At 70.8% G+C, this 459343-nt stretch carries 410 protein-coding genes and 1 riboswitch (2 of these 411 only partly in view); of the genes, 237 read left to right on the top strand and 173 right to left on the bottom strand.

The window, feature by feature from the left end; genetic code table 11:
* Nucleotides 1–300, top strand: partial view of a DsbA family protein gene (locus HNR67_RS34545; protein WP_312988708.1) — the end only. Its footprint begins 318 nt before the window's first position; only the last 300 of its 618 coding nucleotides appear in the window; its start codon lies off the left edge, out of view; its stop codon occupies nucleotides 298–300.
* Here HNR67_RS34545 and HNR67_RS34540 read toward each other — a convergent pair.
* Genes HNR67_RS34540 through HNR67_RS34520 form a run of 5 tightly spaced genes read right to left on the bottom strand, consistent with a single transcriptional unit; the run spans nucleotide 272 to nucleotide 3809 of the window.
* Entirely contained in the window at nucleotides 272–697 is a 426-nt protein-coding gene (locus tag HNR67_RS34540; protein WP_185006779.1) for a hypothetical protein, read from the bottom strand. The genes HNR67_RS34545 and HNR67_RS34540 overlap by 29 nt on opposite strands.
* Complete coding sequence (locus HNR67_RS34535) at nucleotides 697–1818, bottom strand: molybdopterin-dependent oxidoreductase (RefSeq protein WP_185011452.1); 1122 nt, start codon at nucleotides 1816–1818, stop codon at nucleotides 697–699. Before HNR67_RS34535 ends, HNR67_RS34540 begins: the two co-directional genes overlap by 1 nt.
* A complete protein-coding gene (locus HNR67_RS34530) occupies nucleotides 1796–2428 on the bottom strand; it encodes a methyltransferase domain-containing protein (protein WP_185006777.1) in 633 nt (210 codons plus the stop codon). The genes HNR67_RS34535 and HNR67_RS34530 overlap by 23 nt, the downstream gene beginning before the upstream one ends.
* Nucleotides 2425–3147 carry a TIGR04282 family arsenosugar biosynthesis glycosyltransferase gene (locus tag HNR67_RS34525; RefSeq protein WP_185006775.1) on the bottom strand — a complete coding sequence of 241 codons (723 nt, stop codon included), beginning with the start codon at nucleotides 3145–3147 and terminating at the stop codon, nucleotides 2425–2427. Before HNR67_RS34525 ends, HNR67_RS34530 begins: the two co-directional genes overlap by 4 nt.
* Nucleotides 3144–3809: a glycosyltransferase family 2 protein gene (locus HNR67_RS34520; RefSeq protein WP_185006773.1), complete on the bottom strand. Its 666-nt coding sequence runs from the start codon at nucleotides 3807–3809 to the stop codon at nucleotides 3144–3146. The genes HNR67_RS34525 and HNR67_RS34520 overlap by 4 nt, the downstream gene beginning before the upstream one ends.
* Nucleotides 3810–3953: 144 nt before the next feature.
* On the opposite strand from HNR67_RS34520, the gene HNR67_RS34515 reads away from it, so the two are divergent.
* On the top strand, nucleotides 3954–5234 hold the full coding sequence (locus tag HNR67_RS34515) for a hypothetical protein (protein ID WP_185006771.1): 1281 nt from the start codon (nucleotides 3954–3956) through the stop codon (nucleotides 5232–5234).
* Here HNR67_RS34515 and HNR67_RS34510 read toward each other — a convergent pair.
* Nucleotides 5221–6282, bottom strand: coding sequence for an NAD-dependent epimerase/dehydratase family protein (locus HNR67_RS34510; RefSeq protein WP_185006769.1), 1062 nt, complete (start codon nucleotides 6280–6282; stop codon nucleotides 5221–5223). The genes HNR67_RS34515 and HNR67_RS34510 overlap by 14 nt on opposite strands.
* Nucleotides 6283–6411: 129 nt before the next feature.
* Here HNR67_RS34510 and HNR67_RS34505 point away from each other — a divergent pair, with 129 nt between their 5' ends.
* The 6 genes from HNR67_RS34505 (at nucleotide 6412) to HNR67_RS34480 (ending at nucleotide 12633) form a co-directional block, all read left to right on the top strand.
* A complete protein-coding gene (locus HNR67_RS34505) occupies nucleotides 6412–7773 on the top strand; it encodes an aminotransferase class I/II-fold pyridoxal phosphate-dependent enzyme (RefSeq protein ID WP_185006767.1) in 1362 nt (453 codons plus the stop codon).
* A 68-nt stretch (nucleotides 7774–7841) separates the two neighbouring features.
* Complete coding sequence (locus HNR67_RS34500) at nucleotides 7842–8522, top strand: response regulator transcription factor (protein ID WP_185006765.1); 681 nt, start codon at nucleotides 7842–7844, stop codon at nucleotides 8520–8522.
* A complete protein-coding gene (locus HNR67_RS34495; protein ID WP_185006763.1) occupies nucleotides 8522–9895 on the top strand; it encodes a sensor histidine kinase in 1374 nt (457 codons plus the stop codon). Before HNR67_RS34500 ends, HNR67_RS34495 begins: the two co-directional genes overlap by 1 nt.
* Before the next feature lie 136 nt (nucleotides 9896–10031).
* A complete protein-coding gene (locus HNR67_RS34490; RefSeq protein WP_185006761.1) occupies nucleotides 10032–11225 on the top strand; it encodes a JmjC domain-containing protein in 1194 nt (397 codons plus the stop codon).
* Nucleotides 11222–11461 carry a hypothetical protein gene (locus HNR67_RS34485; protein ID WP_185006759.1) on the top strand — a complete coding sequence of 80 codons (240 nt, stop codon included), beginning with the start codon at nucleotides 11222–11224 and terminating at the stop codon, nucleotides 11459–11461. The genes HNR67_RS34490 and HNR67_RS34485 overlap by 4 nt, the downstream gene beginning before the upstream one ends.
* The gene (locus HNR67_RS34480; protein ID WP_185006757.1) at nucleotides 11461–12633 is read left to right on the top strand and encodes a JmjC domain-containing protein; all 1173 of its coding nucleotides are present in this window, start codon (nucleotides 11461–11463) and stop codon (nucleotides 12631–12633) included. Before HNR67_RS34485 ends, HNR67_RS34480 begins: the two co-directional genes overlap by 1 nt.
* Before the next feature lie 40 nt (nucleotides 12634–12673).
* Here the strand turns inward: HNR67_RS34480 and HNR67_RS34475 are convergent, their stop codons facing one another.
* From HNR67_RS34475 to HNR67_RS34460, 4 genes are read right to left on the bottom strand one after another with little or no spacing between them, the layout of a single operon-like run.
* Nucleotides 12674–13948: a pyroglutamyl peptidase gene (locus HNR67_RS34475; RefSeq protein WP_221490151.1), complete on the bottom strand. Its 1275-nt coding sequence runs from the start codon at nucleotides 13946–13948 to the stop codon at nucleotides 12674–12676.
* A gap of 31 nt (nucleotides 13949–13979) precedes the next feature.
* Nucleotides 13980–15305 (bottom strand): MFS transporter, encoded by a 1326-nt coding sequence (locus HNR67_RS34470; protein WP_185006755.1) that lies wholly within the window; start codon nucleotides 15303–15305, stop codon nucleotides 13980–13982.
* On the bottom strand, nucleotides 15302–16216 hold the full coding sequence (locus HNR67_RS34465) for a 5-oxoprolinase subunit C family protein (RefSeq protein WP_185006753.1): 915 nt from the start codon (nucleotides 16214–16216) through the stop codon (nucleotides 15302–15304). The genes HNR67_RS34470 and HNR67_RS34465 overlap by 4 nt, the downstream gene beginning before the upstream one ends.
* Complete coding sequence (locus tag HNR67_RS34460; protein WP_185006751.1) at nucleotides 16213–16833, bottom strand: 5-oxoprolinase subunit B family protein; 621 nt, start codon at nucleotides 16831–16833, stop codon at nucleotides 16213–16215. The genes HNR67_RS34465 and HNR67_RS34460 overlap by 4 nt, the downstream gene beginning before the upstream one ends.
* Before the next feature lie 121 nt (nucleotides 16834–16954).
* On the opposite strand from HNR67_RS34460, the gene HNR67_RS34455 reads away from it, so the two are divergent.
* Complete coding sequence (locus tag HNR67_RS34455; protein WP_185006749.1) at nucleotides 16955–17659, top strand: GntR family transcriptional regulator; 705 nt, start codon at nucleotides 16955–16957, stop codon at nucleotides 17657–17659.
* Nucleotides 17660–17946: 287 nt separating this feature from the next.
* Here the strand turns inward: HNR67_RS34455 and HNR67_RS34450 are convergent, their stop codons facing one another.
* Nucleotides 17947–21732, bottom strand: coding sequence for an AAA family ATPase (locus HNR67_RS34450; RefSeq protein ID WP_185006747.1), 3786 nt, complete (start codon nucleotides 21730–21732; stop codon nucleotides 17947–17949).
* Nucleotides 21733–21933: 201 nt separating this feature from the next.
* On the opposite strand from HNR67_RS34450, the gene HNR67_RS34445 reads away from it, so the two are divergent.
* Both HNR67_RS34445 and HNR67_RS34440 read left to right on the top strand, forming a co-directional pair.
* Nucleotides 21934–22758 (top strand): Kelch repeat-containing protein, encoded by an 825-nt coding sequence (locus HNR67_RS34445; protein ID WP_185006745.1) that lies wholly within the window; start codon nucleotides 21934–21936, stop codon nucleotides 22756–22758.
* A 358-nt stretch (nucleotides 22759–23116) separates the two neighbouring features.
* Complete coding sequence (locus tag HNR67_RS34440) at nucleotides 23117–23407, top strand: DMT family transporter (RefSeq protein ID WP_312989670.1); 291 nt, start codon at nucleotides 23117–23119, stop codon at nucleotides 23405–23407.
* Nucleotides 23408–23566: 159 nt separating this feature from the next.
* Here the strand turns inward: HNR67_RS34440 and HNR67_RS34435 are convergent, their stop codons facing one another.
* Both HNR67_RS34435 and HNR67_RS34430 read right to left on the bottom strand, forming a co-directional pair.
* Nucleotides 23567–24085: a lytic polysaccharide monooxygenase auxiliary activity family 9 protein gene (locus tag HNR67_RS34435; RefSeq protein WP_185006743.1), complete on the bottom strand. Its 519-nt coding sequence runs from the start codon at nucleotides 24083–24085 to the stop codon at nucleotides 23567–23569.
* Between the two features lie 225 nt (nucleotides 24086–24310).
* Nucleotides 24311–25015, bottom strand: coding sequence for an SDR family NAD(P)-dependent oxidoreductase (locus tag HNR67_RS34430; RefSeq protein WP_185006741.1), 705 nt, complete (start codon nucleotides 25013–25015; stop codon nucleotides 24311–24313).
* Between the two features lie 131 nt (nucleotides 25016–25146).
* Between HNR67_RS34430 and HNR67_RS34425 the strand changes: the two genes are divergently transcribed.
* Nucleotides 25147–26721 carry a deoxyguanosinetriphosphate triphosphohydrolase family protein gene (locus HNR67_RS34425; RefSeq protein ID WP_185006739.1) on the top strand — a complete coding sequence of 525 codons (1575 nt, stop codon included), beginning with the start codon at nucleotides 25147–25149 and terminating at the stop codon, nucleotides 26719–26721.
* 21 nt (nucleotides 26722–26742) lie between these two features.
* Here HNR67_RS34425 and HNR67_RS34420 read toward each other — a convergent pair whose 3' ends face one another.
* Together HNR67_RS34420 and HNR67_RS34415 are read right to left on the bottom strand one after the other, a co-directional pair.
* The gene (locus tag HNR67_RS34420; protein ID WP_185006737.1) at nucleotides 26743–27300 is read right to left on the bottom strand and encodes a DUF3558 domain-containing protein; all 558 of its coding nucleotides are present in this window, start codon (nucleotides 27298–27300) and stop codon (nucleotides 26743–26745) included.
* Between the two features lie 21 nt (nucleotides 27301–27321).
* Nucleotides 27322–28284, bottom strand: a complete 963-nt coding sequence (locus tag HNR67_RS34415; RefSeq protein WP_185006735.1) for an isopenicillin N synthase family dioxygenase — start codon at nucleotides 28282–28284, stop codon at nucleotides 27322–27324.
* Nucleotides 28285–28600: 316 nt separating this feature from the next.
* Here HNR67_RS34415 and HNR67_RS34410 point away from each other — a divergent pair, with 316 nt between their 5' ends.
* The 3 genes from HNR67_RS34410 to HNR67_RS34400 all read left to right on the top strand — a co-directional run bounded on the left by HNR67_RS34410 (nucleotide 28601) and on the right by HNR67_RS34400 (nucleotide 32681).
* Nucleotides 28601–31333: a S8 family serine peptidase gene (locus tag HNR67_RS34410; RefSeq protein WP_246493799.1), complete on the top strand. Its 2733-nt coding sequence runs from the start codon at nucleotides 28601–28603 to the stop codon at nucleotides 31331–31333.
* A gap of 122 nt (nucleotides 31334–31455) precedes the next feature.
* Complete coding sequence (locus HNR67_RS34405) at nucleotides 31456–32013, top strand: hypothetical protein (RefSeq protein WP_312988697.1); 558 nt, start codon at nucleotides 31456–31458, stop codon at nucleotides 32011–32013.
* Nucleotides 32010–32681, top strand: coding sequence for an acVLRF1 family peptidyl-tRNA hydrolase (locus HNR67_RS34400; protein ID WP_185011446.1), 672 nt, complete (start codon nucleotides 32010–32012; stop codon nucleotides 32679–32681). The genes HNR67_RS34405 and HNR67_RS34400 overlap by 4 nt, the downstream gene beginning before the upstream one ends.
* On the opposite strand, the gene HNR67_RS34395 is transcribed toward HNR67_RS34400, so the two are convergent.
* Nucleotides 32678–33070: a hypothetical protein gene (locus tag HNR67_RS34395; RefSeq protein WP_185006731.1), complete on the bottom strand. Its 393-nt coding sequence runs from the start codon at nucleotides 33068–33070 to the stop codon at nucleotides 32678–32680. The two genes, HNR67_RS34400 and HNR67_RS34395, sit on opposite strands and share 4 nt — an antisense overlap.
* A 66-nt stretch (nucleotides 33071–33136) precedes the next feature.
* Between HNR67_RS34395 and HNR67_RS34390 the strand changes: the two genes are divergently transcribed.
* The 5 genes from HNR67_RS34390 to HNR67_RS34370 all read left to right on the top strand — a co-directional run bounded on the left by HNR67_RS34390 (nucleotide 33137) and on the right by HNR67_RS34370 (nucleotide 39919).
* The gene (locus tag HNR67_RS34390; RefSeq protein WP_185006729.1) at nucleotides 33137–35113 is read left to right on the top strand and encodes an acyltransferase family protein; all 1977 of its coding nucleotides are present in this window, start codon (nucleotides 33137–33139) and stop codon (nucleotides 35111–35113) included.
* Between the two features lie 19 nt (nucleotides 35114–35132).
* Entirely contained in the window at nucleotides 35133–36023 is an 891-nt protein-coding gene (locus HNR67_RS34385; protein WP_185006728.1) for a LysR family transcriptional regulator, read from the top strand.
* A gap of 105 nt (nucleotides 36024–36128) precedes the next feature.
* Nucleotides 36129–36659, top strand: a complete 531-nt coding sequence (locus HNR67_RS34380) for an AMIN-like domain-containing (lipo)protein (RefSeq protein WP_221490149.1) — start codon at nucleotides 36129–36131, stop codon at nucleotides 36657–36659.
* 1311 nt (nucleotides 36660–37970) lie between these two features.
* Complete coding sequence (locus HNR67_RS34375; protein ID WP_185006726.1) at nucleotides 37971–39032, top strand: tartrate dehydrogenase; 1062 nt, start codon at nucleotides 37971–37973, stop codon at nucleotides 39030–39032.
* Entirely contained in the window at nucleotides 39029–39919 is an 891-nt protein-coding gene (locus tag HNR67_RS34370; protein WP_185006724.1) for an alpha/beta fold hydrolase, read from the top strand. Before HNR67_RS34375 ends, HNR67_RS34370 begins: the two co-directional genes overlap by 4 nt.
* A gap of 52 nt (nucleotides 39920–39971) precedes the next feature.
* Here the strand turns inward: HNR67_RS34370 and HNR67_RS34365 are convergent, their stop codons facing one another.
* Both HNR67_RS34365 and HNR67_RS34360 read right to left on the bottom strand, forming a co-directional pair.
* On the bottom strand, nucleotides 39972–40334 hold the full coding sequence (locus HNR67_RS34365; RefSeq protein WP_185006722.1) for a GntR family transcriptional regulator: 363 nt from the start codon (nucleotides 40332–40334) through the stop codon (nucleotides 39972–39974).
* A gap of 3 nt (nucleotides 40335–40337) precedes the next feature.
* Nucleotides 40338–41132, bottom strand: coding sequence for an SDR family oxidoreductase (locus HNR67_RS34360; protein WP_185006720.1), 795 nt, complete (start codon nucleotides 41130–41132; stop codon nucleotides 40338–40340).
* A 215-nt stretch (nucleotides 41133–41347) separates the two neighbouring features.
* On the opposite strand from HNR67_RS34360, the gene HNR67_RS34355 reads away from it, so the two are divergent.
* The 4 genes from HNR67_RS34355 (at nucleotide 41348) to HNR67_RS34340 (ending at nucleotide 46230) form a co-directional block, all read left to right on the top strand.
* The gene (locus HNR67_RS34355) at nucleotides 41348–42979 is read left to right on the top strand and encodes an ABC-F family ATP-binding cassette domain-containing protein (protein ID WP_185006718.1); all 1632 of its coding nucleotides are present in this window, start codon (nucleotides 41348–41350) and stop codon (nucleotides 42977–42979) included.
* A 183-nt stretch (nucleotides 42980–43162) separates the two neighbouring features.
* On the top strand, nucleotides 43163–43375 hold the full coding sequence (locus HNR67_RS45975; RefSeq protein ID WP_086780855.1) for a helix-turn-helix domain-containing protein: 213 nt from the start codon (nucleotides 43163–43165) through the stop codon (nucleotides 43373–43375).
* Between the two features lie 69 nt (nucleotides 43376–43444).
* Nucleotides 43445–44263 carry an enoyl-CoA hydratase/isomerase family protein gene (locus HNR67_RS34345; RefSeq protein WP_185006716.1) on the top strand — a complete coding sequence of 273 codons (819 nt, stop codon included), beginning with the start codon at nucleotides 43445–43447 and terminating at the stop codon, nucleotides 44261–44263.
* Between the two features lie 92 nt (nucleotides 44264–44355).
* Complete coding sequence (locus HNR67_RS34340) at nucleotides 44356–46230, top strand: ABC transporter ATP-binding protein (protein WP_185006714.1); 1875 nt, start codon at nucleotides 44356–44358, stop codon at nucleotides 46228–46230.
* 240 nt (nucleotides 46231–46470) lie between these two features.
* Here HNR67_RS34340 and HNR67_RS34335 read toward each other — a convergent pair whose 3' ends face one another.
* Together HNR67_RS34335 and HNR67_RS34330 are read right to left on the bottom strand one after the other, a co-directional pair.
* Nucleotides 46471–48087: a penicillin-binding transpeptidase domain-containing protein gene (locus HNR67_RS34335; RefSeq protein WP_185006712.1), complete on the bottom strand. Its 1617-nt coding sequence runs from the start codon at nucleotides 48085–48087 to the stop codon at nucleotides 46471–46473.
* Between the two features lie 108 nt (nucleotides 48088–48195).
* Complete coding sequence (locus HNR67_RS34330) at nucleotides 48196–48912, bottom strand: sugar isomerase domain-containing protein (protein WP_185006710.1); 717 nt, start codon at nucleotides 48910–48912, stop codon at nucleotides 48196–48198.
* Between the two features lie 123 nt (nucleotides 48913–49035).
* On the opposite strand from HNR67_RS34330, the gene HNR67_RS34325 reads away from it, so the two are divergent.
* Nucleotides 49036–49791 (top strand): DeoR/GlpR family DNA-binding transcription regulator, encoded by a 756-nt coding sequence (locus tag HNR67_RS34325; RefSeq protein ID WP_312988690.1) that lies wholly within the window; start codon nucleotides 49036–49038, stop codon nucleotides 49789–49791.
* Nucleotides 49792–49849: 58 nt separating this feature from the next.
* Complete coding sequence (locus HNR67_RS34320; RefSeq protein WP_185006708.1) at nucleotides 49850–50974, top strand: MFS transporter; 1125 nt, start codon at nucleotides 49850–49852, stop codon at nucleotides 50972–50974.
* 136 nt (nucleotides 50975–51110) lie between these two features.
* On the opposite strand, the gene HNR67_RS34315 is transcribed toward HNR67_RS34320, so the two are convergent.
* Together HNR67_RS34315 and HNR67_RS34310 are read right to left on the bottom strand one after the other, a co-directional pair.
* On the bottom strand, nucleotides 51111–51632 hold the full coding sequence (locus tag HNR67_RS34315; RefSeq protein ID WP_185006707.1) for a hypothetical protein: 522 nt from the start codon (nucleotides 51630–51632) through the stop codon (nucleotides 51111–51113).
* Nucleotides 51633–51636: 4 nt separating this feature from the next.
* Complete coding sequence (locus HNR67_RS34310; protein ID WP_312988688.1) at nucleotides 51637–52803, bottom strand: APC family permease; 1167 nt, start codon at nucleotides 52801–52803, stop codon at nucleotides 51637–51639.
* Nucleotides 52804–52935: 132 nt separating this feature from the next.
* On the opposite strand from HNR67_RS34310, the gene HNR67_RS34305 reads away from it, so the two are divergent.
* The 4 genes from HNR67_RS34305 (at nucleotide 52936) to hisG (ending at nucleotide 56541) form a co-directional block, all read left to right on the top strand.
* Entirely contained in the window at nucleotides 52936–53520 is a 585-nt protein-coding gene (locus HNR67_RS34305) for a TetR/AcrR family transcriptional regulator (protein WP_312988687.1), read from the top strand.
* Nucleotides 53521–53591: 71 nt separating this feature from the next.
* Nucleotides 53592–55337, top strand: a complete 1746-nt coding sequence (locus HNR67_RS34300; RefSeq protein WP_185006703.1) for a hydroxysqualene dehydroxylase — start codon at nucleotides 53592–53594, stop codon at nucleotides 55335–55337.
* A gap of 66 nt (nucleotides 55338–55403) precedes the next feature.
* A complete protein-coding gene (locus HNR67_RS34295) occupies nucleotides 55404–55667 on the top strand; it encodes a phosphoribosyl-ATP diphosphatase (protein ID WP_312988685.1) in 264 nt (87 codons plus the stop codon).
* 28 nt (nucleotides 55668–55695) lie between these two features.
* A complete protein-coding gene (gene hisG / locus HNR67_RS34290) occupies nucleotides 55696–56541 on the top strand; it encodes an ATP phosphoribosyltransferase (RefSeq protein ID WP_185006699.1) in 846 nt (281 codons plus the stop codon).
* 56 nt (nucleotides 56542–56597) lie between these two features.
* On the opposite strand, the gene HNR67_RS34285 is transcribed toward hisG, so the two are convergent.
* Together HNR67_RS34285 and HNR67_RS34280 are read right to left on the bottom strand one after the other, a co-directional pair.
* Nucleotides 56598–57401 (bottom strand): N-acetylmuramoyl-L-alanine amidase, encoded by an 804-nt coding sequence (locus HNR67_RS34285; protein WP_312988683.1) that lies wholly within the window; start codon nucleotides 57399–57401, stop codon nucleotides 56598–56600.
* A gap of 154 nt (nucleotides 57402–57555) precedes the next feature.
* Nucleotides 57556–58491: a RecB family exonuclease gene (locus HNR67_RS34280; RefSeq protein WP_185006695.1), complete on the bottom strand. Its 936-nt coding sequence runs from the start codon at nucleotides 58489–58491 to the stop codon at nucleotides 57556–57558.
* Nucleotides 58492–58575: 84 nt separating this feature from the next.
* Here HNR67_RS34280 and HNR67_RS34275 point away from each other — a divergent pair, with 84 nt between their 5' ends.
* Nucleotides 58576–59709, top strand: coding sequence for a site-2 protease family protein (locus HNR67_RS34275; RefSeq protein ID WP_185006693.1), 1134 nt, complete (start codon nucleotides 58576–58578; stop codon nucleotides 59707–59709).
* 93 nt (nucleotides 59710–59802) lie between these two features.
* On the top strand, nucleotides 59803–60633 hold the full coding sequence (locus HNR67_RS34270; RefSeq protein ID WP_185006691.1) for a tRNA (adenine-N1)-methyltransferase: 831 nt from the start codon (nucleotides 59803–59805) through the stop codon (nucleotides 60631–60633).
* Nucleotides 60634–61580: 947 nt separating this feature from the next.
* Here HNR67_RS34270 and HNR67_RS45245 read toward each other — a convergent pair.
* Nucleotides 61581–62558: an Rv0361 family membrane protein gene (locus HNR67_RS45245; RefSeq protein WP_246492659.1), complete on the bottom strand. Its 978-nt coding sequence runs from the start codon at nucleotides 62556–62558 to the stop codon at nucleotides 61581–61583.
* A gap of 36 nt (nucleotides 62559–62594) precedes the next feature.
* A complete protein-coding gene (locus tag HNR67_RS34260; RefSeq protein ID WP_185006689.1) occupies nucleotides 62595–63071 on the bottom strand; it encodes a hypothetical protein in 477 nt (158 codons plus the stop codon).
* Between the two features lie 435 nt (nucleotides 63072–63506).
* Between HNR67_RS34260 and arc the strand changes: the two genes are divergently transcribed.
* From arc to HNR67_RS34240, 4 genes are all read left to right on the top strand, one after another.
* Nucleotides 63507–65297 (top strand): proteasome ATPase, encoded by a 1791-nt coding sequence (gene arc, locus HNR67_RS34255; RefSeq protein ID WP_185006687.1) that lies wholly within the window; start codon nucleotides 63507–63509, stop codon nucleotides 65295–65297.
* 83 nt (nucleotides 65298–65380) lie between these two features.
* Nucleotides 65381–66040: a hypothetical protein gene (locus tag HNR67_RS34250; RefSeq protein ID WP_185006685.1), complete on the top strand. Its 660-nt coding sequence runs from the start codon at nucleotides 65381–65383 to the stop codon at nucleotides 66038–66040.
* A gap of 734 nt (nucleotides 66041–66774) precedes the next feature.
* Nucleotides 66775–67536 carry an ABC transporter ATP-binding protein gene (locus HNR67_RS34245; protein WP_407645154.1) on the top strand — a complete coding sequence of 254 codons (762 nt, stop codon included), beginning with the start codon at nucleotides 66775–66777 and terminating at the stop codon, nucleotides 67534–67536.
* Between the two features lie 2 nt (nucleotides 67537–67538).
* Nucleotides 67539–70049 (top strand): FtsX-like permease family protein, encoded by a 2511-nt coding sequence (locus tag HNR67_RS34240; RefSeq protein ID WP_185006681.1) that lies wholly within the window; start codon nucleotides 67539–67541, stop codon nucleotides 70047–70049.
* Between the two features lie 22 nt (nucleotides 70050–70071).
* Here HNR67_RS34240 and HNR67_RS34235 read toward each other — a convergent pair whose 3' ends face one another.
* The 5 genes from HNR67_RS34235 to HNR67_RS34215 all read right to left on the bottom strand — a co-directional run bounded on the left by HNR67_RS34235 (nucleotide 70072) and on the right by HNR67_RS34215 (nucleotide 73173).
* The gene (locus HNR67_RS34235; RefSeq protein ID WP_185006679.1) at nucleotides 70072–70719 is read right to left on the bottom strand and encodes a response regulator; all 648 of its coding nucleotides are present in this window, start codon (nucleotides 70717–70719) and stop codon (nucleotides 70072–70074) included.
* Complete coding sequence (locus HNR67_RS34230; protein WP_185006677.1) at nucleotides 70716–71816, bottom strand: sensor histidine kinase; 1101 nt, start codon at nucleotides 71814–71816, stop codon at nucleotides 70716–70718. Before HNR67_RS34230 ends, HNR67_RS34235 begins: the two co-directional genes overlap by 4 nt.
* Nucleotides 71813–72295: a hypothetical protein gene (locus HNR67_RS34225; RefSeq protein WP_185006675.1), complete on the bottom strand. Its 483-nt coding sequence runs from the start codon at nucleotides 72293–72295 to the stop codon at nucleotides 71813–71815. The genes HNR67_RS34230 and HNR67_RS34225 overlap by 4 nt, the downstream gene beginning before the upstream one ends.
* A gap of 84 nt (nucleotides 72296–72379) precedes the next feature.
* Entirely contained in the window at nucleotides 72380–72820 is a 441-nt protein-coding gene (locus HNR67_RS34220) for a VOC family protein (protein WP_185006673.1), read from the bottom strand.
* Nucleotides 72817–73173: a PadR family transcriptional regulator gene (locus HNR67_RS34215; protein WP_312988677.1), complete on the bottom strand. Its 357-nt coding sequence runs from the start codon at nucleotides 73171–73173 to the stop codon at nucleotides 72817–72819. Before HNR67_RS34215 ends, HNR67_RS34220 begins: the two co-directional genes overlap by 4 nt.
* Nucleotides 73174–73233: 60 nt before the next feature.
* Between HNR67_RS34215 and HNR67_RS34210 the strand changes: the two genes are divergently transcribed.
* Together HNR67_RS34210 and HNR67_RS34205 are read left to right on the top strand one after the other, a co-directional pair.
* Complete coding sequence (locus HNR67_RS34210; protein WP_221490148.1) at nucleotides 73234–73620, top strand: VOC family protein; 387 nt, start codon at nucleotides 73234–73236, stop codon at nucleotides 73618–73620.
* A gap of 35 nt (nucleotides 73621–73655) precedes the next feature.
* Nucleotides 73656–74216: a TetR/AcrR family transcriptional regulator gene (locus HNR67_RS34205; protein WP_185006671.1), complete on the top strand. Its 561-nt coding sequence runs from the start codon at nucleotides 73656–73658 to the stop codon at nucleotides 74214–74216.
* An 882-nt stretch (nucleotides 74217–75098) separates the two neighbouring features.
* On the opposite strand, the gene HNR67_RS34200 is transcribed toward HNR67_RS34205, so the two are convergent.
* Genes HNR67_RS34200 through HNR67_RS34190 form a run of 3 tightly spaced genes read right to left on the bottom strand, consistent with a single transcriptional unit; the run spans nucleotide 75099 to nucleotide 77726 of the window.
* Entirely contained in the window at nucleotides 75099–76226 is a 1128-nt protein-coding gene (locus HNR67_RS34200) for a hypothetical protein (RefSeq protein ID WP_185006670.1), read from the bottom strand.
* 26 nt (nucleotides 76227–76252) lie between these two features.
* Entirely contained in the window at nucleotides 76253–76780 is a 528-nt protein-coding gene (locus tag HNR67_RS34195) for an NUDIX hydrolase (RefSeq protein WP_312988675.1), read from the bottom strand.
* A 46-nt stretch (nucleotides 76781–76826) separates the two neighbouring features.
* Nucleotides 76827–77726, bottom strand: coding sequence for a LysR family transcriptional regulator (locus HNR67_RS34190; RefSeq protein WP_185006666.1), 900 nt, complete (start codon nucleotides 77724–77726; stop codon nucleotides 76827–76829).
* A 133-nt stretch (nucleotides 77727–77859) separates the two neighbouring features.
* Here HNR67_RS34190 and HNR67_RS34185 point away from each other — a divergent pair, with 133 nt between their 5' ends.
* The 13 genes from HNR67_RS34185 to HNR67_RS34125 all read left to right on the top strand — a co-directional run bounded on the left by HNR67_RS34185 (nucleotide 77860) and on the right by HNR67_RS34125 (nucleotide 91010).
* Entirely contained in the window at nucleotides 77860–78405 is a 546-nt protein-coding gene (locus HNR67_RS34185) for a cysteine dioxygenase family protein (RefSeq protein ID WP_246492658.1), read from the top strand.
* 34 nt (nucleotides 78406–78439) lie between these two features.
* A complete protein-coding gene (gene dop, locus HNR67_RS34180; protein WP_185006664.1) occupies nucleotides 78440–79939 on the top strand; it encodes a depupylase/deamidase Dop in 1500 nt (499 codons plus the stop codon).
* Nucleotides 79940–80027: 88 nt separating this feature from the next.
* Nucleotides 80028–80222: a ubiquitin-like protein Pup gene (locus tag HNR67_RS34175; RefSeq protein WP_185006662.1), complete on the top strand. Its 195-nt coding sequence runs from the start codon at nucleotides 80028–80030 to the stop codon at nucleotides 80220–80222.
* Nucleotides 80223–80279: 57 nt separating this feature from the next.
* Nucleotides 80280–81134, top strand: a complete 855-nt coding sequence (gene prcB, locus HNR67_RS34170) for a proteasome subunit beta (protein WP_185006659.1) — start codon at nucleotides 80280–80282, stop codon at nucleotides 81132–81134.
* A 53-nt stretch (nucleotides 81135–81187) separates the two neighbouring features.
* Entirely contained in the window at nucleotides 81188–81979 is a 792-nt protein-coding gene (gene prcA / locus HNR67_RS34165) for a proteasome subunit alpha (RefSeq protein WP_185006657.1), read from the top strand.
* A gap of 16 nt (nucleotides 81980–81995) precedes the next feature.
* Nucleotides 81996–82937, top strand: a complete 942-nt coding sequence (locus HNR67_RS34160) for a phosphotransferase enzyme family protein (protein ID WP_221490147.1) — start codon at nucleotides 81996–81998, stop codon at nucleotides 82935–82937.
* Between the two features lie 114 nt (nucleotides 82938–83051).
* Nucleotides 83052–83243, top strand: coding sequence for a DUF1918 domain-containing protein (locus tag HNR67_RS34155; protein WP_185006653.1), 192 nt, complete (start codon nucleotides 83052–83054; stop codon nucleotides 83241–83243).
* A gap of 120 nt (nucleotides 83244–83363) precedes the next feature.
* Entirely contained in the window at nucleotides 83364–84065 is a 702-nt protein-coding gene (locus HNR67_RS34150; protein WP_185006651.1) for a protein kinase domain-containing protein, read from the top strand.
* Complete coding sequence (locus HNR67_RS34145; RefSeq protein ID WP_185006649.1) at nucleotides 84062–85606, top strand: hypothetical protein; 1545 nt, start codon at nucleotides 84062–84064, stop codon at nucleotides 85604–85606. The genes HNR67_RS34150 and HNR67_RS34145 overlap by 4 nt, the downstream gene beginning before the upstream one ends.
* A complete protein-coding gene (locus HNR67_RS34140) occupies nucleotides 85603–87093 on the top strand; it encodes a hypothetical protein (RefSeq protein WP_185006646.1) in 1491 nt (496 codons plus the stop codon). Before HNR67_RS34145 ends, HNR67_RS34140 begins: the two co-directional genes overlap by 4 nt.
* 29 nt (nucleotides 87094–87122) lie before the next feature.
* Nucleotides 87123–87641 carry a hypothetical protein gene (locus HNR67_RS34135; RefSeq protein ID WP_185006644.1) on the top strand — a complete coding sequence of 173 codons (519 nt, stop codon included), beginning with the start codon at nucleotides 87123–87125 and terminating at the stop codon, nucleotides 87639–87641.
* A complete protein-coding gene (locus tag HNR67_RS34130; protein ID WP_185006642.1) occupies nucleotides 87634–90141 on the top strand; it encodes an Hsp70 family protein in 2508 nt (835 codons plus the stop codon). The genes HNR67_RS34135 and HNR67_RS34130 overlap by 8 nt, the downstream gene beginning before the upstream one ends.
* Nucleotides 90138–91010: a tetratricopeptide repeat protein gene (locus HNR67_RS34125; protein ID WP_185006640.1), complete on the top strand. Its 873-nt coding sequence runs from the start codon at nucleotides 90138–90140 to the stop codon at nucleotides 91008–91010. The genes HNR67_RS34130 and HNR67_RS34125 overlap by 4 nt, the downstream gene beginning before the upstream one ends.
* 1 nt (nucleotide 91011) lies before the next feature.
* Here the strand turns inward: HNR67_RS34125 and HNR67_RS34120 are convergent, their stop codons facing one another.
* On the bottom strand, nucleotides 91012–91362 hold the full coding sequence (locus HNR67_RS34120) for a DoxX family protein (RefSeq protein ID WP_185006638.1): 351 nt from the start codon (nucleotides 91360–91362) through the stop codon (nucleotides 91012–91014).
* 61 nt (nucleotides 91363–91423) lie between these two features.
* On the opposite strand from HNR67_RS34120, the gene HNR67_RS34115 reads away from it, so the two are divergent.
* Nucleotides 91424–92317 (top strand): LysR family transcriptional regulator, encoded by an 894-nt coding sequence (locus tag HNR67_RS34115; protein WP_185006636.1) that lies wholly within the window; start codon nucleotides 91424–91426, stop codon nucleotides 92315–92317.
* Here the strand turns inward: HNR67_RS34115 and HNR67_RS34110 are convergent.
* Genes HNR67_RS34110 through HNR67_RS34095 form a run of 4 tightly spaced genes read right to left on the bottom strand, consistent with a single transcriptional unit; the run spans nucleotide 92305 to nucleotide 95445 of the window.
* On the bottom strand, nucleotides 92305–93663 hold the full coding sequence (locus HNR67_RS34110) for a choice-of-anchor Q domain-containing protein (RefSeq protein WP_185006634.1): 1359 nt from the start codon (nucleotides 93661–93663) through the stop codon (nucleotides 92305–92307). The two genes, HNR67_RS34115 and HNR67_RS34110, sit on opposite strands and share 13 nt — an antisense overlap.
* Before the next feature lie 43 nt (nucleotides 93664–93706).
* The gene (locus HNR67_RS34105; protein ID WP_185006632.1) at nucleotides 93707–94741 is read right to left on the bottom strand and encodes a serine hydrolase domain-containing protein; all 1035 of its coding nucleotides are present in this window, start codon (nucleotides 94739–94741) and stop codon (nucleotides 93707–93709) included.
* Between the two features lie 15 nt (nucleotides 94742–94756).
* On the bottom strand, nucleotides 94757–95212 hold the full coding sequence (locus HNR67_RS34100) for a Clp protease N-terminal domain-containing protein (RefSeq protein WP_185006631.1): 456 nt from the start codon (nucleotides 95210–95212) through the stop codon (nucleotides 94757–94759).
* 2 nt (nucleotides 95213–95214) lie between these two features.
* Nucleotides 95215–95445: a hypothetical protein gene (locus tag HNR67_RS34095; protein ID WP_185006628.1), complete on the bottom strand. Its 231-nt coding sequence runs from the start codon at nucleotides 95443–95445 to the stop codon at nucleotides 95215–95217.
* Between the two features lie 155 nt (nucleotides 95446–95600).
* Between HNR67_RS34095 and HNR67_RS34090 the strand changes: the two genes are divergently transcribed.
* Nucleotides 95601–96359 carry a S1 family serine peptidase gene (locus HNR67_RS34090; protein ID WP_185006626.1) on the top strand — a complete coding sequence of 253 codons (759 nt, stop codon included), beginning with the start codon at nucleotides 95601–95603 and terminating at the stop codon, nucleotides 96357–96359.
* An 80-nt stretch (nucleotides 96360–96439) separates the two neighbouring features.
* Here HNR67_RS34090 and HNR67_RS34085 read toward each other — a convergent pair whose 3' ends face one another.
* The 3 genes from HNR67_RS34085 to HNR67_RS34075 all read right to left on the bottom strand — a co-directional run bounded on the left by HNR67_RS34085 (nucleotide 96440) and on the right by HNR67_RS34075 (nucleotide 102384).
* Nucleotides 96440–97417 carry an alpha/beta hydrolase gene (locus tag HNR67_RS34085; RefSeq protein WP_185006624.1) on the bottom strand — a complete coding sequence of 326 codons (978 nt, stop codon included), beginning with the start codon at nucleotides 97415–97417 and terminating at the stop codon, nucleotides 96440–96442.
* A 104-nt stretch (nucleotides 97418–97521) separates the two neighbouring features.
* Nucleotides 97522–99969, bottom strand: coding sequence for a LuxR C-terminal-related transcriptional regulator (locus tag HNR67_RS46475; RefSeq protein WP_185006622.1), 2448 nt, complete (start codon nucleotides 99967–99969; stop codon nucleotides 97522–97524).
* A 54-nt stretch (nucleotides 99970–100023) separates the two neighbouring features.
* Nucleotides 100024–102384 (bottom strand): ATP-binding protein, encoded by a 2361-nt coding sequence (locus HNR67_RS34075; RefSeq protein ID WP_185006620.1) that lies wholly within the window; start codon nucleotides 102382–102384, stop codon nucleotides 100024–100026.
* A gap of 88 nt (nucleotides 102385–102472) precedes the next feature.
* Between HNR67_RS34075 and HNR67_RS34070 the strand changes: the two genes are divergently transcribed.
* Both HNR67_RS34070 and HNR67_RS34065 read left to right on the top strand, forming a co-directional pair.
* Complete coding sequence (locus HNR67_RS34070; protein WP_185006618.1) at nucleotides 102473–102868, top strand: RidA family protein; 396 nt, start codon at nucleotides 102473–102475, stop codon at nucleotides 102866–102868.
* Nucleotides 102865–103371 carry a hypothetical protein gene (locus HNR67_RS34065; protein WP_185006616.1) on the top strand — a complete coding sequence of 169 codons (507 nt, stop codon included), beginning with the start codon at nucleotides 102865–102867 and terminating at the stop codon, nucleotides 103369–103371. The genes HNR67_RS34070 and HNR67_RS34065 overlap by 4 nt, the downstream gene beginning before the upstream one ends.
* 41 nt (nucleotides 103372–103412) lie before the next feature.
* Here the strand turns inward: HNR67_RS34065 and HNR67_RS34060 are convergent, their stop codons facing one another.
* A complete protein-coding gene (locus HNR67_RS34060) occupies nucleotides 103413–106535 on the bottom strand; it encodes a DUF4434 domain-containing protein (protein ID WP_185006614.1) in 3123 nt (1040 codons plus the stop codon).
* A gap of 251 nt (nucleotides 106536–106786) precedes the next feature.
* Here HNR67_RS34060 and HNR67_RS34055 point away from each other — a divergent pair, with 251 nt between their 5' ends.
* From HNR67_RS34055 to HNR67_RS34030, 6 genes are all read left to right on the top strand, one after another.
* Nucleotides 106787–107470, top strand: coding sequence for a single stranded DNA-binding domain-containing protein (locus tag HNR67_RS34055; protein WP_246492657.1), 684 nt, complete (start codon nucleotides 106787–106789; stop codon nucleotides 107468–107470).
* Nucleotides 107471–107530: 60 nt separating this feature from the next.
* A complete protein-coding gene (locus HNR67_RS34050) occupies nucleotides 107531–108661 on the top strand; it encodes an ROK family transcriptional regulator (RefSeq protein WP_221491190.1) in 1131 nt (376 codons plus the stop codon).
* Nucleotides 108662–108698: 37 nt separating this feature from the next.
* On the top strand, nucleotides 108699–110330 hold the full coding sequence (locus HNR67_RS34045; protein WP_221490146.1) for an endo-1,4-beta-xylanase: 1632 nt from the start codon (nucleotides 108699–108701) through the stop codon (nucleotides 110328–110330).
* Nucleotides 110331–110568: 238 nt separating this feature from the next.
* A complete protein-coding gene (locus HNR67_RS34040; RefSeq protein ID WP_185006608.1) occupies nucleotides 110569–110940 on the top strand; it encodes a hypothetical protein in 372 nt (123 codons plus the stop codon).
* A 150-nt stretch (nucleotides 110941–111090) separates the two neighbouring features.
* The gene (locus HNR67_RS34035) at nucleotides 111091–112338 is read left to right on the top strand and encodes a hypothetical protein (RefSeq protein ID WP_185006606.1); all 1248 of its coding nucleotides are present in this window, start codon (nucleotides 111091–111093) and stop codon (nucleotides 112336–112338) included.
* On the top strand, nucleotides 112335–112643 hold the full coding sequence (locus tag HNR67_RS34030; protein ID WP_185006604.1) for a hypothetical protein: 309 nt from the start codon (nucleotides 112335–112337) through the stop codon (nucleotides 112641–112643). Before HNR67_RS34035 ends, HNR67_RS34030 begins: the two co-directional genes overlap by 4 nt.
* Here HNR67_RS34030 and HNR67_RS34025 read toward each other — a convergent pair.
* The 4 genes from HNR67_RS34025 to HNR67_RS34010 all read right to left on the bottom strand — a co-directional run bounded on the left by HNR67_RS34025 (nucleotide 112618) and on the right by HNR67_RS34010 (nucleotide 117462).
* Nucleotides 112618–113697: an NAD-dependent epimerase/dehydratase family protein gene (locus HNR67_RS34025; protein WP_185006602.1), complete on the bottom strand. Its 1080-nt coding sequence runs from the start codon at nucleotides 113695–113697 to the stop codon at nucleotides 112618–112620. The genes HNR67_RS34030 and HNR67_RS34025 overlap by 26 nt on opposite strands.
* Entirely contained in the window at nucleotides 113694–115691 is a 1998-nt protein-coding gene (locus tag HNR67_RS34020) for a DUF362 domain-containing protein (protein WP_185006600.1), read from the bottom strand. Before HNR67_RS34020 ends, HNR67_RS34025 begins: the two co-directional genes overlap by 4 nt.
* 100 nt (nucleotides 115692–115791) lie before the next feature.
* A complete protein-coding gene (locus HNR67_RS34015) occupies nucleotides 115792–116772 on the bottom strand; it encodes an alpha/beta fold hydrolase (protein ID WP_185006598.1) in 981 nt (326 codons plus the stop codon).
* Nucleotides 116773–116811: 39 nt separating this feature from the next.
* Nucleotides 116812–117462 (bottom strand): class I SAM-dependent methyltransferase, encoded by a 651-nt coding sequence (locus tag HNR67_RS34010; protein WP_312988659.1) that lies wholly within the window; start codon nucleotides 117460–117462, stop codon nucleotides 116812–116814.
* Between the two features lie 65 nt (nucleotides 117463–117527).
* Between HNR67_RS34010 and HNR67_RS34005 the strand changes: the two genes are divergently transcribed.
* From HNR67_RS34005 to HNR67_RS33995, 3 genes are all read left to right on the top strand, one after another.
* Entirely contained in the window at nucleotides 117528–118124 is a 597-nt protein-coding gene (locus HNR67_RS34005) for a D-alanyl-D-alanine carboxypeptidase family protein (RefSeq protein ID WP_312988657.1), read from the top strand.
* A gap of 161 nt (nucleotides 118125–118285) precedes the next feature.
* A complete protein-coding gene (locus tag HNR67_RS46470) occupies nucleotides 118286–118561 on the top strand; it encodes a limonene-1,2-epoxide hydrolase family protein (protein WP_312988655.1) in 276 nt (91 codons plus the stop codon).
* 25 nt (nucleotides 118562–118586) lie between these two features.
* A complete protein-coding gene (locus tag HNR67_RS33995; protein WP_185006594.1) occupies nucleotides 118587–119261 on the top strand; it encodes a hypothetical protein in 675 nt (224 codons plus the stop codon).
* A gap of 2 nt (nucleotides 119262–119263) precedes the next feature.
* Here the strand turns inward: HNR67_RS33995 and HNR67_RS33990 are convergent, their stop codons facing one another.
* A complete protein-coding gene (locus tag HNR67_RS33990; protein WP_312988653.1) occupies nucleotides 119264–119794 on the bottom strand; it encodes a GNAT family N-acetyltransferase in 531 nt (176 codons plus the stop codon).
* Nucleotides 119795–119875: 81 nt separating this feature from the next.
* Here HNR67_RS33990 and HNR67_RS33985 point away from each other — a divergent pair, with 81 nt between their 5' ends.
* Nucleotides 119876–120091 carry a hypothetical protein gene (locus HNR67_RS33985; RefSeq protein WP_185006592.1) on the top strand — a complete coding sequence of 72 codons (216 nt, stop codon included), beginning with the start codon at nucleotides 119876–119878 and terminating at the stop codon, nucleotides 120089–120091.
* Between the two features lie 14 nt (nucleotides 120092–120105).
* Nucleotides 120106–120579, top strand: coding sequence for a GNAT family N-acetyltransferase (locus HNR67_RS33980; protein WP_185006590.1), 474 nt, complete (start codon nucleotides 120106–120108; stop codon nucleotides 120577–120579).
* Nucleotides 120580–120617: 38 nt separating this feature from the next.
* On the opposite strand, the gene HNR67_RS33975 is transcribed toward HNR67_RS33980, so the two are convergent.
* From HNR67_RS33975 to HNR67_RS33950, 6 genes are all read right to left on the bottom strand, one after another.
* Entirely contained in the window at nucleotides 120618–120926 is a 309-nt protein-coding gene (locus HNR67_RS33975) for a DUF1540 domain-containing protein (protein WP_185006589.1), read from the bottom strand.
* Between the two features lie 112 nt (nucleotides 120927–121038).
* Nucleotides 121039–122631, bottom strand: a complete 1593-nt coding sequence (locus HNR67_RS33970) for a protein kinase domain-containing protein (RefSeq protein WP_312988650.1) — start codon at nucleotides 122629–122631, stop codon at nucleotides 121039–121041.
* A gap of 111 nt (nucleotides 122632–122742) precedes the next feature.
* A complete protein-coding gene (locus HNR67_RS33965; protein WP_185006587.1) occupies nucleotides 122743–123837 on the bottom strand; it encodes a helix-turn-helix transcriptional regulator in 1095 nt (364 codons plus the stop codon).
* Nucleotides 123828–124946, bottom strand: a complete 1119-nt coding sequence (locus HNR67_RS33960) for a serine hydrolase domain-containing protein (protein ID WP_185006584.1) — start codon at nucleotides 124944–124946, stop codon at nucleotides 123828–123830. Before HNR67_RS33960 ends, HNR67_RS33965 begins: the two co-directional genes overlap by 10 nt.
* A 29-nt stretch (nucleotides 124947–124975) precedes the next feature.
* A complete protein-coding gene (locus tag HNR67_RS33955) occupies nucleotides 124976–126130 on the bottom strand; it encodes a serine hydrolase domain-containing protein (RefSeq protein ID WP_185006582.1) in 1155 nt (384 codons plus the stop codon).
* Nucleotides 126131–126270: 140 nt separating this feature from the next.
* Nucleotides 126271–127068, bottom strand: coding sequence for a class II aldolase/adducin family protein (locus HNR67_RS33950; protein ID WP_185006580.1), 798 nt, complete (start codon nucleotides 127066–127068; stop codon nucleotides 126271–126273).
* 57 nt (nucleotides 127069–127125) lie between these two features.
* Here HNR67_RS33950 and HNR67_RS33945 point away from each other — a divergent pair, with 57 nt between their 5' ends.
* Together HNR67_RS33945 and HNR67_RS33940 are read left to right on the top strand one after the other, a co-directional pair.
* Nucleotides 127126–127701 carry a TetR/AcrR family transcriptional regulator gene (locus HNR67_RS33945; protein ID WP_185006578.1) on the top strand — a complete coding sequence of 192 codons (576 nt, stop codon included), beginning with the start codon at nucleotides 127126–127128 and terminating at the stop codon, nucleotides 127699–127701.
* A gap of 103 nt (nucleotides 127702–127804) precedes the next feature.
* The gene (locus HNR67_RS33940) at nucleotides 127805–128971 is read left to right on the top strand and encodes a DUF418 domain-containing protein (protein WP_185006575.1); all 1167 of its coding nucleotides are present in this window, start codon (nucleotides 127805–127807) and stop codon (nucleotides 128969–128971) included.
* On the opposite strand, the gene HNR67_RS33935 is transcribed toward HNR67_RS33940, so the two are convergent.
* Nucleotides 128913–130406, bottom strand: a complete 1494-nt coding sequence (locus tag HNR67_RS33935; RefSeq protein ID WP_185006573.1) for a bifunctional phosphatase PAP2/diacylglycerol kinase family protein — start codon at nucleotides 130404–130406, stop codon at nucleotides 128913–128915. The two genes, HNR67_RS33940 and HNR67_RS33935, sit on opposite strands and share 59 nt — an antisense overlap.
* Before the next feature lie 67 nt (nucleotides 130407–130473).
* On the opposite strand from HNR67_RS33935, the gene pafA reads away from it, so the two are divergent.
* A complete protein-coding gene (gene pafA / locus HNR67_RS33930) occupies nucleotides 130474–131832 on the top strand; it encodes a Pup--protein ligase (protein WP_185006571.1) in 1359 nt (452 codons plus the stop codon).
* 176 nt (nucleotides 131833–132008) lie between these two features.
* On the opposite strand, the gene HNR67_RS45235 is transcribed toward pafA, so the two are convergent.
* Nucleotides 132009–133439, bottom strand: a complete 1431-nt coding sequence (locus HNR67_RS45235; RefSeq protein ID WP_246492654.1) for an MBL fold metallo-hydrolase — start codon at nucleotides 133437–133439, stop codon at nucleotides 132009–132011.
* 128 nt (nucleotides 133440–133567) lie between these two features.
* On the opposite strand from HNR67_RS45235, the gene HNR67_RS33920 reads away from it, so the two are divergent.
* A complete protein-coding gene (locus HNR67_RS33920; RefSeq protein ID WP_246492653.1) occupies nucleotides 133568–134671 on the top strand; it encodes a flavin-containing monooxygenase in 1104 nt (367 codons plus the stop codon).
* A gap of 133 nt (nucleotides 134672–134804) precedes the next feature.
* Here HNR67_RS33920 and HNR67_RS33915 read toward each other — a convergent pair whose 3' ends face one another.
* On the bottom strand, nucleotides 134805–135569 hold the full coding sequence (locus HNR67_RS33915; protein WP_246493784.1) for a DUF3626 domain-containing protein: 765 nt from the start codon (nucleotides 135567–135569) through the stop codon (nucleotides 134805–134807).
* Between the two features lie 692 nt (nucleotides 135570–136261).
* On the opposite strand from HNR67_RS33915, the gene HNR67_RS33910 reads away from it, so the two are divergent.
* Nucleotides 136262–137545, top strand: a complete 1284-nt coding sequence (locus tag HNR67_RS33910; protein ID WP_185006567.1) for a hypothetical protein — start codon at nucleotides 136262–136264, stop codon at nucleotides 137543–137545.
* 174 nt (nucleotides 137546–137719) lie between these two features.
* Here HNR67_RS33910 and HNR67_RS33905 read toward each other — a convergent pair whose 3' ends face one another.
* The 3 genes from HNR67_RS33905 to HNR67_RS33895 are packed head-to-tail and all read right to left on the bottom strand — an operon-like array spanning nucleotide 137720 to nucleotide 140446.
* On the bottom strand, nucleotides 137720–138682 hold the full coding sequence (locus HNR67_RS33905; protein WP_185006565.1) for an SRPBCC family protein: 963 nt from the start codon (nucleotides 138680–138682) through the stop codon (nucleotides 137720–137722).
* Between the two features lie 33 nt (nucleotides 138683–138715).
* Nucleotides 138716–139972, bottom strand: a complete 1257-nt coding sequence (locus HNR67_RS33900; RefSeq protein WP_185006563.1) for an RNA polymerase sigma factor — start codon at nucleotides 139970–139972, stop codon at nucleotides 138716–138718.
* Nucleotides 139973–140023: 51 nt separating this feature from the next.
* Nucleotides 140024–140446, bottom strand: coding sequence for a YciI family protein (locus tag HNR67_RS33895; protein WP_185006561.1), 423 nt, complete (start codon nucleotides 140444–140446; stop codon nucleotides 140024–140026).
* A gap of 115 nt (nucleotides 140447–140561) precedes the next feature.
* On the opposite strand from HNR67_RS33895, the gene HNR67_RS33890 reads away from it, so the two are divergent.
* From HNR67_RS33890 to HNR67_RS33875, 4 genes are all read left to right on the top strand, one after another.
* The gene (locus HNR67_RS33890; RefSeq protein ID WP_185006559.1) at nucleotides 140562–141365 is read left to right on the top strand and encodes a class I SAM-dependent methyltransferase; all 804 of its coding nucleotides are present in this window, start codon (nucleotides 140562–140564) and stop codon (nucleotides 141363–141365) included.
* Between the two features lie 121 nt (nucleotides 141366–141486).
* A complete protein-coding gene (locus HNR67_RS33885) occupies nucleotides 141487–142458 on the top strand; it encodes a helix-turn-helix transcriptional regulator (protein WP_185006557.1) in 972 nt (323 codons plus the stop codon).
* Nucleotides 142455–143432, top strand: a complete 978-nt coding sequence (locus tag HNR67_RS33880; RefSeq protein ID WP_185006555.1) for a helix-turn-helix transcriptional regulator — start codon at nucleotides 142455–142457, stop codon at nucleotides 143430–143432. Before HNR67_RS33885 ends, HNR67_RS33880 begins: the two co-directional genes overlap by 4 nt.
* A gap of 495 nt (nucleotides 143433–143927) precedes the next feature.
* Complete coding sequence (locus HNR67_RS33875) at nucleotides 143928–144830, top strand: alpha/beta fold hydrolase (RefSeq protein ID WP_185006553.1); 903 nt, start codon at nucleotides 143928–143930, stop codon at nucleotides 144828–144830.
* Nucleotide 144831: 1 nt separating this feature from the next.
* Here the strand turns inward: HNR67_RS33875 and HNR67_RS33870 are convergent, their stop codons facing one another.
* Nucleotides 144832–147501, bottom strand: coding sequence for an ATP-binding protein (locus HNR67_RS33870; protein WP_185006552.1), 2670 nt, complete (start codon nucleotides 147499–147501; stop codon nucleotides 144832–144834).
* A gap of 162 nt (nucleotides 147502–147663) precedes the next feature.
* Here HNR67_RS33870 and HNR67_RS33865 point away from each other — a divergent pair, with 162 nt between their 5' ends.
* The 7 genes from HNR67_RS33865 (at nucleotide 147664) to HNR67_RS33835 (ending at nucleotide 154370) form a co-directional block, all read left to right on the top strand.
* Complete coding sequence (locus HNR67_RS33865) at nucleotides 147664–147900, top strand: bacteriophage holin (RefSeq protein WP_312988643.1); 237 nt, start codon at nucleotides 147664–147666, stop codon at nucleotides 147898–147900.
* 22 nt (nucleotides 147901–147922) lie between these two features.
* Nucleotides 147923–148261 (top strand): Sec-independent protein translocase subunit TatA, encoded by a 339-nt coding sequence (tatA, locus tag HNR67_RS33860; RefSeq protein ID WP_185006550.1) that lies wholly within the window; start codon nucleotides 147923–147925, stop codon nucleotides 148259–148261.
* Between the two features lie 68 nt (nucleotides 148262–148329).
* Nucleotides 148330–149265, top strand: a complete 936-nt coding sequence (gene tatC, locus HNR67_RS33855; RefSeq protein ID WP_407645153.1) for a twin-arginine translocase subunit TatC — start codon at nucleotides 148330–148332, stop codon at nucleotides 149263–149265.
* Nucleotides 149262–150155, top strand: a complete 894-nt coding sequence (locus tag HNR67_RS33850; protein ID WP_185006548.1) for a diacylglycerol kinase family protein — start codon at nucleotides 149262–149264, stop codon at nucleotides 150153–150155. The genes tatC and HNR67_RS33850 overlap by 4 nt, the downstream gene beginning before the upstream one ends.
* A gap of 58 nt (nucleotides 150156–150213) precedes the next feature.
* Nucleotides 150214–150642, top strand: a complete 429-nt coding sequence (locus HNR67_RS33845) for a hypothetical protein (protein ID WP_185006546.1) — start codon at nucleotides 150214–150216, stop codon at nucleotides 150640–150642.
* Between the two features lie 49 nt (nucleotides 150643–150691).
* On the top strand, nucleotides 150692–153478 hold the full coding sequence (locus HNR67_RS33840; RefSeq protein WP_185006544.1) for a DEAD/DEAH box helicase: 2787 nt from the start codon (nucleotides 150692–150694) through the stop codon (nucleotides 153476–153478).
* A 136-nt stretch (nucleotides 153479–153614) separates the two neighbouring features.
* Nucleotides 153615–154370 carry a DUF4333 domain-containing protein gene (locus HNR67_RS33835; RefSeq protein ID WP_185006542.1) on the top strand — a complete coding sequence of 252 codons (756 nt, stop codon included), beginning with the start codon at nucleotides 153615–153617 and terminating at the stop codon, nucleotides 154368–154370.
* A 289-nt stretch (nucleotides 154371–154659) separates the two neighbouring features.
* On the opposite strand, the gene HNR67_RS33830 is transcribed toward HNR67_RS33835, so the two are convergent.
* The 3 genes from HNR67_RS33830 to HNR67_RS33820 are packed head-to-tail and all read right to left on the bottom strand — an operon-like array spanning nucleotide 154660 to nucleotide 157563.
* On the bottom strand, nucleotides 154660–155619 hold the full coding sequence (locus HNR67_RS33830) for a helix-turn-helix domain-containing protein (protein WP_185006540.1): 960 nt from the start codon (nucleotides 155617–155619) through the stop codon (nucleotides 154660–154662).
* Nucleotides 155620–155641: 22 nt separating this feature from the next.
* On the bottom strand, nucleotides 155642–156610 hold the full coding sequence (locus HNR67_RS33825; RefSeq protein ID WP_185006538.1) for a helix-turn-helix domain-containing protein: 969 nt from the start codon (nucleotides 156608–156610) through the stop codon (nucleotides 155642–155644).
* On the bottom strand, nucleotides 156607–157563 hold the full coding sequence (locus HNR67_RS33820) for a helix-turn-helix domain-containing protein (RefSeq protein WP_185006536.1): 957 nt from the start codon (nucleotides 157561–157563) through the stop codon (nucleotides 156607–156609). The genes HNR67_RS33825 and HNR67_RS33820 overlap by 4 nt, the downstream gene beginning before the upstream one ends.
* Before the next feature lie 130 nt (nucleotides 157564–157693).
* Between HNR67_RS33820 and HNR67_RS33815 the strand changes: the two genes are divergently transcribed.
* Genes HNR67_RS33815 through HNR67_RS33800 form a run of 4 tightly spaced genes read left to right on the top strand, consistent with a single transcriptional unit; the run spans nucleotide 157694 to nucleotide 161034 of the window.
* Nucleotides 157694–158896 (top strand): GNAT family N-acetyltransferase, encoded by a 1203-nt coding sequence (locus HNR67_RS33815; RefSeq protein ID WP_185006533.1) that lies wholly within the window; start codon nucleotides 157694–157696, stop codon nucleotides 158894–158896.
* A 42-nt stretch (nucleotides 158897–158938) separates the two neighbouring features.
* Nucleotides 158939–159946 (top strand): hypothetical protein, encoded by a 1008-nt coding sequence (locus HNR67_RS33810; protein ID WP_246492652.1) that lies wholly within the window; start codon nucleotides 158939–158941, stop codon nucleotides 159944–159946.
* Nucleotides 159947–159958: 12 nt separating this feature from the next.
* Nucleotides 159959–160375: a hypothetical protein gene (locus HNR67_RS33805; protein ID WP_185006531.1), complete on the top strand. Its 417-nt coding sequence runs from the start codon at nucleotides 159959–159961 to the stop codon at nucleotides 160373–160375.
* The gene (locus HNR67_RS33800) at nucleotides 160372–161034 is read left to right on the top strand and encodes a hypothetical protein (protein WP_185006530.1); all 663 of its coding nucleotides are present in this window, start codon (nucleotides 160372–160374) and stop codon (nucleotides 161032–161034) included. Before HNR67_RS33805 ends, HNR67_RS33800 begins: the two co-directional genes overlap by 4 nt.
* An 18-nt stretch (nucleotides 161035–161052) precedes the next feature.
* Here HNR67_RS33800 and HNR67_RS33795 read toward each other — a convergent pair whose 3' ends face one another.
* Entirely contained in the window at nucleotides 161053–162000 is a 948-nt protein-coding gene (locus HNR67_RS33795) for a 5'-3' exonuclease (RefSeq protein ID WP_312988634.1), read from the bottom strand.
* 82 nt (nucleotides 162001–162082) lie between these two features.
* Between HNR67_RS33795 and HNR67_RS33790 the strand changes: the two genes are divergently transcribed.
* The 5 genes from HNR67_RS33790 to HNR67_RS33770 are packed head-to-tail and all read left to right on the top strand — an operon-like array spanning nucleotide 162083 to nucleotide 167309.
* Nucleotides 162083–162679 (top strand): helix-turn-helix domain-containing protein, encoded by a 597-nt coding sequence (locus HNR67_RS33790; RefSeq protein WP_185006526.1) that lies wholly within the window; start codon nucleotides 162083–162085, stop codon nucleotides 162677–162679.
* On the top strand, nucleotides 162676–163917 hold the full coding sequence (locus HNR67_RS33785; RefSeq protein WP_185006524.1) for an MFS transporter: 1242 nt from the start codon (nucleotides 162676–162678) through the stop codon (nucleotides 163915–163917). The genes HNR67_RS33790 and HNR67_RS33785 overlap by 4 nt, the downstream gene beginning before the upstream one ends.
* 5 nt (nucleotides 163918–163922) lie before the next feature.
* The gene (locus HNR67_RS33780; RefSeq protein WP_185006522.1) at nucleotides 163923–165074 is read left to right on the top strand and encodes a M24 family metallopeptidase; all 1152 of its coding nucleotides are present in this window, start codon (nucleotides 163923–163925) and stop codon (nucleotides 165072–165074) included.
* Nucleotides 165071–165520, top strand: a complete 450-nt coding sequence (locus tag HNR67_RS33775; RefSeq protein ID WP_185006520.1) for an Lrp/AsnC family transcriptional regulator — start codon at nucleotides 165071–165073, stop codon at nucleotides 165518–165520. Before HNR67_RS33780 ends, HNR67_RS33775 begins: the two co-directional genes overlap by 4 nt.
* Nucleotides 165521–165548: 28 nt before the next feature.
* The gene (locus HNR67_RS33770) at nucleotides 165549–167309 is read left to right on the top strand and encodes a serine/threonine-protein kinase (protein WP_185006518.1); all 1761 of its coding nucleotides are present in this window, start codon (nucleotides 165549–165551) and stop codon (nucleotides 167307–167309) included.
* On the opposite strand, the gene HNR67_RS33765 is transcribed toward HNR67_RS33770, so the two are convergent.
* Nucleotides 167310–168221 carry a pentapeptide repeat-containing protein gene (locus HNR67_RS33765; protein ID WP_185006516.1) on the bottom strand — a complete coding sequence of 304 codons (912 nt, stop codon included), beginning with the start codon at nucleotides 168219–168221 and terminating at the stop codon, nucleotides 167310–167312.
* Between the two features lie 55 nt (nucleotides 168222–168276).
* On the bottom strand, nucleotides 168277–169653 hold the full coding sequence (locus HNR67_RS33760) for a serine hydrolase domain-containing protein (protein ID WP_185006514.1): 1377 nt from the start codon (nucleotides 169651–169653) through the stop codon (nucleotides 168277–168279).
* 127 nt (nucleotides 169654–169780) lie between these two features.
* On the opposite strand from HNR67_RS33760, the gene HNR67_RS33755 reads away from it, so the two are divergent.
* Nucleotides 169781–171130 carry a phenylacetate--CoA ligase family protein gene (locus tag HNR67_RS33755; protein ID WP_185006512.1) on the top strand — a complete coding sequence of 450 codons (1350 nt, stop codon included), beginning with the start codon at nucleotides 169781–169783 and terminating at the stop codon, nucleotides 171128–171130.
* Here the strand turns inward: HNR67_RS33755 and HNR67_RS33750 are convergent.
* On the bottom strand, nucleotides 171108–171920 hold the full coding sequence (locus HNR67_RS33750; RefSeq protein WP_221490144.1) for an alpha/beta fold hydrolase: 813 nt from the start codon (nucleotides 171918–171920) through the stop codon (nucleotides 171108–171110). The genes HNR67_RS33755 and HNR67_RS33750 overlap by 23 nt on opposite strands.
* A gap of 778 nt (nucleotides 171921–172698) precedes the next feature.
* Here HNR67_RS33750 and HNR67_RS33745 point away from each other — a divergent pair.
* On the top strand, nucleotides 172699–173541 hold the full coding sequence (locus tag HNR67_RS33745; protein ID WP_185006508.1) for a CPBP family intramembrane glutamic endopeptidase: 843 nt from the start codon (nucleotides 172699–172701) through the stop codon (nucleotides 173539–173541).
* A gap of 1 nt (nucleotide 173542) precedes the next feature.
* Here the strand turns inward: HNR67_RS33745 and secD are convergent, their stop codons facing one another.
* From secD to HNR67_RS33725, 4 genes are all read right to left on the bottom strand, one after another.
* Nucleotides 173543–175816 (bottom strand): protein translocase subunit SecD, encoded by a 2274-nt coding sequence (secD, locus tag HNR67_RS33740; RefSeq protein ID WP_312988630.1) that lies wholly within the window; start codon nucleotides 175814–175816, stop codon nucleotides 173543–173545.
* 84 nt (nucleotides 175817–175900) lie between these two features.
* Nucleotides 175901–176293 (bottom strand): hypothetical protein, encoded by a 393-nt coding sequence (locus HNR67_RS33735; RefSeq protein WP_185006504.1) that lies wholly within the window; start codon nucleotides 176291–176293, stop codon nucleotides 175901–175903.
* Between the two features lie 44 nt (nucleotides 176294–176337).
* Nucleotides 176338–177084: a GNAT family N-acetyltransferase gene (locus tag HNR67_RS33730; protein ID WP_221490143.1), complete on the bottom strand. Its 747-nt coding sequence runs from the start codon at nucleotides 177082–177084 to the stop codon at nucleotides 176338–176340.
* Nucleotides 177077–178468: a PAS domain-containing protein gene (locus HNR67_RS33725; RefSeq protein ID WP_185006502.1), complete on the bottom strand. Its 1392-nt coding sequence runs from the start codon at nucleotides 178466–178468 to the stop codon at nucleotides 177077–177079. Before HNR67_RS33725 ends, HNR67_RS33730 begins: the two co-directional genes overlap by 8 nt.
* Nucleotides 178469–178589: 121 nt before the next feature.
* Here HNR67_RS33725 and HNR67_RS33720 point away from each other — a divergent pair, with 121 nt between their 5' ends.
* Together HNR67_RS33720 and HNR67_RS33715 are read left to right on the top strand one after the other, a co-directional pair.
* Nucleotides 178590–181754 (top strand): bifunctional cytochrome P450/NADPH--P450 reductase, encoded by a 3165-nt coding sequence (locus HNR67_RS33720; RefSeq protein ID WP_185006500.1) that lies wholly within the window; start codon nucleotides 178590–178592, stop codon nucleotides 181752–181754.
* Nucleotides 181755–181815: 61 nt separating this feature from the next.
* Entirely contained in the window at nucleotides 181816–182178 is a 363-nt protein-coding gene (locus HNR67_RS33715) for a DUF1304 domain-containing protein (RefSeq protein WP_185006498.1), read from the top strand.
* 1 nt (nucleotide 182179) lies between these two features.
* Here HNR67_RS33715 and HNR67_RS33710 read toward each other — a convergent pair whose 3' ends face one another.
* Together HNR67_RS33710 and HNR67_RS33705 are read right to left on the bottom strand one after the other, a co-directional pair.
* On the bottom strand, nucleotides 182180–183274 hold the full coding sequence (locus HNR67_RS33710) for an ADP-ribosylglycohydrolase family protein (RefSeq protein WP_185006496.1): 1095 nt from the start codon (nucleotides 183272–183274) through the stop codon (nucleotides 182180–182182).
* Between the two features lie 169 nt (nucleotides 183275–183443).
* Nucleotides 183444–184070, bottom strand: coding sequence for a helix-turn-helix transcriptional regulator (locus HNR67_RS33705; RefSeq protein ID WP_312988624.1), 627 nt, complete (start codon nucleotides 184068–184070; stop codon nucleotides 183444–183446).
* Nucleotides 184071–184150: 80 nt separating this feature from the next.
* Here HNR67_RS33705 and HNR67_RS33700 point away from each other — a divergent pair, with 80 nt between their 5' ends.
* Nucleotides 184151–185296: a threonine synthase gene (locus HNR67_RS33700; protein WP_221490142.1), complete on the top strand. Its 1146-nt coding sequence runs from the start codon at nucleotides 184151–184153 to the stop codon at nucleotides 185294–185296.
* 196 nt (nucleotides 185297–185492) lie between these two features.
* Here HNR67_RS33700 and HNR67_RS33695 read toward each other — a convergent pair whose 3' ends face one another.
* Nucleotides 185493–186305 (bottom strand): aminoglycoside 6-adenylyltransferase, encoded by an 813-nt coding sequence (locus tag HNR67_RS33695; protein ID WP_185006494.1) that lies wholly within the window; start codon nucleotides 186303–186305, stop codon nucleotides 185493–185495.
* A 159-nt stretch (nucleotides 186306–186464) separates the two neighbouring features.
* On the opposite strand from HNR67_RS33695, the gene HNR67_RS45970 reads away from it, so the two are divergent.
* Together HNR67_RS45970 and HNR67_RS33690 are read left to right on the top strand one after the other, a co-directional pair.
* Complete coding sequence (locus HNR67_RS45970; protein WP_281403266.1) at nucleotides 186465–186587, top strand: hypothetical protein; 123 nt, start codon at nucleotides 186465–186467, stop codon at nucleotides 186585–186587.
* A gap of 141 nt (nucleotides 186588–186728) precedes the next feature.
* A complete protein-coding gene (locus tag HNR67_RS33690) occupies nucleotides 186729–187940 on the top strand; it encodes an FAD-dependent oxidoreductase (RefSeq protein WP_312988621.1) in 1212 nt (403 codons plus the stop codon).
* Nucleotides 187941–188693: 753 nt separating this feature from the next.
* Here the strand turns inward: HNR67_RS33690 and HNR67_RS33685 are convergent.
* Nucleotides 188694–191519, bottom strand: coding sequence for an ATP-binding protein (locus HNR67_RS33685; RefSeq protein WP_185006492.1), 2826 nt, complete (start codon nucleotides 191517–191519; stop codon nucleotides 188694–188696).
* Between the two features lie 276 nt (nucleotides 191520–191795).
* On the opposite strand from HNR67_RS33685, the gene HNR67_RS33680 reads away from it, so the two are divergent.
* Nucleotides 191796–191981: a hypothetical protein gene (locus tag HNR67_RS33680; protein WP_185011818.1), complete on the top strand. Its 186-nt coding sequence runs from the start codon at nucleotides 191796–191798 to the stop codon at nucleotides 191979–191981.
* Nucleotides 191982–192045: 64 nt separating this feature from the next.
* On the opposite strand, the gene HNR67_RS33675 is transcribed toward HNR67_RS33680, so the two are convergent.
* The 5 genes from HNR67_RS33675 to HNR67_RS33655 form a co-directional block, all read right to left on the bottom strand.
* A complete protein-coding gene (locus HNR67_RS33675) occupies nucleotides 192046–192855 on the bottom strand; it encodes a trypsin-like serine peptidase (protein ID WP_185006489.1) in 810 nt (269 codons plus the stop codon).
* Between the two features lie 86 nt (nucleotides 192856–192941).
* Nucleotides 192942–194201 carry a cation:proton antiporter gene (locus HNR67_RS33670; RefSeq protein ID WP_185006487.1) on the bottom strand — a complete coding sequence of 420 codons (1260 nt, stop codon included), beginning with the start codon at nucleotides 194199–194201 and terminating at the stop codon, nucleotides 192942–192944.
* Nucleotides 194202–194228: 27 nt separating this feature from the next.
* A complete protein-coding gene (locus HNR67_RS33665) occupies nucleotides 194229–195602 on the bottom strand; it encodes a cytochrome P450 (RefSeq protein WP_185006485.1) in 1374 nt (457 codons plus the stop codon).
* Entirely contained in the window at nucleotides 195590–196654 is a 1065-nt protein-coding gene (locus HNR67_RS33660; RefSeq protein WP_185006483.1) for an alpha-hydroxy acid oxidase, read from the bottom strand. The genes HNR67_RS33665 and HNR67_RS33660 overlap by 13 nt, the downstream gene beginning before the upstream one ends.
* Complete coding sequence (locus HNR67_RS33655) at nucleotides 196651–198237, bottom strand: NAD(P)-binding domain-containing protein (protein WP_185006481.1); 1587 nt, start codon at nucleotides 198235–198237, stop codon at nucleotides 196651–196653. Before HNR67_RS33655 ends, HNR67_RS33660 begins: the two co-directional genes overlap by 4 nt.
* Before the next feature lie 212 nt (nucleotides 198238–198449).
* On the opposite strand from HNR67_RS33655, the gene HNR67_RS33650 reads away from it, so the two are divergent.
* The 14 genes from HNR67_RS33650 (at nucleotide 198450) to HNR67_RS33585 (ending at nucleotide 216954) form a co-directional block, all read left to right on the top strand.
* On the top strand, nucleotides 198450–199943 hold the full coding sequence (locus tag HNR67_RS33650; protein WP_185006480.1) for a class I adenylate-forming enzyme family protein: 1494 nt from the start codon (nucleotides 198450–198452) through the stop codon (nucleotides 199941–199943).
* An 87-nt stretch (nucleotides 199944–200030) separates the two neighbouring features.
* The gene (locus tag HNR67_RS33645) at nucleotides 200031–200369 is read left to right on the top strand and encodes a hypothetical protein (protein WP_185006477.1); all 339 of its coding nucleotides are present in this window, start codon (nucleotides 200031–200033) and stop codon (nucleotides 200367–200369) included.
* Nucleotides 200370–200693: 324 nt separating this feature from the next.
* Complete coding sequence (locus HNR67_RS33640; protein ID WP_185006475.1) at nucleotides 200694–201728, top strand: trypsin-like serine peptidase; 1035 nt, start codon at nucleotides 200694–200696, stop codon at nucleotides 201726–201728.
* A 153-nt stretch (nucleotides 201729–201881) separates the two neighbouring features.
* Entirely contained in the window at nucleotides 201882–202970 is a 1089-nt protein-coding gene (locus HNR67_RS33635) for a mandelate racemase/muconate lactonizing enzyme family protein (protein WP_185006473.1), read from the top strand.
* Between the two features lie 25 nt (nucleotides 202971–202995).
* Nucleotides 202996–205029, top strand: coding sequence for a fibronectin type III domain-containing protein (locus HNR67_RS33630; RefSeq protein WP_185006471.1), 2034 nt, complete (start codon nucleotides 202996–202998; stop codon nucleotides 205027–205029).
* Between the two features lie 10 nt (nucleotides 205030–205039).
* Nucleotides 205040–205927 (top strand): carbohydrate ABC transporter permease, encoded by an 888-nt coding sequence (locus HNR67_RS33625; protein ID WP_185006470.1) that lies wholly within the window; start codon nucleotides 205040–205042, stop codon nucleotides 205925–205927.
* A 9-nt stretch (nucleotides 205928–205936) separates the two neighbouring features.
* On the top strand, nucleotides 205937–206830 hold the full coding sequence (locus HNR67_RS33620; protein ID WP_185006468.1) for a carbohydrate ABC transporter permease: 894 nt from the start codon (nucleotides 205937–205939) through the stop codon (nucleotides 206828–206830).
* 8 nt (nucleotides 206831–206838) lie between these two features.
* A complete protein-coding gene (locus HNR67_RS33615; protein WP_185006466.1) occupies nucleotides 206839–209226 on the top strand; it encodes a glycosyl hydrolase family 95 catalytic domain-containing protein in 2388 nt (795 codons plus the stop codon).
* Nucleotides 209227–209231: 5 nt separating this feature from the next.
* Entirely contained in the window at nucleotides 209232–210215 is a 984-nt protein-coding gene (locus HNR67_RS33610; protein ID WP_185006464.1) for an acetylxylan esterase, read from the top strand.
* Nucleotides 210212–211549: an ABC transporter substrate-binding protein gene (locus tag HNR67_RS33605; RefSeq protein ID WP_185006462.1), complete on the top strand. Its 1338-nt coding sequence runs from the start codon at nucleotides 210212–210214 to the stop codon at nucleotides 211547–211549. The genes HNR67_RS33610 and HNR67_RS33605 overlap by 4 nt, the downstream gene beginning before the upstream one ends.
* 24 nt (nucleotides 211550–211573) lie before the next feature.
* Nucleotides 211574–213733, top strand: a complete 2160-nt coding sequence (locus tag HNR67_RS33600; RefSeq protein ID WP_185006461.1) for an alpha-galactosidase — start codon at nucleotides 211574–211576, stop codon at nucleotides 213731–213733.
* A gap of 22 nt (nucleotides 213734–213755) precedes the next feature.
* Complete coding sequence (locus HNR67_RS33595; RefSeq protein WP_221490141.1) at nucleotides 213756–214430, top strand: GntR family transcriptional regulator; 675 nt, start codon at nucleotides 213756–213758, stop codon at nucleotides 214428–214430.
* A gap of 33 nt (nucleotides 214431–214463) precedes the next feature.
* The gene (locus tag HNR67_RS33590; protein ID WP_185006459.1) at nucleotides 214464–215159 is read left to right on the top strand and encodes a response regulator transcription factor; all 696 of its coding nucleotides are present in this window, start codon (nucleotides 214464–214466) and stop codon (nucleotides 215157–215159) included.
* A complete protein-coding gene (locus tag HNR67_RS33585; protein ID WP_185006457.1) occupies nucleotides 215152–216954 on the top strand; it encodes an ATP-binding protein in 1803 nt (600 codons plus the stop codon). The genes HNR67_RS33590 and HNR67_RS33585 overlap by 8 nt, the downstream gene beginning before the upstream one ends.
* Here the strand turns inward: HNR67_RS33585 and HNR67_RS33580 are convergent.
* Nucleotides 216887–218011, bottom strand: a complete 1125-nt coding sequence (locus tag HNR67_RS33580) for a hypothetical protein (protein ID WP_185006455.1) — start codon at nucleotides 218009–218011, stop codon at nucleotides 216887–216889. The two genes, HNR67_RS33585 and HNR67_RS33580, sit on opposite strands and share 68 nt — an antisense overlap.
* Nucleotides 218012–218157: 146 nt before the next feature.
* Here HNR67_RS33580 and HNR67_RS33575 point away from each other — a divergent pair, with 146 nt between their 5' ends.
* Nucleotides 218158–219102: a hypothetical protein gene (locus tag HNR67_RS33575; protein WP_185006453.1), complete on the top strand. Its 945-nt coding sequence runs from the start codon at nucleotides 218158–218160 to the stop codon at nucleotides 219100–219102.
* Between the two features lie 608 nt (nucleotides 219103–219710).
* Here HNR67_RS33575 and HNR67_RS33570 read toward each other — a convergent pair.
* Complete coding sequence (locus HNR67_RS33570) at nucleotides 219711–220190, bottom strand: tetratricopeptide repeat protein (RefSeq protein WP_185006450.1); 480 nt, start codon at nucleotides 220188–220190, stop codon at nucleotides 219711–219713.
* The gene (locus tag HNR67_RS33565) at nucleotides 220187–221014 is read right to left on the bottom strand and encodes a class I SAM-dependent methyltransferase (protein ID WP_185006448.1); all 828 of its coding nucleotides are present in this window, start codon (nucleotides 221012–221014) and stop codon (nucleotides 220187–220189) included. The genes HNR67_RS33570 and HNR67_RS33565 overlap by 4 nt, the downstream gene beginning before the upstream one ends.
* Nucleotides 221015–221070: 56 nt before the next feature.
* On the opposite strand from HNR67_RS33565, the gene HNR67_RS33560 reads away from it, so the two are divergent.
* Nucleotides 221071–221448, top strand: a complete 378-nt coding sequence (locus tag HNR67_RS33560; RefSeq protein WP_185006446.1) for a YchJ family protein — start codon at nucleotides 221071–221073, stop codon at nucleotides 221446–221448.
* 242 nt (nucleotides 221449–221690) lie between these two features.
* A complete protein-coding gene (locus tag HNR67_RS33555; RefSeq protein ID WP_185006444.1) occupies nucleotides 221691–222077 on the top strand; it encodes a hypothetical protein in 387 nt (128 codons plus the stop codon).
* Nucleotides 222078–222081: 4 nt separating this feature from the next.
* Here the strand turns inward: HNR67_RS33555 and HNR67_RS33550 are convergent, their stop codons facing one another.
* Nucleotides 222082–222921 carry a TIGR03620 family F420-dependent LLM class oxidoreductase gene (locus tag HNR67_RS33550; RefSeq protein ID WP_312988607.1) on the bottom strand — a complete coding sequence of 280 codons (840 nt, stop codon included), beginning with the start codon at nucleotides 222919–222921 and terminating at the stop codon, nucleotides 222082–222084.
* A 67-nt stretch (nucleotides 222922–222988) separates the two neighbouring features.
* On the opposite strand from HNR67_RS33550, the gene HNR67_RS33545 reads away from it, so the two are divergent.
* Complete coding sequence (locus tag HNR67_RS33545) at nucleotides 222989–224086, top strand: DNA alkylation repair protein (protein ID WP_185006442.1); 1098 nt, start codon at nucleotides 222989–222991, stop codon at nucleotides 224084–224086.
* A gap of 95 nt (nucleotides 224087–224181) precedes the next feature.
* Nucleotides 224182–225726: a recombinase family protein gene (locus HNR67_RS33540; RefSeq protein ID WP_185006440.1), complete on the top strand. Its 1545-nt coding sequence runs from the start codon at nucleotides 224182–224184 to the stop codon at nucleotides 225724–225726.
* 383 nt (nucleotides 225727–226109) lie between these two features.
* On the opposite strand, the gene HNR67_RS33535 is transcribed toward HNR67_RS33540, so the two are convergent.
* Genes HNR67_RS33535 through HNR67_RS33515 form a run of 5 tightly spaced genes read right to left on the bottom strand, consistent with a single transcriptional unit; the run spans nucleotide 226110 to nucleotide 230221 of the window.
* Nucleotides 226110–228422 (bottom strand): FtsK/SpoIIIE domain-containing protein, encoded by a 2313-nt coding sequence (locus HNR67_RS33535; RefSeq protein WP_185006438.1) that lies wholly within the window; start codon nucleotides 228420–228422, stop codon nucleotides 226110–226112.
* On the bottom strand, nucleotides 228419–229318 hold the full coding sequence (locus HNR67_RS33530; RefSeq protein WP_246492650.1) for a hypothetical protein: 900 nt from the start codon (nucleotides 229316–229318) through the stop codon (nucleotides 228419–228421). The genes HNR67_RS33535 and HNR67_RS33530 overlap by 4 nt, the downstream gene beginning before the upstream one ends.
* Nucleotides 229315–229665, bottom strand: a complete 351-nt coding sequence (locus HNR67_RS33525; RefSeq protein ID WP_185006436.1) for a hypothetical protein — start codon at nucleotides 229663–229665, stop codon at nucleotides 229315–229317. Before HNR67_RS33525 ends, HNR67_RS33530 begins: the two co-directional genes overlap by 4 nt.
* Nucleotides 229662–230030, bottom strand: coding sequence for a WhiB family transcriptional regulator (locus HNR67_RS33520; protein WP_185006434.1), 369 nt, complete (start codon nucleotides 230028–230030; stop codon nucleotides 229662–229664). Before HNR67_RS33520 ends, HNR67_RS33525 begins: the two co-directional genes overlap by 4 nt.
* The gene (locus HNR67_RS33515; protein ID WP_185006432.1) at nucleotides 230027–230221 is read right to left on the bottom strand and encodes a helix-turn-helix domain-containing protein; all 195 of its coding nucleotides are present in this window, start codon (nucleotides 230219–230221) and stop codon (nucleotides 230027–230029) included. The genes HNR67_RS33520 and HNR67_RS33515 overlap by 4 nt, the downstream gene beginning before the upstream one ends.
* 167 nt (nucleotides 230222–230388) lie before the next feature.
* On the opposite strand from HNR67_RS33515, the gene HNR67_RS33510 reads away from it, so the two are divergent.
* Both HNR67_RS33510 and HNR67_RS33505 read left to right on the top strand, forming a co-directional pair.
* Complete coding sequence (locus tag HNR67_RS33510) at nucleotides 230389–230775, top strand: helix-turn-helix domain-containing protein (protein ID WP_185006430.1); 387 nt, start codon at nucleotides 230389–230391, stop codon at nucleotides 230773–230775.
* Nucleotides 230776–230949: 174 nt separating this feature from the next.
* The gene (locus HNR67_RS33505; protein ID WP_312988602.1) at nucleotides 230950–232077 is read left to right on the top strand and encodes a helix-turn-helix domain-containing protein; all 1128 of its coding nucleotides are present in this window, start codon (nucleotides 230950–230952) and stop codon (nucleotides 232075–232077) included.
* Here the strand turns inward: HNR67_RS33505 and HNR67_RS33500 are convergent.
* Nucleotides 232069–232611 carry an NUDIX hydrolase gene (locus HNR67_RS33500; protein WP_185006428.1) on the bottom strand — a complete coding sequence of 181 codons (543 nt, stop codon included), beginning with the start codon at nucleotides 232609–232611 and terminating at the stop codon, nucleotides 232069–232071. The genes HNR67_RS33505 and HNR67_RS33500 overlap by 9 nt on opposite strands.
* A gap of 68 nt (nucleotides 232612–232679) precedes the next feature.
* Nucleotides 232680–233846, bottom strand: a complete 1167-nt coding sequence (locus HNR67_RS33495; protein WP_185006427.1) for a hypothetical protein — start codon at nucleotides 233844–233846, stop codon at nucleotides 232680–232682.
* A gap of 410 nt (nucleotides 233847–234256) precedes the next feature.
* Here HNR67_RS33495 and HNR67_RS46795 point away from each other — a divergent pair, with 410 nt between their 5' ends.
* The 5 genes from HNR67_RS46795 to HNR67_RS33470 all read left to right on the top strand — a co-directional run bounded on the left by HNR67_RS46795 (nucleotide 234257) and on the right by HNR67_RS33470 (nucleotide 237325).
* Nucleotides 234257–234514 (top strand): helix-turn-helix domain-containing protein, encoded by a 258-nt coding sequence (locus HNR67_RS46795; RefSeq protein ID WP_185006425.1) that lies wholly within the window; start codon nucleotides 234257–234259, stop codon nucleotides 234512–234514.
* Nucleotides 234511–234732 carry a hypothetical protein gene (locus tag HNR67_RS33485; RefSeq protein WP_185006423.1) on the top strand — a complete coding sequence of 74 codons (222 nt, stop codon included), beginning with the start codon at nucleotides 234511–234513 and terminating at the stop codon, nucleotides 234730–234732. The genes HNR67_RS46795 and HNR67_RS33485 overlap by 4 nt, the downstream gene beginning before the upstream one ends.
* 38 nt (nucleotides 234733–234770) lie before the next feature.
* Nucleotides 234771–235649 (top strand): LysR family transcriptional regulator, encoded by an 879-nt coding sequence (locus HNR67_RS33480; protein WP_185006421.1) that lies wholly within the window; start codon nucleotides 234771–234773, stop codon nucleotides 235647–235649.
* 71 nt (nucleotides 235650–235720) lie between these two features.
* A complete protein-coding gene (locus tag HNR67_RS33475) occupies nucleotides 235721–236578 on the top strand; it encodes an NAD-dependent epimerase/dehydratase family protein (RefSeq protein ID WP_185006419.1) in 858 nt (285 codons plus the stop codon).
* A 39-nt stretch (nucleotides 236579–236617) separates the two neighbouring features.
* Nucleotides 236618–237325 carry a TetR/AcrR family transcriptional regulator gene (locus HNR67_RS33470; RefSeq protein WP_185006417.1) on the top strand — a complete coding sequence of 236 codons (708 nt, stop codon included), beginning with the start codon at nucleotides 236618–236620 and terminating at the stop codon, nucleotides 237323–237325.
* Here HNR67_RS33470 and HNR67_RS33465 read toward each other — a convergent pair.
* The 9 genes from HNR67_RS33465 to HNR67_RS33425 all read right to left on the bottom strand — a co-directional run bounded on the left by HNR67_RS33465 (nucleotide 237322) and on the right by HNR67_RS33425 (nucleotide 246386).
* On the bottom strand, nucleotides 237322–237693 hold the full coding sequence (locus HNR67_RS33465; protein WP_185006415.1) for a DUF427 domain-containing protein: 372 nt from the start codon (nucleotides 237691–237693) through the stop codon (nucleotides 237322–237324). The genes HNR67_RS33470 and HNR67_RS33465 overlap by 4 nt on opposite strands.
* Before the next feature lie 106 nt (nucleotides 237694–237799).
* Nucleotides 237800–238237 carry a roadblock/LC7 domain-containing protein gene (locus HNR67_RS33460; protein ID WP_185006413.1) on the bottom strand — a complete coding sequence of 146 codons (438 nt, stop codon included), beginning with the start codon at nucleotides 238235–238237 and terminating at the stop codon, nucleotides 237800–237802.
* Nucleotides 238234–240831: a sensor histidine kinase gene (locus HNR67_RS33455; protein WP_185006412.1), complete on the bottom strand. Its 2598-nt coding sequence runs from the start codon at nucleotides 240829–240831 to the stop codon at nucleotides 238234–238236. The genes HNR67_RS33460 and HNR67_RS33455 overlap by 4 nt, the downstream gene beginning before the upstream one ends.
* Nucleotides 240828–241817, bottom strand: a complete 990-nt coding sequence (locus HNR67_RS33450) for an ABC transporter substrate-binding protein (protein ID WP_185006410.1) — start codon at nucleotides 241815–241817, stop codon at nucleotides 240828–240830. Before HNR67_RS33450 ends, HNR67_RS33455 begins: the two co-directional genes overlap by 4 nt.
* A gap of 11 nt (nucleotides 241818–241828) precedes the next feature.
* Entirely contained in the window at nucleotides 241829–243007 is a 1179-nt protein-coding gene (locus HNR67_RS33445; RefSeq protein ID WP_185006408.1) for a 4-hydroxybenzoate 3-monooxygenase, read from the bottom strand.
* 19 nt (nucleotides 243008–243026) lie between these two features.
* Nucleotides 243027–243803, bottom strand: coding sequence for an ABC transporter ATP-binding protein (locus HNR67_RS33440; protein WP_185006406.1), 777 nt, complete (start codon nucleotides 243801–243803; stop codon nucleotides 243027–243029).
* A 29-nt stretch (nucleotides 243804–243832) separates the two neighbouring features.
* Nucleotides 243833–244615, bottom strand: coding sequence for an ABC transporter permease (locus tag HNR67_RS33435; protein WP_185006404.1), 783 nt, complete (start codon nucleotides 244613–244615; stop codon nucleotides 243833–243835).
* On the bottom strand, nucleotides 244612–245412 hold the full coding sequence (locus tag HNR67_RS33430) for an ABC transporter permease (protein WP_185006402.1): 801 nt from the start codon (nucleotides 245410–245412) through the stop codon (nucleotides 244612–244614). Before HNR67_RS33430 ends, HNR67_RS33435 begins: the two co-directional genes overlap by 4 nt.
* The gene (locus HNR67_RS33425; protein ID WP_312988591.1) at nucleotides 245409–246386 is read right to left on the bottom strand and encodes an ABC transporter substrate-binding protein; all 978 of its coding nucleotides are present in this window, start codon (nucleotides 246384–246386) and stop codon (nucleotides 245409–245411) included. Before HNR67_RS33425 ends, HNR67_RS33430 begins: the two co-directional genes overlap by 4 nt.
* 239 nt (nucleotides 246387–246625) lie before the next feature.
* On the opposite strand from HNR67_RS33425, the gene HNR67_RS33420 reads away from it, so the two are divergent.
* The 3 genes from HNR67_RS33420 (at nucleotide 246626) to HNR67_RS33410 (ending at nucleotide 251985) form a co-directional block, all read left to right on the top strand.
* Nucleotides 246626–247549: a LysR family transcriptional regulator gene (locus HNR67_RS33420; protein WP_185006400.1), complete on the top strand. Its 924-nt coding sequence runs from the start codon at nucleotides 246626–246628 to the stop codon at nucleotides 247547–247549.
* A gap of 106 nt (nucleotides 247550–247655) precedes the next feature.
* Nucleotides 247656–248813, top strand: coding sequence for an NAD-dependent formate dehydrogenase (locus HNR67_RS33415; RefSeq protein WP_185006398.1), 1158 nt, complete (start codon nucleotides 247656–247658; stop codon nucleotides 248811–248813).
* A 1249-nt stretch (nucleotides 248814–250062) separates the two neighbouring features.
* Nucleotides 250063–251985, top strand: coding sequence for a maleylacetate reductase and hydroxyquinol 1,2-dioxygenase domain-containing protein (locus HNR67_RS33410; protein ID WP_185006396.1), 1923 nt, complete (start codon nucleotides 250063–250065; stop codon nucleotides 251983–251985).
* A gap of 5 nt (nucleotides 251986–251990) precedes the next feature.
* On the opposite strand, the gene HNR67_RS33405 is transcribed toward HNR67_RS33410, so the two are convergent.
* The 4 genes from HNR67_RS33405 to HNR67_RS33390 are packed head-to-tail and all read right to left on the bottom strand — an operon-like array spanning nucleotide 251991 to nucleotide 255521.
* The gene (locus tag HNR67_RS33405) at nucleotides 251991–252770 is read right to left on the bottom strand and encodes an IclR family transcriptional regulator domain-containing protein (RefSeq protein WP_185011399.1); all 780 of its coding nucleotides are present in this window, start codon (nucleotides 252768–252770) and stop codon (nucleotides 251991–251993) included.
* 11 nt (nucleotides 252771–252781) lie between these two features.
* The gene (locus HNR67_RS33400) at nucleotides 252782–253957 is read right to left on the bottom strand and encodes a thiolase family protein (RefSeq protein WP_185006393.1); all 1176 of its coding nucleotides are present in this window, start codon (nucleotides 253955–253957) and stop codon (nucleotides 252782–252784) included.
* Nucleotides 253954–254679, bottom strand: a complete 726-nt coding sequence (locus tag HNR67_RS33395) for a CoA-transferase subunit beta (protein ID WP_246493771.1) — start codon at nucleotides 254677–254679, stop codon at nucleotides 253954–253956. Before HNR67_RS33395 ends, HNR67_RS33400 begins: the two co-directional genes overlap by 4 nt.
* A gap of 20 nt (nucleotides 254680–254699) precedes the next feature.
* A complete protein-coding gene (locus tag HNR67_RS33390) occupies nucleotides 254700–255521 on the bottom strand; it encodes a CoA transferase subunit A (protein WP_185006390.1) in 822 nt (273 codons plus the stop codon).
* A gap of 198 nt (nucleotides 255522–255719) precedes the next feature.
* Here HNR67_RS33390 and HNR67_RS33385 point away from each other — a divergent pair, with 198 nt between their 5' ends.
* Together HNR67_RS33385 and HNR67_RS33380 are read left to right on the top strand one after the other, a co-directional pair.
* A complete protein-coding gene (locus HNR67_RS33385; RefSeq protein WP_185006388.1) occupies nucleotides 255720–256268 on the top strand; it encodes a TetR/AcrR family transcriptional regulator in 549 nt (182 codons plus the stop codon).
* A 34-nt stretch (nucleotides 256269–256302) separates the two neighbouring features.
* Complete coding sequence (locus tag HNR67_RS33380; RefSeq protein WP_185006385.1) at nucleotides 256303–257220, top strand: LysR family transcriptional regulator; 918 nt, start codon at nucleotides 256303–256305, stop codon at nucleotides 257218–257220.
* An 18-nt stretch (nucleotides 257221–257238) separates the two neighbouring features.
* Here HNR67_RS33380 and HNR67_RS33375 read toward each other — a convergent pair whose 3' ends face one another.
* Both HNR67_RS33375 and HNR67_RS33370 read right to left on the bottom strand, forming a co-directional pair.
* Nucleotides 257239–257658, bottom strand: coding sequence for a cupin domain-containing protein (locus HNR67_RS33375; RefSeq protein WP_185006383.1), 420 nt, complete (start codon nucleotides 257656–257658; stop codon nucleotides 257239–257241).
* Between the two features lie 107 nt (nucleotides 257659–257765).
* Nucleotides 257766–258548 (bottom strand): right-handed parallel beta-helix repeat-containing protein, encoded by a 783-nt coding sequence (locus tag HNR67_RS33370; protein ID WP_185006381.1) that lies wholly within the window; start codon nucleotides 258546–258548, stop codon nucleotides 257766–257768.
* A gap of 203 nt (nucleotides 258549–258751) precedes the next feature.
* On the opposite strand from HNR67_RS33370, the gene HNR67_RS33365 reads away from it, so the two are divergent.
* The 11 genes from HNR67_RS33365 (at nucleotide 258752) to HNR67_RS33315 (ending at nucleotide 269839) form a co-directional block, all read left to right on the top strand.
* Nucleotides 258752–260506, top strand: a complete 1755-nt coding sequence (locus HNR67_RS33365; protein WP_281403264.1) for a serine/threonine-protein kinase — start codon at nucleotides 258752–258754, stop codon at nucleotides 260504–260506.
* Between the two features lie 77 nt (nucleotides 260507–260583).
* Nucleotides 260584–261381 carry an FHA domain-containing protein gene (locus HNR67_RS33360; RefSeq protein WP_185006376.1) on the top strand — a complete coding sequence of 266 codons (798 nt, stop codon included), beginning with the start codon at nucleotides 260584–260586 and terminating at the stop codon, nucleotides 261379–261381.
* Nucleotides 261382–261450: 69 nt separating this feature from the next.
* Nucleotides 261451–262284 carry a M24 family metallopeptidase gene (locus tag HNR67_RS33355; RefSeq protein ID WP_185006374.1) on the top strand — a complete coding sequence of 278 codons (834 nt, stop codon included), beginning with the start codon at nucleotides 261451–261453 and terminating at the stop codon, nucleotides 262282–262284.
* A complete protein-coding gene (locus tag HNR67_RS33350) occupies nucleotides 262281–264014 on the top strand; it encodes an SDR family oxidoreductase (protein ID WP_185006372.1) in 1734 nt (577 codons plus the stop codon). Before HNR67_RS33355 ends, HNR67_RS33350 begins: the two co-directional genes overlap by 4 nt.
* A 31-nt stretch (nucleotides 264015–264045) precedes the next feature.
* Nucleotides 264046–264918, top strand: coding sequence for a metal-dependent hydrolase (locus HNR67_RS33345; protein WP_185006370.1), 873 nt, complete (start codon nucleotides 264046–264048; stop codon nucleotides 264916–264918).
* Complete coding sequence (locus tag HNR67_RS33340) at nucleotides 264918–265949, top strand: PDR/VanB family oxidoreductase (protein ID WP_185006368.1); 1032 nt, start codon at nucleotides 264918–264920, stop codon at nucleotides 265947–265949. The genes HNR67_RS33345 and HNR67_RS33340 overlap by 1 nt, the downstream gene beginning before the upstream one ends.
* Before the next feature lie 61 nt (nucleotides 265950–266010).
* On the top strand, nucleotides 266011–266622 hold the full coding sequence (locus HNR67_RS33335; RefSeq protein WP_185011397.1) for a TetR/AcrR family transcriptional regulator: 612 nt from the start codon (nucleotides 266011–266013) through the stop codon (nucleotides 266620–266622).
* A 127-nt stretch (nucleotides 266623–266749) separates the two neighbouring features.
* Nucleotides 266750–266926: riboswitch (cobalamin riboswitch) on the top strand.
* Between the two features lie 23 nt (nucleotides 266927–266949).
* The gene (locus tag HNR67_RS33330) at nucleotides 266950–267147 is read left to right on the top strand and encodes a CbtB domain-containing protein (RefSeq protein WP_185006366.1); all 198 of its coding nucleotides are present in this window, start codon (nucleotides 266950–266952) and stop codon (nucleotides 267145–267147) included.
* 14 nt (nucleotides 267148–267161) lie between these two features.
* Nucleotides 267162–267911: a CbtA family protein gene (locus tag HNR67_RS33325; RefSeq protein WP_185006364.1), complete on the top strand. Its 750-nt coding sequence runs from the start codon at nucleotides 267162–267164 to the stop codon at nucleotides 267909–267911.
* Nucleotides 267912–267970: 59 nt separating this feature from the next.
* On the top strand, nucleotides 267971–268801 hold the full coding sequence (locus HNR67_RS33320; RefSeq protein ID WP_185006362.1) for a class I SAM-dependent methyltransferase: 831 nt from the start codon (nucleotides 267971–267973) through the stop codon (nucleotides 268799–268801).
* Between the two features lie 3 nt (nucleotides 268802–268804).
* The gene (locus tag HNR67_RS33315) at nucleotides 268805–269839 is read left to right on the top strand and encodes a LacI family DNA-binding transcriptional regulator (protein WP_221490140.1); all 1035 of its coding nucleotides are present in this window, start codon (nucleotides 268805–268807) and stop codon (nucleotides 269837–269839) included.
* Here HNR67_RS33315 and HNR67_RS33310 read toward each other — a convergent pair.
* Nucleotides 269829–271262, bottom strand: a complete 1434-nt coding sequence (locus tag HNR67_RS33310; RefSeq protein ID WP_185006360.1) for an aldehyde dehydrogenase — start codon at nucleotides 271260–271262, stop codon at nucleotides 269829–269831. The genes HNR67_RS33315 and HNR67_RS33310 overlap by 11 nt on opposite strands.
* Before the next feature lie 245 nt (nucleotides 271263–271507).
* On the opposite strand from HNR67_RS33310, the gene HNR67_RS33305 reads away from it, so the two are divergent.
* Both HNR67_RS33305 and HNR67_RS33300 read left to right on the top strand, forming a co-directional pair.
* Complete coding sequence (locus tag HNR67_RS33305) at nucleotides 271508–272119, top strand: response regulator transcription factor (RefSeq protein ID WP_185006358.1); 612 nt, start codon at nucleotides 271508–271510, stop codon at nucleotides 272117–272119.
* Nucleotides 272116–272733, top strand: coding sequence for a response regulator transcription factor (locus HNR67_RS33300; protein ID WP_312988581.1), 618 nt, complete (start codon nucleotides 272116–272118; stop codon nucleotides 272731–272733). Before HNR67_RS33305 ends, HNR67_RS33300 begins: the two co-directional genes overlap by 4 nt.
* Before the next feature lie 71 nt (nucleotides 272734–272804).
* On the opposite strand, the gene sbnB is transcribed toward HNR67_RS33300, so the two are convergent.
* From sbnB to HNR67_RS33285, 3 genes are read right to left on the bottom strand one after another with little or no spacing between them, the layout of a single operon-like run.
* Nucleotides 272805–273815 (bottom strand): 2,3-diaminopropionate biosynthesis protein SbnB, encoded by a 1011-nt coding sequence (sbnB, locus tag HNR67_RS33295; RefSeq protein ID WP_185006356.1) that lies wholly within the window; start codon nucleotides 273813–273815, stop codon nucleotides 272805–272807.
* Nucleotides 273809–274822, bottom strand: coding sequence for a 2,3-diaminopropionate biosynthesis protein SbnA (gene sbnA / locus HNR67_RS33290; RefSeq protein WP_185006355.1), 1014 nt, complete (start codon nucleotides 274820–274822; stop codon nucleotides 273809–273811). Before sbnA ends, sbnB begins: the two co-directional genes overlap by 7 nt.
* Nucleotides 274823–274827: 5 nt before the next feature.
* A complete protein-coding gene (locus HNR67_RS33285) occupies nucleotides 274828–275037 on the bottom strand; it encodes an MbtH family protein (RefSeq protein WP_185006352.1) in 210 nt (69 codons plus the stop codon).
* A gap of 195 nt (nucleotides 275038–275232) precedes the next feature.
* On the opposite strand from HNR67_RS33285, the gene HNR67_RS33280 reads away from it, so the two are divergent.
* Genes HNR67_RS33280 through HNR67_RS33245 form a run of 8 tightly spaced genes read left to right on the top strand, consistent with a single transcriptional unit; the run spans nucleotide 275233 to nucleotide 294043 of the window.
* Nucleotides 275233–284616 carry a non-ribosomal peptide synthetase gene (locus tag HNR67_RS33280; RefSeq protein WP_185006349.1) on the top strand — a complete coding sequence of 3128 codons (9384 nt, stop codon included), beginning with the start codon at nucleotides 275233–275235 and terminating at the stop codon, nucleotides 284614–284616.
* A 26-nt stretch (nucleotides 284617–284642) separates the two neighbouring features.
* Nucleotides 284643–285938, top strand: a complete 1296-nt coding sequence (gene ectB / locus HNR67_RS33275) for a diaminobutyrate--2-oxoglutarate transaminase (RefSeq protein WP_185006347.1) — start codon at nucleotides 284643–284645, stop codon at nucleotides 285936–285938.
* A gap of 10 nt (nucleotides 285939–285948) precedes the next feature.
* Nucleotides 285949–286869 carry an ornithine carbamoyltransferase gene (locus HNR67_RS33270; protein WP_185006345.1) on the top strand — a complete coding sequence of 307 codons (921 nt, stop codon included), beginning with the start codon at nucleotides 285949–285951 and terminating at the stop codon, nucleotides 286867–286869.
* 20 nt (nucleotides 286870–286889) lie between these two features.
* Nucleotides 286890–289193, top strand: coding sequence for a lantibiotic dehydratase (locus HNR67_RS33265; RefSeq protein ID WP_185006343.1), 2304 nt, complete (start codon nucleotides 286890–286892; stop codon nucleotides 289191–289193).
* Nucleotides 289190–290650 carry an amino acid adenylation domain-containing protein gene (locus HNR67_RS33260; RefSeq protein WP_185006341.1) on the top strand — a complete coding sequence of 487 codons (1461 nt, stop codon included), beginning with the start codon at nucleotides 289190–289192 and terminating at the stop codon, nucleotides 290648–290650. Before HNR67_RS33265 ends, HNR67_RS33260 begins: the two co-directional genes overlap by 4 nt.
* The gene (locus HNR67_RS33255) at nucleotides 290647–291552 is read left to right on the top strand and encodes a threonine ammonia-lyase (RefSeq protein ID WP_185006338.1); all 906 of its coding nucleotides are present in this window, start codon (nucleotides 290647–290649) and stop codon (nucleotides 291550–291552) included. Before HNR67_RS33260 ends, HNR67_RS33255 begins: the two co-directional genes overlap by 4 nt.
* Nucleotides 291549–291797, top strand: a complete 249-nt coding sequence (locus tag HNR67_RS33250) for a phosphopantetheine-binding protein (protein WP_185006336.1) — start codon at nucleotides 291549–291551, stop codon at nucleotides 291795–291797. Before HNR67_RS33255 ends, HNR67_RS33250 begins: the two co-directional genes overlap by 4 nt.
* Nucleotides 291798–291802: 5 nt before the next feature.
* The gene (locus HNR67_RS33245; protein WP_185006334.1) at nucleotides 291803–294043 is read left to right on the top strand and encodes a lantibiotic dehydratase; all 2241 of its coding nucleotides are present in this window, start codon (nucleotides 291803–291805) and stop codon (nucleotides 294041–294043) included.
* Between the two features lie 55 nt (nucleotides 294044–294098).
* On the opposite strand, the gene HNR67_RS33240 is transcribed toward HNR67_RS33245, so the two are convergent.
* Nucleotides 294099–295337: an MFS transporter gene (locus tag HNR67_RS33240; RefSeq protein ID WP_185006332.1), complete on the bottom strand. Its 1239-nt coding sequence runs from the start codon at nucleotides 295335–295337 to the stop codon at nucleotides 294099–294101.
* 165 nt (nucleotides 295338–295502) lie between these two features.
* Here HNR67_RS33240 and HNR67_RS33235 point away from each other — a divergent pair, with 165 nt between their 5' ends.
* The 5 genes from HNR67_RS33235 to mgrA all read left to right on the top strand — a co-directional run bounded on the left by HNR67_RS33235 (nucleotide 295503) and on the right by mgrA (nucleotide 307594).
* Nucleotides 295503–302729: a non-ribosomal peptide synthetase gene (locus HNR67_RS33235; RefSeq protein WP_185006330.1), complete on the top strand. Its 7227-nt coding sequence runs from the start codon at nucleotides 295503–295505 to the stop codon at nucleotides 302727–302729.
* Nucleotides 302729–303715, top strand: a complete 987-nt coding sequence (locus tag HNR67_RS33230) for a TauD/TfdA family dioxygenase (protein ID WP_185006328.1) — start codon at nucleotides 302729–302731, stop codon at nucleotides 303713–303715. Before HNR67_RS33235 ends, HNR67_RS33230 begins: the two co-directional genes overlap by 1 nt.
* Nucleotides 303716–303775: 60 nt before the next feature.
* Nucleotides 303776–304291, top strand: coding sequence for an aspartate kinase family protein (locus HNR67_RS33225; RefSeq protein WP_185006326.1), 516 nt, complete (start codon nucleotides 303776–303778; stop codon nucleotides 304289–304291).
* 12 nt (nucleotides 304292–304303) lie between these two features.
* Entirely contained in the window at nucleotides 304304–305215 is a 912-nt protein-coding gene (locus HNR67_RS33220) for an SDR family NAD(P)-dependent oxidoreductase (RefSeq protein WP_185006324.1), read from the top strand.
* A 1383-nt stretch (nucleotides 305216–306598) separates the two neighbouring features.
* On the top strand, nucleotides 306599–307594 hold the full coding sequence (mgrA, locus tag HNR67_RS33215) for an L-glyceraldehyde 3-phosphate reductase (RefSeq protein WP_185006322.1): 996 nt from the start codon (nucleotides 306599–306601) through the stop codon (nucleotides 307592–307594).
* Between the two features lie 71 nt (nucleotides 307595–307665).
* Here the strand turns inward: mgrA and HNR67_RS33210 are convergent, their stop codons facing one another.
* Both HNR67_RS33210 and HNR67_RS33205 read right to left on the bottom strand, forming a co-directional pair.
* Nucleotides 307666–308604 (bottom strand): glycoside hydrolase family 6 protein, encoded by a 939-nt coding sequence (locus HNR67_RS33210; protein WP_185006320.1) that lies wholly within the window; start codon nucleotides 308602–308604, stop codon nucleotides 307666–307668.
* 483 nt (nucleotides 308605–309087) lie between these two features.
* The gene (locus HNR67_RS33205) at nucleotides 309088–310113 is read right to left on the bottom strand and encodes a LacI family DNA-binding transcriptional regulator (RefSeq protein ID WP_185006318.1); all 1026 of its coding nucleotides are present in this window, start codon (nucleotides 310111–310113) and stop codon (nucleotides 309088–309090) included.
* Between the two features lie 172 nt (nucleotides 310114–310285).
* Between HNR67_RS33205 and HNR67_RS33200 the strand changes: the two genes are divergently transcribed.
* From HNR67_RS33200 to HNR67_RS33190, 3 genes are read left to right on the top strand one after another with little or no spacing between them, the layout of a single operon-like run.
* Complete coding sequence (locus HNR67_RS33200) at nucleotides 310286–311593, top strand: extracellular solute-binding protein (protein WP_185006315.1); 1308 nt, start codon at nucleotides 310286–310288, stop codon at nucleotides 311591–311593.
* Nucleotides 311590–312516, top strand: coding sequence for a carbohydrate ABC transporter permease (locus tag HNR67_RS33195; protein ID WP_185006313.1), 927 nt, complete (start codon nucleotides 311590–311592; stop codon nucleotides 312514–312516). Before HNR67_RS33200 ends, HNR67_RS33195 begins: the two co-directional genes overlap by 4 nt.
* Nucleotides 312509–313351: a carbohydrate ABC transporter permease gene (locus tag HNR67_RS33190; RefSeq protein ID WP_185006311.1), complete on the top strand. Its 843-nt coding sequence runs from the start codon at nucleotides 312509–312511 to the stop codon at nucleotides 313349–313351. Before HNR67_RS33195 ends, HNR67_RS33190 begins: the two co-directional genes overlap by 8 nt.
* Here HNR67_RS33190 and HNR67_RS33185 read toward each other — a convergent pair.
* From HNR67_RS33185 to HNR67_RS33175, 3 genes are read right to left on the bottom strand one after another with little or no spacing between them, the layout of a single operon-like run.
* The gene (locus HNR67_RS33185; RefSeq protein ID WP_185006309.1) at nucleotides 313341–313862 is read right to left on the bottom strand and encodes a hypothetical protein; all 522 of its coding nucleotides are present in this window, start codon (nucleotides 313860–313862) and stop codon (nucleotides 313341–313343) included. The genes HNR67_RS33190 and HNR67_RS33185 overlap by 11 nt on opposite strands.
* Nucleotides 313859–314362 (bottom strand): AAA family ATPase, encoded by a 504-nt coding sequence (locus HNR67_RS33180; RefSeq protein ID WP_185006306.1) that lies wholly within the window; start codon nucleotides 314360–314362, stop codon nucleotides 313859–313861. The genes HNR67_RS33185 and HNR67_RS33180 overlap by 4 nt, the downstream gene beginning before the upstream one ends.
* Nucleotides 314363–314406: 44 nt before the next feature.
* Complete coding sequence (locus HNR67_RS33175) at nucleotides 314407–315108, bottom strand: TetR/AcrR family transcriptional regulator (RefSeq protein ID WP_185006304.1); 702 nt, start codon at nucleotides 315106–315108, stop codon at nucleotides 314407–314409.
* 95 nt (nucleotides 315109–315203) lie between these two features.
* Here HNR67_RS33175 and HNR67_RS33170 point away from each other — a divergent pair, with 95 nt between their 5' ends.
* Complete coding sequence (locus HNR67_RS33170; protein ID WP_185006302.1) at nucleotides 315204–315944, top strand: SDR family oxidoreductase; 741 nt, start codon at nucleotides 315204–315206, stop codon at nucleotides 315942–315944.
* A gap of 13 nt (nucleotides 315945–315957) precedes the next feature.
* Here the strand turns inward: HNR67_RS33170 and HNR67_RS33165 are convergent, their stop codons facing one another.
* On the bottom strand, nucleotides 315958–316557 hold the full coding sequence (locus HNR67_RS33165; protein ID WP_185006300.1) for a TetR/AcrR family transcriptional regulator: 600 nt from the start codon (nucleotides 316555–316557) through the stop codon (nucleotides 315958–315960).
* A gap of 61 nt (nucleotides 316558–316618) precedes the next feature.
* On the opposite strand from HNR67_RS33165, the gene HNR67_RS33160 reads away from it, so the two are divergent.
* From HNR67_RS33160 to HNR67_RS33150, 3 genes are read left to right on the top strand one after another with little or no spacing between them, the layout of a single operon-like run.
* Nucleotides 316619–317074, top strand: a complete 456-nt coding sequence (locus HNR67_RS33160; protein WP_185006298.1) for a GNAT family N-acetyltransferase — start codon at nucleotides 316619–316621, stop codon at nucleotides 317072–317074.
* Nucleotides 317075–317114: 40 nt separating this feature from the next.
* Nucleotides 317115–320024: a glycine--tRNA ligase gene (locus HNR67_RS33155; RefSeq protein WP_185006296.1), complete on the top strand. Its 2910-nt coding sequence runs from the start codon at nucleotides 317115–317117 to the stop codon at nucleotides 320022–320024.
* A gap of 14 nt (nucleotides 320025–320038) precedes the next feature.
* Complete coding sequence (locus HNR67_RS33150) at nucleotides 320039–320614, top strand: suppressor of fused domain protein (protein ID WP_185006294.1); 576 nt, start codon at nucleotides 320039–320041, stop codon at nucleotides 320612–320614.
* Here HNR67_RS33150 and HNR67_RS33145 read toward each other — a convergent pair.
* Both HNR67_RS33145 and HNR67_RS33140 read right to left on the bottom strand, forming a co-directional pair.
* The gene (locus HNR67_RS33145; protein ID WP_185006292.1) at nucleotides 320611–321060 is read right to left on the bottom strand and encodes a universal stress protein; all 450 of its coding nucleotides are present in this window, start codon (nucleotides 321058–321060) and stop codon (nucleotides 320611–320613) included. The genes HNR67_RS33150 and HNR67_RS33145 overlap by 4 nt on opposite strands.
* Before the next feature lie 70 nt (nucleotides 321061–321130).
* Complete coding sequence (locus HNR67_RS33140; RefSeq protein ID WP_185006290.1) at nucleotides 321131–322045, bottom strand: SDR family NAD(P)-dependent oxidoreductase; 915 nt, start codon at nucleotides 322043–322045, stop codon at nucleotides 321131–321133.
* Nucleotides 322046–322132: 87 nt separating this feature from the next.
* Between HNR67_RS33140 and HNR67_RS33135 the strand changes: the two genes are divergently transcribed.
* A complete protein-coding gene (locus HNR67_RS33135; RefSeq protein WP_221490139.1) occupies nucleotides 322133–322687 on the top strand; it encodes a TetR/AcrR family transcriptional regulator in 555 nt (184 codons plus the stop codon).
* Here HNR67_RS33135 and HNR67_RS33130 read toward each other — a convergent pair.
* Complete coding sequence (locus HNR67_RS33130) at nucleotides 322684–323466, bottom strand: class I SAM-dependent methyltransferase (RefSeq protein ID WP_312988566.1); 783 nt, start codon at nucleotides 323464–323466, stop codon at nucleotides 322684–322686. The genes HNR67_RS33135 and HNR67_RS33130 overlap by 4 nt on opposite strands.
* 253 nt (nucleotides 323467–323719) lie before the next feature.
* On the opposite strand from HNR67_RS33130, the gene HNR67_RS33125 reads away from it, so the two are divergent.
* Nucleotides 323720–324721, top strand: coding sequence for a YdcF family protein (locus HNR67_RS33125; protein ID WP_312988564.1), 1002 nt, complete (start codon nucleotides 323720–323722; stop codon nucleotides 324719–324721).
* A 5-nt stretch (nucleotides 324722–324726) separates the two neighbouring features.
* Here the strand turns inward: HNR67_RS33125 and HNR67_RS33120 are convergent, their stop codons facing one another.
* From HNR67_RS33120 to HNR67_RS33090, 7 genes are all read right to left on the bottom strand, one after another.
* The gene (locus tag HNR67_RS33120) at nucleotides 324727–325113 is read right to left on the bottom strand and encodes a glycine cleavage system protein H (protein ID WP_185006286.1); all 387 of its coding nucleotides are present in this window, start codon (nucleotides 325111–325113) and stop codon (nucleotides 324727–324729) included.
* A gap of 158 nt (nucleotides 325114–325271) precedes the next feature.
* A complete protein-coding gene (locus HNR67_RS33115; protein ID WP_185006284.1) occupies nucleotides 325272–325793 on the bottom strand; it encodes a hypothetical protein in 522 nt (173 codons plus the stop codon).
* 65 nt (nucleotides 325794–325858) lie between these two features.
* Nucleotides 325859–326599: an SDR family oxidoreductase gene (locus HNR67_RS33110; protein ID WP_185006283.1), complete on the bottom strand. Its 741-nt coding sequence runs from the start codon at nucleotides 326597–326599 to the stop codon at nucleotides 325859–325861.
* Between the two features lie 55 nt (nucleotides 326600–326654).
* The gene (locus HNR67_RS33105) at nucleotides 326655–327854 is read right to left on the bottom strand and encodes an RNA polymerase sigma factor (RefSeq protein WP_185006281.1); all 1200 of its coding nucleotides are present in this window, start codon (nucleotides 327852–327854) and stop codon (nucleotides 326655–326657) included.
* Nucleotides 327854–328195: a YciI family protein gene (locus HNR67_RS33100; protein WP_185006279.1), complete on the bottom strand. Its 342-nt coding sequence runs from the start codon at nucleotides 328193–328195 to the stop codon at nucleotides 327854–327856. The genes HNR67_RS33105 and HNR67_RS33100 overlap by 1 nt, the downstream gene beginning before the upstream one ends.
* Before the next feature lie 82 nt (nucleotides 328196–328277).
* The gene (locus HNR67_RS33095; protein ID WP_185006277.1) at nucleotides 328278–328616 is read right to left on the bottom strand and encodes a hypothetical protein; all 339 of its coding nucleotides are present in this window, start codon (nucleotides 328614–328616) and stop codon (nucleotides 328278–328280) included.
* An 11-nt stretch (nucleotides 328617–328627) separates the two neighbouring features.
* On the bottom strand, nucleotides 328628–329539 hold the full coding sequence (locus tag HNR67_RS33090) for a LysR family transcriptional regulator (RefSeq protein ID WP_185006274.1): 912 nt from the start codon (nucleotides 329537–329539) through the stop codon (nucleotides 328628–328630).
* Between the two features lie 90 nt (nucleotides 329540–329629).
* Here HNR67_RS33090 and HNR67_RS33085 point away from each other — a divergent pair, with 90 nt between their 5' ends.
* The 11 genes from HNR67_RS33085 to HNR67_RS33035 all read left to right on the top strand — a co-directional run bounded on the left by HNR67_RS33085 (nucleotide 329630) and on the right by HNR67_RS33035 (nucleotide 340711).
* Nucleotides 329630–331360 carry a pyruvate dehydrogenase gene (locus HNR67_RS33085; RefSeq protein WP_185006271.1) on the top strand — a complete coding sequence of 577 codons (1731 nt, stop codon included), beginning with the start codon at nucleotides 329630–329632 and terminating at the stop codon, nucleotides 331358–331360.
* A gap of 187 nt (nucleotides 331361–331547) precedes the next feature.
* The gene (locus HNR67_RS33080; protein WP_185006269.1) at nucleotides 331548–331730 is read left to right on the top strand and encodes a hypothetical protein; all 183 of its coding nucleotides are present in this window, start codon (nucleotides 331548–331550) and stop codon (nucleotides 331728–331730) included.
* 96 nt (nucleotides 331731–331826) lie between these two features.
* Nucleotides 331827–332375 (top strand): VOC family protein, encoded by a 549-nt coding sequence (locus HNR67_RS33075; protein ID WP_185006267.1) that lies wholly within the window; start codon nucleotides 331827–331829, stop codon nucleotides 332373–332375.
* Nucleotides 332376–332410: 35 nt separating this feature from the next.
* A complete protein-coding gene (locus HNR67_RS33070) occupies nucleotides 332411–333331 on the top strand; it encodes a SagB/ThcOx family dehydrogenase (protein ID WP_185006265.1) in 921 nt (306 codons plus the stop codon).
* 3 nt (nucleotides 333332–333334) lie between these two features.
* Nucleotides 333335–334549: a coproporphyrinogen-III oxidase family protein gene (locus HNR67_RS33065; RefSeq protein ID WP_185006263.1), complete on the top strand. Its 1215-nt coding sequence runs from the start codon at nucleotides 333335–333337 to the stop codon at nucleotides 334547–334549.
* Nucleotides 334550–334624: 75 nt separating this feature from the next.
* Complete coding sequence (locus HNR67_RS33060; protein WP_185006261.1) at nucleotides 334625–335647, top strand: TOMM precursor leader peptide-binding protein; 1023 nt, start codon at nucleotides 334625–334627, stop codon at nucleotides 335645–335647.
* Entirely contained in the window at nucleotides 335647–337008 is a 1362-nt protein-coding gene (locus HNR67_RS33055) for a YcaO-like family protein (RefSeq protein WP_185006259.1), read from the top strand. Before HNR67_RS33060 ends, HNR67_RS33055 begins: the two co-directional genes overlap by 1 nt.
* Nucleotides 336986–337777: a CPBP family intramembrane glutamic endopeptidase gene (locus tag HNR67_RS33050; protein ID WP_185006257.1), complete on the top strand. Its 792-nt coding sequence runs from the start codon at nucleotides 336986–336988 to the stop codon at nucleotides 337775–337777. Before HNR67_RS33055 ends, HNR67_RS33050 begins: the two co-directional genes overlap by 23 nt.
* Complete coding sequence (locus HNR67_RS33045) at nucleotides 337774–338571, top strand: CPBP family glutamic-type intramembrane protease (RefSeq protein WP_185006255.1); 798 nt, start codon at nucleotides 337774–337776, stop codon at nucleotides 338569–338571. Before HNR67_RS33050 ends, HNR67_RS33045 begins: the two co-directional genes overlap by 4 nt.
* A complete protein-coding gene (locus tag HNR67_RS33040; protein WP_312988556.1) occupies nucleotides 338571–339647 on the top strand; it encodes an LLM class flavin-dependent oxidoreductase in 1077 nt (358 codons plus the stop codon). The genes HNR67_RS33045 and HNR67_RS33040 overlap by 1 nt, the downstream gene beginning before the upstream one ends.
* A 29-nt stretch (nucleotides 339648–339676) precedes the next feature.
* On the top strand, nucleotides 339677–340711 hold the full coding sequence (locus tag HNR67_RS33035) for an alpha/beta hydrolase (RefSeq protein WP_185006251.1): 1035 nt from the start codon (nucleotides 339677–339679) through the stop codon (nucleotides 340709–340711).
* A gap of 24 nt (nucleotides 340712–340735) precedes the next feature.
* Here the strand turns inward: HNR67_RS33035 and HNR67_RS33030 are convergent, their stop codons facing one another.
* Nucleotides 340736–341389, bottom strand: a complete 654-nt coding sequence (locus tag HNR67_RS33030; RefSeq protein ID WP_185006249.1) for a TetR/AcrR family transcriptional regulator — start codon at nucleotides 341387–341389, stop codon at nucleotides 340736–340738.
* An 82-nt stretch (nucleotides 341390–341471) separates the two neighbouring features.
* On the opposite strand from HNR67_RS33030, the gene HNR67_RS33025 reads away from it, so the two are divergent.
* Nucleotides 341472–342206 (top strand): class I SAM-dependent methyltransferase, encoded by a 735-nt coding sequence (locus HNR67_RS33025; RefSeq protein WP_185006247.1) that lies wholly within the window; start codon nucleotides 341472–341474, stop codon nucleotides 342204–342206.
* Here HNR67_RS33025 and HNR67_RS33020 read toward each other — a convergent pair.
* Nucleotides 342182–342670 carry a response regulator transcription factor gene (locus tag HNR67_RS33020; RefSeq protein WP_221490138.1) on the bottom strand — a complete coding sequence of 163 codons (489 nt, stop codon included), beginning with the start codon at nucleotides 342668–342670 and terminating at the stop codon, nucleotides 342182–342184. The two genes, HNR67_RS33025 and HNR67_RS33020, sit on opposite strands and share 25 nt — an antisense overlap.
* A gap of 500 nt (nucleotides 342671–343170) precedes the next feature.
* On the opposite strand from HNR67_RS33020, the gene HNR67_RS33015 reads away from it, so the two are divergent.
* From HNR67_RS33015 to HNR67_RS33000, 4 genes are read left to right on the top strand one after another with little or no spacing between them, the layout of a single operon-like run.
* Nucleotides 343171–343569, top strand: a complete 399-nt coding sequence (locus HNR67_RS33015) for a TOBE domain-containing protein (protein WP_185006245.1) — start codon at nucleotides 343171–343173, stop codon at nucleotides 343567–343569.
* On the top strand, nucleotides 343570–344334 hold the full coding sequence (modA, locus tag HNR67_RS33010) for a molybdate ABC transporter substrate-binding protein (protein WP_185006243.1): 765 nt from the start codon (nucleotides 343570–343572) through the stop codon (nucleotides 344332–344334).
* A complete protein-coding gene (modB, locus tag HNR67_RS33005; protein WP_185006240.1) occupies nucleotides 344331–345128 on the top strand; it encodes a molybdate ABC transporter permease subunit in 798 nt (265 codons plus the stop codon). The genes modA and modB overlap by 4 nt, the downstream gene beginning before the upstream one ends.
* Complete coding sequence (locus HNR67_RS33000) at nucleotides 345125–346174, top strand: ABC transporter ATP-binding protein (protein WP_185006232.1); 1050 nt, start codon at nucleotides 345125–345127, stop codon at nucleotides 346172–346174. The genes modB and HNR67_RS33000 overlap by 4 nt, the downstream gene beginning before the upstream one ends.
* A gap of 91 nt (nucleotides 346175–346265) precedes the next feature.
* Here the strand turns inward: HNR67_RS33000 and HNR67_RS32995 are convergent, their stop codons facing one another.
* Nucleotides 346266–346433, bottom strand: a complete 168-nt coding sequence (locus HNR67_RS32995; protein ID WP_185006230.1) for a hypothetical protein — start codon at nucleotides 346431–346433, stop codon at nucleotides 346266–346268.
* Nucleotides 346434–347010: 577 nt separating this feature from the next.
* On the opposite strand from HNR67_RS32995, the gene HNR67_RS32990 reads away from it, so the two are divergent.
* The 3 genes from HNR67_RS32990 to HNR67_RS32980 all read left to right on the top strand — a co-directional run bounded on the left by HNR67_RS32990 (nucleotide 347011) and on the right by HNR67_RS32980 (nucleotide 351100).
* On the top strand, nucleotides 347011–348447 hold the full coding sequence (locus HNR67_RS32990; RefSeq protein ID WP_185006228.1) for a glycoside hydrolase family 76 protein: 1437 nt from the start codon (nucleotides 347011–347013) through the stop codon (nucleotides 348445–348447).
* A 100-nt stretch (nucleotides 348448–348547) separates the two neighbouring features.
* Nucleotides 348548–350089: an insulinase family protein gene (locus HNR67_RS32985; protein WP_185006226.1), complete on the top strand. Its 1542-nt coding sequence runs from the start codon at nucleotides 348548–348550 to the stop codon at nucleotides 350087–350089.
* 27 nt (nucleotides 350090–350116) lie between these two features.
* Nucleotides 350117–351100, top strand: coding sequence for a hypothetical protein (locus HNR67_RS32980; protein WP_185006224.1), 984 nt, complete (start codon nucleotides 350117–350119; stop codon nucleotides 351098–351100).
* An 893-nt stretch (nucleotides 351101–351993) separates the two neighbouring features.
* Here the strand turns inward: HNR67_RS32980 and HNR67_RS32975 are convergent.
* The 9 genes from HNR67_RS32975 to HNR67_RS32935 all read right to left on the bottom strand — a co-directional run bounded on the left by HNR67_RS32975 (nucleotide 351994) and on the right by HNR67_RS32935 (nucleotide 363009).
* Entirely contained in the window at nucleotides 351994–352614 is a 621-nt protein-coding gene (locus HNR67_RS32975) for a LysE/ArgO family amino acid transporter (RefSeq protein WP_185006223.1), read from the bottom strand.
* Nucleotides 352615–352783: 169 nt separating this feature from the next.
* Nucleotides 352784–354418, bottom strand: a complete 1635-nt coding sequence (locus HNR67_RS32970) for a class I adenylate-forming enzyme family protein (protein WP_185006221.1) — start codon at nucleotides 354416–354418, stop codon at nucleotides 352784–352786.
* Nucleotides 354415–356094, bottom strand: coding sequence for a CoA transferase (locus HNR67_RS32965; protein WP_312988548.1), 1680 nt, complete (start codon nucleotides 356092–356094; stop codon nucleotides 354415–354417). Before HNR67_RS32965 ends, HNR67_RS32970 begins: the two co-directional genes overlap by 4 nt.
* The gene (locus HNR67_RS32960; protein WP_312988547.1) at nucleotides 356091–356873 is read right to left on the bottom strand and encodes a class I SAM-dependent methyltransferase; all 783 of its coding nucleotides are present in this window, start codon (nucleotides 356871–356873) and stop codon (nucleotides 356091–356093) included. The genes HNR67_RS32965 and HNR67_RS32960 overlap by 4 nt, the downstream gene beginning before the upstream one ends.
* Nucleotides 356870–358420: an AMP-binding protein gene (locus HNR67_RS32955; RefSeq protein ID WP_185011383.1), complete on the bottom strand. Its 1551-nt coding sequence runs from the start codon at nucleotides 358418–358420 to the stop codon at nucleotides 356870–356872. The genes HNR67_RS32960 and HNR67_RS32955 overlap by 4 nt, the downstream gene beginning before the upstream one ends.
* A gap of 11 nt (nucleotides 358421–358431) precedes the next feature.
* Nucleotides 358432–359736, bottom strand: coding sequence for a protoporphyrinogen/coproporphyrinogen oxidase (locus tag HNR67_RS32950; RefSeq protein WP_185006217.1), 1305 nt, complete (start codon nucleotides 359734–359736; stop codon nucleotides 358432–358434).
* Nucleotides 359733–360671: a UbiA family prenyltransferase gene (locus tag HNR67_RS32945; RefSeq protein WP_312988544.1), complete on the bottom strand. Its 939-nt coding sequence runs from the start codon at nucleotides 360669–360671 to the stop codon at nucleotides 359733–359735. Before HNR67_RS32945 ends, HNR67_RS32950 begins: the two co-directional genes overlap by 4 nt.
* A gap of 11 nt (nucleotides 360672–360682) precedes the next feature.
* Entirely contained in the window at nucleotides 360683–361813 is a 1131-nt protein-coding gene (locus HNR67_RS32940) for a DegT/DnrJ/EryC1/StrS family aminotransferase (RefSeq protein ID WP_185006212.1), read from the bottom strand.
* Nucleotides 361813–363009 carry a DegT/DnrJ/EryC1/StrS family aminotransferase gene (locus HNR67_RS32935; RefSeq protein ID WP_185006210.1) on the bottom strand — a complete coding sequence of 399 codons (1197 nt, stop codon included), beginning with the start codon at nucleotides 363007–363009 and terminating at the stop codon, nucleotides 361813–361815. The genes HNR67_RS32940 and HNR67_RS32935 overlap by 1 nt, the downstream gene beginning before the upstream one ends.
* 264 nt (nucleotides 363010–363273) lie before the next feature.
* Between HNR67_RS32935 and HNR67_RS32930 the strand changes: the two genes are divergently transcribed.
* Genes HNR67_RS32930 through HNR67_RS32905 form a run of 6 tightly spaced genes read left to right on the top strand, consistent with a single transcriptional unit; the run spans nucleotide 363274 to nucleotide 368828 of the window.
* A complete protein-coding gene (locus HNR67_RS32930; protein WP_185006208.1) occupies nucleotides 363274–364320 on the top strand; it encodes a Gfo/Idh/MocA family oxidoreductase in 1047 nt (348 codons plus the stop codon).
* Nucleotides 364310–365143 (top strand): sugar phosphate isomerase/epimerase family protein, encoded by an 834-nt coding sequence (locus HNR67_RS32925; protein WP_185006206.1) that lies wholly within the window; start codon nucleotides 364310–364312, stop codon nucleotides 365141–365143. The genes HNR67_RS32930 and HNR67_RS32925 overlap by 11 nt, the downstream gene beginning before the upstream one ends.
* Nucleotides 365127–366398: a M20/M25/M40 family metallo-hydrolase gene (locus HNR67_RS32920; protein ID WP_185006204.1), complete on the top strand. Its 1272-nt coding sequence runs from the start codon at nucleotides 365127–365129 to the stop codon at nucleotides 366396–366398. Before HNR67_RS32925 ends, HNR67_RS32920 begins: the two co-directional genes overlap by 17 nt.
* Nucleotides 366395–367483: an Ldh family oxidoreductase gene (locus HNR67_RS32915; RefSeq protein ID WP_185006202.1), complete on the top strand. Its 1089-nt coding sequence runs from the start codon at nucleotides 366395–366397 to the stop codon at nucleotides 367481–367483. The genes HNR67_RS32920 and HNR67_RS32915 overlap by 4 nt, the downstream gene beginning before the upstream one ends.
* Nucleotides 367483–368400, top strand: a complete 918-nt coding sequence (locus HNR67_RS32910) for a Gfo/Idh/MocA family protein (RefSeq protein WP_185006200.1) — start codon at nucleotides 367483–367485, stop codon at nucleotides 368398–368400. Before HNR67_RS32915 ends, HNR67_RS32910 begins: the two co-directional genes overlap by 1 nt.
* Nucleotides 368400–368828: a DUF6917 domain-containing protein gene (locus HNR67_RS32905; protein ID WP_185006198.1), complete on the top strand. Its 429-nt coding sequence runs from the start codon at nucleotides 368400–368402 to the stop codon at nucleotides 368826–368828. Before HNR67_RS32910 ends, HNR67_RS32905 begins: the two co-directional genes overlap by 1 nt.
* A gap of 55 nt (nucleotides 368829–368883) precedes the next feature.
* On the opposite strand, the gene HNR67_RS32900 is transcribed toward HNR67_RS32905, so the two are convergent.
* The 3 genes from HNR67_RS32900 to HNR67_RS32890 form a co-directional block, all read right to left on the bottom strand.
* Nucleotides 368884–369420, bottom strand: coding sequence for an EF-hand domain-containing protein (locus HNR67_RS32900; protein ID WP_185006196.1), 537 nt, complete (start codon nucleotides 369418–369420; stop codon nucleotides 368884–368886).
* A 153-nt stretch (nucleotides 369421–369573) separates the two neighbouring features.
* Nucleotides 369574–370830: a nucleotide sugar dehydrogenase gene (locus tag HNR67_RS32895; protein ID WP_185006194.1), complete on the bottom strand. Its 1257-nt coding sequence runs from the start codon at nucleotides 370828–370830 to the stop codon at nucleotides 369574–369576.
* A gap of 34 nt (nucleotides 370831–370864) precedes the next feature.
* A complete protein-coding gene (locus tag HNR67_RS32890) occupies nucleotides 370865–371170 on the bottom strand; it encodes a hypothetical protein (RefSeq protein ID WP_185006185.1) in 306 nt (101 codons plus the stop codon).
* A gap of 322 nt (nucleotides 371171–371492) precedes the next feature.
* On the opposite strand from HNR67_RS32890, the gene HNR67_RS32885 reads away from it, so the two are divergent.
* Genes HNR67_RS32885 through HNR67_RS32875 form a run of 3 tightly spaced genes read left to right on the top strand, consistent with a single transcriptional unit; the run spans nucleotide 371493 to nucleotide 374082 of the window.
* Nucleotides 371493–373223, top strand: coding sequence for an FAD/NAD(P)-binding protein (locus tag HNR67_RS32885; RefSeq protein ID WP_185006183.1), 1731 nt, complete (start codon nucleotides 371493–371495; stop codon nucleotides 373221–373223).
* 30 nt (nucleotides 373224–373253) lie between these two features.
* Entirely contained in the window at nucleotides 373254–373631 is a 378-nt protein-coding gene (locus HNR67_RS32880) for an ArsR/SmtB family transcription factor (RefSeq protein WP_185006181.1), read from the top strand.
* Nucleotides 373585–374082 carry an SRPBCC family protein gene (locus HNR67_RS32875; RefSeq protein ID WP_185006179.1) on the top strand — a complete coding sequence of 166 codons (498 nt, stop codon included), beginning with the start codon at nucleotides 373585–373587 and terminating at the stop codon, nucleotides 374080–374082. Before HNR67_RS32880 ends, HNR67_RS32875 begins: the two co-directional genes overlap by 47 nt.
* Here HNR67_RS32875 and HNR67_RS32870 read toward each other — a convergent pair.
* The 3 genes from HNR67_RS32870 to HNR67_RS46790 all read right to left on the bottom strand — a co-directional run bounded on the left by HNR67_RS32870 (nucleotide 374067) and on the right by HNR67_RS46790 (nucleotide 378057).
* Nucleotides 374067–375359 (bottom strand): nucleobase:cation symporter-2 family protein, encoded by a 1293-nt coding sequence (locus tag HNR67_RS32870; RefSeq protein WP_185006177.1) that lies wholly within the window; start codon nucleotides 375357–375359, stop codon nucleotides 374067–374069. The two genes, HNR67_RS32875 and HNR67_RS32870, sit on opposite strands and share 16 nt — an antisense overlap.
* Nucleotides 375360–375755: 396 nt before the next feature.
* Nucleotides 375756–376916, bottom strand: a complete 1161-nt coding sequence (locus tag HNR67_RS45955; protein ID WP_185006175.1) for a sporulation protein — start codon at nucleotides 376914–376916, stop codon at nucleotides 375756–375758.
* 52 nt (nucleotides 376917–376968) lie between these two features.
* Complete coding sequence (locus HNR67_RS46790; RefSeq protein ID WP_407645191.1) at nucleotides 376969–378057, bottom strand: endonuclease; 1089 nt, start codon at nucleotides 378055–378057, stop codon at nucleotides 376969–376971.
* Between the two features lie 335 nt (nucleotides 378058–378392).
* Here HNR67_RS46790 and HNR67_RS32855 point away from each other — a divergent pair, with 335 nt between their 5' ends.
* On the top strand, nucleotides 378393–380375 hold the full coding sequence (locus HNR67_RS32855; RefSeq protein ID WP_185006173.1) for an APC family permease: 1983 nt from the start codon (nucleotides 378393–378395) through the stop codon (nucleotides 380373–380375).
* Nucleotides 380376–380469: 94 nt separating this feature from the next.
* Nucleotides 380470–383265: an amino acid ABC transporter substrate-binding protein gene (locus HNR67_RS32850; RefSeq protein WP_185006170.1), complete on the top strand. Its 2796-nt coding sequence runs from the start codon at nucleotides 380470–380472 to the stop codon at nucleotides 383263–383265.
* On the opposite strand, the gene HNR67_RS32845 is transcribed toward HNR67_RS32850, so the two are convergent.
* Nucleotides 383266–383556 (bottom strand): helix-turn-helix domain-containing protein, encoded by a 291-nt coding sequence (locus HNR67_RS32845; protein WP_185006168.1) that lies wholly within the window; start codon nucleotides 383554–383556, stop codon nucleotides 383266–383268.
* 111 nt (nucleotides 383557–383667) lie between these two features.
* On the opposite strand from HNR67_RS32845, the gene HNR67_RS32840 reads away from it, so the two are divergent.
* Complete coding sequence (locus HNR67_RS32840) at nucleotides 383668–385176, top strand: DUF4185 domain-containing protein (protein WP_185006167.1); 1509 nt, start codon at nucleotides 383668–383670, stop codon at nucleotides 385174–385176.
* Here the strand turns inward: HNR67_RS32840 and HNR67_RS32835 are convergent.
* Nucleotides 385173–386063 (bottom strand): aminoglycoside phosphotransferase family protein, encoded by an 891-nt coding sequence (locus HNR67_RS32835; RefSeq protein WP_185006165.1) that lies wholly within the window; start codon nucleotides 386061–386063, stop codon nucleotides 385173–385175. The two genes, HNR67_RS32840 and HNR67_RS32835, sit on opposite strands and share 4 nt — an antisense overlap.
* A gap of 153 nt (nucleotides 386064–386216) precedes the next feature.
* Between HNR67_RS32835 and HNR67_RS32830 the strand changes: the two genes are divergently transcribed.
* Nucleotides 386217–386744, top strand: coding sequence for an RICIN domain-containing protein (locus tag HNR67_RS32830; protein WP_185006163.1), 528 nt, complete (start codon nucleotides 386217–386219; stop codon nucleotides 386742–386744).
* Here the strand turns inward: HNR67_RS32830 and HNR67_RS32825 are convergent, their stop codons facing one another.
* The gene (locus HNR67_RS32825) at nucleotides 386745–387884 is read right to left on the bottom strand and encodes a fibronectin type III domain-containing protein (protein ID WP_185006161.1); all 1140 of its coding nucleotides are present in this window, start codon (nucleotides 387882–387884) and stop codon (nucleotides 386745–386747) included.
* 50 nt (nucleotides 387885–387934) lie between these two features.
* Between HNR67_RS32825 and HNR67_RS32820 the strand changes: the two genes are divergently transcribed.
* Together HNR67_RS32820 and HNR67_RS32815 are read left to right on the top strand one after the other, a co-directional pair.
* Nucleotides 387935–389119 (top strand): sensor histidine kinase, encoded by a 1185-nt coding sequence (locus tag HNR67_RS32820; protein WP_185006159.1) that lies wholly within the window; start codon nucleotides 387935–387937, stop codon nucleotides 389117–389119.
* Nucleotides 389116–389718, top strand: coding sequence for a response regulator transcription factor (locus HNR67_RS32815; protein WP_185006157.1), 603 nt, complete (start codon nucleotides 389116–389118; stop codon nucleotides 389716–389718). The genes HNR67_RS32820 and HNR67_RS32815 overlap by 4 nt, the downstream gene beginning before the upstream one ends.
* Nucleotides 389719–389722: 4 nt before the next feature.
* Here HNR67_RS32815 and HNR67_RS32810 read toward each other — a convergent pair whose 3' ends face one another.
* Nucleotides 389723–390334, bottom strand: a complete 612-nt coding sequence (locus HNR67_RS32810) for a MerR family transcriptional regulator (RefSeq protein WP_185006155.1) — start codon at nucleotides 390332–390334, stop codon at nucleotides 389723–389725.
* Nucleotides 390335–390423: 89 nt separating this feature from the next.
* On the opposite strand from HNR67_RS32810, the gene HNR67_RS32805 reads away from it, so the two are divergent.
* Nucleotides 390424–391398, top strand: a complete 975-nt coding sequence (locus tag HNR67_RS32805; protein WP_185006153.1) for a hypothetical protein — start codon at nucleotides 390424–390426, stop codon at nucleotides 391396–391398.
* A 37-nt stretch (nucleotides 391399–391435) separates the two neighbouring features.
* Here the strand turns inward: HNR67_RS32805 and HNR67_RS32800 are convergent, their stop codons facing one another.
* Together HNR67_RS32800 and HNR67_RS45950 are read right to left on the bottom strand one after the other, a co-directional pair.
* Entirely contained in the window at nucleotides 391436–392023 is a 588-nt protein-coding gene (locus tag HNR67_RS32800) for a response regulator transcription factor (protein ID WP_185006151.1), read from the bottom strand.
* Between the two features lie 115 nt (nucleotides 392024–392138).
* A complete protein-coding gene (locus HNR67_RS45950; RefSeq protein WP_185006149.1) occupies nucleotides 392139–392936 on the bottom strand; it encodes a GntR family transcriptional regulator in 798 nt (265 codons plus the stop codon).
* 63 nt (nucleotides 392937–392999) lie between these two features.
* Between HNR67_RS45950 and trpB the strand changes: the two genes are divergently transcribed.
* From trpB to HNR67_RS32755, 8 genes are all read left to right on the top strand, one after another.
* Nucleotides 393000–394166, top strand: a complete 1167-nt coding sequence (gene trpB / locus HNR67_RS32790) for a tryptophan synthase subunit beta (protein ID WP_185011379.1) — start codon at nucleotides 393000–393002, stop codon at nucleotides 394164–394166.
* Complete coding sequence (gene trpA, locus HNR67_RS32785; RefSeq protein ID WP_185006147.1) at nucleotides 394160–394909, top strand: tryptophan synthase subunit alpha; 750 nt, start codon at nucleotides 394160–394162, stop codon at nucleotides 394907–394909. Before trpB ends, trpA begins: the two co-directional genes overlap by 7 nt.
* A 403-nt stretch (nucleotides 394910–395312) precedes the next feature.
* Nucleotides 395313–395489 (top strand): hypothetical protein, encoded by a 177-nt coding sequence (locus tag HNR67_RS32780; protein WP_185006146.1) that lies wholly within the window; start codon nucleotides 395313–395315, stop codon nucleotides 395487–395489.
* Between the two features lie 24 nt (nucleotides 395490–395513).
* On the top strand, nucleotides 395514–395837 hold the full coding sequence (locus tag HNR67_RS32775) for a hypothetical protein (RefSeq protein WP_185006145.1): 324 nt from the start codon (nucleotides 395514–395516) through the stop codon (nucleotides 395835–395837).
* A gap of 121 nt (nucleotides 395838–395958) precedes the next feature.
* Nucleotides 395959–396669 (top strand): response regulator transcription factor, encoded by a 711-nt coding sequence (locus HNR67_RS32770; protein WP_185006144.1) that lies wholly within the window; start codon nucleotides 395959–395961, stop codon nucleotides 396667–396669.
* Nucleotides 396666–398117, top strand: coding sequence for a sensor histidine kinase (locus tag HNR67_RS32765; protein WP_312988529.1), 1452 nt, complete (start codon nucleotides 396666–396668; stop codon nucleotides 398115–398117). Before HNR67_RS32770 ends, HNR67_RS32765 begins: the two co-directional genes overlap by 4 nt.
* A gap of 57 nt (nucleotides 398118–398174) precedes the next feature.
* Nucleotides 398175–398780 (top strand): DUF998 domain-containing protein, encoded by a 606-nt coding sequence (locus tag HNR67_RS32760; protein ID WP_185006143.1) that lies wholly within the window; start codon nucleotides 398175–398177, stop codon nucleotides 398778–398780.
* 2 nt (nucleotides 398781–398782) lie between these two features.
* The gene (locus tag HNR67_RS32755) at nucleotides 398783–400840 is read left to right on the top strand and encodes a glycosyltransferase (protein WP_185006142.1); all 2058 of its coding nucleotides are present in this window, start codon (nucleotides 398783–398785) and stop codon (nucleotides 400838–400840) included.
* 3 nt (nucleotides 400841–400843) lie between these two features.
* Here HNR67_RS32755 and HNR67_RS32750 read toward each other — a convergent pair whose 3' ends face one another.
* Nucleotides 400844–401260 (bottom strand): nitroreductase family deazaflavin-dependent oxidoreductase, encoded by a 417-nt coding sequence (locus HNR67_RS32750; RefSeq protein ID WP_185006141.1) that lies wholly within the window; start codon nucleotides 401258–401260, stop codon nucleotides 400844–400846.
* An 81-nt stretch (nucleotides 401261–401341) separates the two neighbouring features.
* Between HNR67_RS32750 and HNR67_RS32745 the strand changes: the two genes are divergently transcribed.
* Nucleotides 401342–401965, top strand: coding sequence for a TetR/AcrR family transcriptional regulator C-terminal domain-containing protein (locus HNR67_RS32745; protein ID WP_185006139.1), 624 nt, complete (start codon nucleotides 401342–401344; stop codon nucleotides 401963–401965).
* On the opposite strand, the gene HNR67_RS32740 is transcribed toward HNR67_RS32745, so the two are convergent.
* The 4 genes from HNR67_RS32740 to HNR67_RS32725 are packed head-to-tail and all read right to left on the bottom strand — an operon-like array spanning nucleotide 401962 to nucleotide 406488.
* Complete coding sequence (locus HNR67_RS32740) at nucleotides 401962–402261, bottom strand: hypothetical protein (RefSeq protein ID WP_185006137.1); 300 nt, start codon at nucleotides 402259–402261, stop codon at nucleotides 401962–401964. The two genes, HNR67_RS32745 and HNR67_RS32740, sit on opposite strands and share 4 nt — an antisense overlap.
* 49 nt (nucleotides 402262–402310) lie before the next feature.
* Nucleotides 402311–404578, bottom strand: a complete 2268-nt coding sequence (locus HNR67_RS32735) for a tetratricopeptide repeat protein (protein WP_185006135.1) — start codon at nucleotides 404576–404578, stop codon at nucleotides 402311–402313.
* Nucleotides 404571–406049 (bottom strand): carbon-nitrogen hydrolase family protein, encoded by a 1479-nt coding sequence (locus HNR67_RS32730; RefSeq protein ID WP_185006133.1) that lies wholly within the window; start codon nucleotides 406047–406049, stop codon nucleotides 404571–404573. The genes HNR67_RS32735 and HNR67_RS32730 overlap by 8 nt, the downstream gene beginning before the upstream one ends.
* Nucleotides 406030–406488, bottom strand: coding sequence for a DUF4760 domain-containing protein (locus HNR67_RS32725; RefSeq protein WP_185006131.1), 459 nt, complete (start codon nucleotides 406486–406488; stop codon nucleotides 406030–406032). The genes HNR67_RS32730 and HNR67_RS32725 overlap by 20 nt, the downstream gene beginning before the upstream one ends.
* Nucleotides 406489–406636: 148 nt before the next feature.
* Here HNR67_RS32725 and HNR67_RS32720 point away from each other — a divergent pair, with 148 nt between their 5' ends.
* Nucleotides 406637–408154, top strand: a complete 1518-nt coding sequence (locus tag HNR67_RS32720) for an alpha/beta hydrolase (RefSeq protein ID WP_185006129.1) — start codon at nucleotides 406637–406639, stop codon at nucleotides 408152–408154.
* Here HNR67_RS32720 and HNR67_RS32715 read toward each other — a convergent pair.
* Nucleotides 408129–408635, bottom strand: coding sequence for a 2'-5' RNA ligase family protein (locus tag HNR67_RS32715; RefSeq protein ID WP_312988525.1), 507 nt, complete (start codon nucleotides 408633–408635; stop codon nucleotides 408129–408131). The two genes, HNR67_RS32720 and HNR67_RS32715, sit on opposite strands and share 26 nt — an antisense overlap.
* Nucleotides 408636–408709: 74 nt before the next feature.
* On the opposite strand from HNR67_RS32715, the gene HNR67_RS32710 reads away from it, so the two are divergent.
* Nucleotides 408710–410512 carry an acyltransferase family protein gene (locus HNR67_RS32710; RefSeq protein ID WP_185006127.1) on the top strand — a complete coding sequence of 601 codons (1803 nt, stop codon included), beginning with the start codon at nucleotides 408710–408712 and terminating at the stop codon, nucleotides 410510–410512.
* On the opposite strand, the gene HNR67_RS32705 is transcribed toward HNR67_RS32710, so the two are convergent.
* The 3 genes from HNR67_RS32705 to HNR67_RS32695 are packed head-to-tail and all read right to left on the bottom strand — an operon-like array spanning nucleotide 410509 to nucleotide 413038.
* The gene (locus HNR67_RS32705; RefSeq protein ID WP_185006125.1) at nucleotides 410509–410985 is read right to left on the bottom strand and encodes a hypothetical protein; all 477 of its coding nucleotides are present in this window, start codon (nucleotides 410983–410985) and stop codon (nucleotides 410509–410511) included. The genes HNR67_RS32710 and HNR67_RS32705 overlap by 4 nt on opposite strands.
* The gene (locus tag HNR67_RS32700) at nucleotides 410982–412334 is read right to left on the bottom strand and encodes a sensor histidine kinase (RefSeq protein WP_246492649.1); all 1353 of its coding nucleotides are present in this window, start codon (nucleotides 412332–412334) and stop codon (nucleotides 410982–410984) included. Before HNR67_RS32700 ends, HNR67_RS32705 begins: the two co-directional genes overlap by 4 nt.
* A gap of 29 nt (nucleotides 412335–412363) precedes the next feature.
* Nucleotides 412364–413038 (bottom strand): response regulator transcription factor, encoded by a 675-nt coding sequence (locus tag HNR67_RS32695; RefSeq protein WP_185006120.1) that lies wholly within the window; start codon nucleotides 413036–413038, stop codon nucleotides 412364–412366.
* A gap of 164 nt (nucleotides 413039–413202) precedes the next feature.
* Between HNR67_RS32695 and HNR67_RS32690 the strand changes: the two genes are divergently transcribed.
* A complete protein-coding gene (locus tag HNR67_RS32690; RefSeq protein WP_185006118.1) occupies nucleotides 413203–414117 on the top strand; it encodes a hypothetical protein in 915 nt (304 codons plus the stop codon).
* A 982-nt stretch (nucleotides 414118–415099) separates the two neighbouring features.
* Here the strand turns inward: HNR67_RS32690 and HNR67_RS43915 are convergent.
* On the bottom strand, nucleotides 415100–415567 hold the full coding sequence (locus tag HNR67_RS43915; RefSeq protein ID WP_312989663.1) for a hypothetical protein: 468 nt from the start codon (nucleotides 415565–415567) through the stop codon (nucleotides 415100–415102).
* A 106-nt stretch (nucleotides 415568–415673) separates the two neighbouring features.
* Here HNR67_RS43915 and HNR67_RS32675 point away from each other — a divergent pair, with 106 nt between their 5' ends.
* Complete coding sequence (locus HNR67_RS32675) at nucleotides 415674–416495, top strand: helix-turn-helix domain-containing protein (RefSeq protein ID WP_312989662.1); 822 nt, start codon at nucleotides 415674–415676, stop codon at nucleotides 416493–416495.
* Nucleotides 416496–416560: 65 nt separating this feature from the next.
* Nucleotides 416561–417142, top strand: coding sequence for a dihydrofolate reductase family protein (locus HNR67_RS32670; protein WP_185006116.1), 582 nt, complete (start codon nucleotides 416561–416563; stop codon nucleotides 417140–417142).
* Nucleotides 417143–417695: 553 nt separating this feature from the next.
* Here HNR67_RS32670 and HNR67_RS32665 read toward each other — a convergent pair.
* From HNR67_RS32665 to HNR67_RS32655, 3 genes are read right to left on the bottom strand one after another with little or no spacing between them, the layout of a single operon-like run.
* Complete coding sequence (locus tag HNR67_RS32665) at nucleotides 417696–418484, bottom strand: ABC transporter ATP-binding protein (RefSeq protein ID WP_312988522.1); 789 nt, start codon at nucleotides 418482–418484, stop codon at nucleotides 417696–417698.
* Nucleotides 418485–418489: 5 nt separating this feature from the next.
* Nucleotides 418490–419488: an ABC transporter substrate-binding protein gene (locus tag HNR67_RS32660; RefSeq protein WP_185006112.1), complete on the bottom strand. Its 999-nt coding sequence runs from the start codon at nucleotides 419486–419488 to the stop codon at nucleotides 418490–418492.
* A gap of 17 nt (nucleotides 419489–419505) precedes the next feature.
* Nucleotides 419506–420318 carry an ABC transporter permease gene (locus HNR67_RS32655; protein ID WP_185006110.1) on the bottom strand — a complete coding sequence of 271 codons (813 nt, stop codon included), beginning with the start codon at nucleotides 420316–420318 and terminating at the stop codon, nucleotides 419506–419508.
* 130 nt (nucleotides 420319–420448) lie between these two features.
* Here HNR67_RS32655 and HNR67_RS32650 point away from each other — a divergent pair, with 130 nt between their 5' ends.
* The 3 genes from HNR67_RS32650 to HNR67_RS32640 are packed head-to-tail and all read left to right on the top strand — an operon-like array spanning nucleotide 420449 to nucleotide 423015.
* Complete coding sequence (locus HNR67_RS32650) at nucleotides 420449–421603, top strand: mandelate racemase/muconate lactonizing enzyme family protein (RefSeq protein WP_185006108.1); 1155 nt, start codon at nucleotides 420449–420451, stop codon at nucleotides 421601–421603.
* 42 nt (nucleotides 421604–421645) lie between these two features.
* A complete protein-coding gene (locus HNR67_RS32645) occupies nucleotides 421646–422170 on the top strand; it encodes a DinB family protein (RefSeq protein WP_185011370.1) in 525 nt (174 codons plus the stop codon).
* A 14-nt stretch (nucleotides 422171–422184) separates the two neighbouring features.
* A complete protein-coding gene (locus tag HNR67_RS32640; RefSeq protein WP_246492648.1) occupies nucleotides 422185–423015 on the top strand; it encodes a class I SAM-dependent methyltransferase in 831 nt (276 codons plus the stop codon).
* A 4-nt stretch (nucleotides 423016–423019) separates the two neighbouring features.
* Here the strand turns inward: HNR67_RS32640 and HNR67_RS32635 are convergent, their stop codons facing one another.
* On the bottom strand, nucleotides 423020–423754 hold the full coding sequence (locus HNR67_RS32635; protein WP_185006106.1) for a hypothetical protein: 735 nt from the start codon (nucleotides 423752–423754) through the stop codon (nucleotides 423020–423022).
* 212 nt (nucleotides 423755–423966) lie between these two features.
* On the opposite strand from HNR67_RS32635, the gene HNR67_RS45200 reads away from it, so the two are divergent.
* Together HNR67_RS45200 and HNR67_RS32625 are read left to right on the top strand one after the other, a co-directional pair.
* Complete coding sequence (locus HNR67_RS45200) at nucleotides 423967–424500, top strand: excalibur calcium-binding domain-containing protein (protein ID WP_312988517.1); 534 nt, start codon at nucleotides 423967–423969, stop codon at nucleotides 424498–424500.
* Nucleotides 424501–424589: 89 nt separating this feature from the next.
* A complete protein-coding gene (locus HNR67_RS32625; RefSeq protein WP_185006104.1) occupies nucleotides 424590–425801 on the top strand; it encodes a styrene monooxygenase/indole monooxygenase family protein in 1212 nt (403 codons plus the stop codon).
* On the opposite strand, the gene HNR67_RS45945 is transcribed toward HNR67_RS32625, so the two are convergent.
* Complete coding sequence (locus tag HNR67_RS45945; RefSeq protein ID WP_185006102.1) at nucleotides 425778–426731, bottom strand: helix-turn-helix domain-containing protein; 954 nt, start codon at nucleotides 426729–426731, stop codon at nucleotides 425778–425780. The genes HNR67_RS32625 and HNR67_RS45945 overlap by 24 nt on opposite strands.
* Nucleotides 426732–426802: 71 nt before the next feature.
* Between HNR67_RS45945 and HNR67_RS32615 the strand changes: the two genes are divergently transcribed.
* Nucleotides 426803–427594, top strand: coding sequence for an isocitrate lyase/PEP mutase family protein (locus HNR67_RS32615; protein ID WP_185006099.1), 792 nt, complete (start codon nucleotides 426803–426805; stop codon nucleotides 427592–427594).
* Here HNR67_RS32615 and HNR67_RS32610 read toward each other — a convergent pair.
* On the bottom strand, nucleotides 427569–428186 hold the full coding sequence (locus tag HNR67_RS32610) for a TetR/AcrR family transcriptional regulator (RefSeq protein ID WP_185006097.1): 618 nt from the start codon (nucleotides 428184–428186) through the stop codon (nucleotides 427569–427571). The genes HNR67_RS32615 and HNR67_RS32610 overlap by 26 nt on opposite strands.
* A gap of 88 nt (nucleotides 428187–428274) precedes the next feature.
* Between HNR67_RS32610 and HNR67_RS32605 the strand changes: the two genes are divergently transcribed.
* The 9 genes from HNR67_RS32605 to HNR67_RS32565 all read left to right on the top strand — a co-directional run bounded on the left by HNR67_RS32605 (nucleotide 428275) and on the right by HNR67_RS32565 (nucleotide 440321).
* Complete coding sequence (locus HNR67_RS32605) at nucleotides 428275–430008, top strand: ABC transporter ATP-binding protein (protein WP_185006095.1); 1734 nt, start codon at nucleotides 428275–428277, stop codon at nucleotides 430006–430008.
* Complete coding sequence (locus HNR67_RS32600) at nucleotides 430005–431873, top strand: ABC transporter ATP-binding protein (RefSeq protein ID WP_185006093.1); 1869 nt, start codon at nucleotides 430005–430007, stop codon at nucleotides 431871–431873. The genes HNR67_RS32605 and HNR67_RS32600 overlap by 4 nt, the downstream gene beginning before the upstream one ends.
* 440 nt (nucleotides 431874–432313) lie before the next feature.
* The gene (locus HNR67_RS45190) at nucleotides 432314–433819 is read left to right on the top strand and encodes a substrate-binding domain-containing protein (protein WP_185006091.1); all 1506 of its coding nucleotides are present in this window, start codon (nucleotides 432314–432316) and stop codon (nucleotides 433817–433819) included.
* Between the two features lie 96 nt (nucleotides 433820–433915).
* Nucleotides 433916–435244 (top strand): ABC transporter substrate-binding protein, encoded by a 1329-nt coding sequence (locus tag HNR67_RS32590; RefSeq protein WP_185006089.1) that lies wholly within the window; start codon nucleotides 433916–433918, stop codon nucleotides 435242–435244.
* On the top strand, nucleotides 435241–436134 hold the full coding sequence (locus HNR67_RS32585) for a carbohydrate ABC transporter permease (RefSeq protein WP_312988511.1): 894 nt from the start codon (nucleotides 435241–435243) through the stop codon (nucleotides 436132–436134). Before HNR67_RS32590 ends, HNR67_RS32585 begins: the two co-directional genes overlap by 4 nt.
* Nucleotides 436131–436997 (top strand): carbohydrate ABC transporter permease, encoded by an 867-nt coding sequence (locus tag HNR67_RS32580; protein WP_185006087.1) that lies wholly within the window; start codon nucleotides 436131–436133, stop codon nucleotides 436995–436997. Before HNR67_RS32585 ends, HNR67_RS32580 begins: the two co-directional genes overlap by 4 nt.
* Nucleotides 436994–438004: a hydroxyacid dehydrogenase gene (locus tag HNR67_RS32575; protein WP_312988509.1), complete on the top strand. Its 1011-nt coding sequence runs from the start codon at nucleotides 436994–436996 to the stop codon at nucleotides 438002–438004. Before HNR67_RS32580 ends, HNR67_RS32575 begins: the two co-directional genes overlap by 4 nt.
* The gene (locus HNR67_RS32570; protein WP_185006085.1) at nucleotides 438001–439875 is read left to right on the top strand and encodes a DUF2264 domain-containing protein; all 1875 of its coding nucleotides are present in this window, start codon (nucleotides 438001–438003) and stop codon (nucleotides 439873–439875) included. The genes HNR67_RS32575 and HNR67_RS32570 overlap by 4 nt, the downstream gene beginning before the upstream one ends.
* Before the next feature lie 113 nt (nucleotides 439876–439988).
* Complete coding sequence (locus tag HNR67_RS32565; protein WP_185006083.1) at nucleotides 439989–440321, top strand: hypothetical protein; 333 nt, start codon at nucleotides 439989–439991, stop codon at nucleotides 440319–440321.
* Between the two features lie 70 nt (nucleotides 440322–440391).
* Here HNR67_RS32565 and HNR67_RS32560 read toward each other — a convergent pair whose 3' ends face one another.
* A complete protein-coding gene (locus HNR67_RS32560; RefSeq protein ID WP_185006081.1) occupies nucleotides 440392–441387 on the bottom strand; it encodes a LacI family DNA-binding transcriptional regulator in 996 nt (331 codons plus the stop codon).
* A 214-nt stretch (nucleotides 441388–441601) separates the two neighbouring features.
* On the opposite strand from HNR67_RS32560, the gene HNR67_RS32555 reads away from it, so the two are divergent.
* From HNR67_RS32555 to HNR67_RS32540, 4 genes are all read left to right on the top strand, one after another.
* Nucleotides 441602–443788 carry a glycoside hydrolase family 9 protein gene (locus tag HNR67_RS32555; RefSeq protein WP_185006079.1) on the top strand — a complete coding sequence of 729 codons (2187 nt, stop codon included), beginning with the start codon at nucleotides 441602–441604 and terminating at the stop codon, nucleotides 443786–443788.
* A gap of 682 nt (nucleotides 443789–444470) precedes the next feature.
* Entirely contained in the window at nucleotides 444471–446240 is a 1770-nt protein-coding gene (ltrA, locus tag HNR67_RS32550) for a group II intron reverse transcriptase/maturase (protein ID WP_185005084.1), read from the top strand.
* Between the two features lie 188 nt (nucleotides 446241–446428).
* Nucleotides 446429–447283 carry a glycoside hydrolase family 6 protein gene (locus tag HNR67_RS32545; RefSeq protein ID WP_246492647.1) on the top strand — a complete coding sequence of 285 codons (855 nt, stop codon included), beginning with the start codon at nucleotides 446429–446431 and terminating at the stop codon, nucleotides 447281–447283.
* 268 nt (nucleotides 447284–447551) lie between these two features.
* Nucleotides 447552–451394 carry an nSTAND1 domain-containing NTPase gene (locus HNR67_RS32540; protein WP_185006075.1) on the top strand — a complete coding sequence of 1281 codons (3843 nt, stop codon included), beginning with the start codon at nucleotides 447552–447554 and terminating at the stop codon, nucleotides 451392–451394.
* Here HNR67_RS32540 and HNR67_RS32535 read toward each other — a convergent pair.
* A complete protein-coding gene (locus tag HNR67_RS32535; RefSeq protein WP_185006073.1) occupies nucleotides 451384–452700 on the bottom strand; it encodes an MFS transporter in 1317 nt (438 codons plus the stop codon). The two genes, HNR67_RS32540 and HNR67_RS32535, sit on opposite strands and share 11 nt — an antisense overlap.
* 97 nt (nucleotides 452701–452797) lie before the next feature.
* Here HNR67_RS32535 and HNR67_RS32530 point away from each other — a divergent pair, with 97 nt between their 5' ends.
* From HNR67_RS32530 to HNR67_RS32515, 4 genes are read left to right on the top strand one after another with little or no spacing between them, the layout of a single operon-like run.
* The gene (locus HNR67_RS32530) at nucleotides 452798–453556 is read left to right on the top strand and encodes an IclR family transcriptional regulator (RefSeq protein WP_185006071.1); all 759 of its coding nucleotides are present in this window, start codon (nucleotides 452798–452800) and stop codon (nucleotides 453554–453556) included.
* Complete coding sequence (locus HNR67_RS32525; protein WP_185006069.1) at nucleotides 453556–454758, top strand: CaiB/BaiF CoA transferase family protein; 1203 nt, start codon at nucleotides 453556–453558, stop codon at nucleotides 454756–454758. The genes HNR67_RS32530 and HNR67_RS32525 overlap by 1 nt, the downstream gene beginning before the upstream one ends.
* The gene (locus tag HNR67_RS32520) at nucleotides 454755–455549 is read left to right on the top strand and encodes a citryl-CoA lyase (RefSeq protein WP_185006067.1); all 795 of its coding nucleotides are present in this window, start codon (nucleotides 454755–454757) and stop codon (nucleotides 455547–455549) included. Before HNR67_RS32525 ends, HNR67_RS32520 begins: the two co-directional genes overlap by 4 nt.
* Before the next feature lie 18 nt (nucleotides 455550–455567).
* Nucleotides 455568–456083: a GNAT family N-acetyltransferase gene (locus HNR67_RS32515; RefSeq protein WP_185006065.1), complete on the top strand. Its 516-nt coding sequence runs from the start codon at nucleotides 455568–455570 to the stop codon at nucleotides 456081–456083.
* Here the strand turns inward: HNR67_RS32515 and HNR67_RS46465 are convergent.
* The 3 genes in view from HNR67_RS46465 to HNR67_RS32500 are tightly spaced (at most 60 nt apart) and all read right to left on the bottom strand, a layout consistent with a single transcriptional unit that may run on beyond the window.
* Nucleotides 456080–458347, bottom strand: a complete 2268-nt coding sequence (locus HNR67_RS46465; RefSeq protein ID WP_185006063.1) for a tetratricopeptide repeat protein — start codon at nucleotides 458345–458347, stop codon at nucleotides 456080–456082. The genes HNR67_RS32515 and HNR67_RS46465 overlap by 4 nt on opposite strands.
* Nucleotides 458344–458595 carry a hypothetical protein gene (locus tag HNR67_RS32505; RefSeq protein WP_185006061.1) on the bottom strand — a complete coding sequence of 84 codons (252 nt, stop codon included), beginning with the start codon at nucleotides 458593–458595 and terminating at the stop codon, nucleotides 458344–458346. Before HNR67_RS32505 ends, HNR67_RS46465 begins: the two co-directional genes overlap by 4 nt.
* Nucleotides 458596–458655: 60 nt before the next feature.
* A protein-coding gene (locus HNR67_RS32500) for an aminoglycoside phosphotransferase family protein (protein WP_407645152.1) crosses the window boundary here: on the bottom strand, nucleotides 458656–459343 show its 3' portion. The gene runs 203 nt beyond the window's last position; the window shows 688 of its 891 coding nt (coding positions 204–891); its start codon lies off the right edge, out of view; it ends in the stop codon at nucleotides 458656–458658.

Genomic DNA, 459343 nt, shown 5'->3' with positions numbered 1-459343 from the left:
TCGGTCGAGCTGGTCGGCGCGCTCCAGGACGCCTTCTACCAGGACGGGCGGAGCCTGTCCGACCCCGCGACCTACCGCGCGCTGGCCGAGCGGACCGGGCTGGACCCGGACCTGCTGGTGGCCGCCTTCGAGTCGCCGAACGCGGTGGCCGAGGCGGCGGCGGACTTCCGGTTCGCCGCCGAGCTGGGTGTGCAGGGCTTCCCGACCCTGCTCGCGGTGGAGGACGAGCGGGTGGCGACCCTGGCGGTGGGACACGCTTCCACCGAGGAAGTCACCCGTCGACTGGCGGCGCTGCGCTGACCCGGCGGCGGTTGAGCAGACCGGCGGCCAGCACCGCCAGCCACACCACGCCGAGCGCGATCACCAGTCCCAGCAACACGTTCCGGTCGTGCAGGCCGGGGTTGACGTAGGGCGCGAAGGTCCGCCACAGCCACGGCACGGACAGCGTCACCAGCACCGCGGACACCACCAGGCCGGTGATCACCGGTGTGCGCCAGGCCCGGCCGACCCGGTGGCTGATCGCCAATCCGAGCAGGCCGACGACCGGCGCGATCACCGCGTCGTGCAGGATCGGGCCGCCGATCAGCCAGCCGCCCAGCGACACCGTGTCGCCGAGCGAGGTGAACAGCAGCGGCAGCAACAGGATCGCGCCCCAGCCGAGCAGTCCGGCGCCGATCGCGCCCAGTACCCACCGCATCACCGCACCGCCAATCGGCCGACCCACTTGGTCTGCAACACACCAGGACGGCTCGGCGCGATGATCCGGCACGGGTAGCCGTGGTCCAGGTCCAGCTCCTCACCGTTGAGCCGCAAGGCCAGCAGCGTCAACGGGTCGTGCGCGTGCGTGGCGGGCAGTTCGCTGACCCGGTACGCGCCGCCCTGCTCCAGGGATTCCACCCGCACCGCCGAGTCCGGGCCCGCGCCGACGCTGCCGATCAGGTCGGCGACCCGGACACCGGTCCAGGTGGCGGACTGGCTCCAGCCCTCCACGCAGGCGATCGGGAGTTCGGCGGTGGTCTGCGGCAACGCGGTCAGCTCGGCCAGGCTGAGGTTCCGGGTCCCGGCCGGGCCGGTGATCTCCAGCCGCCAGGTGTCGGTGATCCGGGCGACCCCGGCGGCCGAGGCGGTGCGGTTGACCGGAAGTCCCTGCGGGCCCTTGGTGGAACGCCAGCCGAGGAAGGAAAGTCCTTGCAGGCCGGGGACTGTGGCGCCCGCGGTGGCGAGTACGGCCGCGCCGGTGGCCAGGCCGGTGCCGCGCAGGAACGCCCGGCGGGACAGGCCGACCGCCGGTTCCTGTTGCAGGCCAACGGGTTTGCTGAGTGCATCGCGGATCAGCGGGAGCTTGACCGCGACGTGCAGCAGCAGCGCGCCGACCGCGATCCAGGCCACGGCGTAGTGCGCGGTGACGAAGTAGAACCGCCACGGGTAGTTCTGCGCCACGTTGAACAGCCCGCTGGCGAGCTGGAAGAACGCCGCGGCCAGCAACGCGAAGATGGACAGCCGTTCCAGGGCGTGCGGCAGCGAGCGGATGGCGGGTTTGGCGAACAGTTTCGGGTAGACCGTCCAGAGTTTGGCCACCAGCAACGGGATCGCGGCGATCCCGCTGATCACGTGCACGCCCTGGTTGATCCGGAACAAGTTCACCGGGCGGGTGGGCCAGCTGAACCAGGCAGGCGGGTGCTGGACGCCGTGGCTGAGCAGACCGGTCACGAAGCACAGTCCGAACGCGATGCCCAGCCACAACCCGATCCGGCTGGTGACCCGGACATCGTGCGCGGAACCTTTGAAGTCGGATTCAGCCGGTGGCCGTAGTCGCATCATCGCGAACCTCCTTGCGCAGCACCGCGAACCACCGGCCGGAGTGGTCGAGGAGTTCGGTCACCCGGAACCCGGTGACCACGGCGAGCAACCCGATGGCATCGGCCCCGACCCAGGCCCAGTCGAAGTCGGATCCGGTCAGCCGCACCCGTTCCCGCCGCAACCCGGTGCCAGGGGGCTCGACCTCGATGAGGGCGTGGCCGGTGGGGGAGAGGAGTCGGTGCACCCGGCGGAGCAGCACCACCGGGTCGCCGCCGATGCCGATGTTGCCGTCGGCGAGCAGGATCTGCTGCCAGCGGCCCTCGGCCGGCAGCCGGTCGAAGAGGTCGCGGCACAGTGCGGCGCCACCGCGGTCGGTGGTGAGGCGGACGGCCACTGGGGAGCTGTCCACGCCCAGCGCGATCACGCCGCGGCGGCCGAGCGCGGTGACCAGGCGGCCGGGGCCGCAGCCGAGGTCGAGGACCGGGCCGGTGCAGCGGCGCAGGAGTTGTTCGTCGGCGGGGCAGGGGGTGGCGGACCAGCGGGCGATGGGCAGTAGCAGGGCGCGGCCGTCGGGGAGGTGCAGGAGATCGGTTTGGCCGAGCAGGGCGGCGTCGAACTCGCTGGTCATCGGGCCACCTCGACAGTGGGAGCGGGGAGGTGCGCGGCGGCGTTGGCGGGGGTGGCTGCCGGGGCGAGGCAGGGCAGGACCGCGGTGACCGCGTGGGCGAAGTACGAGCCGGGCAGGCCGCGGGCCACCGCGACCGCGTCCGCCATGGTGTCCACATCGGATAGCTCCGGCGCGATCCGCACCACCAGGCCCTTGTCCCGCAACGCCGACAGGGTTCGTTCACCCGTGTCGGTCTGGGACATCGGCACCGTGGCCAGCGCCGCCGCGTACTCCGGTTTGCACAGGCCGAGGGCCCACCAGCCGCCGTCGGCTGCCGGGCCGAGCACCGCGTCGGTGTTCCGCTGGGCCAGCAGGCGCAGGCAGTCGGCGAGCAGGGCCGGGGTGACCTGCGGGGTGTCCATGCCGAGCTGCAACCGTGGGCCGCCGACGTCGGCGTGCGCGTTGGCCAGGCGTTGGGCGAAACCGTTGCCGCGCTGGGAGATCACCGTGCAGCCGTACAGGGCCCGGCGTAGCCGGACCGTGTCGGCGGACTGGGACAGGTCGCCGGTCAGGGCGACCACCAGGCGGGTGCCGGGGGTGGCGCGGGCGGCGGACAGGGTGTCGTGCAGGCTCGCGGCGGCGATGGCGGCGGCCTGGTGCGGGGTGGCGGGTGGGGTCAAGCGGGTTTTGGCCTGGCCGGGGACGGGGGCCTTGGCCACCACCAGGATCGCCGGGTTCATCGCAGCACTCCCGCCATGTCGCGGGCCGCGCGCAGGGTGCCGAGCACCGAACCGCTCACCTTGGACTTGGTGCCCGCGGCGCGCGGCAGGTAGTCGATGTCCACTTCGGACACCGACCAGCCAGCGTCGGCCGCGCGGAGCAACAACTCCAGGGGATAGCCGAAGCCGCGGTCGGTGATGCCCAGGGCGAGCAGCTCATCCCGGCGGAAGGCGCGGATCGGGCCGATGTCCCGGACCGCCAGGCCGCGGCGGCGCAACAGCCAGGCCAGGAAGGCGTTCCCGGCCCGCGCGTGCCACGGCCACACCCCGCTGCTCACCGGGATCCGCCGTCCCACCGAGAGTTGCGCCCGGCCGGTGGCGACCGGGGCGACCAGGGCGGGCAACAGGCTGGGCGCCATCGAGCCGTCGGCGTCGAGCACGCAGACGATGTCGGTGCCGGCGTGTTCGATGCCGGTGTGCACGGCGGCGCCGTACCCGCGGCGCGGCTCACGCACCACGGTCGCGCCGAGTCCGGCGGCCACCGCGGCGGTGCCGTCGGTGGAGCCGTTGTCGACCACGATCGCGTGGTATCCAGGAGGGAGCTGGCGGAGTACGGCTGGCAGTGCGGCTGCCTCGTTGAGACAGGGCAGCACCACGTCCACCGCGCCGGTCGTCTGCGTCATGCCACCGGACGTTAGGGGGATGACGATCGGCCGGGAACCGTTGCGGTGCTTACCGAAATATGACGTACCGGCCAGTTCTTACCGAGTTGTTTCGGACCCCGGATCCACCGGGTGCGCTGCCTGGAATGGCCTTAGGTTGGCCGCGTGCTGTCTGGAAAAGACCGCCGTGACCTGCTGGCCGCGGCGGCCCTCGTGCTGCTCGTGGCCGTCGCGGTGGTGGTCGGCTTTGTCCTGCGTGCCAACGGAGTCCCCATCTTCGCCGGCGCCGCGCCGCTGTTCGGCGAGTGGCTGCCGCACCTCGGACCCGGCACCGCACCCGCGGTGCTGCTGGCGATCCTGGTGGTGTGGCAGGGTCCGCGGCTGGCGGATCGGTTGCCGTGGCGGGGATTGCTGGCCGCCGGGTACCTGACCGCGGTGGCCTGGACCCTGGCACTGGCCACTGTGGACGGTTGGCAACGCGGCCTGGCCACCCGGCTCACCACCTCCGACGAATACCTGCACGAGGTCGGCGGTATCGCCGACATCGGTGCGATGATCGCCGGATTCGCCGGGCGGATCCTGGACTTCCAGCCCGATTCCTGGACCACGCACGTCTCCGGCCACCCACCCGGCGCGCTGCTGGTGTACGTGCTGCTGGACCGGATCGGCCTCGGCGGCGGCGCGTGGGCCGGGATCGTCACCATCCTGATCGGTGGCCTGGTCGTGATCGCGGTGCCGGTCACCGTGCGCGCGCTGGCCGATGCCGACGCGGCCCGCCGGATGCTGCCGTTCGTGGTGCTGCTGCCCGGATTCGTCTGGTTCGGCGTGTCCGCGGACGGGTTGTTCGCCGGGGTCACCGCCTGCGGGATCGGATTGCTGGCCCTTGGCGGGTTCTGGCGATCACTGGGCGGCGGACTGTTGCTGGGCTTCGGATTGTTCCTCAGCTACGGCCTGGTCCTGTTGGCGCCCTTGGCCTTGGCCGTGCTGATCGTCGGCCGGGGCAGGCTGCTCCCGGCGGCCACCGGCGTGCTCGCGGTGACCGGCGCGTTCGCCCTGGCCGGATTCTGGTGGCTGGACGGCTACCACCTGGTCGTCGAGCGTTACTACCAGGGCATCGCCACCGCCCGCCCCTACGCCTACTGGGTGTGGGCCAACCTCGCCGCGCTCGCCCTGGCCACCGGACCCGCCCTGGCCGCCGGGATCCGCCGCGCCGCCACCGAACGGAGGCGGGGGATCACCATCCTGGTCGCCGCCGCCCTGCTCGCGGTGCTCGCCGCCGACCTGTCCGGACTCAGCAAGGCCGAGGTCGAGCGGATCTGGCTGCCGTTCGCGGTGTGGCTCAGCGCCGGGACCGCCCTGCTGCCAAGGGGATCCCGGCGCTGGTGGCTGGCCGCGCAGGCGGTCACCGCCCTGGCCGTGAACCACCTGGTGCTCACGAACTGGTGAGCACCGCCGGACGCCGCAACGGCGCGGTGGCGAACTCGGTGACCCCGTCGGCGAAGGAGACCTGGGCCCGGTAACCGAGCAACGCCGTCGCCTTCACCGGATCGGCCACCACATGCCGCACATCCCCCGGCCGGGCCCCGCCCGCGATCCGCGGCGCCGGGCCACCACACGCCGTCGCCAGCGCCGCGGCCATCTCGCCCACGGTGTGCGGATCGCCGGAGCACACGTTCAGCGCGGTCAGCCCGCCCTCGGCGGCCGGGGTCCCGATCGCCAGCCGGTTGGCCAGCGCGACATCCCGCACGTGCACGAAGTCCCGCCGTTGCCGCCCGTCCTCCAGGACTACCGGCGCCTCACCGCGTTCCAGGGAGGACCGGAACATCGAGGCCACCCCGGCGTACGGGGTGTTCTGCGGCATCCGCGGCCCGTACACGTTGTGGTAGCGCAACGCCCACACCGACCCGCCGGTCTGCCGCGCCCAGGCCGCCGCCAGGTGCTCCTGGGCGAGTTTGCTGGCCGCGTAGGTGCTGCGCGGATCGACCGGTGCGTCCTCTGGCACCAGTTCGTCGGCCAGCGCGGCCCCGCACACCGGGCACGGCGGCTCGTACCGGCCCGCCGCCAGCTCGGGCAGCAACCGCGGACCAGGGCGCACCACGCCGTGCTCGGCGCAGCGGTAGCGGCCCTCGCCGTAGACCACCATCGAGGAGGCCAGCACCAGCCTGCCCACCCCCGCCCGGTGCATGGCGGCCAGCAGCACCGCGGTGCCGTAGTCGTTCTGCAGCGCGTACTCCGGCGCGTCGTTCGGATCGACCCCGTGCCCGACCATGGCGGCCTGATGGCACACCACGTCCACCCCCGGCAGCAGCCGGTCCAGCAGGTCGGCGTCCCGCACGTCGCCGACGACCAGCTCCGCGGGCGTCCACGGGGGCGGGCCGTCCGCGCCGTGTGCCTGCGGGAGCAGGGCGTCCAGCAGCACGGTGTCCGATCCGGACAGTGCCTCGACGATGTGGGAGCCGATGAACCCGGCGGCCCCGGTGATCAACACTCGCATGCCGTTGACGCTAGGCCGAACGATGTATCGATGAGCGCCATCGGCGTCGGACGTCACCAAACCGTCAGAACTTGCGCACAATGCTGAGTGGTCCGCCATGGTGGCGGCGGGCCAGTGGACGGGAGGGTCATGCACGCCGATCTGAGCCGGATTCTGTCGGTCGTCGAGGAGGGATCGGCCACGGGCATCGCCGCGGCCATCAACCGGCTGATCGGCGCGGGCGAGTTGTCCATCGGCACCCGGCTGCCCACGGTGCGCGCGCTCGCCCAGGCCCTCGGCGTCAGCCCGACCACGGTGAACGAGGCCTGGCGCTCACTGGCCAGGGTCGGCGCGATCGAGACCAAGGGCCGCAACGGCTCCTTCGTCACCGCCCGCACGCACAGCGCCGAACCCACCCGGTTCTGGCGGCTGGCCGGCGATACCGGCCGGTTCGCCCGCGACCTCTCCGCCGGCGTGCCTGACCAGGCATTACTGCCGCCGATCGGGCCCGCGCTGGCCCGCATCGACGGTCAGCCGCCGCTGTCGGGCTACCTGGACGCCCCGGTGCTGCCCGAACTGGACCGCCTGGTCCGCAAGGCATGGGCCTCGGTGTGCGATCCGGAGACGCTGACCATCGTCAACGGTTCCCTGGACGGCATCGACCGACTACTCGGTCAGTTGCTGCGCCTGGGCGACCGGGTGATCGTGGAGAACCCGACCTTCCCGCCGTTCCTGGACCTCCTGGACACCGTGGGCGCCAGCGCGCTGCCGGTGCCGGTGGACGACGAGGGCATCCTGCCCGACGCCCTCGCTGGTCAACTCCGCCGCGACCCGGCGGTGCTGCTCATGCAGCCGCGCGCGCAGAACCCGACCGGCGTCAGCCTCACCCAACGGCGAGCCGACCAGTTGGTAGACAAGCTGCGGGCTCACCCGGACGTGGTGATCATCGAGGCCGACCACTCCGGCGACGTGGCCCTGGCCGAGGCGGTCAGCTTCGCCGGCGCACTGCCCGACCGGGTGGTCCGGGTGCAGAGCTTCTCCAAATCGCACGGCCCCGACCTGCGCCTGGCCGCCCTCGGCGGACCGGCCGCCATCGTCGAACCGCTGATCGGGCGGCGGCACCTGGGCGCGGCCTGGTCCAGCCGGTTGCTGCAGGAGGTCCTGGTCGGCCTGCTCACCGACCCTGGCTGCGTGGCCGCGGTGGCCACCGCCCGCACCGTGTACGGCCAGCGCCGCTCCGCCCTCAAAGACGCCCTGACCAGCCGCGGCATCCGCTCCACCGGCTGGGACGGGATCAACCTGTGGATCGACGTGGCCCGCGAACGCGAGGCACTGGTGACCCTGGCCGCCCAGGGCATCGGCGCGGCCCCCGGCTCCCCGTTCCTGGTCGAACCCAGCGGCGGCGACCACCTGCGCATCACCACCGCCACCCTGCCGGTGAGCGAGGCCGCCGCGGTGGCCGACGCCCTGGCCGAGGCGGCCCGCCCGTACCCGCCCTACAGCCGGGTCTGAGCCGGGCCGGGAAAGTTCCTGAAACATCCTTCAGGCACCCGGACGGGTGATCCGCCAGGCTGAGCGGCATGCGGGTGCTTGTGGTGGAGGACGATCTGCGGCTGGCCGGACTGGTGCGCCGCGGCCTGACGGCCGATGGCTTCGCGGTCCAGGTGTGCCATGACGGCAACCAGGGCCTGGCACTGGGCAAGGCCAGGGCTTTCGACGCGATCGTGCTGGACATCATGCTGCCCGGCCGCAACGGCTACCGGGTCTGCGCCGACCTGCGCGCCGCACAGGTGTGGACACCGATCCTGATGCTCACCGCCAAGGACGGCGTCTACGACGAGGCCGAGGGCCTGGACACCGGCGCGGACGACTACCTCACCAAACCGTTTTCCTACGTGGTGCTGGTGGCCAGGCTGCGTGCGCTGATCCGCCGCGGCCAGGCCGCCCGGCCCGCCCTGCTCACCGCCGGTGACCTCACCCTGGACCCGGCCACCCGCCGCTGCCACCGCGGCCCGGCCGAGATCCGCCTGACCAGCAAGGAGTTCCAGGTCCTGGAGTGCCTGCTGCGGCGGCGGGAGGAGGTGGTGAGCCGGGCCGAGGTGATCGAGGCGGTCTGGGACAGCGCGGAGGAACCCGCGCCCAACCTGGTCGAGGTCTACATCAGCGCGCTGCGGCGCAAGATCGACGCCCCGTTCGGGCGACGCAGCATCACCACCATCCGATCGGTCGGTTACCGGCTCGGCGCGGACGGGGGCGCGTGATGCGACGGCTGTCCTCGATGCGGGCCCGGCTCACCCTGCTGGTGGTGGCCGTGGTGGCGCTGCCCGTGCTGACCCTGGCCGCGCTGCTGCCTGGACTGATCCGCGACCAGCTCCTGACCCAGGCCAGGCAGCGGGCCGAACACGCGGTGAGCGGCGGCGAGTGCGCCGGTCACCTGGCCGGGATCGCCGATCCCCAGGGGAACCTGCCCGAGACCCTGCAGTACACCAAGTCCTGTGCCGGATTCGGCGAGAACGTGGAGTTCGCCGTGCCCGCCGGGCCGCCCAGGACGGTGCGGCTCAACCCCGGCCCCGACCGGCTGCTGACCCTGTGGCCCTTCGCCGACCAGCCGGAGAGCCGGCTGATCCGGGTCCTGCCCGGCAACCGCTACACCCCGCTGCCACCGGGCGAGCACCTGTCCCTGGAATGGGCGCAACGGATCCTCGACCGGTGGACGCTCGGCCTGCTCGCCGGCGTGCCGCTGCTGCTCGCCCTGGCCGGCTGGCTCACCTGGCTGGCGCTGGGCCGGATGCTGCGCCCGGTGGCCCGGATCCGGGCGGAGCTGGCCGACATCACCGCAACCGACCTCGGCCGCCGGGTGCCCGAACCGGCCCGCCAGGACGAGATCCACCAGCTCGCCCGCACCGTCAACGCCACCCTGACCCGGCTGGACCAGGCGGTCATCGCGCAACGGCGATTCGTCGCCGACGCCGCGCACGAGCTGCGCGGCCCGATCGCCGCCCTGCGCGGGGAACTGGAACTGGCCACCACCCACCCCGGGCAGGCCGACTGGCCCGAGGTGGTGCGGCTCGCGCTCACCGACACCGTCCGGCTGCAGGACCTGGCCGCCGACCTGCTGCTGCTGGCCCAGCTGGACAACCCCGGCCCGGCCACCGGCGCCGAGATCGACCTCGGCAACCTGATCGGCGAACACCTGGCCGCCCGCGAACTGCCCGCGCACCTGCAGCGCAGCGCCCAACTGCCCAAGCTGCCGGTGGTGGTGCCCGGCCGGGCCGCCGCGCTGACCCGGCTGCTGGGCAACCTCCTCGACAACGCCGAACGGCACGCCGACCGCTACGTCGAGGTCCGGCTGGGCACCGAGGACGGACACGCCGTGCTGGAGGTCCTCGACGACGGACCCGGCATCCCGCTGATGGACCGCGGCCGGATCTTCGAGCCGTTCGCCCGGCTGGACGACGCCCGCGCCCGCGCCGACGGCGGCACCGGCCTCGGCCTGGCCATCGCCCGCCAGATCGCCGAGCACCACGGCGGCCGGATCTGGGCCGGACGGGGGCCGGGCGCGCGCTTCCGGGTCCAGCTCCCACTGGCCCGCCAGGACACGCCACTTCCCGCGGCGACCGTCTTTAGGGGCTGATCATGGGTCCCCATCGGGCGCGGAACCGCCGTCACGCTGGCCAACCGACCGGTCGGCGGCGAAGTTGGACTGATGCAGCATCCGGACCCAGCACCCGCCCCCGGCGCCACCCAGACCCCGCGGACCCGGGACTGAGATGGGCCAGCGCCTCGATCTCGACGACTGGTTCGCGCCACTGGGCCTGACCGAGTTCAGCCGCACCGCGCTCGGTCAGCGGCCACTGGTCACCCCGCCGAGGGCCGCGCTGGCCGACCGGCTGCGTGACGTGCTGGGCGTGCACACCGTGGACGACGCCTTCGGCAAGCGGGTGCGCGATGTCCGGGCCTGGTTCCTGGACCTGGACGGCAACGCCTCGGCCGCCTCGATGCCGGCGGCCAGCGCGCGGCGGCTCTACGACGCCGGCACCACCGCCTACTTCCAGGACGTCGCCGACTTCGACCCGCTCGAGCGCGAGGTGGCCCAGACCTTCCGCGTCTCGCCGGGCTCGGGCAAGGTCCAGCTCTTCTGCAACCGGCCCAGCGCGGTCACCAAGGTGCACTTCGACCCGGTCGACGTGATCACCGTGCAGCTCACCGGGTGCAAGACCTGGCGGATCGCGCCGAATGAGTTCGCGCCGCGCCCGCTCAAGGGCTGGGGCGCGGGCGAGCCGATCGGGCCCAGCCTGCGCACCTACCAGGAGAACCCGCCGCCCGAGACGATCCCGGGCAACGTCAAGGAATACCGGCTCGAACCGGGTTCGGTGCTGCACGTGCCGCGCGGCTACTGGCACGAGACCTTCTCCACGGAGGACTCGATCTCGTTGCACCTGCTGCTGATCCCGCCGCTGCGGATGGATTTCCTGCTGGCCGCGCTGAAGAACGAACTGGCGGGCGAGGCGCACTGGCGCGAATCGGTCTACGACTTCACCACCCCCGCCGAGGCCGCCGCCCGCACCGCCGCCGACCTGGCCGCGTTGCGCGCCGCCCTGGACCGCCTCGACCCGCGCGACCTGGTCCGCGCCCCGCTGCCCACCGCCCCGGTCGGACCGGAGACCCGGTTCACCCGCGCCGGTCAGGCCGCCTTCGGCGTGGACGCCCTCGAACCGGGTGCGGCCCGGATCTCGGTGTCCGCCTACGGTTTCCGCGAGACCCAGACCGCCGCGGTGACCGTGTCCGCGCCCGCACTGCCCGCCCTGCGCTGGGTGAACGCCCTGCCGGCCGGGACCGCCCTCGACGTGGCCGACGTGCTGCGGGAGGCCCCCGGACTGACCAAACCCGAGGCGCAGGACCTGCTGGGGCTCATGGAGCAGACCCGGCTGGTGCGCCGATCCCCCGAGGAGCCCCTGCCATGATCGAACAACCGGACACCCCGCCCGCCGTCGTGGTCAACATCGAGGCAGGCGCCGAGGCCGAGTACTCCGTGCGCCCGGCCGGGCTGATCAGCCGCGAGGGCGGCGACGACGTCATCGCCACCACCACCTTCGGCGAGCTGCGGATCACCACCACCCAGGGCCTCGGCGACTCCTACGCGCACCGGCCGCACCCCCAGATCACCAAGGCGCCCGTCGAAGACAACCTGGAGGGGTGATGTCCCGGCTCGACCTCGCGGACTGGTTCGCCCCCATGGACCTGGCCGGGTTCAGCCAGTCCGTGCTCGGCCGCCGGATCCACCACACCCCGGCCCGCGCCGGGCTGGCCGCCCGCCTGCGGGACACCCTGGAGATCCACTCCATCGACGACGTCTTCGCCAAACAGGTGCGGCGGGTCTGCGCCTGGTTCCAGGACGAGGCGGGCAACACCGGTTCCGCGCTGATGCCCTCGGCCAGCGCGCGGCGGCTCTACGACGCGGGCTTCACCGCCTTCTTCCAGGAGATCGCCGAGTTCGACCCGTTCGAGCGCGAGGTGGCCGAGACCTTCCGGATCTCCGGCCAGTCGGCCAAGGTCCAGCTCTTCGGCAATCGGCCCGGCGCGGTCACCAAGGTGCACTTCGACCCGATCGACGTGATCACCGTGCAGCTCACCGGGCGCAAGGTGTGGCGGGTGGCGCCCAATGAGTTCACCCCGCGCCCACTGCACGGCTGGGGCGCGGGCGATCCGCTCACCCCGGACCTGCGCGCCTACCAGCGCGAGGCCCCACCGGAGCGGATTCCCGCTGACGCCAGGGAATTCGTGCTCGAACCCGGTTCGGTGCTGCACGTGCCGCGCGGCTACTGGCACGAGACGTTCTCCGACCAGGACTCGATTTCCCTGCACGTGCTGCTGACCCCGCCGCTGCGGATGGATTTCCTGTTGGCCGGCCTCAAGAACCAGCTCGTCCGGGACGAGCGCTGGCGCGAGTCGGTCTACGACTTCGAGACCCCGGAGGAGGCGTGCAGCCGTACCACCGTGGACCTGGCCGCGCTTCGCGACGCGCTGGACCGCCTCGACCCGAGGGACCTGGTCCGGGAACCGCTCACCCGGCAACCGGTCGAGCTGGAGACCCGGTTCGTGCGGGCCGGGCAGACCGCGTTCGGCGTGGACGGACTCGACGCCGACACCGCGCGGATCTCGGTGTCCGCCTACGGTTTCCGGGAGACCCAGACCGCCAGCCTGCTGGTGCGCCGGGAGTTCCTGCCCGCGCTGCGCTGGATGGGCGACATGTCCGCGGGCGCGCCGGTGGACATCCCGGACGTGCTGCGCGAATCGCCGGGGCTGAGCAAGGAAGAAGCCCGCGAACTGTTGGGCATGCTGGAGAAAACCCGGCTGCTGCGCCGGGTCTGACACCAGCGGGCGCCGGTGATCCCGGCGCCCGCTGGGAGTTTCAGAGCGTGCCGACGGCGACCGCGAGGATCGCCTTGGCCTGTGCCACGATGTCGGCCCGGTTCTTCTCCAGCACCGGATCGGAGACCTTGTCCGGGTTGGCCGGGTCGAAGAACAGGATCGGCGTGTGCACGTGCCCGCCCGGCACCTTCGCCTTGACCGCGTCCCGCAACAGCGTGGCCCGGTAGGCGATCTCGTTGGACAGGTAGGAACCGCCGCCACCGGCACGCGCCACCGAACCGGGCGTCGGGCCGTTGGGGCTGTTCACCGGCTGGGTCTGCCCGGCCGGGATCTCGGTCACCGCGGTGCGGTCCAGCACCGTGAACGGACCGGTCTTCGCGGCCACGATCTCCTTGTACGGCAACGTGGTCGGCACGAACTCCGGCTGCGGCGTCACCGTCGGCACACCCGCCGGGATCGGGATCCCGGCGGCCCGGTTCTCCCGGTTGTTGTCCGCACCGGTGTGCCAGCGGCCGTTGTAGCGCTCGATGTCGAACTGGCCGACCCGGCCCTGGCTGACCGTGGTGAACAGGTCCACCTGCTTGCGCCCCGGCTTGAAGTGCGGCAACAGGGTCTGCTCCACCACGCCCGCCTCGAACGGCGTCCACAGCACCGGGAACACCGCGGTCTCCACCCGTGCCCGCCCGGACGGGGTGTCGATGTAGGTGCCGTCCAGGGCCAGCGCGGTCGCGCCGCTGGGGTTGGTGCGGCGGATGTCGCCGTCGAGCTGGAACGGGTCGAAACCGGTCAGCACCACCCGCTTCACCCGGTTCCCGGCGGGCAGGTCGATCGAGTCCTGGCCACGCGAACCGGTCTCCACCGCGTCGAGGAGTGCCTTCCGGTCGGTCGGGGAGAGGGTGAAGGCGGGCTGCCACTGGTGCAGCGCCCTGGTCAGCTGCAACCGCGCCCAGTACAGCGGCCGGTCGTCACTGCGCGCCAGGTCGCCGCCTGCCGGGCCACGGCCCTGCACCCGGTCCACCGCGGCCTTCCACAGCTGACGGCTCTGCGTCTGCGCGAGCACCTTGGCCACCCGCAGCGACCTGGTGCGGCACAACGACTTCTCGAACCGCGGCCCGCGCTGGTCGAAGCCGCTGCGGTCGAGGATCTCCTGCGGCACCGGGAGGGTGAGCCGCTGCTCCTCCACCGGGATCGGCGCGGCCCGGTCGAAGCAGTTCGCCGGGGCGGCGGTCTCGGCCGCCACCGCGAGCGGGGCGGCGGCCAGCAGCGCGCCCACAGCCAGTGCGCCGGTCAGGGATCGGCGGATCAACGTGTTCAACTCGCCTCCTTCACAGTCATCTCGCACCCGATCAGGTGCGTGCGGGCTTGTCCAGGGCCGGATCGGCGGCGATGTCCACCCGGCTGGTCTCCGGCGCGACGATCAGCGCGCCGATGGTGAGCAGCAGGGCGGCGGCCACGTAGACGCCGATGGCCACCCAGCTGCCGGTGGATTCCAGCAGTGCCAGGGAGATCAGCGGGGCCAGCGCACCGCCGAGCACCCCGGCCAGCTGGTAGCCGAGGCTGGCGCCGGTGTAGCGCAGCTTGGTGCTGAACAGCTCGGAGATGAACGCGGCCTGCGGGCCGAACATGGCCGCGTGCGCCACCAGCGCGACCACCGTGGCCAGGATGATCAACGCGGTGGAACCGGTGGCCAGCAGCGGGAAGAAGGCGAAGACCCACACCGCCGCGCCGAGCGCGCCGGCCAGGTAGACCGGGCGGCGGCCGTAGCGGTCCGAGAGCGCGCCGAAGAACGGGATCAGCGCGAGCTGGCAGGCCGAGGCGACCAGCACCGCGTTCAGCCCGACCTGCCGGTCGACCTTCACCACGTCCTTGAGGTAGGTGAGGATGAACAGGGTGAAGGTGTAGAAGGCCACGTCGGTGCCGATGCGCGCGCCGATCGCGGTGAGCAGCTCGCGCGGGTGCTCGCGGAAGACGTCGAACAGCGGCAGCTTGGCCTTGGCCTCGGTCTGCTCGACCTGGGTGAACAGCGGGCTCTCGGAGATGGTGCGGCGGATCCAGAAACCGACCAGCACCAGCAGGCCGGAGAGCAGGAACGGCACCCGCCAGCCCCAGTCCAGGAACTGCTCTTCGGACAGCGAGGCCGACATGATCCACATGACCCCGGCGGCCAGCAGGTTGCCGGCGGGCACGCCGACCTGCGGCCAGCTCGCGTTCAGCCCGCGCTTGTTCGCCGCGCCGTGCTCCATGGTCATCAGCACCGCGCCGCCCCACTCCCCGCCCAGGCCGAGGCCCTGCAGGAAGCGCAGGGTGACCAGCAGGATCGGGGCCAGCGCGCCGATCTGGGCGTGCGTGGGCAGCAGGCCGATGGCGAAGGTGGCCACGCCCATCAGCAGCAGCGTGATGACCAGGACGTTCTTCCGGCCGACCTTGTCGCCGAAGTGGCCGAAGATGGCGCCGCCGACCGGGCGGGCGATGAAACCGACCGCGTAGGTGGTCAGGGCCAGCAGGGTGCCGGTGAGCGGGTCGCTGGTCGGGAAGAACAGTTTGGGGAAGACCAGCGCGGCCGCGGTGCCGTAGAGGAAGAAGTCGTACCACTCCAGCGAGGTGCCGATCAGGCTGGCCGCGATCACCTTGCGGCCCGACCGGGCGGTTGGCGTGGGCGCTGAGCTGCTCATCGGCTTGTCCTTTCGGTGCACTGGAATCGGATTCGCTGTCCGGGCCGGACCTGCGCCGCCTGCGGCAGATCCTGCTCGATGACCACCGCGATCACCGGATAACCGCCGGTCACCGGGTGGTCGGCGAGGAACAGCACGGGTTGCCCGTTCGGGGGAACCTGGAGCGCGCCGCCGACCATGCCCTCCGGCGGCAGTTCACCAGGACGGGCGCGGTCGAGGCGGGGTCCGGCCAGCCGGACGCCGATCCGGTTGCTGGCCGGGGTGACCTGGTACGGACCCGAGCACAGGGCCGCGGCGGCGTTGTGGGTGAACCAGTCCTGGCGCGGGCCGAGCAGCACCCGCAGCACCGGTTCGGCGGGAAGTTCCGCGACCGGTGCGAGATCCACGATCGGGTCACCGGCGATGTCGTTCCCGATCGGCAGCAAAGCCCCCCGGACGAGTGGTTCCGGACCGATGCCGGAGAGCAAATCGCTGGCCCGGGAACCGAGCACCGGCGGCAGGTCCAGGCCACCGCGTACGGCGAGGTAGCTGCGCAGTCCGCGTTCCGGACGGCCGATCCGCAGGGTGGTCCCGGCCGGGACGTAGAGCGGCGCGTTCGCCGCGGCGGTGCGCGGGCCGCGTGGGGCCCCGATCGTGGGGGTGCCCAGGTGCAGTGGGGCGGGTGCGCCGGTGAGCGCGACCCAGGCGCCGCGGTGGAAGCGGAGCTGCACGCCGCCGAGGGTGAGTTCCAGGGCGGCGGCGGATTCGGCGTTCCCGACCAGTCGGTTGGCGAGGGTGAACGCGGGCTGGTCGGCGGCGCCGGAGCGGCCGACCCCCATCGCGGCCAGTCCGGGACGGCCGAGGTCCTGGACCAGGGTGAGCAGCCCGGCGTCGAGGACCTCGATCCCGCCGCGCCCGTGCGTCGTGCTCATGCCGCCACCTCCCGGAATCGGACCCGGGTGCCCGCGGTCAGCAACCCGGGCCGGGTCCGCGCGGTGTCCCACAGCACCAGGTCGGTCCGCCCCAGCAGCCGCCAGCCGCCAGGGCTGGAGCGCGGGTAGATGCCGACGAACTCATCCGCGATGGCCACCGCGCCGGCGGGCACGCTGGTCCGCGCGGTGTCCCGCCGCGGCACCCGCAACGCCGGGTCCAGGCCGGTCACGTAGGCGAAGCCGGGCGCGAAGCCGCAGAAGCTCACCGTGTACTCCCCGCCCAGGTGCCGCCGCACGACCTCGGCCGCGGCCAGTCCGGTCAGCTCGGCGACCTCGCCCAGATCCGGGCCGTCGTAGCGGACCGGGACCTCGACGGTGCTGGCCGGCGCGCGCATGCCGGGGGTCGGGGCGTGCCGGTCCAGGTGATCGCGCAGCGTGGCGAAGTCGGTGACGCGCGGGTCGTAGCGGACCAGCACGGTGCGGGCCGCGGGGACCAGTTCGAGCAGCCCGGCCGGGGGCTGGGCGGTCAGCAGCGCGTGCAGGGCGTGCGCCGCCTCGCTGTCGGGCAGCTCAACGAGTGCCGCTGAGCTGCCGAAACGCCGGATGTCCGCGTGCACTGTCCACCCCCGATGTGTCCTGGGTCACCCCATGATGTGGTACGAGTCAACATAAGGATTGTTCAACAAAAGAACAAGACCCGTGTGCCATGATTTTCTTGAGCGCAACGAGGAGGACACGGTGAGCGACGCGCCCCTGGCGGACCTGACGGCTGATCGCGGGCTGCTGGGACGCAGCTCCACGGCCGAGCGGGTCGCGGGCATCCTGCGGGACCGGATCATCGCCGGCTTCTTCCAGCCCGGCGAACGGCTCTCCGAGGAGGCCATCGGCCAGGCACTCGGCGTCTCCCGCAACACCCTGCGCGAGGCATTCCGCCTGCTCAGCCACGAACGCCTGCTCTCCCACCAGCTCAACCGAGGCGTCTTCGTCCGCACCCTGTCCGTGGCCGACGTGGTCGACCTCTACCGGGTGCGCCGGGTGGTCGAGTCCGCGGGCGTGCGCAACCTGGCCAACGCCCCCGAGGGCGGCCTGACCGCGTTGCGCGAGGCCGTCGCCGAGGCCGACCGCGCCGCCACCGACCGCCGCTGGCGCGACGTCGGCACCGCGAACATGCGCTTCCACCAGGCGATCGTCGCCCTGGCCGACAGCGGCCGCCTGGACGAACTGATGCGCCAGCTCCTCGCCGAACTCCGCCTGGTCTTCCTGGTGATGAACGACCCCAAGGCCTTCCACGTCCCCTTCATGGCAGGCAACCGCGACATCCTGGACCTGCTCGAGGAAGGCGCCGCCGACCGCGCGGAAGCCCTACTGGTGTCCTACCTGGACGAAGCCGAACAAACCCTCGTCCGCGCCTACGCCCCCCTAGCCCCCAACCCCACCCCCTGACCCCACCCCCACCCGGTGTGTTGGCCGAAGTGGACGGTGTGTTGGCCGTTGTGGACGGTGTGTTGGCCGAACTTGTACGCCGGTTTGGCTGAAGTGGTACGCGGAGTTGGCCTAGTTGGGTGGGTGAGTTGGGCGGGGCGACGGTTGCCCAGCCCCGGATCGGCCTGGTCGGCGGGGCGGGGCGTTCAAGTTTGGCCAACACGGCGTACGAGAACGGCCAACACGCTGAGGTTGGGGTTGGGGTTGGGGTTGGGGGTGTTCGGGGTGTTGACTGTTGTGGGGTGGGGTTAGGTGACTGCTCGGACGAAGGCGGAGCGGAGTTGGTTGCCGTCGGCGATTACCTGTTGGACGATGACCTGTTTGCCGCGTGGGTCGGCGCCTCGGCGCAGGAGTTCCGGGTCGGCCTGGCCGAAGTCGACGGGGCCGGTGACGCCGCGGAACAGGTTCGAGCCGGTGGTGGCGCGCAGGGCCGCGTACAGCTTGGCTCGGTCGGGCAGGGTGGTGTCGGTGCGGGCGCGTTCGATGGCGTCCAGGAACAGGTTCACCGCGTCGTAGGCCAGCATCACGTGGCCGTTGGGGCCGGAGCGGAAGGCCCTGGCCTGGCCGCCCTGTTCCTTCTGCGCGTCGGCGTGCTGGGTGAAGAACTGCTCGGCCTCGGCGGGGGGCTGGCCGCCGGTGATGCGGCGCCAGCCTTCCTCGGTGGGGCCCAGGGTGGTGAAGTACAGCCTTCCGTCCACATAGGACACTCGGCGGGCGCGTTGCTGTTCGTTGCCTGCCAGGTCGGCGTAGCCCGCGGTCTCCAGCTGGGACAGGTCGTCGGCGCCCAGGATCACGGTGTCGCGGTCGCAGCTGGAGTCGTCGAGTTTCTCCAGCAGGGTGGGCATTTCGTTGGCGCGGCCGGAGTAGATGAGCAGTGGCTTGCGTTTGCGCTGGGCCGCGATCTCGCACATCTCCTTGACCCGGGTGGCCAGCAGGTTGCCGGTGTTGCTCTTGCCTGCCTCATACGTCTGCTCGACCGGCTCGCCCAGGCCACTGCGCAATCGCAGCAGGGTCCGCACGTAGTCGTCCTTGAGTTCGGCGCTGTAGCGGTCGGTCGGGTCGTGCAGCAGGAAGGGCTGGCTGTCCCGCAGCCGGGAATCGTTGGCGGCGAAGGAGATCGCCGCCTCGGCCTGGCGCTGGTTGGGCGGGGCGATCCGGAAGAAGTAGTCCTTGCCGCTGAAGGCGTTGCCGGTGGGCGCGGAGGCCACCATCGGAATCCCCTGCCACGGCCCGATGGCCGAGCCGAGGATCTCGGCGGCGCGGATGGTGGAATCCCTGGTCTGGCCCATGCCGCTGACCCCGATCACCGTCGGGTCACTGTCCACAAGGGACTGGATCTTCTCCGCGGTGTGCTGGGCGAACTCGGAGTTGCCGCCGAAGTTGGCCAGTACCAGGCGAATCAGGAACGGCGGTTTGATGGTGGGGGTGTTGAACCGGTTCCAGGCCCGCTGGGCGAGGTAGGCCCCGCGCAACTCGTTCACGCCCGCGGACAGGTCCCGGCGCGGAACCTCGTTGGCGCTGCTCAACATCGAGGCCACCACGATGGTCGCGTACGGCCGCCTGCGGTCGTCCTCGGCAGGCCGGGCGGCCTCCCGGCGCACTTGGTCGTTCTGTTCGGCGATCAGCCTGCTCAGCTCGGCGACCTCGATGTCGTCGGGCAGGGTCTCGTTGGCGTCGTGCATGAAGTTGCCGATGCCGTCGGTGACGCCGTAGCACTCGCCCTGCGCGGACTTGGTCAGCATCAGGCTGGGGTCGAACACCGAATCGAGGACCCGCCCCGGCGCGAAGAGCCCGTCCCGGTCGCAGTGCACGAGCTGGTGCCGCAGGTAGATCCCGCCGTAGCCGAGCAGCAGCACGGCGACCACCGCGACCGCGGTGCGGCGCAGCGTGTGCGGCGGCGGCCACACCGCGGGGTAGGGGTGGCGGTCCTCGCCGGTGCTGTAGGGCGGCAGCGCGGGGCCGGGCTCGGCGATCGAGTTGTCCTCGGCCAGCCGGACCTGGTTGCGGTAGAAGGAAAGCTGGTCGGCCACGGCAGGCTGGCCTGCGGCGTCGAGGTTGCGGTAGGCGCGCAGCACGTCGTCGAAGAGTTCGGCGCTGCGGCGCACGGTGGAGGTGCTGGAGCGCAGTTTCCACACCGCGATCAGCAGTTCCTCCACCCGGCGCACCCTCGGCCAGTTCAGCCTGCTGCGCAACTGTCGGCTGTGCCGCCAGCCGGGCGCCTCGGCGATGACCTCCAGGTCGGCCACCCACCGGCTGTCGCCGCGGGTCAGCCGGGAGGACAGGTGACTGGCCACCACGTGCGTGTCGCCGAGGGCCAGCGCGTGGTAGAGCCGATCTCCCTGCCGCCCCAGCATGGTGTAGTGGTTGCGCAGTTCGCGGTGCACGTGTTCGTACGGGTATTCCGCGCCCGCGCCGTGCGCGAGCAGTTGCGCGCCGAGCAGTTCGCGCAGCAGCGGGTGCAGCACGATCCAGCGGCCGTCGGCGCTGCGGTCGGCGAAGCTGTAGGTGGACAGCCTGCCCCAGATCTCCTCCGCGTCCCGGTCAGGGACCAGCCGTTGGATGGTGGCCAGGTCGAGCCGGCGCGGGGCGGCCAGGCGGGTGAGCAGGCGGCGGGTCTGGGCGCGTTCGGGCACGTCGGAGCCGCGGAAGCGTTGCAGGAAGCGGACCAGCAGGTAGTCGCCGACCTTCTCGTCCGGTTCCGCGCCTGCCTCTTCCCTGGGCACCCGCTGGGCGAAGACCGCGCGCACCGAGGGGATCACCCGGTCCCGCCGGTACAGCCGGTCCACCACCTGCGTGGTGAGCCGGACCGCCAGGGGGTGGCCCTTGGTGACCTCGTGCAGTTCGGCGACCAGCGCGGCCGAGCGGACGGTGCTGTCCCGGCTGCGGTTCCACTCGTGCAGGAACTGCCGGGTCTGGGCCAGGGTGAACGGCCGCAGCCGCACCGGCAGCACCGCGGCCCCGGCCGGTCCGTGGTTGGCCCGCGCGGTCTCGAAGCGTTGCCGCCAGCCGTGGTAGCGGGCGTGCGCGGCGTCGCCGGGGTCGAACTCATCGGTGTCCTGCGGCGGGATGTCCTGCTGGTCGGGGGTGGCCTGTTTGGTGGCCACCACCAGCAGCGGCACCTCGGGGTGGCGCAGTTTGGCCTCGGCGAGCAGTTCCAGGAGGTCGCTGACCGGGGGTTCGGGCGCGGTGCGGCCGGGCGGGAACAGGTTGACCTCGAAGGGGGACAACAGGTCCGCGCCGTCGAGCAGCAGCACGCAGTTGACCCGGCGGCGCCGTCGGCGGTGGCCCTTGTAGGCGCCGTCGAGGTCGGCCAGGAAGGCGGCCACCAGCAGCCGGTCCACCACCAGGCGGTCCCGGCGTTCCTCGCTGCGCAGCAGGTGCCAGACCTGCCCGATGACCTCGTCGACCTTGCAGCCCTTGGCCAGTCCGAGCACGCCTTCCCCGGCGACCTTCTCGTACCAGCGCCAGGTGGCGGCGAACCGGCGCGGCGCGAGCAGCCAGCGGATCTTCGGCGGGGCGACCACGGCCAGGGTGATCAGCCAGCTCAGCAGCGGCCGGACCAGCCGGGTGAGCCAGTGCGGGGCGGGGGAGGACTCGGCGAGCGAGCCGACCACGTCGGCGATCCGGGGCAGGCCGGTGAGCCGGTGCGCCAGGAGCTGGCGGGCGCGGCGGTGCGGGTCGCCGTCCTCCTCGGGTTCGGCGGCGGTGCTCTGGGCGAGCCGGAGCAGTTCGTAGCGGGGTAGCCGCATCCGGCCGAAGTGCGCGTTCTGGTAGCGGCGGAGTTGGCCGAAGACCGCGTCGAGGACGTCCCGGCAGGATTTGGACCCGGTCTCGTCCAGATCGACCCGCGCCAGCGGCACATCGGGGCGGCAGCGGCGTTCCAGGTGGTCGAGCAGGGTGGTCTTGCCACTGCCGCCGGGTCCGTAGGCGACCACGATGGGCAGTGGCCGCCGCGCCTTGCGGTCGATGAGGGAGGCCAGCAACGCGGCCGTGCTGTCCCGCCCCACCAGGCCGAGGTCAGGCTCCAACGCCACCGATGACACCCCCAGGAAGTACAGCGCGGATCGTGACCGCGTGTGCCATCACAGTAGTCAGCGACTCCGACACCCGAGTGAGGTTGCCCCTTGGGGCGGCCGAACGGGTCAGTCCGGCGGCCGAAAGTGAATGGCTGCCCTAAAGGGAGGATCTGGGTCGAACACGATGTCACCCGGTTGGCGGCCTGGCACCGTTCTCCCATGGGAAGCGTTGCGGTGCTTGACTGCGCAGCGGGGGAGTGGACCAGCGTTGATCCCCTGCCGTCCCGCCGAGCCTGGTGGGGCCATTCCGACGGGCTGGTCCGGCTGCCCGACGGCGCGATCGTGGCGATCGGCGGCGAGGACGGCCACCGGACCGCGCGCGCCGAGGTCTTCCGGTACGACCCGGTGCGGCAGGACTGGTCGGAGCTGGCGCCGCTGGCCACCGCCCGCCGCCGCAACTCCGCGACCGTGCTGGCCGATGGCCGGATCCTGGTGGTGGGCGGGCTGACCGGGCCGAGGGAGTTTCCCGCGCTGGGCCTGGCCAGTGCCGAGCTGTACGACCCGGCGACCGGGGCGTGGACCTCGGCCGGGTCGATGGCCGAGCCGAGGTTCTTCCACCACGCGACGCTGTTGCCGGATGGCCGGGTGTTGCTGGCCGGTGGCAGCACGACCCGCGCGGGCGGGTACACGATGCTGGAGACCGCCGAGCTGTACGACCCGGATTCGGGCCTGTGGACCAGGACCGAGCACTACGACGCGGACGCGGGCCCGCGCAGCCTGGCCGAGGCCAAGCAGGTCGGCCGCACCGGTGACCGCGCACTGGCGTTGCACGCGGGCGGGGTGCTGGTGGCCGGGACCGGTCCGAAGGCCGCGCTGCGGGTGGCGCGTGCGCATTTCGGCCTGGTGGAGCTGGCTGACGGCCGGGTGCTGGTGGCCGGTGGGGTGCTGGTGTCCGGCAGCGGCACCGCCGTGACCGGCGAGGCGATCCCCGCCGCGGGCGAGTTCCCGTTGACCGCCGACGCGGAGATTTTCCGCTTTGCCTGAATCGTCACCGGACTGTCCGCCGAGAGAGCGCGACCACGGCATCGGGGTTGTTCACGCAGGTGAACAGGGGTCTCCGGTGGATGCCCAGAGTCGGGCCTGACCCGACCTGGGGAGGTCCTGGATGCCCCGCGCTCAGGGCGATCCCGCCCGAGTACGCCTTCCGCGACTACCCGAACCCGATGCCGGTCTCCCTACCGATGATGGTTGTCCTGCCGCGCGAGCGCACCGCGACCCCGGCCGCCGCGGGGTTAGGCTGATCATCTCCGCCACCGCCCCGGCCACCACGCCCGGCCGCGATCACACCTGGGGAAGGTCACCCATGCCTTGGCTCCTGCTCGCCGGAGCGATCCTGGCCTAGATCACCGCAACCCTGTCCCTGCGCGCCAGCAACGGTTTGTCCAGACTGCTGCCGGTGGTCTTCGTGGTCCTGGGTTACGGCATCGCCTTCACCCTGCTGGCCTTCGCCCTCAAACAGATCAACGTCGGCATCGCCTACGCGATCTGGTCCGGCGTCGGCACCGCGGGCACGGCAGTGGTGGCCAGCATCCTCTTCAACGAGAAACTCAACCCGGTGGCGATCACCGGCATCTGCGTCGTCGTCGCCGGAGTAATGATCATGGGCTTCTCCGGCAGCGCCACCCACAGCTGACCCGGCGTACGACAACGGCCAAACCGGTGTACGACAACGGCCAACACACGGTACAAGAACGGCCAACACGCCGGCGAGGGGTTCAACCCTCCACGCGTGTTGGCCGTTGTCGTACGTGCGAGGGGGCGGCGGTCCCGTCTCCGCCGCCACCTCACCGGATCAGCTGACCTGCAGGTCCACGCAGTTGTAGAACGCCATCGCGGTGTCCGCGATGTTCCACACCGCCAGCACCTTCTGCCGGCCGGTGCGGTTGCCCAGATTCACGTTGTGCGACACGGTCGCGCCCGGAATCGCGCCGTTGTCGTTGAACGAGGCGATGCGGGTGCCACCGATGAAGTACTCCCAGGTGGAAGTGCGGTGCCGGGCGGTCAGGCGCCAGTTGAAGCTGACGTTGCGGCCCACCGAGGTGGCCCGCCAGCCCTTGCCGTCGTTGTTCAGCTCGGCGAAGCGGCCGACGTTGCCATGACAGTTGCGCAGGCCCTTGGGGCCTTCCACGCTCTGCGGTTCGTACTTGATCTCACCGCAGGACACCGTGCCCGCGGCGCACTGCTGCTGACGGCTGGGCGGGTTGGCGATGTAGCCGTGCGCGCTCGCCTCCGTGACCGGCAGGGCCACCAGCATCGCGGGCACCATCCCGAGTCCGGCGGCGGCCGCGACGAGCTTGCTTTTCACGCTCATGTCTCTCCTTCACAGGGGTGGAGGCGACTGAACGGAAGATTCCTTGGTTGTTCGATCCTGCGTGCGGACCGTGGCGGCGGCGAAGTGGAATCAACGTTCGCCATGTGTGGTCTAGACCAGATTCATCTTGGCAAACGTTGGGATGAGTCGACATACGACAGACGGGTGAACCGGTTGGTGACTTGCCGTCACCGCCAGGCTCACCCGCCAGTTGCCCAGAGTGGTCTAGGCCGCTTCCAAAGTCCGGCCATCCGGCCCTACCCGGATCTCCTCCGCCCCACTGGCCAGCGCGTCCAGCATCCGATCCACCACATACTGCGGATCCGCCCCCCGCCCCAACCGGTTCGGCCGCCGACCCGCGGCCGCGCGCTCGCCCATGCCGGTGTCCACGTGCGGCAGTTTCGCGTCCAGCACGGTCACCCCGCGCGGCCGTTGCTCCTGGCGCACCGCGGCCAGCCAGGCCGACAGCGCGGCCTTGCTGGCCGAGTAGGTGGCCAGTTCGGGGGCGGGCCGGTCGGACTCCACGCCGGTGATCGCCGCGATCGCCGAACCCCGGTGCAGCACCGGCAACGCCGTGCGCAGGATGGCGATCGGGGCGAGGGTGTTGACCGCGAAGAGCTGTTCGGAGACCACGTCATGGGTGTTCTCGGCGGTGCCGAAGGCCACGATGCCCGAGCACACCACCACCCCCTGCAGCCCGCCGAGCACCTGGTGGGCATCGCGCACCAGCCAGGGACAGCCCTCCACGTCGTAGGCGTCGAAGCGTTTGTACTGGCAGCCGCCCAGTTCGCGGGCCAGCGCGATGAGTTTTCGACGATCACGTCCGGCCAGCGCGAGTTTCGCGCCCCGGTCGGCCAGCCCACGGCTGATCCGGCCACCGAGGACACCGGTGGCACCCACCACGAGAATCCGCGCCCCGCTCAGCTCCATAGATCGAGAATCCGCCAAGAATTGACGAAATACCAGGTCTGCAAGGCTGTTCGACCCGGTGAGCCCAATCCGATCCACCGCTGCGCCCATACGGCGGGGCGAACCGGCCACCGAGCGTCTACCGTCGTCGCATGCACGATCACGCCACCGACGCGCGAGCGCTCCGCCGCTCCGGAGACCAGGGCACCGTTCCGGTATCGCTGGACCTGGCCGCCAGCCCGTTCCGGGTGGACCGGGACCGGGTCGCGGCCAGCCCGTTCTTCGCCCGCCTCGGCGGTGTCACCCAGGTGATCAGCCCGTCCGGCTCCGGCCTGCTGGTGCACAACCGGCTCACGCACAGCATCAAGGTCGCCCAGGTGGCCCGCGCGATCGCCGAGCGCCTGCGCCGCAACCCCTTCCACACCGACCTGGTGGACAAGCTCGGCGGCTGCGAACCCGATGTGGTGGAGGCCGCCGCGCTCGCGCACGACCTGGGCCACCCGCCCTTCGGCCACCTCGGCGAGCAGGTCCTGGACCGCCTGGCCCGGCACCGGCTCGGCCTGCCGGACGGGTTCGAGGGCAACGCCCAGTCCTTCCGCATCGTCACCACCACCGACGTGCGCGGCCCGGCCGCGGTCGGCCTCGACCTGACCGTCGCGGTGCGCGCGGCCATGCTGAAGTACCCGTGGACCCGGCTGTCCCACCCGGATCCGCACCCACGCACCATGCCGCAACCCCCGCGCGGCGCCGGCGAACCCGGCGACGCCCCCGGCACCGGCTCGGCCAAGTTCTCCGTCTACGTCTCCGAGATCGACGACATGCTGCAGGCCCGGCTGCCCTTCCAGGGCCGGATCCCGGACTGGCAGCAGAGCGTCGAGGCATCGGTGATGGACACCGCCGACGACATCGCCTACGCCATCCACGACCTGGAGGACTTCCACCGGGTCGGCGTGCTGCAACACGCCACCGTCGCCGCCGAACTCGACGTCTGGCAGCGCGAGCAGCTCGAACTGGCCGGGATGAGCCGCGCCGACCTGCACGCGCAGACCCGCCGCCCCGGCCGTTCCCTGGAACTGCTGCGCCGCCGACTGCACCAGAAGGACAATTGGGTGGTCGACGACGAGGCGTTCGCGGCCGCGGTGGCCAGGGTGCGCCGGGACCTGGTCGACGGCCTGCTCTCCACCCCCTTCGACGGTTCGGTGGAGGCCGAGCAGCTGGTCGCGGACTTCTCGGTGCGCTGGACCGCGCGCCTGGTCGAGGGCGTCACCATGCTCGCCGAACCCACCACCCGCACCGCGCACGTGGCGCTGGCCCCCGACCAGTGGCACGAGGTGCAGGTGCTCAAGTTCGTGCACCACCGCTTCGTGCTGGGCCGCCCGGACCTGGCCCTGCACCAGCGCGGCCAGGCCCGGCTGCTGACCTCGCTGGTGGAGGCCCTCGACCAGTGGCTCAGCGACCGCTACGAGCGTTCCCGGCTGCCGCGCAGGCTCAACGACCTGGTGGAGCTGGCGCAGGGGGAGTACACCGAGCTGGCCAGGACCCGGCCGCAGGTGCTGGCCGGGGCGACCGGTGAGCTGCCGGAGGGCCGGGACTCGTTGCGCAGGCTGGCCCGCGGCCGCGCGGTGGTGGACTTCGTGGCCTCGCTGACCGATTCGCAGGCGGTGGCCATGCTGGAGGCGTTGTCCGGGCGCACCGGGCAGCTCTGGACGGACGCCTTCGTGCTGTGACCGGCGCCTGAGCCACCGGGTCTAGCGGGCCCGGGACAGCGCGGTCGCCAGCGCTGCCCCGGCCACCCGTTCGGTCAGCCCGCACAGCTCGTCCTCGCCGACCCCCGGCCGGGTCGCGGTGCCGGTCACGGCCAGCGTCCGGCCCTCGGCCACGCTGATGTGCACCCCGCAGGGCGCGCCGCGACCGGCCACCGAACTCACCCGCGCTGCGGGGAATCCGGCGACCCCGATCAGCGCCGCCTTCGCGCTGGAGATACCGAGCCAGCTCTCGATCCCGGCGCCCGCCCACGGGGTCAGCGTGAACCGGTGCCCGGCCGGGTCGACCACGTAGGCGCACCACGGGTCCTGGGAGCCGTCGGTGGGCCCCGGTTCGATCCGGGACACCCGGAACTCGCCCTGCTGGGCCGAGGTCAGCAGCTCGCAGGCCGGCACGGTGTGCGCGGCGACATCCCGCGGCCGCTGCGGCACCGCGGTGCTCGGCGGCGCGGCGGTGGCACTGCCGGGGCCGGGCGCGCCGCTGCCGCAGCCGGTGGCCAGCAGGGCCAGCGCGGTCAGGACCATCGGGATGGCGCTGCGCATGGTGCCGCCTCCTCGCGCGAGTCAGTCCATGGTGATGGCGTCCAGCTTCTCCCGCAAATAGTCCGCGGCCCGCACCTCCGGGTAGTCGACCTTGCCGATCGGCGGGCCGAGTGAGGAGATCCGGGCGTCCGGATCGGTCTCGTAGAAGTAGATCAGCGAGATCAGCTCCTCATCCGGCGCGCTGGCATCCGGTGGCAGCACCCGGTGCCGGGTGGAGCGCCAGCGGTCGCCGGTCCAGCGTGCTAGGAGGTCGCCGATGTTGACGGTGAAGGCGGCCGGGTCGAATGGCGCGTTCACCCAGTCGCCGTCCAGGGTGTGCACCTGCAGGCCGCCGACGCCGTGCTGGCGGTCCAGGATGGTCACCGTGCCGAAGTCGGTGTGCGCGCCGATCCGGAACTGGCCGGGCGCCGGAGTGCCCACAGTGGACAGTGGCGGGTACCAGTTGATGTTCATCGTGTAGGACGGATGTGTTGCCTGGCCGGAGAAGAACCGCGGGTCGAGGTCCAGGGCCACCGCACACAGCACCAGCAACTCATCGGCCAGCCGTCGCATGTGCCCGAGATACTCCTCGGCCAGCGTCTGCAACGCCGGGGTCTCCGCGGGCCAGACGTTGGGCGCGAACCATTCCCGGTCCAGTTCCGGGTTCCCGGTGGGCTGGTCCGCGCCGACGGAGTAGCTCTCCTTGAGATCCGGCGGTGATTCGGCGCCCTCGGCGTAGGAGTTGGCCTCCGCGCCCGGTGGCAGCCAGCCGTGTTCGCCGACCTTGACCGCGTAGCGCCGTTTGGTCTCCGCCGGGAGGGCGAAGAACTCCTTGGCCGCGGCGCGTACGTTGTCCCGCAATGCCTCCGGCACGCCGTGTCCGGTGATGAGCAGGAAACCTGATCGTTGCAGGGCGTTGTCCACCTGCCGGGCCACCGCGCGGCGGGCGGCGGCATCGCCGTGGAACCAGGGCGTGAGGTCGATGATCGGCACCGCGTCACTCATGTTCGGACGGTAGCAGCAGTGCTTTCCGCCGTTGGGCGGAATCTGACGTGTTGACAAACCGGACAGGGTCTTGTCCACCAGGCAAACGTTACGAACAGTGTGCCTAAGAGTTGTTGTCTCACCCGGTGGTACTTCCCCCGAACGGCTGCTGACCAGTGGCTTTCGTGACCGTACGTTTACCGATCAGCCGGGGATCCCGGTGATCGACGCGTGTGTCGGGGCACGCACAACACGTGGAGGGCGCGTGCGAACACGGTTACGTCCATCCCGGCTGACCACCGTATTGGTCGCCGGGGCAACCTGTCTGACAGCGGCACTGGGCGCCGTGACACCCGCCGTGGCGGCGCCTGGCAACCCCGCTGACAACGGGGGCCTGTCCGAGCGGACCGCGCGGCAGATCAACGCCTTGCAGCGGGTCAAGGCGACCCAGTCCAAGGCTGAGTCCAAAGTGGACAGTCGACTGGTGGTGGAGCAGCGGCTCCGCCAGGACCGCTCGCTGCTGAGCGCCGCCCCGGAGCTGAACACCGGGATCGCGGTGGCCGGCAACGGATCCGTGCTCGTGGAGATCCGGGCGGACAAGGTATCCGACGAACTCGTCGGCGAGGTCCGCAAGCTCGGCGGCGTGCTCCGGCACGTCTCCCCGGACACCCGCACCGTGCGCGCCGAACTGCCGCTGTCCTCGCTGGCCAGACTGGCCGCGCGCGGGGACGTCCGGCAGATCGAACCGGCCAGCGAGGCGATGACCGCCCGCGCCGGCGCGCCGAAGTCCACCGAATCCAAGGAGGCGCGCGGCAAGCGGATCGCCGAGCAGACCCGCGCCGCGCTGGCCGCCAAGCAGCAGCGGGCAGGCGTCGCCGCGGTCACCTCCGAGGGTGACCGGGTGCACGCCGCGGACACCGCCCGCCGCGACTTCAAGATCAGCGGCGTCGGCGTCAAGCTGTGCGCCATGTCCGACGGCGTGGACTCCCTGGCCGCGCTGCGGTCCCAGGGCGAACTGCCCGCGGTCGACGTCCTCGCCGGTCAGGAGGGCGACGGTGACGAGGGCACGGCGATGCTGGAGATCCTGCACGACGTCGCGCCCGGCGCCACCCTCGGTTTCGCCACCGCCTTCAACGGCGACGCCAGCTTCGCCGACAACATCCGCAAGCTGCGCTACGACCTCAAGTGCGACGTCATCGTCGACGACGTCCTCTACTTCAACGAATCCCCGTTCCAGGACGGCATCATCGCGGCCGCGGTGAACGACGTGACCGGCAACGGCGCGCTGTTCTTCTCCTCCGCGGGCAACGAGGGCAACCTCGCCGATGGCACCTCCGGGCACTGGGAGGGCAAGTTCGTCGACTCCGGCAAGGGCATCGGCCGGTTCGTCGGCACCGCGCACGACTTCGACCCCGGCGTGGGGACGCAGATCATCAACCCGATGTCTGCGGGTTCGGGCGCCAAGCCGGTCACCCTGTTCTGGGCCGACCCGCTGTTGCGTTCCACCAACGACTACGACCTGTACCTGTTGAACGCCAACGGGGACGTGGTCAGCCTCAGCCAGGGTGTGCAGGACGGTCTGCAGAGCCCGTATGAGCGGGTGGACACCACCGCTGGCGGTCAGCGGCTGGCCGTGGTCAAGTACCGCGGTGAGGACAAGTACCTCTCGCTGTCGGTGCTGCGCGGCCGGTTCAAGGACGCCGACGGCTTCAAGGGCTTCGCCACCTCCGGAGTGACCCGTGGCCACTCCGCGGCCAAGAACGCCTTCAGCGTGGCAGCGGCCCCCGCGGCCAAGGCCTTCACCGGCGGCGAGGTCGGCGACCCGGCCAACCCGGCCGGTCCCTTCCCCGGCGTCTTCGACGGCAACTCCAAGCTGGAGCGCTTCAGCTCCGACGGCCCGCGCCGGGTGTTCTTCAACGCCGACGGCACCCCGGTGTCCGCGCCCGAGGGCGAGGTGCGGCAGAAGCCGGACCTGACCGCCGCGGACGGCGTGGTCACCAAGACCCCCGGTTTCAGCCCGTTCTACGGCACCTCGGCCTCCGCGCCGCACGCCGCCGCGATCGCCGGCCTGATCCTCTCCGGCAACCCGGGTCTGCCGGCCGCGGACGTGCGGCAGGCGCTGACCAGCACCGCGATCGACATCGGCGCGCCCGGCGTGGACAACCGCGCCGGTGCGGGCATCGTGCTCACCGACAAGGTGCTGGCCTACACCGGCGCCAGCCCGCAGCCGCGCGCGGTCGCGCAGTCCCCGACGGTCAGCCCGACCAGCGGTGACGGCGACGCCTGGCTGGAGCCGGGGGAGAGCGCCTCGCTGTTCCTGCCGGTGCTCAACAACGGTGACGGCACCGCGGCCTCGGTCAGCGTGGCGCTGACCGCGACCACGCCGGGTGTGACCATCGCGCCGCGCACCAAGAACTACGGCACCATCGAGGCCGGGCAGACCGGGCTCAACCAGTTCGCCATCACGGTGCCCTCGACGCATCTGATCGGGGATCCGGTGGTGCTCTCGGCGCGGGTGACCTTCGCCGGTTCGCTGTCGCCGACGGTGACCTCGCTGAGCATCCCGATCGGCCAGCCCTCGGCGGTGGCGAAGAACTTCGCCTACGCCGGTGACGCGGTCGCGATCCCGGACGGCGACTCGGCCGGGGCCTCGGTCACCATCCCGGTGACCGGTGTCGGCCGGGCCTCCAAGGTCACCTTCTCGGTGGACGGCACCGACTGCTCGGCCGCCGAGGGCTCGACCACCGCCGGTATCAGCCACACCTACGTCGGTGACCTGGTCGGCACCCTGACCTCGCCGTCCGGCCAGGTCATCACGCTGTTCCAGCGGCAGGGCGGCAGTGGCAACAACCTCTGCCAGGTCGTCTTCGACGACGGCGCCGCCCAGCCGTTCAGCGGGGTCGTCCCCGGTCAGGCGCCGTTCACCGGCACCTGGCGGCCGATCTCGCCGCTGTCGCCGACGCTGCGCGGCACCGCGGACGGCACCTGGACGGTGAAGGTGGTGGACAACGTCCGCACCGACGTCGGCCACCTGCGCAGCCTGTCCCTGCACATCAACGGTTACGAGTGACGTTCGGTTGATCGTCGGCGCCCCGGAGTGACCCAGTGGTCGCTCCGGGGCGCCGTGGTCTTAGGGTTTCGATCGTGACCGGCTCGCAACCAGCCCCCGTCGCCCCCGTGGAGGTGGTGCCGGTGCCTCGCGCGCCAGAGGACGTCCTGGCCGATGTGGCCGCCGCGGTGCTCGGTCCGGGCAGGCACCTGAGCGTGGACCTGATGGACATCCTGGACGGGGTGGTCCGCGGTCCGGTCGACGCGGTGCGCGCCAACGACGACCTGCTGCCCCGGCTGGCCCACGAGAACGCCCTCGGCACCGTGCTCAACCAGATCCGCCGCCTGCTGCGCCCCGGCGGCGTGCTGGTGGCGGCAGTGCCCGAGCTGGCCAAACTCGGCGTGCTGCGGCCCACCGCGCCGCCGCCGAGGGTCACCGGCTCCGGCCCGGACCGCCAGGTCACCGTGCAGCTGTGGGACTGGGCCGAGGACGGCGGTTCCTACGGCCTGGACGTCGTGCAGCTCATCCGCGGCGCGGAGGGCTGGGCGGTGGCGGGCGCGGTGTCCACCCACCACCGGGTGCTCTCGGTGGAGGAGGTCGCCGAGGCGCTGCGCGCCGCCGGATTCGCCGCGGTGCAATGCCTGTCCCCGGCCGAGAGCGGACATCCGCTGCCGCTGTGCGTCGCCCTGGCCCCGCGATGAGCCGGGTCCGCCAGGTCGCGGGCGGTGGCCGCGCGGTGGAGGTCGAACCCGAACGCCTGCAAGGCTTTCTGGAGCGTTTCGGCACCCGCCACCAGGGCGTCACCGAGTCGGTGCTGGGACCGGACCAAGCCGTGTTCACCGCCGCCGACGGCGCCCGCGCCGAGCTGACCATCCCCTTCGGCGGCCTGCCCGGCGAGCCGATCACCAGTCCCGGCCTGCACCTGGACCCGCTGCTGCCACACCTGTTGCTGCCGCGCCGGATCGCGTTGATCCTGGTCCGCCTCGGCGGGCACAGCCTGGGCATCGCCGAGGGCGGCAAGGTGCTGCTGTCCACCACCGACCGCCGCCAGGTGCACGGCCGCAACAAGGCGGGCGGCTGGTCCCAGCAACGCTTCGCCCGCCGCCGCGAGGGTCAGGCCAGGGTGGCGTTGCAGGCCGCGGCCGACGACGTGTTCCGGGTGCTGGTGCCCCAACTGTCCACTGTGGACGCCGTAATGCTGGGCGGGGATCGCGCCGCACTGGCCGAACTCCGCACCGACCGCCGCATCGCCGAGCTGATGAACCGCGCCGAGGACCGGATCCTGGACGTGCCGGAGCCGCGCCGCACCATCCTCGACGACGCCGCCGAACGCGCCCGCACGGTGGAAGTAGTGGTCACCGAACCCTAGGGACGGGGACCGGCGGTCACCTGCAACTCGTACGGCCGATAGTCGTGGTCCGGGTCGCTGGCCTGGAAGCCCGCTGAGGTGAGGATCGCCAGCAACGCCTGCTGCATCGCCTCCTGCACGTCCCCCTGGCGGGTCAGCACCGGATCATCCACTCGACCCTCGGCAACGCAGTTCGCCGCCGCCTCGGCCATCCGCGGGTGCGTGCACCAGTCGACCCACACCCCGCCCGCCTCGTCGTCGGCCGGGTCCACCTCGACCCGGACGCCCACCCGGAGACCGGGGGACAGGTCGCCGGTCATCGGCAGCCCGGCCTCGGCGAGCGTGTCCCGAACATCGTCGGCCAGCCTGCGCAGTACGCGGAGCTGGTCCTCGGTGACCTTGGGCAGCATGCCGGGATTCTAGTGAACCGGTCACTCTTCAGGGCGGCTTCAGACTTTCCCCGCAAGCTCGGACGGGTGACCCGAGCCGCGATCACCGGCACCCCGACCCGGGTGTATCGCCCTGAGCTGCAAGGGTTGCGCGCGCTCGCGGTCGTGCTGGTGATCGTCTACCACGTCTACTCGGACCGGATCTCCGGTGGCGTGGACGTGTTCTTCCTGCTCTCCGGCTTCCTGCTGACCGGTCAGTTGGTGCGCGCCGCCGAACGCGGCCGCCTCGACCTGCCTCGCCAGTGGGGTCGCACCCTCACCCGGCTGGTCCCCGCGGCGGCGGTGGTGCTGGCGGTCACCGCGGTCGCCGCGTACGTGATCCTGCCCCCGGAACGCTGGTTCCAGACCATCCGCGAGGTCTTCGCGGCCGCGGTGTTCCTGGAGAACTGGCGGCTGGGCGCGGATTCGGTGGACTACTTCGCCCGCAACGACCTGGCCAGTCCGGTGCAGCACTTCTGGTCGCTGTCCGTGCAGGCCCAGATCATGCTGCTGCTGCCCCTGCTCATCGCGCTGCTGATCCGGCGGCGCGGCGGCCTGCGCCGCCGGGTCGCCCTCGCCCTGGGCGCGATCACCGCCGCCTCCCTGACCTACTCGGTCCTGCTCACCGCAACCGACCAACCGTTCGCCTACTTCAACACCTTCACCCGGGTCTGGGAGTTCGCCCTCGGCGGCCTGCTCGCCCTGGTGGTGGACGCGATCACCCTGCCGCGACGCCTGCGCCTACCGATCGGTTGGTTGGGGATCCTCGCCCTGATCGGCTGCGGCCTGATCATCGACGTGGGCACGGTCTTCCCCGGCTACGCCGCGCTCTGGCCGACCCTGGCCGCCGCGCTGGTGATCGTCTCCGGGGACGCGGTGCGGGTGCTGGCCACCCGGCCGCTGGTCCGGCTCGGCGACCTCAGCTACTCGCTGTACCTGTGGCACTGGCCGGTGCTGGTGCTCTACCTGGTCGCCCGCGGCGGCGACCAGGTCGGCTGGCGCGGCGGCCTCCTGGTGATCGGCGCCGCGCTCCTGCTGGCCGCGCTGACCCACCGTTTCGTCGAGCAGCCCACCCGGCTGCTGCCCGCGACCCGTTGGGGCGCCTACCGATTCGCCGTACTGCTGCTCGTCCCGGTACTCGCACTGGCCAGTTCCTGGCAGGCCCTGGCCCTGCGCGACGCCCGCTACTCGATCACCATCGGCGGCCGCGACTACCCTGGCGCGCAGGCCATGATCCCCGGCTTCCAGTACCGCGGCGCCGCCGACCTGCCGCCCATGCCACCCCGCATCGCCCTGCCCCAGGACTGGGCCAGTCTGACCGACCTCGACTGCACCCGCGCCACCCGGAACCCCGACCTGGAGATGTGCGCGACGTCCACAGTGGACAAACCGGCCAAAACCGTTGTCCTGGTGGGTGATTCGCACATGCAGCAGTACCTGGCCGCGGTCCGCCCGATCGCGGAGAAACGCAACTGGCGGGTGGTGGCCATGCTCAAGGGCCTCTGCCCGTTCTCCACCGCCTCGGAGTCGATGCCCGGCGACCAGCCCTGCGTGGACTGGAACGCCGCCGCCGCGGCCGAGATCATCGACCTCAAACCGGACGCGGTGCTCACCCTGGCCAGCCGGGACGTGCGGATCGGCCGCACCGAGGTCACCCCACCCGGCTTCGTCGAACAGTGGAAACGCCTGGCCGCGGCCGACATCCCGGTGGTGGCGCTGCGCGACAACCCCCGCTTCGACCACTGGCCGTCCACCTGCGCATACGAACTGGGCCCCGACGCGCCCGAATGCGTGGCCGCCCGCGCCGACATCTACCCGGAACACCCGCCCTATCTGTCCATTCCGGACGTTCCGGCCAACGTGTCCTTTGTGGACTTCAGCGATTACCTCTGCGTCGCCGACGGCTGCCCACCGGTGATCGGCAACATCCAGGTCTACCTGGACGACAACCACCTCTCCGCCAGCTTCCTGGCCTCGCTGTCCCCGGTGCTCGCCCGCAGGTTGCTGCCCGCGCTGACGCAGTGAGCGGGGTAGCGTCGAAGGCATGGACGCCCGGCAGCTCGTCTACTTCCTCGCGGTGGTCGACCACGGCGGCGTACACCGGGCCGCGGCAGCGCTCTACCTGGCCCAGCCCTCCCTGTCCCAGGCCATCCGCGCCCTGGAACGCGACCTCGGCCAGGACCTGTTCCACCGCGTCGGCCGCCGCCTGGTCCTCACCAACGCCGGCCACGCCCTGGTCGAACCAGCCCGCCAGGTCGTCCGCGGCCTGGACACCGCCCGAGCCAGCGTCGCCTCCACCGCCGGACTCGCGGTCGGCCGAGTCGAAATCGCCGCCATGCCCTCCCAGGCGGTGCAACCCCTCAGCCACCTGATCACCGAATTCACCACCCGCCACCCCGGCCTGTCCGTGACCATCCGGGCCGCCTTCACCGCCCCCGAGGTGATCGAGTCGGTACGCACCGGCGTCACCGAGCTGGGCCTGCTCGGCGCCACCGAACTCCCCGCGGCCGCCGACATCCGCCTGATCCCCCTGGGCCGCCAGCGCTTCGTGCTCATCGCCCCCGCCAACGGCCCCTTCCACCCAGACCAGGTCGTCCACCCGGAAGACCTCGCAGGCCACCGCATCGTCGTCGGCCAACCCGGCACCGGCATGCGCCGCCTGGTCGAGCAGATCCGCGCCGGCGGCGTAGACCTCCACCAGGTAGTGGAAACCGAACACCGCGAAGCCATCCTCCCCCTGGTCCTCAGCGGCGTAGGCCTGGCAGTGCTGGCCGAGTCCTGGTCCGACCTGGCCCACCGAGCAGGCGCCCTGGTCCTGACCCTCGAACCCCCAGCCCACCTAACCCTGGCCCTGGCCACCAGAACCACCCAGCTCACCCCAGCCGCCCAGGCGTTCCTGACCGTGGCGACGGAGACGGCGGAGCAGGCCAGATGACGTTCCGGGCACGAACAGGACACGGCGCAGCCGGTCGGACAACGCGCGAAAGCCCCCGGACGTCTGCGGGGTGACCGGATATCCGGTTCCCGAGGGGAGCACGAAATGGCGTTACGACGATTGGCCCTGTTACTGGCCGCACTAGCAACCATGGCGCTCACCGCGCCCCTGACCGCCACAGCCACCCCCGGCTACTGCGGCCTGTCCTGGGGCTCCGGCGAGAAGAACGCCACCCCCACCACCACATCCGAGCTGACCAACATCCGAGCCGGCCGCCAGGACTGCTACGACCGCCTGGTCATCGACCTCCGCGGCGCCGCCGACGGCTACACGGTCCGCTACGTCCCAGAAATGACCGAAGACCCCACCGGCAACCCCGTACCACTGCGCGGCGGAGCCATCCTCTCGGTCACCGTGAACGCCCCCGCCTACAACGAACACGGCAACCCGACCTACACCCCGGCCAACCGAGCCGAACTGGTCAACGTAAACGGCTACCAAACCTTCCGCCAAGTAGCCTGGGCCGGCTCCTTCGAAGGCCAAACCCTGGTCGGCCTCGGCGTCCGAGCCCGCCTGCCCTTCCGAGTCTTCACCCTGCCCAACCGAGTGGTCGTGGACGTAGCCCACTTCTGGTGAGCCCGCGCCCACCCAGCCACCCACTCAGCACCAAGCGGACCCGGCGGTCGATCCCAACCCGGATCGGCCGCCCGGTTGCGTTTTGCGGTTTTGCCGGGTTGTCCGGTGTTCGGGCCGGGTGACGCTTGCTCGGGAAGCCCGGAGCAGCCCCGGCTCGCCCCTCCAGCCCGGCCCGCCCCCAGCCCGACTCCGGCAGCCCCCGGCCCTCCCAACCGACCCGCCCCTCCAGTCCAGCCCGTGCCAGCCCGGCTCGCCAGCACGGCGTGCCAGCCGGGCTCGCCAGACCTGGACCAACCTGGCCTGACCGATTCCCGGCCTGACCTAGCCGCCCCCGACCGGCCCGACCGTCCTCTGGCCTCAGCCGACGGTCATCCAGCCCACTCGGCAGCCCTCAGCTGCGGCCACCCTGCTCCCAGCTCCGGCCACCCTGCTCCGCGGGCAGGGCCGGCAGCCGCGCTGCCTCGCCCGGCCGGTTGTCCGGGGCCAGCCGTTGTCCGGGGCCAGCCGGCGGTTGTCTGGCTCTGCGTGTTCGTGCTGCCGGGGGCCGGGCCTTCCGGGCGTCCGAGTGAGCCTCCGGCCCTCCGCCCCGCACACCGCTCTCTAGCGGAACGCAGAAACCCGGGTTTTGGTTGCCTTCGCGTTTGGGCACCTTACCCAATCGGGTGATTCGCGCCGTTCGTCACGCCTGGCGAGCCCTGCCTTGGCTGGCGAACCTCTCCTGGCGCTTGCCTCGGCGAACCACTCACGCTATGGCGATCCGTCTGCGTTCGTCGGACACTCGCGCCCGGGAATCCACCCGTGCTCGGCAACCCACTCACGCCCAACCGCCACAATCGCTGCCCCATCGAGCCAGCCTGCCGCGCCAACCAAGATCGTCGCGTCAGCAAAGCCGCCCTGCCTCGCCCGCCAAGCTACTCCGCCGAGCGCCCGCACTACCAATCAGCCGCCCGCCGCCAAGCCACCCAACTGCGCCTCCGCCAAGCCCACCGCCAATGCAGCCGGCCCGCCAGTCGCGCGCCCGCCAATCCAGCTGCCCACCAACCCAGCCACCCGCCCGTCAAGCCACCCAACCGCCCGAGCGCCTGCCAGCCGCGCAGCCTCCCGACCACCCGCCAACCCACCCAGCCCCCGACCACTCACCACCGACCGCCCGCCACCCGCCCAGCCACAAAACGCCCAGCCATCCACTCACAAACCCCAACCGCCCACCCGCAGCCCCTACCCACAACCCCCAGCTGATAGCCCCCGCCTATCACCCTGACCACCAACCAGTCTTAGACCCCACCCCCACCCCCTGATCCCATCAACAACATGGCAACCCACCACCACATCGCCCTCATCCCCGGCGACGGCATCGGCCGGGAGGTCACCCCCGCCGCCTGCGCGGTGCTCGACGCCGTCGGCGCCCGCCACGGCATCCGGTTCAGCTACGACGAGTTCGACTGGTCCTGTGCCCGCTACCGCGAACTCGGCGCCATGATGCCCGCCGACGGGCTCGACCGGCTCCGCCACCACGACGCGATCTTCCTCGGTGCGGTCGGCGATCCGGGGGTGCCGGACCACATCTCCCTGTGGGGCCTGCTGATCCCGATCCGCCGGGGTTTTCGCCAGTACGTCAACCTGCGGCCGATCAAGGTGTTCGAAGGGGTGCCCAGTCCGGTTCGTGGAGCGGAGCCGGGGGTGGTGGACTTCGTGGTGGTGCGGGAGAACGTGGAGGGGGAGTACAGCGAGATCGGGGGGCGGCTCAACCGGGGGTTTCCTGAGGAGATGGCGGTGCAGGAGGCTGTGTTCACCCGGGCTGGGGTGACCAGGGTGTTGGAGTACGCGTTCACGTTGGCCGGATCCAGGCGGGGGCGGGTGACCTCGGCTACCAAGTCCAACGGGATCGTGCACACGTTGCCGTTCTGGGATGAGCTGGTGGCCGAGACCGCGGTGGGGCATCCGGCGGTGGGCTGGGAGCAGGAGCATATTGACGCGTTGTGCGCCAAGATCGTGCTGGAGCCTGCCCGGTTCGATGTGATCGTGGGGTCGAACCTGTTCGGGGACATCCTCAGTGATCTGGCGGCCGCCGTGGCGGGTGGGATCGGGTTGGCGCCCGCTGCCAATCTCAATCCGGAGCGGGAGTTTCCCTCGATGTTCGAGCCGGTGCATGGCTCGGCGCCGGACATCGCCGGGCGGGGGATCGCCAATCCGTTGGGGGCGATCTGGACCGCTGCCCTGATGCTGGAGCATCTCGGGCACGTCGAGGCCGCGTCCACTGTGGAGGGTGCGTTGGTGGAGGTGTTGGCGGGTACCGGGATTCGCACTCCTGATCTTGGCGGCACCGCGAGCACGGAGGAGTTCACCAAGGCGTTGCTGGAGTTCGTGCGATGAGTGTTCCGTTGCCGAGTGGATTCAGCAGCCGGATCATCGACGTCGACGGGATCGGTATCCACACCGTCACGGCGGGGGAGGGGCCGCCGGTGTTGCTGTTGCACGGCTATCCGCAGACGCACCTGATCTGGCACGAGGTCGCGCCCCGGCTGGCCGAGCGGTTCAGTGTGGTGCTCACCGATCTGCGGGGGTACGGCGACAGTGCCAAGCCCGCGCCCGGTCCCGATCACGCCGAGTACGGGAAGCGGGCCATGGCCGCCGATCAGGTGGGGGTCATGCGGAGGCTGGGGTTCGAGCGGTTCGGGGTGGCGGGGCATGACCGGGGTGGGCGGGTCGGGCATCGGCTCGCGCTGGACCATCCTGACGCGGTCAGCCGGCTCGCCGTGCTGGACATCGTGCCGACCCGGTACACCTTCACCCACGCGGACAAGGCCTTCGGGCTGGGTTACTACCACTGGTTCTTCCTGGCCGCGGGGCATGGCATCCCGGAGCGGCTCATCGGCAACGACCCCGAGTTCTGGATCCGGGCCCGGATGGGGGCCCGGCACCACGGGGGTACGCCGTTCGCCGAGGCCGCGATCGCGGAGTACGTGCGTTGTTTCCGCGATCCCGCCGCAATCGCCGCCTCCTGCGCCGACTATCGCGCGGCCGCGTCAATTGATCTTGTGCACGATGACGCGGACGCGCTCGCGGGTAATCGAATCCACTGCCCACTGCTCGCGTTGTGGGGCGAGGCCGGCTTTGTCGGACGTAGTTACGACGTACTCGCCGCCTGGCGCGAGTACGCCGGACAGGTCAGTGGAAAAGGCTTGCCTTGTGACCATTACCTGCCGGAGGAAGCGCCCGCGGACACCGCGGACGCGCTCGCCGCTTTCTTCAGTCAATGAAGAAAGCCCGCTTATCAACCGTCTACCGACCGGTCGGTACCCGAACGAGAGGTCAGCCGTCCACCGGCCAGGCGTTGTTGACCGCGTTGAACACCGCCACCCGGTCCGCACCCAGCAACCTCGCCTGCCGGACGAACTCCTCGGCCAGGGCGGGCAGTTCGTCGGGGGCGAAGGCTGGCGGCTGATCGGCCACCACGGTGCCCTTGCGGCCCGCGGTGCGCACCACCCCGGCCGCCTCCAGCTCCTTGTACGCCCTGGCCACCGTGCCCGCGGCGATGCCAAGGTCAGCGGCCAGGCCGCGGACCGTCGGCAGGGCCATCCCCGGCGCCAGCGTGCCGGCCGCGATCGCGGTGCGGACCTGGTCGTGCAGCTGGCGCCAGGGCGGGACCTGGCTGTCCGGGTCTACCCGCAGCACGACTCAGCCCAGCGTCCCGGTGGCGAGCAGGCCACCGTCCACGCGCACGGTCTCGCCGGTGATCCAGTCCGCCTCGTCCGAGGCCAGGAACGCCACCAGCCGGGCCACGTCCTCCGGGGTGCCCAGGCGCTTCATCGGGTACGCGCTGGTGATGTCGTCCTCGCGGCCGGTGTAGATCTGCTCGGCGAACTTGGTCTTGACCACCGCCGGGGCCACCGCGTTGACCCGCACCTTCGGGCCCAGCTGCCAGGCCAGCTCCTCGGTCAGCCGGATCAGCGCGGCCTTGGAGGCGCCGTAGGCGGCGATCGCGCCGGTGGAGCGGATGCCGCCGACCGAGGCGATGTTGACCACGGTGCCGCCGTGCTCGCCCATCCAGCGGTGCCAGGCCAGCTGGATGAAGCCCAGGGTGGCCACCACGTTGGTGTCGAAGATCTTCTTCACCGCGTTCAGGTCGGCGTCCATCAGGAAGCCGAAGACCGGGTTGATGCCGGTGTTGTTGACCAGCACGTCCAGCGAGCCGAAGCGGGCCAGGGTGCCGTCCACCGCGCCCTCCCGGTCCACGTCCACGCCGGTGTTGCCGGGCAGGCCCAGCACCCGCTTGTCGCCGTCCTCCACCGTGCCGGCCAGGTGCCGCACGGCGGCCTCCACCTGCTCGGCCTTGCGGGAGGTGATCACCACGTTCGCGCCCCGGCCGAGCAGCTCCTCGGCGATACCGAGGCCGATGCCCCGGCTGGCCCCGGTGACCAGGGCTGTCTTACCGGTGAAGTCCGTGCGGGCGGGGGTGTTCGGCTGGCTCATGTTCCCAGACTCTAGGTCAACTTACCGGCGAGTACGAGAGCCGGATCGGGGGTGTCCGGGGCAGGTGTGCGCGGGCGCACGGTAAATCGCGTGCGTACTCCGGGTATGATGGTGGCGTGGTTCTGACGCTGTAGACCGCTAGCCAGCCCGCCAGTCACGACAGGCGGGCCGACGACTGCTGGGTCCGGCCGACCACAAAATCCTTGGAGCTTCCCTTGATCTCAGCCAACGGGCTGGAACTGCGCGCTGGCTCGCGCATCCTCGTCTCCGACGCCAACCTCCGCATCCAGCCGGGCGACCGGATCGGCCTGGTCGGCCGCAACGGCGCCGGCAAGACCACCACCCTGCGGGTGCTCGCCGGTGAGGGCGAACCGCACGCCGGCGAGATCAAGCTCGCCGAGGAGCTGGGCTACCTGCCGCAGGACCCGCGTGAGGGCGACCTCTCGGTCACGGTCAAGGACCGGGTGCTCTCCGCCCGCAACCTGGACCAGCTGGCCCGCGACCTGGAGAAGGCGCAGAACGAGATGGCCGAACTGGTGGATGAGAACGCGCGCGAGCGCGCCGTCCGCCGCTACGGCCGCCTCGAGGAGCGCTTCTCCGCCCTCGGCGGGTACGCCGCGGAGAGCGACGCCTCCCGGATCTGCGCCAACCTCGGCCTGCCGCTGCGCGTCATGGAGCAGGCGCTGCAGACCCTTTCCGGTGGTCAGCGCCGCCGGGTCGAGCTGGCCCGTATCCTGTTCGCTGCCTCCGACGGCGGGGGCGGCGGCGCCAAGTCGGCCACCATCCTGCTGCTGGACGAGCCGACCAACCACCTCGACGCCGACTCCATCACCTGGCTGCGCTCCTTCCTCAAGGCCCACGACGGCGGACTCGTGGTGATCAGCCACGATGTCGATCTGCTCGCCGACGTGGTCAACCGGGTGTGGTTCCTCGACGCCACCCGCGCCGAGGTCGACATCTACAACATGGACTGGAAGCGGTACCTGGACGCGCGCGCCACCGATGAGAAGCGCCGCCGCCGGGAACGCGCCAACGCGGAGAAGAAGGCCTCCACGTTGATGGCCCAGGCCGACAAGATGCGGGCCAAGGCCACCAAGGCGGTCGCCGCGCAGAACATGGCCAAGCGGGCCCAGCGACTGCTGGCCGGACTGGATGAGGAACGGGTCTCCGACAAGGTCGCCCGGATCCGCTTCCCCGAGCCCGCGCCCTGCGGCAAGACCCCGCTGACCGCGGAGAACCTGTCCAAGTCCTACGGATCTCTGGAGATCTTCGCGGGCGTGGACCTGGCCATCGACCGCGGTTCCAAGGTGGTCGTGCTCGGCCTCAACGGCGCCGGCAAGACCACCCTGCTCAAGCTGCTGGGCGATCAGGAGAAGAGCGACTCCGGGCGTATCGTGCCTGGTCACGGGCTTCGGCTTGGCTACTACGCGCAGGAGCACGAGACGCTGGACCACGGCGCGAGCGTGTGGCAGAACATCCGGCACGCCGCCCCGGACACCCCGGAGCAGCAGTTGCGCACCCTGCTCGGCTCCTTCATGTTCAGCGGCGAGCAGCTCGACCAGCCCGCCGGCACGCTCTCCGGTGGTGAGAAGACCCGGCTCGCGCTCGCCGGTCTGGTCTCCAGCGCGGCCAACGTGCTGCTGCTGGACGAGCCGACCAACAACCTGGACCCGGCCAGCCGTGAGCAGGTCCTCGACGCGCTGCGCAGTTTCGCCGGCGCGGTCGTGCTGGTCACCCACGATCCCGGAGCGGTGGAGGCTTTGGAGCCGGAACGGGTGATCTTGCTGCCCGATGGTACCGAAGATCACTGGTCCGCTGACTACCTCGAGCTGGTGCAACTCGCCTAGCGCGACCGCCGATCGGGCGGTGCTGACTACACTTAGCGTGCTTCGTCGATCAACTATCGGTGAAGCAGGTACCATTTGGCGACGTTTTTCCATGATCGCCTAGCATTTACTGCCTTCCTGTTCGATCATTGCCCCCAAGGGGTCGTTGATCGACCCACCTGCTCGGACGGAAGGCGGGACAAGGTGGCGACTGACCTGAAGAAGGGCGCCCGGATCACCGGCGCGGCTCGGGACAAGCTTGCCTCTGACCTGAAGAAGAAGTACGAGAAGGGCGCGAGCATTCGGTCCCTGGCCGAGTCCACCGGTCGCTCGTACGGCTTCGTGCACCGTGTGTTGAGCGAGTCCGGTGTGACGCTGCGGGGCCGGGGCGGCGCCACGCGTACCAAGAAGAAGTGACGTCGGGTCAACCGACGACTGCGGATTTTTCCCACCACACAACAGAATCCAGGAGCCGACGAGTTCCCCATGCCAGATGATTCGAAGATCGACGCTGGCCTGCTGGAGCGCGGGGGTGTCCAGCTTTCCGTGGACGGTCCGCTCGCCACGGTCACGCTGAACCGGCCCGAGGTGCTCAACGCGCAGACGCCCGCGACCTGGGTGGCCCTGCGCGAGATCGGCTCGGCGCTGTCGGACGAGGTCAGGGTTGTGGTTGTGCGCGGGGTCGGCCGCGCCTTCTCCGCTGGCCTCGACCGACGGTTGTTCACCGCGGAGGGTTTTGACGGACAGCCAGGTCTGGTGTCCCTCGTCTCGGGTTCGCCCGAGGAATCCCACGCCTTGATCGCCGGGTTCCAGCAGGGCTTCACCTGGCTGCGTGAGTCGAACTTCATCACCGTGGCGGCGGTGCATGGGCACGCGATCGGCGCGGGTTTCCAGCTCGCCCTGGCCTGCGATCTCCGGATCGTGGCCGAGGACGCCCAGTTCGCGATGGCCGAGACCAGTCTTGGACTGGTTCCCGACCTCGGCGGCACCCTCCCGCTCACGCAGTGTGTCGGATACGCGCGAGCCGTGGAGATCTGCCTGACCGGCCGGCGGGTCGGCGCCGAGGAGGCCCTGCGGATCGGGCTGGTCAACGAGGTCGTGCCGGCGGACGCGCTGGACGCCGCGGTGACCAACCTGGTCGCCCGTCTGGTCGCGCCCATGCCTGGGGCGAGCCGGGAGACGCTGGCGCTGCTGGCCAAGGCGGCGGGCAGTCCGTCGTTGGCCGAGCAGACCGAGGCCGAGCGATCGGCGCAGCTCCGCAGGCTGACCGAGCTGCGTGCGCTGATGAACCCCGCCGGATCCTGAAGACCGACCGGTCCCACAGCTGAATAGTTTCACCACGGAATAGTTCACGACCCCTCGGTGTTGTGCTGGTCGAACCTGCACTAGGAGGGGCCGTGGACGGCACGTGGATGTTGATGCGTGGGGCGATGCGCCAGGACGCCGCCGGTAAGAAGGTGCGGCGCGGCACCCTGCGACGGGTGCTCTCCTTCGCGCGCCCGCACCGCGGGAAGTTGCTGGTCTTCCTCGGGTTGACCGTCATCTCCGCGGTGCTCGCGGTCAGCACCCCGGTGCTGGCCGGACAGGTGGTCAACGCGATCGTGGACGGCGGGGACTCGGGCCTTGTCGTCCGCATCGCGCTGCTCATCGCCGCCATCGCCCTGCTCGGCGCGGCGATCGGCCTGGTCGAGCGCTGGCTGTCCTCGCGGATCGGTGAAGGGCTGATCTATGACCTGCGGCGGGCGGTGTTCGAGCACGTCCAGGAGCTGCCGGTGGCCTTCTTCTCCCGGACCCGCACCGGCGCGCTGGTCAGCAGGCTCAACAACGACGTGGTCGGCGCGCAGCGGGCGTTCACCTCCACCGTGTCCGGGGTGCTCACCAACGTCATCCAGCTCGCCCTCGCCCTCGGCGTGATGCTGACGCTGTCCTGGCAGGTCACCGTGCTGGCGATGCTGCTGCTGCCGGTGTTCGTGCTGCCGGCCAGGCGGGTCGGGCGGCGGATGGCCGATCTGCAGCGCGAGGCCGCCGGGCACAACGCGGGCATGACCAACCAGATGACCGAACGCTTCTCCGCACCGGGGGCGACCCTGGTGAAGCTGTTCGGGCGGCCGCGTGAGGAGGCCGAGGAGTTCGGCGCGCGGGCGGCGCGGGTGCGCGATATCGGCGTGCGCAACGCGATGACCACGATGTCCTTCGTCACCGCGCTGACCCTGGTGTCCAGCCTGGCGCTCGCGCTGGTCTACGGACTTGGTGGCTGGCTGGCGATCCAGGGCCAGCTCGCGGCTGGAACCGTTGTCTCCCTTGCCCTTCTGCTGACCCGGCTGTACTCGCCGCTGACCGCGCTGGCGAACGCGCGGGTGGATGTGATGAGCGCGCTGGTCTCCTTCGAGCGGGTTTTCGAGGTGCTGGACCTGACGCCGTCGATCACCGAACGGGCCGACCCGCGGACCGTGCCGCCGGGTGGGGTGTCGGTGGAGTTCCAGGGGGTGCGCTTCGGATATCCCGCGCCGAGCCGGGTTTCCCTTGCCTCACTTGAGGATGTGGAGACCCTGGACAAGCGGGGTGGCGAGGAGGTGTTGCACGGCATCAGTTTCCGGGCTGAGGCTGGGCAGCTTGTCGCGCTGGTGGGGTCTTCGGGGGCGGGCAAGTCCACCATCGCTTCTTTGGTGCCAAGGCTTTACGACGTGGACGCCGGGTCCATTCGACTGTCCGATGTGGACGTTCGGGATCTGTCATTCGACGCGATCCGGGATGTTGTCGGTGTGGTGACGCAGGACGGTCATCTCTTCCACGACACCATTGGCGCCAACCTGCGTTACGGGCGTCCGGCGGCCACCGATGAGGAGGTCTGGACCGCGTTGCGGCAGGCGCGGCTGGCCGATCTGGTCGCCGGGTTGCCGGATGGGCTGGAGACGGTGGTGGGGGAGCGGGGGTATCGGCTCTCCGGTGGGGAGCGGCAGCGGTTGACGATCGCGCGGTTGTTGCTGGCGCAGCCTCGGGTGGTGATCCTGGATGAGGCGACGGCGCATCTGGACTCGAGTTCGGAGGCGGCTGTGCAGGAGGCGTTGAGCGCGGCGCTGGCCGATCGGACGGCGTTGGTGATCGCGCACCGGTTGTCGACCATCCGGGCGGCTGATGTGATCTTGGTGATCGAGGATGGGCGGATTCTGGAGCGGGGGTCGCATGCTGAGTTGCTGGTCAAGGATGGGCGGTATGCGGAGTTGTATCGGACCCAGTTCGCGGAGGATCCGCTGTTGCCGCAGGCTGGGTGAGTGATCTCGCTCGGGGGATGTTCGAGAAGCCACCCCCGCTGCCCGTCCTCCGGGCTTCGCCCGCCCACAACGGCCAACGTGCCGTACAACAACGGCCAACACACCGTCCCAGAACGGCCAACACGCCGTACCAGAACGGCCAACACGCGCGGAGGGTTGAAACCCTCGCCGGCGTGTTGGCCGTTTTCGTACCGTGTGTTGGCCGTTCTTGTACCGGGTGTTGGCCGTTGTGGTGCGGGGTTAGGCGTTGTGGGACTTGAGGAATTGGGCGGCCATGGTTACGGCTGGTTTGGAGCTGCCCGCGTTGTCGATCAGGACGGCGAAGGCGATGTTGTTGCGGAAGCCGGTGAACCAGCCGTGGGCCTGGGTGCCGTCGCCGAATTGGGCGGTGCCGGTTTTTCCGTGTACCGGGCCGAGGCCGTTGAGGGGTTTGGCGGTGCCGTTGGTGACCACGCCGCGCATCAGGGTGCGCAGCTGGTTGGCCACGTTGGCGGGGAGCAGGGCGCCGGGGCCATTGACGGTGGTTTTCTGGCCGCGGACCAGGATCGGGACCGGCCTGCGGCCGCCTGCCGCGACGGTGGCGGATACCAGGGCCATGCCGAAGGGGCTGGTGCGGACCTGGCCCTGGCCGAAGCTCGCCTCGACCTGGGCGGCGGGGGAGGCGGGGGTGGGCACGCTGCCGGTGTTGGTGGTGATGCCCATGACGTCGAAGTCCGCGCCGATGCCGAGCTGGCGGGCGGCATCGGGCAGGGTGCTGGTGGGCAGGTCCGCGGCCAGGCGGGCGAAGGTGGTGTTGCAGGACTGGGCGAAGGCGGTGCTCAGGGGGACCTCGCCCAGGTCGAAGTTGTCGTCGTTGCGGACCCGGCGTTGCTTGATCACGTCTTCCTTGGGGCAGGGCAGGACGGTGCCGGGGTCGGCTTTGCCTGCCTGAAGGACGGCCGCCGCGGTGACCACCTTGAACGTGGAGCCTGGCTCGTACAGGCCGGTCAGGGCGGGCAGGCCCTTGGCGTCGGCGGCGGGGTTCTGGGCGATGGCCAGGATCTCGCCGGTGGAGCGGATGGCCACGATCATGGCGGGGTTGGATTTCTGGGTGTTCACCGCCGCCTGGGCCGCGGCCTGGACCTGGGGTAGCAGGGTGAGCGCGGCGTTGTTGGCCGCCTTGCCCTTGCGTTCGGCGAGGGTGGTGGTGACCTTGCCGTCGGGCTCCTTGAGCACCAGGGCCCAGCTCAGTTCGCCCTGCAGGTCACCGGCCAGCGCGCGGCGCACGGTGGGCAGGAGCTGGGGTGAGAGGTCGTTGCCCGCAACGGGTTTGCCGTCGCCGCCGATCAGTTCGCCGTCGGCGTTGGCGGTGGTCATCGACAGCGTGCGGCCCGCGGCGAACTGCGGGTGCAGCACCTCAGGGGCCCAGCGCACCGCCCAGCTGCCGTTCTCCTTGCGCAGCGGCAGCGTGTGTTCGTACTCCCAGACCCGCCCGCCGCCGAAGAGCCAGCGCGCGGTGAACGGCACGCTCAACTCGGACTGCTCCGGTGCGGGCGCCGGGGTGGCCTTGGCCCTGAGGGTGACCATCTCCGGCCGGGTGTCCTGGGCCGGGTTGCGCAGTGCCTTGAGCACCGGTTCGGCCGCGGCGCGGTTGTCGGTGAGTCCGGCCGAGCTGCCGATGTCGTTGTTGCCGAAGGCGGAGAGGAATCCGGTGGCCGCCTCGGCGGCGAGCACCGGCCTGCGTCCCGGTGTGGACGAGCCCGGTTTCTCCTGCTCCGCCTCCGGACCCCAGAACGCCAGCACCCCGGCGACCGCGGCGGCCGCCGTGACCACCGCCCCGCCGGTGAGTAACCAGTTCCGCGCACGCCTGCTGACCACGTAGAGCCCCTCATCCCCCGTGCGGGCACTTCCGCCCGCCCCGGGGGACCCTATTCAGGGCTTGAACGCGTCCTCAATAGGTAGTTCTACTTTTGGTCCATTCCGGGGCTATTCCAGGACCGGCACCAGCGGCAGGTAACGGGCCATCAGGTCCTTGTTCGCCTCGTCGCCGCCGACCATGTTCGCGCTGCGCCACAACGGCAACCGGATCCCGGCCGCGGTGGCCGCGTCCTGCAGGCCGACCAGCAGCAGGTTCCACAGGAAGCCGTTGGCCAGCGAGGACAGCGGGGCGGTGGCGGGGGAGTCGGCGGGGTAGCTGGCGTCGCCGACCCGGACCAGGTTGTCCAGCACCACGGTGGACTCGGCGGCCAGGGTGGTGCCGGAGCGGCTGGGTGCGGCGGCGCTGGCCTCGCGGGAGGTCACCCCGACCACCGGGCGGCCCGCGGCGACCGCGGCCTTGGCCAGCTCCACCGGGTACGGGTTGACGCCGCTGGTGGAGAAGACGATCAGCAGGTCGTCCGGGCCGAACGGCTTCTCGCCCAGGGTCTCCGCGGCCAGGCCCGCGCGGCGCTCGGCCACCGTGCTGGCCCGCGCGCCGTGCATGGGCAGCAGGTCCGGGTGGTAGATCGGGCGCACGCAGGCCAGGCCGCCCGCGCGGTAGAAGGTCTCGGCCACCGCGGCCAGGGAGTGCCCCGCACCGGCGGTGTGGATCAGGCCGTCGGCCCGCACGACGTCCAGGAGCAGGCCGACGACCTGCGCCACGGCCTCGGTGTTGGCCTCCTCCACCCGCTGGAGGTGCTCGTGCACGGTGGCTGCGTATCCCATGGGGCTCCTCCATGAAACGACAAGTGGTCCATACCACTCTGCCGTCCGTGTCAAGATCCGTTCATCCCATGTTCCTTCTGAAACCGGTTGCGCGGCGAACATTGTTTGTGTTCGTATGAACGCGTGGAAAGTGTGCAGCGGCACGAAATGATCCTGACCGCGCTCCGGGAGCGCTCCCGGGTCACGGTAGTGGAGTTGGCCGAACTCACCCAGTGTTCGGAGATGACCATCCGCCGGGATCTCGACGTACTGGAGCGGGACGGGCTGTTGCGCCGGGTGCGCGGCGCCGCGGTGAGCATGCTGGCCGGTGAGGAGACGCCGTTCGCGGTGCGCAGCCGTCAGCACGTGGACGCCAAGCGCCGGATCGGACTGGCCGTGGCCGCGCTGCTCGACGACGGGGAGAGCGTGGTCTTCGACAGCGGCACCACCGCGCTGGAGGCGGCCAGGGCGGCGCAGCACCTGCGGCTGACCGTGCTGCCGCTGTCCCTGCACATCGCGGCGGCCTTCGAGCACACCGAGCACGTGCACCAGGTGCTGCCCGGCGGTGACGTGCGCAAACCCGAACAGGCCTTCATCGGGCCGCTCACCGAGTACGCGCTGGACCGGATGCGCTTCGACACCCTGGTGCTGGGCTGCTGCGGGATCAGCGGCCGGGACGGGGTGACCGCGTTCGACCTGGCCGAATCGCAGGTCAAGCGGGCCGCGGTGCGGGCATCGGCGCGGGTGGTGGCCGCGGTGGACGCCTCCAAGCTGGGGCGGCGGGCCTTCGCCAGGGTGTGCGAGCTGGGCGCGCTGGACGTGCTGGTGACCGACACCGCCGCGCCGGCGGACGAACTGGACCAACTACGCAAGGCTGGAGTGGAGGTGCACTGTGTCTGAGACCGGCGTGCTCGCCCCTACGCGATCCGCACGGACCGCCCGTTTAACGCTGTCCGGGGTGTTCACCCTGCACGCACTGGTGTTCGCGACCTGGACGCCCTACATCCCGTTGGTCAAGGCCAAACTCGCGCTCAGCGACGGCCAGCTGGGCATCGCGCTGCTCGGCGGACCGGTGGGCGCGCTGCTGGCGATCCTGTGCACCGGGGCGCTGGTGTCCTGGCTGGGCAGTCGCAAGGTCATGGTGATCACCGCGATCGGCTACGGCCTGTCCGCGGGCCTGCTGGGCCTGGCGGACTCCCTGGCCGGGCTGTTCGTCGCGCTGGCGGTCTGGGGCGCGTTCCAGGGTTCCCTGGACGTGGCGATGAACGCGCAGGCGGTGCTGGTGGAACGGGCCTACGGCCGCTCGGTGATGTCCAGTTTCCACGCCTGCTGGAGCCTGGGCGCGGCCGCGGGCGGCGCGATCGGCGGTCTGGCCATCGCCTTCGGGCTGTCCCTGACCACGCAGATGCTGCTGGTCGGCGCGGTGGTGCTGGTCTTCGTCCCGGCCACCACCCGGCTGGCCCTGGACGGCGACCGCTCGGCCAAGCACGAACGCAAGGAGAAGGGCGGCGTCTCCTTCCCGCTCAAGGACCGCAAGCTGCTCGCCCTGGGCGCGCTCATGCTGGCCGCGGTGCTCTGCGAGGGCGCGGCGGCGGAGTGGTCGGCGCTGTACCTGAAGGAGAACCTGGGCACCTCGCCCGCCTTCGCCGGGTTCGCCTTCAGCGCCTTCGCCCTGAGCATGTTCCTGGGCCGGGCCATGGGTGACCGCTGGGTGAGCCGCTTCGGCGGCCGCGCGGTGGTCGGCACCCTGGCCTCGGTGGCCGTGGTGGTCTTCACCGCGGCGCTGCTCATCGGCCACCCGTGGGCCGCCCTGCTCGGCTTCGCCACCCTCGGCCTCGGCGTGGCCTGCGCCGTCCCGGTGGTCTTCAGCAGCGCGGCCGCCCTGCCCGGCCGCCACGCGGCCCAGGCCATCGCCGCGGTCTCGGCGGCGGCCTGGCCCGGCTTCCTGCTGGGCCCGCCGATGATCGGCGGCCTGGCCCAGGCCTTCACCCTGCCGGTGGCCTTGTTCGTGCTGCCGCTGCTGTGCGTGGGAGTGGTGGTGGGCGCCCGCTTCACCCTGCGAGGCAAGGAAACCCCCGCCTGACCGCTCGATAACGGCCAACACGGCGTACGAGAACGGCCAACACACGGTACGACATCGGCCAACACGCGCGGAGGGGGGAAACCCTCGCCGGCGTGTTGGCCGTTGTTGTACGGGTCGTTGGCCGTTGTGGGTGGGGTTACCAGGACCAGAGGAAGCCGAGCCAGGGGGCTTCGGGGGCGGCCTGGCGCCATTCCAGGGCGGCGGCGCAGGGGGCGGAATCTACCCGGCGCAACGTCAGGGTGATCCGGTCCTGTGGCTCGGACAGTGACAACGTCACCAGCGTGGCCCGATCCGTGCTCGACAGCACCCCGGAACTCCGCCGACCGTTGGCCGTCAGCGTCCAGGCGACCCGGCTGTCCGGGCAGTCCGAGTCCCCCTGCGCGAGCACCCCGCCCAGGGTGCTGGTGTCACTGCGGCTGGTCGTCCAGGTCGTGCTCAGCTCGCCGCTGGCCGGCAGGTCCCAGCGGTAGTCCTTCTCCCGCGGGCACGGCAGCAAACCGTCCAGGCCGATCGAGGCCTGGCAGGTGTAGGTCGACACCTCGCCGGGCACCGTGCCGTCGGCGTAACTCAGGTGCGGGCGCAGGTGCGGGGCGGCGATCAACGCCAACAGCCCGGCCACCAGGAGGGCCCCCATGGCCAGTCCGGACAAGACCAGCATTCGTTCACCACGCACCACCACCCCAGATGAGCACACCGGCGAGCAGGACACAACCGACAAGTCCGGCAATCGGGATCCAGCGGGCCGGCCGGAACTCCGGTTCCAGGGTCCACGCGGCCGCGTTGGCCACCGCGTAGTAGAGCAGCACGCCGAAGGAGGAGAAGGCGATGGCCTGCCTCAGGTCCAGCGTGGCGGCCGCGGTGGCGGCCAGCAGGCCGACCACCACCTCGGCCCGGTGCGGGACCTGGTGGCGTGGGTGCACGGCCGCCAGCAGCCTCGGCAGGTTCCCGTCGCGGGCCATCGCGAAGGCGGTGCGGGAGACGCCGAGCACCAGCGCGAGCAGGGCGCCGAGGGCGGCGATCGCGCCCAGGATGGAGATCACCCAGCCGTACTCGCGCAGTGGGGTGATCTCCAGCACGGTGCGCAGTGGGGCGGGGGAGGCGGCCAGGCCCTGGGCGCCGACGGTGGCCAGCGCGGCCACCGCGAGCAGCGTGTACACGGCCAGTGCGATGGCCAGGGCCAGTGGCACCGCGCGGGTCAGGGTGCGGCGCGGGTCGCGGACCTCCTCGCCGAGGGTGGCGATCCGGGCGTAGCCGGCGAAGGCGAAGAACAGCAGTGCCGCCGCGGTCAGCACCCCGGTCGGGCTGTGCGGGACGAGCCGCTCGGCCTGGGGCGCGCCGGTGGTCAGGGCCAGCACACCCAGCGCCACCAGGCAGACCAGCACGATCGCCACGATCACCCTGGCCAGCCTGGCGCCGCGTTGCACCCCGAAGTAGTTCAGCGCGGTCAGTCCGAGCACCGCGGCCACCGCCACCGGCCGGGCGTGGGCGGGCCACAGGTACTGGCCGACGGTCAGCGCCATCGCCGCGCAGCTGGCCGTCTTGCCGAGCACGAAACACCAGCCCGCGAGGTTGCCCCAGAGGGCGCCGAGTCGTTCCCGGCCGTAGACGTAGGCGCCGCCGGAGGTCGGGTAGCGCAGCGCGAGCCGCAGGGTGGAGGTGGCGTTGCAGTAGGCGATCAGCGCGGCCAGGGCCAGTGCGGGCAGCAGTCCGGCGCCCGCGGCCGCGGCGGCCGGGCCCAGGGCGCTGAACACGCCGGCGCCGATCATCGCGGCCAGGCCGATGGTCACCGCGTCAGCGGTGCCGAGGCGGCGGGCCAGGGGTATGGTCACGGGGACATGATCCACCCTGGCTGGTCATGATCGTATACCGAGTACTAAGATGAACGTGTTGTGAATACTGGTCGGGGAGACGGAAAGCGCAGGTCGACGCGTCGGGAACTGCTGGCTGACACGGCGATCGAGGTGCTCGCGCGCGAGGGCGGCCGAGGGCTGACCCACCGCGCGGTCGACCGCGCCGCCGATGTCCCGGTCGGCACCACCAAGAACTACTTCCCCACCCGCGACTCCCTGCTGGCCGCCGCGGCCCGCCGGATGGCCCAGGAACACGGCGAGGCCGTCCAGCAGTTGCGCGACACCACTCCGGCCGGGGTCACGCCCAGTCAGGTCAGCGAGCTGTACCCGGCGCTGCTGCACCGCGCGCTGCAGGGCGATCGCACCCAGATCCTGGCCATGTTCGAGCTGTACCTGGAGGGCGTGCGCAGCCCCGAGGTGCGCGAGGCCCTCGGCGAGATGGTGCGGGCCAACGCCGCCGCCATCGCCGAGGTGCACCACGCGGCCGGACTGGCCACCACCGCCAAGGACGCCGGACTGCTCGACGCCTACCTGCTCGGCGTGGCCATCTCACTGCTCGCGCTGCCCGCCGACACCCTGCGCGCGGTCGGCATGGACGACCCCTACGGCCTGGGGCTTGGGCTGTTCGCGGCGGTCGTGCCCGGTCTGGACCAGCCGGCCGACACGGACCGCGACGGGCACGCCGAACACGCCTGAGCAGGTCCAGCCGATCGGGCACTGTCCGCTCATCCGCACCGCCGCCTAGGGTTTTTCCCAGGGGTGTGGTCATGGGTGGTCTGACTCGGCGGAGCTTGCTCTCCCACGGGGTCGCGCTGGGCGGCGCGGCGGCATTGGGTGTGCCGGCCGGACGCGCGCCCGCCCGGAAAGCGGCGGGCACGGTGCTCGTGCTGGGCGGCGGCATCGGCGGCCTCACCGCGGCGCACGAACTGGCCGAACGCGGCTTCGCCGTCACCGTGCTGGAACGTAGGGAACCCGGCGGCAAGGCACGCAGCATCCCGGTGCCCGGCACCGGATCCGGCGGCAGACCGGACCTGCCAGGCGAGCACGGTTTCCGGTTCTTCCCCGGCTTCTACCGCAACCTGCCGGACACCATGCGCCGCATCCCGTTCCCGGGCAACCGCGATGGCGTGCACGACAACCTGGTGGACGCCTCGACGTTCCGGCTGGCCCGCGCCGGCGGCCGGTTCGACCTGTTCGTGCCACTGAAACTGCCCCTGCCCAGCCTGGACCCGGTGCTGCTGCTGCCCGCGCTGATCGCGTTGCTGGACACCGCGCTGCGCCTGCCGCCCTGGGAGAGCGCGCACTTCGCCAACCGCCTGGCCGTCTACCTGACCAGCGGCGACGAACGGCGGCTCGGCCAGTGGGAACACACCGCGTGGTGGGACTTCATCGGCGCGGCCACCCGGTCCGCGGAGTACGGGAAGGTCTTCGGCGTCGGCCTGACCCGGCTGCTGGTCGCGGTGCGCGCCGAGGAGGCGGGCTCGCACACGGTCGGCCTGATCCTGGAGGCATTCCTCAACACCGCGCTGGGCCGCGGCAACGACGGCGCGGTGGACCGGGTGCTCAACGCACCCACCAACGAGGCCTGGATCGACCCCTGGACCACCCACCTGCGCTCCCTCGGCGTGCGCTTCGAGACCGGCACCGCCGAACGCCTGCACTGCGCGGGCGGGCGGATCACCGGCGTCACCGTGCGCACCGCGGCCGGGACCGCGCAGGTGAGTGCTGACCACTACGTCTGCGCCGTCCCGGTGGAGCGCGCGCCCGCGCTGTGGGGGCCGGAGGTGCTGGCCGCCGACCCCCGGCTGCGGCTGGTCCAGGAGCTGCGCACGGAGTGGATGAGCGGGGTCCTGTTCTACCTGCGGCGCAAGCTGCCGCTGGTGCACGGGCACGTCAGCTACGTGGACACGCCGTGGGCGCTCACCTCGATCAGCCAGGCCCAGTTCTGGCGCGGCGGCGACCTGCGCCGCTACGGCGACGGCAGCGTGCCGGAATGCCTGTCCACGATCATCTCCGACTGGGACACCCCCGGCATCGTGCACCGCAAACCAGCCCGCTTCTGCACCCGGCAGCAGCTCTTCGACGAGGTCTGGGCGCAGCTGGAGGCCAGCCTGGAGGACACCGGCGACCAGGTTCTGCGACCGGCTGACCTGCACTCCTGGTTCCTGGATCCGGCCATCACCGAGCTGGGCGCCCCCGGCGGCGCGCGCAGCGAGGAGCCGCTGCTGATCCACCCGGTGGACTCCTGGGCGCGGCGGCCGGCGGCGGCCACCGCGATCCCGAACCTGTTCCTGGCCGCCGACTACGTGCGCACCGACGTCAACCTGGCGACCATGGAGGGCGCCAACGAGGCAGGCAGGCTGGCCGCGAACGCGGTGCTGGACGCGGCCGGGTCCAGCGCGCCGAGGGCCAGGCTGTTCACCCTGTTCCGCGCCCCGGAGTTGCGTGGACTTCAGCAGGAGGACACCCGCCGTTACCGGGCAGGCCTGCCCAACCTGTTCGACCAGGGCTGAGCCGCTGGTCACACCGGTGCCCCCGGCGATCGTGCCGGGCGGGCCGGGATGGAAGGATTCAGTGCCGTGAAGACGTTCGACCAGCTGTTCGCCGAGCTTTCCGAGCGGGCGACGACCCGGCCCGAGGGGTCCGGCACCGTCGCGGCGCTGGACGCCGGGGTGCACGCCCAGGGCAAGAAGGTCCTCGAAGAGGCCGGGGAGGTGTGGCTGGCCGCCGAACACGAGTCCGACGCCGAACTCGCCGAGGAGATCTCCCAGCTGCTCTACCGCCTCCAGGTGCTCATGATCGGCCGGGGGCTCACCCTGGACGACGTCTACCGATATCTGTAAGACCACCACGACCACGGAGTAGGACGCCATGTTGCGTGTCGCGGTGCCCAACAAGGGCACGCTGTCCGGATTCGCCAGCGAGATGCTTGCCGAGGCGGGTTACCGGGGCCGACATGAGCAGCGCGACCTGACCGTGCTCGACCCGGTCAACGACGTCGAGTTCTTCTTCCTGCGCCCCAAGGACATCGCCATCTACGTCGGCTCCGGCGAGCTGGACATGGGGATCACCGGCCGGGACCTCGCGCTGGACTCCGGCGCGCCGGTCACCGAACGGCTCGCGCTCGGCTTCGGCGGCTCCACCTTCCGCTACGCCGGCACCGCGGGCCGGGAGTGGTCGGTCAAGGACCTCGACGGCAAGCGGGTGGCCACCGCCTACCCGCGCCTGGTCCGGGCCAGCCTGGCCGAACACGGCGTCAGCGCCGAGGTGATCCGCCTGGACGGCGCGGTGGAGATCTCCATCCAGCTCGGCGTGGCCGACGCGGTGGCCGATGTGGTCGGCTCCGGCCGCACCCTGCGCCAGCACGGCCTGGTGGCCTTCGGCGACCCGATCTGCGTGTCCGAGGCGGTGCTGGTCGAACGCGCCGGTTCCGCCGAGACCCCGGAGAAGGCGCAGCTGGCGGCCCGTGTGCAGGGCGTGGTCTTCGCCCAGCAGTACCTGATGCTGGACTACGACTGCCCGCGCTCGCTGCTGGACGACGCGGTCAACCTGACCCCTGGGCTGGAGTCGCCGACGGTGGCGCCGCTGGCGGATCCGCTGTGGGTGGCGGTGCGGGCGATGGTGCCGCGCAAGGAAGCCAACCTGATCATGGACCGGCTGGCGGCCTTGGGCGCGAAGGCGGTCCTGACCTCGGACATCCGTTCCTGCCGACTCTGATCACCACGACGCTGCCCCCGGCCCGCCACTGGCGAGCCGGGGGCAGCGTCGGTTCGTCAGGCCTTGCGGCGGCTGAGTTCGGCCGCGGCGGCCTTGGCCAGCATCTCCAGGTCGGCGTCGGAGAGTTCGGCCACCTCCGGCAGGCCCTCGTTCTCGGCGGCCTTGGCGATCAGGTTCGCCAGCGGGCCCGCGTGCCGGACGCCCGCGATGCCGGGGCGCAGCAGGCCGAGCAGTTCATCCAGCTTCTCCGCGACATCGCGATTCCTGACCACGAAGGCCGATAGCGACTGCGGGTCGGCGCCGGGACCCAATGGCATGTCCAGCGTGGCGGCGGCGACCTCTTTCGGTGATGGCAAATCGTCCTCCCCTGACTGACCCCCGGCCTTGGCCATGACCAAGTCCCAGGGAAAATTCGGTCCGGGATCCCAGTGGGAGCCCTCCTTCTTGCCCACCGTCCAGTCGTGGTGCCCGATGACACCGGACTCGCCGGCCGCGACCTGCGCCGGGGTGAGCTTGCGCAGCGGGATGCCCCGCGCGCGACAGCGTTCGGCGATCCACTGCGCGGTCAGCTCCAGCATCCGCGGATGCTCCAGCCATTCCGCCCGGCTCCACTTGGCGAACCCGCACAGCTCCGCGTTGTCGCTGATCGGGTTGCCGGAGCGCAGGGTCCACGCTGCCCGGTCGTAGTTGACGTACTGCTCGATCCGCTTGTCGTCGATGCCGACGTGGCTCGACGCCTGCGTCTTGCCCTGAAAGAACCGGCCGAGCGCCTCAGCCGTGCGGGCGCCCTCCGCGGTGTGCACCACGACGAGCCGGACCCGGGCGCCCCCGCGCCCGCTGTGATGTGGTGATTGGATCACATTAATCCCCCTGGCAATGATCGAATTCCGCCGGGAAACGGGGTACCGGCGAACCGATGGCTCCGTTATAGCGAAACGATCTGGGGGGCGCCCGCGAATTCGCGGAAAGATTAGGCAAACGGCCGAACCAATGCCCAATGGGGCAGTGGGGCGGTCAGTCCGTTCGGTCCAGCACCGTCTCCGCGTCAGCGGTCGGCTCGGGCCAGCCGGGGTAGGCCGGCGGGGTGCCGCCGAACTCCGGGCAGAGCGCCTTGTGGTTGCAGTAGTCGCACAACCGGCTGCGGCTGGGCCGGAAGTCACCGGTGCGGCCCGCGGTCAGGATGGCCTGCCAGATCGCCGAGACCAGGCGCTCGAAGCGGCGCAGTTCGGCCTCGTCCGGGGCGTATTTCAGCGTTTCCCGGTTGGCCAGGTACATCAACTGGAGTTGCCTGGGCACCACGCCGCGCAGTTTCCACAGCGCGAGCGCGTAGAACTTCATCTGGAACAGCGCCTTGGCCTCGCCGATCTCCCTCGGCGCGTTGCCGGTCTTGTAGTCGACCACCCGGATCTCGCCGGTGGGGGCCACGTCCAGGCGGTCGATGTAGCCGCGCAGCAGCACCCCGTTGTCCAGCTCGGTCTCCACCAGCAGCTCGCAGGCCTCCGGCTGCAACCGGCGCGGGTCCTCCAGGCCGAAGTAGGAGTCCAGCAGCCCGCGCGCGGAGGCCAGCCAGGGCTCCTGCTCGGGGTCCTCGGCGCCGGTGAACAGCTCCTCGGCCAGCTCGGGGCGCTCCTGCTGCAGCTTCTGCCAGGCCGGTTCGACCAGGGCGTAGGCGGTGGCCGGGACCCGCTCGGCGGCCGGTTTGGCGAACAGCTCCTCCAGCACCGCGTGCACCAGCGTGCCGCGCACCTGGGCCTTGGTGGCCTTCTCCGGCAACCGGTCCACCGCGCGCAGCCGGTAGAGCAGCGGGCACTGCTTGAAGTCGCTGGCGCGGGAGGGGGACAGCGCGAGCCTGCGCACCGGTCGGCGCGGGGCGGGCACCGTCGACTCACCGAGGGCCTGCCCGGTCGAGGAGATCGCATCCCGCGCGCTGTCCGTCACACTCCGCACCATAAGCCAGACCCCCGACAGCCCTGTTCACCGACGCCGGTGCGCCGTCACCCCGACACCACACCGGGATGTCTAGGCTCACCGTTCGTGACCACCCTCCCCGGCCGACGGCCGCGCCTGCGTGACGGCGGTCTGTTGCTGGGCCGGGTCGGCGGGGTGCCGGTGCTGCTCGCGCACTCCTGGTGGCTGCTCGCGGCGGTGATCGTGGTGCTGTACACGCCGCTGGTGGAGATGATCGTGCCCGGCACCAGCCTGGTGATCTCGGCGATCATGGCCGCGGTGTTCGCGGTGCTGCTGGCCGCCTCGGTGCTGCTGCACGAGCTGGGACACGTGGTGGTGGCGTTGCGGCTGGGCCTGCCGGTGCGGCGGGTGCGGCTGCAGCTGCTGGGCGGGGCGGCCGAACTCATGCGCACGCCGACCAGACCGGGTCAGGAGGGCTGGGTGGCCGCGGCCGGGCCCGCGGTGTCGGTGGGACTGGCCGCGCTGGCCGGACTCGGCCTGCTGCTGGTCCCCGGCGGCGGGGTGCTGTGGCTGCTGATCGCCCAGCTCGCGGTGGCCAACGCGGCGGTCGCGGTGATCAACCTGCTGCCCGGCCTGCCGCTGGACGGCGGGCGGGTGCTGCGCGCGCTGGTGTGGGCGGCCACCGGGAAGCGGATGACCGGCACCAGGGTCGCGGTGATCGGCGCGGGCGTGGTGGCCGCCGCGATGATCTGGTGGGCGGTCATGGGCCTGGCGGGCAACACCCCCGACCGCTGGCTGCGGCTGGCCGTCTGCGTGCTGATGGCCTGGTTCGTGGTGCTCGGCGCGGGCGCGGAGATGGCCAACGAACAACAACGCACCTGGCCCGCGGGCCTGACCCTGGCCGACCTGGTCCGCCCGGTGCTCCAGCTGCCCGCGGAGAGCCCGGTCGCCGACGCCCTGGACGCCTCGGCCGGTAGGGGAGTGGTCCTGGTCCGCGCCGACGGCGTGGCCGCCGGCCTGCTCGACGCCACCGCCGCGGCCCGGCTGGCCGCGGTGAGCCCACTGGCCCCGGCCGAACGCGCGGCCGAGCCGATCAACGCCGAAACGGTCATCCTGGACTCCGAACCGGGCGAGGAGATCATCGACCGGGTACGCGGAACCGCGGCCTGGCAGTTCCTGGTGGTGGACGAGGACGGCCGTCCCGCCGGGGTGCTGCACCGCGAGGACCTGCGGGACGCGCTGCGCCGACGCCGGGGCTAGGTCGTGCGTGCCGGGGGCCATCTGCGAGGATCGTGCGCCAGCTTGAGTTCAGAATGGGCGCACGAGGCGCCAGTATTGCGGAGGTAAGACCCGGTGAGTTCCACCAGCGGCCCGTTCCAGCCCGGCGACCGGGTGCAACTCACCGACCCCAAGGGCCGCAAGTACACCGTTGTCCTGGAAGAGGGCAAGGAGTACCACACCCACCGCGGCGCCATCCCGCACGACCTGCTCATCGGCCAGCCCGAGGGCTCGGTGGTCAACTCCGTCGGCGGCACCACGTTCCTGGCCCTGCGCCCCCTGCTGTCGGACTACGTGCTGTCGATGCCGCGCGGCGCCCAGGTCATCTACCCCAAGGACGCCGCCCAGATCCTGATGTGGGGCGACATCTTCCCCGGCGCCCGGGTCCTGGAGGCCGGAGCAGGCTCCGGCGCCCTCACCTGCTCCCTGCTGCGCGCCGTCGGCGACAAGGGCAGCGTCGCGTCCTGGGAGATCCGCGAGGACCACCGCGAACACGCCGAACGCAACGTCACCCGCTTCTTCGGCGAACTCCCCGCCAACTGGACCCTCACCCTCGGCGACGTCAGCCACTACGACGGCGGCGAGGTCGACCGGGTCATCCTGGACATGCTCGCCCCCTGGGACGTCCTCCCCACCATCGCGCAGAAACTGATCCCCGGCGGCGTCCTGGTCGTCTACGTGGCCACCACCACCCAGCTCTCCAAGGTCACCGAAGCCCTGCGCGAACAGGAGATGTGGACCGAACCCCAGGCCTTCGAGACCCTCATGCGCCCCTGGCACGTGGTCGGCCTGGCAGTCCGCCCGGAACACCGCATGGTCGGCCACACGGCTTTCCTGCTGACGGCCCGCCGCCTGGCCGAAGGCGTGGTCACCCCGAAGCCCCAACGCCGCTCCGGCAAGAGCTGACCCGTACGACAACGGCCAACACGCCGGCGAGGGTTCAACCCTCCGCGCGTGTTGGCCGTTCTTGTACGCCACGTTGGCCGTTCTTGTACGCCATAGGCGATTGCGTGCGGGCGGAGCCCGGGGACGGGCGGCCGGGGTGGCTTTTCAACACTCCCCGAGCGGTTCCCCCATCCCCGTCAGCCTGGAGAGGACACACCACATCCCGGGTGCGCAGACCGCAACCTGCCGCCGCCCTAGCCTCTCAACCGCAACGGTCTGCGTGCCCGGGATGTGGTTTGGTATCGGAGGGCTGACGGGGATGGGGGAACCGCACGAGCACTGCTCTTCATCTTTGCTCTTGTTCTTGGATTTTCCCCCCCATCCTTTGATTCCTGCCCGTCCGGCGAGGACGATCTTGATCGTCGCTCGTGTACCTCAGCAACAGAGGCCACAAGCGCAAAGATCAAGAGCGGAAAAGATGGCCTCGCCGGCCGGGCAGACCACCGGAGGGGGGAGGGCAGATCAAACCCCGGGATGAGCAGGTTGCGGGGCGGGGTTTGGGCTGCCGGGGCCGGTTCCAGCGTGGCTCCGAGGGCTCGTGTGTTCTCCGTACGGCCTTCCGCAAGCCAACCACACCCCGAGGAGCGGCCCCGGTCACGTTGGGTTGGCCGGGCGGCGGATTGTGTTGCAGGGGCCGCTCCTCGGGGCGCGGTCAGCAAGCTCCAGGCCGTACGGAGAACACACGAGAACCCTCGTCGTGGGGGTCTACCCCCAACCCCAACCCCAACCCCAACCCCCGGCCTGCGGCCGTACAACAACGGCCAACGACCCGTCCCACAACGGCCAACACGGCGTACAAGAACGGCCAACACTCGGTACGACAACGGCCAACACGCCGTACGACAACGGCCAACACGCCGGGGGCTTGTGAAGCCTGTCGGTGTGTTGGCCGTTGTCGTACGGGGGGATCAGCCGCCGGTGGTGGGGAGGGGAGGCAGGCTGAGGCTGGGGATGGTGAAGCTGGGGATGGTGATCTTCGGGAAGGACGGGAGGGAGAGGCTCGGCCTCGGCGTGCTGCCGCTAGAGCCGCCGCCCGGCTTCTCCGCGGCCGCGATCAGCCCGCACATCCGCCACTCGCTGTTCTCCTTCACCAGCTTGAAGCTGCGTTCCTGCTTGCTCTCCTTGCCGGTGCTGCCCGTGCTGACCTGGTCCGCCTTCACCGTGCCGGTGCCGGCGTCCTCGTTGGCCTCCACCGCGGTGATGGTGATGGTCGCCTTGCTGTTGTGCGCGGTGGTGCTCCTGGTCTGGGTCGCGGTGCTCGAGGACCGGTTCTTCTCCACGATCTCGCGCCGCTCGCGCAGGTTCTTCATGTCATCCGCGCACAGGTACGGCTGGTAGTCCTTCTCCGGGTTGATGTCCAGCACGCTCTTGTCGAAGTCGCGCTGGTAGTTGGCCAGCACGGCCGTGGCCTGCTCGCGCGCGTCCGGGCCCTGGTTGAGGAAGTACAGCGCCGCGCCGCCGCCGCCGAGCACCACCACGCCCGCGACCGCCGCGGCCACGATGATGCCGGTCTTGTTCTTCCGGGGCTGGCCCTGCGCCGCCTGGTAGGCCGCGTACTGCGGGCCGCCGTACTGCGGCTGCTGCTCGTAGCCCTGCTGCGGGAAGCCGCCGGTGGGCGGGTAGCCGGGCTGCTGGCCGTACCCGCCGGGCTGCTGCTGGCCGTACGGGTCCTGCCCGTACCCCGGCTGCTGCCCGTACCCGGGTTGCTGCCCCGGACCGGGCTGCGGTTGCCCGTAACCGGGCTGCTGGCCGTACCCCGGGTCCTGGCCGTACCCGGGCTGCTGCTGGCCGTAGCCGGGCTGTTGCTGCCCGTACGGGTCCGGCTGCTGGCCGGGCTGCTGTCCATACGGATCCTGGCCGTACGGGCCCTGCGGGGGGTAGGTCACCTCGGCGCTCCTTCGTCGTCGGTGGTGTCGCGTTCGTCAGCCGCCGGAGCCGGGTGGCGTCGGCCGGGGGAAGTCGATTTCCGGGGTGATCCCGCAAATCGTCCAGCCCTCGTCCTGGGTCAGCGCGAGCTTGTTCCTGATTCTCAATGACCCGGCCGCGGTTTGCGCCTCCAACGTGACCACAGCGCTACCGGATGTCCCGCTCTCCGTTACCTGACTGGCAGTCGCGGTGCTCCGTGCGCCCAAACGCTCGCGCGCCCTGGCCGCGTCGCTCTCGGCCTGCTTGCGGTAGGCGGGGCAGTACAGGTCCGGGTTGCCGATGTCCTCGTTCACCGACTTCACGTACGCCTGCACCGCCTCCTGCGCGGTGTCGAAGCCGGTGTCGCCGGTGAAACCGAGCACCAGGATGGTCACCAGACCCAGCCCGGCCACCCCCGCGCCGCCGATCACCCAGGCGAGCGGGTTGGGGTGCTGTCCCGGCGACAGGGGGTAGCCGGTGTGCGGGCCCTGCACCGGATAACCGGCCTCGGGGGCCGGCTTCGGCTGCCGCAGTTTTCGTCCCAGATATTGGTACGCTGCGGAAAGTCCACCCGGTCGTTGCTCCGGTCCAGTTCGGGGCGGCAAAACCGGTTGCTGTGGGTAGCCACTGGGCTGTTGTCCCCAGCCAACTTGCCGGCCCGTTGGTCCCGGCTGAGGTGGTGGGACGGACATCAGGATCTCCTATGGGTACCGCTCGCGCCGCCGATCCGCCCATTCGGGCGCTGACCGACCTCTACCCGACGCACCGTAGTGGGTGACCGGTAGGTCCTTACACCGAGATGGAGCAGTTCGACCGGCCGAGTGGGCGGTTGTGACCTTTCGCCACGCCCGGTTGCCATGTAGAACAACGTTGTTGTCGGTGATCGCCGGTACCGTGAACGGACAGAGCACGGGAGGAGGGGTGCCGACATGCAGCACGATCGTCCCGGCAGCCAGCCCGACGAGGGTGGCGAGCGGATCAGCGGTGGCACGGCCGCTGAACTCAGTGCACAGATTCGGTTCCTTGAGGACGAGCTGGCCCTGGTACGCCGAAAGCTCGCCGAGTCGCCTCGGCACGCGCGGCTGCTGGAACAGCGACTTGCCGAGGCCACAACTCGTGTGAGCCAGCTCACAGAACGCAATGCCAAGCTGGTCGAGACGCTGAAGGAAGCCCGCGGTCAGCTGCTGGCCCTGCGCGAAGAGGTCGATCGCCTCGCGCAGCCGCCCAGTGGCTACGGCGTCTTCCTGGCCCGCTACGAGGACTCCACGGTGGACGTGTTCACCGCGGGGCGCCGGATGCGGGTCGCGGTGTCGCCGGCCGTCGAAGCGGAGAGCCTCCAGTTCGGTCAGAGCGTCAGGTTGAACGAGGCGCTGACCGTGGTGGAGGGCGGCTCGTTCGAGCGCACCGGCGAGGTGTGTTCGCTCCGCGAGGTGCTGCACGAGGGCGAGGGCCTGGCCAGGGCGCTCATCGTCGGGCACGCCGATGAGGAGCGGGTGGTGTGGCTGGCCGAGCCCTTGCTCGAGCAGCCGCTCAAGCCCGGCGACTCCCTGCTGGTCGACTCCAAGGCAGGCTTCGCCTACGAGCGGGTGCCCAAGGCCGAGGTCGAGGACCTGGTGCTGGAAGAGGTTCCGGACATCGGGTACGAGGACATCGGCGGCCTGTTCAAGCAGATCGAGCAGATCCGCGACGCGGTGGAGCTGCCGTTCCTGCACGCCGAACTCTTCCGCGAGTACGAGCTGCGCCCGCCCAAGGGCGTGCTGCTCTACGGCCCGCCCGGCTGTGGCAAGACGCTGATCGCCAAGGCGGTGGCGAACTCCCTGGCGAAGAAGGTCGCCGCGCACCGTGGTGACACCGACGGCCAGGCGAAGTCCTACTTCCTCAACATCAAGGGCCCGGAGCTGCTGAACAAGTTCGTCGGGGAGACCGAGCGGCACATCCGCCTGATCTTCCAGCGGGCTCGGGAGAAGGCATCCGAGGGCACCCCGGTGATCGTGTTCTTCGACGAGATGGACTCGATCTTCCGTACCCGTGGCAGCGGTGTCTCCTCCGACGTCGAGACCACCATCGTTCCCCAGCTCCTCAGCGAGATCGACGGCGTCGAGGGCCTGGAGAACGTGATCGTGATCGGCGCCTCCAACCGCGAGGACATGATCGACCCGGCCATCCTCCGGCCAGGGCGGCTCGATGTGAAGATCAAGATCGAGCGGCCGGACGCCGAGGCGGCCAAGGACATCTTCGCCAAGTACCTGACCTCGACCCTGCCGATCCACGAGGAAGACCTCCTGGAGTTCGGCGGCGACCGGTCGACGTGCATCCAGGCGATGATCCAGCACACGGTGGAGCGGATGTACTCCGAGACGGAGGACAACCGCTTCCTGGAGGTCACCTACGCCAACGGTGACAAGGAGATCCTGTACTTCAAGGACTTCAACTCCGGCGCGATGATCCAGAACATCGTGGACCGGGCGAAGAAGGCCGCGATCAAGGCGGTACTGGACACCAAGCAGCCCGGTCTGCGCGTCCAGCACCTGCACGACGCGATCGTGGACGAGTTCGCCGAGAACGAGGACCTGCCCAACACGACCAACCCGGACGACTGGGCCAGGATCTCCGGCAAGAAGGGCGAGCGCATCGTCTACATCCGCACCCTGGTGACCGGAAAGAACCAGGAAGCCGGACGGGCGATCGACACCGCCAGCAACACCGGCCAGTACCTGTAACACCACGGACACCCAAGGCCCGGTCATCCCCCTAGGGGGTGGCCGGGCCTTCCGCCGTGATCACTTTCGCTACCGTGGAACCCGTGAGCGAGCCGGACATCTCGCCCGTCCTGCGCCAGGTGCGGGAGCGGGCCACCGCCTTGCCGGGGGGCACGATCACCTGGCGCACCTGGCACTGCCTGCTGTGGTGGTGCCGCCTGGGCGAGGGCCGCACCCGGTTCCGGGCCCGCTGGCTGCGGGAGAACCGCGAGATCATCGAGACCGCCGCCAAGGACAACGACCTCCCACCCGAGGTCCTGGCAGGCGTCGCCTACCAGGAGGTCGGCGAGAAGCCGATGGTCCTGGACGACATCGTGGACTGGCTGCGCCGCAACGTGCCGCAACGACTGCTGCCGGGCCGCGCGGCGGGCAACCCGGACTACACCTCCTACGGGCCGATGGCGATCCAGGTGCGGCGGGGCGCGGAGGCGCTGGGGTATGACCCGGGGGCGTTGGGGGCGGGGCAGCGGCGGGAGATCATCGCGACGCTGAAGGAGCCGCGGCAGGGGATCTATGTGGCGGCGATCCATCTGGCGGGGTTGCGGCGGGAGGCCGGGTTCGTGGGGGAGTTGGGGGAGGGGCAGGGGGCGGAGCTGACGGCCCGGTACAACGGGGGGCCGTATTGGCGTGGGCGGCAGGCGCAGCGGTACGCGCGGCGCTACCGGGAGAGCCTGCCGGTACTGCGCGAGTTGTTGGGCAGCTGACCCGGCGTCGCTCCGGAGTCGGGGGCGTACGAGTTCGGCCAACACGGCGTCCCACAACGGCCAACACCCGGTACAAGAACGGCCAACACGCGGTACAAGAACGGCCAACACGCCGACGAGGGTTTCAACCCTCCGCGCGTGTTGGCCGTTCTGGGACGGTGTGTTGGCCGTTGTCGTACGCCACGTTGGCCGTTCTTGTACGCCTTGGGCGATCGCGACCGGGCGAAGCCCGACCACGGGCAGCCGGGGTGGCTTTTCAAACCCCACCCGAGCGGTTCCCCATCCCCGTCAGCCTGGAGAGGACACACCGCATCCTGGGCGCGCGGACCCGCAACCCGCCGCCGCCCTAGCCACCCAACCGCAGGGGTCCGCGCGCCCAGGATGTGGTTTGGTATCGGAGGGCTGACGGGGATGGGGAACCGTGCGAGCACTGCTCTGTGCCTTTGATTTTCCCCCCCCATCCTTTGATTTCTGCCCGTCCGGCGAGGACGCCTTTGATCGTCGCTCTTGACCCAACCCGTCCCAGAACGGCCAACGTGGCGTACGAGAACGGCCAACACGCGGGAGTGGTTTGGACCACAGGGCCCGTATGGCCCTTTGGGGGGTATCTCGGGGTAAGTCCGGGGTTGCACCGGTGGCGGGCGGGGTGGGGGCGCAGCAGACTCATGGCCGGTTGCCGTCCACTTGGGACGGTCTGGGGTTCGAACCGTTCCAATCGGACATTGGAGGAATTCGTGACGTCAGCTCCACCGCTGCGCCGGGGCGCCGACCTGCGGGTCGCGGCTCGGACGGTCGGCCTGGTCAAGGTCTACGGGCGTGGTGAGGCCGCCGTGCGGGCGCTGGACGGGGTTGATCTGGAGATCCACGCCGGGCGGTTCACCGCGATCATGGGGCCATCCGGTTCGGGCAAGTCGACCATGATGCACCTGCTCGCCGGCCTGGACACCGGCTCGGGTGGGTCGGTGTTCCTCGGTGAGACCGAACTGAGTTCGTTGTCGGACAAGGCGTTGACCACGGTGCGGCGGGATCGCATCGGGTTCGTCTTCCAGTCCTTCAACCTGCTGCCGCAGCTCACCGCGGAGCAGAACATCCTGCTGCCGCTGGAACTGGCCGGCAAGCAGCCGGACCGGAAGTGGTTCGACGAGCTGGTGGAGATCCTGGGCATCACCGCCCGGCTCGGCCACCGGCCCTCGGAACTCTCCGGCGGGCAGCAGCAGCGGGTCGCGGTGGCCCGCGCCCTGGTGTCCCGGCCGGAGGTGATCTTCGCGGACGAGCCCACCGGCAACCTGGACTCCAAGAGCGGGCACGAGCTGCTCGACCTGCTGCGGCGGTCGGTGCACCAGTTCGGGCAGACCGTGGTCATGGTGACGCACGATCCGGTGGCCGCCTCCTACGCCGACCGCGTGGTGCTGCTGGCCGACGGCAAACTCGCCGGCGAGATCTACCAGCCCACCGCGGACTCCGTGCTGGACGCGCTGCGCAAGCTGGGGGTGTGACGGTGGCGCGTTCGCCCTTGCTGCGCACCGTGATCCAGGAGATCAAACAGCGGCCAACCCGGCTGCTGCTGACCGGCCTGGCCGTGGTGGTGGCCACCATGTTCGCCGCGGCCTCGCTGATGTTCACCGACACCATGCGGGTCGCGCTGACCAACTCCGCCTCCAAGACGCCGGAGGCGGCCGCGGCGGTGCTCTCGCCGAAGAACGAGTACGACCCGCAGCACCCGGACAAGCCCGGCACCGACCACACCGCCGCCATCAAGGCGGTCCCGGGCGTGGCCGAGGTGGCGCCGGAGGGCGCGGCCTACCTGGCCAGTCCCACCGACAGCAGCCAGCCGTGGCGGGTGGTGGCCGACACCCCCGGCGCGCTGGCGCGGGCCACGCTGCTCAGTGGCAAGATGCCGGTGGCGTTGAACGAGGTCGGGGTCAGCGAGGCCACCGCGAAGCGCGAGGACCTCAAGATCGGTTCGACCGTGACCCTGGCCGGTGAGCGCGGCGCCAAGGCCGCCACGCTGACCGTCACCGGCGTGGTCAAGCTCAAGGGCGGCGGGGACCGCACCCTGGTCGCGCCGCCTGCCACCGTGCGTGCGCTGGAACCGCGATCCTCCTGGTACACCTACGAACTCACCGCCACGCCCGGCACCTCGCCGGAGCAGCTGGTGGCCGCGGTCAAGGCCAAGTTCGGCCCGGCGATGTCCACTGTTCGGACGGGGGCCGAACAGCGCAAGATCGACACCGATCGCCTTGGCAGCGCGGCGGATCAGGCGCTGATGATCCTGAGCGTGTTCACCGGTCTGTCCATGCTGGCCGCGGCGCTGGTGGTGGCCTCGACCTTCCGGATCGTGGTCGCCCAGCGGCGGCGGCGCACCGCGCTGATGCGCTGTGTCGGCGCCTCGCGCAGGCAGGTGCTGCGCGCGCTGCTCACCGAGGCCGGGATCTCCGGGTTCGTCGCCGGTCTGCTCGGCGGCGGACTGGCACTGGCGCTGGGTTACGGGACGCTGGCGATCGTCAACACCCAGGTCGAGGACCCGCTGCCGCCGTTGCAGGTCTCCTGGCTCAGCCTGGCGCTGTGCGTGCTGGCCGCGACCGTGGTCACCGTGATCGCGGCGGTCGGCCCGGCCGTCCAGGGCACCAAGGTGCCGCCGGTGGCCGCACTCGGCGCCGCGCGGGTCAGCGAGGCCGGCACCGGGCGCAGCAAGGCGCGGATCGTGTTCATGGTCCTGTTCACCCTGGCCGCGATCGGTCTGCTGTTCGTCAAGCTGGGCGACACGCTGAACCTGCTCACCGTGGTCGGCTCCGGGGTCTTCGCCTTCGGCGCGCTGATCCTGGGCGGACCGCTGCTGATGCCGTTGCTGGCCAGGCTCTTCGGCGCGCCGATCCGCAAGATCGGCGGGGTGCCTGGGCGGATCGCGGTCGGCAACGCGCTGCGGGTGCCCAAGCGGACCGCGGCCACCACGGTGGTGCTGACCATGGGCGTGGGCCTGATCGCGGCCGTGCTGGTCGGGCTCAGCTCGGCCCAGGCCGGCGCGATCGAACGCCTGGACGCGCGCTACCCGGCCAAGCTGGTGGTGGAGTCCAACGACTCCGAGGGCCTGTCCGCGGCCGCCATCAAGACCCTGGACGACCTGCCGGAGTCCGGCCCGATCGGCAAGCTGAGCAGTGCCCAGCTCGCCCTGTCGGCCCCCGGCGGCAGCGTGGACCGGATCTACACCGTCGGCGCGGACGTCGCCGGGTTCCCCGCCCTGACCAAGGGCCGGGTCGAGGGCGGCAAGCTCACCGACCTGGGCAAGGGCAAGGCCGGGGTGTCCCTGGCGGTGGCCGACAAGTACGGCGTCAAGGTCGGCGACAAGATCACCGTGACCGGTCCTGGCGGCAAGCTGGAGCTGCCGGTGGCGGTGGTCTACCGGGACGCGGCCACCCTCGGCGGGGTCTCGCTGTTCCCGAGCGACCTGGCCCAGATCGCGCCCAAGGCCGAGGTGAGCCAGCTGCTCATCGACCCGGTCGCGGGCAGCGATGTGGACAAGCTGCGCAAGGCCGTCGGCGCGGTCGCCGGATCCCTTGGCGGCATCCGGGTCGTGGTGCCGGAGGACATGAAGAAGGAACTGGCCTCCGCGCTCAACACCATGACCTACGTGGCGCTCGGCCTGGTCGGGATGACCGTGCTGGTCGCGGTGGTCGGCGTGGCGGTGACACTGTCGCTGTCGGTGGTGGAGCGGACCCAGGAGTCCGGTCTGCTGCGGGCCATGGGCCTGAGCCGCGGCGGGTTGCGGGCGGCACTGGCCTGGGAGGCCGTGGTGTTCGGGGCGTGCGCGGCGGTGGTCGGGCTCGGGCTGGGCGGCCTGTACGGCGGATTGGCGGTGCAGAGCCTGGAGTTGTTCGGCTCGGTCACCGTGCCCTGGCTGCAACTGGGCGCCGTCGGCCTCGGCCTGGTGGCCCTCGCCCTGGTCGCCGCGGTCGGACCGGCCCGGCGCTCGGCCAGGGTCAGCCCGCTGGAAGCGCTGGTCGCGGACTGATGTTCCTGGCCTACCAGGCCGGTCAGACCAGACCGGCCTGGTAGGCCAGGATGACCAGCTGCACCCGGTCCCTGGCGTCGAGTTTGGTCAGCAGGCGGCTCAGGTAGGTCTTCACCGTCAGCGGGCTCAGCACCAGCCGCGCGGCGATCTCGTGGTTGGTCAGGCCCTGGGCGACCAGGGTGAGCACCTCGGTCTCCCGGGCGGTGAGCACCGAGAGATTCCCTTGCCTGGCAACGGGTTCCGGGGTTTCGCGGAAGCGGGCGATCAAGGTCGCGGTGGGGCCGGGGGACAGCAGCGACTCGCCGGCGGCGATCGTGCGGATCGCGTCCAGCAGGGCGGCGGGCTGGGTGTCCTTGACCAGGAACCCGCTGGCCCCGGCACGCAGCGCGGCGACCACGTTGTCGCCGGTGTCGTAGGTGGTCAGCACGAGCACCCGGACACCGGCCAGGTCCTCGTCCGCGGCGATCCGGCGGGTGGCCTCCACACCGTCGAGTTCGGGCATCCGGATGTCCATCACCACCACGTCGGCCCGGTGTTCGCGGGCCGCGCGCACGGCTTCGGCGCCGGTGGCCGCCTCGGCGACCACGGTCAGGTCCGGCGCGGAGCCGAGCAGCAGGGCGAAGGCACGGCGGACCAGGGTCTGGTCGTCGGCCAGGACCACGCGGATCATGCGGGCTCCGGGAGCGGGAGTTCGGCCAGGACAAGGAAACCGCCGCCAGGGGGCGAGCCGGTGCTGAGGGTGCCGCCGAGGGCGCGGGCGCGTTCGGCCAGGCCGGTCAGGCCGAGTCCGCCGGTGGCGGTGGGGGCGCCGCGGCCGTTGTCGGTGACGGTGAGCAGCAGGTGGGTGGCGCCGCGGTGGATCTCCACCGTGACCAGGGTGGCGTGGGCGTGCCGGACCGCGTTGGTCAGCGCCTCCTGGACGATCCGGTAGGCGACCACGTCCAGGGCGGGCGGCAGTTCGCCGATCCCGTCGGCACGCAGGTCGACCCGGATGCCGGTGGCGCGCACCGGGTTCAGCAGTCCGGGCAGTCCGGCCAGGCCGGGGACCGGCAGGCGTTGCGCTGATTCCTCGGCGAGCGGGCCGCGCAGCGAGTCCAGGGCGGCCCTGACCTCGGCGCGGGCGCGTACGCAGGCTTCGGTGATGCCGCCCAGGGTCTCGGTGAGCGCGGCGCGGTCCAGCGGGGCGGGATCGGCCAGCAGGTGCGCGGCCACGCCGGCCTGCACGCCGATCACGGTGATGCTGTGCGCCAGGACGTCGTGCAGGTCGTGCGCGGTGCGCAGCCGTTCCTCCGCGGCCCGGCGACCGGCCTCGGCGCGCCGGGCCGAGCGGGCGGCCCTGGTGGCGCGCACGGCCGCGCCCAGCACCGCCGCGGCCACCAGCCAGCCCAGGGTGCCGACCGTGCCCAGGGTGATGCCGCCCTCCTGGATCACCCTGGCGGACAAGGTGATCAGCAGCACCGCGGCCGGGGCCAGCCAGGACCAGGGCCGGGCCAGGAGTTCGGCGGCGGTGAACAACAGCAGCAGGGCGGGCACGATCAGCGCCTCGTGCGAGTAGTCCAGCCAGTGGTAGGGCACCGCGAGCACGCTGTGCGCGGCCAGTGCGAGCAGCGGGAACCGGGTGCGCAGCAGCAGTGGCGCGCACCCGGCCAGCAGCAGCGGCCAGCCAAGGCCGTCCAGGGGGCGCTGCCCCGGCCAGCGCAGCGCGACGGCCAGGGCGAGCGCGAACACGGCCAGGTCCAGCAGGGCGGCCCGGGTGCGGCCGGTCATGCCGGGACCGGCGACCGGCGCTGGAGCAGCAGGTAGAGGGTCTGGGCCAGCACGAACACACTGTAGGCGGTCATCAGCGCGACCCGCAGCCAATGCGTGTCCATGATCGACTCGTAGGCGGCGCCGAGGGCCTTGGTCTGGCCGATCTCCTGCTGCCAGCGCGGCCACATCAGGATGCTGGTCGCCATGATCGCGGTCTGGGCGGCCACCCCGGCCCAGGTCGTCCAGGCCGGCAGCAGCGGGTGGCGCTGGAGGAGCATGATCAGCGCCAGCACGGTGGAGACCACGGCCAGGGGGATGACCAGGGTGAAGACGGTGCCGGACCAGGCGCTGTGCACCGGGTCCAGGGCGACGGCGGTGAGGCCGCGCCAGGAGGCGTATTCGGCGTGCACCAGGAAGATGACGCCTGCGTTGACGGCGGCGAAGAACAGGGCCAGCGGGAGCAGCAGCGCGGCCCGGCGGGTGCGGGTGGTTTCCATGGGGGACAGCGTGTCCGGGTCGCGGGCGGGTTTCGTCCGGCCGTGGTGGACAGTGCGGGTACAACCGTGGGAGTACGCGCGGGATCAGACCTCCGGCGGGGTGCGGGCGTAGATCTCCTCCGGGCTCAGGTGCTCGCGGCCGGTGGAGACCGCCCAGCGGTGCCCGAACGGATCCCGGAACGCGCCGAACCGCTCGCCCCAGAACGCTTCCTGGAGTGGGATCTCCTCCTCGGCACCCGCCCAGAGCGCCTGCCGGTAGACCCGGTCGACGTCCTCGACCTCCACGTGCAGCTGGACCGGGCTGCCGCCGATGGTGGGTGGGGCGAGGGCGTCCAGGGACGGGGTTTCCTCGCTGATAAGCAGGCGGTGGTCGCCCAGGGCGAGTTCGACGAAGAGGATGGTGCCGTCGGGCAGGCGGTTGCGCCAGAGTTCGTGCGCGCTGAAAACCTTGGTGTAGAAGGCGATCGCGGCTTCGGTGTCCTTGACGAACAGGTGCGGGGCGAAGCCGGTGGGGCGGGTGCTCACGCGCACCGCCGGGTGGTGATCAGGCCGGCCCGCTGGGCGGCCTCGACCAGGTTGGCGAGCAGTTCGGCCTCCTGCCGGACGGCCTGGCGGCCGCGGGCGGTGAGTTCGTAGTAGCGGCGGCGGGCGTCGTGCGGGGCGTCCGGGTCGGCGGCCTCGGTCTCGGAGACCAGGTCGTCGGCGACCAGGCGGGCCAGGGTGCGGTAGAGGGTGCCGGGGCCGAGTTTGACCGTGCCGCCGGTGGTGTCCTCGACGAAGGTCATCACGCCGTAGCCGTGCCGCGCGCCACTGGCCAGCGCGAGCAGCACCTGGAAGGCCGCCGGGGTCAGTGGCGGCAGGGCCTTTGCGGAACTCACCGGCACAGGATACAGTCCAGCCTCGTTGTATCCACCGTGGATATATGAGAGAGGTTCGTGATGATCACTGGGGTGAACAAGGTCGTGCTGACCGTGCGCGACTGCGACGCGGCCAAGGCGTTCTGGGTGGACCGGATGGGCTTCACCGTCGCCATCGACGCCGCCTACGGCGAGGACGCCCGCTGGCTGGAGGTCATGTCCCCGGATGGGGCGGTGTCCCTGGTCCTGGACGGCAAGGGCGCGCACCACCCGGTGGACCGGGCGCTGCCTGCGGAACTCCCGCACTCCAACGTCTTCTTCACCTGCGAGGACATCGAGCAGACCCACGCCGAGCTGGTCGAGCGCGGGGTGAGCTTCCCGGAGCCGCCCAGCAAGCAGCCCTGGGGCTGGTGGTCCATGTTCGAGGACCAGGACGGCACCCGCTACGCCCTCAACCAGCGCGGCTGAGCCAAACCGGATAGCCCATCAGCTAGCCTGGCCTGGTGACCGACCGGAAGCCCCAGCGTGCGGACGCCGTGCGCAACCGCGACCGCGTGCTGGCCACCGCACGCGCGGCGATGGCGGCCGGAGACCTGTCCTTGCAGCTCAACGAGCTGGCCAGGCAGGCGGGGGTGGGGGTCGGCACGGTGTATCGCAACTTCCCGACCCGGCAGGCCCTGATCGAGGCACTGGCCGACGACCAGTTCGAGCAGCTGCTGGCTGAAGTGGGCCGGGCACTCGAGGCCGCCGACGCCTGGGCGGCCCTTACCCGGTTGGCGGGGTCCTGGGTCGCGTTGTCGTTGGCCGAGCCGGGGTTGGCCGAGGTGATGGCCAGCGGTTCGGCCGCAGGGGCTGAGACCGCCGCGCGCAAAGGCAGGCTGGGGGTGGCCACCGAGGCGCTGCTGGCCAGGGCCAGGGCGGACGGGCAGCTCAGGGCCGCGGTGAACGCCGAGGATCTGTGGGCGTTGCTGTGTGGGGTGGTGCACGCGGCCACCCGCAGCTCGGATCCGATGGCAGGCGGCGAGAAGTACCTCGCGGTAATGCTCAACGGCCTACAAACCTGACCCCCGCACGCGTGTTGGCCGTTCTTGTACGCCGTGTTGGCCGTTTTCGTACGGAGTGTTGGCCGTTGTTGTACGGGTCGTTGGCCGTTGTGGGACGGGGCGGGGTTTGGGGTTGGGGGTGCAAACCCCACGACGAGGGTTCTCGTGTGTTCTCCGTACGGCCTGGAGCTTGCTGACCGCGCCTCGCCGAGTGGCCCCTGCAACCTGCCGCCGCCCTAGCCTCCCAAGGTGACGGGGGCCGCTCGGTGAGGTGTGGTTGGCTTGCGGAAGGCCGTGCGGAGAACACGCGAGCCCTCGGAGCCACGCTGGATCCGGCCCCGGCAGCACAATCCCCGCCCCGCAACCTGCTCATCCCGGTTCTTGATCTGTGCACCCCCCTCCGGTGGTCTGCCCGGCCGGCGAGGCCATCTTTTTCGCTCTTGATCTTTGTGTTGTTGGCCTCTGTTGCTGAGGTACACGAGCGACAGTCAAGGGCGTCCTCGCCGGACGGGCAGAAATCAAAGGATGGGGGGGGGAAAATCCAAGAACAAAGACGAAGAGCAAGAGCAGTGCTCGTACGGTTCCCCCATCCCCGTCAGCCTTCCGATACCAAACCACATCCCGGGCACGCAGACCGTTGCGGTTGGGTGGCTAGGGCGGCGGCAGGTTGCGGTCTGCGCGCCCGGGATGTGGTGTGTCCTCTCCAGGCTGACGGGGATGGGGGAACCGCTCGGGGAGTGTTGAAAAGCCACCCCGGCCGCCTGTTCTCCGGGCTCCGCCCGCACGCAATCGCCTATGGCGTACAAGAACGGCCAACGTGCCGTACAAGAACGGCCAACACTCCGTACGACAACGGCCAACACGCGCAGAGCTTTTGGCGTGTTGGCCGTTGTTGTACGGGGGCTAGGGGGTGGTGATCAGGGGCCAGATGTCTTTGTGGGCGTTGGTGCCCAGGGTTAGGTCGTGGTGGCCGTAGCCTTTGATCAGGTGGTAGGTGACGTGGGGGTTGCCTGCTTGGCGGATCAGGTTGGCGCCGTTGGGGTGGTTGCCCATGCCGTTGGACATGTTGAGCCACAACACCTTTGCGCGGATTTTGGTGAAGTCCAGGTGGTGGACCGTGGTTTCGCCGGACCAGATCGCGGCTGTGTCGCGGACCCAGGCGAGGGGGACCGCGCCGCTGCCGTAGGCGCGGAGGGACTCGGCGTAGCGGGGCAGGGGGGTGTGGTGGAGTTCCCAGGTGTCTTCTGCCGGGGTGGGGGCGAAGGTGTAGCGGCCCGCCAGGTTGCTCTCGTGGTAGATCAGGCGGAAGGGGAGGGGGAGGTGGGCGGTGCGGATGAGGTGGTGGTGGAGTTGGCCGCCTGCGGTGAAGTTGCCGGGGTGGCCTTCGGCGCGGGGGGTTTGGGTGGGTTCCTGGGGCTGCTTGGTCAGTAGGTCCAGGACCATGCTGGTGCCGTCCAGGGCGTGGCGGCCCGCGGCCAGGGCTGCTTGGAAGGCGGCCAGGGAGGTTTTGGCGTCGGCTATCAGGGTTGGGTCGGTGAAGGGGCCCACGTTGTCCAGGACCACTACTCGGTCCAGGTGGGACGAGGTGTCCTTGGCGGCGTAGTCCAGGGCGGTGGCCGCGCCGCCGGAGTGGCCGATCACCTCGAAGGGCAGGGGTAGCAACGCTTCCACCGCTTCGATGACCTTTGCCAGGTCGGTGCTGTGCTGGGTCAGGTCCATGGCGGCGGCCGCGGGGTCGGTGGCCGTGGGAAGGGCGTCCTCGCGTGGGGTCACGCCGATCACCAGGCTGCCGTGGACTCGCAGGTGCTGGGCCAGGTTGTGGTCTCGCGGGGTGAAGTAGTTGCCGGTGAAGTTGGCGGCGCCCGCGGGTAGCAGGTAGGAGATCCGCTCCGGCGGGATTGTGTTGTCGGCCAGGATGTCCAGGCGGATGGGGTAGGAGTCTGTGGGCACTGTGCAGCTGGTCAGAGTCCAGTCTGCGTGGGCTTCGACGGTGATGTCGGTGGCGCCCAGTGTGGTGGCCAGTTCGCGCAACGGGTCAGCTCCCCAAGTGGATGACCTTACCCTCCATTATTACCCGACTCGGTCTGGAACCAGTGCTGGATAAGCGCGCGGCCGTCGTCGACGAAGGGCCAGTCGGGGTCGTCGAGGCGTTCGCTCAGCTCGGTGAAGGTCATCCACTCGCCGGAGACCACCTCCTCGGGCTGGTGGGTCACGGGGGCGTCGGAGAACGCCTCGTAGGCGTACTGGTGCGCGCGGACCGGGGGCACCACGAACGGCAGGGTGAACAGGTGGCGCAGCGGGACGCCGGAGACGCCCAGTTCCTCGGCCAGTTCGCGCTCGGCGCACACCGCGGGGTCCTCGCCCGCGTCCACCACACCGCCGGCCCAGCAGTCGTGCCGACCGGGGTTGATGTCCTTGCTGTCACTGCGTTTGTGCACGTAGACACGGTCGCCGTCGGTGGAGCGCAGCAGGATCGCGGTGCTGGCGTGCCAGAGGCCCTCGGCTCGCATCACCCGCCTCGGCGCGCTGCCGGTCACCGCGCCGGACTCGTCGTAGATCGCCACCAGTTCATCGCCTGAAGCCACCCGCACAGTCTTCATCGCCGGGTCGCCGCCGTGCCACGACCGGCAGTTATGAACTCGCGCACGCCTGGCGCAGCGCGGCCACGGTCAGCCCGATCGCGGGCACCCTGGCCAGGTCGGGCCAGGTGCACAGGTAGACCTCGCGGCGCAGCGGGGGTCGCAGCGGGCGCACGCAGACGTCCGACCGGCGGACCGCGCTGAGCATCAGCTCGGGCACCACCGCCACCCCCAATCCGGCCGCGACCAGGCCCTGCACCGCCAGGTTGTCGTCGGTGGCGAAGGTGATGTCGGGGCGGAAACCGGCCGCCGCGCAGGCGTGCACCAGGTGTTCCCGGCAGCGCGCGCAGCCCGCGATCCAATGCTCCCTGGCCAGATCCGACAATGACACTCCGGGGGCGGTGCACAACGCGTGTCCGGCTGGCAGCAGGACCACGAGTGGGTCGGTGAAAAGTTTCACCTTCAACAAGCCAGGGGTTTCGATGGGTTCCGGTTCGCCGGGATAGGTGAAGGCGAGTGCCAGATCGCATTCCCCCGCGCGCAGTAATTCCACTGACTCCGGTGGTTCGGCCTCGGTCAGGGAGAGCCGGATATCGGGGTGGTCCCGGCTGATCCGCGCGGCCACCGGCGGGACGAGGGTGGCGCTGCCGCTGGGGAAGACCACCAGGCGCACCTGACCGGCCTGGCGTCCGGCCAGTTCGCCAACGGCGCGTTCGGCCGCGGCCACCTCGGCCAGTACCAGGCCGGCCCGGCGGACCAGTTCCACGCCCGCCTCGGTCAGCCGCATCTTGCGTCCGCAGCGCACCACCAGCGGAGTGCCGCACAGCCGTTCCAGGGCCTTCATTTGCTGGCTGATCGCGGGCTGGGTGTAGCCCAGGCGCACCGCGGCGGCCGAGTACGACCCGGTGCGGGCGACCGCGCGCAGCACCCGCAGGTGTCGTAGCTCCAGCATTTACCGTCTCTATCACGGATTTCCGCCGGAAATAAGCCGTCCAAAGGTGCGGACCCGCGGTATAAGTCCGGCTTGGGGTCGCTGTGCGGAATGGTTGTTGGACTGTGCGCCGAATTCGCCAAACACTTTCCCCATGACTTCCGCCGCCGAACTCCGCCACCTCCGGACCAGGGCCATGTGCGCCTTCACCCGCCGGGTCGACAAGATCGTCGGGGGTGGCGCGCACCCGCGGCGGATCGTCGGCGAGGTGGCGGGCTGCCTCGGCGAACTGCTCACCCAGCCGCGGGTGCTGGCCCCGGCGCACCTGCTGCCTGCCCCGGACCGCTACCGCCAGCACCTGGTGCACGTGGACCCGCACGGCCGCTACTCGGTGGTGTCCCTGGTCTGGCTGCCCGGCCAGCGCACCCCCATCCACAGCCACCGCTGCTGGTGCGTGGTCGGCGTGCTGCGCGGCAAGGAGGAGGAGATCCGCTATGACCTCGACCCGAGGAGCCGGGGCCTGCACCGGCGGGACGTGGTGGTCAACCCGGTCGGCAGCGTGTCCGCGCTGGTGCCGCCGGAGCGCGACATCCACCTGGTGCGCAACGCCGGGTCCACCCTCGCGGTCTCGGTGCACGTCTACGGGGCCGACATCGGCAGGCTGGGCAGCAGTATCGACACGATCTACTCGTCAGACTGACGTAACTGACAGTCGTACCCCGTAGGCTGCCGGTATGCGGCGGATCATGGGAACCGAGGTCGAGTACGGCATCTCCGTGCCCGGCGACGCTTCGGCCAACCCAGTGCTCACCTCCACCCAGGTGGTACTGGCCTACGCGGCGGCGGCGGACATCCCCCGCGCGCGGCGGGCGCGCTGGGACTACGAGGTGGAGTCACCGCTGCGGGATGCCCGCGGCTTCGATCTGGGTCCGCCCGGTGGCGCCCCGGCCGACCACGATGTGGAGGACCTGGGCGCGGCCAACGTCATCCTCACCAACGGCGCCCGGCTCTACGTCGACCACGCGCACCCGGAGTACTCCACCCCCGAGCTGACCAACGCCAGGGACGTGGTGATCTGGGACAAGGCCGGGGAACGGATCATGGAGGAGGCCGCCATGAAGGCGGCCACCGTGCCCGGCCAGCCGCGACTCCAGCTGTACAAGAACAACATCGACGGCAAGGGCGCCAGCTACGGCACCCACGAGAACTACCTGATGGCGCGCAGCACCCCGTTCACCGCGGTGATCTCCGGGCTGACCCCGTTCTTCGTCTCCCGGCAGGTCATCACCGGGTCCGGGCGGGTCGGCATCGGCGCGGCGAGCGAGGAGGCCGGGTTCCAGCTCTCCCAGCGCTCGGACTACATCGAGGTCGAGGTCGGGCTGGAGACCACGCTCAAGCGCGGGATCATCAACACCCGCGACGAGCCGCACGCCGACGCGGACAAGTACCGCCGCCTGCACGTCATCATCGGCGACGCCAACCTGGCCGAGTACTCCACCTACCTCAAGGTGGGCTGCACCGCGCTGGTGCTGGACATGATCGAGTCCGGCCGTCGCTTCGACGACCTGCGGCTGACCGATCCGGTGCGCGCGGTGCACACCATCAGCCACGACCCCACGCTCAAGGCCAAGGTGGAGGTGGCGGGCGGCCGCAAGTTCAGCGGCCTGGACCTGCAGTACGCCTACCACGAGCGGGCCGCCGAGCACGCTGAGCGCAACGGCGCGGACCGGGTGTCCATGCACGTGCTCAAGACCTGGGCCGAGGTGCTCGACGACCTCGCGCGGGACCCGATGAGCTGCGCGGACCGGCTGGACTGGCCGGCCAAGCTGCGGCTGCTGGAGGGCTACCGGGCCAGGGACAACCTGCAGTGGGGCTCGCCCCGGCTGCAGCTGGTCGACCTGCAGTACTCCGACGTCCGGCTGGGCAAGGGCCTCTACAACCGCCTGGTCGCCCGCGGCTCGATGAAGCGGCTGGTCAGCGAGGAGGAGGTGCGCGCGGCCATCACCGCGCCGCCGGAGGACACCCGGGCCTACTTCCGGGGCCGCTGCCTGGAGCGTTACCCCACCGAGGTGGCGGCCGCATCCTGGGATTCGGTGATCTTCGACCTCGGCCGCGACTCACTGGTCCGGATCCCCACCCTCGAACCCCTCCGTGGGACAAAAGCGCACGTCGGAGCGTTGCTGGAAGCCTCGGACACCGCCGAGGAACTGGTCCGGCAGCTCACCCGCCGTTGATCTTCTTGGTTACAGACCTGACCGGTGTCTCCACCTTGTCGGTCATGGTCGGTAATGTTGCGGACAGGCCAACCAACGGGGAGGCGAAATGGCACAGGAGCAGGTCCAGAAGCAGGGTGGCGGCGACGGCGACGACGAGTCGGCCGAGGCTGGCGGCGCTGGTCAGGAACGTCGGGAGAAGCTCGGCGAGGATGTAGACGCGATCCTCGACGAGATCGACGACGTCCTGGAGGAGAACGCCGAGGACTTCGTGCGCGCATACGTGCAGAAGGGCGGGCAGTAGCCCCGCTCGTCCACCTCTGTCCCAGCCGCACACCGCACCAGGAGACGAAGACAGCCGATGGAGAACACGTCGGCCCGGAACTACCCGGGCGCGGCCCTGCACCCTGCCTATTTCGCGCCGGGGGCGGTGTCCTTCAGTGAGTTCCTTGGACAGGCGGCGCCCGATCTGCTGCCGGGCCGGCGTCCGCTGCCGGAGGTACCGGTGACGGGCGCGGTCACGCATGGCACCACCATCGTGGCCGCGACCTTCAAGGGCGGGGTGCTGCTCGCGGGCGACCGCCGGGCCACCCAGGGCAACGTGATCGCGCAGCGGGACATCGAGAAGGTCTTCGTCACCGACGACTACTCGGCCGTCGGCATCGCCGGTGTGGCCGGGCTGGCCGTGGAGCTGGTCCGGCTCTTCGCGGTGGAGCTGGAGCACTACGAGAAGATCGAGGGCGTCTCGCTGTCCCTGGACGGCAAGGCCAACAAGCTGGGCACCATGGTCCGGGGCAACCTGGACGCGGCCATGATGGGCCTGGCCGTGCTGCCGCTGTTCGTGGGCTACGACCCCGACGCCGCCGACCCCGAGCGCGCCGCCCGGATCGTCTCCTACGACATCACCGGCAGCCGCGCCGACGAACACCAGGGCTATCACGCCATCGGCTCCGGCTCGGTGTTCGCCAAGGCCGCGCTGAAGAAGAAGTTCGACCCGGCCGCCGACGCCGACACCGCGGTGCGCACCGCGGTCGAGGCGCTCTACGACGCCGCCGACGACGACACCGCCACCGGCGGGCCCGACCTGACCAGGCGGATCTACCCGATGGTCGTGACCATCACCGCCGAGGCGGGCGCCACCAAGTGGTCCGAGGAGGCCACCAAGGCGGTGGCCGAGGCGGTCGTGCAAGGCCGGATGGCCAACCCCGGCGGCTGAGCCGTCCCTTCACCCAGCCCTAGTCGTCGACACACAAGCCGGGAGTTACCACCGTGACGATGCCGTTGTACGCCTCCGCCGAGCAGGTGATGCGGGACCGGTCGGAGCTGGCCCGCAAGGGCATCGCCCGCGGCCGCAGCGTGGTCGTGCTGACCTACACCGACGGCGTGCTGTTCGTGGCGGAGAACCCCTCGACCACCCTGCACAAGGTCTCGGAGATCTACGACCGGATCGGCTTCGCCGCGGTCGGCCGCTACAGCGAGTTCGAGGCGCTGCGCACGCTGGGCATCCGCTACGCCGACGTGCGCGGCTACGCCTACGACCGGCGGGATGTCACCGCGCGGGCGCTGGCCAACACCTACGCCTCCCAGCTGGGCACCATCTTCACCGAGCAGCTCAAGCCGTTCGAGGTGGAGATCTGCGTGGCCGAGGTCGGCGAGACCGCCGAGACCGACCAGCTCTACCGGCTCACCTACGACGGCTCGATCAGCGATGAGCCCAACTACATGGTGATGGGCGGGCAGGCCGAGGCGATCAGCACCGCGATGAAGGACGCCTACCGCGAGGGCATGACGCTGGCTGAGGCCGTGCCGGTCGCGGTGACCGCGCTCAAGGCCACCGCCGCCGCGCCCGCCAGGGTCGGTTCCGCGGCCGCGGCCAGTGACAAGCCCAAGGAACTGGGTGTCAAGCTGCTGGAGGTCGCGGTGCTGGAGCGCACCCGGCCGCGGCGCAAGTTCCGGCGGATCACCGGTGCGGCGCTGCAGGCGCTGCTGCCGGTGGAGGAACCGGCGGCCGAGCCCAAGGCCGAGACACCGGCCGAGGGCAACGGCGAGGAATCCAAGTAGCCGTGTGAGCGCCCCGATGGCCAGGGTCGATCTCGCCGCGATCACCGCGCTGCTGGACGACTACGGCCTGCCGGGCGCCACCCGGCCGCGGCTGGTCCGCGCACACACCAACGACGTCTTCCTGCTGACCCACCAGGGCCGGCGGTATGTGATCAAGGTGTACGGGGCGAGCTGGCGCACCGCGCCGGAGGTGGCCTGGGAGACCGCGCTGCTGACGCACCTGGCCGACCGGGGCGCCGCGGTGTCCCGGCCGGTGCCGCGGCTGGACGGCGCGCCGTGCGGGGTGATCGGCACCGCGGCCGGTGAACGCTGTGTGCTGGTCACCGAGTACGTGCCGGGTGAGCAGCCGCGACGCCCGTTCACCTCGACCAACTACCGGGATTTCGGGCGGGCGCTGGCCTGGCTGCACGAGGCCACCGCCGGCTTCGACCGGACCGAGGGCGCCCGCCCCTATGACCTGCGCCGCACCCTGGAGGAGCCGGTCGCGCTGATCCGCGGCCACAGCCCGCGGCGCGCGGACAAGACACTGCTCTCCCAGGTCACCGCCACCTGCCGGACCCGGCTGTCCGAGTTGGCCGGGCAGGGCCTGGACTTCGGCATCTGCCACGGCGACGTCAGCATCGACAACGTGGTGATCGACGCGGACGGCCGGTTCGCCTTCTACGACTTCGACCTGGCCGCCCCCGGCTGGCGGGCCTGGGACCACGTCCGGCTCTACCGCTTCGACCGGTCCAGCCGCAGCGACCTGTGGGACTACTTCCACCAGGGCTACGACGAGGTCCGCCACCTCACCCCGGCCGACCTGGCCGCGCTGCCCTACCTGGACCTGGTCGAACAACTCTGGTCCACCGCCCTGGAACTGACCCTCCGGGTGCTGCCCACCGGCCCGCGCGCCACCGCCGCCTACCTGGACGAGCGGCTCACCCAGCTCCGCCGCTCCTGGGACACCCTGCGCTGAGCGTGCGTGCGCACACAACCACTCTGACCTGCTGGTTCACCCCATGAGGGCCTGTGGTGCCACTGGGGCACAAGCGATGCTGAAAGCACGTCACCCACCGCGAGGGAGTTCAGCATGCGTGCCAGCGTCGGGGATCAGCTCACCGTGCACGGCCGGATCGTCGGCAACGGCAACCGGGTACTGGAGGTGGTCGAGGTGCTCGGCGCCGACGGCACCCCGCCCTACCGGGTCCGCACCGCTGACGGGCATGAGTCGATCATGACGCCCGGTCCGGACTGCATAGTGCGGCCGCGCACCGAGCGCTGAGCCGGTCGCTGTCCCCTAGCTGCCAACCCCCTGCCAGGGAACCCGCACCCCGGGAATGCTCCCGAGGGTGCGGCGGCAGACTGCGCGCACTGAACTGACGTGCGAAGGGGGCGCGGACTGATGGGTCTGCTCGCGCCGGGCGACGTGGTCGGCGACCGCCTGGTGGTGCAGCAGCCACTCGGGCAGGGCGCCTACGCCGAGGTGTGCCGGGTGTGGCACGAGGTGCTCGGGCGGCAGGCGATGAAGGTGTTCAAGCACCTCACCTCGGACGCGCGGACCCGTGAGCTGCTCGGTGAGGCCCAGTTGCTGTCCCGGCTGGGGCATCACAACATCGTGCGGGTCTTCGACGCGGGCATGATCCGCACCGCCGAGGGCGCGCGCGGCTACTTCACCATGGAGTACCTGCCCGGCGGCAGCCTGCACCGACTGCTCGGCTACTCGCGGGCCAGTGACGTGTGGTCGCTGGGCACCATCGCCCTGGCCACCCTGGAACTGGACCGCATCGTGCTGGCCACCCTGGAACTCGATCCGCGGCAACGGATCAGCCACGCCATGGAACTCGCCGACCGCCTGCGCGCCCGCCATGCCCCGGCCACCCCGCACCGCCGCCCCGAACCCCCGCCCGCGCCACCGGACTGCGACCGCGGCCCCGAACACACCGCCGCCCAGGCCCAGGCCACCAGGGCACTCGCACTGGCCCGGCGGCTCGGCGGACTGGCCGAGGCGGCGGCCGAGTTGGACCGGGCGGTGCGCCGCTGTCCGTGCGCGCGCGGGCGGCACGGCTACCGGGTCGAGTTGTGGCGGCGGGGGGTGGTGATGTGAGCGTCCCCGACCGCGCGGGCAGCGCGAGCAGGCGGTTGCTGGCCGCGGCCGGGCCGGAAGTGTACCTGCGTAACCCGTTCCGGGTCACCGGTCTGCCCACCGACGCCCCGGCCAAGGTGTTGCGGCAACGGCGTCAGCTGCTCCAGCTCCGGCCGGACGGGGCCGTCGACGCGCGGCTGCCGCTGCCGGAAACCGCCACGCCCCAACAGGTCAGGGCGGCTTTCGACCAGTTGGAGCAGCCGGAGCAGCGGTTGATCGCCGAGTTGTTCTGGTGGTGGGGCGAGCCGGGGGAGTGTGGCTGCCCGGCGCGGACGCACCGGGCGCACGACGACGCGATCCGCGCGCACGCGGAGGTCCTGGACCTGGAGGCGGCGCTGGCGGTGCGTGGCGAGGACCGGGTGGACCGGTGGACCGACGCCGCCGACGCCTGGCTGGACGCGGTGGAACAGGACGCGTTCTGGCGGCACCTCGCCCACCGGATGCGTGCGCTGCGCGACCGGCGCCTTGATGAGTCCACTGTGGACGGTTTCCGCGCGGTGATCGGGCAGGCGTTGCTGGAGCCGCAGGTGGTGCTGGCGCGCACCAGGCAGGAGCCGGTGCTGATGGAACTGCTGGAGGTGTGGGATCTGGACGGGGACCTGGTCTACGACGCCAGGCTGCGGGCGGCCGAGCCGATGCTGGCCCGGACCAAGGCGCTGACCGAGGCGCTGCGCGAGCATCTGGAACTCCGGCGCGGCGACGAAGCGGCCGGGCTGGCGCTCAACGAACTGGTGCCCATGGTGGACCTGCTGGAGCGCGCGTTGCCCGCCGATCGGTTCCGGCGGGCGGCCTGGGTGCGCGACCAGGCCGCGGTGATGCTCAACAACGGCGCGGTCGCCCTGGACGGCAAGCAGCACCGGTGGCAGGCCGAACTGCTGCTGGCACTCGCAGGCAGGCTGGCCGTCGACCCGGACACCCGGCGCGGCATCGAGGAGAACCAGCAGGCCACGGTCACCGAGTCGGTGCACCAGCAGATCGAGGTGGTGCTCACCCTGGTCAAGGTGGGCAACCAGCTGGGGGCGGTCAGGCGGTTGCGGGAGCTGCGGGCGAAGGCCACCGCCCCCGCGGACATCGCGCTGCTGGACAGCTTGCTCGCCCAGCTCAGCCCCTCCTGGTTCACCGCGAGGCGGGCGCCGGGCCACCGGTCGCCGCCCGCCGGGTGGCTGGCCCAGGCCGCGGTGTGCCTGTGGTTCGTCGCCGGAGTGGCCTGGATCGGGGTCGCCCTTGGCCTGGCCGCCAGGGATCTCGGGATCGCGACCGCGCTGGTGTCGGTGCTGCCGGTGACCGTGGTGCAGGCCGACTGGTTCCGGTACGGACCGATGGCCCGCTGGAGCCGGGGCCGCGCCGTGCTGGCCGGGCTGATCCCGGTGGCGGTGGTCCTCGGGGTGCTGTGGGGTGGACCGGGACCGGCGATGCTGCTGACCGCGCTGGCCGCGTTCCTGCTCGCGCTGGTGGCGACCGTGCCGCTGGGGCAGATCGTGCTGTCGGTGATGGACCGATGACCGGCCCGGACCGGGCCGGGACCGCGGCCGCCCGGCTGCACGCGGTGGCCCGCGCCGACCTCTACCGGCTGAATCCCTTCCACCGCACCGGGTTGCCCACCGACGCGCCGGGACGACTGGTCCGGCAGCGGCGGCAGCAGGCCCTCACCGCGCAGCCGGATCCGTTGCTGCGCGCGGCTTTCGACCTCCTGGAGCAGACCGAACAACGACTGGTCGCCGAGTTGTTCTGGCACTGGGGTGAGCCGGGGGACTGCGGTTGCCCGGCCGCACTGCACGAGTCGCACGACGCGGCGGTCCGGGCGCATGCGGAGGTCCTGGACCTGGAAGAGCAGGACGTGTTGCGCGGGCGGGACCGGGCGAGCCGGTGGGGCGAGGCGGCGCGGGCGTGGGCGGAGGCGTTGGCGCACCAGGACTTCTGGGCGCACGTCGGGCACCGGGTGCGGGCGTTGCGGGACCGGCGGCTTGACGAGTCCACTGTGGACGGTCTGCGATCCGGGTTCGCGGCCGCGTTGCTGGGGCCGCAGGTCGCACTGGCCGCCGCGAACCGGGACGCCGAACTGATCGCGTTGCTGGAGGTCTGGGCGGTCGAACCCGAACTCGCCGACCAGGCGCGGGTGCTGGCCGCCGAGGCGGAACTGGAACGCGGGCAGGCCCTGCACGAGGAACTCGGCGCACTGCAACGCGCCGGGGAACCGGCCGAGGCCGGGCGGCGGGCCGAGGTCGAGCTGATCCCGCTGCTGGACTGGCTGGACATCGCGTTGCCACGACACCGGTTCTGGCGGGCGGACCGGTTCCGGGACTCGGTCGCGGTGCTGCTCAACAACTGCGCCATGGCCGAGGGCATGGACCTGGCACTCGCCGGGGAACTGCTGGCCGACGCCGCGGAAACGGCCGTGGACAAGGACACCAGGGCCACCATCGAGCAGAACCTGGCCGACCTGGCCGAGACCGGCGTGCTCCGGCAGGTGCACACCCTGCTCAACGCCAACCGCTACGCCGACGCCGTGCGTGAACTGCTCCAGCTCCGCGCGGTGACCACCGAACCCGCCGACCGCGCGGCGATCGACGGGCTGCTGGACGAGGTCAACCGGGTCTTCCTGTCCACCGACGCACCCAACGACGCCTCACCCCGGTCCGGGTTCCAGTCCGTCAGCGCGGTCGTCCTGCTGTTCCTGGCGCTGATCCCCACCGTGGCCTACCTGATCCTGCCCGCCGGCCGCGAGGTCGGGCCGGTGGTGTTCCTGCCGACCGTGCTGCTCGCCCCCGTGCTGATGACCGTGGTGCACACCCGCTGGTTCCTCGGCGGGCCACTGCAATGGAAGGTCGAATGGGGCTGCCTGCTCAACGTCCTGGCCCTGGCCGCCCTGGTGCTGGTGGCGATCTTCATCGACTGGGCCGCCGTGCTGGTGGTCTGCGTCGTGTTCACCATCATCGGCAAACCCGCCAGGGCCGCGGGCCGGTTCCTGGCCAGGGTGATCCGGCGATGAACCCGGAGGAGCACAGTGCAGGAGTCAGCATGAGGTGGCGCCGGTTCCGCGCCGGACTGCGGCAGCACCGCCAGCACCGGCCGTTCCGCATCGCCGAACCCGCCTGGGACGCCGCCGACCGGACCCGGCTGACCGAACTGGCCGCCGAACTCACCGCCGCGCTCACCAGCCCGCCGCCGCGGCAACCACCGCTGGCCGAACGGGAACTCGCGGTGGCCGCGACCAACCTGTGGAAGGCCCGGCGCAAGATCTACCGCGCCGAGGCCGACACCTCGCGGGAGGGCCGCCAGATCGCCCGTTACCTGCGCACCATCCAGGAATCCCTGGACGCGGCCGGCGTGGTCATCCAGGACCACACCGGCACCGGCTACCACGCCGGGCTCTCCCTGGAGGTGCTCGCCTACGAGGAGGACCCGGCGGTCACCGGCGAGGTGGTGACCGAGACCGTCCGGCCCTCGGTCTATGTCAACGGACAACGGATCCAGATGGGGCAGGTCCTGGTCGGCTTTCCCCCGGCGGACCGCCCAGGGGAGAGCGAACATGAGTGACACCATCGATTTCGGCATCGACCTCGGCACCACCAACAGCGCCATGGCGGTCTTCGCCGACGGTGAGGTGACCGTGGTCAAGAACAACGACGGCTGGGACTACACGCCCTCGGCGGTGTGGATGAACCGGGCGGGCGCGGTGTGGGTGGGCAGGCGGGCCAGGGAACGCGTGTTCTCCGCCAAGGACTGGCCCAACGTGCACCTGGAGTTCAAGCAGGAGATGGGCCTGGCCGGGACCGCGCGGGAGTTCCCGGCGGCCAGGGTCGGCCTCACCCCGCCGGAACTCTCCGCCAGGGTGCTGCGCTCACTGCGCGGGGACGCCGAGCACCAGTTCGGCACCGCCCCGGCCGCCGCGGTGATCACCGTGCCCGCCGCGTTCCGGTTGCACCAGAACGAGGCCACCAGCGCGGCCGCGGCCCTGGCCGGATTCGGCTCCTGCCCGCTGGTGCAGGAACCCACCGCGGCCGCCTTCGCCTACGGCTTCCAGAACGCCGGTGAGGACGCCTACTGGATGGTCTTCGACTTCGGCGGCGGCACCTTCGACGCCGCCGTGGTCAGCACCTACGAGGGCGAACTGCGGGTGCTCGACCACGCGGGCGATCCGCACCTGGGCGGCAAGCTCATCGACTGGGCCATCGTGGACCAGGTGCTCGCCCCCGCCGCCGCCCGCGAGTTCCGGTTGGACGGCTTCACCAGGGACAACAGGGCGTGGCTCGGCAACTTCGCCAAGCTCAAGCACGTGGCCGAGGAAGCCAAGATCGCGTTGTCCCGCACCGAGACGGCCACCCTGGACGTCGAGCTGGAACTCGCCGACGGCAGTGAGCACAACTTCGAGTTCACCCTGGGCCGGGACCAGGTCGACCGGATCGCCGAGCCCTACTACGTCAACGCGATCAACCTGTGCCGCGGCGCACTGGCCAAGGCCAACCTGGACACCGAGGACATCGACCGGCTGCTGCTGGTCGGCGGCGCCACCCTGGCCCCCGGCCTGCGCGCCCGGCTGGCCGATCCGGAACTGGGCCTTGGCATCGAACTCGACCACAGCCAGGACCCCACCACCGTGGTCGCCCGCGGGGCCGCGGTCTTCGCCAGCACGGTCGCGCTGGAGCGGGCGCCCGCGGTGCCGGTGGCCGGTCAGTTCACCCTGGCTGCGGAATACCCGCGCACCACCGGCCTCACCGAGGTCGCGGTGGCCGGACGGTTCCTCGCACCCTCCACAATGGACTGGACCGGCTACGAGGTGGTGCTGGACAACCCGGCTGGGCAACCGCCGTTCCGCACCCCGAACCTGGCCCTGGACGGCAACGGCGGCTTCCTCACCGAGGTGGTGCTCGGCGAGCAGACCACCTCCACCTTCACCGTCTCGCTGATCAGCCCGGCCGGTCACCGGGAAACGGTGGTGCCAGGGGAGATCAGTATCCGGCACTGGCTCAACGAACCCGGCGGCACCGTGCTCACCAACTCCCTCGGCCTCGGCCAGGCCGACGGGACCTTCCACGCCATGCTGGTCAAGGGCGCCCGGCTGCCCGCGGTCGCGCACGAGACCTTCCAGACCTCGGTGGCCTTGCGCCGCACCGACGCCGACGCGCTGATCCGGATCCCGATCGTGGAGGGCGAACGCGGCCGCGCGGACCGGAACATGCGGGTCGGGATGATCGAGATCCGGCCCCGGGACGTGCGGCTGGACCTGCCCATGGGCACCGATGTGGAGATCACCTTCGAGGTCGACGAGAACCGCAGGGTCGGCGTGATCGCCGAGGTCCCCCTGGTGGACGAGCAGTTCGAGGCGCAGATCGACCTGTCCTCGGTGCACGCGCCCGAGGTGGCCGAACTCGAACGCGCGCAGGCCGAGGTCGAGGCGCGGCTGGCCGAACTGCGTGCCGACGCCGACCGCGCGGGCTCCGCCGCCGCCCGCACCCGGCTGACCGAACTGGAACAGGGCAGGCAGCTGGAGCTGGCCAAGGGCGAGGTCAGGGCCGCACACACCAGCGCGGGCAGTGCCGCGGCCGCCGATCAGAAGCTGCGCGAGATCCAGGCGGTGCTCGACGAGGTGGCCACCGACGTCCGGCTGCCCGCTCTCCTGGCCGAACTGACCACCGCGATCAGCGCGTTGCGTGAGCTGGTCCGCCAGCTCGGCGACGCCGAGGACCGCGCCGAACTCGCCGAGATCGAACGCCGCGCGGAAACCGCCCGCGGGGAAGGGGATCCGGCCGCGGTCGAGGAACTGCTGAGCCGCCTCGGCGACCTGGAGATCCTGCTGCTGCGCCGGGACGGCACCCTGGACGTCCAGGTGTTCCACTACTTCCGGCAGAACGAGCACCAGCTCACCTCCCGGTCCAGGGCGCGCGAGCTGATCAGGGAGGGCGAACAGGCCATCGCCCGCAACGACATCTCCGCGCTGCCCGGTGTCAACCAGCGGCTGCGCGCGCTGATGCCGGCCACCATGCCCGACCCGCGCGGCGGCGTGCAGAGCCGCAACGGCCTTGGCGGCAAACGATGACCACCGCCCTGACCGAGCTGACCGCCGCGCTGGCCGCCGCCGAGGCCGCCGTGCTGGCCCGCGAGGGCAAGCACGGCGAGGCGCTGGAAGTGCTTGCCGCACAAGCGGATGACCAGCCGGTGGTACTGGACCTGCAGGCGCGGGTGCACGCCCAGCTCGGCGACCTGGCCGCCGCGGACCGGGCCTGGAAACGGGTACTGGAGCTGCGGCCGGCGGATCCGGCGGCATTGGCCGGATGCGCGCTGATCGCGGAGATCACCGAGGGCAGGCGGCGGCGGAAACCGGTGCCGCTGCTCGCGCTGGGCGGGGCGGCGGCGACCGTGCTGGTGGTCGCGGCGGCGGTGGTGGTGCCGATTGCCTTGTCCGGCAACACCGAGGCGGTGCCGGTGGCCACCGCCACGTCGGGTCCGCCGGTCTCCTCGACCCCGCCGAGTCCGCCGGTGTCCTCCGCCGCCGGTGACCAGCGGCTGGCCGGGCTGGCGGAAACCCTTGCCGCGCCGGGGATCCAGGTGCGCCGGGGCGAGCGGGAGCTGCGGATCGTGTTCGAGGACGGGCTGTTCCAGCCGGGCGGCAACCGGTTCACCGCCGCTGGTCGGCGTGTGCTGACCGAGTGGGCGCGGCGACTGCGGGGTGCGGCGGTGCGGGTCACCGTGCTGGGTCACGGGGTGGCGTTGCCCGGTGGACCGGCCAGCGGTGGATCCACCGTGGCGCTGGGGCGGGCGAGTGCCGCGGCGGCGGTGCTGGCCGGGCCGGGACTGCCGTTGAGCGCGATCACCGTGGCCACCGCCGAACAGGCCGAGGCCCCGTTCGCCGGTCCGGACGCGGCGGCCCGCAACCGGACCGTGGTGGTGGTCGTCGCACCCGGCTGAGTCAGCGGGCCAGGTCCAGCGTCAGCGTGGCCACCGCCAGGGCCAGGAAGGCCAGTGGCGCGGCGATGTTGTGGAACACCCTGGCCCGCAGATGCACCAGGTTGGCGCCCAGGAAGAACAACACCAGGCCGATCGCCGCGGCCAGGCCGAGCAGGTCGAAGCCGAGCAGGCCGAGTGCGAGTCCGCCCGCGCCCGCGGCCTTGAGCAGGCCCAGGGGCAGGATCCAGGACGCGGGCAGGTTCAGTTCGCTGGAGTTGGCCCGCACGAACCTGGCCCCGGCGAAGTCGGCGACGGCGGCGGCGGTGTTGACCAGGATGGTGGCCAGGGCGAGCAGCAGGTAGGCGGTTGACATGCGGCAAGCCTGTCGGCGGGTCCGGGTGCGCGTCCAATACCTGCGTCTATAACCTGGTGGAATGGACGTGGACCTGCGGTTGCTGCGCTACTTCGCCGCCGTGGCCGAGCACGGCACGCTCAGCCGGGCGGCCGAGCTGTTGTACGTGTCCCAGCCCGCGCTGACCAAGCAGATCCGCCGCCTGGAGGACCAGCTCGGGCTCGCGCTGTTCACCCGGTCCCGGACCGGGATGACACTCACCGAGGCCGGCCAGGTGCTGGCCGACCGGGTGCCCGGCCTGCTCGCCGGGTGGGACGAGGTGTTACGCGAGACCAGGCACGCGGCCGGACGGGCGGCCAAGGTGCTGCGGGTCGGGTTCATCGCCAGCGCGGCCAACGAGGCCACGCCGGAGATCATCGCCGGGTTCGGCGCGCTGCGACCGGGCTGGCGGGTGGACATGCGCCAGGCCGCCTGGTCCAACCCGACCGCCGGACTGGCCACCGGCGAGGTCGACATCGCCCTGCTGCGCCTGCCCTTTCCCGGCCAGGAGGCGTTCCGGGTGGCCGAGCTGTGCACCGAGCCGCGCTGGATCGCCCTGGCCGCAACGCATCCACTGGCCGACCGGACGGAGATCGACTTCCGCGAGCTGTGGGATGAGCCGTTCGTGGCCGCCCCCGCCGAGACCGGCCGGTGGCGCGACTACTGGCTGGCCACCGAGGAACGCGAGGGTCACCCGGTGAAAATCGGCGCGGTCACCGACCAGCCCGACGACTGGCTCAGCGCGATCGCCAACGGCTACGGCATCGCGCTGGCCCCCGAGTCCAGCGCCCGCTTCTACGCCCGGCCCGGCGTGGTCTACCGGCCGGTCACCGGGGTGAGCCCCAGCGTGGTCGGCGTGGCCTGGACCGCCGTGGCCGAGGCGAACCCGGTCGTCCAGGACTTCCTGCGCTGTGCCCTGGCGACTCAGAACTCATAGGCCCCAACGTCATACGGCAGCGTGCGGGACTGCCGGTCGGCGTCGATCGCGGGCGCGTCCAGCACGGTGCCCGCGTCGATCGCCGGACTGCCCGGCCGCAGCCGGAGGTCGTGCGTTGCCTGGTCGACGAAGTAGGTGTCGTAGGCGGTGCCGACGGTGATGTTGTTGCTCTGCCTGGAGTTCACCGCCGCGCCGACATTGAGCTGGTGCACCAGGTTGTTGCGGATCACGTTGCGCTCGGCCGGATTCCCGCCCTTCTCCGGCATGATCCGCAACTCGCTGGCGGTGCCCAGCGGGCCGGGCACCACGGTGTTGTTGACGATCCGGCTGTCGTCGATCCCATACAGGGCAAGGGCGAGACCGACCTCGACCTGGACCACGTTGTTCTCCACGGTCCAGTTCCGGTACGGGCCGTCGAAGCAGCCGATGCCCTGGGTGGTGTACTTCCCGTTGTACTGGAACGGAATCCGGGTGTAGCGGGTGCCCTGGCGGCTGCGGAAGACGTTGCCGCGCAACACCACATCGGCGATCTCGGTGAAGCTGCCGTCACCGCGGTAGCTCTGGAACATGTCCCGGTGCGGCGGATCGTCCTCCATGCCCGGCGGCACCACCGCGTAGCTGTTCACCGCCCGGTTGTACTCGATGACGCACCCGCTCACCTTGCAGCGGAAGGCATCCTCCCAGAAGTGCTCGACCCGGTTGCCCCGCACCACCGCCCCCGTCCCGCCCGCCCCGGCCTTGGACGTCCGCTCCACCATCACCCCGTTGCGGACATTGCGGATCCGGTTGTCCAGCACCAGGTTCCGCGCCCCCGCGACCAGCACCGCGGTGCCACTGCGGGTGACCCAGTCGTTGTTGCCCCACTCCGCGGCGACGGCGTCCGGGGCCGCGCGCAACTGGGAGTCGCGCAGGGTGTTGCCGGTGGCGCCACTGTCGAACCGCACCAGGTTGCCGCTACTGAACGCGCCGCCCGCCTCCGATGGTGAGACCAGCACTCCAGCCACCGTCCACCCGGCCGCACCCGATTGGAATCGCAGGCCGCGCAGGCGCGGGGTGTGTCCGGCCTGCGCCCGGATGACCCCGGACGGGACGCTGCCGTGGACGACCGGGCTGCCGTGGTTTCCGGTGCGCAGGTAGAGGATGTCGCCCGCGGCGAAGACACGTCCGGAGGCGAGGACCTCCTCCAGGGTGCGCCAGGGCGCGGCGGAGGTACCGGGGTTACTGGGGGAGCCGTGTGCCGGGTCCACATAGAACGTCGTGGCGGTGGGTCCGGCGAGGGCGGGCGGCGCGGTCAGGGCCAGCAACACGGTGGTCGCGGCGGCACTCGCGCGGAGTCGCACGGCCATAGGGGGCCTCCTTCACGCTGGGCGGAGGGGGAGGCTACCTGGTTCAGCGCGGTGCGGGGCAGAGCTGAGTGGTGATCACTTCGGTGACGATGCCCAGCGGTGAACCGGTCGGGTGGTCGGCCCAGTCGCCGTTGACGTTGGTCGAGACCACCCGCGAGCCGTCCCGGCTGCCGTAGGTGTAGGACCAGGACCCGAAGATCGCCCCGCCCATGCCCCAGACCGTGCCGCCGGGCAACCGGATCGAGGAGATGCCCAGGCCGTACTCGGCGTCCGGGATCCAGTCCGGCGCGGCCACCGTGTCGAACATTTCCCGTTGCCAGGCAAGGGGAAGCAGCTGTCCGGCGAGCAGCGCGCCGAAGAACCGGGCCAGGTCGCCCGCGCTGGAGATCATGTCACCGGAGGCCCAGAACGGGGTGTGCGCGAACTCGGTGGCGTCGTGGATCGGCGCGGCCGGATCGGTCTGGAACAACCTGGTGTAGTGCCGGGAATGCGGTCCCCGGATGCTCTCGTCCTCGGGTCGCGGCTGGTAGGTGTTGGTGAGCCCGTGCGGTTCGGTGATGCGCTTCGTGAGCTGCCCGGCCAGGGTGTCCCCGGTGACGGCCTCGATGACCAGTCCGGCGAGCACGTAGTTGGTGTTGCAGTAGCCCCAGCCGGTGCCGGGGGCGAAGTTCGGTTCACGCGCCATCGCGACCGCGACGAGTTCCGTTGGGGTGTAACGGTCCTTGGTGCTCAGCGCGGGCTGGTCGTCGGTGTGGCTGAACAGGCCGCTGGTGTGGTTGAGCAACTGGCGCAGGGTGATCGCGGACCCGCCGCGCACCAGGCCGGGCAGCCAGTGCTCGACACTGTCCTCCAGGGTGAGCAGGTTCTCCGCGGCGAGTTGCAGCAGGACGGTGGCCACGAAGGTCTTGGTGGTGCTGCCGATGCGGAAGCAGTGCGTGGGTAAGCGCTTACCGCCAGTGCTGGTATCGGCGACGCCCGCGGTGGCGAACCGGATGCCGTCGGGGGAGTGGGTTTCGGCGAGGATGCCGGGCACGCCGCCCAGGGTGACGGCGCGGTCCAGGACCGGTTGGAGCTGCATGGTTTCCTCTCGGGTTCAGGCGACCTGGCGGCTGAGCTGCTCGGCCAGTCCGGCACGGTCGATCCCGGCCAGCGCGAGCGCCCGGGGCACGGTGCCGACCTCGGCGAGCAGCACGCCCAGGGTGATGTGCGCGGGCCGCAGGTCCTTCTTGCGCTTGGCCTGGGCGAATCCCCGCTCCAGCGCGAGTTTCGCCGAGGCACCCACCTTGTCCGGTCGCTTCGGGCTCGGCGTGGACCGCAGGTCGAAGGCCGACCGGTCCACCCCGGCCGCGGCCAGGCTGTGCGCGAACTCGGTGTCCAGCGCGGCCCGGATCGCGGCCCGGTCCAGCCCCGCGGCGGCGAGCACCGGATCGGGCTCGGCGGCGATGGCCAGCAACAGGTGCTGGGCCTCGATGACGGTGCCCGCCTCGGCCTGGGCCTCCTCGGCCCCGCGCAGGATGATCCGCTGCAGGTAGTGGTCGATGGCGCTCATGGTCAGCGTCTCCTCAGGGTGACCCCGGCGGCGATCAGCCGCTGGGCGTGTTTCTTGTGCACGGCCTGCCGGGTGATGCCGAGGGCCTCGGCGACCTGGGGCCAGCCCCAGCCCGTCCGCATGGCCTCCTCGACCGCGGCGTCCTCGAGTTGATCGGCCAGTCGGCGCAGGGCCACCACGGCGGCCAGCCGGTCGGCTGGCTCCGCGGAAGCCGGGAGTGGGGCGTCGGACATGTAAGCAACCGTAGTTGACTAATCCGGACTTAGTCAACCTGGGTTGCTTGCGTTGGGTGACCACTCGACCGTGGCTGCTGGCCACCCACTCGCCGGAGGCGGGGGTGTGGCGAGGTCCGGCAGGCTCGGCATGGGGTGACGGAAAGGTGCTGGTCATGACGTGGTTTCGACGACTGGGAGTGGCGGTCGCGGTCCTGCTGCTGGCGGCGGTGGGCGCGCAGGCGCGGGCGGGTGTGGCGATTGTCGGCGGCACCTCGGCCGGGCCGGGAGCGTTCCCGTACCAGGTCAGCCTCCGGATGTACGGCAGCCACTTCTGCGGCGGATCCATCGTCAGCCCGACCACCGTGGTGACCGCCGCGCACTGCCTCGAAGGCCAGAACCCGGCCCAGATGACGGTGTACAGCGGGACGCTGTCCAGCCGTGCCGGAACGGCACACCGGGTCAGAGCGGGATACATCCACCCGAAGTACCGAGGCGAACAGCGATATAGCTGGGAATACGATGCCGCCGTAATGATGCTGGAGACCCCGATCCAATTCAACAATTACGTGAAGCCGATCGAGTTGGCCACTTCCGGGCCGTCGGTGAACTCCCAGGGAATGGTCACCGGGTGGGGCAAGACCAGCACGACCAGCGCGGTGTCACCGGATCTGCGGAAGATGGCCACCTGGGTCGTCGACCAGGCCACCTGCCAGAACTCCCACCGCAGCCAGCCATTGACCAATCGGCACCTGTGCACCTTGCACAAGGCCGGAATCGGCGCCTGCCAGGGTGATTCCGGTGGTCCGTTAGAAGTCGGCGGCCGTCTCGCGGGAATCGTCTCGTGGGTGTTGCCCTGCGCGCTCGGTTATCCGGATGTGTTCGCCAGGGTCTCCGACCCCGAAATCCTCTCGTTCATCAGGTCGTACCTGTAATACGCCGAACCGGGCGTAGCCGAGGCAGCGGCCACGCCCGGTTCACTGATCCCGGATTCCGGGCCGGGATCAGGCGGCGGTCACCTCGGGCCCCAGAGCACGTTGCGCATGGTCGGGAGTTCGCGGCGCAGGCCGAGGTCGCCGACGCAGACGATGTTGTGCCCGCAGTCGATCTCGACCATCCAGCTGTTGTGGATGCCGTTGGCCAGCAGGTGCTGGTGGAACTCGTACGTCAGCCGGTGCGCCTGCTGTTCCAGCGGGTCGCCGTCCCAGCGGGTGCCCGCGTAGAGCACGGTGTGGATATCGCGCAGCCCGCCGACCCGGTGCCAGGGGTTGTTGAAGTTCCACGAGCCGTCGAACGGGCCACCGAAGGGTCCGTCGGCGGGCAGGCCCATCGTCGGCAGGGGCAGGGTGACCGCGGCGCGCATCCGCGGGTCCTCCAGGTTGTAGCCGCCGGAGAAGCCGACCACCATGCGGAACAACCACGGGCGGTGCACGGCGTGCCGGATGGCGGTGAAGGCGCCCATGGAGAACCCGGCGATGGCCCGGCCTTCACGTTCCCGGATGGTGCGCAGGTTGCGGTCGATGAACGGGATCAGCTGGTCCAGGTGGAAGGTGTCCCACTGCTGGACGCCCGCGGACTGGTTGACCCAGTTGGTCGCCCAGCCCCCGCGGCCCGCTTCGGCGGTGACCACGATGAACGGGAAACCGGCGGTGATCGCCTCGATGTTGGCCTCACGGTGCCAGTTGCCAGGGCCCTGGGCACGGCCGTGGTAGAGGTAGAGCACCGGGTAGGCCAGGTTGGGGTTGTGGCCCTCGGGCAGGGTCACGATGATGTCGTGGCTCTGCCGGAAGTGCGTGGTGTTCTTGTCGACCGCGCCGGTGTTGATGCTGACCACGGTGGAGCGGTCGGTGGTGTGCGCGACGTTGAGCACGTCGATGCCGTCACCCGAGGTGAACCACGGGCGCCAGAGCTGACTCGCGTTGGCCGGCGTGCCGACCAGGGTGGCCACCAGGGCGACCACCACCAGCAGGACGGACTTGCGTAGGCGGGACATGCGTTTTCTCCCCTTGGGTTGAAACAGGGGGACAGCACACCAGTGCGGGTGGGAGAAAACATCGGTAGGAGTGCCGATATCACTCGGTTCAGGCGTGCGATCACTCAGTGGCGGCGCTGGAAACCTAGAGCAACCTCGACCCGGGTGGCGTAGCCGAGCTTGGCGAGCACCCTGGACACGTGCGAGTGAACCGTGCGCACCGAAACGACCAGTCGGTCGGCGACCTCGCGGTTGCTGCGGCCCTCGGCGAGCAGTTCGGCGACCCGGTACTCGGCCTCGGTGAGCGCGTCCCAGCCGTGTTTGGGCCTGCGCCGGGGCCCGGTCGCGCCGCGCCGGACGCCGTGCGCGCGCAGCGCGGCGGTGGCCCGGTCGATGTCGCCGGTGGCGGCCAGGCCGGTGTAGTGGGTGATGGCCTCCTGGTAGGCGGCGCGGGCGGCCTCGGGTTCGCCGGAGGCGGCCAGTACCCTGGCCGCGTCCTCACCCGCGCGGGCGGCGGCGATGGGGGAGCCGTGCTCGGCGAACTCCTTGGCGGCGGCCAGCAGCAGGTCCACGTCGCCGTCGACCAGGCCCTGGCAGTACAGCAGCGCGCCGCGCTGGCCGACCGAGTCGTCGCTGGTCCAGCGATGCATGGTGGCCACCAGCCGGGTGGCCAGTCCGCGGTCCCCGGCGTTGACCGCGATCCGCACCACCCTGGCGCCGACGCCGGTGACCGAGTGCCCGTGGTGCACGCCCGCCCCGCCGTCGGCCAGGGTGCGCACCAGTTCCAGGGCCTGCGCGGAGTCGCCGTCCAGGTCGGCGAGCATGGCGCGGGCGGTGAGCACGTTGTGCTCGTAGAAGGCGGCCACGCCGCGGCATTCGGCCTGTTCGGCCAGCCGGACGTGCTCGCGGGCGGCCGGCAGGTTGCCGCGGTGCATGCCCAGGATCGCGGCCAGTCCGTGCAGTGGCCTGGCCATGCCGTAGGCGTCGCCCGGCGTTGCCAGGGCTTGTTCGACCTCGGTGAGGGCCTCGTCCCAGTGGCCGCGGTTGAACGCGGCCAGTGCCCACGCGGTGCGCTGCCAGGCCAGGTAGCCGGCGCCCAGGGTGGTGGCCAGCGGGCGGGCGGTTTCCAGGGTCTTGAGCGAGTCCGGGTCCTGGCGCAGGTCTTCCACGGTGCCGCGGAGCAGCCTGCCGAGCAGCCATTGCGCCGGGTCGAGCACCTCGATGTCCAGGTGGGCCTCGGCCTGATCGAGGAGGTCGAGGGCGCCTGCCAGGTCGCGGGTGAGCAGTTTGCCGATGGCGTTGAGGTTGAGCAGCGCGACCGCGACCACCGGGTGGTCGGCCGCGGTGGCCTCGGCGTGCCCGGCCGCGGTGACCGCGCCTGCCAGGTCCCCGGCGAGCAGGCAGCCGAACGCCTCGATCGCCGCGAGGGGCCCGTCCCGGCGTTCGGGGCCGAGGGCGGCGAGCACCGCCTCCGGGTCGAGCCGGGCCAGGCCGACCCTGGCCAGGGTGGTGCGTAACCGTTGGCGCAGCGGCAAAGCGACCCGGGTGGCCAGTCCGGCGGCGGCCACCCGGTGGGCCTGGTCGAGCTGTCCCGACCAGAGCAGCGCCTCGGCCAGTGCGGCGCGCAGCGGGTGCAGTTTGGCCGCGCCGGGCGGCAGCCAGGCCACGGCCTGGGTGAGCAGCTCGACCGCGGCCGGGGCGGGCTGGGCGGCGAGCCGGTCGGCGTGCCGGAGCAGCCAGGACACCGTCCACGCGGTCACCGGCAGCCCGGCGAGCTGGGCCGCCACCGCTTCGGGGGCGCTGCCCCGGCGGACCAGCGCCCTGGCGACCTGGCCGCGCATGCCGACCGAGGTGGTGGCCAAGTCGGCGCGGACCAGGGGATAACGCAGCCAGACCTGTCCGCCGTGTTCCCGGACCAGGCCGAGCGCGGCGAGCCGGTCGAGTCCGGCCAGCACCTCGGCGGCGGTGCGTGCGCTCACCGCACCCAGTTCGTCCACTGTGGATGGTTCGGTCAGCAGGGCGGCGCAGCGCAGCAGGGTGACGTCCGGACCGGCGAGTTCGCTGGCCCAGGAGGAGATCAGGGCTGCTCGATCCGGACTGTCCACTATGGACAGAAGGAAAGGGTTGCCGCCCGCGCCTTCGGCCAGTGGTGAGTCGCCCGCGATGGCCCGGACCGCGTCCCTGGACAGTGGTTCCAGGTCGTGCACCAGGGCGATCCGGTCCAGGGCGGCGAAGCGGGCCGGGGTGTGGCCGCGGTGGCGGCCGGTGATGATCCGCAGTTCGCGGTCGGCGAGTTCGTGCAGGGCGAGCAGGGTGGCGTCATCGGCCCGGTGCAGGTCGTCGACCACGACCACGGCGGGTTCCGGCCAGTCCGGCAGGCCGGTCGACAGGGTGGTCCGGCCGGTGGGCAGCACCGGGATCCGGCGCACCGGCAGGCCCTCGGCGCGGGCCGCGGCCACGGTGGCCGCCAGCAGCGCGCTGACCCCGAGTCCGGGGTCGGCCCGCACCATGACCAGGCCGTTTCGCGTCCCGGTGAGCAGACGCAGTGACTCGTCCCGACCGAAGATCCGCACAGCGTGGTCCCCCTCGCGCGAAATCCTAGCGAGTGCCCGGACCTGGGACGATGATCAATTGAACTCTCGATAGTCGTCCCCGGCCGGGGCACAGCCGCACCCACCGCCGCCGCAGCCACCACCGTCTCCGTCTCCGCCGCCGCCACCACAGTCGTCGCCGCCGTATCCCAGGCCACCCAGGTCGAACACCGGGGCCGGGGACTCCGCGCGCGCCGGGCGTTCCGGTTCGCCGCCGGGCAGGTCGGCGGCGAGGGTCTGCTCGCCGGGGTCGGCGGGCACGTTGTCCCACAGGTCCTTGGCGGCGACCAGGGTCACCGGCACGGCCACGTACTCGGCGACCTGCGGCCGCAACCGCCGGATCAGTCGCCGGTTGCGTCGCAGGCGCAGCAGGCGGACCTTGGGCAGCGGCTGGCTCCCGGCGGGCAGTTCGGCGGTGGCGGCGCGCCAGTAACGCCGGGTCCGCCAAGGCCGGTTCCGGGCCAGGGCGAGCAGACCGAGGTTGAACCAGGCCAGCGCGCGGTACCGGTGCGGTGCCTCGATGAGGTCCAGCACCGCGCGGAAGCAGTCGGCGGCCGCCTCGCCTTCCGCGCACTGCTGGTGCAGCACCCCCTGGTGCAGCCGGGAGCGGGCCTGGCCGAGCCGGTCGCCGAGGTCGGAGAAGATCGCCAGGGCCTGCTCGTGGCAGTCCAGCGCCTCGCTCGCGTGGGTGCGCCCCCACAACCGGCCCAGGTGCTCCAGCGCGTGGGCCAGCGCACGCTGCTCGCCGCGGTCCCGGTAGTCGGTCACCGCGGCCTGGAAGTGCGTGATCGCCAGGGCGGTGCGGCTGCTCTCCTGGCCGGTCAGGCTCATCAGCCGGTCCACGGCCTCATGCGCGCCAGGAGCGTCGCCGAGGATGGCGCGCAGGATCTCGGCCATGCCGTAGCAGTTGGCGGCCCGGTGTGCTTCGCCGCCGAGTCGGTAGGCGTCACCCAGACTGATCGCCACCCGCGCCGCTACCGACCGGTCGGTAACACGACTGGCGGAGTCGTGCGCGAGCAGATGGGTCTGCACCCAGTCGTCCTGGCGGCCGCGCAGTTCCAGGACGTGCCGCAGCGCCAGGGCCAGGGCCACCGTGTCCTCGTCCAGCCCGTGCGCGTGCGCCAGTTCGACGATCGCGGTCAGCACCAGGCGGTGCTCGTCCAGCCAGCGCAGCGCCAGCGCGGGCCTGGCCCGCCCGCCGCGCTTGCGGGTGGTGGCGTCGGCGGCCTGCGCGGCGAGCCGGTAGTGCCGGACCAGTCGCCCCGCCGCGGCGGTGACCACGTCCGCGGCGTCCTCGGCGGCCCGGAGTTCGGCGGTGAACTCGCGCAGCAGGTGCGGCAGCCGGAAACCGTTGCCCTCCTGGGTGATCAGGTGCGCCCGCCGCAACCCGGCCAGCCAGTCCCCGGCCTCGGCGACCGTGCCGGCGGACAGCACGGCGGCGGCCTCGGATGCGATCACCGGCCCCGGGTGCAGGCCCAGCATCCGGAACAACCACTGCTCGGGCTCGCGCAGCCGCTGGTAGGAGTGCCGCAACGCCAGCCGCACGTCGAGTTCGCCGAAGGTGAGCTGCGCCAACCGGTTCTCACTGCTCAACCGGTCGGCCAGGTCCTGGGCCGGCCGGGTGGGATCGTCGACCAGGATCGCCCCGGCCACGGTCAGTGCCAGGGGGAGGTGCCCGCAGGCCACCGCGATCTCCGCCAGCGCCGATCCTTCGGCGGCCCGTTCGTCCCGGGGCCTGGCGGCCAGCAGCGTGGCCGCCAGCATCGCCGCCGACTCCTCGGTCGACAGCTCGGTCAAGGTGAACTGCCGGGCCCCGGAGAGGGTGGCCAGGGTGTGCCTGCTGGTGATCAGACAGCGGTTGAGTCCGCCGCTGGGCAGCAGTCCGCGGACCTGTTCGGCCGAGGCCGCGTTGTCCAGCACCACCAGCAACCCCCGCCGGGCGCCGGACTGCAGTTGCTGGGTGCGGCTGAGGTAGAGCCCTCGGCGCCCGGCCAGACCGGCGGGCAGGTCCGCGCCGCGGTGACCCAGCGCGCGCAGGAACACCCCGAGCGCGGCGTGCTCGGTCACCGGATCGTCCTCGTCGTGGCCGCGCAGGTCCACGTAGAGCGCGCCGTGGAACCCGCCGCCGGACATCGCCTGGTGCGCCGCCCGCAGCGTCAGCGCGGTTTTGCCGACCCCCGGTGCTCCGGCGAGCACCGCGACGCCGGTCCGGCCCAGCGTCAGCAGCTTGTGCAGTGCCGCCAGCTCGGCCGCCCGCCCGGTGAACGGCTCCGGCGCCGCGGGCAGCCCGGCCAGTGCCTCGGGCGCGCGGCCGGGCAGGACCACCTGGTCGATGCGCCCGGCCTGCACGACATTGCCGTGCACCGGTGCGCTGACCTTGTTCCTGATGTCGGCCACGCCCCAGGTTGTACCGCAGCTCCGGCGCGGCGGCCCGGCGCACGGGTAGGTTCGGCGGGTCGCCCGAGCACTGGAGGGACTCGTCACGATGCCGCTGGAGATCGTCCATCCCGAGGGCCTGGACCGCCCGGAGACCTACTCGCACGTCGTCATCGCCGAGGGCACCCGGCTGGTCTTCGTCGCGGGCCAGCTCTCCGACGATCCCGATGGCGACCTGGTCCACCCCGGCGACCTGGCTGCCCAGGTCCGCCAGGTCTTCGCCAACCTGGGCCGGGCGCTGGCCGCGGCGGGCGCCCGGCCGGACCAGGTCACCAAGATCACCATCTACGTGGTCGGGCACCGGGTGGAGTACCTGCCGGTCATCGAGGCGGCCAGGGTCGAGCTGTTCGGCGCGCACAAGCCGGCGGACGTGCTGCTCGGGGTGGCCACCCTGGCCGCGCCCGGCTACCTGATCGAGGTCGACGCGATCGCGGTGATCTGGTGAACCGGGCGCACACCGCGCTGGTCTGGGCGGTGGACTCGATGTTCCTGGTCACCGACCGCCCCGACGACCCGCCCGCGGAGCTGATGCCCGCCCTGGACGAGTCGCACCGGCGGATCGTCGGCGCGGACGAGGGGATCATCGTGGTGCAGTGCGTGGAATCGCTGATCCAGGTGGCGGTGCGGGTGGAGGTGTGGCCGCACACCCCGCGGGTGACCCCGGCCGATCGCGAGTGGACCGGGCCGGTGTCCCTGGAGTTCCGGTCCCGGCAGGGCGTGCTGGCGGTGCGGCAGCACGCGATGTCCGACGCGATCGAGCAGATCGAGCTACCGCACGGCCCTGGCGCGTACCGGGTGGATTTCTGGCATGCCGGGCGGGTGGAGATGGCCGGGCAGCAGGCCGATCTGGCGCACCAGCTCGGCTGGCTCGACGCGACGGACTGGGAAGCGCTGGCGGCGCGGCTGGCCGGGACCGAGGGCTACCTGCTGCGGATCTGGCCGGTCTGAGACCGGGGCCGCCGACGATCGCCGACGGCCCCGGATCCGCCTCAGTCGCCCCGGATCTCGACCTCGTCGAGCATGGTCCACGCGGTGGACCCGTCCACGGTGACCTTGACGAACTGACCCGTCAGGTTCAGGTTCACCGACCGGTAGGTCTTGGTCTGCAACCGGGCGCTGACCGCCGGCAGGTCGATCGACGGCACCTCGGTGTACGGACCGTCCACTGTGGACGACACCGCGTAGGTCACCTTGGCTGGCAGGAACACGTAGTCATCCCGCACCTGCAACCAGCCGCTGGTGATCTCGTTGATGGTGCGCTGCTGGCCGAGGTTGATGATGAAGGAGTACACGCCCGCGGCGTTGCGGCCCTGCCACTCCGGCGTGTACTGCGCCGGGCCGCGCTTGCCGTCGGTCAGCTCATAGCCGCCGTCGTCCGGGTAGCTGCTGTCCGCCGGTTTCCCGGTGAGGTAAGGACATCCGCGCTCGTCGACCCGCGCGCCGCAGCGGGCGTAGTTGACCTGCGAGACCTTCTGGCCCTCGGTGGACGCCTCCGCGTAGTTGCTCAGCTCCGAGGTCCGCCCCGAGCCGTCGAAGGCCCGGACCTGGTACTTGTTCAGCGAACCGGGGTTGAGCTGGCGGTCGGTGAACCCGCCCTGCGGACTGATCTTGGTGGCCACCAGTTCGTCGTCGCGGTAGATGAAATACCCGGCCACGCCGCTGGTGCCGTCGGAGGAGTCACCCCAGTTCAGGTGGATGGTCTGGGAGCCGTCGGCCCTGGCGGTCAGGTTGCCGGGCCGGGACGGGTTCTCCGGGTCAAAGCCCGGCGCCTTCCGGTCATCTATCGCGGCCCAGCGCCGGTAGCCGTTGAGATAGGCCTGGGAGCCGAACTTCGAGCGCGGCGACTGGTAGTGGTTGAAGGAGAACGACCAGAAGACCTCGGTCTGGTCCTCCACCGCCCGGATCGCCTCCACGATCTCCTGGGTGGAGGACGGTTGCAGCCCGGACGCGCCGATCTTGAACGTCTCGGTGTCGGAGATCAGGTAGGTCAGCGCGTCGGCGGCCCTCAGCGCCTTGTGCAGCTCGGCGTACCAGGGGTGGATGGTGGTCGGATCACCGTGCCCGGCCCCGATCCCGTCCTGCAGCGCGATGATGTCCAGGTCGATCTCGCGCAGCATCCTGGTCCACATCTCACCCCACTCCTGCGGGTTCTTCCAGCCGGGCAGCGCCCGGTTGACCGCGTTGAAGAACGGCGCGATCGCCACCGGCTTGCTGCCGGTGAGGAACCGCAGCTCCCGCACCACCTGCTGGTAGAAGCCGATCATCCGGCCCTCGTCGCCCGCCCCGGAGAAGTTGACGTTGTCCATCTCGAAGGACAGGTACCAGCCGCGGAAGGACTTGTTGCCGCCGTACCGGCTCCACAATTCCTTGGCCAGTGCCCTGGCGATGGTCGCCTCGTTGTCCAGGAAGCCCTGGTCCCGCGCGTAGGTCTTCCACCAGAAGTCGTTGACCTGCAGGCCGACCCAGACGTCGATGCCCGCCGCGTTGGCCGCGCGCAGGGTCCGCGCCACCACGTCGGTCTTGGTGACCAGCTTGTAGCCGCCGAGCGCGTTCGGGTAGATCGCGGTCTTGGCGCCGTTCTCCCGGACATCGTGGGAGTTCGCGGTCCACTGCAGCACGAGCTGGGTCATGTTGAGCGACTTCATCATGGTGAACTCGTCAGCCAGCTGCTGATCGGTCCAGTCGTCGATGAGGTCGGGCTGGATGAAGGAACCGCTGATCCGGCGGTCGGTGTCCTTGGAGCGCGGCAGGTACGGCGGCGGGAACTGAGGGCCGCAGGTCTCGCAGTCGTCCACCGGCCTCACCCGGAACTCGTCGTTGTCCAGGATCCGGTTGGCGTTGTAGAGGTGGATGTTCCAGTGGTTGCCCGCGGCCTGGTTGTCCTTGTTGGTGATCAGCCGGGCCGAACCGTGCCAGGCGGGCTGGTCCGGATCGGTCACCCCGGTGGACGCGCCCTCCTGGGTGGAGGCCCAGGGGTACTCGTCGCAGTCCTTCTCACTGCGCGGGCCGGCCCACAGCTCGTTGCAGATCAGCTTGGAGGCGTTGCGGTTCTGCCCCTGCTTGGTGGAGTCCATCAGCCGGTGCAACGGCCGGTCGTAGCCGGGCACGTTCTTGGTGTTGCCGGGGTGCCTGGGATAGGTCCGGCGCGGGTGGAACTGGGCGTCCAGGATGTGCCGGGTGGTCTCGGCGACGGTCAGGTCGCTGGTGCGCAGCAGGTCGTAGCTCGGGACGAAGTCCGGGAACACCGTGCCGGTGGACTTGTTCAGCGCCGTCCCGGCGGTGTCGAAGCGCAGCACCGAGCGGGTCATCTCGTCCTCGCTCCACGGATCCACGTTCGGCATCCGGTGGACCATGCGCATCCGCAGGTCGAACCCGCTGCGGAGGATCTTGTGCACACCCTCGCCCGCGGTGTCCGGGGAGGTGATCCGGAAGGTGTGCTTGCGGTTGTCCCGCCACTCCACGTTGGTCCGGACCTCATCGGGAGTGCACTGGACCGCGTTGGAGTTGCAGCCGTTGATCCAGATCCGCAGATCGGTCTGCAGGTGGGGCTCGCCGCCCTTGAGGACGACATCGTCCATGTTGAAGATGAAGTCGATGGCGCGGCTGTTGTCGTAGGAGATCACCAGCAGGCTGTAGTCGAATTTCATCTCGGCCATCGGAGTGGTCGGCGGCGGCGTGCCGCCCCGCCGCCACAGTTGGGCCGTGCGACTGCCCAGGAAACACTGCTGGAACCGGTTCCGCGTGAAGCCCTGCTTGGTGAGGGCCTGCGCCCGCCCGATCCCGTTACACGCCTCCCGAAACTCCTGCTCGGCGGCGTCCTTGGCGGCCTGGGAATCCCCGGGCAGTCGCGGCCGCGGCTTGCCCAGGTTGCTCAGCCCGTTCGGGTCCGCCGCGGCGGCCTGCGTCCTGGCCGACTCACGTTGCGCCCGCGCGGCCCGGTCGGCGGCACTGGCCTGGGCCTCCTGACCGGAGGCGGCGGGTGGGGCTGGTTTGGGCGCCGCGGTGGCGGGCAGCCCGGTGGCCACCAGGATCGCGGCGAGGAAGGGCAGGAAAACGCCAAAGGCGCGGAACGCACGCGTGCGCGTACGGCGCGTCAGTATTCGACGCTGCACGGAATCTCCCCAGAATGGTGGTGCGAGCCCCGACAACCCGCGAATGAGCAAACAGGGAAAGCGTGCGTCCTGATCGCCTAGTCATCAATAGGCCGTTTGGCCTAAAATTTGCCGGTTAGCGCCAGGTCAGCGGGCCATGTTAAAAGCGGCTCAGTAATTTTCCCGGGTTACCGGAAAACAACCGGCAGGCCGAGTGGCCGCGCCGATGGCGGGGCGGCCAAGATGGGCGGCGTTTCACTTCCCGAGAGGAGTTGGTCGCCCTGACCGGCAAGAGGTTCGTCCGCCACCTGCTCACCGCCACCCTGCTCGTCACAGCCCTCGGCGCCGCCCCCGCGCACGCCGCCCCGGCGGCCCCGCCCCAGTCCATCGCCGCCGCCCGCGCCCTCCCACTGGGCAGCACGGTCACCGTCGCCGGCGTGGCCACCACCCCGTCCGGCGCCTTCGAGTCCAGCTTCTACGACAAGGGTTTCGCCATCCAGGATCGGACCGCGGGCATCTACCTCAAGCTCGCCACCGACCTGAAGGTCGCGCCCGGCCGCCATGCCCGGATCACCGGCAAGCTCACCAACAGCTCCGGCCTGCTCACCATCGTCCCGGCCACCCCGGACGCGGTCACCCTGGGCCGCACGGGCGTCCCGCCGCGGCCGGAGTGGCGGGCCACCGGTGGGGTGGGCGAGGTGTCCGAGGGGCGCCTGGTGCGGGTGCTGGCGCGGATCACCAAGCCGGTGCAGAACGACCTGCCGTACGGGCGGAAGGTTTTCGTGGATGACGGCTCCGGGGAATTGACGATCTTCGTGAACACCCAGACCGGGATCGATCTCAGCCGGTTGCGGGTGGGGCAGTGGGTGCGGGTGAGCGGGTTCAGCAGCCAGTACGACACGCACTACGAGATCGATCCGCGCTTCCCCCGGGATCTGGTCGTGCTGCCGGGCTGAGGCGTTCGCCAAAGTAATGCTGGACACCGGTAATGCGCCGTTACTAGTTTGTGCGTCGTGATGAAAGGCGCGGTCACCGGAGCACTGGTCCGAGAGTTGAACCTGCACGCCGTCTACCAGGCGATGTGGCAGGGGTATCCGGTGACCAGGGCGGATCTGGCCCGGCAGTTGCGGACCTCGAAGCCGACCATCGGGCGGGCCGTCGAGGCGTTGCTGGCCGCGGGGCTGGTCGAGGAGGTGGCCGCGCCCGAGGACGCCGCCGGGTACAGCGCGGTGTACTTCGGGCCTCGGGCCGGGGCGGCCTCGGTGCTCGCGCTGGACCTGGGCAGCCGGTACCTGCGGGGCATGGTGGCCGATCTGGACGGGGCCGAGCTGGCCCGGATCGACGTGCTGGTGGACGGGCACCGGCCGGAGCAGGTGCTGGCCGCCGCCACCGGGTTGCGGGATGACCTGGTGGCCGCGGCGGGGATGGCGCCGGAGCTGGTCACGATGGGGATCGCGGGGGTGATCGAACCGCGGACCGGGGTGGTGTACTCGGCGAACCAGCAGGACCTGGACGGGTTCGCGGCCGCGGCGCGGCTGCGGGCGGCGCTGGGGTGTCCGGTGCTGGTGGAGAACGACATCAACCTGGCCGCGGTCGGCGAGGGCTGGCGGGGGGCCGGGGCCGGGGTGCGGGACTTCGCCTTCCTGCACATCGGCAGCGGGGTCGGGGCGGGGCTGGTGCTCGGCGGGGAACTGCACCGGGGGCGGAACGGGGCCGCCGGAGAAATCGACTTTGTGCCGGAGGGGCAACGGTTTCAGCCGGACAGTCCGGCCGCGGACGCGTTCCTGGCCCAGATCTGGCAGCGCTCGGACTTCGTCAACTGCGAGGACGTCATGGACGCCGCGCGCGCGGGCAACCGGCGCGCGCTGGAACTCATCGGCTGGGAGGCCGAGCGGATCGCCGAGCACGCGGCCAGGGTGACCAGCGTGGTCGACCTCGGGCTGATCGTGCTCGGCGGCGGGATCGGGCTCAACGGGGACCTCCTCGCCGAGCCGGTGCGGGCGGTGCTGGCCGGGCTCACCGACTACCCGCCGCAGGTCGAGATCTCCCGACTCGGCGAAGCCGCCATCCTCACCGGCGCGGTCGCCACCGGCCTGCGCTCGGTGTTCGCGGACCTGGTCACCAGGCGGGTCGCCACCCAGGAGTGACCCGGAGCTGTTCATCGCACACCACATGGGAGGTTCGATGAGACGGATCGTTGGCGCGCTCCTGCTGGTCGCCGGACTCACCGGCAGCAGCGCGACGGCCATCGCCGCACCGGCGGCGCCGGTCGAGTTGATCGCGGGACAGGACTGGACGCGCTTGGCCGGGGCCGAGGTGACCGGGCAGGGCGTGCGGATCTCGGCGCTGGACCGGTGGATCGTGGGCACGGACGGAAAGCGCTTCCAGCCCAATCCGCCGGTGAACCTGCTCGGGCCGCGACTGGAGGTCGCCGGGGACTTCCGGCTCGACGCCGGGATCTCGGCCACCGGCGGGAAATCCGCCTACCTCCAGCTCTACGGCGCGCCGCCGATCATCTACGACGAGTGGCGGCAGGAACCGCCGAGCCTGCGGCTGGGCCTGGTCGGCGGGCAACTCGAAGTCGCGGTGTGGGACGGCAAGGCCAACAAGGCCAAGGAGGTCAGGAAGTTCGGCTTTGGGGTGACCGGCGAGGTGGCGATCACGGTGCGGCGCAGCGGATCCACCCTGGCCTTCCTGGTGGGCGGCAGGCAGGTGGGGACGGTGGCCGAGCGCGGGGTGTTCGGCGGTGGTCAGGTGTTCTTCGGCGCGGACGCCCAGGTCGGCGGCGGCTGGACGTTGCGTTCGCTGAGTGCCAGTGGCGCGGTGCGGGTGCGCAAGGCCCCGGACTGGAAACAGGGCACGGTGGCGGATTCGTTGCGGGGCCGGGCACAGAAGCTGGCCCGGCCGATCGGGGTGGGCAGCGCGCTGGCCATCGCGCCACTGGTGGCCGATGACCGGTACCGGGCGGTCGCGGGCGAGCAGTTCGACCTGATCACCCCGGAGAACGAGATGAAACCCCAGTTCCTCCAGCCCGCCCGCGGCGTGTTCGCCTTCGCCGAGGCCGACGCGCTGGTGGACTTCGCCCGTGCCAACGGGATCAAGGTGCACGCGCACACCCTGGTCTGGTTCGAGGCGTTGCCGACCTGGATGCGCTCGGCACCGGACAAGCGGTCGGTGATGCTGGAGCACATCCGTGCGGTGGCAACACATTTCGCCGGGCGGGTGGCCGAATGGGACGTGGTCAACGAGCCGATCAACCAGGACAACCCGGACGGCCTGGAACACAACCTGTGGTACCAGGCCATGGGTGCGGACTACATCGCCGAGGCATTCCGCGCCGCCCGCGCGGCCGACCCGAACGCGGTGCTCTACCTCAACGAGTACGGCGCCGAGCAGGACGGCGGCCGCTGGAACGCCTTGTACGCCTTGGTGAAGAAGCTGCGCCAGGCCAGGGTGCCGATCGACGGCGTCGGCCTGCAGAGCCACGAGTACGACGCCGCGGACCGGGTGCCCGCGGAGGTCTTCCGCAAGAAGGTGCGGGCGCTGGCCGCACTGGGGCTGAAGGTTCGAGTGTCCGAAATGGACGTGTCCACTTCGGACCAGGCAGTGCAGGCCAAGCAGTTCGGCGAGCGGATCGCGGTGTGCCGTCAGGAACCCAACTGCACCGGCTTCACCAGCTGGGGCTTCACCGACCGCTACGGCTCCACCGCCGACGCCAACCGCTACCCGCCCGTGCCCGGCAACGCCCTGCCCTGGACCACCGGCCTGCAACCGAAACGCGCGCACACCGCACTGCTCAACGGACTCACGCCTTAGGCTGTGTTCGTCTCTGGGAGGGCTGGGCGATCGGCCCGGGTGCGGCCGTAAGCGACGGATCAGTGAGCAGGAACGTTCGCGGATCCGTCGCGCTGGTCACGCCTGGCCCTCTCGAACACCCCAGGGCTGCTCTCGCGTGACCACGCCGTGACTTGTGCACCATCCGCAGTGAGGTCGGCTACGAAGGTGTGCGCGGAAGTCACCTTTCGGTCAGCCACGTCCGGCCAGCATGTTTTTCATGAAGATCAAGACCGTCAGGCGGGCGGTGGCCGTGTGCTCGACCAACCTGATCGAAGCCCGCGACAAGCTGCGGAAGATCAAGCCCAACGCCAAGACCCACCTGGTCACCATTTATGAGCACGCCGACTTCAGGGGCGCCAACTCTGACATCTACGGCGAGTACGGCAACTGCGACGCCAACGGCTACCGGATCCCACTGACCTATTCGTGGCGGAACAACCTGTCCTCGGTGCAAGGCTTCAATGACTGCAACAGGGGCAACTTCACCCAGCACAGCGACAACAACCATTCCCGCGCCTTGGAGCTGTCCGCGCGGAACATCGAGGAGTTCAACGACAACACCGAAGGCATTCGGGCGCACCACGGCTGACTGAGGTCACCGTAGGCAGCGGACGGCGCAGGCCAGGCTGAACCCCGGGGGCCAGCCAGCCGCCCCAAAGGGCAGAGGGGACAAGGAAAACTCCCGGCTCACCGGACTCGGCGGTACCCTCGGACGAGTCCGGTGAGCCGGGGGGCGACCATGGTGAGCTCCAAGGATTACCCGTACGCGTTCCACATCGCTTTGGACGGCAACGGGTTGAACGGTCTGGAGGGCCGGGCCGGGGTCTGTGTGTTCCACTACGACCCGGCCACCGAACGGTACGCCTACAAGATCGAGTACTTCGACGGGGTGGCCGGCGGGCACGCGGTGAGCGTCAGCCCGGACCACAAGACCGGGTTCCTGGGCAACACCGGGCAGCACCTGATGTTCTACGACACCGCGACCCTGGCCCAGGCCGAGCGGGTCTCCACGCTGCGCTTCGCCGCGGTGGAGCACCCGATCCAGAGCAGCACGCACGCGGTGTGGCTGTCGGGGACCGAGGGTGTCACCGCGATGGGCGAGCACCTGTGGCAGTTCGACCTCGATCGCCTCGGCAAGGCCGAACAGCTGGGCGCGCACCGGCTCAAGCTGCCGCACGCGATCAAGCAGACCGCCTCCGGCCGGTACCTGGTCTACGGCGGCATGGACCACCCCCGCCGCGGCGAGGCATGCGAGGTCGGCGTGTTCGACCTGCACAACCGGGTCGCCCGGCGGATCCCGTTGCCCACCACCTGCTGGCACGTGGCGCCGCACCCGAGCGAGGACCTGTTCTACGCCTTGTCCTTCCGGGTGCTGCCGCAGGAGGGCACGGACTGGCACGAGTGGGCGCCCGCGTTGTTCAAGGAGTACGTCTACGAGATCGACGCCGAGTCCGGCCAGGTGCTGCGGCACTGGGCTTCCGCCGCGGACGTGCCGGCGCACGTCAACTCCGATGTGTGTGTCTCCGACCGGGAACTGATCTACTGCAACGGCGGCAGCGGCACCATCATCATGATCTCCCTGGACGATTTCGCCAGCTTCCGGATGATCGACGAGCGCCCGGAGCCCGCGGCCCGGATCCGGGCTTCCCGGCAGTCCGCCCGCCAGGTCGTGGACTCCTTCACCCGCGGGTCTTTTCCCAGTAACAGCAAGCATTTCCTGGCCGCGCTGCGGATCGCGCGGGGCACCCTGCTGGACTCGGTGTACGCCTGCCAGCTCTCCGCCGACCAGAGCCTGTTGTTCACCGCCAACCGCGGCCTGAACTCGATCACGGTCTATGACTACCCGGCCAACACGGTCCGGTTGCGGGTGCCCATGCCGGAGCTGCGCGAGTACGTCCCTGGCCTGCCGGACTGGGCCGATCCGCGCCTGGGCTTCCACCACAGCACGTTGTTGAGTCCCCGAATCCAGCCAGGGAGACAGTCATGAGCGAGGCCAACGAAGCCGCCCTGCGCATCCTGGGCGAGTCCATCACCAAGGCCACCGAACACCAGGTGGCCGCCTGGGGCGCCTACGGCAAGCTGATGGGCGACCTGATCGCCAGCCGGGCCCCCGCCGACGAACTCAGCAAGGTCTACCTGGAGTTCGCCCAGGAGCACACGGTCGCCGCCACCGCGGCCGCGGCCACGCACTGGATGAACGCGGCCAGCGCGGTGGCCATCCTGGCCAAGGACCAGCTCGCCGAGCTGACCCGCCACCTGGCCGCGGTCAAGCCCCGCGACCAGGCGGAGTGAGCGGCCGGGCCCGCAACTCCCGCACCCGGTACACCTCCGGCGCCGGCTTCAGCGATTCGCGGGCCAGCCGGGGCAGGTGTGGGCTGGTGGCCAGCCAGGACAACGCTTCCGCGATGGCTGTCCTGGCCGGCCGTGGCCGATATCCGAGCGCGGCGATCTTGCCGTGGTCGTAGTAGTGGTGCCGCCCAAGGGTTCGCGCCTCCACCCTGGTGACCAGTGGGGTGGTGGCGCGCAGGTGGGCCAGCAGTTCCGCCGCGGCCGCGCCGAGGTACGCGCCGCGGTGGTTCGCGGTCAGCCACGGCCCTGGCAGCCCGGCGAGTTCGGCGATGGTGCGGTGGAATTCCCGCCAGGTCAGGTTCTCGCCGCCGATCAGGTAGCGCTCGCCGGGCACTCCCGCCTCGGCGAGCAGCACGTGCGCGGCGGCGACGTCCTTGACCGAGACGAAGTTCGCCCCACCCGGGAACGTGGTCCGGGACAGGTCGAGCAGGTAGCCGACGATCAGCGCGTTGCTCGGCGCCAGCCGGAGATCGGGCCCGCCGAGCACCGTGGTGGGGCAGGCGGCCACCACCTCGATCCCCAGTGCCGCACCGAGTTCCAGGGCCAGTCGTTCCTGTTCGGCCTTGCTGGTGAAGTAGTCGGGCAGGTATTCGGCGCCGGGCCGGTCGCGTTCGGTGCGGGGTTCGGGTCCCTCGGCCGAGCCGCAGGTGACCGCGGAGGAGGTGAGCACCACCCGCCGCACCCCCGCCGCGGCGGCGGCCCGCAGCACGGATTCGGTGCCCGCGACGTTGACCTGGTGCAGTCGTTCGGCCGGGAGGTCGTAGGCGAAGACCGCCGCGCAGTGCACGAGGAGTTCGCATCCGGCGAAGGCGGCACGCAGTGCGCCAGGATCGTCCAGTTCCGCCGTCGCGGTCGGAATCCCTTGCAGAGCAGAGAGATCACTGGTCGACCGGACCACCGCGCGGACGTCGTATCCCGCCGCGCGCAGGGCCTGTGCCACCCGCGCGCCGATGAGTCCGCTCGCGCCGGTGACCGCGGCCCGTAGCCCGCCGGTCATCGCTGGTCCCGTTCGATCGCCGCGCGCAACCCGGCCAGGAAGTCCCGCGCCACCGGCCGCAGCTCCTCGATGGTCTCGGCCAGCTGGTCCGGTTCGGCCGGACCCACGCGGAAATGCCGGAACCCTTGTAGGTCAATGCCTTCCGTCTCCGGCCGGGGCTGGCGGACCCACTCCCGGCCCAGCTCGAACAGGGTGTGCGCGGTGGTGGTCAACAGCGGCCCGGCCGCGCCCTCCCGGCCGATCCGGAACAGCCTGCCCTCGTACCTGGCCTCGAAATTGTCCAGCGTGGCCCCGAAAAACCGCCGGTAGGCGTCGGTCACCAGTGGGGCCTTGATCTCGGGGTGCTCGTCGAACCAGCGCAGGGCGGGCGGCAGCGCGAACTTCTGCCGCACGGTGATCGCGATCCGGGTCTGCTCCGCGCCCACCCGCTCGAAGGTCACCGAGCCGTCGTCGTAATCCGCCGACCCGTTGGGGCTGCGCACCGTCCGCCACCGGATCCGTTGGGTGTCAGCGGAATACCGGATCGACTCCACCTTGCACACGTCGATGACCGGCCCGCCGAACAACGCCACGTAGTTGGGCTGGGGCAGGTACAGGTTCCGCTCCAGCCGCCGGATCACCCGGCCTTCGGCGTCGTGTGCCACCTCGATCGCCTGCCCGCCAAGGTAGTCCTGCATGAACTCGATCGCCCGGTCGATCTCCACCCTGGGCGTGAACTCGGTGTAGGGCGCGTTTATCGTGCGCTGGCAGCCGAACAGCACCGCGCCGTCCAGATATCGCCAGCGCATGCCCGACTCGTCCCAGGGCAGCTGTGCCGCCAGTGTTTCCAGCTCGGCCCCGAGTTCCTCGACCGCGGCGAAGTCCGCAGGGCCGTAGTCCGTGGGGTCGATGCCCAGTCCCACCTCGGGCCGGGGCACCCGGTCCTTGGCGCCGATCACCTGCCAGGCGTTGGCCAGCCGGTCCAGATAGCCCAGCGCGGCCAGGCATTTCCGCAACTGGCGGGTCGCGAGTGGACTGTCCACACTGGCCTCGACGAGCCCGTTGTGCCAGTCCCGCAGGCGAACCAGCAGTGGATCCTCCTCGCCCTGACCGCCGACCGCCGCCAGTACCCGCCGCAACGCGCCGTCGGTCCGTAACCCGCGCCGGGCCGCCCGCAGCTCCGGGGCCGGATTCCGCCACCCGGCATACGGTGTGGCGTCCCCGTCGATCCGCACCTCGGGCGTCCCGAACTCGGCCACCGCGGCCGCCAGCAACGGTGAACTCAGCGGTTCGGCTCCCATCAGCCGCGCCCCGACGAGGTCCACGGCCAGCGCGTCGTCCCCGGCGAGCAGGGTGCCGGTGGTGATGGGCACCGGCACCTCGGTCCCGGCCGGGCCGTGGCTGCTCGCCAGCGCGTCCACCAGGTGGAAGTCGGCTGGGCAATGCCGGAGCAACTCGACCAGGACCTCGCCGGTGTCCCGGTCCGCCACCAGGTCCTGGTGGCGATCGGCGGAATCGGGCAGTCCCAACAGGTTCGCCAGGCAGAGCGCGTACCCGAACTCGGCGTGGGTGGCGTTCTTCGCCAGGTTGATCCGGAAGCCCGCCTCCAGCCACACCCGGGGAATTCCCATGCCCCGCAACACACCTGTCCCGGGGAACGGCCCCTCGGCCACGTCCGCGCCCAGCTCCACCAGTCCGTACTCCGAGCCGTGCGCGGTGACCCCGCCGAGGTCCAGCCGCCGTATCCCGGGCGCCGGGCGCAACCTGCCGTCGACGGCGGCCACCACAACCCGCTCGAACCCGTGCGCGTACAGCTCGTCCACGAGTTGCTCGACCAGTACCGGATCCACCGAGGTCCGCCGGTCCCCGGTGGCCCCGGCGATCACCAGCACCTCGCCCGGGATCCCGGCCAGTCGCTCCCACAGTCCGGCCGCGTCCAGGGCTTCGGCCAGCAGGTCGGCCTGCGCGGCGGGCGCACGGCGGTTGGCCACCGCGACCACACGCGAGCTGCTCACGGGCATCGCCTCCCCTGCGCTGACCACCATTCTCCGCCGGCACGACGGTCGGCGAACATGGTCGGCGGGGGAAGCCGCCCGTTCGGGCAGCCGAACGGTCTCACCTGCCGTTGAAGACCGCTGATCTGCCCTGACTGGACCCGAACATCGCCGTCCCGTCATGCCCGATCCCCGGCACCGTCACCAGCCGGTGCGGCAGGCCGGGGAACTGCCCGGTGACCGAGTCGAAGTAGGCATTGCCGCGCTCGAACCGGTTGCGCCCCTGGGCTTCCGCCGGGCACTCGGTGTCCAGCGAGCTGTCCCGCAGGGTGTCCCGCTCACCCAGCAGGTAGGTCACCCTGCGCGAGCTGTACCTGGCGCGGATCTGGTCGGCACTGGGCCTGGACATGTACGGATTCCTTTGTTTCAGGCCGTATTTGTAGTTGTCGTAGCCGGGACAGGAACCCAGCGCCGGGCGCTGGGAGTTCAGGTACAGGTAACTCGACGGGTTCGCGGTGACGTAGGTGATCTCCAGGCCGGTGAGTTCGGCCGGGGCGGGGCTGCCCGCGGCGTAGCGCTGGACGAACTGGCCGCCCGCGGAGTGACCGGCCACGGTGACCTTGGTCAGGTTCGGGAAGCGGGATTTGTCGGCCAGGGTGCGCAGGATGTGGTCCACGGCGGTGAAGGAGCTGAGCCCGGTGGGGCGGACCGCGTTGCCGCCGTCCTTCCACGACCCCGTGCCGCTGTTGGTCCACCGGGCGTCCTGCTGCGGCGGGTTGTCGTCCGCGGTCTGGAAGTGCGGGGCGATGATCGCGGTGCGCTCGATCAGGGTGCCCGCCGCCTTGACCATCCCGTCGAAATAGCCCTGGGCGTTGCGGCCGGTGCCGTGCACGACCACCACCGCGCCCCTGGCCTCCGTCGCGCCGGTGAGCGGATAGGTGGCGTGGTAGGGGAGTTGGCCGCCGCCGGGCAGGGACAGGCGGGACTGGCAGTTGGCCGTGCAGGGTTCGCGGGGTGCGGCGGTGGCAGCGGAGGCTCCGGTGAGCAGCAGACCGGACATCAGGGCGGCGGTGGCGAGTGCGGCGGTGGCTCTCGTGGTCATGCCGGGCACGCTAGGACCGCTGTTCGGGACAGGTCCCGGTCAGCGACCGGCGGGGGTGGCCAGCACCCAGTGGAAGGTGGCCGGGCCCTCCGGCTCGTGCATGGTGACCGGCTCGTCGACCAGCAGCCGCAGCCCGGCCTGGCGCAGCAGCACGCTGTTGCGGGCCGGGGGATGGCTGCTGAAGAACATCGGCGCGCCCAGCCAGTCCGCGTCCACCCCGTTGTTGCCGCTGGCGCCCAGCGCGGCCAGGAACAGGCCGCCGGGCCGCAGCCAGCTCGCGATCCGGGCGTACAACGCGGGCTGCTCGGCCCTGGGCACGTGCAGGATCGAGTAGAAGGCGGTCACCGCGTCCAGGCTGGCCGGCGGGACGTCCAGGTCGGTCATGTCGGCCTGGGCGAACCGCGCGCCGGGCACGGCCAGCCGGGCCAGCTCGACCTGCTTGGCCGACAGGTCCACGCCGAACACCCGGTGCCGCTGCGCCAGCTTCGCCGTGCACGGGACGCCCGCGCCGCAGCCGAGTTCCAGGATCTCCGAACCGGGGGACAGCCGCGCCAGCAACAGGTCCACGAACCGCGACCGCGGATCGTCCTGGATGCGTGCGCTCCAGTCCAGGTACTCCTGCGCGATCACGTCGTAGCCCGCTGCGACGATCTGCCTGGCATCCTCGACCACAACCGGACGGTAGCGCACCGCCGAACTGTGGCTGAGGACACCAAAACTGTGGCCTGCTGCGCCGAATGGGTAGTTTCGACCCGGTGTCCACCGAACCCGCCCCCGGCCGCCGCCGCACCCTGACCAGCCTGCTCCTGGCCCTGGTGCTGGTCATCGCGCTGGTGGGCACGCTGGGCGCCACCGGCCAGGCCCGCCTGGTCCCCGACCCCATCCCCGGCGAGCCGCTGGCCCTGGTGGAGGGCATCCCCGGCCCGGAGACCGGCCCGCCCTGCCCGCTGGACAAGCGGTACGTGGACGAGCAGCCCGCCGGCCTGCGCGAGGACGTGGCGCAGGCGTGGCAGCGGCTGCGCGCCAAGGCGGCCGAGGCGAAGGTGCAGCTGTGCGTCAACGACGGCAAGCGCAGCGTTGGCCAGCAGGAACGCGAGTTCGCCGAGGCGGTGCGCCGTTTCGGCACCGCCGCGCTGGCCAGCCGGTACGTGCTGACCCCGGAGAAGTCCATGCACGTCAAGGGAATCGCGGTGGACATCCAGCCACTGGCCTCGGCCGCCTGGGTGGAGCGCAACGGCCGCGCCGTGGGCTGGTGCCGCCGGTACCAGAACGAGGAATGGCACTTCGAGTACGACCAGAACTACGTCACCGCGGGCTGCCCGGCCCTGCTGCCCAGCGCCACCGGCAGCTGACCCCGCCGGATAGCCTATCCGCATGCTCGCTCCCGCGGACGTCGTCACCGCACTGCTCAAGGCCACCGAACACCGCGACGTCGAGGAGATCCTCAGCCACCTCGCCCCCGAGATCAGCTACCGGAACATGCCCCCTGCCCGCCGCCCGCGGCACCAAGGCGGTGGCCAGGCAGTTCGGCCTGCTGCACCGGCTCTACACCGAGTGCGAGGTGGAGATCACCAACATCGCCACCAACGGCGAGGTGGTGCTGACCGAACGCTTCGACGTCATCCGCCGCGGCAACTGGAGCGCGCGGTTCTGGGTGTGCGGGACGTTCGTGGTGCGGGGTGGGCGGGTTGTGCTGTGGCGGGATTACTACGACCAGGCGGCGTTTTTGGGGTCGTGTCTGGCGGGGGTGGGGCGGGTGGCGGTCGCCGGGGTGCGCGGGAAACGCTGAATCGGTCGCGGCGAGCCAGCCGCCGGTGGATGATCAGCCGGTGCCCACCTACGCCTGGCTCGGCCTCGACCGCGAACTGACCCCCGGCGCCGAACTGTTCCGCTCGGACCGGACCTTCCAGGTGTGGGACTACACCGCCAGCCACTGCCGGCTGCTGTTGCGCAGCCCCGGCGACGGCGACCGGACCCGCGTCGACCTGGTGTTCGCCGGGGTCAGCTCGATGCGGTTGAGCACGGCCTACGTCGGCGGGCTGCGGATCCGCTGCGCCACCGGCTCCGAGGGCCCGGACCGGCGCCGGTTCCTGCTGGAGTCCGACGGCGTCGCCGACCATGTGGTCGGTGAAGCTGTGGGCTGGCACGAGGATCAGGATCTCGGTCAGCCCAGCCACTTCGCCGACCCGTCCCCGACGCCACCCTGGGCCCGGACCGAACTCCAGGGCGTGCACGGCGGGTTCGACACCCCGCTGGCCACCGTCGAGGAGTTGCTGCACGCCGTCCGCACCGGCGAACAGCCCACCGGGGACCGGACCGGGTACCGCTTCGTCTACGTCCTCATCGCCCGGTTCGACCACGAGTCCGGCGACCCGCACGGCATCGGCGTCTTCCTCACCCACGAGGAGGCCGAGCAGCGACGCCGTGAACTCGACGGCCGGTTCCGCGACGCGGCCTTCACCATCGACGCCGTCCCGGTCGGCATCTGAGGTCAGCCGGTCAGCGGATACGCCATCGACACCCCACCCAGCAACACCCCGTTCGGCAACCGCACCCGGGTCCGCGCCACCTCGCGGAACCCGAACGCCCGGTACAACGGCTCCCCCGGCAGCGTCGCCATCAGCACCAACTCCCGGAACCCCGCCGCCCGAGCCGCCGTCACGCACCGGGCCAGGATCGCCCGCCCCAGCCCGCGCCGCGTCCAGTCGCCGTGCACGAACATGGCGCGCACCCTGGCGGGTTCGGTGGCCGGGTCGAGCAGGCGGTCGTCGGTGGGGGAGGAGCCGGAGCCGGTGTAGAGCTTGTCCCGGGTGCTCCAGCCGCCGCAGGCCACGACCTGGCCGGCGGCCTCGTGCACGAAGTAGGTGCCGTCCTCGATCAGGACCGGGTCGGGCACGGTGAGGTAGCGGGCCGCGGCCTCGGTCTCGCGCTGGTCGTGGAAGCGGGGGAACACCTCCAGGACCGAGGCCCGCATGAGGGTGGCGATGCCGGGCAGGTCGCCGGGTTCGGCGGGGCGGAGCACCGGCTGGTGGAGTCCGCTCCACCCCGGATCCGGCAGTGCGCGGGATCGGCCCGAGGGCCCGGAATTCGTAGGTTCGTCCCCATGAGCAACCACACCGAAGTGAACCAGATCCGCCGCCCCGGCAGCCCGGTTTCCGTGCCGCTGCTGTGGGTGCTGGCGGTGCTCACCTCCGCGGTCAACTCCCTCGGCTTCCTGGTCGGCGTGCCCTTCGCCGCCAGCCTCGCGGCGGGGTGCGGCTCGGTGGTCTGCATCGCGCTGCTGATCACTTATTACGTCCGGCGGCGCGCCCGGTCCTGATAGCCTCCGCCGCCATGACGACTGCCCGGGTGCGCCTGGTCGAGATCACCGCGGACAACCGGGACGCGGTGTGCGCGCTGCGGGTCCATCCCGCGCAGGAACGCCTGGTCGCCTCGGTGGCCAAGTCCCTCGACGACGCGGCGAGCACGCCCGAGGGCGAGCCCTGGTACCGGGCGGTCTACGCGGGGGACGAGCCGGTCGGGTTCGTGATGCTGAGCTGGAACGTGCCGCCCGGCAGGCCCGGCGTCATCGGGCCGTACTTCCTGTGGCGGCTGCTCATCGACGCCGCGCACCAGGGCCGCGGCTATGGGCGGGCGGTGCTCGCGCAGGTCGTCGAGCTGGTGCGGGCCGACGGCGGCACCGAGTTGCTCACCAGTCATCAGCAGGGCGAGGGCAATCCGGGGCCGTTCTACCTTGGGCTGGGTTTCGAGCCCACCGGCGAGGTCGACGAGGACGAGATCGTGCTCCGGCTCGTGCTGACCGGCTGAGCACCGGCCAGCACGAGATCAGAGTTGTGCTGGCCTACTCAGCTGGTCTGGTAGGTCAGGCAGTTGGCCACGTGCTCGCCCACGCCGGGCCCGATCCGGACACTCGGCGCGGTGCACTCCAGTGAGGCGTTGTGCATGCAGTCCACGCGGGAGCACGCCCCCACCTTGGCCACGACCTTCTCCAGGCCGCCCTTGGTACTCAACGGGATGAAGGTGCCGCAGTCGGCGGCGCCGTTGTCGCCGCGCACGGTGATGGCGAAGGCGTGGCACCCGTCGTGGTTGTAGGAACAGCCGCTCACCGTGCACGAGTGCACGGCTGGCATGGCCGGGTTCTCCAGCGTGGTCATATCCGCTCCGGTGTTCCGTGGTGGGAAATCAGCTCGGCGAACTCGACCCTGCCACCGGTATCCGGACCCCGCAATTCGAGCGCGGTTTAGGCAAGCCTATCCTGCCCCGGACTCACCGGCCGTATTCGCGAATCCAGTCGATCTCCATCGACGCCTCGGTATGCGCTGGCGCGGCGATCGGGTCGAAGTCCAGTTTGATCGTCGGCGCCATCGCACTGCGGGTCAGGTTGTCCGGATCTTCCTGCTGGAACCACTGTTCACCGTTGAGGTAACCGAAGACGCCGGACTCCGACCACTCCACCGCGAAGTGGTTCCACTCGGTCAGATCGACATCGCGTTCGCCGCCGAGGCGTCCCTTTCCACCGGGCGGGGCGAGGAAAAAGTAGACGTGCTGCCGATTCGCGTCATTCTTGTTTTCCATGAAGACGATTTCCTCGCCGACCGTGGACCGACTGTCCGCGGGCCACAAGGTCAGAATGGCGCGATAACACGCGCAGCCCTTGGGCACCCGGACCCTGGCCTCCCACCGCCCGCGGGGCAGACCGGGACCGCCGCGCAGGTAGCCGGTGTCGCCGTTGGGCAGGCCGGTGATGACGAGCGCGTCGTCCCGCACGCTCACCCGTTCCTTCATCCGCCGCCCTTTGTCCTCCCGGCCCAGCCGTCCGTCCGCGACCTGCCAGCCCTCGTCCACGCCGGCGCTGAACTCCGCGCGCTGCCTGGGATTCCCCCAGCCGTACCGCTCCGCCGCGGTGTTCGCCAATGAGCCGGGCGCGGGGAAGAAACCCGACCACTGGGTGGCAACCACCACCACGGCCGCGACGAGCACCAGGGCGAGCGCCGCGAGCAGCAGCGGCCGCCGCCTGGCACGTTTCCGGCCGGTCGGCGGGGCGGCCGCCACCACGTGCTCGCCGGTGTCGGCCGAGGTCACCACGGCCGCGCACAGTTCCTGACTCCGCGCGGCGGAGGGGCGTTCACCGGGCGCGGTCTGCAGCAGTTCGGCCAGCACCGGGGCCAGCGGTCCCGAGCGCCGGGCCGGTTGCAGGTCCCCGGCGGCGGCCCGGCGCAGCTGCGCGTACGGCCCCAGTTCGTCGCCACCCCACGGCCCGATGCCCTCGACCACGGCGAACAGCGTGGCGCCGAGGGAGAACACGTCCGAGGGCGCCAGTGCCTCCGCCCCGTTGGCGACCTCGGGGGCCAGGTAGCCCACGGTGCCGCCGACCTGTTCGCTGTTGGTCCTGGTGACCTCGGACCAGCGGGAGATGCCCAGGTCGGTGAGCTTGGCCGTGCCGTCCTCGGTGAGCAGCACGTTGGCCGGTTTGACGTCGCGGTGCACCATGCCGTGCCGGTGCATGACGGCCAGCGCCCCGGCCAGTTGCGCGCCGATCCGGGCCGCGGTCACCGGATCCAGCGGCCCGTCCTCGGCCACCACCGCGGCCAGGCTGCGCGAGGGCAGGTACTCCATGACCAGCCAGCGGTCCTCGCCGTCGAGCGCCACGTCGAACACGGTCACCACGTGCGGGTGGTGCAATCCGGCGCCAATTCGCGCCTCGCGGCGAATTTGCCCGTGGTCCCCGGTCTGGGACCGCTTGAGCGCGACCACCCGGCCCAGTTCGAGGTCGGTGGCCCGCCACACGATCCCCATCCCGCCGGACCCGATCTGATCGGTGAGCTGATAGCGCTGCGCGATGACCTGTCCACGGTGCACGGGCCGCAGTCTAGGGCGTCGCCGGTAACGGAACGGTCTGCTCCGAAGGCGTGCACACCACTGCGTTATACAACGGAAAATGTATGGAGAGCCGCTATTCCCGGCCGGTGTTCACAGCCAGCCGCGGCGGGCGGCCTGCACCCCGGCCTGGAACCGGGTGGTCGCGCCAAGGCGGTCCAGCAGCAGTGCCACCCGGCGGACCACGGTGCGCCGGGACAACTCGAGTCGCCGGGCGATGGCCTCGTCGGTGGCGCCGCTGGCCATCAGGGTGAGGATGACCCGGTCCCGGTCGTCGTCCAGGGTGTCCGCGCCGACCGCGGAGATGGGCACGGCGAGTTTCCACAGCGTCTCGAAGGTGTTGGACAGCGCGGTGAACAGGCTCGACGGCCGGATCAGCAGCGCCACCACGCTCTGCCCGCCCTCGGCCTCCAGGGTCACCACGGCCAGTTGGTCGTCGGCGATGACCAGTTTCATCGGCGGTTCCTTGAGCGTGCGGGCCTGTTCGCCCTTGGCCACCATCCGCGGGATGTCCGGGACGGTGCCGTCGTTGTACGCCGACTCGTAGTAGATGGTGCGGTAGCCGACCCCGGCGGCCATCCGGTCGAACTGCAGGGTCTCCTGGTTGGCGTAGTAGGAGGGCTGGGCGAAGTAGGGCGGCCGGTCGATGATCCGCATCTCCTGGTTCGCCGCCCGCTGCATCCGCTGCATGGTGGCCAGGATCCGCTCGGTGTCGGTCAGCACCTCCAGGGCGCCGTAGTGGCCTTCCTCGCGGCGGACGAACCGGAAGAGCCGCTCCAGCTCGGTGCCGGACTGGCGGGCCTCGGCCCGGCGCACCGCGTCCCGGCGCAGTGCCGACTCGGTGATCTCGGCGGGGGAGTGCGCCTCCCACGCGCCGCCGTCCAGGGCCACCGCGACGTTGCGCGCGACCAGCTCGTCCAGCAGCCGCCGCACCGTCTCCGGCCTGATCCCGGTCTCCGCGGCCAGTTCCGCGACCCCCGTCCGAGGCAGGCAGACCAGGGCCCGGTACACCCGGCCGTGCTCGGTGCCGGGGTCCAGCGCCTCCAGCACCATGCACCCCCGCCGCGCGCTCGCCCTGCGCGCCCGACCATAGGAGGCGGCCTCGCCGGCGGTCAATCCGGGGTGGACCGGCGGCAGGCCCGCGGACCGGGGTCCACGGGCCTGCCACTCGGGATCGTTCAGCCGCACACCGCCGCCGTCATGGCGTCGGAGGCCAGCTTGACCCGGGGTTCCTCGGCCGGGGTGACGCTGGTCAGCACCACCGCCTTGCGCCCGTTCTCGGCGATGACCCCCCAGGTCAGGTAGCCGGGGATGGCCCCGTTGTGCCCGTACACCCGCACCCCGCAGGGCAGCTCGAAGGTGGACAGCCCAAGTCCGTAGAACCCGCCGGGCAACGGCGTCTTCATCTCGGTCAGCAGCGCCGGCGGCAGCAGGTGGCCGCCGAGCAGCAGGTCCAGGAACTTGGCCGTGTCGGTGGCGGTGGAGTACATCGCACCCGCGGCCCAGGCCATGGTCGGGTCCTGCGAGCGGGAGTCGACGCGCACCGGCACGAACGGCACCGCCACGTACCCGGTCACGTACGGCGTCGGCATCAGCTGCTGACCCGCGCTCTGCAGACCGGTGTTGGCCAGCCCGTGCGGGATCAGGATCCGCTCGGCGATCTCCTGGGCCACCGGGCGTCCGGTGAGCTTCTCGATGATCAGGCCCAGGATGATGTAGTTGGTGTTGGAGTAGCCGTACTTGCTGCCCGGCGCGAACTGCGAGCCGTGGCTCAGCCCGGACTTGGCGTGCGCGGTCACGTCGTAGGTGCGCCACCAGTTCGTGGGCAGCGCGACCATCACGTTGAGGTACTCGGCGATGCCGCTGGTGTGCTGCAACAGGTGCCGCACGGTGATCTTGGTGTCGTCGTTGGTGGTGCCGGTGGCCAGACCGGGCAGGTAGGCGCCGAACCCGGTGTCCAGGGCGAGTTTGCCCTCGCCGACGAGCTGAAGCACCACGGTGGAGACGTACATCTTGGTCAGGCTGCCGATCCGGAAGTGGTCCCGGTCGCCGATCGGCCGGTTCTCCAGCCCGGACACCGCGCCGGCGTGCACGGACCAGTCCGCGCCGCTGCCGAAGAGGAAGGCCGAGGAACCCATCGCGCGCTGCTGGGAGACCAGCGCGTTGACCGCGGCCTGCGCGGCCGCCTTGCCGTAGGCGGGCGGGGCGGCGACCGCGCCGGGGGCGAGTGCCACCGCGGCGGTGGCGGCGACGGTGGCCAGCACCGCCCAGCGCCGGGTACGGGTGAGCAGAGACATCAGGGGTGTCCTTTCCCGGGAGGCGGAGGTCAGCTCTTGTCGCACAGCGCGGTCATGGTGGCGTTGGCCAGCAGGCCGGGGCCGCCGCCGTGGGACAGCGAACCGCCGCTGCCGCCGCCGAAGGGGTCGAGCACGTTGACCGTGGTGAAGGCGGCCCGGCCGTCGGTGGTGGCGATGGCGTTGGACTCATAGCCGGGCCAGAGCCCGTTGTGGCCCCAGGCCTCGCCGCCGCAGGGCAGCGGGTAGCGGCTGATGCCCAGGCCGTAGGCGATCTCCGGCGCGCCCGGCCCGACGAACGGGGTGAGCATCTCGGCCAGCCGGGCCGGCGGGATGACCTTGCCGGTGAGCAGGGCCTGCAGGAACTTGGTGGCGTCCTGGCCGCTGGTCACGATGCCGCCGCTGGAGCCGCCGATGCTGGGCTCGAACATCTGCGTGACGTCGAGGTAGACCACCCGGCCCAGGTAGCCGCGCACATGACCCTGCGGCAGCGCCTTGGTGCCCACCGGCACCATCGTGGTGGACAGCCCGAGCGGGGTGATGATCCGCGTGGTCAGCTCCTCGATCCAGCCGCGCTTGGTCACCGCCTCGATGATCATCCCGGCCAGGATGAAGTTGGTGCCGGAGTACCGCCAGCCCTGGCCGGGTGCGAAGTAGGGCGGGTTGGCCAGGCCGAGCGCGGCGACCTGGGCCAGGGTGAACTGGCGGAGCTGGAACTGCGGGTTGCGCAGGGCCACCTCGACGTAGTCGAAGATGCCGCTGGAGTGGTTGAGCAGCTGCCGGACGGTGATGTTGCGGCCGTCGTACCCGTTGCCCTGCACCACGCCGGGCAGGTAGGTCTCCACGCTCGCGTCGAGGTTGACCAGGCCCTCCTCGGCCAGCTGCAACATCATCGCCGCGGTGAAGGTCTTGGTCAGGCTGCCCGCCCGCACCCGGTGTTCCGGCCCGACCGGCAGGGCCTGGCCGAGCATCCGGGTCCCGCTGGTCAGGCTCCACATCGTGTTGCCCTCGCGCACGGTGGCCCCGGCGCCGATGGCGGCCCTGGCGCTGCGCTGGCCGTCGATGGCGGCCTGGGTGGCCGCGTGCGCCGGCGGGTCGGCCAGGGCGGCGGGCGCGGTCAGCCCGGTCACCGCGGCGGCGGTGACCAGCGCGACCGCCCAGCGGGTCAGCTTGGACGTCGTGGACATTGTTCGGTGCCCCCAGGAAGTGGCGGAAGAACCCGGGAACGGCCCCCGGGCGAGGCTGATTCTTCCCGTGGGGCAACGGTTCCCGGGTCACTTCTGCCTGGCGCACCTGCGCAGCTGGCGCAACTGCGCCAGCCTGGCCGCTACTGGAACAGGTCGGGCTGCTCGGCCTGGATCTGGTCGAACAGCGGCTGCGCGTTGAACCAGCCGGACAGCGGCGAGCCGAGCTGGTCGCGGGTCTGCGACGCGACCTCCCGGCCGATCAGGGTGGGCGTGCCCGCGGCCATCGCGAGGAGCTGGGCCTGGCAGGAGCGTTCCATGGTGATGAACCACCACACCGCCTCGGCCACCGACTGCCCGACGGTGAGCAGTCCGTGGTTCTGCAGGATCACCGCCTTGTTGTCGCCGAGGGCGGCGCCGATGTTCTTGCCCTCCTCCAGCGCGGTGACGATCCCGTTGTAGTCGCGGTAGATCGAGTGGTCCTGGTAGAAGGCGCAGGCGTCCTGGGTGATCGGGTCCAGGGGGATGCCGAGGCTGGCGAAGGCCTTGCCGTGCAGGGAGTGCGAGTGGGCGGCGGCGATGGCGTCCGGGCGGGCCGCGTGCACCTGGGAATGGATGACGAAGGCAGCCCGGTTGACCGGCCGCCTGCCCTCCACCAGCGTGCCGGTGTGGTCGACCAGCACCAGGTCGGATGCCTTGATGTGGTTGAAGCTCATGCCGAACGGGTTGACCCAGAACCGGTCCTGGCCGCCAGGGTCGCGCACGGTGATGTGCCCGGCCACGCCCTCGGCGAAGCCGAACTTGCCGAAGAGCCGGAACCCGGCCGCGAGCTGTTCCTTGCGGTGGCGGCGCTCCTCCTCGACGGTGTCGAAACTCGGCGGGGCGGGCAGGGCGACGCCCTCGGGCATCGGGCCGAACAGCTCGCGCATGACGTCGTCCATGACAGCTCCTCAAACGGATGCATGGGTGTATCGGATACATCAACGTATTATCAGAGGATGCCGAAGGGGTCAACGAAGCGCAGGCCGGAGACGATCACCCGGTTGCTGGACGCGGCGTTGCTGGTCTTCGCCGAAGCGGGCCTGCGTGGCGCCACCATCGCCCAGGTCTGCGAGCGGGCCGGCTACACCAGGGGCGCGTTCTACTCGAACTTCGACAGCCTGGAGGAGTTGTTCTTCGCGCTGTTCGACCGGCACGCCGATCAGCAGCTGGACCGCCTGCGCGAGTCACTGGAGGCGGGTGGTTTCGAGGCGTTGCTGGCGGTCGACGAGGCCGAGGTGACCTGGTACCTGGTCTCCACCGAGTTCACCCTGCACGCCATCCGCGATCCGGCCGCCGCGCGCAGGCTGGCCGAGCACGACGCCCGGCTGCGCGCCACCCTCACCGGGATCCTGGCCGGGCACCTGGCCCGGCTCGGCCGGACCGCCACGGTCGACCTGGACGAGCTGGCCCGCCTGGTGGTGGCGTTGCGCGAGGGCAGCCTGGCGCAGAGCCTGGTCGAGCCGGACCGGCTGCCACCCGGACATCTGGAACAGACCTACCTGCCGATCCTGCTCGCCGCGCTGAGCCAGTGACCACCGCCACCCTCGCCACCGGCCTGAGCAGCGGAAATCACTAGTCGCTTCGGTGCTGACATGGTGCTGACGGAGGGGGTCACGCGGAGAGGACACCCACCTGATGAGCCGGGACAGCCTGGAGGTCGCGCAGCCGCTGAGCCCGCGCGACCGGGTCACCTCGATCGACATGCTGCGCGGGTTCGCGCTGTTCGGCATCCTGCTGGTCAACATCAAGGTCTTCGCCAGGGTCGGCGCGCTGCCGGACCGGGGGCCGCTGGAGTACTGGACCGCGGTGCTGCTGGACGCCAAGTTCTACACCCTGTTCCTCTTCCTGTTCGGCTACGGCGTCGCCGGGCAGCTCTCCCGGCTGAACACGGTCTGGCCGCTGCGCAGGCGGCTGGCGTTGTTGCTGGTCATCGGCGTGCTGCACGGGGTGCTGCTGTGGGAGGGCGACATCCTCACCGCCTACGCGGTGATCGGGTTCCTGCTGCTGGCCATGCGCGGGGTGACCACCCGGCGCGCCCTGCGGCGGGCCGGGTGGCTCTACGGCCTGAGCCTGCTGCTGCTCGGCGCGCTGACCTTCGCCCGCGGCTTCGACACCACCGATCCGGTGCGGGCCGCCCAGCAGACCGCGGACGCCTTCAACGCCCCGGCCGCCTCGGTGATCGCCACCCGCGCGGTGTCCTACGCCGGTTCGACCGCCACCCTGGTCCTGCTGTTGCTGCCGGTCCTGCTCGGCACCATGCTGCTCGGCCTGGCCGCGGGCCGCGCGAACCTGTTCACCTCGGGCGCGCTCACCCCGGCTCGGTCGCGCCGGATCGCGCTGACCGGACTGGGCATCGGCCTGCCGGTCACGGCGGTGTGGACCTGGCTGTGGCCAGGCCAGGGTGAGGGCGCCGGCGCGTTCATCGAGCAGGCCACCGCGCCGCTGATCACCGCCGGGTATGTGGCGTTGCTGCTGCTGGCCTGGGACACCGCGCCCGGCAGGCGGGTGCTGTCCGCGCTGGTGCCGCTGGGCAGGCTGTCGCTGACCAGCTACCTCACCCAGTCCCTGCTCTGCGCCTTCCTGTTCACCGGGTACGGCCTGGCTCTGGGCGGCGAACTCACCTCGCCCGCGGTGCTGGGCGTCGCGGTGGCGATCTACCTGGCCCAGCTGGCAGGCAGCCACCTGTACCTGCGCTGGTTCCGGATCGGCCCGGCGGAGTGGCTGCTGCGCTCGTTCACCTATCTCAGGGCGCAACCCCTTCGGACTCCCGGTACACGCCCAGCGCCGCAACGTGTGAGGTGAACCGGAAGTGCCGCCCGTCCGGGCCGACCTCGCCGTCGGTGGCGATGGCGACCTTGTTGCCGAGCACCTCCACCTCCACCTCGGGCCGGTCCTGCTGGCAGTAGGTGCGGCTGCGGTGCAGCGCCCCGGTCAGCGCGGCCAGCACGAACCGGGTTCGCGACCAGCGCATGTCGGCGCGCACGTACCGGACATCGAGGAGGCCGTCGTCCAGGCGCGGGCGGCTGGTGGGGGCGAAGCCCTTGGGTTCGTAGGAGCCGTTGCCGACGAAGAGCAGCCAGACCTGGCGGGTCTCGCCGTCGATGCGGACCTTGAGCGGGCGGGAGGCGTGCAGCACCCGGACCAGCGCGGCCGCCGCGGCCGGCCACTTGCCCCAGCGGCCCTCCCACTTCTCCCGCAACCGGACCATGTCGGGGTAGCCGCCGAGGCTGGCGGTGTTGACGAACCAGCGCCGGGGCAGGCCGTCCACCAGCACCGAGCTGAGGTCGACCGCGACCGCGGCGCCGTTGTCCACCGCGCGCACCACGCTGTCGGCCTCCTCCGCGCCGACGTCCCTGGCGAAGTGGTTGAGCGTGCCAGCGGGCAGCACGGCCAGCGGCAGGCGGCGTTCGGCGGCGATCGAGGCGACCGCGGCCACCGTGCCGTCGCCACCGGCCACGCCCAGCGCCCGGATGGGTTCTTCCGCCGTATCCAGGGCGGTGCGGAGCTGTTCCAGCAGGTCCTGGTCCTTGCTCGGTTCGATCACCGCGGCCTTGGGCCAGTTGCGGGCGACCTCCTCGCTCTGGTCGAAGGAGTCATCGCCGGAGTGCGGGTTGACCACCACCAGCAGGCCCTCGCCCTCGGGCAGCGCGGCGGCCTGCCGCTGGTGCCGGGTGTCGGCAGGGGCCTCCCGGCGCAGCGGCCACCAGTGCCGGGTGGCCAGGCCGATGCTCGCGCCCAGCACCGCGCCCGCGGCCACATCGCTCGGCCAGTGCACGCCGGTGTGCACCCGGGAGTAGGCGACCGTGGCGGCCAGTGGGATGACCACGGCCGCGGCGATCGGGGCCTCCATGACGACCGCGGTGGCGAAGGCGGCGGCCGAGGCGGCGTGCCCGGAGGGGAAGGAGGAGGAGGTCGGCGGGTCCGGGATGCGCCGGTGCGCGGGCACCAGCTCCGCGGCCGGTCGGCGACGTGGGAACAGCGGCTTCGCGATCAGGTTCGCGGTCGCGCTGGCGCCCGCGATGGCGACCACGCCCCGGAACGCGGCGCGCCTGGTCCGGCCCTTCCTGCTCGCGAGAAGCGCCGCCACACCGAACCACAGCAGGCTGTGGTTCGCGGTAGTGGTGATCACCTTCAAGGTGGGGTCAACGGCACTTCTTGGCAGGTCGGCGCTACGCCGAACGAGGTCACGATCCGTCTCGTCGACGCCTTCGAACACCCTGCGAAACCACTCGAACACAACAACACGCTAACTGGCGCCCGGATGGAGTCCGGTCAGACGCGCCGCTAGCGCCTACTGTGGACACATGCAGCGGCGGATCTTCGGCATCGAGACCGAATTCGGGGTGACCTGCACCTTCCACGGACAGCGACGCCTGTCCCCTGACGAGGTGGCGCGGTACTTGTTCCGTCGCGTGGTGTCCTGGGGCCGGTCATCCAACGTGTTCCTGCGCAACGGTTCCCGGCTCTACCTGGACGTCGGCTCGCACCCGGAGTACGCCACCGCGGAGTGCGACGACCTCACCCAGCTGGTGACCCACGACAAGGCCGGTGAGCGGATCCTGGAGGACCTGCTCGTCGACGCCGAGCGCAGGCTGGCCGATGAGGGCATCGGCGGTGACATCTTCCTGTTCAAGAACAACACCGACTCGGCTGGCAACTCCTACGGTTGCCACGAGAACTACCTGGTCGCGCGGGCGGGGGAGTTCTCCCGGATCGCCGATGTGCTGCTCCCGTTCCTGGTCACCAGGCAGCTGATCTGCGGCGCGGGCAAGGTCCTGCAGACCCCGCGCGGCGCGGTGTACTGCCTGTCCCAGCGTGCCGAGCACATCTGGGAGGGCGTCTCCAGCGCCACCACCCGGTCCCGGCCGATCATCAACACCAGGGACGAGCCGCACGCCGACGCCGAGCGCTACCGCAGGCTGCACGTGATCGTCGGCGACTCGAACATGTCCGAGGTGACCACGCTGCTCAAGGTGGGCAGCGCGAACCTGGTGCTGGAGATGATCGAGGCGGGTGTGCAGTTCCGCGACTTCACCCTGGACAACCCGATAAGGGCCATCCGCGAGATCAGCCACGACCTCACCGGGCGACGGCAGGTGCGGCTGGCAGGCGGACGTGAGGCCTCGGCGCTGGACATCCAGCGGGAGTACTACCAGCGCGCGGTGGAGCACGTGGCCCAGCGCCAGCCCGACCCGACCGCGAACAAGGTGCTCGAACTGTGGGGCCGCACCCTGGACGCGGTGGACGCGCAGGACTTCGGCCAGATCGACCGGGAGATCGACTGGGCGATCAAGCACCGGCTGCTGGAGCGTTACCAGGCCAAACACAACCTGGAGCTGTCCAGCCCGCGGATCGCCCAGCTCGACCTCGCCTACCACGACATCCGCCGCGGCCGGGGCATCTTCGACCTGTTGCAGCGCAAGGACCTGGTGCACCGGGTCACCGACGACGGCGAGATCGAGGCGGCCAAGGACACCCCGCCGCAGTCCACCAGGGCCAAGCTGCGCGGTGACTTCATCGCCGCCGCGCAGGCCGCCGGCCGGGACTTCACCGTGGACTGGGTGCACCTCAAGCTCAACGACCAGGCCCAGCGCACCGTGCTGTGCAAGGACCCGTTCCGCGCGGTGGACGAGCGGGTGGAACGGCTCATCGCCTCGTTGTAACCGGTGCCGACCGTGGCGCGGCTGGGCCTGGAGCGCGGGGACGCGCTCCAGGCCCAGCTCACCACGGTCTGCCCGAACAACCCCACTCCGGCCCAGGCCGCCCCGTCATCGATTGGGGCGACAGCCACATCGCTCTCCGGCAACGCCTCGTCGTTCGCGCGGAGCGCGGGTGGCGATCAGGGAGTGCCGAGTGGGACAACAAGATCCTCCTCCGCGGTGAGCACCTCGCCATCGAAGAAGGACCGTGCCGCGGACACGGACCTCGCACGGCTGTTGCCCGGCCAGAAGTGGGTGAGCATCAGTCGACGGGCGCCCGCCCGCGCGGCCCACTGTCCGGCCTCCTCGGAGGCCAGCAGGTTGCGGCGGCGCTGCTCCAGCTCACCTTCACGGTCGGTGGCCTCAACGATGTACAGGTCCGCGTCCCGACCGAGTTCGGCCAGCCGCGGATCCGGGCCCGTGTCCCCGGTGTAGGCCAGCGCGATCCGGCCGGCCTGCAGGCGGACACCGACGTTGGGCACATAGTGCGGAAGTAGGACGCCGCTCAGCTCGAACGGGCCGACTTGGTAGGCACCTGGCAATTCATGGACGTCGAACACGGCGCTCAGCTCAACCTCGGGTTCCAGGGCGCCCAGACGAGCCAGCACGCCCGGTGTGCAGTACAGCGGGATTTTTCGGTCAGCACCCCCGCCGTACAGGCGTATCCGGAACAGTCCGTGCAGGTCGATGCAGTGGTCAGGGTGTTCGTGGGTGATGACGACGGCGTCCACGGCCGCGTCGGGGCAGTGCGTCAGCAACCGCGGCAGCGTGGCGTAGCCGAGGTCGAGCACAAGACGGAATCCATCCCACTCCACCAAGAACCCGCGATCCCCACCGCCCCGGCCCCCGCCATCCCCAGTGCTCCGGCCACCCCCACCGACCACCTCGCCGCCGCCCGCGCCGCCGCCCGCGCCGCCGCCCACGGCGGCCAACCAGCCCAGCGCGCCGCCCGCGGCCTCGGCGCAGGCGGCCTGGCCGCCGCCGCGGTCGCCATCGCCGAGCAGTGCCTGCGCCCGGCCCGCGGTGCACATCCAGACCCTCGGCGGCTTCCGGGTGCTGCTCGACGGCGCCCCAGCCCTCGTTCGCCCTGTCCCGGACCGCGTTGCCGTTGGCACCTCGGCGGCGATGCGGTCCCGGTTGGCGAGCAGCTCGCCCCGGGAATGCCGCACATCGGCCACATCCACCCGGTAGTCCCGTCGCAGCTCCGCGAGTACGGAGTCAGGCCGCGGCGGGACCGGGCCCTTCCAATAGACCTGGAGCGTGCGGTTCTCCGGCGAGATCGCGATGCCGGTGTGTCCGCCGGAATCGGTGGCCCCTTCCACCGCGTCGCTGAATCGCCGGGCGCCCGCGCTGAGCCGCTCCTGGACCTCGACGAGTTCCCGCCAGCTGCCGAAACCGGCCGGCGGTGGCTCATCGGGTAACTCGGTGCCCGGCGGCACATCGATCTGCCACCGGTCCTGCGCCGTGGCCCGCTCCCCGGCCTGTGCCGCGCTGCCGAAAGCCCTCAGCAGCAGTGCGGCACCCAGCGGCGCGCCAAGTCCGCGCCGCGCTCGATGTCCTGTCCCACGCATGTCCGCTCTCCCCATGGCCGTGATGTCTTCCGCGCTGGGACAACGCCGGGAACAGCGCTCGGGGAATCCTGAAAGCCGCCGGATAATCCGGTTGCCACCCGCGAACCGTAGACCGTACGGTTGGCTGCATGATGATCACGGATCAGCATGCGCCGACCACCGACCGGGCGATCGTCATCGGCGGCGGCCAGTCCGGCCTGGCCGCCGCCTGCGCCCTGCGCACGCACGGATTCCAGCCGGTGCTGCTGGAGGCGGGCCCGGAACCGGTGGGTTCCTGGCCGATGTACTACGACAGCCTGGTCCTGTTCAGCCCAGCCCACCTGAACGCCTTGCCCGGCATGCCCTTCCCCGGCGACCCGGCCCACTACCCCACCCGCGACCAGGTGATCGACTACCTCCGTGGCTACGCCGAGACCCTGGACTGCGAGATCCACACCGGCCGCCGCGTCACCTCGGTGCTCTGCGACCGCGAGGGCTTCGTGGTCACCACCCAGACCGGCGAGACCTGGCACGCACCGGTGGTCGTCTCGGCCACCGGCAACTTCAGCACTCCGCATCGCCCCGACCTGGGACTGACCGAGTTCACCGGCCAGGTGCTGCACTCCAGCGAGTACCGGAATCCCGCGGAGTTCGCCGGGAAGCGGGTGGTCGTGGTCGGCGCGGGCAACTCCGGCGTGCAGATCGCGGTCGAACTCGCTGAGACAGCCGAAAAGGTCACCCTGGTCAGCCGCCAACCAGTGAAAATCGCCGACCTCCAAGGCATGGAAGCCTTCTGGACCTTCATGAAACACCTGGGCCGCCTACCCCTGGGCGCCGCCCTGGCCCGCACCGGCCTACTCGTCGGCCAACAGGTGATCGACAACGTAGGCGGCTACCGAACCGCGCTACGCAAAGGAAAACCCACCCACCGCCCCCTGTTCACCAAGGCGACCGCCACCCACCTCCACTGGCCCAACGACACAAAGGAGCAGGTGGACACCATCATCCTCGCCACCGGCTTCCGCCCCACCCTCGAACACCTCCGCCCGCTGGGAGCCCTGGACCGAGCAGGCAACCCCCACCACCGCAACGGCCTCTCCACCACCCACCCCGGCCTCGCCTACGTAGGCCTGCTGGGCCAACGAGCCCTCTACACAGCGGCGCTGGGCGGCGCGGGCTGGGACGCCTGCCACGTAGCCAAAACCCTGCGCCAACGCCTACCCCGCAAGACCCCCGCCTGCTGCGCTCACTAACCCGACTGCCTGGTAGTGCTCGCCCGCAGCCCGCAGCCCGCAGCCCGCAGCCCGCAGCCCGCAGCCCGCAGCCCGCAGCCCGCAGCCCGCAGCCCGCAGCCCGCAGCCCCGCGCCCCCTGGTTCGGTGTGCCGTCAGTCCGGCGCGCCAAACCGGGCGAGGTGATGCCACAAATGCTTCACCACCTGCGGATCCTGCTCCCCACCCAACACCGCCCGCCCCAGAATCCGCGCGTCCACAAACCCACCCTCAGCCAACCCAGTCCCCAGCGCCACCGCCTCCGGCGTCCGATACCCCTCGGTCTCCCGGAGCCGCCGCACCGACAACCGAAACCCCGGATGCCACTCCACCGGACAAGGCAACCCCGCCGCCAACTCCGCGACCTCGGTCTCCCGGAAACAGGCATCCAGCACCAGCGCCTCCACATCCCGCACCAGCGAGATCGGCCCGTGCACCTGCGCCTCGACGTAGTCGTCCAGCACATCCCGCTCATCGGAAAGCGCCAGCTCGATCAACGACATCCGCTCCGCCGTGCCGAACCGCGCCGGCTCGAACACACTGTCCGGATAGCAGAACGTAGTGCGCCGCAACGACTCCACACCCAACCGGAAATGCGCCGACCCAAACCGCGGCGCCGCCCCCACCACCCGCCGCCGGAAGTTCAACGCCCCGTACTTGGGCCGTTCCACCGCCGCCACCGAGTCATAGGCAGCCCCGAAGATCCGGCTCTCCCACCGCCACCGATCCCCACCGGCATACGCGGTCAGCCCACCATTGCTGACCCCGGTCTCGAACTGCGACCGGTAACACCCATCCGCGCCCAGCAACGCCAGAATCGGCTGCCCACCGACCGTTCGGTCGGGATGGAAGTTCAGACTGACCCGCAGATCCCCACCCATCGGTCCACCCTGGGACAACGCGGCGACATGGGCGATGGCCCGATCCTGCGGAGTGGAGAACGTGCGCACACCGGCGATTCTCGGCCACCCGGCCACTGAATTTCCGGCGACGCGGCCAGCGTCCGCACCCGTCATCCGGTCGAGCCACCCGGCCCGCGCTCCCATCACACCCAGTCGATGCCCGCAGGCCACCCCGGCCGACGCTTGCAAACCACCCCGGCCGACGCTCGCAGCTCACCCGAGCCGACGACCCGGCCCACGTTCCCAGGCTGCCTTGCGCCGCCTCCTCTCCTCTCCGCGCTGCCCTGCCGCCCGCCCGAGCCGCCCGCTCCGCTCTGTCCGTCCGCTCCGCTCTGCAGCGCCCGGCCTCACCGCCCCGCCTTGCCACCGCCAGATTCACCGGCCCGCCCTACCTCGGCCAGCCTCTCTTCGTCCTGCTTCGCGTCCGCCTCACTGCGCCTCCCTCCTTGCGGCGCACGCCGTTTCACCGCGTCGCCCGCCTCACCGCGCCACTCGCCTTACCGCGGACGCCGGTTCACCGCGCACCCCGCTTCACCGGGCACCCCGCCTCGCAACGCCAGCCGCCTCGCTCCGCGGCGAGCCACCCAGCCCCGCGCGCCAGCCGCTCCCGCCCCGCCTCGCGATGCTGGTCGCCGCGCGGCGTGCTGACGGGCTCGCCGACTGGTGTCAGGATGCCGGGTGTGATCGGCGCCTTCCTGTGGGCTCAGCCCTATGCCCTGCCGGTGTTCGGCGGCCTTGCCGTGGTGTTCGCGGTGCTGGGCTGGTTGCTGGGCCGGGCAGGGCGGGCGCGGTGGTGGGCGGTGTTCCTCCTCGGGGTCTCGGGCGCGCTGGTGGTGGCGACCAGCCTGACGCCGGCGCGGGCGGGGACGGGTTCCTTCGGCATGTGCCGGGTCGCGGTGCCGTCGGTGGACGCGACGTTGTCCACCGCGGGCGTGCTCGGCCTGGCGTTGTTCGTGCCGATCGGGCTGGCCGCGGTGCTGGTGTTCCGGCGGTTCTGGATCACGCTGGCGCTGGGTGTGACCGGGGTGGCCGCGCTGGGACTGACCCATGCGCTGGTACCCGCGCTCGGCCGGGCCTGTGACTCGGATCTGTTGCTGGCGAACCTCCTCGGTGTGCTGGTCGGTGCGGTGCTGGGTGGTGTCGCCACCGGTTTCCGGCGGGACACCGAGGTGCGTTTCCGGCGGACCCCGTGGGTGGTGGCCGCGGCTGGGCTGGTCGCGGTGGCCACCCTGACCGCGGTCCTGGTGCGCCCCGCCGTGGACGAACCCCTGCCGGAGCAGGCCAGCGCCAGCCGGGAACAGGAGGACCTGCTGCGCGAGACCGCGCGGAGGTTCCTCGGCCCCGACGGCGGCCACCAGCTTCGCGAGGTCCGCCGTGCCGACGGCCAGACCCTGCTGATCGCCGCCCTGACCACTGGCACCGCCAATCGCGGCATCGTGCACCTGGACTGGCCCTCCGGCGAGGTCACCGCGGCCGAGTTCACCCCGCCGCTGACCCCGGCCGCGGCACTGGTCGACGCGACCGCGGCCAAGGACATCGCGATCAGGCGAGCCCAGAGCTACTTCCCGTGGGTCCTCGGCGCGGAACTCCGGGTCACGCCGGTCGCCGGCGGCGACTTCTCGGCGAGCTGGCGCCAGCGCAAGGACGGGGTGTTGTTGCCGTTGCGGGCAGACCTCCTTCTGGATCGGAACGGCGGACTGGTGCAGTTCAGCACCGCCCGGACACCGACTCCGGACCTGTGCCCGGTGACGGTCGACCAGCCCCGCGCCGAGGCGGCCGCCACCGCAGCCCGGCCCGGACGGCAGGTCGCCAGGGGCGAACTGGTGGCCCGCCGGGTCGGTGAGCGGTGGACGCCGCTGTGGGCGCTGGGCCTGGTCCCGGCCGGGGCTGGGCCGGAACAGGTGTTCGTGGACGCGTGTGGTGGACAGGTGGTGCCGGAGTCGGAGCTGCGCTGAGTCGGGGACGGTGGTCAGGGGGAACCGGCGGGTGCGGCCGCCGGCCAGCCGGGCGCCCGGGGCGTGGCTTTCCGGCACTGGTACCGAGTGCCGGGTGGCTGAGCGCCGGGTGATGGGTCGGGGTGACGCCCGGCTGGCGCGGGCGGTGGCGTCAGGGTTGGGGTTTTGGCTGGGTCAGGACTCCAGGGATGTGGCGTAGCGCCGGCGTAGTTGCTCGGTGCGGTCGGTGGGCCAGGGGCAGCGGATGTCGCCGAACAGGGCGGCGAAGAACAGTTCCAGGTGGGTTTGCCAGGCGGCCAGGGTGACCGCGCGCAGCTCGGCCAGCTCGGCCGGGATGGTCTGGGTGACGGTGAGCAGGGAGCCGAAGGACTGCGGCGTCAGCTGCCAGCGGACCACGCCGGCCGGCGCGTCCTCGTGCAGCCAGGTGTAGGCCAGGGTGTCCGGGGCGGCCAGCTCGGTGACCAGGCCCGCGGGCTGGTAGCCGTGGGTGGCGCGCAGCGGGGGAGCGGCGCCGAGGACGGCTGGGTCGTCCTCGGTTAGTTGCGCCCACACCTTCTCTTTAGGGTGAATCAGGTCGCGTTGGACCCGGATCAGGAAGCCGTCAGCCATTGCCGCGCACTCGCCAGTGGCGATCCCAAACTCCTCGACGTAGTGCTCGGCTCGGAGGAACCAGTCCTTCCTGGTGGACTCGACCGCGTGGCCTGCTAAAACCCCCTCCATGACGTCCAGGCAGCCGTCCCAGCCCGCCGCGTGCCGGGCCGTGGCGAGCAGGTCTCCCGGACCACCCAGCGCATGGGTGAACACCAGCAGGCAGCCCTCGTCCTCAGGCACCAGCTCGAACCGCAAAACCGCTGTGTCCTGCGGGTTTGCGTCTTTCCAGGTGAAGGCGAACACTCGGGGTGGATCGAATTCCAGGATCTCGCCACTGCCCGGCGGCGCCTCAGCGCCCGGGAAGACGAACGTTATGGGCGCGCCGATGCGTTGCTCCGCTTGGAACTCGACCGGGAACCAGTGCTTCAGGTGGGCCGGATCGGTCACCGCCTGCCAGACCTTCTCCGGCGAGTGCCGCAGCCGGCGCTCGAACCGCAGGACGGGACGCGCCGGGTTCGGATTCAAAGAGCCACTTGTAATTGCCATGGCAGTAATATAGCCTGATGTTCATGAACGGTGTCAAATCGAGGGCCGGGGGTTCGCCCGGTCGAGGAGCAGGGTTCGTTCCCAGGCGTTCTCCGTCAGCTCCGCCGCCCGCAGGAACTCCGTCCGCGCTTCGTCGTGGCGGCCCAGCCTGGCCAGGAGATCGGCTTTTACGCTCGGCAGCCGGTGGTAGTTCTGCAGTGCGGGCACCTCGCTGAGCTGCTCAACCAGCTCCAGGCCCGCCGCGGGTCCGAAGGCCATGCCCAGCGCCACCGCGCGGTTCAGCTCCACCACCGGCGACGGGGTGAGCAGGGCCAGCGCCTGGTACTGCGCGGCGATGCGGATCCAGTCGGTCTCCTCGGCGGTGCGCGCTCGCGCGTGACACGCGGCGATCGCGGCCTGCACGGTGTAGGGGCCGCGCGGATGGCCGAACTGTTCCGCGCGTTCCAGCGCCGCCAGACCGCGGCCGATCAGCAGCCGGTCCCAGCGGGCCCGGTCCTGCTCCAGCAGCAGCACCGGCGACCCGTCCGGCCCGACCCTGGCCCGGTTGCGGGAGGCCTGGATCTCCATCAGCGCCACCAGTCCGTGCACCTCGGCCTCGGCCGGCGCGAGCCCGGCCAGTACCCGGCCCAGCCGCAGCGCCTCCGCGCACAGCTCGGGGCGCAGCCAGTCCGCGCCCGAGGTCGCCGAATAGCCCTCGTTGAACACCAGGTAGACGACCTCCAGCACCGAGGACAGCCGGGCCGCGCGCTCGGCGCCCCTGGGTGTCTCGAACGGCACCTTCGCCGTGGTGAGGGTCTTCTTCGCCCGCGAGATCCGCTGCGCCACGGTCGGCTCGGACACCAGGAACGCCCGCGCGATCTCCTTGGTGCTTAGGCCGCCGAGCAGGCGCAGGGTCAGCGCGACCCGGCTCTCGGTGGACAGCACCGGGTGGCAGGCGGTGAAGACCAGGCGCAGCAGGTCGTCCTGGATGTCCTCGTCCAGGGCGGCGGCGAGGTCGGGCTCGTGTTCGGTCTCCAGCGTGCGGCCGACCTCGGCGAGCTTGCGCCGGTAGTTTTCGTCGCGGCGGATCAGGTCGATCGCCCGGTTGCGCCCGGCGGCCATCAGCCAGGCGCCCGGGTTGCGTGGCACGCCCTCGGCAGGCCACTGCTCCAGTGCGGCGACCAGCGCGTCCTGGGCGAGTTCCTCGGCCAGCCCGACGTCCCGGACCAGCCGGGCGAGCCCGGCCACCACCCGCGCGGACTCGATCCGCCACACCGCCTCGACCGCCCGATGGGCCTGGGTTGCCGTCATGGCGGGTCATCAGAGCAGGCCCGCCATGACGAGGCAACCAGAGCTGCGGGATCAGCTGCCCTGCTGTTCCTCCACCTGCGCGCGCAGCCGTGCCTCCTGCTCCCGCAGCTCAGGGGTGAAGGCGTCGCCGAAGTCCTCCTCGGTGAACACCTGGCGGATCTCCAGCTCGCCACTCTCCATCGGGGCCCGCTTGACCCATTCGATGATCTCCTCGCGGGAGCCGACCTCCAGCAGCCAGAACCCGGCGAGCAGCTCCTTGGTCTCGGCGAACGGACCGTCGATCACGGTGCGCTGGTCACCGTCGAAGGCGATCCGGAGGCCGTTCGAACTCGGGTGCAGGCCCTCGCCCGCGAGCAGCACGCCCGCCTTGACCAGTTCCTCGTTGTAGCGGCCCATCGCGGCCAAGTCCGCCTCAGCGGGCATGACGCCGGCCTCGGTCTCCTCGCTGGCCTTGACCAGAACCATGAAACGCATTGCCGTCTCCTTCGTCGTGGTTGCCGAGATCGTGGCGACCTCGTTCTACCCGGGCGTCGATCGGGGATGACGGACTTCGACACGGTGGCCGGACTTTTTTTGGCAAGATCGGTTCATGACCGATGTGGGTGCGGTGTTCGACGCGGGCCGGGCGGAGTTCGTGGACTGGTCGCCGCTGCTGTGGGGCCCGATGGGCTCGGCGACCGCCGAGGCCGGCGGGCTCGAACCCGGCGACCGGGTGCTGGACGTGTGCTGCGGGGCGGGCGCCTCCGCGCTGCCCGCCGCCGAACTGGTCGGAGAGCAGGGGCTGGTGCACGGGCTGGACCTGTCGGCCGAACTGCTCGGCTACGCCACCAAGGTCGCCGCCCGGCGCGGGCTCCGCCACGCCGAGTTCTTCGAGGCCGATGTGACCGTGTGGGAAGCCCCCGACGGTGAGCCCTACGACCTGCTGCAATGCGCCTACGGCGTGTTCTTCCTGCCCGAGATGGATACCGCGGTCGGGCGGCTGAGCACGCTGGTCCGGCCCGGCGGCAGGGTCGTGATCACCACCTGGGCGGACGCGGCCACCGAGGGCTTCGGCTCCGAGCTGGTCGACGCGGTCCGGGTGTACAAGCCCGAGCTGCCGATCAACTCGCCGGTCAACCTGGCCGCCCAGCGCATCAACACCGAGGACAAGCTCACCGGCTGGCTGGCCGGGCTGGGCCTGACCGAGGTCGAGGTGCGGCGGGTGGAGCTGAGCATCCCGATCGACGCGGCGCTCGCCTGGAGCTTCGTGCTCGGCACCGGCATGCGGGCGCGGCTGGCCGGGCTGACCGAGCGGCAGGTGGAAGGGGTCCGCGCGGACTTCACCCACCGGCTGGCCGCGGCCGGCATCGACCACCTGGACGCGGCCTCGCTGATCGGCGTCGGCACCCGCTGACCTGGTCCGTACTCGCTGACCTGGTCCGCACCCGATCCTTGCGCACGCACCTAGCACACCGGAGGGAGGAACAAGGCCTATTCGGCGCAGCGAGCTGGCGCGGACCCGTAAGCTGCTTCGGGTGTCCGTTGCCCGCGCCGAACGCCTGGTGAACCTGGTCCTCTGCCTGCTGTCGACCCGGCAGTACCTGACCGCCGACCGGATCCGGTCGATCGTGCCCGGGTACACCGACGCGGCCAACCAGGAAGCCTTCTTCCGCATGTTCGAGCGGGACAAGGCGGAACTGCGCGACCTGGGCGTGCCGCTGGAGACCGGACGGCACTCGGCCTTCGACCCCGAGGGCTACCGGATCGCCCGGCGCGACTACGAGCTGGGCGAGATCGACCTTGAGCCGGACGAGGCCGCCGCGGTGGCGCTCGCGGTACGGCTGTGGGAATCGCCGGAGCTGACCGGGGCCGCGCACGGCGCCCTGGTGAAGCTGCGGGCCGCCGGGGTGGACGTGGACCAGGCGGCGCCCTCGATCGTGGAGCCCAAGGTGCGGGCCAACGAGCCCGCGTTCGGGCCGCTGCTGGCCGCGGTGCACGCCGGGCGGGTGGTCGGCTTCGACTACCGCAAGCAGAGCGCGCCCGAACCGGAACGACGCACCGTCGAACCGTGGGGCGTGGTGTCCTGGCGTGGGCGCTGGTACCTGGTCGGGCAGGACCGGGACCGGGCGGCGCCGCGGTGCTTCCGGCTGTCCAGGGTGGTCGGCATCCCCAAGGCCACCGGGCGGGACGGTGCGGTGCGCCGGCCAGAGGGCGTGGACCTGCTGCACTACGTCGCCGGTGACCAGGACACCGCGCCGCAGTCGGCGCCGGCCAGGGTCTGGGTGGCGCTGGACCGGGCGCACGGGTTGCGGCGGCGGGCCAAGGCGGTGGAGACGATGGACCTGGACGGCGAGACCGGCGAGGTGATGGAGATCGATCTGGTGTACCCGAACTCGGCGGCGAGCTGGATCGCCGGGTACGGGCCGGATGTCGTTGTGCTGGAACCGGAATCGTTGCGCGCGCACGTGCACCAGCTGCTCGCCGGCGCGGCGGGGGAGGCCCGATGACCGCCTCGTCCTCCACCGAGCGGCTGCCCAGGCTGCTGTCCCTGGTGCCCTACTTCCTGGCCCGGCCGGGCGTGCTGATCTCCGAGGCGGCGGCCGACTTCGGCGTCACCGCGCAGCAGCTGCGCAAGGACCTGGAGCTGCTGTGGATGTGCGGCCTGCCCGGGTACGGGCCGGGTGACCTGATCGACCTGTCCTTCAACGGGGACACCGTCACCGTCACCTACGACGCGGGCATGAACCGGCCGCTGCGGCTGACCGCCGAGGAGGCCACCGCCCTGCTGGTGGCGCTGCGCGCGCTGGCCGACACCCCGGGCGTGGCCGACACGGACGCGGTCCGCCGGACCCTGGCCAAGATCGAGTCCGCGGTGGGCCAGGCCCAGCCCGCGGGTGTGGTGGTCGGCCTGGCGGGACGGGAGAGCCGGGCCACCGCCGAGGTGCGTGAGCCGCTGCAACAGGCGTTGCAGGACCGGAGGGCGGTGCGGCTGCGCTACTACACGATCTCCCGCGACGAGATCAGCGACCGGGTGGTCGACCCGATGCGCCTGCTGCTGGTCGACGGCCGCAGCTACCTGGAGGCGTGGTGCCGCCGCGCCGAGGGCGTCCGGCTGTTCCGGCTGGACCGCGTCGACGAGGTGACCCTGCTCGACGAGCCCGCCACCCCGCCCCCGCACGCCGAACCCACCGACATCTCCGAGGGCGTGTACCGGCCCGAGCCGGACCACCACGTGGCGATGCTGGTGCTGGAGACGGACGCGCGCTGGGTGGCCGAGTACTACCCGGTGGACGAGGTCACCGAACTGGGCGACGGGCGGGCCCGGGTGCTGATCCGCTACACCGACGAGTCCTGGATGGTCCGGCTGATGCTGGGGCTGGGGCGGGATGTGCACGTGGAGCGGCCGGAGCGGCTGGCCGGGCAGATCCGGGAGCGGGCGGCGGCGGCATTGCGCCGGGCGAGCCTGGCGCCGGCGGACTGACTGGCCGGGTACGCGAGAGCGCTGGGCGGACCGGCCGGGTGCCAGTGAGCGCCGCGGGCGGCCTGACGCGTCGGGCCGACCGACTGGGCGCGAGGGGCTACCGAAAGGTTTGGCCGAGCAGTCCGATCAGCTGGGCGCGAGGGGCCGCGGGGAGGGCGGAATCTGGCGGCCCGATCGGCTGGGTGTGCGGGGCCGTCGGGCGGGTTTGGCTTGGCGGTTTTGGCGAGCTGGGCGGCCGGGTGGGTTTGCCCGGCGGATTGACTGGCTGGGCGCGGCGGATCGCTGGGCAGGTTTGGCCCGGCCGGCTGGCTGGTGGGGACGCGGGGCCGTCAGGTGGGTTTGGTGCTGCCGAGGTGAGTGGCCTGGCGGGTACTTCCGCTGCCAGGCCGGGGATGGCTGTGCGGGGTGTTCATTGCTGGGGGCGCTTGCTCCTGATGACTGGAGTCCGGCATACTGCCGCACCGGTACTCAAGTTTGAGCAATCTTGGGGGCGGTATGGACGTCAGGGTTCCGGTGGGGCTTGACCTGCATGTTGTGGGGGAGTTGCGGACGCCGGTTGGGGCGACCGACACCGTGCACCTCGCGGTGCCGGGTGGTTACTACGGTCGGGGGTACTGGCTGGTGCGGGCCGATGGGCCCTCCTACGCCGACACCATGGTCGGGGCGGGGCATGCCGTGCTCACCGTGGATCGGCTCGGTACGGGGGCCAGCAGCCGGCCGCCGAGTGCGGAGTTGCGGGGGAGTGCGCATATCGACTCGATGCATCACGTGGTGCAGGCGTTGCGGGCGGGTGAGGTGGATGGGGTGCCTTATCGGCGGGTGATTTTTGTGGCGCACTCGTTCAGCATCGCGTTGGGGCTGGCGTTGGCCTTGCGGTTTCCCGGTGACCTGGATGGGGTCATTCTCACCGGGGGGAGCAGTCAGCCCAATCTGAAGGCATACAGCGGGATCGGGGCGCATTTCCATCCGGCGGCGCAGGATGCGCGGTTCGCGGATCGGGGGCTTGATTCGGGGTATATGACCAGTATCGCGGGGACTCGGGCTGGGATGTTCCTGTATCCGGGGACCGTGGATGCCCGGCTGGTCGAGTTGGATGAGGAACTGACCGAGCCGGATGCGATTCCGGATTACGACGTCTTTCCTGGGCCCGATGAGTATCCGAATCTGCGGGTTCCGGTGCTGGTGGTGTTGGGGGACCGGGATGTGTTGTTCACCGGGGAAGGGGCCACCGACTGCTCCAGTTCGGCGAGTTTGCTTGCCGCGGAACGGGTTTTCTACGGGGACGGGGTTGACCTGACCGCGTTCGCGGTGCCGGAGACGGGGCATTCGCTCAACCTGCACCGGACCGCCTTCCAGTGGTACGAGGCGGCTCGGGACTGGGCGCTGCGGATCGGCTGAGTCAGGCATCGGGGGCGCCGAGCAGGTCGAGGGTCGATTGGGCGTGGTTCGGGTGGCCCAGTTCGGTGAACAGGGCGACGGCGGTGTCGCGGGCCTGGCCGGCTTCCTCGGGGAGGTTGAGGGAGTGCAGGGTGAAGGCCAGTCTGCCCTGGGCCCATGCTTCGGCGTAGCGGTTGTTCTCGTTGCGGCACAGGGTGATTTCCTGCTCGAAGTGGGTTCGGGCTTCGGGGAATCTGGCCAGTTCCTGTAGGGCGATGCCGGCCAGGCGGTGGGCGAGGCGCTGGTCTCGGGGGGCGCCGTGCCGTTGGAACAGGGTCAGGGCGGTGGTGGCGGCGGTGAGGCTTTCCGCTGGACGGTCGAGGTGGTCGAGTTCGTGGGCTTGTTTTGCCAGGACTACGGCGTGGAAGTAGTGGTCGCCGCGGGATTGGTGGAGGTCGGCGGAGGTGACGTAGGCGGCCAGGGCGTCCTCGTGGCGGGCCAGGGCGGATTGGGAGTCGCCGATGGCCTGCCAGGCTCCGGCCTGGCGTAGGCGGTCGCCCGCGGATTCCGCCTGGCCGGCCAGTTCGCGCAGGGCGGTGACGGCCTCCGCCCAGCGGTCGTCCTGGTACAGGGCGACGCCGTGGGCGAAGCGGGCTATGCGTTCCCGTTCGCGGTCGCCGGAGTTCGTCCAGTGCGCGACGCACTGTTCGTGGATGGCGATGGCCTGCTTGGGTTTGCCCGCGGCGGCGAGGGCGTGGGCCAGGTTGCCCTGGCTGAGGAAGTGTTCGTCGCGGGTGTTCTGCCCGGCCAGCTGGCCGGCCGTGTGCTGGTAGATCTCCAGGGCTTTGGCGGGGTGGCCGCTCATGAGCAGGCATTCGCCGATGGCGGTGGAGATCTGGTCCTCGACCTGGTGGTTGGCCGTGGTGCGGCTGAGTTCCAGGGCGTGTTCGTAGGTGGCGATCGCCTGGTCGCACCGGCGTTGCTGGTGTTGGACGGTGCCGAGGTGGCACCAGGCCAGTGCCTCGTGCGTGGTGTCGCCCAGGTCCTGGAACAGCTTGATCGCGGAGGTGTGCAGGTGGATTGCCTGGTCGAACTGGCGGTTGCGGGTGGACAGCACGCCGAGTTCGTCCAGCGCGTGGGCCTGGCCGCCGCGCAGGCCCAGTTCGCCGTAGGCGCCGAAGCTGCAGACCTGGGCGATGGCGGCGGCGGTGAGCCGGCCGGTGCGGCGGAGCGCGTCACCGGCGCGGGAGTGCAGGACGGCCTGGATCTCCAGGTCGCCGATCTCCTTGGCGGAGATCAGGCCGGCCTGGGTCGCGCGGTAGCAGGACCACGGGTGGCTGCTCTTGAGCAGGCAGTAGGAGACGGCTGCGGAGAGGAACATCGCCCTGGGGTGGCGGCCGGAGTCCGCCGCGAGTTCGGTGCAGGCCACCAGGTTGTCGCGTTCGGCTTCGATCCAGTCCGCGGCTTCGGGACGGCCGGGGAACACGGTCTGGTCCATGCGGGCGGTGGACAGCAGGCCGGCGGCGGCGGATGCCTTGGTGTGCAGGTGTTCCAGGAGACGGTCGATGGCCGCTTCGCGGTCGTCGGCAGCGGCGCAGGACTGGCCGTGTTCGGTGGCGTAGTCGCGGATGAGGTCGTGCATGCGCCAGCGGCCGTAGGTGCTGCCGGGTTCCAGGAGGTGGGCGCGGGCCAGGGATTCCAGCGCGCGGCGGGTGTGCCGGGGGGTGGTGGCCAGCAGGGGTTGGGCCAGGTCGGTGCTGAGGTCGGGGCCGGGGTGGGCGGTGAGTAGGCGGAAGACGCGTCGCTGGTCGGGGGAGAGGTGGCGGTAGGACAGGTCGAAGGCGCGGCGGACGCCCTGGCCCTCGCGGGTCAGCTCGTCGATGGGGCCTTCGGCCAGGTCCGCGGCCAGGGTGTGCGCCGGGCGGGTGCGGTTGTCGGCCAGCAGGGCGCCGGCGATCTGGATGGCCAGGGGCAGGCCGCCGCACAGGGTGGCGATGCGGGTGGCGGCGGCGGGGTCGGCCTTGGCGCGGTCGTCGGGCTGGTGGCGGGTGCGCAGGATGCGGTCGAGCAGTTCCGCGCCCGCCGCGGTGGGCAGCACGTCGAGTTCGTGCAGGCGGGCGTCCAGGTCGCTCAGGCGATGCCGGGAGGTGATCAGGACCGGGGTGTGGCCGTCGGCGGGCAGCAGGGGGCGGACCTGCTCGGCGCTGCCCGCGTTGTCCAGCACCACCAGCACCGGGTGGCCGGCGCGGGCCTGGGTGGCCAGCAGGGTGGCGTACAGGCGGGTGCGGTCGGCGGGTTCGGGCGGGATCTGGTCGGCTGGCACGCCGAGCGCGCGCAGCAGGCTGTCCAGGGCGTCGGCGGCCCTCAGCGCGCGGTCGTGGTAGCCGTGCAGGTCGAGGAACAGCACGCCGCCGGAGCACCAGCCGCGCCGGTGGGCCTGCTCGGCGGCCTGTAGTGCCAGCTCGGTCTTGCCCACCCCCGGCAGGCCGGTGACCACGCAGGCCCGCGGGCCCTCGCCAGGGTCCAGGATCCGGCCCAGCGCGGCCAGGTCCTCGGCGCGGCCGGTGAAGGTGCCGGCCCTGGCGGGCAGGCCGTCCAGCGCACGCGGCGCCGGCGGGGGCAGCCGCACCGTGACGTCCCTGGCCTGGAGCAGGGAACCGAGCACCGCGCCGGACATCTCGTTGTGGCTCATCGTGACGCAGAGGGTACGTTTCGCCACCTTCCGTGGCTATTCCCACCGATGTTCAAGGATGGGTAAGACGATCGTTCTGAACCGTTCACCCCTCGGGAAACAGGTGATCGGTTCCGCTGGGCGGGTCTCGTCACGGTCGGTGCAGCCAGCTACGGTGTGCTGGTGCAGTACCTGTCCCTCGTGTTGCCAGTCCTCGCCGGACTGGTCGTCCTGGTGATCGTCTTGGTGAAGGTCCTCCGCGCGGTCAAACGCGTGGGCGTGGCCCAGGCCAGGTTCCAGGGCACGGTCAGGGACCGCACCGGACTGCTGCGTGCCCGTTCCGCCGCGCTGCGCGTGGCGATCATGGAACGGCGCGCTTCGACCAAGGACGACATGCCTGCCCCGCGTACCATCGGGTAGCGGGGGAGACAGGAGGACCACCGTGCCTATCGGAGTACCTGAGCTGCTGATCATCGCTGTGGTGGTCGTGCTGCTGTTCGGCGCGAAGAAGATGCCTGACATGGCCCGCGCGGTGGGTCGCTCGATGCGCATCTTCAAGGCCGAGACCAAGACCATGCGCCAGGAGGACGAGGCCGAACAGCCCGCCGCCGCGCCGCAGGCCCCGGTCCAGCAGCCCGCCGCGCAGCAGCCCTACGCCGCGCCCCAGCAGCCCTACGTGGCGCCGCAGCCGCTGCCGCCGGCCCAGCCGGTCGTCCAGCAGCCCGTGCCGCAGGTCGCACCGCCGCTGGAGCAGACCCAGGGCCGCGCCGACAACCGCTGACGCGCGGATAAGAGGAGACTGACGCGGTGGGGAGCGGAGAGCTCCGCCGCCGTAAAGGGCTCGGCAAGTTGTTCGGCCGTCGGGAGAAGAACCCCGACGGCACGATGACGCTCATCGAGCACCTTTACGAGCTGCGGCATCGACTGGCCGTCTCGCTGCTGGCCCTGGTGGCCGGCGCGGTGATCGCCTTCCTGTGGTGGGTCTACACGATCGGCCCGATCCCGACCCTGGGCGCGATCGTGCTGGATCCCTACTGCGCCATCCCGGACCGGGTCTCGCTCAACGCGGGCAAGTGCCAGCTGTTGCAGACCCAGCCGTTCGAGGCGTTCATGGTCCGCCTCAAGGTCTCGCTGGCCGTCGGCGCGGTACTGGCCGCCCCGGTCTGGCTGCACCAGCTGTGGGCGTTCATCACGCCGGGGCTGTACCAGAAGGAGAAGAAGTACGCGGGCACCTTCGTGACCTGCGCCTCGGCGCTGTTCATGCTCGGCGCGGTGCTGGCCTTCTTCATCATCCCCAAGGCGTTGATCGCGCTGGTCGGCTTCGGTGGCGAGGAGTTCGCCACCGCGCTGGCCGGTAGCAACTACATCAACTTCGTGCTCGCCCTGCTGATCATCTTCGGGGTCAGTTTCGAGCTGCCGCTGCTGGTCGTCATGCTGAACTTCGCCGGTGTGCTGAGCTACGACAAGCTCCGCCGCAGCCGCCGTGGCGCGATCTTCGGGCTGTTCGTCTTCGCCGCGATCGCCACCCCCGGCACCGACCCGTTCTCCATGCTCGCCCTGGCCCTCGCGCTGACCCTGCTGCACGAGCTGTCCATCCAGATCGCCCGGATCCGGGACAAGCGGGCCGCGCGCAAGCGGGTCGCCGAGGGCTGGGACTCCTGGAACGACGACGACGCCTCGCCGATCGCCCCCGACACCAGGTCGGAGGAGATCGAACCGGTGCGGGCCAGCCCGGCGCCGGTGGTGGACAAGCCCAGGGTCCGCTACGACGACGACGCCACGTGACCCGGCTCGCGCTGCTGGTCAGTCCGGCCTCCGGGGCCTGGTCGGCGGCGCGGGTCGCCGGATCCGTCGCCGCCGCCCTCCGGCCCGCGGTCACCGAACTGCGGGCGCTGAGCGCCGGTAGCGGCGAGCACCTGGCCCAGCTGGCCAAGGCCGCGGTGGCCGACGGCGTGGACGTGCTCGCCGTGCTCGGCGGGGACGGGGCCGCGCACGCCGCGGTGCAGGCCTGCGCGGGCAGCTCCACCGCGCTCGCGGTCATCCCGGCAGGCACCGGCAACGACCTGGCCACCGCGCTCGGCCTGCCCGGCGGATCCAGGGAGGCGGCCGCCGCGGTGGCCGAGGCGTTGCGCGCGGGCGCCCGGCGGCGGCTGGACCTGGGGCGGATCGCCGGCGGCGGCTACTTCGCCACCGTGCTGTGCGCCGGGTTCGACTCCGCGGTCAACGAGCGCACCAACCGGATGCGCTGGCCTGCCGGACCCCGCCGCTACGACCTGGCCATCCTGGCCGAACTGGCCAACCTGCGACCGCGGCAGCTGCTGCTGGAGACGGTGTCCGGCCGGATCGAGGTCGAGGCCACGCTGGTCGCGGTCGGCAACACCACCAGCTACGGCGGCGGCATCCCGATCTGCCCGGCGGCCGACCCTGCCGACGGCGAACTGGACGTCACCGTGGTCGGCGCGGCCAGCCGCCGCCTGCTGCTGCGCATCCTGCCCACCCTGCGCACCGGCGGGCACGTGGACCACCCGGTGGTCAGCACCTTCCGGGCGCGCAAGGTGCAGCTGGGCGGGGACAACGGCTGGGTGGCCTACGCCGACGGGGAACGCCAGGCCCGGCTGCCGGTGACGGTGCGCGCGGTGCCGGGAGCCCTGACCGTGGTGGCCCGGCAGCCCTAACCGGCACTGGCCGCGCACTGTTAGTGGCCTGTTAGCCCGCTGCCCTAACTTCCCCCGGGTGATTCAACCTCTCGCTCCGGCCAGGCCACCCGCGCTCGTCACGGCGGCCGCCGTGCTCTTCGCCCTGCCCGCGGGGATCGGCCTGCTGATGCTGCTGCTCGCGGTGGCGCTGATCTCCCAGATCGACCTGACCCGCACCCTGCTCGTCCTGGTCATCGGAGTGACCGTCCTGTCGGCCTACTTCTGGCTGATCGGCACCATGCGACGGGGCCGCAACTGGGCGCGGATCGTGCTCACCGCGCTGACCGCGGTCTCGGTGACCCTCTGGCTGCTGGAGATGCTGTTCCTCGACGCGCCTGCCGAGCAGCCGGACGACGTCCTCGTCGGCGGCGCGGCCGTCGCGGCGGAAGCGGGTGGCCTGCTGTTCGCGCTGGTGCCCGTGCTGCTGGTCTGGCTGCCCTCGGCCAACCGGTACTTCGCCAGGTGATCGAGAAGGTCGTGCGGTGGTTGTCGGTGACGTGTGAAAGCCTGAGCAGGTGGCAGCAAGCCCTTCCTCCGACTCAGGCAGGTCTCCAGCGGAGGCCTTCGCCGCAGCCCGTGCCCGGTCGACCTATCCCAAGTTGACCGATTTCACCGCGGGACTGTCCTTCGAACTGGACCCGTTCCAGCGCCGTTCCTGCCAGGCCCTCGAAGACGGGCACGGCGTGCTCGTGTGCGCGCCCACCGGCGCCGGCAAGACCATCGTCGGCGAGTTCGCCGTGCACCTTGCCCTCGCCGAGGGCAAGAAGTGCTTCTACACCACCCCGATCAAGGCGCTGTCCAACCAGAAGCACGCCGACCTGGCCGCCCGGTACGGGCCCAAACAGGTCGGCCTGCTCACCGGGGACACCTCGATCAACGGGGACGCGCCGGTGGTGATCATGACCACCGAGGTGCTGCGCAACATGATCTACGCGGGCTCGCGGGCGCTGGACAACCTCGGCTACGTGGTCATGGACGAGGTGCACTACCTCGCCGACCGCTTCCGCGGCGCGGTGTGGGAGGAAGTGATCCTGCACCTGCCCGAACAGGTGCGGGTGGCCGGGCTCTCCGCCACCGTCAGCAACGCCGAGGAGTTCGGCGAATGGCTGGTCGAGGTGCGCGGGGACACCACCGTGGTCGTCGACGAGCACCGGCCGGTGCCGCTGTGGCAGCACATGCAGGTCGGCAGCCGGGTGATGGACCTCTTCGCCGAGGACTCCAGGGAAGGCCACATCCGGATCAACCCGGAGCTGAACCGGGCCACCCAGGAGATGGAACGCAGGCATCTGCCCTGGGGCAGGCAGCGGCCGGACCGGCGCGGCGGCAGCGGACCGAGGGCAGGCACCTTCCGGCCGCCCTCGCGCAACGACGTGGTGCGCCAGCTCGACGCCAAGGGCCTGCTGCCCGCGATCGTGTTCATCTTCAGCCGCAACGGTTGTGACGCGGCGATGAACCAGTGCGTGCGCTCGGGGCTGCGGCTGACCACCGAGGCCGAGGTGGCCGAGATCCGGGCCATCATCGCGGCCAAGACCGGCGGCCTGCCCGAACCCGACCTGGCCGTGCTCGGCTACTGGGAATGGCGGGAGGCACTCGAACGCGGTATCGCCAGCCACCACGCCGGCCTGCTGCCCGCGTTCAAGGAGACCGTGGAGGAGCTGTTCGTCCGCGGCCTGGTCCGGGTCGTCTTCGCCACCGAGACCCTCGCGCTGGGCATCAACATGCCAGCCCGCACCGTGGTGCTGGAGAAACTGGTCAAGTACAACGGCGAGGCGCACGTCGACCTCACCCCCGGCGAGTACACCCAGCTCACCGGCCGGGCAGGCAGGCGCGGCATCGACGTGGAGGGCCACGCCGTGGTGGTGTGGCAGCCCGGCATGGACCCCAGGACGGTCGGCGGCCTGGCCTCCACCCGCACCTACCCGCTGCGCTCCTCCTTCAAGCCCGGCTACAACATGGCCGTCAACCTGGTGCACCGGGTCGGCGCCGCGGCAGCCCGCGAACTGCTCGAACAGTCCTTCGCCCAGTTCCAGGCCGACCGCTCGGTGGTCGGGCTGTCCCGGCGGATCGAGCGCAACCGGGAGGGACTCTCCGGCTACGAGCAGTCCATGACCTGCCACCTCGGCGACTTCAGTGACTACGCCAACCTGCGCAAGCGGATCTCCGAGCGGGAGAAGACCCTGGCCAGGCAGAGCAGCACGGTGCGGCGCTCGGAGGCGGCGGCCTCGCTGGAGAAGCTGCGCAAGGGCGATGTCATCGCGGTGCCCTCCGGGCGGCGCAGCGGCCTGGCGCTGGTCATCGACCCCGGCCTGGACCCCAACGACGACCCGCGCCCGCTGGTGGTCACCGAGGACCGGTGGGCCGGACGGCTGTCCGTGCACGACTTCCCGTCCGAGGTGGTGCCGCTGGGCTGGGTCCGGCTGCCCAAGCAGGTCGACGTCCGCTCCCCGCGCAGCCGCCGGGACCTGGCCGCCACCCTGCGCAACACCGGCATCCAGCCGCCCGGCCGCAACCGCCGCCGTTCCTCCGGCGGCGCGGTCGAGGACGCCGAACTCGCCGCGCTGCGCCGGGCGCTGCGCGCGCACCCCTGCCACGCCTGCGAGGACCGGGAACAGCACGCCCGCTGGGGCGAGCGCTACCACCGGCTGCTGGCCGAGACCGAGAAGCTGGAACGCCAGGTCGCGGCCACCACGCACTCGCTGGCCCGCGCCTTCGACCGGATCCGCGCCCTGCTGCGCGACCGCGGTTACCTGCGCGGTCCGGAGACCGAGGACGAGGTGGGCGAGATCGTCACCGAGCACGGGCGCAGGCTGGCCCGGCTCTACGGCGAGTCCGACCTGCTGGCCGCGGAATGCCTGCGCACCGACGCCTGGCTGGACCTGGACCCGGCCGAGCTGGCCGCGGTGGTCTCCGCGCTGGTCTTCGAGTCCCGCCGGGACGCGCCCACCCAGCCCCGGCTGCCCGGTGGCGGGGTGGCCGAGGCGCTGGACAACACCATGCGCATCTGGGCCGAACTCGAGGACGACGAGGGCAAGCACCGGCTGGACCGCACCAGGGAACCCGACGCCGGGTTCGCCTGGCCGGTCTACCGGTGGTCGCGCGGGGAGTCTCTGGAGAAGGTGCTCAGCGCGGCCGAGGCCAACGGGCAGGAGCTGTCCGCCGGTGACTTCGTGCGCTGGTGCCGCCAGGTCGTCGACCTGTTGGAGCAGCTCAGGGACGTGCTCGGCGGCGAGGACCCGGTCGGCGCGACCGCGATCAAGGCGGCGGCCTCGCTGCGCCGCGGCGTGGTCGCGATGGTCACGTGAGCCGCGTCCGGACCGCGGGTAGCCACCTCTTGCCGCAACTTGGCCGGTCGGCCGGGTACGGCGGGGCGCGCTGTGGTTTGATCGCTCGCAGCGTGTGCGTGACCAGGCAGGACAACCACGAACTCGGAGGCTCAGGATGACCAGCCCGTATGGCCCGCCCGGGGAGAACAACCCGCAGCAGTGGGGCCAGCAGCCGTACGGCTCGGGTTATGGCCAGGGCACCCCCTCCGGTGGTTTCCCGGCCGCGGGCCAGCCTCCCGGTCAGCCCCAGCCCGGCCAGCCCGGTTACGGCCAGCAGCCCGGCCAGCCGCAGCCCGGCCAGTACGGCCAGCCCCAGCCGGGACAGCCGCAGCCCGGCCAGTACGGGCAGCCGCAGCCGGGTTACGGCCAGCAGCCCGGTCAGCCGCAGCCGGGTCAGTACGGCCAGCCGCAGCCCGGCCAGCAGCCGAGTGGCCCCTACGGCCAGCCGACCCAGGGATTCCCTGGGCAGCCCGGCCAGCCCGGCCCGTTCGGTCAGCCCCAGCCCGGTTTCGGTGAGCAGCCCGGCTACGGCCAGCCGCCCACCGGTCCGAAGAAGAAGTCCGCGCTGCCGCTGATCCTCGGCGGGCTCGCGGTGCTGCTGGTGGCCGCGGTCGCCGTGCTCGGCTTCGTCTGGCCCGGCTGGTTCCTGAAGAAGGTCTTCGACGAGAACGCCGTGCAGGAGGGCGTGAAGAAGATCTTGGTCGAGCGGTACAACGTGCAGAAGGTGGAGAACGCCACCTGCCCGTCCGGCCAGGCCGTGACCCAGGGCTCGACCTTCGAGTGCAAGGTCAAGATCGACGGCAAGGACAAGACGGTCACCATCACCGTCAAGGACAGCAAGGCCGTCTACGAGGTCAGCCTGCCGAAGTAGTAATGGACCGGTGCGCCGACCCCGAGCCCGCCCGGCGTGCGGGGTCGGCGCGGGCCAGGTGGCAGCCCTGACCCGGCCCCACCGGTGCGCGACCACTGGGAGTGCGCGCACCGGCGAGTGTGGAGGGGCCAGACTGGCGGCGGCCCCCAGGAACGCCGCCAGTGCTGGCCCGGCGGTCCGGGTTCTCCTCCCCGGGAACCGGTGACCGCCTGGAAAGAATCTTGGCCGAGCCGGGCCGGGGAGTCGTTGACTCCGGACGCACCGCCATTGACGGTGCGGGCACAAAGATCTAGCCCGGCGGTGGCTGGAGGCCGGTCCGCACCAGCCTGCGGTACTCACCGGGTGGCAGCCCGAACGCCGAGCGGAACGCGCGGCTGAAATGCGCGCTGTCGGTGAAGCCCCAGCACCGGGCCACCACGTGCACCGGACGGTCGTGCAGGGCCGGATTGGCCAGGTCACGACGGCAGTTCTCCAGCCGCTGGTCCCGGATCCAGCCGGCCACGGTCTGCTCCTGCTGCTGGAAGAGCCGGTGCAGGTAACGCACGGAGATGTGGTGCGCGGCGGCGATCGCGGCCGGGTCCAGCGCCGGATCGGCCAGGTTGGCGCGGATGAACGCGCGCACCGCGGTGATCAGCGCCGCCGGGGTGGACTCCGGCGCGGCCGGGGCGCCCCGCACCCGCGCGCCGAGCACGCCGAGCAGGTCCAGGGTGATCGCGGTGAGCCTGCTCGCCTCCTCCTGCCGGTTGCCCGGCAGCGCGGCCAGCTCCCGCAGGCAGCCCGCGACCAGCGCGCCGATGCCTGAACGACCGGACAGCGGCACCGCCACCAGCTCCGCCAGCCCGCTCGGGTTCAGCTCGCGCGGGAACTGCAGGAACTCCGTCTTCGAGGAGGTCACGGTGCCGCGGAAGGGCGCGGAGCTGTGGTAGATCAGCAGGTCGCCCGCGCTCAGCTCGGCCTGGCGGCCGTCCTGCTCGAACCTGGAGCTGCCCTCGGCGAGCAGGGTCAGGTGCCAGCGTTCCGGGTCCGAGCGGCGGACCTGGGCGGCGCTGCGGTCCAGGCGCACCGGCTGCAGCTCCTCGGTGGTCATCAGCATGCCGCCGAGGTCGACCAGCCTGCCCACGCTGTGGAAGTCGGTGCTGTCCTCGACCTCGACGGTGATCTCCCCCCAGCCCAGGGCGGCCAGGTGGTACCAGTGGTCGAACCGGTCCTCGGCCGGCAGGTCCATGGTGCGAAGCCAGGTCTCGGTCATCGCGACGCACCCCCGGTGGTGCTCAGCTCAGCACCCGCTGGGCCGGTACCGGCACCTGGGCGAGTTTGCGGTACTCACCCGGTGGCAGGCCGAAGGCGGCGCGGAAGGTGCGGTTGAAGTGCGCGCTGTCGGTGAAGCCCCAGCGGCGGGCCACCGCGTGCACCGGACGGTCGTGCAGGGCCGGGTTGGCCAGGTCGCGACGGCAGTTCTCCAGGCGCTGGTCCCGGATCCAGCCCGCCACGGTCTGGCCCTCCTGCTGGAAGAGCCGGTGCAGGTAGCGCACGGAGATGTGGTGCGCGGCGGCCACGGTGGCGGGCGCCAGGTCCGGATCGCCGAGGTGTGTCCTGATGAAGGCGCGCACCTGGCCGAGCAGCGCCGCCGGGGTGGTGGCGGCCGGCCGTTCGGTGCCCAGCTCGCGGTGACAGAGCGCGGCGAGCAGGTCCAGGGTGATCCCGGCCAGCCGGGCCATCTCCTCGTCCCGGTCCGCGGGCAGCACGGCCAGCTCGCGCAGCCCGCCCGCGACCAGCCCGCCAAGACCCTCCCGCCCGGACAGCTTGGTGGCCAGCAGATCCAGCGCCACCGGCGGCAGCAGTGTGCGCGGGAAGTGCAGCATCACCGAGCGGCCGGTGGTCACCGCCGAGGTGACCGAGGCCGACATGCTGTGATGGATGATCATCTCGCCCGCGGTCAGCGTGCTCTGCCGACCGTCCTGGTCGCAGCCGACCAGACCGTCCTCGACCAGGGTCAGGTAGCAGTGCTCCACGCTGTCCCGGCGGGCCTGGGCGGAACTGCGGGCCATCGAGAAGGCCGACTTGCTGTCGGTCACCACGCCCATCGCCCCCAGGTCCAGGGCCCGGCCCTCGGCGTGGAATGGCTCGACGGCGAGGCTGTCGATCCTCGACGGGCCGCACAGGCCGGTGGCCAGCGTGTGCCAGTAGTCGAAGCGGTCGGCCGCGGGCACATCGGTGGTCCGGAACCAGGTCTCGATCATCGTCGCACCTCCGGTGCCAGGAACAGCTTGCGGTATTCCCCTGGCGGCAGACCGAACGCGGCGCGGAAGACGCGGTTGAAATGCGCGCCGTCGGTGAAGCCCCAGCGGCGGGCCACCGCGTGCACCGGACGGTCGTGCAGCGCGGGGTCGGCCAGGTCGCGGCGGCAGTTCTCCAGCCGCTGGTCCCGGATCCAGCCTGCCACGGTCTGGTTCTGCTGCTGGAAGAGCCGGTGCAGGTAGCGCACGGAGATGTGGTGCGCGGCGGCGAGGGTGACCGGGCCCAGATCCGGATCGCCGAGGTGCTCGCGGGCGAAGGTGCGCACCTGGTGCAGCACCGCCGCCGGGGTGGTGGCGGCCGGGCTTTCGGTGCCGAGTTCCCGGTGGCACAGCGCGGCGAGCAGGTCCAGGGTGATCCGGATCAGCCGGGATCCTTCCTCGTCCCGGTCGGCGCCGAGCAGGACCAGTTCGCGCAGGGCGCCCGCGACCAGTCCGCCCAGCCCGTCGCGCCCGGAGAGGACGACCCCCAGCATCGCCTCGGCCACCGGCGGCAGCAGGGTGCGTGGGAAGTGCAGCAGGATGGACCGGCGCATGGTGCCACCGAAGGTGACCGACGGGCTCCTGGTGTGGTGCACGATCAGGTCGCTGGGGCGGCGCACCCCGGACCGGCCGTCCTGCTCGAAGCCGACCGCGCCGTCCTCGAGCAGGATGAGGTAGCAGCGGTCCGGGTCCTCGCGGCGCACGTGCCTGGCGGTGCGCACCAGGGAGTACGGCGAATGGTGTTCCAGCACCACGCCGACCGAGCCGATGTCCAGGGCCCGGACCTCGGAGTGGAAGTCCCCGGGGCCGAGCCGTTGGATGATGGACTCGCCGCACAGGCCCGCGGCCAGCTCCCGCCAGTAGTCGAAGCGTTCGGCCGCGGGCACGTCGGTGGTGTGGAACCAGGTCTCGATCATGCTTTCCCCACCCAAGCTGGTCGACTGGACCCTTGAGGTAATCATGCCGGGGTCGCACCGGGGAGTGAATGGCATTGTCCTGCCGGTTAATCCGTTCGTCAGGGCAGCCGCGGCCAGGCACGATGCGCTGGTGACCGACCACGAGGTACAGGTGCTCGACGATGCCGAGGTGCGCGCCGCGCACACGCTCTTCCGCGCCGCCATGCACCATCCGGCCGCCCAGGACGAGCAGTGGGCGCACACCAGGCACGCCTACGTGCCGGGCCGCACGCTGGGGGTGCGCGGTGGCGAGCTGCTGGTGGGCACCACGACCTCGTTCCCGGCGCCGCTGACCGTGCCCGGCCGGACCGGGGTGCCGCACGCCGGCGTCACCAGGGTCGGCGTGCGCGCCGACCACACCCGGCGCGGCGTGGTCACCGAACTCATGCGCGCCCAGCTGCGGGACCTGGCCGAGCGCGGCGAGGTGCTGGCCAGCCTGCGGGCCAGCGAGGCCGCCATCTACGGGCGCTTCGGCTACGGCGTGGCCAGCCGCGGCCGGATGCTCGCGGTCGACCGGGCGCGGGCCCGGCTGCACCCCGGCGCCCCGGTCACCGGCGAGGTGCGGCTGCTCGCGCCGGAGGAGCTGGACACGGTGGTGCCGGAGGTCTACGCCCGGCTCGACCCGTCCCGCCCCGGCTGGCAGGAACGCTCGGCGCATTACTGGGCCCTCGCCCTGGCCCGGTACCACGCCGGGGACGAATACCTGGTCGCCGCCGTGCACACCGGACCGGCCGGCCCGGACGGCTACGTGCTCTACACCTTCGTCCGCGAGGAACACGGCCGCGCGCTGGAGATCCGCGAACTGCACGCGAGCACCCCCGGCGCGCAGGCCGGACTGTGGCGGTTCCTGCTCGGCGTTGACCTGGTCAGCCGGATCACCACCGACGACCCGCTGCCCCTGGACCTGCCCCTGGAACTGCTGCTGACCGACCGGGACGCGGTGCGCACCACCGCCGTGCAGGACGAGATCTGGCTCCGTCTGGTCGACGTCCCCGAAGCCCTGGCCGCCCGGACCTACGAGGCGGCCGAGCCGGTGGTGCTGTCCGTGCGGGATCGCTTCCTGCCTGCCAACACCGGTCACTACCGGATCGGCCAGGACGGTGCGAGCCGCACCGAGGCCGCCGCGGACCTGGAACTCGACGTCGACGCGCTCGCCGCGCTCTACCTCGGCGGCACCCGGCCCACCGAACTCGCCGAGGCGGGCAGGCTCACCGTGAGCACGCCCTCGGCGCTGCCCTCGGCCGACCGGTTGTTCGGCACCGGCAGGCCGCCGTGGTCGGGCACGTTCTTCTGAGGTGCCTCGCTGGGGCGGGCGTGATCGGGATACTGTGGCCTAATGGGGTTGTTCGGTTGGGGGAAGAGGTCGGCCGCCCGTAAGGAAGCGGCCCTGCCGAAGCCGGTGATGATCCAGCACCGCACCTACGACGACCCGGTGCTCGACGCCGCGGTGGCCGAGGTGAGCGAGGGCAGCCTGCAGGCCGGTCTGACCGTGCTGGCCGAATGCCGCGAGGACCCCGAGACCCGCACCCTGCGCGCGGCCGTGCTGGGCAAGACCGCGATCGGCCACAGCGACGAGCTGACCACCATCGCCGAACAGGCCGAGGACCCCGACCTGTGGCTGCTGGTCGGGGAGGCCCGGATCCAGGAGGCGTGGGCGATCCGCGGTTCCGGCAGCGGCGCCAGCGTCGGCGCGGACCGGGCCAAACTGTTCCACAGCACCCTGCGCCGCGCGGTGGAACCCTTGCACCGCAGCGCGAAACTCCTGCCGAAGGACGCCGCGCCGTGGGTCAGCCTGATGCCGGTGGCCCGCGGCCTCAACGTCGACCGCGAACAACACGACGACCTCTGGCGCAAGATCATCGACCGCGCTCCGATGCTGTATCCCGCGCACTGGCAGCGATTGCAGTACCTGGCCGCGAAATGGGGCGGCTCCGAGGAGGAGATGCTCGCCTTCGCGCACGGCTGCGTGGACAAGTCCACCCCCGGCAACCCCCTGGTCGCGATGCTGCCCCTGGCGCACTTCGAGACCTACCTGCCGCGCTTCCGCAAACTCCTCGAGGAACGCAGCCCACTCAAGATCGCCACCTTGCAGGTCCGGCACTTCGCGAAGGTGGCCGAGGAACTGGCCGAGGCGGCGGACCGGTGGCAGACCGGGCCGGAACCGCACGTGCGCGACTACGAGGCGCACAACCTGTTCGCGGCGGCCTTCTGCATGGCGATGGACAAGGACCGGGCGAAGATCCACCTGGATGGCATGGGGGACCGGCTGCACGGGATTCCGTGGGCTTATCTGGGGGCGGATGTGCTGGAGGAGTACCACCAGCGCTCGGCCAAGTACCGCTGAGGGGAGGCGGGCATGGGCAAACCAGTGTGCGTGGATTTCCGGACCCTGCACGGACTTGAGGTCGTCTCACTCGACCTGATCGTGCACAACTCCGGGTCGACCGAGGCGCTGCGGATCGTGCTGGCTGACGGCTCCGCGCTGGTGTGCAAGGTCTGGACCGACTGGACGCTGATCGCCGAGCACCGGGCCGACCCGGTGATCCCGGACTACTTCTGGCCGCCCGCGGACTTCGCCCTGGAACCGCTGGTGCCGGGGCATCGCTGGGAGGGGGCCGTGATCACCTCGGTGCGGACCACGGACAACGAGGTCGGCGAGCTGTACCGGGCGGACTTCGAGATCGGCGGGCACCAGGTGTGCACCCGCTCCTACGGCGGCGAGGTCGTGGTGACCGCCGAGATGTCGGCCCCCCGTGCTCTCATGGACCCGTGACTGCTCTGGATCTTGTGCGGGAGTTGCCCGACATCGAGGTGCTGCGAACCCGGTGCCGGGCCATGGCGGCCCTGGAGATCGTGCTCAACGAGGACCCCGCCGCCCGCTACTTCGGCTTCGACCCGGACTGGACCCCGGAACGGGCACTCGCCTGGATGGCCAACGGCTCCGGCGATGAGTACTCGATCGTGTTCCAGGAAGCCGGGGTGTTCGTCCGCGGGTTCGACCACGAGTCGGCGATGAGCCCCTGCCTCAACGACGACGGCGAACTCTGGCCGGGCCTGGTCGACGATCTGCCCACCGACTTCCACGACCTGGTCGAGGAACCGGCGTTCAGCGTGGACGACGTGCTGGCCGCGACCGTCGTCGTCTGGCGGCGGTGGAACGGGACGCGCTGGCAGACCGGCGAGCTGGTGTTCCCGGCCGGGGACGATCCCGATGGCGCGCGCTGGTTGTTCCAGGTCGTCGTGACCGAGGGGCCCAACGGGTATCACGAGTTCGCGCAGGACTACTACCAGCGGAAACTGGACTATCGCGCGGTGCGTGAGGTGTGGCTGGGCGGGCCGGTCACCGAGGCGCTGACCCGGCGGCTGGCGCCGGAGGCGGACTGGGCGCGGGTGCGGGACGAGGTGGCGGCCCTGGGTTACCCGCTCGGGTGAGGCCGAGCGGGTACCGGGTCAGGAGGCGTTGGCTTTGAGGGCCTTGAGCAGGCGGTCCAGGGAGCGGTCGATGCCCCAGCGGCGGCCCAGCGCGGCGAAGCGGGCCGGGTCGGCGGGGGTGGCGGGCAGCGGGTCCTCGCGGTACATCCGGACCGGGGCGTCCACCGCCACGTTGACCACCTTGGGCGCCACCGCCAGGTAGTCCGCGGCGGCGGTCAGGCTGGTGCGGGCGCGGGCGGTCAGCACCCGGTCCATCGGGTCGTCCACCGCGGCGATCAGCGCGTCGAGGGAACCGAACTGGGTGATCAGCTTGGCCGCGGTCTTCTCGCCGATGCCCGCGACGCCGGGCAGGCCGTCGCTGGGGTCGCCGCGCAGTACCGCCATGGCCGCGTAGGCCGCGCCGGCTTCCTTCTCCGGCAGCGCGTACTTGGCGGCCAGCTCCAGGGGGCCGAAGGTCTCCGCCTTGGCGATGCCCTTGCCCACGTAGACCACCCGCACCGGCACCGGCTGGTCGCGCACCAGCTGGAACAGGTCGCGGTCGCCGGTGACCACCTCGACCGGGTCCTTGGTCTCGGCGAAGGCGAGTGCGCCGATCACGTCGTCGGCCTCGTAGCCGTCGGCCTCCGCGGTGGCGATGCCGGCCGCGTCCAGCACGTCCAGGATCACCGGGACCTGCGGGCCCAGCGTGTCCGGCACCTCTTCCTCGCTGCCGTCGGAGCCCTCGGCGACCCGGTGCGCCTTGTAGGAGGGCAGCGCGGCCACCCGGAAGGCCGGGCGCCAGTCCGCGTCCAGGCAGGCGACCAGGCGGCCGGGCCGGCGGTCGCCGATCAGCCGGGCGACCATGTCGGTGAAACCACGCACGGCGTTGACCGGGGTGCCGTCGGGGGCGGTCATCGACTCCGGCACGGCGTAGAAGGCCCGGAACCACAGGCTGGCCGCGTCGATCAGCACGAGGGGAGCGTTCACCCCGCACAGCCTGCCACGACCCACCGACAGAAATCGCCAAGAACCCTTTGCAAAGAGTCCTTGGCGATTGTACGGTCGGCGGGTGAGCGAGGACGAACGCCCCCTGGAACGGGCCATCGAGCTGAACGCGCGCACCCTGCGCGGCCTGGCGCACCCGCTGCGGCTGGAGATCCTCGGCCTGCTGCGCGCCGACGGCCCGGCCACCGCCTCCGGACTGGCCGGACGGCTCGGCGAGAGTTCCGGCACCACCAGCTGGCACCTGCGCCAGCTCGCCGAGTACGGCTTCATCGAGGAGGACCCGGAGCGCGGCAACCGGCGGGACCGCTGGTGGCGGGCCCGGCACCAGTACACCGACTTCGAGTTCGGCGACTTCCTCAGCGACCCGGCCCACCGCGGCGCGATGGGCGCGTTCCTGCAGGAGATCGTCGACATCTACCACCGCAAGGCCACCGAGTTCGTGACCGGCGCGGCGGGCTGGCCACGGGAGTGGATCGACGCGGCCGGGATGTCCGACCGGCTGATGTGGCTCACCGCCGAGGAACTGACCGCGCTCAACGGCGAACTGGAACAGGTACTGGACCGCTACGAGCGACCGCGCCGCGAAGGCGACACCTCGGTGGTCACCCAGTGGCAGTCCTTCCCGCGCCGCGGCCGGGAACCCAAGGGGGACAAGTCATGAGCGTCCAGGAGCTGACCCCGGTGCGCCGCCGCCTGCCGCTGGTCGCGTTGTTCGCGGCCAACGGGATCTCGGTGTGCGGCACCATGATGACCTTCCTGGCCATCCCGTGGTTCGTGCTGGAGACCACCGGCAGCTCGGCCCAGACCGGCCTGGTCGCCGCGGTCGAACTGATCGCCGTGGTCGCCTCCTCGGCACTCGGCGGACCCATGGTCGCCCGGTTCGGGGTGCGCGGCGCCAGCGTGCTCTCCGACCTGCTCGCCGCACTGGCCGTGCTGGCCATCCCGGTGCTGCACCTCACCGTCGGCCTGGCGCTGTGGCAGCTCGTGCTGCTGGTCGCGGTGCTCGGCCTCAGCCGCGCGCCGGGGGAGACCGCGCGCGCCTCGGCAGTGCCCGACCTGGCCGCACTCGGCGGCACCCCGCTGGAACGCGCGGCCAGCGCCGCCGACGGGGCCTCCAGGGCGGCCAAGATGGTCGGGCCGCTGCTGGCCGGGGTGCTGATCGCGGTCACCGGCGCGGCCGAGGTGCTCTTCGTGGACGCGGCCACCTTCCTGGCCTCCGCGCTGCTGGTCGGCCTGTTCGTGCCCGGCGACCGCACCGGCGACACGCAGCCGAGCCGCGGCATGCGCGCCTACCTGGCCGATCTGCGCGCCGGCATCGGCTACCTGCGCCGGGACCGGCTGATCGGCGCGATCACGCTGATGCTGATGGCCACCAACATGATGGACGCCGCCGTCTACTCGGTGCTGTTACCCCGCTACGCCAAGGACGTGCTCGGCAGCAGCGTCGCCCTCGGCGTGATCACCGGCGTGTTCGGCGGGGCCGCGCTGCTGGGCACCCTGCTCTACGGCTGGCTCGGGCCGCGACTGCCGCGCTGGCCGGTCTACACCGTGGCCTTCCTGGCCGTCGGCGCGCCCAAACAACTCCTCCTGCTCGCCGAACCGGGACTGTTCGCGCTGGTCGCGGGCATGGCGGTGATCGGCCTGCTGTGCGGGGCGATCAACCCGATCCTGTCGGTGGTCGAGTACGAGCGCATCCCCGAGGACCAGCGCCCGGTCGTCTTCGGCGTGACCGCGGCCGGCTGCGCGGCGGGCATGCCGGTGGGCACCGTGCTCGCCGGGCTCTCCGTGGACCACCTCGGCCTGGCCGTCACCATGTGGCTGGCCGGCGGGCTCTACCTGGTGGCGACGCTGTGTCCGCTGGTCTTCCGGGTGTGGCGGCGGATGGACCGCATAAAGTAGGCCTCATGTCGACGACGACCGGAGAAGTGGACGTTCAGGCGCACACCAGCAGGCTGGCACGGGCGGCTTCGGCCGCCACCGCCGCCGGGGTGGACGCGCTGCTCGTCGCTGGGGGCTCGGACCTGCGTTACCTGCTCGGCGCGGGCGGGGATTCCTTCGAACGGCTCACCTGCCTGGTGCTGCCCGCCGAGGACGGCGCGCCGCCCGCACTGGTGCTGCCCAAGCTGGAAGCCCCCGGCTACGACGCGCTGCCGCTGGCCGAACTGGGCGTGGAACTGGTCACCTGGGTCGACGGCGAGGACCCCTACCGCCTGGTCGCCGACCTGCTCCAGTGCACTGGGCGCGCCCCGGCCCGGGTCGCGGTGGCCGACGCGATGACCGCCCGGCACGTGCTGCCGCTGCGCGCCGCGCTGCCCGGCGCCGAGCAGGTGCTGGCCGGTCCGGTGCTGCGTGAACTGCGGATGCGCAAGGACGCCAGTGAGATCGCCGGACTGCGCAAGGCGGGCGCGGCCATCGACCGGGTGCACGCCCGGATGGCCGAATGGCTCAAGGTCGGGCGCACCGAGGCCGAGGTGGGCGCGGACATCGCGGCCGCCATCGAGGCCGAGGGGCACACCCACGCCGAGTTCGTCATCGTCGGCTCCGGCCCCAACGGCGCCAGCCCGCACCACTCGCTCTCGGACCGGGTCATCCAGGCAGGCGACGTGGTCGTGGTCGACATCGGCGGCCCGGTCGCCGAGGGCTACAACTCCGACTGCACCCGCACCTACGTGCTGGGCACCCCCGCGCACGCCGACGTGGCCACCGGCTACGCCGCCCTGCTCGCCGCCCAGGAAGCCTCCGTGCGGGCCGTCCGCCCCGGTGTCACCGCCGAATCGGTGGACGCCGCGGGCCGCCAGGTGCTGGAGCGGGCCGGGCTCGCCGAGTACTTCGTGCACCGCACCGGCCACGGCATCGGACTCGAAGTGCACGAGGAGCCCTACATCGTCGCGGGCAACGACCTGGTGCTGGAAGCGGGCATGGCCTTCAGCGTCGAACCGGGCGTGTACCTGCCGGGCCGGTGGGGCGCGCGGATCGAGGACATCGTGGTCGTTACGGAAACCGGTGTCGAGCGACTGAACAACCAGCCGCATGACCTGGTATCACTACCCGCGTGACGAATCTTGAGCCGATCGACCGCGCGATCCTGCGGGTGCTGTCCGAGGACGGCCGCTGCAGTTTCACCGATCTCGCGGAGAAGGTGGGGCTGAGCGTCTCGGCCGTGCACCAACGGGTGCGCAGGCTGGAGCAACGCGGAGTGCTGCGCGGCTACGCGGCACGCCTTGACCACGAACAGGTCGGGCTGCCGCTGACCGCGTTCATCTCGCTCACCCCGATCGACCCGTCGGCTCCGGATGACTACCCGCAACGGCTGGCCGCCCTGCCCGAGGTGCAGTCCTGCTACTCGGTCGCCGGCGACGAGTCCTACATCCTGCTGGTCCGGGTGGCCAAGGCGACGGCCCTGGAGGATCTGCTGCGGCGGATCCGCGAGGTCGCCAACGTCTCCACCCGGACCACGGTGGTGCTCTCCACGCCGTACGAGGACCGGCCACCAGCTGTCTAGGTAGCCACGGTGCCTACACTCCGCCCACATGGGGAGTGACGAGCTGATCGCGGGCCGTTACCAGCTGCTGGCCAGGTTGGGCAGTGGCGGCCAGGGGGAGGTCTGGCGGGCCCGCGACGTCGAACTGAACCGGGTCGTGGCCATGAAGCGCTCCCGCGCGGCCGACCGGGAACAGGGGCAGCGGCAGACCCGCAGGGAGGCCGTCCAGGGCGCGGCGCTCACCCATCCGAACGTGATCATGGTGCTCACCTCGTTCACCGCGGGCGAGGACCACTGGGTGGTCACCGAGCACCTGGAATCCCGCGATCTGGCCAAGGTGGTCGACCAGGACGGCACGCTCTCCCCGGAGCGGGCCGCCCGGATCGGCGAGCAGGTGGCCGCCGCGCTGGCGGCCATCCACCGGGCCGGGATCGTGCACCTGGACGTCAAACCGGCCAACGTGCTGGTCACCGCGACCGGCCAGGCCAAGCTGACCGACCTGGGCATCGCCCGCTGGGCCGAGGAGACCGACCTGTCCGGCGACAGCCTGGACTTCACCCCCGGCTACGTCGCCCCCGAGGTCGCCGGCAACGCCGCCGCGACCAGCGCCGCCGACGTCTTCGCCCTGGGCGCCACCGTCTACGCCGCGGTGGAGGGCCAGTCGCCATGGGGCGGCGCGGGGGTGCGACCGCAGGGCAAACTCGCCCGCGCCGCCGCCTACCGGCTGGACCCGCACCACCAGGACGGGCCACTCGGCAAGGTCCTGGACGTGTTGCTGCACAAGGATCCGCGCCGCAGGCCCAGTGCCGAGGACGCCCAGGCCATGCTCGCCGAGGTGGCCGACGGGGCCGAGCTGCCCCTGCGCGTCCCGCCACCCCCGCGCCGCCGTCGCTGGCCGGTGCTCACCGCGGTGGGCACCGTGCTGGCGGTGGTGGCCGCCGCCGCGGTGTTCTGGCCCTCCGAGTCGCCGCCCGAGGACCGGCTGCGGCTGCTCGGCGACCCGCGCACGGTCGACCCGTGCGCGCTGACCGAGGTCGGCGCGCTCAACCGGTTCGGTCAGGCCGTGCTGGACCAGGACTACGGCAACTTCAACCGCTGCCGGGTGCTGCTGCGGCTGAGACCGGGCGACCCCGCCGACGAGGTCGAGGCCCAGGTGCAGTTGCAGGGCTACCCCGGCCCGCACACGCCGACACCGACCGCGACCGTGATCGCCCCGGTGCAGCGCCCGGCCCAGCGCGGCGACGAGTGCGAACGCACCGTGCACCTGCCCGACGGGCACCGCGTCCGCGTCCGGGCCAAGCACCGCCAGGACCGCCCGGCCCCGCTGTGCGACGTCGCCGAATCCCTGGCCCTTGGCGTGCTCTCGGTGCTCAACCAGGGCCAGGTCCGGCGCAGGCCCACCGAGACCGCGGCCGACTCGCTGCGGGGCCTGGACGCCTGCGCGCTGCTCACCCGCGCCGAACTGGCCCCGCTGATCGGCGCGGCCGAGGCCGACCCCGGCTTCGGCGGCTGGGACTGCGAATGGGTGCGCGGCCGGCGCGAGGTCATGATCGAGTTCGATCGCAGGCCGCCGCTGGCGGAGAAGAAGGGCGGCCGCCGGATCGACCTCGGCGCGGGCGTGGAGGGCCTGCTGGACCCGGACAAGGAGGCATGCGAGGCCGTGGTGCCGCACCGGTCGCTGAGTGATTCCGGCGGCCATCCCATGCTCGAGGTGGTCCGGCTCTACCTGCGCGACGCCGCGCCGGGGGAGACGCTGTGCCCACAGGTCACCGAGCTTGCCAGGGCGGTGGCCGGGCGGTTGCCGCGCTGATCAGCCGTTCAGGCCGGTGGCTTCCCGCAGGTCGGCGCCGGTGAGATCGGCGCCGGTGAGGCGGGCCGAGGTGAGTTCCGCGCCGGCCAGGTCGGCGCCGGTCAGGTTGGCCGAGGTGAGGTTCGCGCCGGTCAGGTTCGCCTGACGCAGCCGGGTGGTCCAGGCGGCGGGGGAGCTGTCCTCGCGACGCAGGTCCGCGCCGGTGAAGTCGGCCTGCACCAGCACACCGTCGCTCAGGTCGGCCGAGCGCAGCCGGGCGCGGGCCAGGTTGGCCCGGCTCAGGTCGGTGCCGGAGAGGTCGGCGCGATCCAGCTGGGCCTGGTGCAGATCGGCCCCGGCCAGGCAGGCGCGGGTGAGGTTGAGCCGGTCACCGGCGGGGCTGCCGCGGCGGCCGATCACGGTGATCGCGGCCTGCACGTCCTCGGCCGGGCGTTGCAGGGCCTGCGCGGTGGCGCCGTCACCGCAGTTCTCGATCGGGGCCCTGGTGCGCACGAACGCGGTCAGCACCTCGACCCCGCGGGCCGCGTCCTTGGCGGAGTCCCTGATCAGCCCGTCCAGACCGTAGATCGCACCCAGCCGGACGTCCAGCTTGTCCGCGCCGAGCTGGCCGACGGCCTCGGTGAACCGTTGCGCCGCCTGGGTTTGCGCGCTCAGCACCAGCTGCGCCTCGGTGGCGGCCAGCGAACGCGAGGTGAACCACAGCGACCCCAGCGCGGCCACCCCGACCACCAGCGCCGCCACCGGCAACACCCAGCCCCGGCCACGCCGTCGCCCTGGCGGGGCACTCGGTGCGGGACTGGGCGGGGCCACCGGAACCGGCGCCGGGCGCGCGGCCGGGCGGACCCGGCTACGGCGGATGCGGCTGGCGGCGGCGGTCAGCCGGGGACGTCGTCGGCGGGGACTGGACGGCATGCCACGGAATCTTGGCCGATCCGTCCAGCCCCGCCAACACCGGTAGGTAGGAGATTCAGGCCGGGTCGACCGGCACCCAGCCGTCCGGGTTGACCCCGCCGGGGATCGGCGCGGCCGGATCGTAGGGGGTGCGGGTGAAGATGAAGGTGTTGAGGTCCAGGTGGGTGGCGGTGCCGTCGGCGGCGCGGCCGATCCGCAGCAGCTCCCCGGCGTAGTAGCCGTCCAGCCCGGTCCAGGTGCCGTCGTCGTTGGCCCGGAAGCGGGAGGCGCGGCCCCGGCCGTTCCACGGGTTCAGGTCGAGCAGGCCGTCCGGCAGCAGCCGCAGCGCGTACGGGCTCGGTCCCCAGTACCACTGGCCGGTCAGCGCCAGCAGCGCCGGATCGGCGGCGGGCTGCGGCGCCCACTCGGCCGGGATGTGCGGCTCCAGCTCGTGCAGCAGGTCCAGCAGGTCGGTGGCCACCGGGCCGGAGGGGCCGACGGTGCTGTTGGTCAGGTACAGCACCGCGGTGTCCTCCTTCGGGTCCACCCACACCGTGGAGACGAAGCCCGGCATCGACCCGGTGTGCCCGGCCAGCCGCCTGCCCTTGTGCCGCACCAGTTGCAGCCCCAGGCCGTACCCGGCGCGCCACTCGTCGCCGTCGTCAACGGTGGCCGGTTCGCGCATCTCGGCCACGGTGTCCGGGTGCAGCACCTCGGCGGTGTCCCCGAGCAGGAACCGGGCCAGCCGGGCGAGGTCGGGGATGGTGGACCAGAGCTGTCCGGCCGGGGCCATCGAACCGGCGTCGTGCGCGGGTTCGGGCAGCAGCACATCGGCCCACGGGTGCACCGCCCAGCCGTGCGCGTGCGGCGGCTTGGGCATGCTGGTGGTGCGCTGCATGCCCAGCGGCTCCAGGAGTTCGGCGCGCAGCACGTCCTCCCAGGACTGTCCGCGCAGCCGGGAGACGAGTTCGCCGAGCAGGCCGTAGCCGACGTTGGAGTAGTGGAACCGGCGACCGGCCCGGTGCCGGACGTCCGCGCCGGTGAGGCCCTCGATCAGCTCGCTGGCCGGGTAGCCCGGGGCGCGCTCCCACCAGGGGCCGGGGGATTCGGCGGTGATGCCGGAGGTGTGCGAGAGCAGCTGGGCGATGCTCCGCTCACCCAGCGGCGTGCCGGTCAGGTGCTGGTCCAGCTGGTCGGACAGGTCGAGCTTGCCCGCGTCGCGCAGGCGCATGACCAGCAGCGCGATGAAGGTCTTGGTGATCGACCCGATGCGATACTGGGTGTCGAGGGTGACCGCGGCCCCGTCGACCTGGCCGCGGGCGCCGCTCCAGATCAGTTCGCCGTCGCGGACCAGCCCCGCGGTGAGCGAGGGGAGCCGGCTGCCGGCCTGTTCAACGGCCACCCGCCGCACCAGCGCTCGTCGCGTGCCGGGCAGCAGCTCACTGGACGACATGGAAGGCTCTCCCTCGAACTGGCCGGATGTCTGGTCGTTTTCTTCCCGGCGGACGCTACCGCACTCGGTTGTGGCGGTACGCGGGAGGAAATACCGTGGTCGCCCGACCAGCGGCTGGGGGATGGGCATGAACGTGCAGTGGCAGGCATGGCGGGACCGCCGCGGCGACCGGACCAGGGTGCTGTCCCGGCAACAGGCCCGGATCACCGAACTGGTCGCCTACGCCCGGCAGCACTCGCCCTACTACCGATCCCTCTACACCGACCTGACCAGGGACTTCCGCCTCACCGACCTGCCGCCGACGGCCAAACCGGAGCTGATGGCCCACTTCGACGAGTGGGTCACCGACCCCGCCGTCCGACTGTCCGACCTGGACGTCCACCTGGCCGACCCGGCCCGCATCGGCACCCTGTTCCGCGACCGCTACCTGGTGTCCACCAGCTCGGGCAGCAGCGGCCAGCGCGCGGTGCTCCTGCAGGACGAGCCCATGCGCAAGGTCGCCAACACCCTGGGCGCCCTGCGCGCGATGCCGGCCCTGGGCGTGGGCCTGGTCCGCGAGATCGCCGCCAGGGGCGGCCGGATGGCCAACCTGGTGGCCACCGACGGCCACTTCGGCGGCGTGGCCACCGCCGAGTTCCAGCGCGCCCAGCGCCCGTCCCGGGCAGACCGCCTGCGGGTGTTCTCGGTGCACGCGCCGATCGAGGAGACGGTGGCCGCGCTCAACGAGTACCAGCCCGCCATGCTCGGCGGCTACGCCACCGCCCAGGTCGCCCTGGCCCACGAACAGCTGGCCGGACGCCTGCGCATCGCCCCCGTCCTGATCACCACCGGTGGCGAGGCCATCCCCGCCGCCGACCGCGCCCTGCTGGCCCAGGCCTTCGGCGCCGAGGTGCGCAACCAGTACGGCTGCTCCGAGTTCATGCTGCTGACCTTCGCCTGTGCCCTGGACCGCCTGCACATCAACGACGACTGGGCCATCCTGGAACCCGTGGACGACCGAGGCCACCCGGTGTCCCCCGGAGTCCCGTCGACCTCGGTTCTGCTAACCAACCTGGCCAACCGAGTCCAACCCATCATCCGCTACAACCTGGGCGACTCGATCACCATCGACCCGGACATCTGCGGCTGCGGCCGCCAGTACCCCACCCTGCGAGTCCAAGGCCGCACCAACGACCTCCTGGAACTACAAGCCCCCGACGGCACCACAGTAAGACTGCTCCCCCTGGCCGTCACCACAGTCGTAGACGGCCTGCCCGGAGTCCGCCGCTTCCAAATAGTCCAAACCACCCCAACCCACCTGCACATCCGCCTGGACGCGACCAACCCCGACGCCTGGCCCCGCCTCCGCGAAAAACTCACCACCTACCTCGCCAAACAAGGTCTGGGCACAGTAGAAGTCACCCTCGACCAAACCCCGCCGCAACGAGACCCCAGCACCGGCAAATTCAAGTTGGTCACAGTGGCGAAGCAGACCTGACCGAATCCGACCCCCGCAACAAAACCGAAGCCACCAGTTCCGGATCGTCACTCATCGGCACATGCCCACACCCCGGCAGTTCCACCAACCGGGCCTGCGGAGCCAGTTCCCGGGCCCGCAACCCCTGCCGCCGAGACAAAACCCGATCCCGATCCCCCCAGGCGACAGTCACCGGCACATCGGCCGGAACCACCCCACTGAACCGAAACTCCCGCCCCACCCGCAAAGCAACGTCAAACCCAGCCGCCTCCCGCAAGGCCCGCACCTCAGCCACCACAGCCGAAGCGGAGCGAGCAGCAGGCCGCCCATAAATCATCCCCGTCAACAAAGTCCGAGCCACCCCAGACTCAGCCAACCGGGCAACAACCCCCGGCGGCGTAACCCGAGCGGCCCCCCGACAAGCCCGCAATACCCGAAAAGCCCAAGCCCGCTCGCGATCAGTCCACAACCCAGCAGGAGACAAAGCCGTCACACTGCTGACAACCCCCCGCTGCCCCAACAACAAGGCCACCAACCCACCCATGGAATTCCCCGCCACATGCGGCCGCACCAACCCAAGGTCAGCACAAAACTCCTGAACAACATCGGCCAGCAACCCCGGATGAACCCGAACCCCCTCCGCGAACATCGGCGAGGCCCCAAACCCGGGAAAGTCCAGCGCGATAACGTCCCGCTGCTCAGCCACCAGATCCAACACCGGCTCCCAAGCCTGCCAGTGATGCCCAACCCCATGCAGCAACACCAACGGCGCCCCCGCACCGACTCCGCGCCGTTCGTAGACCAGGTCCATGGGGTCCACCATAGATCGAGAACCGGCCGGTGCCGTATCCCCGGATAGCGGGACATGCGGTGGGGAGGGGGTTGGGGGAGGGGCGGTGACGATCGCGGAGCGCGGGCAAAGCCCGGAGGCCGGGGGCTGGGGGCCGAGCGGTTGTCACGGGCGAGCAGGCGAAGCCCCGGCGAGCCGGCGGCACGGTTCCGAGCGACCCGCGTACAACAAGTGCCAACCCGACGTCCCACAACGGCCAACACACCGTACAAGAACGGCCAACACACCGTACGACAACGGCCAACACGCCGACGAGGGTTTCAACCCTCCGCGCGTGTTGGCCGTACTGGTACGGCGTGTTGGCCGTTGTCGTACGCCACGTTGGCCGTTCTTGTACGCCTTGGGCGATCGCGACCGGGCGAAGCCCGCACACAAGCAGACGGGGTGGCTTTTCAAACATCCCCTGAGCGGTTCCCCATCCCCGTCAGCCTGGAGAGGACACACCGCATCCTGGGCGCGCGGACCCGCAACCCGCCGCCGCCCTAGCCACCCAACCGCAGGGGTCTGCGCGCCCAGGATGTGGTTTGGTATCGGAAGGCTGACGGGGATGGGGAACCGCACACGAGCACTGCTCTCTGCCTTTGATTTTCCCCCCCATCCTTTGATTCCTGCCCGTCCGGCGAGGACGCCCTTGATCGTCGCTCGGGTACCTCAGCACCAGAGGCCAACAACGCAACAGCCAAGAGCGAAAAAGATGGCCCCACCACCACACCCACCTCCACCCAGATATGTTGGCAGCATGGGGCAACGGCGATCCTGGGCCCGGCTCGGAGGCTTCATCCTGGTCGGCTGCCTCACCACAATCTTCGGCTGCCTGCTCCTCCTCCTCCTGACCGGCCACTTCAGCGTCCACTACACCGCCGACCACGACGGCACCCTCCCCCTCTGGATCCTCACCGTCCCCGCCCTACTGGCCATAGTCGCCACCCGCTTCACCCCACCCACCGTCAAGTGGGAGAACCCGTTCCGCCTAGACCCACCCCGCACCCGCCTCGAAGCCGCCTGGCTCACCGCCCTCGCCACCGCCTTCGCCATCGTCATGGTCTTACCCGGCGCCCCCCTCTGGTTCCTGATCGCCAAACCAGTCCTGCTGATCGCGATCCCGCTCACCCTCTTCTGGTACCTGCGCCGAAACGGCGGCAAGCGCGAACGCTGGTGCCCCATGACCCCCACCCGCTGGATCGCCCCGCTCGTACCCGCCGCCGTCTTCCTCGGCCTCACCTATCTCCTGGGCGCCTACCCCGAATCCCGCCTCATCCCGGATGTCCAGACCATCCTGGTCGTCTTCCTCTTCAACGCGGTCATCGAAGAACTCTTCTTCCGCCGCTGGCTGCAAACCCGGCTCGAGGCCGTGCTGGGACTATGGCCGGGGATCGTGCTGGCCGCCGTGCTCTGGGCGGTGTGGCACATCGGGATCCAGTCCCACCACGGCGTCGGCCTCGGCGTGCTCACCGTGCTGGCGGGCCACGGCGTCCGCGGGATGTTCCTCGGCTACCTCTGGGCGCGCTACCGCAACTTCCCCGTCCTGCTCCTCGTGCACGGGGTCATCAACGCGCCGTTCCTGCTCACCGGCCTGCTCTGACTCACACCACCGCCCCGGAATCCACCCGCCGCCGCGTCTGCTGCCGGGGCTTGGCCCGCTGCCGCCCGGCCCCCGGCGACTTCCGGTCCAGCAACACCGCCAGCGGCGAAGCCGTGGCCACCGTGGAGATCGTGCCCGCGACCACACCCACCAGCACCGCCAGCGCGAAGTCGGCCAGCGACCCGTCACCCAGGAACAGCAAGCACAGCAACACCGCCAGCACACCCACACCCGTGTTCACCGTGCGCGGCAAGGTCTGCAGCACCGCGGTACCCGCGACCTGGTGGAAATGCTCCTTGGGCCGCAACCCGCGTAGCTCGCGAACCCGGTCGAAGACCACCACCGAGTCGTTCACCGAATAACCGATCACCGTCAGCAACGCCGCCAGGAACACCGCGTCCATGGTGATCCCCAGCCAGGAGAACAACCCCAGCAACACGACCACATCCGTCAACAACGCCGCCACCGTGGCCACCCCCAGCCGCCAGTCGAACCGGATCGCCAGGTACGCCAGCTGCGCCGCCACCGCGATCGCCAAGGCCAGCAACGCCTTCGTGCGCAACTCGTCACCCAGGCTCGGCCCGATCAGCTCACTGCGCACCTGCTCCGCCCCGCCGCCGAGCCCGGCCACGACCTCCTTGGCCTTGGCCGCCTGGGTCTCGTCCAGTGGCGCGGTCTTGATCGTCAGTTCCTTCTCACCGCTGGTGGACACCGTGGCCCGGTCGAAACCGGCCGCCTGCAACGCATCCCGCGCCGCATCGGGGTTGACCTGCTGCTGTGTGGTGTACTCGATCAGCCTGCCGCCGGTGAACTCCACGCCCAGCTCCGGCCCCCGGATCACCAGCCCCAGCGCGATCAGCAGCGTGATCGCCCCGGTGGCCAGCAGCCAGCGCTTCGGGTTGGCGTACAGGCCACTGAACCGCCCGGTCAGCCAGGTCCGCACCCGGCCAAGGCTGCCCAAACCGGTCAGCCACGGCCGTTTGGCCACGAACTCGTTGTCGCACACCGCGATCATCAGCACCCTGGTCAGCACCAGCGCACTGAACAGCGAGGCCAGCACACCCACCGACAGCGTCACGCCGAACCCGCGCACCGGCCCGCTGGCCAGGAAGAACAGCAACCCGGCCGCCAGCAGCGTGGTGACGTTGGAGTCCGCGATCGCCGACACCGCGCCCTTGAACCCGCCCTCCATCGCCCGGCTCAACCGCTGCCGTGGCGGCAGCCCGGATCTGCTCGCGAAGTCCTCCCGGGCCCGCTCGAACACCAGCACGTTCGCGTCCACCGCCATACCCACCGCGAGCACCAGGCCCGCCAGCCCCGGCAAGGTCAGTGTCGCCCCGATCGCCAGCAGCGAGGAGTAGGACAGCGCCGCGTACCCGGCCAGCGCCAGCACCGCGAGGAAACCGACCAACCGGTAGACGAAGGTGAGGAACAACCCGGTGATGCCCACGCCGATCAGCGCGGCCCAGGCACTCGCCTCGATCGCCTGCGCGCCCAGGGTCGGGCCCACCGTCCGCTGTTCCAGGACCTCCACCGGCACCGGCAGCGCGCCGCCGCTGATCAGCAGGGACAGCTCGTTGGCCTCGGCCTGGGTGAACTTGCCGGTGATCCGGGTGTTGCCGCCGCCCATCCCGGCCTGGCACCCGACCGACGGGTCCACCTGCGGCGAGGAGATCACCTTGTCGTCCAGCACGATCGCCACCCGGCGCTTCGGGTCACCCGGCGCGGAGCACGCCGCCTGCCCGGTCAGCTTCCGCCAGCTCTCCCCGCCCGGCCCGGAGAAGTCGATCCCGACCTGCCAGCCCACCCCCTGCGGCACCGGCCCCGAGTTCGCCCCGGCCACGTTCTCCCCGGTCAGCGCGGCCGCGGCCAGCCGCAACGGCGCCCCGGACTCATCCGGCAGCACCTTCTCGCCCGGAGCGGGCGGCGTGCCCGGCGGCACCACCCCGAGCACCGGGTGCATGGTCAGCTGGGCGGTCCGGCCGAGCACCGCGACCGCCTCTTTCGGGTCCTGCACGCCGGGCAGTTCGACGATGATCCGGTTCTCCCCGGATCGCACCAGCCCCGGCTCGGCCACGCCAAGGCTGTCCACCCGGCGGCGGATCACCTCCAGGGCCCGGTCGGTGGCGTTGGCGTCGGCGGTGACGGTCGGGGTGGACTTGGCCTCAAGGACGATCTGGGTGCCGCCGCGCAGGTCCAGACCAAGGCGCGGGGCGGTGCTGAGCACGAGATAGGTGGCGGTGACGAGCACGGCGAGGGACAGCAGCCCACGCACGAGAAGTCCCCGCCACGCCGAAGGGCGTGACATGGGTGAGGTTCCTCCAGGATCGATGTCCGTCCACAAAGGACGGCGTGACGGTCAGATTCCTGGAGTGGACGGTGGCCCTCTGGTGGGCGCCTGCCGCGGCCCGACCCCGTCCGCGGCGTCGAGGGCGTTCTGATCGGTGGCGAAGTCGACGCTGGGCCGAGGGAACGCGGGCCTGGCCACCGGCAACCCGGCTGGCAGCTCGGCGAAGTGCTGGTGCGCGTGCGGGTTGTTGATGGCCACCCGGTCGGCGTGGTTGAGCCGGGTGTCCCGGTGGTCCGAAGAGGACCCACCGAGATGGGTGGACACCGCGACCTCGTTGTCCGCCAACGTGATCGGCGCGGCCGTGGCCACCGGTGCGGCCACCAGCACCAGCAGCGCGGTGAGCAGCACCGCCTGGATGAGCCGGAGCAGCACGGAGCGAGGCGGGACCCGGTGCTCGCGCACGGCCGACCTCCTCAGTTCGGTGCCAACCCGGCCAGTCTAGAGGGTCAGTCCGGGATGAGCACCGTCATGGACTCCTCGACGTGCTGGAAGTCCGCCTTCGCGTACACCCACCGCGCCGGATTCCCCTCCGTCACCGCCAGCCCGATCGCAGGCAACCCGGCCCGCGCGCCCAGCGCCAGTGCCCGGCGCAGCAGCAGCGTGCCCAGCCCGCGATAGCGCGGCGCGGGATCCCGGTAGACCTGGGAGATCCACGGCCCGCCCAGCGGCGGCTCGCCCTCGCGGTCGTTGACCACGATCACGCCGACCACCGTCTCGCCGTCCCACACCAGGCTGCTGCACGGCAGCACCGGCCCGAGCACCTCCCCGGCCAGCAGCCGGGCGAAGTTCCGCCGCTCGCTCTCGGGGTCCAGCACGTGATCCACGTGGCCAGGCGGGAAAGCCAGCTCGTAGGCGCGGTAGATCTCGTCCAGGGTCGCGCTGAACTCGCTGAACCGCAGCCCCTCCGGCAGCGGCCCGGCCGCCCAGCCAGGATCGACCGGCTGGGTGCGCAGGTCGTAGCTGTAGCAGTGCGCGTGCCGGACCACCGTGCCGCCACTGGCCTTGGCCACCTGGCAGATCTCCGGTGCGGCGCTGAACACCCAGCCCTTGCGCTCGGCGAAGAGCAGCTTGACCAGGTCGTCCGGCGCGATGTCCACCGGGCGCAGCTCGTCCGCGTAGGGCAGCTCCATCCGGGTGCCGCGCTCGTAGGTGGCCACCACCCGGCCCGCGCCGTCGAGCAGTTCCTCATGCATGGGCAACTCCGTTCTCCCGCAGCGCGGGCGGCCACACCGAGGCGTCCAGCACCCCGGTGGCATACGCCCTGGCCACCAGCGCGGTGCGGTTGGCCGCGTCGAACCGCTGGCAGAGCCGGGTGACGTGGTAGGTCACCCCGTCCGGGGTCAGGCCGACCGCGGCCGCGATGGCCGCGGTGGTGTCCCCGGCGGCGACCCTAGTGATGATCTCCGCCTCCCGGGAACTGATTTCCGGCGACACCTCGGCCGGCGGCGGCTGCTCCGGGTCGGCGGCCAGGGTCAGCAGCAACCCGGTCTCCACGTCCTTGACCAGCTGAAGGGTCAGCTCGCCGGTGCGTTCCACACTCCCGCGCCGCGGCTTCCAGCGCACCGCCAGCCGTCGCCGCCCCCGCGCCCCGGACGCGAACTCGCGCATCAGCCGATCGTGTTTCTCCTGGTCACGGGCCTGCATCAGGGTGGTCAGCACGGTGCCGTGCAACCGGCCCGGACTGCTGCCCAACAGGGCGGCGAACTCCGGGTTGAGCATGCTCAGCGTGCCGTCGGGCAGGCAGACCGCGGCAGGCACCGAGATCCGGTCCAGCAGCGCCAGGAACCGGTTGCGCCACAACGCCGCGTCCCGCTGGGCGGTGCGGAACTCGGTGACGTCGAACAGGATGGTGCCCACGTGCGGCGGGCCCTGCGGCTGCGGCAGCGGGAACCGGTAGCCGGACCACTCGATCTCCCGCCCGTCCTGCTCGGTGCGCATCCGCACCTGCCGGGCCGCCCCGGACAGCAGCACCGCCGCGTTCTGCTCCACCGACTGCTCGGCCAGGTCCGGCGGCAGCACCTCCGGCACGGTCCGCCCGACCACCTCACCGACCGGTCGGTCGAGCAGCCGGTGCCCGGCGTCGCCGAACCAGACGTAGCGGTGCTGCGCGTCGGTGATCATGGCCAGCACCGGCACGTGCGCGACGAACTGGGCCAGCCGCTGCTCGGCCGCGGCCAGCGCGGCCCGGTCGGCCAGCCAGTCCCCGACGTCCACCGCGACCATGCCCAGCAACGGTTCCCCGTCCGCCGGGTGCAGCAGCAGCTTGTGCCCGGCCAGCCACACCTGCCTGCCGGACCGCCCCGGCAGCGCGGTCGGCACCGGATCGCTGGGCCGCCAGCGCACCGGCTCCCCGGTCCGCCACACCCGTTCGTCCTCGGCGTCCACCGGCGCGGCCAGTTCCGGACCCAGCCAGTCGGCCAGGGTGCGGCCCGCGATCTCGGCCTCGCCGGCCCCGATCAGCTCGCGGTAACTCGGCGAGGCCCAGGTGAACCGCCCTGTCCGGTCGCGCAGCGAGGCCAGCGCGCCGGAGGCGGCCAGCAGTTCGGCCAGACCGAGCCGGGACAGCGGATCGCTCACAAGGAGGAAACGTAGCCGAGGACTACAAGATTGTGTAGTGCTGTGGTCCGAGACTGTGGATCAGCGCTGGCACTGTTGATCTCGACAGGACAAGCGCGCACAGCGAAATCGGGGATTCGAGATGGGCACTGCACACACCACCGACCGGGTCGAACTGCCGCACCCGGCCAACCGCCTGCCGGTCATCGGCGATGTGCTCGGCGCGCCGTCGGACCGCCTGGTGCAGAGCGCGATGGACGACGCCAGGGCGCTGGGCCCGATCTTCACCCGCAAGTTCTTCGACACCGAGGTCGTCTTCGTCTCCGGCGCCGACCTGGTCGCCGAACTCGCCGACGAGGATCGCTTCGCCAAGCACGTGGGCAACTCCCTGGTCACCATCCGCGGCCTCACCGGCGACGGCCTGTTCACCGCCTTCAACGACGAGCCCAACTGGGCCAAGGCGCACGACATCCTGCTGCCCGCCTTCGCGATGTCCTCGATGCGCACCTACCACCCGACCATGCTCGCGGTGGCCCGCAAGCTGATCAACTCCTGGGACGGCCACACCGGACAGTCCACTGTGGACGTTTCGGGGGACATGACCAAGCTGACCCTGGACACCATCGGCCTGGCCGGTTTCGGCTACGACTTCGGCTCCTTCGAGAGCGAGGACACCCACCCGTTCGTCACCGCGCTGGTCCGCGGCCTGGCCTTCGCCCAGGCCAAGAACCGGCACGTGCCCGGCCTGGACTTCCTCTACCGCAAGGGAAACGAGCAGTTCGCCGCGGATGTGGCCTTCCTCAACGGCGTGGTGGACGAGGTGATCAAGGAGCGGATCGCCAGTGGTGACACCAGCACCGACGACCTGCTGGGCCTGATGCTCAACGCCCCGCACCCGAAGTCCGGGGAGACCCTGGACGAGGTCAACATCCGCAACCAGGTGGTCACCTTCCTGATCGCCGGGCACGAGACCACCTCCGGCACGCTGTCCTTCGCGCTGCACTTCCTGACCAAGAACCCGGCCGTGCTGGCCCGCGCCCAGGCCGAGGTGGACGCGCTCTGGGGCGATGTCGAGGACCCTGACCCGAGTTTCGAGGACATCGGCAAGCTGCGCTATGTGCGGCAGATCCTCAACGAGACGCTGCGACTGTGGCCGACCGCGGCCATTTTCGCCCGCCAGGCGTTGCGGGACACCGAGATCGGCGGCAAGTACCCGGTGGCCAAGGGCGAGGCGATGCTGGTGCTGACCCCGATGCTGCACCGGGATCCGGTGTGGGGCGACAACGTGGAGTCCTTCGACCCGGAGCGCTTCAGCCCCGAACGCGAGCGGGAGCGCCCGGTGCACGCGTTCAAGCCCTTCGGCACCGGCGAGCGGGCCTGCATCGGCCGCCAGTTCGCCCTGCACGAGGCGACCCTGTTGCTGGGCCTGCTGATCCACCGCTTCCGCTTCCTGGACCAGGACAACTACCAGCTCAAGGTCAAGGAGACGCTGACCCTCAAGCCCGAGGGCCTGCACCTGGGCCTGGCCCGCCGCACCAGCGCCGACCGGCGCAAGCCCGCGGTCGCCGAGACCGCGCACGCCACCGCGAAGTCGGCCGGGCGGATGCGGCAGGGCACCAGGCTCACCGTGTTGCACGGCTCCAACCTGGGCACCTGCCGCACCCTGGCCAAGGAGATCGCCGAGGCAGGGGAGCAGCACGGCTGCGACGTTTCCGTTGACCCGTTGGACGTCGCCACTCGGTCGTTGCCGGCCGGCTCCCCAGTGGTGATCGTCGCGGCATCCTACAACGGGCGCCCGACCGACGACGCCGCCGAGTTCTGGAACTGGCTCAACCAAGCCGAACCCGGCTCCCTGGACGGCGTCCGGTACGCGCTGCTCGGCGTCGGCGACCGCAACTGGGCCGCCACCTACATGCACGTGCCCACCGCCATGGACGCCCGCCTCACCGAACTCGGCGCCACCCGCCTGCTCGACCGCGGCGAGGCGGACGCCTCCGGCGACCTGGCCGGCGCGGTCACCGACTGGAGCGAACAGCTCTGGACCGCGCTGCTGGCCGAGTACGGCGACCCGGACGCGGTGTCCACAGTGGACACCACCGACGGTCCGAGGTACGCGGTGCGCACGCTGTCCGGCCCGGTCACCGCGGCCCGCGACGCCCGGCACGAGGTGCTGCCGATGACCGTCCTGGACACCGCCGACCTGGCCGAGCTGGACCACCCGCTGGGCCGGTCCAAGCGGTTCCTGCGGATCGCGCTGCCCGAGGGCGTGACCTACCGCACCGCCGACCACCTCACCGTGCTGCCGGCCAACGACCCGGCCCAGGTCGAACGCGCCGCCCAGCTCCTCCAGCTCGGCCTGGACGACGTCCTGGAGATCGCCGACCGCCGCCCCGGCCGCGGCGCGCTGGGCATCGACCGACCGGTCACCGCCCGCGCCCTGCTCACCCACTTCGTCGAACTGCAGGACCCGGCCACCCCCGCCCAGCTCACCGCGCTGGCCGCGATCAACCCCTGCCCGCCCGAGCGCAAGGCCCTGGAAGCCCTTGCCGCGCAACCGGATGGCCGCAGCGTGCTGGACCTCCTGGAGGTCAACCCGGCCTGTCAGCTGACCCTGGACATCGCCCTGGAACTGCTGCCGCCGCTGCGCCCCCGGCACTACTCGATCTCCTCCTCGGCCGCGAGCCAGCCGGGTGCGGTCGACCTGATGGTGTCCCTGCTGGAAGCCCCGTCCCGGTGCGCTGACGGCACCTTCCGCGGCATCGGCTCGGCCTACCTGACCGGTCTGCGCCCCGGTGACACCGTGCTGGCCAAGGTCCAGCCCTGCCGGGAGGCCTTCCGGCTCGACCCGGCCGCCGACCGCCCGGTGATCATGATCAGCGCGGGCACCGGCCTGGCCCCGTTCCGCGGTGCCATCGCCGACCGCCTCGCCGTCGGCAACACCGGCCCGGCGCTGTGCTACTTCGGCTGCGACCACCCCGAGGTCGACTACCTGCACCGGTCGGAGTTGGAAGCGGCTGAGGCCGCCGGAGTCGTCTCGATGCGGCCCGCGTTCTCCCAGGCGCCGGTGGAGGACGTGCAGTTCGTGCAGCACCGCATCGCCGCCGAGGGCGAGCAGGTGTGGCAGCTTCTGGACAGCGGCGCGGCGGTCTACGTCTGCGGCGACGGCGCCCGGATGGCCCCCGGCGTGCGCGCGGCCTTCCTCGACCTGCACCGCAAGCACACCGGCGGCGACCAGAACGCCGCCGAGGCCTGGCTGGCGGATCTCATCGCGCGGGACCGTTACATCGAAGACGTCTACTCGGGATGACGAACCCCCGGGTCAAGCGCACAATGGCTGTCCACAGTGGAATGATGAAGGAGCAGTTCTGATGGGTGTCGTGGCAGGGATCCTGGTCGGGTTGGTCGCGCTGATCCACGTGTACATCCTGGTGCTGGAGATGTTCCTGTGGACCACCCCACGGGGCCAGAAGGCGTTCGGGCTCACCCCCGAGTTCGCCGAGGCGACCAAGACCCTGGGCGCGAACCAGGGCCTGTACAACGGATTCCTGGCCGCCGGCCTGATCTGGTCGCTGATCGCGGCCGACCCGGTCGGCTACCAGGCGAAGATCTTCTTCCTGGTGTGCGTGTTCGTCGCCGGGGTCTACGGCGCGGCCACGGCCAGCAAGAAGATCCTCTACGTCCAGGTGGTGCCCTCGGTGCTGGCGCTGGCCGCGGTGTTCGTGGCCGGCTGAGTCACCAGGTGGGATAGCAGTGCAGGAACCCGCTCGAGGTGGGCGGGTTCGCGCTGAACTCCGCGACGGCGTCCCGGCTCAACAGCTCGGTCGCCGCGCGGAGTTCCAGTTTGTCCAGCCAGTCCTTGGGCAGCGCGGACATCCCGTGCGCCGCACCGAAGAGGTTCCCGGCGATCGCGCCGGTGGAATCGCTGTCCCCGGTGTGGTTGACCGCGACCCGCATGGTCTCCCGGAACTCGCCGCCGCCGTGCAGGAACGCGTAGAGCCCGATCGCCAGGGCCTCCTCGCCGACCCAGCCGCCGCCCAGTTCGCGTTCGATCCGCTCCGGCGTGGTCGAGTCGATCGGCCCGCCAAGACGGACCGCGCCCTCGATGGCTTCGAGGGTTTCCTCGTGCTGGTCGTAGCCGCGCAGGATCTGCTCGGCCTTGTCGATGGCCACGTTGATGTGCGCGCCGTGGAAGAGCGCCCACACCATCACCGCGAGGCAGCCCGCGGACAGGTAGCCGCTGGGGTGGGTGTGGGTGAGCGCGGCGCCGGCCGCGGCGATCCGGAACACCTCGGCCGGATCGTTGCCCCACAAGGCCACCGGGGCCGCGCGCATCACGCCGCCGCAGCCCTTGGAGTTGTTGATTTTGTTGGTGAACGAGCCCGGCGCCTGGCCGCGGCCGATGTCCTCCAGCGCGCGGATGCAGGTCTTGCCGGGGGCGCGGCGGTCGAACAGGTCCGGCTCGCGGATCAACCAACCGTCCGGTTGGGGGTGCGCCTGCGCGAGTGACCCCATGGCGTCGGCCCACGGGTAGCCCTGGGTGTGCAGCCAGCGCTGGTAGGCCGAGAGCAGGAACGGCACCGGATCGGTGGCCCCGTGCCGGCGCTGGTGCACATGCGCCCGGACCATGCCCTCCATGGTGAACAGGGTCATCTGGGTGTCGTCGGTGATCGCGCCGACCTTGCCGTAGGCGGCGACCAGGTCGGTGAGGCCGTCCGCGCCGTGCCGCCGCCGGATCGAGCTGATCGACTCGAACTCCACGTCCGCGCCCAGCGCGTCGCCGATGGCGCCGCCCAGCATGCAGCCCAGCACACGGTCTTCCCAGGTCACCCGCAGCCTCCCCGATCGGTGTTCGTCCCGGCCGGCCGGCACACCGGTCAGGCCGAGGCCAGATCTTGCCAGGGTAGCCCGATCGCCGGGCACGCGGTGGGCCCTTCGGCGTAATCGCCCCCGGCCCTGTGGTGCGCGTCCGGCGGAGTGGATCGGTTGCGCGGCAACGTCATCGGGCCCGCACCTTGGTCAGGTCGTTGTACAGCGTGGCCCGCGAGACACCCAGGTACTCCGCGACCCTGGCGGCCGAGCGCTGCACCGCGAACACCCCGCGCCGGTCCAGCGCGGCGATGATCCGGCGGCGGTCGGCCCGGTCGGTGCGGTCGCAGCCGCCCTCCTCGGCGATCACCGCGTCCACCACCTGGTCCACATCGTCGGAGAACACGGTGACCGGCGCGGGTTCCAGCGGACCGGCCAGACCGGCGAGGGTGTCGGCGGCCTGGCGCAGCGCGGTGACGTCCAGGTTGACGCACAACGCGCCGATCACCTTGCCGCGCAGGCGAAGCAGCATGGTGGAGGAGCGCAGCAGGCGGCCGTCCGGGGTGCGGGTGAGGTAGTTGAGCCGATCCTCGGCCTCGGCGCCCGCGGCGAGCAGGCCCAGCCCGATCTCACTCATCGCGCCACCGACGTGCCGTTCGGTCACCGAGCCGCTGATCGCGACCACGCTCGCCTCGGGTGTGCGGTAGTCGTGCAGGACGATCTCGGCGGTGGGGCCGAAGGTGGCGGCCAGGCCGTCGACCAGCGGGCGCACCGAGTCGAACAGGTCGTCGGCCGCGCGGTCCATCGTGTCGCTCACCACCCCAGCCTAAACCGGACTTGACAATCTGTCCAAGTTTTCTAGACGATCAGTCCAGTCCAATCGTGGAGGAGAAAAACGTGGCCCACCAGTTGCCGCCGCTGCGCTGTTCCCGCTGTGCCACCGAGTTCCCGGTGGACAGCCTGGTCTGGCTCTGCCCGTGCGGCGGTGTCCTGGACGTCGCCGACTTCGGCGCCAAGCTGCCCAGCCGGTCCGAACTGGCCACCCGCCCCGCCACCCTGTGGCGCTACGCCGAGTCCCTGCCGGTGCCGGAGTTGCCCCAGGTCAGCCTGGGTGAGGGCATGACCCCCGTGGTCCCGGCGGTCGGCCTGCCCGACGCCCGCGTGAAGCTCGAATACCTGTCCCCGACCCTGTCCTTCAAGGACCGCGGCGCGGTCATGCTGGCCACCCTGGCCCACCTGCTGGGCGTCCGCCGCCTGATCGCCGACAGCAGTGGCAACGCGGGCACGGCGCTGTCGGCCTACGCCGCCCGCATCGGCATCCCCTGCGAGATCTACGTGCCCGCGAGCACCTCACCCGGCAAACTCGGCCAGATGCGCGCCCACGGCGCCAACGTCCACCTGATCGAGGGAAACCGCGAGGACGCCGCCCGCGCGGCAAAGGTCGCCGCCGAGGCCCCCGACGCCAGCTACGCGAGCCACATGTTCCACCCGTACTTCCTGCACGGCACCAAGACCTTCGCCTTCGAGCTGTGGGAACAGGGCATGCCGGACACCGTCGTCCTCCCGGTAGGCCACGGCACCCTGCTCCTGGGCGCCTACCTCGGCTTCCGCGAACTCCTCGCCCAGGGCCTGATCCCCAAGCTCCCCACCATCATCGGCGTCCAGTCCGCCAACTGCGCCCCCCTGGCCACGGCGGCTGACGCGGGCGCCCCCGGCCCCGCCACCATCACCCCGATCCCCACCAAGGCCGAGGGCATCGCCATCGCCGAACCGGCCCGCGGCGAAGCCATCCTGGCAGCGGTAGCCGACACCGGCGGCACCATCCTGGGCGTCACCGACGACCAGGTCCTCAAGGCCCGCACCGAACTGGCCGCGGCAGGCTTCTACGTCGAACCCACCTCAGCGGTCTGCTGGGCAGCCATCACCGCCGCCCGCACCGCCACCGCCCCCACCACCCCCTCCTGGACCACCGCCACCCCCCACCTAACCACCCCCAACCTAACCCTCGCCCTCTCCGGCGCAGGCCTGAAATCCCCCAACTAACCCACCCCCACCCCCCACCACTCCGCCCCCCGCCCCACAACGCCCACCTGCCATCCCACAACGGCCAACACACCGTCCCAGATCGGCCAACACACCGTCCGGAACGGCCAACACTCCGGAGGAGGGCTGCTCGCCGTTCCTTCTCCCGGAGTGTTGGCCGTTCTCGTACGGAGTGTTGGCCGTTGTGGGGCAGGGGTCAGGGGGTCAGCTGGGGCAGGATCGCGGTTTCGGGGGCCGGGTCGTAGGGGAAGTCGTGGATCTTGGCGACCTCGCGGGCCAGCTCGGCGAACAACACCCCGGTCGCATGCGCGGCCCGCCGTGCCCCCTCCGCGTCAAACCCGCCGAAGGTCTCCGGCAACCGTTCCCACACCCCGGGCGCGGCCCACTCCCGCATCCGGGTGCCGCCGTGCCACACGTCCAGATCCGCCCCGCGCACCGCCTGGGCATGCCACTCGACCAGGGTCTGCAGCAGTTCCTTGGTCGTCCAGTCCCGCGACTGCACCACCCACAGCTCCCCGCGAGCCAGGTACCGCGGCAGGTGCGCGATCTCGAACCAGAACTCCGCGCACAGTTCCCGGAAGTCCGACTCGGTCACCGGCTCCGGCCGCGGCCGCCCAGTGGGCGCCGGCAACCGCGCGGCCAGCCCGTCCGGGTCGTAGAGCACCTCGTACCCACGCTCGTGCAGATCGTCGAGTTCCCCGGCCAACTCCTCCACCAGCGCCAACGGCACGACCTGGAAGTCGGCCTTGACGCCGTCGGTGAACAGCACCAATCGGGCCGGGTTGTCCCACGGTCCGTCGAGTCCGACGCTGACCAGCACCGGACCGAGTTCGGCCGGCCAGTCCGCGTCGTCGGCGTAGGCGTCGGGGTCAGTGGTGAACAGCTCGATGTCGTGGTCGGAGAAGGCATCCGCGGTGCCGTCCCGTCGCGCCCGTGAGCCGGTGCGCAGCACCAGCCGGATATCCGCCCTGCCCGCCGCCCACCCGGCGAGCCCCGCTTCGGTGATCACAAAGCCACGCTACCCGGGCCGCGGCAACAGCGACCTCCGTCTCCCTACCGACCGGTCGGTAGGGGCGCTGTCCCCCGGAGTGGTGACACCGCCCAGGCCCGCGGATTCGACTCACCGCCTACGGGGTATTCCCGCCGCAACCACGGAGAGGTGCCAGTCATGGGGCGACACCGGTTGGACGAGCACGATGACCAGCAGTGGAGTGCCGCCACACTCACCAAGGGACGCGAGGAGGCCGGGGTGCCGGAGCCGGGCGAGAACCAGGCCGCGGGGCAGGACTGACGCGGCCGGGGCAGGCAAGATGGTCCGGGTGAACACGCGGAAGGCCGAGCCCATCAACCCGGAGCGACATCGGGCCAGTACGGAGACCCTGCACGCCGCCACCCGGTCGAGCCGGGCCGAGCTGGTCGGGCGGGCCAGCCGGTGACCGGGGTGGTGGTGGCCGGGGGTGGCCCCGGCGGCATGGTGCTCGCCTACCTGCTGGGCCGCGCCGGGGTGCCGGTGACCCTGCTGGAGGCCCAGCCCGACTTCGACCGCGACTTCCGCGGTGACTCCCTGCACCCCTACACCCTGGAACTCCTGGACACCCTCGGTCTGGCCGAGGACCTGCTCCGCCTGCCGCACCACCCGGCCCGCAGCTTCCGCTTCCACACCCCGCACGGCACCATCACCGCCGCCGACTACCGCGGCCTGGACTCCCCATTCCCTTACGTGGCACTGATGCCACAGGTCCGCTTCCTGGATTTCCTTGCCAGTAAGGCAAAAGCCCTGCCGTCCTGCCAGATCCGCATGGCCGCCAAGGTGATCGGCCTGCTTCGCGAGGGTGAGGTGGTGACCGGCGTCCGCTACCGGGACGAGCACGGCGAACACGACCTGCCCGCCACCGTGGTCATCGGCGCCGACGGCCGCTTCTCCCGGCTGCGCCGCCTGGCCGACCTGCCGGTCGAACCCCTGGGCGCCAGCAGCGACCTGCTCTGGTTCCGCCTGCCCCGGCACCCGGCGGATCCACCAGAGGCCGACGTCGACCTGTACTTCGGCCGTGACCACTACGTCGCGTTGCTCGGCGGTGTCAGCGACTGGCAGATCGGCTACACCCTGCCCAAAGGTGGCTTCCCAACGGCGAAACAGGCCGGCGTGACCCCCATCCAGGACTTCATCCGCCGGCACGTGCCCTGGCTGTCCGACCGCATCACCCAGTTGACCGACTTCGACCAGATCACCCTGCTGTCCTTGGACATCGCCCGCGCCCCGCGCTGGCATCGCCCGGGTGTGCTGCTGCTCGGCGACGCCGCGCACGTCATCTCCCCGGTGGGCGGCAACGGAATCCTGATGGCGATCCAGGACGCGGTCGAGGCCGCCAACCAGCTGATCCCCGCACTGCGCGCGGGCACCCTCACCGAGTCCACCCTCGCCGCGATCCAGGCCGCGAGGGAACCCGCCATCGTCCAGGTGCAGGCGGACCAGACCCGCATCGAACGCCGGGTGGCCACCGCACGCGAACAGGGCAAGAACCTCGCCCCGCCATCGTTCCTGCGCCTGCTCACCGCCCTGCCCTGGATCCGCACCCGCTCCGCTCGCCGCAACGCCTACGGCCCGCGTCCACCCCAGCTGGACACCACCCTGCTCAACCGCTGACACACTTATCGCCCGCACCGGCAGCGCAAGGACGAAAGACTGACCCTTCGGGCAGCCATGGCCGGACTTTGGTACTAGAACCGTTGCCAGCACACGATTACCGGCCATACTCGGTTCAACACGGACCACCGTTCCGCCGGGCGACGCGACGACATCACCCCGACGACATCGTCGCGGTCGAGACCCCCCGGCACGCAAGCGGGGTCGGCGGCACCACCCCCCAACCGCCGACCCCGCCCCAGCTTCGCGAGAAGCGACCGGAGCACCCCCGCCGACCGACCGTTCGGTCGGCATGCACGGACAAGTCGGCTGCCACCCGACTCGCCCACCTAGCCCCGGCCGCCTCGCTCCGGCCGCCTCGCTCCGGCCGCCTCGCTCCGGCCGCGCCGCCTGGGTCGGGCCGCCTGGGTCGCGCCGAGCTGGTGCTCCGGCACGCGGAACTTCCTTGCTCGGGCTGCCTCCATTCGCGCAACGCCTTGTTCGGACTGCTGCCGCCGCTCTTGCCACACTTTCGCTCAGGTCGCCATCGCCGCTCGTGCGACGCCTTCGCCCGGGGCAACCGGATCGTCGTCGCCGCCGACCAACCGTCCGGTAGGCGTGCTGGAAAGGAAGTGGACACCGAGTCTTCGCTCGAGCCGTTACCGCGCTTCGCGCAACGCCTTCGCCTGGGGCAACTGGATCAACGTCGCCGCCGACCGACCGTTCGGTAGGCGTGTCGGGAAGGAAGTGGACACCGAGTCTTCACCCGCGCCGCTACCGCGCTTCGCGCAACGCCTTCGCCTGCGCCGCCACCACCGGCATCCCCAACGCGCTCGCCTCCACCTCGGCCAACCGCGCCTGCTCCAGCCCCGCGGAATCCCCACCCGCCAACAAAAACGTCGCGTAGTCCGCCCGAGCCCTGGCCAGCCACGGCCGCGCACCCATCCGCCGTGCCTGGTCCACAGTGGACTGGAAATGCGACTCGGCCTCCTCCGGCCGGTCCGTCAGCACGGCCAGGTTCGCCAGGGCGTGCGAGATCAGGCCCAGGGGGCAGCCCGCCGAAGTGGCGACCAGGCCCGCGTATGGGCGCAGGGTTTCGGCGAGGGTGGGGGCGTGTTCGGCCGCGCCGGTGAGGTGGGCCACCTCGGCCAGGAGCAGGGTCACCGGCATGCCGACGGTGGTTTCGATCAGGGGTTTGGCGCCGTCGGCCAGCAGGCGGTCGAGCAGAGCCCGCGCCTCCACGTGGTGGCCGAGGTGGGCGCGCAGCCACAGCGTGACGCAACGCAGCGCCGGGGACAGCACGGGCACCGCGCTCACCAGGGTGACGTAGGCGTCGGTGGCGGCCTGTGCGGTGGACTGGTCGCCGCGGTCCAGGGCCAGTCGGGCCAGGTGGTGCTGGAAGGAGGCTTCGGCCAGGGGATGGTTGGCCTGGCGGCCGTGTACCAGGGCCTGGCGGGTCAGCGCCTCGGCCTCGGCGAAGTCGCCGTCGGCGTGCCGGATCGTGGCCGCGCACAGCCGCTGGTAGTACAGCCACAGCGGATGCCGCAGCCGTTCGGCCAGGGTGCCGGTGATGGCCAGCCCGGACTCCATCGCGTTGCGCTCGCCCAGGTCCAGGTTGGCCAGCAGGCACCACAGGTGCGCCTCCATGGCGACCAGGTCGGCACCGGCCTGCTCGGCCGCGGCCGCCGCCTCGGTGGCGATCACCAGCCGCTCGCGTGCGTTGTGCGGCGACCACATGGCCTGGTGGTAAACGCTGAGCACCTCGGCCAGGGTGGCCTGAGCGCTCAGCCCGGTGGGAGAGCTTAGGGCGGGCGGGTTGCCCGGGTTGGCTGGGCTGCCCGGGTTGGCGGGGTTGCCCAGGGGTGCCGGAGTGCCCGAGCTGGTTGACCTGCGCGGCCCGGCGGGGCTGCCCGGTCTGGTCGGGCTGCCCGGTCCGCCCGAGCTGCCTGATTCGCCCGAGCTGAGCTGTCGCCCGGCCTCGCCCTGCAAGGCCGGGCGGCCCGATCCACCCGTGCTGCCCAGCTCACCCGTGCTCCCCAGCGACGCTGGATCACACAGTCTGCGGGCCATGGCCAGCGCCTGTCCGGCGACCAGACTCCGGCGTTCCCGGCTGGTGTCGGCTGGGTCCAGTTCCTTGGCCAGGCGGGCCAGTACCCGGGCGCGCAGTTCGCCGTCGCCTGGGGGCAGGCCGGCCAGGGCCTGTTCCAGGCGGCGGAGTAGGCGGGGTTCGTGCAGGGCGAGCTGGTTGCCTACGCAGCAGCCCAGTGCGGCTCGGGCCGCGGTCTCGCCGTCCTGGACCGTGCGAGCCAGCTCGAAGGCGCGTTCGTAGTCGGCCACCGCTTCGGTGAGCGCGCCCGAGTACGAGCGTGCCTCCGCGAGCGCCAGCAGGATCCGGGCGCGCCGGACCCGGTCGCGGTCGTCGTCTCCCAACAGGTCCAGGGCCCGTTGGAAGCTGACGGCCGCGTCCTCGTAGGCCAGCGCCCGGAGTGCGGCGCGGCCCGCGCGGACCCGGTGCACGGCGGCCTCGTCCGGCCGGTCGCCCAGGGTGAGGTGGTCGGCGAGCCTGGTGGATGCCTCATCGGCGCGGGCGCGCGTGGCGATCGCCGTGGCGGCCCGGCGATGCAACGCGGCTCGCTCCGGTGCGGGGATCCGGTCGGCCACCGCTTCCCGTAGCAGGCTGTGCGGGAAGCGTAGCACTTGCTCCGGTTGGGTGCCAATCAGGCCGCGGCGGAGGGGTTCGGCCAGGCGGGACCACACCTCGGGTGGGTCGATCCCGGCCAGTTCGGCCAGCTCGGCGACGTCCACCGACAGGCCAAGCACCGCGGCCTGGCACAGCAGTTCCACCGCTTCCCTGGACAGTTCGGCCAGCCGCAACGCGGTCACCTGCCGCACTCCCGAGGGCACCGCGGTCAGCGCCACCGGGGCCGTGGTGTGCCGCAGCAACCGGGCCACCTCGGTGGCCAGGAACGGGTTCCCGCCGCATCGTTCGTGCACCGCGGCCACCAGCGCGGGCTCCGGCTCCGTCCCGGTGACCCGCCCCAGCAGCGACCCGGTCGCGCCCACGTCCAGCCCGCCCAGCTCGATCCGGGCACCCAGCCGGGCCAGCTCACCCTCGGGCGCCTCCCGGCAGGTCCCGAGCACCAGCACGGACGCCGACCGCAGCTGCGGCACCAGGAACTCCAGGCAGCGCACCGTGCCCTCATCGGCCCAGTGCAGGTCGTCGAGCACCACAAGCGTCGGCACACCATCGGCGGTCAGCAGCCCGGCCAGATCGTCGAAGAGCCGGTACCGCGCGTACTCATCCGGCCGCGCCGAGGCGGGCAACGGGCGCAGCCACGGGTGCTCGCCGCCGGTGCCCAGCTCGCCGTGATGCTGCCGCAGCACCTGGATCCACGGCCAGAACGCCGGTCCGCCACTGGCGCCCCAGCGGGTCCGGAACCCGCGCGCGGAGGCGTTCGCGCTGACCTGCTCGGCCAGCGCGGTCTTGCCGATCCCGGCCTCGCCGGTGAGCAGCACCAGTCCGCCTCGCCCCGCCGCGGCCAGGTCCAGCGCGGCGGCCAGCTCGGCCTCGGGCAGCTCCCGGCCGAGAAGTGTCCGCATCCCGCCCCCTTGATCCAACTCCAGCATCCCCGGTGCCACCGTGGCACCGCAATCCGCCGGAACGCAGGGCGGCCCCCAGGTCCGCCCGCCCGGTCGTTGACACCGCCCGGCCCTCGGCCCGTGTCGGCCGGGTTACCGGGCGTCACCCGGCAGGGTGGTGGCCGTTTCCGTGGCGCAAACCCCTGGTAAAGCGCGCCTACCGACCGTTCGGTAGTGGCCAGTATTCCGCACAGAGCAGCCCCCGCTGCTCCACCTGGTCGATCTGAAGGAGAAGACATGCGCACCTGGGCCCGCCGCACCGCAGCCGTCGCGCTCACCATCCCGGTCCTCGCCCTCGTCGCGAGCGGCTCCGCCTCGGCCGCGGAGCTGACCCCGATCGCGGAGTACCTGGACGCGACCGTGGCCAGCACCTCCAAGTCCGTGGTCAAGGCCCTGGCGGCCCTGCTCGGCGTGACCTGCTGACGACCCGAGCCCAGCACGCGGCGCCCCTCCGATCCGGCTTGGAGGGGCGCCGCGCTGTCGTGGACTAGTTCATGTTGGCCCGGTACAACCGTTCCGCGGTCGCGCCGAAGACCACGCCGATCGCGGTCGCGCCGGCCCCGGCCGAGTGGTTGGCCCACAGGTAGCCCAGCCCGGTCGGTGTGCTCGCCCCGGTGACGTACCCGCCGCCGCTGCTGCCTCCCTCGGTGTCACAGGCGGTGCGCACACTCGACCCGCTGAGCTGGGTCGGCTGGTTGCAGTAGGTCAGATCCCGCCCGGTCCAGATCCGCGCCGCCGGGTAACCCCACACCGTGGTGCGCCCGCCGATCGGCCCGGTGAACCGGATCCCGTTGGCGCCCACCACATCCTCCAGGTTCTTCCCGCCGACCTGGCCTACCACCGCCAGCGCGTGGTCGTTGCCGCTGATGGCCACCTTGCGCGCGGGCCAGCGCCCGTACGGCGCGTCCCCGCTGCCCGCGGAGTTGTAGGCGGGCACGAACATCACGTTGGTGGTGCCGGAAAGACAGTGCGCGGCCGACCACACCACGCTCTTGTTCGGCGCGGTGACCACGCTGGCCGAACACCAGCTGTCCCGGCCGCTCTTGGTCCAGAACACCTTGCCGTGCACCCGGATCCCGGGCGCGGTGTAGGGCCGGGCGGCCTTGGTCAGCTCGGCCAGGACGCCGAGGGCCGGGTCGCGAGCCGGTTCGCCGGTGTCCGGCGAGGTGGCGGCGGCCATCCGCGCTGGCGTCCAGTGGCCGAGGGTGTCCGACGGCGTGCCGCTGGCGGCGGGGCCGGGTACCAGCAGCGCCACCGCGAGCAGCGCGCCGAGCAGGGTTGCCGATCTCGTGACCATGACGAACTCCTTACTGGGCAAGGGCGAGTTCGCCATCGGTGATATCAGCGCGGCTGGACGCGGCCGGTCGGCGTGGCGGCTAGCCGTCAGTGCCGCGGCGCAAAGTCGCGCTGCCCGGCCTCGGCCCGCCTGCGGTCCCGCCGGTCCCAGAAACCGAGCATCGGCGTGGCCATCATGGTGGTCACCAGCGCGACCACCACCAGCGCGCTGAACAGCTCCTTGGTCACGATCCCGGCGGCCAGCCCCACGTTGATCGCGATGAGCTGCATCAGCCCGCGCGCGTTCATCAGCGTGCCGACCCGCACCGCCACCGCCGGTTCCTCACCGGTGAGCCGGGCGGCCAGCCAGCAGGCGCCGAACTTGCCGGCCACCGCGGCCAGCACGCAGGCCAGGGTGAACAGCAGCAGGTCGGTGTGGAAGAGCAGGCCGAAGTCGGTGTTGAGCCCGGAGTAGGTGAAGAACAGCGGCAGCAGCACCGCGCCGACCGGCCGCAGGGTGTGCACGGCCTGGTCCACCGCCTCGGACTTGGGGAAGACCACGCCGAGGCTGAACGCGCCGAAGACCGCGTACAGACCGATCACATCGGTGTACCAGGCGGCCAGGAACAGCGCGATCACCAGTACCAGCACCAGGTTCTCCGCAGTGACCCGGCCGGCCAGCGCGGCCACCCTGTTGCTGCCACGGGCCAGTACGGTCAGGATCAGCACCAGGCCGAGGGTGCCGCCGATGGCCACCGCGAACGGTCCGACGCTTCCCCCGGCGATGCTGAGCACCCCGGCCAGCAGCACCCAGGCCACCGCGTCGTCCAGCGCGCCGGAGGCCAGTGCGATGGAACCGAACCGGGAGCCGGTCAGGCCGCGTTCGGTGATGATGCGGGCCAGCATGGGAAAGGCCGTGATGGACAGTGCCACGCCGACGAACAACGCGGACACCGTCAGCGACACGTTGTCCGGGAACACATCCACCAGCCCGTCGGCCACCACGGTGAGCCCGATGCCCAGCAGCAGCGGCGCGAGCACCCCGGCCAGTGAGATCGCGGTGGCCGAGCGGGCCACCGCGCGCAGCCGGTCCACCCGGAACTCATAGCCCGCCTGGAACATGAACACCACCAGGCCGATCTGCCCCACCACGTAGAGCACCGGCCGCAGCTGCTGCGGGAAGATCGCCGCCTCGGCGGCAGGCGCGATCAGGCCCAGCACCGAGGGACCCAGCACGACACCGGCGACCATCTCGCCGACCACCGGCGGCTGGCCGAGCGCGCGCAGCGCCCAACCGGCCAGTCGGCAGGTCACCAGGATGACCACCACCGCGAGGAAGAACGCCGGGGCTAACTCGGTGTTGGACATGGGTTTCCGTCCTTCGCTGAGAGAAACCTAGTGGTGTGCCGGGCAACCCTGCTCGGTGTGGGTGTCGAAGTAGCGGCCGGCCAGGCGTTGCCGCCGGGCGTCCAGGACCATCACGGTGCCCAGCACGAGCTGGACCAGGCTGCGGGCGAGATCCTCGCACCGGTCCCGCACTCGCAGGAAGACCCGGACCGCGGGCAGCTGCGGGACGCGGGCGCCGTGCCGGATCAACAGGCAGGGGGCGCGGTTGGGCAGTGGCCGGGTGTGGCTGACCGGGGAGTCCAACCTGAAGCGCCGCAACACTTCCCGGCTCACCGCGCGCATGACCAACGGGGACAGTCGCCAGGCGGGGCAGGGCCGGTTCGCCGCGATGCCGAACGGGATGTGGTGCTGCGGGCGGGTGGTGCGGTCGGTCCAGCGCTCCGGGTCGAAGACCTCCGGACGCGGGCAGCCGGTGGCCTGGTAGTCGGGATAGCTGAAGCACAGCACGCTGCCGCGCGGGAAGGTCGGGCCGCCGTCGAGTTCGATGTCGGCGGTGGCGATCCGGTGCGCGATGCCGAACAGCGGGTACATCCGGAAGGTCTCGTCCAGCACCTGGTTGAAGTAGCGGGCGTCCGCTGGCTGCTCGGTCAAGCGTCGGCGCACCGGCGGATTCTGCGCCAGGGCAAGGAGGAGGTGCGCCATCGCCTCTGAGGTCTGCACGACCGCGGTGTTGAAGAAGGTGCCCTGCAGGTAGTGCGCCGTGTCCAGTGTGGACAGTCCACTGGGGAGTTCGTGTGGAATGTCGCCGTCCTGGACCCGGCGGTGCAGATAGCGGGTGAGCCGGGCGCGGCGTTCCGGGTGGCGCAGTCCGGTGCACTTCAACGCGGTCACCACGTCGTCGGCGTGCCCGATGATCAGGTCACGGGCCGCGCGCGGGCAGGGTTCGCCGAAGACCAGTTCGTGGAAGAACTCCGCCCACACCGGCATCATCAGATCCCGCAACCGGACCAGGGTGACCTCGCCGGGCGCCAGCTCGTCGAGCACCTTGCCCGCACAGCGGGCGGCCAGCGCGGCCAGCTCCTCGCTGGTACCGGCCAGGATCCGCGCGGTGGCGGCGGCGACCTCGTCATAGCGCGGGCCCGGTTCCAGGTGCTCCTGGTGGATCTCCGGGCCGGGCGCGAGCCAGTACCAGAACAGGTCGGACAGCCCGGCGCCCTTGCTGCGGCCGGTCGCGGCCGGGTGCGCGTAGATCTCCTGGAACCGTTCCGGGCCGACCTCGGCGTTCGGGAAGGTCACCGCGGAATCGCCGTTGACCAGGGTGAACACCTTGCCGCGCAACGCGGTCACCCGCTTGGGCAGCCAGTACGGCACGGTCAGCACGGCCGCCGCGGCCAGCCAGCGCAACGGTTTCAGCACCGGCACCCCCTCGGCACCACCAGATCCGGGGTCAGCTCCGCCGGGCGGCTCGCCCCGCACAGGGTGAGCACGTGGTCCAGTTCGGCCCGGATCAGCTCGAGTACCTGGCGCACACCGGATTCCCCGGCCGCGGCCAGTCCCCACAGCACCGGGCGGCCCAGGCCGATCGCGGTCGCGCCCAGGGCCAGCGCGATCACCGCGTCACTGCCGCGGCGCACCCCGCCGTCCAGCAGCACCGGGATCTCGCCGTCCACAGTGGACACGATGGGCGGCAGTGCCTCGATGCCGGCCGGGGCGGCGTCGAGCTGGCGGCCGCCGTGGTTGGACACGATGATCCCGTCCAGCCCAGCCTCCACGGCCAGCCTGGCATCCGCCGGGTGCAGGATTCCCTTGAGCAGCAACGGCAACCGGGTCAGTGCGCGCAGTCTGGCCAGGTGTGCCCAGGTGAAGGCCGCGGACATGTCGATCTCCCTCGGCCCGCCCGGCAGGTCCTGCATGTTCGCCGTGGTCAACCCGGCCGGCAGATCGTGGAAACCGTTGTGCTGATCGCGTTCCCGGTGCCCGAACACCGGTGAGTCCACGGTGATCACCAGCGCCGAGCAGCCCGCCGCCTCCGCGTGCCGCACCAGGTGCTCGGTGACCGCCGGATCCCGTTGCAGGTACAGCTGGAACCACACCGCGGCGGCCGGATCCACCGCCCTGGCCGCGGCCGCCACCTCGCCGATGGCCACCGTGGCGGCCATGCTGGAGATCAGCACCGCCCCGGCCGCGGCGGTGGCCCGCGCGGTGGCCAGTTCGCCGTCGGGGTGGGCGAGGCGGTGGAAGGCGGTCGGTGAGACGAAGATCGGCACCGCCGCCCGCGCCCCGGGCAGTGTGGTCCGCAGGTCGCGGATGTCGTTGCCGCGCAACACCCTGGGCCGCAGGGCGAGGCGGCCGAAGGCGCGCTCGTTCTCCGCGAGCGCGACCTCCGCGCCCGCCCCGCCGGCGAAGAAGTCGTAGTGCACCGGGTCCAGGCGCTGGCGTGCCCGCTCGTGCAGCCCGGCCAGCGAGTCGATCACGGCATGCCGACCTGGGCCGGGGCGAGCTGACGGCGCAGGAACTCCCGCAGCGGGGCCCGGTGGACGGCCTCGCTGTCCCACTCGTTCTCCAGGTTCTCCGTGATGTGGTGCTCGGCGAGCAGTTCCCCGGCCCGGAAATGTCGCACCACCGGGTGCAGGTAGCGGGCGTCCAGGCCGCTGGTGTCCTGCTGCGACATCCGGTCGATCTTGATGTCGAACGGGTCCACCTGATCGTGGTCCAGCCCGTACTCCAGGGTCACGCTCAGATAGGAGTCGACCGGGCCGAACTCGCCGCCGGCGACCGCGGTGTGCAGGTGCGCCACCGGCACCTCCTCGGTGAAGCGCAACCTACCGTCCGGTCGGATGAGCAGCGCGTCACCGAGGAAACCGAAGAGCTGCCACAGCGCCGAGGTGCGGTTGATCCGCTCGATGATCGCGTCGGTGGCCGCCTCGGCGGTGGGGGAGAGGTCGTGACTGGGCCAGGCCTGTTCGTGGTGGCGCTGTTCCAGGATGCGGTGCAGGGCGCGCACGCCGTAGCGGAAGCCGTGGATGAACCCGCTGGTGGACTTCTTGAAGTCGCGGACCTGGGTGATCGTGCCGGCGAAGTGCAGGCCGGGCACGTTCACCGACTCCCAGGCGTCGGTCTGCGCCGGGAAACGATCGGAAATGGTCAGTTCCGGTCGGCATTCCTGATCAAAAATCGAGGCGTCGAACCGGAAGCCGGTCGCCAGGATCACCCGATCATAGGAGATTTCCTTGACCACCTCGTTCACCCTGACAAAGCCCACCCGCACCAGGAACTTCTCCCCATCGCGCCGAATGCTGACAATGCGGCCGTCCAGCAGCGCGTTCTGGGATTTGAGCTGGTAGGTGTCCAGGAAGTTGTTGTTCACCGCCCGCAGGTGCCCGACGAAGTGGGTCTGCCAGGCGAACCGCAGTGGTCGCGGCCCGGCCAGGTGGATCACCGCGGCGGTCTCGATCAGGCTGTCCGCGGTCTCGAACGCGGAGTTCCCGCGACCGATGATCAGCACCTTCTGACCCACGAAGTCCGCCGGATCGGTGGACACCTCGCCGTAGGGCTCGGCCAGTTCGACGCCCTCGATGTCGGCCGGGATGTGCGGCCGGGACACCCCGGTGGCCATGATGATCCGCTCGGCCCGGTAGGTATTGCCGTCACTGTCGGTCGCCACGAAGCCGTCCGGCCGGCTGATCCGGGCGATCCGGGTGTTATGCCTGATCCGGAGCTTGTGCTCGGTGGCGAAGTCGGCGAGGTAGCGGACCATGTCCTCGGCGTCGGGGAAGTAGCGCGGGGTGTAGCCGGTGAACAGCGGGGAGAACTCGGTGGAGAGCAGCGAGTTCCAGTCGGTGCGCAGTCGCAGCTCCGGGTCGTCCCAGCCGGTGTGCACCTTGTTGATGGAGATCAGCTTCCGGTGGCGGGGGAAGCGGGCGAAGAACGCGCCGGGCGCCGCGCCGCCCTCGACGATCAGGTAGTCGCGTCCCGCCTGCTCCAGGAAATATCCCATCTGGAGTCCGGCCGGCCCGCCGCCCACCACCAGATATTCCACCGAGCGCTCTTCCGTCATCTGATTTCTCCACATCCGTGAACGAGACGACGTGCCGATCCTTTAATAGTCAACAACGGCAGTGTATCGGCACCAGGTGATCTGGTTCACAGTCAAAAGTAGGTGGCGAAACAAATCGGATCAAGTTACGGAGTGGGCCGATCGGCCCTAATTTGCTGTCGACATTCTGTCGGCTATCGGCGGGTGCGACCGGCGGTGGTAGGAGTCGGCTCATGCGCAGCGGTGTCTACCCCCAGTCCCTGCTGGACGCCCTGGCCGGCGCCCCCGACGCGCCCGCGTTCGAGCACGGCTCCCGGGTGCTCACCCGCGCCGAACTGCTCGACCTGGTCGGCCGGTTCCGCGGTGGCCTGCGCGCCGCCGGGCTGGGGCGGGGCAGCGGACTCGGGGTGTCCACCGCGGTCACCCCGGACGCGTTCGCGCTGCACCTGGCCGCGCTGACCCTCGGCTGCCGGGTGCTGGGCCTGCGGCCCGGCCTGAGTGCCACCCAGCTTCCTGCCGCGCTGGCCGGGCTGGACGCACTGGTCATCGACCACACCACCGACACCCCGGACCTACGGACCGCCGCGGGCGAGGTCCAGTTCCTGTGCCTGGGACCGGACCTGCTCGGTGGCTATGAGGAACCGGTGGCCACCGGCGATCCGGCGGACGTCGCGCTGCTCATCCTCACCAGCGGCAGCACCGGCACCCCCAAGCGCGCCGCGCTCACCTACGGCGCGCTGACCACCCAGTGGTCGTGGAATCCCGAGACCTGGACGGCTCCGGCGATCCGGCTGGCCGAGGCGTTCCGCCGGTTCCTGCTCTTCGGCACGCTGAGCAGCGCGGTCATGCAGGAGTTCCTCGGGCTGTGCCTGTGCTCCGGCGGCACCGCGGTGATCCCACAGGGGCTGCCCGACTTCCCCTCGGTGATCGAGGACCTGCGGATCACCGCCAGCATGCTCACCGTGCCGCGGCTGCACCACGTGCTGGACACCCTGCGCACCAAGGAGGTCGACCTCGGCACCTTGCGTGCCCTGATCGTCTCCGGCTCACCGCTGGCCCCGCACCGGCTGACCGAGGCATACCAACGCATCGGGCCCGCGATCCACCAGGCCTACGGTCAGACCGAGGTCGGCCTGCTCGCCCTGCTGACCCCCACCGACGTCGCCGCCCACCCGGAAACCATCCGATCGGTAGGCAAGCCCTACCCGGCCGTCACCCTGGAGATCCGCGACCCCCAGCACAACCCCGTCCCGGCCGGCACCTCCGGCGAGATCTGGGTCAGGGCCGCCTACCAGACGGTCGGCTACTGGGACGACCCCGGGCAGACCGGGGAGATCCTCCAGGACGGCTGGCTCCGCACCCGTGACCTGGGCCGCCTGGACGAGAACGGGTACCTGTACCTGACCGGCCGGGCCAGGGACGTGGTGATCGTCAACGCGATCATCCATTACGCGGGCGCGATCGAGCAGGCACTGGCCAGCCATCCGGACGTGGATCAGGCATATGTGGTGGGGGCGCCGGACGAACGGACCGGGGAGGCGGCGCACGCGTTCGTGGTGCCGGTGCGGGGGCGGGTGCCGGACCTGGCCGAGCTGCGGGCGCGGGTGGCGGCGGAACTGGGGGCGGCGGCGGTGCCCGCGACCATCGCGGTGCGCGAGTCGGTGCCGGTGGCACCCAGTGGCAAGCCGGACAAGCGGGCGCTGCTGACGGAGTTGCCGCGGCAGTGAGCGGCGGCGGATCGCGTCCCTACCGACCGGTCGGGCGGGGTGCGGAAATCCACTGCGCGGGCGGGCTGCCTCCAGCATGATCCGGGGATGCAGCGAATCGAGCGGCCGCTGGCCCAGGCGCTGGTCCGCTGGCTGACCGCGGCGGAGGGTGGTCGCCAGAGCGGGCCGCCGACCGCGACGGTCTACCGGTCCACCGCGTCCTTCCAGTCTGAACGCGACCCGCTGGACCAGCCCCGGCCGCCGACCGAGGCGCACACCGTGCTGCTCCAGGAGACCGAGTGCCTACCGGATGGTCGGCGGCGGTGCCTGGTCGGCTTCCTCGCGCCGGATCTCATGCGGCCGCACCTGCGTGCCGGCGCCCGGCTGCTGGTGCTGGAAGGTCCGCGGACCGTGGCCACCGCGGACATCGAGGTCGTCCTCGACTAGCGGTTCCGTTGCGCCGCAGGCTGTCCAGCGGGCGTAGACACGGATGATCCCACCTGGCGGCGCAGGTGGGATCCGGTGGCGTGCGATGGCCGGGTCAGTCGATCAGGGCTCGGAGTTCTTCCAGGCTCATGGTCAGGGTGTCCTCCATCGGCTTCGGGGCCGGGGCGGAGGGGTTGGGCTGGGGGTCGGAAACAGGCTGTGACATGGCGTGCACTTTATGACGTTCGCGGCGCTGGCGGAACCGGCTGCCCGGATGGTGTGACAGACGAGATCATCACCGTTTCCAAACAGGTTCCAAACACCGGTCGGTGAGCATCCCCCGACATGACGAACTTCGAGTTCCGGGGGCGGTCGCGGACCGTGGCCATCGCCCTGCTTGCCTTGGGCGCGAGCCTGATCAGCCCGGTCGCCACCGCCGCGCCGGAGGACGTGCTGGTGCACGACCTCGCCCAGTCCGCGGCCGAACAGCAGGCCGTGCGCGACTACTGGACGCCGGAGCGGATCGCCCGCCTGGAGGTCGGCGATCCCGGGCCGGGCGGGCCGCCGGAGAACGGGCCGGACGGGGCGAGCGTGCCGCCGGGCACCGCCCTCGACCGAACGGTTGGTCGGCTCTTCTTCGTAGGGCGGGGCGAGGACTCCAGCTGCACCGCCACCCTGGTCCGCTCGGCCAACCGCAGCACCCTGGTGACCGGCGGGCACTGCGTGCACACCGCGGACCTGCTCGGGCGGGACCCGCAGTGGCACGAGAAGGTGTTGTGGGCGCCAGGGTTCCGGGACAACACCATGCCCAACGGCGCGTTCGTGGCCCGCAGTCTCGTCGTGCACCGCACCTGGCGCGAGGATGACCAGCAGAGCAACTTCGACCAGGCATTCGTGGTGCTCGGCCCGGATGCCAAGGGTCGCAAGGCCGAGGACGGGGTGATCGCGCAGAGCCTGGCGATCGGCCTGCCGGGCGGGCTGCCCGCGACCGAGTTCGGCTACCCGCGGGCCGCGCGCAAGCCGGGGCACCAGGGCCGGCCGGAGTTCACCGGGATGCGACTGGCCAAGTGCTGGGGCACGCCGCGACGCGACCTCGGCGACGCCGAACACCCCTCGTCGCCGGACATGTGGGGCCTCGGCTGCGATATGGGCGGCGGGTCCAGTGGCGGGCCGCGGATCGCCCTGCTCAACGACCACCTCGGCCTGGGCGCCGTGGTCGGCGTCAACACCCAGGGCGGCTACCTCGACGGCAAGGGCAACCGCTGTGAGTCGCCGCGGCCGGGCCAGCAGCCCGCACCCGGGTGCACCCGGTTCCTGACCGGACCGCAGTTCACCCCGGCGATCACCGGCAAGCTCTACGCGAGCGCCTCCCACCGCTGATCACGGCGGGTTTCCACCTACCTGGCAACGCGTGCCGTGTCCCGTGTCCCGCGGGGCACGGTTTCGCGTGGGGTGTTGACAGCGAGGCCGCCCGCTCCCAAGAATGCGTTTTCCACGATCCTATACGATCCATGGAGACGGCGGGAGCTGCGAGTGGCGACGGTGCGCAGGGCGGCGGCGTTCCTGGTCGAGCTTGAGGTGGAGCGGGTGCGCACCGACGCGGTTCAGGCCTTCCGGGCCCAGGAGACCGTGTTCGTGGAGATCACCACCGAGGACGGCGCGGTCGGGCTGGGCTACAGCTACACCATCGGCACCGGCGGCTCCGCGGTACTCGCCCTGCTGCGCGACCACCTGCTGCCACAGCTGGAAGGCGTGGACACCCGGCTGATCGAATCGTTGTGGCAGCAGCTGTTCGCCTCCACCCGTTCCACCACGGTCGGCGCGATCACCTCCCTGGCCCTGGCCGCGGTGGACACCGCGCTGTGGGACCTGCGCTGCCTGCGCGCCGGGGAACCGTTGTGGCGCATGGCCGGTGGCTTCCGCTCCCGGGTGCCCGCCTACGACACCGAGGGCGGCTGGCTGCACCTGAGCGCCGACGAGCTGGTCGCCGGGGCGGTCGCGGCGGCCGCGGCCGGGTGGCGCGGGGTGAAGGTCAAGGTGGGCAAACCCAACGCGGCCGAGGACCTGGCCAGGTTGCACGCGGTGCGGGCCGCTGTCGGGCCGGAGTTCGCGCTCATGGTGGACGCCAACCAGTCGATGACCGCGGCCGAGGCGATCCGGCGGGCCCGGCTGTTCGAGCAGGTCGACCTGGGCTGGCTGGAGGAACCACTGCCGGCCGACGACCTGGCCGGGCACGAGCGGCTGGCCGCCGCGACCAGCATCCCGATCGCGGTGGGCGAATCGCTGTACTCGATCGCCCAGTTCCGCGAGTACCTGCAACGCGGCGCGGCCGGGATCGTGCAGGTGGACGTGGCCCGGATCGGCGGTATCACCCCGTGGCTCAAGGTGGCGCACCTGGCCGAGGCGTTCAACGTGGCCGTGTGCCCGCACTTCCTGATGGAACTGCACGTGAGCCTGGCCGCGGCGGTGCCCAACGGCCGCTACGTCGAGCACATCCCGCAGTTGCGGGCGATCACCACGGCGGAGCTGACCATTGTGGACGGTCACGCGGTCGCGCCGGAGACCCCCGGCCTGGGCATCGCCTGGGACCGGGATGCCATGGACGATCTGCGGATCGCCTGACCCAGCGCGGCGAAAGGGCGAGGACATGGGAGTCGGTCGGTTACGGGCCGCGGCGGTGCTCAGCACGGGCGCGCTGACCCTGGCACTACTGCAACCGGTCACCGCGACCGCGGCGCCGGCAGAGTCCACAGTGGACATCTCGGCGGGCAAGGTCGCGCAGAAGCCGTACCTGGGTTGGAGCAGCTGGAGTCTGCAGGCCACCAAGTACCCCGGGGTCAACCCGACCGGTCCGGCGAGCTGGCTGACCGAGCAGAACGTGCTGGCCCAGGCCGATGTCATGGCCGCGAAGCTGCGCAAGCACGGCTATGAGTACGTGAACGTGGACGCCGGGTGGGCCGGTGGATTCGACGAGTACGGGCGGCCCTTGGCCAATCCGAAGACCTTTCCGCGTGGCATCAAGTTCCTCGGCGACCACCTGCACCGCAAGGGCCTCAAGATGGGTTCCTACCTCGCGGTCGGCCTCGACCCGGCGGCCTACCGCGACGGCGCCACGCCGATCTTCGGCGCGCCGGGCTGCCACACCAGGGACATCGTCTACCCGGATCTGCGCCGCACCAACGGCTGGGACAGCGCCTACCGGATGGACTTCGGCAAGCCCTGCGCCGAGAAGTACCTGGACTCCCTCGCCGCGCACCTGGCAGGCTGGGGCGTGGACCTGCTGAAGCTGGACGGCGTCGGCCCCGGTTCGTTCAAGGGCGGCCCCAACTACGACAACACCGCCGATGTGGCCGCCTGGTCGCGGGCGATCAAGCGGACCGGGCGGCCGATGGAGTTCCTCATCTCCTGGGCGCTGACCCACACCAAGGCCGCCGAGTGGAAGCAGCACACCACCGGCTGGCGGATCGACACCGACGTCGAGTGCTACTGCGAGACCCTGGTCAAGTGGGACCAGTCGGTGCGGCAGCGCTGGACCGATGTGGTGCAGTGGATCGACGACGCCGGGCCGGGGCACTGGAACAACCTGGACTCGGTCAACGTCGGCAACGGCGAGATGGACGGACTCACCGAGGCGGAACGCCAGAGCCATATGACGTTCTGGGCCATTCAGGCCAGTCCGCTCTACCTCGGCGATGATCTGACCAAATTGGACAGCTATGGCCTCTCGTTGATCACCAACGACGAGGTGATCGGTGTCAACCAGGCCGGGAAACCCGCCCGCCCGGTGAGTCAGGCCGGTGATCAGCAGGTCTGGTACGCGCGCGACGACGACGGCAGCTACACAGTCGCGCTGTTCAACCTCGGCGCGGCCCCGGCCACCGTGCGCGCGGACTGGCGGGACCTCGGTTTCACCGGCGAGGCCAGGGTGCGTGACCTCTGGAGCCACCGGGAACTCGGCCGCGTCAACGGGTTCTCGGCCCAACTGCCCGCACACGGTTCCCGGCTGCTGCGGGTCACGCCGCCAGACCGTGGTGATCGGCCGACGATCCCCACGATCATCCGCGGCACCGGAACCGGTGCGGGCAGCCTCGCCCTGGCCTGGCAACCTTCCGCCTACCGCAAGGGGATCAGCGGCTACGACGTGCTGCTGGACGGCAACCGGGTGCTCACCGTGCCCGGCCCCGCGGTCACCCTCACCGGCCTGGAACCGGGCAGCGCCCACCGGATCACCGTGCTCGCCGTTGGCAAGGACGGCCGGAAATCCTTGCCCAGCAGCGAGTTCCCGGCCACTGTCTCCGGCGGTCCGCGCGGCTACGAGGGTGAGGACCAGGCCAACGTGCTGACGGGCGGTGCCGGGAGGTCGGGCTGCTCCGGATGTTCCCAGGGCGGCAAGGCGGGCAACCTCGGCGGCACCGGAACCCTCACCTTCCCCGCGGTCACCGTCCCGGCCGACGGCACCTACCTGATGACCATCGACTACGTGGCCGCCGACTCCGGCCGGGTCGCCGTGCTCTCCGCGGGGGAGCAGGAGATCCAGATCCCGATGCCGGGCAGCAACGACAACGAGTGGGACCGCACCCAGCGGATCACCGTGCCGGTGCGGCTCAAGGCGGGCGCCAACGCGGTGCGGTTCGGCAATCCCCGCGAGTACGTCGCCGACATCGACAAGATCACGGTCTGAGGTGACTCCGATGACCTTGCGACGCAACAGGATCCGGCGCCGGGACACCCCGGTGGCCTGGCTGCTGGTGGCGCCCGCGCTGCTGGGCTTCGGCGTGTTCTTCGCCTACCCGGCACTGCGCGGGGTCTACCTCAGTTTCACCGAGTTCCACGTGCTCACCCCGCCGAAGTGGATCGGTCTGGACAACTTCCGGCAACTCTGGCAGGACGACGTCTTCTGGAACGCACTGGGCATCACCGTGCAGTTCGTGGTGCTCTCGGTGCTGCTCGGGGTGTTCCTGTCCGTGCTGACCGCGGTGATGCTGCACCGGCTGACCCAGTCGGTGCTCATCCGCGGCGTGATCATCCTGCCGTTTCTCATCTCCGGCGTGGTGGCCGCACTGGTGTGGCAGCTCATGCTGGACCCGCAGCTGGGCATCGTGAACGTGTGGCTGCGCGAGCTGTTCGGGCAGCCGGTGTTCTTCTTCAACGAGGGCTGGGCCATCCCCACCCTCGCGGTGATCAACGTGTGGAAGTGGATGGGCTACTACGCGGTGCTGGTCTTCGCCGGGCTGCAGGCCATCCCGGCCACCGTGTACGAGGCCGGGCGGGTGGACGGGGCCAGCGAACTGAAGATGTTCCGGCACCTCACCCTGCCGCTGCTGCGGCCGGTGCTGGCGATGGTGGTCATCCTGAACATCATCAGCGCCTTCCAGATCTTCGACATCGTCCAGGTCACCACCAAGGGCGGCCCGGCCAATGCCTCCAACGTGCTCAACATGTACATCTACAACAAGGCGTTCAGCCAGTTCGACTTCGGCTACGCCGCCACGATGTCGCTGACCCTGTTCGCGATGCTCATCGTGGTCACCTTCATCCAGTTGCGACTCGCCCGCGCCAACGAGTCCGATCTGGACTGAGGAGCAGACATGGCAACCAGCACGCGGAAACCGCTGTCGCCGGGTCGGATCCTGGCCTGGCTGTGCCTGATCGTGATCATGGCGGTGACGCTGTTCCCGTTCTACTGGATCCTGCGCACCGCGCTGTCCAACAACTTCGCGCTGCTCACCGACCCGTCCTCGCTGTTCCCGGTGGGCTTCACCTGGGGCGCGTTCAAGCGGGTGCTGGGATTGGCGAGCACCGCCGAGGCACTGGCCGAGGGTGGATCCGGTGCCTCGCTGAACACCGCGCTGTACCTGCGGAACTCCATCATCTACGCCACCACCCAGACCGTGCTGGTGGTGTTCTTCTCCGCCGCCGCGGCCTACGCCTTCGCCCGGCTGCGCTGGCGCGGCCGCAACCTGGTCTTCGGCGTGCTGCTGTGCTCGCTGATGGTGCCGGAGATCCTGACCCTGCTGCCCAACTTCGTGCTGGTGCGCGACCTCGGCCTGACCGACACCTTCGGCGGACTGGTGCTGCCCTACGGCATCTTCTCCGGCTTCACCCTGTTCTTCCTGCGGCAGTTCATGCTCGGCCTCAACCGGGAGATCGAGGAAGCGGCCACAGTGGACGGTGCCGGGCCGCTGCGGATCTTCTTCACCATCGTGCTGCCGATGTCCGCCGCGCCGATCGCCACCGTGTTCCTGCTCAACTTCATCAACACCTGGAACTACTTCATCTGGCCGCTGCTGGTCAGCAACAGCGAGGACACCCGTCCGCTGACCCTGGCACTGGCCGTGTTCAAGCAGTCCTCCCCACAGTCCGCTTTGGACTGGGCCGGGCTGATGGCGGCCACCCTGGTCGCCGCGCTGCCGATGTTCCTGCTGGTGCTCGCCTTCGGCAAGCGGATCGTCAACTCCATCGGCTTCACCGGCATCAAGTGAGCGAGCGGATGACCGACCTCGAACTGTTCTGGCCCGACCCGGCCGAGCACTGGAATCAGGCCCTGCCACTGGGCAACGGCCGCCTGGGCGCGATGGTCTTCGGCGGGATCGGCACCGCCCGGATCCAGCTCAACGACGCCACCGTGTGGTCCGGCACCCCCGGCGGACCGGCCGCCGCACTGGCCGACGTGCTGGCGGCCGGGGCCGGACCGGCGCGACTGGCCGAGGTGCGCACCGCACTGCTCGCCGGGGATCACCGGCTGGCCGAGAAACTGCTGATGACCTTCGAGGGACCGTACAGCCAGGAGTTCCTGCCCTTCGGCGACCTGCTGCTCACTCTGGATGGCGCGGGCGACTACCACGGCCGATACCTCAACCTGGACAACGGAATAATCCGCGAGAAGTCCACTGTGGACAATCGCAAGGTGCTGCGCGAGACCTGGGTCAGCCGACCCAGCGGCACCGTCACCGTCTCGCTCACCGTCACCGGTGGCGCCCTCGACGCCGGACTCGCCCTGTCCAGTCCACTCCGGACAGTCCTGAGTACCGCCGACCCAGGCGGGCTCGTGCTCGGCGTGGAGATCCCGGTCGACGGCGCACCCCTGCACGAACCCGAGGTCGCCGAACCCCTCCGCTACGCCGACGGCCCGGTCGACGGCTACGACCCCTTCGGCGTGCTCGCCCTGCGCCTGAACACCGACGGCGCGGTTTCCGCTGTGGACGGACGACTGGTGGTCACCGGCCTGACCCGGCTGCTGATCACCCTGGCCACCTCCACCAGCGCCGCCGACCACTGGACCGGCGCACCGGGACGAACCCGCCAGTCCCACATCGCCACCGCCACCGGCATCGCCGCCCGCGCCGCCCGGCGCGACCCCGCCGAACTGCGTGCCGAACACGAAGCCGACCTGCGCCCACTGCTCGCCGCCACCACCCTGCGCATCGGCGAGCAGCGTGGCGGCGTGGTCGATGTCGCCCGCGAGGTGTTGTCCGGCAACAACGAACAGCTCACCGCCACCGTGCTCTTCCAATGGGGCCGCTACCTGCTGGCAGCCGCCTCCCGGCCCGGCGGGGGACCACCGGCCAACCTCCAGGGCATCTGGAACACCGACCTGCGCCCGGCCTGGTCCTCGAACTACACCATCAACATCAACACCCAGATGAACTACTGGCCCGCCGAATCCACCGGACTCAGCGAGTGCCACGACCCGCTGTTCGACCTGCTGGACCGGCTTGCCGTCACCGGAACCGAGGTAGCCCGCGAACTGTACGGCGCCCGCGGCTGGGTCACCCACCACAACACCGACCCCTGGGGATACGCGCTGCCAGCCGGAATGGGGCACGGCAACCCGTCCTGGGCACTGTGGATGCTGGGCGGGGCCTGGCTGGTGCAGCACGCCTGGGACCGCTACGAGTACACAGTGGACGGTGACTTCCTGCGCGAGCGCGGCTGGCCACTGCTGCGTGGCTGCGCCGAGTTCTGCCTGGACTGGCTGGTCGAGAGCACCGACGGGCGCCTGGACACCCTGCCCGGCACCTCCCCGGAGAACCTCTTCCACGCCGCCGGCGGCAGCCCGGAATCCCTGACCCACAGCCCCACCATGGACGTCGCGCTGATCCGCGCGGTCCTCACCCGCTGCCTGGCCGCCGCCGAAGTCCTTGGTCTGCGCCAGGACCCGGTCTGCCTGGAGATCGACTCGGTGCTGCCCAGGCTGCGGCCGTTGCCGATCACCGCGGGCGGCTGGTTGGGCGAGTGGGCGCAGGACCTGCCCGAGGTCGATCCCCAGCACCGGCACATGTCCCAGATGGTCGCGGTGTTCCCGCTCAACCAGATCAACCCCGACGACACCCCCGAACTCGCCGAGGCCGCCCGCAATCTCCTTGACCGGCGCGGAAACGGCGCCATGGGCTGGTCCTGGGCCTGGAAGATCGCGCTGCGCGCCCGGCTCGGCGACGGCGAGACCGCCCGCGAGCTGTTCCTGGAAGCCAGCCGCCCCTTCACCGGCGACCCGCACCGCAACGCCCCGGTCGACGGCTCGGAATGGGGCGGCCTGCTGCCCAACCTGTTCAGCACGCACCCGCCGTTCCAGATCGACGGCAACTACGGCTTCACCGCCGCACTGGCCGAACTCGTGGTGCAGAGCCACGGTTCCGCCGTACACCTGCTGCCCGCGCTGCCACAAGCCTGGCCGGACGGCGCGGTCACCGGCCTGCGCTGCCGCGGCGGCCTCGCCGTCGACCTGACCTGGCAGGACGGACAACTCACCCAATGTGTGGTGCGCAGACTGTCCGGTGATCCGGACCGGCCGATCCGGGTGCGGCACCGGGACCGCACCACCGAGGTCCGCCTCGACGTGGGTGCCTCAGCCCGGCTCGACTCGCTCACGGTGCGGTGACCGGCATGATCACCGACCTCGACCGCCCGCGACTCCTGGCCTATCGCAGCGACTACACCGCACCCGCCGACTTCGACGCCTTCTGGCACAACACCTTGCGCGAAGCCCGCACCCACGACCTCGCCGTGCGCCTGGACCCGGTCGCCACCCACCTGCGTGCGGTCGAGGTCTTCGACCTGACCTTCGCCGGGTTCGGCGGCCACCCGATCCGTGGCTGGCTGCGCCTGCCCCGGCAGCGCACCGGCCGCCTGCCCGCGATCGTGCAGTTCCACGGCTACGGCAGCGGACGCGGTCACCCACTGGACGACCTGGTCTGGTCCGCCGCCGGATACGCGCACCTGATCATGGACGCCCGCGGTCAGGGCGGCGACCACGCCGGTGGCGCCACCGCCGACCCGGTGGGCAGCGCGCCGTCCTACCCCGGCTTCCTCACCAGGGGCATCGAGGACCCGCACGACTACCTCTACCGCCGGATCTTCACCGACGCGGTCCGCGCCGTGGACACCGTGCGGTCACTGGACTTCGTCGATCCGCGGCGGGTCGCGGTGGTCGGCAACAGCCAGGGCGGCGGCATCGCACTGGCCGCCGCCGGACTCGTGCCCGACCTCACCGCGCTGTTCGCCCAGGCCCCGTTCCTCACCGACATCCAGCGGGCCTTGCGCATCACCGGCACCGCGCCCTACCGCGAGATCACCGGCTACCTCGCCGCCCGCAGGCACAGTGCCGACCGGGTCTTCCGCACCCTCGGCTACTTCGACGGAATCGCTTTCGCGGCAAGGGCGAACGCCGCCGCCTGGTTTTCCACCGGACTGTGCGACGACATCTGCCCGCCTTCCACCGCCTTCGGCGCCTACCACGTCTACCGCGGCCCCAAACAGATCCAGGTCTGGGATCACAACGGCCACGAGGCGGGCGGACCGGAGGATCTCGCGATCGTGCTCGCTGGCTTCGACCCCCTGCTCCGACCGTCCACAATGGAGGAACAATGAGGTTTCGCGCCCTCGCGGCCGCCGCGCTCGCGGTCAGCGCCACCGCACTGGCGGGTTGCTCCGGCAACGCCGGCGCCGACGGCGACACCATCCAGTGGTGGACCTGGGACGACAAGCAGGCCGCCGCCTACCAGCAGTGCGTGCCCGGCTTCGAGGCCGCCAACCCCGGACTCAAGGTGAAGATCAGCCAGTACGCGGTGGAGGACTACTTCACCAAGATCACCGCCGGGTTCGTGGCCGGGAACGCCCCCGACGGCTTCCAGAACAGCGTGCAGTTCTTCCAGGCCTATGCCGCACAACACCAGTTGTTACCCCTGGACGACCTGATCAAGGCCGGTAACTTCGACCTCAAGAAGTTCTCCGTCGGCGTGGACTCGTGGAAGTTCACCGACGGCAAGCAGTACGCGCTGCCCCTGGACTGGGCCGCCACCGGGCTCTACTACAACACCGACCTGCTCACCAAGGCCGGTGTGGACCCCAAGGCGGTCAGCGACCTGGACTGGAACCCGGACAACGGCGGCTCCTTCGAGCGCCTGGTGGCCAAGCTCAGCGTGGACGGCAAGGGCGTGCGCGGCGACCAGCCCGGCTACGACAAGAACAACGTCGCCGTCTACGGCTTCGGCGCGCTGGCCGCCAAGGACTTCATCGGCCAGACCACCTGGAGCAGCTTCGTCTCCACCCTCGGCTGGCGGCAGGGCGACACCCAGTCCTGGCCCAGCACCTTCAACTACACCGACCCGCGCTTCACCAAGACCATGACCTGGGTGCGTTCCCTGGTCGACCGCGGCTTCGCGCCCAAACTCGGCGAGTTCAAGTCCGGCACCGAGACCGACCAGCTCGCCTCCGGCAAGGTCGCGATGAGCACCGGCGGCTCCTGGACCGCGGCCACCTTCGCCAAACTGCCTGGAATCAAGGTCGGCCTCGCGCCCACCGTGCTCGGCCCCGACCACAAGACCAGGGCGGTGCTGAGCAACTCCAACGGCAACGTCATCTGGGCGGGCACCAAGAAGGCCGAGGCGACCTGGAAGTGGCTCAGTCACATGGGTTCGCTGGAATGCCAGACCACCGCGGGCGCCGGCGGCAGTTTCTTCCCCTCCATCCCGGCCGCCATGGACGCCACCGCCAGGACCATGGCGTCCCAAGGCGTGGACCTGTCGGTGTTCACCGAGGCGATGAAGACCGGCGTGCTCTACCCCTCGGTCGTCTACGGCAACGGCGCGGCCATCCAGTCCGCTGTGGAACCCTTGTTCGAGGCGTACTTCGCAGGCACCCGGAACGAGGATGTGTTCGCGGAAATGGCGCAGAAGAGCAAGGATCTGCTGGCGAAGAAGTGATCGAGCTGCGGAGGAAGGGGCCCGATGCCCAGGTGTGACGGGGAGATCGTCCAGTTGCGTGCCGCCGGGGTCGGCGTGGTGGTGGACCTGAGCGGCGACGTCCCGGTGCTGCTGCACTGGGGCGCCGACCTCGGCGAGCTGACCGCTTCCGGACTGGCCGCGCTGGCGAGCACCGCGACGCCCGCCGTGCTCAACAACGCGCCGGACCTGCCGCGCACGCTCACCGTGTGGCCAACCGAGGCCGACGGCTGGTCCGGCACCCCCGCGCACCAGGGCCACCGGGCAGGCCGCCGCACCACCCCGCGGTTACGGCTCACCGAGGCACAACTCGACGGAACGTCGCTGGTCATGCGGCTGACCGACGAGGTCTCCGAACTGCACGTCGAGCTGCATTACCAGCTCGACGCGGCCGGTGTGCTCTCCGTGCGCAGCGTCCTTACCGACCGTTCGGTAGGGGAGCCGTACGACCTGGCCGGGGTGAGCACGCTGCTGCCGCTGCCCCGGCGGGCCGGTGAGCTGCTCGACTTCACCGGCAAGTGGTGCCGCGAACGCTCCCCGCAGCGCACCCCGCTCCACTACGGCAGCCACGTCCGTGAGGTCCGGCGCGGCAAGCCAGGGCACGACTCGCCGCACCTGCTGCTGGCCGGGACCCCTGGCTTCGACTTCGGCAGCGGGGAGGTGTGGGGCGTGCACGTGGCCTGGAGCGGCAACCAGCGCTACCTCGCCGAGCAGCTCCCCGAGGGCGCCGGGGCACACGCTTCGGTGCTCGGCGGTGGCGAGCTGCTGACCCCCGGCGAGGTCCGGTTGGGCGCCGGCGAGGTGTACGAAAGTCCAGAATGCCTGTTCATTTTTTCGAATGCGGGCCTGGACGGGATCGCGGAGCGTGTCCACACCCGGCTGCGTGCCCGGTCGACGCACCCGGCCAACCCGCGCCCGCTGGTGCTCAACACCTGGGAAGCCGTCTACTTCGACCACGACCTGGACCGGCTGCGCGGCCTGGCCGACGCCGCGGCCAAGGTCGGGGTGGAACGCCTGGTCCTGGACGACGGCTGGTTCGGCAGCCGCCGCAACGACACCCGCGGCCTCGGCGACTGGTACGTCTCCGACGAGATGTGGCCGCAGGGCCTCGGGCCGCTGGTCGAACACGTGCGCGGCCTCGGCCTGGAGTTCGGCCTGTGGGTCGAACCCGAGATGATCAACCTGGACTCCGACCTGGCCCGCGCGCACCCGGACTGGCTGCTCGGCCCCAGCGTCGGCCTCGGCGCACCCTCCCGGCACCAGTACGTGCTCAACATCGCCCACCCCGACGCCTACCGGCACATCCTGGGCAGGCTGGTCGCGCTGGTCGAGGAGTACCGGATCGACTACCTCAAGTGGGACCACAACCGCGAGCTGCACGAGGCCGTGCACCGCGACCCGGCAGGCGACCGACCGGCCGGTAGGGCGCAGACGCTGGCGCTGTACCGGATGCTGGACGAGCTGAAGGCCCGCTTCCCCGCCCTGGAGATCGAGAGCTGCGCGGGCGGCGGCGGCCGGGTGGACCTGGGCATCCTGGCCCGCACCGACCGGGTGTGGGGCTCGGACTGCAACGACCCGGTGGAACGCCAGCAGATCCAGCGCTGGACCACCCAGCTCATCCCGCCGGAGCTGATCGGCGCGCACGTCGGCGACCGGCACAGCCACACCACCGGCCGGGACACCGACGACTCCTTCCGCTTCGCCACCGCGCTGTTCGGGCACGCCGGCATCGAGGCCGATCTGACCAGGCTGTCCACCGAGCAGCTGGCCAAGTTCACCGCCTGGGCCGGGCTGTACCGCGAGTTCCGGCCGCTGCTGCACGGCGGCCGGGTCGTCCGCGCCGACCTGGCGGGCGAGGCCACCCTGCTGCACGGCGTGGTCGGCCCGGACTCCGCGCTGTTCTGCTGGGCCCGCCTGGCCAGCTCGGTGGAAGGCCAGTCCGGGCGGGTGCGCTTCCCCGGCCTCGACGCCACCGCCGACTACCAGGTGCGGATCCGCACCGAGCTGGGCCTACCGACCGGTCGGCAGGTAGCCGCGCCGGGGTGGATCACCGAAGCCCAGCGGGACTGGGTGCGGTTGCCCGGTGCGATCCTGACCACCGCCGGTGTGCCGTTGCCGACTTTGGACCCGCAACAGGCCATGCTGATCGAATTCCGGCGGGAGTGAAAACGTTCTAGGGGAGGGTGTCGTGTCGGACGGGGGCAGGCGGATGGCGGCCTTGCCGGGTCGCCAGGTGCTCGCGGACGGGGTGTACGAGCAGATCCGCGCGCTGATCATGAACCACGGCATCGAGCCGGGCGAGCGGGTCAACATCGACGAGGTGGCCCGTGAACTGGACGTCTCGGGCACCCCGGTGCGCGAGGCGCTGGCCAGGCTGGAGTCGGAGGGCCTGGTCAGCAGGCTGCCACTGCGCGGCTACCGCACCACCCCGCTGCTGACCCGCAAGGAGGTCGAGGACATGTACGGCCTCCGCCTGCTGCTCGAACCACCCAGCGCGGCCACCGCGGCGAAGGCCATGACCAAGGCCTTCGCCGCGGAGCTGACCGCCGAGCTGGCCAGCTGCCCGAGCGCGCCCACCGGCGACGGCTATGACGGGTACAAGCTGCTCTCCGCGCACGACACCCGGCTGCACCAGCTCATCCTGCGGGTGGCCGGGAACGCCGCGGTCGAGCAGGCGTTCAGCCGCACCCACTGTCACCTGCACTTCTTCCGGCTGTCCTACCAGCAGCCGGCGGGGGAGCAGACCATCGAGGAGCACCGGCTGATCGTGACCGCGCTGATCGAGGGCAAGGCGGTGGCCGCGCGCAAGGCGATGACCGAGCACCTGGAGATCGCCCGCGACCGGTTGCTGGCCCGGTTCTGACGGCCGGTCCGCCGCACTGTCCATAATGGGCTCGTGTGCGCCTACATCGTCGTGGCCGAGGACGACCCCAGGCAGGCCGAGCTGCTGACCTTCCAGCTCAGCCGGGAGGGCCACACCGTGCAGGTGGCCGAGGACGGCCACGCGGCGTTGCGCCTGGTCCGTGCCCGGCGGCCGGACCTGCTGGTGCTGGACCTGATGCTGCCCGAGGTCGAGGGCATCGAGGTGTGCCGGTCGCTGCGCGCGGAGTTCGACCTACCGGTGCTCATGCTCACCGCACGGTCCACAGAGGACGATCTGCTGCGCGGGTTCGCCGCCGGGGCCGATGACTACCTCACCAAGCCGTACAGCCCGCGGGAGCTGATGGCCAGGGTGCGCGCGTTGCTGTGGCGGGGCAGGCACACCGCGGCCGCGCCCGAGCCGCAGTACCGGGTGGGCGAGCTGGTGGTGGATCCGGTGCGGCACGAGGTGACCATGCGCGGGCAGCGGGTGGACTGCGCGGCCGCGGAGTTCCGGTTGCTGGCCGCGCTGGCCGCCGCGCCGGGCCGGGTGTTCGAGCGGCGGCAGTTGATCGAGCAGGTGTTCGGGCACGAGTTCGTCACCGAACGGGCCATCGACGTGCACATCATGAACCTGCGCAAGAAGATCGAGCGTTCGCCGCGCAACCCGGAGTACCTGCTCACCGTGTACGGGGTCGGGTACAAACTCGCCGAGCAGTCCGCCGATGCCTGAGTCGACCCGCTCGGTTCCGTTGCGGCACCGCATGTTCGTCCGGCTGCTGGCCGCCACCGTGCTGGTCGGCGCGTGCACGGTCGCGGTCACCGCCTGGCTGGCCGCGAACAGCACCAGCCGGGCCATCCGGGCCGAACAGGGCCAGACCCTGGCCGAGGACACCACCATCTACCAGTCCCTGCTGGGTTACGCGGCCACCCACCCGCGCTGGGACGAGGTCGGCTCGCTGGTCACCGGACTGGCCGGCGGCACCGGCAGGCGGATCGCGCTGACCACCAGGGACCGCACCGTCATCGTGGACTCCGCGCCCGGCACGCCGTTGCCTGCCAAGGCGGCGTCCACAGTGGACCCGATGGAACTCAACCCGGCACTGACCAGTGAGGGGGCCCTGGACGGCATCGACCCGCGCGCGGTGGGGCCGTTCCGGCTGAGCGCGGCCGAACGGGAGCACTCGGCGAACCGGGCCCGCGAGGTGGTGGACTGCCTGCGCCGCAACGGATCGCGCTCCGCGGTGGAGGTGCTCAACAACGACCGGTCGGTGGCGGCCAACTACTACACCGACACCGAGAACCCTTGTGGCGCGGCCGAACTGCGGGTGCCCAGCGCCACCGAGAAGACGGCGCTGGCCGAGTTGTCCGGCCGGGTGGAGGGCTGCCTGCGTGAGCGCGGGGCGCTGCCGGTGCGGCTGGAACTGGGTGAGGACGGCGAGATCGTCGTCCCGGAGGACCGCAACGACGAGGACGAACTGCTGACCTGCCTGGCCGAGAGCCGCAGGCACCAGCTGGTCACCTCCATCGCGCCGTCCGCGCTGCTGTTCGTGGCCGAACCGCCGGGGGCGGCCGGACTGACCGCGGCCGGGACCTGGCCGCTGGTGCTGGCCGGTGGCCTGGTGCTGCTGGTGATGGTCGGGGTCAGCGCCTACCTGGCCACCCGGTTGCTGCGCCCGGTGCACGCGCTGGCCGCCACCGCCGAACGCATGCGCGACGGCGACACCTCGGCGCGGGTGCAGGTCAAGGACGCCGGGGAGATCGGGCGCCTCTCCGTGGTGTTCAACGAGCTGTCCGCGCACCTGGAACAGGCCGAGCGGCAACGCCGGGACATGATCGGCGACATCTCGCACGAGCTGCGCAGCCCGCTCACCACCCTGCGCGGCTGGCTGGAGGCCGCCGCCGACGGGCAACGCCCGATGGAACCCGACCTGGTCAACGTGCTGCTCACGGAAACCCTGACCCTGCAACAACTCATCGACGACCTGCAGGACCTGGCACTGGCCGAATCGGGTCAGCTCCGGCTGCACCCGCAACGGCTGCCGGTGGCCGAGACCCTGCTCAGCGTGGCCATGGCCAACCAGGCCCAGGCCGCCGAACTGGGGCTGACGGTGGCCGTGGACGCGGCGGAAACCCTTACCGTGCAAGCGGATCCGGTGCGCCTGCGGCAGGCGGTGGCCAACCTGGTGAGCAACGCGTTGCGGCACACCGCACGCGGCGGGCGGGTCACGCTCTCCGCCCGATCCGATGGCTCCGACGTGCTGATCACGGTGGCGGACAACGGATCCGGCATCGACCCCGAGGAGTTGCCGCTGGTCTTCGACCGGTTCTGGCGGGCGGAGAAGTCCCGCAGCCGGCGCACCGGGGGCAGCGGACTCGGCCTGGTCATCGTGCGCAGACTGACCGAGGCCCAGGGCGGCGAGGTCACCGCGACCAGCACGCTGGGTCAGGGCTCGGCGTTCACCCTCCGGCTCCCCGCCGCGGCCAGCGGGTCAGGTACTTCTGCCGCTCCGCCAGCGACACCGTGATCTGACCCAGCAGCGGGTGGAAGAACGCGTCCCGGTACTTGCTGTCGCTGAACACCGCGGTGACGAAGTACAGCGCGGAGAACACCGCCAGGAACATCGAGGCCTGCACCAGTTCCTGGGACACCGGCAGCAACACGCCGAACAGCTTGCCGGTGGTCGGATCCTTGGTGACCCACATCTTGATCACCTCCGGCCGGATCGACATCGACCCCAGCAACAGGAAGAAACCGAACACCAGCAGTCCGAACACCGCCGCCTGCAACGCCTGGGCCAGCGCGAGCACCGTCACCAGGTTCGCGTTCTCCCTGCGCAGCAACGGAATCCGCTCCGGACCCGATTCGGCGGCCTGCTCCTTCAGCTCGTCCTGGGCGACCGCGAGCAGGTACAGCAGGCCGACCACGATGAACAGGCTCATCACGCCCCACAGCATCGGCCGCGGCAGGTGCGAGGTGATCTGCCAGACCTCGGCGTTGAAGAAGAAGAACGTGACGAACAACAGCAGCAGCGGCAACGCCCGGCTGGCCAGCAAACCCAGTACCCGCAACTGCCGCAGCGCCACCCGCAGCGCCCACACGAACACCGCGCCCGCGCCCGCCGCGGTCAGCAGGATCAGGCCGAGCACCCAGCCCAGCCCGGTGAAGATGTTCGGCCAGTACCAGTCCTCGACATCCAGCAGGTGATCGACCACCGGCACCCCGACCACCTCGGCCAGGCACAGCGCCAGCACCAGTACGGTGGTGCCCGCGGTGGCCTCCCGGTCCTGGGACCAGCGCAGCACCTGCCAGGCCACGACCACCGGCAACAGGTAGACCAGGAGGAAGTTGCCGTAGTAGAGCAGCTCGAAGAACAGGTCGGCCATGAACACCCCGAACTGCTCGTCGGTGTCCGGCACCAGCGCGTTGAACTCGGTCAGCATCAGGTCGTAGACCAGCAGCGCGGCCACCGCGGGCGCGGCCCGCAGCAGGATCTCGGCCAGCCCGTCCCGCCCGTGCACCAGCCACGGCAGACCCTGCGCCCGGAACCACCGTTCCGCCTGCCGCCGCTCCTGATCCAGCATCTACCGCACTCCGTTTCCCGCAGAACTCCGGCTCATCGTGAGTCAAGCGAGGGGATCCCGCAGAACTTGTTCGACTCCTGTGCGGAACTCGTGACAGATCCCCCCTCGACCTGGCCGGAGGCCCACGACCTGCACAGACTGGCTTTGTGAACACCAGCACCATCGAACACGCCGTCGCCGCCTGGAGCCGCTACACCGTCGAATCCAGCACCGACCCGGCCCTGCCCGCCGCCCTGCGGGCCGAGTTGCGCCGCACCGCGGGCCTCGACCCCCTCGAAGCCGACCCGGTGCCCGGCCTGCTGGCCACCCTGGTCGCCAAGGACGAGGACCAGGTCGTGGGCTGGGCCGTGCTCGTGGACGAGGCCCCCGTGGCCACCGTGCACTGGACCCTGGCCGAACGCGAGGCCGACCAGCTCGCCAACGGCTTCCCGCTCTTCCTCGGCCTCACCGACCAGGAACTGGCCCTGCTGGCCACCCTGGTCGACGCCGCCGCGAACCTGGCCAGGGACCGCGACCGCACCGCCCTGCTGTGGTCCAGCACCGACGACGAGATCGACTACCAGCTGGCCCAGGCCCTGGGCGCCACCGAACACCGCGAACTGTCCCGCCGCTGGCTCATCCCCAGCCTCCAGTTCTGGCAGCCCCCCGCCGACATCCCCACCGCCCGCACCCGCTGCAGCACAGTCGCTCCCACCAGCGACGAACTCCAGCGCTACGCCGAACTCCACACCGCCAGCACCACCCACCCGCACACCCCGGAAGACATCCGCCTGGACCTGGCCGCCCTGGACCCCGACCTGCGCGCCGACCTCCGCACCGGCACCGGCGAGGTCCTGGCCCAGCTCAACGTCGTCTGCGACGGCGTCAAGGCGGTCATCGCCCGAGTCCACCACCACGGCGCCTTCCCCCTGGAACTGGCCGCGCTGATCAGCCACGCGGTCCGCGAACTACGCCAGCGACACCCCGAACTCCTCCTGGTGGAACTGACCGAAACCCGAGACCGAGTCCTGTGGCAGGCCCTGGTCGCCCTAGGCCTCCGAGTCTCCGCCCGCCGAGTCGCCTACCGCCTCCCCCTACGCGCCTTCCCATAACCCCCAGCCCCGAAAACCTCGCCACCCCCGTACAACAACGGCCAACAAGGCGTACAAGAACGGCCAACACTAGGTACAAGAACGGCCAACACGCCGGCAGGGCTTCAACCCTCCGCGCGTGTTGGCCGTTGTCGTACCGAGTGTTGGCCGTTGTGGTACACCACGTTGGCCGTTGTGGGACGCCAACCAGGCAGGCGGGCGAAGCCCGGGAACGCTGCGGCTAGGCGGTTCCCACACGTCGCGTGCGGGCGAAGCCCGAGGACAGGCGGCCGGGGTGGCTTTTCAACACTCCCCAAGCGGTTCCCCCATCCCCGTCAGCCTGGAGAGGACACACCACATCCCGGCAAGCAGCCCCGCAACACAAACCGCCGCCAAGTCAACACAAACGCAACCGGGCTGCTTGCCGGGATGTGGTTTGGTATCGGAGGGCTGACGGGGATGGGGGAACCGTACGAGCACTGCTCTTCTTCTTTGCTCTTGTTCTTGACTTTCCCCCCCATCCTTTGATTTCTGCCCGTCCGGCGAGGACGCTCTTGATCTTCGCTCGTGCCCCACACCGGCCAACACGCCGTACAACAACGGCCAACACGCGCACCCGAGACCAAAGATCAGAGCTGCCGGGCGTAACTGCTCAACGCCCGCTGATAGCAAGGAACATGCGGCGCCAACGTCTCCATGGCCACCGCCAGCGCCTCCCGATCCCGCCCACAATCAGCCAACGCCAGCGCCAGAAAAGCCCGCACCGCGTCATCCAACTCATCCGAAGCCCGCTCCCGCTCAGCCGTGAGCAGCCGCACGCTCTCCTCCGCCTCACCCAACCGCCGCAACGAACCAGCCAGCTGGATCACCGCCCGCCGCCGCCGATGCTCATCCAGCCCCCGCGCCAAAGCCTCCCGATACAACGGAACCGCCCGCTCACCATGCCCAGCCGCATCCCAGGAACAAGCCCGCTCGAACGCCGCCACCGAACTGCACGGCGGAAGTTCGGCGGCCAGATCCTCGACCCGCCCCACCAGCTCCCGACCGTCCACTGTGTACCGCTGAGCCCAGGTCGCCGCGAGGCGCCCCTCCCATTCCGGATCGGTCATGACGCACTCCCGAAGTGATAGGTCAAACCGCGGCCAAGTCGTTTGAACGGCGAGGCGAACAACGCCCGCAACACCTGCCGCTGGGCCCACGGGTAGTGCGCGCGAAGATCCGCCGGACCGGGGAACCACCACTCCTGGTCGAACACCAGCCCCGGCACCTCTCGCGCCAGCTCCCCGGGATCGTCGATCGCCCACTCCAGCCGGGACCCCGACGCCTTGACCACCCCGGTGCGCTGCTGCACCCAGATCCCGGCCGAGCTGTACCCGTCGAAGATCAGCGTGCCCGCCGGGAAGTGCTCGACCACGCGCCGGAAGGTGGCCAGCCCCTCGGCCGTGCGCAGGTACAGCGTCACGCCCTCCATGATCACCAGCACCGGCCGGTCACCGGGGATGTCGGCCAGCAGAACCGGATCGGTGACCGAGGAGCCGATCATCCGCAGGCCCGGCCGCTCCGGGTAGAGCCGGCGACGCAGCTCGATGACCTCGGGGTAGTCGATGTCGTACCAGGCCACCGTCGACGGCGGGTCCAGGCGGTAGACCCGGGTATCGAGGCCGCAGCCCAGGTGCAGCACGGTCAGCTCGGCGTGCCGGTCCAGCACGGCCTGGGCGCGGCGGTCGAACTCCTTGGAGCGCACGACCGCCGAGATCCCGTCGCGTTCGCGCAGGCCGGTGCGGCTGAAGTCGTACTCGATCCGGTCCACCGCGCGCGCCGCGGTCTCGTCGTGCAGCACCGAATCGGGCGCCCGCGAGTCCACCGCCTTGCTGTAGAGGGTGGCCAGCATGGTCGCCGGGGCACCGGTGAGGTCGACCTTCTCGCGGTCCATGCGGTCAGTATCGGCCCGGTTGCCACCACCGGGCCACCGCTGCGGACAATGACGCCATGGCGAAATCCTGTCCCTGCGGCCTGCCCACGTCCTACCCGGACTGCTGCGGCGCGCTGCACCGCGGCGAACGCGCCGCCGCCACCGCCGAACTGCTGATGCGCTCCCGGTTCACCGCCTACGCGCTCCGCGACGAGGCGTACCTGTTGCGCAGCTGGCACCCGAGGACCCGCCCGGTCGAGGTCGACTTCGACACCGACCTGCGCTGGACCCACCTGGAGATCCTCGGCGCCACCGGCGGCGGGCTGTTCCACCAGGAGGGCACGGTCGAGTTCAACGCGCACTACCGCTACCAGGACAAGGACGACCGGCTGCACGAGAACAGCCGGTTCGAGCGCGTCGACGGGGCGTGGGTGTACCTGGCGCCGATCAGCTGAACGGGCCAGCCCTAAACGCACTCCATCCGGTGATGTTTCTGCCGGTCGCGCAGTTCCGCGACCACGATCGCCACCCCGGTGAGCTGCGCGAACACGCCGGGGTGAGCGAACGGACGCGGCCGGTCGTAGCGGCGTTATGGATCTTTCGGCGGCGGGTGAGTTTGGCGTATCGGAGCAACGGTTAACCCGTCGGAGTGACGCCAGAAGTCAACGGAGGGTCGCCACGTGGCCAACACGCGTCCGTGCTCCGGGTGGCCAACCAGGCCCTAGGGGTGATGCTGTGGGCCGAACTCTCCGGGCGTGACCGGTTCGAGCCGCTGTTGCCGGCGGCCGAGCGCAGCGCGCCGAGCACCCTGCAGGAACTGGCCGCCGCCCAGGCACGCAAGGCCGACCAGCTCGCCGACCGGATCGAGTCGGTGCTGGCCAGGGAGAGCGGCGGGCTGTCCACCGACAGCGCGGTCGGCCCGGCCCGGTTCGTGGTGCACCAGACCCGGCTCTTCGCCCGCCGCGCCCGCCAGGGGTCGCTGCGTTTCGCCGTGTTCAACCACGAGGTGGCCCGGCTGAACCGGGTCCTGGACCTGGTCGCGCACCATCTGTCGCTGGGCGCGGGGGCGGTCAGCAGCTACTGACCGCTCACCACAACGCCTTGGCCAGGGCCCGGTAGCCCGGCATCGGATCGCCGGCGTCCCTGGTCACCACCTGGATACCGACGTGGTCCGCACCAGCCTTGACCTGCTCGGCCAGCCGCTGCGCCAGCTGCTCGGGAGTACCGAAGGGCACCACCAGGTCGATCATCCGGTCACTGCCCGGCCGGGCCACCTCCTGCTCGGTCAGCCCGTGCTTGACCAGCGTGCCCATGTAGTTGCGCAGCCCCAGGTACAGGTCGAGGAACTCCCGCGCGGCGGCCCTGGCCAGCACCGGATCGGCCTCCACCACCAGCGTCTGCTCGGGCACCAGCAGCCCGTCGCCGACCAGCTCGCGCGCCTGCGCGGTGTGCGCGGTCGGCATCAGGTACGGGGCCGCGCCGAGGGTGCGTTCCCCGGCCAGCTTCAGGGTTTTCGGCCCGAGCGCGGCCAGCACGATCGACTTCCGGGGCACCCCGGCCTCGTCCAGGCGGTCCAGGTACTCCACGACCTTGGCGTAGGGCTTCTGGTAGGCCGCCACCGCCTCGGGGTGGCCGACGCCGACGCCGAGCAGGAACCGGTCGCCGTGGCGGTCGGCGATCCGGTGGAAGCCGCGGGCCACCGCCTCGGGCTCGTTGGTCCACATGTTCACGATCGCGCTGGCCACGGTGATCGTGCTGGTCGCGGCCAGCAGCGCCTCGTGCTCCTCGAGTTCGCCCAGGGCGGCCAGGCCGTGGCCGATCCAGGCGGCGCCGTAGCCGAGGTCCTCCGCCTCCTGGACGTACCTGGTCAGCGAAGGGGTGTGCTGCGGGGCCAGCCACACGCCGTGCGTGCCGAGTCGAGCGGTCACCGAATCCTCCTTGAGGTGCTGCTATAGTCCACTGTGTAGCAAACATAGCACCTGGAACGGGAGTCGCATGCCCACCGCGGACGAGCTGCTCGGCCCTGACGTCGCCGCCCACCTTCTCCGGGGCATCGCCCGGATCGCACCCGGATCCCGGCTGCCCGCGCTGCGCCGCGCGGCCAAATCCCTGGCAGGGCTGAGCCTGCGGGAGCGCAGCGACCTGCTCAAGGACGCGCTGCTGGCCGACCTGCCCGGCGACTATCCCAGCCTGGACCGACAATTCCGGGCCGCCCTGGGCGATCCGGCGTTCACCGGCTGGCTGGTCTGGCCGGTCACCGAGGCCGTCTCCGCACGTGCCCTCGCCCAGGACCCGCCCGCCATCGCCGAGGCCCTGCACCTGCTCGCCGCGCTGACCCCGCGACTGACCGCCGAGTTCGCCATCCGCCCGCTGCTCGCCGCCGACCTGGACCGGGCGCTGCCGATCATCCAGACCTGGACCGGGGATCCGGACGAGCACGTGCGCAGGCTGGCCAGCGAGGGCACCAGGGCGCACCTGCCGTGGGCACGCAAGGTCCGGCCCATCCTGGACCGCCCGGAGTGCACGATCCCGATCCTGGACGCGCTGTACCGGGACGAGAGCGAGTACGTGCGCCGCTCGGTGGCCAACCACCTCAACGACCTCAGCCGCGCCGAGGGCGACCTGGTGGTGGCGACCGCGGCCCGCTGGCTGGCCGAACCGGACGAGCACACGCCCCGGCTGGTCCGGCACGCACTGCGCACACTGATCAAGAAGGGCCACCCGGAAGCCTTGGCGCTACTGGGTTTCGCCCCCGCGGCCGGGGTCATCGTGCACGGGCCGGAGCTGGCCGGACGCACCGTCGCCATCGGCGCCGAACTGCCCTTCGAGGTGCGCCTGGAGAACACCGGCGCGAACCCGGCCACCCTGGCGGTGGACTACGTGGTGCACCACCTCAAGGCCAACGGCAAACGCACCCCCAAGGTGTTCAAGCTGACCACCTGCGTACTCGCACCGGGAGAGCGGATCACCTTCTCCCGCAGGCACTCCTTCAAGGTCATCAGCACCCGCGTGTACTACCCCGGCGAGCACGAGATCGAGGTGCAGGTCAACGGCGCCGCCTCCGGCCGGACCGCCTTCCGGCTCACCGGCTGATACCTTCGGCGCGGGAGGTGGCATGGACGTCGACCTGCGCAAGCTGCGCTACTTCGTCGCGGTAGCTACGGATCTCTTACTGCATACTCGGGTTCATGACTACCACGCCGCCACGTCGGGAGCGGGGTCGGACGCTGATCGAGCGGGACCCTGACCAGCTAGTTTGGGCACTGTCGGCCCGCGAGTCCAAGGTACCGTCCGGGCGCGGTGCGGACGATGAGGGTCAAGTGGATCACCAGTTGAGTGATCTTCGTAAGTTCGTCAAGGGCATTGGCGGACGAATCGAACGTGAAGTGCCTGAGCCGAATGTTTCTTCATTCAGGCGAAAGCGTGTCAAGTTGCCGGATGGCACGTTCGGCTATCGGGTGGTCCGGCCTGACTGGGAAGCGATCCTGACCGCATTGCGTCGCGGTGAATGTAACGCACTTGCGGTTGTGGATATCGACCGTGCGACACGCGATCCGCGCATCTTGGAAGACCTGATTGATGTGGTCGAGTTGTACGGCGTGTATGTCGTCAGCATGACCGGGAACATCGATCTGTCGTCGGACGCTGGTATTGATTCCGCGCGCAGCCTGGTGAACCAGCGCAATTCCGAGTCCCGGAACACCTCGCGGCGCGTAGTGGACGGGAAGCGGCGGGCCGCGTACGCGGGCAAGAATCACGGCGGCCGAATGCGCCCGTTTGGATGGCGCAAAGACCGCCTTACGCTGAACAAGCGGGAGTCCGCCCATATCAAGGAGGCTGTTCCGCGTATTCTTGCTGGCGTCAGCCCCTTGATCCTTGCGCAGCAATGGAACAAGCGCGGGATCAAGACGGTCACCGGCGTGCCGTGGCTTGCGGCCACCATTCGCGGCATCTTTTTTCGCCCGCGTATCTGTGGAGTCGTCACCCATCATGGCGACGTGCTGAGGGATGAGAATGGAAATCCGGTACGGGGACAATGGGAACCGATCCTCACCGAGGAACAGTACGACGCTGTCAAGCGGGCATGGTCGCCTGCGGCACGAGGCGAACAATCCCGGTTGGGTGCTAAGGGGAGAGGCTACCGAACCATCTACCTCTTGTCGCCGTTCGTGCGATGCGGCAAGTGCAACGCCCGGATGATCGGGACAGCCCGTCGCGACCCGCGCACCAAGAGAATGATTCCGATCTATCGGTGTCAGGCTAAAGGGGCCGGGGGCTGTAGCGGAATTGGGCGCGTGGCCGAACCGATCGACGAATACATTAAGGCCCTGGTCATCGCAGACCAGCAGCGAATCGAGTCTCGCAAAGTGGAGGAACTGCCGCCGTGGTCGAAAGAAAAAGAACTTGAAGGCTATATTGCTCGAATCGAGGAGTCTATCCGTCGGTACGAGTCAGGTGAATTCTCCGCAGAGCGCCATTTTCCCAGCCTTGCGCGCATGGAGGCGAAAGTGGCCGAACTCCGCCGCGAGCAACATCGATACAATGCGCGGCAGGACGCGCGCCGAAACTTCGTAGTCGACCTGGCTAAGGAGTGGGACAGCCCGGAATTCACGATGGAACAGAAACAGGCTGCTATTGCCAAGAGCCTAACCGCTGTTGTGATCCAGTCTGCCGGTAAGGGCGTTCGGTTCCACCCGGACCAGCTCATACCCGTATTTCGGCGAGACACATAAAGCCGCGTAGTCATAGCAAAGAGGCCCTGGCAGACTGCCAGGGCCTCTTTGCTATCGGTTGAGTCTACCGCTCCTGTGGGCTGTCCAGACCGTAAATGGCCGCCACGGCACGCGCCCACGCTGGGGACCGTGGCGGCGCGTTCTTCAACTGTTCTTGCGCCCACTCCTCTGGGGTAGGCACAGCAGCGCGCCCGGCGTGTATCTGTGCGCCCGTTCCGGTGCCGACCGGGGAACCGGGCCTCCCACGTTCACAAGCGGTGCGGGCGGCGACCGACCGTGTCCCGCGCTGCGGCGGCTCCTCCTGATCAGGTTCCGACACTCCGACTTGTTGATCATTGCTGCTTCCTTGGTCGCGGGTCGACGTGAGGGCGGTCGGTGGTGGGTCAGTCGCCGTGGCCACCACCCCCGTCCATGTCAGGGAGGGAGCCGGACACCGTGTCCGCCGACCCCTGTTCCAGGGGGTGTTCGGGGGTGTCACAGGCCGCGCCGGTTCGCCTCCCTGTCGACTGTTCGCCCTGATCAGGCGAGGGAGCCGGGGGCAGGGAGGGCACAGGGGAAACTCCCTGGTTCCCTGACGGCTCCCTGGCCTCGTCCCTGTCGGTGCGGCGGGTGATGGCCTCGGCCACGTCGTCGGCCCGGACAACCATCGCGCCGTCGGACTTGCGCGGTGGAACGCCGTGTTCGTCCAACACCGACCGGAGGTCACGCGCGGTCCACGGTTCGTACTCGGTGGGGTTGTGCCCGGCCAGGCGGGCGAGCACGGTTTGTGTCCGCACGCGCGGTTCGCCGCCGATCACCCGGTCAATGTCGGCCAGGTGGTCAACCGGTGCGGCCTCGATCTCCCGGGGTATGTCGTGTGTGGACAGTGCGGGACGGTGTTCGGCGCGGTGCGCCATGGCGCGGGTGACAACGGGCGTGACCATGTCGGCCCCGTCCTCAAAGGGCACGTAGAAGGTGCGGATGAGTTCGAAGGCGTTGTCGCTCACGCCTACCGCGACACAGGTTCCCCGGTCGGTCTTCATCCGTAGCTCGGTTGCTCGGACACCGGCCCGGTACTTCCCCGCTCCGAGAAGACCGTCATTCGCAACGTGATCGGCCACGGCGAAGGCCACGCCACAGGAGATGTTGCGGGTGATTTCCTTGGGAATGCTGTCTTTGGTGGGCGACTGTGTGGCCAACAGCAGAATGATCCCGTACTTGCGGCCACGCTTGATCAACCGGACCGCGAGGTCCGCAGCCTGCTTGCCGTAGCGGGGGTGCTGGAACAGTTCGTGACACTCGTCGATACTCATGATCAACGGATGCAGGCCCAACCCGGGCTTGTCGGCCAGCCTGCGCGACACCTTCGGGGGCTGCCCCGGCTGTTCACCGAGGACTGTGCCGCGCCGCTCCATCTCCTTCAGAAGCTCCTCCAACGCCCGTACGGCGTCAGCGGGCACCGAGTCATCCATCCCGACCCGATAGCGGCTCAGGCGCGGCGCTAGGGGCTCGAAATCGGGACTCTCGCCCATGACGTACGCCCATAGCTCTGCGGTCGGGTCCAGTGCCGCGCCCAACATCAGCACCCGAAGGACGTTGGTCTTGCCTTGGCCTGGCCGCCCACCGACCAGCCAGTTCGACTCGAACAGCGGAGCGTTGATCACCAGCCCTCGCTGGGACAGCCCGAACGGCACCCCGTCGAACACGTCGACGAACCCGTCATGCAGCAGCGGCCAGTCACCGGCACCGCCGGACAGGGTGCCCTTGTCGGCAACCCACAGGTCCAGTACTCCGTCTTCTTCACCTGTGGTTGGCCAGGTCTCCAGTGCGGCCCGCCCGAGGTTGGCCGCCAGCACCTTGCGCCGGTCGGTCACCATCGCGGCCGTCACGCCGAGCGGCAACCGGACTTGTGCGTAGGTGCCGTCCCCGTCCTTGCGGGCCGCGACGGTGTAGACGAGTTCGCCGCCGTTCTTGAGGAAGGCGTTCAGGGGCGCGATCCCCAGATGGGCCAGGGCACGGGAGACCATCCGCTCGTCCACCCATGAGTCAGCGTCGTCCCGGTCCGGGCGGGTCAGCCACCCCGCACCCGGGCTACGGTCCCGGCCCTCCCAGAGCGCCGCCCCGATCACCCCGACCACGGCCAGCCAGGGCAGCCACGCCCGCACCACGCCCACCCCGGCGGCGATCGCGTCGCGCACCTCGTAGACCGCCCGCAGCCATCCGGGCATCTCCGCCCGGTCGGCCACCAGATCAAGCAACGCGAGCAACACCAACAGGACGATCACCACCGCAGCGGTGATCACCGTGCGGCGCAAGAAGATGCCGAGCTTGGCCCAGCGGGCGCGGGCATCGGCGCGGATCAACTCCTGAGCGGTACGCCGCGCGTCGGCGTCCCCCGAGAGCCGCGCAGCGCGGGCATCGGCCCGCAGGTCGGCATAGGAAGCCCACCGCCACGCCTTCCCGCTCCAGCGCCCCACACCACGCACCAGGAACCACACCAGGCGGCCGAGGTCACGGGGTGCCTTGCGTAGCCGGTAGGCCAGCACCGACCGTGCCCGGACCACGGCTTCGTGACTAGCCACCGCCCGCACCGCGGAACGGATCACACGGGCCGCCGGCGACCGTTCCGCGGTGGCCTCCTTACATTGTGGCGCAACGGTTTCTTCATCCACGATCTCCGCGTCGAACACCTTGCGGACCAGCTCCCGACGCGTCATCGGAGACCACCACCCCGACGCAACCCGCGCGCGGGCCGTTCGTCCACTGTGGGCACGGTCGCCGGTTCGCCGACCGTCCCCGCAGACCCGAGGGTCTCCAGTTCGGCCGTGAGCGCGGCGGCGATCCGGGAGGACAAGCCGCGTGAGCAGTCGGTGACCTGACGGACCCACGCGGGCGTCACCGCCACCCCCGGTGTCCACGCCGTTCGAGCCTCGGCCAGGTAGTCACCGAACAGCGTGCGCCGACCCCGCGCCGAACCTGCCGACCGGGAACCGCCCGGAGCTGGTGCGGCGGGCCGTTCATGAACGGCCCCCGCCAGGTCCGGGCCGTTCATGACAGCACCGCCGTTCACGGCCGCCGCGTGGGTGTACGCGGCCGTGACGGTCGCGGTGAGCTTGTCCCGCAGGTCGGTGATCGCCTCAGCGGCCACGAACACGACCAGCGGCGGCACCGAGTGCAGCACGATCCCGGACAGCGAACCGGCCGCGTAGGACGCCCAGGTGTTCATCACGTACGTGGCCGCCAGGGTGAACCACTTCGCCCGCCGCACCCACCGGCCAGTCCGGACCTGGTAGCGGGCGGTGAGCTGTTCGGCCCGCAGGATCGCCAGCAACACCAGCGACACCGTGGGGTCCAGCAGCCACGCCGCGAGCCAGGGCAGTGACCAGGGCTGCGCACCGGCTGCGGCGAACTGCTGAACGTTGGTCATCGTGAACGCCAACCCGAGCACGATTCCGGCCCAGCACAACAGGTCCACCTGACTGCGGACCTGTTCCACGCGCAACGCCGCCACATCCGGATGTGTCTGGTACGCGCGCACCTCAGCCGCCCCGGCGGCCTCCCGGGCAAGCCGTTGCGCCCGGTTCAGCGGCATCCGTTCCTGATCCGTGGTCATCGCTGCCCACCACCCCGGCGTTCACGACGGTGGGACCGGTCATCCACGGCGGTCACGGTCAACGCCCGCACCAGTACCCAGGAGGCGAACAGCGCGGGCACCACCAGCGCGGCCACCTTCGCCACGACGGTGCTGTCCGGGTGGGTCAGCGCAAGCCACTGCATCCCGGAGATCAGCAGAGCACCGGCGACCGTTCGGCCTGCCAACGAGAACAGCCGGACACCGGAGCGCGCCGCCTCAGCCTTCGCCCGCGTCCGACGGATCGACGCCCGCCACAACCACACCAGGATGACCAGCACGGCCAGCCCGACCACTGCCAGTTGCGGTGTCACGCTCAGCCCGGTCATGGCTGACCGCCGAACTCGGCGTCATCGCGGTCGGGGACCACGGTGCCGTCACGACGGTCCAGCCACCGCAGGAACACCGCCCGCCGATCGTCCTCGGCCAGCGGACCCCACACCCCAGACAGGGCATAGCCGTGAGTCCGAAACTCCGACTCCAGGCACTCCCGCTGGACAGGGCAGGCGGCACAGATCGGCGCTGCCAGCTCCCGATCGGCCCGGTCGTCTCCGGTCCACTCCGGCATCCCGCCGCTGGTGTACAGCCAGCCACATGAACCCGCGCGCCGGACCGCCTCAGACAGTTCGTCGTCCGCCAGCGATGCGAACACGTCCAGCTCAGCGGCCATCTCCGTGTACTTGTGCTCGGTCATCGCGCACCCCCGGCCAGTACCCGCCGCAGTTCGGCGGCAGGGATCACGAGCCGGGAACGTCGCCGGACGGCGTGCAACTCGCCGATCCGGATCGCGCGGTGAACTCGGTCGGGGTCGACGCCGAGAATCCACGCCGCGTCGGCCACCGTGTAGAACGCCGGACCACCGGCGTCGGGCATTTTCTTCTGCATTGGGTGAAGTCCTTAAAGTCAGATCGCTGATTTCAGCGAGAAAAACAAGCTGATTTAGTCGCGCGAATGCGCAGAGTGGTCCAAATGCGCGGCGCACGCCTGAGTGGGGCACCGCCGAATCGCGTCAAGCGCTAATCTCGGCGCTGAGGCGGACCACGGAGGAATGGGTGACAGAAGACTGGGCGGCGGTCGCGAGGACCATCAACGAGCGCGTCCTCGCGCTCGGCTGGAAACAACGCGAACTGGCTGAACGCTCGCAGGTCTCCCAAGCGATCGTCCGCGAAATCCAGAACCACAAGGTGGAGCGCAAGCGCAGCGACCGCACCCTTGAGGCACTGTCCGTGGCGCTCGGGCTGCACCCTCAGCACCTGGTGGCTGTGCTGCACGGTCGCATCCCGCCAGCCCTGGGCCAGCCGCGTGAGGACATGGAAGACGCCGTGTCGGCACGGTTGGCCGTGATCGAGCGTCGGCTGTCGGAGATCACCGAACAGCTCGCCGGCCTTCAGACGGATATCACCGAGCTGGTACGCCGTGACGAGAATCGTGACGTTTAGCCGGAATCCCGTTTCCCGGTCGGTCTCGATGACCGTTCGGAGTTCGTTGCTCTCGTGTGCCATGCCTCAACGAAACGGCATCTCCGCGCCTGCCGGGAGCTGGCCGCGGTTGACATCCCCCGTGTTAGCTCGTGTTATTTCCGCAGATAGATGCCGTTATCAGGGTCTGTTGCCATGACGGCGGCAACACCCTTGCAGGCCGCACGGATCGAGCTTGGCTGGGGTCAGGAAAAGCTCGCGCGGGCGATCAACGCGCGCGCCCCCGCGCACGGATTGGCAGTGCGCTCGATCGCCAGCCGGAAGACGGACATATCCCGGTGGGAAAACGGGCACGTCATGCCCGAACCACCCATGCGCGCCATCCTGCGCGAGGTCTACGGCCGCACCGACGCCGAACTTGGCTTCCCGTCCGGCGGCACCCCCTTCGGCGAAGAACTGACCGAACGGCTGATCATCGCCAGACGTGTTGACGCCCGAACCGTCGCGCTGTTCCGACAGGAGGTCGACAGCGTCCGGCACGCCGACCGCCGGTTCGGGTCAGCCGTCCGGCTCGATCGGCTACGCGGCCACATCACCGAAGTGGAAGACCTGCTGCGGCACACCTTGCTGCGGCGTGACCGCGCGCCACTGGCCGGGGTGCTCGTCGAAGCGTCCACATTGGCCGGATGGACCTCCCTCGACATCGGCTCGCTCAACCAGGCGTGGACCCACTACGAGCGCGCGAAATCCGCCGCGCTGGAGTCCGGATCGGCGGCGCTGCTCGCCCACGCCACGGCTGAACAGGCGTACGTGCTGATCGATGCGGGCAACACCGAAGACGCGATCACCCTGTTCGGGGAAGCCCGCTCGATCAGCGAGCACGCGCCGCGCCTGCTGCGCACGTGGCTCGCTGCGGCCGAGGGAGAGGGCCACGCGATCGCCGGACACCGCGACGAAGCATTGCGCGCGTTCGATGAAGCGGGCGCCCTGTTGCCGCCCGAGGTCGATCACCCCGAACTGCCGTTCCTCTTCCTAGGTGGCACTCATCTCGAACGCTGGCGAGGCAACGCGCTCGTTCATCTCGGCGCACCGGAGGCGATCGACCATCTCGAAGGACTGATCGACGACAGGCAATCGTCGTTCGTCCGGGCGAGCGCCGCGATCTACGTCGATCTCGCGATCGCCTACAGCGCCGCTGGTGACCGGGAAGCCGCCCGGACCTACGCACAGCAGGCCCGGCGGATCATCTCCCAGGTAGGGTCCGTGCGACTTCGGCACCGACTCGAACGCCTTGTCCTGCCGGGCGATTCACGCTCAGCGTGAGTTCAGGTAGTAGAGCAGGGACACCAGCGTCCCGGAGCCAAGTAGCTGCTGCTTCTGCGCGAGTTCGTTCACCCGGGACAGCGGTACCCACTCGACCCGCCCGACTTCCTCTGTGTCGGTCGGCTCACCGACGTACTCAGCCGCGCGCCACAGATAGACGTCGACCGGCGCAGTGACCTGCCCTGGCAGCGGCTCGAAGCTCACCAAGTGCTCAGCCTCGCCGACCGGCCGCCAACCGCTCTCTTCGGCTGCTTCCCGTGCAGCCGTCCCCGCCGAATCGTCGCCGTCGTCGACCATGCCACCAAGCAGTTCGTACCCCCACTGCTTGGTGGGGAACCGGTAGCGCCACAGCATCAGCGCTTCATCCCGGTCATTCACGATCAGCGCGATGGCGATCCGCGCGAGGTGCACAACGTGGTACTCCCAGCGCTCCCCGTTCGGGGCCTCGACGTCGACCAGCCCGACCTTGACCCACCGGTTGTCGTAGACCGGCCGCTCGCCGAACGTCTTCCATGACCCATGCTCGTCAGACACGACGCGTAGCCTAGAGCCTGGCGAGTCACCCGTTCGTGCGGCGTCCCTTCAATCCCGTGAACGTCCTGCTAGCTCGCCAGTGTGCGGAGTTGGGCGATCCGCCGTTGGTGCCGAGTCGAGCCGATCTCGATCGCCAACGCGCGTGCGCGTGCCGCGTGCGCACGGCCCTGTTCGCGCTCGCCCATGGTCAGAAACGCGGTCGCCAAGTCGACCCGAAGGCCCGTCTCAGCTCGGGTGAATGTCGGGTCGAGTCGGCTCAGCGCGGAGGAGAGCACGTCAACAGCTTCCGGTTCGCCGATCCGAGCAAGGGCATGACCGCGCCACCGAGCGAGATGCACTGGGTCGAGCACCACATAGGGGCCATCCACTGTGGACGAATCCGTGGGCAACAACGTTGCGGCACGGTCGAAAGCGCGCAAGCTCGCCGACCGCTGACCGTCGGCCGCGAGCGCTTCACCGTGCGCGGCGGCAAGCCAGGATCGGAGCAGACGACCGGTAGCGCGCTGAGCACGCCGCTCGGTGGTGTGTAGCACTTCGACGGCGGACGCGGTCTCGTTGACCTCGATCAGCACGAAGGCTTGTTCGGCGGCGCTGTGCACTTGGAATGCCACGTCTCCGGACTCGTGGGCAGCGCCTCTGGCCCGTTCGTAGAACTGCCACGCTTCGGCCACGGACCCCATGTCAAGCGCCTGCCATCCGGCAAGCGTGCCGAACTCGGAGAGTAGGGCCGCGAGTTGTTCACGAATGCCCGGGGTCAGGCTGTGCGACCGCAGACGCGTGAGCTGCCGGATTTTGGTCAATACCTCATCGTGTGCCGTAGTCGCGCCCAACTGCCGGTCAAGGTGACGAACGGCGGTGAGCTGGCCGTGAAGCAAGGTCAGGACTTCGGCGTTCACGCGACGGGCGGCGCTCAACCGCTGCTGTAGGTCTCTCTCCCCGGCATCGGTGGGCCGGAGCGCATCAGGCGGAGACAACAGTTCGTCAATGGTGAGATCCAGCATTCGTTCAAGCAGCCGCGCCGTAGCCGGGCGTGGGCGACCGATCGGCGAACCATCCGGCTTGCGCCCGGCGATCAAGCGTTTCAAGTGCCGCTCGCTGACCGAGCCTGGTTCTCCGAAGGTACGTGCGAAGTTCTCGGCGGCCGTGGCGAACTCCGCGAACGTCTGATTTCGCTCCCGGATCTTCAGCTCAAGCACGGTACGCGGCGGGTCCTCGCGTTGGTCACCGGCTGTCATCTACCGCCTCTTCCTCTGCCTGGTCACGAAATGTCCCGCTCCTGTCCCCCGCGCGGCCTGGCGACTAAATGAGCGCGTAGGCGAAGCTGATTTTAGTCGATGGCGGTCCGTCTTCATACAGCCGCCCGACCGTGTCCGGCGGCGCGCGGCTCCGTATCCCTCTGCGACGCCGCCGGACACCCACCCTGTGCGGGATTTGCACCATGGGAGGTGGGGATGGCTGGCACAAGGGCTGACGGTCGCCTGGTTGAGGTCTGCCCATACGGGTGCGGCATGGAAATCCGTGGACACGTGCTTGGCACCTTGCAGGAAGTCCTGAGCGTTCACGTGCACCTCTGGCACGGCTGGCAGATGAACCCCGGGGCGATCCGAGTGCAGGCGTCTCAGGCCGAGCGGGTAGCGAAAGGAGAATGGTGAACGAAAAGGCTGTTCAGCAGGTACTGCACGATCTGGGTCCCAGGCTGAAGCGCTTCCGGATGCAGCGTGACTGGACCCTCAAGGAAGTGGGTCGCCGTACGGGATCGTGCTACTCCGTCTGGAGTCGCATCGAGTCCGGCATCCGTACGCCCTCGTTGGAACAGATTCTGTACCTGTCCGCAGCCCACAAGCTGCGACTCGACTACCTCATCGGGCCTGATCCTCTCTGGTCGAAAGGACCAAGCTGGTGAGCACCGGGGCGCACAATCTGACCAAGATCACCATCTACATCAACCCGGCGACTGAGGACGCTCTTCAGGCGGTGATGGAGCGGGAAGGCATCACGCTGACCGAGGCGGTCCGGCACCTTGTCGCGTATGGGGATGTCGTGTACCGCGCTGATCGTGTCGAGGGAAAGATGGTGCTGATCAGCGACGGCGACCAGACGGAACGGATCACGCTGCTCTGAGTCATACGGCGGCTGGCGACGCGTCTAGCCGGACATAGATGATCTTGTGTTGCGCTAGGGCAGAGACACGAAGTGTTTCCGCAGCTAGATGCGAGTACGAAGAGTGCAGTAAGAACTTCACAGTTGTCGCCGAACACCTGCACTTCGGCCGGGCCGCCGAGGCGCTGCACATCGCCCAACCCGTGCTGTCCCGCCAGATCCGGGCCTTGGAGGAGGAACTCAAGGTCCAGCTGTTCCGCCGGGACCGCCGCGCCACCGAGCTGACCCCGGCCGGGGAACAGCTGCTCGCCGACGCCCGGCCGCTGCTGGCCGGCGCGGAGGCGTTGCGCCGCCGGGTCGGGCGGGCCGCGCGCGGGGACCGGTTCACCGTCGGGTTCATGCCCGGCCTGATCGTCACCGCCGCGGTCCGCGAGCTGAGCCGCCGCCACCCGGAGCTGACCGTGGACGTGCAGCGGGTGGATTGGACCGAGCAGACCGCGGTCATCCACGACGGCCGGGTGGACGTCTGCTTCGTGCGCAGGCCCATCGACCCGGCCGGGCTGACCGTCCGGGACCTGTTCACCGATCCCAGGGCGGTGCTGCTGCCCGCCGATCACCGGCTGGCGGGCAAGGAGACGGTGGAGATCGCCGACCTGGCCGGCGAGCACCTGCTGCAGGCCCCGGCCGCCGTGCCGGAATGGCGGGACCAGGCGAGCGCGGGACCGGTGCTGCGCACGATGGAGGAGAAGCTGGAACACGTGGCCGCCGGGCACGGCGTGGTGGTGCTGCCGATGTCCGCGATCAGCTTCTACCAGCGGCCCGACGTCACCCACATCCCGATCACCGACATCGCGCCCAACCAGGTCTGTCTGGCCTGGGACAGCACCCGGCGCAACCCGCTGCTGATCGAGTTCGCCGCCATCGCCGCTGACGTCTGATACCCGCAGGGCATCACAGGCGCCGGAACAGGTCTTGGACCTGCGGCTTCGTCCGGACGCAGACTGCTGGCATGAACATTTTCCTGACCGGCGGCTCCGGTTACCTCGGCCGCCACCTCATCCCCGTGCTGCGCGGCCACGGCCACCAGGTCACCGCGCTGACCCGCAGCGAATCCTCGGCCGCCCTGGTCGCCGATCTCGGCGCGACCCCCGCGCACGGCGAGCTGACCGACCTGGATGTGTTGCGCGCCAACGCCTCCGCCGCCGACGCGGTGATCCACGTCGGGCAGGTTTACAGCGCGGACACCCACCTGATCGACCTGGCCGCCGCACAGGCGTTGCTGGCCGGACTCGACGGGCGCGGCCCGTACCTGCACACCGGCGGCACCTGGGTCTTCGGCGACACTGACGGCATCGCCGAGGAGACCGCCCCGCACCGCCCGCCGCGCCTGACCGCCTGGCGGACCGAGAACGAGCGGATCGTGCTCGCGCACGCCGATTCCGGCGGGCACCCGGTGCTGGTCATGCCCGGCCTGGTCTACGGCAACGGCGGCGGCATCATCGAGCAGGCATTCGCCGTGCCCGGCCGGATCACCGGAGCGGTGCCGTGCATCGGCGACGGCGGCAACCACTGGTCGCTGGTGCACGTCGAGGACATCGCCGAGCTGTACGCCCTGGCCCTGTCCGCACCAGCCGGAGCCACCTACGCCGGCACCCTGGACACCTATCCGACCCAGGCCGAGATCGTCGGCGCGGTGGCCAAGTCGGTCGGCGCGACCGTGGCCAACCTGGACCCCGGCCAGGTCGAGACCCAGCTCGGCGTGCTCGCCGAGGCGCTCTCGCTGGATCAGCGGGTCAGCGGTGCGCGGGCCCGCCGCGAACTCGGCTGGACCCCTCGGCACACCGACCCGGTCGTGGAGCTGTCCTGACCAACCGGTCGGTAGAGAGCCAAACGCTATACTTGCTATATGACCGAGAAGCGGCGGGGGAGCAGCGCCACCAGGGATCGCCTGCTGCTCGCCGCCGGTCAGCTGCTGCACGCCTCCCCGGACGGCAAGGTCTCCACCAGGGCGATCTGCGAACAGGCCGGGGTGCAGGCGCCCACGCTGTACCACCACTTCGGCAGCAAGCAGGGCCTGCTGGACAGCGTCGCCGACTACGGCCTCAGCCAGTACCTCGACGATCAGCCGGTGCCCGAGGGCGATCCGGTGACCGCGCTGCGCCGGGGCTGGGACAACCATGTCCGGTTCGGCCTGGACCACCCCGGTTTCTACGTGCTGCTCTACGGCCAGGTCGAACCCGGCCTCCCGTGCGCGCTGACCGGCGCCGCGGAGGCCATGCTCCTGGAGCTGCTGCGCCGGATCGCCCAGCAGGGCAGGCTGCGGGTGACCCCGGCGGAGGCGGCCCGGCAGATCGTGGCCGCCAACGTGGGCATCGCCCTCAGCCTGATCGCCCAGCCCGAGCCCACCAGGGACCTGGGGCTGTCCGATCGGTTGCGGGACAACGTGATCGACGCCCTGCTCACCGACGCCCCGGCCGGCGCCGCCGCGGGTGGCGGCACCGTGCCGAGTGCGGCGGTGGCCCTGCTGGCCGCCCTGGACGGCGACCCGGCGGCCGGGCTCAGCGAGGGCGAGGCGCACCTGCTGCGCGAGTGGCTGCGCCGCCTGGCCGGTTAGGACTCGCTGATGGTCACGCGGTCGGTGTAGAAGGCCACGTGCTCCTTGATCTCGGCGACCGCCGGGTACGGGGTCTCGTAGGTCCACACCGAGTTCTCCCCGCGCACGCCGAGCGCGGGCACGCTGAAGTAGGCGGCGTCACCCTTGTACGGGCAGTAGGTGGACTGCTCGGTGCGGGTGAGGTGCTCCACCCTGGTGTCCGCGCGCGGGATGTAGAGCACCGCCGGGTAGCTGGATTCCCGCAGCGTCAGGGCGGCGCTGGTGTCGGCCAGCACGGTGTCCCCGACCCGCACCACCACCCGGCCCCGGTGCGGCTCGATGGTGATCGGGTGGTCCGGGCCGGGTACCAGGACCTTCTTCTCCGCCATGACATACCTCCACTGGGTTCTCCTGGCCAGAACCCCGGATCCGGATGCTTTGTTCCACGCGTCTCTACCGACCGGTCGGTAGAGACGCGAGAATCGGCACCCCCGCTCAGTTGCGCATCGCGGGCACCGCGGCGGCCGCGTGCAGCTGCGCCCGCAGCTCCGGCGTCAGCTGCGGCCCGACCCGCTCGACCAGCCGTGCCATCGCGTACCCGACCATGCCGATATCGCAGGTCGGCGCGGCCAGCGCGGCCAGGCAGGACCCGTCGCTGATCGACATCAGGAACAGGTAGCCGCGTTCCATCGCCACGATGGTCTGCTTCACCTCACCCGACTCGAAACACCGCGCCGCGCCCGCGGTCAGGCTGACCAGCCCGGACACCACCGCGGACAGTTGCTGGGCGCGCTGACCGGGCAGCCGGTTGGAGCTGGCCAGCATCAGGCCGTCGGCGGAGAGCACCACCGCGTGCGAGACCCCGGCCGCCCGGTTGACGAAATCGTCGACCAGCCAGTGGAAGTCTTCCAGCCGTTCGGTGTCGCTGCTCACTGCCGCTCCTTGTTCGCCAGAATTCGGTCGTCCGCCAGCGGATCCTCCGCGGGGACCCGGGGACCGCCGGGTTGGCTGGGGATCCCGGACGCGTGGTGGCCGTTGCCCGTGCCCGCCGTGGTGATCACGCCGCCGAAGGTGCCCGGCGGCGGGGTGTGGTCGTCGGCGGATTCCCGGCCGTGCCGGACACCCTGCTGGTAGGCGGAGAACCGGTCCCGCAACTGCTCCGCGTTGGGCCCCTGCGCCGGCCGGGACGCTGGTTGCTCCACCAGGGCGTGCCGACGCTGCGGGGATCCGGGCACCAGCAGGGACTTCGGCACCCGCTTGGGCAGTCCGGCCTCGGTCGCGCTGTGCTCGGCCGGGGCGGAGAGCGCGGCCGCGGCCTGCCAGCCGTCGTCGGCCGGCGAGGCCCAGGTCGAGGTGACGCTGACCGCGGGCTGCTCCGGCCGGACCGGACGTTGCGGCGCGGGCAGCGCGGGCACCTTGGGTTCCTCGGTGCCGCAGGAGGCGCTGAACCACTCGGACAACGTGAGTTCACGGTGCGGGGTGCCTGCCCGGACGGTGGTGTCCCCCCGGCCGATGCGAACCCGTGGACGGGGGAGCGGGTTCGCATCGGTCCCGTTGCGCTGCAACGGATCCGGGGGGATCGGGGCGTCCGCCTTGTGCAACAGCGCCGGGGGCAGGATGACCAGCGCGGTGGTGCCGCCCTCGAACTCGTCGTCCTTGAGCTGCACCGTGATCGAGTGCCGCTTGGCCAGCTCGCCCACCACGAACAAGCCCATCGCGCGGGTCACCGACACATCCACCTCGGGTGGTGCGGCCAGCCGTTCGTTGAACCGGAGAAGGTCCTCCTGGCTCATCCCGATGCCGCGGTCCCTGATCTTGATCACCAGTTTGCCGGAGCGGGTCTGCACCGCGCGCACCGAGACCTTGGTGGTGGGCGGGGAGAACTCGGTCGCGTTGTCCAGCAGTTCGGCCACCAGGTGGGTGAGGTCGGTGACCACCCGGCCCTGGATCAGGGTGTCCGGCACCGGCAGCACCTCGACCCTGGCATAAGCCTCCACTTCGGACAGTGCCGCGCCGATCACCTCGAACACCGGCACCGGCCGGGTCACCCACCGCTCCGGGCTGGTGCCGGAGAGGACGAGCAGGTTCTCGCTGTTGCGCCGCATCCGGGTGGCCAGGTGGTCCAGCTCGAACAGCCGGGCCAGGTGATCGGGGTCCAGCTCCTCCTGCTCCAGGCGGTCGATCAGGTCGATCTGCCGTTCCACCATCTCCTGGCTGCGCCGGGACAGGTTGGTGAACATCTCGTTGACGTTGGCGCGCAAGGCCATCTCCGCCACCGCGAGCCGCACCGCCTCCTTGTGCACCACGTCGAAGGCACGGGCCACCTGGCCCACCTCGTCGGTGGTGTGCACCGGCACCGGCGCGACCGCGGTCTCCGCCGAGGCCCTCGGGTCCTTCTCCGCGCGGATCCGGCTGATCACCGCGGGCAGTCGCACCCGCGCGATGTCCAGTGCCGCACCACGCAACGCGCGCAACGGCACCAGCATCCAGCGCGCCACCATGATCATCAACGCGAACGCGGCCAGCAGGGCCAGCCCGACCAGCGCGGAGTCCCGGTACACCGCGGCGCGGGCGTCCGCGATCACGGTCACCACGGATTTCTCCGCCTGGAGCTGGATGTTGGTGAGCACCTCGGCCACCAGGGAGACGGTGCGGTCCCCGTCGCGCAGCACCTCGATGTCGTCGATGGTCACCGGCTGCCCGGCATCGGCCTGCACCAACGCCAGCTGCACCAACCGGTTCAGCCCGTCCACCGGCGGTCCGCTGACGGTGTCCAGGTAGCGCTGCCGGTCGGCCAGGCTGGCGGTGCTCTCGAACTCGGCCAGCGCCGCGTCGAAGCGGGACCGGGCCGAGCGCAGCGCGGTGACCTGACCGGGCGGGAACTCCCCGGCGCGGGCCGCGGCCTGCAGGATCGCGTTCTGCACCGCGAGCTGTTCCTTGGCATCGGACAGGGCCTTGGCCGCGGTGGCCAGCGGGGTGAGCACCGGATCGTTGACCCCGGCGGTCGCGGCCCGCTGCACCTGGGTCAGCGAGTCCATGATCTGGGTGTAGCCGGTGATGGTCGCGCCCACCGGGTACTTGGTGCCCTGCACGGTGCGGCGCAACGCACCCAGCTTGTCCAGGGATTCCAGCGCGACCTCGAAGGAGCCGCGCACCCCGCCGCCGATCCCGGTGGCCGCCGCGCCGAGCGCGCGCAACTCGCCGACCTGCAGGTCCACCGCGGAGATCCGGTTGCTGTGCTCCGGCCCGCCCGCGGCCCTGCCACTGGCCACATAGGACACCGCGGCGTCGCGTTCCCGTTGCAGCGCGGTCCCGGTGGACACCACCTTGCCCGCGATCTGCAGTTCCTGCTGCACCTTGGCGAACAGGTCCACGTCGCCGAGCTGACTGCTCAGCCGCAACCCGGCCAGGGTCACCGTGCTCAGCGCGGGCACCAGCAGCACCACCGCGAGTTTGCTGCGCAGTGGCCAGTTCCGCGGTGACAGCGAACGTCCGTTGGGGGACTTGGGCTTCTCGTGCTCGCTCATGCCGGGCTCCCGCCGAGCAGCATTGGTTTGATGTCCATCGGCGCCTCTAGCAGTCCGTAGGTGCGCATGAGGTCGGCGACCCGTTGCAACCGGGTGGCGTCGATGCTGATCGGGTACACCCCGAAGTGCACCAGTGCCGCGGTCTCCGCGTCGATCTGGGCGAAGCCGGGCAGCAGTGATTCCACAGTGGACTTGCGGGCCGCGTCCTGCTGACCCCGGTTGAGCGCCCGCCGGAACGCCTCCACCGCCTTGGGATGGGCCTTGGCGAAGGCCCCGGTGGTGGCGTACCCGGCGATAGGGATGTCGGCGGTGGGGCCGCTGGCCGCGTCCAGCACCGGGACCGCGCCCAGGGTGCGTTCGGCCTTGCTGATGAAGGGTTCCACCATGAACGCGGCGTCGACCTTCTTGCTCTGCAACGCCGCCTGCATGTCCGGGAACGGCATCTCCACGAACGTCACCGATTTCGGGTCGACGTTGTTGGCCTCCAGGGTGGCCCGCGCGGTCAGCTCCAGGATGTTCTTGAAGGTGTTGATGGCGATCTTCTTGCCTGCCAGGTCCTTCGGGCCGCGGATCGGCGAGTCCGGTCCGGTGAGCACCAGGAACATGTTGGCCCGCGCCTGGTAGCCGTCCGCGGCCAGTTTGATGCCGCCTGCGTTCTTGGCGGTGCCCTTGGCCTCGGCGGCGAAGAAGGACACCCAGTTGCCGAAGGTGAAGTCCAGCTCGTCCTTGAGCATGCCCTGCACCCCAGGACCGCCACCCTGGATGGTGGTCAGCTCCACCTTGAGGCCCTCGGCCTTGAAATAGCCCTTGGACAGCGCGATGTGCACCGGCGCGACGTCGACCACCGGCATGATGCCGAGCCGGATCCGCTGTTCCTGCACCGGCGCCCCGCTGCCGCCGCCACCACTGAACACACCACAGCCGGTGGTCAACAGCAGGGACAACAACAACGCGACTGATCGGGGTCTGCGGGTTCGCGGGTTCATCGGGGGTTTTCCTAACTCGGCACGGCGATCGTGCGGGCGAAGGGCGGTCCGACATAGTCCTCGGCGAGACTGGTCGCCGCGGCGGTCGAGCTGACGGTGTGGTGCAGCTGGGAGAGCTGGAGGTAGCGCTGGAACCTGTCCTCGCCGGGGGAGCGGTGCAGCATGTCGGTCATCAGCGAGGAGAACCGCTGCGCCCGCCAGACCCGGCGCAGCGCGGTGTCCGAATAGGACTCGGCGGGGCGCTCGTCGTTCTCGGCCAGCAACGCGGTGAAGGCATCGGCCAGCAGCGCGACGTCGGCGATGGCCAGGTTGAGGCCCTTGGCGCCGGTGGGCGGCACGATGTGCGCGGCATCCCCGGCCAGGAACAACCGCCCGTGCCGCATGGGTTCGGCGACGAAGGCCCGCAGGTCGGTGTTGATGGTCTCCAGGATCTCGCCGGGCCGGATCTCCTCGCCCAGCCGGGCGCTCAGCTCGGTCCAGATCCGCTCGGCTGGCCAGTCCGCCGGAGTGTCCTCTGTGGACACCTGGAGGTAGAGCCTGCTGATCTCGGGGGTGCGCATGCTGGCCAGTGCGAAACCCCGGTCGTGCGCGGCGTAGACCACCTCGGCGCGGGTCGGGGGCGTGCGGGCCAGGATGCCCAGCCAGGCGAAGGGGTAGCGGTGTTCCAGCGCGGTCAGCGTGGGCGCGGCCTGCCGGGTGACGCCGTGGAAGCCGTCGCAGCCGGCGATGACCTCGCAGTCGAGCACCTGCGGCCTGCCGTGCCGGTCGGTGTAGCCGATCCACGGCGAGTCGGTGGTCAGGTCGTGCAGGCTCACATCCCGCACCTCGAAGCGCAGGTCGCCGCCGTCGCGCACCCTGGTGGCGACCAGGTCCTTGACCAGTTCCTGCTGTCCGTACACGGTGACCGCCTTGCCGACCAGGTCGGCGAAGTCGATCCGGTGCTCCACCCCGTCGAAGCGCAGCAGGATCCCGTGGTGGGTCAGGCTTTCCCGGTCGAGGCGATCGGCCACCCCGGCCTCGCGCAACAGTTCCACGGTCGGGGCCTCCAGGACCCCGGCGCGGACCCGCTTCTCGATGTAGGAGCGGCTGCGGGTTTCCAGCACAACCGAGTCGATCCCGTTGCGGTGCAACAGGTGGGACAGGAGCAGTCCGGCCGGTCCGGCGCCGACGATGCCAACCCTGGTGCGCACGAGCTATTCCCCCCTTTCCTCAACGGGTCGCGGACGCTTTGGCTTTCTGGATCTGCTCGTACACTTCCGCCCGCAGTTCGGCGAAGCGCGGCAACGCCCTGGTGTGCAACTGATCGCGCTCGGCTGGCAGGTCGATCGGGATCTCCTGCTGCACCACCGTCGGCGCGCTGGAGAGCACGATCACCCGCTCACCCAGGTAGACCGCCTCGTCGATGTCGTGGGTGACGAACAGGATCGTGACGCCCAGGTCCCGCCACACCCGGCGGATCAGGTCCTCCAGATCGGCCCTGGTCTGCGCGTCCACCGCGGCGAAGGGCTCGTCCATCAGCAGCACCCTCGGCTGGTAGGCCACCGCGCGCGCGATCGCCACCCGCTGCTGCATGCCGCCGGAGAGCTGCCACGGGTAGGCGTCGTGGTCCCCGGCCAGGTCGACCGCCGAGAGTGCCAGCCTGCCGAGGCGTTCCCGTTCGGTCTTGGCCATCTTCTTCTGCCGCAACGGCAGTTGCACGTTCTCCCACACGGTCAGCCAGGGGAACAGGCTGCGCCCGTACTCCTGGAACACCATGGCCAGTTCCACCGGCGGCCCGGTGACCGGTTTCCCGTTCACCGCGATGCTTCCACCTGTCGGCGGCAGCAGGCCGGAGAGGCATTTGAGCAGGGTCGTCTTGCCGCAGCCGGAGGGGCCGACCAGGCAGACGAGTTCGCCGTCCGCGACCTCCAGGCTGACTTCGCGGACCGCCTCCACCGTCCGGTTCTCCCCGGGGTAGACCTTGTGCAGCTCCCGCACCGTGAGCATGCCTTGCCTCGCCTCCGTGACGTCCCGGCTCATCCGTCGTCCCGCTGGGCGCGCCGGAGGCCGAGGTACCAGGACAGCGCGCGGCGTTCGGCCACGCGGAACAGCAGGGACAGCGCGACGCCGAGCAGTCCGAGCAGGATGATGCCGCTCCACATCTCCGGGATCGCGAAACCGCGCTGGAAGGAGATGATCGTGAAGCCGAGACCGTTGGTGGCGGCGAACATCTCGCTGACCACCATCAGGATCACCGCGATGGACAACGCCTGCCGCAACCCGGTGAAGATCCGCGGACTGGCCGAGCGCAGCACCAGGTGCCACAGCACGGTGAACCCGCGCAGCCGGTACAACCGGGCGGTGTCCCGCAGCACCTCGTCGATGCCGCGCACCCCCTCCACCGTGTTGAGCAGCACCGGCCACACCGCGCCCGCCGCGATCACGGTGATCTTCATGGTGTCCTCGATGCCCGCGAACAGCATCAGGATCGGCACCAGCACCGGCGGTGGGATGGCCCGGAAGAACTCCAGCACCGGTTCGGTGGCCAGCCGCACGGTCCGGTTGAGTCCGATGAGGACACCCAGACCGACGCCGAGCACCGCGGCCAGCGCGAATCCGGTGGCGAGGCGGCCGAGACTGGGCAGCACGTCGTCGATCAGCCGCTCGGAGAACCACACCTCGCCGAAGGTGGCCAGGATCCGGGACAACGGGGGGAGGTAGATGTTCTGACTGTCCGAAGAGGACAACCACCACAGGCCGAAGAGGACTCCCGGCAGCCCCACCGCGTAGGCGAGGCGTCGGAGCAGTCTGGCGGTCACCGGACCGAGTCACCTCGCACAGCCGGATGCCAGGCCAGCACACGCCGTTCCACCGCCCGGAAAACCAGGTTGAGCAGCATGCCGACCAGACCGGTCACCAGCACCAGCGCGTACAGCGTGGCGATGGCGCCGCTGGACTGGGCCAGCGCGATCTGCCTGCCCAGTCCGGGACTGCCGATGACCAGCTCGCCGGTGACCGCGAGCACCAGCGCGACACTGGCGCCCAGTCGCACCCCGGTGAGCACGTAGGGCAGCGCACTGGGCCAGACCACCCGGCGCACCCTGGCACACAACCCGAGCCGGTACACCGTGGCGGTGTCCATCGCGACCGGGTCCACATCGCGCACCCCGGCGATCACCTGCACCAGCACCTGCCAGAAGGCCGCGTACACCACCAGCAGCAGGGTCGAGCGCAGATCGGTGCCGAAGAGCAGCACTGCCAAGGGAACCAGCGCGACCGAGGGGATCGGCCGCAGGAACTCGATGGTGGAGGCGGTGGCCTTGCGCACCACGGGCAGCAGCCCGATCGGCACGCCGAGCAGGATCCCGCCGCCCACCGCCAGCAGCAGGCCGATGGCCCACCCGCGCAGGGTTTCGTAGAGGGAGAACCAGAACACCGGACTGGCCGCCTCGGCGGCGAGCGCGCCGAGCATCGCGGTCAGCGGTGGCAGGTACACAGTGGACACCAGCCCCAGGCGCGGCGCCAGTTCCAGCACGACCGCCAGCCCCGCCACGCCGAGCGCGCCGAGGGTGGTGGCCGAGGTGCCGGCGCCGCGCACCGGGGAGGTGAGGATCATGGCAGCAGTGCGGTCAGGTCGGGCTTGCCGGAGACCAGTCCGTCCTGCGGGGCGAGATCGGCCAGCACGGCCACCGACTCGCGGTTCACCTCGGCAGGCCAGTCCGGCAGGGTCAGCGCCGCGACCTGCTCCTTGGTGATCTTCGTGTAACCGGTGATCGCCTGCCGCGCCTCATCGGGGTGCGCGGTGGCGTAGGTGGCGGATTCCTTGGCCGCCTCGGTGAACCGGCGCACCAGATCGGGTTGCTCGGTGCGCACCTTGGCCGAGGTGAAATAGGCCGCCACGGTCAGTTTCGGCGCGGTGTCCACGAAGTTCCAGGCCACCACCCTGGCGCCCTGGTTCTTGGCCATGGTGAGGAAGGGTTCCACCACCCAGGCCGCGTCCACATTGCCCTTGGCCAATGCCGCGGGCATGTCCGGGAAGGCCAGCTCGGTGAATTTCACCGCCGCCGGATCACCACCGGCCTTGCGCACCGAGGCACGCACCGTGGTGTCGCCGATGTTCTTCAGGGTGTTCACCGCGACACTGCGGCCTGCCAGGTCCTTGGCGGTCTGCACCGGGGAGTCGCCGCGGACCACCACGGCGCCGAAATCCCCGCCGGACTTCCCGGTCGAGGAGGTGCCATTGGCCACCACCTTGACGTCGAGACCCTTGTCCCTGGCCACGAGCAGTGAGGTCATGTTGCTGAAACCGAAGGTGAGCTGACTGCTCATCACCCCGGGCAGGATGGCCGCGCCGCCTTGGCCGGTCTCCAAACGCAGGTCGATACCCCGTTTGCTGAAGAAACCCTTTTCTTTGCCTAGGTAGATGGGTGCCACGTCGATGACGGGGACCACCCCGAGGCTGACCGAGGTGGTCGCGCCGCTGGTGCCGGGGGTGTCGCCACCACCGGCGACCGGGGAGGCGCAGCTGCTCAGGGCCAGTGCGCCGGATAGCGCGAAAGCGGTGGTACGCAGGGAAAACCTGGTGGTCACAACCTGCCGGGTCGCTGGAATGGGAATTACGTGTGGGGTTCGCCGCCGCAGCACCCCGGCGATGCTAGGGGTTCCCGCATTTCCGGGAAATCGTCCATCCGGGTCGGACTCAATTCACTGATTGTCCATTGTGGACGCGTTCAGAACCGTGAAAACCCCACGTGGAATCGGTTGCGCGACAATGTGGAATCGGTTGCGCGGGGCTGGACCACGACCGCCGGGCTGGACCATGCTGAGGCGTGCTGTTGCGTCAACTGGAGTATCTGGTCGCGCTCGCGCGGGAGCGGCACTTCGGCCGGGCCGCCGCGGCCTGCCACGTCTCGCAGCCCTCGCTGTCCGCGGCGATCCGTTCGCTGGAGAAGGAACTGGGCGCGCCACTGGTCGACCGCGGCCGCAAATTCGCCGGCCTGACTGCGGAGGGTGAGCGGGTTCTGCTGTGGGCGCACCGCATCCTGGCCGAGCGGGACGCCCTCCAGGACGACCTCTCCGCCATGCGCGAGGGCCTCACCGGGACAGTCAGGATCGGCGCCATCCCCACCGCGCTCACCGCGGTCTCGTTGCTCACAGCCCCGTTCTGCCAACGACATCCGCACGCCAAGGTGGTCCTGCGCGCACTGTCCTCCCGGGACATCGCACACGGCCTCGCCGAGTTCGAACTGGACGCCGGACTGACCTATTTGGACGGTGAGCAGCTGGGCCGGGTCCGGCGACTCCCCGTATACGAGGAACGCTATCTCTTGCTCGCGCCGAGCGACAGCGATCTTGCCCGTCAGGGTTCGGCGAGCTGGGCCGAGGCCGCCGCTGTGCCGCTGTGCCTGCTGTCCCCGGAGATGCGCAACCGGCGGATCCTGGACGAGCTGTTCGCCGCGGCGGGCGCGACCGTGGCCCCGGCGGTGGAGACCGACTCGGTGGCCGCGCTGTACGCCCATGTGGCCACCCGGACCTGGTACTCGGTCATCTCGCACGCCTGGCTGCACATGTTCGGCGTGCCCGCCGGGATGCGGGTCCTGCGGCTGCACGGCACCGCGCAGACCCCGAGGGTCGGCCTGGTCACCGCGGACCGCGATCCGGAGGCGCCGATGGCCGCGGCGCTGGCCGAGGTGGCCCGCTCGATCGACGTACGCGCCGAACTGGACCGGGTGGCACGCGGCCACCTGTCATAGCCCGCACCTATCGATCAACAGGGAAGAACGCTTTGACCAGCGCCGTTGCCGGGCAGAACGCTGTGGGAGGCAAGGGAAAACCACCCCAGTGCGAGGAGACGGCGAGATGGCGAAGGTGCTGTGCGTGCTCTACGACGACCCGGTGGACGGCTACCCGACCGGTTACGCCAGGGACGGCCTGCCACACCTCGACGGCTACCCCGGCGGCCAGACCCTGCCCACCCCCCAGGCCATCGACTTCACCCCAGGAGCCCTGCTCGGCAGCGTCTCCGGCGAACTGGGCCTGCGCCGTTTCCTGGAGAGCCGCGGCCACACCCTGGTGGTGACCTCGGACAAGGACGGCCCCGAGTCGGTGTTCGAGCGCGAGCTGGTGGACGCCGACGTGGTGATCTCGCAGCCGTTCTGGCCCGCCTACCTCACCCCGGAACGGATCGCCAAGGCCCGCAACCTCAAGCTCGCGGTCACCGCGGGCATCGGCTCGGACCACGTGGACCTGGCCGCCGCCATCGAGGCAGGCGTGACCGTCGCCGAGGTCACCTACTGCAACAGCATCAGCGTCGCCGAACACGTGGTGATGATGATCCTCGGCCTGGTCCGCAACTACCTGCCCGCGCACCGGATCGTCAACGAGGGCGGCTGGCACATCGCCGACGCAGTAGCCCGCTCCTACGACCTGGAAGGCATGCACGTCGGCACGGTCGCCGCAGGCCGCATCGGCCTCGCGGTGCTACGCCGCCTCAAGCCCTTCGACGTACACCTGCACTACACGGACAGGCATCGCCTGCCCACTGAAGTCGAGCAGGACCTCGGCCTGACCTTCCACCCGGACGCGGCCACGATGGTCCCCCACTGCGACGTGGTCACCATCAACGCCCCCCTGCACCCGGAAACCGAAGACCTCTTCAACGCCCACCTCATCTCCACCATGCCCCGAGGCGCCTACCTGATCAACACCGCCCGAGCCAAAATCGCCACCCAAGAAGCCGTAGTCCAGGCCCTGGAGTCCGGCCACCTGGCCGGCTACGCAGGCGACGTCTGGTACCCCCAACCCGCCCCCGCCAACCACCCCTGGCGAACCATGCCCCACCACGGCATGACCCCCCACATCTCCGGCTCCTCCCTGTCCGCCCAAACCCGCTACGCCGCAGGCACCAGAGAGATCCTGGAGAACTTCTTCGACGGTTCCCCGATCCGCGACGAGTACCTGATCGTGGACGGCGGCAAACTGGCCGGCACGGGAGCCCACTCCTACTCCACCCGCTGACCCGCCCGCACCCGCTGACCCACGTCCACCCCCTGAGCCGAGAGTCGCCAACCCCAACGGCATCCCGCCCAACCGTGGCCAGTGCCCGAGCGAACCACCACCGCGCTCGGCCCGAGCCACGTCCACCTCTCCACCCGGCGCGAACGCCCGCTGGGTGGAGGGGTGATCGCGCCGAGCCCGCCCCGGCCCGCAGCCCACCAACTCACCCCACACCTCCGACTTGGCCCGGCCCGGTGGGTGTGCGGCGCGGGACCGGGGCGCGCTCCGCCGAGGCCGGGCTGGGGACCTGCTCCCGCAACCCGCACATCGCGAACTGGCCCCGGAGCTGTGCGAGCCCCTGGATACGGTGCAGGCATACCTAGCGGAGGAGATGGTGTGAGAGGTGGCAGGTGAGGTCCGGCAGACCGAGGGCCTGAGCGCCAGCGGCCCACTGCTGTGGAACACTGAAGAAGCCTCTCGCTGCCCAGAGCACTGCTCTGACCTGCGCATTGTGGACAACCGTCAGTACTGCGGCAGTCCTGTGGATACGCTGGGAACCAAATCACCACTTCCCGCGTTGCGTGAACAATCGGAAGCGCGCCACCCGCACCGCCGCCCAAATCGCCCCCAGCCCCAGCCCCAGCCCCGCACACCGCTCCTCCGCCTTGCACCACCGCACCCACCGCCGCCCGGCTCGCCGCCCCGCAGCACCGGCCCACTCGCCCGCAGCGTCCGCCGGCCCAGCCCGCCGCGACGGCCGCACCGCAGCGACCCCGCGTCCTGCCCCGGCCCGCCCTGGTGCCGGGGCCCGGCCTGTCCCTGCGCCGCCACCCGCTGCGCGAACGCCTGGGCGGGGCCGCTCCGCTGCTGCGCCGCACGAGCGACCAGCGAGCATCCGTCGGCGGTCGGCGGTCGGCGGTCGGCGGTCGGTTGAGCCGCCGGGCGGTGCTGCCCGTGGCCCACGGCACGCGGCGCGCTGGGCGAGTCGATCGCCCGGACCACCACCGACTCCGGCTTCAGCGACCAGCGGCACCTCACCCGGGTGAGGTGCACGCATCTGGATACTGCGCCCGCAGCCCGCAGCCCGCAGCCCGCAGCCCGCAGCCCGCAGCCCGCAGCTGGTCGCTCGTCGCTGGTCGCTCTGCCCGCCACGCTCGCCCTGCCCGCCACGCCCGTCGCGTTTCGCCGGACCGGGTGACGCGTGTTCGGTGCAGCGTGGACAGCACATTTGTGCAGTGCCGAACCCGGAGATCAGCCGGATACTGCCCGCATGGCCGAGTTCGAGCACACCGCCAACTTCGAGTACACCGCCAACCCCGCCCGGATCGTCTTCGGCGCCGGCACGCTGAGCCGGTTGCCCGCGGAGGTCCGCGCCCTTGGCGGGACCAGAGCGCTGCTGCTGGGTACCTCCGCGCGGAGTACCGATCGGGCCGCGGACGTGCTTGGTCCGCTGCTGGTCGCGCGGTTTGACCGGGCCGCGATGCATACGCCGGTCGAGGTCACCGAGGCGGCGCTGGAACTGCTGCGTGCCAACGGCATCGACTGCCTGGTCGCGGTCGGTGGCGGCTCGGCCATCGGCCTGGCCAAGGCGCTCGCGCTGCGCACGGATCTGCCCCAGGTGGTGTTGCCCACGACCTACGCTGGGTCCGAGGTCACGGCTGTGCTCGGCCAGACCGAACAGGGGCGCAAGAGTACGTTGGCCTCGCCTGGGGTGCTGCCGGAGACGGTGGTCTACGACGTCGAGTTGACCCTTGGGTTGCCGGTCGCGTTGTCGGTGACCAGTGGGGTCAACGCGATGGCGCACGCGGTGGAGGCGCTCTACGCCCCGCAGGCCAACCCGGTCACCGAACGCCTCGCGGTCGAGTCGATCACTCTGCTGGCCCGCGCGCTGCCCCGCATCGTCGCCGACCCGGCCGATGTCGAGGCTCGCGCGGACGCGTTGCAGGGAGCTTGGCTGGCGGGGACCTGTCTTGGGTCGGTTGGCATGGGGTTGCATCACAAGCTCTGTCACACCTTGGGGGGCTCGTTTGGTCTTCCGCATGCGGAGACTCACACCGTGGTGTTGCCGCATGCCATGGCGTACAACGCTTCCGCCGCCCCGGCCGCGATGTGCCTGGTCGCGAGGGCGCTCGGTGTCACCGATGCTCCCCGTGGCCTGTATGACCTGATCGTCCGGCTGGGTGGGCCGATCTCGTTGCGGGAACTGGGTTTGGGTCGGGGTGATCTGTCCAGGGTGGTCGAACTCGCCACTGCTGCCCCGTACCCGAATCCGCGTCCGGTCACCGCCGAGGGACTCGCCGCGTTGCTGACCGATGCCTGGAACGGCTGTGCCCCAACGCCTTCCGGGCCGCCCGACCTCAACCCCCTCACCGAGGAGGTCGTGGCCAGCTTCGCCAACACCCCGGACCCGCGGACCCGCGAACTGCTCGGCGACCTGGTCCGCACCCTGCACGGCTACGTCGGCCGCAACGACCTCACCCAGCCGGAGTGGCAGCGGGCGGTGGAGTTCCTGGCCCGCACCGGCCAGATCAGCACCCCGACCCGCCAGGAGTTCGTGCTGCTCTCCGACGTGCTCGGTGTCTCCAGCGCGGTCGACATCCTCACCAACTCCAGAACCCCCGACACCACGCCGTCCGCGGTGCTCGGACCGTTCTATGTGGACGGTCCACCTGAGACACCGCACGGCGCCGACCTGGCCGCTGGACTGCCGGGCACGCCGATGTTCGCCGACATCACCGTCACCGACATCGACGGCGCCCCGGTCGCCGACGCGGTGGTGGATGTCTGGCAGGCCAACGAGGATGGCTTCTACGACGTCCAGCTACCCGACCTCGACGGCCCGGTGCTCCGCGCTCGATTCCACACGAATGCCTTGGGAAAGCTCACTTTCGCCGCGATCCTGCCCGCCGAGTACCCCATCCCGGAGGACGGTCCGGTCGGTCAACTGCTCGCCGCGGTCGGCCGCCACCCCTACCGTGCCCCGCACGTGCACTTCATGATCGCCAAGCCCGGCTACCGCACGCTGGTGACCCAGCTCTTCGTCCGGGGCGGCCGGTATCTGGACTCCGACACGGTTTTCGGGGTCAAGACCGGTCTGATCGTCGACTTCCCGGCACATCAGGGACCCGCCCCCGACGGCCGACCTGGCCCGTGGCGGTCGCTGGACTTCACCTTCCGTATCGCGGCCGGGTAGGGCGCTCAACGTCGAGTGCGCAGATCGCCCTCGATTCCCTTGCACGCCAACAGCAACCGCGGCAACAACTCCGACTCCAGCGCCGCTGCCGAGAATCGGCTGGCGTGCGTGGCGATGTTCGCCGCCGCCACCACCCGGCCCGCCCGGTCCCGGATCGGCGCGGCCACCGACCGCAGGCCCTCCTCCAGTTCCTGGTCCACCACGGCCCAGCCCTGCTCGCGCACCACCCGCAACTGTTCGCGCAACCGCTCCGCCGAGGTGATCGTCCGGGTGGTCAGCCGGGCCAAACCGCTGGCCGCCAACGCATCCGCCAGCGCCGCGGCCTCCAGTTCGGCCAGCAGTACCTGTCCCATCGAGGTCGCGAACGCCGGGAACCGGGTGCCCACACTGATCCCGACGGTCATGATCCGGGTCACCGCCGCCCGCGCCACGTACACCACGAACCCGCCGTCGAGCACCGACACCGAACTGGACTCGCCGACCTCGGCCGACAACCGCTCCAGATGCGGCTGCGCAACCTCCGGCAGGGACTGGCTGGACAGGTAGGCGTAGCCCAGTTCCAGCACCCGCGCGGTCAGCGCGAACTGCTTGCCGTCGGTGCGCACGTAACCCAGGTCCACCAGGGTCAGCAGGAACCGGCGGGCGGCGGCCCTGGTCATCCCGGTTTCCCTGGCCACCTCGCTCAGCGTTAGCTCCGGGGTGTCCGGCCCGAACGCGGTGATCACCGCCAGGCCACGCGCCAGCGACTGCACGTGGTGCGCGCCCCGCTCCGCCTGCTCGTCCATCTCGCTCCCGCTCACGCCTGCAGCACCACGGCCAAGCCCTGCCCGACCCCGATGCACAGGGTGGCGAGTCCCCAGCCGCCGCCCGCCCGCCGGAGGCGGTGCGCGAGCTGGGTCAGCAACCGCCCGCCCGAGGCGCCCAGCGGATGCCCCAGCGCGATCGCGCCGCCGTCGGTGTTGACGATCTCCGGATCCAGTTCCGGCCAGGCCCGCAGGCAGGCCAGCGCCTGTGCCGCGAATGCCTCGTTCAACTCCACCGCGGTCAGGTCCGACCAGCCGATCCCGGCCCGCCGCAACGCGATCTCCGCCGCCCGCACCGGTCCCAGCCCGAACACGTCCGGATCAACCCCGGCCGCACCACGTCCGGCGACCCTGGCCAGCGGCGTCACGTCCAGTCGGCGCGCCGCGTCCGCATCGCCCAGCAGCAGTGCGGAGGCACCGTCGTTCAACGGCGAGGAGTTCCCGGCCGTGACCGTCCCCTGTGGACGGAATACCGGCTTCAACCCGGCCAGCTTCGCCGCCGTGGTATCCGCCCGGATGCTCTCGTCCCGAGCCAGCTCGATCCCGGGCACCGCGACAATCTGCTCGTCGAACCGCCCCGCCGCCCAGGCCGCGGCGGCCAGCCGGTGACTGCGCAACGCGAACTCGTCCTGACTCGCCCTGTCCACTTCGGACTGATCGGCGAGGATCTCGGTGCTCTCGCCCAGCGACACCGTCCACTGTGGTGGCATCGCAGGATTCACCATCCGCCAGCCCAGCGTGGTGGAGTGCAAGGTCGCGTCCGCGGCCGGAAAACCCTTGGCGGGCTTGGGCAAAACCCACGGCGCCCGGCTCATCGACTCCACCCCGCCCACCGCCACCAGCGAGGCGTCACCCACCGCGATCATCCGCGAGGCGTGCATGGCGGCGTCCAAACTGGACCCGCACAACCGGTTCACCGTGGTACCCGGCACCGAGGTCGGCCATCCGGCCAGCAACGTGGCCATCCGCGCCACGTTCCGGTTGTCCTCCCCGGACTGGTTGGCCGCCCCGAAGACCACCTCGTCCACCGAGCCCGGGTCGAAGCCGACCCGCTCGGTCAACGCCCGCAACACCACCGCCGCCAGGTCATCCGGCCGGACCCCGGACAGCGCGCCACCGTGCCGCCCGAACGGAGTCCGCACCCCGTCCAGCAGGAACACCTCGGTCATGACCGTCCCTTCAGGTCCCGCAACATCGTCAACTCGGCCACGGTCGGCGCCGGCGTCTCGCTCAGCTCGGGGGAGACCCGCAGCTCCCACCCGGTGGCCGCCCGCACCTGCTGCACCGAGATCCCCGGATGCACCTGCGTCAACGTGAGTTCCCGCGTCTCCGCGTCCGGCCGCAACACGCCAAGGTCGGTGATCACCGTGGTCGGTCCGGCGCCGCGCAGGCCCAGCCGTTCCCGGTCACCGGCCCCTGACCCGTGTCCGACCGAGGTGACGAAGTCCACCCGCTCCACGAAGCTCCGCGAATTCTGCCGCACCACCACGAAAACCTCCCGGCAGGAGGCCGCGATCTCCGGCGCGCCACCGGCTCCGGGCAGCCGGACCTTGGGCTGGTGGTAGTCCCCGACCACGGTCGTGTTGATGTTGGCGAACCGGTCCAACTGCGCCGCGCCGAGGAAACCCACGTCGATCCGGCCGGGCTGCAACCAGTAGTTGAACACCTCGGGCACGCTGATCACCGCGTCCGCGGTCTCGCCCAGGATCCCGTCGCCGATCGAGGCGGGCAGCCGATCCGGCTTGGATCCCAGGGTCCCCGATTCGTAGATCAGCACCAGTTCCGGCGCGTGCGTCAACCGGGCCAGGTTCGCCGCGGTGGAGGGCAGCCCGATCCCCACGAAGCAGCGAATGCCGTCCCGCAATGCCCTGGCCGCGGCCACCGTCATCATCTCGTCCGCGGAGTACTCGCTCACGCCAGGCTCCCGGAGTCCGCGAAGACGTTGTCCCGCAACCATTCTCCGAATCGCTCCCGATCACGGGAGATCGCGTCCCAGTCCTGGTACCACTGGTTGTCCCGCTCGGAATACCCCTGTGCGTAGGAGGGATGAGCCCCGCCCGGCACCACGGCGACCCGGTCAACCGCCCAGGACGGCAACACCACCGCACCCGGCACCGGCGACAACTCCGCCACCACCTCCTCGACGGTCACCAAACTCCGCCGAGCCGCCAGCACCGCCTCTTTCTGCACCCCGAGCAAGCCCCAGAGCTGCACATTGCCACGCCGATCGGCCCGCTGCGCGTGCACCACGGTCACATCCGGGTTCAACGCGGCCACCGCCGCCAGCCGCTCCCCGGTGAACGGACAGTCAACCGACCGGATGGTAGGCGTCACCGCACCCAGATCGGTCCCCGAATACCCGCGCAACACCGCGAACGGCAACCCGGAAGCCCCGGCCACATACCGGTTGGCCATCCCCGCGTGGCTGTGTTCCTCCAGCTCCAACGCACGTGGCCAGGCGTGCTCCACCGCGTCCCGGAACCGGTGCAGCGAACCGACCCCGGGATTCCCACCCCAGGAGAACACCAGCTTGCGCGCGCATCCCGCGCCGATCAGCTGGTCGTACACCAGATCGGGGGTCATCCGGACCAGGGTCAGCTCCCGCCGGCCCTGCCGGATGATCTCGCGCCCTGCCGCCATCGGGATGAGGTGGGTGAACCCCTCCAGCGCGACCACATCACCGTCACGCACCAGCTCGGCGATCCCGTCCGCCAGCGACACGATCTCCGCCATCGCCGCTCCTATGTTCGCATTGCGCACACAAGTTCTGTATACGAACATAGTCCCGCCTCAAACGGCCGTCAACAAACCCCGGTCACCGTGCTGTCGTGTGCGTCTACCAACCGGTCGGTAGGCGGCCCGCAGCGGACTGCCGGCCAGCTGGATGGTTGCTGCTACGGTCGTTCGACCAGCGGAAATGAGGGGAATCGAATGCCAGACAAGACCTGGACGCGGATCATGGAGGAGGCCAGGACCCTGTTCAGTCAGCAGACCTACGGCGGCACCTCGATGCAGCAGATCGCCCAAGCGGTCGGCATCACCAAGGCCTCGCTGTACCACTACCACGCGGGCAAGTCCGCGATCCTGTCGACGCTCGTGCGGGATCCGCTTGTCGAACTGGAACGCGTGCTCGAACTCGCGTCCCTGCGGAGGGAACGCGAAGAGCGCCGGGACGACGTGCTCAATGGCTTCGCCCGCGTCATGATCGCGCACCGGCAGACCATGGGCCTGCTGTTGCGGGACGGCTCCGTGCACGGTGAGCAGACCGCCGAGATCCGTGACTTGTTCCAGGTGCTGATCGACCGAGCCATGGACGTGCTCAGCGACGGCAACACCGGCTGGCGCCGCAAGCTGCTCGCCGCCCAGGCGCTGGGCGCGGTGACCGATCCCGTCGCCCTGTTCGCCGATGTCCCAGCCGACGAACTGCACGTCGAACTCGTACGCGGCGCGCACGCGATCCTGGCGCTGCGCCACCACTGAGCGGCCGGGGACCCGCGCGGCCTAGGGTTCGTGGGTGGTTACCGTGCGGCAGTTGGAGTGTTTTGTCGGGGTTGTGGACAGTGGCACGTTCACGGCGGCCGCCGAGGTGTTGCTGCTGACCCAGCCCGCCCTCTCGCGCAGTGTCCGCGAACTCGAACGGGTGGTCGGCGCGCCGTTGCTGGAGCGGTTGCCGCGCGGGGTGGAGCTGACCGCGGTCGGCCGGGCGGTGCTGCCCGCGGCCCGCAGCGCGCTGGCCGAGGCGCGCCGGGTACGCGAGATCGGGCGGCGCGCGGCCGGGTTGCTGACCGGCGAGCTGCACGTGGCCGTGGTGCAGTCGCTGACGCTGGGCGCGTTGCTGCCGGTGGTGCGGCTGTGGCGGGAGGAGCACCCCGAGGTCGAACTGCGGATCACCGAGTTCACCCACCGGGATCACCTGGAGCAGGCGGTGCGGGACGGGTTCGCCGACGTCGCCGTCTCCCCGCGGCCGCGGGAGTGGGACGGGCCGGTGCGCGAACTCGGCACCGAGGAGTTCGTGCTGGTCCTACCGACCGGTGAGTCGGTTCCGGTGCGGGAGCGGGTGCCGGTGGCGAGCCTCGCGCAGCGGCGGTGGGTGCACTTCGACCCGGTGAACGGGCTGGCCGAGGTGGTCGACCAGACCTGCGCGGCGGCCGGTTTTAACCCGATCGTGTCCGTGCGCACCGCGCAGACCAGCGCCGCGCCCCGGCTGGCCGCGGCGGGACTGGGCGTGGCACTGGTGCCTGCCAACATCCTGGTGCCCACCGACGCGATGACCGTGGCCTTCCCGGAACCGGCGGTGCGCAGGCCGGTCGCTGCGTTCACCCGGCGGGCGCCGGATCCGATGACCGGGGCGTTCCTGGAACTCCTGGAGCGGGCGGCGGCCGTGGTGCCCGAGTTCCTGCCCGCGCCACCCGACCGGTCGGTAGGGGAGTGAGCAGACGCCTGCGCTGACCTACAGCGGCAGGGGTTGGTTGGGGCTGTTCAGGAACTCGGTGGTGATGAACAGCAGCGGGGTGTCGCCGATGTTCTCCAGGTCGTGCAGCAGGAACCGGCCGGCGGCGAACGCCAGGAACCTGCTGTCACCCGACCGGTAGGTCACCTCGCGGGTGCTGCCGTCATGGCTGTGCTGACGACTATGTCCACTGTGGACGGCGGTCCAGGAGTAGTCGAGCACATGCCGGTGCGCTGGCAGGCGTGCACCCGGCTGCACCCGGACCTCCCACAGCCGGGTCCACCTGGTCACCTCGATCAGGCGGCTGCCGACCGCGCCGTTGTGCGCGTTGCGCTGGAACTCCGCGCGCAGCTCCGGGCTCCAGCCCTGGTGGTCCCGCGCGATCAGCTTTCCCGCCAGTGGCAGGGCCAAGTCCGTCATCGATGTCCTCCTCGGTCCGGACCCAGCTTCCGGGGCGGACCGAGGGGTCGTCCAAGGCCGGTTCTCTCTGGTGGCGATGACTTTCCCGCATGCCGGGTCCCGGTGGATCAGGGACGGCCGCCGGGCTTGGGGCCCTGGTAGCCGGGGCGGGAGGAATCGTCGATGCCGACCTCGTAGCGGATGCCGGGGCTGACCTTGTTGCCGCGCACGGTCGCGTTGGTGGACTTGATCGCCAGCCCGATCGCCTTCACCGGCGAGGCGGCGAACTCGTTCTGCTCGATCGTGGCGTGCTGGATGTCCTCGAACATCAGCGTCTGCGAGGCCTTCAGCGTCTCGCAGAAGTTGCCGCGGATGGTGAAGTGGTGCGAATGCCCGCGCCCGCTGCCCTCGCCCTCGTTCGGACCCTCGGCCATCAGGCACATGTTGTCGATCTTCTCGCACCGGTTGCCCTCGATCAGCACGTCCTGACTGGCCGGGGTGTTGGTGGCGTAGGTCTGCATGCAGTCCGCGTGCCCGTACCGGTTGCTGGTGCCCGAGATCGTGTTGCGCAGGATCCTGATCCCGGCGCCGAAGAACCGGATGCCGTCGCCATCACCGTTGCGCGGCTTGGTGATCGTGTTGTCCTCGAGGGTGATGTCGTCACCCTGCGCGCGAATCCCCGGCGCCTCCGGATCGACCAGCCGGAAGTCGCGGATCACCACGTGACTGGCGTTGACCGTGATGCCGTTGACGTCCTTGCCGGTGCCGTCGACGACCAGCGGCTGTTCCGCGGTGCCGCCCTGGGAGATCACCAGGCGGGACCTGGCCGGTTCGGCGACCCCGGTCGCGGCCGGGGTGAGCGCCGCGACGACCCCTGCTGCCGCGATGACCGCCGACACCTTTCCGATCATGTGGATTCCTCTCCTCGCACTGATCCGGCGCCTTGCCGCACCGGATGCGGCGGACGCTAGAGCCGGGCGCTGGGAAGGTTCCCGGCCTCGGCTGTCCAGCGCGGACCGGTGCGTTCGCGCACCTACCGGACGGTCGGTAGACGCGCTGAGTGGATCGGGTGACCCGGAGCCGGGAACAGCCCCGGTCTCCCTACACTGTGCGCATGCGCGGTAGCCAGTTGATTGCTGAGCGTTACCAACTGGAGGAGCGGTTAGGCGCCGGGGGCATGGGGGTCGTCTGGCGGGCGACCGACCTCGAACTGGACCGCACGGTGGCGCTCAAGCGATCACACGCCACCGACGGCGCGCACGGGGGCGGCCAGACCCGGCGGGAGGCCCGGCTGGGCGCCGGGCTCAACCACCCCAACGTGATCACCGTCTTCGACGTGCTGCTCGACGGCGAAGACCGTTGGCTGGTCATGGAATACCTCGACGCCCGCAACCTCGACGAGCTGATCGAGGCCGACGGTCCGCTGCCGCCCGAGCAGGTCGCCCGGATCGGCCTGCAACTCGCCGCCGCGCTGACCGCCATGCACGAGGCGGGCCTGGTGCACCGGGATGTCAAGCCCGGCAACGTCCTGGTCACCGAGCGGGGCGTGGCCAAGCTGACCGACCTGGGCATCGCGCGCTGGACCGAGGAGACCCGCACCGGCAGCGGCGGCCTGGACGGCACCCCCGGCTTCCTCGCCCCCGAGGTCGCCAGGGGCGAGGCTGGCGACACCGCCGCGGACGTCTTCTCCTTGGGCGCCACCCTGTTCGCGGCCGTGGAGGGCATGTCGCCGTGGGGCCGGAACACGGTCAGCCCGTACGGCCAGGTGCACCGCGCGGCCGGCTACCAGATCGAGCCGCAGCGTCAGGCGGGATCGCTCGGCCCGGTGCTGGAAGCGTTGCTGCGCAAGCGACCCGGCGACCGGCCGAGCGCCGCCGAGGCCGAGGCGATGCTGAGCCAGGTGGCCAACGGCAGCGAGGCCACCATCCGGATCCCGCCCTCGGCGCGGCGCAGGCGCAGAGGTCTGGTGCTGGGCGCGGTCGCGGCGGTGCTCGTGCTGGTCGCGGCGACGCTGGTGTGGCAGGCCATGCCCGATACCCCGGACTCGATCACCGGCGACCAGCGCACCGCGGACCCGTGCAAACTCACCGATCCCGCCGCACTGAGCCGGTTCGGCCAGGCCACCCTGGACCCGGACTACGGCAACTTCAACCGGTGCGACGTGCTGGTCCAGCTCAGCGAGCAGGAGGGCGACGAGGCGGATGTCCGCCTCGAACTGGAAACCCGCGGTGACCACGCGCCGACCACGATCACCGCCACCGCGATCGGGCCGATCGAGCGCGCCCCGGAACAGGACGGCCAGTGCCGCCGGACCATCCGGCTCAACGACGGCAACCGGGTCCTGATCAGCGCCAAACACGTCGACGGCAAACCCGCCCAGCTCTGCGCGATGGCCGACGCGGTCACCAGCGGCGCGGTGCTCGTGCTGGGCGGCGGCAAGATCCCGCGGCGCGAGGCCGACCCCGCCCCGGAGGCGTTGATCCGGCTGGAGGCGTGCGCGCTGGTCACCGAGGCCGAGGCCACCGCCGCGGTCGGCGGGCCGAGCACCGCCGACCCCGGGTTCGGCAACTGGGAATGCGACTGGGAACGCGTGCGCCGGAAGCTGACCGTGATCTTCGACCGGAACCAGCCCGCCGGCCTGGACGGCACCAAGCTCACCCTCAGCGGCCACACCGCCTACGTCGACGCGGACGGGTTCGGCAAGGGGACCTGCGACGTGTCCATCGTGCACCGCCCCTACCTGGACCTCAACGCGAAACAAATGGTCGAACTGGTGCGGGTGGTGATCCGGGACGACCTGCCGGGCGAGCAGCTCTGTGAGGCGACGACCACGGTCGCCCGGCAGGTGGCCGCCCGGCTCTCGCCCTGACCCGCCGCGGGGCAGACATGGGAGGGATCCCGACCGACCGGTTGGACACTGGTCCGAGCATGGACGAGGAGGCCGGAATGACCGCACCCCAGCCGGGCAGCGCACTGCTGCCCCGCAAGCACCGCAGCCTGGCGCACGGCGTCGAGCGCGCCGAGCCGGGCGAGGTGTACGCGCTGACCGTCACCGGTGGCGTGCGGATGTCACCGCTGGACGGCCGCCAGGTCAGCTTCGGTCGCAACCGGCCGGACGTGGACGTCTGCGTCGGCGAGGACGACGTACAGGTCAGCAGACGGCACGGGTTGCTGACCAGGCGATTCGGTCAGTGGTGGGTGGGCAACACCGGCCGGTTGCCGATCCGGTTCCCCGGTGCGCTGCTGCTGTGCGGCGGGGAGGACGAGGTCCCGCTGACCGAGGGCTACACCCCGCTGTTCATCCGCGGCGCGCGCAACCGGGAACACCTCCTCGAGGTCTACGTGGCCGGTGCGGACGGTGGCAGGCCCGCGCCCAAACACGGTGAGCCGACCCGGCCGCCGCGCACCTGGGTGCTGCGGCCGGAGGAGAAGCTGATGCTGGTCGTGCTCGGCCAGCGCTACCTGCTGCACGACGCCCGGCCACAGCCGATGTCCCGCCAGCACACCGCCGAGGTGCTGGCCACCCTGCAGCCCAGGGCCGGCTGGACGCTCAAGCGGGTCGAGCACATGGTCACCGAGGTGCGGGCCCGGCTGTCCGCCGGGGGAGTGGCCGGGCTGACCAAGGCCGAGGTGGGCGAACCGGTGGGCAACGCGCTCAACGACAACCTGCTGCGCGAGCTGGTGCTCTCCACCACGCTGGTGCCGCCGGACCTGGGCCTGATGGACGATCCGTCCCCGCTCTGACCCGGTTTCCGCGCGTCTACCGACCGGTCGGTAGACGCGCGCTATTGACAGAATGTCTAACATGACATCATGTCTCACAACGGAGTGCTGGAGACAGCCGACCTGACCGGGTTCCGGGAGCTGCAACAACTCGCCTACGCGGGCGCCCAGGCCGTGGCGGCCACCCTGGAACCAGGGGTGACCGAGCGGGAGGCCGCGCGGCGGCTGCGTGAGTGGCTCACCGAACGCGGGGTACAGGACTGGTTCCACACCCCGTTCGCCTGGTTCGGCGACCGCACCGCCTTCCGCGGTTTCCGGGTGCCCACCCAGTTCTTCCCGAGCAACCGGCGGCTGTCCGCGAACATGCCGTTCATCCTGGACTGCGCCCCGGTGCGGGACGGCTACGTCGCCGACATCGGCTACGCCGGCTGCCTCGGCCACAACCCGATCTTCGAGCGACTCCGCGACGACCTGGCCGCCTACCGCGCACTGATCGTGGAGCAGGTCCGCGCCGGAGACACCCTGCGCGACATCTACCGCGCGGTCGACGCGCTGAGCGCCAGGCAGGGCTACGACAACCGGCACCGCGTCTACCCGGGCCGGGTGATCGCGCACCAGGTCGGCAAGGTCAACTCCCGGCTGCCGAAGTTCATCGTGGCCGGGTTCGGCGTCCGCTCCCTGCAGACCCTGTTCGGGGACCTGCTGGTCGAGCGCCTGCATCACCGGTCCCCGTTGTGGGCCAACGGCGAGATCTCCAACCACCCCGCCACCCCCGGCCTGTGGGCGGTGGAACCGCACATCGGCTTCCGCGGGGTGGGCGTGAAGTTCGAGGAGATCCTGGTGGTCACCGACACCGACGCGTACTGGCTCGACGACGACCTCCCGCACGTCCGGCACTGGCAGGGGAAGGCGGAAACCCGATGACACGGTTCGTCCAAGGCGACGGGGTCCAGCTCGCCGTGCGCGAATGGGGCGACCCGGCCGCGCCGACCGTCCTGTGTGTACACGGCTACCCCGACGACAGTTCGGTGTGGACCGACGTCGCGATCCGGCTCGCCGAGCGCTTCCACGTGGTCACCTACGATGTGCGCGGCGCGGGTGCCTCGGACAAACCCAAGGCGCGCAAGGACTATCTGCTCGACCGGCTCACCGCCGACCTGGCCGCGGTGCTCGACGCGGTCAGCCCCGACCGGCCGGTGCACCTGCTCGCGCACGACTGGGGCTCGATCCAGGCCTGGCACGCCGTCACCGATCCCGAGTTGAAGTCGAGGTTCCGTTCCTACACCTCGATCTCCGGCCCCTGCCTGGACCACGCGGGCCACTGGATCCGCGAGCGGGTCCGCAGGCCCAGCCCGCGACGGCTGCGGGAACTGGTGCAGCAGCTGGTGTTCTCCGGCTACATCGGCTTTTTCCAGCTCCCGCTACTGCCCGAACTCGCCTGGCGCACCGGCCTGCTGCCCAAGGTGATGGGCCGCCTGGTCAAGCTCGGCGACGGCGTGCCGCTGCCGCCACCGGCCACCGTCGACGGTGTGCACGGACTCCAGCTCTACCGCGCCAACATGGCGCCGCGCTTCGCCAAGCCGGTCCAGCGGCACACCGACGTGCCGGTGCAGGTGCTCGCCCCGACCCGCGACCCCTTCGTGAGCACCTCGGTGCAGACCGACATCGCGCGCTGGGTCAGTGATCTGCGGGTGCGCCGGATCGCCGGCGGGCACTGGCTGCCGCGCAGCCGACCGGAGGTCATCGCCCGCTGCGTCACCGAGTTCGCCGAACACCTCGACGGCGCGCCGGAAACCCGTGCGCTGCGCCGGACCCGCCCGCTGCGGCCTAAGCAGCGCTGGGCCGACCACCTGGTGCTGGTCACCGGTGCGGGCAGCGGCATCGGCCGGGAGACCGCACTGGCCTTCGCCGAACACGGCGCCGACGTTGTTGTGTCCGATGTGGACGGTGAGTCGGCCGCGCGCACCGCCGAGCTGGCCGAGTTGTTCGGGATCAGCGCCAGCGCGCACACCGTGGACGTGGCCGACGAGAAGGCCATGATCGCCTTCGCCGAGGAGGTCCGGCGCGGCCGCGGCGTGCCGGACGTGGTGATCAACAACGCCGGGATCGGCATGGCCGGGGCGTTGCTGGACACCAGCACCCAGGACTGGCAGCGGGTCATCGACGTCAACCTGTGGGGTGTCATCCACGGCTCCCGCATCTTCGCCGACCAACTGGTCGAGAGAGGCGAGGGCGGGCACCTGGTCAACATCGCCTCCGCCGCGGCCTACCTGCACTCGCGCACCCTGCCCGCCTACGCCACCACCAAGTCCGCGGTGCTCACCCTGACCCAGTGCCTGCGCGCCGAACTCGCCCCGCACCGGATCGGCGTCACCGCGGTCTGCCCCGGCATCGTCAACACCAACATCACCCGCAGCACCCGGTTCGTCGGCCTCGACGACCGAGGGCAGGAACAGGCCCGCGCCAGCACCTCCGCGTTGTACCGCAGGCGGAACTACCCGCCATCGAAGGTGGCGCGGGCCATCCTGCTGGCCGTGCACCAGGACAAGCCGATCGCGCCGGTGACCCCCGAGGCGCATGCCGGACTGCTGCTCTCCCGGCTGACCCCCGGCCTGCTGCGCGCCGCCGCCCGCTACGACCTCACCCCGCACTGATCCACCGGAACCCTGATCACCGGAGCGTCCGATGAGCCACGAGCAACCCGACCGGCTGGTCCTCACCCCGCGAGACGTGCACTTCGACTGGTCCAAGACCCCGCTGCACTGGGTGCCGGGGGAGCCGTTCACCACGCACATCCTCAACGTCACCCACCTGCTGCTGCCCGAGGGTGAACGCTGGTTCGTCCGGGTCTTCCAGCAGGCGCTGCCACTGATCCGGGACGCCGAACTGCGCGAGCAGGTGATCGGCTTCGTCGGGCAGGAGGCGGTGCACGCCGAAGCCCACCAGGGCGCCCAGGAACACCTGCGGGAACAGGGGATCGACCCGGATCCGTACGTGCGGCAGTTGGAGTGGATCTTCGGCCGGATCCTCGGCGACCGGGACCTGGACGCGCGCGGGCAGCGGGCCTGGCTGATCGAACGGCTGGCCTACGTGGCCGCGGTGGAACACGTCACCGCCTTCCTCGGGCAGTGGGTCCTGGATGCCCGCGGCCTGGACCGGGCAGGCCTCGACCCGACCATGCTGGACCTGCTGCGCTGGCACGGGGCCGAGGAGGTCGAGCACCGCTCGGTCGCCTTCGACCTGTACCAGCACATCGACGGCAGCTACCTGCGGCGACTGCGCGCGATGGCCGTCGTCGCGCCCGCGCTGACGCTGTGCTGGGTGCGCGGCCTGCGCTACCTGATGCAGGCCGACCCGGTGCTGCGCGGGCAGGTCAAGTCGAGTTGGCGGGATGTGCCGCGCAGTGCCCGGCGCGGCCTGCTGCCCGGCTACGGATCGTTGCTGCGCAAGCTGTCCACCTTCCTGCGCCGCTCCTACCACCCCTCCCAGGAGGGCTCCACCGCCCGTGCCGTGGCCTACCTGGCGACCTCGCCGGCGGCCAGGGCCGCGGAGCACTGATGACTCGCCAGGACACCCCGCCGCACCCCATCGGCGCCGGTCCCGACCGACTGGTCGGTTGGGCGGCGCGCGCGATGGACGGCTACATCCGGCTGCTGCGCCGCGGCGGGGCCGCCGAAAGGCCGGTCGAGCCACCGCGGCGGGTGCGGATCGCCGAGGTCAGGGCCGAGGCCGAGGACGTGGTCAGCCTGCGTCTGGTCGCCGTCGACCGGGTCCAGCTGCCCGCCTGGCAGCCCGGCCACCACCTGGACGTGCACCTGCCCTCGGGCAAGCGACGGCAGTACTCGCTGTGCGGGGACCCTACCGACCGTTCGGTCGGCTACCGGATCGCGGTGCGCCGGATCGCCGACGGCGGTGGCGGCTCGCGCGAGGTGCACGAACTGCGTGCCGGGGACGAACTGGGCATCCGTGGCCCGCGCAACGCCTTCCCGTTCGTGCGTGCCCCGCGGTACCTGTTCCTGGCCGGTGGCATCGGGATCACCCCGATCCTGCCGATGGTGCACGCCGCCGCCATGGCGGGTGCGGACTGGCGACTTGTCTACAGTGGACGGTCGCGGGCCAGCCTGCCGTTCCTGGCCGAGCTGGCCCGCTACGGCGACCGGGTGCGGGTGCACGCCGACGACGAGCACGGCGGCCCACCCACCGCGGCGGACCTGGTCGACCCCGGCGACTCGGTGCTCTACTGCTGCGGCCCGCCACCCATGCTGGCCGCGGTCAAACAGGCCGTCCCGGTGCGCAGGCCGCTCTACAGCGAACGCTTCAGCCCGCCGCCGATCCTGGGCGGCGCGCCCTTCGAGGTCGAACTGCGCCGCACCGGCGTCACCGTGCCGGTGCCGGCCGAGGTCTCCGCGCTGACCGCGATCCGCGCCGTGCTGCCCGACGTCGGCTACTCCTGCCAGCAGGGTTTCTGCGGCACCTGCCGGGTCCGGGTGCTCGACGGCGAAGTGGACCGCGTCCATCCGGCCGACGAACCGGACCAGGCGCGCATCTGCGTGACCCGCGGGCGCACCCGGCTCACCCTGGATCTGTGATGATGAACCGGACATGACTGAACTGACCGAGACCAGCGGCCAGCCCCGGCGCAAACGGCGGATGTCCCCGGCCGAACGCCGCGAGGACCTCATCGGCGCCGCACTGGAGCTGTACAGCAGCCGGGCGCCGGAACTGGTGTCGATCGAGGACATCATCACCCACGCCGACGTGTCCAGAGCACTGTTCTACCGCTACTTCGGCAGCCTGCGCGAGGTGCACGTGGCCGCGCTGCGCACCGCGGTGGACGAGCTGGTGGACCGGCTGACCCGGCGCGAGCCCGGCACGCTGATCGATCAGCTCCGCTACGCCCTCGGCGTGTTCGTCGACGTCGCCGACACCTACGCCACCGCCTACATCGCGTTGCTGCGCAGTGGATCCGTGGTCGCCACCAGGGACACCGACACGCTGGTCGACGAGGTCCGGCACGTCGCGGTGCGGGAGATCCTGGACGTCACCGGGGTCACCGAGCCGAGCCCGTTCATGCTGCTGACCCTGCGCTGCTGGGTCGCGGTGGTCGAGGGCACCCTGCTGATCTGGTTGCAGGACCGCGATCACAGCCGTGAGGAACTGATCGACTGGTTGATCGACCAGCTGGCCGCGATGACCGCGGCCACCGCCACCCGCGACCCCGTCACCGCCGCACTGCTGACCCGGATCGCCCCGGACGTCTGATCGCCCCCACCCCGGGATCCAGCAGGTGAACGTCTGGGCGCGACGAAAGTTCCGCGCAATGCCGTATCGCCACCTGATTGTGATCCTGATGACCCGTTCAGAGCTGGCTGCGCCGCTGGCGGGTGGCCTACGGTCACTGGGCCGCAGTGTTCGGGAAGCCGGTGCGAATCCGGCGTGGTCCTCGCCACTGTGACCGGGGAAGTCCCGTCTCGATCAAGGCCACTGGCCGGTTCGCCGGCTGGGAAGGCAGGAGACGTGGCCATGATCCGGGAGCCAGGAGACCGGCTGCGGCGCGCACGGAACCGTCCACGAGGTATGGAGGAGAACATGTCGGCATCCGCCGCGTCCCCCGATCGACCGACCGCCATCGCGGTGCCAGCCTGGTCCTGGCTGGTCGCCGCGGCCGCGCTGATCGTCCTGTACGTCCTGTTGCAGGAGAACGGTCTGCTGCTGGCGCACAGCTCCGAGCTGATCCACGAGTTCGCGCACGACGGGCGCCACGCGCTCGGCGTTCCGTGCCACTGAACGGGGACCCGCAGATGACTAGTCCCACCTTCGGGTCCACGCTGCTCCGCGGCGGGCTGGCCGGCGTGATCGCCGGGCTGGCAGGCGCCGCGGTGCAGTACTTCCTGACCGAGATCCCCCTGGAGGCCGCACTCGCCGTGGAGGAGGCCCGCCCGGCCGAACCCTCGGCGGGCGACCACCACGAGGAGCTGTTCGACCGGGGCACCCAGCTCGTCGGCGGGCTGCTGGCCACCGTGGTGATCGGGCTGGCCATCGGCCTGGTCTTCGCGGTCGCCTTCGCGCGGCTGCGCCACCGGCTGCCCGGCCGGGCCGACCTGGACCGCGCGTTGCTGCTGGGCGGGGTCGGGTTCCTGACGATCTCCTTGCTGCCCGGCCTGAAGTACCCGGCCAACCCGCCCGGCGTCGGCGATCCGTCCACTGTGGAGGAACGCACGCTGCTGTACCTGGCGGTCATCGTCGCGGGCCTGGTGCTGGCCAACCTGGCGCCGTGGTTCAACCGTTTCCTGGCCCGCAAGGGTCTTGACCGCTCGGTCCGGCTCGTGCTGACCGGACTGTCCACTGTGGTCCTGCTGGCGCTGGTGGTCATCCTGCTGCCCGCCAACAACGACCCGATCCCGGCGGACATCCCGGCCCCGCTGCTCTGGCAGTTCCGGCTGTACTCGCTGATCCAGCTGGCCACCCTGTGGACGGTGCTGGCCAGTGTGTTCGGCCTGCTGCTGGACCGTCAGCTGCGCAAGGCTGACACGCAGGCGCTGGCCGCATAGCATCAACGGGCCGGGGCCGCGGGGCGAGGAGCCCGCGGCCCCGGCCCTATGCTTGCCCGGTGAGCACCGCACAACAACGCTGGGCCCGGCAGCTCGCGGACTGGGCCATCCCGGCGCACGTGCTGGCCGGGGCCGCCGAATCGCCGTGGGTGTTGCCGCGTCAGGTGTTCCGCCGCCGCGCCGCCGCCCAGCTCGCCGCACCCGCCGGGGCCACCCACGACCAGGCCAGGGCCGCGCTGGCGGAATCCGGGTCGCTGCTGGACATCGGCGCCGGGGCCGGGGCGAGCAGCCTGCCGTTGCTGGCCGCCGGGCTGGTCACCGGGTTCACCGCGGTGGACGCCGACGCCGACCTGCTCGCCGCCTGCGTTGAGAGCGCGGAATCCCTCGGCGTGCCAACGCGCGGGCTGCGCGGCCGCTGGCCGGATCTGGCCATGCGGGCCGGGGCCGCCGATGTGGTGGTGTGCGGCAACGTGGTGTTCAACGTGCCCGACCTCGCCCCGTTCATCGCCGCCCTCACCGCGGCCGCCCGGCGCGAGGTGGTGCTGGAGACCGCGACCCGGCACCCGCTGATCGACCTCAACCCGCTGTGGCGGCACTTCCACGGCATCACCCGCCCAGAGGGCCCCACCGCCGATGATCTGCTGGCCGCGCTGGACGAACTCGGCGTGCACCCGCACGTCGCCCGCTGGCGGCGACCACCCGGACTCGAGCCCCGGGACTTCGCCGAACTGGTCGAGACCACCCGGCGACGCCTGTGCCTGCCAACGGAATCCGCGGCCGAGGTCGGCCGGGTGCTCCGCGAGCACGGCCACAACCCTGACCTGACAGCGGATCCGGGCGCCGCAGGTCGCGAGCTGGTGACCCTGACCTGGCCCGGCTGGGCGGACTGAGGGGTGAGCAGGCAGCGGGTCACCCAGGCCGAGGTAGCGCGTGTCGCCGGTGTGTCCCAGGCGATGGTCTCGTTGGTGCTCAACGGATCCAGTGACGTGCGGATCGCGCCGGAGACCAGGGCCAGGGTGCAGGAGGCGTTGCGCAGCACCGGGTACACCGTGGACATCATGGGCAGGCGGTTGCGCGGCAAGGGGAACAACATCCTCGGCGTGTTCAGCTACGAGTCGGTCTTCCCCTCCGGCGGCGCCGACTTCTACCGCCCGATCCTGCGCGGCATCGAGGAGGAGGCCGAGGCCCAGGGCTATGACCTGTTGCTGTTCACCAGTTCCGGCCGCCGCGCCGGCCGCCGCCAGGTGTATGAGAACGGGACCAACCGGCTGGGCATCGCCGACGGCAGCATCCTGTTGGGGCGGCACAATGATCCGGCCGAACTGGCCCGGCTGACGCGGGAGCGGTTCCCGTTCGTCTTCATCGGCCGCCGCGAGTCCCCGGCCGGACCGATCGCCTACGTCGGCGCGGACTACGTCGAGGCGACCCGGCAGTGCTACGACCGGCTGTGGCGACTGGGACATCGGCGGATCGCCTTGCTGGGCCTGGCCGGGGACCACGAACCCACCGTGGACCGGCGGCGCGGTTATGAGGTGGCCGCCCGCCGCCACCGGCGTACACCCCTTGTACTGCAACAGGAAGACCCGGACCAGGCGTGGCAGGCACTGGTCGCCGAGCAGGTGACCGGGGTGCTGGTCGAGACCACCGCGATGGCCGAGGGATTGCACGCGCGGGCCACCGCGGCCGGGCTCGACGTGCCGGGTGACCTGTCGATTATCCTGTTGGGGGACAACGATCCCAGCCAGGGTGGCGGCGACTCGGCGGTGGACTGGTCGATGTTCCGCATCCCACGCGAGGAGCTGGGCGCCACCGCGGTGCGGGTGCTTCTCGAGCTGCTGGCCGGCCGGAGTCCGGACTCCGGCCATCGCCTGCTGTTGCCCTGCGTGCTGCACGAGGGCGGCACGGTGGCCGCCGCGGTCAGGCGTTGATCGTCTTCAGCTCGACGTACCCGGACAGCCCTGCCACACCCATCTCCCGGCCGAGCCCGCTGGCCTTGTAGCCGCCGAAGGGCGCGTCGAAACCGCCGGGGTCGCCGTTGACCAGCACACCGCCGGTGCGCAGCCGCCGGGCCACCGCGAGGGCGCGATCCTGGTCGGCGGACCAGACCGCGCCGGAGAGGCCGTAGTCGGAGTCATTCGCGATGCGGATCGCCTCCTCCTCGGTCTCGTAGGCGATCAGCGAGAGCACCGGGCCGAAGATCTCCTCGCGGGCGATCCGCATGTCGTTGCGCACCTCGGCGAACACCGTGGGACGCACGTAGTTCCCGCCGGTCAGGCCCTCGGGCTCCTCGGGTCCGCCGACGACCAGGCGGGCGCCCTCCGCGATGCCCAGCCGGATGTAGCCGCGCACGCGTTCCTGCTGCGCCGGGGTGACCATCGGGCCGATGAAGGTGGCCGGGTCCCGCGGATCGCCAACCGGGATGGCCCCGACCACACCGGCGATCGCGTCCACGAACTCCTCGTACCTGCTGCGCGGCAACAACAGCCGGCTGATCGAACCGCAGGACTCGCCGTTGTTGCCGAAGGAGGCGAACGGCAGCTGGCTCAGCATCGTGGGCAGGTCGGCGTCGGCCAGCACGATGCCCGCGGACTTGCCGCCCAGCTCCAGGCTGACCCGCTTGAGCTGCTCGCCCGCGATGGCCGCGATCCGGCGTCCGGCGGCGGTGGATCCGGTGAAGGCGACCTTGTCCACACCCGGGTGCGCGACCAGGTACTCGCTGGCCCCCCGGTGCGCGGGCAGGATGCTCAGCACGCCATCGGGCAGTCCGGCCGCCGCGAAGACCTCGGCCAGCAGCAGGGCGTCCAGTGCGGTCTCCGGCGAGGCATTGAGGATCACCGCGCACCCGGCCAGCAGGGCAGGGACGATCTTGACCAGCGCGGACTGGTGCGGGGCGTTCCACGGGATGACCGCGGCCACCACGCCGACCGGCTCCCGGCGCACGATCGGGCCAGGCCCGTTGGGGGTGCTGACCCGCTCCTCCCAGCCGAACTCCGCCGCGGCGCGCAGGTAGGCGTTGGTCTGCTCGGCCATCGCGGTCTGTAGTGAGCTGGTGAACCAGGACGGGGTGCCGTTCTCGGCGGTGACCAGCTCGGCGATCTCGGTGGCGCGCTGGGCGTGCAGCTCGTTGAACCGGGCGATCAGGGCCTGCCGGTGTTCGGGGGTGGTGTGCGGCCAGGGGCCGTGGTCGAAGGCGGCGCGGGCGGCGCTGACCGCGCGGTCGACATCGGCGGGGGTGGCCTGGGCGGCGTGTCCGACTACCGGCCGGTCGTGTGGGGAGACCACCACGATCGGTTCGGCGATCTCCGGCGCGACCCACTGGCCGCCGACGTAGAGCTTGTCGTAGGTGATCATTCCTGACCTCCGGGCTGTCGTATCCAACTAGTTGGTTAGTTGGCGTCTGGAGTCAAGGTAACAGACCGCTGGGCTTTTGTGCGATGTGGCCGTGGTCCCGCGTCCCTACCGACCGGTCGGTAGGGAGAGATTGTGGGTGGTCGCGTACGTGGGTGGCGGAAATGTGGGTGGTCGGACCCGATGTGCCGTCGGTCGGCCACGTATTGGCTTGTCAACAGGAGGCAACACGACCGAGGAGGGACCGGATGGGTGAGCCGGTGCGGGTCAGCGTCGTCGCGATGGACCCGATGCTGGAAGCCGGCGCGACCGGTGCATTGCACAGCTGCCCGGATGTGGCCGTGGCGGGCCCGGCCGAGGTGGCGGAGGTGACCGTGGTGATCGTGGACGCGGTGGCCGAGGCCGTGCTGGACCTGGTGCGGGAGACCAGGAACGGCCCGGACCGGCCGGAGGTGGTACTGGTGGCCACCGACCTGGAACCGGCGGAAGCCCTGCACGCCATCGCCGCGGGCGCCCGCGGCCTGCTGCGGCGCCGGGAGGCCAGCGCGGACCGGCTGGCCCGCACCGTGCTGGCCGCCGCCGGCGGTGACTGCACGGTGCCGCCGGATCTGCTGGACTCGCTGCTGGAGCACCGCGCCCGGCCGGTGGCGCGGGCCGGGGTCGGCGGGGTGACGCTCAACGAGCGGGAACGCGAGGTGCTGCGGCTGGTCGCGGACGGGCGGGAGACCGGGGAGATCGCCCAGGAGCTGTGCTACTCGCCGCGGACCGTGGTCAGCGTGGTGCACGACATCACGCACCGGTTCCGGCTGCGCAACCGGGCGCACGCGGTGGCCTACGCGCTGCGGGCAGGTCTGTTGTGACCGCGGTGGCGCAGCTGCGGGTGCGGCTGGACGCGACCGATGCCACGGTCCGGGCCGGGGCGCTGGAGTTGTTGTCCCGCGCGGGCATCACCGTCGACCCGGCGGAGCCGACGGTGACCCTGGCCGTCGGCGGCACGGTGGAGGAGGCCCTTGACGCCGCCCTCACCACCCCGGAGCAGGCACTTCCAGTCACCGAACCCGGGCGGGGCAGGCGGCTGATGGTGCTGGCCGACACCTTCGCACCGGCCGGCGTGCTGCGCGCGGTGCGCACCGGGGTCAGCGTGCTGCTGCACACCCGGCGCACCACCGCCGACCAGTTGGTCGCCGCGGTGCACTCGGCCCGGCACGGCGACGGCCGGTTGCCCTCGGAGGTGCTGGCCCGGCTGCTGTCCGGACCGGAGACCGCGGTGGTCACCGCACCCCGCACACTCACCGCGCGGCAGACCGCCGTGCTGACCCTGATGGCCGACGGGCACGGCAACGCCGCGATCGCCCGTTCGCTGTCCTGTTCCGAGCACACCGTGAAGAACGTGATCTATGAGTTGATGGCCCGGCTCCAGGTGCGCAACCGCTCGCACGCGGTGGCCCGCGCGGTCCGCGCCGGGCTCATCTGATGTCCGGATAATCACTGGCACACAAGGAAAAGGCCCCGTCGTTCGCGACGGGGCCTTCGTGCCGTGGTGGATCAGCCGGTGGAACTCAAGGCGGCCTCCTCGGCGGGTAGGAAGTCGGTGAGTTCCACCCCGAGCCCGGACTCCCGCGCGACCCGCAGCACCAGCGCGGACACGGCCAGGTCGAGCACGCCGAGACCGAAGGGGGAGAACAGGGTCACCCGGTGCGGGTCCCGCCGGTGGTTGGTGCCGGTGTCGAGCAGGTCGCCGAGCGCACCGGTGATGAACTCGCGGTGGCCAAGGTGCTGTTCGGCCAGGTGCAGCGAGGTGGCCGCGCGGCACACGTGGTCGTGGTCGTCGACGATGTTCACCGCGCCCAGCACCCCGTCGATGGTGACATCGCGCAGGGACAGCCCGAGCACCAGCGTGCCAGGGTGGCAGGCGCTGAGGTCCACGTGCGGCACGGAAGCGGTGGTGGCGAAGGAGATCAACCGGTTCGCGGCCAGGGCCTGGTCCAGGTCGGTGGCCACGGTGACGGTCAGGTCCGGGTCACTGCAGGTGGCGAAGGCCGCCGCCCGCTCGCGGTCCAGGTCGAACACGGTCACCGCGCGCAGTTCGGGCCGCACCACCCGGAGGAACCGCAGCACCTCCCGGTTGATCACCCCGCAGCCGACCAGGGTGACCCCGGAATCCGGTGTGTCGCCAGGCAGAGTGGCCGCCGCCAGGGCCGCGCTGGCCGCGGTGCGCCGGGCCGAGATGGTCGAACCTTCCAGCAGGGCAACGGGATTGCCGGTGCGCATCGAGTTCAGCACGATCGCGGCCGAGGCCCGCTGCAGGCCGAGGGAGACGTTGCCGGGGAAGCTGGAGATCCACTTCATCCCGGCGACCGCCTGCGCCCCACCGAGATAGGCTGGCAGCCCGATGATCCGGTTGCGGGTGTCGTCCGGGAACCGCAGGAACACCGAGTGCGGCAACGCGGTCTCGCCCCGCGCGTGCTGCACGTAGGCCTGCCGCACCGCGGCCAGCACCTCCAGCTCCCGGCCGTCCAGCACCCGCCGGACCGTGTCGTTGCCGAGGATCAGCACCTGGCCACCTCCATCGCGTCGTCCTTCCACAGTTCGGTGACGTCGCCGAACTGGGCCGCGACCCAGTCGTCGTCGTAGATCGTGTCGAGGTACCGCTCACCGCGGTCGGGCAGGATCAGCGCGCAGTTCGCCCCGGCCGGGATCCGCTCCCGCAGCCGGTGCAGCGCCGAGACCACCGCGCCGGAGGACCCGCCTGCCAGGATCGCCTCCCGCACCGCGAGCCTGCGGCAGCCGACCACGCAGTCCAGGTCGTTGACGTGCACCACCTCATCGGCCAGCCCCGGCCGGAACAACTCCGGCCGCACCGCCGCGCCGTGCCCGGGAATGAGCCGGTTGCCGACGGGAGTGTGGAAGATCGCGCTGCTCTCCGCGTCCACCGCGATGATCCGCACCCCCAGCCCGTGCTCCCGCGCGTACTCCGCGCACCCGCGCAGCGTGCCTGCCGAACTCACCGTGCACAGCAGGAAATCCAGCTCGCCGTCCAGGGCCTCGACGATCTCGCGCATGGTGCCGCGATGCGCCCAGGCGTTGCGGGTGTTGCCGTACTGGTTGGGGCAGTAGGCATCCGGCAGCGTGGCCAGCAGTTCCCGCACCCGGCGCCGACGCGTCGGCAGGTACTCGCCGGTGGCCGGATCGCGGTCGGTGACGGTGTGCACCTCGGCGCCGTAGGCCCGCATGATCGCGATGTTCTGCGGGTTGGTGCGCGGGTCCACCACGCAGATGAAGCGCAGCTCCAGGATCCGGCACACCTGGGCGAGTCCGATGCCGAGGTTGCCGGAACTGGACTCGACCACCACCGACCGGCCGGGGATGACCGCGCCGGTGCGCACCGCGTCGGTCAGCATCGCGTACGCGGACCGATCCTTGATGCTGCCACCGGGATTGGCCGCCTCCAGCTTCGCGTGCACCCGGAACCCGCTGCCGGGCAACAACCTGGTCAGCTCGACCAGCGGGGTCCCGCCGATCGTGCCGAGCACCCCGGCCGAACCGGCGCCGTAGCCGCTCATGCCGGTCAGCTCACCTGTTCCATGCGGCGGCGCAGGCTCAGCGGGCGCATGTCGGTCCACACCCGGCCGATGTGGTCCAGGCAGTCCTGCCGGGAACCCTCGGTGCCCTCGGCGTGCCAGCCGAGCGGCAGTTCCCGGTCGGCCCGCCAGATCGAGTACTGCTCCTCGTCGTTGCGCACGACGCGGTACACGGCCTCGTCGTTCTCCTCGGTCATGCCGTCCTCCCGGGTCGGTGTACTGGCCCGCCGAGCGTCCCCCGGCACCGGTGGTGGGCCATAGGGACAAACGCGCACCGGCAGTGGCGGTCGAGCGCTGCTGTTCCTTCCCTGGCGTGGCAGGGGGTGCCGGCCGCAATCTTCGGTGGACCAGGGCCAAGCAGGTGGAGGTGACCGGTGGACAGCGGTGCCAGGGTGACGTCGTTCGCACAGCAACGGCTGTTGTTCCTCGACCAGCTCCGTCCCGGCGCGCCGGACTACCTGCTGCCATTGGCGCTGCGGGTGCACGGCGAGCTGGACGTGTCCGCGCTGACCGGGGCGTTCCACGGGATCATCGCGCGGCACGAGATCCTGCGCACCCGGTACACGGCGGCCGGGCAGATCGTGGAGTCCGAAGTGGACTGTGCGCCCAGCCCGCACGACCTCAGCGGGTCGCCGGAGGTGGAAACCCGGCTGGCCGAGCTGGTCGAGCTGGAACTACGTCGCCCGATCGACCTGAGCACCGCGCCGCCCCTGCGGCTGACCCTGGTGCGACTGGCCGAGGACGAGCACCTGCTGCTGTTCGTGGTGCACCACATCGCCTTCGACGGCTGGTCCTGGGGTGTGCTGGCCCGTGAGCTGGCCGCCGGGTACCACGAGCGCACCGGCGGACCCGCGGCCGCACTGCCCGAGTTGTCCTTGCAGTACGCGGACTTCGCTGATTGGCAGCGCGAACGCCTCACCGGCGAGCGACTGGGCAAGCAGCTTGACTTCTGGCGCACCGGCCTGGCCGGCCTGACCCCCCTCGAACTGCCCACCGACCGGCCGCGCCCCACCGTCTGGGACGGGGCGGGCGACGTGGTCCGGTTCCAGCTGCCACCCGAGCTGGTAGCCCAGGTCGACGCCTACGCCAGGAGCCGCCGCGCCACCCGGTTCATGGTGCTGCTGGCCGCCTTCGAGGCGCTGCTGGCCCGCTACACCGGGCAGACCGACCTCGCCGTGGGCACCCCGGTCGCCGGGCGCACCCGCACCGAGGCGGAACCGCTGATCGGCCTGTTCGCCAACACCCTGGTGCTGCGCGGCGACGTCTCCGGCCGGCCCGCCTTCGGGGAGCTGGTGGACCGGGTGCGGGCCACCGCGCTGGCCGCGTTCTCGCACGCCGATGTGCCGTTCGAGCGGATCGTGGCGGAGCTGGCCCCGGAGCGGGACCTGTCCCGCAACCCGCTGTTCCAGGTCTCCTTCTCACTGCGCAACGCGGTGGCCGAGCCGATCACCCTGCCCGGCCTGGACACCGAACTGGTGCCAACCCCGCTGCTGGGCACGCCCTTCGACCTGTTGCTGGACCTGGACATCCGCGCCGACGGCACCCTGGCCGCGCGACTCCAGTACGCCACCGCGTTGTTCGACGAGAACACCGTGCGCCGGATCGCCGAGGGCTACCAACAGCTGCTGCGCACCGCACTGTCCACACCGGACACTCCGGTTGCCGAGATCGAACTCATCTCCGCCGAGGACCACCGCGATCTGATCGCCAAGTACAACGACACCGCAACCGCGTTGCCCGGCGGCTGCCTGCACGAGCTGTTAGCGGCCCAGGCCGCGCGCACCCCGGACGCGGTCGCCCTGCGCGGTCCGGATGGCGAACTGAGCTTCCGCGAACTGGATCAGCGCGCCAACGGTTTCGCACACGTGTTGCGGGGCAAGGGGATCGGGCCGGAGTCACTGGTCGGGGTATGCCTGCCGCGCGGCTTCGATCTGGTGGTGGCGCTGCTCGGGGTGTTGAAGGCGGGCGCGGCCTATCTACCGCTCAACCCGGCGGACCCGGCCGCCCGGCGATCGGATCTGCTCACCGAGGCCGGGGCGGCGTTGCTGGTCAACGAGATCAGCCCCGAAAGCGGCCTCGCCGCGGAACCTCCGATCCAGCTCGCCCACCCGGACAACGCCGCCTACGTGATCTTCACCTCCGGCTCCACCGGGAAGCCCAAGGGCGTCACCATCACCCACCGCAACCTGGTCAACTACGTGAGCTGGGCGGCCACCGCCTACGGCAGCCACACCCACGGCACCGCGCTTTACTCCTCGGTCGCCTTCGATCTGCCGGTGACCTCGCTCTACCCCGCACTGCTCACCGGCGTCCCGGTCACCCTCACCGCCGACGACGGCTCCGCCGGGCTCGACGCGCTGGTGGATGCCTTGGAGCACAACACCTTCGACCTGCTCAAGCTCACCCCAACGCACGTCGGTGTGCTCGGCCAGGAACTCTCCCCGCACGCCCTGCGCACCGGCGCCCCGCACGTGGTCGCCGGTGGCGAGCTGCTCACCGGCGCGCTGCTGGACCCGTGGCGGCGGCACGCCCCGGACACCGTGGTGTTCAACGAGTACGGCCCCACCGAGACCACCGTGGGTTGCTCGGTGCTCATCCGCCGGGCCGGTGAACTCGATCCCGGATCGCTGCCCATCGGCGCGCCGATCGCCAACACCACCATGTACGTCCTGGACGCCGAGCTGCGGCCGGTGCTGCCGGGCGCGGTGGGAGAGGTCTACATCGGCGGCGACCAGGTCGCCCGCGGCTACCACGGCCAGAGCGCGCTCACCGCGGCCAAGTTCGTGCCCGACCCGTTCACCCCTGGCGCCCGGCTGTACCGCAGCGGCGACCTGGTCCGGCACCGGGCCGACGGTGAGCTGGAGTTCGTGTCCAGAGTGGACACCCAGATCAAGATCCGCGGCTTCCGGATCGAGCCCGGCGAGGTCGAGGCCGCGCTGACCGCGCACCCGGACATCCGCGAGGCCGCCGTACTGGCCCATCGCGGCAACCTGGTCGCCTACCTGGCGTCCACAGTGGACATCGACGTCACCGGTCTGCGGGCCGAACTGGGGCAGCGCCTGCCCGAACACCTGGTGCCGGCCCAATACGTGGTGCTGCCGGTGCTGCCCAAGACCGCCAGCGGCAAGGTCGATCGCAAGGCCCTGCCCGACCCGGCCGCACACCGCCAGTCCAGCACGGTCGAGCACGTCGCCCCGCGCACCCCGGTCGAGCACGCGGTGGCCGCGGTCTGGGCCGAACTCCTCGAACTGCCACAGGTCGGCGTGCACGAGGACTTCTTCACCCTCGGCGGCAACTCCCTGCTCGCCACCAGGATCGCCGCCCGGCTGCGCGCCCAGCTCGACGTCGAACTGCCCCTGGCCGAGGTCTTCACCGCGCGCACCGTGGCCCGCCTGGCCGAGGTGATCACCGCCGCCGGACCCGGCCAACTGCCGATCACCCCGGTCTTCCACGACGGCCCGCTGCCGCTGTCCTTCGCCCAGCAGCGCCTGTGGTTCCTGGACCGGCTCGCCCCCGGCGGCACCGACTACCTGGTCCCGTTCGCCCTGCGCCTGACCGGCGAACTCGACGAACCCGCGCTGCGTGACGCGGTGCGGGATCTGGCCGACCGGCACGCGATCCTACGCACCCGCTATACCGAACAGGACGGCGAACCGGCCCAACTCATCGACCCGGCCGGGCGGATCCCGTTCACCACCCTGACCACTGACGGCGACCCCCTGGACCTGGTGCACGCCGACCTGCGGCAGCCCTTCGACCTGGCCACCCAGCTCCCGGCCCGTGCCACCCTGATCCGGGTCACCGCCACCGACCACCTGTTCCTGCTGACCCTGCACCACATCAGCTCCGACGGCTGGTCCGCCGAGGTCCTGGCCACCGACCTCAACCGCCTCTACACCGCCCGCCGCGACGGCGACACCCCGCCGCCCGCGCCCACGGTGCAGTACGCGGACTACGCCACCTGGCAGCGGACCACCGCGGACACCCCGGAGTTCGCCGCCCGCCTGGACCACTGGCGCGAGACCCTGGCGAACCTGTCCACTGTGGACCTGCCAACCGACCGGCGCCGCCCCCGGGTGCGCGACTGGCGTGGTGACCGGCTGGCCGTCGAACTGCCCGCCGACCTCGGCCGTGCGGTGGAAACCCTGGCCCGGCAGCACGGTGCGACCCCGTTCATGGTGCTGCTGGCCGCTTTCCAGGCCCTGCTCGCCCGGCACGGCGGCGGTCAGGACATCCCGGTCGGCACCGCGGTCGCCGGTCGCGGCCGCCCCGAACTGGACGAGCTGCTCGGCTTCTTCGCCAACACCCTGGTGCTGCGCGGCGACCTCAGCGGCAACCCAAGCTTTACCGACCTGCTCACCAGGGTCCGCGACACCGCCCTGGAGGCCTACGCGCACGCCGACATCCCGTTCGAGCGGATCGTGGCCGAACTCGCCCCCGAGCGCGACCCGTCCCGCAATCCGCTGTTCCAGGTGATGTTCGAGGTCCGCCCGGACAATCCGGCCCCGTTCACCCTGCCCGGACTCGGGGTCGAGCAGATCGGCATCAGCTGGCCCATCGCCAAGTTCGACCTGATGCTCTCCGTACTGCACCGCGCCGACGGTTCGCTGCGCTGCGGCTTCGAGTACGCCACCGCGTTGTTCGACGAGTCCACAGTGGAACGTCTGGCCGGGCACTACGGCCGTCTGCTCGCCGCCGTGCTGGCCGACCCCGACCGCCCGCTGCACCAGGCCGATGTCCTCGACGACAGCGAACGTTCCCGCCTCACCACCGGCTGGACCGACGCCTGGACCCAGCGCCCCGCGGCAACCCTGCCCGACCTGGTCACCGAACAGGCCCACCGCACCCCGGACGCCACCGCGGTGATCTTCGGCGACACCACCCTGACCTACGCCGAACTGCACGCCCGCGCCGACCGCCTGGCCCGGCAGCTGCGCACCCTCGGCGTCGGACCGGAAACCCCGGTGGCGGTCGCGTTGCGCCGCGAAGCCGACCTGGTCACCGCCGTGCTCGGTGTGCTCAAGGCCGGTGCCACCTACGTCCCGATCGACCCGGCCCACCCGGCGCAACGTCGCGAACACGTGCTCCGGGACAGCGGCGCCCAGGTCCTGATCAGCCAGTCCTGGATCCGCGACGAACTCCCCGAAACCCCGATCCCCCTGTTACTGCTGGACGAACCGGGTCCGGACCCCAGCACGGAGCCACTGTCCACACTGGACCCGGCCGGTGCCGCCTACGTCATCTACACCTCCGGCTCCACCGGCAAGCCCAAGGGCGTGGTGATCAGCCACGAGGCCATCCGCAACCGGGTGCTGTGGACCGTGCGCGAACACGGCCTCGGCCCGGCCGACCGGGTGCTGCAGAAGACCACGGTCAGCTTCGACGCCTCGATGTGGGAGTTCCTGGCTCCATTGGTCGCCGGCGGCACCGTGGTGGTCGCCGCCGACGGCGTGCCCCGCGACCCGGCCGCCATGGTCGCCGCGATGATCGAACACCGGATCACCGTGCTCCAGTTGGTGCCCTCGGTGCTGAGAATCCTGGTCCAGCAACCAGGTCTGGCCGACTGCACCGCGCTGCGCCTGGTGTTCTGCGCGGGCGAACCCCTGCCCGCCGACCTGTGCGACGAGCTGCTCCGCCAGGTCCCGGTCCGGCTCACCAACACCTACGGCCCCACCGAATGCGCCATCGACGTCACCGCCTGGCAGTACACCGGCGAGGAACCCAACGAGATCGTCGCCATCGGCCGCCCACTGGACAACACCCGGATCCTGGTCCTCGACCGGGACAACCAGCTCGCCCCGATCGGCGTGCCCGGCGAACTCTGCGTGGCCGGGGTCAACCTGGCCCGCGGCTACCACGGCCGCGGCGACCTCACCGCGGAACGCTTCGTGCCCAACCCGTTCCCGGTCGAACCCGGCGAACGCCTCTACCGCACCGGCGACCTGGCGCGGTGGCGTGCGGACGGCGTCCTGGAATACCTGGGCCGCCTGGACCGCCAGGTCAAACTGCGGGGCGTCCGGATCGAACCCGGCGAGATCGAGATCGCGCTGTGCGAACACCCCGCGATCACCGCCGCCGCGGTCGAGGTCTACGCCATCGGCGAGGACCAGCGCCTGGTCGCCCACCTGGTCGGCACCGAGACCGACCCGGCCGCAATCCGCGCGCACCTCGCGGATCGACTGCCCGAAGCCATGATCCCCGCCGTCCTGCGCTTCCTGGACGCACTCCCGCTCACCGCCAGCGGCAAGATCGACCGCGCCGCCCTGCCCGGCCTCGACGGCCTGGACACCAGCACCGACCACGTCGAACCCCGCACCCCGGCCGAAACCACCATCGCCGCCCAGTTCGCCGAACTGCTCGGCACCACCAGGGTCGGCGCGACCGACGACTTCTTCGCCATGGGCGGGCACTCCCTGCTCGCCACCCGCCTGGTCTTCCGGCTGCGCACCGCCTTCGGCGTGGACATCCCGGTCGCCGAGGTCTTCACCCGCCGCACCGTCGAAGCCCTCGCCGACCTGGTGTCCACATCGGACAAACGAGCCGACCCGATCGTCCGGGTGCCCCGTGACGTCGACCTGCCGCCGTCCTCCGCCCAGCGCCGGATGTGGTTCCTCGACCAGCTCGAACCCGGTAGCGCCGAATACCTGGTGCCCCTGGTCCTGCGCCTGCGCGGCCCCCTGGACCTGGCCGCGTTCAGCGGTGCCCTGGACGACGTGGTGGCGCGGCACGAGATCCTGCGCACCCGCTACCTGGCCCCGCTGGGCGATCCGATCCAGCTCATCGACCCGGCCACCAGCCTCGACCTGCACCCGATCGACCTGACCACGCTGCCCTACCAGGAAGCCGTCACCCAGGCCGAAACCCTGGTGCACGCCGACACCGCCCGGCCGTTCGCCCTGGACCAGGAGATCCCGTTCCGGGCCCTGCTGATCCGCATCCGCCCGGACGAGCACCTGATCGCGCTCACCGCCCACCACATCGCGGTCGACGCCTGGTCCATCGACGTGCTCACCCGCGACCTCGGCCACTACTACGAATCCCGCACCACCGGCGGCAACCCGCCAGCCGCACCCGCGGTCCAGTACGCGGACTTCGCCGCCTGGCAACACAACTGGTCCACCGGACCCGAACCCGAACGCCACCTGACCTACTGGCGCGACCGCCTCGCCCACCTGCCCCAGCTCGAACTCCCCGGCGACCGCCCGCGTCCATCTACAAGGGACAGTCGCGGCGACCTGCTGGCCATCGAGATCCCCGCGGACACCACCACCGAGGTCGACACCCTGGCCCGCACACACGGCGCCACCCCGTTCATGGTGCTGCTGGCCGCCTTCCACGTGCTGCTGGCCCGGCACACCGGCCAGTCCGACGTCGCGGTCGGCACCCCGGTCGCCGGGCGCACCAGGGCCGAGGTCGAGGACATGCTCGGCGCCTTCCTCAACACCGTGGTGCTGCGCGAATCCCTCACCCGTGTGCCCAGCTTCGGCGCGCTGATCGACCAGGTCCGCGAGCACGTGATCGGTGCGTTCGCTCACCAGGACCTCCCGTTCGAGCGCCTGGTGGACGAACTCCAGCCCGAACGCGACCTCTCCCGCAACCCGCTGTTCCAGGTCATGTTCGAGCTGCAACAGGCCCAGCGCACCCCGCTCCGCCTGTCCGGCCTGACCGTCGAACGCGTGCGCGCCCCCTGGCACACCGCCAAGTTCGACCTCACCCTGTCCCTCGGTCGGCGGGCCGACGGCAGCCTCACCGGACTGTTCGAGTACGCCACCGCGCTGTTCGACGAGTCCACCATCCAGCGGATGGCCGGGCACTACCTGGGACTGCTCCACCACGCCGTCACCAACCCGGCCCTGCCCCTGGACTCCCTGGTCATGCTCACCGAATCCGAGCAGCACCAGCTCCGGCACGAGTGGAACCCGCCCGGCCCCGAGGAAGTCCCGGCCTGCGTGCCCGCCCTGTTCGAGCAGCGCGTGGCCCAGCACCCCGAGGCCGAAGCGGTGTCCTTCGGCCCCGAACGACTCAGCTACGCCCAACTCAACGCCCGCGCCAACCAACTCGCCCACCACCTGTGTGCGCACGGCGTCGGCCCGGAGACCATCGTCGCGGTCTGCCTGGACCGCGGCCTGGACGCGGTGATCTCCCTGCTCGCCGTGCTCAAGGTCGGCGGTGCCTACGTCCCGATCGACCCCGACCACCCGGCCGACCGGCTCACCTTCATGCTCGCCGACGCCACCGCACACCTGGTGATCACCACCGGCGACCGGCACTTCACCACCGACCGACCGGTCGTTCGGCTCGACCGCGAAGCCCAAGCCATCACCCAGCGTCCGGCGGACAACCCCGAACCCCTGGCCACCCCGGCGCACCTGGCCTACATGATCTTCACCTCGGGTTCCACCGGCCGGCCCAAGGGCGTGCTGATCGAACACGGCTCCTACGCCCACCACTGCCGGATCATCGCCCAGCAGTACGACATCCGACCGACCGATCGGGTGGTACTGCTGTCCGCGCTCACCTTCGACGTGGCCATGGACCAGATCGCGGCCACCCTGCTGGTCGGCGCGAGCATCGTGGTGGCCGACCCGCTGTTCTGGAGCCCGGCCGAACTGCCCGACCGGATCCACGAACACGGCATCACCATCATGGAGATCACCCCCGCCTACTACCGCGAGGTCCTCCGCACCCTCCAGCCCGGTGACCCACGCCTGCACGGTCTGCGGCTGATGAACGTGGGCAGCGACGTGGTCACCGTCGAGGACGCCCGCCAGTGGGCCGCGACCGGTCTGCCCGGCCGGTTCCTGTGCAACTACGGCCCCACCGAGGCCACCGTCACCTGCCTGCTGCACCCCATCGCCACCGTGCCGGACGAGGCCCGCGCCGAAGCCGCCCTGCCCATCGGCCGCCCGGTGCCCGGCACCCGAGCGTACATTGTGGACAGACACGGCGACCCGGTACCCGTTGGCGTCCCAGGAGAACTGCTGCTCGGCGGTATCCGGCTGGCCCGCGGCTACCACCGGCGACCCGAGCTGACCGCGGAGAAGTTCGTCCCCGACCCGTTCGGCGCGGAACCCGGCGCCCGCCTGTACCGCACCGGCGACCTGGTGCGCTACCTGCCCGACGGCACCATCGAGTTCCTCGGCCGGATCGACCAGCAGGTCAAACTCCGCGGCTTCCGGATCGAACTCGGCGAGATCGAAGCCGTGCTCGCCCAGCACCCGGCGGTCCGCGCCGCGGTCGTGGTGGCCAGGGACGTGCAACCCGGCGACCGGCGACTGGTCGCCTACCTGGTCCCGCAGGACCGGACCCCGGAGATCACCGACCTGCGTACGTTCGCCGCGGAACGACTGCCCGAGTACATGATGCCCGGCCTGTGGACGTTCCTGCCCGAACTGCCGCTCACCCCGAGCAAGAAGGTCGACCGCAAGGCGTTGCCGCAGCCCGAGATCGACCGCCCCGACCTCGAAAGCCCCTACCTGGCGCCCAGAACCCCGACCGAGCACATCGTGTCCGGGATCTGGGGCGAGGTGCTGGGACTGAGCCGGATCGGGGTCGAGGACGACGTGTTCGCCCTCGGCGCGCACTCCCTGCTCGCCACCCGCGTGCTGGCCCGGCTGAACGTGGTCTTCGGCATCGATCTGCCGCTGCGCCGCCTGTTCGAGGCCACCACCGTCGCCACCCTGGCCGAGGCGGTGCTGCAGGCCATCGAGGCGGAGATCGACCAGCTCTCCGACGAAGAAGTCGCCGCTCTGCTGGCCGAACCCGGCGAGCGCTGACCGCCACCACCCGAGAGGACCCCACGATGACCGTCACCGCGCATCACCCCGGCACGCACACCGCGGCCACCGACTTCTCGGTGTTCCAGGACCTCGAATCCGAGGTGCGCAGCTACTGCCGGAAGTTCCCGATCGTCTTCCACCGCGCCAAGGGCGCCGAACTGCACGGCGAGGACGGCCGGGTCTTCATCGACTTCTTCTGTGGCGCGGGCACCCTGAACTACGGGCACAACAACGACTTCATCAAGCGCCGCCTCACCGAGTACCTGGCAGCCGACGGCATCGTGCACGGCCTGGACATGCACACCGTGGCCAAGCGCGAGTTCCTCAACACCTTCGCCGAGGTCGTGCTGCGACCACGCGACCTGGACTACAAGATCCAGTTCTGCGGGCCCACCGGCACCGACGCGGTCGAGGCCGCGCTCAAACTGGCCCGCAAGGCCACCGGCCGCACCGGCGTGGTCGCCTTCACCGGCGCCTACCACGGCATGTCCCGCGGCTCCCTGGCCGTCACCGGCAGCCGCCGGGCCCGCCGGGCGGGCGGGATCGGGCCCTCCGACGTCACCTTCGTGCCCTATGAGGACAGTCCACAGGGGACATTCGACTCGGTCGGCTACCTGGAACGCCTGCTCGCCGACCCGTCCTCCGGCTTCGAGATCCCGGCCGCGGTGATCGTGGAACCCATGCAGATGGAGGGCGGCATCTACCCGGCCTCCCCGGACTGGCTGCGCTCACTGCGCGCGCTCACCGAACGGCACGGCATCCTGCTGATCTTCGACGAGATCCAGGCCGGTTGCGGCCGCACCGGCACCTTCTTCTGCTTCGAGCACGCGGGCGTGGTGCCGGACATGGTCACCGTGTCCAAGTCCATCGGCGGCTACGGCCTCCCGCTCTCGCTGACCCTGTTCCGCCGCGACCTGGACGTGTGGGAACCGGGCGAGCACACCGGCACCTTCCGTGGCAACCAGCTCGCCTTCGTCGCCGCCACCGCCGCGCTGGACCTGTGGCGGCAGACCAAGTTCCACACCGACCTGGCCGTGGCATCCCGCCGCCTGGACCGCTTCCGCACCGAACTCCTCGACCCGGCCATCGTCACCCGCGGCCGCGGCATGGCCCTGGGCATCGACCTCGCCGGCGCCGGTGGGCCCGAGCGCGCGGACCTGGTGCAGCGGCACGCCTTCGAGCACGGCCTGATCGTGGAGCTGTGCGGCCGCCACGACGAGGTGATCAAGGTGCTGCCGCCGCTGACCATCGACATCGCCCGGCTCGACCGCGGCCTCGACGTGCTCCGCGACGCCCTGCACAGCACCCGGAACCGGTGAGGAGACGACCATGTCCGACCGACGACACCTGATCTCCATCGACGATCTGTCCGATGAGGACCTGCGCTGGCTGGTCCACCGCGGCGCCGAATATTCCGCGGGAGCGCTCGAAGGCACGAAACCGTTGCGGGATCAGGTGGTCGCGGTGCTGTTCCGCCGCACCTCCACCCGCACCCGCACCGCCTTCTCCGCCGGCGCGCTGCGCCTGGGCGCCCAGCTGATCACCTACGGCCCCGGCGACCTCCAGGAGAACACCGGCGAGTCCGTCGAGGACACCGGCGCCGTGCTCTCCGGCATGCTCGACGTCCTGGTCGCCCGCACCGCAGGGCCGGAACGGGAACTCCGCGCCTACGCCGCCCAGCGCCGGATGGCGGTGATCAACGCGATGACCGCGGAGGAACACCCGACCCAGGCGCTCACCGACCTCACCACGCTGACCCGCCACTTCGGCCGGGTCGACGGGCTGCGGGTGCTGTACGTGGGGGAGGGCAACAACACCGCGACCGCGCTGTCCCTGGCCCTGCCCCGCTTCCCCGGCACCGAACTGCACCTGCGCACGCCACCCGGCTACGGCGTGCCGGTCGGTTTCGTCGAACGCGGCGAGATCAGCGCCAAGCGCGGCGGCGCCCGGATCGAACAGCGGCACGACCTGGCCGACCTGCCCGAGGTCGACGTCGTCTACACCACCCGCTGGCAGACCACCGGCACCAGCAAACCCGACCCGGACTGGCGGGAGATCTTCGCACCGTTCCAGGTGGACAGTGCGCTGCTGGCGGCCTGCCCCGGCGCGGTGTTCATGCACGACCTGCCCGCGCACCGCGGCGAGGAGGTCACCGCCGAGGTGCTCGACGGGCCGGCCAGCATCGCGTTCACGCAGGCGGAGAACAAGTACCACAGCGCACGTGCCGTCCTGGAATGGTGCACGGCCTGATCCGAAAGGTGTCCGTCGCGATGTCCGACAACGTCTTCCTCCCCACTGGCGGCTGGCGGCTGTGGTCCCAGTTCTCCCTGCGCGGCCCCGGCTTCCCCGCCGCCGGGGTGCTCCGGCTGGCCCCGGACGGCCTGGCCGCGGCCGCGGACAAGTTCGACCGCGGCACCCCACTGTCCGGTGTGGACTGGACCGCGTTCGAGGAGGAGTTCGGCACGGCCGCGGTAGCGACCGCCCTGGAACTCCAGGACATCGCGGCCCGGCCCGACTTCCGTGCCGCGGTGGCCTGGCAGAACCGCACCGTACTGGGCACCGGCATCAAGCCCTTCCTGGACTGGACCCCCACCGCGGCCGGGCGCAGCAGCATGCCCCGCCAGCGGGAGGAACTGGTGGCGCACTACTGGCAGCGGTTCTGCGTCAAGAACGACACCATCGGCTTCTTCGGCCCGGTCGGCTGGGGCCGCTGGGACCTGGCGCGGGAAGGCGTGACGGTCGACCCGGGCGAGGGCCTGATCGCCGAGTCCACCGTGTACTTCTCCAGCTGGGCCATCGACACCCTCGCCCGCGTGCTCGGCGAGGACCCCGCCCTGCGCCGCTGGACCCCGCCGCGCCGGGTGTCCTTCGTCCGGATCACCGCCGACACCGTGCACCTGCCCGGCCGCCCGCCCCAGCCGATCACCCCGGACCAGCGCGAACTCCTGTCCCGCTGCGACGGCACCCGCTCCCCGGTCGACCTGGCCGCCCAGCTCGGCCGCACCGAGGACGAGGTGCTGGCCGGGATCGAGGACCTGACCAAGCGGCGCTGGGCGGTGTGGCGCCTGGAGGTCCCCACCACCGCACACCCCGAGCAGCATCTGCGGTCCACAATGGAGCGAGTCGGCGACCCGGCGGTCCGCGACCGCGCCCTGGCCAAGCTCGCCGTGCTGGAACAGGCCAAACAACGCATCCACCACGCCTATGGTGACGCGGACGCGCTGTCCGCGGCGATGGCCGCGCTGGAACAGGACTTCGCCGCGCTCACCGAGTCCGCCGCGGTCCGGGCCAAGAACAGCCGCACCGCGCCCTGCCGCTCACTGGTCTACTCCGACTGCCGCCGCTCGGCCACCGCCACCCTGGGCTCGGCCGTGCTGGCCGAACTCACCCCACTGGCCCTGTGCCTGACCGCGGCCCGCTGGCTGACCAACCGGTTCGCCGAGTCGATGACCGCCCGCATCCGCACCGCCTACGAGAAGCTGCTCGCCAAGCACGGCCGGGTCGACCTGGGCGCGCTCTGGTTCGAATGCCTGCCCGTGCCACACCCCGACTCCACCGCCGAGATCGACCGCATCCAGGCCGAACTGCGCGAGCGCTGGACCCGGATCATCAACGCCCCCGACGGCGCCCGCCGGATCCGACTGTCCTCAGTGGACCTGAAAGACCAGGTGGAGGCGGCCTTCGGCGAACCAGGCGATGCCTGGAATATTGCCCGATACGTGAGTCCGGACGTGCTGATCCTGGCCGAGGACGCCGACGCGGTGGCCCGCGGCGAGTTCGAGCTGGTGCTCGGCGAACTGCACGTGGCCATGAACACCGTCGGCGCCTCCCTGTTCGCCATGCAGCACCCGGACATGGCCGAGCTGCTCGCCGAGACCACAATGGACTTCCCCGGCCCGCGGCTGATGCCCATGCTGCCCAAGGAACAGCCGCCACGCTGGTCCACCCGCAGCCGCCCGGCCCTGGTGCGTCCCGAGGACTACTTCGCCGGCATGGTCGACTACACCGCCGACCCGCACAACCCGCGCGCCCTCAACAGCGCCGACATCGAGGTCCTCGACCGGGACGGCCGCCTGCTCGCCATCCTGCCCGACGGCGCCGAGTTCCCGCTCCTGGACGTCTTCGGCAACGCGCTCACCAACCGGGTCATGGACCGCTTCTCCCTGCGCACCAACGCCGAGCACTCGCCGCGGATCACCGTCGACCGGATGATCATCGCCCGCGAGACCTGGCGGTTCGTCGCCGCGAAGCTGGAGTTCACCGCGGAGAAGAGCGAGGCCCGCCGGTTCGTCAAGGCCCGGCAGTGGCGGGAGGAACTGGACCTGCCCCGGTACGTCTTCGTCACCTCGCCCACCGAACCCCGGCCGTTCTACGTCGACTTCGACAGCCCGGTCTACGTCAACATCCTGGCCAAGGCCGCCCGCCGCCTCGCCCGCACCGACCCGGACGGCCGGATCACGGTCAGCGAGATGCTGCCCAACCCGGAACAGGCCTGGCTCACCGACGACCAGGGTCAGCGCTACACCTCCGAACTCCGCTTCGTCGCGGTCGACCAGACCGGCGGTGCCTCATGACCGGTTTCGTGGACGAGCTGCTGGCCAACCCACCGCACACCCCCGCGATCATCACCCCGGACCGCACCGTGTCCTATGGCGAACTGCGCAACCGGATCCTCCGACTGGCCCAATGCCTGGTGGTCGAAGGGCTGCGCCCGGAACAGGTCTGCGCCATCGCCGTGCCCAGGGGAGTGGACGCGGTGGTCGCGATGGCCGCCGTGCTGCACGCCGGCGGCGCGTTCCTCACCCTGGACATCGACCAGCCACCCCAGCGCCTGGCCGCCATGCTCCACAGTGGACACACCAGGCATCTGCTGACCACCAGTCAGGTCGAGCTGCCCTTCCCCGGCCGCACCACCCTGCTGGACCGGCTCACCCCGGCCATCGCACCGCTGCCCGCCGTGTCACCCCGGTCGCTGGCCTACGTCAGCCACACCTCCGGCTCCACCGGCACCCCCAACGCGGTGCTCATCGAACGCCGTGGCCTGGACTCCTACCTGCGATTCCTGGCCAAGGACTACGACCTCGGCCCGCACACCACCGCCGTGCAACTGGCCCCGCTGGGTTACGACGCCTCCATCCGGGACATCTTCGCGCCACTGCTCGCCGGCGGCCGACTGGTCCTCGCACCGCGGGAGTCCCTGTTGCGCGCCAACGAGTTCGCCGAGGTGATCCGGCGCTACGAGGTCGACACCGTGCTCAGCGTGACCCCGTCCTTCCTGACCTTCCTGGCTCAGCACCGGGAGATCGCCGCCGACCTGCGCCGGTTGCGCCTGGTGGTGGCCAGCGGGGAATCCCTGCGCCCGTTCCTCGCCGCGGGCGGCCGGGACCTGATCGCGGGCAGCCTGGTCAACCAGTACGGCCCGACCGAGTGCACCATGACCTCCACCCGCCACCGCGTCCCCGTCGTCCCGGACCTCAGCGCCGACCACATCGGCGTCCCGGTCGACGGCGTCACCGCCCACCTCCTCGATGATCAAGGCAACCCGGTGCCGCCCAACACCATCGGCGAGATCCACCTCGGCGGCCTTGGCGTGGCAAGGGGTTACGCGGATCGCCCAGGGCTCACCGCGGACCGCTTCCGCCCGGACCCGTTCGGCGAACCCGGCTCCCGCATGTACCGCACCGGCGATCTGGCCCGCCGCACCGAGGGCGGCATCCTGGAATACCTGGGCCGGGTGGACCGGCAGATCAAGATCCGCGGCTACCGGGTCGACCCGGCCGAGGTCGAGTCCGCCCTGCTGACCCATGCCGCGGTCACCGGCGCGGTGATCACCGCCGCCACCGACGACCGCGGCCGCGTGCACCTGATCGCCCACCTCACCGGCGACCTCGCCGACATCACCGACGCCGACCTGCGCGCCCACCTCGGGAAAACCCTGCCGCCGCACCTGATGCCGCGCCGGTTCGCCCGCATCGACCGCCTGCCCACCACCAGCACCGGAAAGACCGACCGCAAGGCACTGGCCCGATGACCACCCCCGCCCTGCAACTCGGCCACGCCGACGTCGCCGCCGCCGCGGACCGGATCGCCACCCAGATCCGGCACACCCCACTGCTGCCCTGCCTGCCCGGCCTGCGGCTCAAGGCCGAACACCGCCAGCGCAGCGGCTCCTTCAAACTCCGCGGCGCGGCCAACGCCTTGCTGGGCAACGGGGTCAGCGCGGTCGTCGCCGGATCCTCCGGCAACCACGGCATCGCGGTGGCCACCCTGGGCGCCCGGCTCGGCGTCGCCGTCACCGTCGTGATGGCCGCCGGAGCCAGCCCGGTCAAGGCCGCCCGGATCCGGGAACTCGGCGCCGACATCGTCGCCGTGCCAGGGGGAGTGGCCGACCGCGAACGACACGCCCGCGAACTGGCCGCCAACATCGGCGCGTTCCTGCTGCCCTCCTCCGACCACGACCTGGTGGTCGCGGGCGCGGGCACGGTCGCCCTGGAAGTCCTCGCCGACGCACCCGACACCGACACGATCTTCGTCCCCACCGGCGGTGGCGGCCTCCTGGCAGGCACCTGCCTGGCCGCACTGGGCAAGGACATCCGGGTGATCGGCGTGGAACCCACGGCCTGCCGCCGGTACGCGCGCTCACTCGCCGCGGGCGGCCCGGTCGAACTGCCGCCACCGGACACCATCGCCGACGGCCTGCGTGGCCAACGTCCCGGCGAGGTGCCGTTCCCGATCATCCAGCACCGGGTGGACGACCTCATCGGCGTGTCCGACGAGGCCGTCCGCCACGCACTCGACCTGTTGCGGCGCAACGGGGTCAACGCCGAACCCAGCGGCGCGGTGGCCCTCGCGGGCGCACTGCGCGCCGGGTGGACCGGCACCGCCGTCGCGATCGTCTCCGGCGGAAACACCACAGCGAAAGGACAGCCATGACCAACGACCTCAAGGTGGACGTGCCCGAACTGATCGCCGCGATCTACCGCGAGACGCTCGGCGACGATCACCTGGACACCGCCAGCGACTTCTTCGAGGCGGGCGGCGACTCCCTGGCCGCCTTCCAGATCACCGCCCGCCTGCGCGACGCCCTCGGCGCCGAGGTGCCGGTGGCGCTGGTCTTCGCCTACCCCTCGCCGATCGACCTGGCCGGCGTGCTGGACCTCGAACCGGCACAGGGGTGAGACCGATGGGTGCGGACGAGGTGCGCCTGGACCAGACCTGGCGACTGTGGGACCAGTTCGCGTTGCGCGGCCCCGGTTTCCCCGCCAACGGGGTGCTCCGGCTCGCACCCGCCGGCCTGGCCCAGGCCGCGGACAAGTTCGACCGGGACGACCGGCTCACCGGAGTGGACTGGACCGGATTCGAGGAGACCTACCAGGAAGCCGCGGTGCAGACCGCGCTGGACCTCCAGGACATCGCGGCCCGGCCCGACTTCCGGGCCGCGGTCGCCTGGCAGAACCGCCCGGTGCTCACCACCGGCATCAAACCCTTCCTGGACTGGACCCCCACCGCGGCCGGCCGCACCAGCATGCCCCGCCAGCGCGAGGAACTCATCGCCCACTACTGGCAACGGTTCTGCGTCAAGAACGACACCATCGGCTTCTTCGGCCCGGTCGGCTGGGGCCGCTGGGACCTCACCCAGACCGGCGTCACCGTCGAGCCCGGCGAATCGCTGATCGCGGAGACCAACGTCTACTTCGCCAGCTGGGCCATCGACACCCTCGCCCGCACCCTGGAACCCGGCCTGCGCCAGTGGATCGCGCCCCGCCGCGTCCCGTTCGTCCACATCGGACCGGACGCGGTCACCATCCCCAGCCGCCCACCGCAGCCGATCACCCCGGACCAGCATCGCCTGCTGACCCAGTGCGACGGCACCCGCTCCGCCCACCACCTGGCACAGGCCAACCCCGACCTGGACGTGCCCGCGCTGCTCGCGGACCTGGTCGGCCGCCGCTGGCTGGTGTGGCGCCTGGAGATCCCCGCCGACGCCCACCCGGAACGCTGGCTGCGCACCTGGCTGTCCACAGTGGAGGACGAACCCCAACGGGCCCAGGCGATCGTCGCCCTGGACACCCTGGAACGTGGCCGAGCCGAGGTCGCCGCCGCCACCGACGCGGACACCCTGGCCGCCGCGTTCACCAAACTGGAACAGGACTTCGTCGCCCTCACCGACACCGCCGCGGTCCGCGAGAAGTCCGCGAGCACCGCGCCCTGCCGGGCACTGGTCTACTCCGACTGCCGGCGCAGCGCCACCGCCACCGCGGGACACCGGGTCCTGGACGCACTGGCCCCGCTGTCCCTGTTCCTGACCAGCGCCACCTGGCTCACCGCCAACCTCGCCGACCGGGTCCTGCAACGCGCCGAGGAGGTCTTCGACCGCCTGGCCGCCGACGGCCCGGTCAACCTGGCCGAGTTCTGGTTCGCCTGCATGCCCATCCTGCACGGCGCGGCGGCCGAGGACGCGACCGAGTTGCAGAAGGAGTTCCAGCGCCGCTGGGCCATCATCCTCAACCCGGGCAGCGGCAACCGGGTCGCACGGTCCACAAAGGACATCGAACACCGGGTGTCGGTGGCCTTCGGCAACCGCGCCCCCGGCTGGACCGCGGCCCGCTACCTCAGCCCCGACATCCTGCTCACCGAGGACCACCTGGTGCTCGGCGAACTGCACATCGCCACCAACACCCTGGGCGCCTCCCTGTTCGTCAACCAGCACCCGGACCAGTCCGAACTGCTCGCCGGCACCACTCGCGACCACCCCGGGCCCCGCCTGCTTCCCTTGCTGCCCAAGGAACACCGCTCCCGACTCTCCGCCAGGATCCGGCACACCCTGATCCGCCCCGAGGACCACTACGTCGCCCTGGTCGACCACACCGCCGACCCATCCCGCCCACACACCCACGCCAGCGCCGACATCCAGGTCGAACGGCACGACACCCTGCGGGCCGTGCTGCCCGACGGCACCCGGTTCCCGGTGATCGACGTCTTCGGCCACGTCCTGACCACCCTGGCCATGGACCTGTTCCGCCTGGTCCCGGAAGCCCCGCACACCCCGCGGATCACCGTCGACACCCTGGTCGTCACCCGCGAGACCTGGCGCTTCCCCGCCGCCGAGGTCACCGCGGCCGAGGAGAGGTCCGAACCCCGCCGCTTCGTCCGCCTCCGCCAATGGCGCGAGGCGAACACCCTGCCCCGCTTCGTCTTCGTCACCTCCCCGGCCGAACCCCGCCCGTTCTACGTCGACTTCGACAGCCCCGTCTACCTCAACATCCTGGCCAAGGCCGTCCGCCGGCTGGCCCGCAAGGACCCGGCCGGGCAGCTCACCATCACCGAGATGCTGCCCACCCCGGACCAGGCCTGGCTGCCCGACCACAACCGCGAACCGCACACCGCCGAACTCCGCTTCGTCGCGGTGGCCGATCCTCGCTGAACACAACACAAAACCCCCGCCCCGGAAGCTCGGGGCGGGGGTTTTGACTTCGCGCTCAGCGGACCGCGACCGACTCCCGCGCCGGCCGTGCCGAATCCAGACTCGGCGCGTTACGCACCGCCGGACTCACCGTGGCCACGATCGCCAGCCCGATCATCCACACCGCCAACGCCCACACCGTCGCCCGCGCCCCGATCCACTCCAGCGCGAACCCACCCAGCAACGACCCCAACGGCACCGCGCCGAACGCGATCATCCCCGCCGCCCCCAGCACCCGGCCCTGGATGTGATCCGGCGTCACCGCGATCTGATAGGCCGAGATCGCCACATTCCACACCGGACCGACAAAGCACATCAACGCGTACACCGCGCCCAGCACATAGGGATTGGGCACCAGCAACACCATCGGCACCAGCAGGCCCCAGGCCCAGTTCGCCGCGACCACCACCACCTTCATCGACAGCCTGCGCTCCAGCGCGGGCGCGGCCAGCGAACCCAGCACCCCGCCAACCGCGGCCAGTCCGAACATCACGCCCACCAGCGTCGGCGAGGCGCCGTAGTCCGCGGCGATCACGATCACCACCAGGAACAGCGCGCGGAACAGGAAGTTGCTGCCTGCCACCAGGAACGTGGTCATCCGCAGGAACGGCTGCCGCCACAACCAGGCGATCCCGGCGCCCAGCTCCAGCTTGCGCGGCTTGCGCTCGGCCTGGAAATCGGTGCGGATCAACAACAACGAGGCCAGCGACACCAGGTAGGTCACCGCGTCGAACAGGAACGGCACCGCCCGGCCCAGCCCGAACAACGCCCCGCCCAGCGGCTGACCCAGCATCGCCGCGCCCCGCTCCCTGGCCTCGTTGCGGGACAACGCGAAGGTCAGATGACTCGGATGCACCACATTCGGCACCGCGGCCGCCGCCGCGATCTTGAACGTCACGGTCAGCACCCCCTCGGTGAACCCGACCGCCAGGATGTGCGGCAACGTCAGCGAATCACTCACCAGCGCCACCGCCAGGGTGCCGATGGCCAGTGCGCGCAGGATGTCGCACCAGATCATCACCCGCTTGCGGTTCCACCGATCGACCAGCGCCCCGGCAGGCACCTGGAACACCAGTTGCGGCAGCAGCGCGATGAACCCGCTCACCCCGGCGTCCACCGGCGAACCGGTCAGCGCCAGCACCAGCAGCGGATAGGCCACGCTGGAGGCGTTCGCGCCGAGGCTGGACACCGCCGAACCCGACCACAACAGCAGGAAGTCCCGGTTACGCCGCAGCGGCGGCACCTCTTCGCTCATACGCCCGATGGTTCTCGGCGTCCAGAGCAGGACACAGAGAAGGACCGGCAACCACGCAGGCAGTCCCGGTTGCCGACAGAGGTACCACGCTGACTCTGCTCCACCACCCCCTCCGCTCGGCAGGCTGTCCACTGATCGGCCGACCCGGAGACAGGAAGGCGAACGATGAGCACCAGCTCAATCTCCCGCGCGGAACTGCTGCAGCGCAGACTGCGCGGCCTCAGCCCCGCCGCACCGGAAGCCGGGATCACCCCGGTCGCCAGGGATGGCGCGCTGCCGCTGTCGTTCGCCCAGCGGCGGCTGTGGGTGCTGGACCAGATCCAGCCCGGCGGCACCGAGTACCTGATGCCACTGCGCCTGCGCCTGCGCGGACACCTCAACGTGCCCGCGCTGCGCGCCGCCCTGGACGAGATCGTGGCCAGGCACGAGATCCTGCGCACCCGGTACTCCACAGTGGACGGCGAACCGGTCCAGCTGATCGACCCACCCACGCCGATCGCCTGGCGCGAGGCCGACCTGCGCGGCGCCAACTCGGCCGCCCGGATCGCCAGGCTGATCGACGCCGACGGGCAGCGCCCGCTGGACCTGGCCACCGAACACCCGATCCGGGCCCTGTTCATCCGGCTCACCGCCGAGGACCAGATCCTGCTGATCACCACCCACCACATCGCCGCCGACGGCTGGTCCGAGTCGGTGCTGCTGGCCGAGCTGGACAGCCTCTACGCCACCTTCGCCGCGGCCATGCCCTCGCCGCTGCCGCCGGTCCCGGTGCAGTACGCCGATTACGCCGCCTGGCAGCGCGAGCAGCTCGCCGGCCCGAAGCTCACCGAACAGCTCGCGCACTGGCGCAGGACCCTGAACGGTCTCACCCCGCTCGCGCTGCCTACCGACCGGTCGAGAGGCCCGATCCGGGACCCGCGCGGCGCCAGCGAGACCTTCACCCTGCCCGCGACTCTGGCCGAACCACTGTTCGCCCTCGGCCGAGCGCAGGGCGCGACCCCGTTCATGGTGCTGCTGGCCGCCTTCCAGCTGCTGCTCGGCCGCTACGCCGGTCAGCACGACGTGGTGGTGGGCAGCCCGGTCGGCGGCCGCGACCGCGAGGAGACGCAGAACCTGCTCGGCCTGTTCGTGAACACCGTCGTGCTGCGCACCGACCTCGCGGGCGACCCGAGCTTCCTGGACCTGCTCGCCAGGGTCCGCGAGACCGCGCTGGAGGCATACGCCCACCAGCACACCCCGTTCGAGCGCATCGTCGAGGAACTGGCGCCCGAACGCGATCCGTCCCGCAACCCGCTGTTCCAGGTCGTCTTCCAGCTCACCAGCCAGCAGCCCACCGAGCTGGGCTGCCTGCGTGCCGAGCAGGAGCCGGTGGAGTGGAACGCGGCCAAGTTCGACCTCGGCCTGGCCATGGCCACCCACCCCGACGGCTCCCTGACCGGCCAGCTCGAATACGCCACCGCGCTGTTCGACACCGCCACCATCCAGCGCCTGATCGGCCACTTCACCCGGCTGCTGACCAGCATCGTCGCCCTACCGACCGGTCGGGTGGCAACGCTGGAACTGCTCACCCAGCCCGAACGTGACCAGCTGCTCGGCAAGTGGAGCGGCTCCGGCCGCCACTTCCCGGCCACCGCGTCCCTGCCCGAGGTGTTCCAGGCCCAGGTCCGCCGCGCCCCCGAGGCGATCGCGGTCCGCCACCAGGGCGAGAGCCTCACCTACACCGAACTGAACACCCGCGCCAACCGCCTCGCGCACGAGCTGCGCGCCCGCGGCGCCGGTCCCGACCACCTGGTCGGCGTCTGCCTGGACCGCGGCCCTGACCTGGTCGTTGCCCTGCTCGGCGTGCTCAAGTCCGGTGCCGGCTACCTGCCCCTGGACCCGGCCGCCCCTACCGATCGGTTGGCTTACCTGCTGGAGGACGCCGAGGTCGCCCTCGCGATCACCGGCACCCCGCTGCCCGGCGTCGACAGCCTCCCCGTCGACCACCCCGGCCGCCCGGACACCGACCCCGAACCCCTGGTCGCGCCGGACAACCTGGCCTACGTCATCTACACCTCCGGCTCCACCGGCAAACCCAAGGGTGTCCAGGTCACCCACGCCAACGTGCTGCGCCTGCTGCGCGCCTGCGAACCCGACTTCGGCTTCGGCCCCACCGACGTCTGGACCCTGTTCCACTCCTACGCCTTCGACTTCTCCGTCTGGGAACTCTGGGGCTCCCTGCTGCACGGCGGCACCGCGGTGGTCGTGCCGTATGAGATCTCCCGGTCCCCGCAGGACTTCCTCGACCTGCTGGTCAGCGAGCGGGTCACGGTGCTCAACCAGACCCCATCGGCCTTCCGCGGCCTGATCGAGGCGGTCACCCAGGCCGACCTGTCCGCCGACGCGCTGTCCCTGCGCACCGTGGTCTTCGGCGGCGAGGCCCTGGACGTCACCGAACTCGCGCCCTGGTTCGACCGCTTCGGCGACCAGCGGCCCGAACTGGTCAACATGTACGGGATCACCGAGACCACCGTGCACGTCACCTACCGTCCGGTCAGTAGGCAAGACCTGGACGGCGACCAGCGCAGCCCGGTCGGCGGCGCCCTGCGCGACCTCCGGCTGTACGTGCTGGACCCGGAACTGAACCCGGTCCCGATCGGCGTGCCCGGCCAGGTCTATGTCTCCGGCCCCGGCCTGGCCCGCGGCTACCTCGGCCGACCCGCTCTCACCGCCGACCGCTTCGGCCCCGACCCCTACGCCACCAGCCCCGGCACCCGCATGTACCGCACCGGCGACCTGGCTCGCTACCGGGCCGACGGCGACCTGGAGTTCCTCGGCCGCGCCGACAACCAGGTCAAGATCCGCGGCCACCGCATCGAACCCGGCGAGATCGAAGCCGCCCTCACCACCCACCCCGCCGTGGACAAGGCCGTCGTGCTGGCCCACCAGTCCCGCCTGGTCGCCTACTTCACCGGCGCCCCGGCCGAGCTTGCCGACCTGCGCGAACACCTCGGCCGGACCCTGCCCGCCTACATGGTGCCCGCCCTGTTCGTGCCCGTGGACGCCTTCCCGCTCACCGTGAACGGCAAGATCGACCACGCCGCGCTGCCCGATCCGGACGCCCACCGCGCCCAGCACACCGCCGATCAGCTCGCCCCGCGCAACCCGGTCGAACAGATCATCGCCGAGACCTGGGCCGAGGTGCTGGGGGTGCCCACGGTCGGCGTGCGGGACAACTTCTTCACCCTGGGCGGCGATTCCATCCGCGCCATCCGGGTGGTCGGCGCACTGCGCCCGCGCGGCATCGACCTGTCCGTGCAGAACCTGCTGCTGCACCAGAGTGTCGAGGAACTCGCCCGCTTCAGCGAGACCCGCGACCAGTCCACAGTGGACAACGCCGAGGAGCGCAGGGTCGAGGCCTTCGCGCTGCTCGATCCCGCGGACCGGGCCGCGCTGCCCGCCGGACTGGTGGACGCCTACCCGATGTCCATGGTGCAGGCCGCGATGGTCTACCAGATGATCGCCGACAGCGAGGAAAGCCCGTACCACAACATCACCCTGCTGCCGATCAACGACGACGGCCCGCTCGACCTGACCGCACTGCGTCAGGCCGCGGCCCTGCTGGGACAGCGGCACGAGATCCTGCGCACCTCCTTCGACCTCAACGGGTTCAGCGAACCACTCCAGCTCGTGCACCCGGCTGGCGCGATCGAGGTCGGCTACCACGACCTGCGGGACAGCACCGATCCGGACGCCGAGATCCAGCGCTTCATCACTGACACCCGCGCCACGCCCTTCGACGTCGGCACCGCGCCGATGCTGCGTTTCCACGCCCACCAGACCGCGACGGACCGCTGGACGTTCTCCTTCATCGAGTGCCACGCCATCCTGGACGGCTGGAGCCACCACTCGCTGATCACCGAACTGATGGCCGACTACCGCGCCCTGCGTGCGGGCCGCGAACCCGCCGTGCCGATCGTCCACAGTGTCCGGTTCGCCGACTACATCGCCCTGGAACAACGCTCCCTCAAGGAGAATGACGACCGCGAGTTCTGGCGGGACCGCCTCGGCCGGTTCGACCGGGTCGAACTGCCCGAGGGCTGGTCGGCCGAACCCGGCGGCGACGAGACCGCGTACAAGATCGGCGTCCCGATCGCCGACCTCGAACCCGGTCTGCGCGCCTTGGCCGTGGTCGCGGGCGTCTCGCTCAAGAGCGTGCTGTTCACCGCGCATCTCAAGGCACTCAGCGTGCTCAGCGGCTCCACCCGGTTCCACACCGGCCTGGTGTGCAACGGACGGCTGGAGACCAGCGGCGGCGAGACCGTGCGCGGCATGCACCTCAACACCGTCCCGGTCGGCGTCGAGCTGGCCGGCTCCACCTGGCTCGACCTGGTGCGCCAGGTCTTCGCCGAGGAGGTCGCGGTCTGGCCGCACCGCCGGTTCCCGCTGCCGGAGATGCAGCGCGAATGGGGCGGCGGTGCCTCCCTGGTCGAGACCGCGTTCACCTACCTGGACTTCCACGTGCTGGACGCGCGCCGGATCGAGTCCGCCGGCGTGGTCGACGTCAGCCCCAACGAGTTCGCCCTGGACGTCTGGACCTTCCCCGGCGCGCTGTTCCTGGCCGCCCGGCCGGAGCGGATCAGCCGCGCCAACGGCGAACGCCTGGCCCGGCTGTACCGGCGGATCCTGGAACTCATGGCCGCCGACCCCGGCGGCAACGCCAGGGACAACGGCCTGGACGAGGTGGAAACCGCCCGGCTGCTCTCCTTCGCCCATGGCGAGGAGGCCGAGTATCCGGAACTGTGCCTGCACGAACTGTTCGAGCAGCAGGTCGGCCGGACCCCGGACGCGACCGCCCTGCGCTGCGCCGACGGGTCCACTGTGGACTATTCCGCGCTCAACGCCCGCGCCAACCGGATCGCGCACCACCTGCGCTCCCTCGGCGTCGGCCAGGAGTCCAGGGTCGGCATCCTGCTCCGCCGCGGACCGGACCTGGTCGCCGCCCTGCTCGGCGTGCTCAAGGCGGGTGCGGCCTACCTGCCGCTCGACCCCACCCACCCGGCCCAGCGCCTCACCGACCTGCTCGCCGAGACCCACGCCGAGGTCGTGCTCGCCGAAACCGCCACCGCACACCTGCTGCCCGGCAGGCGACTCGTCCTGCTCGACGAGACCGACTTGGATCATGTGTCCACAGTGGACCTCGGACGGACGTCCACACCGGACTCGCTGGCCTACATCATCTACACCTCCGGCTCCACCGGCACGCCCAAGGGCGTCATGATCGAGCACCGCAACCTGGTCAACTACGTGCTGTGGTGCCTGGGCGCGTACACCCCGTTGCGCGGCAAGGGATCCCCGCTGTACTCCTCGGTCGCCTTCGACCTGCCGGTCACCTCGATCTTCCCCGCGCTGCTCACCGGCCAGCCGGTCACCATCACCGCCGACGACGGCACCCCGGGCATCGACGCCCTGGTCGCCGCACTGGAGGCGGGCGAGTTCGGTCTGCTCAAGCTGACCCCCTCGCACCTGGCCGTGCTCAACCAGTCACTCACCCCCGAGGCAGCCCGCCGGGCCACCGGCCGGATCATCGCCGGTGGTGAGGAACTGGTGCGGGACATGGTGTCCAGCTGGGCGCGGCACGCCCCGGACACCGTGGTGGACAACGAGTACGGCCCCACCGAGACCACCGTCGGCTGCTCCTGGCTGGAAGCCCCGGCCAACGGCCTGGAACCCGGCGTGCTGCCCATCGGCAAGCCCATCGCCAACACGGTGATGCGGGTGCTGGACGCCAACCTGGAGCTGGTGCCGGTCGGCGTGGCGGGGGAGCTGTACATCGGCGGCGCCCAGCTCGCCCGTGGCTACGTCGAACGACCCGAGCTGACCGCCGCCCGGTTCATCCCGGATCCCTTTGCCGCACAACCGGGTGCGCGGCTGTACCGCACCGGCGACCTGGCCCGCTACCGCGCCGACGGCGTGCTGGAGTTCGCCGGCCGGGTCGACCACCAGGTCAAGATCCGCGGCTACCGGATCGAACTCGGCGAGATCGAGGCCGCCCTGCACCGCCAGGTCCCGCTGCAGGACGTCATCGTGCGCGTGCACACCGCGCCCTCCGGCGACAAGGAACTCATCGCCTACCTGGTCCCAGCCGAGGACAGCACCCTGGACATCGCCGCCCTGCCGGCGAAGCTGGCCGAGATCCTGCCCGACTACCTGGTGCCCCAGGCCTTCCTCGAACTCGACGAGCTGCCGCTGACCAGCAACGGCAAGGTCGACACCGCCCGCCTCCCGAAACCCGAACTGGCCAAGGTCAGTGCTCGGTTCCAGGCGCCGCGCACCGCGGTGGAGAACATCCTGGCCCGCGCCTGGGCCGAGGCGCTCAAGCGTGGCCGGGTCGGCGTGCACGACAGCTTCACCGAACTCGGCGGCCACTCGCTCAGCGTCATGCGGATCATCGTGAAACTCCGCGAGGAACACGGCATCCGACTGTCCTTCCGGGACTTCTACGAGCACCGCACCATCGCCGAACTCGCCCGGGTGCTCGGCGACAACAGCGCCGAACAGTCCGAAGTGGACAGCCTGGACGCGGTGGTGTGGCTGCGCCGAGGCGGTAGCAGAGCGCCCCTGTTCTGCGTGCACCCCGGCAGCGCGCACTGGTTCGCCCAGCTCGCCGAACACCTCGACCCCGACCAGCCGGTCGCCGCCTTCGAGTGGCCCGGCCTGAGTCGCCGCTGCCCGGCGCCGGAGAGCGTGCACCACATCGCCGAGCTGAACCTCGCCCAGCTCCGTCGCCTGCAACCCAGCGGTCCCTACCGACTGCTCGGTTGGTGCGGTGGCAGCCAGATCACCACCGAGATGGCCCGCAGGCTGCGTGCCGAGGGCGAGCAGGTCACCTTCATGCTGCTCGACCCCGCGCTGGACAGCTACGAACGCGCCAACATGCACGAGTTCATGGCCCGCTTCCGCCGAGCCGAACACCTGTTGGCCGAACTGGCCACCGCCTCCGCCGAACAGGTGCCCGCACTCCAGGAACAGGCCGTGGCGGTGCTGGAGCTGATCGTCGACGACGGCCGGATCGACCCCCCGGTGCCGGGCGACGAGTTCTGGCCGTCCAGGGTGCGGGTGTGGCGCGAGCTGCTGCAAACCCGCCTGGACTACCGGCACGAGCCCTACCCCGGGCCACTGCACCTGATCGCCGGGGACGAACTGGCCGCGGGTGAGCACGAGGTCGCGGTCGGCGTGAACTTCGTCGATTACACCCAGCGCTGGGCCGAACTGGCCACCGGTGGGCTGGACGTGCACCGGGTCGGCGGCAACCACCTCGGCGTCCTGCGGGCGCCGCAGGTCGGCGAGGTGGCGCGGGTGCTGACCCGCCTGATGGCAACCCCCGAAGACGCGCAGAAGGATGTGAACTGATGTCGATGGTCCTCGAGGTCGACGCGCCCGCGGGCGTAGTGACCCTCAACCGCGCCAACGCACTCGCCGTCGAGGAGGTCGCGAGCACCTTACTGTCCACTGAGGACGGACGCATCGACGACCGCGGCTGGGTGCGTGCGGCCGCGGAACGCGCGCACGAGCTGCCGATCTCCTTGCGTCGCGCCCTGTCCGCCTACCGGCGGGACTCCGGACCCAGTGGCGCGCTGGTGATCCGCGGCCTCCCGGTGGACGAGTCCCTGGTGCCGGAAACCCCGGCGCAGAGCGGATCCGTGCAACGCGCCGCCACCATCCCGGCCGCCACACTGATGATGGTCACCCACCTGCTCGGCGACGTGATCGCCTTCCGCCCGGAGAAGTCCGGCGCCCTGGTGCACAACGTGGTGCCGGTGCCCGGCAGCGAGGACTTCCAGGGCAACGAGGGCTCGGTGCTGCTGTCCTTCCACAACGAGAACGCCTTCCACGACAACCGGCCGGACTACGTGCTGCTGCTGTGCCTGCGTGCCGACCACGACCGTGAGGCGGGCCTGCGCACCGCGTCCATCCGCCAGGTGCACGACCTGCTGAGCGACCAGAGCCGGGAAGTGCTGTTCCGCCGGGAATTCGTCACCGCCCCGCCCCCGTCCTTCGGCCTGCCGGCCGGTGAGACCGAACCGCACGCGGTGCTCACCGGCGCCCCCGACGACCCGGACGTCCTGGTCGACTTCGCGGCCACCACCCCGCTGACCGAGTCCGCCCGCACCGCCATGGCCGAACTGCAGAACCTGTTCGCCACCAACGCGTTGACCCACTACCTGGTGCCCGGCGATCTGGCCATTGTGGACAATCGGGTCACCGTCCACGGCCGCACCGGGTTCACCCCGCGCTACGACGGCCAGGACCGCTGGCTGCAACGAACCTTCGCCACCCAGGACCTGCGACGGTCCCGGGTGCACCGGATCGGCGACGGCCAGGTGCTGTACGGCTGAGAGCGGACCCCAGGCGTGGGCTTCGGCGGCGGAGCCCACGCCTGGCCCATCGGAGGGGCCATGGAACAGGCAGTCCTGCACCGCATCCACAGTTCCCACACCCACGCCAAGATCACCATCACCGGCCAGATCCACCTGGCCCCCCTGCTCCGCGAGATCGCGAACCACCAGGTCCCCGTCCACGCCATTACCTACCGACCGGACGGTTGGGCCGCGATAGTCCCCAGAACCGCCGGCCCCCGCCTAGCCGCGGCCCTCCAAGCGGCCCGACCCCACCTCGGCTTCACCCACCTCACCCTGGACAGCGACATCGCCGAGGTCGCGGTCACCGGCTCCGGCCTGCGCTCGGATCCCGCCATCCGCCCGATCTTCTGCGAGGCCCTGACCAGGATCGGCGTCACCCTGGACTTCATGTCCGCCACCGGCAACCGCCTGGCGGTGCTGTGCCCCGACCACCAGGCCGCCCCCGCCATCAGAGCCCTGCGCGAGGCTCTGGAGATCGCTGTCGCCGGCGTCCTACTAACGGATGACTCATCCGCTTATGCTACGGTGCAGGCGGATAGCAAATCCGGTTAGCAGGAGGTAGCAGTGCGGACCTGGACCCTCGCCAACATGCCCGACCAGACCGGCCGCACGGCAGTGATCACCGGTGCCACCAGCGGCCTCGGCCTGGCCGTCGCCCACGCCCTCTCCGCCCGCGGCGCCCGAGTGATCATGGCCGTCCGCAACATCGCCAAAGCGGAAGCCCTGCGCCCCCAATTCCCCGGCGCCGACCTGGCCATCCACAAACTGGACACCTCCGACCTGGACTCGGTCAGCTCCTTCGCCGCTGACCTGGAGTCCCGAGGCGACCAGGTGGACGTCCTGATCAACAACGCCGGCATCGGCAACCAGCCACACGCGGTCTCGGCCCAAGGCCACGAACTCCACCTGGCCACCAACCACCTGGGCCACTTCCTGCTGACCGCCCTGCTGCTCCCCAACCTGGCCAACGGCAAAGACCCACGAGTCGTCACGGTCGCCTCCTTCATGTACAAACTCGGCCACTTCGACTTCGACAACCTCCACCTCACCCGCGGCTACAACTCAGGCCGCGCCTACTCCAACTCCAAACTCGCCAACGTCCTGTTCGCCACCGAGCTGGACCGTCGCCTCCGCGCGACAAACTCCCCGGTCCAAAGCATGCTCACCCACCCCGGCATCGCCCGAACCCCCATGATCAGCAGCGCCCCCGGCCCCATCCTCAGCCGCCTCACCGGCAGCATCGCCGGCCTACTCGGCCGCCCGGCAACCCAAGCCGCCCTCCCCATCAACTACGCCGCAACGGCCCCCGAAGCCCCCGCAGGCCAAATGCTCTCCCCAGGCAAAACCCTCCGCAAAACCCAGGTAACCCAAGAACCCCTCCGAGCCAAAGGCTTCACCCCCGAAGCAGCCACCACCCTCTGGACCCACTCAGAGAACCTGACCAACGCCCCCTACCCCACCCCCCAAACCCCCTGACCCCACCCTGTGGACAACCACCCCCACACCAACAACTTCCCCGCTATGTTCAACTCACGCCCAGTCCACCCACCCGCCCCCTCGCCCCGGCAACCCCCGCGAAGCGCCCCCAACCCGCTTCGCAGCTGAACCCCGAACTCCACAAGTCGCACTGAGTAACGAACCCCGGCTTCGCGTATCGCTAGCAAGGGTGAACCTGGAATCCCCGTAATAGTGAACGCCTCGGGGAACTCAGCCCCATGGTCATTTCGTTACCGCAGTACAAAGCGGAGGGCGGCGCAGGACACCCCCAGGTCCCAACCCGCCCCGCCCAACCGGACAGCCAGGCAGCCAGGCATCGAGGAGCAGGGACGCCGGTGCAGCTGAAGAATGGGAACGCCAAGGAACCGGGAACGGAAGTGAGCCCGGGAACCGCAGCGGGTCGGGGAGCGGAAGCGGGCCTGGGAGCGGAAGCGGTCTGGGGAGCGGAAGCAAGCTCGGCGTGCGGAGCTGCCCGGGGAACCGGAAGTGAAGGCACCGGCGCGACGCGTGCCGGGAGCCGACGCACAGCGGAACCGGGTCGTGCCGCAGGGAAACCGGGTCGCGTCGCGGGCGGGGCGGGTCGCGTTTCCAGTTGACCTTGTCCGGGTCGTTCCACCGGCCCTCCGGGATGGGTGACCGCTGTCAACGGTGAGCGGTTCGTTGACGCTGGTGCGGGAGACGGTCTCCATGTGCCGGAGGGCTGGGTGCATGGATTCGCGAACAAGTCCGGAGTGCCCGCATCCGTGCTCGTGGTGTTCGCGCCAGGGGCGTCGCGAGTGGCGAAGGCGTGGCGGGTGCCGTGGGTGTCGGCCGCGTCGCGGGCGGAGCCCTTCAGTGAACTGGTCGCGACCCGGGCCGGCGGGGCGGGTGCTCGGTGACGACCAGCGGCGGGATCGCACGCCCGGCGTGGCCAGAGCCAGGTTTGGCGTGCGGGGTATGGACGTGGGCAGGGCGGTGGCGGTCAGTCGGGATGGCGAACATCGGCTCAGCAAGCCGGTGGTCGGGGAGAGCGAGCTGTTGGTGGGGGCGTGGCGGGGGACGCGCATGCAGGCGCGACGGTGCGGCATCGGTTTCGGCGGCGATTGATCCGACTCAGCTGAATCTCCGACAGGTGCACCCGAGCCCGGTCGAACTCTTCGAGGAGCTTGCGGGGGAAGAGTTTTCGGTTGCGGCGAGTGAGATGGGGGAGAACCTCACTGCCCGGGGATGGACTCGCTGGGGTTGCCGCGGGGAAGCCGTGTTGAGGCTGGGAGGAGAGGGCCTTGCTGGAGGTGACGGGGGCCTTTGGTGCTGGTGGGGCGGGTTTGAGCTGTTGGGTGGTTACGATCTCCTGGATGCGCCCGACTGGTAGCAAGGAGCACGATGACCTACCTCGCCGCTGATGTGCGTTATGACGCCATGCCTTATCGACGGTGTGGTCGCAGCGGACTGAAGTTGCCCGCGATCTCCTTGGGGTTGTGGCACAACTTTGGGCACGCCAAGGATCTGGAGACTCAGCGGGACATTGTGCGGGCCGCTTTTGATCTGGGGGTCACGCACTTTGACCTGGCCAACAACTATGGGCCGCCGCCGGGGGCTGCGGAGGAGAACTTCGGGCGACTGTTCTCTGCTGACTTGCGGCCGTATCGGGATGAGTTGATCGTCTCGACCAAGGCTGGGTACCTGATGCACCCGGGGCCGTACGGGGAGTGGGGGTCGCGTAAGTATCTGGTGTCCTCTTTGGACGCCAGTTTGCGGCGGCTTGGGTTGGACTATGTGGATGTCTTCTACCATCACCGGCCGGATCCGGATACTCCCATCGAGGAGACCATGGGGGCGTTGGATTCCTTGGTGCGGCAGGGGAAGGCGCTTTACGCGGGGGTTTCCAACTACTCGCCGGAGCAGACCCGGGAGGCCGCGGGGGTGTTGGCGGAGCTGGGGACGCCGTTGCTGATTCATCAGCCTTCGTACTCGATGGTCAATCGGTGGATCGAGGATGGGCTGCAGGATGTGCTGGATGAGGTGGGGGCGGGGTCGATCGCGTTCTCGCCACTGGCGCAGGGGTTGCTGACTGATCGGTATCTGGATGGGATTCCGGCTGACTCGCGGGCGGCGGGGGCCAGTCCGTTTCTCGACGCGGAGCGGATCACCGAGCAGCAGCTCACGTTGACCCGTGGGCTCAATGAGGTCGCCCGGCAGCGTGGGCAGACGTTGGCTCAGCTCGCGCTGGCGTGGGTGTTGCGTGGGGAGCGGGTCACCTCGGCGTTGATCGGGGCCAGCAGTGTCAAGCAGCTCACCGACAATGTCGCGGCTACCGGGAACCTGGACTTCGCGGATGCCGAACTGGCCGAGATCGAGCGGTTGCTCGGCGGGAACTGACGCGGGGCCCGGCCTGGGGCAGGCGGGGTGCCTGCCCCAGGCCGGGGGTCAGCCGGTGGCCGGTTCGGTGATCAGCCGGTGGCCAGTTCGTAGGCTCGTTGCGGTACGAACTGGCCCGCGGGGGCGATGCAGCCGTCGGACTCGCCGGGCAACTTCACCCACAGGTGGGCCGCGATCTGGGGGTCGCCGGTGTTGGTGGTGCTGGGGGTGCCCACGGCGCGGCCTGCCGGATCGCACCAGTCGCTGTTGAGTGGGCCGTTGCCGTTGCGGCTGGTGTCGATCACCGCGCGCAGCCGGGAACTGCCCAGGCGGGACAGGATGTCCTTGGCGTAGGCAGTTTCCGCGCTGGTGTGCCGGTAGTTGGACACGTTCAGGGAGATGCCGTCGGCGCTGTTGAGCACGTCCGACTGGGTGAGGCGGGTGGCCATCTCCGCGGCGCTGTGCCAGTTGGAGTGCGCGGCGTCGAAGTAGACCTTGGCCGCGGCCGAACCTGCCTTGAGTCGCTTGCCCGCGTAGGCCATGGACGCCCGGGTTTCGGCCTGCTGGACGTCGTTCTGGCAGTTGGACATCAGGGCCAGCACATCCGGTTCCAGCACGATGGTGGCCGGTCGTCCGGCCAGGCCGGCGGCGACCTGGTCCACCCACTGGCGGTAGGCGCTGTGACTGGGGGCGCCGCCGCTGCTGGGGCCGTTGCAGTCCCGGTTCGGGACGTTGTAGACCACCAGGATCGGCACCTTCCCGGCCCTGGCCGCCGCACCGACCAGCTCGTCCACCTGGCCGCGCACGGTGGTGGTGTTGGTGCTGGTGAACCAGCGGGCCTGGGGGACCGCGGCGATCCGGTCGCGGATCACCGGCATGCGGCCGTCACCGGGGTTGGCGGCCACCCATTTGGCCGCGTTGGTGGCCGGATCGACGTAGAAGCCCGAGGGGGCGGCCTGGGCTGGTGGGCCCAGCAGGGCGGCCGCGACGAGCACCGTGCTGAGCACGGGCAACACTGACCATCTGCTCATCTGAACTCCGAGTTGCCGACGTGACAGGGAGGCGGCGGCGGTTTCTGGGAGCGCTCCCAGAACGGGTTCGAGCTTACGGATGTGCTGCCCTGCTGGGAAGTGCGGTCTTTTCAGTTGGGGTGGGGGTTCCGTGCGTGCGCATCTACCGAACGGTTGGTAGGCGTGCGGAAGACCGCCGTGGCGGTACAGCGGCGGTGGTGGTAGGGCGGTGATGGTTCAGCTGAGCGGCTGAGCGGTGGGGCGGTGGTGGGTGGTGGCGGTGCGGCGGTGGCGGCCGTGGTCAGGCTGAGGCGTGGCAGCGATGGCGATCAGGCTGAGGTGCGAAGGTGGTGGCGGCGGTCGGGCTGAGGCGCGGCGGCGACGGCGGCGACGTGGCGGTGGTGGCGGCGATCAGGCTGAGGCGCGGCGGTGGCGGCGGTGGTCGGGTTGAGGCGTGGTGGCGACGGCGGCGGTCGGGCTGAGGCGCGGCGGTGGTGGTGGCCGTCAGGCTGAGGCGCGGCGGACCAGGCGGACCGGCAGTACCCGGCGGCGGGGTGCCGGGGCGTCGCCGTCGATGAGCTGGTGCAGGGTGGCCATCATCTGCCGGATCTGCTCGCGCGGGTCCTGGTGCACGGTGGTCAGTGGCGGGTTGGTCGCCTCGGCCAGGCCGGGGTGGTCGTCGAAGCCGACCAGCGCCACGTCCTCGGGCACCCGTCGACCGGCGTTCTGCAGCGCGCGCAGGGCGCCCGCGGCCATGGGGTCGTTGGCCACGAAGACCGCGTCCAGGTTCGGCACCCTGGTCAGCAGTCTGCGCATGGCCTGTTCGCCGCCCTCGGGGGTGAAGTCGCCCTCCTCGGACAGCCGGGCCGCGGTGCGCTCGGACAGGCCCAGGGTCTGCTGCCAGCCGATCCGGCGGTCCACTGCCGAGCGCTGGTCCAGTGGGCCGGAGACGGTGCCGATCCGCTTGCGCCCCAACGACTGCAGGTGTTCCACGGCGAGCTTCGCGCCGCCGGTGTTGTCGAAGTCCACCAGGTGCAGGCCGCGGATGGTCCCGCCCGGCCTGCCGCCGCCGAAGACCATCGGCAGCCGCAGCGAGCGCAGTGCGGCAGGCAGCTGGTCGGCCTGGTGCGAGGCGAAGATCAGCGCGCCGTCCACGTGTCCGCCGTCCAGGAAGCGCACCGTGCCGGGTATGTCTTCCTTGCTGTCCACCAGCATCATGAGCATCTGACTGCCCAGCGCGGACAGCTCGCGGAAGGCGCCGCGGACGATCTCGGCGAAGTAGGGGTCCTCCAGGACCTTGGTCTCCGGCTCGGAGAGCACCAGGGCGACCGCGTTGGTGCGGCGGGTGACCAGTGAGCGGGCCGCCTGGTTGGGCGAGTAGCCCAGCTCGCGGGCGGAGTTGAGCACCTTCTCCCTGGACCGGGCGCTGACGTAGCTCTCCTCGTTGAGCGCCCTGGACGCGGTGGACCGGGAGACGCCCGCGTGCGCGGCGACATCCTCCAGCGTCGGCCGTGCCTCGTCTCGGATCACGCCCACCACCCTATCCGTCCACGTCCCGGCTGATCAGCCTAACCCGGGCAACGCGGCCGAACGGCTGAAACCGGCCAGGACCCGACCTCCGCAGGGCGCTGATCCGTGGCGATCGCGGCATCCTGGAGAGCGCATTCCACGCTGCCGCCGCCACGGTCAGATGAGGAGCGTCATGCGGTTACCCGGACTCGCCATGGTCGGGTTGATCCTGTTCGCCATCGGCCTTTCCGGCTGTGACCCGGCCGAGGACCGCGGTGGCACCGGCACGCTCACCTACTGGGCCAGCAACCAGTCGGCCAGCCTGGACCGGGACCGGGAGATCCTCAGCCCGCGACTGGCCGAGTTCACCCGGCGCACCGGGATCGAGGTCGAGCTGGAGGTGATCCCCTGGTCGGACCTGCTCAACCGGATCCTGGCCGCGGCCTCCAGCGGACAGGGGCCGGATGTGCTCAACATCGGCAACACCTGGTCGGCCTCGCTGCAGGCCAGCGGCGCGCTGCGACCGTTCGACGAGTCCGCGCTGGCCAAGGTCGGCGGCCGGGACCGGTTCCTGCCCAGCACGCTGACCTCCACCGGCGCGGCCGGGCAACCACCGGCCGCGGTTCCGTTGTACGGCCTGGCCTACGGCCTCTACTACAGCAGGAAACGCTTTGCCGAGGCCGGGATCAGCAGCCCGCCGGGCACCTGGGCCGAGTTGCTGGACACCGCGCGCAGACTCACCGAACCGGCCCGAGATCGCTGGGGGCTGGGCATCATGGGGTCCAGCTACACCGCGAACGCGCACCTGGCGTTCGTCTTCGGCCGCCAGCACGGCGCCACCCTGTTCGAGGGCGACCGGTCCACTTTGGACTCACCGCAGCTCGCCGCCGGTATCGGGCAGTACCTGGATCTGGTGGCCGGGGCGAAGGTGGTCAACCCTGGCAACGCCGAGTACCAGAACGACACCCAGCCGCTCAAGGACTTCGCCACCGGCCGGACCGCGATGGTGATGTTGCAGAGCCACGCCACCATGGGCCTGCGCGCCAACGGGATGGCCGCCGAGGACTACGGGGTCGCGCCGATCCCGGTGCCCGATCCGTTGCCACCGGGTGGGAAACGGATCACCAGTCACGTGGCCGGGATCAACCTCGGCGTGTTCACCGACACCGACAACGCCGAGGGCGCGCTGAAGTTCGTCGAGTTCATGACCAGTCCGGACACCCAGCGCGCGGTCAACGCCGACCTCGGCTCGCTGCCGGTGGCCACCGCGGCCTACGACGATCCGCGGTTCCAGGGACCGGTGGTCCGGACCTTCCGCGAGGTGTTGGCCGGCACCGCCGAGACCATGCCGATGATCCCCCAGGAAGCCCAGTTCGAGACCCTGGTGGGCACCGCGGTCAAGGATCTACTGGCCAGGATCGCCGGCGGCCGGACCGTGACGGTGGCCGACGTCCGGGCCGAGCTGGCCGCGGCCGACGAGCGGATGCGCGGCGGCGGATGAGCGGGCCCACCCCGGGGCGGCGGCGCGCGGTCCGGTGGCTGCCGTACCTGTTGCTGGCGCCCGCGTTGCTGGTCGAACTGCTGGTGCACGTGCTGCCGATGCTGGCCGGTGCGGTGATGAGCCTGTTGCGGCTCAACCAGTTCGCCATCCGCGACGTCACCAGGGCCCCGGCGGCCGGACTGGACAACTACCGGGTGGCCGCCGACCTGACCGGACCGGTCGGCGCGGATCTGTTGCGCTCCTTCGGGATCACCCTGGCCTTCAGCCTGCTCGCGGTGAGCGGGGCTTTCCTGCTCGGCCTCGCGGGTGCGGTGGCGATGCGGAAAGCCTTCCGGGGCAGGGGAGTGCTGCGCACGCTGCTGCTGATCCCGTTCGCACTGCCGGTGTTCTCCAGCGTGATCACCTGGAACTTCATGCTGCAACGCGACACCGGCCTGGTCAACACGGTGCTGGTGGACTGGCTCGGCCTCACCGAGGAGCGGATGTTCTGGCTGGTCGGCCCGAACAGCTTCGTCAGCCTGGTCGTGGTGGCGGTGTGGCGGACCTGGCCGTTCGCCTTCCTCACCATCACCGCCGGACTGCAGAGCATCCCCACCGAACTGTACGAGGCCGCCGACCTGGACGGCGCGGGCCCGTGGCGCAGGCTGTGCTCGGTGACGCTGCCACTGCTGCGGCCGGTCAACACGGTGCTCGTGCTGGTGCTGTTCCTGTGGTCCTTCAACGATTTCACCACCCCGTTCACCCTCTTCGGCGCGGCCGCCCCGGCCGAGGCGGACGTGGTGTCGTTGCACATCTACCAGTCCTCCTTCGTCACCTGGAACTTCGGCCTCGGCTCGGCGATGTCCATGCTGATGCTGGGTTTCCTGCTCGTGGTGACGATCGGCTACCTGGCGCTGACCGGACGGAGGCGGCGGTATGCGTGAGTCCGCGGTGGTGCGCTGGCTGCGGCGACTGGTGATCGTGGCGCTGACCGGGTTCGCGCTGACCCCGGTGTATGTGATGATCACCTCCGCGGTGAAGCCGTTGCGCGATGTGCAGGGCCCGTTCACCGCCTGGCCCAGCGCGATCACCCTGGAGCCGTTCCGGGAGATGTGGCGCACGGTGCCGCTGGCCCGGTACTTCCTCAACAGCGCGGTGGTCGCGCTGGGCGCCACCGCCTGCTCCATGCTGATCGCGATCCTGGCCGCGTACTCGTTGAGCCGCTACCGTTTCCGTGGCCGCGGCGCCTTCCTCACCGCGGTGCTGTCCACCCAGATGTTTCCCGGCATCCTGTTCCTGCTGCCGTTGTTCCTGTTGTTCGTCAACCTGGACCGGGTCACCGGGCTGCGCCTGTTCGGCAGTCAGGCCGGGCTGATCATCACCTACCTGACCTTCGCGCTGCCCTTCTCCATCTACCTGCTGCTCGGCTACTTCGACTCGATACCAAGGGAACTCGACGAACAGGCCACTGTGGACGGTTGTGGACCGGTGGGCGCGTTGTTCCGGGTGGTGTTGCCCGCCGCGCTGCCCGGGGTGGCCGCGGTGGCGATCTACAGCTTCATGACCGCCTGGAGCGAGGTGCTCTTCGCCTCGGTGCTCACCACCGCCGACACCCGCACCCTGGCCGTGGGATTGCGCGGTTACGCCACCCAGTCCAGCGTGTACTGGAACCAGGTGATGGCCGCCTCGCTGGTGGTGAGCATCCCGGTGGTGCTGGGATTCCTGTTGCTGCAGAAGGCATTGGTGCGTGGCTTGACCGCGGGTGCGGTCAAGGGTTGAGCCAGGCCAGCCGGACCCGGTCGGCCACCTCGGCGACGGACCGGTGGTCGGTGTCCACCCGGAGATCGCAGATCGGGCGGCGAATCGGTGCTTCGGCGGCGATCCGGCGCAGCTCGTCCGGATCACGGCCACGCAGGTCGTCACCGGGGATCGGCGGCCCGTGCCCCTGGCCGCGGGCCAGGATCCGTTCGGTCAGCGCCTCCCGCCCGGCCCGCAGTTCGCACACGGTCAGCCTGATCCCTGGCAGCGCCTCGGCGTAGGAGTCGAGCACGGCCGGGCCGCTGACCTCGCCGGAGAGCACCAGCATCTGGGTGCCGTTGGCGCGGAAGGTCGTCCAGGCCGAGGCCAGGTTGCGCGCGATCAGCCAGGTCGAGTCGGTGTGGCAGAAGCCGAGCTGGGCCAGGTCGAGGTAGGCCACGGCGGCCCCGGTGCGGGCCAGGTGCGCGTAGACCTGCCAGCCCACCACCGACTTGCCGACCGCCCGCGGCCCGCACAGCAGTAACGCCGTCACCGCGCCCACCGCTCCAGCACCAGCCTGGCCACCGCCACCGCGGACAGCCCGGTGGTGTCCACGCACACATCGGCGAAGTCGTCGCGGTCCATGGCCTCGGCCGCCCGCACCGAGGCATCGGCCAGTTCGGTCAGCCAGCCGCGCCGGTGGATCCGGTCCCGCAACTCCCTGGAACGCACCCGCAACCGGCACAGCGTCACCGCCGCACCCGGCAGCGCACTGGTGTAGCCGCGGGCGACGGTGGCCGACTCCAGGATCCCCGACACGATCAGCCCATCCCTACCGACCGTTCGGTAGGCAGACCACATCGCGGCCAGGTTGGCCGCCTTGACCCGGTGGTTGGCCGGATCGTCGGCGGGCACCGGGGAGCACAGGCCGAGCTGGTCGGTGTCCAGGTAGCCGGTCCGCGGCAGCTGGGTGTGGATCTCCCAGCCCACCGTGGACTTGCCAACGCCGGAGGGTCCGCACAGCCACAGCACGGGAAAACGATCACCAGCCACCCGGTGCAGGGTAATGCGGCCCGGAACGGGGCGGCCAGCGGATTTCAGGCGTCCGCGATCCGGTCCAGCCACTCCACCAGCAGCGCCTGCTCGGTCCCGGACAGCGCCGCCACCGGGTCGCTGCGCAGCGCGGCGGCCAGCCCGGCGGCGCGGGCGGGCACGTCGGTGTCGCCGAGCGCCTGACCGCCGGTGGTGATCGAGCTGATCACGTGCTCGCGGGCGGCGGCGGCGAACTCCATGTCCCGCTCGTCCTCCGGGGTGCCGATCAGGGTGAGCACCACGCCCTTGCCGGTGGCGTGCACGAGTTCCGCGCCCCGGCTCACGCTGACCCGCAGCTGTCCGGCCTCGGCGATGCGCTGCACGATCCGGCGCAGCTTGTTCTCCGCCTCCTTGCCTGCCGCGGAGGAGGCGCCCGCCTTCGGATCGCCGTACATGAGCAGGTAGAAGGCGGGGTGGGTGAGGCCGAACTGGACGTGCAGGTCCCAGCCGCGGCGCAGGTCCTCGACCGGGTCCGCGCTCTCGCCGAGGGCGACCTTGTCGGTCAGGTACTCGGCGAAGCCGTGCGCGGCCACCGCCTCCAGGAGGCCGTCCTTGTCCCCGAACAGTCGGTAGAGGGTGGGGGCCTGCACCCCGGCCGCGGCGCTCACCGCACGGGTGGACACCGCGTCCCGGCCGCCCTCGGCCAGTAGCTCGGCAGCCGCTCTCACCAGGCGGTCCCTGGTGGCCTCGGCGCTCTTCTCGGTCATGGAATCAACGATAACAAAGTTCCAGTAGCGTTGCTTCGATATCAGTGATACGGTGATGTCGTTAGCAACGGAAACGCCAGTTAGGGAGTGGAACGATGACTGTTCCCACGCAGCAGCGGGTCGCGATCGTCACCGGTGGATCGCGCGGCATCGGCCGGGCCAGTGCCCAGCGGCTGGCCGCGGACGGCCAGGCCGTGGTGCTGGTCTACGGCGGCAACAAGGACGAGGCCGACCAGGCGGTAGGCGAGATCACCGCGGCAGGCGGGCAGGCCATCGCGGTGCAGGCCGACGTGGCCGACGAGGCGGCGATGACCGCGGTGTTCGACGCGGCCGAGCAGGCATTCGGCGGGGTCGACGTGGTGGTGCACGCGGCCGGGATCATGCACCTGTCCACCGTGGCCGACCTGGACCTGGACCAGCTCGACCGGCTGCACCGGACCAACATCCGAGGCCCGTTCGTGGTGGCCAAGCTGGCCGCCAACCGGGTCCGCCGGGGCGGCGCGATCATCAACTTCTCCACCTCGGTGATGGGCACCCTGCTGCCGACCTACGCCGCCTACACCGCCTCCAAAGGCGCGGTGGAGGTGCTGACCAGGATCCTGGCCAAGGAGCTGCGCGGCCGGGACATCACGGTCAACGCGGTGGCCCCCGGCCCGACCGCGACCGCGTTGTTCCTGGACGGCAAGGACGCCGACCTGATCGACCGGATGGCCAAGATGGCCCCGCTGGAGCGGATCGGCACGCCGGAGGACATCGCCGAGGTGGTCTCGTTCCTGGCCGGTCCGGCGCGCTGGGTGAACGCGCAGGTGTTGCGCGCCAACGGTGGCATGGTCTGATGGGCCCGCGGGCTCAAGCCGGGGGATCGGCGAGGTCCAGCGCGGCCAGGGTCGAGTCCAGCACCGCGAGCTGCCGGGTGGGCCGGTAGGTCTCCGGATCGGCCACCGCCAGGGTGTTCATGCCCTCGATCAGCGAGACCAGGGACAGGCTCACCGTGGCCCGCCGCGCCTTGGTCCACTGTGGACGGACCTGGCCAACCAGCCGGTCCACCCGGCCGAGGAAGGCCCGGTTCGCACTGCGGTGCCGTTCGGCGAGATCGTCATCACCCAGGGCGGCGGCCAGGTAGCCCAGCCACACCCTGGCCTCCTGTTGCTTGGCCGGATCCACCGAGGCGGCGTGCCGCAGCACCGCTCGCAGCACCGCCGCCGGTGACCCGCCGGCCCCGGACAGCTCGTCCATCGCGGCCCCGGTGCGCTCGTGCAGCAGATCCCTGGCATGGCGCAGCAGCGCCCGCTTGTCCGGGAAACGGTGCAGCACCAGGCCGGTGGTGCAGCCCGCCGCCGCGGCCACCGCCCGCAGGGTCAGTCCCTGCGGACCGGCCTCGGCCATCAGTCGCCACACCGCCGCGGAGATCCGCGTGCCCTGCTCCGCCCGATCCGCGATCCTCGCCATCGGCCACCACCTCTCGTAACGCATGTTACCGTAACGCCTGTTACGACGAGAGGGGTGGCTGATGACCTTCCAGGTGACCGAGGTGAGCTGGGCGGATCCGGAGGGGGCGGTGTTGCGCAAGGCGCAGCAGGAGGAGCTGGACGCCCGCTACGGCATCGACAACCACGAGCCGGGCACCCCGCCCTCGGCGGCTGACATCGAGGTGTTCCTGCTGGCCAGGGATGCCGACGGGCAGGCGGTCGGCTGTGGCGCGCTGCGTTTGCTGGGGCCGGACTCGGTGGAGATCAAGCGGATGTACGTGACGCCGTCGGCACGCGGCAGCGGGGTGGCGGTGGCGGTGCTGCGGGCGCTGGAGAACGAGGCCAGGCGGCGCGGACTGCGCACCCTGTTGCTGGAGACCGGGACCGCGCAGCCGGACGCGATGCGCTTCTACGAGCGCGAGGGCTACCGGCCGATCGAGAACTTCGGCGTCTACGTCGGTTCAGAACTGTCCCGCTGCTACCGGCGAGACCTGTAAATCGGATGTCGCCGCGGTGGCCCGAGCCTAGACTCGGGCGATGCCGACCATGCAGGACGTGTTGCTGGCGTTGACGAACTACTGGACGGGCCAGGGCTGCCTGGTCGTCCAGCCGGTCAACTCCGAGGTCGGCGCCGGAACCATGAACCCGGCCACCATCCTGCGGGTGCTCGGCCCCGAACCGTGGCGAGTGTCCTATGTGGAACCCAGCGTGCGCCCGGACGACGCGCGCTACGGCGAGAACCCCAACCGGCTGCAGACCCACACCCAGTTCCAGGTGCTGCTCAAGCCCGATCCCGGTCACGCACAGGAGCTGTACCTGGGCAGCCTGGCCGCGATCGGCGTGGACGTGGCCGCGCACGACATCCGGTTCGTGGAGGACAACTGGGCCTCGCCCGCGCTGGGCGCCTGGGGCCTGGGCTGGGAGGTGTGGCTGGACGGCCTGGAGATCACCCAGTTCACCTACTTCCAGCAGGCGGGCGGCCAGTCCCTGGACCCGGTGTCGGTGGAGATCACCTACGGCGTCGAGCGGATCATGATGGCGGTGCAGGGCGTCGACCATTTCAAGGACATCGCCTACGCGCCGGGCATCAGCTACGGCGAGGCGTTCGGCCAGGCCGAGTACGAGCTGAGCCGCTACTACCTGGACGAGGCCGACGTGCCGATGACCAGGGAGCTGTTCGAGGCCCAGGCCGCCGAGGCCCGCCGCCTGCTCGACCGGCGGCTGCCGGTGCCCGCGCACGGCTGCGTGCTGCGCTGCTCGCACCTGTTCAACGTGCTCGACGCGCGCGGTGCGGTCAGCGCCACCGAACGCGCCCAGTACTTCGGCCGGATGCGCGCGCTGGCCCGCGAGGTAGCCCAGCTGTGGGCCGAGCGCCGCGCCGAACTCGGCCATCCCCTTGGCATGACTGCGTTCCCGCCACCCGCCACGCTGCCCGAGGTGCTGCCGGAGATCACCGACCCGGCGACGCTGGTGTTCGAGATCGGCGTGGAGGAACTGCCCCCGGCCGAGGTGACCCGCACGGTCGCCGCGGTCCGGGACGCGCTGACCAGGCGGCTCGGCGCGACCCGGTTGGCGCACGGCGAGATCCGGGTGCACGGCACCCCGCGCCGGATCGTGGCCGTGGTGGCGGAGGTCGCGCCGCGGGAGACCGACGCCGAACGCACCGTCCGCGGCCCCGGCCTTGGCCGGTCCTATGTGGACGGTGTGCCGACCAAGGCCGCACTGGGTTTCGCCCGAGGCCAGGGTGTGCCGGTCGAGGCGCTGGAACGGATCGGCGAGCACGTCGGTGTGCGCCGGATCGAGCCCGGCCGGGGTGTGGTGACCGTGCTGAGCGAGTTGCTGGCCCACCTGGTCGGCGAGTTGCGGTCCGAGCAGAACATGCGCTGGCACGATCCCGCGCTCTCCTTCGCCCGCCCGATCCGCTGGCTGCTCGCCCTGCTCGGCGACACCACGATCCCCCTGGCAGTGTCCACAGTGGCCGGTGGCCGGACCACCCGGGTACTCCGGAACGCGCCGCTGCCGGTGGTCGAGGTGCCCGAGGCCACCGGTTACCTTGATTTCCTCAAGCAGCACAACGTGATCGCCGACGCCGCGGAACGCCGAGAGCTGATCGTCGAGGCCGCCACCGCACTTGCCGAGCAGGTCGGCGGTGTGCCGGACTTCGGTGTGCTGGACGAGGTGGTCAACCTGGTCGAGTCGCCGAGGACCATCCTCGGCGGCTTCGACCCGGCCTATCTGGCGCTGCCGCCGGAGATCCTGACCACGGTGATGCGCAAGCACCAGCGCTACCTCGCCGTCCGGGACGCCGAGGGCGCGCTGCTGCCGCACTTCCTCGCGGTGGCCAACGGCGACTGCGTGCCCGAGGTGGTGCGCGCGGGCAACGAAGCCGTGCTGCGGGCCAGGTATGAGGACGCGGCCTTCTTCTGGCGCGCCGACCTCACCCGCACCCCGGACAGCTTCCGCGCCGACCTGGCCGCACTGACCTTCGCCGACCGGCTCGGCTCGATGGCCGACCGAGCCGACCGCATTGCCGCGGTGGCAACGGATCTGGCCGCCGAAACCCCGGTCGACCGGGACGTGCTGCGCCGCGCGGGCGAGCTGGCCAAGTTCGACCTGGCCACCCAACTCGTCGTCGAACTACCCGCCCTGGCCGGTGTCATGGCGCGCGACTACGCCCGCCGCGCGGGTGAGTCCGAGGCCGTCGCCCAGGCCCTGTTCGACCTGGAACTGCCCCGCACCGCCACCGACGACCTGCCCGCCACCACCCCCGGCGCGCTGCTCGCCCTGGCCGACCGGTTCGACCTCCTGGTAGGCCTGTTCAGCGTCGGCGCCGCGCCCACCGGCAGCTCCGACCCGTTCGGCCTGCGCCGCGCCGCCCTGGGCATCCTCGCCATCCTGCGCGCCCGCCCCGAACTCCCGCTCACCCTGGACGACGGCCTGCGCGCCGCCGCCCGGCACCTGCGTACCGACCGGCCGGTAGGGGCCCGTGACTTCCTGCTCCGCCGCTACGAACAGCAACTCCTCGACGCCGGTCACGACCACCGCCGGGTCGCCGCCGTGCTGCCACTGGCCGAGGCACCAGCCACCGCCGACGCCACCCTGCGCGAGCTGGCCGAGCTGAGCGCGGACCCGGGTTTCGCCGACCTGGTCGCCGCCCTGCAACGGGTCCGCCGGATCGTCCCGCCGGGCACCGCCGCCGAGTACGACCCGGCCCGCCTGACCGAACCCGCCGAGATCGCCCTGCACGAAGCCGCGTCCACCCTGCCGCCCGCCACCGGCCTGGCCGATTTCGCCCGCACCGCAACGGTTCTCATCGACCCGGTAACCCGGTTCTTCGACGAGATCCTGGTGCTGGTGGAGGATCCGGCCGTGCGTGCCACCCGGCTCGGCCTGCTCGCCAGCATCCGCGACCGGGCCGACCGGGTGCTGGACTGGTCCGCGCTCTAGGCTGTGCGATCAAGATGAACCTGATCGCACACCTGGAAAGCCGCCTCGGCCCGATCCGGCACGGCTGGAACACCGACCCGGACGGCGGGCCGATGCCGTTCACCATCGTCCAGTGCGACGGCGGGGCGCTGCCCGGCGTCACCACCTTCGCCACGGTCGGCCTCAGCGACAAGCACCTGCGCTCCCGGACCTCCGGCAAGGGCATCCACCAGGAACTGCTGATCTCGGTGCCCTCCGAACAGGCCGACGGCCCGTTCCCGGCGATGCTCCAGCAGATCGCCGAGGGCCTGCTCGCCGAGGAATCGGCGCTGCTGCGCGGCGATGTGCTCGGTCCGCACGGCCCGATCCTGCCGGACAGCGCGCTGGAAGCCTTCTACGCCGCCGCGCCGGTGCACCACGACGACGATTTCGCCGTGGCCGGGCCCAGCGCGGACGGACGGCCGTTCGGCATCGTGCTGGTGTGGCTGATCCCGATCAGCCGCGGCGAGGCGGAATTCGTGGCAGAGCAGGGCTGGACCGCCTTCGAGACCGAACTCGAACGCGTCCAGCCCGACCTGATCGACCCGCGCCGCACCGGGCTGATCCGCTAGCGCGGCACCAGCTTCGGCGGGATCACCACCACCGGACAGGTCGCCTTCCGGATGCACTCGGTGCTGATCGAACCGAGCACCGCGCTGTACAACCGGCCGTGCCCGTGACTGCCCACCACCAGCAGATCCGCCTGCGCGGCCTCCTCGGTCAGCACGTCACCGGCATAGCCCTGCCGCACCACCGTGCGCACCGGATGCGCGCCGCCGCCGGTCACCTCCAGGATCGCCTCGTCCAGGCGTTCCCGGTGCAGCTTCTCGTGGTCGACGCCCAGGTCGACCGGGTCGGCCACGGTGAACGGGGTCGCCGAGGACGGCACCGGGTTGGGCACCCAGGCGATCACCGCGACCACGTCCGCGTCCCTGCGGTCGGCCTCTTCCAGGGACCAGCCGAGCGCACGCAGGCTCTCGGTCGAGCCGTCCACACCCACCACGATCGTTCCGGCCATGCCGCCTCCCAGGGTTGATGGGCCTCAGCCTGCCGAATACCACTGGGAGTGGCCCGGTGAAACCGGGTGATCACACGGGGAAGGTCACACCGGTGAGCCGCTCGGACTCCGCCCACAGTCGAACCTGCTGGTCAGTGTCGTGGGACTGCCTGCTGGAGCGCACCACCACCGGCGCGCCGCGCAGCTCGCGGAAGCCGTCCGGGCCGTAGTACTGACCGCCCAGCGCCTCCGGGTCCACCGCCGCGCGCAGCGTGGGCAGCGCGCCCTGGTCGGCAGGCTGGCTCAGCAGTCCGCCCAGGAGCTTGGAGCCGATTCGCAGCGGCAGCGGGGAGTTGCGCACCAGCTCGGTCATCGAGACGCCAGGGTGCGCGGCCACCGCCAGCGTCGGCCTGCCCCGCGCGGCCAGCCGGCGTTGCAGCTCGTAGGTGAACATCAGATTCGCCAGCTTGGACTGGCCGTACGCGCCGATCCGGTCGTAGGAGCGGGTCAGTTGCAGGTCGTCGAAGTGGATCTTCGCGCGGATGTTGTGCGCCATGCTGGACACGGTCACCACCCGCGAGCCGGGGGTGGCCAGCAGGCGGTCCAGCAGGTGGCCGGTGAAGGCGAAGTGGCCAAGGTGGTTGGTGCCGAACTGCAGCTCGAAACCGTCCTGGGTGGTCAGCTTCGGCGTGTACATCACCCCGGCGTTGTTGATCAGCAGGTCGACGTGGTCAAGGCCGTCCCGCAGTTCGGTGGCGGCCTGGCGCACCGAGTCGAGGGAGGTCAGGTCCAGTCGCTGCACCACCAGGTGCGCGCCGGGCGCGGTGGCCGCGATCCGGTCCGCGGCCCGCTTGCCCTTCTCCACATCGCGCACCGCCAGCACCACGGTCGCCCCGCGCTGGGCCAGTACCGCCGCGGTGTGGAAGCCGATCCCGGTGTTGGCGCCGGTGACGATCGCGACCCGGCCGGACTGACTCGGCACCTCGGCCGAACTCCACTTGCTCATGGCTGCTCCCACCTATAATCCGGGGTGTGCGTTCCGTTTACGAACATACGGAACGCGCGCCCCGTTTGTCCAACGCTGGGAGAGGGTGTGCTGAAGAAGACCAGGTCGGATGCTGTTCGCAATCGGGAACGCCTGTTGCGGGTGGCGTACGAGACCTTCGCGACCGAGGGCCTCGGGGTGCCGATCGACGAGATCGCCCGGCGCGCGGGCGTGGGCGCGGGCACGGTGTACCGGCACTTCCCGACCAAGGAGGCGTTGTTCCGGGCGATCGTGGCCGACCAGTTCGAGCAGCTCATCGCCCGCGCGCGGGAGCTGGCCGACGCGGCCGATCCCGGTGCGGCCTTCTACGGCTACTTCACCCGGTTCATCCACGAGTACAGCACCGACCAGGGCCTGATGGACGCCTTCGCGGGCAGCAGCTTCGACATCGAGACCGCCGAACCCGAGCGCACCGCCGAGTTCAAGGCCGCGCTCGGCGTGCTGCTGGCCCGCGCCCAGCAGGCGGGCGCGGTGCGGCCGGACGTGGACGTGCACGACGTCAAGGCGATGGTCATCGCCGGGCACGCCATGCTGGGCTACCGCGGCGAGGCCGGCGCCCGGCTGATCCCGTTGCTCTGCAAGGCACTGGCCCCCGACGCCTAGCGCGGGGCCCGGCCCCAGGTGCTCAGCAGCGGATAGGCCGTGACGCTGAACCCGGGATCACGCAGCAGCCGGGTGAACTGGGCCAGTTCGCCCGGCCCGACCCCGGCCGCGCGCAGCTTGTCCCGCAGCTCCCAGGCGTTGGCCAGCAGCAGCTTGCTGCCCTCGCCGCCGCCGACCCAGATCGGCGTGGACCGGCTGGCCGCGACCTGGTCGAGTCCACAGTGGACGAACAGTTTCTCCATGCCCAGGGCCCAGTCGAGGTCGTCGGAGCCGAGTTTGGTGAGCACCTCCAGCACCTGGGTCTGCACCGCCCAGAAGGAGTCCTGCTGGCAGGTCGCGGTGCTGAGCACCCGCTGCTCCTTGGGCAGGATCTCCTCCAGCAGCAGCACCCCGCCGGGGTTGAGCGCGGCGGTCAGCTTGGCCACCGCGGCATCCCGCGCCGGATGGTGGATGAGCACCAGGCGGCAGTGGATCAGGTCGAAACCACCCGGCGGCAACGGGTCGGTGAGCACGTCGTGCCGCTGGATCTCCACCGGCGGGGCCAGTTCCAGCAGCCGGGTGTCGAGGTCGGTGGCCAGCACGTAACCGTCCGGGCCGACCCGTTCGCCCAGCCAGCGGGCGATCGAACCACCGCCGGCGCCGACCTCCCAGCAACGCCAGCCCGGCGCCACGCCCAGCTCGGCCAGCAGCGGGGTGGTCACCGTGTCGTAGGTGGCCTCCAGCGCGGCCATCCGGGTCCGCGCGGCGTCCACCGCGTTGTCGAAGGGGTAAGTGCCCACCGCGCCTCCTGGTCCGGCTACTACCTTGGCGGCTGGCGGGCTCCGGCGAAAGTCGGCAGGGGCATCCGGGCACGGATCAGGGGCCGACAGCCTGGTGTGGCGGGTCGCGCGAGTGGGTCCGCCGGGGATCATCGGGGGGCCGATGTCGACGGCCGCGGGCGGCCCGATGTGTACCGCGGGCGGCCCGGTGTTCGCGCTCTCCGGCGGTACTGCACACTGTGGACGGTCGCCGGTCGGGTTGGAGAGGGCTGACGTGCTGTTCGGAATCCTGGCAGGAATCGCGGGCCTCGTCTTTCTGGTGCGGGTGGTGCGTGAACCCCGCCGGATGAGCAACGCGGTGTGGTTCGGCATCCTGTTGTTCTTCGGTGGTCTGTGGGCGGCCTGGGAGCTGGGGCAGTACGGCTACGGCATGATCGTGGTGCTGCTGGGGCTGCTCGCCCTGCTCATCGGGCTGGTGCTGCCGTTCGCGCTCCTCGCCAACGGAGTGATCATGCTACGCCGCGAGTCCTTCCGGCCGGCCAACCTGCTGTCCCTGCTGACAGGATTGACGACGATCGGGCTGCTCGGGTTCACCGTGATCTTCGGCTGGCGGCTGGAACGTCCCGCGCAACTCGTGTTGATGGCGGTGATCCTGGCCTTCGGCTACTTCGCGTTCCTGTTCGTCAGCCTGCTCGCCTACTCCATTGTGTACGGATCGCTGAGCAGCCGCGGTCGGGTGGACGCGATCGTGGTGCTGGGCAGCGGCCTGATCGGGGACCGGGTGCCGCCGCTGCTGGCGGCCAGGATCGAGCGCGGACTGGCGCTCTACCGCAGGGATCGCGCGGCCGGGGGTGAGCCGGTGCTGGTGGTCTCCGGCGGGCAGGGGCCGGGGGAGACCACCACCGAGGCGGCCGCGATGCGGGACTACCTGCTGGCCCGCGAGGTCCCGGCCGAGCACATCGTGCTGGAGGACCGGGCGCGCACCACCGAGGAGAATCTGCGGTTCAGCTCGGCGCTGGTGACCCCGGCGCGGCCGGGGGCGCGGATCGTCGCGGTGACCAACAACTACCACGTCTTCCGCACCGCGGTGCTGTCGTATCAGCTCAAGCTGCGGATGCGGGTGGTGGGTTCGCGCACCGCGCTGTACTTCCTGCCGAGCGCGTTCATCCGCGAGTTCGTCGCGTTGCTCATGCAGTACCGGATCACCACGGCGGTCGGCGCGCTCGCGGTGGTGGGGATGCCTTCGCTGGGTGTGTTCCTGCTCGCCACCGCCTGAGCGGCCTAGGGAACCTGGCTGACCAGTTCGAGGTAGTCGGCGCCGTCGAGGGTGTCCAGCAACGGGTCGCCGGTGGTGCGGATCTCGAAGAGCCAGCCGGTGTCGTACGGGTCGCGCACGATCAGGCCTGGATCGTCGAAGAGCCGTTCGTTGCGTTCCACCACGAGCCCGGACATCGGCGCGAACAGGTCGCCGAACCAGGTACGGGTGGCCAGGAATCCGCACGGGGCCAACAGGTGCACGTCACCGCCCAGCGGCGGCAGGCCCACCTCGACCAGATCGGTCAGGCCGCGGGTGAGCACATCGGTCAAGCCCACTCGCAGCGTGTCGCCGCGGTGCCGGACCCAGGTGTGGTCCCTGGTGAACCGGAGGGTCTGGAAGTCGACGAACATAGGACTTTTCTAGCGCTCCGGCGACAGGCGCGTAAACACGCGGAGGTCGTTTTTACCCGAACGAACACATTCAGCCCAGCCCTGAAAGCAAATTTGCCGATTCCGGTCACTGTCCATTGTGGACGGTATGGTCGTTCGACCGGATGACGGCGGGTGGCTCAACCGGGATTGGTCTCACTGACGGCTTCAGTCACCGTCACCTGGCATTCCTTGAGCACCGCGGTCAACTCGGCGGCCAGGCCGGCGCGGTAGGGGAACTGCCGGGTGCGCACGTTGCAGGTTTCGAAGTGCAGAGCCAGGTGGGTCCACCGCGGCAGGTGGCTGACGAAGCTGTGGTGCACGGTCACCGCACGCAGCTCGGTCAGCGGCCGGATGTCCTCGCCCGAGCGACTGACCGTCTGCACGCTCTCAGTGGTGATCCGCACGGTGTGCGCGGGGATTTCCCGGTGGTGCAGCAGGAACAGCCCGAACGGGATCAGCACCGCGGCGATGGCGATGGGCACCACCACGAACATCGAGTCCGACTCCCAGGGCGTGGGGTCCTGGTTCATCGCCGCGTAGCCGACCACCGCCAGCGCGGCCAGCAATCCGACCAGCGCGGCCAGCCCGGTCATCGCGACCACCAGCGTGCCGGCCTCGCCGTGGCCGCCGGCCCGCACGCGCAGCTCCCAGGCGCTCATCACCCGAGTATGCGAAGCGGCGCGGGTCCGGCCCAGCCGCCGACGGGGTTGCCTGTAGAGGCGGACTAGGCCAGACGGCCGCCGCCGTCGACGTGCACCACCGAACCGGTGACGAAGCGGTTGGTCAAGGTGAACAACGCCGCCTCGGCCAGATCCGCCGGAGTGCCGACCCGGCGGGCCGGGTTCTTCGCGGCCACCCCGGCCAGGAAGCCGTCCTTGTCCGGCAGGGCGTCCCAGGCGCCGGAGTCGACGATGCCGGGGCTGATCGCGTTCACCCGCACCGGCGCCAGTTCCAGGGCGAGGGCCTCGACCAGGTGGGCGAGCGCGCCGTTGGTCGCCGCCATCACGCTGCGGCCGGGGGCGGGGCGCCAGGCGATCACGCCGGAGAAGAACAGCATGCTGCCCGCCGGGTCGATCCGCTCGGCCAGGTGCTTGGCGAGCAGCAGTGGGCCGATGACCTTGGCGGCCAGTGCGGTGCGCACCGCGGTGAAGTCCATTGTGGACACCGGTCCGTTGGCGGCGGCGGAGGCGGTGCTGATCACGTGGTCGACCCGGCCCGCACGCAGCGCCAGTCCGGTGACCGAACCCTCCTCGGCCAGGTCCACCGGCTGGGTGTCCACCGAGCCGGCGTACGGGGCCAGTTCGACGGCGGTGCGCTCCAGCGCGCCCGGGTCGCGGCCGGCCAGCAGCAGGTCGGCCCCGGCCTTGGCCAGAGAGTGCGCGATGGCCTTGCCGATGCCGGAACCGGCGCCGATCACCACGACGCGACTACCGAACAGTCGGTCGGCAGGGGTGGAAATGCTCATGCGCTGAGCTTGGTTGAGCTGGGCTCATGCGTCCAATGCCGGTTGTCTCTCGGGGCTATGAGTCCGGCGCATGCTGATCGCGGCGGCGGCGCAGGAAGTCCCGTTCGGTGGCGTTGCCCGCGAGGCTGATCGCCTCCTCGTAGGCGGCGCGGGCCTCGGCGGTGCGGCCGAGGCGGTGCAGCAGGTCGGCGCGGATGGCGGGCAGCAGGTGGTAGCCGGGCAGCTCCAGGTGCTCGATCAGGGCCAGCGCGGCGGCCGGGCCGTCCACCTCGGCCACGGCGACCGCCCGGTTGAGTACGACGATCGGGGTGGGGGTCAGGCTCAGCAGCTGGTCGTAGAGGGTGACGATGGTGGGCCAGTCGGTGGGCGGCGGATCGGCGTGCACGGCGTTGATGGCGGCCTGGATCTGGTACGGACCCGGCTGCCCTCGGCGGATGCACGCCTCGACGATCGCCTGGCCTTCCTTGACATGACTGGGGTTCCAGCGCGCACGGTCCTGTTCGGACAGTGGGATCAGCGCGCCGTCCGCGTCGGTGCGGGCCGCCCGCCTTGACTCCACCAGCAGCATCAGCGCGAGCAGGCCCCAGACCTCGGGCTCGTCCGGCATCAGCCCGGCCAGCACCCTGCCCAGCCGGATCGCCTCCGCGCCCAGATCCGGCCGGTCCAGGCGTTCGCCCGCGCTCGCGGTGTGGCCCTCGGTGCAGATCAGGTACAGCACGGCCAGCACCGAACGCAGCCGGTCCGGCAGATCCGCCTCCCGTGGCACCCGGTACGGGATGCGGGCGTCCCTGATCTTGCCCTTGGCCCGCACAAGGCGTTGCGCCATGGTGGATTCCGGCACCAGGAAAGCCCTGGCGATTTCCACAGTGGACAGTCCGCCGAGCAGTCGCAGGGTCAGTGCGACCCTGGCCGCCGGGGCCAGAGCCGGGTGGCAGCAGGTGAAGATCAGCCGCAGCTGGTCGTCGCGCACCGCACCCACCTCCACCGGATCCTCGGGGCCGTGTGCCAGCACGGCTTCGGCTTCCCGGCTGTCCCGGCCGGACTCGCGCCGGTGCCGGTCGATCGCCCGGTTGCGGGCGGTGGTGATGATCCAGCCCGCCGGACTGGGCGGCAGGCCCTCGGTCGGCCAGCGGCGCAACGCGGTGACGAAGGCGTCCTGGACCGCCTCCTCGGCGAGATCGATATCGCCGAGCAGGCGGACCAGCACCGCCACCGCGCGCCCGTACTCGGCGCGGAAGACCGCTTCGACGTCCATCACTCGTACATGGGCCGCACCTCGATGGGCAGCCCGAGCGCCTCGGCCAGCCGGGTGCCCCAGTGCAGGGCCGCGTCCAGGTCCTCGGCCTGGATCACGGTGAAGCCGCCGATGTGCTCCTTGCCCTCGGTGAACGGGCCGTCGGTCATCAGCACCTCCTCGTCCCTGGCCCTGATCACGGTGGCGGTGCTGGGCGGGAACAGCCCGGCGGCGAAGACCCGCGCGCCCGAGGCGATCAGGTCCGCGTTGACCGCGTCCAGCTTCTTCATGATCGGGTCGAGGAACTCCGGCGGCGGGGTGGGGCCGTCCGGCTGGTAGATGCTGAGCAGGTACTGGGCCATGGGTTTCTCCTCCTTGGTTCGCTCTCTACACGAACCCAGGAGCCCCGGATCGACACCACGGCGGAAATCGGGCCAAGATTTTTCAGCCGCGTTCGCCCGCGGCGGTCTTGACCATGGCCACCATCAGCCGCACCGCGTCCAGTGGGACCAGGCCGCTGGTCCGGACCAGGGACTGCCAGGTCGGGTAGGAGACCGCGTGCCGGATCGCCCCGGCGACCACCTCGGCTCGGGCGGCGTCGGCCTGGAACGGCGGCGCGAGCTGCGTCACCGCACCATCCACATAGGACTCGTGCTCGACGCCGGGCGGGCCGTCCAGGGTCGGGTAATACTCATACAGTGCGGCCAGCGCGATGGACAGGCGGCGATCCGGGCGGGCGATTCGTTGCCAGTCCGCGGGATCGGGCAGGGGGGTCGCGTCCATGGACGCGGACCCTACCTCGCTGGTTTGCCCCGTTGCCAGGGGAGGTCCAGACCATCGGCGACGGTGCCGAGCACGTGCGCCCTGAACTCCGCCGAGGCCGGTGGCAGCTCCCGTTCGGCCAGCCACATCAGCCCGATGTCCCTGGTGGCCCGCACATCGGTGAGCCGCAGGTACGGGGTGGCCGGTTCGCCGCCGGGCAGCGGCAGCAGTGCGACGCCGAGTCCGGCGGCGACCAGTCCGCGCAGGGTCTCCACCTCCTCGCCCTCGAAGCCCACCCGAGGGGTGAACCCGGCCTGGCGGCAGCGGTCCTCGGTGGTGGCGCGCAAGGCGTAACCCGGGCGGAGCAGGATGAACGGCTCCTCGGCCAGGTCGGCCAGCCGGGCCCGGGAGCGCCTGGCCAGCCGGTGGCGCGGCGGCACGGCCAGGAACAGCGGTTCGGTGAGCAGGTGCTGCCAGCGCAGCTGCGGGTGGCCGGGATCGTCGCTGGTGACCGCCAGGTCGGCGGCGCCGGAGAGCAGGGCGGTGGCCAGGCCCGCCTCGCCGTGCTGGGTCAGCTCGAAGGCGATGTCCGGGAACCCGGCGCGGAACCGGCTCAGCAGCGGCGGCACCAGCCAGGTGCCCAGGGTGTGCAGGAAGGTCAGCGGCACCGTGCCGCAGCCGGGGTCGGTCAGTTCGGCCACCGCGCGCAGGCCCTGGGCGTAGCGGTCGAGCACCTCGCTCACGCAGGTCTTGAACAGGTGTCCGGCCGGGGTGGGCACCAGGGTCTTGCCCACCCGCTGGAACAGGGCGGCACCGGTCTCCTGGTCCAGCTTGGCCAGTGCCCTGGACAGCGCGGGCTGGGTCAGGTGCGCGCGGCGGGCGGTCTCGGTGACCGTGGCGCCCTCGGCGACCTCCCGGAACCAGGCCAAGGTCCGCAGATCCATGTGTCAAGAGTATCGATGGGCCGGAAATCCGGCATTGGACGCATGGGTTAACCCGGCGCAGGCTGGGAAGTAGAGCCGGAGGAGGACAACATGACGAATGTGGCCGAGCAGCTCGTACACCTGCTGCGCGAGGCCGGGGTCCAGCGGATCTACGGCATCGTCGGGGACAGTCTCAACCCGATCGTGGACGCGGTCCGCCGCACCGAGGGCATCGAGTGGGTGCACGTGCGGCACGAGGAGACCGCCGCCTTCGCCGCCTCCGCCGAAGCCCAACTGACCGGTCGGTTGGCGGTCTGCGCGGGCAGCAGCGGTCCGGGCAACCTGCACCTGATCAACGGCCTGTTCGACGCGCACCGCAGTGGCGCGCCGGTGCTGGCCATCGCCTCGCACATCCCGGCCGCGCAGATCGGCACCGGCTTCTTCCAGGAGACCCACCCGGAGCAGCTCTTCGCCGAGTGCAGCCACTACAGCGAACTCGTCTCCCAGCCCGAGCAGCTGCCCCGCCTGCTGCGCATCGCCATGCAGACCGCGCTGGGCCGCGGCGGCGTGTCGGTGCTGACCATCCCCGGCGACCTGGCCGACCGCAAGGCCACCGCGCCCACCCCGCCGGTGACCAAGGTCCGTCCCTCGCCCGTGGTCCCTACCGACCGGACGGTAGACGAGCTGGCGGAGCTGCTTGACAGCGCCGAGAAGGTCATGCTGTTCGTCGGCGCGGGCGCCCGCGGCGCGCACGCCGAGGTGATGGAACTGGCCGCTCGCCTGGGCGCACCGGTCGGCCACTCCTTCGGCGGCAAGGAGTGGATCCAGTTCGACAACCCCTACGACGTCGGCATGAGCGGCCTGCTCGGCTACGGCGCCTGCTTCGAGGCCATGCACCAGGCGGACCGGGTCATCCTGCTGGGCACCGATTTCCCCTATGACAACTTCCTGCCCCAGGCCCGCACCATCCAGGTCGACCACGACCTCACCCGCCTTGGCCGCCGCACCCCGCTCGAACTGGCCGTGCACGGCAGCGTCAAGGAAACCCTGCGGGCCCTGCTGCCCAAGGTGAAGCAACGCACCGACCGGTCCTACCTGGACAAGATGCTGCGCAAACACGCCGACCGCCTGGAGAAGGTCGTCGACGCCTACACCAGGGACATCGCCGACCGCACCCCCATCCACCCCGAGTACGCCGCCGCGGTGCTCGACGAGGTGGCCGCCGCCGACACCGTCTTCACCATCGACACCGGCATGAACAACGTCTGGGCCGCCCGCTACCTCACCCCCAACGGCCGCCGCCGCATGATCGGCTCCTTCCGCCACGGCAGCATGGCCAACGCCCTGCCCCAGGCCATCGGCGCCCAACTCGCCTACCCCGACCGCCAGGTGGTCGCCCTCTCCGGCGACGGCGGCCTGTCCATGCTCCTGGGCGACCTGCTCACCCTCTCCGGCGCCGACATCCCGGTGAAGGTGGTGGTGTTCAACAACGCCAGCCTGGGCATGGTCAAACTGGAGATGCTGGTCGACGGCCTCCCGGACCACGGCACCGACCACCGCCAGGTCAACTTCGCCGCGATCGCCAAGGCAGCCGGCATCCACGCCATCCGCGCGGAGAAGCCCGCCGAGGTCGAGCCGGCGTTGCGGGAGGCCTTCACCCACCCCGGCCCCGCCCTGGTCGAACTCGTCACCGACCCCAACGCGCTGTCCCTGCCGCCGAAGATCACCGGCGAGATGGTGCGCGGGTTCGCGCTGGCGGCGGGGAAGACGGTGCTCAACGGCGGGGTGGGCAAGATGATCGAACTGGCCCGCAGCAACCTGCGCAACATCCCCCGTCCCTGAAACTCACGCCGGTGCGGCCGACCATGGCGGGCGCACCGGTCCTCCTCTCCCCGCGAATCGGGCTTTTGTCAACTGTGCGACTCCTTGGTTTTTACTGGGGTTCTGCGGGATATCCGCCGCAGCCCCAGGATCGCTAGCGTCGCCGTTGTTCACCCGTGGTGCGATTCAGGCAGAGGAGGTGAAATCGATGAAGCTGGAAACGGTGATGTTCGTCGAGCACCGGAGTGTTTCCGCACAACCGGCGCTCGCCGCGTTCGGCCAGAGTGCGAGCGTCGGAATGCTCGTCCCCGGCGGATGCTGCTCATGCGCTGGTTGCACGAGCTGCTCCTGCGGTTCGATCGTGCGGCCGGTGACCGCGGCGTCGGCGTGATGCCGGCGATGTGAATCCCGGGTGGGGCCGTCTGTGTCCCACCCGGCCGCCGGTGCGGGCAGCGGTCCCGGAATTCATCGATCGAGGTGTGGTGCCATGGAGCTGTTCAAGCCTGCCATTATCAATGTTCCCGTCGATGACGTCGGAGCGGGAATCGAGTTCTATCAAACGATGCTCGGTGTGCCGCTGGCGCGGAATCTTTCGCACGCCATCGCTTATCACGCGCCAGTGTCCAGTGACGGCGTGTTGCTGGTCGTCTCGCAGAAACGGTTCCCCGGCGAGCCCGTGACGGTCTACTTCGCCGTCGAGAGCCTGGAGGAGTCGCTGGGGCGGCTGACCGACCTGGGTGGTTCGGTGATCGCCGGCCCCTACGAACTCAGCATCCCGAAGAAGATCCGGCCCGAGTTCCGGGAGTCGTTCAAGGAGAGCCCGTTCGCCACCGAGGAGGCGGGCGACTCGTTGGGCATGGGCGCCTCGGTGCACGACGCACAGGAAAACCGGTTCGGTCTCATCGAGTTCAACGAGTGGGCGCACGCCACCTTCAAACTCGGCCGGTACGCGCGCCCAGTGACCCAGGAACAACTCAAGGACCAGATGATCGCCCTCCGTCGTGGGGTGCCGCCGGTCGAACTCGTCGACGACTGAGGCCACCCGAAACCTGCCACCGCCGGGAGAAGCCGATGACCGAACTTTCCGCGAGTGATCTCAGACAGGCAGCCATCTCCTGCACCAGCTACCGGGCGGTCAGTCCCGATGTACACGCCTCCGGTCTGCGCACCCACCAGTTGAGGTTCGAGAACCTCTCCGCCAACGGGTTGCCGCGCCCGGCCGAGGAGTTCCTGGTCGGTGGCAGGCTGCGGCGGTGGGACCGGGAGTCCGCGCTGTCCGCGAGCGCCTACTTCGCCGACCCGACAGTAGCCGCCCTGGCCGAACTGGACACCGAGGTTCTCCGGGATGACGAGATCGTCCAGTTGCCGCCGAACATCCGTACCCGGCTTGAGCTGGGGGAGGCCGTGTCCAGGCGGCGCAGCACCCGTACCTACAGCGGGGATCCCGTCGGCCTGCCCGAACTGGCCACCCTGTTGCGCCACGTGGGTGCGATCACCGCCGAAGGCGACGTCGACCTGATGCGCGGTGGCACGGTGACCTACCGATTCCGCACGGTGCCGAGTGCGGGCGGCCTGTACCCGGTCGAGCTGTGGGTGGCGGCGCTGAACATCACCGGCCTCAGCCCGGCGGTGTACCGCTACGCGCCCCGGCTGGACGGTCTCGTCCAGGTGGGCGACGCGGGTGTGCTGGCCAGGTTGTCCGGGTGCTTCGCCATCCCGGACGACCAGATCACCATCAGTTCGGCCGCGGCGGTGCTCTGCTACGTGGCCCGGCCGTGGCGGACGATGCGAAAGTACGGACCGAGGGGAATGCGGTTCGTCCTGCACGAGATCGGTGGCATGTCGCAGAACGCGCATCTGACCGTCGCGGCGCTGGGACTGGGCTCGGTCGACTGTGCCGGCTTCTACGACGACGAGGTGAACGAGGTACTCGGCCTCGACGGTGTGCTGACCGCCGTCCTGCACACCTCCGTGCTCGGCTGGCAGGGGTAGGCGATGTCGCGCCCACTGCTGGTGTACGTGCACGTGCCTTTCTGCATGTCGAAGTGCCACTTCTGCGACTGGGTGACCGAAATCCCCACCTCGGACCTGCTTCGCAGAGCGAAGGATCCCGACCGGGTGTCCTATGTGGACGCGTTGTGCCGCCAGATCCGGCAGCGGGGCGCCGAACTGCGGGACCAGGGCTACCAGCCGGTCATCCACTACTGGGGCGGCGGCACGGCCAGCATCCTGACCGTCGAGGAGATCCACCGGATTGGCGCGGCCTTGCACGAAGTGCTGGACCTAACCGACCTCCGTGAGTCGACGATCGAGTGCAGCCCGGAGACCCTCACCGCGGAGAAACTGGCGGCCTTCCGCGACATCGGCTTCTTCCGGATGAGCAGCGGCGTCCAGTCCTTCCATGACCCACGACTCCGAGCCCTCGGCCGCGCGCACACGGCCGAGTCGGCACGCCGCGCCTTCCACCTCGCCGCAGAGGCGGGTTTCACCGATCTCAACATCGATCTGATGTGCGGCTTTCCCGGCGAGGACCTCGGCGAGGTCGAGCACTCGGTGACCGCCGCACTCAGCCTGCCGGTCACCCACGTCGCCCTGTACCCGTTCCGGCCCGCTGTCGGCACGGTGCTGCGGCGCCAGATGGCACGCGGGGACAGCCAGATCCTGCGCGCTGAACAGAAGCAGGCATACCGGCTGGGACGGGGCCTGCTCACCGGCGCGGGATTTCCCGAGTACGCGATGAGCCACTTCGGCAGGCTCCGCTGCCACAGCGACCTCGCCTACTTCCGGCTGGAGATGGACTGGGTCGGCTTCGGTTCCGAGGCGGGATCCCTGCTCGACGGCACCTTCAGCACCGCACCGCGGGGCAGGCTCGCGGCCTACAACCGCGATCCCTTCGCGGTGGCCGAGCGGCACCCGGTCGCCTCCGACGCGGTGGCACCGAGGCTCATGTACCAGTCCCTGACCACCTTCGAGGGGGCGCTCGCGGACAACTGGCTGGAGCGTGGCGGGGTCCCGCTGGAGAAGGTGCTGGAACTACCCGCTGTGCGACACCTCACCAGCTTCCTGGACGGGGTCGCCGGACTCGTGCGGGACCAGCGCGGAGTGCGGCTGCCCAAGGAGAAGGTGGCCGAGGCGTTCATCGACCTGCAGTTCGCCGCAGCGCCACGGGAAGGCAAGCAGGCCACCACCGCACGCGCTGTCTTCGGCTGACCGCAGCACCGCCCGTCGGCGCCGAGCCGACACCGAATGGGGGAGATTTCCTTGCGCAGGAGTAAACAACTGCGGTTGAAGAGGTCCGTCTCGGTCATCGGGCACAGCCCGGATGTCGTCGAGCTGCGTTCCGGGGTGTGGAACGCCGAGTCGTACACCCTCACCGACCACGCCGGGTCGAACACCCTGTTCACCCTGGTCTCCAGCCTCGACGGCACCCGGTCACGGGGTGAGATCGCCAAGCAGGCCGGGGTGCCCAGGGCCGAGGTCGAGGCACTGGTCGACCATCTCGACCAACTGAACCTGATCGAGGAACAGTCGGCCAGCGCGCTCGAGGCGTACCTGGACCGGGTGGACACGCTCACCTCGGACCTGGCGGGAGCGACCGTGGACACGCCGATCCACCTGGTCGGCGACCACGACCTCGGTGCGCGGATCCTGGCCGAGCTGGGGCCCGCTGGCGCGGGTGAGCAGGCGGGGATCGTCCCCGCCACGGATCCCGCATGGCAGGCCGTGCTGGACCTGGAACGCGCAGGGGCCACCGACGGGATGGCGTTGGCCGAGGCTGCCGAGGCCGCGCGGCAATGGCAGGGCGACCTGGTCCTGCTCGCGGAGACCACGGTCAACCCGCTGCGCCTGCGCGCGCTGAACCGGCTCTCGGCCGAGGTCGGCTTCCCCTGGCTGCACTCCGCGGTCGACGGCCCGTTCCTGTTGATCGGGCCGACGATCCTGCCTCGCCGGTCCGCCTGTTTCGAGTGCTTCGAGACCAGGGTCTCGATGAACCTGCGGGAGGGCAGTGCCTATCAGCGGTACAAGAACGCGCTCACCGAAGGGTCCGTGCGGCTGGGCAGCCCACCGGTGTTCGGGCCGCTGCTCGGCCTGCTCGCGGCGCACGTCGCGTTGGAAGCGGTGAATTACCTGCACACGGGGACCACGTTCACCGTCGAGAAATGCCTCAGCGTGTACCTGCCGACGATGGAGATGGGGTACCACGAGGTGCTCAGGCTGCCCGGCTGCGCCGGTTGCGGACCCGTGGTCGAACGTGACGACGCCTCGCTCTACTTCGACGCCAGGGCCTGGATCGGGGAAGGTGCCTGATGCCGCCGACGATCCCGGACGTGCACATCGGCGTCGACCCTGGCCAGCGCGTCGCGGCGTTGCACCGGCGCATGCACGGCTCGCTCTGCGGCCTTACCCAGGCCATGTCCTTCATGTACGGGCCCCGGTCCGGGCCGCGCGTGATGTGCGCCGGCGGAGACCTCACCGGCGTGCATGTGCTGCGGGACCAGCCCGCGCCGAAACCCGGCAGCTACCACATCGGCGGCTACGGCGTGCTGCCCTTCGAGAGTCACATCCGAACCCTGGGCGAGACCGTGGAGCGCTACGCGGGATACGTCGCGGCGGTCAGCGGGCGGCACCCGGTCGTTTTCCGTTCGGCCAAGGAAATGGCGCGCGACGGTCTGCCGGTGCTCGGCCTCGACGCGGTGCGGCTGTTCACCGACGAGCAGCTCGCCCGTCCGGGGTTCCCGTTCCAGCGGCCCGATCCGGACGCGCCGCTGGGCTGGATCGAGGTCGACTCACTGTCGGCGCCGGGCCGGACGCACGTACCGGCACAGCTGTTCCTGGTCGGTTACGTCATCAGGGACCTGGAGGGCGAGCCGTGGCTCAACGCGGCGGTGACCACGGGTACCGCCGCGCACACCACCAGCGGTGCGGCCCTGCTGTCCGCCCTGCATGAGGCGGTGCAGATCGACGCCGCCATCGGACACTGGCACGGTGCCACGCCCAGCACGCGGATCGCCTGTGACGGTCGCACCCACGCGCTGCGCCGCCTCCTCGGCACCTACTGGCCCGCGGGTGCCCGACAGCCGGAATTCCACCTGCTGCCCAGTCCCGACCTGCCCGGACATGTCGTGGCCTGCCTGCTGCGTGCGGCGCCCGGCGCCTTCCCCGCGATCGTGGTCGGTCTCGGCGTCGACGGCCGACTCGGTAGGGCGATGTACAAGGCGTTGCTGGAGGCCACCGGCGTCGGACATCTGGCGGTGATCTCCGCGGTGACCGCCGAGGGCAGGCCGGTGGATGACCACCAGCACGACGAGAACGCGATCTACGACCTGGAGAGCAACGTCGTCCGCTATGCGGGCGCCGATCCGGCGAAGACCGTCGAGCGCCGCTTCGCCGATTGCGCGCAGGCGGCCGCCTCCGACCTCCCCGATGACGACGACCGGCCGGTGCGCGCGCAGGTGGCCGGGCTGGTACGGGCGTTCCGGGACAGCGGCAAACGGCTCTACCACGCCGATCTGACCACGGTGGACATCCGGCAGCTCGGTTTCCGGGTCAGCCGGGTCTGGTCCCCGGACACCCTCAGCCTCCCGCTGCCTGGCGCGCCCGCGGCCGCCCATCCTCGATTCGCCGCCTACGGGGGGTTCCAGCATCATGATCCACACCCTTACCCCTGAGCAGCAGGCGTATGCCCTCGCCGTGCTAGCCCTGTTGGGGATGGGCTGCCTGACGCTCGCCGCCCACCTGCGCACGAGGTGGCTGGAACGTTTCGGCGTCGGCTTCCTGCCCGCGCACGTGGTCACCATGGCCGTGCTCTGCGGCTGCGGTCTGCTCCTGCTCGGGCCCGCCGGGATCCTGACCAGCAGCATCGGCGCGACCCTGCTGGCGGTGCCGCTCGGGCTCGCCGGGGGAGTGGCGGTGATCTGGGCGGACGGTGCGATCCTGCGTGGACTGTCCGGCCGCCGTGGCGGGAACACACGCCGACGGGCCGTGCGCGGTGGGGGCGAGGGGGTGCACCGGGTCCGGCCGGTCCCGTTGGGGGATCAGGCGGCCCGGCGCCGCACGATCGGGATCTTCAAGGTCACCGGCAGCTTCGCGCCCAGCGCCGAGGACTATCGGGTCGGGCTCGGCTGGCTGCTGGGTGTGGCGGTGTTGGAGGAGATCGTCTTCCGCGGGCTGCTGATCCGCCTCACCCAGTTGTTGCCCGAGGGCACGCAGTGGCTGGGCGCCGTGGCGGTCACCGTGCTGTTCGCGCTGACGCACGTGTTCTTCGGCTGGGACCAGGTGCTGGCCAAACTCCCGCTGGCCGCGGTCGCACTGGGGCTGGCTCTGACCACTGGAGCCGTGCTCGCCCCGGCGCTCGCGCACGCGCTGTTCAACCTGCACGTCTGGCGGTGCCAGCGGCTGGCGCCGGATCTGCCCCGGACGCGGCAGGTCCTCCGATGAGCGCCGCATTGCCGTGGCTGGGGAAGTTCCTGCTGGCAGCGGCATTCGTGGTGCTGTACTACCGCTACTGCAAGCAGTGGCTCTTCGCCGGCGCCCAGCGGCTCGCGCAGCGGGTGAACTTCGTGAGCCGGTACGACCGGAGTGAGGTCGGCGGGGTGCTGGAGCTGATGGCCGCCGCCGTCAGCCATCTCGCCGTGGTGGTCATTCTCCTGGGGGTCACCGGAATCTCGCTGGCCGAAGCCGGTCTCGGCAGCGTGTCACCGACCCTGATAGTGCTGGGCGCCTTACTCGGCATCGGCGAGATGGCGCTGGCCTCCTTCCTCTGCCGACTGCTCATCGAGGCGTCCCTGCGCTGGAACCGGCGGCGGGCGCTCTCGGGGAGCCGCCCCTCCGGCGCGACGGACTCGCCGCGGTCTGGCCCGGCCACGGTCAAGAGCTGGCTCGCCGTGGGCCGGGGTGGTTGGCTCCGGCACCACTTCGCCACGCTCCAGGTGCTGCCCCTGCCCGCGGCGGTCTGCGTGGTCAGCCTCCAGGTCGGCTGTGAGGAGGTGGTGTTCAGGGGAATCCTGCTCAACACCTTTCGCCCGGCGGGTCCGGTGGTCGCCATCCTCGCCTCGACCGTGCTCTTCGTCGGGATGCAGGTGTTCTTCATGTCCTCCTGGCGGGCGGCGATGTTCCCGGTGGTCGGCGCGTTGGTGATGGGGGTCGTGCACGGCCTGCTCGCCTGGCAGGTGCCCGAGTTGCTGCCCCTGGTCGTCGCCCACCTCGTCTTCTTCCTGTTCGCGGTGATCTAGTGGAGGCCAGTCCTGTGGAACACGGAATCTCGTTCCTGCCTGACTGCAGGCCGGCGCGACGTTCGGCTGAGGAGTACTTCCGCGACGTGCTCACCCTGAGTTCGCTCGCCGACCAGGCTGGCCTCAGCCACGTCAAGATGACCGAGCACTACCTGCATCCCTACGGCGGGTACTGCCCGAATCCGCTCACCTTCCTGGCCGCGGTGGCCGCGCGGACCAGGCGGATCCGCCTGATGACCGGCTGTCTGCTCCCCGCCTTTCACCACCCCGTCCAGCTCGCGGCCGAGACCGCGATGGTCGATGCCCTCAGCGGTGGCCGGCTCGACGTCGGGTTCGCCCGCGCCTACCTGCCCTATGAGTTCGAGACATTCGGCGTCCGCATGGACGAGAGCAGGGCGAGGTACGAGGCGACGATCAAGGCGGTGCTGCGGTTGTGGACGGAACAGGGCGTGAGTGAACGCACTCCGTTCTTCTCCTACCAGGACGCCACGAGCCTGCCCCGACCGGTCCAGCCGCCGCATCCGCCGGTCTGGGGCGCCGCGGTCCGGTCTCGGCAGAGCTTCGCCTGGCTCGGTGAGCAGGGTTTTGGCCTGCTCGTCACTCCGACACTGTCCTCCCTGGCGGAGATGCGGGACCACATCGAGGTCTACCGGGAGGCGTTCGAGGACAACCACGGGAGCACTGGCCGGAGCCCTCGCGTCGCCGCCAGTCTGCCGCTCTACGTCGGTGCGACCGAGGTGGAGGCGGCCAGGACCGGTGACGCGCTGCTGGGCGAGTACCTGGAGGTGTGGGCGGAGGCGACGGACTCGTGGCGATCGACCAGATCCGCCGACTACCAGGGCTACACCGGTATGGCGACCGCCATCCGCGGGCTCGACGTGCGGGCACTCCGGGAGTCCGGTGGCGCCGTGGTCGGAAGTGTTGAACGCGTGGTCGACCGGGTGTCGGAGGTCAGGGCGGAACTCACCGCCGACTGCTTCCTCTGGCAGGTCGATTTCGGTGGGGTGACCGGCCAGGTGGCCGAGACCAGCCTGCGCCGGTTCATCGACGAGGTCCTTCCGGCACTCGCGGGCTGACCTCCTGGAGAACAGAGAAAGGACGTACTGTGCGCGGAGTAGTTCGAACCACCGTCACCGCCCTGCTCGCCGTGGCCTGTGCTGCCGGCGCGGGAATTCCCGCGACCGCGGCGCAGCCGGGCGGGCGGCCAAGACCGGTGGCGTGCCAGGAGATCACCATCGAGACCGAGCCACCGGGACTGGGCAGGACGTCCCTGAGGGGGGAGCTGTGCCGCCCGGCCGGTGTGGTGGCCACAGTGCAGTTGTTGCTGGGCGGCCTCACCTACGACCGGCACTACTGGACCACCAGTCCGGACGGCAGCGGCCCGTCCTACCAGCGGAGCGCCAACAACGCCGGGCTGGCCACCCTGGCGCTGGACCGGCTCGGCACCGGGAACAGTGATCGTCCGGCGGCGGACAAGGTCGGGTTCGACGCACAGGTTGTCGCGGTCGAGCAGGTGGTGGCCAAGGTACTCGCCGGTGTGCGTGGGCAGCGCTATCAGCGGATCGTGCTTGTGGGGCACTCCTTCGGCGCGGGGATCGCGCTCGCGGTCGCGACCCGCAGGCCCGAGGTGACCGGGGTCGTCCTGTCCGGGTACGCCCACGCGGCCGGCCCCAAACTGGCCGAGTTCGGCAAGACCCTGGTGGCGGCGAAGGACGATCCGGTGACCGGCCCGGCCAACCCGCCCGAGGGTTATCTGACGACCAGGGCGGGCAGCCGGAGCGAGTTCTTCTTCAACCCGGGCAACGCCGTGCCGTCTGTCATCGCCAGGGACGAGGCGGACAAGAGCACCACGACCACGGGTGAGCAGACCTCGCTCGGCAGCGCCTATGACATCCGGCTCGCCGCAGCGGTGAAGACGCCGGTGCTCATCGCGCTCGGGCAGCAGGATCAGCTGTTCTGTGGTGGCCAGTGGCTGCGGTGTTCTTCAGCCGATGAGGTTCGCGAGTACGAGAGCAGGCTCTTCACCGGTGGCGCCCGGCTGAGTACGGTGCTGCTGCCTGATTCGGGACACGCGCTGAACCTGCATCGCAACTCCGCTGACTTCTACGCCGGCGCGCAGGCCTGGATCGCGGCGCTGTGACCGCGCCCCGGCGGTGGTCCGGCCTCAGCCGGGCTGCCGCCGCGGGTCCTTGCCGCCGAGTGCCGCCACCGCGTCGAACAGCAGGCTGAGGCCGGCGTCGAACTGCTCGTCCCAACTGAGGCTGTCGTCCACGGCGTAGAGGCCGGACAGGAACGGGTAGTCCTCGGCGAGGTTCAGCTGGACCGAGGGCGACTGGCCCTGATCACCGAGTGCGGCGCGCACCTCGATCGAGAGGAAGCCGACCACGTAACTGCCGATGGTGCGGTGGGCGAGCAGCAGTGCCGGGCCGGCCAGTCCGCCGGCCGCCAGGGCCCGGCACTGAGCCTCGGTGGCGTCGGCCGAACGCTTGTCGCGGGCCGGGCGGGTCAGCACGAGTTGCGCGAGGTTCGGATGGCTGCGGACCACCCGGCGGAATCGCTGGTAGTGCGCGCGGAGCCGGTCCCGCCAGGGGAGTTCCTCGGGCACCGGGGTGTCCTCCAGGCTGTTCACCCGATCGACCAAAGCCTGGAGCAGGGCGTCCTTGTTCGGAATGTGGTGGTAGATCGCCATGCCCTCCACCCCGAGTGCCGCGCCCAGTTTCCGGACGCTGAGCTTGTCCAGCCCGTCGGCCTCGACCAGGCGCAATGCCGCCGCGACGATTCGGTCCCTGGTCAGGGCGGGGCGTTCCGGCTCGGTCATGCTCACTCCTGGCCAGCCTCAGCTTTGCAGTGTAAAGTCGCGGTGTCGGCATCAGCCTAGCCGCATTATCGGGGGACGGTCCATGAGTGCTCGGGGTTCGATCATTCGGCAGCCGGACTACGGCCTGGATGCGCCGCCCGTGGTCTACGTTTTCCTCGTCGTCGCGGTGTTCGGGGCGGTGGCGCTGGGGTTGGGTGTCCACTTCTCCAGTCTGCTCATCGACGCTGTTGGTGTGCTTGTCCTGCTTGTCGGAGTCGCCTTCGCCGCGGCAATGGCCTACTCCTCCCGGCGAGGGAAGATTCTACTACGGGACCGGATTTTCGATGAGATCCAGTTCCGTGGCGACGAGGACATCCTTGATCTCGGCTGCGGGCGTGGCCTTATGCTGCTGGGTGCCGTGGTTCGGGCAACGCGCGGGTCGGGTACGGGCATTGATCTCTGGCGAAACCAGGACCAGGGTGGCAGCAGCCGGGAGAATTGTCTGGAAAACGCGCGGCGGCTCGGGGTGTCCGAGCGCGTTCGCCTCGTGGATGGCGACATGAGTGATCTGCCGTTCGCGGATGGATCGTACGACCTCATCACCGCGTCGCTGGCGATTCACAACATCTCGGACCGGGAACGGCGGGCGGCGACCTTTCGGGAGATATTCCGGGTGTTGCGTCCGGGGGGAAGATTTGTGGTCGTTGATTTCGCCAAGACTGCTGAGTACGCCGAGGACGCGCAGCGAGCCGGACTGGTCGAGGTTCGCCGCTCAGGGGTGCAGGTGCTGATGTTTCCTCTGGTGAGGGTCGTTCAGGGGGTCAGGCCGGCGGCGTAAGGCCGCTCGGGTCCCAGCTCCAGCTCGCGAGCTCGGACCGCTGCCTCGGTCCGGTTGCTCACTCCGAGCTTTCCGAATATCCGCTTGATGTGGAACTCGACGGTGCTGCGTGAGAGGAACAACTCCTGGGCGATGAGGCTGTTTGTCAAACCGCAGGAGAGGAGTTCGAGGACATCGGTCTCCCGGGCGGTCAGGCTTTCTCGAACAGGCCGTAGCACTCCGGTGTTTCGCTGGAACTTCTCATCCAGGATGAAAAATCCGTCCTCGGCCAGCGTGAGGCTGCGCAGAAGTCGTTCTCCGGTCACCGTGGGGGATAGGTAGATGCGGCACCCTCGCTGTACCCAGCGCTGACATCGGAGTTGATCGTCGGGGGAGCCCAGAAGGGCAAGTCGAAGATCATTCTGGATTTCCCACGCGTCGTGCACCAGTGTCTCGACGGTTGATTCGCTCAGTCGGTCGCCCACCAGGAGCCAGGTACCTCTCTGTCTGGCTATCGCGGTGCGGAGAGCGCGAGGGTGGGCTCGGGCGCAGGTCAGTTCGACCTCGGTTTGTCGTTCCACGTGGTCGATGATCGAGTCTGACCATCGGCCTACCATGATCAGGGCAAGTGGCCGCAATTCCATCGCTTGATCCCCCCGAATCAAAGGACGTTGACTGCCTGTCTGTCAGGCTATCATTGGAATCGGCCTGTGGTTGTTGATTCGACGTGGAAAAGATGCGGGCTCGGAAACTGAGGGCGCAATCAGACCAATGAGACATTTCGCGACCTCACGCTTTGGTGATCACCCCGCGCGGCGGGTTCCGGCCCGGCAGGGACTCCGACACCTGAGTGTGTGCCGATCTCGTACACCGAGTTGGCCGGAGTTGGTAGCTGGGGCACAGCGTGGCAACGGTCCGGTGCGGATCCGCGAACGAGTTCATTACCTGCTCTGGGTGCTGTGGATGCGGATGTAGAGTCCCCGGCATGCCGAATCTGCGGATCAGTGAAGCCGCCGCGCTGCTGGGTGTCTCCGACGACACCGTGCGCCGGTGGGTGGAGCAGGGGCGGCTGCCCGTGGTGGTGGGGGCTAACGGGCGTAAGGCGATCGAGGGGCGGGAGCTGGCGGAGTTCGCGCGGCGGCTGGCGGAGACGCCGGAGCCGGGGGCGACGGTGGCGGCCTCGGCGCGCAACCGGATGCGCGGGATCGTCACCCGGGTGGTCAAGGACGGGGTGATGGCGCAGGTGGAGTTGCAGGCCGGGCCGTTCCGGGTGGTGTCGCTGATGAGCCGTGAGGCAGCGGACGAGCTGGGTCTGGAGGTGGGCAGCGTCGCGGTCGCCTCGATCAAGTCCACCCATGTCGTTGTCGAGATTCCGGAGGCATGAATGCGGCGGGTTGTTCCCCTGGTGGCGTTGCTGGTCCTCGCGGGTTGCGGGTCGACCCCGGCGCCGCCGCCGGCCGGGCCGGGTGGTGTCAGTGGGGCGGTGACCGTGTTCGCGGCGGCCTCGCTGACCGAGTCATTCACCAAGCTGGGCAAGGACTTCGAGGCGGCCAACCCCGGCGTCAAGGTGACCTTCAACTTCGGTGGCTCCTCGGCACTGGCCCAGCAGCTCAACCAGGGCGCGCCGGCGGACGTCTTCGCCTCGGCGGCGCCTGCCAACATGAAGCAGGTCACCGACACCAGGACGGTCACCGAGACGCCGGTGACCTTCGCCCGTAACAGGTTGCAGATCGCGGTGCCCAAGGGCAATCCGGCCAGGATCACCGGGCTGGCCGACTTCGGGCGGGCCGAGCTGAAGATCGCGTTGTGCGCCGAGCAGGTGCCGTGCGGGGCGGCGACCAAGAAGGTGTTGCAGGCGGCCAAGGTCACCGGGCAGCCGGACACCCTCGAACAGGACGTCAAGGCGGTGCTGACCAAGGTGCGTCTAGGTGAGGTGGACGCCGCGCTGGTCTACCGGACCGACGTGCGTTCCGCGGGCGCCGAGGTGGAGGGGATCACCTTCGCCGAGGCCGATCAGGCGATCAACGACTACCCGCTGGCCGCCCTGGCCAAGGCGCCTAATGCCAGTGGTGCCAAGGCTTTCGTCGACCACGTGCGCTCGGACAAGGGCCGGGCGGTGCTCGCCGAAGCCGGGTTCGACGGTCCGTGACCCGGCACGTCGCCCGCCGCCGCCCGGCGCTGCTGGTCGTCCCGGCGCTGCTCGGCCTGGCCTTCCTGCTCGTGCCGCTGCTCGGGCTGCTCGTGCGCGCGCCCTGGGCCAGGCTGCCCGAGCAGCTGTTCAGCCCGGAAATCGGTGCGGCACTACAGCTCTCATTGCTGTGCGCGACCCTGGCCACCCTGATCTGTCTGGTGCTGGGCATCCCGCTGGCCTGGTTGCTGGCCAGGGGTGACCTGCCGGGGCGCGGACTGATCCGGGCCCTGGTCACCGTGCCGCTGGTGCTGCCACCGGTGGTCGGCGGCGTCGCACTGCTGCTCGTGCTCGGGCGACGCGGGGTGATCGGGCAGTACCTCGACGAGTGGTTCGGCATCTCGCTGCCGTTCACCACCGCGGGCGTCGTGCTCGCCGAAGCCTTTGTCGCACTGCCGTTCCTGGTCATCTCGGTGGAGGGCGCGCTGCGCGCCGGGGACGGCAGACTGGAGGAAGCCGCCGCCACGCTCGGCGCGTCCCGGTGGCTGACCTTCCGGCGGGTCACCCTGCCCTCGATCCTGCCCGGCGTCATCGCCGGCGCGGTGCTGTGCTGGGCCCGCGCCCTCGGCGAGTTCGGCGCCACCATCACCTTCGCCGGCAACTTCCCCGGCCGCACCACCACCATGCCACTGGCCGTCTACCTCGCCCTGGAAACCGAACCCGAGGCGGCCATCGTGCTCAGCCTGGTGCTGCTGCTGGTCTCCGTCGCGGTACTCGCCCTGCTGCGCGACCGGTGGATCAACGGAGCCACATGACCCTGCATGCCGACCTCCGGCTCACCCGCGGCGAGTTCCGCCTCGACCTCCCGCTCACCATCGAACCCGGCGAGGTCATCGCCCTGCTCGGCCCCAACGGCGCGGGCAAGACCACCGCGTTGCGCACACTGGCCGGGCTGCTTCCGTTGACCGACGGGCACATCCGGCTCGGCGACACACTCTGGGACCAGCCGCCCAAGGTGTTCCGCCCGGCCGAACACCGCCCGATCGGCGTGGTCTTCCAGGACTACCTTCTTTTCGGGCACCTCTCCGCACTGGAGAACGTGGCCTTCGGCCTGCGCGCCAGGGGAATCCGCCGCGCCGAGGCCCGCGCCGCGGCCACCCGCTGGCTGGACCGGGTGGGCCTGGCCGAACACTCGAACACCCGCCCGCGCGCCCTCTCCGGCGGCCAGGCCCAGCGGGTCGCCCTCGCCCGCGCCCTGGCCACCAGCCCGGACCTGCTGCTGCTGGACGAACCCCTGGCCGCCCTGGACGCCCGCACCCGGTTGCAGGTGCGCGCCGACCTCGGCCGCCACCTGCGCGACTACCCCGGCCACACCCTGCTGGTCACCCACGACCCCCTCGACGCCATGGTGCTCGCCGACCGCCTGGTCATCCTGGAACACGGCCGGATCGTCCAGGAAGGCCCGCCCCTGGAGGTCGCGCAACGCCCGCGCACCGACTACGTGGCCAACCTGGTCGGCCTCAACCTGCACCGCGGCCACGCCGACGGCGGCACCGTCACCCTGGAGTCCGGCGGCAGCCTCACCATCGCCGAACCCGCCACCGGCCAGGTGCACGTGGCCTTCCCGCCCTCCGCGGTCGGCCTGCACCGGGACAAACCCGGCGGCAGCCCGCGCAACGTGTGGCCGGTGACCGTGGACGGCATCGAGGCCCACGGCCACACCACCCGGGTCCGCCTGCTCGGCGACCCACCGGTGCTCGCCGACGTCACCACCGCCACCATCGCCGAACTCCGCCTCACCCCCGGCGACACCCTCTGGGCCGCCCTCAAGGCCACCGAAACCCGCACCTACCCGGCCTGACCAACCCGGTCACGCATGCGTATCTACCGAACGGTCGGTAGGTGCGCATGCTGGCGGTCGACCGGATCCAGCGGGCCGAACACGAGGTGTCCTACCGCGGTTCCTCGCCCTGACCCTGGAGGCGACCACCCAGCCGGCGCCGGCCGAGGCCGGTTGACCGGCGGTCCAGGCCGAGCCGGGCAGCGGCCGCCGCCGCGGGCTCCGCCGCACCGGCACGGGCCGGGAACTGGTCGTCGCCGGGCAACAGCTGCTGGAGCATCGGCTGACCACCCTGGACGAACCGGAGTCGCGATAACCGCCGCACCCGTCGCCTACCGAACGGTCGGTAGCGGCCCCGGACTCATCATGCTCGGCCGCGCGCCGCACACCGCCCAGCAGGGACCCGGCTACAGCCTGGACACCGAGGTGGCGGACCTGCTCGCGGAGACCGGGGCCCGGCTGGTGTTCGGCCACCGCCACGGCGGGCTCATCGCCCTGGAGACGCCCGCCGCTCCCCGGCCTTCGAGCGGATCGCGGTCTACGAGCCGGGCGTGCCCACCAGCCCCGTCCCGACCGAGCGGCCAACCCGGCCGAGCACGAGCAGATCGCCGCCCAGCAGGACCGGTTGCCCGGATTCGCCACCGTCACCGCGCCGGTGCTGCCCGCGGTCACGCCGATCCCGTTACCCGGACTGAACCACTTCGGGCCGGCGGGGAAGTCGGTAGCCCTTGTCGCGGAACGGATTCCGGTCCGACTGACCGATTCCGGCCGTTGACGCCCCGCGCCGACCCGGCCTACGTTCGAGCTGGACCCGGCCGCGCCCTACCCTGCCGGAGCGCCCGGTCCGGGAGGTCACCATGCTGCGCCCGGCGTTGACCGCCGCCCTGATCACCGCGACCCTGCTGACCATGACCCCGCCAGCGTCCGCCGCCAGCGCCGCTGCCGCCGCCGTGTGCAACCGGCACTGCGACGCCCGCGACCCCGCCCTGGCCCCGCGCGACCGCGCGACACTGCACGTCACCCTGTTCGGCCGCCGGATCTCCTTGCACTTCAACGACACTGACGCCATGGGCTGGGCCGCCCTGGACGCCGCCGCCCCCGGTGACGAGGTCTGGCTGGACCGCTCCTTCGACGGCGGCCGCACCTGGACCGGACGCCTGGGCAACACCGCCGTGCCCGCCGGCCGCGCGGGCCGGCGCACCCTGATGTACAACGTCGACGACTGGGCCAACCGAGGGGTAGGCGCGCTGCGCGCCTGCGCGAAGGTCAAGGACCGCCCCGAGATCGCCTGCACCGCCTGGGCCCGCACCACCTGGAACGCCCACGACCGGCGCACCGCGGCGGCCACCGCGCTGATGCAGTTCTACAACCGGGACACCGGCCTGTTCGACACCAGCGGCTGGTGGAACTCGGCCAACGCGCTCACCGCGATCATCGACAACATCCGGGTGTCCGGAATGGACAGTTACCGGTACGCCATCGCCACCACCTACGACCGCAACCGCGAGGCCGCGCTCGGCGAGTTCCGCAACGAGTTCCTGGACGACACCGGCTGGTGGGGGATGGCCTGGATCGCCGCCTACGACCTCACCGGCGACCGCCGCTACCTGCGCACCGCCCGCGTCGACGCCGAACACATGCACGCGTACTGGGACGGCGTCTGCGGCGGTGGCGTGTACTGGAAGACCGACCGGCGGGTGAAGAACGCGATCACCAACTCGCTCTACATCCAGCTCAACGCCGCCCTGCACAACCGGATCCCCGGCGACACCGCCTACCGCGACCGGGCCCGCGCGGGCTGGACCTGGTTCCAGGGCACCGGAATGATCAACAGCGCCGGGCTGGTCAACGACGGCGTGAACATGGCCACCTGCCGCAACGACGGCAAACCCGCGTGGACCTACAACCAGGGCGTCATCTTGGACGCGCTGGTCGAACTGCACCGCGCCACCGGCGATCCCGCGCTGCTGGCCCGCGCCCGCGGGCTGGCCGACGCCTCCACTGCCAGCACCGCGCTCAACCCCGGCGGCATCCTGCGCGAACCCTGCGAACCCAACAACGACTGCGACCCGGACGGCCCCTCGTTCAAGGGCGCCTACGTGCGCGGACTCGGCGCCCTCGACCAGGTCCTGCCCGGCCATCCCTACCGCTCCTACCTGCGCAGACAGGCCGATTCGGCGTACGCCCGGAACCGGAGCACGCTGGACACCTACGGCCTGCGCTGGGCCGGGCCGTTCGACCGGGCCGACGCCGCCCGCCAGCACAGCGCGCTGGACCTGATGAATGTCACGTAAACCGGGGATACCCGTCCGCGAACCACTCGCGCGGCCGCGTCAGCACGTCGTATAGTGCGCGCGGCCCCGATCGGGGTATGCGCGTATGGGGAGTCACGGGGTGGAGTGGGTTCGCACCGAGATCGACGGTGTGCCGGTGTTCTGGTCCGAGCACGAAGGCGAGTTGACCGCGGGCCTGGTGTTCCGGGTCGGCCACGCCGATGAGCGGCTCGCCCGGCGCGGCATCACCCACCTGGTCGAACACCTCGCCCTGCACCAGGCCGGGGCCAGGCACGACCAGTCCAACGGCAGCGTCGACGCCACCCTGACCACCTTCCTCACCCACGGCGACGCCGAGCACGTGCGCGACTTCTTCGCCAGCCTGTGCGCCGCACTGGCCGACCTGCCGGTGGACCGCATCCCCGCGGAGAATCAGCTCCTGCTCACCGAGGCCGACGGCCGCAGCCGGGACATCCAGTCCTCGCTGGCCATCTGGCGTTACGGCGCGGCCACCTATGGCCTCAGCGGCTACGACGAGTTCGGCGTCGGCCTGCACAGTCCGGAGGAGGTCAGGGCCTGGGCGCGGGCCTGGTTCACCAGCGGCAACGCGGCGATGTGGCTCATCGGCGGCCCGCCCCCGGACGGCCTGCGGCTGGAACTGCCCGCCGGACCGAGGGTGCCGACCCCGGAGCCCACCAGCACGCTGCGCCGCACCCCCGCCTACTTCAACGCCAGCCTCAACGGGGTGGCCGCCAGCAGTGTGGTGGAACGCTCCACCGCGGCCACCGCCTACGCGGATCTGTTGCAGCGCAGGCTGTTCCAGAGCCTGCGCACGGCGGAGGGGATCAGCTACAGCCAGACCGCGACCTATGACCGGCGGGACGCGTACCTGGCCGAGATCACCGCCTTCGCCGACGGCCTGTCCTCCGTCCACTCGCGACTGGTCCGCGGTTTCACCGAGGTGATCGACTGGCTGGCCGAGCTGCCGCCCAAGGAACACGAGGTGGCCGAGCTGATCGAACTGCGCCGGGCCCCGCTGCTGGACCCGCGGATCAGGGCCGGACTGCCGGTGGGCGCCGCGCACGCCGAGCTGTTCGGCGCCGAACCACCCACCATCGCCTCGGTCGAGGCCGAGCTGGAAACCCTGTGCGCCGAGGACATCCAGGACGTCGGGATCACGGTGCGGGACAACATCCTGCTCATGGTCCCCGAGGGCCACACCCCCGCGGGCGATCGCTACGTCGCCGCGCCGCACACCTCCACCGGCCGGGTCGAGGGCGAGATCCTGCTGCCCATCGAATCCGCCCAGCCCGGTGAGCAGAACCCGTTCGGGCCCGCCACCACCGGCAGGCCGCGGCTGTGCGTCGGGCCGACCGGGATCAGCCTGATCAGCGGGCCGGAGTTCATCACCATCCGGTTCGCCGACTGCGCCGCGATGCTGGCCTGGCCGGACGGCGCCCGGCACCTGATCGGCCGGGACGGACTGCACCTGCGGATCGAGCCCACGCTGTGGAAGTACGGGGCCGCGCTGCCCGACCTGATCGACCGCGGGGTGCCGCCAGGGGTGGTGGTGCCCAAACCCCCTCGGGCCGACCAGGACATCCCCCGGCAGGTCAGGACCAGCTCCTGGAGCCGCCTGCGCGCCCGCATCAAGCGTCACTGAACCCCTTCTCGCGCCTGGAGAAACGCCGTGCCCAGCAAATTCATGATGATCATGCGTGTCCTGCGCGACATCGGCATCAGCACCGACGCGGGCCAGCCCGACCCGGACTTCAAGGCCGCCGAGCACGACCTGTACAAGGGTGACCTGGAGGTCGCCTGGAAGCTGGCCGCGGCCACCCAGGGCGACAACGAGCTGCGCGCCGACCGGATCGGCAAGATCAGCAAGATCCTGGTCCGCAACGTCGACGAGCTGGGCAAGATCGCCGCCGCCAACCCCGACGACGCCGACCTGCAGCTACTGCTGGGCGCCACCCGGATCCAGCACGCCTGGAAGGTGCGCACCGGGGCCACCGCCGACCAGGTCAGCCGGGAGCAGTTCGAGCAGTTCTGGTTCATCCTCGGCGGCGCCTACGACCCGCTGATGCACGCCGCCGAACTGCGCCCGGCCGACCCGGTGCCATGGGACAAGCTGCAGTGGCGCGGACTGGGTCTGCAGGTCAGCCGGGACGAGATGGACGAGGTCTGGCAGGAGCTGACCGACCGAGACCCGTTCCACTACGGCGCGCACTACTCCCGGGTCCAGGTGCTGTGCGAGAAGTGGCAGGGCAGCGACCGCGAGGTGCTCGAGTTCACCAACGAGGTCGCCCAATCCGCCCCGCCGGGGGAACCACTGAGCGCGCTGACCGTGGCCGCGCACCTGGAGGTCATGATGGGCAACGACGCCGAACCGCTGGACTACTTCGGCCGCCCGCACATCAGCGCACAACTGGTGCGGATCAGCGACAACTGGCTGGCCGGCCTGCGCCCCCACCACCGCAACATCGAGGCACACCACCTGCTCGGCGTGGGGCTTTACCTGGCAGGGGAACGCGAACGCGCCCGCGACCACCTGTCCAGGGTGAGCGCGCGCAGCGTCACCGACGGGCTGCCGTGGAGCTACATCGGCTACCGCTACGACAAACTGGACTACCGCACCATCCGCAAGTCCCTCGGCCTGAAGATGAAGGACTGACCAACCCCTACCGGCGTGTTGGCCGTTCTTGTACGGAGTGTTGGCCGTTGTCGTACACCACGTTGGCCGTTGTTGTACGCCTTGGGCGACTGCGTGCGGGCGAAGCCCGGACACAAGCAGACGGGGTGGCTTTTCAACACTCCCCGAGCGGTTCCCCCATCCCCGTCAGCCTGGAGAGGACACACCACATCCCGGGTGCGCAGACCGCAACCTGCCGCCGCCCTAGCCTCCCAACCGCACGGTCTGCGTGCCCGGGATGTGGTTTGGTATCGGAAGGCTGACGGGGATGGGGGAACCGCACGAGCACTGCTCTTCATCTTTGCTCTTGTCTTTGACTTTCCCCCCCATCCTTTGATTTCTGCCCGTCCGGCGAGGACGATCTTGATCTTGACTGTCGTTCGGGTACCTCAGCAACAGAGGCCAACAACGCAAAGATCAAGAGCGAAAAAGATGGCCTCGCCGGCCGGGCAGACCACCGGAGGGGGGAGGGCAAGTCAAGAGCCGGGCAAGCAGGTTGCGGGGCGGGGTTTGGGTTGCCGACTCAAGACCCAGCGTGGCTCCGAGGGCTCGCGTGTTCTCCGCACGGCCTTCCGCAAGCCAACCACACCCCGAGGAGCGGCCCCCGTCACCTTGGGAGGCTAGGGCGGCGGCAGGTTGCAGGGGCCGCTCCTCGGGGCGCGGTCAGCAAGCTCCAGGCCGTACGGAGAACACGCGAGAACCCTCGTCGTGGGTTTTACCCCCAACCCCAAACCCCAACCCCCGGCCTGCGGCCTGCGGCCTGCGGCCGTACAACAACGGCCAACGACCCGTCCCACAACGGCCAACACGGCGTACAAGAACGGCCAACACTCCGTACGACAACGGCCAACACGCGGGGTGGGTGGGTTGGGGTGTCAGGTGAGGGCCAGGTTGACTGCCAGGCCGGTGATCAATGTTGCTGAGGCCAGGGCGGTTGCCAGGCGGCCGCGTGGGCCGGTGAGGATCCGGCCCAGCAGGCTGCCGCCGGTGGCGAGTACCAGTTGCCAGCTCGCCGAGGCGAGGAAGGCGGCCAGTACGAACACCACCGCGCTCCACCCGGTGGCCGTGGCGCCGGAGCGCCCCAGCACCAAGGCGGAGAAGTAGACCACCGTGGTCGGGTTGAGCACCGTGATGCCCAGCAACAGCACGAACGCCCGGCCCGGTCTCGGCGGTGATTCCGTGGAAGCCGGGTCCTGGCCTGCCCGGAACCGGCGCAGCGCGGACCAGGCGGTCCGGATCGCCAGTGCCACCAGGATGAGCACCGAGGCCCAGCGCAGTGGTTCGGCGATCGGCCGGAGCAGGTCGGTGAGCGCGGCTCCGCCGAGTACGGCCAGCATGGCGTACAGGCCGTCGGCGGCCGCGACGCCCAGTGCGGCGGCGGCGCCGATGCGCAGGCTGGTGCGGGCGGAGAGGGCGACTAGGTAGGTCGCGACCGCGCCGACCGGTATGGCGATGCCATAGCCCGCGAGCAGTCCGGCGACCAGCGCCTCGGTCATGACCGGGAGAGGATCGGCCTCCAGGCGAGGCGGGTGCGCTGCTGCCTACCGGCCGGTCGGTCGGCGGGTCGGGACAGCAGTGTCGTGGTTTCGGTCATGTCGGGAGGGTGCGCTGGGGGTGAGGTGGGCGGCAACTGAATTTGGTGGGGGCGCCCAAGCCGCACCTGCCTCACCTGCGCGCGGGTTCGCCCAGCGGTTGCCGGGGCGGTGGTGGCGCTGGGCGGTCGGCGGCCAGGGCGCTCAGGGTGTGCCTGCACACCTTCCCGGTCGGCCCCAACGGCAACTCCGTCAGCGACAGCAACACCTCCGGCAACTTCCGCCGCTCCAGCCCCCGTTCCCGTTCCAGGTACCCCGCCAGCGCCGCCAGGGTCAGTGGTTCGGTGCCTGGGTGCTGGACCAGGCAGGCGGCCAGGCGTTCGCCCAGTTCCGGGTCGGGCACCGGCACGCAGGCCACCTCCGCGATGTCCGGATGCGCGCCCAGGTGCTGCTCGACCTCGGCGGGGCTGATGTTGAGGCCGCCGCGGTTGACGATCTGCTTGAGTCTGCCGGAGACGTGCAGGCAGCCGTTGCGGTCCAGCTGGCCAAGGTCGCCGGTGCGCACCCAACCGTCCAGTCGGTAGGCGGCGTCGAGGCCGGGGTCGGCGACGTAGCACAGCGGGGTCATCGGGCCCAGTGCGATGATCTCGCCCTCCTCGCCGCGGGGGAGCAGTCTGCCGCCGGGGGAGCGGATCTGCAGGTGGGCGACGGCCGGGTCGGGCAGGCCGGTGCCGGTGGCGGGGGAGATGCCGGTGCGGGCGGTGTGGCAGTTGACCCCGTCGGCCGAGCCGTACACGGTGATCACGTTGTCCGCCAGCCGTTTCCGGCACTCCGGCAGCAGGCTGGGCGGGAACGCGGCCGAGCTGGACACCACCGCGCGCAGTGAACTGGTGTCCTCTGTGGACTGTCGGGGTTGGCTGACCAGGCGGCGCAGCATGGTGGGCACGGCGAAGAGGTGGGTCGGGCGTTGTTCGGTGATCAGCCGGAGGGCGTCCGCCGGGTCGAATCCCGGTTGGGTGATCAGGGTTCCGCCGAGCGCGGCCAGGGTGACCGGGACGCCGAGGGAGCCGTAGGAGGAGGACAGCGGCGCCAGCACCAGGTTGCGCATCGGGCCCTCGCCGGTGTGCAGCGAGCGCACGTAGCGGGCCCGGCCGCCGAGGAAGGCGTTGTGCGAGTAGGCGATCATCTTCGGTTCGGCCTCGGTGCCGGAGGTGACCAGGATGCGCGCGGGACCGTCCGGGTCGATCACCGCGGGCAGCCACGGCCCGACCGGGATCCGGGCGTGGTCCAGTGAGACGCAGCCGTCGGGGGCCGGGCCGAAGACGAAGACCGGGCACAGCGTGGGCAGGTCGGGGCGGGGCAGGGTGATCAGCGCGGCGGCTCTGGCGCGGCCGAGCAGACTGGCCGAATCCCGGGCGCCGCGGCTGTACGGGTAGGGCAGGGACACACCGCCCAGGGCGGCCACCGCGAGTTCGGCGGCCACCGCCTTGCGGCCGTTGGGCAGCTGGATGCCGATGATGTCCCGCTGGCCCAGTCCGGCCGCGCGCAACGCGGTGGCGATCCGGCGCACCTCCCGGTCCAGGTCGGTGTAGTCCAGGCTGCCGAGTTCGTCGCTGACCGCGATCCGGCACGGCCGGGCGCGGACCTGCCTGCTGAAGGCGGCGTAGACGTCCAGGTCGGGGCAGTGGCCCTCGCGGACCCACTGCCTGCGCAGCGCGTGTGGCACCAGATCACGCAGCACGATGCCGTTGTTCGAGGTCCAGCTCACGAGAACTCCCAGGGCGGGGCAGGGGTGGCGAAACCGTCGTGCGGACGCAGCACCGCGCCGAAGCGGGGATCGGCGGGCAGTTCGGCGAGGTCGGTGCACACCCGCACCGCGGGCACGCCGACCGCGGTCAGCCGCTCCAGCCAGTGGCTGGTGGACTGCTGGGCGCAGCGCACCGCGAGGTGGGCGTAGCCGGGCGGGTCGGGCAGGTCGAATGCCTTGGCGATCCTGGCGCTGTGCCGGGGATCGGCCGACACGGCCAGCCAACCGTCCAATGTGGACAGTGGTTCGCGGCGCGGGGTGCGTGGCATCCGGCGCAGCACGGCTGCCGCGGAGAGCAGTGAGGAGTCGACCCGGCGGCCGCGGCCCTCGCGGAAGCGGGCCAGCAGTCCGGCGAGCACGCCCTGGGCGCTGACCAGTCCGCCGAGCACGTCGGTGAGGGTCATCAGCGAGGGCGCCGCGGGTTCCCTGGCCGGGCGGACCTCGGCGGCGAGTCCGCTGTAGGCCTGCACCATGAAGTCGGTGCCCAGTGGCGGGCGGTCGCCGAGGTGGTCGCCCCAGCCGGAGGCCCAGGCGTAGACCAGGCCGGGGCGCACCTTGGCCAGGTCCTCGGCGTCCAGCCGGAGTTGCGCGGCCTTGCCGGGCGCCCAGTTGTGCAGGAACACGTCCGCGCCGGTGATCATCTCCAGCAGTTCCGAGCGCCCGGATCGGGCGTGCAGGTCGACCTCGACTACGTGTTTGCCGTCGTTGATGGCACGGAATCGGGCCGAGGTGTCCCCGGCCATCGGCGGCATGCCGCGCAGCAGGTCACCGCCGCGGGGCTCCAGCCGGATCACCCTGGCGCCGAGCAGGCGCAGCAGGTGCCCGGCCATCGGCCCCTGCAACCGCCGCCCGGCCTCGACCACGACCAGGCCGTCCAGTGGCTTCTCGCGCGCCAACCGACCGGTCGGTCGGGCCGCGGGTCCCAGTGGGGTGATCCGCCAGGGTGGCAGGTCGGCCAGGCTGTGCCCGGCCGGGTTGAGCCGCAGCACGCTGACCCCGGTGAGGTCGGCGGCGGCGTGCACCGCGCCGAAGGACACCCGGTTCGCGGCCCGGAACAGCGGTTCGGGCAGTGGGCAGGTGGCGGTGGCGTAGCGGTGCTGGAACGGCCGCCAGCCGGTCCGGATCGCCTCCGGTTCGGCGGCCAGCACGGTCCAGAACCGGTGCCAGCGCTCGGCTTCGAAGGTCTCCACCTCGAACCGCACCCCGTCACCCGCCACGAACGGCGGCCCGCCGGGGTGCAGGGGTTCGGTCCAGTCGTCCACCGCGGTGCGCGCGGCCAGGTACTGCGACACCGACAGCAACGCGGCCTGGGCCACCGAGGTCTCCACCCTGCGCAGCCGCAGCCCACGGTACCGGGCCACCATGACGGCCAGGACCCCTTGCGCGCCAAGGACTCCGGCCAGCACCGTGGCGTAGTCCACGTTCAGCATGGTGGGCCTGCCGTAGCGGCGGCCGTGCACGTGCGCGATCCCGCAGGCGGCCTGCACGGTGGTCTCGTCCAGCAGCGGCGCGGCCACCGGCCCGGCCCAGTCCACCACGCAGTCCGCGTCCTGCCCCTCCACCCCCAGGGTCTGGAGTTGCCGCCAGGCCAGGATGCGCGCGGCGGCGGCCTCGGTGTCCAGCCGCACCGGGCTCACGGTCGCCGTCCCTGCACCGAGTAGAACACGCAGGAGGCGGCGCGGAAGCCGGGATCGGTGAGCAGCGCGCGCAGGTCGGTGAGGTCGTCTTCGGTCAGGCCGGCGGCCAGCAAGGGTTCTCGCAATCGGTAGGTGTGGTTGAGCTGGAGCCGCAGCCCCGGTGAGTCCGGCCGCCACTGGCTCAGGTGCGGCACCGGGTCGACCTCGACGAGTCCGGCTTCCCGCATCGCGGTCGCCACCCGGCTGCCCCAGCTGCCGTCGGCGCCGGTCGCGGACATCACCTCGGCCTTGGCGGCCAGGAATCTCGCGTACAGCTCGGCCGAGCGCTGGTCCGGGGTGAGCAGCGCGGGTCCGTAGCCGAGGTCGAGGTCGTCGAGTTGCAGCACCCCGCCGGGCCGCAACGCGCCGATCAGCCGGTGCAGCACGGAAAGCCGGTCCGGCAGCAGTGGCAGCACCTGGCGGGCGTGCACCAGGTCGAAGGCGTTGCTTGGCAGTGGGTCGTACCGGATGTCGTGGCGCAGCACGGACAGCCGGGGCCGGCAGGTGAGGTGCCGGGGTTCCAGGTCGGTGGCCAGCACCCAGCCGTCCGGGCCGACCCGTTCGGCCAGCCAGGCCGCGATGCTGCCGTTGCCCGCGCCGACCTCCAGGCACCGCCAGCCACTGCCGACCCCGGCCGCGGCCAGCCGTGACCTGGTGATCGGGTCGTAGGCCTCGGACAGGCATCGATGCTGGTCGAGGGCGTGTTCGCTGCGGTTGTCGGAGAAGACCGGGGCGCTCACGTCCACCGCCCGCTGCCGTGCCGTGCGGCCCTACCGACCAGTCGGTCGAGAAGTTCCTGACGCCGGACCTTGCCGGTGCCGGTGCGTGGCACCTGCGCCCAGGTGAGCGCGACCGGGTCGGCCAGCGGCGGCAGGTCACGCAGGGCGCGTTTCCAGGCGAAGGCGTCCAGGGTGCCGTCCGCGGTGACCAGCACCGGGATCGGCGGCTGCCCGAGCACGCCGAGCACAACGGCCTCCAGTACCTCGGGCAGCCGTTCCTCCAGGAGGTCCTCGGTGCGCACGCAGCTCAGTTCGGGGGTGCGGTCGACCTCGCGGTCCAGGAACAGGATCGCGCCGGAGCGGGTCTGCCTGCCCAGGTCGCCGGTGTTCCACCAGCCCGCGGTGTCCTTGGCCGCGAACCGATCCGGCTCGCCGACGTAGTCCAGGCAGCGGGCCTTGGTGCGGGCCAGCACCAGCCCGGTGTGCCCTGGCGGCAGCGGGGCGAAGGTGCTGGGATCGACCACCCGCAGCCGGGTTCGTCCCGGCAGCGGGTGGCCGAGGTTCCGGGTGGTGGGTTCCGGATCATGGCTGTGGGCCAGGGCTTTGCGGGTGAGGAAGCGGAAGGTGAGCGGCCCGGTCTCGGTCTGCCCCCAGCCCTGCATCCACAGTGGACGGTTGCGCCGGGAGGCGTGCAGGTAGGCGCGCACGGTCGGCGGGTGCATGGCGTCGTAGGTGCTGACGAACAGCCGCACCCGCCGGAACGGGTTGGCGGGCTCCGCGGTGAGGTGCTGGTGCCGCACGTACCAGGAGGGCAGTGCCTCCAGCAGGCTCGGCGGATGCTGTTCGAGGAGTTCGCGGTCGTGTTCGCCGCTGAGGATGAGGATCTTCTCCGGGGCCAGGCAGAGCACGCTGGCGGTCCAGCAGAAGGTGCGGCCGTGTGCGAAGGAGCTGGCGCTGGCCACCGTGTCGGTGCGCCGGGTGCCGATCACCGGCCAGCGGATCGCCTCGAACCGGGCCAGCCGCCCGATGATCGTCCTGGTGGAGTGGGTGACCAGCTTGGGCAGCCCGGTGGTGCCCGAGGTGTGGTTGATGACCAGCGGCGCGTCGGCGGAGCGCCGCTGCGGGCCGGGTGCGCTGTGCCCGCGCACGTCGTCCAGGGTGAGCACACCCTTGGGGCCGTGGTCCAGGGTGAGTGTGCGCCGGGCCAGCGCGGGCAGGTCACCGACGGCGAGGTGGCGGCCGTTGCTGACCAGCAGGGCCGGGTCGAGGCGTTTGAGCAGCACCTCGACCGTCTCCGGCGGCAGCTGGCCGGACAGCAGCGCGGGCACCGCGCCGAGCCGGATCGCCGCGCAGGCAAGCAGATCGTAGTCCCAGTGGTTGTCCTTGAGGATGGCCACCCGTTCGCCCCTGCGCAGTCCGGCGGCGGCCAGCCAGCCCGCGGCGGTGCGCACCAGCCCGGCCAGTGCGGGCAGGTCGTGGCTGGTGCCGGGAGCCAGGTCGAACGGCCGGTCCAGGTGCACGATGGTCCGGATGCCGCGTTCGGCGCACTCGTCGAAGAGCACACCCATGTCGTGCGGTCTCACGCCGGTTCCCTCCGCAAGGTCAGTGTGGTGGTGGCCTGGATCCGCCTGGCGGCCAGCAGCGCGCTCTGGATGGCGGCCTCGCTGTTGGGGCGCAACAGGATCCAGTCGCCCGCGTACTCCACCGGTCCGGGCGGCCGCCGGTGGAAGGCCGGTTGCAGGCGCAGCGCGGCCGGGGTGACTTCGGGCAGTCCGTGCCGGAACCGGTGACTGTGCGCGGAGATCAGCGCCGAGGCCAGGCCGGGCACGTACCGCTCGGCGGCCGTGGTCAGTGTGCCGGTGAGAAGTTCCTCCGGCGCGTCAAGGAGATCCGGGATGGCCCGGGGTGCCGCGAGCAGCGTCAGCAGGCCCTTGCCGTGTGGCGCGCGACCGCGGTGTTTGGCGTGATCGACCACGATCCCGCCGAGCACGCCGTCCTCGATCTCGGGCAGCAGCAGGCAGTACAGCTCGCGTGCGCAGGCCGGTCCGAGCGGCCGGTCCAGTAGGCAGCTCACCTTGAGCATCGGCGTGTAGGTGCAGGCGTCCAGATAGGACTGTTCGGCGGCGGGCGGGTTCAGGTGGATCGCCCTGGCCTGTGGCGCGGGCAGGCACAGCGCGACCGTGCGCGCGGTGAACGTGCCCGCGTCGGTGCCCAGGCGCGCGGATCCGTTGCCCGACAGCACCTCCCGCACCGCGCAGCCGGTGGTCACCTCCAGCTGGGTGGCCAGCAGGCGGGCCAGGGTGTCCATGCCATCGCGGTAGGTGCGCCATCCGGTGGACGGCCCGACCATCCGCAGCAGGTCCAGGAACGGGGCCACCGCCGACCGGTCCTGGTGCCAGCCGAAGAACCCGCCGGTGACCGGCTGCAGCAGGTACGCGCCGATGTCCGGGTGGTACCGCTCGCTGAATTCGGCCACTGTGGACACTCCGGCCCGGCGAGCCCCGGTGGCCATCAACCGCACCAGATCCAGCCGGGCCCGCGGTGAGAGCCCAGCCCCGGTGAGCACCCCACGTGGATGCGCCACCCCGGCGTGCGCGCGGCCGTCCCGCCACATCCCGATCCCGACGGAAACCTTCGGCACCGCAACGGAATCCACGCCCAGCTCGTGCAGCAGTCGCCAGGTCTGGTCGTAGCCGCGGTCGGATATCTGCTCGGCCCCGGTGTCGATGAGGTACCCGTCCCGGCGCACGGAGGCCATCCGCCCACCCACGTGGTCAGCGGCCTCGAACACCCGCACCGAGCGCCCCTGCTGCCGCAACGTGTGCGCCAGGGTCAGGCCGGCGATGCCCGCGCCGACCACGGCCACATCCAGGTCAGGGCTCATGACTGCCGCACCACCAGGTTGATCACGATCAGCAGCGCCACGGTGATCCGGTGCACGTGGATGCCGAGCCTGCGGGCACGCAGGATGTCGCAGTCCCGGAAGCCCTGCCCGAACTGCAGCGCACGCAGGATCAACGTCGGTGCCAACGCGAAAGCGAACCACCAGGGCGCGATCTCCAGCGCCGAGGAGCCGACGATCAGCGCCATCTCGGCCAGGGTCAGCGCGAGCACGAACAGCCGGTTGCCCTCGACGCTGGTCTTGGTGGCCACCGTGATCCGCCCGACGCTCCGGTCCCCGCGCACGTCGTTGGTGTTGGAGTACACCCCGAACAGCAACGGCCCCAACCCGAACAGCAGCGCCTGCACCACGGTGAACCCGGTCAGCTCACCCCCGGCAAGGCCGAGCGGGGCCAGCACCAGCACCCAGCCGATGAAGGCCAGGTAGAACTCCTGGCAGCCGATGTAGCTGAGCTTGAGCCCGTAGGAGTACTGCGGGTACAGCACCAGCATCACCCCGGTGAGCACCAGCGCCCACAGTGGCGGCGCGGGCGCCAGCCACACCGCGCCCGCCCAGCACAGCGCCCCGACGAGGAACGCGCCCCAGGCGAACCGCAGCACCTGGTGTTCGGTCAACGTCCCGGCCACCAAGGGTTTCCGGAGCATCCGGCGGGCGGGCGCGTCCGGGCCGTAGTTGATCGCGTCGCTGCCGTCGCGGTACCCGGTCAGGTCGTCGAAGGCCACCAGCGAGGCCATCAGGATGATCTCCCCGGCCAGGAAAAGCCCCAGCAGCACCAGGATCCCGGGTTCGGCGAGCAGGCTGATCGGCAGCAGGGTGAGCACCAGGGGCAGGCTCAGGTAGTAGTCGAAGATGTCCAGTTTGGACAGTCGCGCGTAGGTGCGCAGTCTGCCTTCGGCCGGCAGGGCGACGGTGCGCACGCGGTCTCCCTTCATCGGGTGCCAGCCGGGGCCGGGGCAGGCACGAACGAGCAGACGGCGTCGGCGATCCGCTCGACCTGGGTGTCGGTGAGGTGCGGATAGATCGGCAGCGCCAGGATCTCCTGACTGGCCAGCTCGGCCCGCGGCCAGGAACCCCTCGCACAGGCGGCGAAAGCGGGTTGACGCGGCAGCGGCCGGGGGTAGTAGACGTGCGTGCCCACACCCTGGCGCGCCAGGTGCTGCTGCAGTTCGTCCCGGCCTCGCGCACGCAGGCAGTACACGTAGTAGCAGCGCCCGTTGCGGCCGCCCGGTGGGGGCTGGATCCCTTGCTCGGCAAGGGGTTCGAACCGGGCGTTGTAGTAGGCGGCGATGTGTGCCCGCCGTTCCAGCCGCGCGGGCAGACCCGGCAGCCGGTGCAGCTGGAACAACGCCATCAGCTCGTCGAACCGGCTGTTGTAGCCGATCCGGTGGTGCCGGAACCGGGTCCGGCCGTCCTGGCCGTGGTTGCGCAGCATCCGCACCGCCCGGCCCAGTTCGGGATCCTTGGTCACCACCGCCCCGCCCTCGCCAATGCTGCCGAAGGTCTTGACCTGGACGAAGGAGTACACCCCCGCCTCACCCCACAGTCCGGCGGGCCGCCCGTCCAGGACCCCGCCCTGGGCGACCGCGGAGTCCTCCAGCAGCCGCAGCCCGTGCCGGGCCGCGAGATCGGTGAAGGCGGGCATGTCGGCCATCGCGGAGAACATGTGCGCGGGCATCAACACCTTGGTACGCGGTGAGATCAGCCGTTCGGCGTGTTCGGGGTCCATGGTCATGGTGACCGGGTCGATGTCGGCGAACACCGGCCGCGCACCCAGGTTGACCACGGTGGCGGCCAGTGGCGCGCAACCGAAGGCGGGCGTGATCACCTCATCGCCCGGCCCGACCTCCATGGCGTGCAACAACATCGTCAGCGCCGAGGTGCCACTCGAACACGCGACCACGTCCGCCGCGCCGAGCTGCTCACGCAGTTCCCGCTCGAACCGGGCGGTGTGCTCACCCAGGATGAACCGCTGCGACGGCCCGGTGCCCAGCTCGTAGAGCAGGTCCAGGAGCACCTCGCGGTCGGCGGTGAACAGGTCGTCGGGGAAGAAGGGCACCATCACGCGCTCCCGGAGTAGAACTCGCCGATCACCGCGCACACCCGGTCCACCTGCGCCTCGGTCAGGTCCGGGTACAGCGGCAGGGCCAGCGCGCGCCGGCAGGCCGCCTCGGCCACCGGGAAGTCACCCGGCCGATGCCCCAGGTGGGCGAAACAGGGCTGGAGATGCAGCGGGGTGGGGTAGTAGATCTCGGTTTCCACACCGCGGTTGGCCAGGTAACCGGCCAACTCATCCCGGTCGTCTACCTCGATCAGGTATACGTAGTACGCCTCGGTCGTGTCCGCATTTCTTTTTACTACCGTAGGTAGCCGGGTTATCCCGGAAATACGGGACAACTGGGCCGAATAAGCGGCGGCCAGTTCACCGCGTCGAGCTATGTCCGCATCGAGCCGGGTGAGCTTGGCCAGCAGCACCGCGGCCTGCAGATCGTCCATCTTGCTGTTGCACCCGGACAGCCCGGTTTCGTTGGCGATGCCAGGGAAATGGTCCAGCGTGCGCCCGCCCCGGCCGTGGTGGCGCAGCGCGGCCACCCGGTCGGCGATCCGCGGGTCGTCGGTCAGCACCGCCCCGGCATCGCCCAGCGCGCCCAAAGTCTTGGTCGGGAAGAAGGAGAGCACCCCGCCCGCGCCGAACAGCCCGGCGTGCCTGCCGTCCCAGCGCATGCCGATGGCCTCCGCGCTGTCCTCGATCATGGTCAGCCCGGCCCGCCCGGCCACCGCGCCGAGCGCGTCCAGGTCCGCGAGCTGGTGGAACAGGTGCACCGGCAGCACGAACCGGCAGCGGGGGGTGATCGCGGCGGCCAGTGCGGCCGGGTCCATCGCGTAACTGGCCGGTTCGATGTCGGTGAACACCGGCCTGCCCCCGGCCAGCACCACCGCCGAGGCGGTGGCGATGAAGGTGAACGCCGGCACCAGCACCTCATCGCCCGGTCGCAGCCCGGCGGCCCGCAGCAACAGCACCAGCGCGTCGGTGCCGCTGTTCACTCCCAGTGCGTACCGGGCGCCGGTATAGGCGCACAGAGCCTGTTCCAGTTCGGCGACCTGACGACCATGTGAGTACTTGCCGTGTGAAACAACTCGCTCGACCCGTTCGCTGATCAGCGGCCAGAGCTGCTCGAACGTCGCGGATTGGGTGAAAAACGGAACCAGCGCGGAATGCGAAATACCCGCTTGCACAGGGCTGCTCAGGACGCCCACCTCCGCTACTCTCAGTGTTGATGCCCGCGACTGAGCGTAGGAATCACGCCTGGCTTGTCGAGAGCCGATCGCACACTCGGAGAAAGATTCACCTCATCTGGTAGCGGTGCCGATTTCCGCCTTGACAGCGCTTCCACGGAGCGTGAATGTGCAAAGGGGTCACTATCGCCAATTTGTCGTCCGGCAACCGATGTCGGTCGGCTTCTTGCTGCTGTCCGGGGTCCGCTATTCGGGCCCGCCGTTTTCGGGGTGAACGGGTAGAACATGTTGCAGACCTTTGTCGTGGGACTGGGCCGGGCCGGTGCCGAACTGCACCTGCCGATCCTGTTGCGGGCCAGGGAGTCCGGTGAGCACCCACGACTGTTCGACCCGGGACCGGTGATCGCCTGCGACACCTCCGCGCCGGAGACCGCCCCCGCCGGGGTGGTTATCGCGGGCAGCATCGCCGAGGCCGCCGCCCAGCTCGAACCGATCCGGGCCGTGGTGCACCTGTGCACGCCGCCGACCAGCAGGCCGACCCTGCTCGCCGAACTCGCCGACCACGGCTTCCGCAAGATCATCGTGGAGAAGCCGCTGGCCACCAGCATCGCCGACCTGGCAAGACTGTCCGAGGTACGGCAACGCCGCTGGCTCGACCTGGTGGTGGTGGCCCAGTGGCAGTCCAGCGCGCTCACCCAGCGACTGGAGGACCTGGTCCGCGGCGGTCAGCTCGGCACGCTGCGCCGGATCAGCGTGGCCCAGCACAAATCCCGGTTCCGCCGCTCGCTGGCCTCCACCGGGCACCCCACCGCCTTCGACGTGGAACTCCCGCATTCCGTCGGCGTCGCACTGCGGCTGGCCGGGCGGGCCGAACTCGTCGACTCCGGCGCCACCGACCTGGTCAGCGAGGGCCGCACCAGGGTCGGCCTCGGCGGCGCCTGGCTCACCCTGCAACACGGTGGCGGGGTGCGCACCGAGATCAGCTCCTCGCTGACCTCCCCGGTGCGCGAACGCCGGATCACCCTCAGTTTCGACGGCGGCGAGGCGGTCGGGCACTACCCGGTCAGCGCCGACGACCACCACGCCCAGCTCAGCGTGCGCACCCCGGAACGGGTGGTCAACCTGAGCTTCCCCGACGATTCGCTGACCGCGTTCCTGCTGCACACCTACCGCCGCTACCAGCGCCAGGCCCCCTCCACCACCTCGCTGGTGCTGCAGTGCGAGGTGGTGCGGCTGCTCGCCGAGGCCAAGGCCCGCGCCGGACTCACCGAACCCGAACCACCGCTGATCCCGCCCGCGCGCACCGCCGAGCTGCCGATCCATGTCGGCTGAACCGTTGCGCCGCACCGGGATCGGCGATGAGGCCGCGCCGGACCTGCCCGGTCAGCTGGCCGCGATCCGGCGGCTGGGCTGGCAGGAGATCGAACTGCGCACCGTGGACGGGGTGTGGCTGGCCGACCTGGCCCCGGACCGGCTGCGCCTGGACGGGATCGAGGTGGTCTGCCTGGCCTCGCGGATCGGCAACTGGTCCCGCCCGATCAGCACCCCCCTGGCCGCGGACCTGGCCGAGCTGGACCGGCTGATCGAACACTGTCACCGGCTGGACTGCCGGTACGTGCGGATCATGTCCTACCCCAACGACGGCCTGCCCGAATCCAGCTGGCGGCGGCGGGTGATCGACCGGACCAGGGTGCTGGCCAAGCTGGCCGAGTCCGCCGGGATCGTGTTGCTGCACGAGAACTGCTCGGGCTGGGCGGGTTCCAGCGCGGCGAACATGCTCCAGTTGCTGTCCGAAGTGGACTCCCCGGCGCTGAAGCTGTTGTTCGACACCGGCAATGGCATCTCCGCCGGGTACGACGCCTACCAGGTGCTCACCCAGATCGTCGAGCACGTCGCGCACGTGCACGTCAAGGACGCCCTGGCCGGACCGGTCTACACCGTGCCCGGCGCGGGCGAGGCCAGGGTGGCCGACTGCCTGCGCCTGCTGCTCGAGCACGGCTACACCGGATCCCTGTCCCTGGAACCACATCTGTCCCTGGTACCGCACGAAAGCCTGCGTACGACGGGAGATCAGGCCGAGTCCTTCCACCAGGCCGGGCTCGCGCTGGAAACCCTGCTGCACAACGAGATGAGCGGCCGTGCTGCGACCCGCTGACCACTGGCTGCTGCTCGACCTGCTCGAACTCCCCACCGCCGGACCCCTGGAGATCGAGGACACCGGCCCGCCGCCCCGGCTGTGGGACGCCCAGCGGGTCTACGCCGAGGCCGCCGCCGAGTTCGGCCTGGACACCGTGCGGCACGCCCCGGCCGATCCCGAATCGGCCCGGCGACCGGACGTGCCCAGCGTGGTCCGCGCCGCCGCCGAGGATCCGGCTTTCCTCGCCTGCCAACCCAGTCTGGTGCTGCGGCTCGGCCCGGAACAACCCAGGGCCCGCACAGTGATGTTCAACGTGCACCTGGACACCGTGGCCGGGATCGAACCTGTCGCCTTCGACGGCCGGCGCTTCCGCGGCCGCGGCGCGATCGACGCCAAGGGTCCTGCCGTGGCCCTGCTGGCCGGGATCAGAGAAGCCAGGGCCGTGGAACCCAGGCTGGGCAAGGACATCGGCGTGCTGGTGCAGGCGGTCTCCGGCGAGGAGGGCGGCGCACTGGGCACCATCGGCACCCGGCCACTGGTGGAGGCCGGCTATGTCGGGCGGCTCAACGTCTTCTGCGAACCCACCGGCGGCCGCTACCTGCCAAGGGCCACCGCCGCGATGACCGCCTGCGTGCGGGTCGACGGACAGGACGCCATCGACGACACCCCCTACGCCGGGCACAACGCGACCGTGCTGCTCGGATTCCTGGCCCAGCACCTGGCCGAGGCGCTCGACTCCCGGCACACCGACGGCGAGGTGTGCGTGGCCGGACTGCACACCGGCCGCCTGCACAACCGGGTCTACGGCTCCGGCCGCCTGCTGCTCAACCTCTCCTACGCCGAACCCGCCTCCGCCGCCCACCTCGAGGACGCGGTCACCACCGCGGTGCGGGAGGGCCTGGCCGCCTTCCGCCGCCGGTTCGCGCGCAGCCGCCAGTTCGCCCGCACCGCCGCCGACGCCGAGGTCATCACCAGCCTGGAGTGGCACAAACGCGGCCTTCCCGCGCTCACCGGCGCCGACCCGTGGGCGGAGAACCTGTTGACCGGCCTGGACATCCCGCGCTGGCCCGCCGAGGCGCCCGCGTTCACCTGCGACGCGATCTGGCTGGCCGGGGTCCCGGACACCGCCACCGTGGTCCTCGGCCCCGGCACCCTGGACGGCAACAACGCGCACGCCGCCGGGGAGTTCGCCGACCTGGCCGACCTGGACGAGTTCGCCCACACCGTCCGCCGCCTGCTGCTCGCCTTCGCCACCGAGATCGGAGCCCCATGACCACCACCGGCGTCGCCGCCCGGGTGTCCACAGTGGACCTGCTGGGCTGGACAACCGAGGTGTTCCACGCCCTCGGCCTGCCCCCGGGCCGGGCCCGTGCGTCGGCCGCCGCGCTCTGCCACGGCGACCTGACCGGGCTGACCTCGCACGGCCTGGCCAACCTCACCCGCCTGTACCTGCCGCTGTTCCAGGACGGCCGGGCCGACCCGGCGGCCGAACCCGTGGTGCTCACCGACCTCGGCGCCGCCGCCCTGGTCGACGCCCGCCGCGCGCTCGGCCTGTGGCAGGCCACCGAGGCGATGGACAACGCGGTCGACCGGGCCCGGACACACGGCATCGGCCTGGTCTCGGTCCGCGGCGCCACCCACTTCGGCTGCGCGGGGCACCACACCGCGCTGGCCGCCCGGCACGGCATGATCGGCCTGCTGGCCGGGAACTGCGGCGGCCAGCGGATCGCACCCCCACCCGGCGGCACGGTCGCCATGCTCGGCACCAACCCGCTCAGCGTGGCCGCCCCGGCCGGTGCGGGCCACCCGTTCGTGCTGGACATGAGCACCACCGTGGTCCCCACCGGCCGCATCCGCGCCGCCGCTCGCGCAGGCGAGTCCATCCCGCCCGGCTGGCTGTCCGATGTGGACGGAAACCCGGTCACCGATCCGGCCGCGTTCGATCGCGGCGAGGCCCAGTTGCGCTGGCTCGGCGGCGACCCGGAAACCGGTGGCTACAAGGGATTCGGGCTCGGCCTGGTGGTGGAGGTGCTCGGCGCGCTGGTCTCCGGTGCGGGCAACGGACCCAGCCGGGACGCCTACAGCGGCGACCGCGGCCGGGACGACGACATCGGTTACGCGGCCATCGCCATCGCCCCCGGTGCGCTCCGGCACGGCAAGTCCTTCCAGCGCCAGAGCGCCGAGGTCTTCGGCGCACTGCTGGACTGTCCGTCCACATCGGAGAGTGGCGTGCGCTATCCCGGCTGGCACGAGGGCGAACGCGCCGCGAGTCACCTGCGTGACGGCGTGCCGATACCACCGGCCCTGCACGCCGAACTCAACGAGGTCGCCGAACTGCTCGGCATCGGGAGGCTGTGATGCGCGTCGGTGTGATCGGACTCGGGGTGATCTCCCGGTTCTACCTGGCCGCGATCAAGGAGATCGACGGCATCGAACTGGGCGGGGTGTGCGACCGGGACCCGGACGCCCTTGCCCCGCACCGGGGTCAGGTGCCCTGCCACACCAGTCATCTCGGCCTGCTCACCCGGCCCGGCCTGGACGCGGTGGTGGTCACCGTGCCCAACGACGCGCACGTCCTGGTCAGCCGGGACGCGCTTTCCCTCGGCCTGCCGGTCTGCGTGGAGAAGCCGGTGGCCACCACCCTCGCCGACGGCCGGGCCCTCACCGCGCAGGCCCGCGCGGCCGGGTTGCCGCTGTTCACCGCCTTCCACCGGCGCTACAACGCCACCGTGCGCGCCCTGCTGGAACGACTGCCGTCGCTGCCGCCGATCACCGCGCTGCGGGTGCGCTACCTGGAACGCATCGAGGACCACGTGGGCCGGGATCGCTGGTACCTGGACCCGGCCCGCTGCGGCGGCGGCTGCGTGGCCGACAACGGGCCCAACGCCTTCGACCTGGTCCGCCAGTTCCTCGGCCCGGTCGAACTGACCGGCGCCGACGTCCGGCGGGACGAGACCGGCGTCGACCGGCAGGCCCTGGTCCGCCTGCGCTCGGCCACCGGCGTCCCGGCCGAGGTCGAACTCGACTGGTCGTATGAAGGGGAGACCAAGGACGTGTGGGTCACCCTGGCCGACGGACAGGTGCTGCACGCGGACATGCTCGCCGGGCACAGCGAGTTCAAGGGCTCGCTCTGGCACGAATACCTCGGCGTGCTGCGCGAATTCACCCACCTGGTGCGCACCGGCGGCGACCAGGCGGACGGCCTGGCCGCGCTGTCCCTGGTACACGAGGTCTACCAGGCGGAACTTTCCCTACCGAGCGGTCAGGAGCGTTGATGCGGGAGAACGGCCCCAAGCGGAACATCGGTGGCGTGCTGGTGAAAGTGCTGCTGCACAAGCGGACCGACCGCGGCATGCGCCTGGAGGAGCACGCCAGCCGGTGCGTGCGCCGCGGCGAGGTGCACGAGCTGGTCAGCACCGACCACCAGGACACCGCGCCCGGCAGCCGGATCGACCGGGTCGGTTTCCTGGGCTTCGCCGAGATCACCGACGCAGGCGTGATCGACCGCGGCGACGAGGTGTGGATCGGCCACCACCACATCGGCACCGTGCTCGGCTTCGACGCCTGCCACTTCCCCAACCACTACAACATCCTCATCGCCGCCCCGGTCCCGGTCAGCGGCGAGGACCTCGACCTGCGGCCGGAACAGGCCGTGCGGTTCGTCCGGCAACCCGCGGTGATCCCGCAGCTGGCCCGCCGCTGAACACAGGCCGAGGCCCCCGGGAATCACCATTCCCGGGGGCCTCGCGGTGTGCGGATCAGCTGCCCAGCAGCGGCACGTCCAGGGTGCCGTTGTGGAAGTCACGCACCGCGTTCACCAGTTCCTCCACCGACAGCGAGCCGTTGCCGTTGCTGTCGATGGCCCGGAAGGAGGCGTCCGCGTCGGAGACCGGCACCCCGATCGCCTTCATCCATTTCTTGAACTCGGCCGGGTTCACCTCGCCGTCGCCGTCGGTGTCACACAGGTCGACGATGGCCCGGATGGTCGGGCGCAGCAACCTGCTGAAGCCGACATCGCCGTCCCGGAACATCAGCTTCTCGTTCACGTCGAGGAACTGCTGTTCGGTCAGCGACCCGTGCGCCCCGACCCCGGCCTCGGTGGCCTGGTACTCGAACATGCCGATGAACGCGTCCAGCACCGCCCGCCCGCGTGGGCTGGTCTCGTTCTCGCCGAACGCGTTGATGATGCGCCTGGCCTCCGCCTCGTAGTCGGACCGCTCGATACGGCCGTTCCCGTTGACATCCCACTTCTTGAAACGCTGGATCTGGCGCTCGTTCTTCACGGCGGTTGTCATGGAACTCGAACTCCCTCTCCTCGATAAGAGAACAGCAAGAAGGCGAAGACTCGCTGATGAGTCAAACGTAGAACAGTCGAAACCAGGTGGGCACCTGGCCAATCAGTACGCGTGAAACTTCGATCGAATGCGCAAAATGTCACATACGAGCCGTCACAGGTGCGCCACACTCCCTCCCGGCACCGTGCCGCGGGTGTCGAACAACAGCCGGGCGGCACGGGCCAACCGGTTCGGCTGATAACAGCGGTGGTTCTGCAGCAGAATCGTCAGATCGGCCCGGCCCAGCCCCGCGGCCAGGTCCAGTTCCCTGGGCACCGGGGCGCCCGCGACGACGAATTCCGCGGCGAACGGATCATGGAAGCGCAGGTCGGCGCCGCGCCGCCGCAGTGCCTCGGCCACCGCGAACGCGGGCGAGCCACGCAGATCCGGCACATCCGGCTTGTAGGTCACTCCTAGTAGCAGAACCTCGGCTCCGGCCAGTCCGCCTGCCTCGGCCAGCAGCTCCACCGCCCGGTCCGCGATGTACTCCGGCATCCGCTCGGTGACCTGGAGTGCGGCGTTGACCAGGGAGAAGGTGAAACCCGCCGATTCGGCCTTGCTGAGCAGGTAGCGCGGGTCGACCGGGATGCAGTGGCCGCCCACGCCGGGGCCCGGGGTGAACGGAGCGTAACCATAGGGCTTGGTGGCCGCGCAGTGCAGCACGTCCCACACGTCGATGCCGAGCTGACGGCAGAACACCGCGACCTCGTTGACCAGCGCGATGTTCACCAGCCGATGGGTGTTCTCCAGCAGTTTGGCCATCTCAGCCTCGCGGGTGCCGCTGGCGACGATCACCGTGTCCACCAGATCCTGGTAGAACGCGGCCACGTGCTTGGCGCACAGCGGGGTGTGCCCGCTGACCACCTTGGGTGTGTTCCGTGGCCCGTACCTGCGGTTTCCCGGGTCGATGCGCTCCGGGGAGAACCCGAGGTGGAAGTCCTCCCCGGCGCGCAGGCCCGAACCCCGTTCCAGGATCGGCCGCAGCACCTCGTCGGTGGTGCCCGGGTAGCTGGTGGACTCCAGCACCACCAGCATCCCGGGCCGCAACCGGCAGGCCACCGTGTGCGCGGCGGCTCGGACGTGGCCGAGGTCTGGGTCTCCGTCGCTGGTCAGACCGGTCGGCACGCAGATCACCACGGTGTCGGCGGCGTCGAGCACGGCCGGGTCGGTGGTGGCCTGGAAACCGGCCGCGAGCATGGCCGCGACCTCCGCCGGGGCCACATCGGGCGTGCTCGACCGGCCGCGGCCGAGGTTGTCGACGACGGTCGGGGAGAGGTCGTATCCGGCCACGGACAGACCGGCCGCGCCGGCCAGCCGCGCCAGCGGCAGCCCGACGTAACCCAGCCCGATGACGACAAGGTCCAACCGCACGAGATGGCTCCTAGCTGCATGGATGGGGTGGTGGCTAGACCCGGAACGAACCGGCGGCCGGTGGTGCGTGTGCGCCGGTGTCCTCCTCGAGGATCAGGATCGGGACGGGCAGGCACATCGGGTTCGCATAGATCTCCACCGGCCTGTTCGTCCGGTTGATCAGCACGTGCGCGCCGAGCGGGATCTTCTTGCAGCCCGTGGGGTTGTCGAAGACCACCACCGGCAAGGTGTCCACGGTGTAGACGATCACCTCGCCGATCGCCGGGGTGGCCTGTGCGGTTCCGGTCAGTGCGGCGCCGGCCGCCAATACGGCGGCAAGGGTCAGTGCAGCCCTGCGCATGGGAAATCTCCTGTGTTTCGCAAAATTGTCCACGAGTCAATTGACCAGCGTGGTCAGCCGCTCCGCCTGATTTCGACGTTACCAGCGGGTCGCTATTTTTGACCGGGTTAATCCCAGTGACACCTGATCGACTGGTCAGTGCCGGTAACCGGTTGCTCTGGTGGCCTTGCGTGAGACGAACCACGGCTGGTGGCGACTCGACCGGAGTAGTCCCTCATGCTTTCGGTGTGAGTCGGCCCCGGTGTGACTGGGGCAATTGACGCGTTCACTCACCGCCGCACAGAATCGGCGCCATTCCCGCATTCGTTTGTGGAGGCCCCCGGTGCATGCGCAGGAGATCCGGATCTGTCTCATCGGCCTTGGTCCGCGCGGCCTCGCGGTGCTGGAACGCCTGTGCGCCAACCGACCGGTCGGTAGACGGCTGAGCGTGTACCTGGTGGACCCGCACCTGGGTTCGGGCGGGCGGACCTGGCACACCGGGGTGTCCCCGCTGCTGGTGATGAACACGGTGGCCGAGCAGGTCAGCATGTTCACCGACCGGACGGTTGATTGCGCCGGTCCGATCCGTCCCGGCCCGAGCCTGGCCGAATGGGCCGGGCTGCCGCCGGGGACCTACGCCTCCCGAGCGTGTTACGGCCGCTACCTCGACTGGTTCCTGCGGCAGGTCATCGGCACCGCGCCCGCCGACGTGGGCTTCCGGCGCCACCCGGTGCTCGCGGTCGACCTGAGCGCGGAAGCCGATGGGCGGCAACGGGTCCACCTCGCCGACGGCACCGTCCTGAGTGGACTGGACGCGGTGGTGCTGGCCCAGGGACACCTCGGTCAGCGACCCGATCGGACCGAGCTGGCGCTGGCCGAGTTCGCCCGGCGGTACGGGCTGACCTATGTGCCGCCGGGAAATCCGGCCGAGGTGGACCTGGACGTGCTCGCGCCGGGACAGGCGGTTGCCTTGCGCGGCATGGGTTTGTGCTTCTTCGACTACCTCTCGCTGCTCACCGTCGGCCGCGGCGGGCGGTTCAGCCGGGAACAGGGCGGGCGGTTGCGCTACCACGAATCAGGGCGTGAACCACGGCTGGTCGCGGGCTGCCGGCGCGGGGTGCCGCACCACGCCCGCGCGGTCAACCAGAAGGGTGCGGCCGGACGCCATGAACCGGTGTTCCTGACCGCGGAACGGGTGGCCAAACTGCGGGCACGGGCCGGCGGCGGCACCCCGCTGCGCTTCCGCGAGGACATCTGGCCCGAACTCGATCGCGAGGTGCGCGCGGTCTACCACGGCACCTACCTGGCGCGGTCCGGGCTGGCCGAGCCGCCGCCCTGGGACTGGCACCGGCTGGCCGACCCGTCCACGCCAGGGCACCTCGGCAGCGCGCGCACCTACCGGGACTGGCTACTGTCCTATGTGGACGACGACGTGCTGCACGCCAGGCGGGGCAACCGGTCCGGGCCGCGCAAGGCCGCCCTGGACGTGCTGCGGGACCTGCGCAACGAGCTGCGTGAGCTGGTCGAGCACGGCGGGCTGACCGCGGAGTCCTGGCGGAGTGAACTGCGCGACTGGTTCAACCCGCTCAACGCGTTCCTGGCCGTCGGACCGCCACTGGAACGGGTCGAGGAGCTGGGCGCGCTGATCAGGGCCGGGGTGGTGGAGGTGGTCGGGCCGCGGATGCGGGTGGCCTGCGAGCCGGGGGAGTTCGTGATCCACTCCGCGCTGCCCGAGGCGCACCCGGTACGCGCGCTGGTGGAGGCCCGGCTGCCCGTGCCCGATCTGCGCCGCACCCGGGATCCGTTGCTGCGCAACCTGTTCGAGCGGGGCGAGGCCGCGCTGCACCGGCTGCCGCTGGCCGAGGGCGGGCACCTGGTCACCGGCGGCCTGGCGGTGACCAGGCGTCCCTGTCACCTGCTCGACGCCGCCGGGGGAGTGCACCCGCGCCGGTTCGCCTTCGGCGTGCCCACCGAGGGCGCGCACTGGCTGACCGCGGCAGGCATCCGCCCCTTCGCCGCCTCGGTGATCCTGGCCGACGCGGACGCCATCGCCCGCGCCTGCCTCCCAGCTTGACCTATTCTCATATGGGTATACGATGGCCCCATGGCGCGAGCGGCAACGACCACAGACGCGTTCAACGCGATAGCCGAACCCCGGCGGCGGGAGATCCTCGACCTGCTCTCCGGCGGTGAGCGAGCGGTGAACGACCTGGTCAGCGCGCTCGGTCTGGCGCAGCCCCAGGTGTCCAAGCACCTGCGCGTGCTGCGCGAGGTCGGCCTGGTCGACGTGCGTGACGAGGGGCGGCAGCGGCTGTACCGGATGAACGGCGGGCCGCTCAAACCCATCCACGACTGGGTGCGGCGCTATGAACAGCTGTGGGAAGAGCGCTTCGAGCTGCTGGACGAGGTCCTGGCGGAGATGAAGGAGGAAGAGGATGAGCACGACGGCGAACCACACGGCGGTGCTGACGCTGCCCAGTGACACCCAGATGCTGATCACGCGCGAGTTCAACGCGCCCCGGCACCTGGTGTACAAGGCATGGACAACGCCCGAACTGGTCAAACGCTGGTGGGCGGGTCAGCGCGGCCAGGTCACCTCGGCCGAGATCGATCTGCGGGTCGGCGGCCAGTGGCGCTACGTCATGATCGCCAACGGCGGCTTCGAGGTCGCCTTCCACGGCGAGTACCGCGAGATCGTGCCCGAGGAGCGGGTCGTGTGCACCGAGGTGTACGAACAGTCCGGCGTGCCTGAACCCGAGCCGCCCGTGCTGTGCACCTACACCTTCACCGGCGAGGGCGACCGCACCCACCTGCACCTGCTGGTCGACCACCCGGACAAGGCCCTGCGCGACCTGATCCTGGAGACCGGCATGGAGGCCGGCATGCAGGAGTCCCTGCACGCCCTGGACCTGGTGGCTCAGTCCTTACGCTGAGGCAGAACCAGGTTCAGCACGAACGCGACCACGGTCCCGGTTGCCACACTGCTGCTCAGGAACAACTGAGCCGAAGGCGGAAACTGGCTGTAGAACGCAGGCTGCACCGTAGGCAACAACCCCACCCCCAGTGAAACGGCCACCACCACCAGATTCCGCCCATCCTGAAGGTCCACAGTGGACAGAATCCGCACCCCCACCAGGGCAACGGTCGCCACCATCACCAACGCGGCCCCACCCAGTACCGGCTGCGGCACCACCGACACAACCCGCCCCATGAACGGAAAGAAGCTCAACGTCAACGCGATCCCACCCGCCACCGCCGTGACGTAGCGACTGCGCACCTTGGTCACACTCACCATGCCGATGTTCTGTGCGTAGGTGACGTACATGAACGACTGGAACACACTGGCCAGCATGGTGATCAGCCCATCGGCACGCAGGCTGGCGGCTACATCCGAGGGCCCCACCGGCTTGTCCACCGCGGTCCCCACCGCCTGCACCTGCCCGGCACACTCCACCATGATCACGATCTGAATAATGATCAAAGACAGGATCGCCGACCACTCAAAGCTCGGCAGTCCAAAGTGGAACGGCTCAGGGAACCCCACCACCGGCCCCCGGAAAACCGCCCCCAGATCAACCAGCCCCAACCCCACCGCGACCCCGGTACCCACCAGGAGCCCGATCAGGATCGACAACTGCCGCACCCCACCCGGCAAGAACCGGTGCACCGCAACCACAACAACCACCACGACCAGCGCCAGCCCAATGGCCCCAGGGCTGCCAAAGCCGGGCGCGGCCGGATTGACCCCCACGATCATCCCCGCCGCCACCGGCACCAGCTGGATCCCGATCAACGTGATCGCGGTCCCCATCACCACCGGCGGGAAGAACCGCAACAACCGCCCGAACAACGGCGCCGCCAGCACCATGAACACCCCGGAAACCAGCAGGGCCCCATACATGGTCCGGATGTCATGCCCCTGCGCGATCACCAACATCGGCGCGACACTGGTGAACGCCGCCCCCAGCACCATCGGCATCCGCACGCCGACCTTCCACACCCCCAGCGACTGCAACAGGGTGCCCAACCCACACAACAACAGATCAGTCGCCACCAGGTAGACCAGATCCGCCGTCGACAACCCCAACCCCGCCGCCAGCACCACCGGCGCCGCCACCGCCCCGGCATACAACACCAACACGTGCTGCAAACCCAGCACCGCCAGCCGCCCAGCGCCAAGCCGCTCATCGACCGGATGCACGTTAGTCATGCCCTACCAATATCGCCCCACCCCCACCCCAACCAACCCGGGTACCCCGAACACCCCACCGCGCGCACTTCGCCGCGGCGTTCAACCGGCTCCACCCGCCAGCCCACCCTGACGAACGCTCAAGCCCGCCAGTCGAACAAACCCTCGAGCACGTCAGCCACGCCACGGAGGTCGTCGCCGGGGAACGCGCTGCTGTCAAAGACTCAGCCGGGGCGGCACGTCGTTCGGGACCTCGCCCGAGCGAAGGCCCAGGCGTTCATGCAGCTGATTGGCCGCGCCAGGCGAACGGCCTCCTCGACGCGTGCCCGAGGCAATCGGGAGCATCAACGTGCCAGCGATCAGGTCGCGACCACGCGCCGGCAGCACGATGTCGGCCTCGCCCTAGGAGCCGGACTGCTAGAGCACATCCAGGTCGTCGTCCAGCATCTCGTTGATGATCAGCCCGCCGACCACGCCCGCCGCACCGGCCGCCACGATCTTGCCCACGCCGGACCCCCGCGACCCCTGCTCATTCGGCTGCCCAGGATGTCCCGGCTGCCCCGGATAACCCTGCTGCTGCTCGTAAACCGGCGTATACCCGCCCGGAGCAGCCACACCGGGCTGACCCCCGCCCACCGCCGGACCCACCCCAGCACCGGACGCCATCCCAGCCCCGCTCGCCATCGCCGATCCGCTCGCCATCCCAGCCCCAGCAGCCGGACCCGGCCCGCTCCCGCCCTCATTTCCCGCGACCCCGACCCCCGCTCCCAGCACCCCAGCCCCGGCCGCCATCCCCGGTCCGCCCGCGACCCCAGCCCCCGGCACTCCGACCCCAGCCCCAGCCGCCACCCCCGCGAGCCACTCCCCAAGCACCGCCCCCCACTCCATCGCCGCCGCCTCATCCCGCCCCAGCGAATACCGTGCCGCCCCCAACACCCGCCGATCCGCGATCAACGACACCACCAACCCCCCACCCCCAGCCACAAAAGCCACCTCAACCTCGTTCAACCGCCCCGCCAGCCCCACCGGCGGATAGAAGAACCACCGCTGAAAGAACCCCAGCTCCTGCGCAGCCTCCGGCACCCGCCCCGCCACCACCTCGGCGTTGCGGAACTGCAGCCCCAGCTCACCCACCGCGTCCAGCACCCGGTCCTGTCCGGCCATCGGCTGCACCAGCAGCGACACCGGATCGACCTTGACCGGTGCGCCGCTGGTGATCAGCTCGGTGCGCAGTTCGACCGCGACGTCCGGCAGCAGCGCGGGGCCTACCGCGGTGATCGGGGTTTCCCAGGGCATCGGGATGGTGAAGGGCAGGGTGAGTTGTTGGCCTGCGGGGAGCTGGACTGCCTGGGGCAGCGTCACTCGCTGGAACTCGCCGATGATCCGCTGTTCGGGGCCGTCCACCGTGACCACGGTGACCAGTACCAGCGCTACCTGGGTGATCTCGGTGTCGGTGTTGCCGCCCTGGAGGTGTACCTGGCCGGTGAGGGTCTGGCCGGGTTCGATCTCCTGGGTGTGCGGCACGGTGGTGGCGGTGGGGCCGCCGAGACCGAAGGCGCCGAGCATCTTCTTGAACACGAACGGAAACTAGCAGCCGGGTCGGTCACCCGGCTGCCGAGAATCCCGGGACTCAGCCCCAGATCGAGCTGACCCATTCCGGGTGGTCGATGAAGGGGTTGCGGTTGCGCTGGTAGGTCTCGTAGATCACCTGGTTGCGGCGCTTCTCGAAGGCGTCCGGTGGGTCCTGGGCGTTCCACTGGCGCAGGACGGACAGGCGGCCCTGGTAGGGGTTGCTGCCGTTGTTGACGTTGTCGTTGATCTCCAGGTTGGCGAAGCCGTCGCCGCCCTCGTAGCGCACCGCCATGTAGAAGATCATCCGGGCCACGTCGCCCTTGACCTCGTTGCGGGGCTCCCAGGAATCGCTGTCGGTGTAGCTGCCGGGGGCCTCGTTGGCGGGGGAGCCGCCCTGGTCGAAGTCCTTGTTGCCGCGGTCGGCGTTGACCGAGACGTCCTCGGGGCGCAGGTGGTGCAGGTCGGTGCCGGGGCCGGTGGCGGTGCCGAAATCGCCGTGCGACTTGGCCCAGACGTGTTCCCGGTTCCAGTCGTTCGGGTTGCCGCCGTTGCCGTTCTTGCTCTGCGAGCGGCCGGAGTACAGCAGGATCACGTTGTCGGGCTTGGCCGGATCCTGGTCGGTGGCCTTGAGCGCGTCCCACACCTGGTCGTAGCTGAGCTTGGTCTGGGACTTGATGATCGAGTGCAGCTCGGCCTTGAGTGCGGGGCCGGTGCGGCCGATGGCGCTCTTGTAATAGGTGCTGTCGTACTCGCCGGGGCCGCCGCCGTTGCTGGTGCTGGTCGGGCCCGCACTGGTGCTGGTGGTCGGGCCGGTGCTGGTGGTCGGCTGGGCGCCGGCGAAGGCGAAGCCGGTCGGCGAGGTCAGGCCCGGGTGCGCGAAGTAGGCGCTGAGCGGGCCGGTCACCTCGATCTGCCTGCCCAGCAGGCCGGGGTTGGTCTTGAGGCCCCATGCCGATCGGTAGCCGGAGCTGATCTGCACGTAGAGCATCTGGCCGGTGTTGCTCTGGCCCGCGGTGTCGGCCAGGGCCAGGGCGTAGTCGTTGGGGAAGTTCGCCCGCAGCACGGTGCTGGTCGCGGTGGGCTGGCCGACCACGTAGCCGCGCACGGTGGCCGCGGCCCCGGTCTGCTGGCCGATGGCCTGGGCCACCGTGATGGCGGGCGCCGCGCCGGTGGCGGCGGGGGCCTGCGCGATGAGTCCGGTAGCCACCGTGACGGTGGCGATCAGTACGGCGATCGAATGCCAGGGACGCACGATTGGGTGTCCTCTCCCCAAGCGCAGCGCCGCAGGGTTGGCGCTACCACTCGCTGAGAATCACATGGTGTGGACACGATCGGGTGAACTGCGCACGAAGTGTTCATATCAGCAATCGGGAGGCACCGGACATAGCGGTCAATGACCGGCCCGGTGCTGCGCGGGGATCTCCTTCCTGGCATGGTCACGGCGCGCGAGCACGGGGCGGAGACGGTGGAGGGGATGCACGGATGAGCGGCGGCGAGCGGGTCACGATCCCGGACCGGATGGACAGTCCGGTGCCCCCACAGCACCCCCGCGGCAAGGTCAGCCGCTGGCTGCTGGCCAAGCGGGTCGCCCCGGTGGGCCCGGAGGCGGACGAGGCGCACGCCACCCCGCAGTCCTGGTGGAAGGTCATGTGCCTGACCGGCGTCGACTACTTCTCCACGCTGTCCTACCTGCCCGGCATCGCGGTGCTCTCCGCGGGCTGGCTCTCCCCGCTGGCCACGCTGGTGATCGTGGCGCTGACCCTGCTCGGCATGCTGCCGATGTACCGCAGGGTCGCCGCGGAGAGCCCGCACGGCCAGGGCTCGGTGGCCATGCTGGAGGACCTGCTGCCGTTCTGGCGGGGCAAGATATTCGTGCTGGTGCTACTGGGTTTCGTGGTGACCTCCTGGATCGTCACCATCACCCTGTCCTCGGCCGATGCCACCGTGCACGTGCTGGAGAACCCCTACCTCAGCGAGGCCCTGCACGGCCTGGCGGTGCCCATCACCATCGGCCTGCTGCTCATCCTCGGCTTCGTCTTCCTGCTCGGCTTCAGCGAGGCCGTCGGCGTGGCCATCCCCCTGGTAGCGGTGTTCCTGCTGCTCAACGCGGTGGTCTCGGTGGTCGGCCTGGTGGATGTGTTCACCCACCCCGAGGTCCTTGACCGGTGGTTCGACGCGCTGACCTCCGGCCAGGGCGGCTTCACCGGCATCATCGGCCCGGCCCTGATCGCCTTCCCCTCGCTGGTGCTGGGCCTGTCCGGGTTCGAGACCGGGGTCAGCATGATGCCGCTGGTCGCCGCGGACGGGAAGACCGAGCAGGAGCGGCTGTGGGACCGGATCCGCAACACCCGCAAGCTGCTCACCGCCGCCGCGCTGATCATGTCCGTCTACCTGCTGGCCACCAGCCTGATCACCACGGTGCTCATCCCGCACGAGGCGTTCAAGCCCGGCGGCCCCGCCAACGGCCGCGCCATGGCCTACCTGGCGCACCAGGAACTCGGCGAGCTGTTCGGCACCGCCTATGACATCAGCAGCATCCTGATCCTGTGGTTCGCCGGCGCCTCCGCGATGGCCGGTCTGATCAACATCGTGCCGCGGTACCTGCCCGCCTACGGCATGGCCCCGGAATGGGGTCGTGCGGTGCGGCCGGTGGTGCTGGTCTACACGCTGATCAGCGTGATCATCACCATCGCGTTCAACGCCGATGTCAACAAGCAGGCAGGCGCCTACGCCACCGGGATCCTGGCCATGATGGTCTCCGGCGCGGTCGCGGTGGCCATCTCGGCCTGGCGGCGCAGGCAGAAGCGGGCCGCGGCCGGGTTCACCGTGCTCACCCTGGTCCTCGTCTATGCCCTGGTGGAGAACGTGATCCGCAAGCCGGACGGCATCGCCATCTCGGCGCTGTTCATCCTCGGCATCATCGTGGTCTCGCTGATCTCCCGGATCTCGCGCACCACCGAACTGCGGGTCGAGCACATCGAGTTCGACGAGGCCGCGCGGAAGTTCATCGCCGACTCCATCGAGCACGACGGCCAGCTCAACATCATCGCCAACAAGCGCCAGGGCGGGGACGACGCCGAGTACTCGGCCAAGGAACGCGAGCAGCGCGGCCTCAACCCGCTGCCCGGCGCCGCCGACGTGATCTTCCTGGAGATCGACGTGGTCGATCCATCCGACTTCAGCGAGGTGCTCAGGGTCCGCGGCGTGGACATCGACGGCCACCGGGTGATGCGGGTGGAAAGTCCGGCCGCGCCGAACGCGATCGCGGCCATCCTGCTGGCCCTGCGCGATGCCACCGGGGAACGCCCGCACTGCCACTTCGAGTGGAGCGAGGGCAGCCCGCTCGGCCACCTGTTCCGCTACCTGATCCTCGGCCAGGGCGACACCCCGCCGGTGGTGCGCGAGATCCTGCGCACCGCGGAGGAGGACCCGGCCCGCCGGCCGGTCATCCACGTGGGCGGTTGATGCCAAACCGGGTACAGCGCGGAGCAGCGCACCTAGACTCCCCCTTCTCCAGGTCGTCACGGTGGGTGGCGACCCAGGAACGGGGAGTAAGCCGGTGGCAACTCCGTCCTTTCGTGGCCTGCACGCGCTGCTGACCCAGGTCGCCCGGCTGCTGGACCGCCCGCGCTGGCGGTTCCGCCGCAGGTCAGGGGAGATCCGGGGCGACCGGCCGACCCCGTTCCTGTGCCTGCTGCGCGGCAGCGCGGACTGGAACACCCAGACCGGCCTGGAGACCTGGCTGCACGCCGCCGGACCGCCCAGGGTGCGGCACGCCCGGATCGACGTGGCCGCCACCGAGGCCAGGGTGCGGGCCAGGGTCGAGCGCGCCGCCGAGGATCGCGAACCGCCGCTGTTGCCGCTGCTGGACGAGCTGTGGCACCTGCTGGAGGCGGACCGCTTCGGCGCCAGGCTGAGCCGGTTCCGGCACTACGGCCTGGCCGACTGGCTCACCTGCCACCAGCCGGCCGCCGGTCGCGGCAGCCGCGCGCGGGTGCTGGAGTCCCTGCATGACTGGTACGGCGCCACCGGCCGCCCGCACGCCCAGCAGCAGCCCGGCCCCGGCGACGCCGTGCCGTGGTGGTTGCAGGCGCTGACCTTCCTGCTGGTGGCCTGGCACCGGCCGGTCCGGTTCCGGCTGTGGAGCCACGGCGTGTGGCCCTTCGGCGCGGTGCCGCGCTGGCTGATGAAGCAGCCGTTCATGGTGCCCGGCCACTCCACCAGCTTCGCCGGGTTCGCCGAACGCCTCACCCCCGGCCGCCGGGACGAGGAGAACCTGGACCAGCTCAAGAAGCTGCTGGTGCACGCCTTCCTGGAGGACCTGCGCCGGGCCTACCGGCCGCTGCGGCTGCGGCCCCGGCGCTGGCGGCGCACCGCGTACGTGGTGCTGCTGCTGGAGGGGATCACCGAGGACAACGGCGGCTGGGAGCTGCTGCGGCTGATCAACGACGTGCGCAACGAGTCCACCGCGCACGATCCGCTGTTCGTGGTGGCCACCGCCGACGCCAAACCCGCCGGGTTTCCGGACGGGACCAGGCCCGCGCCGGTCAGCCGGGCCAAGGTGGAGGTGGACCGCTGGTACCACGAGCTGCCCCGGCGCAGGCAGTCCCTGCGCGAGGACGCCCGGTTCGTCTTCCTGCGGCTGCCCGGCGCGGACGAACCACTGCTGGAGGCCGACGAATCCGCCTGGCACGAACAGGTCGTCCGGCCACGCAAACCCCCGCTGGCCGCGCGGCGGCTGGTCATCGCGGCCGCGCTGACCGTGCTGCTGGTCGCGGCGAGCCTGCTGGGCGCGGAGTCGCTGCTGGTGCGCTGGCAGGGCGACTGCCTGCCGGTGACCGCCTCGACCGGGGTGGCGGTGCGCTGGCTGCCCGCGGAGGCGACCTGCGTTGGCTACAGCGATTCCGCCGCCCAGGTCTTCGGCCGGGACGACCGGCTGCTGGCCGCGCAACGTGCCCTGTTCGAGCAGAACGAGCTGGCCAAGAGCCTGCACGCGGAGAACCCGCGGCGGCCGCTGGTCTCCCTGGTCTACTTCGCCGACCTGACCCACCCCGGCGCGGAGGCCGGCACCGACGCCTCCACCTCCGAGGAGCTGGAGGGGCTGCTCATCCGGCAGCGCCAGCACAACCACAAGGACCAGGTCAAACCGTTGCTGCGGATCGTGGTGGCCAACGGCGGGGACAAGATGACCGCGGCCCGCACCGTGGTGGACGAGCTGCTGGCCGAACTGCTGCGGGCGGATCAGACCGTGCTCGGCGTGGTCGGCATGGGCCTGACCGTGCCGGCCACCGAGAGCGCCATCGGCGCGATCGGCAACCTCGGCGTGCCGGTGGTGGCCACCACGCTGACCGGGGACGCGCTGCCGGACCGCTCGCCGCTGTACTTCCAGATCGTGCCCGGCAACCAGGTGGAGGCCGAGCTGATCGCGGAGTACGCGCGCTGGGCGGGCAAGCCGGTGACCATCTACCACCCGAGGCTTTCCGACAACTACCTGGAAAGCCTGGTCACGCTGACCGCCAAGGCACTGGGCCCGGACCGCGGCGCGCAACGGCCGTGGGAGCGGCGGGTCGGCGAGGTCCGGATCGAGTGCGGGCAGGACCGGATCGCCTTCTTCGTGGGCCGGGAGTACGACTTCCCGGAGTTCCTGCGCGAGGTGGTCGAGCAGTGCGATCTCAACCGCCCCACCGTGATCGGCGCGGACAGCGTGGCCAGGTTCGTCTCCCAGGCCGAGCTGCGCCGGCGGGATGAGTTCAACCAGGTCGCGGTGTCCTATGTGTCGATGGGGACCCGGATCGTGCTGGCCGGGCGGTCCTGCCGCAACGGTGGCGCGCCCGAATCGCTGGTGGCGGGGGTGGCCAGCGGCGGGCCGGAGGCGACCCAGCCGCTGAACACCTTCTGCGCCGGTTACCGCACCTTCCGCAACCTGACCCAGGGCGGTCCGGGTGCGGAGGCGGTGGCCGCCTTCGCCAGGGAAGCGACCAAGGGCGAGCACCTGCCCTGGCCAGGTGAACGCATCGGCCTGGCCTATGACGCGGCCGGTCTGTTCCTGGCCGCGGTGGAACGCAACCAGATCCGCGACCGGGTGCCCGATCCACGTGGTGGCCGCTCGGCCGAGGCCGCCGACCACCTGCCGCACCGCGGTGCCATCGCCCAGGAACTCACCCAGCTCGGCGATTTCCAGGGCGCCTCGGGCCGGGTGAACTTCCACGAGTCCCGCACCGGCACCACCCGCCCGGCCGCCATCCTCACCGTGGGCAACGTGCACAACCTGGACGAGGTGCCGCGCTGCCAGTTCATCGTCAAGGTGCCGGTCGGCGGGCACGGGCCGCGGCCGTGGGGCTCGCCGAACTGCTGATCAGCAGCAGGGCCTGCGCACCGGGCAGGCGCCCGAGACCAGCCGCCGCCAGCGTTGCTCCCACTCCGCCAGGTTCCCGCCGCAGACCCGGACGTAGGCCAGGGTCAGGCTGCGGGTGGGCAGTCTGCGGCCGCCCGCGGCCTCGGACAGGCTGGCCGCGGAGTAGTGCGCCCGGGTGGCCATGGCCCGGTAACTCGGCCCGCCCGCCTTCTCGCGCAGTCGTCGCAGGTCGGTGGCGAAACGAAGCAGGTCGCTGTCGCCCGGATCAAGTGGTCGTTCCCGTCGTGGCATTGCCTCAACCCCCAGTCTTGGCGGCGCCGTGGTGCGGATTGTGCTGGTCAGCCTCCAGCCCTCGGTGACAGAGCACCCGCGGCGGGTCCGGCATGGGCCAGGATGGGCGCCATGGGGATGAACCGCCGCGGTATCGCGGTGCTGGTGACCGGGCTGGTGCTGGGCATGGCGATCATCGTTCCGGCAGCGGCAGTACCGGCGCTAACCGTTGCCAATACGGTCGCGCTCCTCGCAGGTCAGGGCGCCGACGACATCAACAGGACCAGGGAACGCTTCGCGGTGCACGCCACTGATCTGGGCATCATGTGGCGGGACGGCCGGGGCCGGACCGCGATCATGTTCGGCGACACCTACGGCGCGGGCTGGGGTGGTCACGGGGCCGGGCCGGAGACCGCGGACTGGCGGTTCAACGTGCTGGCCCACTCCACCGACTCCAACCTGGCCGACGGCCTGAACATCGATTCGATGATCACCGACCGGCCTGGGCACGCCGCGGAGCTGCTGCACCGCGATCCGGCGGTCTCGGAGATCACCGTCATCCCGACCGCCGGGGTGGCCACGGGCACCAGGGACGTCGTGCACTACATGTCGATCAGGAGCTGGGGGCCGTGGACCACGAACTACGCCGGGCTCGCCTACTCCGAGGACGGCGGCCGCACCTGGGTCAAGGATCCGGCGCTGCGCTGGCCGAACTCCGGTGGCGGGGCCCGGTTCCAGCTCGGCGCGTTCGCCAAGCACGGCGGCCATGTCTACCTGTTCGGCACGCCGAATGGCCGTTTCGGCGCCGCGCATCTGGCCAGGGTGCCGGAGCACCGGGTGCTGGACCTGGGTGTCTATGAGTACTGGACAGCCGACGGCTGGCGGCTCGGCGGCCTGGACCGGGCGATCCCGGTCTTCGGCGGCCAGGTCGGCGAGTTGTCGGTGCAGTACAACACGGTGCTGCGGCGCTGGGTGGCGCTGACCCTCGACGAGAGCCGGGCCGCGATCGTGCTGCGCACCGCGCCCGCCCCGACCGGACCGTGGACCGGCGGCCGGGTGGTGGTGCGCGGCACCGATTTCCCGGCGCTCTACGGCGCGTTCCTGCACCCGGACAGCGCCGACAGCAACGAGGTTTTCTTCGTCATGTCGCAGTGGGGTCCCTACCACTCCAAGCTCATGCGGCTGCGCCTGGACCAGGCGTTGCCGGCGCCGAACCTGTTGTCCGACGGCGGTTTCGAGGACCGTCCGGCCGGTGCGGGCGCCGGTCCGTGGACGATCACCGGCAAGGGCGGCATCGACTACGGCGCCGGTCTGGCGCGTACCGGGGCGAACAACGCCTGGGTGCGGGAGACCAGCGGTTGGCACGCGGTGTCGCAGCGGCTCGCGGTGCGGCCGGGACAGCGCTACCGACTGTCCGGTTGGGTGCGGAGTTCGGCGAGCACCACCGACGGCTACTTCGGCGTGCGGCGGGACGCCGGTGTGCTGGCCGAGCGCAAGTTCGGCCAGCTCGGCGACTACACCCGGCTGGAGGTCGATTTCCTCGCCGACAGCAGTGAGATCGAGGTCTTCGGCGGAGTCTGGGCCCTGGACGGCAAGGACACCTGGGTGCAGCTCGACGACGTGTCGCTGGACCCGCTCTAGCCGCGCAGGTCCGCGATGATCCCGGCCAGTTTGCGGTGCGCCACAACCGAGCCGGGGTGGTCGGGGGCCAGGGTCTCCGGCGAGGGCAGCACTCCGGAGAGCCCCCACACCCGGCCGCGCGCCCAGGTCGCCGCGTCCACGCCGAGCCGCTCGCGGAACACCGCCCGGGAATCGGCGTCGAAGCAGGTCCAGGCCGGGATCAGGTCGACAGCCGGATCGCCGACGGCGAGGGTGCCGAAGTCGATCACCGCGGACAGCCTGCCGTCGGTGGCCAGGAGGTTGCCGGGGTCCGGGTCGCCGTGCACCCACACCGGCGGCCGGTCCCAGGCCGGGGCGGCCAGTCCGGCCCGCCACACCTCGGTGAGCGCGTCGGTGTCGGTCAGGCCATGCAGGGCCGCGATCCGGGATTCCAGGCGGTTGGCGACCACGGGGGAGTCGCGCGGATCGGCCAGGTCCACGCCGCGGAAACCGTTGCTCCACTCCGGTGGCGGGCCATCGGTGGTCTCGATCGCTTGCAGGGCAAGAAGGAACTCGGCCAGGTCGAGGGCCGCCAGGCGCAGGTCGAGCGGGACCTGGTCGGCGCGGTCGCCGTCGAGCCAGCGGTAGACCGACCACGGATACGGGTAGGCCGCGCTGGGTTCGCCCTGCGCCAGGGGGATCGGCACCGGCAGTGGCAGTCGTGGCGCGAGCACCGGCAGCCAGCGTTGTTCGCGGTGCACCTGGCCGATCCAGCGCTCGAACCGGGGCAGCCGCACCGACATGTCCGCGCCCAGCCGCAGCGTCGCGTTGTCCACCCCCGGTTTGGCCACCCGGGTCACCGGCAGGTCCGCCCAGTGCGGGAACTGCGCCGCGACCAGCTCGCGCACCAGCGTTTCGTCGATATCCATTGGGCTGATCACACCGGGAAGACCGGGTGGGCGTCCAGCGAGTTTTCCGGCGGCGTGGGTAAACATACCCAGCGGAATTGGGAATTCCTGGACGTGTTGGCGCCCCGGTGACACTCGGCAAGCTGTGGCGGCAGGACGAACCAAGGAGAGAACATGCGCAATCGCAGAACAGCCGCCGCCGCTCTGGCCACCGGAATGCTGATGACCACCATGGGACTGCTGTCCGCTGGCACCGCGAACGCGGCCGGTGACTACGAGAACGTGCAGCTCGTGCCCAGGCACGCGCCCACCATGTGCATGGAGGTCGTGGACGCCAGCACCCAGCACGCCGCCGATGTCCGCCTGGCCAACTGCACCGGCGGCGCGCACCAGCGGTGGGACGTCAACCACGTGGGCGGCAACGTCTACGAGATCCGGCCCCGCCACAGCGGCGACAAGTGTCTGGACGTGGCCTGGGCTGGCACCCACTCCGGGGCGAACGTGCTCCAGGCCAACTGTGAGCGCCGGACCAACCAGCGCTGGTGGCAGCGGGAGACCAGCGACGGCTACCGGGAATTCCTGCCCACCCACACCGGCGGCAAATGCCTGGACGTCAAGGACGCCGCCAAGACGCACGGCACGGACATCATCCAGTCCGGTTGCTGGGGCGGGAACAACCAGCAGTGGAAGGCCGTGGTCTGATCACGGCCTGACGATGTATTCCGCTTTCTGGGTGCAGCGGGATTTCCGCAGGAACTGTTTGTCGCAGGCCTGCAAACCGATGCCGTAGGCGCGGCCGGGATCGATGCCGGTGACGGTGAACTCGGTCCCGGCCACCTCGGTGCCGACCACGTCGAAGCCGCCCTCCGACCACCAGGAGACGTTGTAGGCATCGGCGTTGCCCCAGTGCCAGCCCAGCCGGATCGTCCCTCCGATCCGGCTGGCCCGCACCAGGCACGGCCGGTCCGGCCCGACGCACACCCCCACCTCCAGGGTGCGCAGGTAGGGCCGGTCGCGCACCAGCCGGGGTGACTGGCCGGGCGCGCGCACCAGGTGCCCGCCGCTGAAGTTGACGTACTCGCTGGCGCCGTCGGCGGACTGGAGTTCGATCTGCCCGCCGAGCGGCCCGGCCGCCCCGCCACTGGCCTGCCAGGCGTCGAACAGGTCCGCCGACACGGTGACCAGGCCGAGCGCGGGTGCCCTGGTCAGCACCACCCCCCGCTCGGTCCGCACCGCCAGCTCGCCCTGGGCGGTCCGCTCGACCCCGCCGAGCGGACAGCCCACCCCGTCCCGACCGCCGCGCGTCACCCACCAGCGGTGCGCCTCCGGCTCAACCGGTCGGTTGGCACAGCCGTGCACCGCGGTGTGCTCCTGCCACACCACGAACACCAGCGAGGTCGCCGCCAGGCTCACCAGCAGCCCGGCCGAGACCAGCCGCACCGCCGGCATTCCCTTGGGCGCCTTGACCTCCAGCGGTGGGCACAGCCGCAGCACCGCGCGTGCCAGGCGGGTGTGCCGCCACGCGGAGAGCACCGCCACCGGCACCACCACCAGCACCGCCGCGCTCACCGCGAAGGCCGCGGACAACCGCTCGTACAGCGTGCCCGCGGTGGCCGCCAGCCCCAGCACGGAGAACCCGGTGACCAGCGTGGTCTTGGTCAGCCGCCACCACCACGGCGCGGCCAGCAGCTGACGCGCCCAGCGGGTGGCCACGGTCCAGACGTGTTGATCAGGGTGCGCCCGGCCCTGCCCACAGTGCCGCCCGATCGTGCGACGCAGCCGGAAACCCAGCTGCCACCAGGCGAACTGCGCGCCGACGATCTCGCTGAGGCCCGGTCTCATCTGTTTCCCCTTCGGTAGTGTCGCGCCGGAATTCTGGGGGGTGAAACAGCGTGCGTGGCTACCTCGATGCCCCGATGGGCAGGCATCCGGCCCCGATGGGGCTGGTGCTGGCCTATCGCTGGCTCGCCTTCGCCTGGATGGCGCTCATCGCCGGGGTGGGCGCTCAGTCCGTCACCCCGGTGCTGTCCGCGGTGGCGCTGCTGGTCACCCTGGGCTGGACGCTGTGGCTGACCCTGGCCGCGGTCCGGCGTTCCATCCCGGTGCTCGTGCTGGATCTGACGCTGGCGGTGGGCCTGGTACTGGCGGGCGGGCTGATCCACCCGCATGGGCACGTGCTGACCAACCATCCCTCGATCACCTCGGCCTACCCGATGGCCGCGGTGGCGGCCTGGGCCGCGGTGCACCACGTGGCAGGCGGTATCGGCGCGGGCCTGGTGGTGGCCGGGGTGCTGCCGTTGTCCTATGCCCTCAACGGCGCCCCGCTGCTCGAACTGTCCTTTGTGGAGGTTCTGGAGCTGACCGGCACCGCGCTGGCGCACGTGCTGCTCGGGGCCAGCGTCGGCCTGGCCGCCCGCCAGTTCACCCGGCTCGCCGAGCACGCCGCCCGCGCCGGTGACCAGGCCGCCCGGCTGGCCGAGCGGGAGCGGCTGGCCGCCCGCATCCACGACGAGGTGCTGCAGCAACTCGCCGCCATCCACCGCGGTGGCGCGGACCTGGCCGCGGCCGGACCGGTGGCCGCCGGGGACCTGCGGCCGCTGCTGGCCGAGATCCGCAGGCAGGAGCGCAACCTGCGCAATCTGGTGGTGCCGCAACCGGATCCGGTGGTCGAGGGCGAGGTCTCGCTGACCGCCGCGCTGGAACGACTGGCCGCCGAACACCGGGAACTCGACCTGCAGGTGGTGACCGCCGGGCCGGTGCCGGTGGCCGAGGCGGTGGCCGCCGAACTGCTCGCCGCGGTGCGCGAGGCGCTGAGCAACGTGGTCAAGCACGCGCGGGCCCGCCGGGTCTGGCTCAGTGTGCTGGAGGAGGCGGGTGCGGTGACGGTGGTGGTGCGGGACAACGGGATCGGCTTCGACTTCGACGAGGACTCGTTGCGTGCCAACGGCAGGCTCGGCCTGCTGCTGAGTGTGCGGGCCCGGCTGAACCGGCTCGGCGGGGTGGCCCGTATCCACGGCAGGCCGGGCCGGGGCACCGAGGTCGAGCTGAGCCTGCCGCCGGAGCGGAGGTCGGCGTGAGCGTGCTGGTGGTGGACGACCACCCGGTGACCAGGGAGGGTGTGCGGGCCGGACTGGCCAGGGCCGGGCACACGGTGCTGGAGGCCGGGGACCTGGCCGCGGCCAGGGACGCCGTGCGCGCGCACCGGCCCTCGGTGGTGTTGCTGGACCTGCACCTGGGCGGTGACGACGGCGTCGACCTGGTCGGCGAACTGCGTGCGGACCGCCCGGACACCCGGATCCTGGTGCTCTCCCAGGCCCCGCTGTCCGAGGTGCTGCGCGCGATCCGGGCCGGAGCGCACGGCTACGTGGCCAAGTCCGCGCCCTCGGCCGAACTCGCCGCCGCGGTCATCGCGGTGTGCTCCGGTCCGGTGTTCCCGGCCGAGCTGGCCGCCGCGATCGTGGCCGAGGCCGACCGGCCCCGGCTCACCGCGCGCGAGCTGGATGTGTTGCGCTGCCTGGCCAAGAGCTACGACAACCGGGAGATCGCCGAGGAACTGGGCATCGCGTTGCGCACCGTGCACCGGCACCTGGACGCGGTCAGGGACAAGCTCGGCACCCGCCGCCGCTCCCAGCTGATCCGGCTGGCGGGGCAGTGGCTCCAGGGCCAGCGCGGCTGAGCCGTCAGGACTCCCGGAACCGGGTCGAGCGGTCCTCCTGGGCCATCCGCCGCAGCAGCGAGACCAGCACATCGCCCAGCAGCGTGATCACCACCGCGGACTCCAGCACCTCGTCCTGGCTGCCCCGCTGCTCCAGGAAACCCACGTCCAGCGCGGCGAGCTGCCCGGCCAGTGCGGCGTAGTCGTCCAGTCTGGTCAGCAGTTCGGTGTGGCCCAGCTCGGTCAGCGTGCCGAGCAGTCCGGCCAGTGCGGTCAGGGACGGGTTCTCCTCGCTGACCTGCCAGCCCAGCCGCCCGAGCAGCTCGTGCACCGGTTCGGTCGCGGGTTCGGCGTCGCCGGGCCGTTCGGTGATCGCGTAGTGCACCTGGCCGAGTGACTTGAACAGGTCCTTCTCCGGCTCGTCCACCGCTTCGAGGACCTGTTTCGCGGTGGCGATCGGCAGTCGCCCGAGATCGACCAGCGCGCGCACCAGGCGTAGTCGCCGCAGGTGTTCCTCGGCGTAGTGCACCTGGTTGTAGCCGGCCCGTTCGCCGTAGGGCAGCAGGCCCTCGCGTTGGTAGTACTTGATCGTCGGGACCGGGATCCCGGTGAGCTTGCTCAGGTCCCCGATGCGCACGGCAGCCTCCTTGATACTTTGGCTATCGATAGCTAGTGTATCGATAGCGCGCGGTCAGAGAGACAGTAGTTCTCGCCTGGAGGTCTGAGATGTTCCGCCCTGCCTTACTCCCGATCCGGCACTGGCACCGACCGTTGCTCATCGCCACCGCGTTGATGGCGCTGGCCACCGTGGTGTCGCTGGCCGGCCTGGCACTGGACGACCGGATGCTGCGCGGTGAGCCGATCTGGGGCAAACCGCTCAAGTTCTCGGTGTCCCTGCTGGTCTACCTGCCCACCTGGGCCTGGATGCTGTCCCTGCAACAGAAACGCCGCCGCTGGACCTGGTGGACGGCCACCGCCATCGCGGTGCTGACCACCCTGGAAGTGGTGATCATCGTCTTCCAGGTGGTGCGCGGTCAGGGCAGCCACTTCAACAACGGCACCCCGTTCGACGCCTTCCTGTTCCAGACCATGGGCGCCATGATCACGGTGGCCTGGCTGCTGAACATGGCCCAGGGCATCGCGCTGCTCAAGGACCGGCTGCCGGACCGGCCGATGGCCTGGGCGATCCGCGGCGGCATCGTGCTCGGCTCGGTCGGCATCGGCCTGGCCTTCCTGATGACCGGTCCCACCGCGGACCAGCTCCAGGTGCTGCAACAGGGGCTGCATCAGCCCACCGTCGGCGCGCACAGCGTCGGCGTGCCCGACGGTGGGCCGGGGATGCCGCTGACCGGGTGGAGCCTGACCGGCGGTGACCTGCGCATCCCGCATTTCATCGGCATCCACGCCATGCAGGCCCTGCCGCTGCTCGCGCTGGGGCTGGGCATCGCCGCCCGGCGGCGGCCGCGGCTGGCCGATCCGCTGACCCGCTCGCGGCTGGTGTGGCTGGGCACCGGGACCTACGCGGGGATCATCGCGCTGGTGACCTGGCAGGCGTTGCGCGGGCAGTCCATCGCCGCGCCGGACGCCCTGACGCTGGCCGCGCTGGGGGTGCTGGTGGCCGGGACCGCGGTGCTGGCCGGGGTGATCCTGCGCCGGGCGCCCGCCGCACTGCCGGAACCCGAGCTGATCACCACCCGCTGACGAGCCGCCGCCCCCGCCGTCACGTAGGCGGCGGGGGTCAGGTGATGATCCCGGCCCGCAGCGCCAGGGTGACCAGCAGCGCGCGGTCGCCGGAGCCCAGCCTGCGGCCGATCCGCCACAGATGGGTGTCCACGGTGCGCGCGGACAGGCCGAGTTCGCCGCCGATGTCCTTGTTGGACCGGCCGTCGGCGACCAGCCGCAGCACGTCGATCTCCCGGTTGCTCAGCTCCCACACCGGATCCGGCACCGCCACCTCGCGGCCGGGCCGCAGCAGGTAACCCTGGGCGCCCGCCTGGAAGGCCGCGGCCACCGCCAGTGGTTCCTCCGGCGAGACCACCACCAGCACCTGCGGCCAGCCACGGGATTTCAGCTCGCGGACCAGGCGGATGCCCTCGGTGTCCGGCGGGACCAGGTCGACCACGGCCAGCGCGCACGGCCCGGCCAGTGCGGCGAACTCCAGTGCGGCCGCGGCCGAGGTGGCCTGGTGCACCTGGCCGATCCGCAGGTCGTGCAGTCGTGGCGTCATGGTCCGGCGCATCAGGGTCTCGCCCACCAGCAACACGGTCCCGCCCGCCGCGTTCCGATGCGGTGTCGGCGCGGCTCGGTCGCCCCCCAGCGTGTTCATCTCGGCCGATCTCCTTTCGCGAGACAGGACCGGCTGGTCATCTCGATACCGGAGAGCGACACGCTGTGTACGCGGTTTGCTCGACACTCACTCCAAAGAACGGGTCGCTACCGGGTTACCCAGGTGAGTTCTGGGTGCGGTAGGTGAGGCTGACCTCGGTGGCGGCGCGTTCGGCCACCACCACGGTGCCGTCGCCGACCATCACCGCCCGGTCGTCGACCAGTGGGGCGCCCGCCTCGTCCCGGCTCAGCCTGCGGCTCAGCAGCGCGGGCGAACCGACCGGTCGGTCGAGCAGCGCGGCCTCGCGTTCGGTCAGCGCGACCGCCTGCAGTCGTTCCTCGGCACTGGTCACCGGGCGGCCCAGGCGTTCGCCGAGCAGCCGGTACAGCGAGTGGTGGCGCAGTTCGGCCACGTCCAGCAGCCCGCCCAACCGTTCGGTCAGGAAAGAGGTCTGAAGCAGCAGCGGCACCACCGGCGCGCCGGGTTCGGGGCTGGCGCTGCGCAGGCGGTCCACGGCCAGCACCCGGGTGCCGGGGGACAGGCCGAGCCGGGCGGCCACCTCCTCGGGTGCGCTGACCAGGTCGGCGGAGAGGACCTCGGTGCGCAGTTCAAGGCCCTGGCCGGTGAGTTCCTCGGACAGGCTGCGCAGCCCGCTCAGGTGGTAGGCGAACCCGGGCTGCCGGACGAAGGTGCCGGTGCCGGGGCGGGCCTCGACCAGGCCGTCGTCCTGGAGTGCGCGCAGGGCCTGGCGCACGGTCATCAGGGTGACGCCGAAGCGGTCGGCGAGCTGACGCTGCGGGGGTAGCGCGGCCCCCGGCTGGTGGGTTCCGTCGCTGATCTCGGCGGCCAGCGCACGGTAGATGGCCAGGTATTTCGGCACCCGCTGGTCGTAGCCGGTGGTCTGCTCGGTCACCGGGGGAGTGTAATCCACGGACTAGAGTGCTAGAGTTCTAGAACTGTGAGGACTGACAAGCTGATGGGGCAGCCCGACGCCACCGGTCGCTTCGGCGATTTCGGCGGCCGGTTCCTGCCGGAAGCACTGGTCCCGGCCTGCCGGGAGGTCGAGGAGGCTTTCCTCGACGCGTGGCACGACCCGGCCTTCGTCGCCGAGTACCACCGCCTGCTGGCCACCTACGTGGGCAGGCCGACGCCGCTGACCGAATGCGTGCGACTGGGGGAGCGCCTGGGTATCCGGCTGCTGCTCAAGCGGGAGGACCTCGCGCACACCGGCTCCCACAAGATCAACAACGTGCTGGGTCAGGCCCTGCTGGCCAAGCGGATGGGCCGCACCAAGCTGATCGCGGAGACCGGCGCCGGCCAGCACGGCGTGGCCACCGCGACCGCCGCCGCCCTGCTCGGCCTGGATTGCACCGTCCACATGGGACACACCGACATGCGGCGGCAGGAGCTGAACGTCTTCCGGATGGAGTTGCTCGGCGCCGAGGTGGTCCCGGCCGGGGTGCCAGGGACGGCGGGCACGCTGAAGGAGGCCACCAACGCCGCGCTGCGCGCCTGGGTCAGCGAGACCAGGACCGCGCACTACTGCCTGGGTTCGGTACTCGGCCCACACCCGTACCCCTACCTGGTGCGCGAACTGCAACGGGTGATCGGCGACGAGGCTCGCGCCCAGGCCGCTGAACTACTGCCGACCGGCATCCCCGACGTCGTGGTGGCCTGCGTGGGCGGCGGCTCCAACGCGGCAGGCACCTTCGCCGGCTTCGTGGACACCCCCGCCGAACTCATCGGCGTTGAGGCCGCGGGCGGCGCCGCGGTCAGCACCGGCACCCCCGGCATCCTGCACGGCTTCCGCTCGCACTTCCTCCAGGAGGGCGTGCAGATCGCCGAGGCACACTCGATCTCCGCCGGCCTGGACTACCCCGGCATCGGCCCCGAGCACATGCACCTGGCCGCCACCGGCCGCGTCCGCTACCCCACGGTCACCGACGACGAGGCCCTGTCCGCCGTCCGGGCCCTGGCCGTGACCGAAGGCATCCTGCCCGCCCTGGAATCCGCACACGCCCTGGCCTGGATCCTGCGCGCGGCAGGGACTCCCGAGCTGCCCACCGGAACCACCGTGCTGCTGACCCTGTCCGGTCGCGGCGACAAGGACGTCCACCAGATCCGGGAGACCCTGGCATGCTGACCCTGCCCCGCGACCACAAACTGCTGATCCCCTACCTGATGGGCGGCCAGTCCGCGGACTGGCTGGACGTGGCCAAGGCCATGGCCGAGGCAGGCGCCGACGCCCTGGAGATCGGCCTCCCGTTCTCCGACCCCATGGTCGACGGCCCGGTCGTCCAACGCGCCGCCGCCACGGCCCTGTCTCGCGGTGCCACCCCGGAAACAGTCCTCAAAGAACTGTCCACAGTGGATATCGGTGTGCCGCTGATCGCCATGACCTACGCCAATGTCGCCCTGGGCATCCCGGACTTCCCGGCCCGTCTGGTCGAGGCCGGGATCAGCGGCGTGATCGTCTCAGACCTGCCACTGGAGGAGAGTGCGGAGTTCCGCGCCGCGGCCGACCGGGCCGGAGTCAGCATGGTGCTGCTCGGCGCCCCCGACTGCGCCGACGACCGCCTGGCCCGGATCTGCGCCGCCAGCAAGGGATTCGTCTACTCCATGACCGCCATGCGCACCACCGGCGAACAAGCCCAACTGACCACCGCCGCCAAGGACACCGTCACCCGGCTCCGCAGACACGCCACCATCCCGGTGATCGCCGGATTCGGCATCAGCACCCCGGAGCTGGCCACCGAGATCTGCACCGAGGCCGACGGCGTGGTGGTCGGCTCAGCCCTGGTCCGGGAACTCCTCGACGGCGGCGACGCGGCGACGGTGGCCGAACGGGTACGCGGCTTCCGGACGGCCCTGGACCGGGTGGCCTGAAACCCGCGTCTCTACCGACCGTTCGGTAGAAGTGCGTGGCTGATTGGGTGCCTGCGTCTCTGCCAACTGTTCGGTAGGCACACGAGGTCGATCGAAGGCCCGCGCCCTGACCGACCGTTCGGTAGAGGTGCGAGGTCGATCGGGTGCCCGTGTCTCTGCCAACCGTTCGGTAGAGACGCGAGTCTGGTCAAAGGCCCGCGCCCCTACTGACCATTCGGTAGGGACGCGAGGTCAGCCGGGCGCCCGCGTCCTGACCGACCGTTCGGTAAGGACGCGGGCGGTGCCGCCAGGCCAGGCCGAGCCGGAGTCTCCGAACGGGTGACCCACCACCGGAACGCCCCAACCCGGCCCACCCCACCTCCCAGGGTGCCCTGACTCGACCGCGACCGCAGGGAAGCCAGGCATGGCCCGGCACACCGCAACGGGTTTCGCGCTCGCGGGCGCCGGAGTGGTACCCGGCCTCCTGCTGGCCACCCTCGACGGCACGCTCTGGCACGGCCCGGACCCGGACACCGCGCAGAAGCTCAGCGCCACCCTGGGCGAGCCCGGCGGCGGCAAGTCCACCCTGGCCCTGTTGTAGCTGACCGCCAAGCGCCGGCGTCCGGTGCTTGACCACCTGCGCACCGAACCCGCCGGTGTGCTGGCCACCGTGCTGGCAACCCCGCTGATGCCGCCCCTGGCCCGCGCCCGCTACGCCGCCCCCGGCACCGACCCGGTCTACCTGCTGCGACTCCCGGACCGCCCCGCGATCCAGCACCATCTGCTCGACGCCCTCATCCCCACCCTGTACCGGGATGACGGCCACCACCCGGACGACGTCGAGCATCGGATGATCTTCCTGGCGGGTGACCAGGAGCGGTGGCGATCGTCGGCATCGCCTGACGGGAACTGCGTTTCGCCCTGCCCGGCGTTCGCCGCCCACTGCTGAGGCTGGTGCATCCGCGGGTCGCCCTCAGCCCGGCCATCGGTCTGGTGCTAGCCGGTCGACCAGTTCCGCCACGCGCTCTCGCAGCTCAGACCAGCCGAGCCCGGACGGCTACGCTCGATCCGTGCACCTGCTGATCGTGGATGACGAGGAGGCCGTGCGGGACTCGCTGTCCCGGACGCTGCGGTTCGAGGGCTACACCGTCTCCCTGGCCGCCGACGGCGCCGAGGCGCTGGCCCGGATCCGGGCGGAGAAGTTCGACGGCGTGATCCTCGACGTGATGATGCCGGTGCGCAACGGCCTGGACAGCTGCCGCGATCTCCGCGCCGAGGGCAACTTCGTGCCGGTGCTGATGCTCACCGCCCGCGACGAGGTCGCCGACCGGGTGGCCGGGCTGGACGCGGGCGCCGACGACTACCTGGTCAAACCCTTCGCCCTGCAGGAACTGCTGGCCCGAGTGCGGGCCATGCTGCGGCGGGCGGGGCAGGGAGCGGCCGAGCCGGACGCCGCGCCGCCGCCGAGTGCGGGGGAGTCGCTGGTCTTCGCCGACCTGGTGCTGCACCCGGGCACCCGCGAGGTCAACCGGGCCGGGCGGCAACTGCGGCTGACCAGGACCGAGTTCGCCATCCTGGAGACCTTCCTGCGGCACCCTCGGCTGGTGCTCACCCGGACCCTGGTCTTCGAGCAGGTCTGGGGCTACGACTTCGGTTCGGCCTCCAACGGCCTGGACGTCTACGTCGGCTACCTGCGGCGCAAACTCGAAGCCCAGGGCGAACCCCGCCTGCTGCACACCGTGCGCGGGGTCGGCTACGTGCTGCGCGAGGAACCGCTGTGAGCACCTGGTGGGCCCGGCTGCGGGCGGCCCGCTGGCGCGAGCTGTCCCTGCGCGGACGGTTGATCGTGCTGGTCGCCGGGGCGGTCGCGGTGGCGGTGGCCGCGGTGTCACTGGGCTCCTGGCTGCTGGTGCGGGCCAAGCTGGAGCAGAACTTCGACAACCAGCTGCGCTCCTACAGTCAGCTCGCCGGAGACCGGGCCACCCCGAAGGACGCCCTGGACGCGCTGCACGACGTGGACCGGCCCGAGGGCGACAGCGACGGCAGGCGGCCCCGGCCGGACCGGACCGGGGACATCTTCGTGCAGTTCCTGGACCCGGGCGGCACGCCGGTGCGCTTCGCAGGCCGGGAGGAGGCGGTGCCGGTCAGCGTGGGTGCGGCCAAGGTCGCCGACCGCTCGAGCGCGGAGTTCAGCGAGGACCGGGTGCTGGACAACGACCTCTACCGGGTGTGGACCGCGCCCCGGCCCGACGGCGGCGCGGTGCAGGTCGGCAAGGAGATCCAGGGTTTGCGGGAAACCCTGGGTGTGCTGGGGTTCTGGCACATCCTGGTCTGCCTGGCCGGGGTGGCGGTGGCGGCCGGGGTCGGGCTGATCGTGGCCCGCACCGCGTTGCGGCCGGTGGACGCGCTCACCGCGGGCGCCGAGCGGGTGGCCCGCACCCAGGACCTGGACCAGGGCATCTCCGTGCAGGGCACCGGTGAGATCGCCCGGCTGGCCGAGGCGTTCAACGCGATGCTGGCCGCGCTGGCGGTCTCCAGGGACGCCCAGCGCCGCCTGGTCGAGGACGCCGGGCACGAGCTGCGCACCCCGCTGACCAGCCTGCGCAACAACATCGAACTGCTCGCGCACGCCACCCGGCAGACCGATCCGGCCAGGGTGCTGCCCGCCGAGGACCGGGACCGGCTGCTCACCGACCTGGAGGTACAGGCAGGCGAGCTGACCTCGCTGGTCAGCGAACTGGTCGAACTGGCCAAGACCGACCGCTCCACCGAACCAGCGCAGCGGGTGGACCTGGCCGAGGTGGTGGCCGCCGCGGTGGAACGGGTCCGCCCGCGCGCCCCCAACCTGCTCTTCCACACCGACCTGCGCTCCGCGGAGATCATCGGCAGGCCGCGCTCGCTGCAACGGGCGGTGCTGAACCTGCTGGACAACGCGGCCAAGTGGAGTCCACTGGGCGGCACCGTCACGGTCACCCTGGAGACCGGCGATGGCCAGGTGCGGATCGTGGTCGACGACGAGGGCCCCGGCATCCCCGAGGCCGACCTGCCGCACGTCTTCCAGCGCTTCTACCGGGCCGACACCGCCCGTGCGCTGCCCGGTTCCGGTCTCGGCCTGGCCATCGTGGACCAGATCGCCACCCTGCACGGCGGCCGCGCCACCGCAGGCCGGAACGCCGTGGGCGGGGCCAGGGTCTCGCTCACCCTGCCCACGCCCGCCACGGACTCTTAACCAAACCCCGGGTGATCTCTCATCGTCCCTTCATGATCGCCGCGAACCCTCACGTAGGTGACCACCACCAGCAGGACGATCACCCGGCCGGGCACCGCCCCGGTCGCGTTCACGCTGCTCGGCCTGGCCACCCTGCTGGTCGGTTACCTCGGCTTCGCCTACACCGTCGAGGTCGATCCGCTGTGGGACCCGGTCAGTGACTACACCTTCCACTCCACCGCGTTGTTCCTCATCGCCCAGCTCTGCATCCTCGTCGGCGGCGGGCTGATCCTGACCCGGCTGCCGGTGGACCGGCCCGCGGGCATCTTCCTCGGGCTGTGGGCGGGCGGACTGGCCTCGGTGGCGGTGTTCCCCGGCAACGTGAGCAGCACGGTGTCCACTGTGTCCGGTGAGATCCACCGCTTCGGCGGCGCGGTGTTCATGACCTGCCTGCCGGTGGCCGCGCTGCGGATCGCGCACGTGCTCGCCACCGCGGGCCGCCAGGTGCTCTCGCTGCGCCGGGTGCGCTGGGCCGCGGTGGCCACCCTGCTCACCGCCGCCGCCTTCGGCCTGGCCCAGGTGATCCCGGCGCTGCCGCAGGGCGCGCTGCAGCGGGTCGCGCTGATCGCGCACGGACTGCTGCTGGTCTCCTTGGCCCCATTGATGCGGAGCGCCACCCGGTGAGCATGATCCCCCTAGCGGTTCTCCTCGCACTGCTGGCCGCCTGCCTGTTCGCCGCCGCGGTGTCCTTGCAGCACTCCGCGGTGCGCGGCCACGACGCCGGCGGCGAACTCACCCTGCGCGGCCTGGCCGGGACGGTCCGCTCGCGCGGCTGGCTCACCGGCACCGGCTTCGCCATCCTCGGCAGCGGCCTGCACGTGCTCGCGCTTGCCTTGGCGCCCATGGTGATCGTGCAGCCGCTCGGCGTGCTGAGCCTGGTGCTGACCGTGGTCTTCACCGCCCGCGCCCGGCGGCAGCCCATCGCGCCACCGGTGCGGCTGGCCGTGTTCGCGGTCTGCGGCGGGGTGTTCGGCTTCGTCGCACTGGCCGTCTCGCCCGCGGTGGTCACCTCGGTCGTGGTGCCCGGCGCGGTGCACCTGGCCGCACTCGGCGCGCTGCTGGTGGCCGTGGTCGGCCTGCGGGTGCGCGGCCAGGGCCGCTGCGCGGTGCTCGCCGCCTCCGCCGCCGTCCTTTTTGGACTCGGCTCGGTGCTCACCAAGTCCGCGACCGGGCAGCTCTTCACCGCCGACCCGCAGTGGGGCGGGTTGCTGTTCGCCGCGGAGGCCGGGCTGCTGCTGGCCGTCGGCGGCTGGGTGATGCACCAGGCATACGCCGCCGGACCGACCGCGGTGGTGGTCGGCGCGATCACCGTGCTGGATCCGCTGACCGCGGTCAGCACCGGCCTGCTGCTCTACGGCGAGGCCGCCTACCTCACCCCCGCCACCGCCGTCGGACAGGCCGCGCTCGCGCTGCTGGCCGTGGGCGGCGTGGTGGTGCTGGCCCGATCCGTGCCAGACCAACGAGAAGTCGCCGCACCAGAGGAGCAAGTGATGCCGGCACGCCGCACCGGGTCCGGGCTGCGGATCGTCCTGGGCGCGGACACCTTCCCGCCCGATGTCAACGGCGCGGCCAACTTCGCCGGCCGGCTGGCGCACGGCCTGGCCGGGCGCGGCCACGACGTGCACGTCATCTGCCCCTCGCCCACCGGCGAGCCGGGCACGGTGACCGACGGCGGCATCACCATCCACCACCTGCCCTCGGTGCGCACCCCGTTCCACCCCGACTTCCGGATCAGCCTGCCCTGGCAGACCCGCAAGGCCGCGGACCTGCTGGCCGGGCTGGACCCGGACGTGGTGCACGTGCAGTCGCACTTCCCGGTCGGCCGCGCCGTGCTGCGCGCGGCCACCGCCCGGCAGGTGCCCACGGTGGCCACCAACCACTTCATGCCGGAGAACCTGTTCGGCTACCTCAAGATCCCGGCCGCGCTGCGCCGCTCACTGGCCCGGCTGGGCTGGCGCGACCTGGTCCGGGTCTACCGCGAGGCCGGGATCGTCACCGCGCCCACCCCGCGCGCGGTGAACCTGTTGACCGCCAACCACTTCCCCGGCAAGCCGAGGGCGATCTCCTGCGGGATCGACATCGAGCACTACGCCGCACCGCGCGTCGCGAAGTCCACTGTGGACACATCGGTGCTGTTCGTCGGCCGCCTGGACGCGGAGAAGAACGTGCACGAGCTGATCCACGCGGTGTCCCGGATCCCCGGCCTGCGCGCCGAACTCGTCGGCGACGGCTTCTGCCGCACCCGCCTGGAAAGCCTGGCCGCCGAACTGGGCGTCACCGACCGGGTGCGCTTCCACGGCGTGGTCTCGGATGAGGACCTGGTCCAGGCCTACCGCCGCAACGACATCTTCTGCATGCCCGGCACCGCCGAACTGCAAAGCCTGGCCACCATGGAGGCCATGGCCGCCGGCCTGCCGGTGGTCGCCGCGGACGCGATGGCCCTGCCACACCTGGTCCACCCCGGCGTCAACGGCCACCTCTACCCGCCTGCCGACCTGGACGCGCTCACCGGCCACCTGGCCGAACTGGCCGCCGACCCTGACCAGCGGGCCGCCATGGGCGAGGCCAGCGAGAAGCTGATCACCCGGCACGCCCTGGAGGCCACCCTGGCCACCTTCGAGCAGGTCTACGCCGAACTGGTCCGCCCGCACGCGCCCACCCCGGTGCTCACCGGCGCGGCCTGAGCCTCACTCGCCGATCGGCGTGAGCCGGACCAGCGGGAACGGCCGGTCGGTGAGCTGCTCGTACTTCAGGATGTCCGGCCAGTACGCCACCATCCGCGGGTAGAGCCGGTCCCGCTCGGCGCTGCCGGGCCGCAACACGGTCGGCCGGACCCGCAGCGTGCGCTCGCCGACCTCGACGCCTGCCTGCCCGGCGGCCTCGAGGTTGGCCACCCACGCCGGTTCCCGCTCCGCGCCCCCGGCCGAGCCGATCAGCACCAGGTCCGCGCCGTCGGCCAGGTAGAGCAACGGGTTGATCCTGGCCTGCCCGCTGCGCCGCCCGACGTGGTGCAGCAGCAGGACGTGCACCCCGGCGAAGAACCCGCCGACCACGCCCTTGCTGGCCCGGAACTCCGCGATCACCTGCTCGTTGAACTCGCTCATCCACCCCTCCTGAACGCTGTCTAGTAATCACTGAACACCATTCAGTTGTAGGCTGCGGTGGACCGGGTGTCAAGGAGAGCTGTGAAGATCAATCTGGAGTCCATCGCGCGCACCGCGCTCGAACTGCTGGACGAGTCCGGCCTGGACGGCCTGACCATGCGCCTGGTCGCCACCAGGCTGAACGTGCACACCTCGGCGCTGTACTGGCACGTCAAGAACAAGCAGCAACTGCTGGACGTGCTGGCCAACACGATCTTCGCCACCGCCGCCGAGGGCCTGGAGGCCCCGCGCGCGGGCGTGGACTGGCAACAGTGGCTCGGCGACTGGGCCCGCAGACTGCGCCAGGCCATGCTGGCCCACCAGGACGGCGCCAAGGTCTTCGCCGGCAGCAACATCACCGAACCCGCCGTCTTCCGCGCCACCGAACTCGCCCTGCGCACCCTGCAGGACGCCGGCTTCCCGGTCCGCCAGGCCGCCCGCGGCGTCGCCGCCCTGCTGCACTACACCGTCGGCTTCACCATCGAGGAACAGTTCCACCTGGGGGCGAGTCCGGATGGGGTGCCGCAGGGAGTGGACGGGGCGCGGTTTCCGTTGACGGCGCAGGCGTATCAGGACGACAACCTGTTCGACACCGACACGGATGACTGTTTCGAGTACGGGCTGACGGTGATCCTGGCGGGGATGAACGTGACCCGCGCGAGTTAGGGAGTTCCCGTCCCCGCTTCGCGGAAGGCCCGCTCGGCCGTCACCACCAGCTCACCCAGTTCGGTGTTGAACGGCCAGGAATCCGTCACGACCCGGCCCATGCCGGGATAATGGTTCCCGGTCGGCCGGTTCGCCTCCAGGTGCGTCAGCATCTGGCGCAACATTCGCTGGAAGCCGTCGAGCTGGGACTCGCTGCCCACCGTGCCCCGGCCCGACCGCCACCGGTCCAGTTCGGCCTCGACCGCGGTCAGCGCGGCCCGCACCGCGGTGACCGCCGACTCCGGATGACCGGTCACGACACCTCCCTGGCGGTTTTCGAGGACGCGGTCGCACCCCAAGTGGATCCTAGGTCGCCCGAGGCCCCGGCTTCCCCCGATCCGCGAACAACCGCGCCAACGTCGTGGTCAAATGCCGCACCGGCAACGTCGTATGCTCCAACCGCCGCACCGCCGCCAGCAACTGACTCAACCCGTCCTCATGCGCCAAACAGGTCCGCAGGATGTTCTGCACCTCCTGCCGCGCCCGCGAATCCCGGTGCACCGAGGAACTGATCGCCGGATCCAGCGAGTCCAGCAACCGCTGCCTGCTGTACGGGAACCGGCACAGCGGCACCGCCAGCAACGCGTCGGTGGCCAGCACCAGCACATACGGATCCACAGTGGACGGTCGAAGCCCCGCATTCGGCTGCCCCACGGTGAGTTCCCGCGGCCGGTGCAGGATCCAGGCCAGCAGGTCCGCGTTGCGCACCGGGACCCTGGCCGGGCGGAACAGGGCGCCGGGGGTTCGCGTCGTGCTCTGGTACAGGGCGTCGGAGATGATCAGGGCCAGGTCGGCTCGGTCGCGGCGCTGGGATTCGTGCAGGGCGGGGGCGTCGGCCATGCCGAAGGTCTCGCGGACGGCGGGGCTGGTGACGCCGCGGTCGTCGACCCGGACCGGGCCCGCGTGCATGGCCACCCGCAGCCGCAACTGGTCAATGGGCAACAGGTTCGCGTTGACCGCGCGGAGTTCGCGGGAGAGGTTGTCCGGCACCATGGCCACCAGTTGTTCCCGGGAGACCTGGGGGGACAACAGCAGCAGCACGCCGTCGCCGTAGCTCTCGGTGGCGCAGTCCGCCCAGGGGATGTGGCTGCGGGTGACCGCGTTCTTCAGTGCCTCGTACATCCTGCGCCGCACCGTGATCCGCGCCCGGTCCGCGCTGTCGGCGGTGGAGTTGGTGTGCACCACCAGCATCACCCTGGGCACCACCACGCTCACCCGGCTGCACAGCATGTCGGCCAGTCCGGACAGCAACGCCTTGGTGCGCTGGGTGTCCGGGTGGTCCTCGCCGCGCACCCGCAGCTGCGCGGCGAGCACCTCCTGGTAGGTCTGTTGCGCCAGCACCAGTTTGCCCTGCTGGGTCAGTGCGGTGGCCAGGTTGTTGCGGCAGTCCAGGGTGTCCGGGTGATCGGCGCCCAGCACCCGCAGCTGATCGGTGAGCAGCGCGGTGTACGCGGCTTCCGCCTCGGCCAGTTTCCCTTGCTGGGCAAGCACGTTGGCCAGGTTGTTGCGACTGGCCAGGGTGTCCGGGTGGTCCGCGCCGAGCACCCTGGGCAGATCGGCCAGCAGTGCGGTGTAGGTCTGTTCGGCCGCGGCCAGTTCGCCTTGCTGGGCCAGGATGTTGGCCAGGTTGTTGCGGGTGGCCAGGGTGTCCGGGTGTTCCGGGCCCAGCAGCACGCGGCGCCGGTCGGCGACCTGGCGGAACACCTCGGCCGCCTCGGCCAGTTTCGCGCTGTCCCGCAACGCGTCCGCCTCGTCCTGCAACACATTCGCCAGGTTGGACAGCACCGCCAGGGCGTCGTCGGAATCCGGCAGGATGCCGTCGGCGGCCCGGCGCAGGATCGCCTCCGCCTCGGTCAGGTCCGCCGGATCGGCCAGCCTGCTGTGCCGCGCGCGCAGGGCCGCGCCCAGGTTGGACAGCCTGCGCAGCCGGCCCGGGTGTTCCGGCGAGGTGGCCGCGGTGGCCTGACGCAGCACCGCGATCGCCTCGTCCAGGGAGTCCAGGTCGCCGGTGCGCTCGTAGTGCAGCCGCAGCGAGGCACCCAGGTTGGCCAGCAGCGCCGAGCGGTCCCGGTCGTCGTCGGGCGCGCAGCGCAACGCCTGCCGCTGCCTGCGCACCGCGTGCTGCAGGTCCCGCTCGTCGAAGGTGTGCTCATGCCGCTGCCGCAACGCGTTGCCCAGGTTGGACAGATGCCCGCTGAGATCGCGATCGTCCGGTTCGAGCAGGCCGAGCACCTGGTTCAGCGTGCTGATCGCCCGGTCCAGCACGTGCAGGTCGCGGGTCACCTCATACTCGATCTGCAGCGAATGACTCAGCAGCGACAACCACTCCCGGGTCCGCGCCGGATCGTCCACAGTGGACTCGGCAAGGTCCAGGGTCAGCGCGGCGGCCTCCCTGGCCGCGGTCAGCGCGGCCACCCGCTGCCCGGTGCGCGCCTGATGCCCGCCCAGCCGCAGCAACGCCAGCGCCAGCGCGGCCCTGGTCTCCACGCCGTCGCCACCCGGCCCGGCCAGCCGCGCACGCAGCCGCCGGACCTGGCCGGCCAGCCTGGTCTCCTGTGCGGTCGACTCACTCATCGCCGGCTCCCCGATCGGTCTTGGTCGGCAGGCTGCGGAGGAATTCCCTTGCCAGGTCGGGATCGTGGATCTCCCAGCTCTCCGAGCGGGTGCCGTCCCGCGCGGTGGAGCGGGTGTACTTGAGCAGACTCGGCCGCTCCGGCTCGGCCGCCGGGGCCTGCCGCGGCACCGGTACCACCACCAGCTCGGGCGGATCCGCCGCCGCGAACTGTTCGGCCAGCCGCTGGTAGGTGTCCCTGGCCGTGCCGAAACTGCCCGCGCAGGCGGCTTCCAGCTCGCGCAGCATGGACACGATGTAGCGGGCCTGGCGGCCGCGGATGGCCGACTGCCCGCCGCCGGTGACCGCGATGTGCGTGCACAGCAGGTCGTGCAGTTCCTTGTCCGGGTCGAAACCCTGGGCCAGGTAGAGGTCGTAGGCCTCCAGTGCCTGGGCCAGCGGACCGGCCCCGGCCAGCCGGGCGCGCAGCTCGCTCACCTGGGCCCGCAACGCCTTTCCCGGGGTGGTCGCGGTCAGCTCGGCCAGTTCGGCGAGCACCGCCAGCTCGGCCGCGTCGGCCGCGCCGATGATCTGGGCCCGCAACGCCAGGCTGTTCTCCGGATTGGCCAGCGCGGTCGGCCGCTGCGGATACCGGTCGTACTCGACCAGGATCACCGCCTGGAACCCCTTGCCGATCGGCTGCACACCCAGCCGGTTGACCAGCGGACCGTCCAGCGCGGGCACGATGATCTGCGAGCCGCCGTGGCAGGCCGCGTTGGCCAGCAGCCGCACGTGATCGCGCGGCGCGTCCGGCTGGAACGGCAGCATGGTGGGGGAATTGGCGGGCACGCACACGATGTCGGCGCGCTGCACGGTCGCGTTGCTCTCCCACAGCAGGTAGTCCTTGCACACCGCGACCGCCAGCCGCACCTGCCGCCCGCGCAGGGTCAGCTCCACGATCCGCACGCCCTCGCCCTCGCGCGCGTTCTCCCCGTCGGCCAGGGACAGTTTGGTGACCAGGTGCACGCTGCCGTCGTGGATGAGCACGGAGACGTTGCGGTGCACCAGGTTCCCGGCCTGCCAGTCCGATTCGGCCAGTGCGACCAGCTCGGCCGCCTCCTCGATGGTGCGCACATAACCCAGCCCGGCCACCACCACCCTGCCGACGGAGAACTCGCGCAGGGTGGCCAGACAGCCCAGCGGCACCAGGTACTCCGGCAGGACCACCACATCGGCGGATTGCCGGTCCAGGAAGGACATCAGCTCGGTCAGGCTGGAGCGGGTGGCCGAAGTGGACAGTTCCTGGATTCCGTTGTAGACGGTGGGGTGGGCGCGACTGAACAGGTGCGCCGCGGACAGCTCACCCGGTCCGGCCCCGGCCTCGTAGAGGGGTTCGGCGGGCAGCCACAGGCTTTCCGCGGTGCGCGCGTGCGGCAGCCCGTCCAGCTGCACCACGCACAACCGGAGCCTGCGGTCAGTCCCGGGATTCGACATGCGCACCCTCCCGTAGTTGCCCGGCCAGTGATTCGGCGAAGGGATAGGGCCGGAACCCGCGCAGCGCCTCGACCCGGTCGATGTAGGGCCGGGCCGCCGCGATCACGCCCGCGTAGGAGCGGCCCATGCTGCGCCGCACCATCCGCCGGTCCACGTAGCCGCCGGCACAGGCGATCGCGATCGAGTTGAGCACCGCGAGGGTGTACCCGATCCGGTCCAGGCTGTCCCGGTCCAGCTCGGCCAGTTCCTCGGCCGAACGTCCGGCCACCCGCTGGTGCAGGAGCCGCCGCCCGGCCCGCACCTCCGCGGACAGGTACCGCTCGTGCAGGTCGAAGAAGGCCCGCAACCGATCCGCCCTGGTGGACCGCCGGAAGCCCCAGAACGCGACCAGCAACGCCACCACCGGGGACAACAGGGACAGCCAGACACTCAGAGCCATTGCCCACCTCAGCGACGTCGGTTCAGGACATCCCGCTGTCGGGCAGGCGGCGACGGGTGTTACGCACAGTGACTAACCCGTGACCCGGAACCGGACTTCTCGGTAGACTGAAGCGGGTGACGGGGGTTGCGACGCAGGGGGGATCGACATGCCGCGTGTTCGACGATGGGTGGCGCTCGCGCTCGGGGTCCTGGCGGGTGCGGGCCTGGTCACCGCGCCTGCCGGGGCCGGGCCGGCGACCGCGACGATCAGCTGGGGGGACTGCGCCGGGTTCGTCGGCGCGCCGGCCGGGGTGGCCATCGAGTGCGCCCGGCTCAGCGTGCCGAGGGACTACGCGCGGCCGTGGGCGGAGCGGATCGGCATCGCGGTCAGCCGGATCAGGGCGACCGATCCGGCCCGCCGCCGTGGCGTCCTGCTCACCAACCCGGGTGGTCCTGGCGCGGACGGCACCTTCACCTGGACCACGCTCTGGCCGGGGTTCCCGGAACTGGCGGCGAGCTACGACCTGATCGGCTTCGCCCCGCGCGGCACGGTCAACGGCACCCCGATCGACTGCGGCGGCCCGGTCGGCCCGCGCACCCCGGACCGGCCGTACACGCCGGAGCGGGACCTGGCCGCCAACTGCGCGGTAGGTTCCGGCGCGCTGCTGCGGCACATCAGCACCGAGAACACCGCGCGGGACATGGACCAGATCCGCCGCGCCCTCGGCGAGCGCCGGATCAACTACTGGGGCGCCTCCTACGGCACCTACCTCGGCGGGGTGTACGCGACGCTGTTCCCGCGAACGCTGGACCGGGCGGTGCTGGACTCCGCGATCCACCCCGACCGGGTCTGGCGCCCCAGCCGGTTCACCCAGGCCGAGGCGAAAGAACTACGCACCAACGAGATGTTCGACGACATCGTGAGCAGGCACGCCACCAACGGCCTCGGCGGCACCAGGTCCGAACTGCTGGCCACCTGGACCCGGCTGCGGAAGTGGTTGCGGGACAACCCGATCGCCGATCCGAAGCAGCCCGGCCGGTTCGCCACCGGCGACACCCTGTTCAGCGCCACCGGGTTCTACGTCAGCTACCGGCGCACGTGGGGTGTGGTGGAGCGGGTGCTGGTCGAGCTGAACCGGGACCGCACCGGCAACCTCCTGCTGGAGGCCACCCGGCCCTTCGGCGCGGAACTGCCCAGCGGCGGCGGCGAGCACCGGCCGGTGAACCTGACCTCGGTGTTCCTCGCCGTGACCTGTGGCGAGGACCGCTGGCCGCGTGATCCCGCGGTCTACGAACGGGACGCGGCCGAGCTGGAGCGCCGGTTCCCGATCAACGGCCGGTACTTCATGCTCGCCGACCTGCCCTGCGCGTTCTGGCCGCACCGGTCCAGCCCGCAGGTCCGGATCGCCGACCGCGGCCTGGCTACCGCCCCGCTGGTGCTCCAGTCCCACCGCGATCCGGCCACCCCGTACCAGGGCGGCGTGGTCATGGCCGGGCGGTTGCACGGGCGGCTGCTCAGCGTCGCGGGCGGCGAGCACGGCCCGTCGATGAACGGCAATCCCTGCGCGGTGGCCGCGGTGACCGGCTACCTGCTGGACGGCCGGTTGCCACCGGCAGGCGCCGAATGCGCGGAGACAGCGGCTGCCCCGGGCCTTCCGCTCAGCCCGGACCGAACGGCGCGCTGAGGCGCACCTGCCAGCCGCGCACGGTCCGCTCCACCAGCTCCAGCCCGGTCGCGCCGACCCGGATCGGCAGCAACGCACGCACCCGCTCGCCGATCCGGTCCGCCTCGGCCGCACTCGCCCCCAGCGCCACGGTGAGATGGGTTGGCGGCCGCTCGCCGAACCGCCCGTCATAGGGCCGCAACCAGGGCCAGCGCCGCCCGGCCCGGTCCGCCAGCTCCTGCGCCCCTGGCGCCGAAACGGCCAGAAAGCCTGGCCTGGCAACAACTTCGGCCAGGGTGAGGTCCAGCGGCGAGGTGTCCGCGGCCAGCGAGCGGACGGCGTCGATCAGGTCCTCGGCGAACGGCACGAACGGGTAGCTGACGGTGACGTGCGCGGGCAGGCCGGGCCGGACCGTGGCCGGGTTGACCGCGCGGGCCGCCGCCAGCAGCGGCTCGGCGGCCGGGGCGAGGATCAGCAACGCGGTGGTTCCCAGGGCAGCCACCGGGCCATTGTGCCGCGACAGGACTGCGACACGACGGAGATCCAGGCGGGGAACTGGGCGCGTTGGCTCGGGGCATGACCAACCTACTGTCGGCGCGCCCGGCCGCCGAGCCGGACGCGCGGCCGCGGCTGCCCGCGCTGGACGGGCTGCGCGGCCTGGCCGTGGCCGGGGTGCTGCTCTTCCACGCGGGCCACCTCAGCGGCGGATTCCTCGGCGTTGACCTGTTCTTCGTGCTCTCCGGCTACCTGATCACCGACCTGCTGCTGCGTGATCACACCCGCTCGCTGACCGTGTTCTGGGGCCGCCGGATCCGCCGCTTGTGGCCAGCACTGGCCGTGCTGCTGCCCGGTGTCACCCTGCTGACCTGGGCGTTCGGCTCACCCGAACTGCTGCGCACCGCGCTGGCGGACGGTCCGTGGGTGCAGCTCAACCTGGCGAACTGGCACCTGCTGGCCGAATCGGCCGGGTACTGGGACCGGTTCGGGCCGGGCCGGGTGTTCGGGCACCTGTGGAGCGTGGCGGTCGAGGAGCAGTTCTACCTGCTGTGGCCGCTGGTCGTCTTCGGCCTGCGCCGCCAGCGCGCGGTGGCCCTGGCCGCCGGACTGGGCGCGCTGGCCTCGCTGGGCCTGATGCTGGTGCTGACCGATCCGGACCGGGTCTACACCGGCACCGACACCCGCGCCTTCGCCCTGCTGCTCGGCGCGCTGGCCGCCACCGAACCGGTGCGCGAGTGGGTGAAGCGGACCCTGCCGTCCTGGACCGCGGTGCCGCTGGCCCTCGGCCTGGCCCTGGCCTGGCTGCTGGTCGACGGCGAGAAGTCGCCGATGTTGTTCCAGGGCGGCCTTTTCGCGCTGTCGCTGGCCGCCGCACTGCTCATCCTGCTGGCCCCCGGCTCGGTGCTGGACCGCGGCCTGTGCTGGCAGCCGTTGCGCGGACTGGGCCTGGTCTCCTACGGCCTCTACCTGTGGCACTGGCCGGTGTTCCTGTTGCTGTCCAAGGAGAAAACCGGCCTGGACGGCTGGTTGTGGACGGTGCTCGTCTGCGCCGTCTCGCTGGGACTGGCCGTGCTGTCCAAGGTTCTCGTCGAGGATCCGATCCGCTACCGGGCGGCCTGGGCCCGCGGTCGCACCGGCCTGGCGGCGTTCGCGGCGAGCCTGGTCGTGGTCGCGCTGACCTGGATCGTGCTGCCCCGCCCGGCCACCGCCGCGATCGACACCAGCGCGCTCGGCGGTCGCCCCGCGGTGTCGGCCAACGGCCCCAAGGTGTCCAAGGTGCTGTTCATGGGCGACTCCATCGCCGAAGGACTGGCCTTGCCGCTGACGGCCGCGGCCAAGGCGAGCGGCCTGACGCTGAAGTCGATGGCCGCCGCCGGTGGCGGTGGGGTGGTCGGCCCGCTGGCCGAGTCCACCTGGGCCGAACTGCCCCGCGTGCTCACCGAGTTCCGCCCGGATGTGGTGGTGTACCAGGTGACCACCTACGACTGGGGCAGCCAGGCCGAACAGCGCGCCGGGTACCAGCGCCTGGTGCGCGAGGCCGGCGGGGCCAAGGTGGTGTTCGTGACCATGCCGCCGATCCGCCCCGACGACTTCTACGCCGAGCACATGGCCGAGTTGGGGCGCACCACCGCCGCGGTCAAGGAGGCCGGGGGAGAGGTGCTGGACAGCCGCGAGGTCTGGGGCGAGACGTACCAGCGGGAGCGGGACGGCCGGATCGAGCGCAGCTCCGACGGCATCCACACCTGCCCGGCCGGCGCGGCCCGGTTCACCGCCTGGCTGCTCGACGGCCTGGCCGCGCGGTATTCCGGGATCGCCAGGGTGTCACCGGATACCTGGGCCAACACCGGCTGGGCCGCGGACAAGCGGTTCCACGGCTGCTAGTTCGCCGGACAGGTGCGTGGACCGTGCGGATCGGCGCCGGGATGGGTGAAGCTCAGCTGCACCCTGGTCGTCGCCGATCCGCCGCTCTGCACGTGCACACCCAGCGCGGTGCAGACCACCTGGTCCACCCCGCGGTCGGTCACTTCGTCGCGGGTCAGCGGCAGGGTGAGGGTGATCAGGCCCGGCTCAGTGCTCGCGTACACCCTGGTCGTGCCGCTGACGGCGATCTCGGTGTGCAGCGCGGGCGCCGCGCCGCCGGGACCGGTGAGCAGCAGCGACACCGCCTCGCCGATCGAGCCGAGATTGCCGGTGTGGCGCTCGTCGGGGCGCAACCGGCCCTGGGCGTCCACGAAGTACAGCGTGACAGTGGGGGAGACCCCGGTCGGCGCGTCGCCACCATCCTCCACAGTGGACGGTGGGATGGCACATCCGGCGGCCAGCAAAACCAGTGCCGCCAAGCCGATCCGCCTCATGTCGCCTCCCTGGGCAGCACCAGGCGGAAGCACGCGCCGCCACCCTGCCGGTTCGCCGCGGTGAGTTCGCCGCCGTGCAGCCGGGCGTTCGCCCGCGCGATGGCCAGTCCCAGCCCACTGCCCTCGGCGCCGGAGCGGGCCGCGTCGGCCTTGTAGAACCGGTCGAACACGTGCGGCAGCACCGATTCCGGCAGTCCGGGTCCCCGGTCGGTCACCTCGATCTCGATCCGTTCGGCCTCGGCGCGCAGCGTCACCGTGACCGGTGGCCCACCGTGCCGCAACGCGTTGCCGACCAGATTGGCCAGGATCACGTCCAGCCGCCGCCGGTCCAATCGCGCCGGAACCGGCTCGGGCAGCTCGGTGCGCACCCGGTCGAGCCAGCCACGGGCGCGCAGGCAGTCCCGGATCGCCCCACCCACCTCGACCGGCTCGACCCGGAGTTGCGCCATGCCCGCGTCGAACCGGGACACCTCCATCAACTCCTCGACCAGCCGGACCAGCCGCTGGGTCGCGGCCACCGCCAGCTCCGCCGATTCCCGTTCCGCCGGACCGAGTTCGGCACTGCTGCCCTGCAGGATCTCGCTGACCGCCGCGAGGGTGCTCAACGGCGTGCGCAACTCATGCGAGACATCGGCGACGAACCGGCGTGCGTCCGCCTCCAACCGCCGCAGTTCGGCCACGGTGTGCTGCAACGACCCCGCCATCTCGTTGACCGTGCCCGCAAGCTCGGCCAGTTCGTCCTTGCCCCGTACCGGCAACCGCGCGTCCAGGTCCCCGGCGGCCAGCCTGCGCGCGGTGTCCCGCACCCGCCGCACCGGCCGCAGCACCCCACCCGCCGCCAGCAACGCGACCAGTACCGCCAACGGCAACGCGATCGCACTCGTCCGCGCCGCGGCCATCGTCAGTTCGTCAAGCTGTGCCTGGGTGCCTGCCAGATCCCGCACCGCGTACACCTCGATACCCGAGGGCATCCGCCGCCCGTCCACCCCCGTGATCATGACCGGCGTGCCGATCAGCAACCGCGGCCCATCCATATCAACCCGTTGCCACACAAGCCGATTGCGCTCCCGCACCCCGCCGCGCAACGCTTCCGCCGCCCGCTCCGCCCCGGCCCCGGCCCGCTGGTCCACAAAGGACACCACCGTGTTGTCCCCCACCGCCGCCCGCAACCGCTCCAGGACACCCTGATCCGGCGGGAAACTCACCTGAGCCGCCACCGCCGCGATCCGCGCGGTCAGCTCCCCGGTCAGCCGCTGCTGCGCCTCACCCAGCAGCGCAGCCCGCGCCGACCCCGCGCTTGCCCACGTCGCCGCCACCGCCCCCAACCCGGTGACCAGCACAAACGCCATCACCAACCGGGTACGCAGACTCCGCCGCCTCATCCGGGGCCGAACCGGTAACCAAAGCCGCGCACGGTCTGCACGTGCTCCGGCACCCGCGCCGAGTCCTCGATCTTGGCCCGCAGCCGCTGCACGCAGTTGTCCACCAGCCGCGAGTCGCCGAGATAGTCGTGCTCCCACACCAGTTCCAGCAACTGCTGCCGGCTGAACACCCGCCCCGGCGCCCGAGCCAGCGTCAGCAGCAGTCGGAACTCCGTCGGCGTCAACGCCACCGGCGCCCCGGCCAGCGACACCGTCGCCGCCACCGGATTGATCACCAACTCACCACTGCCCAGCACCCCGTCCGGCTCCACCCCGACCCGCCGCAGAACAGCCCGGATCCGCGCATCCAGCACCGTCGGCTGCGCAGGCTTGATCACATAGTCATCCGCACCGGCCGCCAGCCCATGCACCACATCGAAGTCATCACTCCGCGCCGTCAGCATGATCACCGGCACTGCCCCCGAGTCCCGGATCCGCCGACACACCTCGAACCCGTCGATCCCCGGCAGCATCACGTCCAGCACCACGATGTCCGGCGGCGCCCCGGCCAGTTCCCGCAACCCCGTCTCGCCATCCTCGGCGGTGCGGACCTCGTGGCCGTGCCGGGTCAACGCGAGCTGCAGCCCACGCCGGACCAACGGATCATCCTCGATGAGCAGAATCGCGGCCACCCGGCCAGTATGCGGCGATCACCGGACCGGGGCACGCCCGACAGCCGGCTGCGACACAACTACGACACACCACCGTCCACAATGCCCGAACCAACCTGGCCAAGCGGCGCGGGCCACCCGCTGCTAGCCTGCGCCGCAGCAGGACACGATCTGGGGGACGGGTCATGGGGAACTCGAAGGCCGTGTCGGCCATGCTGGCCGTCACGCTGTTGACCGTGGGTGCGTGCGGCGGCCAGAGCACACCGGCGCCAACCAGCACCACCACCAGCGCCGCACCGGTCGCGCTGACCATGGAGCAGTACCAGGCCGCGCTCAATGAGCTGGTGGACGTGGTCCGCCCACTGGCCGAGCGAGTCGTCGCGGTGAACACATTGGCGGAACTGAACATCGCCCGCGCCGCCCTGGGCGACACCCTGATGAAGCAGAACATCAAGTTCCGCGACCTGACCCCACCCCCAGGCATCCGCAACCTGCACAAACGCTTCGACATGTACTTCCTGGGCCTGAGCGCGCTGACCGTGCCCCTGCAGATCAGCGACCGCCCCACGGAGTGCGGCACCCTCGTCGCCGAGGACCTGTTCGTGCGCAACTCCAAGGTCAGCACGATCATCGAACTCCGCCGCGACAACCAGCGCGAGTTCCCAGCCGACCTCACCAAGGCAGGCCTGAAGTTCTCTGGCCTCCCCCTGCCACCCGAACCCGCCGCCGCGCCCAACCGCCGAGCAGGCAACGGCGAGGTGGTACACCGCACCGGAGCCAAGGGCGGCGGAACCCTGGCGGTGACCAACAACGGCAAGCAGGACGTGGCGGTCTCCGCCGTGGTCGGCGAACCAACCGACCCACGAGCCACCATCTACGTGCGGGCCGGCGCCAGCGCCACACTGAACGGACTGCCCAGCGGGACCTACGGCGTCTACTACAAGACCGGCGTGGACTGGGACGCCGGTCGGCGGGGCTTCACCAGGGACTGTGGCTTCGCCAAGTTCCTGCAGGGCTTCCAGGGCAACCGGAGCTGGCAGATCACGCTGACCCCCGCAGGCGACGGCAACTCACCGATCACCAAGATCCCGGCCTTCTAAGCCCGACCCACCCGGCCGAGCCAGGCCGCCCGGCGTGGCCAGTTGCGCCGTCGGCTGGCTTATTTTCTCTGGCGGCACGATTATTTCAGTGTCAATCGAAATGAATCGTCGAGGGCGAAGAGCAAAGAGCGAAACTCAGCCGAGATGGGAAGGAGGCGGGGGAGACCCGCTGCCGCGTGAGCAGGCCCGCGCGGGAATGCCTGGCCAGCGCGCCTCAGCACCGGACCGCGCCGCCAGTCGCCCGACCGACCGTTCGGTAGATGTGCGAACGTCTCATCACGCGTGCCGACCGACCATTCGGTAGGCACGCAGGTTCCCTGCTCGGCAAGCCGACCGACCATTCGGTAGGCACGCGAACTTGCAGCTCCGGAGGCCGACCGGCCGTTTGGTAGGCGTGCGAACTTGCCATCGCATAAGGCGACCGACTGTTCGGCAGGCGTGCGGCCATGCTGCGTGTGAGACGACCGACTGTTCGGGAGGTGTGCGGCCATGCCATCGGGCAAGGCGACCGACCGTTCGGTAGGCGTGTGGACATCCTGCCTGTAAGGCGACTGACCGTTCGGTAGGTGCGTTGACTCGCGCCTGCACAAGCTGATCGACCGCTCGGTAGGCGTGGGGAGGCACCCTCCGGCAAGGCGACTGACCACTCGATAGGCGCGCAGACCCGCACTCGCACCAGCCAACCGACCGTTCGGTAGATGTGCTGACGTGCCATCACGCGTGCCGACCGACCATTCGGTAGGTGCGCAGAGCTTGGCGGTTAACCGGTTCGGCGGGGCTTGGCGCCTTCTTGAGATGGGTGGGTCGGATGCATGGCTCGCCTGTGGCGAGGACTCGCCGACGTCGTGGCGAGCGACGGGATGCCGGGTTTTCGAGCTGGCGGGCCGTCCAGGGTCTGGCCGCGATGGTTTCGGTGCACGGGCTGGTGATGGGTTGCGACCCGGATGTTCCGGAACCCACGGCGGACCCTGGCGGGGCGAGTCTATTGAGTGGCAACGGTTTCTCCCCCGGGCGACGCAGGTCCACGGCCAAGGACCGGGCCAGCCGGAGTTGTGTGTGGGAGCCAGTGGTCGGCAGCTTCGGGATCGCGTGGCTTGGGCGCGGTCCATCCGAGGATTGTTTGTGCTGGATGTCGAATCGGCGCAGGAACGCGTGCCGGCAGCGGTCGACGCCTGCCGCACAGGGCTGGAGCCGGATGGCATCGGGCAGTGTGGTCCACGAGGTGCGGCCGGTTTCCGGCGCGGCCACGATCGAGTAAGGCCAGCAGGTGCTCATCCTTGCCCCGATCACAGGTGTGGCAGCACGAGCGAGCCGGGCAGGAAACGCCGCCTGGCCGCAGCCACGGTGACACCTCGACGGCGAGGGTAAACCGGCCATCAGCGGCGCGGGGCAGCGACAAACCCGCGAGTGCAGTCCGCAGCCGGGCGAAATCGATCCGGCCACATTGCACCACGTCGTAGCGAGCACCAGGTCCGCGCCGAGGCTCGGGCGCCGTGTCCCCGCGCGCGATGCGGCGGGGCGTCGGCGATGCTGTGCGGGTGGAGTACGTGTCCAGAGTGCCGCGACCGCCGCTGGACGGGCTGATCGACGACCTCTACTACCTGGAGGGTGCCTCGCCCTACGCCCGGCTGACGCTGCCGCCGTCGCCATCGGCACTGCTCATCGTCAATCTCGGGGCGCCGTTCCGCATCCGTGCCGGTGCCGACATCGAGACGGCCGAGTACGCCGACGGCTGCGTGGTCACCGTGCCCACCCGCGTGGTGGAGTTCGGCTACCCACTCCGGACCCGGTCCGTCGGCGTGCACTTCAAGCCGTGGGGGCTGGCGCCGTTCCTGCCGATGCCCGCGGCCGAGCTGTGTGACCGGCCGGTGACGGTAGAGCAGGTGTGGGGCCGGCCTGCCGTTGCCGAGTTGCGGGACCGGCTGGCCACGGCGCCCGGACCGCACGAGATGCTGACGCTGCTCGAGGAGGAGCTGATGCGACGGCTGTGCGGGACCACTGGCCTGGGACTGGTCCGCCATACGAGCAACGTCATCGCGGCGACCAGCGGGGCGGTGGCGATCGGCGACCTGAGTGTGGCGGCCGGTGTCAGCAGCACTCATCTGGCACAGCGGTTCAAGGAGCTGATCGGCGTCACGCCGAAGCGGCTGGCCCGCGCCTACCGCTTCACCGCCACCGTGTTCGCGATCAACCCCGCCGGACCGGTCGACTGGGGCGAGCTTGCCAGTGGCGCGGGCTACTTCGACCAGGCCCACTTCGGCCACGAGTTCCGGGAGTTCACCGGGCTCACGCCGACCCGGTACCTCGAAGTCCGGCGGCGGTTCCTGCGCGAACATCCAGGCCACACGCTGGATGGCTGGCCGCTGCCCGCCGATTGATTTCTTACAAGAGCGACAGCTCACGACACGCTAATTTGGGGCACCCCAAAGCAGAGGAGAGTCCCGTGGACAAGGTGGTCATGTACGCCTCGGTGTCGGTGGACGGTTTCATCGCGGACGAGAATGACCAGCCCGGACCGCTGTTCGACTGGTTGACCAGCGGTGACGTCCCGTTGGACGACAGCGGCGTGCTGAAGGTGTCGCAGGCCTCCTACGACCACACCCGGGCGTACTGGGGCCAGATCGGGGTGACGATCGCCGGCCGCCACGTCTTCGACATCACGGACGGCTGGGATGGGAAGCCGCCGAGCGGGATCGACCACGTGGTCGTCGTGACACACCGGCCTGCGCCCGAGGGCTGGGACCCCGAGGCGCCGTTCCACTTCGTCGACGGCATCGAGGCGGCCGTGGCCAAGGCGCAGGAGCTTGCGGGCGACCGGATTGTCGAGGTCGCCGCCGGTGAGGTCGGTGGTCAGGTGCTTGCCGCGGGTCTGGTCGACGAGGTGCGCATGGACGTCGTGCCCGTGGTGTTCGGGTCCGGCAAGCGCTTCTTCGGGTCGGTCGCCGCGCAGCACCTGTTGGCGGAACCTGACGTGGTGATTCAGGGCAACCGGGTGCTTCACCTGCGCTATCAGGTGCGCCGTTGACCGGTCTGAGCGGGTACGCGAAGAGGCTCGCTGCCGACGGTGACACAAGATCGGACCTGCGACTGCGGTTGCGGTGGTGCGGGCCGGAGACCGTTTCTCGGTTGGTGTGAAGTCATGGCCAGACGGGGACTCGAAACGAGGTCGAACGCAAAGCTGAGTCCTTGTCCCGCAGGCCGACCGACCGTTCGGTAGGCGTGCGAACTTGCCGTCGGGTAAGGCGACCGACCATTCGGTAGGCGGATGGTCCGCATTGCGTAAGGCGACTGACCGTTTGGTTGGCGCGCGGACCCGCCACCGCACAGGCCGACCGACCGTTCGGACGAAGTGCCGATCCGCCAACACGCGTGCCGACCGGCCGTTCGGTTGGTGTGCGCAATCGCTGTTCCGCAGGCCGACCGACCGTTCGGTAGAAGTGCGGTCCCGCCGACATGCGTGCCGACTGACCGTTCGCTTGGTGTACGCAGTCGTTGTTTTGCAGGCCGACCGGCCATTCGGTTGGCGTGCGAACCCGTCATCCCGCAAGCCGACCAACCATTCGGTAGGCCCGCGGAACTCACTCCGCCGCCGTAGCCGCCCCCAGCAACTCCCGGATCCGCCCCGTCACCGCCGCGAACCCAGGCAACCCCATCGTCTCCGCATACCCCCGCCGCTCCGGCAACCCCACCGGAATGATCTCCGCAACCCGCCCCGGCCGCGCCGTCAACACCACCACCCGGTTCGCCAGGTAAGCCGACTCCGCGATCGAGTGCGTCACCAGCAACACCGTCGTGCCGGTCTCCCGCCAGATCCGGTGCAGTTCCACGTTCATCTGTTCCCGGGTCAGGGCGTCCAGTGCGCCGAAGGGCTCGTCCATCAGCAGCACCCGTGGCCGGTGCAACAACGCCCGGCACAGTGCCACCCGTTGTTGCATCCCGCCGGACAGCTCGTGTGGCAGAGCATCGGCGAAGCCGCTCAGGCCGGTCAGCTCGATCAGCTCATCCGCGCGTTGCCGGGCCTCGGCCGTTGGCATGCCGCGCATTTCCGCCTGGAGCAGGATGTTGCGTCTGGCCGAGCGCCAGTCCAGCAGGGCGGCTCGTTGGAAGACGTAGCCGATGTCGTGTCTGGGGCCTCGGACCTGTTCGCCGAGTAGGCGGACCGTGCCGGTGGACGGGGAAAGCAGGCCCGCCACCAGTTTCAGCAGGGTGGACTTGCCGCAGCCGGAGGGGCCGACGATGCTGACGAACTCGCCCGGTTCGACGTCAAGGGACACCTCCTCGACCGCGGTCACCGCGAGTTTGCGGGCGCGGAATCGGACGCTGACCGCGTCCAGCTGCACGGCGTGGCTGGTGCGGGTGGTGATCACCCGGCTCATCCCTTGCCCGCCACGGTGTGCGCCCAGTAGGTCGACGGGTCCTTCGCCGCGGCCAGGACTCCGGTGCGGACGAACACCTCGATGGTGGCCTTCCAATCCGCCTCGGTGTTCACCCCGGGCGCCAGGTCGCGGGTGGACTTGGTGCGTAGCAGGGCGCGGGTGGTGGTGAACTGGTCGAGGACCACGGCGGGTGGCGGGAGTTGTTCGGCCGCGCCTTGCATGGACTCGACCGCGGCGGCCGGGTTCTTCTCCGCCTCCGCCCATGCCTCGGTGGTGGCCGCGACCATGCGCTTGGCCAGGTCCGGGTCCTTGTCCAGCAGGGCGGTGGAGGTGAGCAGGCCGTCGCTGTAGTAGTTCAGGCCGAAATCGGCGAAACGTAGGTAGGACACGGGTTTCTTCGCCTTGTCCTGGATGGTGGGGCCCTGGTCGTTGGCGTTGCCGACCAGTGAGTCGGCCCGGTCGGCGATCACCGCGGCGATCTTGCCGGCGGGGTCGATGTTCTGGATCCGCACATCCGTCTCGGTCATGCCGTTCTGCTTGAGGAAGGCGCCGAAGGTCTTGGACAGCGCGTCGCCCGCGGTCAGCGCGACGGTGCGGCCCTTGAGATCGCTCGGCTTGCTGAAACCCTTGTCCCCGAAGAACTGCACCGAGGCGGGGGTGGTCTGCAGGTACACACCAAGGCTTTTCACCGGGACGCCGGAGTCGACGGCGGTGAGCAGTGAGGCGGTGTCGGCCCAGCCGAACTCGGTCTGGCCGCCGCCGACCGCCTGCACGGTCTTGCCGGAGCCTTGGCCCGCCTGGATTTTCAGGTTGATCCCGTGTTTGCGGAAGATCCCCTGCTTGAGCCCGTGGTAGAACGGCGCGTGCTCGCCGTAGGGGTACCAGTTCAGCGTCAGGGTGATCTGCTTGCCCGGATCGGGTGCGCCACCACCGGTGCACGCGGTGGCGGTGACTAACAACAACGCGGTGAGCAGGAGTCGACCGGTGGTCCTCATGGGCGGTGGCCTTTCGACTAGAGGGTGGTCACGGTCGTGGCGCGGCGGCTGACGTGCCAGGGCAGCAGCAGTGCCTCGGCGGCCTCCAGCAGGACGAACAGCACGACGCCGATCATCGACATCAGGATCAGGCCGGCGAACAGTATTGGCGTGTCGAGGTTTCCGTTGGCCTGCAGGATCACGTAGCCCAGGCCCTCGTTGGCGCCGACGAACTCGCCGACCACCGCGCCGGTCACCGCCAGCGTCACCGCGACCTTCAGTCCGGCGAACAACTGTGGCAGCGCGGCCGGGAAGCGGATCTTGACGAAGGTCTTGACCGCTCCGCCGCCCATGGTGGCGGCCAGTTCCAGCATTTCCGCGCTGACCGACTTCAGCCCGGTCACCATGGGGATCACCACCGGGAAGAACGCGATCAGCACCGCCACCAGTACCTTGGGCTCCAGGCCGAAACCCAGCCACACCACGAACAGCGGTGCGATCGCGATCTTGGGAATCACCTGGGCGAACAACAGGATCGGGTAGAGCGTGCGTTCCACGGTCGGCGAGTAGACCATCACCACCGCGGCCAGCACGCCCAGCACCGCGGCGATCAGGAAGCCCAGCAGGGTCTCGTAGCTGGTGACCCAGGTGTGCTCGCCGAGGTAGGACCACTTGGCGGCGAAGACCGACAGCGTCGCGCCGGGGGAGGGCACCAGGTAGGGCGCGACCAGCCCGGTTGCGGTGATCAGCTGCCAGGCCAGCAGGGCGGCGGCCAGCAGCGCGACCGGTCGCCAGGAGCGGTCCAGCCATCGGCGGGCGCGGCTGGCGCCGGTGGATTCGCGCTCGGTCATCGGATCCCCGTTCTCCGGTGGAAAGCGCCGTACACTTCAGCACTGTCCAGTCGGAAAGCGCTTTCCGAATCGCGTTGGGTCAGTACGCTAGAGCCGTCGTCCAACACGGTCAAGAGGGAGAGGAAGCCCGATGACGTTGTCCGGCCTCACGATCGAGCGGGTCGAGACCTTCGCGGTGGCGCTGCCGACCCTGCGCGACTTCGGGGTGGCCGGTGGCGCGGTGGCGGTGGCCGGGCGGCCCAGCATCCGGATCCTGGTCAAGGTCAGCGCGGACGGGATGTGCGGCTGGGGCGAGGCCACCCCGATCCCGGCCTGGACCTACGAGACCGCCGAATCCATCGTCACCACCATCGACCGCTACCTCGCCCCGGCCATCCTGGGCCGCCCGGCCTGGGACCTGGACGGGGTGACCGCGGTGTTCGACCGAGTGATCAACCGCGGCTTCTCCATCGGCGCGCCACTGGCCAAGGCCGCGGTGGACATCGCCCTGCACGACCTGCTCGGCCACGCCCTGGGTGTGCCGCTGGGCGTGCTGTGGGGTCAGCGCCGCATCGAGCAGGTCCAGCTGGCCTGGGTGCTCTCCGGCCAGACCCCGGCCGAGGTGGCCGATTCGGTGGCCGAGGGCCTGGCCGCGGGCTACCGGGCGTTCAAGGTCAAGATCGGTCTGCACGCCGAGCGCACCGATCTGGCCGTGGTCGCCGCCGCCCGTGCGGCCGCCCCGGACGCGCCGCTGTGGGTGGACGCCAACCAGGCCTACGCCGTGGACAGCGCGCTCCGGCTGGCCCGTGAACTGCATGGGCTGGGCGTCACCGAGTTCGAACAACCCTTGCCCGCCAACGACATCGGCGGGCTGCGCCGGTTGCGGGTGCTCAGTCCGCTGCCGATCGCGCTGGATGAGAGCCTGCGTCACCCCACCGACCTGGCCACCTTCATCCGTCTAGACGCGGTAGACGTGGCCATCGCCAAGGTCCAGCGCACCGGCGGCCTCACCCTGTCCCGCCGCCTGTGCCAGCTCGCCCAGGACAGCGGGGTGCGGCTGATGGGCTCCGGCCTGACCGACTCCGACCTGGGCCTGGCCGCCGCACTGCACCTCTTCGCCGCGCACGGCATCTCCGGCCCGGTCGACCTCAACGGCAGGCAGTTCATCGACTCCGTCTACGCCGGCGAGACAACGGTGCAGGTCAGCGATGGCGTCGCCCAGGTGCCGACCGGGCCGGGGCTGGGTGTGGAAGTGGATGAGGCCGAGGTGCGAAAACGAGCTGTGGACGTGCTCGCCGCCCCGTAGGGTCGGCTCGTGAGCACCGCCAGCCCGCGCCGCCGTGCGGAGATGTTCGTCCCCGCCGACCGCGACCCGCGGCTGGCCGCCCCGGCCACCGGCCCCGAACGCGAGGTGCTGCTCGGCATCCTGGACGGCCAGCGCGCCACCCTGGAACTCAAGTGCGCCGGCCTGGACCGCGCGCTCGCCGACCGATCGGTAGGGCCGTCCACACTGTCCCTGCTCGGCCTCATCCGGCACCTGGCCGAGGTGGAACGCCGCTGGTTCCGCCGGGTGCTGGCCGGTCAGGACGTGCCGCCGCTGTACGTCACGCCGGACCGGCCGGACGCCGATTTCGACGGCGCCACAGCCGATCCGGCGGTCATCGCGGCGGCCTGGGCGGACTGGCGGGCCGAGGTCGCCTTCGCCGGGCAGTTCGTCGCGGCGGCGGCCAGCCTGGACGTCGAGGGCGTGGACAGCTGGCGCGGCCCGGTGTCGCTGCGCTGGGTGCTCATCCACCTGGTCGAGGAGTACGCCCGGCACAACGGACACGCCGACCTCCTGCGGGAGCGGATCGATGGCGCGATCGGCGTCTGAAATGGAGCACTGAGTTGCGAGTCGACCCGTCCAACACCGAACAGCTCAAAGCCTGGGACGGCGGCCAGGGCGAGTTCTGGACCCGGCGCGCCGACCGCTTCGACGCGGGCGTGGCCCGCTACCGGGAGCACTTCTTTGCCGCGGCCGCGATCGAGCCCGATTCCACCGTCCTGGACGTCGGTTGCGGCGCCGGTCAGGTCACCAGGGACGCCGCCCGCCAGGCGAAATCAGGACTGGCGCTCGGCGTCGACCTGTCCGCGCCCATGCTCGCGCTGGCCAGGGAACTCGCCGGCCGGGAGAACCTGCCCAACGCGGTGTTCGGCCAGCTCGACGCCCAGGTGCACCCCTTCACCGAGCACGCCTTCGACCGGGTGGTCAGCAGGCACGGCGCGATGTTCTTCGGCGACGCCCCCGCCGCCTTCGCCAACCTGGCCCGCGCCCTGCGTCCCGGCGGCCTGCTCACCCTGCTGAGCTGGCAGCCCATGCCGCGCAACGAGTGGATGCGTGTCTTCCGCACCGCCTTCGCCAACGGCGTAGAGCCCACGGTGCCGCCGCCCACCGCGGGCGGGCTCACCGATCCGGACCTGACCAGGGACCTGCTGAGCACCGCCGGATTCACCGATATCGAGGTGGACCCGGTCAGCGAGCAGATGTGGTTCGGCCGCGATGTCCCGGACGCGCTGGAGTTCATCACCGAGCAGTTCGGCTGGATCATGCGCGAGCAGGACCCGGACACCCAGGCCCGGATCGTCGAGGGGGTGCGGGCGGACCTGGCCGCGCACCTGACCGAGGACGGCGTGCGCTACGGCTCGGCCGCCTACCTGGTGCGCGCCCGCCGCCCCTGACCCCTCACCAGCGCCAGGCGTACCGCAGCTCGGCCCGCCACTCCTTGAGTTCGGCGGGCCAGCCGCGGTCGTAGGTCTGGTGGATCCGGAATCCCATGCCCTGGCCCAGCGCGATGTGCTGATCCCGTTCCAGCGACAGGGAGAACGGCACACCCTTGTCGTCGTACCAGCGCTCGTGCTGGCGGATGCAGGTCTGGTTGCCGAGGAAGCTGTTGGCGCACGGCGCTGGCGGGTACCAGATCTGCTCGTGCCGGAAGTTCACCACCGCGCCGTTCGCGCCGACCTTGATGGTGCCGGTGGCGGAGAGGCAGTAGGCGGTGGTCGGGATGGTCCAGCGCACGTAGTGCTGTCTACCGCCACTGGACGGAAGTGGCCGCATGTCGGCGCAGTTGGCGTCACCCATGGACTCCGCGGTCACCCGCTGGGTGTTGAAGTTGCTGTTGGTGTGGTCGAAGTAGCCGTTGACCAGCAGCCAGTCCCCGTCCCTGACGAAGTGCTCGCCGTACCCGGGCGGCCACTCCTTCGGGTGACCCCAGGCGATCTCGGACTCGGTCCTGTCCGCGTTGAGCGGTTTCCAGGCCCACTGGCTGGCCACCACACCCTCGGTCCAGAGCTGTCCCGCGGAACGCTCGAAGACCAGCGCGTAGTCGCCGTAGTCGGGCGGGGCCACCGCGCCCGCGGTGGGGAGCGGTAGTGCCAGTGCGATGGCCAGGGTGACGGCGGCCAGGCGGCGGATCACGTGTCGAACCTCCGGTGCTCGGATGTGCCGCAGGCACGATCCCACAGTGATCGACCCCGGCGGGCGGGTTCGCCAGGAGACGCCCCGCCCGCAGGGCTACCTACCGATCGGTCGGGCCCGGTGTCGCCAACGCGACGATCTCCGGCCCGGACCGTAACGCCGCGTGGTGGCAGTCGCGTAAACGCAAGTGGCCGTGGGTGGTGGGGCTGGTCGTGCTTGGGTTGGCGATCATCGGTGGCCTGACCGGCGGCCGGACCGAGACGGCCCCCGGCACCTCGGTGACGGTGTCCGCGGTGGCCGAGACCCCGGCCGGGGTGATCGTGCCGCCGGGGGTGATCGGCAAGGACCCCAAGGAGGCCAAGGCCGAGCTGGCGGCGCTGGGGTTCCGGGATGTGCGGGTGGAGTCCGTCGACGGGCGGCAGGTGATCGTGGAGACCAACTGGCGGGTGGTGTCGGTGACCAGCATGGGCACCTCGGTGGCCACCACCACCCGGCTGGTGCTGCGAGTGGACAAATCCCAGCCCAGCACCACCACCGAGGCCCCGCCGCCACCGCCGCCGCCCACCACCCGCAGCCAGGAACCGCCGCCCGCGCCGGAACCGACCCGGCAGACGAAACCGGCGCAGGTGAGCTACAAGAACTGTGACGAGGTCAAGAGCAAGGGCGCGGCGCCCCTGCATCGCGGCGAACCCGGGTACGGCAAGCACCTCGACCGGGATGGTGACGGAGTGGCCTGCGAGAAGTAGTCGGCCATCGGGGCGGAGATCGTGGCGCGAGTGGGCAGAGATGATCCACTCGCGGGCGAGGCGGTCAGGCCGGGTGTTGACTCGGGGGCATGCGGCGGATCGTGATCATCGGGGCCGGGCAGGCCGGTTTGGTGCTGGGGCTGGGATTGCTGCGGCACGGGTACGCGGTGACCGTGGTCGCCGAGCGGGCCGCGGCCGAGGTCCTGGCCGGCCGGCTGGTCTCCAACCAGTGCGTGTTCCACCCCGCCCTGGTCCGCGAGCGCGAACTCGGCATCAACTTCTGGGACGAGCGCGCGATCCCGGTGGAGACCGTCTCCTTCACCGCGCCCGGCATGTCCTGGCAGGCGCCGCTGGATCAGCCGGCGCAGTCGGTTGACCAGCGGGTCAAGGTCGCGGACTGGATGACGGAGTTCGCCCGGCGCGGTGGTGAACTCCGGTTGCACCGGGTCACCCCGGACGATCTGGAGCCGTACGCGCGGGAGTTCGACCTGGTGGTGGTCGCGGCGGGCCGCGGGCCGCAGTTCGACCGGCTGTTCCCGCGCAACCCTGAATTCTCGCCGCATACCCAGCCTCAGCGCAGTATCGGCGTGCTGTACGTGCGGGGTGGCACGCCGCCGCCCGGACTCAGCTTCGCGCTCGGCCCGCACGGCGAGTGCTTCGGGCTGCCGATCCTCTCCGTGGACGGGCCGGTCTACGGCGCCGGGATCTTCGCGGTGCCCGGCGGACCCCTGGACCGCTGGGACGACATCGCCGACGTGGACGCGCACCTGGTCCGCGCCCAGCAGTTGATGCGGGAGCATTTTCCTTGGCAGGGCGGCATTCTGGACGGCACCGAGCCCGCTGGTCCGCTGGAGTTCCTGCACGGCGGGATCACCCCGGTGGTCCGCCAGCCCGTCGGCACACTGCCCTCGGGCGCGCTGGTACTGGCCATGGGGGATGCCGCGGTCACCAACGACCCGCTGTCCGGGCAGGGCGCCAACATGGCCGCGCACGCCGCCCGCAGCTACGAGGAAGCCATTGTGGCGCAAGGGGATCGGCCGTTCGACGCGGAGTTCATGCACGGGGCGTTCGCCCGGTACTGGGCGCGGGCCGCGCACGCCACCCGGTTCAGCCTGGACCTGCTCGACCCGCCGCCGGCGCACATCATGTCCACTTTGGACACCGCGCAGCGGGTGCCCGAGGTGGCGCACCGGTTCGCCCAGCTCTTCGCCAACCCGGTCGACTACACCGGCTGGCTCACCGAGGAGACCGCCGCGCTCGACTATCTCGCCGCCGCCTCAGCCCGCGCCGCCGACCAGTAGCGCCTCGGCCAGCGCGGTGCGCGCGCTCAGCACCCCCTTGCCCACCCGGTGACTGGCCACCAATCCCGCGCCGCGCAAGGCGTTGAGGTGCTGGGACACCGCGCCTGCTGACATCCCGGTGCGGCGGGCCAGCTCCGTGGTGGAGGTGGGTGCGGTCATCTCGGTCAGCAGTCTCGCCCGGGAGCGGCCGAGGACCGCGCCCAGGTTCTCCGTTGGGCCGGCAGGGGTTTCCCACAGTGCCGCGACGCCGCGGGCCGGGTAGGCGAGCTGCGGGGCCTCGCCCGCGGAGATGCTGAGCACCGAGGGCCAGACGAAGACCGAGGGGATCAGCACCAGGCCGGGGCCGTCGGTGACGTTCGGGGCCTGGCAGTGGTTGTTGGCCACGGTCAGCTCCGCACCGTCCCAGCGCACCGACTCGTGCAGGTCGTTGAGCAGCGCGCCGATGCCCTGCTCGGCCAGCACCCGCGCGCCACGGAAGACCTCCCGGTCCAGCAGCGCCCGGATCCGCGGCCAGTCCGGCGCCAGCGCCTGCTGCCAGTACCCGGTGATCTCCGCGGCCAGCCTGGTCAGTCCGGCGGCCGGATCATCGTGCAGCGCAAGGATTTCCGGGGTCCTCGGGATGCCGGACAGGTCCAGGTGCGCGCGCACCAGCTCGGGCGGGGTGGCGGTCAGTGCGGCCAGTTCGGTGGCCAGGTCCGGGGTGTGCGGCGGCGGGGTGAGGAAGTCCGGGATGTAGTGCGGTGCGGCCGGGACCAGTTGCCACAGCAGGGAGTCCGTTGGCGGACCCGCGGTGCGCGCGAGCCAGGAGGCGTGCAGCACCCGGCCCTCGCCGCCGCGTCGCATCCGCAGCCCGGCCATGACCTCCCACAGACAGGACACGGACAGTCGCACCCTGGCCACACCCTGTGCGGCGAACTCGATCGCGACCACCGGACCTGCCCATCGTTTTAGCTGAGGCGAAAAAGATAGGCAGGTGCCCGCCTGGCACACAAGCTGGGGGAGTGAGCCGAACCCACCACGCCGCCGAGTTCCGGCGGCTGCACGAACTCCGCCCGCTGGTCCTGCCCAACGCCTGGGACCCGGCCAGCGCACGCGTCATCGAGGCCGCCGGCGCCGCGGCCATCGCCACCACCAGCGCGGGCGTGTCCTGGGCGCACGGCCGTCCGGACGGCGAGGGCCTGGACCGGGCCGGGATGACCGCGGCCGTCCGCGCCATCCTGGACACGGTGTCCATCCCGGTCACCGCCGACGTCGAGGGCGGCTACGACGACCTGGCCGGCACCGTCGCCGAACTCGCCGAGCTGGGCGTGGCCGGGGTCAACGTCGAGGACTCCGCACGCGGCGCGCTGCTCGACCCGGCCGCCGCCGCGGACCGGATCCGGCTGGCCCGCAAGGCCAACGCGGACCTGGTCCTCAACGCGCGCACCGACGTCTACCTGCTCGGCGGCAGCGGCCCCGAAGCCCTGGCCGAGGCGATCTCCCGCGGCAACGCCGCCTTCGCCGCCGGCGCGGACTGCGTGTTCGTGCCCGGTGTCATCGCCGAGGACACCATCGCCGCCCTGGTCGAAGCCCTGGACGGCCCGCTCAACATCATGGCCATGCCCGGCGCCCCCACCGTGGCCAGGCTCGGCGAGCTGGGCGTGGCCAGGGTCAGCGTCGGTTCCGGCATCGCCCAGGCCGCGCTCGCCGCCACCGCACGGGCAGCGCGGGAACTCCTGGGCTCGGGCGGCTACGGCGCGCTGGCCGACGGCCTGCCCTTCGGCGAGGTCAACTCGCTGTTTGCCGCGCGGTGAGTTCCAGCCCGCGCAACAACGGCAGGTAGACCTCGTCCACCAGTGCGTGGATGGTGTCGTCGGTGATCTTCTCGCCGCCGTGGATGGCCTCCAGGCGGACCAGGTTGATCGGGAGCTGGATCAGGCGCGGGGACAACTCGAGCGGGTCCAGCTCGCCCCTGGTCGCGGCCTCGGCCAGGATCTTGGTCAGCACCTCGGCCAGTGGCGAGTTGTGCAGGCGTTCACGCAGCACCGCGGTGATCTCCGGGTGCCGGAACGTCTCGCCCATCACCCCGGCGAGCATCTCGCTGAGCATGCCCTCGACCCGCCGCGCGATCTCGCTGAACATCTTGACCAGGTCGCCGCGCAGCGACCCGGTGTCCGCTGGCAGGGGGTCCATCCGCGCCGGCAGCCTGCGGTTCCAGGCCGCCAGGACCAGTTCGGCCCGGTTCGACCAGCGGCGGTAGATCACCGGCTTGCTGGTCCCGGCTCGTGCGGCCACCGCCTCGATGGTGAGCCGGTTGTACCCGGTCTCACTCAGCTCGGCCCAGGCCGCGTCCAGGATGGCCTGTTCCAGCTCGGCACCGCGGCGGCGTGACTTCGGCTCGCTCACCCTGCCCCTTTAAGTACGTTGCGTTTCTTAGCTGGGGAGCCTACGTTGGAAACGTAAGATACGGAACGTTTCTTCTGTGGGGTATTCGGTGTTGAACCGACTGTTACGTACCTATCTACGGCCGTACACGCGGGAGCTGTCGGCGGTGCTCGTGCTGCAACTCATCGGCACGATCGCCTCGCTGTACCTGCCCAGCCTGAACGCCGACATCATCGACCACGGCATCGCCACCGGCGACACCGGCTACATCCTGACCACCGGCGGCTGGATGCTGGCCGTCACCCTCCTTCAGATCCTCTGCTCGATCGGCGCGGTCTACTTCGGCGCCCGCTGCGCGATGGCCTTCGGCCGCGATGTGCGTGCCGCGGTGTTCCACCGGGTCGGCGAGTTCTCCGCCCGCGAGGTCAGCACCTTCGGCGCGCCCTCGCTGATCACCCGCAGCACCAACGATGTCCAGCAGGTGCAGATCATCGTGGTGCTGGTGTGCACCATGCTGGTGACCGCGCCGATCATGTGCGTTGGCGGCATCGTGATGGCGCTGCGCGAGGACCTCGGCCTGTCCTGGCTGCTGCTGGTCTGCGTGCCGGTGCTGGTGATCGCGATCGGCCTGATCGTGGCCCGCACGGTGCCGCAGTTCCGCAAGATGCAGGACCGCATCGACCAGGTCAACCGGGTGCTGCGGGAGCAGCTCACCGGGGTCAGGGTGGTGCGTGCCTTCGTCCGCGAACCGGGTGAGACCAAGCGGTTCGCCGCGGCCAACGACGCGCTCACCGACACCGCGCTGCGGGTCGGCCGGGTGCAGGCGCTGCTGTTCCCGGTGGTCATCCTGGTGCTCAACGCCTCCAGCGTGGCCGTGCTGTGGTTCGGCGCTGACCGGGTGGACCTGGGGCAGATGCAGATCGGCGCGCTGACCGCCTTCCTCAACTACCTGCTGCAGATCCTGATGGCGGTGATGATGGCCACCTTCATCGCCACCCTGATCCCGCGCGCCGCGGTGTGCGCGGAGCGGATCAACGAGGTGCTGGACACGCAACCCTCGGTGCGGCCACCGGAGCACCCGGTGCGCGAGTTGCGCGGGCACGGCGAACTGGAGTTCCGGGACGTCGAGTTCCGCTACCCCGGCGCCGCCGAACCCGTGCTGCACAACGTGTCCTTCCGCGCGCGGGCCGGGCAGACCACCGCGATCATCGGCAGCACCGGCGCGGGCAAGACCACCCTGCTCTCCCTCATCCCGCGCCTGGTCGATGTGACCGCGGGCGCGGTGCTGGTGGACGGGGTGGACGTGCGCGAGGCCGCGCCGGAACTGCTCTGGGAGCGGATCGGCCTTGTGCCGCAACGGCCCTACCTGTTCACCGGCACCGTGGCGGGCAACCTGCGCTACGGCAATCCGGAGGCCACCGACGCGGAACTGTGGCAGGCATTGGAGATCGCCCAGGCCAAGGACTTCGTCACGGACATGCCCGGCGGGCTGGACGCGCCGATCACCCAGGGCGGCACCAACGTCTCCGGCGGGCAGCGGCAACGCCTGTCCATCGCCCGTGCCCTGGTGCGGAAACCGGAGATCTACCTGTTCGACGACTCCTTCTCCGCACTGGACCTGGCCACCGACGCCCGGCTGCGGGCCGCACTGCGCCCGCACACCGGGCAGGCGGCCGTGCTGGTGGTGGCGCAACGGGTGTCCACCATCCTGGACGCCGACCAGATCATCGTGCTGGACAACGGATCCATCGTCGGCAACGGCACCCACCACGAACTGCTGGACTCCTGCCCGACCTACCGGGAGATCGTCCAGTCCCAGCTGACTCCGGAGCAGGCGGCATGAGCGCCCCCACCACGAGCACCGCGCCCCGGCCGCCGCAGGGCGGGCCGATGGGCGGACGTTTTCCCGGCATGGGCATGCCCATGGGCAAGGCGAAGAGCTTCAAGTCCTCGGCGAAACGACTCTTCGGCCGGATGCGGCCGGAGCGGGCCAGGCTGTTCGTCGTGCTCGCACTCGGCGTGCTCAGCGTCGGCTTCTCCGTTGCCGGGCCGAAGATCCTGGGTCAGGCCACCGACATCATCTTCAACGGTGTGCTCGGCCGGATGCGCGGGGATGCCAACGCGCACATCGATTTCGCCGCGCTCGGCGTGGTGCTGACCTGGGTGCTCGGGCTGTACCTGGTCGCCGCGGCGTTCGGTTACCTGATGGGGTTGTTGCTCAACGGGGTGGTGCAGCGGGTGGTGTACCGGCTGCGCGAGGACGTCGAGGAGAAGTTGCACCGGTTGCCGTTGCGCTACTTCGACAGTCAGCCCCGCGGTGAGCTGTTGTCCAGGGTCACCAACGACATCGACAACATCTCCACCACGTTGCAGCAGACACTGAACCAGTCGCTGACCTCGCTGCTGACCGTGGTCGGCGTGCTGGTGATGATGTTCACCATCTCCCCGCTGCTGGCGGTGATCGCGCTGCTGATCATCCCGCTGTCCATGGTGATCACCGCCCAGATCGGCAAGCGGTCGCAGAAGTTGTTCGTGGCGCAGTGGCGTGAGGTCGGCGCGCTCAACGCGCACATCGAGGAGGCATTCACCGGGCACCAGCTGGTCAAGGTCTTCGGGCGGCAGCGCGAGTCCGAGGCGGAGTTCGCCCGCCGCAACGAGAAGTTGTTCGGTTCCAGCCTGGGCGCGCAGTTCATCTCCGGGCTGATCATGCCCTCGATGATGTTCCTGTCCAACCTCAGCTACGTGCTCATCGCGGTGGTCGGCGGCCTGCGCATCACCAGCGGCGCGATGACCCTCGGCGAGGTGCAGGCGTTCCTGCAGTACTCCCGCCAGTTCACCCAGCCACTGACCCAGGTCGCCTCCATGGCCAACCTGCTGCAGTCCGGCGTTGCCTCGGCCGAGCGGGTCTTCGAGCTGCTCGACGCCGAGGAGCAGCAGCCCGACCCGGTGCACAACGCCCTTCCCGCACAACGACATGGCCGGGTGGAGTTCGAGAAGGTCAGCTTCTCCTACACCAAGGACCAGCCCCTGATCGAGAACCTGTCCCTGGTCGCCGAACCGGGTCAGACCGTGGCCATCGTCGGCCCCACCGGCGCGGGCAAGACCACCCTGGTCAACCTGATCATGCGCTTCTACGAACTCGACGCCGGCCGGATCACCCTGGACGGCACCGACATCACCAGCCTGAAACGCGAGGACCTACGCGGCCAGATCGGCATGGTCCTGCAGGACACCTGGCTCTTCGGCGGCACCATCCGGGACAACATCGCCTACGGACGTCCGGACGCCACCGAGGAGGAGATCCTGGCCGCGGCCAAGGCGGCGTTCGTGGACCACTTCGTGCGCACGCTGCCGGAGGGGTATGACACGGTGATCGACGAGGAGGGCGGCAACGTCAGCGCGGGGGAGAAGCAGTTGCTGACCATCGCGCGTGCCTTCCTGGCGGATCCGTCGCTGCTGATCCTGGACGAGGCCACGAGTTCGGTGGACACCCGGACGGAATCGTTGGTGCAGCACGCGATGGCCAACCTGCGCACGGCTCGGACGAGTTTCGTGATCGCGCACCGGTTGTCGACTATCCGGGATGCGGATGTGATCCTGGTGATGGAGTCGGGGCGGATTGTGGAGCAGGGGGATCATGAGGAACTCCTTGCGGCGCAAGGGGCTTATCATCGGTTGTATTCGGCGCAGTTCAACGCTGTGCCGTGAGGGGGTGGGGCGGTTGGGGTTTCCCGGCCGCCCCGCTCCGCTCGTTGGGCCGAAAGCTCGGGTCGCCCGTCGCCCGGTGGGGCGAGGCGTCGGCGGCGTGGGCTGATCCGCCGACACCCGCGTGGCCCCGATCATCTATCGCCCCTGTCTCCCCGCCCCGCCACCTGTTGTCCCGCCACCAGCAACCCTGCCCGCAGTGAGTGGTCGACCACTCACGCTCCCTGCCTCAATCCGAATCCGCCCCGCCCCGCGTCGCGACCCCGCCCTGCTTGGCGACCCCGCCCCACCTCACCCGGCAGCCCCACCTGATCGCCGCCAGTCGACCAAGTCAGCGATCACCACATCGGATCAACCGCTCACTGCAAACGTCTACATTGCGAATGCTCGCTCATCCGCGGTTATGCTCCGCCAAACGATCAAACGAACACGGGCGGTACCGGATGCGAGAGCCAAGCGAGGCCAGACGTCGACGGATCCTGGCCGCCGTCCAGTCCCGCGGTTCGGTCCGGGTGACCGACCTGGCCACCGAGCTGGACGTCTCGGTCGTCACCGTCCGCCGCGACGTCGAGGAACTCGCCAAGGCCGGCACCCTCCGCCGCGGCCACGGCACCGCCCGCTCCCTGCGCGCCCCCGAACCCACCCCCGCACCCCCGCTCGCCGAGGGCGGCGCGGTCGCCCTGGTCGTCCCGGAACGGCACGCCTACCTGCACGAAACCATGCACGGCGCCCGCACCGCGCTGGAGGAAGCCGGGATGCGGGTGGTGCTGCACATCGCGCCGCAGGTCGCGGGTGCGGAGCGGCCGATCGTGGAGCGGGTGCTGGCCGAGGACGTGCGCGGACTGCTGATCGCGCCCCGCTGGCGGACCACGGCGGCCGAGCTGGCCGACGACTGGCTGGCGCAGGTGCGGGTCCCGCTGGTGCTGATGGAACGTCGGCCCTGGCCGGGCAGTGCGCTGCACGGGCTGGACTCGGTGTGCACGGACCACTGGTACGGGATGCACCTGGCGGTGGCGCACCTGGTTGCGCTGGGGCATCGGCGGATCGTGCTGGCGGCGCGGGATGACAGTCCGACGGCGCGGACGTTGCGGGCGGCGTTCGCGGAGATCGCCTCGTACCGGGCGGAGATCGAGGACTGGGCGGTGGTGTTGAGCGCGGCTGACGCGGGGGCGGAGCCGGAAGTCCGGGTGGCTGGGACTGGGGAGTGGGGGCCGCTGACGGCCGAGCGGAGTGCCACCGGATCCGCGTCGGGTTTGACGCGCGGTGCGGCGGATTGGGCAGTCGGTTCGGATCGCGGTGCGGCGGATTGGGCAGTCGGTTCGGATCGCGGTGCGGCGGAGCCGGAGTTGGCTTCGGGTCGCCGTGCGCCTGAGTCGCGACTGGGTTCGGGTGGCCTGGCAGCCGGGTCGGAAGTGGGCTCGGCCCGTCGTGCGGCGGAGTCGGAGATGGGCTTGGGTCGCCGGGGATTGGCGCCGGAGGTGACGGCCGGGCAGTTCGAGCCAGGCATGGTCGCGGCCTCCGGGGGGATCGCCGCCGGAGCCGATCCCGGATTTGGTTTGCCCGGGGTCGGAGTGGGCGCGCTCCGGATCGCTGCCGTGGCAGGCAGCCCGCGGCGGACTGGCGAGCAGTCCGCGCTCGCCGCCGTCCTCCGTGAGCACCGCGCCACCGCCGCAATCCTGCACGGCGACGTCGACGCCCTCATGCTCGTCCAGCAGCTCGCCGAAGCCGGCATCCGCGTCCCCGACGACTGCTCCATCGTCGCCTACGACGACGTCGTCGCCGCCCTCGGCAGCCCGCCCCTCACCGCCGTCGCCCCACCAAAAGCCCAGGTCGGACGTGCCGCCGCTGAGCTTCTCCTGCATCGTCTGGCCAGCTCTGGCGAATGGCGGAGTCGTCGGGTGGAGCTGATCCCCGACCTCAAGGTGCGGGGATCCACCCGGCCGGTCTGATCGTTTGACCGTTTTGGGTTTGTCTGATCGTTCTATTGACCTGAAATGCTCAGGCGATCAGGATTCGGTGACCTCATCCTGCCAACGGAGGCGCCGATGTCGACTCGATTGAGCCGTCGTTCGCTGCTTGCCGCGGCCGTCGCGCTTCCGGTGCTCGGCGCCTGCGGTCCGGATCCCACTCCGCGTAAACCGGGGCCGGGTGGGGGGCCGGTGCGGATCACCTTCTGGTCCTCGCTGCGGGGCAGTCGCCAGGTCGTGGAGGCGTTCAACAAATCGCAGAAGCGGATCTTCGTCGACTTCCAGCAGGTGCCTTCGGGTGGGCAGGGTGGGTACGCCAAGCTCAGCAACGCGGCTCGGGCGGGGAATCCGCCGGATGTGGCCACCATCGAGTACCCCCAGGTCCCGGGGTTCGCCATTGACGGGGTGTTGCGGGATCTGACGGGGTTGATCAGTGATGGGTTGCGGGCCAAGTTGTTGCCGCAGGCGTGGGGGCTGACCACGTTCGAGAATCGGGTGTTCACGGTTCCGCTGGATGTCGAGCCGATGGTGTTGCACTACCGGGCCGATCTGTTCGCCCAGCACAACCTCGCCGTGCCGCGGACCTGGAGTGAGTTCGCCGCGCTGGCGCGGGTGGCCCGGCGGTTACCGGGGGATCGGCGGCTGGCGTTGTTCGCCACCGACGGGGGTGCGCAGTTCGCCGGGTTCTCCTGGCAGGCGGGGGCGCAGTGGTTCAGCACCACCGGCGGCGCCTGGAACGTCTCCATCGCCGACGAGCCCACCCGGCGGGTCGCCGACTACTGGCAGCGGCTCATCGACGAACAGCTGGTCTACACCAACGCGGCGGACAGCACGCACGCCGACGCCCAGATCGGCCAGGGCCGGGTGCTGACCCGGCTCACCGGCGCCTGGGACGCGGGGGCGCAGATGAACGCCCGGCCCGCGCAGAAGGGGCTGTGGAAGATCGCGCCCATGCCGCAGTGGGACGGCGTGGCCAAGGAGTCCGTTGCCACGCATGGGGGATCCACTTTCGCGGTCACTCAGGCAAGCGCTTTCCCTGAGGCCGCGATGGAGTTCATCGAGTGGCAGGTCTCGCACCCGGACTCCTTGCGCGCCAGGCTGTCCAGCGGCACCAGCAGCCAGTATCCGACCGCCTCCGCACTGGTCCAGGTGGGCAGCCAGGCCTTCGACCGCGCCTACTACGGCGGCCAGGACATCTACCAGCTCTTCGACACCGAGGCCCGCAAGATCCGGGACGGCTGGACCTGGGGGCCGCGGATGACCGCCACGCTCAAGCTCATGCACGACGGCTTCGCCCGTGCCGGCGGCGGTCAGGGCAGTCTGCTGGAGGCGGTGCGGGAGGCGCACAGCGGGACCATGCCGGACCTGCGCGCGCTGGGCCTGAACACCACCGAGGTGATCGGGTGAGGCGCGGCGGACTGGCCTGCGCGCTGCTGATGGCGCCGTTCTTCCTGCTGTTCACCGTGGTGTTCCTGATCCCGGTCGGCACCGCGGTGTGGCTGAGCTTCTTCAGCGACGACCAGCCGGGCCTGGGTTTCGGCCCGGAGTCCACCGTGTTCATCGGCCTGCGCGCCTACCTGGCCGTGTTCAGCGACCCGACCTTCCTGCGTGGCCTGGCCACCGTCGCGCTGTACTGCCTGCTCTACATCCCGCTGATGGTCGTCGGCGCGCTCGGCCTGGCCCTGCTGCTGGACTCCGGCGCCGCGCGGCTGCGGGCCTGGGCACAGCTCGCGTTGTTCCTGCCGCACGCGGTGCCCGGCATCATCGCCGCGATCATCTGGCTCTACCTCTACACCCCCGGCCTCAGCCCGGTGATCGATCTGCTGGGGCAGGCCGACATCACCGTCGACTTCCTCGGCGTGCAGACCGTGTTGCCCTCCATGGTGAACATCGCGCTGTGGAGCAACCTCGGCTACAACATGGTGATCTTCTACGCCGCGCTGCAGGCCGTGCCGCGCGAGGTGCTGGAGGCGGCCGTGGTGGACGGGGCAGGGCCGGTGCGCACCGCGTTGCGGCTCAAGGTCCCGCTGGTGCGGCCCTCGATCGTGATGGTCTCGATGTTCACCCTGATCTGGGCACTGCAACTGTTCACCGAACCCATGCTGCTCAGTCAGTCCACGCCGATGATCAGCTCCCGGTTCTCGCCGAGCATGTACATCTACGACGCGGCCTTCACCCGCAACAACTACAGCCTGGCCGCGGCCGCCTCGGTGGTCCTGTTGCTGGCCACCATCGCGCTGTCCTATGGCATCACCCGCTGGAGCAACCGCACCGCAGCCCGTGGGGAGACCGCATGAGCACCACCGACCTGCCCGTCGCGCTGCGCCCACGACTGTTCGGCCGGATCGCGGTCAACACCGTGGTCGGCCTGTTCGTGCTCTACACCCTGCTGCCGGTGCTGTGGCTGGTGCTGGCCGCCACCAAGGACCGGGACGCGCTGTTCAACAGCGAGGTGCTGTCGCTGACCAACTTCTCCTTCTGGCAGAACCTGGTCGACGTCTTCACCGAGGACAAGGGGCTGTTCGGCCGCTGGTATCTCAACAGCCTGCTCTACGCCGGGGTCGGCGCCGGGATCAGCGCGGTGCTGAGCGTCGCCTGCGGGTACGCCTTCGACAAATACGTGTTCCGGCACAAGGAAAAACTCTTCGGACTGGTGCTCGCCGCGGTGATGGTGCCGCAGACCGTGCTGGCGCTGCCGCTGTACCTGATGGCCTCGGCCAGCGGACTGGTCAACACCTTCTGGGCGGTGTTCATCCCGGTGCTGTTCAACCCCTTCGGCGTGTACCTCGGCCGGATCTTCAGCCAGGGCTACGTGCCCGGCGAGGTCCTGGAAGCGGCGCGGATCGACGGTGCAGGCGAGCTGACCATGTTCTTCCGAGTCGCGCTGCGGTTGCTCGGACCAGGGGTGGTGACGGTGTTCCTGTTCCAGCTCACCGCAATCTGGAACAACTTCTTCCTGCCCATGGTGATGCTCTCCGACCAGCAGCTCTACCCGGTCAGCCTCGGGCTCTACGCCTGGAACAGCGCGGCCAGGGTGTCCCCGGAGTACTACCCGCTGGTGATCATGGGCTCGCTGCTGGCGGTGTTGCCGCTGATCGTGGCCTTCCTGTTACTGCAACGGTTCTGGCGTTCCGGCCTGACCGCGGGAGCGGTGAAGTGAGCCGCCCGCGGGCCGTGCCAGCCATGTCGCCCGAGGCCGCCGAGGCCGTGCTCGACCCGGCCGCGCTGGCCGCCTTCGCCCAGGTGTGCGACCTGGTCCCGGACGTCGTGCTCGCCGAATTCGACTCCGCCGCAGCCCGCGCCGCACTGGCCGAGGCGGAGGTCCTGATCATCGGCTGGGGCTGCCCGCCACTGACCGCCGAGGTGCTGGCCGCCGCGCCCCGGCTGCGCGCGGTGGTGCACACCGGCGGCACGGTGCGCGGGTATGTCACCGAAGCCTGTTGGGAGCGGGGGATCGAGGTGTCCTCGGCCGCCGCGGCCAACGCGTTGCCGGTGGCCGAGTACACCGTGGCGATGATCCTGTTGAGCGGCAAGAAGGTCCTGGAACGCGCCCGTGAGTACCGGGCCAGCGGCGAGGATCCCGGCCGGTGGCTGAGCACCTCCAGAACGCTGGGCAATTTCGGCCGCACGGTGGGTATCCTGTCCGCCTCGCTGATCGGCCGCCGGGTGATCGAGTTGTTGCGCCCCTACGATTTCCGGGTGCTGCTGCACGATCCGTACGTCACCGACGAGCAGGCGGGGGAACTCGGCGTCGAGCCGGTGAGCCTGCCCGAGTTGTTCGCCCGCGGCGAGATCGTCAGCGTGCACACCCCACTGCTGCCGGCCACCCGCGGCCTGGTCAGCCGCGAGCTGATCGACTCGATGCGCCAGGACGCGATGCTGATCAACACCGCCCGGGGCGCCGTGGTGGACCAGGAGGCGCTGGCCGCCGCGGCACTGGCCGGGCGGGTGCGGGCGGTGCTGGACGTCACCGATCCGGAGCTGTTGCCCAAGGAACATCCGTTGTGGCACAGCGAGAACGTGCTCATCAGCCCGCACCTGGCCGGGTCCCAGGGCAACGAGTGGGGGCGGCTGGCCGAACACGCCGCCGCCGAGATCGCCCGCTGGAGCACAGGCGTCGGGTTCGCCCACCCGGTGCGACGCGAAAGGCTGGACCGGCTGGCATGAGACTGCCCGAGGAAGACCGGAACCTGAGTCCGCACACCGGTTTCACCCGCGCGCACTGGGTGGCCACCGCTGACGCACTGCTCACCGCGGCCTGGCGCTGGGCCAGCCCGCACGGCGCCCGACTGGACCTGCCCGGCAGGCCCGCGCACAGCGGTGTGCGCTCCGACGGCCTGGAGGGCTTCGCACGCACCTTCCTGGCCGCCGCGTTCCGGGTGGCGGGAGAGCAGGGCGCGGACCCGCACGGCTGGTTGGGCCGCTACACCGAGGGGCTGGCCGCGGGCACGGCCACGCCCGGCCGGGACGATCACGAGTCCTGGCCGCTGATCCGCGATCACCACATCCACGGCCAGCCCATGGTCGAGTCCGCCTCGGTCGCCCTCGGTCTGCGGCTGACCAGGGAATGGTTGTGGGACAACCTGGATCCAGCCGTCCAGGACCGGGTCGCGGCCTGGCTGCACGACGCGCTCACCCACGTGCCGGCGCCCAACAACTGGTACCTCTTCCCTTACACCGTAGCGGGATTCCTGGAGTCGGTCGGCCGAGCCGACGCGCACACCGCCCGCGCCCGGACCCGCGCCCTGGAACTGCTGGAGACCTGGTACCGCGGCCAGGGCTGGTACGCCGACGGCGACGGCCGCGCCTTCGACCACTACAACGGCTGGGCCCTGCACCTGTACCCGGTCCTGGACCAGCACCTGGCCGGGGACCGGGACACCGTGCACCAGAACCGATTACGCGAGCACCTGGACAGCTTTTCGTTGCTGTTCGGTGGAGATGGCGCGCCAATCCACTTCGGACGGTCGCTCACCTACCGCTTCGCCGCCACCGCCGCGATCGGCCTCGGCGCGCTCACCGGCGACACCCCGCTCACCCCCGGCGCCTCCCGCCGGGTGCTCAGCGGCGCACTGCGCTACTTCCTGGACCGCGGTGCGGCCACCGACGACCTGCTCAGCCTGGGCTGGCACGGACCGCACGAACCCACGCTCCAGCATTATTCCGGACCGGGATCCCCTTACTGGGCGTCCAAAGCCTTCGTCTGCCTGCTCGCCCCACCAGATCATCCACTGTGGACGGATGTCGAACAGCCCGCGCCGGTCGAGGAGTCGGACCGGGTGCTCGCGTTGCCCGGCCCGGGACTGCTGGTGCAGACCACCCGGGCGGACGGGATCGTCCGGCTGCACAACCACGGCAGCGACCACGTCCGCCCGCACGAACCCGAATCCGCCGCCCAGGACGACCCGCACTACGGCCGACTGGCCTACTCCACGCACACCGGCCCCACCGCCAAGACCAACCCGGCGGACAACCACTTCAGCGTCCTGGTCGACGGCATCCGCAGTGTCCGCCGCCGCATCCGGCCCCTGGGTGCCGGGACCGGGGACGGCTGGGGCTGGGCGGCGTCCTGGCACCGCCCGGTGTTCCCGTCCGGCCCGCCGATGGTGCCAGGGCTGCGGGTGGAAAGCCTCACCGTGGCCAAGGGCGCCGTCGAGCTGCGGGTGCACCGGGTGGTCGGCGCGCCGCCGGGGGCCGCGGTCGAGCTGACCGGGTGGGCCACTGCTCCGGATGCCGAGGTGCGGTCCGGACTGGCCGGGCTGCACGGCTGGACCGAACAGGACCAGATGCGCGCGCCACAGGGCACGGCCTACGCCCCGTTCGCCACCCTGCCCCGACTGCGCGGTGCGGCGGGCGGCACCACCCTGCACCTCGCGGTGGCCACGCTCAGCGGTGCGCCGGAGGCCAAGGCGCTCAACGAGATCACCGTGGGCGCGGACTGGATCGAGCTGGTGTGGGCGCAGGACGGCGAACGGCTGCGGATCGACCTCGGCACACCCGTGCGCACCGGCGAGCCCGCGTTACCGGTGCTGCGCTGACTGCCCCGGCGGGCTGCCAGGTCGGCCCTCCGGGACATTCGCCTTGAAACTTTCATGTTGAACCAACATGATCGAAGAGCGATCGACCAGTGGCGCTCAGTGAGGAGAAATCAGTGCGCGGTAAGAGGATCAGCTACGCCGCAGGGGTACTCGCGCTGGCCGGTTCACTCGGTCTGGCCGCACCGGCCGTGGCCGACCCGGCCCACCCGACCGGACTGCGGGTGTGGGAGACGATCCAGTTCACCGGCCAGACCGAACTGTATCCAGCGCCAAGCAAGGCCTGCACCACCACGTCCTTCGTGGTGCGCGCGGAGTTCAACAACACCCCGCACACGCTTGACTTCTTCCGCACCGCCGACTGCACCGGGCACGCGATCACCATCCCGGCCAACGACCTGCACTCCTTCCCGACCTTCCCCGCACGCAGTTTCCGGGTGGCCGGCTGAGTTTCCCGCACCTGCCCCGGTGGGCGAGGCCCGTCCTCGCCCACCGGGGTTTCTTCGTCGATCCCGCGGGCTACGCCGAATCCCGGCGGATGAGTTCGGTGGGCAGGATCAGCGAGGTCGGCTGCTCGCCGTTGATCAGCCGGATCAGCATCCTGGTCATCTCCCGGCCCAGCGCCTCGATCGGCTGGCGGACGGTGGTCAGCGCGGGCTGGGTGTGCTGTGCGGTGACGATGTCGTTGAACCCCACCACCGCCACCTCCTCCGGCACCCGGCGACCCCGCTCCCGCAACACATCCAGCGCCCCGGCGGCCATCGCGTCGGAGGCGACGAACACCGCGTCCAGGTCAGGGTGCTCGGCCAGCAGCCGGGTCATCGCGGCCGCGCCGCCGGACTCGGTGAAATCGCCGTGCGCCAACCGTTTCTCGCTCAGTCCGGCCAGCGCCAGGGCCTCCCGGTAGCCGAGGTGGCGGGCCAGCGCGACCTGCTGGTCGGTGCCGCCGGTGATGGTGGCGATCCGCCGGCGGCCAAGGGAGATCAGGTGTTCGGTGGCCAGCCGGGCGCCACCGCGGTTGTCCGCGTCCACGTAGTGCCGGGGGGTGTGGCCCAGTGGCTGACCGCCGTGCACGACCGGCAATCCGCTGTCCGCGGCCAGTTTGCTCAGCGGATCGTGTTCGCGCAGGGCCAGCAGCAGCACACCGTCGGCGGCGTGCAGCACCCTGGTGAACCGGTCCTGGCCGCGCTGGGAGGCGGCCAGCACCAGCAGCAGTTGCAGGTCGGTCTCCTCGATCACCGCGTTCACCCCGGTGATCACCTCGGCGAAGAACAGGTTCGCGGTCAGCGCCGGATCCTCGCTGGAGATGGCCAGCACCACCGCGCCACGCCGCCGCGCGGCCAGTGAACGCGCGGCGGTGTTAGGCACGTAGCCCAGCTCCTCGATCGCCCGCTCCACCGCCTGGCGTGCCTTCTGGCTGACGTGCTGGGCGTTGTTGAGCACCCGGGACACCGTGCCGGTGGACACGCCCGCGCGCTGGGCCACCGCGTCCAGGGTGGGTGGCCGCTCGGTCATGGATCGGACCCCATCAGTCGGTTTCGCTGAAGCGATAACAGTATTATACGGTGCCGTCTAGCTGCGGTGACGCCGTCGCCAGAGCCGGAGTTGTTGGTGAAATTGGAAGCGCTTACAGCAGCGTAACCGTTGACAGCCGCGGCCGCCAGGGTCGACCATTCGGCACTGACGCCGTGCTGTGCCGGGACCCCTGCCGACCCGAGAGGTCCCCGGTATGACCACCACCCGCAGGCTGTCCGTGACCGCCCTGCTGCCCCTGCTGCTCATCGGCCTCGCCCCACCCGCGCACGCCCAGCCCTACCAGCGAGTGCTCAACGGTTCCTTCGACACCGGCAAGACCCCGTGGTGGAGCAGTGGAAACACGCCGTCCCGGGTCGAGGCCGGCCGCCTGTGCGCGGACATCCCAGCCGGGACAACGAATCCGTGGGACGCCATGATCGGCCAGAACGAGATCCCCGTGGAAGCCGGTCAGCCCTACACGCTCCGGTTCACCGCCACCGGCAAGGCGTCGATCCGGATCAATCTGCAACTCAACGCGCCCCCGCACACCGGCACGATCAACAAGCAGGTCACGCTCACCGAGACCCCACAGACCTTCGAGTTCACCGGACTGTCCACTGTGGCCAGTCGGCACGCCCAGGTGTCCTTCCAGGCCGGTGGCGCGACCCAGTCCTACACCCTGTGCGTGGATGACGTCTCGCTCACCGGCGGCGTCATCCCGCCGGGCGGTGGCTGGCATTACGGATCGGCGGTCCGGGTCAACCAGCACGGCTACCAGACCGACGGCCCGAAACAAGCCTCCATTGTGGACACCGCCACGCAATCGTTGCCGTGGCAGGTGAACAACGCCACCGGCGCGGTGGTGGCCACCGGCCGCACCCGGGTGCACGGCCAGGACCCGGCCTCCCGCGACCACGTGCACCTGGCCGACTTCTCCCAGCTCCGCGCCAGGGGCACCGGCTACACCCTGGTGGTGGGCAAGGAGGTCAGCGAGCCGTTCGACCTGCTGGACCGGCCATACGAACAGCTGCGCCGGGACGCCCTGCAGTACTTCTTCCACAACCGCAGCGGCCTGCCGATCGAGGCCCAGCACGTCGGCGCGGCGCACGCCCGCCCGGCCGGTCACCTGGACATCGCGCCGAACAAGGGCGACACCGCGGTGCCCTGCCTGCCCGGCGGCTGCGCGCACGCCCTGGACGTGCGCGGCGGCTGGTACGACGCCGGTGATCACGGCAAGTACGTGGTCAACGGCGGCCTGGCCGTCTGGCAGCTCCTGGACCTCTACGAACGCGCCCGTGACCGCTGGGACCTGACCGGCCAGCGCGACGGTCTGCTGCGCATCCCCGAGCAGCGCAACGGCGTCCCGGACGTGCTCGACGAGGCCCGCTGGCAGCTGGAGTTCCTGCTGCGCATGCAGGTCCCGGCCGGAGCGCCCCTCGCGGGCATGGCGCACCACAAGATCCACGACCTGGCCTGGACCGGGCACCCGCTGCTGCCGCACCTGGACCCGCAGCCGCGCTACCTGCACCCGCCGTCCACCGCCGCCACCCTCAACCTGGCCGCGGCCGGGGCCCGCTGCGCCCGGATCTGGACCCGCTGGGACCGCGCCTTCGCCCAGCGCTGCCAGGCCGCCGCCGAGACCGCCTGGCAGGCCGCCCTGCGTCACCCGGACCGGTTCGCGCCCAGGGAGACCGCGGGCGGCGGGCCCTACGACGACACCGACGTGCGCGACGAGTTCTCCTGGGCCGCGGCCGAACTGCACGCCACCACCGGCGACCCCGGCTACCTGCGCCACCTCACCAGCACACTCACCCCGGCCGGGTTCTCCTGGAAGGACACCGGCGGCCTGGCCGACCTGACCATCGCCCGCCACCCCCTGCGCTTCCCCCTGGACCGGGTCCTCGCCGCCCGCCAACGGATCCGCACCGTCGCCGACGGCTACGTGCGGCATCAGCAGACCCAGGGCTACCCCAACCCCGGCGAGTACGTCTGGGGCTCCACCAGTTCCACCGCCAACAACGCGATGATCATCGCCACCGCCTACGACCTCACCGGCAGGCCCGGCTACCGGGACGCGGTGCTCGCGGCCATGGACTACCTGCTCGGCCGCAACGCGCTCAACCAGTCCTTCGTCAGCGGCTACGGCGAACGGGCCAGCCGCAACCAGCATCACCGGCACTGGGCCAACCAGCTCGACCCCAAGCTGCCCAACCCACCGGCCGGTGCGCTGGCCGGCGGACCCAACCCCGGGCTGCAGGACCCGGTGGCACAGCAGAACCTGCCCGGCTGCGCCCCGGCCAAGTGCTACCTGGACGACATCGGCTCCTTCTCCACCAACGAGGTGGCGATCAACTGGAACTCCGCCCTGGCCTGGGTGGCGGCCTTCGCCGACACCCGCTGACCCCCGCACCCGAAGGGATTCCACAAGTGCGACACGAAGTCACTCCACCCCAAGTAGACGGTCCTTGAAAGGAGCCTGAACATGAGGGCCGTCTCGGATCAGTGTCCAGATCCGTCCCCACGCTCGCATGCGTCGCTGGTAACGGCGGGGTGTGAAGCCGAGTGTGAAAGCCCAAGAGCGGCCCGTGCCATCGGGCCGCAACAGGTGAAGGGGAAGATTGGACGGGCAAACGCAAGTGAACCCTCGATGACGCCTCGTTATCCCTACACCACGCCGATGGCGACGTTCTCGGTGGTGCTAGGGCCTGGCGCGGAAGAGCGCGAAGCGGCCTCCATCCTTTGCGAGATGGAGGATTGGACACCGCAGGCCCCGGGGTTAAGAGGGTGCCCTACCCCAATCATGTCTTGAAGGAGTGGAACGTGGAAACCCCGATGGAGTCCGGGAACAACATGCCGGTAGGCCAGAGGCGACAACGGCTTAATTCTCCAGCGGGAACAGGATGATCCGAGAAGCAAAGGCCGGTAGGGCGAAAGCTCAGGGGAAACCGGGAGCAGCGGCGGCTCCGCCGTCCCGCATAACCCGCCGGATACGGGCGGATGCCCGGCCCGAAAGGGAGCAGACGCGGATCAGGTAGGCCCGTGAAGACCACCTGTCAGGAAGTCGGAACCGAGGGACAAGTTAGATGCCGAAACAGGCGGGAGCGACCGCCGAGGCGGCGCCTCTGCCAGCATCGGTGAACGGACCCAAGGACTACGCTCGGCAATGGCACAGCATCGACTGGGCTAGAGGCGAAGCGCGAGTACGGCGACTGCGGCAGCGAATCTTCAAGGCCGCGCGGGAACAGGACCTGTCCAAGGTCCGGAACTTGCAAAAGCTTATGCTGCGGTCACACTCGAACACACTTGTCAGCGTGAAGAGGGTGACTCAGTTGAGCACCGGCCGACGAACGGCGGGCATAGACCAGGAGACGGCACTGACTCCGACGGAGCGGGGACGGATGGTGGCGAAGATCGCTGCTGATCCGCTGTCTCGTGGAGCCCGCGCGGTCCGTCGCGTGTATATTCCGAAAGCGAATGGGAAGCAACGCCCCCTGGGGATTCCCGTGCTGCTCGACCGCGCACGTCAAGCGCGCGCCAAGAACGCACTGGAACCCGAGTGGGAAGCCCGGTTCGACGAACGAACCTACGGTTTCCGCCCTGGGCGAGGCTGCCACGACGCGGTCGAGGCCATCTTCAACACCTGCGGCACGAAACGAGCCAAGAGGGTGTGGGTTCTCGACGCCGACCTGTCAGCCGCGTTTGACCGCATCAGCCATGAACACCTGCTCAGAGCCATAGGATCGTTCCCCGGTCGGGGGCTGATCCGAGCCTGGCTTCGAGCGGGAGTCATGGAGAACGGCCGGTTCTCTCCCACCGAGGAGGGGACGCCGCAGGGTGGCGTTATCAGTCCTTTGCTCCTCAATATCGCGTTGAGCGGGATGAGCACGGCCGTCGGCGGCCCCAGCAATTCCGAGTCCAGCTGGGCGCGGCGGGGCAGGCCGACGCTGGTCAACTACGCCGACGACTTCGTGGTGCTTTGTCACAGCGAAGCGGAAGCGTATGGGATCAAGGAGTCGCTGGCGCGATGGTTTGCTCCCAGAGGGTTGAATTTCAATGAGGAGAAGACGCGAGTCGTCCACCTTCGTGATGGATTTGATTTTCTGGGGTTCAACATCCGTCGCTACAACGACAAAATGATCATCAAGCCCAGCAAAGAGGCCGTCAAGAGGGTCCGGAAGAGGCTCCATGACGAGGTGCATTCCCTGCGGGGAGTGAACGCCAAGGCCATGGCGAAGAGGCTCAATCCTATCATCAAGGGATGGGCTACTTACTACCGGACGGTGGTGTCCAAGAAGACGTTCAAGTCCTTGGACAGTCATATGTACAGACTCGCTTTGAAGTGGGGAAAGCATACGCACCCGAAGAAGTCGATAGCCTGGGTTGTCTCCAGGTATTTCGGCCGGTTCAATTCACTCAGGCAGGACAGGTGGGTGTTTGGTGATCGGGAAACCGGAGCCTATGTTCACAAGTTCGCTTGGGTCAGGATCGAAAGGCACATTCAGGTCAAGGGGGACAGTTCCCCTGACGATCCGAGCCTGGAGAGATACTGGGCGAGTCGCGTACGCAAGAAGATGCCGACGACCGCGGACAGAATGTCCGTTGCGTTGGCGGACCGCCAGAAGGGGATCTGTCCGCTGTGTAAACAGCCGCTGGTCGCCGGTGCCGAGTATGAACCAGACAATGTGCGCGACTGGGCGCGATGGTTCACGGCATCCATGAAACCGCTGCAACGGCAGCGGCTCGTGCTTCGGCGGGATGGCGGCTCGGATGAGAAACCGAATCTTCGCCTTGTACACGCTGAATGCCTGCGTCAGCTTCATGCTGCGCAAGGCAGGAAGGTTGGTAAAGCATGATCCAGCGCGACCCTGGGGGCCCACTTGAGCCGTGTGCCGCGACGAGTGGCACGCACGGTTCTGAGGGGGGACCGCCGCAGCAATGCGGCGGTCCTACCCGACTGTCGTGGACCGCCCGGCTGGCCCTGTCCGCAACCGCCCTGCTCCTGGCCACCGCGTCACCCGCGTTCGCGGCCAACCCGATCGAGTTGACCAGCGGCTTCTACGTCAACCCCAACTCCACCCCAGCGGTGTGGGCCCGCAACAACCCCGGTGACGCCCGCGCCGCGCGCATCCAGTCCGCGATCGCCAACCGACCGATCGGTAGGTGGTTTGGCGCCGACGCCAACATCGGCGCCACCGTGGCCAGTTACGTCGGTGCGGCTGACAGTCACGACAAACTGCCGGTGCTGGTCGCCTACCATCTGCCCGGTAGGGACGCCTGCGGCGGCCACTCCGGCGGCGGCGCGGGCAACCCGGCCGCCTACCGCACCTGGATCTCCAGCCTGGCCGCTGGGATCGGCGGCAAACCCGCGGTGGTGGTGATCGAACCGGACGCGCTCGGCGATTTCGAGTGCATGAGCGAGGCCGCCATCCGGGAACGCCTCGGCATGCTGACCTACGCCACCCAGCAGCTCCGGCAGAAGGCGCCGAACACCTTCGCCTACCTCGACGGCGGCAACGTGGGCTGGGTGCCCGCCGCCACCATGGCCGCTCGCCTGGACTCCGCCGGGGTGCGCAACGTGCGCGGCTTCGCGGTCAACGTGTCCAACTACTACCCGACCGCCACCTCCCAGAACTACGCAGGCTCGGTGGTCGCCGCCCTGGGTTACCCAGCCAAATTCGTGATCGACACCAGTCGCAACGGCAATGGCCACAACGGGCAGTGGTGCAATCCACCCGGCCGGAAACTCGGCGTGCCCGCCCAGGTCGGCGGCGGCGCGGAAATGCTGCTGTGGGTCAAGACCCCCGGCAACTCCGACGGCGACTGCGGCATCGGCCCCGGCATTCCCGCTGGCCAGTTCAGTCCCGCGCTCGCCATCAGACTGATTGACGGCACCTGAGCACTCGGCCGCCGCCGGGCCGGACAACCCCCAGCTATCCGGCTCGGCGGCGACCCCCCACACACGCATCCACCAACAGATGGCTGTCTCAGCCCGCCCGGCGCTGACAGCCTCGCCCCCTGCGGATGACGCGTGTTCCTGTGAGTTGCCGCATCCCGCTGCTGAATGCGACAGGGTGATGTCTAATGCCTTCGGGTTGTCCGGTGTCACGACGGTGGGGGTCGTACAACAGGCTCCGGACAACGCGGCCACCTGCTGGGGGACCTGCATGCCACGCACCGAACAGCCGCTCGGCTCCGGCGATGACGCGCTGACCAGCTTCGCCCGCGACCTCCGTGCCCTGCGCGCGGCCGCGGGCAGCCCGACCTATCGGGAACTCGCCCGCCGCTCGCACTACTCGGCCACCACCCTGGCCGACGCCGCAGGCGGCAAACGACTGCCCAGCCTCGCCGCGACCCTGGCCTTTGTCCGGGCCTGCTCGGGCGATGCCGGGGAATGGGAATCCCGCTGGCACCGGGTCGCGGCCGAGTTGGCCCAGCCCGATGCGGAGTCGGAAAAGCCGCCGCCGGTGGAAACCGACGCGCCCTATGTCGGCCTGGCCGCCTTCCAGGCCAATGACGCGGACCGCTTTTTCGGCCGTGCCGAGATTGTCGGACAACTCATCGACCGCCTGGCGCAACGGCGATTCCTGGCCGTCTTCGGCGCGTCAGGGGCCGGGAAATCCTCGCTGTTACGCGCGGGACTGATCGCCACCGTTGGCAAGGGGGAGAACCCGCAGCCGGTGCTGTTGATGTCGCCGGGCAGACAGCCGGTGGAGGAATGCGCGGTGCAACTGGCCGCGCTCACCGGCGAATCCGCGGCCGTGCTGCGCGCGGAGTTCGGCCGCGGCGCCGAACACCTGCACCTGCGGGTCCGGCAGGCCCTCGCCGACCGGGAGGGCGTCGAACTGCTGGTGGTGGTGGACCAGTTCGAGGAGGTCTTCACCCTCTGCCCGGACCCGGCCGAACGCGAGCTGTTCCTGGCCATGCTGTTGCACGCGGCCAGTGCGCCGACCAGCCGGGTCCGGGTGGTGCTTGGCGCGCGCACCGACTTCTACACCCACTGCGCCGCGCACGCCGGACTGGTCGAGGCCATCCAGGACGGGCAGGTGTTGCTCGGCCCGATGACCACCGAACAACTGCGCGAGGCGATCACCCGGCCGGCCATGGACCGCGGTTACCGGTTGGAGAACGCCCTGGTCGCCACCGTGATGGCCGAGACGGCCGGGCAGCCGGGAGTCTTGCCGCTGGTCTCGCACGCACTGCTGGAGACCTGGCGGCGCAGGCACGGCACCACGCTCACCTCGGTCGGCTACCAGGCCGCCGGCGGGATCGCGCACGCCATCGCGCGCACCGCCGAGGGCAGCTACGCCGGGTTCGACCAGGCCCAGCAAACCGTGGCCCAGCACCTGTTCCTGCGGCTGACCGCGCTCGGCGAGGGCACCGAGGACACCAAACGCCGCCTCTACCACCGGGAACTCGACGACCACCCGGACACCGCGCACGTGGTGGCCGCACTGGTCCAGGCCCGCCTGGTCACCGCCGACCAGGACGGCCTGGAGATCAGCCACGAGGCCCTGATCCGCTGCTGGCCCCGCCTGCACGACTGGCTGGCCGCCGACCGCGAGGGCCTGCGCACGCACCGCTTGCTCACCGAGGCCACCGACACCTGGGAATCCCTGGACCGCGATCCGGCCGCGCTCTACCGCGGCGTCCGGCTGGCCCAGGCCAGCGCCTGGGCGGCGGGCAACGGGACCGCGATGACCGTGCGGGAGCGGGAGTTCCTCACCGCGGCCGAGCACGCGCGGGAGGAGGAGGCGGCAGGGCAGCGGCGGCGGACCCGGCGGCTGCGCCAGCTGGTGGCCGCGGTGGTCGCCTTCGCGATCCTGGCCTCCGCCACCGCGATCGTGGCCTTCCAGCAACGGGCCACCGCCGAACGCCAGCGCGACGACGCGAGTTTCCGGCACGTGCTGGCCGAGGCCGACCGGCTCGCCGCGAGCGATCCCTCGCTGTCCGCGCAGCTCAACCTGGCCGCGCACCGGCTGCGCCCGCAGGATCAGAGCGTGCACACCCGGCTGGTCGGCACCCGCAACACCCCGTTGGCCGAAAGCCTGGCCGGGCACGTCGGCGAGGTGTTCCAGACCGAGTTCAGCCCGAACGGCAAGGTGCTGGCCACCACCGGTGACGACGGCACGGTCCGGCTGTGGGACGTCCGCGACCCGGCCAACGTGCGGCCGTGGGGGCCGCCGCTGGAAGGGCACAAGGGCTGGCTGATCACCGTGGTGTTCAGCGCCGACAGCAAGCTGATGGCCGCGGGCGGGGCCGAGGGCCGGATGCGGGTGTGGAACATCGCCGACCCGGCCGCGCCCATCCTGGTCACGAGCTGGCTGGCCGGTGACGACCGCGAGGCACGGATCAACACCTCCGCCTTCCACCCGGACGGGAAGATCCTGGCCACCGGGCACGCCACGGGCGTGCTGCGGCTGTGGGACCTGAGCGATCCGGCCAACCCCCGGCCGCTGGGCGGGCCGCGGATCGGCGCCGACGGCGAGCTGTGGGCGATGGTGTTCAGTCCGGACCGCCGCACCCTGGTCACCGCGGGCGGGGACGGCCCGATCCGGGTGTGGGACCTGACCGGTGGCGAACTGCGGGAGGTGCGCAAGCTGGCCGGCGTCAGCGTGTACACGCTGGCCTTCACCCCCGATGGCAGGACGGTGGCCGCCGGCAGCCGGGACTCCAGCGTGCGGCTGTGGCGGATCGCCGACGGCGCTCTGCTGTTCAACCTGGTCAGCGGGCACAACGGCGCGGTGTGGCGGGTGGCGTTCAACCGGGCGGGCACGGTGATGGTCACCGCGGGCGGGGGCGGGCTCGCCCTGCTGTGGAACTCCGCCAACCCCACCGCGATCACCGGTATCGGGCCGCCACTGGCCGGCACCGGCGGCACCGTCTACGCGGTCGGTTTCAGCCCGGACGGCCGCACCGTGGCCACCGGCGCGGGCGATGGCTCGGTGCGGCTGTGGTCATTGCCCGCTGAGGTGCTGATCGGGCACCAGGAGCCGGTGGACTTCGCGCTGTCCAGCCGGGATGGACGGTTCACCGTGACCGGGGCCAAGGACCAGTCCATCCGGATCTGGTCCACGGCCGACGGTGAGCCGGTGCGGACGATGGCCGAGCTGCCCGTGGTCAACACGCCGCGGCGGTGCCAGGACTGCCCGGTCTACTTCCGGCTGGCCAAGGACGATCGCCTGCTGGTCACCCTGAGCAACACCTCGCTGGTGCGGCTGTGGGACCTGACCAATCCGGCCGAACCGTCGCTGCTCAAGGAACTCAACCTGGGCACCCACTTCACCACCGGCATCGCGGTGACCCCGGACGGCCGCACCATGGCCACCAACGAGACCGACCAGACCAGCAGGCTGTGGGACATCAGCGATCCGCGTGACCCCCGGCAGCTCGGCAAGCTGGACGGACACGAGCGCGAGATCATGGTGCTCGCCTTCCGATCGGATGGCCGGCTGCTGGCGAGTTCGAGTCTGGACCGCACCGTGCAGCTCTGGGATGTCAGCGATCCGGCCAACCCGGTGCGGCGCGGCCGGTTCACCATGCCGGGCCCGGTGGACCGGCTGGCGATCAGCCCGGACGGCCGCACCCTGGCCATGTCCTACCGCGAGGACGCCATCACCCTGTGGTCCATCGCCGACCCGGCCAACCCGCGTCAGCTCAGCACCCTCACCGGACACACCAAACAGGTCACCGCGATGGTGTTCAGCCCCGACGGCGGCACCCTGACCAGCACCAGCAACGACAGCACGATGCGGCTGTGGCGGGTGGCCGATCCGGCCAACCCCAGCGCGCTTGGCGGTCCGATAAGCACCGGGAACAACGCGGGTTCGGTGCTCGCCTTCCGCGTCGACGACCGGCACCTGGTCGTCGGCGACGGCACGAACACCGCGCGGCTGCTGGACCTGGACGTGACCAAGGCGGTGGACCGGATCTGCGCCAGCACCGGGCAGCTGTCCGAACAGCAGTGGCAGCGGCACCTGCTGGACCTGCCGCGCCGCCCTACCTGTTAGTCGGCACGGCCGCGGGCGCCGGTTCGACGTGCCGGGTTTCCGGGGCCAGCGCCACGGTGACCGCGGTCAGCCCGCTCATCAGCGCCACGAACACCACCACGCCGAAGACGTTGTGGTCGAACCACAACAGCAGCGCGGTGGCCAGCAGCGGGGCCAGGCCGCCGGTGAGCACGGTGCCGATGTTGTTGGCCACGCCGACCGCGCTGAAGCGCACCTTGGTGTCGAAGAGTTCGGCGAAGAACGCGGGCTGGGAGCCCAGGATCGCGGACTGGCCGATGCCAAGGGTGATCAGCAGTGCCAGCCAGATCGCCCAGGTCTGACCGCCGTCGAGCAGCTGGAAGAACGGCCAGGCCGCGGCCAGCAGCACCAGCGCGCCGCCGATGGAGACCGGGCGGCGGCCGATCCGGTCCGACAGCGCGCCGAAGGCGGGCACGGTGATCAGCTTGACCGCGGCGGCGATGGAGATGCCGGTGAGCAGGGCGGCGGTGGGCAGCTGGCGGTCCTGGGCGTAGGCCACGGAGAAGGTGCCGAAGACGTAGAACCCGGCGTTCTCACCGGCGCCCGCGCAGATGACGATCAGCATCTGTCGCGGGTAGCGGCGCCATGCCTCCATGAACCTGCTCTGCGCCAGGCGTTCCCGCAGCGGACGGCGGACCGTGGGCGCGGGCACCCCGGCGCGTTTGAACTCCTCGGTCTCGTCGATGGAGCGGCGGATCCACAGGCCGAACAGGGTCAGCGCGGCCCCCAGCAGGAACGGCACCCGCCAGCCCCAGGAGAGAAAGTCCTCTTCGGACAGTGTCGCGGTGACCAGTGCGAAAGCACCGGTGGACAACAGGGTTCCGGTGCCGGTGCCGATCGCGGGCAGTGAGGTGAGGAAGCCGCGCCACTTCGGCGGTGAGTTCTCGAACAGGATGATCAGCGCTCCGGTCTTCTCCCCGCCGGCGGCGAAACCCTGCACGAAACGCAGCAGGGTCAACAGGACCGGCGCGGCCAGGCCGATCTGTCCGTAGGTGGGCAGCAGGCCGATCCCGGTGGTGGCCACCCCCATCAGCAACAGCGTGGCGACCAGGACGTTCTTGCGCCCCTTGGTGTCCCCGCGTTCACCGAAGTAGGCGCCGCCGAGTGGGCGGGCCAGGAAGCCGATGGCGAAGGTGCCGTAGGCGAGCACGGTGCCGACCAGTGGGTCGCTGCCGGGGAAGTAGAGCTTGTTGAAGACCAGGGCCGCGGCGGTGCCGTAGAGCGCGAAGTCGTACCACTCCACGGTGGTGCCGAGCACCGCGGCCAGGGCCACCCTGGGACGAATCATCCGGACTCCTTTGTCGAGTACCACCAGGTGGTACACTTGTGCCGCTGAGTGGTTCGGTGATGTTATGGACCCGTCCAGTCCCAGGCAAGGGGGAGTTGTGTCCGAATCCGAATCGTCCGGGGTGCGCAGCGTGCAGCGGGCGGTGGAACTGCTCGCGCTCTACGACGCCGAACACCCCAGCCGCACCGTGCGCGAGCTGATGGACGCCACCGGTCTGGCCAAGACGACCGTGGTCCGGCTGGTGCACACGCTGGAACAGTGCGGGCTGCTGTGGAGCCGCGGCGACGGGCGCACCGTGCCGGGTCCGGCGTTGCTGCGCTGGGCCGAACTGGCCCGCTCCACCTGGCAGCTGCCCGAGGCGGCACTGGCCCTGCTGGCCGGGCTGAGCCAGGCCAGCGGCGGCGAGGCGGTGCACCTGTACGTGCGGCAGCAGCGGGCCAGGGTGTGCATCGCCCGGCAGGAGGGCACCCGCACACTGCGGCACGTGGTCCTGGTCGGCGCGGAGATGCCGCTGTGGTCCGGCGCGGCCAGTCACGTGCTGCTGTCCAGGGCGGACCAGGCCGACATCGCGGCCATCGCCCGGCAGGCCCCGCACGAGAACTGGGCGCGGACCCTGGCCGAGCGGGCCCGTGCGGCCGCGCTGACCGGATGGTCGGTAAGCCACGGCGAACGCGAGGAGGGCGTGTCCGGGGTGGCCGCACCGGTGTTCGGGCGGGACGGTCAGGTGCTGGCCGCGCTCGCGCTGGGCGGTCCGACCGCGCGGTTCACCGAGACCGTGGTGGCCGGATTCGGTGCCCTGCTGGTGGATTCGGCCCGCAAGCTGACCGCGCTGGACTGCATTGGCGGGGCGGGCTGATGGCCGCGTTGCTGGCCGGGGTGCGGGTGCTGGACCTGACCACGGTGCTGGCCGGACCGTTCGCCTGCTACCAGCTGGCCCTGCAGGGTGCGGAGGTGATCAAGGTCGAGGTGCCCGGCACCGGCGACCTGGCCCGCCAGCTCGGCGCGGACCGCGGCCTCTCCGAGGACCTCCTGGGCGCCTCCTTTCTGGCGCAGAACGCGGGCAAGCGGTCGCTCACGATCAACCTCAAGGACGCCGAGGGCCGGGCGGCACTGCTGCGCGCGGTGGCCGAGGCCGATGTGCTGGTGGAGAACTACCGGCCCGGCGTGATGGACCGGCTCGACCTGGGCTGGGATGTGTTGCGGGCAGCCAATCCCGGCCTGGTCTACTGCGCGATCTCCGGCTTCGGCCAGACCGGCCCGATGCGCTCCCGGCCCGCCTACGACCAGATCGTGCAGGGCCTCAGCGGCATGATGAGCGTGACCGGCACCCCCGAGGTCACCCCGCTGCGCGCCGGCTTCCCGGTCGCCGACACCCTCGGCGGCCTGGTCGCCGCCTACGCCGTCACCGCCGCGCTGCTGCGCCGGGAACGCACCGGCGAGGGCGCGTTCCTGGACGTGTCCATGCTGGAGTCCGCGCTCACCGCGATGGGCTGGGTCACCTCGAACTACCTCATCACCGGCCACAACCCCGAGCCGATCGGCAACGAGAACTTTACCGCCGCCCCGTCGGGCACCTTCGCCACCGCCGACGGCCACCTCAACATCGCCGCCAACCGCCAGCAACAGTTCGCCACCCTGTCCCGACTACTCGGTCGGGAGGATCTATTGAGTGACAACCGTTTCACCCACCCGGTGGACCGCAAGGCACACCGAGAGCAACTCCGCACCGAACTCGAACCCGCCCTCGCCCAACGCACCGCCAAGGAGTGGGAGGAGATCCTCTCCGACGCCGGGGTGCCGGCCGCCCGGGTGCTGTCCGTGCCGGATGCCCTTGGCCTGGAACAACTCGCGGCCCGCGAGTTCGTGCACCGGCTGCCGTTCCCGGACGGCCGGGACCGCGCGCTGGACGTGCTGGGCAGCCCGGTCCGGGTCGACGGCGAGTCCGCCCGCCCGCTGTCCCCGCCGCCACTGCTGGGCGAGCACACCCGGGAAGTGCTGGCGGAACTGGGCTATCCACCCGAGGAGATCGACCGGCTCCGAGAGCGAGGCGCGGTATGAGCGGCGAACACAGCCCGGTCACCGACTGGTGGTCCACCGCGATCACCCGCATCCGCCCCGGCGAGATCCTGCTCCGCGGCTACCCCGTCGAACAACTCATCGGCCGGCTCACCTTCACCGACCAGATCTGGCTGATGCTGCGCGGCGACCTGCCCACCCCCGCCCAGTCCCGCCTGCTGGAAGCGGCCCTGGTCGCCGCCGTCGACCACGGCCCGCAAGCCCCCTCCATCGCCGCCGCCCGGATGGCCGCCACCTGCGGAGTCGGCCTGAACTCGGCGGTGGCCACCGGAGTCGGCCTGCTCGGCGACGTACACGGTGGTGCGGGCCAGCAATGCGTCCACCTGCTGCACCGCGTCATCGCAGGCGAAAACCCCACCGACCTGGTCGCCCTGCACCGCGAAGCCGGGAAACACCTCCCCGGCTTCGGCCACCGCTTCCACCCACACGACCCCCGCCGCGACCCACTGCTGGCCCAGGTCCAGTCCGCCGTCGACGCGGGCGAGGTCCCCGGCAACGCCCTCGCCGCCGGCCTGGCCCTGGAAAAAGCCCTGGCAGCAGGCAGATCCAAACCGATCCCGATGAACATCGACGGCGCCACCGCCATCATCTACGCCGAACTGGGCTTCCCAGCCGAACTGGCCCGCGGCCTGTTCCTGCTCTCCCGCAGCGTCGGCATCCTGGCCCACGCCTGGGAGGAAAAAGAAGGCGGAGCCCGCATCAAGGGCCCCCTGCCCAAACCCTTACTGGCCGGTTACCACGGCAAGCCGTACCGTGATCTTGACCGACCCTGACCCCGACAGGAGCAGCCCGTGGACCCCTTGGCCTGGCCCCTCACCCTCACCGGCCACGGCCTGGTACTCCGCGAATGGGACGACGCCGACCTGGAAGTGATGGCCGACCTCCTGGACCACCCCGAAATCCACGAGAACACCCCCATCCCCAGCCCCTTCGACCCGGCTGACTACCTGGCGATGATCCGCCGCACGCGCGCCGAGGACAATCGGCTGCACCTGGCGATCACGACGGATGGCAAGGCGGCGCTGGGGTTGGCTTTTCTGGCGCCGAGTCGGGCTGAGGCGGGGTATGTGGTGGGGCCTGCGCATCGGGGGCAGGGGTTGGCGGTGCGGACTACTCGGGTGTTGACGGAGTTTGGGCATGATGTGTTGGGGTTGAACGAACTCCGGTTGCGGATCAATACGACGAATGAGCCGAGTAAGGGGGTTGCTCGGTCGGCGGGGTATCAGTTGGCGCCGGGGGAGCCGGAGCGGTTGGAACGGGATGGCGAGGTTGTGTTCCTGGAGATCTGGACCCACCAGGCGGACTAGAGCTTCCCTCGGATGTCGGTCAGGATCTGGTTCGCCAGCGCCAGATAGCCGGCGTAGCGCTGCGGGAGCTGCCCGGCCAGCAACCGGCAGAGATCAATCGCTTCTGTGGCGGCGGTGAGTGCTATGGGCAACTCGAGTGAGGTGATGACCCTGGCCTGGGCAAACATGATCAACGAGGTCGCCAGCTGGGGCAGGTAGGCGTCGCTGTTGCTCACCACGAGCTGCCGGTACAGCTCGACGGCCTCCGCACTTGCTGCGAGGGCCTCCTCAGATCGGCCAACCTCCGCCAGGTTGGTACCAAGGCAATACATCGACCGGGCAAGGCCATGGAGATGGGCAGGGTTGTCGTGCGCCAGCCTGCGGTAGATCGAGATGGATTCCTCGATGTGGGCTAGTGCCTCCTGGACCCGATCCACATGGGAAAGACTGACGCCAAGGCTTCCCAGACCACTAGCGAGGTCGGGCAGGAAGCTGCCAGGATCCTGTTCGGCCAGCTTACGATAGATCTGGACTGATTCGGCGGCCGCGATCAACGCCTCGGGTAGTCGCCCCGCAACCGACAGATCGACGCTGTGGCTGCTCAATGCCGTCGCGAGTGCGGTCAGGTAGATATCGGGATTGATGTCCGCGACCTGTTTCAGGATCGTCACCGCCTGTTCGCTGGCGGCCAGGGCCTGCTGATCCAGCCCAACTGTCATCAGCCCAGAGCTGAGCCGGTTCAGTGTGCAGGCATACCAGAAGTACTCCTCGTCGCTTGCACCCTCGCCGGGTGTTGTCTCGGCGACCAGCCGGGTCGAGATGGCCAACGTGACATTTGCCCGTGCCACGGACAAGTCCAGGGAATCCAGGACGTAGTCGATGTTCTGGAGGTCAGCGAGGTCGAGACCATTCGGTCGCACGGCCTGGAGGATCTCCGCCTCGAACCGCCGTGGCTCGGCCAGGATCACCGGCAGCAAACAGGTCTGCGGCTGCCGGACCACCAACTCGCCCACCGCTTGCTCGACCCGGCGAATCGCAACCAGGTCGGCTCGCGGTGTGGACAAACATCGCAACAACAACCGGACCGGCTGCTCATCGTTGCCGCACAAGGCAACCGCGGCCTCAACCCAATCCCCATCGGACACCGAACCCGCTGCCACCGCCAGCACATGCGTATCTGCCAACCGATCCGGACGCGGCGGCGCCCAAACCCCACCCGCTTCATCCGGATACAACCCACCCAACACCCGCGCAACCTTCGCGAGATCAACCTCCTCCAGCAACGGCAACGCTTCCAACGCCGTCACCGCCTCAACCAAGGTGCCCGCCGGAACCAGATAAGCCGCCAGCAACATCCAGTCAAGATCAGCCGCCGACACCACAACACCCTCGGCACGCAACACCTGCCGCACATGCCGCCGTTCATGCGCAAGGACATCCGCCACCGGATCATCCGGCACCCCGCTCCGCACCGGCGACTCAGCATCAAGCACCTGAAGCAACGCATCAGCGTACAAATCCAACGTCGTCGTACACCGCCGCTCATGCCACGACAACTCAGGCACCGCACGCCCCAACCGATCCGAAAAACACCGCGCCGCCTCACCATGCACCGCGCGAACCCGATCCGGCGGCAACTGATCAGTCAACGACCCCAACGGCAACGCCACCGGATCCACCATCCCCGACCACGCGGGCTCATCCACCAGATCCCGCCACCACCCACCCTCATGTCGCGCCAGCAACAACACCCGCACCCGAGGCGACCGACGCACCAAGTCCGCCAACCGATTCAACGTCAGGGCCTGGTTCTCCGCGTAATCCAGCACCAGCAACGTATCCACCCGCTGCACCGGCTTACTCCCCAGCGCCGCCTCGATCTCCGGCCACCGCGTCCCAGCCGCGTCCAGGAACCCCGCCAGCCACCCCAACTCCCGCAACTGCCCGGTGAGCTGCCGCCCCAACTGCGTCTTGCCCTGCCCACCCCGCCCACACACCAACCGCAACCGCGACCGGCCCTGCTCGACACACCACCGCCGCAACTCGTCCACCTCCGGCCGAGGCTGCACCGGCACGATGTCCGCGTCCGGCCGCAACCACGTCGTCGGCCGCCCCAGCGGCACCGGCGGGTGGGTGCCGAACAGCATCCGGGCGGCCGCACTGACTCGCCGCGGTGGACTGATCCGTGGTGGCTCCTCGCCAGCGGCGTAGTGGTTGACGATGTCGCGTCCGGCTTGCTGGATCCGGGAATGGCCGGACCCGAACGCGAACTGCCGGTCGGTCACCGCGGTCCCTGGATGATGTCGCGTCCGGCCTGCTGGATGGTGGCGTGGTCGGCGGCGATCGCGGTCTGGCCACCGCCGGTGGGCGCGGGTCGCTGGGTCCACCAGGCCACTCCGGCGGCGGCCAGGGTGCACACACCGACCGCGACCCAGGCCCACCAGTTGGACTCCAGATCGGTGGCCACGTTGACGCTGATCCCGACGCCGGTGGTCACCAGGGCGGTGACCAGGGCGAACAGTAGTTGGCGCATGCCGCCTCCTTCCTGCCTCGGCAGGAAAGTCCACCGGCGGGCACTCAGCGTTACGGTTCGTTACTCTATCGCAGCATCCGCCAGGATCTCCCGGAGCACGTGCCGGGAGCTGGCCACCAGGGCTGGGTTGGTGTGCAAGTAGTACGGCAGCTGGATCAGGGAGATCGACAGCGCCCAGCCCCGGCCACGTGCCCAGGTGGCCGCGTCCACGCCCGTCGCCGTCCGGAACTCCTCGCGCACGCTCGCGGGTAGCAGGTTCCAGGCCGGGAGCAGGTCCACCGCCGGGTCGCCGGTGCCCGCTGCGCCGAAGTCGATCACGCCGCTGAGGCGGCCCTGGTCGTGTAGGACGTTGCCGGGGGAGAGGTCGCTGTGCAGCCAGACCGGGGCGCCGGTCCAGGCCGGGACTCGCAATGCCTGCTCCCACAACGCGGTCACCGCGGGTACGTCGATCTCCGCGTCCAATTGGGACAGTGCGTGCCTGGTTGGTTCGTCTCTTGTGGACAGTGCGCGGCCGCGGGAGCAGGGTGGGCCGTCGGGGGCGACTCGGTGCAGGGCGGTGATGAACTCGGCCAGGTCGGTGGCCAGCCGTGCGGGATCGTCGAGCTGGTCGACGGTGGGGTTCTCGCCGTCCAGCCAGCGGAACACCGACCAGTGCCAGGGGAAGCCGGTGCCGGGTACGCCGTGGCCGAGGGGGACGGGGACCGGGGTCGGGAGTTCGGGGGCCAGGCGGGGGAGCCAGCGTTGTTCG

Source organism: Crossiella cryophila, from assembly GCF_014204915.1.
GTDB classification, from domain to species: Bacteria; Actinomycetota; Actinomycetes; order Mycobacteriales; family Pseudonocardiaceae; genus Crossiella; species Crossiella cryophila.
The sequence above is the reverse complement of the archived record's forward strand: the minus strand, read 5'-3'. Positions and strand labels throughout refer to the sequence as shown.

Excerpts from the sequence above, each read along its gene's own strand:
- HNR67_RS34540 (WP_185006779.1), bottom strand. The coding sequence starts at position 697 with ATGCGGTGGGTACTGGGCGCGATCGGCGCCGGACTGCTCGGCTGGGGC.
- HNR67_RS34535 (WP_185011452.1), bottom strand. The coding sequence starts at position 1,818 with ATGCGACTACGGCCACCGGCTGAATCCGACTTCAAAGGTTCCGCGCAC.
- HNR67_RS34530 (WP_185006777.1), bottom strand. The coding sequence starts at position 2,428 with ATGACCAGCGAGTTCGACGCCGCCCTGCTCGGCCAAACCGATCTCCTG.
- HNR67_RS34525 (WP_185006775.1), bottom strand. The coding sequence starts at position 3,147 with ATGAACCCGGCGATCCTGGTGGTGGCCAAGGCCCCCGTCCCCGGCCAG.
- HNR67_RS34520 (WP_185006773.1), bottom strand. The coding sequence starts at position 3,809 with ATGACGCAGACGACCGGCGCGGTGGACGTGGTGCTGCCCTGTCTCAAC.
- HNR67_RS34510 (WP_185006769.1), bottom strand. The coding sequence starts at position 6,282 with ATGCGAGTGTTGATCACCGGGGCCGCCGGGTTCATCGGCTCCCACATC.
- HNR67_RS34505 (WP_185006767.1), top strand. The coding sequence starts at position 6,412 with ATGCACGCCGATCTGAGCCGGATTCTGTCGGTCGTCGAGGAGGGATCG.
- HNR67_RS34500 (WP_185006765.1), top strand. The coding sequence starts at position 7,842 with ATGCGGGTGCTTGTGGTGGAGGACGATCTGCGGCTGGCCGGACTGGTG.
- HNR67_RS34495 (WP_185006763.1), top strand. The coding sequence starts at position 8,522 with ATGCGACGGCTGTCCTCGATGCGGGCCCGGCTCACCCTGCTGGTGGTG.
- HNR67_RS34490 (WP_185006761.1), top strand. The coding sequence starts at position 10,032 with ATGGGCCAGCGCCTCGATCTCGACGACTGGTTCGCGCCACTGGGCCTG.
- HNR67_RS34485 (WP_185006759.1), top strand. The coding sequence starts at position 11,222 with ATGATCGAACAACCGGACACCCCGCCCGCCGTCGTGGTCAACATCGAG.
- HNR67_RS34480 (WP_185006757.1), top strand. The coding sequence starts at position 11,461 with ATGTCCCGGCTCGACCTCGCGGACTGGTTCGCCCCCATGGACCTGGCC.
- HNR67_RS34470 (WP_185006755.1), bottom strand. The coding sequence starts at position 15,305 with ATGAGCAGCTCAGCGCCCACGCCAACCGCCCGGTCGGGCCGCAAGGTG.
- HNR67_RS34465 (WP_185006753.1), bottom strand. The coding sequence starts at position 16,216 with ATGAGCACGACGCACGGGCGCGGCGGGATCGAGGTCCTCGACGCCGGG.
- HNR67_RS34445 (WP_185006745.1), top strand. The coding sequence starts at position 21,934 with ATGGGAAGCGTTGCGGTGCTTGACTGCGCAGCGGGGGAGTGGACCAGC.
- HNR67_RS34435 (WP_185006743.1), bottom strand. The coding sequence starts at position 24,085 with ATGAGCGTGAAAAGCAAGCTCGTCGCGGCCGCCGCCGGACTCGGGATG.
- HNR67_RS34430 (WP_185006741.1), bottom strand. The coding sequence starts at position 25,015 with ATGGAGCTGAGCGGGGCGCGGATTCTCGTGGTGGGTGCCACCGGTGTC.
- HNR67_RS34425 (WP_185006739.1), top strand. The coding sequence starts at position 25,147 with ATGCACGATCACGCCACCGACGCGCGAGCGCTCCGCCGCTCCGGAGAC.
- HNR67_RS34420 (WP_185006737.1), bottom strand. The coding sequence starts at position 27,300 with ATGCGCAGCGCCATCCCGATGGTCCTGACCGCGCTGGCCCTGCTGGCC.
- HNR67_RS34415 (WP_185006735.1), bottom strand. The coding sequence starts at position 28,284 with ATGAGTGACGCGGTGCCGATCATCGACCTCACGCCCTGGTTCCACGGC.
- HNR67_RS34400 (WP_185011446.1), top strand. The coding sequence starts at position 32,010 with ATGAGCCGGGTCCGCCAGGTCGCGGGCGGTGGCCGCGCGGTGGAGGTC.
- HNR67_RS34395 (WP_185006731.1), bottom strand. The coding sequence starts at position 33,070 with ATGCTGCCCAAGGTCACCGAGGACCAGCTCCGCGTACTGCGCAGGCTG.
- HNR67_RS34385 (WP_185006728.1), top strand. The coding sequence starts at position 35,133 with ATGGACGCCCGGCAGCTCGTCTACTTCCTCGCGGTGGTCGACCACGGC.
- HNR67_RS34380 (WP_221490149.1), top strand. The coding sequence starts at position 36,129 with ATGGCGTTACGACGATTGGCCCTGTTACTGGCCGCACTAGCAACCATG.
- HNR67_RS34375 (WP_185006726.1), top strand. The coding sequence starts at position 37,971 with ATGGCAACCCACCACCACATCGCCCTCATCCCCGGCGACGGCATCGGC.
- HNR67_RS34370 (WP_185006724.1), top strand. The coding sequence starts at position 39,029 with ATGAGTGTTCCGTTGCCGAGTGGATTCAGCAGCCGGATCATCGACGTC.
- HNR67_RS34360 (WP_185006720.1), bottom strand. The coding sequence starts at position 41,132 with ATGAGCCAGCCGAACACCCCCGCCCGCACGGACTTCACCGGTAAGACA.
- HNR67_RS34345 (WP_185006716.1), top strand. The coding sequence starts at position 43,445 with ATGCCAGATGATTCGAAGATCGACGCTGGCCTGCTGGAGCGCGGGGGT.
- HNR67_RS34330 (WP_185006710.1), bottom strand. The coding sequence starts at position 48,912 with ATGGGATACGCAGCCACCGTGCACGAGCACCTCCAGCGGGTGGAGGAG.
- HNR67_RS34315 (WP_185006707.1), bottom strand. The coding sequence starts at position 51,632 with ATGCTGGTCTTGTCCGGACTGGCCATGGGGGCCCTCCTGGTGGCCGGG.
- HNR67_RS34300 (WP_185006703.1), top strand. The coding sequence starts at position 53,592 with ATGGGTGGTCTGACTCGGCGGAGCTTGCTCTCCCACGGGGTCGCGCTG.
- hisG (WP_185006699.1), top strand. The coding sequence starts at position 55,696 with ATGTTGCGTGTCGCGGTGCCCAACAAGGGCACGCTGTCCGGATTCGCC.
- HNR67_RS34280 (WP_185006695.1), bottom strand. The coding sequence starts at position 58,491 with ATGGTGCGGAGTGTGACGGACAGCGCGCGGGATGCGATCTCCTCGACC.
- arc (WP_185006687.1), top strand. The coding sequence starts at position 63,507 with ATGCAGCACGATCGTCCCGGCAGCCAGCCCGACGAGGGTGGCGAGCGG.
- HNR67_RS34235 (WP_185006679.1), bottom strand. The coding sequence starts at position 70,719 with ATGATCCGCGTGGTCCTGGCCGACGACCAGACCCTGGTCCGCCGTGCC.
- HNR67_RS34230 (WP_185006677.1), bottom strand. The coding sequence starts at position 71,816 with ATGACCGGCCGCACCCGGGCCGCCCTGCTGGACCTGGCCGTGTTCGCG.
- HNR67_RS34225 (WP_185006675.1), bottom strand. The coding sequence starts at position 72,295 with ATGGAAACCACCCGCACCCGCCGGGCCGCGCTGCTGCTCCCGCTGGCC.
- HNR67_RS34210 (WP_221490148.1), top strand. The coding sequence starts at position 73,234 with ATGATCACTGGGGTGAACAAGGTCGTGCTGACCGTGCGCGACTGCGAC.
- HNR67_RS34190 (WP_185006666.1), bottom strand. The coding sequence starts at position 77,726 with ATGCTGGAGCTACGACACCTGCGGGTGCTGCGCGCGGTCGCCCGCACC.
- HNR67_RS34185 (WP_246492658.1), top strand. The coding sequence starts at position 77,860 with ATGACTTCCGCCGCCGAACTCCGCCACCTCCGGACCAGGGCCATGTGC.
- dop (WP_185006664.1), top strand. The coding sequence starts at position 78,440 with ATGCGGCGGATCATGGGAACCGAGGTCGAGTACGGCATCTCCGTGCCC.
- HNR67_RS34175 (WP_185006662.1), top strand. The coding sequence starts at position 80,028 with ATGGCACAGGAGCAGGTCCAGAAGCAGGGTGGCGGCGACGGCGACGAC.
- prcB (WP_185006659.1), top strand. The coding sequence starts at position 80,280 with ATGGAGAACACGTCGGCCCGGAACTACCCGGGCGCGGCCCTGCACCCT.
- HNR67_RS34160 (WP_221490147.1), top strand. The coding sequence starts at position 81,996 with ATGGCCAGGGTCGATCTCGCCGCGATCACCGCGCTGCTGGACGACTAC.
- HNR67_RS34155 (WP_185006653.1), top strand. The coding sequence starts at position 83,052 with ATGCGTGCCAGCGTCGGGGATCAGCTCACCGTGCACGGCCGGATCGTC.
- HNR67_RS34150 (WP_185006651.1), top strand. The coding sequence starts at position 83,364 with ATGGGTCTGCTCGCGCCGGGCGACGTGGTCGGCGACCGCCTGGTGGTG.
- HNR67_RS34140 (WP_185006646.1), top strand. The coding sequence starts at position 85,603 with ATGACCGGCCCGGACCGGGCCGGGACCGCGGCCGCCCGGCTGCACGCG.
- HNR67_RS34135 (WP_185006644.1), top strand. The coding sequence starts at position 87,123 with ATGAGGTGGCGCCGGTTCCGCGCCGGACTGCGGCAGCACCGCCAGCAC.
- HNR67_RS34130 (WP_185006642.1), top strand. The coding sequence starts at position 87,634 with ATGAGTGACACCATCGATTTCGGCATCGACCTCGGCACCACCAACAGC.
- HNR67_RS34125 (WP_185006640.1), top strand. The coding sequence starts at position 90,138 with ATGACCACCGCCCTGACCGAGCTGACCGCCGCGCTGGCCGCCGCCGAG.
- HNR67_RS34120 (WP_185006638.1), bottom strand. The coding sequence starts at position 91,362 with ATGTCAACCGCCTACCTGCTGCTCGCCCTGGCCACCATCCTGGTCAAC.
- HNR67_RS34115 (WP_185006636.1), top strand. The coding sequence starts at position 91,424 with ATGGACGTGGACCTGCGGTTGCTGCGCTACTTCGCCGCCGTGGCCGAG.
- HNR67_RS34110 (WP_185006634.1), bottom strand. The coding sequence starts at position 93,663 with ATGGCCGTGCGACTCCGCGCGAGTGCCGCCGCGACCACCGTGTTGCTG.
- HNR67_RS34105 (WP_185006632.1), bottom strand. The coding sequence starts at position 94,741 with ATGCAGCTCCAACCGGTCCTGGACCGCGCCGTCACCCTGGGCGGCGTG.
- HNR67_RS34100 (WP_185006631.1), bottom strand. The coding sequence starts at position 95,212 with ATGAGCGCCATCGACCACTACCTGCAGCGGATCATCCTGCGCGGGGCC.
- HNR67_RS34095 (WP_185006628.1), bottom strand. The coding sequence starts at position 95,445 with ATGTCCGACGCCCCACTCCCGGCTTCCGCGGAGCCAGCCGACCGGCTG.
- HNR67_RS34090 (WP_185006626.1), top strand. The coding sequence starts at position 95,601 with ATGACGTGGTTTCGACGACTGGGAGTGGCGGTCGCGGTCCTGCTGCTG.
- HNR67_RS34085 (WP_185006624.1), bottom strand. The coding sequence starts at position 97,417 with ATGTCCCGCCTACGCAAGTCCGTCCTGCTGGTGGTGGTCGCCCTGGTG.
- HNR67_RS34070 (WP_185006618.1), top strand. The coding sequence starts at position 102,473 with ATGCCGCTGGAGATCGTCCATCCCGAGGGCCTGGACCGCCCGGAGACC.
- HNR67_RS34050 (WP_221491190.1), top strand. The coding sequence starts at position 107,531 with ATGAAAGGCGCGGTCACCGGAGCACTGGTCCGAGAGTTGAACCTGCAC.
- HNR67_RS34045 (WP_221490146.1), top strand. The coding sequence starts at position 108,699 with ATGAGACGGATCGTTGGCGCGCTCCTGCTGGTCGCCGGACTCACCGGC.
- HNR67_RS34040 (WP_185006608.1), top strand. The coding sequence starts at position 110,569 with ATGAAGATCAAGACCGTCAGGCGGGCGGTGGCCGTGTGCTCGACCAAC.
- HNR67_RS34035 (WP_185006606.1), top strand. The coding sequence starts at position 111,091 with ATGGTGAGCTCCAAGGATTACCCGTACGCGTTCCACATCGCTTTGGAC.
- HNR67_RS34030 (WP_185006604.1), top strand. The coding sequence starts at position 112,335 with ATGAGCGAGGCCAACGAAGCCGCCCTGCGCATCCTGGGCGAGTCCATC.
- HNR67_RS34025 (WP_185006602.1), bottom strand. The coding sequence starts at position 113,697 with ATGACCGGCGGGCTACGGGCCGCGGTCACCGGCGCGAGCGGACTCATC.
- HNR67_RS34015 (WP_185006598.1), bottom strand. The coding sequence starts at position 116,772 with ATGACCACGAGAGCCACCGCCGCACTCGCCACCGCCGCCCTGATGTCC.
- HNR67_RS33985 (WP_185006592.1), top strand. The coding sequence starts at position 119,876 with ATGAGCAACCACACCGAAGTGAACCAGATCCGCCGCCCCGGCAGCCCG.
- HNR67_RS33980 (WP_185006590.1), top strand. The coding sequence starts at position 120,106 with ATGACGACTGCCCGGGTGCGCCTGGTCGAGATCACCGCGGACAACCGG.
- HNR67_RS33975 (WP_185006589.1), bottom strand. The coding sequence starts at position 120,926 with ATGACCACGCTGGAGAACCCGGCCATGCCAGCCGTGCACTCGTGCACG.
- HNR67_RS33960 (WP_185006584.1), bottom strand. The coding sequence starts at position 124,946 with ATGTCTCTGCTCACCCGTACCCGGCGCTGGGCGGTGCTGGCCACCGTC.
- HNR67_RS33955 (WP_185006582.1), bottom strand. The coding sequence starts at position 126,130 with ATGTCCACGACGTCCAAGCTGACCCGCTGGGCGGTCGCGCTGGTCACC.
- HNR67_RS33950 (WP_185006580.1), bottom strand. The coding sequence starts at position 127,068 with ATGGACGACGTCATGCGCGAGCTGTTCGGCCCGATGCCCGAGGGCGTC.
- HNR67_RS33945 (WP_185006578.1), top strand. The coding sequence starts at position 127,126 with ATGCCGAAGGGGTCAACGAAGCGCAGGCCGGAGACGATCACCCGGTTG.
- HNR67_RS33940 (WP_185006575.1), top strand. The coding sequence starts at position 127,805 with ATGAGCCGGGACAGCCTGGAGGTCGCGCAGCCGCTGAGCCCGCGCGAC.
- pafA (WP_185006571.1), top strand. The coding sequence starts at position 130,474 with ATGCAGCGGCGGATCTTCGGCATCGAGACCGAATTCGGGGTGACCTGC.
- HNR67_RS45235 (WP_246492654.1), bottom strand. The coding sequence starts at position 133,439 with ATGCGTGGGACAGGACATCGAGCGCGGCGCGGACTTGGCGCGCCGCTG.
- HNR67_RS33920 (WP_246492653.1), top strand. The coding sequence starts at position 133,568 with ATGATGATCACGGATCAGCATGCGCCGACCACCGACCGGGCGATCGTC.
- HNR67_RS33915 (WP_246493784.1), bottom strand. The coding sequence starts at position 135,569 with ATGGGTGGGGATCTGCGGGTCAGTCTGAACTTCCATCCCGACCGAACG.
- HNR67_RS33910 (WP_185006567.1), top strand. The coding sequence starts at position 136,262 with ATGCCGGGTGTGATCGGCGCCTTCCTGTGGGCTCAGCCCTATGCCCTG.
- HNR67_RS33905 (WP_185006565.1), bottom strand. The coding sequence starts at position 138,682 with ATGGCAATTACAAGTGGCTCTTTGAATCCGAACCCGGCGCGTCCCGTC.
- HNR67_RS33900 (WP_185006563.1), bottom strand. The coding sequence starts at position 139,972 with ATGACGGCAACCCAGGCCCATCGGGCGGTCGAGGCGGTGTGGCGGATC.
- HNR67_RS33895 (WP_185006561.1), bottom strand. The coding sequence starts at position 140,446 with ATGCGTTTCATGGTTCTGGTCAAGGCCAGCGAGGAGACCGAGGCCGGC.
- HNR67_RS33890 (WP_185006559.1), top strand. The coding sequence starts at position 140,562 with ATGACCGATGTGGGTGCGGTGTTCGACGCGGGCCGGGCGGAGTTCGTG.
- HNR67_RS33880 (WP_185006555.1), top strand. The coding sequence starts at position 142,455 with ATGACCGCCTCGTCCTCCACCGAGCGGCTGCCCAGGCTGCTGTCCCTG.
- HNR67_RS33875 (WP_185006553.1), top strand. The coding sequence starts at position 143,928 with ATGGACGTCAGGGTTCCGGTGGGGCTTGACCTGCATGTTGTGGGGGAG.
- HNR67_RS33870 (WP_185006552.1), bottom strand. The coding sequence starts at position 147,501 with ATGAGCCACAACGAGATGTCCGGCGCGGTGCTCGGTTCCCTGCTCCAG.
- HNR67_RS33835 (WP_185006542.1), top strand. The coding sequence starts at position 153,615 with ATGACCAGCCCGTATGGCCCGCCCGGGGAGAACAACCCGCAGCAGTGG.
- HNR67_RS33830 (WP_185006540.1), bottom strand. The coding sequence starts at position 155,619 with ATGACCGAGACCTGGCTTCGCACCATGGACCTGCCGGCCGAGGACCGG.
- HNR67_RS33825 (WP_185006538.1), bottom strand. The coding sequence starts at position 156,610 with ATGATCGAGACCTGGTTCCGGACCACCGATGTGCCCGCGGCCGACCGC.
- HNR67_RS33820 (WP_185006536.1), bottom strand. The coding sequence starts at position 157,563 with ATGATCGAGACCTGGTTCCACACCACCGACGTGCCCGCGGCCGAACGC.
- HNR67_RS33810 (WP_246492652.1), top strand. The coding sequence starts at position 158,939 with ATGGGGTTGTTCGGTTGGGGGAAGAGGTCGGCCGCCCGTAAGGAAGCG.
- HNR67_RS33805 (WP_185006531.1), top strand. The coding sequence starts at position 159,959 with ATGGGCAAACCAGTGTGCGTGGATTTCCGGACCCTGCACGGACTTGAG.
- HNR67_RS33785 (WP_185006524.1), top strand. The coding sequence starts at position 162,676 with ATGAGCGTCCAGGAGCTGACCCCGGTGCGCCGCCGCCTGCCGCTGGTC.
- HNR67_RS33780 (WP_185006522.1), top strand. The coding sequence starts at position 163,923 with ATGTCGACGACGACCGGAGAAGTGGACGTTCAGGCGCACACCAGCAGG.
- HNR67_RS33770 (WP_185006518.1), top strand. The coding sequence starts at position 165,549 with ATGGGGAGTGACGAGCTGATCGCGGGCCGTTACCAGCTGCTGGCCAGG.
- HNR67_RS33765 (WP_185006516.1), bottom strand. The coding sequence starts at position 168,221 with ATGCCGTCCAGTCCCCGCCGACGACGTCCCCGGCTGACCGCCGCCGCC.
- HNR67_RS33760 (WP_185006514.1), bottom strand. The coding sequence starts at position 169,653 with ATGTCGTCCAGTGAGCTGCTGCCCGGCACGCGACGAGCGCTGGTGCGG.
- HNR67_RS33755 (WP_185006512.1), top strand. The coding sequence starts at position 169,781 with ATGAACGTGCAGTGGCAGGCATGGCGGGACCGCCGCGGCGACCGGACC.
- HNR67_RS33750 (WP_221490144.1), bottom strand. The coding sequence starts at position 171,920 with ATGGACCTGGTCTACGAACGGCGCGGAGTCGGTGCGGGGGCGCCGTTG.
- HNR67_RS33745 (WP_185006508.1), top strand. The coding sequence starts at position 172,699 with ATGGGGCAACGGCGATCCTGGGCCCGGCTCGGAGGCTTCATCCTGGTC.
- HNR67_RS33730 (WP_221490143.1), bottom strand. The coding sequence starts at position 177,084 with ATGCATGAGGAACTGCTCGACGGCGCGGGCCGGGTGGTGGCCACCTAC.
- HNR67_RS33720 (WP_185006500.1), top strand. The coding sequence starts at position 178,590 with ATGGGCACTGCACACACCACCGACCGGGTCGAACTGCCGCACCCGGCC.
- HNR67_RS33715 (WP_185006498.1), top strand. The coding sequence starts at position 181,816 with ATGGGTGTCGTGGCAGGGATCCTGGTCGGGTTGGTCGCGCTGATCCAC.
- HNR67_RS45970 (WP_281403266.1), top strand. The coding sequence starts at position 186,465 with ATGGGGCGACACCGGTTGGACGAGCACGATGACCAGCAGTGGAGTGCC.
- HNR67_RS33685 (WP_185006492.1), bottom strand. The coding sequence starts at position 191,519 with ATGCGGACACTTCTCGGCCGGGAGCTGCCCGAGGCCGAGCTGGCCGCC.
- HNR67_RS33680 (WP_185011818.1), top strand. The coding sequence starts at position 191,796 with ATGCGCACCTGGGCCCGCCGCACCGCAGCCGTCGCGCTCACCATCCCG.
- HNR67_RS33675 (WP_185006489.1), bottom strand. The coding sequence starts at position 192,855 with ATGGTCACGAGATCGGCAACCCTGCTCGGCGCGCTGCTCGCGGTGGCG.
- HNR67_RS33670 (WP_185006487.1), bottom strand. The coding sequence starts at position 194,201 with ATGTCCAACACCGAGTTAGCCCCGGCGTTCTTCCTCGCGGTGGTGGTC.
- HNR67_RS33655 (WP_185006481.1), bottom strand. The coding sequence starts at position 198,237 with ATGACGGAAGAGCGCTCGGTGGAATATCTGGTGGTGGGCGGCGGGCCG.
- HNR67_RS33650 (WP_185006480.1), top strand. The coding sequence starts at position 198,450 with ATGCGCAGCGGTGTCTACCCCCAGTCCCTGCTGGACGCCCTGGCCGGC.
- HNR67_RS33645 (WP_185006477.1), top strand. The coding sequence starts at position 200,031 with ATGCAGCGAATCGAGCGGCCGCTGGCCCAGGCGCTGGTCCGCTGGCTG.
- HNR67_RS33640 (WP_185006475.1), top strand. The coding sequence starts at position 200,694 with ATGACGAACTTCGAGTTCCGGGGGCGGTCGCGGACCGTGGCCATCGCC.
- HNR67_RS33630 (WP_185006471.1), top strand. The coding sequence starts at position 202,996 with ATGGGAGTCGGTCGGTTACGGGCCGCGGCGGTGCTCAGCACGGGCGCG.
- HNR67_RS33625 (WP_185006470.1), top strand. The coding sequence starts at position 205,040 with ATGACCTTGCGACGCAACAGGATCCGGCGCCGGGACACCCCGGTGGCC.
- HNR67_RS33620 (WP_185006468.1), top strand. The coding sequence starts at position 205,937 with ATGGCAACCAGCACGCGGAAACCGCTGTCGCCGGGTCGGATCCTGGCC.
- HNR67_RS33615 (WP_185006466.1), top strand. The coding sequence starts at position 206,839 with ATGACCGACCTCGAACTGTTCTGGCCCGACCCGGCCGAGCACTGGAAT.
- HNR67_RS33610 (WP_185006464.1), top strand. The coding sequence starts at position 209,232 with ATGATCACCGACCTCGACCGCCCGCGACTCCTGGCCTATCGCAGCGAC.
- HNR67_RS33605 (WP_185006462.1), top strand. The coding sequence starts at position 210,212 with ATGAGGTTTCGCGCCCTCGCGGCCGCCGCGCTCGCGGTCAGCGCCACC.
- HNR67_RS33600 (WP_185006461.1), top strand. The coding sequence starts at position 211,574 with ATGCCCAGGTGTGACGGGGAGATCGTCCAGTTGCGTGCCGCCGGGGTC.
- HNR67_RS33585 (WP_185006457.1), top strand. The coding sequence starts at position 215,152 with ATGCCTGAGTCGACCCGCTCGGTTCCGTTGCGGCACCGCATGTTCGTC.
- HNR67_RS33580 (WP_185006455.1), bottom strand. The coding sequence starts at position 218,011 with ATGCTGGATCAGGAGCGGCGGCAGGCGGAACGGTGGTTCCGGGCGCAG.
- HNR67_RS33570 (WP_185006450.1), bottom strand. The coding sequence starts at position 220,190 with ATGACCGATCCGGAATGGGAGGGGCGCCTCGCGGCGACCTGGGCTCAG.
- HNR67_RS33565 (WP_185006448.1), bottom strand. The coding sequence starts at position 221,014 with ATGGACCGCGAGAAGGTCGACCTCACCGGTGCCCCGGCGACCATGCTG.
- HNR67_RS33560 (WP_185006446.1), top strand. The coding sequence starts at position 221,071 with ATGGCGAAATCCTGTCCCTGCGGCCTGCCCACGTCCTACCCGGACTGC.
- HNR67_RS33545 (WP_185006442.1), top strand. The coding sequence starts at position 222,989 with ATGCCCACCGCGGACGAGCTGCTCGGCCCTGACGTCGCCGCCCACCTT.
- HNR67_RS33540 (WP_185006440.1), top strand. The coding sequence starts at position 224,182 with ATGACTACCACGCCGCCACGTCGGGAGCGGGGTCGGACGCTGATCGAG.
- HNR67_RS33535 (WP_185006438.1), bottom strand. The coding sequence starts at position 228,422 with ATGACGCGTCGGGAGCTGGTCCGCAAGGTGTTCGACGCGGAGATCGTG.
- HNR67_RS33530 (WP_246492650.1), bottom strand. The coding sequence starts at position 229,318 with ATGACCACGGATCAGGAACGGATGCCGCTGAACCGGGCGCAACGGCTT.
- HNR67_RS33525 (WP_185006436.1), bottom strand. The coding sequence starts at position 229,665 with ATGACCGGGCTGAGCGTGACACCGCAACTGGCAGTGGTCGGGCTGGCC.
- HNR67_RS33520 (WP_185006434.1), bottom strand. The coding sequence starts at position 230,030 with ATGACCGAGCACAAGTACACGGAGATGGCCGCTGAGCTGGACGTGTTC.
- HNR67_RS33515 (WP_185006432.1), bottom strand. The coding sequence starts at position 230,221 with ATGCAGAAGAAAATGCCCGACGCCGGTGGTCCGGCGTTCTACACGGTG.
- HNR67_RS33505 (WP_312988602.1), top strand. The coding sequence starts at position 230,950 with ATGACGGCGGCAACACCCTTGCAGGCCGCACGGATCGAGCTTGGCTGG.
- HNR67_RS33495 (WP_185006427.1), bottom strand. The coding sequence starts at position 233,846 with ATGACAGCCGGTGACCAACGCGAGGACCCGCCGCGTACCGTGCTTGAG.
- HNR67_RS46795 (WP_185006425.1), top strand. The coding sequence starts at position 234,257 with ATGGTGAACGAAAAGGCTGTTCAGCAGGTACTGCACGATCTGGGTCCC.
- HNR67_RS33480 (WP_185006421.1), top strand. The coding sequence starts at position 234,771 with ATGATCTTGTGTTGCGCTAGGGCAGAGACACGAAGTGTTTCCGCAGCT.
- HNR67_RS33475 (WP_185006419.1), top strand. The coding sequence starts at position 235,721 with ATGAACATTTTCCTGACCGGCGGCTCCGGTTACCTCGGCCGCCACCTC.
- HNR67_RS33470 (WP_185006417.1), top strand. The coding sequence starts at position 236,618 with ATGACCGAGAAGCGGCGGGGGAGCAGCGCCACCAGGGATCGCCTGCTG.
- HNR67_RS33465 (WP_185006415.1), bottom strand. The coding sequence starts at position 237,693 with ATGGCGGAGAAGAAGGTCCTGGTACCCGGCCCGGACCACCCGATCACC.
- HNR67_RS33455 (WP_185006412.1), bottom strand. The coding sequence starts at position 240,831 with ATGAGCGAGCACGAGAAGCCCAAGTCCCCCAACGGACGTTCGCTGTCA.
- HNR67_RS33450 (WP_185006410.1), bottom strand. The coding sequence starts at position 241,817 with ATGAACCCGCGAACCCGCAGACCCCGATCAGTCGCGTTGTTGTTGTCC.
- HNR67_RS33440 (WP_185006406.1), bottom strand. The coding sequence starts at position 243,803 with ATGCTCACGGTGCGGGAGCTGCACAAGGTCTACCCCGGGGAGAACCGG.
- HNR67_RS33430 (WP_185006402.1), bottom strand. The coding sequence starts at position 245,412 with ATGATCCTCACCTCCCCGGTGCGCGGCGCCGGCACCTCGGCCACCACC.
- HNR67_RS33415 (WP_185006398.1), top strand. The coding sequence starts at position 247,656 with ATGGCGAAGGTGCTGTGCGTGCTCTACGACGACCCGGTGGACGGCTAC.
- HNR67_RS33410 (WP_185006396.1), top strand. The coding sequence starts at position 250,063 with ATGGCCGAGTTCGAGCACACCGCCAACTTCGAGTACACCGCCAACCCC.
- HNR67_RS33405 (WP_185011399.1), bottom strand. The coding sequence starts at position 252,770 with ATGGACGAGCAGGCGGAGCGGGGCGCGCACCACGTGCAGTCGCTGGCG.
- HNR67_RS33400 (WP_185006393.1), bottom strand. The coding sequence starts at position 253,957 with ATGACCGAGGTGTTCCTGCTGGACGGGGTGCGGACTCCGTTCGGGCGG.
- HNR67_RS33395 (WP_246493771.1), bottom strand. The coding sequence starts at position 254,679 with ATGATGACGGTGGCCGCGGCCAGGGCATTGCGGGACGGCATTCGCTGC.
- HNR67_RS33390 (WP_185006390.1), bottom strand. The coding sequence starts at position 255,521 with ATGGCGGAGATCGTGTCGCTGGCGGACGGGATCGCCGAGCTGGTGCGT.
- HNR67_RS33385 (WP_185006388.1), top strand. The coding sequence starts at position 255,720 with ATGCCAGACAAGACCTGGACGCGGATCATGGAGGAGGCCAGGACCCTG.
- HNR67_RS33375 (WP_185006383.1), bottom strand. The coding sequence starts at position 257,658 with ATGACGGACTTGGCCCTGCCACTGGCGGGAAAGCTGATCGCGCGGGAC.
- HNR67_RS33370 (WP_185006381.1), bottom strand. The coding sequence starts at position 258,548 with ATGATCGGAAAGGTGTCGGCGGTCATCGCGGCAGCAGGGGTCGTCGCG.
- HNR67_RS33365 (WP_281403264.1), top strand. The coding sequence starts at position 258,752 with ATGCGCGGTAGCCAGTTGATTGCTGAGCGTTACCAACTGGAGGAGCGG.
- HNR67_RS33360 (WP_185006376.1), top strand. The coding sequence starts at position 260,584 with ATGACCGCACCCCAGCCGGGCAGCGCACTGCTGCCCCGCAAGCACCGC.
- HNR67_RS33355 (WP_185006374.1), top strand. The coding sequence starts at position 261,451 with ATGTCTCACAACGGAGTGCTGGAGACAGCCGACCTGACCGGGTTCCGG.
- HNR67_RS33350 (WP_185006372.1), top strand. The coding sequence starts at position 262,281 with ATGACACGGTTCGTCCAAGGCGACGGGGTCCAGCTCGCCGTGCGCGAA.
- HNR67_RS33345 (WP_185006370.1), top strand. The coding sequence starts at position 264,046 with ATGAGCCACGAGCAACCCGACCGGCTGGTCCTCACCCCGCGAGACGTG.
- HNR67_RS33340 (WP_185006368.1), top strand. The coding sequence starts at position 264,918 with ATGACTCGCCAGGACACCCCGCCGCACCCCATCGGCGCCGGTCCCGAC.
- HNR67_RS33335 (WP_185011397.1), top strand. The coding sequence starts at position 266,011 with ATGTCCCCGGCCGAACGCCGCGAGGACCTCATCGGCGCCGCACTGGAG.
- HNR67_RS33330 (WP_185006366.1), top strand. The coding sequence starts at position 266,950 with ATGTCGGCATCCGCCGCGTCCCCCGATCGACCGACCGCCATCGCGGTG.
- HNR67_RS33325 (WP_185006364.1), top strand. The coding sequence starts at position 267,162 with ATGACTAGTCCCACCTTCGGGTCCACGCTGCTCCGCGGCGGGCTGGCC.
- HNR67_RS33310 (WP_185006360.1), bottom strand. The coding sequence starts at position 271,262 with ATGATCACCTACGACAAGCTCTACGTCGGCGGCCAGTGGGTCGCGCCG.
- HNR67_RS33305 (WP_185006358.1), top strand. The coding sequence starts at position 271,508 with ATGGGTGAGCCGGTGCGGGTCAGCGTCGTCGCGATGGACCCGATGCTG.
- sbnA (WP_185006355.1), bottom strand. The coding sequence starts at position 274,822 with ATGAGCGGCTACGGCGCCGGTTCGGCCGGGGTGCTCGGCACGATCGGC.
- HNR67_RS33285 (WP_185006352.1), bottom strand. The coding sequence starts at position 275,037 with ATGACCGAGGAGAACGACGAGGCCGTGTACCGCGTCGTGCGCAACGAC.
- ectB (WP_185006347.1), top strand. The coding sequence starts at position 284,643 with ATGACCGTCACCGCGCATCACCCCGGCACGCACACCGCGGCCACCGAC.
- HNR67_RS33270 (WP_185006345.1), top strand. The coding sequence starts at position 285,949 with ATGTCCGACCGACGACACCTGATCTCCATCGACGATCTGTCCGATGAG.
- HNR67_RS33265 (WP_185006343.1), top strand. The coding sequence starts at position 286,890 with ATGTCCGACAACGTCTTCCTCCCCACTGGCGGCTGGCGGCTGTGGTCC.
- HNR67_RS33260 (WP_185006341.1), top strand. The coding sequence starts at position 289,190 with ATGACCGGTTTCGTGGACGAGCTGCTGGCCAACCCACCGCACACCCCC.
- HNR67_RS33255 (WP_185006338.1), top strand. The coding sequence starts at position 290,647 with ATGACCACCCCCGCCCTGCAACTCGGCCACGCCGACGTCGCCGCCGCC.
- HNR67_RS33250 (WP_185006336.1), top strand. The coding sequence starts at position 291,549 with ATGACCAACGACCTCAAGGTGGACGTGCCCGAACTGATCGCCGCGATC.
- HNR67_RS33245 (WP_185006334.1), top strand. The coding sequence starts at position 291,803 with ATGGGTGCGGACGAGGTGCGCCTGGACCAGACCTGGCGACTGTGGGAC.
- HNR67_RS33240 (WP_185006332.1), bottom strand. The coding sequence starts at position 295,337 with ATGAGCGAAGAGGTGCCGCCGCTGCGGCGTAACCGGGACTTCCTGCTG.
- HNR67_RS33235 (WP_185006330.1), top strand. The coding sequence starts at position 295,503 with ATGAGCACCAGCTCAATCTCCCGCGCGGAACTGCTGCAGCGCAGACTG.
- HNR67_RS33230 (WP_185006328.1), top strand. The coding sequence starts at position 302,729 with ATGTCGATGGTCCTCGAGGTCGACGCGCCCGCGGGCGTAGTGACCCTC.
- HNR67_RS33225 (WP_185006326.1), top strand. The coding sequence starts at position 303,776 with ATGGAACAGGCAGTCCTGCACCGCATCCACAGTTCCCACACCCACGCC.
- mgrA (WP_185006322.1), top strand. The coding sequence starts at position 306,599 with ATGACCTACCTCGCCGCTGATGTGCGTTATGACGCCATGCCTTATCGA.
- HNR67_RS33210 (WP_185006320.1), bottom strand. The coding sequence starts at position 308,604 with ATGAGCAGATGGTCAGTGTTGCCCGTGCTCAGCACGGTGCTCGTCGCG.
- HNR67_RS33200 (WP_185006315.1), top strand. The coding sequence starts at position 310,286 with ATGCGGTTACCCGGACTCGCCATGGTCGGGTTGATCCTGTTCGCCATC.
- HNR67_RS33195 (WP_185006313.1), top strand. The coding sequence starts at position 311,590 with ATGAGCGGGCCCACCCCGGGGCGGCGGCGCGCGGTCCGGTGGCTGCCG.
- HNR67_RS33190 (WP_185006311.1), top strand. The coding sequence starts at position 312,509 with ATGCGTGAGTCCGCGGTGGTGCGCTGGCTGCGGCGACTGGTGATCGTG.
- HNR67_RS33175 (WP_185006304.1), bottom strand. The coding sequence starts at position 315,108 with ATGACCGAGAAGAGCGCCGAGGCCACCAGGGACCGCCTGGTGAGAGCG.
- HNR67_RS33170 (WP_185006302.1), top strand. The coding sequence starts at position 315,204 with ATGACTGTTCCCACGCAGCAGCGGGTCGCGATCGTCACCGGTGGATCG.
- HNR67_RS33165 (WP_185006300.1), bottom strand. The coding sequence starts at position 316,557 with ATGGCGAGGATCGCGGATCGGGCGGAGCAGGGCACGCGGATCTCCGCG.
- HNR67_RS33160 (WP_185006298.1), top strand. The coding sequence starts at position 316,619 with ATGACCTTCCAGGTGACCGAGGTGAGCTGGGCGGATCCGGAGGGGGCG.
- HNR67_RS33155 (WP_185006296.1), top strand. The coding sequence starts at position 317,115 with ATGCCGACCATGCAGGACGTGTTGCTGGCGTTGACGAACTACTGGACG.
- HNR67_RS33150 (WP_185006294.1), top strand. The coding sequence starts at position 320,039 with ATGAACCTGATCGCACACCTGGAAAGCCGCCTCGGCCCGATCCGGCAC.
- HNR67_RS33145 (WP_185006292.1), bottom strand. The coding sequence starts at position 321,060 with ATGGCCGGAACGATCGTGGTGGGTGTGGACGGCTCGACCGAGAGCCTG.
- HNR67_RS33140 (WP_185006290.1), bottom strand. The coding sequence starts at position 322,045 with ATGAGCAAGTGGAGTTCGGCCGAGGTGCCGAGTCAGTCCGGCCGGGTC.
- HNR67_RS33120 (WP_185006286.1), bottom strand. The coding sequence starts at position 325,113 with ATGTTCGTCGACTTCCAGACCCTCCGGTTCACCAGGGACCACACCTGG.
- HNR67_RS33115 (WP_185006284.1), bottom strand. The coding sequence starts at position 325,793 with ATGAGCGCCTGGGAGCTGCGCGTGCGGGCCGGCGGCCACGGCGAGGCC.
- HNR67_RS33110 (WP_185006283.1), bottom strand. The coding sequence starts at position 326,599 with ATGAGCATTTCCACCCCTGCCGACCGACTGTTCGGTAGTCGCGTCGTG.
- HNR67_RS33105 (WP_185006281.1), bottom strand. The coding sequence starts at position 327,854 with ATGGACGTCGAAGCGGTCTTCCGCGCCGAGTACGGGCGCGCGGTGGCG.
- HNR67_RS33100 (WP_185006279.1), bottom strand. The coding sequence starts at position 328,195 with ATGGCCCAGTACCTGCTCAGCATCTACCAGCCGGACGGCCCCACCCCG.
- HNR67_RS33095 (WP_185006277.1), bottom strand. The coding sequence starts at position 328,616 with ATGGACGCGACCCCCCTGCCCGATCCCGCGGACTGGCAACGAATCGCC.
- HNR67_RS33090 (WP_185006274.1), bottom strand. The coding sequence starts at position 329,539 with ATGGATCTGCGGACCTTGGCCTGGTTCCGGGAGGTCGCCGAGGGCGCC.
- HNR67_RS33085 (WP_185006271.1), top strand. The coding sequence starts at position 329,630 with ATGACGAATGTGGCCGAGCAGCTCGTACACCTGCTGCGCGAGGCCGGG.
- HNR67_RS33080 (WP_185006269.1), top strand. The coding sequence starts at position 331,548 with ATGAAGCTGGAAACGGTGATGTTCGTCGAGCACCGGAGTGTTTCCGCA.
- HNR67_RS33075 (WP_185006267.1), top strand. The coding sequence starts at position 331,827 with ATGGAGCTGTTCAAGCCTGCCATTATCAATGTTCCCGTCGATGACGTC.
- HNR67_RS33070 (WP_185006265.1), top strand. The coding sequence starts at position 332,411 with ATGACCGAACTTTCCGCGAGTGATCTCAGACAGGCAGCCATCTCCTGC.
- HNR67_RS33065 (WP_185006263.1), top strand. The coding sequence starts at position 333,335 with ATGTCGCGCCCACTGCTGGTGTACGTGCACGTGCCTTTCTGCATGTCG.
- HNR67_RS33055 (WP_185006259.1), top strand. The coding sequence starts at position 335,647 with ATGCCGCCGACGATCCCGGACGTGCACATCGGCGTCGACCCTGGCCAG.
- HNR67_RS33050 (WP_185006257.1), top strand. The coding sequence starts at position 336,986 with ATGATCCACACCCTTACCCCTGAGCAGCAGGCGTATGCCCTCGCCGTG.
- HNR67_RS33045 (WP_185006255.1), top strand. The coding sequence starts at position 337,774 with ATGAGCGCCGCATTGCCGTGGCTGGGGAAGTTCCTGCTGGCAGCGGCA.
- HNR67_RS33030 (WP_185006249.1), bottom strand. The coding sequence starts at position 341,389 with ATGACCGAGCCGGAACGCCCCGCCCTGACCAGGGACCGAATCGTCGCG.
- HNR67_RS33025 (WP_185006247.1), top strand. The coding sequence starts at position 341,472 with ATGAGTGCTCGGGGTTCGATCATTCGGCAGCCGGACTACGGCCTGGAT.
- HNR67_RS33015 (WP_185006245.1), top strand. The coding sequence starts at position 343,171 with ATGCCGAATCTGCGGATCAGTGAAGCCGCCGCGCTGCTGGGTGTCTCC.
- modA (WP_185006243.1), top strand. The coding sequence starts at position 343,570 with ATGCGGCGGGTTGTTCCCCTGGTGGCGTTGCTGGTCCTCGCGGGTTGC.
- HNR67_RS33000 (WP_185006232.1), top strand. The coding sequence starts at position 345,125 with ATGACCCTGCATGCCGACCTCCGGCTCACCCGCGGCGAGTTCCGCCTC.
- HNR67_RS32995 (WP_185006230.1), bottom strand. The coding sequence starts at position 346,433 with ATGCTCCAGCAGCTGTTGCCCGGCGACGACCAGTTCCCGGCCCGTGCC.
- HNR67_RS32990 (WP_185006228.1), top strand. The coding sequence starts at position 347,011 with ATGCTGCGCCCGGCGTTGACCGCCGCCCTGATCACCGCGACCCTGCTG.
- HNR67_RS32975 (WP_185006223.1), bottom strand. The coding sequence starts at position 352,614 with ATGACCGAGGCGCTGGTCGCCGGACTGCTCGCGGGCTATGGCATCGCC.
- HNR67_RS32955 (WP_185011383.1), bottom strand. The coding sequence starts at position 358,420 with ATGGGTGTGCTCTTCGACGAGTGCGCCGAACGCGGCATCCGGACCATC.
- HNR67_RS32950 (WP_185006217.1), bottom strand. The coding sequence starts at position 359,736 with ATGAGCCCTGACCTGGATGTGGCCGTGGTCGGCGCGGGCATCGCCGGC.
- HNR67_RS32940 (WP_185006212.1), bottom strand. The coding sequence starts at position 361,813 with ATGGTGCCCTTCTTCCCCGACGACCTGTTCACCGCCGACCGCGAGGTG.
- HNR67_RS32930 (WP_185006208.1), top strand. The coding sequence starts at position 363,274 with ATGTTGCAGACCTTTGTCGTGGGACTGGGCCGGGCCGGTGCCGAACTG.
- HNR67_RS32925 (WP_185006206.1), top strand. The coding sequence starts at position 364,310 with ATGTCGGCTGAACCGTTGCGCCGCACCGGGATCGGCGATGAGGCCGCG.
- HNR67_RS32915 (WP_185006202.1), top strand. The coding sequence starts at position 366,395 with ATGACCACCACCGGCGTCGCCGCCCGGGTGTCCACAGTGGACCTGCTG.
- HNR67_RS32910 (WP_185006200.1), top strand. The coding sequence starts at position 367,483 with ATGCGCGTCGGTGTGATCGGACTCGGGGTGATCTCCCGGTTCTACCTG.
- HNR67_RS32905 (WP_185006198.1), top strand. The coding sequence starts at position 368,400 with ATGCGGGAGAACGGCCCCAAGCGGAACATCGGTGGCGTGCTGGTGAAA.
- HNR67_RS32900 (WP_185006196.1), bottom strand. The coding sequence starts at position 369,420 with ATGACAACCGCCGTGAAGAACGAGCGCCAGATCCAGCGTTTCAAGAAG.
- HNR67_RS32890 (WP_185006185.1), bottom strand. The coding sequence starts at position 371,170 with ATGCGCAGGGCTGCACTGACCCTTGCCGCCGTATTGGCGGCCGGCGCC.
- HNR67_RS32880 (WP_185006181.1), top strand. The coding sequence starts at position 373,254 with ATGGCGCGAGCGGCAACGACCACAGACGCGTTCAACGCGATAGCCGAA.
- HNR67_RS32875 (WP_185006179.1), top strand. The coding sequence starts at position 373,585 with ATGAGCACGACGGCGAACCACACGGCGGTGCTGACGCTGCCCAGTGAC.
- HNR67_RS32870 (WP_185006177.1), bottom strand. The coding sequence starts at position 375,359 with ATGACTAACGTGCATCCGGTCGATGAGCGGCTTGGCGCTGGGCGGCTG.
- HNR67_RS32855 (WP_185006173.1), top strand. The coding sequence starts at position 378,393 with ATGAGCGGCGGCGAGCGGGTCACGATCCCGGACCGGATGGACAGTCCG.
- HNR67_RS32845 (WP_185006168.1), bottom strand. The coding sequence starts at position 383,556 with ATGCCACGACGGGAACGACCACTTGATCCGGGCGACAGCGACCTGCTT.
- HNR67_RS32840 (WP_185006167.1), top strand. The coding sequence starts at position 383,668 with ATGGGGATGAACCGCCGCGGTATCGCGGTGCTGGTGACCGGGCTGGTG.
- HNR67_RS32835 (WP_185006165.1), bottom strand. The coding sequence starts at position 386,063 with ATGGATATCGACGAAACGCTGGTGCGCGAGCTGGTCGCGGCGCAGTTC.
- HNR67_RS32830 (WP_185006163.1), top strand. The coding sequence starts at position 386,217 with ATGCGCAATCGCAGAACAGCCGCCGCCGCTCTGGCCACCGGAATGCTG.
- HNR67_RS32825 (WP_185006161.1), bottom strand. The coding sequence starts at position 387,884 with ATGAGACCGGGCCTCAGCGAGATCGTCGGCGCGCAGTTCGCCTGGTGG.
- HNR67_RS32805 (WP_185006153.1), top strand. The coding sequence starts at position 390,424 with ATGTTCCGCCCTGCCTTACTCCCGATCCGGCACTGGCACCGACCGTTG.
- HNR67_RS32800 (WP_185006151.1), bottom strand. The coding sequence starts at position 392,023 with ATGAACACGCTGGGGGGCGACCGAGCCGCGCCGACACCGCATCGGAAC.
- trpB (WP_185011379.1), top strand. The coding sequence starts at position 393,000 with ATGGGGCAGCCCGACGCCACCGGTCGCTTCGGCGATTTCGGCGGCCGG.
- trpA (WP_185006147.1), top strand. The coding sequence starts at position 394,160 with ATGCTGACCCTGCCCCGCGACCACAAACTGCTGATCCCCTACCTGATG.
- HNR67_RS32780 (WP_185006146.1), top strand. The coding sequence starts at position 395,313 with ATGGCCCGGCACACCGCAACGGGTTTCGCGCTCGCGGGCGCCGGAGTG.
- HNR67_RS32755 (WP_185006142.1), top strand. The coding sequence starts at position 398,783 with ATGATCCCCCTAGCGGTTCTCCTCGCACTGCTGGCCGCCTGCCTGTTC.
- HNR67_RS32750 (WP_185006141.1), bottom strand. The coding sequence starts at position 401,260 with ATGAGCGAGTTCAACGAGCAGGTGATCGCGGAGTTCCGGGCCAGCAAG.
- HNR67_RS32735 (WP_185006135.1), bottom strand. The coding sequence starts at position 404,578 with ATGAGTGAGTCGACCGCACAGGAGACCAGGCTGGCCGGCCAGGTCCGG.
- HNR67_RS32730 (WP_185006133.1), bottom strand. The coding sequence starts at position 406,049 with ATGTCGAATCCCGGGACTGACCGCAGGCTCCGGTTGTGCGTGGTGCAG.
- HNR67_RS32725 (WP_185006131.1), bottom strand. The coding sequence starts at position 406,488 with ATGGCTCTGAGTGTCTGGCTGTCCCTGTTGTCCCCGGTGGTGGCGTTG.
- HNR67_RS32720 (WP_185006129.1), top strand. The coding sequence starts at position 406,637 with ATGCCGCGTGTTCGACGATGGGTGGCGCTCGCGCTCGGGGTCCTGGCG.
- HNR67_RS32710 (WP_185006127.1), top strand. The coding sequence starts at position 408,710 with ATGACCAACCTACTGTCGGCGCGCCCGGCCGCCGAGCCGGACGCGCGG.
- HNR67_RS32705 (WP_185006125.1), bottom strand. The coding sequence starts at position 410,985 with ATGAGGCGGATCGGCTTGGCGGCACTGGTTTTGCTGGCCGCCGGATGT.
- HNR67_RS32700 (WP_246492649.1), bottom strand. The coding sequence starts at position 412,334 with ATGGCGTTTGTGCTGGTCACCGGGTTGGGGGCGGTGGCGGCGACGTGG.
- HNR67_RS32690 (WP_185006118.1), top strand. The coding sequence starts at position 413,203 with ATGGGGAACTCGAAGGCCGTGTCGGCCATGCTGGCCGTCACGCTGTTG.
- HNR67_RS32660 (WP_185006112.1), bottom strand. The coding sequence starts at position 419,488 with ATGAGGACCACCGGTCGACTCCTGCTCACCGCGTTGTTGTTAGTCACC.
- HNR67_RS32655 (WP_185006110.1), bottom strand. The coding sequence starts at position 420,318 with ATGACCGAGCGCGAATCCACCGGCGCCAGCCGCGCCCGCCGATGGCTG.
- HNR67_RS32650 (WP_185006108.1), top strand. The coding sequence starts at position 420,449 with ATGACGTTGTCCGGCCTCACGATCGAGCGGGTCGAGACCTTCGCGGTG.
- HNR67_RS32645 (WP_185011370.1), top strand. The coding sequence starts at position 421,646 with ATGTTCGTCCCCGCCGACCGCGACCCGCGGCTGGCCGCCCCGGCCACC.
- HNR67_RS32625 (WP_185006104.1), top strand. The coding sequence starts at position 424,590 with ATGCGGCGGATCGTGATCATCGGGGCCGGGCAGGCCGGTTTGGTGCTG.
- HNR67_RS32600 (WP_185006093.1), top strand. The coding sequence starts at position 430,005 with ATGAGCGCCCCCACCACGAGCACCGCGCCCCGGCCGCCGCAGGGCGGG.
- HNR67_RS45190 (WP_185006091.1), top strand. The coding sequence starts at position 432,314 with ATGCGAGAGCCAAGCGAGGCCAGACGTCGACGGATCCTGGCCGCCGTC.
- HNR67_RS32590 (WP_185006089.1), top strand. The coding sequence starts at position 433,916 with ATGTCGACTCGATTGAGCCGTCGTTCGCTGCTTGCCGCGGCCGTCGCG.
- HNR67_RS32580 (WP_185006087.1), top strand. The coding sequence starts at position 436,131 with ATGAGCACCACCGACCTGCCCGTCGCGCTGCGCCCACGACTGTTCGGC.
- HNR67_RS32570 (WP_185006085.1), top strand. The coding sequence starts at position 438,001 with ATGAGACTGCCCGAGGAAGACCGGAACCTGAGTCCGCACACCGGTTTC.
- HNR67_RS32560 (WP_185006081.1), bottom strand. The coding sequence starts at position 441,387 with ATGACCGAGCGGCCACCCACCCTGGACGCGGTGGCCCAGCGCGCGGGC.
- HNR67_RS32555 (WP_185006079.1), top strand. The coding sequence starts at position 441,602 with ATGACCACCACCCGCAGGCTGTCCGTGACCGCCCTGCTGCCCCTGCTG.
- ltrA (WP_185005084.1), top strand. The coding sequence starts at position 444,471 with ATGCCGAAACAGGCGGGAGCGACCGCCGAGGCGGCGCCTCTGCCAGCA.
- HNR67_RS32540 (WP_185006075.1), top strand. The coding sequence starts at position 447,552 with ATGCCACGCACCGAACAGCCGCTCGGCTCCGGCGATGACGCGCTGACC.
- HNR67_RS32535 (WP_185006073.1), bottom strand. The coding sequence starts at position 452,700 with ATGATTCGTCCCAGGGTGGCCCTGGCCGCGGTGCTCGGCACCACCGTG.
- HNR67_RS32525 (WP_185006069.1), top strand. The coding sequence starts at position 453,556 with ATGGCCGCGTTGCTGGCCGGGGTGCGGGTGCTGGACCTGACCACGGTG.
- HNR67_RS32520 (WP_185006067.1), top strand. The coding sequence starts at position 454,755 with ATGAGCGGCGAACACAGCCCGGTCACCGACTGGTGGTCCACCGCGATC.
- HNR67_RS32505 (WP_185006061.1), bottom strand. The coding sequence starts at position 458,595 with ATGCGCCAACTACTGTTCGCCCTGGTCACCGCCCTGGTGACCACCGGC.